The sequence below is a fragment of the Kribbella sp. NPDC055110 genome (genome assembly GCF_053607525.1).
In genome coordinates, this window is sequence record NZ_JBSGTS010000001.1 from 1 (window position 1) to 461,373 (window position 461,373).

Annotated in this window: 390 protein-coding genes, 1 tRNA gene, 5 pseudogenes and 1 riboswitch (1 of these 397 only partly in view); of the genes and pseudogenes, 209 read left to right on the forward strand and 187 right to left on the reverse strand. The window is 67.9% G+C overall.

The window, feature by feature from the left end:
* Positions 1–401: pseudogene (locus ACWF0M_RS00005) on the forward strand (FAD-binding oxidoreductase); the annotation flags it as partial.
* A 12-nt stretch (positions 402–413) separates the two neighbouring features.
* Complete coding sequence (locus ACWF0M_RS00010; RefSeq protein WP_452233336.1) at positions 414–1,178, forward strand: creatininase family protein; 765 nt, start codon at positions 414–416, stop codon at positions 1,176–1,178.
* Here ACWF0M_RS00010 and ACWF0M_RS00015 read toward each other — a convergent pair.
* Genes ACWF0M_RS00015 through ACWF0M_RS00025 form a run of 3 tightly spaced genes read right to left on the reverse strand, consistent with a single transcriptional unit; the run spans position 1,171 to position 5,261 of the window.
* Positions 1,171–1,596, reverse strand: coding sequence for a cupin domain-containing protein (locus ACWF0M_RS00015; protein WP_452233337.1), 426 nt, complete (start codon positions 1,594–1,596; stop codon positions 1,171–1,173). The genes ACWF0M_RS00010 and ACWF0M_RS00015 overlap by 8 nt on opposite strands.
* Positions 1,597–1,655: 59 nt before the next feature.
* Positions 1,656–3,647 (reverse strand): NAD-dependent DNA ligase LigA, encoded by a 1,992-nt coding sequence (gene ligA / locus ACWF0M_RS00020; protein ID WP_452233338.1) that lies wholly within the window; start codon positions 3,645–3,647, stop codon positions 1,656–1,658.
* Between the two features lie 33 nt (positions 3,648–3,680).
* On the reverse strand, positions 3,681–5,261 hold the full coding sequence (locus ACWF0M_RS00025) for a DHA2 family efflux MFS transporter permease subunit (protein WP_452233339.1): 1,581 nt from the start codon (positions 5,259–5,261) through the stop codon (positions 3,681–3,683).
* Positions 5,262–5,549: 288 nt separating this feature from the next.
* Here ACWF0M_RS00025 and ACWF0M_RS00030 point away from each other — a divergent pair, with 288 nt between their 5' ends.
* Positions 5,550–6,368, forward strand: coding sequence for a nitroreductase family protein (locus tag ACWF0M_RS00030; protein WP_452233340.1), 819 nt, complete (start codon positions 5,550–5,552; stop codon positions 6,366–6,368).
* 2 nt (positions 6,369–6,370) lie between these two features.
* Here ACWF0M_RS00030 and ACWF0M_RS00035 read toward each other — a convergent pair whose 3' ends face one another.
* Positions 6,371–6,841, reverse strand: coding sequence for a DUF6328 family protein (locus ACWF0M_RS00035; protein WP_452233341.1), 471 nt, complete (start codon positions 6,839–6,841; stop codon positions 6,371–6,373).
* Between the two features lie 111 nt (positions 6,842–6,952).
* On the opposite strand from ACWF0M_RS00035, the gene ACWF0M_RS00040 reads away from it, so the two are divergent.
* On the forward strand, positions 6,953–8,122 hold the full coding sequence (locus ACWF0M_RS00040) for an MFS transporter (protein ID WP_452233342.1): 1,170 nt from the start codon (positions 6,953–6,955) through the stop codon (positions 8,120–8,122).
* Here the strand turns inward: ACWF0M_RS00040 and ACWF0M_RS00045 are convergent.
* Positions 8,032–8,904, reverse strand: coding sequence for a helix-turn-helix domain-containing protein (locus ACWF0M_RS00045; protein WP_452233343.1), 873 nt, complete (start codon positions 8,902–8,904; stop codon positions 8,032–8,034). The two genes, ACWF0M_RS00040 and ACWF0M_RS00045, sit on opposite strands and share 91 nt — an antisense overlap.
* A 143-nt stretch (positions 8,905–9,047) precedes the next feature.
* Here ACWF0M_RS00045 and ACWF0M_RS00050 point away from each other — a divergent pair, with 143 nt between their 5' ends.
* Positions 9,048–9,902, forward strand: coding sequence for a hypothetical protein (locus ACWF0M_RS00050; protein ID WP_452233344.1), 855 nt, complete (start codon positions 9,048–9,050; stop codon positions 9,900–9,902).
* Here ACWF0M_RS00050 and ACWF0M_RS00055 read toward each other — a convergent pair.
* The 3 genes from ACWF0M_RS00055 to ACWF0M_RS00065 all read right to left on the reverse strand — a co-directional run bounded on the left by ACWF0M_RS00055 (position 9,896) and on the right by ACWF0M_RS00065 (position 13,410).
* Positions 9,896–10,795, reverse strand: coding sequence for a pseudouridine-5'-phosphate glycosidase (locus ACWF0M_RS00055; protein WP_452233345.1), 900 nt, complete (start codon positions 10,793–10,795; stop codon positions 9,896–9,898). The genes ACWF0M_RS00050 and ACWF0M_RS00055 overlap by 7 nt on opposite strands.
* Positions 10,788–12,125 (reverse strand): carbohydrate kinase family protein, encoded by a 1,338-nt coding sequence (locus tag ACWF0M_RS00060; RefSeq protein WP_452233346.1) that lies wholly within the window; start codon positions 12,123–12,125, stop codon positions 10,788–10,790. The genes ACWF0M_RS00055 and ACWF0M_RS00060 overlap by 8 nt, the downstream gene beginning before the upstream one ends.
* Positions 12,126–12,849: 724 nt before the next feature.
* The gene (locus tag ACWF0M_RS00065) at positions 12,850–13,410 is read right to left on the reverse strand and encodes an RBBP9/YdeN family alpha/beta hydrolase (protein WP_452233347.1); all 561 of its coding nucleotides are present in this window, start codon (positions 13,408–13,410) and stop codon (positions 12,850–12,852) included.
* A 123-nt stretch (positions 13,411–13,533) separates the two neighbouring features.
* Here ACWF0M_RS00065 and ACWF0M_RS00070 point away from each other — a divergent pair, with 123 nt between their 5' ends.
* Positions 13,534–13,980: an Lrp/AsnC family transcriptional regulator gene (locus ACWF0M_RS00070; RefSeq protein ID WP_452233348.1), complete on the forward strand. Its 447-nt coding sequence runs from the start codon at positions 13,534–13,536 to the stop codon at positions 13,978–13,980.
* A gap of 95 nt (positions 13,981–14,075) precedes the next feature.
* Positions 14,076–15,746: a DUF4091 domain-containing protein gene (locus ACWF0M_RS00075; protein WP_452233349.1), complete on the forward strand. Its 1,671-nt coding sequence runs from the start codon at positions 14,076–14,078 to the stop codon at positions 15,744–15,746.
* Here ACWF0M_RS00075 and ACWF0M_RS00080 read toward each other — a convergent pair.
* From ACWF0M_RS00080 to ACWF0M_RS00090, 3 genes are all read right to left on the reverse strand, one after another.
* A complete protein-coding gene (locus ACWF0M_RS00080) occupies positions 15,727–16,308 on the reverse strand; it encodes a carboxymuconolactone decarboxylase family protein (RefSeq protein ID WP_452233350.1) in 582 nt (193 codons plus the stop codon). The genes ACWF0M_RS00075 and ACWF0M_RS00080 overlap by 20 nt on opposite strands.
* On the reverse strand, positions 16,298–16,621 hold the full coding sequence (locus tag ACWF0M_RS00085) for a hypothetical protein (RefSeq protein WP_452233351.1): 324 nt from the start codon (positions 16,619–16,621) through the stop codon (positions 16,298–16,300). The genes ACWF0M_RS00080 and ACWF0M_RS00085 overlap by 11 nt, the downstream gene beginning before the upstream one ends.
* Positions 16,622–16,717: 96 nt before the next feature.
* Entirely contained in the window at positions 16,718–17,644 is a 927-nt protein-coding gene (locus ACWF0M_RS00090) for a proline dehydrogenase family protein (protein WP_452233352.1), read from the reverse strand.
* Positions 17,645–17,762: 118 nt separating this feature from the next.
* Between ACWF0M_RS00090 and ACWF0M_RS00095 the strand changes: the two genes are divergently transcribed.
* Genes ACWF0M_RS00095 through ACWF0M_RS00105 form a run of 3 tightly spaced genes read left to right on the forward strand, consistent with a single transcriptional unit; the run spans position 17,763 to position 21,104 of the window.
* Positions 17,763–18,947 carry a PucR family transcriptional regulator gene (locus ACWF0M_RS00095; protein ID WP_452233353.1) on the forward strand — a complete coding sequence of 395 codons (1,185 nt, stop codon included), beginning with the start codon at positions 17,763–17,765 and terminating at the stop codon, positions 18,945–18,947.
* Positions 18,934–20,325, forward strand: coding sequence for an amidohydrolase family protein (locus ACWF0M_RS00100; RefSeq protein ID WP_452233354.1), 1,392 nt, complete (start codon positions 18,934–18,936; stop codon positions 20,323–20,325). Before ACWF0M_RS00095 ends, ACWF0M_RS00100 begins: the two co-directional genes overlap by 14 nt.
* Positions 20,250–21,104, forward strand: coding sequence for an ornithine cyclodeaminase family protein (locus ACWF0M_RS00105; RefSeq protein ID WP_452233905.1), 855 nt, complete (start codon positions 20,250–20,252; stop codon positions 21,102–21,104). The genes ACWF0M_RS00100 and ACWF0M_RS00105 overlap by 76 nt, the downstream gene beginning before the upstream one ends.
* On the opposite strand, the gene ACWF0M_RS00110 is transcribed toward ACWF0M_RS00105, so the two are convergent.
* Positions 21,096–22,106, reverse strand: a complete 1,011-nt coding sequence (locus tag ACWF0M_RS00110; RefSeq protein ID WP_452233355.1) for a hypothetical protein — start codon at positions 22,104–22,106, stop codon at positions 21,096–21,098. The two genes, ACWF0M_RS00105 and ACWF0M_RS00110, sit on opposite strands and share 9 nt — an antisense overlap.
* A gap of 205 nt (positions 22,107–22,311) precedes the next feature.
* On the opposite strand from ACWF0M_RS00110, the gene aqpZ reads away from it, so the two are divergent.
* The gene (aqpZ, locus tag ACWF0M_RS00115; protein WP_452233356.1) at positions 22,312–23,070 is read left to right on the forward strand and encodes an aquaporin Z; all 759 of its coding nucleotides are present in this window, start codon (positions 22,312–22,314) and stop codon (positions 23,068–23,070) included.
* A 31-nt stretch (positions 23,071–23,101) separates the two neighbouring features.
* Positions 23,102–23,602 carry a ribonuclease H family protein gene (locus tag ACWF0M_RS00120; RefSeq protein ID WP_452233357.1) on the forward strand — a complete coding sequence of 167 codons (501 nt, stop codon included), beginning with the start codon at positions 23,102–23,104 and terminating at the stop codon, positions 23,600–23,602.
* Here ACWF0M_RS00120 and ACWF0M_RS00125 read toward each other — a convergent pair.
* From ACWF0M_RS00125 to ACWF0M_RS00135, 3 genes are read right to left on the reverse strand one after another with little or no spacing between them, the layout of a single operon-like run.
* Complete coding sequence (locus tag ACWF0M_RS00125) at positions 23,546–24,016, reverse strand: hypothetical protein (protein ID WP_452233358.1); 471 nt, start codon at positions 24,014–24,016, stop codon at positions 23,546–23,548. The genes ACWF0M_RS00120 and ACWF0M_RS00125 overlap by 57 nt on opposite strands.
* Positions 24,013–24,768: an ABC transporter permease gene (locus ACWF0M_RS00130; protein WP_452233359.1), complete on the reverse strand. Its 756-nt coding sequence runs from the start codon at positions 24,766–24,768 to the stop codon at positions 24,013–24,015. The genes ACWF0M_RS00125 and ACWF0M_RS00130 overlap by 4 nt, the downstream gene beginning before the upstream one ends.
* A complete protein-coding gene (locus ACWF0M_RS00135; RefSeq protein ID WP_452233360.1) occupies positions 24,765–25,487 on the reverse strand; it encodes an ABC transporter ATP-binding protein in 723 nt (240 codons plus the stop codon). Before ACWF0M_RS00135 ends, ACWF0M_RS00130 begins: the two co-directional genes overlap by 4 nt.
* A 107-nt stretch (positions 25,488–25,594) precedes the next feature.
* Between ACWF0M_RS00135 and ACWF0M_RS00140 the strand changes: the two genes are divergently transcribed.
* Both ACWF0M_RS00140 and ACWF0M_RS00145 read left to right on the forward strand, forming a co-directional pair.
* The gene (locus tag ACWF0M_RS00140) at positions 25,595–26,269 is read left to right on the forward strand and encodes a response regulator transcription factor (protein WP_452233361.1); all 675 of its coding nucleotides are present in this window, start codon (positions 25,595–25,597) and stop codon (positions 26,267–26,269) included.
* A gap of 499 nt (positions 26,270–26,768) precedes the next feature.
* The gene (locus ACWF0M_RS00145) at positions 26,769–27,566 is read left to right on the forward strand and encodes a sensor histidine kinase (protein ID WP_452233906.1); all 798 of its coding nucleotides are present in this window, start codon (positions 26,769–26,771) and stop codon (positions 27,564–27,566) included.
* Positions 27,567–27,569: 3 nt separating this feature from the next.
* Here the strand turns inward: ACWF0M_RS00145 and ACWF0M_RS00150 are convergent, their stop codons facing one another.
* From ACWF0M_RS00150 to ACWF0M_RS00160, 3 genes are read right to left on the reverse strand one after another with little or no spacing between them, the layout of a single operon-like run.
* Positions 27,570–28,247 carry a response regulator transcription factor gene (locus tag ACWF0M_RS00150; protein WP_452233362.1) on the reverse strand — a complete coding sequence of 226 codons (678 nt, stop codon included), beginning with the start codon at positions 28,245–28,247 and terminating at the stop codon, positions 27,570–27,572.
* A 60-nt stretch (positions 28,248–28,307) separates the two neighbouring features.
* Positions 28,308–29,699: an ATP-binding protein gene (locus ACWF0M_RS00155; protein ID WP_452233363.1), complete on the reverse strand. Its 1,392-nt coding sequence runs from the start codon at positions 29,697–29,699 to the stop codon at positions 28,308–28,310.
* A gap of 46 nt (positions 29,700–29,745) precedes the next feature.
* Positions 29,746–30,543, reverse strand: a complete 798-nt coding sequence (locus tag ACWF0M_RS00160; RefSeq protein WP_452233364.1) for a PIG-L deacetylase family protein — start codon at positions 30,541–30,543, stop codon at positions 29,746–29,748.
* Between the two features lie 81 nt (positions 30,544–30,624).
* Between ACWF0M_RS00160 and ACWF0M_RS00165 the strand changes: the two genes are divergently transcribed.
* Genes ACWF0M_RS00165 through ACWF0M_RS00190 form a run of 6 tightly spaced genes read left to right on the forward strand, consistent with a single transcriptional unit; the run spans position 30,625 to position 36,841 of the window.
* Entirely contained in the window at positions 30,625–31,665 is a 1,041-nt protein-coding gene (locus ACWF0M_RS00165; RefSeq protein WP_452233365.1) for a lysylphosphatidylglycerol synthase transmembrane domain-containing protein, read from the forward strand.
* Positions 31,662–32,741, forward strand: a complete 1,080-nt coding sequence (locus ACWF0M_RS00170) for a glycosyltransferase family 4 protein (RefSeq protein WP_452233366.1) — start codon at positions 31,662–31,664, stop codon at positions 32,739–32,741. Before ACWF0M_RS00165 ends, ACWF0M_RS00170 begins: the two co-directional genes overlap by 4 nt.
* Positions 32,738–34,111: an FAD-binding oxidoreductase gene (locus ACWF0M_RS00175; RefSeq protein WP_452233367.1), complete on the forward strand. Its 1,374-nt coding sequence runs from the start codon at positions 32,738–32,740 to the stop codon at positions 34,109–34,111. The genes ACWF0M_RS00170 and ACWF0M_RS00175 overlap by 4 nt, the downstream gene beginning before the upstream one ends.
* Entirely contained in the window at positions 34,108–34,815 is a 708-nt protein-coding gene (locus ACWF0M_RS00180; protein WP_452233368.1) for an SDR family NAD(P)-dependent oxidoreductase, read from the forward strand. Before ACWF0M_RS00175 ends, ACWF0M_RS00180 begins: the two co-directional genes overlap by 4 nt.
* Complete coding sequence (locus ACWF0M_RS00185; protein WP_452233369.1) at positions 34,812–35,945, forward strand: phosphodiester glycosidase family protein; 1,134 nt, start codon at positions 34,812–34,814, stop codon at positions 35,943–35,945. Before ACWF0M_RS00180 ends, ACWF0M_RS00185 begins: the two co-directional genes overlap by 4 nt.
* Entirely contained in the window at positions 35,942–36,841 is a 900-nt protein-coding gene (locus tag ACWF0M_RS00190; protein ID WP_452233370.1) for a decaprenyl-phosphate phosphoribosyltransferase, read from the forward strand. Before ACWF0M_RS00185 ends, ACWF0M_RS00190 begins: the two co-directional genes overlap by 4 nt.
* Positions 36,842–36,853: 12 nt before the next feature.
* Here the strand turns inward: ACWF0M_RS00190 and ACWF0M_RS00195 are convergent, their stop codons facing one another.
* The 4 genes from ACWF0M_RS00195 to ACWF0M_RS00210 are packed head-to-tail and all read right to left on the reverse strand — an operon-like array spanning position 36,854 to position 40,714.
* Positions 36,854–38,110 (reverse strand): COG4705 family protein, encoded by a 1,257-nt coding sequence (locus ACWF0M_RS00195; protein WP_452233371.1) that lies wholly within the window; start codon positions 38,108–38,110, stop codon positions 36,854–36,856.
* 39 nt (positions 38,111–38,149) lie between these two features.
* Positions 38,150–39,403 carry a sensor histidine kinase gene (locus ACWF0M_RS00200; RefSeq protein ID WP_452233372.1) on the reverse strand — a complete coding sequence of 418 codons (1,254 nt, stop codon included), beginning with the start codon at positions 39,401–39,403 and terminating at the stop codon, positions 38,150–38,152.
* Entirely contained in the window at positions 39,394–40,047 is a 654-nt protein-coding gene (locus tag ACWF0M_RS00205) for a response regulator transcription factor (RefSeq protein ID WP_452233373.1), read from the reverse strand. The genes ACWF0M_RS00200 and ACWF0M_RS00205 overlap by 10 nt, the downstream gene beginning before the upstream one ends.
* Complete coding sequence (locus ACWF0M_RS00210) at positions 40,025–40,714, reverse strand: phosphatase PAP2 family protein (protein ID WP_452233374.1); 690 nt, start codon at positions 40,712–40,714, stop codon at positions 40,025–40,027. Before ACWF0M_RS00210 ends, ACWF0M_RS00205 begins: the two co-directional genes overlap by 23 nt.
* Before the next feature lie 91 nt (positions 40,715–40,805).
* Between ACWF0M_RS00210 and ACWF0M_RS00215 the strand changes: the two genes are divergently transcribed.
* Both ACWF0M_RS00215 and ACWF0M_RS00220 read left to right on the forward strand, forming a co-directional pair.
* A complete protein-coding gene (locus ACWF0M_RS00215) occupies positions 40,806–41,651 on the forward strand; it encodes a glycosyltransferase family 2 protein (RefSeq protein WP_452233907.1) in 846 nt (281 codons plus the stop codon).
* A gap of 10 nt (positions 41,652–41,661) precedes the next feature.
* Entirely contained in the window at positions 41,662–42,384 is a 723-nt protein-coding gene (locus ACWF0M_RS00220) for a polysaccharide deacetylase family protein (RefSeq protein WP_452233375.1), read from the forward strand.
* On the opposite strand, the gene ACWF0M_RS00225 is transcribed toward ACWF0M_RS00220, so the two are convergent.
* Positions 42,344–43,657 (reverse strand): histidine kinase dimerization/phospho-acceptor domain-containing protein, encoded by a 1,314-nt coding sequence (locus tag ACWF0M_RS00225; RefSeq protein ID WP_452233376.1) that lies wholly within the window; start codon positions 43,655–43,657, stop codon positions 42,344–42,346. The two genes, ACWF0M_RS00220 and ACWF0M_RS00225, sit on opposite strands and share 41 nt — an antisense overlap.
* 132 nt (positions 43,658–43,789) lie before the next feature.
* On the opposite strand from ACWF0M_RS00225, the gene ACWF0M_RS00230 reads away from it, so the two are divergent.
* Genes ACWF0M_RS00230 through ACWF0M_RS00250 form a run of 5 tightly spaced genes read left to right on the forward strand, consistent with a single transcriptional unit; the run spans position 43,790 to position 49,208 of the window.
* On the forward strand, positions 43,790–44,443 hold the full coding sequence (locus ACWF0M_RS00230) for a hypothetical protein (RefSeq protein ID WP_452233377.1): 654 nt from the start codon (positions 43,790–43,792) through the stop codon (positions 44,441–44,443).
* On the forward strand, positions 44,443–45,117 hold the full coding sequence (locus tag ACWF0M_RS00235) for an ABC transporter ATP-binding protein (RefSeq protein ID WP_452233378.1): 675 nt from the start codon (positions 44,443–44,445) through the stop codon (positions 45,115–45,117). Before ACWF0M_RS00230 ends, ACWF0M_RS00235 begins: the two co-directional genes overlap by 1 nt.
* The gene (locus ACWF0M_RS00240; RefSeq protein WP_452233379.1) at positions 45,114–45,785 is read left to right on the forward strand and encodes an ABC transporter ATP-binding protein; all 672 of its coding nucleotides are present in this window, start codon (positions 45,114–45,116) and stop codon (positions 45,783–45,785) included. Before ACWF0M_RS00235 ends, ACWF0M_RS00240 begins: the two co-directional genes overlap by 4 nt.
* Positions 45,785–48,442, forward strand: coding sequence for an ABC transporter permease (locus tag ACWF0M_RS00245; protein WP_452233380.1), 2,658 nt, complete (start codon positions 45,785–45,787; stop codon positions 48,440–48,442). Before ACWF0M_RS00240 ends, ACWF0M_RS00245 begins: the two co-directional genes overlap by 1 nt.
* Positions 48,443–48,482: 40 nt before the next feature.
* Complete coding sequence (locus tag ACWF0M_RS00250) at positions 48,483–49,208, forward strand: response regulator transcription factor (RefSeq protein ID WP_452233381.1); 726 nt, start codon at positions 48,483–48,485, stop codon at positions 49,206–49,208.
* An 8-nt stretch (positions 49,209–49,216) separates the two neighbouring features.
* Here ACWF0M_RS00250 and ACWF0M_RS00255 read toward each other — a convergent pair whose 3' ends face one another.
* The 3 genes from ACWF0M_RS00255 to ACWF0M_RS00265 form a co-directional block, all read right to left on the reverse strand.
* Entirely contained in the window at positions 49,217–49,819 is a 603-nt protein-coding gene (locus tag ACWF0M_RS00255) for a TetR/AcrR family transcriptional regulator (RefSeq protein WP_452233382.1), read from the reverse strand.
* 80 nt (positions 49,820–49,899) lie between these two features.
* On the reverse strand, positions 49,900–50,745 hold the full coding sequence (locus tag ACWF0M_RS00260; protein ID WP_452233383.1) for an alpha/beta fold hydrolase: 846 nt from the start codon (positions 50,743–50,745) through the stop codon (positions 49,900–49,902).
* Between the two features lie 25 nt (positions 50,746–50,770).
* Positions 50,771–51,766, reverse strand: coding sequence for an NADP-dependent oxidoreductase (locus ACWF0M_RS00265; protein WP_452233384.1), 996 nt, complete (start codon positions 51,764–51,766; stop codon positions 50,771–50,773).
* A gap of 202 nt (positions 51,767–51,968) precedes the next feature.
* On the opposite strand from ACWF0M_RS00265, the gene ACWF0M_RS00270 reads away from it, so the two are divergent.
* Positions 51,969–52,586 carry an MBL fold metallo-hydrolase gene (locus ACWF0M_RS00270; RefSeq protein WP_452233385.1) on the forward strand — a complete coding sequence of 206 codons (618 nt, stop codon included), beginning with the start codon at positions 51,969–51,971 and terminating at the stop codon, positions 52,584–52,586.
* Positions 52,587–52,611: 25 nt separating this feature from the next.
* A complete protein-coding gene (locus ACWF0M_RS00275; RefSeq protein ID WP_452233386.1) occupies positions 52,612–53,040 on the forward strand; it encodes a tautomerase family protein in 429 nt (142 codons plus the stop codon).
* A gap of 25 nt (positions 53,041–53,065) precedes the next feature.
* Here ACWF0M_RS00275 and ACWF0M_RS00280 read toward each other — a convergent pair whose 3' ends face one another.
* Positions 53,066–54,370 (reverse strand): amidohydrolase family protein, encoded by a 1,305-nt coding sequence (locus ACWF0M_RS00280; RefSeq protein ID WP_452233387.1) that lies wholly within the window; start codon positions 54,368–54,370, stop codon positions 53,066–53,068.
* A gap of 123 nt (positions 54,371–54,493) precedes the next feature.
* Between ACWF0M_RS00280 and ACWF0M_RS00285 the strand changes: the two genes are divergently transcribed.
* Positions 54,494–54,937 carry an Lrp/AsnC family transcriptional regulator gene (locus ACWF0M_RS00285; protein ID WP_452233388.1) on the forward strand — a complete coding sequence of 148 codons (444 nt, stop codon included), beginning with the start codon at positions 54,494–54,496 and terminating at the stop codon, positions 54,935–54,937.
* A 708-nt stretch (positions 54,938–55,645) separates the two neighbouring features.
* On the opposite strand, the gene ACWF0M_RS00290 is transcribed toward ACWF0M_RS00285, so the two are convergent.
* From ACWF0M_RS00290 to ACWF0M_RS00310, 5 genes are all read right to left on the reverse strand, one after another.
* Positions 55,646–57,952, reverse strand: a complete 2,307-nt coding sequence (locus ACWF0M_RS00290; RefSeq protein ID WP_452233389.1) for a glycoside hydrolase family 95 protein — start codon at positions 57,950–57,952, stop codon at positions 55,646–55,648.
* A gap of 7 nt (positions 57,953–57,959) precedes the next feature.
* Complete coding sequence (locus tag ACWF0M_RS00295; protein WP_452233390.1) at positions 57,960–59,315, reverse strand: ABC transporter substrate-binding protein; 1,356 nt, start codon at positions 59,313–59,315, stop codon at positions 57,960–57,962.
* A gap of 32 nt (positions 59,316–59,347) precedes the next feature.
* Positions 59,348–60,223, reverse strand: coding sequence for a carbohydrate ABC transporter permease (locus tag ACWF0M_RS00300; RefSeq protein ID WP_452233391.1), 876 nt, complete (start codon positions 60,221–60,223; stop codon positions 59,348–59,350).
* 10 nt (positions 60,224–60,233) lie between these two features.
* Positions 60,234–61,157, reverse strand: a complete 924-nt coding sequence (locus ACWF0M_RS00305) for a carbohydrate ABC transporter permease (protein ID WP_452233392.1) — start codon at positions 61,155–61,157, stop codon at positions 60,234–60,236.
* Between the two features lie 162 nt (positions 61,158–61,319).
* On the reverse strand, positions 61,320–62,252 hold the full coding sequence (locus tag ACWF0M_RS00310) for a LysR family transcriptional regulator (protein ID WP_452233908.1): 933 nt from the start codon (positions 62,250–62,252) through the stop codon (positions 61,320–61,322).
* 182 nt (positions 62,253–62,434) lie between these two features.
* On the opposite strand from ACWF0M_RS00310, the gene ACWF0M_RS00315 reads away from it, so the two are divergent.
* The 3 genes from ACWF0M_RS00315 to ACWF0M_RS00325 are packed head-to-tail and all read left to right on the forward strand — an operon-like array spanning position 62,435 to position 65,481.
* On the forward strand, positions 62,435–63,637 hold the full coding sequence (locus ACWF0M_RS00315) for a mandelate racemase/muconate lactonizing enzyme family protein (protein ID WP_452233393.1): 1,203 nt from the start codon (positions 62,435–62,437) through the stop codon (positions 63,635–63,637).
* Positions 63,630–64,628, forward strand: coding sequence for an aldo/keto reductase (locus ACWF0M_RS00320; protein WP_452233394.1), 999 nt, complete (start codon positions 63,630–63,632; stop codon positions 64,626–64,628). The genes ACWF0M_RS00315 and ACWF0M_RS00320 overlap by 8 nt, the downstream gene beginning before the upstream one ends.
* 10 nt (positions 64,629–64,638) lie before the next feature.
* On the forward strand, positions 64,639–65,481 hold the full coding sequence (locus ACWF0M_RS00325) for an amidohydrolase family protein (RefSeq protein ID WP_452233395.1): 843 nt from the start codon (positions 64,639–64,641) through the stop codon (positions 65,479–65,481).
* Here the strand turns inward: ACWF0M_RS00325 and ACWF0M_RS00330 are convergent.
* From ACWF0M_RS00330 to ACWF0M_RS00340, 3 genes are all read right to left on the reverse strand, one after another.
* Positions 65,458–65,877: a DUF6069 family protein gene (locus ACWF0M_RS00330; RefSeq protein ID WP_452233396.1), complete on the reverse strand. Its 420-nt coding sequence runs from the start codon at positions 65,875–65,877 to the stop codon at positions 65,458–65,460. The two genes, ACWF0M_RS00325 and ACWF0M_RS00330, sit on opposite strands and share 24 nt — an antisense overlap.
* On the reverse strand, positions 65,874–66,884 hold the full coding sequence (locus tag ACWF0M_RS00335; protein WP_452233397.1) for an RNA polymerase subunit sigma-70: 1,011 nt from the start codon (positions 66,882–66,884) through the stop codon (positions 65,874–65,876). Before ACWF0M_RS00335 ends, ACWF0M_RS00330 begins: the two co-directional genes overlap by 4 nt.
* A gap of 80 nt (positions 66,885–66,964) precedes the next feature.
* Positions 66,965–69,523, reverse strand: coding sequence for a LuxR C-terminal-related transcriptional regulator (locus tag ACWF0M_RS00340; protein ID WP_452233398.1), 2,559 nt, complete (start codon positions 69,521–69,523; stop codon positions 66,965–66,967).
* 115 nt (positions 69,524–69,638) lie between these two features.
* Here ACWF0M_RS00340 and ACWF0M_RS00345 point away from each other — a divergent pair, with 115 nt between their 5' ends.
* The 3 genes from ACWF0M_RS00345 to ACWF0M_RS00355 are packed head-to-tail and all read left to right on the forward strand — an operon-like array spanning position 69,639 to position 72,329.
* Complete coding sequence (locus ACWF0M_RS00345; protein ID WP_452233399.1) at positions 69,639–70,610, forward strand: MBL fold metallo-hydrolase; 972 nt, start codon at positions 69,639–69,641, stop codon at positions 70,608–70,610.
* The gene (locus ACWF0M_RS00350) at positions 70,607–71,287 is read left to right on the forward strand and encodes an SDR family NAD(P)-dependent oxidoreductase (RefSeq protein WP_452233400.1); all 681 of its coding nucleotides are present in this window, start codon (positions 70,607–70,609) and stop codon (positions 71,285–71,287) included. Before ACWF0M_RS00345 ends, ACWF0M_RS00350 begins: the two co-directional genes overlap by 4 nt.
* Before the next feature lie 16 nt (positions 71,288–71,303).
* Complete coding sequence (locus ACWF0M_RS00355; RefSeq protein WP_452233401.1) at positions 71,304–72,329, forward strand: MBL fold metallo-hydrolase; 1,026 nt, start codon at positions 71,304–71,306, stop codon at positions 72,327–72,329.
* A gap of 11 nt (positions 72,330–72,340) precedes the next feature.
* Here the strand turns inward: ACWF0M_RS00355 and ACWF0M_RS00360 are convergent, their stop codons facing one another.
* Positions 72,341–73,297: an alpha/beta hydrolase gene (locus ACWF0M_RS00360; RefSeq protein WP_452233402.1), complete on the reverse strand. Its 957-nt coding sequence runs from the start codon at positions 73,295–73,297 to the stop codon at positions 72,341–72,343.
* Positions 73,298–73,349: 52 nt separating this feature from the next.
* Here ACWF0M_RS00360 and ACWF0M_RS00365 point away from each other — a divergent pair, with 52 nt between their 5' ends.
* Both ACWF0M_RS00365 and ACWF0M_RS00370 read left to right on the forward strand, forming a co-directional pair.
* A complete protein-coding gene (locus tag ACWF0M_RS00365; RefSeq protein WP_452233403.1) occupies positions 73,350–73,838 on the forward strand; it encodes a MarR family winged helix-turn-helix transcriptional regulator in 489 nt (162 codons plus the stop codon).
* A 71-nt stretch (positions 73,839–73,909) separates the two neighbouring features.
* The gene (locus ACWF0M_RS00370) at positions 73,910–74,671 is read left to right on the forward strand and encodes a polysaccharide deacetylase family protein (protein WP_452233909.1); all 762 of its coding nucleotides are present in this window, start codon (positions 73,910–73,912) and stop codon (positions 74,669–74,671) included.
* Positions 74,672–74,692: 21 nt separating this feature from the next.
* On the opposite strand, the gene ACWF0M_RS00375 is transcribed toward ACWF0M_RS00370, so the two are convergent.
* Positions 74,693–74,866: a hypothetical protein gene (locus ACWF0M_RS00375; protein ID WP_452233404.1), complete on the reverse strand. Its 174-nt coding sequence runs from the start codon at positions 74,864–74,866 to the stop codon at positions 74,693–74,695.
* Between the two features lie 23 nt (positions 74,867–74,889).
* Positions 74,890–75,075, reverse strand: a complete 186-nt coding sequence (locus tag ACWF0M_RS00380; protein WP_452233405.1) for a hypothetical protein — start codon at positions 75,073–75,075, stop codon at positions 74,890–74,892.
* Positions 75,076–75,164: 89 nt separating this feature from the next.
* On the opposite strand from ACWF0M_RS00380, the gene ACWF0M_RS00385 reads away from it, so the two are divergent.
* Together ACWF0M_RS00385 and ACWF0M_RS00390 are read left to right on the forward strand one after the other, a co-directional pair.
* Complete coding sequence (locus ACWF0M_RS00385; protein WP_452233406.1) at positions 75,165–75,497, forward strand: ArsR/SmtB family transcription factor; 333 nt, start codon at positions 75,165–75,167, stop codon at positions 75,495–75,497.
* A 38-nt stretch (positions 75,498–75,535) separates the two neighbouring features.
* Positions 75,536–75,823, forward strand: a complete 288-nt coding sequence (locus ACWF0M_RS00390) for a hypothetical protein (protein ID WP_452233407.1) — start codon at positions 75,536–75,538, stop codon at positions 75,821–75,823.
* Positions 75,824–75,988: 165 nt separating this feature from the next.
* Here ACWF0M_RS00390 and ppk2 read toward each other — a convergent pair whose 3' ends face one another.
* Together ppk2 and ACWF0M_RS00400 are read right to left on the reverse strand one after the other, a co-directional pair.
* On the reverse strand, positions 75,989–76,792 hold the full coding sequence (gene ppk2 / locus ACWF0M_RS00395; RefSeq protein ID WP_452233408.1) for a polyphosphate kinase 2: 804 nt from the start codon (positions 76,790–76,792) through the stop codon (positions 75,989–75,991).
* Positions 76,793–77,031: 239 nt separating this feature from the next.
* The gene (locus tag ACWF0M_RS00400) at positions 77,032–78,291 is read right to left on the reverse strand and encodes a PucR family transcriptional regulator (protein ID WP_452233409.1); all 1,260 of its coding nucleotides are present in this window, start codon (positions 78,289–78,291) and stop codon (positions 77,032–77,034) included.
* 156 nt (positions 78,292–78,447) lie between these two features.
* Here ACWF0M_RS00400 and ACWF0M_RS00405 point away from each other — a divergent pair, with 156 nt between their 5' ends.
* Genes ACWF0M_RS00405 through ACWF0M_RS00415 form a run of 3 tightly spaced genes read left to right on the forward strand, consistent with a single transcriptional unit; the run spans position 78,448 to position 83,137 of the window.
* The gene (locus ACWF0M_RS00405; RefSeq protein ID WP_452233410.1) at positions 78,448–79,905 is read left to right on the forward strand and encodes a class I adenylate-forming enzyme family protein; all 1,458 of its coding nucleotides are present in this window, start codon (positions 78,448–78,450) and stop codon (positions 79,903–79,905) included.
* Positions 79,906–79,916: 11 nt separating this feature from the next.
* Positions 79,917–81,728, forward strand: coding sequence for a DUF3556 domain-containing protein (locus ACWF0M_RS00410; protein ID WP_452233411.1), 1,812 nt, complete (start codon positions 79,917–79,919; stop codon positions 81,726–81,728).
* Positions 81,725–83,137: a phytoene desaturase family protein gene (locus tag ACWF0M_RS00415; RefSeq protein WP_452233412.1), complete on the forward strand. Its 1,413-nt coding sequence runs from the start codon at positions 81,725–81,727 to the stop codon at positions 83,135–83,137. The genes ACWF0M_RS00410 and ACWF0M_RS00415 overlap by 4 nt, the downstream gene beginning before the upstream one ends.
* Here the strand turns inward: ACWF0M_RS00415 and ACWF0M_RS00420 are convergent.
* Together ACWF0M_RS00420 and ACWF0M_RS00425 are read right to left on the reverse strand one after the other, a co-directional pair.
* The gene (locus ACWF0M_RS00420; RefSeq protein ID WP_452233910.1) at positions 83,095–83,274 is read right to left on the reverse strand and encodes a hypothetical protein; all 180 of its coding nucleotides are present in this window, start codon (positions 83,272–83,274) and stop codon (positions 83,095–83,097) included. The genes ACWF0M_RS00415 and ACWF0M_RS00420 overlap by 43 nt on opposite strands.
* An 82-nt stretch (positions 83,275–83,356) precedes the next feature.
* Positions 83,357–83,632, reverse strand: a pseudogene (locus ACWF0M_RS00425) (substrate-binding domain-containing protein); the annotation flags it as partial.
* A gap of 211 nt (positions 83,633–83,843) precedes the next feature.
* Between ACWF0M_RS00425 and ACWF0M_RS00430 the strand changes: the two are divergent.
* From ACWF0M_RS00430 to ACWF0M_RS00470, 9 genes are all read left to right on the forward strand, one after another.
* Positions 83,844–86,582 (forward strand): carbohydrate-binding protein, encoded by a 2,739-nt coding sequence (locus ACWF0M_RS00430; protein WP_452233413.1) that lies wholly within the window; start codon positions 83,844–83,846, stop codon positions 86,580–86,582.
* A gap of 94 nt (positions 86,583–86,676) precedes the next feature.
* Complete coding sequence (locus ACWF0M_RS00435; protein ID WP_452233414.1) at positions 86,677–87,426, forward strand: FAD:protein FMN transferase; 750 nt, start codon at positions 86,677–86,679, stop codon at positions 87,424–87,426.
* Positions 87,423–88,082 (forward strand): response regulator transcription factor, encoded by a 660-nt coding sequence (locus ACWF0M_RS00440; RefSeq protein ID WP_452233415.1) that lies wholly within the window; start codon positions 87,423–87,425, stop codon positions 88,080–88,082. Before ACWF0M_RS00435 ends, ACWF0M_RS00440 begins: the two co-directional genes overlap by 4 nt.
* Positions 88,079–89,311, forward strand: a complete 1,233-nt coding sequence (locus ACWF0M_RS00445) for a sensor histidine kinase (RefSeq protein ID WP_452233416.1) — start codon at positions 88,079–88,081, stop codon at positions 89,309–89,311. Before ACWF0M_RS00440 ends, ACWF0M_RS00445 begins: the two co-directional genes overlap by 4 nt.
* Positions 89,312–89,334: 23 nt before the next feature.
* A complete protein-coding gene (locus tag ACWF0M_RS00450) occupies positions 89,335–90,762 on the forward strand; it encodes a ferredoxin reductase family protein (protein ID WP_452233417.1) in 1,428 nt (475 codons plus the stop codon).
* A 9-nt stretch (positions 90,763–90,771) separates the two neighbouring features.
* Entirely contained in the window at positions 90,772–91,014 is a 243-nt protein-coding gene (locus ACWF0M_RS00455; protein WP_452233418.1) for a hypothetical protein, read from the forward strand.
* Positions 91,015–91,093: 79 nt separating this feature from the next.
* Positions 91,094–91,372, forward strand: a complete 279-nt coding sequence (locus ACWF0M_RS00460; RefSeq protein WP_452233419.1) for an FMN-binding protein — start codon at positions 91,094–91,096, stop codon at positions 91,370–91,372.
* On the forward strand, positions 91,369–91,821 hold the full coding sequence (locus tag ACWF0M_RS00465) for an FMN-binding protein (protein ID WP_452233420.1): 453 nt from the start codon (positions 91,369–91,371) through the stop codon (positions 91,819–91,821). Before ACWF0M_RS00460 ends, ACWF0M_RS00465 begins: the two co-directional genes overlap by 4 nt.
* A gap of 70 nt (positions 91,822–91,891) precedes the next feature.
* The gene (locus ACWF0M_RS00470) at positions 91,892–92,383 is read left to right on the forward strand and encodes a DUF2231 domain-containing protein (protein WP_452233421.1); all 492 of its coding nucleotides are present in this window, start codon (positions 91,892–91,894) and stop codon (positions 92,381–92,383) included.
* A gap of 69 nt (positions 92,384–92,452) precedes the next feature.
* Here ACWF0M_RS00470 and ACWF0M_RS00475 read toward each other — a convergent pair whose 3' ends face one another.
* Positions 92,453–93,361: a hypothetical protein gene (locus ACWF0M_RS00475; protein WP_452233422.1), complete on the reverse strand. Its 909-nt coding sequence runs from the start codon at positions 93,359–93,361 to the stop codon at positions 92,453–92,455.
* Between the two features lie 270 nt (positions 93,362–93,631).
* Between ACWF0M_RS00475 and ACWF0M_RS00480 the strand changes: the two genes are divergently transcribed.
* Together ACWF0M_RS00480 and ACWF0M_RS00485 are read left to right on the forward strand one after the other, a co-directional pair.
* On the forward strand, positions 93,632–94,105 hold the full coding sequence (locus ACWF0M_RS00480; protein WP_452233423.1) for a hypothetical protein: 474 nt from the start codon (positions 93,632–93,634) through the stop codon (positions 94,103–94,105).
* Between the two features lie 17 nt (positions 94,106–94,122).
* Positions 94,123–94,908 carry an alpha/beta fold hydrolase gene (locus tag ACWF0M_RS00485; RefSeq protein ID WP_452233424.1) on the forward strand — a complete coding sequence of 262 codons (786 nt, stop codon included), beginning with the start codon at positions 94,123–94,125 and terminating at the stop codon, positions 94,906–94,908.
* A gap of 58 nt (positions 94,909–94,966) precedes the next feature.
* Here the strand turns inward: ACWF0M_RS00485 and ACWF0M_RS00490 are convergent, their stop codons facing one another.
* From ACWF0M_RS00490 to ACWF0M_RS00505, 4 genes are all read right to left on the reverse strand, one after another.
* Positions 94,967–97,693 carry an ATP-binding protein gene (locus ACWF0M_RS00490; protein ID WP_452233425.1) on the reverse strand — a complete coding sequence of 909 codons (2,727 nt, stop codon included), beginning with the start codon at positions 97,691–97,693 and terminating at the stop codon, positions 94,967–94,969.
* Between the two features lie 39 nt (positions 97,694–97,732).
* Positions 97,733–98,473 carry an orotate phosphoribosyltransferase gene (locus ACWF0M_RS00495; RefSeq protein WP_452233426.1) on the reverse strand — a complete coding sequence of 247 codons (741 nt, stop codon included), beginning with the start codon at positions 98,471–98,473 and terminating at the stop codon, positions 97,733–97,735.
* A gap of 456 nt (positions 98,474–98,929) precedes the next feature.
* Positions 98,930–101,116, reverse strand: coding sequence for a S8 family serine peptidase (locus ACWF0M_RS00500; protein ID WP_452233427.1), 2,187 nt, complete (start codon positions 101,114–101,116; stop codon positions 98,930–98,932).
* Entirely contained in the window at positions 101,113–102,696 is a 1,584-nt protein-coding gene (locus tag ACWF0M_RS00505; protein ID WP_452233428.1) for a copper resistance CopC/CopD family protein, read from the reverse strand. Before ACWF0M_RS00505 ends, ACWF0M_RS00500 begins: the two co-directional genes overlap by 4 nt.
* A 263-nt stretch (positions 102,697–102,959) precedes the next feature.
* On the opposite strand from ACWF0M_RS00505, the gene ACWF0M_RS00510 reads away from it, so the two are divergent.
* Genes ACWF0M_RS00510 through ACWF0M_RS00530 form a run of 5 tightly spaced genes read left to right on the forward strand, consistent with a single transcriptional unit; the run spans position 102,960 to position 112,953 of the window.
* Positions 102,960–108,185 carry a hypothetical protein gene (locus ACWF0M_RS00510; protein WP_452233429.1) on the forward strand — a complete coding sequence of 1,742 codons (5,226 nt, stop codon included), beginning with the start codon at positions 102,960–102,962 and terminating at the stop codon, positions 108,183–108,185.
* Complete coding sequence (locus ACWF0M_RS00515; RefSeq protein ID WP_452233430.1) at positions 108,182–109,498, forward strand: multicopper oxidase domain-containing protein; 1,317 nt, start codon at positions 108,182–108,184, stop codon at positions 109,496–109,498. Before ACWF0M_RS00510 ends, ACWF0M_RS00515 begins: the two co-directional genes overlap by 4 nt.
* 13 nt (positions 109,499–109,511) lie before the next feature.
* On the forward strand, positions 109,512–111,494 hold the full coding sequence (locus tag ACWF0M_RS00520; RefSeq protein ID WP_452233431.1) for a multicopper oxidase domain-containing protein: 1,983 nt from the start codon (positions 109,512–109,514) through the stop codon (positions 111,492–111,494).
* A 23-nt stretch (positions 111,495–111,517) separates the two neighbouring features.
* Positions 111,518–112,480 carry a multicopper oxidase domain-containing protein gene (locus ACWF0M_RS00525; RefSeq protein WP_452233432.1) on the forward strand — a complete coding sequence of 321 codons (963 nt, stop codon included), beginning with the start codon at positions 111,518–111,520 and terminating at the stop codon, positions 112,478–112,480.
* Complete coding sequence (locus ACWF0M_RS00530; protein ID WP_452233433.1) at positions 112,477–112,953, forward strand: hypothetical protein; 477 nt, start codon at positions 112,477–112,479, stop codon at positions 112,951–112,953. The genes ACWF0M_RS00525 and ACWF0M_RS00530 overlap by 4 nt, the downstream gene beginning before the upstream one ends.
* Before the next feature lie 4 nt (positions 112,954–112,957).
* Here ACWF0M_RS00530 and ACWF0M_RS00535 read toward each other — a convergent pair whose 3' ends face one another.
* Positions 112,958–114,049 carry a sensor histidine kinase gene (locus ACWF0M_RS00535; RefSeq protein ID WP_452233434.1) on the reverse strand — a complete coding sequence of 364 codons (1,092 nt, stop codon included), beginning with the start codon at positions 114,047–114,049 and terminating at the stop codon, positions 112,958–112,960.
* Positions 114,021–114,695 (reverse strand): response regulator transcription factor, encoded by a 675-nt coding sequence (locus tag ACWF0M_RS00540; protein ID WP_452233435.1) that lies wholly within the window; start codon positions 114,693–114,695, stop codon positions 114,021–114,023. The genes ACWF0M_RS00535 and ACWF0M_RS00540 overlap by 29 nt, the downstream gene beginning before the upstream one ends.
* A 275-nt stretch (positions 114,696–114,970) precedes the next feature.
* Here ACWF0M_RS00540 and ACWF0M_RS00545 point away from each other — a divergent pair, with 275 nt between their 5' ends.
* Together ACWF0M_RS00545 and ACWF0M_RS00550 are read left to right on the forward strand one after the other, a co-directional pair.
* Positions 114,971–116,320 (forward strand): ferredoxin reductase family protein, encoded by a 1,350-nt coding sequence (locus ACWF0M_RS00545; protein WP_452233436.1) that lies wholly within the window; start codon positions 114,971–114,973, stop codon positions 116,318–116,320.
* 99 nt (positions 116,321–116,419) lie between these two features.
* Positions 116,420–117,340 (forward strand): NAD-dependent epimerase/dehydratase family protein, encoded by a 921-nt coding sequence (locus ACWF0M_RS00550; RefSeq protein ID WP_452233437.1) that lies wholly within the window; start codon positions 116,420–116,422, stop codon positions 117,338–117,340.
* A gap of 1,304 nt (positions 117,341–118,644) precedes the next feature.
* Here the strand turns inward: ACWF0M_RS00550 and ACWF0M_RS00555 are convergent.
* The 9 genes from ACWF0M_RS00555 to ACWF0M_RS00595 all read right to left on the reverse strand — a co-directional run bounded on the left by ACWF0M_RS00555 (position 118,645) and on the right by ACWF0M_RS00595 (position 130,318).
* Complete coding sequence (locus tag ACWF0M_RS00555) at positions 118,645–119,631, reverse strand: NAD-dependent epimerase/dehydratase family protein (protein ID WP_452233438.1); 987 nt, start codon at positions 119,629–119,631, stop codon at positions 118,645–118,647.
* 38 nt (positions 119,632–119,669) lie between these two features.
* A complete protein-coding gene (locus ACWF0M_RS00560) occupies positions 119,670–120,647 on the reverse strand; it encodes a TolB family protein (RefSeq protein ID WP_452233439.1) in 978 nt (325 codons plus the stop codon).
* On the reverse strand, positions 120,644–121,888 hold the full coding sequence (locus tag ACWF0M_RS00565; RefSeq protein ID WP_452233440.1) for an MFS transporter: 1,245 nt from the start codon (positions 121,886–121,888) through the stop codon (positions 120,644–120,646). Before ACWF0M_RS00565 ends, ACWF0M_RS00560 begins: the two co-directional genes overlap by 4 nt.
* Before the next feature lie 5 nt (positions 121,889–121,893).
* Positions 121,894–122,745, reverse strand: coding sequence for an alkaline phosphatase family protein (locus ACWF0M_RS00570; protein ID WP_452233441.1), 852 nt, complete (start codon positions 122,743–122,745; stop codon positions 121,894–121,896).
* Positions 122,746–123,185: 440 nt separating this feature from the next.
* A complete protein-coding gene (locus tag ACWF0M_RS00575; protein WP_452233442.1) occupies positions 123,186–126,257 on the reverse strand; it encodes an eCIS core domain-containing protein in 3,072 nt (1,023 codons plus the stop codon).
* A complete protein-coding gene (locus ACWF0M_RS00580; protein ID WP_452233443.1) occupies positions 126,254–128,299 on the reverse strand; it encodes an AAA family ATPase in 2,046 nt (681 codons plus the stop codon). Before ACWF0M_RS00580 ends, ACWF0M_RS00575 begins: the two co-directional genes overlap by 4 nt.
* Positions 128,292–129,023: an AfsR/SARP family transcriptional regulator gene (locus ACWF0M_RS00585; RefSeq protein WP_452233444.1), complete on the reverse strand. Its 732-nt coding sequence runs from the start codon at positions 129,021–129,023 to the stop codon at positions 128,292–128,294. Before ACWF0M_RS00585 ends, ACWF0M_RS00580 begins: the two co-directional genes overlap by 8 nt.
* 126 nt (positions 129,024–129,149) lie before the next feature.
* Complete coding sequence (locus ACWF0M_RS00590; RefSeq protein ID WP_452233445.1) at positions 129,150–129,374, reverse strand: hypothetical protein; 225 nt, start codon at positions 129,372–129,374, stop codon at positions 129,150–129,152.
* Positions 129,371–130,318, reverse strand: a complete 948-nt coding sequence (locus ACWF0M_RS00595) for a Pvc16 family protein (RefSeq protein ID WP_452233446.1) — start codon at positions 130,316–130,318, stop codon at positions 129,371–129,373. Before ACWF0M_RS00595 ends, ACWF0M_RS00590 begins: the two co-directional genes overlap by 4 nt.
* Before the next feature lie 231 nt (positions 130,319–130,549).
* Between ACWF0M_RS00595 and ACWF0M_RS00600 the strand changes: the two genes are divergently transcribed.
* The 14 genes from ACWF0M_RS00600 (at position 130,550) to ACWF0M_RS00665 (ending at position 144,450) form a co-directional block, all read left to right on the forward strand.
* Positions 130,550–132,037: a phage tail sheath family protein gene (locus tag ACWF0M_RS00600; protein WP_452233447.1), complete on the forward strand. Its 1,488-nt coding sequence runs from the start codon at positions 130,550–130,552 to the stop codon at positions 132,035–132,037.
* Between the two features lie 3 nt (positions 132,038–132,040).
* Entirely contained in the window at positions 132,041–132,478 is a 438-nt protein-coding gene (locus tag ACWF0M_RS00605) for a phage tail protein (RefSeq protein WP_452233448.1), read from the forward strand.
* A gap of 5 nt (positions 132,479–132,483) precedes the next feature.
* Positions 132,484–132,927: a hypothetical protein gene (locus tag ACWF0M_RS00610; protein WP_452233449.1), complete on the forward strand. Its 444-nt coding sequence runs from the start codon at positions 132,484–132,486 to the stop codon at positions 132,925–132,927.
* A 115-nt stretch (positions 132,928–133,042) separates the two neighbouring features.
* A complete protein-coding gene (locus tag ACWF0M_RS00615; protein WP_452233450.1) occupies positions 133,043–133,969 on the forward strand; it encodes an eCIS core domain-containing protein in 927 nt (308 codons plus the stop codon).
* Entirely contained in the window at positions 133,970–134,710 is a 741-nt protein-coding gene (locus tag ACWF0M_RS00620) for a CIS tube protein (RefSeq protein ID WP_452233451.1), read from the forward strand.
* Positions 134,707–136,434, forward strand: coding sequence for a phage baseplate assembly protein V (locus ACWF0M_RS00625; RefSeq protein ID WP_452233452.1), 1,728 nt, complete (start codon positions 134,707–134,709; stop codon positions 136,432–136,434). Before ACWF0M_RS00620 ends, ACWF0M_RS00625 begins: the two co-directional genes overlap by 4 nt.
* A 3-nt stretch (positions 136,435–136,437) precedes the next feature.
* The gene (locus ACWF0M_RS00630; RefSeq protein WP_452233453.1) at positions 136,438–136,833 is read left to right on the forward strand and encodes a hypothetical protein; all 396 of its coding nucleotides are present in this window, start codon (positions 136,438–136,440) and stop codon (positions 136,831–136,833) included.
* Positions 136,834–136,846: 13 nt separating this feature from the next.
* Positions 136,847–137,254 (forward strand): GPW/gp25 family protein, encoded by a 408-nt coding sequence (locus ACWF0M_RS00635; RefSeq protein ID WP_452233454.1) that lies wholly within the window; start codon positions 136,847–136,849, stop codon positions 137,252–137,254.
* The gene (locus ACWF0M_RS00640) at positions 137,251–139,404 is read left to right on the forward strand and encodes a putative baseplate assembly protein (RefSeq protein WP_452233455.1); all 2,154 of its coding nucleotides are present in this window, start codon (positions 137,251–137,253) and stop codon (positions 139,402–139,404) included. Before ACWF0M_RS00635 ends, ACWF0M_RS00640 begins: the two co-directional genes overlap by 4 nt.
* The gene (locus tag ACWF0M_RS00645; protein WP_452233456.1) at positions 139,401–141,050 is read left to right on the forward strand and encodes a phage tail protein; all 1,650 of its coding nucleotides are present in this window, start codon (positions 139,401–139,403) and stop codon (positions 141,048–141,050) included. Before ACWF0M_RS00640 ends, ACWF0M_RS00645 begins: the two co-directional genes overlap by 4 nt.
* A gap of 37 nt (positions 141,051–141,087) precedes the next feature.
* Positions 141,088–143,220 (forward strand): hypothetical protein, encoded by a 2,133-nt coding sequence (locus tag ACWF0M_RS00650; RefSeq protein ID WP_452233457.1) that lies wholly within the window; start codon positions 141,088–141,090, stop codon positions 143,218–143,220.
* A 49-nt stretch (positions 143,221–143,269) separates the two neighbouring features.
* A complete protein-coding gene (locus tag ACWF0M_RS00655) occupies positions 143,270–143,512 on the forward strand; it encodes a hypothetical protein (RefSeq protein ID WP_452233458.1) in 243 nt (80 codons plus the stop codon).
* Positions 143,513–143,594: 82 nt separating this feature from the next.
* Entirely contained in the window at positions 143,595–144,089 is a 495-nt protein-coding gene (locus ACWF0M_RS00660; protein WP_452233459.1) for a WS/DGAT domain-containing protein, read from the forward strand.
* A 16-nt stretch (positions 144,090–144,105) separates the two neighbouring features.
* On the forward strand, positions 144,106–144,450 hold the full coding sequence (locus tag ACWF0M_RS00665; RefSeq protein WP_452233460.1) for a TraR/DksA family transcriptional regulator: 345 nt from the start codon (positions 144,106–144,108) through the stop codon (positions 144,448–144,450).
* Here ACWF0M_RS00665 and ACWF0M_RS00670 read toward each other — a convergent pair.
* Positions 144,425–144,562, reverse strand: a complete 138-nt coding sequence (locus ACWF0M_RS00670) for a hypothetical protein (protein ID WP_452233461.1) — start codon at positions 144,560–144,562, stop codon at positions 144,425–144,427. The two genes, ACWF0M_RS00665 and ACWF0M_RS00670, sit on opposite strands and share 26 nt — an antisense overlap.
* A 172-nt stretch (positions 144,563–144,734) precedes the next feature.
* Between ACWF0M_RS00670 and ACWF0M_RS00675 the strand changes: the two genes are divergently transcribed.
* Positions 144,735–145,511, forward strand: a complete 777-nt coding sequence (locus ACWF0M_RS00675; RefSeq protein WP_452233462.1) for a phytanoyl-CoA dioxygenase family protein — start codon at positions 144,735–144,737, stop codon at positions 145,509–145,511.
* Positions 145,512–145,550: 39 nt separating this feature from the next.
* On the opposite strand, the gene ACWF0M_RS00680 is transcribed toward ACWF0M_RS00675, so the two are convergent.
* Entirely contained in the window at positions 145,551–146,150 is a 600-nt protein-coding gene (locus tag ACWF0M_RS00680; protein WP_452233463.1) for a hypothetical protein, read from the reverse strand.
* A 90-nt stretch (positions 146,151–146,240) separates the two neighbouring features.
* Here ACWF0M_RS00680 and hrpB point away from each other — a divergent pair, with 90 nt between their 5' ends.
* From hrpB to ACWF0M_RS00700, 4 genes are all read left to right on the forward strand, one after another.
* Positions 146,241–148,769, forward strand: a complete 2,529-nt coding sequence (gene hrpB / locus ACWF0M_RS00685) for an ATP-dependent helicase HrpB (RefSeq protein WP_452233464.1) — start codon at positions 146,241–146,243, stop codon at positions 148,767–148,769.
* A 191-nt stretch (positions 148,770–148,960) separates the two neighbouring features.
* The gene (locus tag ACWF0M_RS00690; RefSeq protein ID WP_452233465.1) at positions 148,961–149,695 is read left to right on the forward strand and encodes an MBL fold metallo-hydrolase; all 735 of its coding nucleotides are present in this window, start codon (positions 148,961–148,963) and stop codon (positions 149,693–149,695) included.
* Between the two features lie 118 nt (positions 149,696–149,813).
* Entirely contained in the window at positions 149,814–150,263 is a 450-nt protein-coding gene (locus ACWF0M_RS00695; RefSeq protein ID WP_452233466.1) for a nuclease A inhibitor family protein, read from the forward strand.
* Between the two features lie 9 nt (positions 150,264–150,272).
* Positions 150,273–151,253, forward strand: coding sequence for a phage tail tip lysozyme (locus ACWF0M_RS00700; protein WP_452233467.1), 981 nt, complete (start codon positions 150,273–150,275; stop codon positions 151,251–151,253).
* Here the strand turns inward: ACWF0M_RS00700 and ACWF0M_RS00705 are convergent.
* A complete protein-coding gene (locus ACWF0M_RS00705; protein ID WP_452233468.1) occupies positions 151,250–152,020 on the reverse strand; it encodes an IclR family transcriptional regulator domain-containing protein in 771 nt (256 codons plus the stop codon). The two genes, ACWF0M_RS00700 and ACWF0M_RS00705, sit on opposite strands and share 4 nt — an antisense overlap.
* A 169-nt stretch (positions 152,021–152,189) precedes the next feature.
* On the opposite strand from ACWF0M_RS00705, the gene ACWF0M_RS00710 reads away from it, so the two are divergent.
* From ACWF0M_RS00710 to ACWF0M_RS00720, 3 genes are all read left to right on the forward strand, one after another.
* Entirely contained in the window at positions 152,190–153,119 is a 930-nt protein-coding gene (locus ACWF0M_RS00710; protein WP_452233469.1) for a hypothetical protein, read from the forward strand.
* Between the two features lie 234 nt (positions 153,120–153,353).
* On the forward strand, positions 153,354–155,726 hold the full coding sequence (locus ACWF0M_RS00715) for a hypothetical protein (RefSeq protein WP_452233470.1): 2,373 nt from the start codon (positions 153,354–153,356) through the stop codon (positions 155,724–155,726).
* A complete protein-coding gene (locus ACWF0M_RS00720) occupies positions 155,723–159,403 on the forward strand; it encodes a hypothetical protein (RefSeq protein ID WP_452233471.1) in 3,681 nt (1,226 codons plus the stop codon). The genes ACWF0M_RS00715 and ACWF0M_RS00720 overlap by 4 nt, the downstream gene beginning before the upstream one ends.
* 54 nt (positions 159,404–159,457) lie before the next feature.
* Here the strand turns inward: ACWF0M_RS00720 and ACWF0M_RS00725 are convergent, their stop codons facing one another.
* The 3 genes from ACWF0M_RS00725 to ACWF0M_RS00735 are packed head-to-tail and all read right to left on the reverse strand — an operon-like array spanning position 159,458 to position 163,101.
* Positions 159,458–161,707, reverse strand: coding sequence for a ricin-type beta-trefoil lectin domain protein (locus ACWF0M_RS00725; RefSeq protein WP_452233472.1), 2,250 nt, complete (start codon positions 161,705–161,707; stop codon positions 159,458–159,460).
* Positions 161,704–162,915, reverse strand: a complete 1,212-nt coding sequence (locus tag ACWF0M_RS00730) for a NosD domain-containing protein (protein ID WP_452233473.1) — start codon at positions 162,913–162,915, stop codon at positions 161,704–161,706. The genes ACWF0M_RS00725 and ACWF0M_RS00730 overlap by 4 nt, the downstream gene beginning before the upstream one ends.
* A gap of 27 nt (positions 162,916–162,942) precedes the next feature.
* A complete protein-coding gene (locus ACWF0M_RS00735; protein WP_452233474.1) occupies positions 162,943–163,101 on the reverse strand; it encodes a hypothetical protein in 159 nt (52 codons plus the stop codon).
* A 221-nt stretch (positions 163,102–163,322) separates the two neighbouring features.
* Here ACWF0M_RS00735 and ACWF0M_RS00740 point away from each other — a divergent pair, with 221 nt between their 5' ends.
* The 6 genes from ACWF0M_RS00740 (at position 163,323) to ACWF0M_RS00765 (ending at position 170,048) form a co-directional block, all read left to right on the forward strand.
* Entirely contained in the window at positions 163,323–164,633 is a 1,311-nt protein-coding gene (locus ACWF0M_RS00740) for an ABC transporter substrate-binding protein (RefSeq protein WP_452233475.1), read from the forward strand.
* 10 nt (positions 164,634–164,643) lie between these two features.
* Positions 164,644–165,534 (forward strand): carbohydrate ABC transporter permease, encoded by an 891-nt coding sequence (locus ACWF0M_RS00745; protein ID WP_452233476.1) that lies wholly within the window; start codon positions 164,644–164,646, stop codon positions 165,532–165,534.
* Positions 165,531–166,370 (forward strand): carbohydrate ABC transporter permease, encoded by an 840-nt coding sequence (locus ACWF0M_RS00750; protein WP_452233477.1) that lies wholly within the window; start codon positions 165,531–165,533, stop codon positions 166,368–166,370. The genes ACWF0M_RS00745 and ACWF0M_RS00750 overlap by 4 nt, the downstream gene beginning before the upstream one ends.
* A gap of 24 nt (positions 166,371–166,394) precedes the next feature.
* Positions 166,395–167,516: a glycoside hydrolase family 172 protein gene (locus ACWF0M_RS00755; protein ID WP_452233478.1), complete on the forward strand. Its 1,122-nt coding sequence runs from the start codon at positions 166,395–166,397 to the stop codon at positions 167,514–167,516.
* Positions 167,516–168,574, forward strand: a complete 1,059-nt coding sequence (locus ACWF0M_RS00760; RefSeq protein ID WP_452233479.1) for a LacI family DNA-binding transcriptional regulator — start codon at positions 167,516–167,518, stop codon at positions 168,572–168,574. Before ACWF0M_RS00755 ends, ACWF0M_RS00760 begins: the two co-directional genes overlap by 1 nt.
* A gap of 97 nt (positions 168,575–168,671) precedes the next feature.
* Positions 168,672–170,048, forward strand: coding sequence for a M1 family metallopeptidase (locus ACWF0M_RS00765; RefSeq protein WP_452233480.1), 1,377 nt, complete (start codon positions 168,672–168,674; stop codon positions 170,046–170,048).
* On the opposite strand, the gene ACWF0M_RS00770 is transcribed toward ACWF0M_RS00765, so the two are convergent.
* Positions 170,021–170,821 carry a COG4705 family protein gene (locus ACWF0M_RS00770; protein ID WP_452233481.1) on the reverse strand — a complete coding sequence of 267 codons (801 nt, stop codon included), beginning with the start codon at positions 170,819–170,821 and terminating at the stop codon, positions 170,021–170,023. The two genes, ACWF0M_RS00765 and ACWF0M_RS00770, sit on opposite strands and share 28 nt — an antisense overlap.
* Positions 170,822–171,033: 212 nt before the next feature.
* On the opposite strand from ACWF0M_RS00770, the gene ACWF0M_RS00775 reads away from it, so the two are divergent.
* The 5 genes from ACWF0M_RS00775 to ACWF0M_RS00795 all read left to right on the forward strand — a co-directional run bounded on the left by ACWF0M_RS00775 (position 171,034) and on the right by ACWF0M_RS00795 (position 182,651).
* On the forward strand, positions 171,034–176,400 hold the full coding sequence (locus tag ACWF0M_RS00775) for a hypothetical protein (RefSeq protein WP_452233482.1): 5,367 nt from the start codon (positions 171,034–171,036) through the stop codon (positions 176,398–176,400).
* A gap of 92 nt (positions 176,401–176,492) precedes the next feature.
* Positions 176,493–177,752, forward strand: coding sequence for a multicopper oxidase domain-containing protein (locus ACWF0M_RS00780; protein ID WP_452233483.1), 1,260 nt, complete (start codon positions 176,493–176,495; stop codon positions 177,750–177,752).
* A gap of 16 nt (positions 177,753–177,768) precedes the next feature.
* A complete protein-coding gene (locus ACWF0M_RS00785; RefSeq protein ID WP_452233484.1) occupies positions 177,769–179,058 on the forward strand; it encodes a multicopper oxidase domain-containing protein in 1,290 nt (429 codons plus the stop codon).
* An 11-nt stretch (positions 179,059–179,069) separates the two neighbouring features.
* A complete protein-coding gene (locus ACWF0M_RS00790; RefSeq protein WP_452233485.1) occupies positions 179,070–182,105 on the forward strand; it encodes a multicopper oxidase domain-containing protein in 3,036 nt (1,011 codons plus the stop codon).
* Positions 182,106–182,168: 63 nt separating this feature from the next.
* A complete protein-coding gene (locus ACWF0M_RS00795; RefSeq protein ID WP_452233486.1) occupies positions 182,169–182,651 on the forward strand; it encodes a hypothetical protein in 483 nt (160 codons plus the stop codon).
* An 8-nt stretch (positions 182,652–182,659) separates the two neighbouring features.
* On the opposite strand, the gene ACWF0M_RS00800 is transcribed toward ACWF0M_RS00795, so the two are convergent.
* Positions 182,660–183,769, reverse strand: a complete 1,110-nt coding sequence (locus tag ACWF0M_RS00800; RefSeq protein ID WP_452233487.1) for a sensor histidine kinase — start codon at positions 183,767–183,769, stop codon at positions 182,660–182,662.
* Positions 183,741–184,406: a response regulator transcription factor gene (locus ACWF0M_RS00805; protein ID WP_452233488.1), complete on the reverse strand. Its 666-nt coding sequence runs from the start codon at positions 184,404–184,406 to the stop codon at positions 183,741–183,743. Before ACWF0M_RS00805 ends, ACWF0M_RS00800 begins: the two co-directional genes overlap by 29 nt.
* A 313-nt stretch (positions 184,407–184,719) precedes the next feature.
* Here ACWF0M_RS00805 and ACWF0M_RS00810 point away from each other — a divergent pair, with 313 nt between their 5' ends.
* Entirely contained in the window at positions 184,720–186,513 is a 1,794-nt protein-coding gene (locus tag ACWF0M_RS00810; protein WP_452233489.1) for a copper resistance CopC/CopD family protein, read from the forward strand.
* On the opposite strand, the gene ACWF0M_RS00815 is transcribed toward ACWF0M_RS00810, so the two are convergent.
* The 8 genes from ACWF0M_RS00815 to ACWF0M_RS00850 are packed head-to-tail and all read right to left on the reverse strand — an operon-like array spanning position 186,491 to position 194,392.
* Positions 186,491–187,246 carry an SDR family NAD(P)-dependent oxidoreductase gene (locus ACWF0M_RS00815; RefSeq protein WP_452233490.1) on the reverse strand — a complete coding sequence of 252 codons (756 nt, stop codon included), beginning with the start codon at positions 187,244–187,246 and terminating at the stop codon, positions 186,491–186,493. The genes ACWF0M_RS00810 and ACWF0M_RS00815 overlap by 23 nt on opposite strands.
* A complete protein-coding gene (locus ACWF0M_RS00820) occupies positions 187,243–188,031 on the reverse strand; it encodes an SDR family oxidoreductase (protein WP_452233491.1) in 789 nt (262 codons plus the stop codon). The genes ACWF0M_RS00815 and ACWF0M_RS00820 overlap by 4 nt, the downstream gene beginning before the upstream one ends.
* Entirely contained in the window at positions 188,028–188,780 is a 753-nt protein-coding gene (locus ACWF0M_RS00825; protein WP_452233492.1) for an amidohydrolase family protein, read from the reverse strand. The genes ACWF0M_RS00820 and ACWF0M_RS00825 overlap by 4 nt, the downstream gene beginning before the upstream one ends.
* A complete protein-coding gene (locus ACWF0M_RS00830) occupies positions 188,777–189,517 on the reverse strand; it encodes an amidohydrolase family protein (protein WP_452233493.1) in 741 nt (246 codons plus the stop codon). Before ACWF0M_RS00830 ends, ACWF0M_RS00825 begins: the two co-directional genes overlap by 4 nt.
* A gap of 30 nt (positions 189,518–189,547) precedes the next feature.
* On the reverse strand, positions 189,548–190,792 hold the full coding sequence (locus ACWF0M_RS00835) for an amidohydrolase family protein (RefSeq protein ID WP_452233494.1): 1,245 nt from the start codon (positions 190,790–190,792) through the stop codon (positions 189,548–189,550).
* Positions 190,789–191,484: a cysteine hydrolase family protein gene (locus ACWF0M_RS00840; protein ID WP_452233495.1), complete on the reverse strand. Its 696-nt coding sequence runs from the start codon at positions 191,482–191,484 to the stop codon at positions 190,789–190,791. The genes ACWF0M_RS00835 and ACWF0M_RS00840 overlap by 4 nt, the downstream gene beginning before the upstream one ends.
* Entirely contained in the window at positions 191,481–193,148 is a 1,668-nt protein-coding gene (locus tag ACWF0M_RS00845) for an ABC transporter substrate-binding protein (RefSeq protein WP_452233496.1), read from the reverse strand. The genes ACWF0M_RS00840 and ACWF0M_RS00845 overlap by 4 nt, the downstream gene beginning before the upstream one ends.
* Positions 193,145–194,392: a M20 metallopeptidase family protein gene (locus ACWF0M_RS00850; protein ID WP_452233497.1), complete on the reverse strand. Its 1,248-nt coding sequence runs from the start codon at positions 194,390–194,392 to the stop codon at positions 193,145–193,147. Before ACWF0M_RS00850 ends, ACWF0M_RS00845 begins: the two co-directional genes overlap by 4 nt.
* A 95-nt stretch (positions 194,393–194,487) precedes the next feature.
* On the opposite strand from ACWF0M_RS00850, the gene ACWF0M_RS00855 reads away from it, so the two are divergent.
* From ACWF0M_RS00855 to ACWF0M_RS00875, 5 genes are all read left to right on the forward strand, one after another.
* Positions 194,488–195,549, forward strand: a complete 1,062-nt coding sequence (locus ACWF0M_RS00855) for an Lrp/AsnC family transcriptional regulator (protein WP_452233498.1) — start codon at positions 194,488–194,490, stop codon at positions 195,547–195,549.
* A 110-nt stretch (positions 195,550–195,659) separates the two neighbouring features.
* Positions 195,660–196,589, forward strand: a complete 930-nt coding sequence (locus ACWF0M_RS00860) for an ABC transporter permease (protein WP_452233499.1) — start codon at positions 195,660–195,662, stop codon at positions 196,587–196,589.
* A gap of 31 nt (positions 196,590–196,620) precedes the next feature.
* Entirely contained in the window at positions 196,621–197,586 is a 966-nt protein-coding gene (locus ACWF0M_RS00865) for an ABC transporter permease (RefSeq protein WP_452233500.1), read from the forward strand.
* On the forward strand, positions 197,583–199,658 hold the full coding sequence (locus ACWF0M_RS00870) for a dipeptide ABC transporter ATP-binding protein (RefSeq protein WP_452233501.1): 2,076 nt from the start codon (positions 197,583–197,585) through the stop codon (positions 199,656–199,658). The genes ACWF0M_RS00865 and ACWF0M_RS00870 overlap by 4 nt, the downstream gene beginning before the upstream one ends.
* A 117-nt stretch (positions 199,659–199,775) precedes the next feature.
* Positions 199,776–201,836, forward strand: a complete 2,061-nt coding sequence (locus ACWF0M_RS00875) for a transglycosylase domain-containing protein (protein WP_452233502.1) — start codon at positions 199,776–199,778, stop codon at positions 201,834–201,836.
* On the opposite strand, the gene ACWF0M_RS00880 is transcribed toward ACWF0M_RS00875, so the two are convergent.
* The 11 genes from ACWF0M_RS00880 to ACWF0M_RS00930 form a co-directional block, all read right to left on the reverse strand.
* Complete coding sequence (locus tag ACWF0M_RS00880) at positions 201,818–202,483, reverse strand: response regulator (RefSeq protein WP_452233503.1); 666 nt, start codon at positions 202,481–202,483, stop codon at positions 201,818–201,820. The two genes, ACWF0M_RS00875 and ACWF0M_RS00880, sit on opposite strands and share 19 nt — an antisense overlap.
* Complete coding sequence (locus ACWF0M_RS00885) at positions 202,480–203,775, reverse strand: sensor histidine kinase (RefSeq protein ID WP_452233504.1); 1,296 nt, start codon at positions 203,773–203,775, stop codon at positions 202,480–202,482. The genes ACWF0M_RS00880 and ACWF0M_RS00885 overlap by 4 nt, the downstream gene beginning before the upstream one ends.
* A 42-nt stretch (positions 203,776–203,817) precedes the next feature.
* Positions 203,818–204,666: a hypothetical protein gene (locus tag ACWF0M_RS00890; protein WP_452233505.1), complete on the reverse strand. Its 849-nt coding sequence runs from the start codon at positions 204,664–204,666 to the stop codon at positions 203,818–203,820.
* Positions 204,663–205,592 carry an ABC transporter ATP-binding protein gene (locus ACWF0M_RS00895; RefSeq protein ID WP_452233506.1) on the reverse strand — a complete coding sequence of 310 codons (930 nt, stop codon included), beginning with the start codon at positions 205,590–205,592 and terminating at the stop codon, positions 204,663–204,665. Before ACWF0M_RS00895 ends, ACWF0M_RS00890 begins: the two co-directional genes overlap by 4 nt.
* Positions 205,593–205,719: 127 nt before the next feature.
* Positions 205,720–206,025 carry a DUF4387 domain-containing protein gene (locus ACWF0M_RS00900; RefSeq protein WP_452233507.1) on the reverse strand — a complete coding sequence of 102 codons (306 nt, stop codon included), beginning with the start codon at positions 206,023–206,025 and terminating at the stop codon, positions 205,720–205,722.
* The gene (locus ACWF0M_RS00905; protein WP_452233508.1) at positions 206,026–207,387 is read right to left on the reverse strand and encodes an acyclic terpene utilization AtuA family protein; all 1,362 of its coding nucleotides are present in this window, start codon (positions 207,385–207,387) and stop codon (positions 206,026–206,028) included.
* Positions 207,388–207,389: 2 nt separating this feature from the next.
* Positions 207,390–208,652 (reverse strand): MFS transporter, encoded by a 1,263-nt coding sequence (locus ACWF0M_RS00910; protein ID WP_452233509.1) that lies wholly within the window; start codon positions 208,650–208,652, stop codon positions 207,390–207,392.
* A 65-nt stretch (positions 208,653–208,717) separates the two neighbouring features.
* Entirely contained in the window at positions 208,718–209,428 is a 711-nt protein-coding gene (locus ACWF0M_RS00915) for a GntR family transcriptional regulator (protein ID WP_452233510.1), read from the reverse strand.
* 60 nt (positions 209,429–209,488) lie between these two features.
* Positions 209,489–210,820, reverse strand: a complete 1,332-nt coding sequence (locus tag ACWF0M_RS00920) for a sensor histidine kinase (RefSeq protein ID WP_452233511.1) — start codon at positions 210,818–210,820, stop codon at positions 209,489–209,491.
* Positions 210,817–211,485, reverse strand: a complete 669-nt coding sequence (locus ACWF0M_RS00925; protein WP_452233512.1) for a response regulator transcription factor — start codon at positions 211,483–211,485, stop codon at positions 210,817–210,819. The genes ACWF0M_RS00920 and ACWF0M_RS00925 overlap by 4 nt, the downstream gene beginning before the upstream one ends.
* Positions 211,486–211,488: 3 nt before the next feature.
* Positions 211,489–213,645 (reverse strand): MMPL family transporter, encoded by a 2,157-nt coding sequence (locus tag ACWF0M_RS00930; protein WP_452233513.1) that lies wholly within the window; start codon positions 213,643–213,645, stop codon positions 211,489–211,491.
* Positions 213,646–213,799: 154 nt separating this feature from the next.
* On the opposite strand from ACWF0M_RS00930, the gene ACWF0M_RS00935 reads away from it, so the two are divergent.
* The 3 genes from ACWF0M_RS00935 (at position 213,800) to ACWF0M_RS00945 (ending at position 216,734) form a co-directional block, all read left to right on the forward strand.
* A complete protein-coding gene (locus tag ACWF0M_RS00935; protein ID WP_452233514.1) occupies positions 213,800–214,585 on the forward strand; it encodes a polysaccharide deacetylase family protein in 786 nt (261 codons plus the stop codon).
* The gene (locus ACWF0M_RS00940) at positions 214,582–215,808 is read left to right on the forward strand and encodes a YncE family protein (RefSeq protein WP_452233515.1); all 1,227 of its coding nucleotides are present in this window, start codon (positions 214,582–214,584) and stop codon (positions 215,806–215,808) included. Before ACWF0M_RS00935 ends, ACWF0M_RS00940 begins: the two co-directional genes overlap by 4 nt.
* Positions 215,809–215,909: 101 nt before the next feature.
* Positions 215,910–216,734, forward strand: coding sequence for a ZIP family metal transporter (locus tag ACWF0M_RS00945; RefSeq protein ID WP_452233516.1), 825 nt, complete (start codon positions 215,910–215,912; stop codon positions 216,732–216,734).
* Here the strand turns inward: ACWF0M_RS00945 and ACWF0M_RS00950 are convergent.
* Entirely contained in the window at positions 216,715–217,263 is a 549-nt protein-coding gene (locus ACWF0M_RS00950) for a FadR/GntR family transcriptional regulator (protein ID WP_452233517.1), read from the reverse strand. The two genes, ACWF0M_RS00945 and ACWF0M_RS00950, sit on opposite strands and share 20 nt — an antisense overlap.
* Before the next feature lie 21 nt (positions 217,264–217,284).
* Here ACWF0M_RS00950 and ACWF0M_RS00955 point away from each other — a divergent pair, with 21 nt between their 5' ends.
* From ACWF0M_RS00955 to ACWF0M_RS01000, 10 genes and pseudogenes are all read left to right on the forward strand, one after another.
* Positions 217,285–217,419 (forward strand): hypothetical protein, encoded by a 135-nt coding sequence (locus tag ACWF0M_RS00955; RefSeq protein WP_452233518.1) that lies wholly within the window; start codon positions 217,285–217,287, stop codon positions 217,417–217,419.
* A gap of 30 nt (positions 217,420–217,449) precedes the next feature.
* Positions 217,450–218,087 (forward strand): annotated as a pseudogene (locus ACWF0M_RS00960) (hypothetical protein).
* Between the two features lie 404 nt (positions 218,088–218,491).
* A complete protein-coding gene (gene dnaK, locus ACWF0M_RS00965) occupies positions 218,492–220,357 on the forward strand; it encodes a molecular chaperone DnaK (protein WP_452233519.1) in 1,866 nt (621 codons plus the stop codon).
* Positions 220,357–220,860: a nucleotide exchange factor GrpE gene (locus ACWF0M_RS00970; RefSeq protein WP_452233520.1), complete on the forward strand. Its 504-nt coding sequence runs from the start codon at positions 220,357–220,359 to the stop codon at positions 220,858–220,860. The genes dnaK and ACWF0M_RS00970 overlap by 1 nt, the downstream gene beginning before the upstream one ends.
* 4 nt (positions 220,861–220,864) lie before the next feature.
* Complete coding sequence (locus ACWF0M_RS00975) at positions 220,865–221,830, forward strand: DnaJ C-terminal domain-containing protein (RefSeq protein ID WP_452233521.1); 966 nt, start codon at positions 220,865–220,867, stop codon at positions 221,828–221,830.
* On the forward strand, positions 221,827–222,132 hold the full coding sequence (locus tag ACWF0M_RS00980) for a chaperone modulator CbpM (protein ID WP_452233522.1): 306 nt from the start codon (positions 221,827–221,829) through the stop codon (positions 222,130–222,132). Before ACWF0M_RS00975 ends, ACWF0M_RS00980 begins: the two co-directional genes overlap by 4 nt.
* Positions 222,123–224,768, forward strand: a complete 2,646-nt coding sequence (gene clpB, locus ACWF0M_RS00985; protein WP_452233523.1) for an ATP-dependent chaperone ClpB — start codon at positions 222,123–222,125, stop codon at positions 224,766–224,768. The genes ACWF0M_RS00980 and clpB overlap by 10 nt, the downstream gene beginning before the upstream one ends.
* Before the next feature lie 30 nt (positions 224,769–224,798).
* Positions 224,799–225,245 carry a thioredoxin gene (gene trxA, locus ACWF0M_RS00990; RefSeq protein WP_452233524.1) on the forward strand — a complete coding sequence of 149 codons (447 nt, stop codon included), beginning with the start codon at positions 224,799–224,801 and terminating at the stop codon, positions 225,243–225,245.
* A gap of 33 nt (positions 225,246–225,278) precedes the next feature.
* Positions 225,279–225,929, forward strand: coding sequence for a manganese catalase family protein (locus tag ACWF0M_RS00995; protein ID WP_452233525.1), 651 nt, complete (start codon positions 225,279–225,281; stop codon positions 225,927–225,929).
* A gap of 19 nt (positions 225,930–225,948) precedes the next feature.
* Positions 225,949–226,572, forward strand: a complete 624-nt coding sequence (locus ACWF0M_RS01000) for a DUF1345 domain-containing protein (protein WP_452233526.1) — start codon at positions 225,949–225,951, stop codon at positions 226,570–226,572.
* Between the two features lie 84 nt (positions 226,573–226,656).
* On the opposite strand, the gene ACWF0M_RS01005 is transcribed toward ACWF0M_RS01000, so the two are convergent.
* The 3 genes from ACWF0M_RS01005 to ACWF0M_RS01015 form a co-directional block, all read right to left on the reverse strand.
* The gene (locus ACWF0M_RS01005) at positions 226,657–228,921 is read right to left on the reverse strand and encodes a N,N-dimethylformamidase beta subunit family domain-containing protein (RefSeq protein ID WP_452233527.1); all 2,265 of its coding nucleotides are present in this window, start codon (positions 228,919–228,921) and stop codon (positions 226,657–226,659) included.
* Positions 228,922–229,145: 224 nt separating this feature from the next.
* Positions 229,146–229,988 (reverse strand): alpha/beta fold hydrolase, encoded by an 843-nt coding sequence (locus ACWF0M_RS01010; RefSeq protein WP_452233528.1) that lies wholly within the window; start codon positions 229,986–229,988, stop codon positions 229,146–229,148.
* Positions 229,989–230,012: 24 nt separating this feature from the next.
* On the reverse strand, positions 230,013–230,762 hold the full coding sequence (locus ACWF0M_RS01015; RefSeq protein WP_452233529.1) for an SDR family NAD(P)-dependent oxidoreductase: 750 nt from the start codon (positions 230,760–230,762) through the stop codon (positions 230,013–230,015).
* Between the two features lie 122 nt (positions 230,763–230,884).
* On the opposite strand from ACWF0M_RS01015, the gene ACWF0M_RS01020 reads away from it, so the two are divergent.
* A complete protein-coding gene (locus tag ACWF0M_RS01020) occupies positions 230,885–231,793 on the forward strand; it encodes a LysR family transcriptional regulator (protein ID WP_452233530.1) in 909 nt (302 codons plus the stop codon).
* On the opposite strand, the gene ACWF0M_RS01025 is transcribed toward ACWF0M_RS01020, so the two are convergent.
* Positions 231,769–233,265 (reverse strand): MFS transporter, encoded by a 1,497-nt coding sequence (locus ACWF0M_RS01025; RefSeq protein ID WP_452233531.1) that lies wholly within the window; start codon positions 233,263–233,265, stop codon positions 231,769–231,771. The genes ACWF0M_RS01020 and ACWF0M_RS01025 overlap by 25 nt on opposite strands.
* A gap of 11 nt (positions 233,266–233,276) precedes the next feature.
* Positions 233,277–234,200 carry an NADP-dependent oxidoreductase gene (locus ACWF0M_RS01030; RefSeq protein ID WP_452233532.1) on the reverse strand — a complete coding sequence of 308 codons (924 nt, stop codon included), beginning with the start codon at positions 234,198–234,200 and terminating at the stop codon, positions 233,277–233,279.
* A gap of 221 nt (positions 234,201–234,421) precedes the next feature.
* On the opposite strand from ACWF0M_RS01030, the gene ACWF0M_RS01035 reads away from it, so the two are divergent.
* Positions 234,422–236,296 (forward strand): ABC transporter permease, encoded by a 1,875-nt coding sequence (locus tag ACWF0M_RS01035; protein WP_452233533.1) that lies wholly within the window; start codon positions 234,422–234,424, stop codon positions 236,294–236,296.
* 42 nt (positions 236,297–236,338) lie between these two features.
* On the opposite strand, the gene ACWF0M_RS01040 is transcribed toward ACWF0M_RS01035, so the two are convergent.
* Together ACWF0M_RS01040 and ACWF0M_RS01045 are read right to left on the reverse strand one after the other, a co-directional pair.
* Positions 236,339–237,004, reverse strand: coding sequence for a nuclear transport factor 2 family protein (locus tag ACWF0M_RS01040; protein ID WP_452233534.1), 666 nt, complete (start codon positions 237,002–237,004; stop codon positions 236,339–236,341).
* Positions 237,005–237,073: 69 nt separating this feature from the next.
* Positions 237,074–239,767 carry a LuxR C-terminal-related transcriptional regulator gene (locus ACWF0M_RS01045; RefSeq protein ID WP_452233535.1) on the reverse strand — a complete coding sequence of 898 codons (2,694 nt, stop codon included), beginning with the start codon at positions 239,765–239,767 and terminating at the stop codon, positions 237,074–237,076.
* Between the two features lie 218 nt (positions 239,768–239,985).
* On the opposite strand from ACWF0M_RS01045, the gene ACWF0M_RS01050 reads away from it, so the two are divergent.
* From ACWF0M_RS01050 to ACWF0M_RS01070, 5 genes are all read left to right on the forward strand, one after another.
* Entirely contained in the window at positions 239,986–240,690 is a 705-nt protein-coding gene (locus ACWF0M_RS01050; RefSeq protein ID WP_452233911.1) for a GAF and ANTAR domain-containing protein, read from the forward strand.
* 99 nt (positions 240,691–240,789) lie between these two features.
* Positions 240,790–241,209 carry a hypothetical protein gene (locus ACWF0M_RS01055; RefSeq protein ID WP_452233536.1) on the forward strand — a complete coding sequence of 140 codons (420 nt, stop codon included), beginning with the start codon at positions 240,790–240,792 and terminating at the stop codon, positions 241,207–241,209.
* Positions 241,206–242,435 (forward strand): NRAMP family divalent metal transporter, encoded by a 1,230-nt coding sequence (locus ACWF0M_RS01060; RefSeq protein ID WP_452233537.1) that lies wholly within the window; start codon positions 241,206–241,208, stop codon positions 242,433–242,435. The genes ACWF0M_RS01055 and ACWF0M_RS01060 overlap by 4 nt, the downstream gene beginning before the upstream one ends.
* Positions 242,436–242,437: 2 nt before the next feature.
* Entirely contained in the window at positions 242,438–242,731 is a 294-nt protein-coding gene (locus ACWF0M_RS01065) for a hypothetical protein (protein ID WP_452233538.1), read from the forward strand.
* Positions 242,718–243,059: a PRC-barrel domain-containing protein gene (locus ACWF0M_RS01070; RefSeq protein WP_452233539.1), complete on the forward strand. Its 342-nt coding sequence runs from the start codon at positions 242,718–242,720 to the stop codon at positions 243,057–243,059. The genes ACWF0M_RS01065 and ACWF0M_RS01070 overlap by 14 nt, the downstream gene beginning before the upstream one ends.
* Positions 243,060–243,100: 41 nt before the next feature.
* Here ACWF0M_RS01070 and ACWF0M_RS01075 read toward each other — a convergent pair whose 3' ends face one another.
* Positions 243,101–243,778 carry a GAF and ANTAR domain-containing protein gene (locus ACWF0M_RS01075; protein ID WP_452233540.1) on the reverse strand — a complete coding sequence of 226 codons (678 nt, stop codon included), beginning with the start codon at positions 243,776–243,778 and terminating at the stop codon, positions 243,101–243,103.
* A gap of 113 nt (positions 243,779–243,891) precedes the next feature.
* On the opposite strand from ACWF0M_RS01075, the gene ACWF0M_RS01080 reads away from it, so the two are divergent.
* Together ACWF0M_RS01080 and ACWF0M_RS01085 are read left to right on the forward strand one after the other, a co-directional pair.
* Positions 243,892–245,220, forward strand: a complete 1,329-nt coding sequence (locus tag ACWF0M_RS01080) for a protein kinase domain-containing protein (RefSeq protein ID WP_452233541.1) — start codon at positions 243,892–243,894, stop codon at positions 245,218–245,220.
* Positions 245,221–245,332: 112 nt separating this feature from the next.
* Positions 245,333–245,506, forward strand: a complete 174-nt coding sequence (locus ACWF0M_RS01085; protein WP_452233542.1) for a CsbD family protein — start codon at positions 245,333–245,335, stop codon at positions 245,504–245,506.
* 151 nt (positions 245,507–245,657) lie between these two features.
* Here ACWF0M_RS01085 and ACWF0M_RS01090 read toward each other — a convergent pair whose 3' ends face one another.
* Both ACWF0M_RS01090 and ACWF0M_RS01095 read right to left on the reverse strand, forming a co-directional pair.
* Positions 245,658–246,473: an alpha/beta fold hydrolase gene (locus ACWF0M_RS01090; protein WP_452233543.1), complete on the reverse strand. Its 816-nt coding sequence runs from the start codon at positions 246,471–246,473 to the stop codon at positions 245,658–245,660.
* Positions 246,474–246,706: 233 nt separating this feature from the next.
* Entirely contained in the window at positions 246,707–247,252 is a 546-nt protein-coding gene (locus tag ACWF0M_RS01095) for a sensor domain-containing protein (protein ID WP_452233544.1), read from the reverse strand.
* Between the two features lie 16 nt (positions 247,253–247,268).
* On the opposite strand from ACWF0M_RS01095, the gene ACWF0M_RS01100 reads away from it, so the two are divergent.
* From ACWF0M_RS01100 to ACWF0M_RS01140, 9 genes are all read left to right on the forward strand, one after another.
* Positions 247,269–247,511, forward strand: a complete 243-nt coding sequence (locus ACWF0M_RS01100; RefSeq protein ID WP_452233545.1) for a hypothetical protein — start codon at positions 247,269–247,271, stop codon at positions 247,509–247,511.
* A gap of 603 nt (positions 247,512–248,114) precedes the next feature.
* Positions 248,115–248,393 carry a twin-arginine translocation signal domain-containing protein gene (locus ACWF0M_RS01105; RefSeq protein ID WP_452233546.1) on the forward strand — a complete coding sequence of 93 codons (279 nt, stop codon included), beginning with the start codon at positions 248,115–248,117 and terminating at the stop codon, positions 248,391–248,393.
* 39 nt (positions 248,394–248,432) lie between these two features.
* Entirely contained in the window at positions 248,433–249,809 is a 1,377-nt protein-coding gene (locus ACWF0M_RS01110) for a DUF4331 domain-containing protein (RefSeq protein WP_452233547.1), read from the forward strand.
* Entirely contained in the window at positions 249,806–250,198 is a 393-nt protein-coding gene (locus tag ACWF0M_RS01115) for a hypothetical protein (RefSeq protein ID WP_452233548.1), read from the forward strand. Before ACWF0M_RS01110 ends, ACWF0M_RS01115 begins: the two co-directional genes overlap by 4 nt.
* 98 nt (positions 250,199–250,296) lie before the next feature.
* Positions 250,297–251,289 (forward strand): quinone oxidoreductase family protein, encoded by a 993-nt coding sequence (locus ACWF0M_RS01120; RefSeq protein WP_452233549.1) that lies wholly within the window; start codon positions 250,297–250,299, stop codon positions 251,287–251,289.
* Between the two features lie 23 nt (positions 251,290–251,312).
* Positions 251,313–252,323, forward strand: a complete 1,011-nt coding sequence (locus ACWF0M_RS01125; RefSeq protein WP_452233550.1) for an RNA polymerase subunit sigma-70 — start codon at positions 251,313–251,315, stop codon at positions 252,321–252,323.
* 142 nt (positions 252,324–252,465) lie between these two features.
* A complete protein-coding gene (locus ACWF0M_RS01130) occupies positions 252,466–253,071 on the forward strand; it encodes a TetR/AcrR family transcriptional regulator (RefSeq protein ID WP_452233551.1) in 606 nt (201 codons plus the stop codon).
* 22 nt (positions 253,072–253,093) lie between these two features.
* Positions 253,094–253,861, forward strand: coding sequence for a maleylpyruvate isomerase family mycothiol-dependent enzyme (locus ACWF0M_RS01135; protein WP_452233552.1), 768 nt, complete (start codon positions 253,094–253,096; stop codon positions 253,859–253,861).
* Positions 253,862–253,878: 17 nt separating this feature from the next.
* Entirely contained in the window at positions 253,879–254,682 is an 804-nt protein-coding gene (locus ACWF0M_RS01140; RefSeq protein WP_452233553.1) for an MBL fold metallo-hydrolase, read from the forward strand.
* Positions 254,683–254,733: 51 nt separating this feature from the next.
* Here the strand turns inward: ACWF0M_RS01140 and ACWF0M_RS01145 are convergent, their stop codons facing one another.
* The 5 genes from ACWF0M_RS01145 to ACWF0M_RS01165 all read right to left on the reverse strand — a co-directional run bounded on the left by ACWF0M_RS01145 (position 254,734) and on the right by ACWF0M_RS01165 (position 268,574).
* Entirely contained in the window at positions 254,734–255,888 is a 1,155-nt protein-coding gene (locus ACWF0M_RS01145) for a helix-turn-helix domain-containing protein (RefSeq protein WP_452233554.1), read from the reverse strand.
* Between the two features lie 73 nt (positions 255,889–255,961).
* Positions 255,962–256,939, reverse strand: a complete 978-nt coding sequence (locus ACWF0M_RS01150) for a TAXI family TRAP transporter solute-binding subunit (RefSeq protein ID WP_452233555.1) — start codon at positions 256,937–256,939, stop codon at positions 255,962–255,964.
* Positions 256,936–258,951 (reverse strand): TRAP transporter permease, encoded by a 2,016-nt coding sequence (locus ACWF0M_RS01155; protein WP_452233556.1) that lies wholly within the window; start codon positions 258,949–258,951, stop codon positions 256,936–256,938. The genes ACWF0M_RS01150 and ACWF0M_RS01155 overlap by 4 nt, the downstream gene beginning before the upstream one ends.
* Before the next feature lie 183 nt (positions 258,952–259,134).
* Positions 259,135–265,290 (reverse strand): RHS repeat-associated core domain-containing protein, encoded by a 6,156-nt coding sequence (locus ACWF0M_RS01160; protein ID WP_452233557.1) that lies wholly within the window; start codon positions 265,288–265,290, stop codon positions 259,135–259,137.
* A gap of 50 nt (positions 265,291–265,340) precedes the next feature.
* Positions 265,341–268,574, reverse strand: coding sequence for a LamG-like jellyroll fold domain-containing protein (locus ACWF0M_RS01165; RefSeq protein WP_452233558.1), 3,234 nt, complete (start codon positions 268,572–268,574; stop codon positions 265,341–265,343).
* Positions 268,575–268,820: 246 nt separating this feature from the next.
* Here ACWF0M_RS01165 and ACWF0M_RS01170 point away from each other — a divergent pair, with 246 nt between their 5' ends.
* The 3 genes from ACWF0M_RS01170 to ACWF0M_RS01180 are packed head-to-tail and all read left to right on the forward strand — an operon-like array spanning position 268,821 to position 271,800.
* Positions 268,821–269,477, forward strand: a complete 657-nt coding sequence (locus ACWF0M_RS01170; protein WP_452233559.1) for a response regulator transcription factor — start codon at positions 268,821–268,823, stop codon at positions 269,475–269,477.
* Entirely contained in the window at positions 269,474–270,850 is a 1,377-nt protein-coding gene (locus tag ACWF0M_RS01175; RefSeq protein ID WP_452233560.1) for a sensor histidine kinase, read from the forward strand. The genes ACWF0M_RS01170 and ACWF0M_RS01175 overlap by 4 nt, the downstream gene beginning before the upstream one ends.
* A complete protein-coding gene (locus tag ACWF0M_RS01180; RefSeq protein ID WP_452233561.1) occupies positions 270,847–271,800 on the forward strand; it encodes a TAXI family TRAP transporter solute-binding subunit in 954 nt (317 codons plus the stop codon). Before ACWF0M_RS01175 ends, ACWF0M_RS01180 begins: the two co-directional genes overlap by 4 nt.
* On the opposite strand, the gene nadB is transcribed toward ACWF0M_RS01180, so the two are convergent.
* Complete coding sequence (gene nadB, locus ACWF0M_RS01185; protein WP_452233562.1) at positions 271,779–273,290, reverse strand: L-aspartate oxidase; 1,512 nt, start codon at positions 273,288–273,290, stop codon at positions 271,779–271,781. The genes ACWF0M_RS01180 and nadB overlap by 22 nt on opposite strands.
* Positions 273,287–274,267 carry a quinolinate synthase NadA gene (gene nadA, locus ACWF0M_RS01190; protein WP_452233563.1) on the reverse strand — a complete coding sequence of 327 codons (981 nt, stop codon included), beginning with the start codon at positions 274,265–274,267 and terminating at the stop codon, positions 273,287–273,289. Before nadA ends, nadB begins: the two co-directional genes overlap by 4 nt.
* A 68-nt stretch (positions 274,268–274,335) precedes the next feature.
* Here nadA and ACWF0M_RS01195 point away from each other — a divergent pair, with 68 nt between their 5' ends.
* Entirely contained in the window at positions 274,336–275,040 is a 705-nt protein-coding gene (locus ACWF0M_RS01195; protein WP_452233564.1) for an NUDIX hydrolase, read from the forward strand.
* A 108-nt stretch (positions 275,041–275,148) separates the two neighbouring features.
* Here the strand turns inward: ACWF0M_RS01195 and ACWF0M_RS01200 are convergent, their stop codons facing one another.
* The 4 genes from ACWF0M_RS01200 to ACWF0M_RS01215 form a co-directional block, all read right to left on the reverse strand.
* Positions 275,149–276,486, reverse strand: a complete 1,338-nt coding sequence (locus ACWF0M_RS01200; protein ID WP_452233565.1) for a hypothetical protein — start codon at positions 276,484–276,486, stop codon at positions 275,149–275,151.
* Between the two features lie 97 nt (positions 276,487–276,583).
* Positions 276,584–277,549 carry a WxL protein peptidoglycan domain-containing protein gene (locus ACWF0M_RS01205; protein ID WP_452233566.1) on the reverse strand — a complete coding sequence of 322 codons (966 nt, stop codon included), beginning with the start codon at positions 277,547–277,549 and terminating at the stop codon, positions 276,584–276,586.
* Positions 277,550–277,611: 62 nt separating this feature from the next.
* Complete coding sequence (locus ACWF0M_RS01210; RefSeq protein WP_452233567.1) at positions 277,612–279,159, reverse strand: fibronectin type III domain-containing protein; 1,548 nt, start codon at positions 279,157–279,159, stop codon at positions 277,612–277,614.
* 100 nt (positions 279,160–279,259) lie between these two features.
* Entirely contained in the window at positions 279,260–280,450 is a 1,191-nt protein-coding gene (locus ACWF0M_RS01215; RefSeq protein ID WP_452233568.1) for a HupE/UreJ family protein, read from the reverse strand.
* A 149-nt stretch (positions 280,451–280,599) separates the two neighbouring features.
* On the opposite strand from ACWF0M_RS01215, the gene ACWF0M_RS01220 reads away from it, so the two are divergent.
* The 4 genes from ACWF0M_RS01220 (at position 280,600) to ACWF0M_RS01235 (ending at position 284,235) form a co-directional block, all read left to right on the forward strand.
* The gene (locus ACWF0M_RS01220; protein ID WP_452233569.1) at positions 280,600–281,259 is read left to right on the forward strand and encodes a hypothetical protein; all 660 of its coding nucleotides are present in this window, start codon (positions 280,600–280,602) and stop codon (positions 281,257–281,259) included.
* 286 nt (positions 281,260–281,545) lie between these two features.
* The gene (locus ACWF0M_RS01225) at positions 281,546–282,868 is read left to right on the forward strand and encodes a bifunctional o-acetylhomoserine/o-acetylserine sulfhydrylase (RefSeq protein ID WP_452233570.1); all 1,323 of its coding nucleotides are present in this window, start codon (positions 281,546–281,548) and stop codon (positions 282,866–282,868) included.
* 152 nt (positions 282,869–283,020) lie between these two features.
* Entirely contained in the window at positions 283,021–284,085 is a 1,065-nt protein-coding gene (metX, locus tag ACWF0M_RS01230) for a homoserine O-acetyltransferase MetX (protein ID WP_452233571.1), read from the forward strand.
* 9 nt (positions 284,086–284,094) lie between these two features.
* A complete protein-coding gene (locus tag ACWF0M_RS01235) occupies positions 284,095–284,235 on the forward strand; it encodes a hypothetical protein (protein ID WP_452233572.1) in 141 nt (46 codons plus the stop codon).
* Between the two features lie 106 nt (positions 284,236–284,341).
* Here ACWF0M_RS01235 and ACWF0M_RS01240 read toward each other — a convergent pair whose 3' ends face one another.
* The 5 genes from ACWF0M_RS01240 to ACWF0M_RS01260 form a co-directional block, all read right to left on the reverse strand.
* The gene (locus ACWF0M_RS01240; protein ID WP_452233573.1) at positions 284,342–285,382 is read right to left on the reverse strand and encodes an alpha/beta hydrolase; all 1,041 of its coding nucleotides are present in this window, start codon (positions 285,380–285,382) and stop codon (positions 284,342–284,344) included.
* 62 nt (positions 285,383–285,444) lie between these two features.
* Positions 285,445–286,932: an FAD-dependent oxidoreductase gene (locus ACWF0M_RS01245; RefSeq protein ID WP_452233574.1), complete on the reverse strand. Its 1,488-nt coding sequence runs from the start codon at positions 286,930–286,932 to the stop codon at positions 285,445–285,447.
* Positions 286,929–287,825: an alpha/beta fold hydrolase gene (locus ACWF0M_RS01250; RefSeq protein WP_452233575.1), complete on the reverse strand. Its 897-nt coding sequence runs from the start codon at positions 287,823–287,825 to the stop codon at positions 286,929–286,931. Before ACWF0M_RS01250 ends, ACWF0M_RS01245 begins: the two co-directional genes overlap by 4 nt.
* Positions 287,822–288,538: an alpha/beta fold hydrolase gene (locus ACWF0M_RS01255; protein ID WP_452233576.1), complete on the reverse strand. Its 717-nt coding sequence runs from the start codon at positions 288,536–288,538 to the stop codon at positions 287,822–287,824. The genes ACWF0M_RS01250 and ACWF0M_RS01255 overlap by 4 nt, the downstream gene beginning before the upstream one ends.
* Positions 288,539–288,793: 255 nt before the next feature.
* Positions 288,794–290,284, reverse strand: a complete 1,491-nt coding sequence (locus ACWF0M_RS01260) for a ferredoxin reductase family protein (RefSeq protein ID WP_452233577.1) — start codon at positions 290,282–290,284, stop codon at positions 288,794–288,796.
* Between the two features lie 18 nt (positions 290,285–290,302).
* Here ACWF0M_RS01260 and ACWF0M_RS01265 point away from each other — a divergent pair, with 18 nt between their 5' ends.
* Positions 290,303–290,998, forward strand: coding sequence for a TetR/AcrR family transcriptional regulator (locus ACWF0M_RS01265; protein ID WP_452233578.1), 696 nt, complete (start codon positions 290,303–290,305; stop codon positions 290,996–290,998).
* A gap of 939 nt (positions 290,999–291,937) precedes the next feature.
* Here the strand turns inward: ACWF0M_RS01265 and ACWF0M_RS01270 are convergent.
* Positions 291,938–292,156 carry a hypothetical protein gene (locus ACWF0M_RS01270; protein ID WP_452233579.1) on the reverse strand — a complete coding sequence of 73 codons (219 nt, stop codon included), beginning with the start codon at positions 292,154–292,156 and terminating at the stop codon, positions 291,938–291,940.
* Between the two features lie 79 nt (positions 292,157–292,235).
* Between ACWF0M_RS01270 and ACWF0M_RS01275 the strand changes: the two genes are divergently transcribed.
* The 5 genes from ACWF0M_RS01275 (at position 292,236) to tcmP (ending at position 296,258) form a co-directional block, all read left to right on the forward strand.
* Positions 292,236–293,111, forward strand: a complete 876-nt coding sequence (locus tag ACWF0M_RS01275) for a hypothetical protein (RefSeq protein WP_452233580.1) — start codon at positions 292,236–292,238, stop codon at positions 293,109–293,111.
* A 434-nt stretch (positions 293,112–293,545) separates the two neighbouring features.
* Positions 293,546–294,646, forward strand: coding sequence for a hypothetical protein (locus ACWF0M_RS01280; protein WP_452233581.1), 1,101 nt, complete (start codon positions 293,546–293,548; stop codon positions 294,644–294,646).
* Between the two features lie 236 nt (positions 294,647–294,882).
* Positions 294,883–295,527: a DUF5131 family protein gene (locus ACWF0M_RS01285; protein ID WP_452233582.1), complete on the forward strand. Its 645-nt coding sequence runs from the start codon at positions 294,883–294,885 to the stop codon at positions 295,525–295,527.
* Complete coding sequence (locus ACWF0M_RS01290) at positions 295,509–295,625, forward strand: DUF5131 family protein (protein ID WP_452233583.1); 117 nt, start codon at positions 295,509–295,511, stop codon at positions 295,623–295,625. Before ACWF0M_RS01285 ends, ACWF0M_RS01290 begins: the two co-directional genes overlap by 19 nt.
* A gap of 102 nt (positions 295,626–295,727) precedes the next feature.
* Positions 295,728–296,258 (forward strand): three-Cys-motif partner protein TcmP, encoded by a 531-nt coding sequence (gene tcmP, locus ACWF0M_RS01295; RefSeq protein WP_452233584.1) that lies wholly within the window; start codon positions 295,728–295,730, stop codon positions 296,256–296,258.
* Between the two features lie 368 nt (positions 296,259–296,626).
* Here the strand turns inward: tcmP and ACWF0M_RS01300 are convergent, their stop codons facing one another.
* The 24 genes from ACWF0M_RS01300 to ACWF0M_RS01415 all read right to left on the reverse strand — a co-directional run bounded on the left by ACWF0M_RS01300 (position 296,627) and on the right by ACWF0M_RS01415 (position 331,263).
* Positions 296,627–299,161, reverse strand: a complete 2,535-nt coding sequence (locus ACWF0M_RS01300) for an eCIS core domain-containing protein (protein ID WP_452233585.1) — start codon at positions 299,159–299,161, stop codon at positions 296,627–296,629.
* A gap of 28 nt (positions 299,162–299,189) precedes the next feature.
* Entirely contained in the window at positions 299,190–299,897 is a 708-nt protein-coding gene (locus ACWF0M_RS01305) for a LuxR C-terminal-related transcriptional regulator (protein WP_452233586.1), read from the reverse strand.
* Between the two features lie 441 nt (positions 299,898–300,338).
* Entirely contained in the window at positions 300,339–301,721 is a 1,383-nt protein-coding gene (locus ACWF0M_RS01310; protein WP_452233587.1) for a hypothetical protein, read from the reverse strand.
* A gap of 394 nt (positions 301,722–302,115) precedes the next feature.
* Positions 302,116–304,044 (reverse strand): hypothetical protein, encoded by a 1,929-nt coding sequence (locus ACWF0M_RS01315; RefSeq protein WP_452233588.1) that lies wholly within the window; start codon positions 304,042–304,044, stop codon positions 302,116–302,118.
* Positions 304,041–305,348 (reverse strand): hypothetical protein, encoded by a 1,308-nt coding sequence (locus ACWF0M_RS01320; RefSeq protein WP_452233589.1) that lies wholly within the window; start codon positions 305,346–305,348, stop codon positions 304,041–304,043. Before ACWF0M_RS01320 ends, ACWF0M_RS01315 begins: the two co-directional genes overlap by 4 nt.
* Positions 305,345–306,283: a hypothetical protein gene (locus ACWF0M_RS01325; protein WP_452233590.1), complete on the reverse strand. Its 939-nt coding sequence runs from the start codon at positions 306,281–306,283 to the stop codon at positions 305,345–305,347. The genes ACWF0M_RS01320 and ACWF0M_RS01325 overlap by 4 nt, the downstream gene beginning before the upstream one ends.
* Positions 306,280–307,038, reverse strand: a complete 759-nt coding sequence (locus tag ACWF0M_RS01330) for a hypothetical protein (protein WP_452233591.1) — start codon at positions 307,036–307,038, stop codon at positions 306,280–306,282. The genes ACWF0M_RS01325 and ACWF0M_RS01330 overlap by 4 nt, the downstream gene beginning before the upstream one ends.
* A complete protein-coding gene (locus ACWF0M_RS01335; RefSeq protein ID WP_452233592.1) occupies positions 307,038–309,119 on the reverse strand; it encodes a baseplate J/gp47 family protein in 2,082 nt (693 codons plus the stop codon). The genes ACWF0M_RS01330 and ACWF0M_RS01335 overlap by 1 nt, the downstream gene beginning before the upstream one ends.
* Positions 309,120–309,121: 2 nt before the next feature.
* Complete coding sequence (locus ACWF0M_RS01340) at positions 309,122–313,387, reverse strand: hypothetical protein (protein WP_452233593.1); 4,266 nt, start codon at positions 313,385–313,387, stop codon at positions 309,122–309,124.
* Complete coding sequence (locus ACWF0M_RS01345; protein WP_452233594.1) at positions 313,384–313,833, reverse strand: GPW/gp25 family protein; 450 nt, start codon at positions 313,831–313,833, stop codon at positions 313,384–313,386. The genes ACWF0M_RS01340 and ACWF0M_RS01345 overlap by 4 nt, the downstream gene beginning before the upstream one ends.
* A gap of 1 nt (position 313,834) precedes the next feature.
* Positions 313,835–314,113 carry a PAAR domain-containing protein gene (locus ACWF0M_RS01350; protein WP_452233595.1) on the reverse strand — a complete coding sequence of 93 codons (279 nt, stop codon included), beginning with the start codon at positions 314,111–314,113 and terminating at the stop codon, positions 313,835–313,837.
* Positions 314,114–314,153: 40 nt separating this feature from the next.
* Positions 314,154–314,804, reverse strand: a complete 651-nt coding sequence (locus ACWF0M_RS01355; RefSeq protein ID WP_452233596.1) for a phage baseplate assembly protein V — start codon at positions 314,802–314,804, stop codon at positions 314,154–314,156.
* A 33-nt stretch (positions 314,805–314,837) separates the two neighbouring features.
* Positions 314,838–316,064, reverse strand: coding sequence for a phage late control D family protein (locus ACWF0M_RS01360; protein ID WP_452233597.1), 1,227 nt, complete (start codon positions 316,062–316,064; stop codon positions 314,838–314,840).
* Positions 316,061–316,756, reverse strand: coding sequence for a CIS tube protein (locus ACWF0M_RS01365; RefSeq protein ID WP_452233598.1), 696 nt, complete (start codon positions 316,754–316,756; stop codon positions 316,061–316,063). The genes ACWF0M_RS01360 and ACWF0M_RS01365 overlap by 4 nt, the downstream gene beginning before the upstream one ends.
* Positions 316,753–317,463 (reverse strand): hypothetical protein, encoded by a 711-nt coding sequence (locus tag ACWF0M_RS01370; protein WP_452233599.1) that lies wholly within the window; start codon positions 317,461–317,463, stop codon positions 316,753–316,755. The genes ACWF0M_RS01365 and ACWF0M_RS01370 overlap by 4 nt, the downstream gene beginning before the upstream one ends.
* A gap of 11 nt (positions 317,464–317,474) precedes the next feature.
* Positions 317,475–317,612, reverse strand: a complete 138-nt coding sequence (locus tag ACWF0M_RS01375; protein WP_452233600.1) for a DUF6760 family protein — start codon at positions 317,610–317,612, stop codon at positions 317,475–317,477.
* Between the two features lie 8 nt (positions 317,613–317,620).
* Positions 317,621–318,007: a hypothetical protein gene (locus ACWF0M_RS01380; protein WP_452233601.1), complete on the reverse strand. Its 387-nt coding sequence runs from the start codon at positions 318,005–318,007 to the stop codon at positions 317,621–317,623.
* A 1-nt stretch (position 318,008) separates the two neighbouring features.
* A complete protein-coding gene (locus ACWF0M_RS01385) occupies positions 318,009–318,443 on the reverse strand; it encodes a phage tail protein (RefSeq protein WP_452233602.1) in 435 nt (144 codons plus the stop codon).
* A gap of 28 nt (positions 318,444–318,471) precedes the next feature.
* Complete coding sequence (locus tag ACWF0M_RS01390) at positions 318,472–320,436, reverse strand: phage tail sheath family protein (RefSeq protein WP_452233603.1); 1,965 nt, start codon at positions 320,434–320,436, stop codon at positions 318,472–318,474.
* 41 nt (positions 320,437–320,477) lie between these two features.
* Positions 320,478–321,362: a Pvc16 family protein gene (locus tag ACWF0M_RS01395; RefSeq protein WP_452233604.1), complete on the reverse strand. Its 885-nt coding sequence runs from the start codon at positions 321,360–321,362 to the stop codon at positions 320,478–320,480.
* Positions 321,359–324,046, reverse strand: a complete 2,688-nt coding sequence (locus tag ACWF0M_RS01400) for an eCIS core domain-containing protein (protein WP_452233605.1) — start codon at positions 324,044–324,046, stop codon at positions 321,359–321,361. Before ACWF0M_RS01400 ends, ACWF0M_RS01395 begins: the two co-directional genes overlap by 4 nt.
* Positions 324,043–326,007: an ATP-binding protein gene (locus ACWF0M_RS01405; protein ID WP_452233606.1), complete on the reverse strand. Its 1,965-nt coding sequence runs from the start codon at positions 326,005–326,007 to the stop codon at positions 324,043–324,045. The genes ACWF0M_RS01400 and ACWF0M_RS01405 overlap by 4 nt, the downstream gene beginning before the upstream one ends.
* A gap of 345 nt (positions 326,008–326,352) precedes the next feature.
* Positions 326,353–330,387 carry an nSTAND1 domain-containing NTPase gene (locus ACWF0M_RS01410; protein ID WP_452233607.1) on the reverse strand — a complete coding sequence of 1,345 codons (4,035 nt, stop codon included), beginning with the start codon at positions 330,385–330,387 and terminating at the stop codon, positions 326,353–326,355.
* A 12-nt stretch (positions 330,388–330,399) separates the two neighbouring features.
* Positions 330,400–331,263, reverse strand: a complete 864-nt coding sequence (locus ACWF0M_RS01415) for a hypothetical protein (protein ID WP_452233608.1) — start codon at positions 331,261–331,263, stop codon at positions 330,400–330,402.
* A gap of 1,192 nt (positions 331,264–332,455) precedes the next feature.
* Here ACWF0M_RS01415 and ACWF0M_RS01420 point away from each other — a divergent pair.
* From ACWF0M_RS01420 to ACWF0M_RS01445, 6 genes and pseudogenes are all read left to right on the forward strand, one after another.
* Positions 332,456–333,121, forward strand: a complete 666-nt coding sequence (locus ACWF0M_RS01420; protein ID WP_452233609.1) for a transposase — start codon at positions 332,456–332,458, stop codon at positions 333,119–333,121.
* A 431-nt stretch (positions 333,122–333,552) separates the two neighbouring features.
* Positions 333,553–334,593, forward strand: a pseudogene (locus ACWF0M_RS01425) (IS256 family transposase); the annotation flags it as partial.
* A 514-nt stretch (positions 334,594–335,107) separates the two neighbouring features.
* Positions 335,108–335,701 carry a TIR domain-containing protein gene (locus tag ACWF0M_RS01430; RefSeq protein ID WP_452233610.1) on the forward strand — a complete coding sequence of 198 codons (594 nt, stop codon included), beginning with the start codon at positions 335,108–335,110 and terminating at the stop codon, positions 335,699–335,701.
* Positions 335,698–337,068, forward strand: coding sequence for a KGGVGR-motif variant AAA ATPase (locus ACWF0M_RS01435; RefSeq protein ID WP_452233611.1), 1,371 nt, complete (start codon positions 335,698–335,700; stop codon positions 337,066–337,068). Before ACWF0M_RS01430 ends, ACWF0M_RS01435 begins: the two co-directional genes overlap by 4 nt.
* Before the next feature lie 156 nt (positions 337,069–337,224).
* Positions 337,225–337,722, forward strand: a complete 498-nt coding sequence (locus tag ACWF0M_RS01440) for a DUF4231 domain-containing protein (protein ID WP_452233612.1) — start codon at positions 337,225–337,227, stop codon at positions 337,720–337,722.
* Complete coding sequence (locus ACWF0M_RS01445; protein WP_452233613.1) at positions 337,719–338,210, forward strand: SLATT domain-containing protein; 492 nt, start codon at positions 337,719–337,721, stop codon at positions 338,208–338,210. Before ACWF0M_RS01440 ends, ACWF0M_RS01445 begins: the two co-directional genes overlap by 4 nt.
* On the opposite strand, the gene ACWF0M_RS01450 is transcribed toward ACWF0M_RS01445, so the two are convergent.
* From ACWF0M_RS01450 to ACWF0M_RS01470, 5 genes are read right to left on the reverse strand one after another with little or no spacing between them, the layout of a single operon-like run.
* The gene (locus ACWF0M_RS01450) at positions 338,211–339,623 is read right to left on the reverse strand and encodes a TRAFs-binding domain-containing protein (protein ID WP_452233614.1); all 1,413 of its coding nucleotides are present in this window, start codon (positions 339,621–339,623) and stop codon (positions 338,211–338,213) included.
* Positions 339,624–339,631: 8 nt separating this feature from the next.
* On the reverse strand, positions 339,632–340,369 hold the full coding sequence (locus tag ACWF0M_RS01455; RefSeq protein WP_452233615.1) for a hypothetical protein: 738 nt from the start codon (positions 340,367–340,369) through the stop codon (positions 339,632–339,634).
* On the reverse strand, positions 340,366–341,079 hold the full coding sequence (locus tag ACWF0M_RS01460; RefSeq protein ID WP_452233616.1) for a hypothetical protein: 714 nt from the start codon (positions 341,077–341,079) through the stop codon (positions 340,366–340,368). Before ACWF0M_RS01460 ends, ACWF0M_RS01455 begins: the two co-directional genes overlap by 4 nt.
* Before the next feature lie 53 nt (positions 341,080–341,132).
* Complete coding sequence (locus ACWF0M_RS01465) at positions 341,133–342,344, reverse strand: toll/interleukin-1 receptor domain-containing protein (RefSeq protein WP_452233617.1); 1,212 nt, start codon at positions 342,342–342,344, stop codon at positions 341,133–341,135.
* A 6-nt stretch (positions 342,345–342,350) separates the two neighbouring features.
* Positions 342,351–343,469 carry a patatin-like phospholipase family protein gene (locus ACWF0M_RS01470; RefSeq protein WP_452233618.1) on the reverse strand — a complete coding sequence of 373 codons (1,119 nt, stop codon included), beginning with the start codon at positions 343,467–343,469 and terminating at the stop codon, positions 342,351–342,353.
* A 570-nt stretch (positions 343,470–344,039) separates the two neighbouring features.
* Between ACWF0M_RS01470 and ACWF0M_RS01475 the strand changes: the two genes are divergently transcribed.
* The 8 genes from ACWF0M_RS01475 (at position 344,040) to ACWF0M_RS01510 (ending at position 354,012) form a co-directional block, all read left to right on the forward strand.
* Entirely contained in the window at positions 344,040–344,909 is an 870-nt protein-coding gene (locus tag ACWF0M_RS01475) for a hypothetical protein (RefSeq protein WP_452233619.1), read from the forward strand.
* Positions 344,906–346,099, forward strand: coding sequence for a TIR domain-containing protein (locus tag ACWF0M_RS01480; RefSeq protein WP_452233620.1), 1,194 nt, complete (start codon positions 344,906–344,908; stop codon positions 346,097–346,099). The genes ACWF0M_RS01475 and ACWF0M_RS01480 overlap by 4 nt, the downstream gene beginning before the upstream one ends.
* Before the next feature lie 658 nt (positions 346,100–346,757).
* Positions 346,758–347,984: a hypothetical protein gene (locus ACWF0M_RS01485; protein ID WP_452233621.1), complete on the forward strand. Its 1,227-nt coding sequence runs from the start codon at positions 346,758–346,760 to the stop codon at positions 347,982–347,984.
* Positions 347,985–348,537: 553 nt separating this feature from the next.
* A complete protein-coding gene (locus tag ACWF0M_RS01490) occupies positions 348,538–349,620 on the forward strand; it encodes a hypothetical protein (protein WP_452233622.1) in 1,083 nt (360 codons plus the stop codon).
* 1,460 nt (positions 349,621–351,080) lie between these two features.
* The gene (locus ACWF0M_RS01495; protein WP_452233623.1) at positions 351,081–351,815 is read left to right on the forward strand and encodes a hypothetical protein; all 735 of its coding nucleotides are present in this window, start codon (positions 351,081–351,083) and stop codon (positions 351,813–351,815) included.
* Positions 351,816–352,550: 735 nt separating this feature from the next.
* Positions 352,551–352,697 (forward strand): hypothetical protein, encoded by a 147-nt coding sequence (locus ACWF0M_RS01500; protein WP_452233624.1) that lies wholly within the window; start codon positions 352,551–352,553, stop codon positions 352,695–352,697.
* 181 nt (positions 352,698–352,878) lie between these two features.
* A complete protein-coding gene (locus tag ACWF0M_RS01505) occupies positions 352,879–353,610 on the forward strand; it encodes an FHA domain-containing protein (RefSeq protein ID WP_452233625.1) in 732 nt (243 codons plus the stop codon).
* 6 nt (positions 353,611–353,616) lie between these two features.
* Positions 353,617–354,012, forward strand: a complete 396-nt coding sequence (locus ACWF0M_RS01510; protein WP_452233626.1) for a hypothetical protein — start codon at positions 353,617–353,619, stop codon at positions 354,010–354,012.
* A gap of 190 nt (positions 354,013–354,202) precedes the next feature.
* Here ACWF0M_RS01510 and ACWF0M_RS01515 read toward each other — a convergent pair whose 3' ends face one another.
* The gene (locus ACWF0M_RS01515) at positions 354,203–354,631 is read right to left on the reverse strand and encodes a hypothetical protein (RefSeq protein ID WP_452233627.1); all 429 of its coding nucleotides are present in this window, start codon (positions 354,629–354,631) and stop codon (positions 354,203–354,205) included.
* A 1,126-nt stretch (positions 354,632–355,757) separates the two neighbouring features.
* Between ACWF0M_RS01515 and ACWF0M_RS01520 the strand changes: the two genes are divergently transcribed.
* Complete coding sequence (locus ACWF0M_RS01520; RefSeq protein WP_452233628.1) at positions 355,758–355,910, forward strand: hypothetical protein; 153 nt, start codon at positions 355,758–355,760, stop codon at positions 355,908–355,910.
* Positions 355,911–356,143: 233 nt separating this feature from the next.
* Positions 356,144–356,434: a hypothetical protein gene (locus ACWF0M_RS01525; RefSeq protein ID WP_452233629.1), complete on the forward strand. Its 291-nt coding sequence runs from the start codon at positions 356,144–356,146 to the stop codon at positions 356,432–356,434.
* A gap of 237 nt (positions 356,435–356,671) precedes the next feature.
* Here ACWF0M_RS01525 and ACWF0M_RS01530 read toward each other — a convergent pair whose 3' ends face one another.
* From ACWF0M_RS01530 to ACWF0M_RS01545, 4 genes are read right to left on the reverse strand one after another with little or no spacing between them, the layout of a single operon-like run.
* On the reverse strand, positions 356,672–356,992 hold the full coding sequence (locus tag ACWF0M_RS01530; RefSeq protein ID WP_452233630.1) for a hypothetical protein: 321 nt from the start codon (positions 356,990–356,992) through the stop codon (positions 356,672–356,674).
* Between the two features lie 23 nt (positions 356,993–357,015).
* Entirely contained in the window at positions 357,016–357,405 is a 390-nt protein-coding gene (locus ACWF0M_RS01535) for a helix-turn-helix domain-containing protein (RefSeq protein ID WP_452233631.1), read from the reverse strand.
* Positions 357,402–357,836, reverse strand: coding sequence for a tyrosine-type recombinase/integrase (locus tag ACWF0M_RS01540; protein WP_452233632.1), 435 nt, complete (start codon positions 357,834–357,836; stop codon positions 357,402–357,404). The genes ACWF0M_RS01535 and ACWF0M_RS01540 overlap by 4 nt, the downstream gene beginning before the upstream one ends.
* The gene (locus ACWF0M_RS01545; RefSeq protein WP_452233633.1) at positions 357,731–358,552 is read right to left on the reverse strand and encodes a hypothetical protein; all 822 of its coding nucleotides are present in this window, start codon (positions 358,550–358,552) and stop codon (positions 357,731–357,733) included. The genes ACWF0M_RS01540 and ACWF0M_RS01545 overlap by 106 nt, the downstream gene beginning before the upstream one ends.
* Positions 358,553–358,977: 425 nt before the next feature.
* On the opposite strand from ACWF0M_RS01545, the gene ACWF0M_RS01550 reads away from it, so the two are divergent.
* The 3 genes from ACWF0M_RS01550 to ACWF0M_RS01560 all read left to right on the forward strand — a co-directional run bounded on the left by ACWF0M_RS01550 (position 358,978) and on the right by ACWF0M_RS01560 (position 365,741).
* Positions 358,978–360,258 carry an IS110 family transposase gene (locus ACWF0M_RS01550; RefSeq protein WP_452233634.1) on the forward strand — a complete coding sequence of 427 codons (1,281 nt, stop codon included), beginning with the start codon at positions 358,978–358,980 and terminating at the stop codon, positions 360,256–360,258.
* Between the two features lie 409 nt (positions 360,259–360,667).
* On the forward strand, positions 360,668–364,936 hold the full coding sequence (locus tag ACWF0M_RS01555; RefSeq protein WP_452233635.1) for an nSTAND1 domain-containing NTPase: 4,269 nt from the start codon (positions 360,668–360,670) through the stop codon (positions 364,934–364,936).
* A gap of 55 nt (positions 364,937–364,991) precedes the next feature.
* Positions 364,992–365,741 carry a hypothetical protein gene (locus ACWF0M_RS01560; protein ID WP_452233636.1) on the forward strand — a complete coding sequence of 250 codons (750 nt, stop codon included), beginning with the start codon at positions 364,992–364,994 and terminating at the stop codon, positions 365,739–365,741.
* 44 nt (positions 365,742–365,785) lie between these two features.
* Here the strand turns inward: ACWF0M_RS01560 and ACWF0M_RS01565 are convergent, their stop codons facing one another.
* The 7 genes and pseudogenes from ACWF0M_RS01565 to ACWF0M_RS01595 all read right to left on the reverse strand — a co-directional run.
* On the reverse strand, positions 365,786–366,268 hold the full coding sequence (locus ACWF0M_RS01565) for an SLATT domain-containing protein (RefSeq protein WP_452233637.1): 483 nt from the start codon (positions 366,266–366,268) through the stop codon (positions 365,786–365,788).
* Entirely contained in the window at positions 366,265–366,762 is a 498-nt protein-coding gene (locus ACWF0M_RS01570) for a DUF4231 domain-containing protein (RefSeq protein WP_452233638.1), read from the reverse strand. Before ACWF0M_RS01570 ends, ACWF0M_RS01565 begins: the two co-directional genes overlap by 4 nt.
* 43 nt (positions 366,763–366,805) lie before the next feature.
* A complete protein-coding gene (locus tag ACWF0M_RS01575) occupies positions 366,806–368,959 on the reverse strand; it encodes a toll/interleukin-1 receptor domain-containing protein (protein ID WP_452233639.1) in 2,154 nt (717 codons plus the stop codon).
* A 7-nt stretch (positions 368,960–368,966) separates the two neighbouring features.
* Positions 368,967–371,159, reverse strand: a complete 2,193-nt coding sequence (locus ACWF0M_RS01580) for a WD40 repeat domain-containing protein (RefSeq protein ID WP_452233640.1) — start codon at positions 371,157–371,159, stop codon at positions 368,967–368,969.
* Positions 371,160–371,643: 484 nt separating this feature from the next.
* Entirely contained in the window at positions 371,644–372,804 is a 1,161-nt protein-coding gene (locus tag ACWF0M_RS01585; RefSeq protein WP_452233641.1) for a hypothetical protein, read from the reverse strand.
* 403 nt (positions 372,805–373,207) lie between these two features.
* Entirely contained in the window at positions 373,208–376,009 is a 2,802-nt protein-coding gene (locus ACWF0M_RS01590; RefSeq protein WP_452233912.1) for a tetratricopeptide repeat protein, read from the reverse strand.
* A 45-nt stretch (positions 376,010–376,054) separates the two neighbouring features.
* Positions 376,055–376,336: pseudogene (locus ACWF0M_RS01595) on the reverse strand (DUF4062 domain-containing protein); the annotation flags it as partial.
* Positions 376,337–376,975: 639 nt separating this feature from the next.
* On the opposite strand from ACWF0M_RS01595, the gene ACWF0M_RS01600 reads away from it, so the two are divergent.
* The gene (locus ACWF0M_RS01600; RefSeq protein WP_452233642.1) at positions 376,976–377,170 is read left to right on the forward strand and encodes a transposase; all 195 of its coding nucleotides are present in this window, start codon (positions 376,976–376,978) and stop codon (positions 377,168–377,170) included.
* Positions 377,171–377,664: 494 nt separating this feature from the next.
* Positions 377,665–380,139 (forward strand): tetratricopeptide repeat protein, encoded by a 2,475-nt coding sequence (locus tag ACWF0M_RS01605; RefSeq protein WP_452233643.1) that lies wholly within the window; start codon positions 377,665–377,667, stop codon positions 380,137–380,139.
* Between the two features lie 1,019 nt (positions 380,140–381,158).
* Here the strand turns inward: ACWF0M_RS01605 and ACWF0M_RS01610 are convergent.
* The 5 genes from ACWF0M_RS01610 to ACWF0M_RS01630 are packed head-to-tail and all read right to left on the reverse strand — an operon-like array spanning position 381,159 to position 384,022.
* Positions 381,159–382,295 (reverse strand): methyltransferase domain-containing protein, encoded by a 1,137-nt coding sequence (locus ACWF0M_RS01610; protein WP_452233644.1) that lies wholly within the window; start codon positions 382,293–382,295, stop codon positions 381,159–381,161.
* Between the two features lie 4 nt (positions 382,296–382,299).
* Entirely contained in the window at positions 382,300–383,247 is a 948-nt protein-coding gene (tgmB, locus tag ACWF0M_RS01615; protein ID WP_452233645.1) for an ATP-grasp ribosomal peptide maturase, read from the reverse strand.
* A gap of 2 nt (positions 383,248–383,249) precedes the next feature.
* Positions 383,250–383,480, reverse strand: coding sequence for a putative ATP-grasp-modified RiPP (gene tgmA / locus ACWF0M_RS01620; protein WP_452233646.1), 231 nt, complete (start codon positions 383,478–383,480; stop codon positions 383,250–383,252).
* Positions 383,477–383,734, reverse strand: coding sequence for a hypothetical protein (locus tag ACWF0M_RS01625; RefSeq protein ID WP_452233647.1), 258 nt, complete (start codon positions 383,732–383,734; stop codon positions 383,477–383,479). Before ACWF0M_RS01625 ends, tgmA begins: the two co-directional genes overlap by 4 nt.
* Before the next feature lie 15 nt (positions 383,735–383,749).
* The gene (locus tag ACWF0M_RS01630; protein WP_452233648.1) at positions 383,750–384,022 is read right to left on the reverse strand and encodes a hypothetical protein; all 273 of its coding nucleotides are present in this window, start codon (positions 384,020–384,022) and stop codon (positions 383,750–383,752) included.
* Positions 384,023–384,064: 42 nt separating this feature from the next.
* Between ACWF0M_RS01630 and ACWF0M_RS01635 the strand changes: the two genes are divergently transcribed.
* Entirely contained in the window at positions 384,065–385,978 is a 1,914-nt protein-coding gene (locus ACWF0M_RS01635) for a hypothetical protein (protein ID WP_452233649.1), read from the forward strand.
* A gap of 468 nt (positions 385,979–386,446) precedes the next feature.
* On the opposite strand, the gene ACWF0M_RS01640 is transcribed toward ACWF0M_RS01635, so the two are convergent.
* Both ACWF0M_RS01640 and ACWF0M_RS01645 read right to left on the reverse strand, forming a co-directional pair.
* Positions 386,447–386,974 carry an NUDIX domain-containing protein gene (locus ACWF0M_RS01640; protein ID WP_452233650.1) on the reverse strand — a complete coding sequence of 176 codons (528 nt, stop codon included), beginning with the start codon at positions 386,972–386,974 and terminating at the stop codon, positions 386,447–386,449.
* On the reverse strand, positions 386,971–388,266 hold the full coding sequence (locus ACWF0M_RS01645) for a helix-turn-helix domain-containing protein (protein ID WP_452233913.1): 1,296 nt from the start codon (positions 388,264–388,266) through the stop codon (positions 386,971–386,973). The genes ACWF0M_RS01640 and ACWF0M_RS01645 overlap by 4 nt, the downstream gene beginning before the upstream one ends.
* Before the next feature lie 208 nt (positions 388,267–388,474).
* Between ACWF0M_RS01645 and ACWF0M_RS01650 the strand changes: the two genes are divergently transcribed.
* Positions 388,475–388,762: a hypothetical protein gene (locus ACWF0M_RS01650; RefSeq protein WP_452233651.1), complete on the forward strand. Its 288-nt coding sequence runs from the start codon at positions 388,475–388,477 to the stop codon at positions 388,760–388,762.
* Between the two features lie 396 nt (positions 388,763–389,158).
* Positions 389,159–390,925 carry a recombinase family protein gene (locus ACWF0M_RS01655; protein ID WP_452233652.1) on the forward strand — a complete coding sequence of 589 codons (1,767 nt, stop codon included), beginning with the start codon at positions 389,159–389,161 and terminating at the stop codon, positions 390,923–390,925.
* On the opposite strand, the gene ACWF0M_RS01660 is transcribed toward ACWF0M_RS01655, so the two are convergent.
* A tRNA-Leu gene (locus ACWF0M_RS01660) sits at positions 390,907–390,992 on the reverse strand. The genes ACWF0M_RS01655 and ACWF0M_RS01660 overlap by 19 nt on opposite strands.
* A gap of 115 nt (positions 390,993–391,107) precedes the next feature.
* Between ACWF0M_RS01660 and ACWF0M_RS01665 the strand changes: the two genes are divergently transcribed.
* The 5 genes from ACWF0M_RS01665 (at position 391,108) to ACWF0M_RS01685 (ending at position 394,793) form a co-directional block, all read left to right on the forward strand.
* Complete coding sequence (locus ACWF0M_RS01665) at positions 391,108–391,596, forward strand: VOC family protein (RefSeq protein WP_452233653.1); 489 nt, start codon at positions 391,108–391,110, stop codon at positions 391,594–391,596.
* 107 nt (positions 391,597–391,703) lie between these two features.
* Positions 391,704–392,414 carry a hypothetical protein gene (locus tag ACWF0M_RS01670; RefSeq protein ID WP_452233654.1) on the forward strand — a complete coding sequence of 237 codons (711 nt, stop codon included), beginning with the start codon at positions 391,704–391,706 and terminating at the stop codon, positions 392,412–392,414.
* Positions 392,415–392,446: 32 nt separating this feature from the next.
* Positions 392,447–392,977: a DUF6529 family protein gene (locus tag ACWF0M_RS01675; protein ID WP_452233655.1), complete on the forward strand. Its 531-nt coding sequence runs from the start codon at positions 392,447–392,449 to the stop codon at positions 392,975–392,977.
* 11 nt (positions 392,978–392,988) lie between these two features.
* Positions 392,989–393,429 (forward strand): Rieske (2Fe-2S) protein, encoded by a 441-nt coding sequence (locus tag ACWF0M_RS01680; protein ID WP_452233656.1) that lies wholly within the window; start codon positions 392,989–392,991, stop codon positions 393,427–393,429.
* A 38-nt stretch (positions 393,430–393,467) separates the two neighbouring features.
* The gene (locus ACWF0M_RS01685; protein ID WP_452233657.1) at positions 393,468–394,793 is read left to right on the forward strand and encodes a M20/M25/M40 family metallo-hydrolase; all 1,326 of its coding nucleotides are present in this window, start codon (positions 393,468–393,470) and stop codon (positions 394,791–394,793) included.
* A gap of 34 nt (positions 394,794–394,827) precedes the next feature.
* Here the strand turns inward: ACWF0M_RS01685 and ACWF0M_RS01690 are convergent, their stop codons facing one another.
* A complete protein-coding gene (locus ACWF0M_RS01690) occupies positions 394,828–398,814 on the reverse strand; it encodes a hypothetical protein (protein WP_452233658.1) in 3,987 nt (1,328 codons plus the stop codon).
* 263 nt (positions 398,815–399,077) lie between these two features.
* Here ACWF0M_RS01690 and ACWF0M_RS01695 point away from each other — a divergent pair, with 263 nt between their 5' ends.
* A complete protein-coding gene (locus tag ACWF0M_RS01695) occupies positions 399,078–400,046 on the forward strand; it encodes a helix-turn-helix transcriptional regulator (RefSeq protein WP_452233659.1) in 969 nt (322 codons plus the stop codon).
* On the opposite strand, the gene ACWF0M_RS01700 is transcribed toward ACWF0M_RS01695, so the two are convergent.
* The 3 genes from ACWF0M_RS01700 to ACWF0M_RS01710 all read right to left on the reverse strand — a co-directional run bounded on the left by ACWF0M_RS01700 (position 400,018) and on the right by ACWF0M_RS01710 (position 404,372).
* Positions 400,018–402,480 (reverse strand): glycosyl hydrolase, encoded by a 2,463-nt coding sequence (locus ACWF0M_RS01700; RefSeq protein ID WP_452233660.1) that lies wholly within the window; start codon positions 402,478–402,480, stop codon positions 400,018–400,020. The two genes, ACWF0M_RS01695 and ACWF0M_RS01700, sit on opposite strands and share 29 nt — an antisense overlap.
* 32 nt (positions 402,481–402,512) lie before the next feature.
* Positions 402,513–403,154, reverse strand: a complete 642-nt coding sequence (locus ACWF0M_RS01705; RefSeq protein ID WP_452233661.1) for a lysoplasmalogenase family protein — start codon at positions 403,152–403,154, stop codon at positions 402,513–402,515.
* A gap of 357 nt (positions 403,155–403,511) precedes the next feature.
* A complete protein-coding gene (locus tag ACWF0M_RS01710; RefSeq protein WP_452233662.1) occupies positions 403,512–404,372 on the reverse strand; it encodes a LysR family transcriptional regulator in 861 nt (286 codons plus the stop codon).
* Between the two features lie 73 nt (positions 404,373–404,445).
* Here ACWF0M_RS01710 and ACWF0M_RS01715 point away from each other — a divergent pair, with 73 nt between their 5' ends.
* Complete coding sequence (locus ACWF0M_RS01715; RefSeq protein WP_452233663.1) at positions 404,446–405,663, forward strand: MFS transporter; 1,218 nt, start codon at positions 404,446–404,448, stop codon at positions 405,661–405,663.
* 44 nt (positions 405,664–405,707) lie between these two features.
* Here the strand turns inward: ACWF0M_RS01715 and ACWF0M_RS01720 are convergent, their stop codons facing one another.
* The 3 genes from ACWF0M_RS01720 to ACWF0M_RS01730 are packed head-to-tail and all read right to left on the reverse strand — an operon-like array spanning position 405,708 to position 407,759.
* A complete protein-coding gene (locus ACWF0M_RS01720) occupies positions 405,708–406,526 on the reverse strand; it encodes an ABC transporter permease (protein ID WP_452233664.1) in 819 nt (272 codons plus the stop codon).
* Positions 406,486–407,301, reverse strand: a complete 816-nt coding sequence (locus tag ACWF0M_RS01725) for an ABC transporter ATP-binding protein (protein ID WP_452233665.1) — start codon at positions 407,299–407,301, stop codon at positions 406,486–406,488. The genes ACWF0M_RS01720 and ACWF0M_RS01725 overlap by 41 nt, the downstream gene beginning before the upstream one ends.
* Positions 407,298–407,759, reverse strand: a complete 462-nt coding sequence (locus ACWF0M_RS01730) for a MarR family winged helix-turn-helix transcriptional regulator (RefSeq protein ID WP_452233666.1) — start codon at positions 407,757–407,759, stop codon at positions 407,298–407,300. The genes ACWF0M_RS01725 and ACWF0M_RS01730 overlap by 4 nt, the downstream gene beginning before the upstream one ends.
* Before the next feature lie 95 nt (positions 407,760–407,854).
* Between ACWF0M_RS01730 and ACWF0M_RS01735 the strand changes: the two genes are divergently transcribed.
* Positions 407,855–408,298, forward strand: a complete 444-nt coding sequence (locus ACWF0M_RS01735; RefSeq protein WP_452233667.1) for an ester cyclase — start codon at positions 407,855–407,857, stop codon at positions 408,296–408,298.
* A 10-nt stretch (positions 408,299–408,308) separates the two neighbouring features.
* Entirely contained in the window at positions 408,309–409,364 is a 1,056-nt protein-coding gene (locus ACWF0M_RS01740) for a GAF domain-containing protein (protein WP_452233668.1), read from the forward strand.
* Here the strand turns inward: ACWF0M_RS01740 and ACWF0M_RS01745 are convergent.
* Both ACWF0M_RS01745 and ACWF0M_RS01750 read right to left on the reverse strand, forming a co-directional pair.
* On the reverse strand, positions 409,339–409,524 hold the full coding sequence (locus ACWF0M_RS01745) for a DUF5703 family protein (protein ID WP_130385444.1): 186 nt from the start codon (positions 409,522–409,524) through the stop codon (positions 409,339–409,341). The genes ACWF0M_RS01740 and ACWF0M_RS01745 overlap by 26 nt on opposite strands.
* A gap of 18 nt (positions 409,525–409,542) precedes the next feature.
* Entirely contained in the window at positions 409,543–410,484 is a 942-nt protein-coding gene (locus ACWF0M_RS01750) for an aldo/keto reductase (RefSeq protein ID WP_452233669.1), read from the reverse strand.
* Between the two features lie 51 nt (positions 410,485–410,535).
* On the opposite strand from ACWF0M_RS01750, the gene ACWF0M_RS01755 reads away from it, so the two are divergent.
* Both ACWF0M_RS01755 and ACWF0M_RS01760 read left to right on the forward strand, forming a co-directional pair.
* Positions 410,536–411,588 (forward strand): LLM class F420-dependent oxidoreductase, encoded by a 1,053-nt coding sequence (locus ACWF0M_RS01755; RefSeq protein ID WP_452233670.1) that lies wholly within the window; start codon positions 410,536–410,538, stop codon positions 411,586–411,588.
* Positions 411,588–412,415: an undecaprenyl-diphosphate phosphatase gene (locus tag ACWF0M_RS01760; RefSeq protein WP_452233671.1), complete on the forward strand. Its 828-nt coding sequence runs from the start codon at positions 411,588–411,590 to the stop codon at positions 412,413–412,415. Before ACWF0M_RS01755 ends, ACWF0M_RS01760 begins: the two co-directional genes overlap by 1 nt.
* Here ACWF0M_RS01760 and ACWF0M_RS01765 read toward each other — a convergent pair.
* Positions 412,412–413,383 carry a magnesium and cobalt transport protein CorA gene (locus ACWF0M_RS01765; protein ID WP_452233672.1) on the reverse strand — a complete coding sequence of 324 codons (972 nt, stop codon included), beginning with the start codon at positions 413,381–413,383 and terminating at the stop codon, positions 412,412–412,414. The two genes, ACWF0M_RS01760 and ACWF0M_RS01765, sit on opposite strands and share 4 nt — an antisense overlap.
* 49 nt (positions 413,384–413,432) lie before the next feature.
* On the opposite strand from ACWF0M_RS01765, the gene ACWF0M_RS01770 reads away from it, so the two are divergent.
* Genes ACWF0M_RS01770 through ACWF0M_RS01780 form a run of 3 tightly spaced genes read left to right on the forward strand, consistent with a single transcriptional unit; the run spans position 413,433 to position 415,507 of the window.
* Complete coding sequence (locus ACWF0M_RS01770) at positions 413,433–414,128, forward strand: histidine phosphatase family protein (protein ID WP_452233673.1); 696 nt, start codon at positions 413,433–413,435, stop codon at positions 414,126–414,128.
* A gap of 12 nt (positions 414,129–414,140) precedes the next feature.
* Positions 414,141–414,716: a DUF3090 family protein gene (locus ACWF0M_RS01775; protein WP_452233674.1), complete on the forward strand. Its 576-nt coding sequence runs from the start codon at positions 414,141–414,143 to the stop codon at positions 414,714–414,716.
* On the forward strand, positions 414,713–415,507 hold the full coding sequence (locus ACWF0M_RS01780; protein ID WP_452233675.1) for an SCO1664 family protein: 795 nt from the start codon (positions 414,713–414,715) through the stop codon (positions 415,505–415,507). Before ACWF0M_RS01775 ends, ACWF0M_RS01780 begins: the two co-directional genes overlap by 4 nt.
* Here the strand turns inward: ACWF0M_RS01780 and ACWF0M_RS01785 are convergent.
* Positions 415,504–416,202 (reverse strand): DUF6882 domain-containing protein, encoded by a 699-nt coding sequence (locus tag ACWF0M_RS01785; RefSeq protein WP_452233676.1) that lies wholly within the window; start codon positions 416,200–416,202, stop codon positions 415,504–415,506. The genes ACWF0M_RS01780 and ACWF0M_RS01785 overlap by 4 nt on opposite strands.
* Before the next feature lie 102 nt (positions 416,203–416,304).
* Between ACWF0M_RS01785 and mshC the strand changes: the two genes are divergently transcribed.
* Positions 416,305–417,525 carry a cysteine--1-D-myo-inosityl 2-amino-2-deoxy-alpha-D-glucopyranoside ligase gene (mshC, locus tag ACWF0M_RS01790; protein WP_452233677.1) on the forward strand — a complete coding sequence of 407 codons (1,221 nt, stop codon included), beginning with the start codon at positions 416,305–416,307 and terminating at the stop codon, positions 417,523–417,525.
* 55 nt (positions 417,526–417,580) lie between these two features.
* Here the strand turns inward: mshC and ACWF0M_RS01795 are convergent, their stop codons facing one another.
* From ACWF0M_RS01795 to ACWF0M_RS01805, 3 genes are all read right to left on the reverse strand, one after another.
* A complete protein-coding gene (locus ACWF0M_RS01795; RefSeq protein WP_452233678.1) occupies positions 417,581–418,477 on the reverse strand; it encodes a hypothetical protein in 897 nt (298 codons plus the stop codon).
* 10 nt (positions 418,478–418,487) lie between these two features.
* Complete coding sequence (locus ACWF0M_RS01800) at positions 418,488–419,255, reverse strand: L,D-transpeptidase (RefSeq protein ID WP_452233679.1); 768 nt, start codon at positions 419,253–419,255, stop codon at positions 418,488–418,490.
* Between the two features lie 112 nt (positions 419,256–419,367).
* Positions 419,368–420,213, reverse strand: coding sequence for a PAC2 family protein (locus tag ACWF0M_RS01805; RefSeq protein WP_452233680.1), 846 nt, complete (start codon positions 420,211–420,213; stop codon positions 419,368–419,370).
* 229 nt (positions 420,214–420,442) lie between these two features.
* Here ACWF0M_RS01805 and ACWF0M_RS01810 point away from each other — a divergent pair, with 229 nt between their 5' ends.
* From ACWF0M_RS01810 to ACWF0M_RS01840, 7 genes are all read left to right on the forward strand, one after another.
* On the forward strand, positions 420,443–421,096 hold the full coding sequence (locus ACWF0M_RS01810; RefSeq protein ID WP_452233681.1) for an HAD family hydrolase: 654 nt from the start codon (positions 420,443–420,445) through the stop codon (positions 421,094–421,096).
* Between the two features lie 76 nt (positions 421,097–421,172).
* Positions 421,173–422,738: an ABC transporter substrate-binding protein gene (locus ACWF0M_RS01815; RefSeq protein WP_452233682.1), complete on the forward strand. Its 1,566-nt coding sequence runs from the start codon at positions 421,173–421,175 to the stop codon at positions 422,736–422,738.
* A 227-nt stretch (positions 422,739–422,965) separates the two neighbouring features.
* Positions 422,966–423,958 (forward strand): ABC transporter permease, encoded by a 993-nt coding sequence (locus ACWF0M_RS01820; RefSeq protein ID WP_452233683.1) that lies wholly within the window; start codon positions 422,966–422,968, stop codon positions 423,956–423,958.
* 57 nt (positions 423,959–424,015) lie between these two features.
* Positions 424,016–425,794, forward strand: coding sequence for an ABC transporter substrate-binding protein (locus tag ACWF0M_RS01825; protein ID WP_452233684.1), 1,779 nt, complete (start codon positions 424,016–424,018; stop codon positions 425,792–425,794).
* Positions 425,795–425,907: 113 nt separating this feature from the next.
* The gene (locus ACWF0M_RS01830) at positions 425,908–426,921 is read left to right on the forward strand and encodes an ABC transporter permease (protein ID WP_452233685.1); all 1,014 of its coding nucleotides are present in this window, start codon (positions 425,908–425,910) and stop codon (positions 426,919–426,921) included.
* Positions 426,918–427,988: an ABC transporter ATP-binding protein gene (locus tag ACWF0M_RS01835; RefSeq protein WP_452233686.1), complete on the forward strand. Its 1,071-nt coding sequence runs from the start codon at positions 426,918–426,920 to the stop codon at positions 427,986–427,988. Before ACWF0M_RS01830 ends, ACWF0M_RS01835 begins: the two co-directional genes overlap by 4 nt.
* 11 nt (positions 427,989–427,999) lie before the next feature.
* On the forward strand, positions 428,000–429,046 hold the full coding sequence (locus ACWF0M_RS01840; RefSeq protein ID WP_452233687.1) for an ABC transporter ATP-binding protein: 1,047 nt from the start codon (positions 428,000–428,002) through the stop codon (positions 429,044–429,046).
* A gap of 6 nt (positions 429,047–429,052) precedes the next feature.
* Here the strand turns inward: ACWF0M_RS01840 and ACWF0M_RS01845 are convergent, their stop codons facing one another.
* Genes ACWF0M_RS01845 through ACWF0M_RS01860 form a run of 4 tightly spaced genes read right to left on the reverse strand, consistent with a single transcriptional unit; the run spans position 429,053 to position 435,015 of the window.
* Complete coding sequence (locus ACWF0M_RS01845; protein ID WP_452233688.1) at positions 429,053–430,432, reverse strand: sigma factor; 1,380 nt, start codon at positions 430,430–430,432, stop codon at positions 429,053–429,055.
* 19 nt (positions 430,433–430,451) lie between these two features.
* Entirely contained in the window at positions 430,452–431,255 is an 804-nt protein-coding gene (locus ACWF0M_RS01850; RefSeq protein WP_452233689.1) for an SGNH/GDSL hydrolase family protein, read from the reverse strand.
* Entirely contained in the window at positions 431,252–432,541 is a 1,290-nt protein-coding gene (locus ACWF0M_RS01855) for an alpha/beta hydrolase (RefSeq protein ID WP_452233690.1), read from the reverse strand. The genes ACWF0M_RS01850 and ACWF0M_RS01855 overlap by 4 nt, the downstream gene beginning before the upstream one ends.
* A 50-nt stretch (positions 432,542–432,591) precedes the next feature.
* On the reverse strand, positions 432,592–435,015 hold the full coding sequence (locus ACWF0M_RS01860) for a tetratricopeptide repeat protein (RefSeq protein WP_452233691.1): 2,424 nt from the start codon (positions 435,013–435,015) through the stop codon (positions 432,592–432,594).
* A gap of 189 nt (positions 435,016–435,204) precedes the next feature.
* Between ACWF0M_RS01860 and ACWF0M_RS01865 the strand changes: the two genes are divergently transcribed.
* From ACWF0M_RS01865 to ACWF0M_RS01880, 4 genes are all read left to right on the forward strand, one after another.
* Positions 435,205–435,765, forward strand: a complete 561-nt coding sequence (locus tag ACWF0M_RS01865) for a hypothetical protein (RefSeq protein WP_452233692.1) — start codon at positions 435,205–435,207, stop codon at positions 435,763–435,765.
* Positions 435,766–435,946: 181 nt separating this feature from the next.
* Positions 435,947–436,783, forward strand: coding sequence for an MIP/aquaporin family protein (locus tag ACWF0M_RS01870; protein WP_452233693.1), 837 nt, complete (start codon positions 435,947–435,949; stop codon positions 436,781–436,783).
* 36 nt (positions 436,784–436,819) lie between these two features.
* Positions 436,820–438,337: a glycerol kinase GlpK gene (gene glpK / locus ACWF0M_RS01875; protein ID WP_452233694.1), complete on the forward strand. Its 1,518-nt coding sequence runs from the start codon at positions 436,820–436,822 to the stop codon at positions 438,335–438,337.
* Positions 438,338–438,374: 37 nt separating this feature from the next.
* Entirely contained in the window at positions 438,375–440,087 is a 1,713-nt protein-coding gene (locus tag ACWF0M_RS01880) for a glycerol-3-phosphate dehydrogenase/oxidase (protein ID WP_452233695.1), read from the forward strand.
* Between the two features lie 49 nt (positions 440,088–440,136).
* On the opposite strand, the gene glpK (ACWF0M_RS01885) is transcribed toward ACWF0M_RS01880, so the two are convergent.
* The 5 genes from glpK (ACWF0M_RS01885) to ACWF0M_RS01905 all read right to left on the reverse strand — a co-directional run bounded on the left by glpK (ACWF0M_RS01885) (position 440,137) and on the right by ACWF0M_RS01905 (position 446,718).
* Positions 440,137–441,654: a glycerol kinase GlpK gene (gene glpK / locus ACWF0M_RS01885; RefSeq protein WP_452233696.1), complete on the reverse strand. Its 1,518-nt coding sequence runs from the start codon at positions 441,652–441,654 to the stop codon at positions 440,137–440,139.
* 9 nt (positions 441,655–441,663) lie between these two features.
* Positions 441,664–442,422 (reverse strand): IclR family transcriptional regulator, encoded by a 759-nt coding sequence (locus ACWF0M_RS01890; RefSeq protein WP_452233697.1) that lies wholly within the window; start codon positions 442,420–442,422, stop codon positions 441,664–441,666.
* A 71-nt stretch (positions 442,423–442,493) separates the two neighbouring features.
* A complete protein-coding gene (locus ACWF0M_RS01895; protein WP_452233698.1) occupies positions 442,494–445,016 on the reverse strand; it encodes an ABC transporter permease in 2,523 nt (840 codons plus the stop codon).
* Positions 445,016–445,780, reverse strand: a complete 765-nt coding sequence (locus tag ACWF0M_RS01900) for an ABC transporter ATP-binding protein (RefSeq protein ID WP_452233699.1) — start codon at positions 445,778–445,780, stop codon at positions 445,016–445,018. The genes ACWF0M_RS01895 and ACWF0M_RS01900 overlap by 1 nt, the downstream gene beginning before the upstream one ends.
* Positions 445,781–445,830: 50 nt before the next feature.
* Positions 445,831–446,718 carry a RecB family exonuclease gene (locus ACWF0M_RS01905; protein WP_452233700.1) on the reverse strand — a complete coding sequence of 296 codons (888 nt, stop codon included), beginning with the start codon at positions 446,716–446,718 and terminating at the stop codon, positions 445,831–445,833.
* 1,301 nt (positions 446,719–448,019) lie between these two features.
* Between ACWF0M_RS01905 and ACWF0M_RS01910 the strand changes: the two genes are divergently transcribed.
* From ACWF0M_RS01910 to ACWF0M_RS01935, 6 genes are all read left to right on the forward strand, one after another.
* The gene (locus ACWF0M_RS01910) at positions 448,020–448,862 is read left to right on the forward strand and encodes an intradiol ring-cleavage dioxygenase (protein WP_452233701.1); all 843 of its coding nucleotides are present in this window, start codon (positions 448,020–448,022) and stop codon (positions 448,860–448,862) included.
* Positions 448,863–448,897: 35 nt separating this feature from the next.
* Positions 448,898–450,052 (forward strand): M50 family metallopeptidase, encoded by a 1,155-nt coding sequence (locus ACWF0M_RS01915; protein WP_452233702.1) that lies wholly within the window; start codon positions 448,898–448,900, stop codon positions 450,050–450,052.
* 87 nt (positions 450,053–450,139) lie between these two features.
* A complete protein-coding gene (locus tag ACWF0M_RS01920) occupies positions 450,140–451,102 on the forward strand; it encodes a tRNA (adenine-N1)-methyltransferase (RefSeq protein ID WP_452233703.1) in 963 nt (320 codons plus the stop codon).
* Positions 451,103–451,202: 100 nt separating this feature from the next.
* A complete protein-coding gene (gene arc / locus ACWF0M_RS01925; protein WP_452233704.1) occupies positions 451,203–452,948 on the forward strand; it encodes a proteasome ATPase in 1,746 nt (581 codons plus the stop codon).
* Between the two features lie 136 nt (positions 452,949–453,084).
* Positions 453,085–453,819, forward strand: a complete 735-nt coding sequence (locus ACWF0M_RS01930; protein ID WP_452233705.1) for a polysaccharide lyase family 7 protein — start codon at positions 453,085–453,087, stop codon at positions 453,817–453,819.
* A gap of 77 nt (positions 453,820–453,896) precedes the next feature.
* Positions 453,897–454,235 (forward strand): hypothetical protein, encoded by a 339-nt coding sequence (locus ACWF0M_RS01935; RefSeq protein WP_452233706.1) that lies wholly within the window; start codon positions 453,897–453,899, stop codon positions 454,233–454,235.
* A 93-nt stretch (positions 454,236–454,328) separates the two neighbouring features.
* Here the strand turns inward: ACWF0M_RS01935 and ACWF0M_RS01940 are convergent, their stop codons facing one another.
* Complete coding sequence (locus tag ACWF0M_RS01940; protein ID WP_452233914.1) at positions 454,329–454,814, reverse strand: NUDIX hydrolase; 486 nt, start codon at positions 454,812–454,814, stop codon at positions 454,329–454,331.
* An 82-nt stretch (positions 454,815–454,896) separates the two neighbouring features.
* On the opposite strand from ACWF0M_RS01940, the gene dop reads away from it, so the two are divergent.
* The 8 genes from dop to ACWF0M_RS01980 all read left to right on the forward strand — a co-directional run.
* Positions 454,897–456,417, forward strand: a complete 1,521-nt coding sequence (gene dop / locus ACWF0M_RS01945; protein ID WP_452233707.1) for a depupylase/deamidase Dop — start codon at positions 454,897–454,899, stop codon at positions 456,415–456,417.
* A 56-nt stretch (positions 456,418–456,473) separates the two neighbouring features.
* A complete protein-coding gene (locus ACWF0M_RS01950; RefSeq protein ID WP_130448384.1) occupies positions 456,474–456,683 on the forward strand; it encodes a ubiquitin-like protein Pup in 210 nt (69 codons plus the stop codon).
* Positions 456,684–456,691: 8 nt separating this feature from the next.
* A complete protein-coding gene (prcB, locus tag ACWF0M_RS01955) occupies positions 456,692–457,534 on the forward strand; it encodes a proteasome subunit beta (protein ID WP_452233708.1) in 843 nt (280 codons plus the stop codon).
* 48 nt (positions 457,535–457,582) lie between these two features.
* The gene (prcA, locus tag ACWF0M_RS01960; protein ID WP_452233709.1) at positions 457,583–458,434 is read left to right on the forward strand and encodes a proteasome subunit alpha; all 852 of its coding nucleotides are present in this window, start codon (positions 457,583–457,585) and stop codon (positions 458,432–458,434) included.
* Positions 458,431–459,051, forward strand: coding sequence for an NUDIX hydrolase (locus tag ACWF0M_RS01965; protein ID WP_452233710.1), 621 nt, complete (start codon positions 458,431–458,433; stop codon positions 459,049–459,051). Before prcA ends, ACWF0M_RS01965 begins: the two co-directional genes overlap by 4 nt.
* A 17-nt stretch (positions 459,052–459,068) precedes the next feature.
* Positions 459,069–459,153, forward strand: a riboswitch (ZMP/ZTP riboswitch).
* 22 nt (positions 459,154–459,175) lie between these two features.
* The gene (locus ACWF0M_RS01970; protein WP_452233711.1) at positions 459,176–460,036 is read left to right on the forward strand and encodes a bifunctional 5,10-methylenetetrahydrofolate dehydrogenase/5,10-methenyltetrahydrofolate cyclohydrolase; all 861 of its coding nucleotides are present in this window, start codon (positions 459,176–459,178) and stop codon (positions 460,034–460,036) included.
* 30 nt (positions 460,037–460,066) lie between these two features.
* On the forward strand, positions 460,067–460,435 hold the full coding sequence (gene aroH / locus ACWF0M_RS01975) for a chorismate mutase (RefSeq protein ID WP_130385491.1): 369 nt from the start codon (positions 460,067–460,069) through the stop codon (positions 460,433–460,435).
* Between the two features lie 10 nt (positions 460,436–460,445).
* Positions 460,446–461,373, forward strand: the 5' portion of a protein-coding gene (locus ACWF0M_RS01980) for a prephenate dehydrogenase (protein WP_452233712.1). The gene runs 137 nt beyond the window's last position; only the first 928 of its 1,065 coding nucleotides appear in the window; it begins with the start codon at positions 460,446–460,448; the stop codon falls past the right edge of the window.

A 461,373-nucleotide genomic window follows, 5' to 3' on the forward strand; every position in this document is an offset into this window, starting at 1 on the left:
GCTCGGTGGTCGCCGTACTCGAGGACTACGGGCAGACCGACCGGCTGAGCACGATGTCGTACAACCACCCGATCTTCTTCCTGCAGCAGTCCGGCTACCCGTGCTTCCACCTGGAGGTCGGTGGGCTGCCGCTGTGGGACGACCCGGACGCGGTCCGGTCGGTGTACCCGAACTCGAGGATCCATCTCGAGCTCGGCAAGCACGGGCCGATCGGGATGCTGGTCGCCGACTACGAGAGCGAGGAGCGGGTGCTCGCCGGGTTCGCCGAACTGGAGAGTCTGGGGATCGGGATCCACTCACCGCACCAGTGGAATGTCGACCGGCACGTCGAGCAGATCCTGGCCACCGTGCCGCGCACCGATCCGAAGGGCCTGCTGAACCCCGGGAAGCTCAACGTCTGAAGGGTTTTCGCCATGTACTTCGTGGACCGCACGTACGCCGAGATCGCCGAGCTGGACCCCGATACCGTCGCCGTCCTGCCGCTGGGTGCGATCGAGCAGCACGGCCCGCACCTGCCGGTGTCGACCGACTACCTGATCGCATCGTCGACCGCCGAGGCTGCCGTTTCGACGGCAGCTTCGGCGGGGGTGCCGGTCGTTCTGCTGCCCGCGCTCGCCTACACCAAGTCCGACGAGCACGCGTGGGCGCCGGGCACGATCTGGCTGTCGTGGGAGACGTTGATGCATACGCTGATCGACATCGGCCGGTCGCTGACGACGACACCGATCCGGCGGCTGTTCTTCCTCAACGGACATGGTGGAAACTCGGCGCTGGGGCAGGTCGCTTGCCGTGAGTTGCGGCGGGAGTTCGGGTTGCAGACGTTCCTCGGGCACCCGTCGGTGCCGGTGGACCACGGCGGCCGGACGGGCGAACCGTCGGAGCTCGGCATGGGCATCCACGGCGGATTCCACGAGACCTCGACGGTGCTGCATCTGCGGCCCGACCTGGTGCACCTGGAGTTGGCGGCGCCCGCAGTACCTGCTGGGCTCACGACGTACCAGCAGATCGGGTTCGGGAAGCCGGTGAGCTTCGGGTGGCTCTCGGACGACTTCGGGCCTGCCGGTCATATCGGTGACCCGACGGGCGCGACCGCGGCCGTCGGCAAGGCGCACTTCGAGGCCGCGGTGGAAACCACTTCGGCAGCGTTGGCCGAGGCGTCGCGGTTCTCGGTCAGCTGATCAGGGCGCTGATCTCGGCAGGGGTCAGCGCGGTGGGTGTGCCGTCCGTGACGAGCTTGGCGAATCCGCCGTCGTTGGCCATCACCGTGAGCGTCAAGAGCTGATCGGTCGCGCTGGTATTGAGGATGCGGTGCTCCGAACCAGGCTGCAGGACGAGTACGTCGCCCGCGGTCAGGTCGACCTGGTGGTCGTCGCTGTGTGCTTGTGCCGTGCCGGACAGGACGATGAAGATCTCCGCGGAGTCCTGGTGCGAGTTGAGCGGTTGCGCTCCGCCCGGCTCCCAGATCTCCAGGAACACACTCGTGCTCGATCCCTGCTTCGGCCCGGCCAGTTCGGCCAGGCGGACCGTGTCCTGCGGCGAGATCAGGTACGCCGGCAACTCGTGCAACCGGCGGACGACAGGCGGCTCCCCACTCATGGAGCAACGGTATCCCGCCGCCGTGACGCCCGCATGACGTTCACATGTCAGCGGGGGAGTCAGCGGGGGAGGAGGTCAGCTGATTGGAGTTGCTGCCAGATCTCGGACTGGTCGACGACCGCGACGCCGAGCTTCTCCGCCTTGGTGAGTTTCGAGGCGCCGACGTCGGCGCCGGTGATGAGCAGGTCGGTGCTGGCCGAGACCGACGACGCGATCGTCGCGCCGGCCTTCTCGCAGAGTCGCTGGAACGCGGGTCGCGCGACCTTCTCCCCGGAGCGGGGATCGCTGATGGATCCGGTGACGACGACGGTCTTGCCGGCCAGTGGTGCGCCCGCGGCCACGACCGGTGGCAGGTCTTCCTCGCGTACGTCGAGCGAGACGCCGGCTGCCCGGAGCCGCTCGAGCTCGGGCCGGAGGCGGGTGAGGTGCTCGACGAGTGAGGCGGCGACCTTCGGGCCGATGTCCTCCACGGCGACGAGGCCGTCCTCGCCCGCGTCGGCGACCGCTTCCAGGGAGGCGAATCCGGCCCGGCACAACCTGGCCGCGGTGCCTTCGGACGCCATCGGGATCGCGAGGCCGATCAGTGCGCGACGCAGCCCGACCTGCCGGCTCGTGTCGATCGACTCGATCATCCGGGCGGCCGAGATCTCGCCGATGCGATCGAACTCGAGCAGCCCCTCGGCCGTCAGCTTGTAGAAGTCCGACGGGTTCTCCAGGATCCCCGCCTCGGCCAGGCGCTCGATCCAGACTCCGCCGATCGCGTCGATATCGGCCGCGGCGCGGGACGCCCAGTGGATCAGCCGCCGTACGGTCTGGGCCGGGCACGAGACGTTGGTGCAGAACAGTTCGCGGCTGTTACCCTGCTCGGTCAGTGGCTGCTCGCACGACGGGCAGGTGCTGGGCGGCACGATGTCGCGCTCTTCTCCGGTGCGCTTCGACGCATCGAGTACGCCGGCCACGAACGGGATCACGTCACCGGCCCGGCGGACCAGGACCGTGTCGCCGATCTTGATGCCGCGGGCCTTGATCACCTCCTGGTTCGCCAGCGTCGCGCGCGTGACCGTCGTACCGCCGACGAAGACGGGCTCGAGCCAGGCGACCGGGGCGATCTTGCCGGTCTTGCCGACGTCCCAGACCACGTCGGCGAGCACCGTGGTCTTCTCCTCGGCGGCGAACTTGAACGCCAGCGCGCCCCGCGGAGAGCTCGACCGCGTGCCGGCGGCAGCGAAAGCATCGCGATCGGCGAGCCGCAGTACGGCGCCGTCGAGGTCGTAGTCCAGGTCGTTGCGCTGCTGCTCGATCGTGGAGATCACCGCCTGCGCCGCGGCGGCGTCGTCGCAGTGCCGCATGTCGGCGACGGTGAACCCCATCGTCTGCAGCGCGCGCTCGAGATCGGCGTCGGCCTGGTCGCTGAGCAGATCGAACGCCAGGAACTGCAGACGTCGCTCGGCTACCGTCGCCGCGTCCTTCGCACGGAGCGTCCCGGCCGCGGCGTTGCGCGGGTTGATCAGCGGCTTGTCCGGGTGCGCGGCGTTGTAGGCCGCGAACGTCGAGCGCAACATGACGGCCTCACCGCGGACCTCGACCCGATCCGGTACGTCGAGGCGGTCGGGGACACCGTCGGCGAGCGCGCGCACGAGCGGCGTCACGTCGTCGCCGGTCGTCCCGTCACCACGGGTGATCGCCCGCGCCAGCCGACCGTTCTCGTAGACGAGCGCCAAGGACAGACCGTCCAGCTTCGGCATGACGACCACCGGCTGGCCGGGGAAGCGACCGAAGAAGGCCTCGACCTGCTCCGGGCGGGTCGCCTTCTCCAGCGACAGCATCGGCCGCGAGTGCCGGATCGGGGCGTGCAGCACTGTCGGTGCGCCGACCTGCTCCAACGGGTTCGGGTCGGGCGCGAGCTCCGGATTGGCGTCGATGAGCGTCCGCAGCTCGTCCTCGATCGCGTCGTAGTCCGCGTCGGCGACCGTCGGCGTACCGCGGTAGTAGGCGTCACGCAGTACGACGATGCGATCGGCAAGTTCCTGGATCCGCTCCCCAATGTCCACGCCAGGACACTACAGAAACGCTCCGACAAATGGTCAGTCGATCACTTTCTCGTCGACGAGCTGTGTCGCCGCGCGTTTGCGGGGGAGCATCAGGGCCGGCACCAAGGTGAGGAGGACCAGCGACCACGCCACCCAGTACGTGTGCGAGAACGCGTCCGCGGCGTCGACCAGCCCGCGGGCGATCGCTGCGGGATCCAGGTGCAGCGCGGCGAGGTTCTCCGGCCGGGTGTTCGACAGGATCGCCGCCTGCGTCTCGCGGAGCCCGGCGCCCAGGCCCGGGATCTGCTGCGTACCGGGGATGATCGGCGAGTTGTTGAGCTGGTTGGTGAGGATGACCGACATCGTCGCGACGCCGCACGACGACGCGATCTGCTGGCTGATGTTGAGCAGCGTCGAGCCACGCGCGACCTGAGCGCCGGAGAGGGTCCGCAGCGCCGTCGTGAACAGCGGCATCATCGTGCCGCCCATCCCGAAGCCCATCACGACCAGCATCGCGATGATCGCGATGTACGGCGTGGTCGCGGTGATCTGGGTCAGACCGAACATGCCGATCACGATCCCCGCGATCCCGAACGGCACGATCCGGCCCACCGGTATCTTGTCGACCAGCCGTCCCGCGATCGGCATCGTCACCATCGCGCCGAGCCCCTGCGGCGCCACCAGCAGGCCGGCGTGCAGCGTGGACTCGCCGCGGATCTGCTGGAAGTACGTCGGCACCAGCAGCAGCCCGCCGAAGAAGGCGGCCGCGAACAGGAACATCGTGATGATCGAGACCGTCAGGTTGCGGTCGCGGAACAGCCGGAGGTCGAGCAGTGGATGCTGCGGCCGGAACGAGTGCCACACGAACGTCGCCATCAGCACGACGCCGATCAGGATCGAGACCCAGACCCGCGGCGCTCCGAAGTCACCGCCCTCGGCGGGGAGCGACGAGACGCCGAACAGGAACAGCGCGAGCCCCGGCGACATCAGCACGACTCCGAGGATGTCGAGCGACTCCGTGCGCTCCGCGGTGTCCTTGGCCAGCGCGCGCCAGGCGTAGACGAGCGCGATCACGCCGAGCGGCACGTTGATCAGGAAGATCCAGTGCCAGCTCGCCACCTGGATCAGCCAGCCGCCCAGGATCGGGCCGAGGATCGGGCCGAGCAGCATCGGTACGCCGAGGATGGCCATCAGCCGGCCCATCCGGTGCGGCCCCGCGGCCCGGGTCATGATCGTCATACCGAGCGGCATCAGCATGCCGCCGCCGAGCCCCTGGAGGACCCGGAAGCCGATCAGCATGTCGATGCTCGTCGCGGTCGCACACAGCGCGGACCCGGCCGTGAACAGGAAGATCGCGGTCATGTACAGCCGTTTGGTGCCGAACCGGTCGGCGGCCCAGCCGGTCAGCGGAATCACGGTCGCCAGTGCGAGCGTGTACGCCGTGACCGTCCAGGCGACGTGTGAATACGCGATCGGACTCTCGGGCGTGCCGAACTCGTCCTGGAAGGTCGGCAGCGCGACGTTGACCACGGTGATGTCGAGAATCGACATGATCGCGCCCAGCACCACGACACCGGCGATCTTGAGCACCGCGGCGTCGATATTGTCGGGATACTCGGTAGTGGGCTCGCTCACAGTCTGTCCCCCCTCGGCACGAAACATCCTGTGCAGACCCTACGCCCGAAACCCCACCCGAACGCTAGCCCTTTGACACCCGGTACACCGCGCGTCGCGAACAGTTACCCCTCTTGGACCTCGATCCAGGCCGTCTCGTTCGGTGAGATGGGTCAGGGTATGTCTAGTGGATCAGTAGACTTTGAGCCGGATCGCGTCCCGGTGGATTCGTTGCCATCGGCCCCGTTCACCAGGCGGGACCGCGGGCGCCGGGGCGCGGTCCGCATGCCGAGCAGAATGAGAGATGTGATGAGTGTCGACGAGGCCTACCGGTTGCGGTACGGCGCGGGTGCCGGGTTTGTGCCGCCGGCGGTGTGGAGCGACGTGCTCGCCCAGCAGCTCGGTCACCGGTCGGTGCGGGCGTATCGGCCGGATCCGGTGCCGGACGCAACGCTGACCGCGTTGATCGCGGCGGCGCAGTCGGCGCCGACGTCGGGCAACCTCCAGCTGTGGAGTGTGGTCGCGGTCCGCGACGAGCAACGCCGTACCCGATTGGCGAAGCTGGCCGGGGAGCAGGACTTCATCGCGCAGGCTCCGCTGTTCCTCGTCTGGCTGGCCGATCTCGCCAGGGCGCGGCAGATCACCACCGAGCTCGGGTCGGCGACCGCCGAGGCCGCGGACTTCGTCGAGGCAGCGGTACTGGCGTTCGTCGACGTCGCCCTGGCGGCCCAGAACGCCGCATTGGCCGCGGAGTCGCTGGGCCTCGGCACGGTCTTCGTCGGCGCGATCCGCAACCGTCCGCTCGACGTCGCGGACGAGCTCGGCCTACCGCCGAACGTGTTCCCGGTCTTCGGCCTGACCGTCGGCCGCCCGGACGGATTCGAGGAGACCGCGGTCAAGCCGCGCCTCCCGCAGCAGGCAGTCCTGCATCATGAGCAGTACGAGCTCGAGCCGCAGGCGTCGTACGTCGAGGCGTACGAAGACGTGCTGAATGCGTTCTACGCCGACGCCGGACTCCCGGCCGGGTGGATCGACCGTGTCATCAACCGCTTCGGCACCGTCGCGGGATTGAAGGGCCGCGAACATCTCCGCGAGGCCCTCCGCACCCGCGGTTTCGAACTGCGCTGACCTCAGCCCCTGTGCCTGATGTAGGCCGGGAGCGCGATCCATAACGTCACGAACCAGATCAGTACGCCGGCGACCATCGCTACGGCAGCGGGCCGGGGGAGGACGACGTCCAGCGCGATCAGTACGCCGCCGCACATCGACACGACGAGCAGCGCCATACCGCCCCGCGCCAGGCGGTCCGTGGTGGTGACCAGGCGGTCCCGCAACCGATGCCGGTACAGCACCCGATGCAGCGCGACCGGCGCCAGGAACAGCGCGACCGCCAGCGCCGCCGCGGTCAGCGTGCCGGCGTACACCACGTGCGTGAAACCGTCCGCGGCGTGGAACTGGTTCTGGAACGCGATCCCCAACAAGAAGGCGAACAGGATCTGCGTCCCGGTCTGCACGAGCCGCAGCTCCTGCAGCAGTTCGCTCCAGTGCCGATCGAGGCGCTCACCGGAGCTTTCGTCGTCACGCTCGTACGCCGCGGTCATCGGCAAGCCTTCCGTCGTACGTCGTCCTCCGGGTACCCATCGGGTGTTCTGATCAAGCGTTCGCGACGCGTGATCAACTGCGGGAAGGTGGTCGGCGCGAGGGTTGGGGGTGTGACTTCTACGTATGAATCGCCCGACCTCGACACTGGACGTGCGCGGTCTGGGCTGGTGTCGTTGCTCGCTCTCGATCTGGGGATCTGCCTGCTGGTGGCGAGCGAGTTCCTGCCGGCCAGCGTGTTGCCGCGGATGGCCGCGGACCTTGGCGTCTCCGAAGGGACCGCCGGGCTGGCCGTCGCCGCCACGGCGATCGCCGGTGCAGTGACGGCGCCTTCGATCGCTGTGGTGTTGCCGCGTGTGGATCGGCGACTCGTGCTGATCGGGTTGCTAGCGGTGGCTGCGGTGTCGGATCTGGCGGTGGCGTTGTCGCCCGGTTTCGTGGTTGTGCTGCTGAGCCGCCTGGTCCTCGGTGTCGCGATCGCCGGCTACTGGTCGTTCGCGTTCGGCGCTGGTGTCCACGCGCTTCCCGGGCGTGAGCGGTTGGTGTCGACGAGCCTGTCGGTCGGGGTGAGCCTCGCGACGATCGTTGCCGTGCCGCTGGCGTCCATCGGCGCGGACACCGCCGGGTGGCGGGTCGTCTTCGGGGTGGCGGCCGCGTTGACGGTGCTCAGCCTGCTCTTCCTGGTCCTGGTGTTCCCGTCGGTTCCGGCACACCCGGCGGCCGGCCTTGCGATGATGCGGAGCGCGCTGCGCAATCCACTGCTGATCGCGGGCCTGATCATGATCGTGTTCGCCGCACTGGGGAACTTCGTCGCCTACCCGTACATCCGGCTGGCGATCATGCGCATCGCGCCGGACGGTTCCGCCTGGCTGCTGCTGGTCTGGGGCCTGGGCGGATTGGTCGGGAACGTCGCGGCCGGCGCGTTGGCGTCCCGGTTGCGAGTTGCCTCCGCTGCGGCTCCGCTGTTGCTGTCCGCGGGGCTCGCCGTGACGGGGTACGCCGTCGGCGTCCCGATGCTCGCTGCGGGCGTGGTCGTGTGGGGGCTCGCGTTCAGCATGATGCCGGTCGTGACGCAGCTGTGGGTCGCTCGTGCCGAACGCGAACACACCGAGTCCGCCATGGGCCTGCAGGTGACCGCGTTCCAAGTGGCGATCACCGTCGGATCAGCCGTCGGTGGCGCGTTCGTGGACGGTCACGGCGTCGCGGCGACCCTCGTGCTCGGCGCGGTCTGTGCGGCCGTCAGCGGAATCGGCTTCGCGGTGTTGCGCAACCCCGGCTCGTGAAGGGTAGTGACTCTCCAGGACTGCGGTGACAGTCCATGTTCGGCGGCGAACGCCCGGCTGAAGGCCGCGATCGACCCGTAGCCGCACCGGGACGCGACCGCCTCGACCGGGAGGGTCGGATCGGACAGCAGCTTCCGGGCGGCGCCCATCCGCACCTCCCGCAACATCCGGACCGGGCTACGACCGAGCGCCTTCTGGAACCGTGCGCTGAGAGCGGACCGGGACAGGTGCACCAGGCTCGCCAGCGATTCGACGCTCCACTTGTACGCCGGGTCCGCGACCACCGCCTCGAGCACGCGAACCACGAGCGGGTCGGACGTCTGCGAGTCGGAACCCTGGTCCGCCAGCCAGGAGTCCGTCATCGCGGCACCGACGAGGTTGCCGTAACCGTCCGCAAACACGGATGCCCGGCAGGCACCGTCGAGCGGGCAGCCCCGGACCAGCTCGGCGACTCCTGGATGCCGCGCTGCGAACCCGCGAATCACCATCGGACTCGGGAAGGGGTACGCCGCGACAGCCACCCGGAGGTCTCCGACCGCAAGCTCCGCGCGAGCATCCGTGGTCACTGCGAAGCCGGTCCGTGAATCGAGCCAAGCCGCGTCGCCAGGCGCAAGCTGCGTGGTGCCGGCCGCTGTCCCGAGGTTCGCCGTACCGCCGAGCACCAAGAACCACAGCGGTCCGGGAGCGTTGAGCGACGCCGTACCGACGAGGACGCGGTGCGTCAGCTCGCTCAGGTCGAAGCGAGCGCTCGCGGGTCGTCCGCGAAGGTCAGATTGAGGCACAAACGGACAACAGCCCGGGTCGCTCGGTGTATTCCCCAGGTCAGCGTGGCGTAACGTTTCCAAGTGAGGAAACCGCAGCAATCCATCACAAGGACGCCGCCCATGCTGAGGGCGTCGCCGGTGCCACCGGGAAGCGGTACGGCGTGAAGGACGACGCGGGTCATGTCATGGACACCGTCAAGATCATCCAGGACTTGACCGGTGGATACCTCGCGGTCTCGCACCATCTGGCCGCTGACGGACACTTCCGGGTGAACCTCGCGACGTCGACGGATCTGCTCAACTGGCACTGGGTCCGCGAACTCGCAGGCAGCAACACCGGGCCGGCGTCGCAGCCGACGATCGTCCAGGCGTCGAACGGCGGATTCGTCCTCGCCTGGGAACAGGAACAGCCCGGCGGCGGCAACAACCACCTCGCCTTCCGGTACTTCGCGAGTCGCGCCGATCTCCTCGCCGGCCAGGTCAGCCGCGCGTACGGCGCACCTCGCCGGCTCTCCTCGTGCGCGGAAGGTACGCCGAACATCTACAGCGTCACGCTCTCACCCGACATCGACCACTCGACGATCGATGTCGGCGGCCACTACTGGTGGAACTGCGACCGCGACCGCCAGCAGCGCGGAACACTCACCAACTTCAACTCCTGGTCCACGTCCGCCCAATCGAACTTCGACAACGCCCTCCTCTACTGGGGCGTCAACGGCAACATCGGCGACCGCGACAACACGACGTTCCGCGGGTACCGCTTCGGGCTGATCGAAGGCCAGTACACCAAGGGCGACTTCGGTTCCTGGCGCACCTTCGTGTACGACTACCAGACCGGCAATGCCGACCGTACGACGATCTCCACCAACGGCGGCAGCACCGCGTTCGCCAACCCCACCATCACCAACCTGACAGCCCCGAACGGGCAGCCGGCCCTCGTCATCACCCTCTTCATCCCGAGCGAAGGCGCCGCGGCCGGCGAATCGGGCGAGCTGATCTACTACAAGACCTACTGAGTCAGCGCGACGGCGATCCGGGCCGCGACGGCAGCATTGTTCCGGGCAAGTGCGAGATTGGCCGGGATGCTCTGCCCGTCCGTCTCCTTCTCGATCCTCGCGAGCACGTACGGCGTGACGGCCGGACCCACGACCCCGGCTTGCGCGCTCGCCTCCAAGGCAGCCGTGAGTACGGCGTCGATGCGCGCCGCCGGGATCTCGTCGGCGACGGGAATCGGAACCGTCAGCAGTACACCGGTCGCCGGCCTCGCCCGGAAACGGAGTACGTCGCAAACCACCCGCTCGTCGTCGACGCGGTGCGGGATCGGCAAGCCGCTCGACCGTGTGTAGAAGGCGGGGAACCAGTCGTGCTGCCAACCCAGAACCGGTACGCCGGCGGTCTCGAGATACTCGAGTGTTCGCGGCAGGTCGAGGAAGGCCTTGGCACCGGCGCAGACGGTGATGACCGGGTGGTTCGCGATCGCGTCGAGGTCGGCCGAGACGTCCCCGCTGAGCTCCGATCCTCGATGGACACCGCCGATACCGCCGGTCGCGAACACGGAGATGCCGGCCGCGTGCGCGAGCGACACCGTCGCCGAGACGGTGGTGACGCCGACGTCCCATCCTTGTGCCTGCGCGACCGCGAGATCGCGTTCGGCGACCTTGCGGGTGCCTTGCAGTACTCGCTTTTCTTCGTCCGGCGAGAGACCGAGTTTGGCCTGCCCGTCGAGGATCGCAGCCACGGCCGGTACAGCGCCGTGGTCCCGTACCGCCTGCTTGCACAGTTCGAGCGCGTCGGCGTTCGCCGGGGCGGGCAGTCCGAGGTTGGAGAAGATCGTCGACTCGAGCGCCACGACGGCGCGGTGCTCGGCCAGGGCTCGGGCCACGTCGTCGGACAGAATGGGCTCAATCACACGCGGTTCCGTTCTCGTCAGCGGTCATGGACAGCGTGGCACCGGGCTCGCCGAGCACCCGTCTGGCAAGGGTATGACCCGCCTTGACCGCTTCGACGGCGTTGGCATGCTCGAGCACGGCGGACAGGAAGCCCGCCGCGAACGCGTCGCCTGCACCGGTCGTGTCGCGCACCTCGTCGACCGGCGGCACCGGGACAGTTGTCGATGTGTTCGCATCGAGATGGATCTCGGTGGGCTCGAGGCCGTTCTTGACGACAACCGTCGTACCAGATGTTGCGAGGTCGCGGAGGGAGCCGGCGTCGGCTTCGATGCCGTTGGCAAAGAGGTACGTCGGGTGCAGCGTCCTGATCAGGTCGCGGAACCGCGCAGGGCCGATCGAGTCGATGAGCGCGATCGAGGACGCGTCGATGGTGAGGATCGCGCCCTCGGCCCGTGCGATGGCCGAGGCGCGACTGAGGACGGACAGGGACGGGCCGACGAGGGAGTACGCCGAGAGGTGCACGGCCCTCGCTCCGGACAGCCAGAGGTCGGGTACGTCGGCGAGCTCGGCGGCAGCCGCCCGGTCCGGGTACATCGTGCGCTCGCCGGACTCGTCCACGATGACGACGATGGTGCCGGTCCGCCCCAGCCGCTGGACCTTCACGTCAACGCCGGCCTCCGTCAGGTCCCGCACCAGCGCAGCGCCAGCAGCATCGTCTCCCACCCGCCCGACGAACCGCACCGCCACCCCGAGCCGGCCGGCAAACGCAGCAACATTCGCCGCCGCACCACCACGAGTCCGACAAACCCGCGCCGGGTTGTCAGTCCCAACCCGAGCCACCCCCACCCCCCAAACCACCACATCCTCAACAAGATCCCCAACACAAACCAAAGCCCGCCGATCCAGCACACCCACCACCTCCCACACCCGCGCCGCCACCTCCTGGGCCACCACCTCCCGGCCGCCGTCACCTCCTGCGCCGTCACCTCCTGCGCCGTCACCTCCTGCGCCGTCACCTCCTGCGCCGTCACCTCCTGCGCCGTCACCTCCTGCGCCGCGACCTCCTGCGCCGCGACCTCCTGCGCCGCGACCTCCTGCGCCGCGACCTCCTGCGCCGCGACCTCCTGCGGTGCCTGAGCCGACGCTACGAGACCCCGTCGCCCCGTGCGAGCCTGCGGCATGTCGACCCCGCAGGCTGCTGGCCCGTTCGACAGGCGATGTCGGGAGCTCGAGGCGCGGCTCCGACCTGACGTGCGACTCCAGCCGTCGGCACCTTTGCCTCAGGCGGCTCTTGTGGCGCAGGTGCGGGTGGGCTGAGCCGGGAGTCACCGGATGGCCGACCCTCGGCACCCGCGTACGGGACTGGATATCCCCTCGTGTTGGGGGTTCTCCCCTCTAGTACCAACGGAGAACCCCCAACCGGAGGGGATATCCGGTCTTGTGACTGATGCGTGGGTGGTCGCCGGGTTCCAGGGCGGCGGGCCGGCTGTGATGTGCAAGCTCGACAGGATGTGTCGGGGGGTGGGGTAGTGCACCTGAGCGTGAACGTGTCTGTGCGTACGGCGTCTCGCCGGTGTACTACCTGTCGAGCGTGCACATCCCACCGCCGCGAGCGGCCGTCCCGCCACCAACCCGATCACCCAGCCGGCCACCCGGTGCTGCAGCCCCATGCCAGCCCGATGGTGGCCCGATGCCGGCGCGTCGGCGGGTCGCCACTGGCGGGTTATGTCACCGCTGGCCTGCTGCTTCCCGCCATCGGACACATAACCCGCCAGCCGGCAAGACAACACCCACCCGGGCGATCGCGCCACGAACCAGGCTGGCGCTGTTCGGCGAGAAGGACTGCCAGCAGCTGACCGCCGTATCCCGGCGCCGGGGGGCTGTCTTTGTGCACCAGATCCGTGTGCCGAGGTCGTTGTTGTGCGGATCTGGTGCACAAGGTGGGCGGTGTGGGGGTGACGGGTGGGACAGGACGTGGTGGTCCGGGGACAGGACGGTGGTGCGGACGGGAGGCGGTGGTGGAGACGGGAGGTGGCGTGGGGACAGGGCGTGGTGGGGGCGGGAGGCGGCACGGTCACTTGGGTGTGGGGGCGGAGAGGCTCAGGAGGTCGTTGAGGAGGTTGCGGCCGTGGGGCCAGGCTTCGAGGTTGCTGGTGGAGTTTAGGTGGCCGGCATTGTCTATGAGGTGGCAGTCGGCGTTCCAGGCGGTGGCGAAGGTGGTTGAGCGGTCGGGGGTGCAGTACGGGTCGTTTGTGCTGGCGACCAGGAGTGAGGGGCAGGGGAGTGGTTGCGTTGGGACGGACTGGAAGGTTCCGGCGCGGTCGGTTGGGAACGTGGGGTGTTGGGTGTCTGGGGGTGCCACCAGGAAAGCTGCTGTGGCGGAGCCTCCTGCGGCTAACCATGCGGCGGCGGTCCAGCAGCCCAGGCTGTGGGCGATCAGCACCACGTCGTCGTCGCGGCTGCGTGCGTCGTCGTACGCGCGCTGGACCGCCGCGACCCAGTCGTCGAGTTCGGGCTCGGTCCACGACGCCGGGGCGATCCGTACGGCGCGGTCGCCCCAGGACTGTTCCCATCGGGATTGCCAGTGCACGTTGTCGGAGCCGTCGATGCCCGGGAGGATGACCAACGCTGTCACTGCAGACCTCGCTTTCACTTGTGCAACCCACGACCGTGGGAGGCTTGAGACTCCGAGTCTGATCGAATCAACAGGCTGATCACAGCGTGGCAAGTGATCACAAAGACATTGGCGGCGACAACCATGGAATCACTCGACGAGATCGACCGGCGGATCCTCGCGCTGCTCCAGGCCGAGGGCCGCCTGACCGGTGCCGAGCTCGGCCGCCGGGTCGGGCTGTCCCAGCCGGCCGCGAGCGCGCGGGTCCAGCGACTCGAGAAGACTGGCGTTATCACCGGGTACCGGGCGATCGTCGACCCTGCCAAGCTCGGGCTCGGCATCACTGCCCACATCCGGCTGCGCACCTCGCACGCCCAACTAGAGCAGGCGCTCGCGCTCGCCTCCCGAACCCCCGACATCACCGCGATCCGTCGCGTTACCGGTGAGGACTGCCTGCTCTGCGACGTCCATTGCGCCGACGCGCGTCGCCTCGAGACCATCATCGACAGCCTCGCCCGGTTCGGCCCGGTGACCACTGCTCTCGTCCTGCACGACTACTCGGCGCGTGCGCTGACCCCGCCCTCGGCGTAAGCGGCCGTGAGACGGCGATTGTGCATTGATGCGCGAATCTGCATCATAGATTCCACTATTACGCAGGCGTGTGGAGTCGGAAGGAGTGGTCCGAAGTGACCGCGAAGTGGGAGTTCGTGCTCTGCGATGCGCTCGCGAAGGTGCACCCGGTGCGGGATCCGCGCCCGGTGTCCGCCGGCACCCGGTTCCAGGCCTTCCTCGGTGAGCGGGCGTCGTTCCAGCTTGCGTACCGCCCTCCGCTCGAGCCGACGTTCCGCGATCCGCGCCCGCTGCAAGTGCGGGTCGAAGGTACGGCGGGGGACCTGGTCGCCGTGTCGAGTGTGGAGCTCGTGCCGTGCTCGTTCGTCGCGCTCCCGGGGCATGACGACGGCTACGAGTTCGACGAGCCCGGCCTGTACCCGGATGTGCTGCGCCCGGTGCCGAACGGCGAGGCTCCGATCCGGTTCGGCAGCTGGGGCGCGCTGTGGTTCGACGTCACCACGACCGATCCGGCGCGGGCCGGCGTACACGAACTCACGATCGTAGTGAGCGCTCCCAACGGCTCCGAGCTGCATCGCGCGCAGGTCGCCGTCGAGATCACGGGGATCGAGTTGCCGCCGCTCGACATCGTGTCGGGGCACTGGATACATCTCGATTCGCTCGCGGACCACTACGGCGTCGAGGTGTTCAGCGAAGAGCACTGGGCCATTGTGGAGCGGTTCATGGCGTCCGCGGTCGAGATGGGTGCGACGTCCTTGCTCGCGCCGGTTTGGACGCCGCCGCTCGATACTGCGATCGGTACTTACCGCACGGTGGTGCAGCTGATCGACATCACGGCGACCGACGACGGGTACGTGTTCGGGTTCGATCGGCTGCGGCGTTGGCTCGAGCTGTGTCGGCGTACCGGGATCACCGGGGTCGAGGTCGCGCATTTGTTCACCCAGTGGGGCGCGAAGGCGACGCCCGGCATCGTGGTTGGCGAGGAGCGGGCGTTCGGGTGGGACGTGCCGGCGACCGACGTACGGTACCGGGAATTGATCGAAGCGCTACTGCCCGCGCTGCAGGCCGTGCTCGACGAGGAGTGGGACCGCGACCACGTCGTCTTCCACATCTCCGACGAGCCGTCGGGGGAGGACGGGCTCGCGAGCTACCTCGCCGCGAAGGCCGTCGTTGCCGATCTGCTGAAGGGCTGGACGGTCGTCGACGCGTTGAGTGAGCACTCGTTCTATACGTCGGGTGCTGTGGAGGTGCCTGTCGTCGCGACCGATCATGTGGAGCCGTTCCTGGCCGAGCGTCCGGAACGTCTGTGGGTGTACTACTGCGTCAGCCAGGATCGCGATGTCGCCAACAGGTTCATCGGGATGCCGTCGGCGCGGAACCGTGCGATCGGGCACCAGCTGTTCGCGTCCGGCGTTGACGGGTTTCTGCACTGGGGATTCAACTTCTGGTACACCTGGCACTCGACCCGGCGGGTGGATCCGTTCGCGGACACATCGGCCGGTGGGGCATTCCCGTCCGGAGATCCCTTCGCCGTCTATCCCGGACCAGACGGTACGCCGTGGCCGTCGCTGCGCCACCGCGTGTTCGCCCAGGCGATGTGGGACCACCGCGCGCTCCAGGCAGTACGCGCGCTCCACGGCAACGCGGCGGCCCTCGACCTCATCGACCCCGATCGCACCCTCCGCTTCAACCGGCCAGTACTCGACCCGAACCACTACTACCAAGCCCGCCAACGCATCACCGAGGCACTGACCACTGCAGCAGCGGCTAGCGGTAGCCGCGTTTGAGGAGGTACTTCGCTCCGGCTTCGTAGCCCTTCGGGGTGAGGAGCTCGAAGCCGAAGGCATCGGCGAGGCGGCTGGTGGTGTTGAACACGGTGCACACGGCGAGTGCGTCCTTGACCTGCTGAGGTGACACGCCGACGGCCAGGACCTCACGGACGTCGTGGGCGTCGACATGTCCGTCGCGGATCAACTTGCCGAGCATGCGCAGCGTCGCCCGGAGCGGCTCGTCGATCGGCGCCGATTCCAGGTCGTCCAGGACCGCCGCCACCCGCGGACCATCCTGGTAGGCGAGGCCTGCGGTCGCGGTGTGCGCGCCGATGCAGAACGCGGACTGGTTCAGCATGGACACGTACGCCGCCATCAGCTCGCGATCGCCGACGGACCATTCGGAAGGCCCGCGCAGCGCCTCGTGGGTGAACTCCTTGGCCGGGTTGCCGTAGAAGTCGGATCGGTAGAAGGTCAGTTTCGCGGCGTCGGGGAGCGGCTGCCCGGAGAACAGCCGGATCATCGCGAACATCAGCTTCGTTCCGGGCCGGTAGCCGTGGTTGAGGATGTCAAGATGCATGGCCCGGCGCCTCCTCGGAGATCGCCTCGGCCAGCGCCGCCAACCCGGCTTCGTACAGGCGGGTCGAGTGACCGACCGCGGCGCAGATCACCAGCTCGAACACCTCGTCCTCGGTGCAGCCCGCTACGGCCAGGTCAGCCGCGTTGATGCGTACCGGCGTACGAGTGACCTTGCTGATCAGCGTGCTCAACGGTGGCGCGAGACCCTCGTCGTTGAACGCACACGAGCGCTGCTCGGCAGATGCTCTGCCGTCACCGGTCAGGATCCGAGCCACCAGCGCGCGGTGCGCTGCCCGTTTCGTGTCTTCCGGCACTGTGCCGTCACCTCCTCGGCGGACTCGGCCGTCCGCCCTCAGAAGTATGACGATCAGCGCAACACGAAATGCGACACGTAGGCAGTGCTACTTGGCTTACTTGGTGACGAGGGAGCGGAGCAGGAAGCTGACGTTGGCGGGGCGCTCGGCGAGGCGGCGCATGAAGTACCCGTACCAGTCGTCGCCGTACGGCACGTAGATGCGCACCCGCGACCCCTGCGAGCGGAGCTGCTCCTGCGCGCTCGGCCGGATGCCGTACAGCATCTGGAACTCGAAGTCGTCCGGACCCTTGCCGTGCTGCGTCGCCAGTGCCTGTGCGATCGCGATCATCCGCGGGTCGTGGCTGGCGATCATCGGGTAGCCGAGTCCGGCCATCAGGATGCCGATGCAGCGGGCGTACGCGCGGTCGACGTCGGCCTTCGCGGGGTGGGCGACGGACTTCGGCTCGGCGTATGCGCCCTTGACGAGGCGGACCCGCGACCCGGTGGTGGCGAGGTCGCGGCAGTCGGCCTCGGTGCGGTACAGCATCGCCTGCAGCGCGACGCCGACTGTCGGGTGGTCCTTGCGCAGCTCGGCCAGGATGCCGAGGGTGGAGTCGACCGTGGTGTGGTCCTCCATGTCGAGCGTGACGGTCATGCCGGCGTCGGCGGCCGCGGCGCAGATCGCGTACGCGTTCTCGGCGGCCAGCGCCTCGCCGTCGCCGGGCAGCGCCTGGCCCATCGCGGAGAGCTTGAGCGATGCCTCGGACCTGGTCGCGAGTCCCTGGTCGGCCAGCTGCTCGATCAGCGTGAGGTACGCGTCCCGGGTGGCCTCGGCCTGGGCCCGGTCGAGCGTGTCCTCGCCGAGGTGGTCGAGGGTCACGGCGAAGCCGCCGGACGTCAGCCGGCTTGTGGTGTCGACGGCGGCGTACACGTCGTCACCGGCGATGAAGCGCGTGACGACCTTGCGCGTCACCGGGGACTTGGTGACGACGGCCCGGACACGACGGCTGCGGGATGCGGCGAGCAGAGCGGTTCCAAGCACGGCGGACTCCTCGGGGTCAGGATGTGAGTGCACTGTAAGTACCGGTACGCCCCGCGGGCGTTATCCAGCTGACAGATCGTCCGGCGCAGTTCGTCGTACAAATGTCTAAGCTGGTCCTATGGACCTCGATGACCTGGTCGGCGCGATCTCGGACGCGTTCGGTACGCCGGCTGTGCTCGAGGACCGCGACTTCAACCTGATCGCGTTCAACACGCAGCCGGACGAGATCGACGCGGTCCGGGCCGGGTCGATCCTGCGGCGCCGTTCGACCGCTGACGTCCGGAGCTGGTTCGAGCAGTTCGGCATCGCCACCGCGGCCGGACCGGTCCGCACGCCATCCGAGCCGAGCCTCGGCATCCTGCCGCGGCTGTGTCTGCCCGTCCGGTGGAACGGTGTGACGTATGGATACTTCTGGTTGCTCGACCCCGAAGGCGGATTGGGTACGCCGGCGCAACTCGAGGCGACCGCCGCGATCGCGCGGGACGCGGGTGCTCTACTCGCTCAGCGGGCCCGCGGGAGTCGCGACGCGTCACTGCTGCTCACCAACCTGCTCGCACCCGATGACGCGGTCTCGGCGCGCGCGGTCGAGGAGCTCGACAGCCGCGGGCTGGTGCAGCGGACGGCGTACGTCGTGGTTGTGCATGCAGAGCAGCCGTCGCGTGAGGTCGTGCCGCTCAACCTGTGGTCGCTGCCGCGCCACGTGCTCGCGACCTCGGGGGAGGGCTTCACGACGTTGCTGGTCGAGCTCGCGAACGAGCGGATGTCCTTGATCGACCAGGCGATCGACCGGCTCCGGCAACTACACGCCCAACGCCTCGGCGATCAGGCCGCGGCGCGCCTGCTCGTCGGTGTCGGCGAGCCGCAGCGCGGTGTCGCCCACGCGCGGACCAGCCACGAACAGGCCCGTCGCGCCACCAAGATCCTGGCCGCGGTGCCGCGCCTCGGTCCGGTCGCTCATTGGTCGGATCTCGGCGTACTCCGGCTGATCTCTTGTGGTCCGCGGTCGGCCCTGGTGGACGCCGTACTCGACCCCCGAGCGCAGCGGCTGATCGACGCGGGCGGTGAGCTGGTGAGGACAGCACAGGTCTTCCTGGACCGGGCCGGCAACATCCAGGAGCTGGCAGCGGAGCTCGCGATCCACCGCCAGACGGCGTACTACCGGATCCGCCGGATCGAGACCATCACCGGCTTCGACCTGCACCGCGGCGAGGATCGCCTCACCCTCCACCTCGCCCTGACAATGGCACCGCTGCTCCTGCCCACCGGACAACCATCTGAAGGAGAACGACGTGCTGGTCAATGACCGCGGCTCTGCCCAAGGCACGCTCATCGTGACCAATGCGACTGTCTTCGACGGTGAGAATGCTGAACTTGTCGACGGGCCGGTTGCGGTCCAGGACGGGCGGATCGTTGCGGTCGGGGACACAGGGGCCCTGGGGGACGGCGCCGTTGTCGTCGACGCCAAGGGCGGCACGGTTCTGCCTGGGTTGATCGACGCGCATTGTCATCCGTACGGCATCAGTCTGGACATGGTCGACATCGAGGCGAGCCCGCTGAGCTATATCGCGATCGTCGCCGCCGGCCGGTTGCGTAACGCGTTGCGGCGTGGCTTCACGACGATCCGCGATGTCGCGGGCGGTGAGGCCGGGCTGGCGAAGGCGATCGCCGAGGGCCGGCTGGAGGCGCCCCGGTACCTGTTCACCGGGCCGGCGTTGAGCCAAACCGGTGGGCACGGCGACGCGCGGCCCGCGCACTGGGACACGTGTCCTTGCCACAGTCACACGACCGAGGTCGTCGACGGGGTGGACCCGTTGCGTCGCGCCGTACGCGAGCGTTTCCGGCAGGGCGCGCACGCGATCAAGATCATGACGTCGGGCGGTGTGGTCTCGCTGACGGACCCGATCCGGATCCCGCAGTACTCCGAGGACGAGATCCGCGCGGTCACGGCCGAGGCGGCGCGGCGGGGGAGTTACGTCGCGGCGCATTCGTACTCGCCGGAAGCGATCGTGCACTCGGTGCGGAACGGCGTACGGTCGATCGAGCACGGCAACCTGCTCGACAGCGCGTCGGCGGCGGCGATGGCTGAGCACGGGGCGTTCCTCATTCCGACATTGGCGGCGTACGACGCGATGGACCGGCGTGGCGTGGAACTCGGGATGGCCGCGGTGTCGCGGGACAAGAACCGGGAGGTGCTCGACGCGGGTCGGCAGGCGATCGAGCTCGCTGTTGCCGCGGGGGTTCCGGTCGGGTTCGGCACCGACCTGATGGGCGAGTTGGAGGAGGAGCAGCTCAACGGGTTGCGGCTGCAGAGCGAGGTGCTCGGCATGCTCGACACCCTGCGCTGCGCGACGTCCGTCAACGCGCGCCTGCTGGGGCTGGAGGATCTCGGCGTGGTCCGGCCCGGGGCGATCGCGGACCTTCTCGTAGTCTCGGGCAACCCGTTGGAGCAGCCCGAATGCCTGTGGGATCCGGCCGCACCACGGATCGTCATCCAGGGCGGACGCGTCGTAGGAGATCCATGCCGGACAGCATCAGGTTCATCGACCGGGCGGCCCTCGAGCGCACCCTCGGCTGGGCGGAGGCGATCGACGCACTCGAGGACGCGTTGGTCTCCGGCGCCGCGCCCGGGAACACACCGCCGCGGACGTTCGTGGAGATGTCCGGCGGCCAGGTCATCCTGATGCCGGGTGAGGTCGGGCCGCACGTCGGCGTGAAGGTCGTGTCGGTCAGCCCCGGCAACGCGGCCCGCGGCCTGCCCCGGATCCAGGGCGTCCACATCGCGTTCGACGGGCCGACGCTACGCCCGATCGCCGTCATCGACGCCGAGTCGCTGACGTTGCGCCGTACGGCGAGTCTCTCGGCGCTCGCCGTACGTCGGCTGGCGACCACGGACTCGAACTCGTTGCTCGTGTTCGGGACGGGGCCGCAGGCGTTGAGCCATGCCCTGGCGATCAACGCGGTTCGCCCGCTGGACCAGGTCGTCGTCGTGGGCCGCAGGGTCGAGGCGGTCGCCGCGCTCGTCGGCCAGGTTGAAACGCACGGTCTCGCGGCTCGAGCTGGGACTCCCGAGGACGTCGCGAACGTCGACCTGGTCGCCTGCTGTACGACGGCGACCGAGCCGTTGTTCGACTCCGAGCTCCTCCGGGCGGAAGCGACCGTGGTTGCTGTTGGGTCGCACGAGCCAGCTGCCCGCGAGGTGGATACGAACCTCGTCCGCCGGGCCACCGTCGTGGTCGAATCCCGTGCCTCCGCGCTGGGCCAGGCCGGAGACATCATCCTCGCCATCGCGGACGGCGTACCCGAAAGCAACGCGATCACGGCCGACCTCCACGAACTCGCCACGGGTCGGCTCGACATCACCCCCGGCGCCCCACGCCTCTTCAAAAGCGTCGGCGAAGCCTGGTGCGACGTCGTCACCGCCACCGCCGCCCTTCAGAGAACTCGCCGGCCATCAGACTGACCGATCAAATGCCGCGGGTGGGCCGCTAGGTTCGGTGTCGAGGCGGCGTAGGGCTGCTGAGAAGCGGCCGCCGGACTTGAGGCGGGCGGTGCCGGTGCTGTAGTCGGTCACCTGTTGCCACTCGTTGCCGATCACGTAGTAGACGTGCGGGCTCACCGGTCCTGGGGAGTCGGCGAAGAAGCAGTTGGCGAGTTCGGTGAGCATTCCGCAGGCGGGGACCACCGTCTGATCTCGGATCACGTGGACGAGCAGCATGTCCCGGGACGGCATGGCCACGAGGCAACCGAACGGTGGATTCTCGACGCGCAGCGATTCGCGCAGCACGGTGTCGAGGACCAGCGCCCGCGAGGCGGTGAACATGCCACCGGTCAGCATCGCGATCTCGGCGCCGTGCTCACCGGGCTGTTGCACGAGCTCGACCTCGTCCTTGAGGCGGCGCAGGTTCGCCAGGCCCATCCGGGCGATTTCGTCCCACGGCACGCCGAGGGAGTCGAGGTCGAAATGCATCGCGACCGCTCGCCCGGTGTAGGTCGCCGGCGCGGTGACCACACCCGGCACGAACTCCGGCACCCGGTCGGTCCAGCTGCGCTCGATCGTGGCTGCGCAGACCAACCGAAGGTAGAGCTCGTTCTCCAGGTCTTCGGGGACCATCGGCCGCTCGCCCAAAGGGAGCATCTGGTCGAAATGCGCAGCCACGGCCGAGCGCCATTGCTGTCGTGGCAACCCGCCGACGGTGCGCGCGAGGTTCGCGAGTCCGGCAGACGGAGCGTCGCCCACCGGATCGTCGGCGGCTCTGATCGGCACGAGTGCGCCGGTGCCGTCGTACCGCATCGAAAACCCGCGTTCCGCGACCGCGGCCTCGGCCAGCCGGACCAACCGGTCGGCCTGCGCCATCGTCAGCGGTGCCAGCACCGGGTGCGGCCGATCCTCGTCGCCGCCGGTGTGTCGCCTGCTGCCTCCACGGTCGCTCCGGCGGCCGTCTCTGTCCTTGTGAGCACTCATCGAGCACCTCCTTTGCCCCAAGAACATATGGACTTTCGGGCACCGGAACGGCCGGACTTTGCAATCTGTGGATAACCCACACCGAAGCCGGACATTCCGAAGGAGTGCGGCAGATCTCCGCCCCTACCTCACCGATTGTCACGAGTTGATGCCGTACTGTGACAGGACGGTTTCAACTCATCGGGGGGTCAACAAGGAGGCAGTCGTGGAATCACCAAGTCCTGCGGCTCGGATCGGTGCGGAGTTCCTGGGAACCTTTTGGCTCGTGTTCGGCGGCTGCGGTGCGGCCGTTCTGGCTGGTGTCGTGCTCAACCCGGACAAGGTCCCGGTCGGCATCGGCTACCTCGGCGTGGCGCTGGCGTTCGGCCTGACCGTGCTGACGATGGCGTTCGCCGTCGGTCATGTCTCCGGTGGGCACTTCAACCCGGCCGTGACGATCGGCCTCGCGGTGGCCAAGCGGATCGAGTGGAAATGGGTTCCGACGTACATCGTGACCCAGGTCGTCGCCGGTACTGCTGCCGGAGCGATTCTGCTGGCCGTTGCCAGCGGCAAGGACGGCTTCAGCGCCGCCGACAGTGGTTTCGCCAGCAACGGTTACGGTGACCGGTCGCCCGGTGGGTACTCGCTGCTGGCCTGCGCGATCGTCGAGATCGTGCTGACAGCCTTCTTCCTGTACGTGATCCTCGGCGCGACCGACGACCGGGCGCCCAAGGGCTTCGCTCCGATCGCCATCGGGCTCGCCCTCACGCTGATCCATCTCGTCGGCATCCCGGTCACCAACACGTCGGTCAACCCGGCACGGTCGCTCGGCGTCGCCTGGTTCGCCGGCGGTTCGGCGCTCGGCCAGGTCTGGCTGTTCGTCGTCGCCCCGATCGTCGGCGCGGCGATCGCCGGCATCACGTACGCCGTCATCACCGGCGCCCGCGGACCCGAGGTCGACGAGGGGGTAGCCAACAACCCCTGACAAGGTGGCCGGGGAGTAGGGTTTCGGTCTCATGTCTCAGACCCGTGCTCGCCGTCCTCGTCCGGCCGATATGACCGTTCCCGTCGGAGCGCGCACCGTCTTCACCGACGGTGCCTGCTCGCGCAACCCTGGGCCGGGAGGCTGGGCCTGGGCGTTGTCGAAGACCGAGTATGCCTCCGGTCACGAGGCTGTCTCCACGAACCAGCGCATGGAGATCCGTGCCGCCCTCGAGGCTGTGCAGACGTACGACGGCCCGCTGCTGGTCGTGTCGGACTCGACGTACGTCGTCAACTGCTTCCGCGACCGCTGGCACATCGGCTGGCTCGAGCGCGGCTGGCTCACCTCAGCAAGGAAGCCGGTCGCCAACCAGGACCTGTGGGAGCCGTTGGTGGAGCTGGTGACCAAGCGCGGCGACGTCGCTTTCCAATGGGTAAAGGGCCACTCCGGCCACGAAATGAACGACTTCGTAGACGGCCTAGCGGTCGCTGCCTGCTTCCCAGAACCTGAGTCGTCGTTGGCCGAGCAGCGCTAGGGCACCGAGGAGGGCCGGTACGGCGATGGCGACGCCGAGTGCGCCGTTGGTGTCGAGGTTCTGTCGTGGTGAGACGGTGACGTGCACCGGCGGCCCGGCTACGAGCGGGCCGGTTCGCGGGAGCAGTACGACGTACACGGCGAAGTGACCGGGGTTGACGGCCTGGAACTCCCAGTCCAGTTGGGTTTCGCGACCCGCGGGCACAGGTTGGGTGACGTCCTGGGTCCAGTCCTCGAGGTCGACATACACGCCGTCGAGGCTGACGACGTTGAGATGCGCGATGGCGGGACCCGAACTGGTGACGACCGATTCGACGGTGAGCGTCTGGCCGATCTGAGCGGTTAGCTGATCGTGGTTCATGGTCACCGTCGGGCTCGCGAGCAGAATCGTCGCGAGCAGGTTGAGGATGTTCATCGTGAACCCGCTGTCAGCCGGACGAGTCGCGGAGCGAAGACGATCAGACCGGCGAGCACGACAAGATCGATGACGGCCGGCGCGGCGAGATAGCTGAGACCGTGCGTCCAGCTGCGGCGGTTGACGATGATCGGGGACATGTAGTGCAAGGCCGATCCGATCGGGTTGACGCGGGTGAGTGCCTGACCGAACCCGGTCTTCGGCAACGCCGGGAGCTGCGTCGGGGCGAACAGGACGAGGAGCAGCAGGAGGCCACCGGCGAGGCTGGTCTTGTTCGAGTTCGACCAGGCGCTGAAGAGCAGGCCGATACCACCGAGCCCGATCGCGACCAGCGTGCCGACCGTCAGCGCGAGAACGATCGCGCGCCCGGCGCCGCCGAGGACCCACAGGTAGGGGAGCGTGACGACGAGGCAGGCGAGCCACATCGTCGACGCGGCGGCGAGTTTGCCGATCACGATCGCGCGCCGGGAGACCGGGGTGAGCAGCAGGGTCTCCAGGGTTCCGCGTTCCCGGTCGCCGCTGATCGTGTCCGCGTTGACGACGACGGTGAGCAGGACACCGACAGCCAGGCCGACCTGGACGGTGAGGTTCACGGCCTCTTGCCGTTCGAGGAAGTTCATGGCCCGGTTGGTCGCGGCCAGGTACGTCATCGCGCTGAGCAGGACGCTGAACCCGAACACGAGCACCGGTCCGCGACCGCCGATCCAGAGGTCCCGGCTCTCGCGTTCGGCGACCACGCTCCAGGCCGTCATGACTGGCCCTCGGTCAGCGCGAGGAAGGTCGCGCTCAGGCTGCCGGTACCGGCGACGACCTCGTCGAGCGATCCGGCGGCCCGAAGGCGGCCCTGGTCGAGGATGACGACGCTGCTGCAGACCTGCTCGACCTCGGACAACATGTGCGTCGACAGCACCACCGTCGCGCCGCGGCGACCGGCGATGTCGCCGATCGTCGCCAGGATCTCTCGCTGACCGGCCGGATCCAGGCCGAGCGTCGGTTCGTCCAGGAACACGACCACCGGCTCGTTGACCAGCGCTCTGGCGATCCCCAGGCGTTGCTTCATTCCGCGGCTGTACGTCGAGATCCGTGCACCGCCGCGGTCGGCGAGTCCGACGTCGGCGAGCAACCGTTCCGCCACAGCGCGTGCGTCGGCACGGCTCAGGCCGAACAGGCGCGCGGCGTACCGGAGGTACTCCGTCCCGGTCTGGCGACCGGGGTAGCCGGCGCTCTCCGGCAGTACGCCGATCTGCCGGCGGACCCGATCCGGCTCGGTGCCCGGCACACCGCCGACCGTGAACGTCCCGGAGGTCGGTTCGAGGATCGTCGTGAGCAGCCGGATCGTGGTCGTCTTCCCGGCGCCGTTCGGCCCGAGCAGACCGACGACCTCACCCGGCTGGGCGGCGAAGGTCAGTCCGTCGAGGGCTGTGCGCGCGCCGTACCGCTTGGTGAGGTCGATCGCTTCGATGGCCGCCATGCGGCGACAGTAGGACCGGCCCGCTGAACCCAGGCTGAACGGTCAATTCAACGGTGCATTCAGCGCGGATTCAGCCACAATGGAGGAGGATCGCCTGGAGGTGGGTGATGCGCGCACTGGTGGTGGAAGACGAGCCGCGACTCGCGGCCGGCCTGCGCAGCGGGCTGGAGGCCGAGGGGTACGCGGTCGATGTCGCGCTGACCGGGACCGACGGGTTGTGGCTGGCCCGTGAGCACGGGTACGGCGTCGTACTCCTGGATCTCATGCTCCCCGAGGTCGACGGGCTGACGATCTGCCGGACGCTCCGCGCCGAACACGTGTGGACGCCGATTCTGATGCTGACGGCAAGGAACGCTGACACCGACCAGGTCCGTGCTCTCGACAACGGCGCCGACGACTACCTCACGAAACCCTTCTCGTACGCCGTCCTGATCGCTCGGCTGCGTGCTCTGGTACGGCGTGGCGCCGCCGAACGGCCGTGTGTCCTCGAAGCGGGCGAGCTGCGACTCGATCCCGCGGCGAGGAAGGCCTGGCGCGGTCCCGACGTACTGACGCTGACCGCTCGTGAGCTGTCGTTGCTGGAGTTCCTGATCCGGCGGCGCGGTCAGGTGGTGTCGAAGCGGACCATCCTGGACGAGCTGTGGGACGACGACTTCGACGGCGACCCGAACATCGTGGAGGTGTACGTCCGGCGGCTGCGGCGGAAGCTCGGCGACGGTCTCATCACCACGCTGCGAGGATCGGGCTACCGCCTCGATGAGCCGACCGGGCCCCTGCCATGAAAAGCGGCATGAAGAGGGGTGCGTCGTGCGCGTGCGGGTGACCCTTGCCGCGGTCCTCGTCGTCGGTTCGGCCCTTGTCGGTGGCGCCTTGGTGCTCGTCGCGCTGCTCGGCTCGGTCCTGACCGATGGCGTCTGTGAGGACGCCCGCGCCCGCGCCAGTCAGCTCGCCGCCGGTACGGCGGGCCGGGCCGCCTCGACTGTGGTGAGCACGTCGTCGGCGATCGAAATTGTTCAGCTGACAGACCGCTCCGGCCATCTCGTGGGTGACGGCACGCTGCTGGCATCCCCTGGCACCGGCTGTGTTTCGGTCGAGCCGCCCGGCCGTGGTGAGGACTTCGCGTTCGCGGCAGCGCAGACCTCGACCGGCGACCAAGTGGTGGTCGGCCGTCCGCTGGTGGATGTGCTCGATTCGACCCGGTTCGTACGTCGCGTGCTGGTGGTCGGCGTACCGCTGATGATGTTGGTGGTCGGCGGCGTGACCTGGGTCGTCACCGGCCGCATGCTCGCGCCCGTGACCGCGATCCGGCGGGAGGTCGACGAGATATCCTCGGCCGAGCTGCATCGCCGCGTCCCGGCCACGCGCAAGGACGAACTCGGCCGCCTGGCCCGGACGATGAACCGGATGCTCGACCGGCTCCAGCGCTCGCACGAAGCCCAGCAACGCTTCGTCTCCGACGCCGCGCACGAGCTGCGATCGCCGATCGCGACGATCCGCCAGTACGCCGAGGTCGCGGCGGCGCACCCGGACCGTACGACGCCCGGCGAACTGGCGGCGACCGTGTTGGCCGAGGACGTGCGCATGCAGCGTCTCGTCGACGACCTCCTGCTGCTGGCCCGCTCCGACGAGCAACCCGTCGAGCTTGCCCGGACGCCGGTCGATCTCGACGACCTGCTCCTCGCCGAAGCCCATCGTTTGCGCTCGGCAACGAAGCTGACGATCGTGACGTCAGCCGTGTCGGCCGGTCAGGTCTTCGGCGACGAACCGGCGCTGAGCAGGATGATCCAGAATCTCACCGGCAATGCGGTCCGTCACGCACGGTCCGAGATCAGTCTCGGTCTCGCCGAGTCCGGCGGCACCGTCGTACTCACTGTCGCCGACGACGGCCCCGGCATCGCGCCGGCCGACCGGGACCGAGTGTTCGACCGCTTCGTCCGCCTCGACACCGCCCGCTCCCGCGACACCGGCGGAGCCGGCCTCGGCCTGGCCATCGTCGCCGAAATCGTCCGCCGCCACCGCGGCACGGTCACCCTCACCGGCCCCTCCACCTTCGAGATCCGCCTCCCCAGCACCTCCTAGAGGTCAGCCGCCGTCGGGGTCGAGGCGGTAGCCGAGGCCTCGGACGGTTTCGATGGCGTGGAGGCCGAACGGGACGTCGAGCTTGAGGCGGAGGTACCTGATGTAGACCTCTACGACGTTCGGGTCGCCGTCGAAGGCCGGGTCCCAGACGTTCTCGAGGATCTCGGTCTTGCTCACGGTTTCGCCGCGGTGCCGCATCAGGTATCCGAGCAGGCCGTACTCGCGGCGGGTCAGGGTGATCTCCTGCCCGCCGCGCTCGACCCGGCGCCGGACGGGATCCAGAACGAGATCCCCGGCGCGCATCACGACCGGGCGTTCCGGCGCACCGCGGCGGATGAGCGCGCGCAGCCGGGCAATGAGAATCATGAAGCTGAACGGCTTGGTCAGGTAGTCGTCGGCGCCGAGGTCGAACGCGTCGGTCTGGTCGTAGTCGCCGTCCTTCGCGGTCAGCATCAGCACCGGTGTCCAGACGCCGCGCTCGCGGATCTGCTCGAGGACCTTGTACCCGTTGAGCTTGGGCAACATGATGTCGAGCACGATGACGTCGAAGGCGTGCTCGGTCGCGGCCCAGACGCCGTCCTCGCCGTTGTGGACCACTTCGACCACGAAGCCGTCCTCGGTCAGACCGTGCCGCACCGTCTCCGCCAGAGGGATCTCGTCCTCGACAATCAATACCCGCACGCTCTCAGTGTCCGTCACTCTTGCTGAGAGCGAGCTGAGTCGGTGCAGGCGTGTCCAGGATCAGGGCAACGGCAGGGTGACGATGGCCCTGGTGCCGCCGGTGGCGGCTGCGGTCAGGGTGACCGTCCCGTTGTGGGCCTTGACGATCTCCTGGACGATCGACAGGCCTAGGCCGGAACCGCCGCTGGACCGGGCCCGGCTGGCGTCGAGGCGGACGAAGCGTTCGAAGACGCGGAGCCGGTCCTCCTCGGGGATGCCGTCACCGTCGTCCTCGACCGTGAGGATCGCCTGGCCGTCGCTCTGGGTTGTGCTGAGTCGTACGGCGCTGTGCGCTGCGAGGGCCGCGTTCTCGACGAGGTTGCGGACCAACTGACTCAGGCGGAGCGGATCGCCGTGGACCCGGACGGGCTGTACGTCCGCCAGCACCTTGAGCCGGCCGTTGCCCTCGCGGAGCCGGAGGACCTCGGTGTCGACCAGATCGTCCAGATCGACCTCGGCCCGGTGCATCGGCAGGGCGGCGTCGTCGGCCTTCGCGAGCAGCAGCAGGTTCTCGACCAGTCGACGCATCCGCTCGGCCTCACCCCGCATCAACCCATGCAGGTCCTGCCACGCCTGTCCACGCGCCGAGGGTTCGATGACATCGAGGCCCGCGGTGACGGTCGCCAGCGGGGACCTGAGCTCGTGGCTCGCGTCCGCGACGAACCGGCGCTGGGTGGCCTGGCCCGCCTGCAAGCGGTCGAGCATCTCGTTCATGGTCGTCGCGAGCCGGGCGATCTCGTCGTCGGTCTCCGGCACCGGTACGCGTTCGGTCAGGTCGCTCGACTCGATGCCCTGCACCCGCCTCCGGATCCGCTCGACGGGCCGGAGGGCGCGACCGGCCAGCATCCAGCTCGCGGCGCCGACGACGAGCAGGAGCACCGGGAAGCCGATCGCCAGGTACTCCGTCACGGTGGCAACGGTGGACCGCTGAGTTTCCACCGACGACGCGACCACGACCGTGTACGTCTGGCCGGCGTACTCGACACCGCGCGCGACGATCAGGTAGTCGTGATCGTCGTCGAGCAGCGGCATCTCGCCGACCTCCGCCCGCTGCACCGTGTCGGCAGCCGGTCGCAGATGGGTCAGCGCAATGGTCTCCGCCCGGGTCGACGATGCGGCGACGATCCGGCCTCTGCTGTCCAGGACCTGGATGATCTGGCTTGCTCGCGTCGTCTTGGCCAGATCGATGCCGAGCGCGTCGACGCCCTCCTCGGCCACCTGACTGGCGACATCCGCCGCGCGTCCGTCCGCGGCATCGGAGACCGTGGTGATGAGCGCCCGCTGGAGCAGGAGGAGGAGTACGGCGGCGCCCAACGCCATCGCGAGCGCGACAACGAGGACAGCTGCCCCCGTCGACCTGCTCCGCACGCTGGCGCGGCGCAGTCGCGAGATAGCGTTGCGTAGCGGTGACACGTCGAGCTCTCCTTCCTGACCGGTCTCGCCATCATCCCAGGACGTGTCAGCGGAGGGTCGCGAACACGTCGTCGAGCGGGGCGCCCGGCGTCCGGCCGTGTTCGACGTACCACTCGTGGCCGAGCAGCAGGCGGAAGAGCCAGCGTGGCAGCTTGAGCAGCAACGCCAACGTGCGCGCCCCCTCGTCGGCACTCGCCTGGCTGGCGTGGGCCTCGAAGGAGCGACGTTTCGCGTCCACATAAGCACGTACGTCGACCCGGTGCGTGAGCGCCGCTGTGGGGGAGTAGGCGTGATCGTAGTCGGCCGCTGACACCTGCAGTCCGGCCGGGATCGCGGCGACGATCCGGATCAGCCGACGGATCAGCCGGCGATCGATCGTTGCCTCGAGCACCAGCGACGTACCGGCCCGGGCTGCCGCGTACGTCCCGGCCGCGTGCACCTGCCGATGATCGGGATGCCCGTAGCCGCCGGCCGGGTCGTAGATGGTCAGCGCGTCGGCGCGTTCCTCGCGTAGCAGGTCGATCAAGGGCGCCGCGGCCTCCGCCACCGGAAGGGTGCTGAAGCCGCCCTCGGCCGGCGCCCCGGACGACCCGGAGTCCTTGAAACCGAACCGGACGACCCGCGCACAGCCCAGCGCCGCCGCCGACAGATCGAGCTCGCTGCGCCGGTACGCCGCCAGTCCGCCGCCCGCACGATACCCCGATGCAGCCGCCCCGGCTTCGCCGTCCGTGGCCACCGCCAGGACGACGCGATGCCCTTCGGCGGCCAACCGCGCGAGCGTGCCGCCCATCAGCAGCGCCTCGTCGTCCGGGTGGGCGTGGAAGGCCACGAGAGTGAAGGCCATGCTCCGAGCATCGCACGGGGACCGCCGCCGGACTACTTGCTCTCAGCACGCTCTCAGCCCCCGGAATCCACGCTTGAGCAGATGAGGCAGAACGAACAGCGGCCGGGAGCGAGGATGGACCGCACACGACGACGGCGTCTGGTGATCTCCGTCATCAGCGGATTGGTGACGGTCGCCTTGGTGGTGTTCCTGCCGCGTGCGGTCGGTGCCACCTGGGGCGGGGTCGGCGCCGTTCTGGCCGGTATCTCGCCTGGATCCCTGGCCTTGTTGGCGATCGTCTGGATCGCCGGGCTGTGGTCGCACTCGTTCGTCCTGGCGGCGTCGTTGCCGGGCCTGACGAAGCGGCGCGGACTGACGCTCAGTCTGACCGGCAGCGCGGTGGCGAACGTTCTCCCGCTGGGCGGCGCGGCAGGCACGGCGCTGAACTTCGCGATGGTTCGCCGTTGGGGATTCAGCTCTGGTCAGTTCAGCGGGTTCCTGGCCGTCACCACGTTGCTGAACGTCGTCTCCAAGCTCGGCGTGATTGCGCTGGCGCTCGGCCTGGTTCCGCTTCTGCACAGCGCGTCGGCCTTCGGCTCGGCGAGTCTCCTGCTCCTGCCGGTGCCTGTTGCGGTGGGCGTCGGCATCTGGGCGCTCGTGGATGAGCGTGTGGCCGTGGCCGTCGGGCGAGCGATCGACGCGGTGGTCCGGCGTACCCGTCTCAAGGACCAGCTGCCCAAGTTGCGAGGCGTGGTCCTGAGAGTGATGCGGTACGGCTGGCGTCCGATGACTGCGGGGATGATCTCGTACGTCGCTCTGCAGCTGGCGCTCCTGTGGTTGTGCTTCCGGGTCCTGCACGTGCCGCTCGGTCTGCCCGTGTTGTTCACGGCCCTGGCGGTCGAACGTCTCCTGACGCTGGTGCCGATCACGCCCGGTAGTGCCGGTGTTGTCGAGGTCGGGACGACGGCCGCCCTGGTCGCGCTCGGCGGCGATCCGGCCGGCGTCGCCGCAGGTTTGCTGCTGTTCCGTGGGTTCACCTATCTGATGGAGATCCCGGTCGGCGGTACGCTGCTCGCCGCCTGGTCCTGGCTGCAGCGCCGAAAGGCACCCGAGCCGCAGCCGCTCGAGGCGGTGGCCGGGTGAGAATCGCGCTGGTCAGTGACTGTTACCTCCCACGGCTCGGCGGGATCGAGTTGCAGGTGCACGATCTCGCCGTCCACCTGATCCGCGCCGGACATCGCGTCACGGTCTTCACGATCACCGACGGACCGGCCTCAGCGGGCGATGTCCCGGTCGTGCGGTTGCCTGCGATTGCCGGCGTACCGCTTCCGGCAGCGATCGATCGGCTGCGATCGGCATTGCGGGACTTCGATGTCGTGCACTGCCACTCGTCGCTGGTGTCACCGTTGGCCTGGAAGGCCGCGCGGCTGGCCGAGGGCGCGCTGCTGACACTGCACTCGTTGCCCAGTGCATCAATGCCCTGGCCGGCCGCAGGCATTGCCCGGTACGTCGGTAACGCGCAATGGACTGCCGTCAGCGAAGCGGTCGCCGATGTCCTGCGACGGCTCCTGCCCGATCGATCGATCGGCGTACTGCACAACGGGGTTGATCCGGCGTTGTGGCGGCAGAGCCGTCGTACCGACCATCCGTTGACGATCGTGAGCACGATGCGGCTGACGCGTCGCAAGCGGCCGATGGCGTTGCTTCGCATGCTGGAGGAGATCCGCGCGGCGGTGCCTTCCGCGGTGCGGTTGAAAGCAGTTGTTGTGGGAGATGGGCCGCAGACAAGGGCAGCAGCTGCCGCGGTCCGCCGTCGTGGGCTCAGTGACTGGGTCGATCTGCCGGGGCGCCTGACGCGATTCGAGATCCAGCAGTTGTATGCGTCAGCGGACGTCTATCTCGCGCCCGCGGAGCTCGAATCGTTCGGTGTCGCCGCCCTCGAGGCCCGCTGCGCCGGCCTGCCGGTCGTGGCGATGGCGTCCGGTGGTGTCGGCGAGTTCGTTCGGCCGGGCGTCGAGGGATTTCTCGTGAACAGTGACGCCGAAATGGTGGCGACCGTCGCGAACCTGCTGAGCGACAACGCGGTGCTGTCCCGAATCCAGAACTTCAACGCAGGCACCGCTCCGGCGATCACGTGGGAACACGTTGTAACACAGCATCTTTCGGCGTACCGAACTCAGCACGCTCTCAGTGGGCAGTACCTAACGTCAGCATCATGACCCCCGATGAACCCAGTACGCAGTCGTTGTCCGGATGGGGCCGGACGGTACGGCGGACCTCCCAAGTTCGGCGTCCGGCATTCGAAGGCGGTCTGGTCGACACAGTGCTGGCGGAGCCGCGGATCACCGTGCGTGGAGCCGGCAAGAGCTACGGTGACGCGGCCTTGCCGAGCGACGGGATCGTGCTCGACCTGACGGCGCTCGATCGGATCGTCTCGTTCGACCAGGGCAGCGGCGTGATCGTCGTGGAGGCCGGTGCGCTGCTGAAGGACGTCATCGACCAGACGCTTCCCCTGGGGTGGAAGCTCCCCGTCGTACCCGGCACCGAACACATCACCGTCGGCGGCGCGGTTGCCGCCGATGTGCACGGAAAGAACCATCCTGGCGCCGGATCGTTCGGCCGGCAGGTCCTGTGGATCGCATTGCTCAAGTCGGACGGGACGATCGAGCAACTGTCGGCGGGCCAGGACGCCGACGGATTCTGGGCCACGATCGGCGGCATGGGACTGACCGGCGTGATCCTGCAGGCAGCGATCCGGCTGCAGCGAGTGGACACCGGTTGGGTGATCCGGAACCGTCTGCGGACCCACTCGCTCGATCAGACCGTCCAGGCGATGCAGGCGTTGGCGGTGCGGCAGCAACTCGATCCGGAGCGGCACGCGGTCGCCTGGCTGGATGCGCACGCGCGGGGTGCGAGCCTGGGCCGCGGGATCGTCGACGAGTTCTACGGTGCGTCGACCCTGGATCTTCCCGGCGCCGTCGCGCCGTTCCCAGAGCGGCGGGTCGGCGGCACCCGGCAGCGGCGGTCACTGCCCGGGCCCGGTGTGGTCTCGACGGCGACGATCGCGGCCGCGTCCGCAGCGCGATGGCACCTCAGCAGATCGTCCAATTCGCAACTCGTTGCGTTGCGCTCCGCCCTGTGTCCACTGGATCGCGCGGATTCCTGGCCGGCCGCGTTCGGGCAGCGGGGCCTGATCCAGTACCAGTTCGCCGTACCGCCTGACGAGGTCGGGACGCTCCATGAAGTGCTCACCTACCTCGCTCACCACGGGCTGACGCCGGCGCTGGCGACGCTGAAGAACTTCGGTCCCAGTACCGCTGGACCGTTGTCGTTCCCGATCCCCGGATGGACCCTGGCCGTCGATCTTCCGGCCCGCTGGCTGCATCGTCTCCGCACGCTGCAGCCGGTCGACAAGATGGTGGCCGGCGCCGGCGGCCGCATCTATCTGGCCAAGGACGCGGTGACCGATCCGGAGTTGATTCCAGTGATGTATCCGCGGTTGCCAACCTGGCAACGCACGCAGCGCCGATTGGATCCGGCCGGGCGCTGGTCCTCCGCCCTCGGCGAGCGTCTCGGACTCCTCGCATGAGGCCGGGCGCCGCACTCCTCGTCGGCGGATCGTCCGAGATCGGGATGGCCGTCCTGCTGCAGCTGCTCGGTCCCGCGCCACGGCGCGTGATCCTGGCCGGCCGTCCGAGCGGTGAGCTCTGGTGGAACGCCGAGAAACTCCGCGAAGCCGGATACTCGGTGTCCACGACGCAGTACGACGCGGAACTCAGCGTCGACGAGCTCGACGGAATGCTCGAGCACGCCTGTTCCGACCATCCTCTGCAGCTCGCGATCGTCGCGGTGGGGTCGATGTCGTCGAAGTCGTTCGCCGACGGTGTGGTCGTCAACGGCTTGGCGGTGTCGCTCCTCCTGCGCGCGTTGGTGCAACGCAGACCCGAGCAGATCGTGCTGTTGTCGTCAGCCGCCGCCGTACGCCCCCGTCAATCGATCGCGGCGTACTCCCTCGGCAAGCAGCTGGCGGACTCGACAGCAGTCCTCCTCGCCCGCGAGACCGCCGACACCGGCGTCCGGGTGCTCGTCGTACGGCCGGGATTTGTCGCGACCCGGATGACGGCGGACCTGGAGCGGCCGCCGCTCGCGACCAGCCCGGAACGGGTTGCCAAACGTGTGGCCGCAGCCGTGGACGCACAGAAGACGATTGTGTGGGTGCCTGCTGTGATGGGTCTTGCCGTCCGGGTGATCAACCTGCTGCCGCGCCGATTCCTCCCGGCGGCCTGGCGATGATCGCGTCCAAGCGCCGGCGTCGCCGGATCCGGAAGCGGTGGATCGCGCTGGCCTGCTGCCTGTTGCTGGTCGTCCCCGCGGTGTCGTACGTTCGGGCGCTGCTGTACCCGGGTAACGCGACCTTCGCGGTCCGGACGGTGGAGTGGTTCCGCGATCACGGCGGCGGAAAGCTCATCGACACCATCGAGACCTGGAAGTACTCCCATCAGCAACCGCCCACGACCGGCGCGCCGATCGACACCACTGGTGCTGCGGCTGCGCCCGTCACCGGGCTGCCGAGCGTTCACCCGACGGCTGCCGGACTACCGAAGGTGCATCTGCTGCCTGGCGTCACTCGCCTGCCGTCGGAGGGAACCTGGGCGGTGGCCCGCCGGTCGGCCTCAGGCAAACCGTTGCTGTGGACAACTTGGTTCCGGCCCGATCCGGGTCATCTGCCGGTATCTGCCGCAGCAGCCTTGCTGCCGCTCGGATCGTATCGGCTGAATCTGATGCCCGGCACGCGGGAGCCGGTGGTCGGTATGGCGTCCCAGAACGGGTACTCCGTTCCCACCGCCGATCGCTCGGCCCTGGTCGCGACCTTCAACGCGGGATTCAAGATGAACGACTCGCACGGCGGATGGTGGACCACCAAGTCAGCGGCCGTGCCACTCGTCGACGGGCGTGCGTCGGTCGTGATCCTCCGCGACGGCTCCGCGCAGGTCGGCACCTGGAACCGCACGGTCCGGATGACGCACGACGTGGTCGCGGTCCGGCAGAACCTCGACCCGGTCATCGTCGACGGCCGGATCGTCGACGGGCTGACCACGAACGCGAACGGCCGCTGGGGGACCGTGCGGAGCCAGTTCCAGTACACCTGGCGGTCCGGCATCGGTACAGATGCCCACGGCAACCTTCTGTACGTCGCAGGCAACAAGCTGACCCTGGCGACACTGGCCGACGCCATGCACCAGGCCGGAATCGTCCAGGGAATGGAGCTCGATATCCACGCCGCAATGGTGAGCTTCGACATCGAGCAGCCCGGCCCGGACGGCGCGGTCACCGGCAAGCGGCTGCTCGACTCGATGAACTCGCCCACCGACCGCTACCTCGTCGACGACCAGCGCGACTTCTTCTACGTGACCGCCAAATGACCGACCTCAAGGCCCCGACGACAACTCGGGAGGCGCCCGGGCGGGCGCTGCTGCGGCTGAGCCGCCCACAGCAATGGCACAAGGCCGTGATGCTCTTCGCGGCCCCGGCGGCTGCTGGGGCGCTGGAGTCGCCGGTCGTCCTACTCAAGGCGTCGATCGCCGCAGTGGGCTTCGTTCTGCTCTCGGCGGCGATCTACGCGTTCAACGACATCCGGGACGCGCCTGACGACCGGCGGCATCCGCGGAAGCGGCTACGTCCGGTCGCGTCGGGTGCAGTCAGTCCTGCGCTGGCGGCGACATTCGGTGTGGTCGCGGCGCTTCTGGGGCTGGCGATCGCGAGCACCCTCGGCCCGGCGACCTTCGGGCTCGCAGCGGCGTACCTGGTCGCTCAGGTGCTGTACGTCGTCGGGCTGAAACACGTTGCCGTGGTCGACCTGGTGATCGTCGCGCTCGGCTTCGTCCTGCGCGCGGCAGCCGGCGGTACGGCGACTGGTCTGCCGGTGTCGCACTGGTTCCTCCTGGTCTCGCTCTTCGGTGCGATGTTCCTCGTCACCGGCAAGCGCAAGGCCGAGCATGCGACGTCGGGGAACGCGGTCGGTCGCCCGGTACTCGCGGCGTACTCGACGTCGTGGCTCGACCAGGTCATGACGGTCGCGCTGCTCGGGACGGCCCTGTCGTACGGCATGTGGGCCTTCCAGTACCTCGGCCGCGACGTGTACCGGGAACTCCTCGCGATCTCGTTCCTGCCGTTCTTCACCGGCCTCCTTCGCTACGCCCTTCTGGTCTCCACCGGACGAGGGGAGGAGCCCGAACACGAAATCTTCCGCGATCGGGTCCTCCTCCTCGCCGGCCTCACCTGGGCCTCGCTCGTCGGTATCGGCCTGTACTTCGCCTAGCCGGTGGTTCGGTCAGCCGAGGGTGGTGTGGAGTGCCTGGATCGCTGTCTTCTCGGCCGCTGGGTCCTTGGTCTCGCGGACCGAGGTGAAGAGGCCGTCGTTCTGGCTGTCGATGTAGGCCCAGGCCTTGCTGTCGAGGGGCTTGAGCTTTTCCTCGTCGTCGTCCCACGCCTTCTCGTACGCGGAGACGGAGGTGTTCAGGGCCGCCTGGTCGCCCTTGGCGAGGTCGGTGTTCATGCTCTGAATGAGCGTGCGGAACTGGGCCACGTCGGCCTTGGGGAAGTGGGCTGTCGCCTGCGCCGAGGTCATGTGGACTCCTGCCTCGGCCGGGTTCGGTCCCTCGCCCTCGGCGGCCGCGTTCGCGTGCGGCTGAGCGGAGGCCCAGTTCAGCAGTACGCCGGCTGCGATGGCGGAGGCGGCCATGACGCCGACGAGCGCCCATTCACGGCGCGGCTGGTGGTACTTCGGCTTGCGCTCGCGCTGCTCGTGAGACTCGATGACGTCGGACTTTGTGACGGTGAGGTAGACGACGGTCGCCAGGATCGCGCTCAGGAAGATGAGGCTGGTGACCAGCGTCCCGAGGCCCAGGCCCTTGTCGGGAACCTTGGGGGAGGCGAGCCAGTCGCCCAGGTTGGCACCCAGCGGGCGCGTGAGGATGTAGGCCAACCAGAATGCCAGGACCGGGTTCGCGCCCATCCGCCAGCAGCCGATGATGATCGCGATCAGGGCCAGCGGGAGCAGGACCGAGACGCCGGGGCTCCAGCCGGTCAGTTCGAGGGTCCAGTCGCCGGCCGCGGTGCCGAGTGCGAAGGTGACCAGGACGGCCAGCCAGTAGAACGCCTCGCGGGGGCGACTGACGATGCTGTGGATCGAGAGCGTGCGCTCGCGGGCCCACCAGATGCCGAAGACAACGGCGAGGGCGACGGCGAACACCGACGTACTGATCCACAGCGGTACGCCGAGTTGGTCGGTCAGGATGTCGGTGTAGAGGGTGCCGGTCACGCTCACGACGACGACAGTGGCCCAGTACGCCGCCGGCCGGTACCTGGTCGTCTTCACCTGCCAGGTCAGGACCGCGGCGAACACGACCGTGAAGATGACCGCGGTGGCGACGAGTCCGACTCCGAGCTGCATGTTGATCCAGTCGGCGAAACTCTCGCCGACCGTGGTGCAGAGGATCTTGATCAGCCAGAACCAGATGGTGACTTCGGGCACCTTGTTCAGCAACACCCGACCTGCGGATGTGCGGGATGCGGTAGTGGTTGTCATGCCGGCCAGCCTTGCGCGATCAACCTGCACACAACCTGATCAGGCGCGTGGGAACCGGACTTCGACGTGACCGTTGCCGTCGGCCACTGCCTGTACGCCGATCCCGGTCGCCGTCGCGATCCGGCGTACGACGGCCAGACCGAGCCCGTGCCCGTCCGTGCCGCTGTGACCGGGCGCGAACACGCTGTCGAGCTCATCCGGCCGGAACCCAGGTCCGTCGTCGAGCACGTGGACGGTGACGCTGTCGTCGGCGGTCTCGGCTACGAGCCGTACGGTCGTCCTTGCGTGGCGGGACGCGTTGTCGAGGAGGGGCGTCAAGAGGGCCGTCACGACGTCGACGGGCACGGCCACCTCGACGTCAGGCGGTGCGTGGATGGCCACGTCCCGTCCCTCCAGGACCTTCCGCAGGGCGGTGGCGAGCCGGCAGCTCGCGTCGCGGTGGGTCCGTGAGCGGGCGGCGTCCAGGATTGCGCTGACGGCGGTACTGAGGCGGTCGGTCTCGGTGCGGACGAGCTGTGGGTCGACTGCGGTTCCGGCGAGTTCGGCCAGTTGCGCTTCGCCGCGCAGTACGGACATCGGCGTGCGAAGCTCGTGAGCGATCTCGTCGGTCAGGCGGCGTTCGTCGGCGATGCTGTCCGCGACTCGATCGAGGAGCCGGTCGAAGGTCCGGGCGAGCTCGCCGAACTCGTCGCGGCTGTGCAGGCCGAACCTGCGGTCCGGGTCGTGGTCGCGCCATTCGTCGGCCAACGCTGACATCTGGTGGACCACCCGCAGCGCCCGGCTGACGCCGAGGTAGGTGACGCCGCCGGCGAGCGCGATGGCGAGGGCGCCGAGCACCAGTGACATCATGAGTGCCCGCTGCTCGGAGCTCTCGTACGGCGCGAGGTCGACCATCACGACCACGGTGACCCGATGTCCCTGCACCGGCAGCGGTTCGGCGTACAGCAGCGCGTGGCTCGTGGTCAGGAAGTCGTTCCGGCCGGAGCTGCTGAGCTCTTCGACGGCATCCGCGACGGCAGGGTGCAGGACGCCGTCGACGAGCCGGCCGTCGGCGTACACCCACGCGACCGTGTCGAACGCGTCGCCGGTGCCCTCGACCAGCCGGATCTGCCCGTTCACGACCTCGACCGTGCCGGCGACGGCATCGGCCCGGGTGCGGGCCAGAGTGCGCGTGTCGGAGTCGGTCGCGCGGGCGGCCAGGACATGGCTGAGGATCACGAGTACGGCGACCACGAGCGTGGCGGTCAGCACCGCGAGCGCGACGATCTGCGCCCGGAAACCGGTCAATCCCATCGGTACCCGACTCCACGGACGGTCGCGACCCGGCCGGCGATGCCCAGCCGGTCGAGTTTCACGCGCAGTCGCCGCAGGTAGGAGTCGAGGGTGTTCTCGCTGACATACGCTCCGTGCGGCCAGCCGGCGGCGACCAGCGCGTGCCGGCGTACCACCTCTCCAGGGACGGAGATGAGTCGGCCGAGGAGCCGGAACTCGGTCGGCGTGAGGGACTCGCCGGCCGTGCCCCGGCGTACCTCATGCCTGGTCGGGTCGAGCACGACCTCGTCGACCGTGACGGCGGCCGTGGCTCGGCGGGACAGGGCGCGGATCCGGACCAGCAGCTCCGGGATGTCGAAGGGCTTGGTGAGGTAGTCGTCGGCTCCTGCCTCGAAGCCGCTGACCTTGTGGTGCATGCCGCCCAGCGCCGTCAGCATCAGGACCGGAGCGTCCACCCCGTGCGCACGCAGGGCCAGGCAGACGTCCCGTCCGTCCGCGTCTGGGAGGCCGAGGTCGAGTACGACGACCTCCGGCGGCGGCTCGAGCCCGGCCAGCAACTCGGAACCGCTCGCGGTGGCGACGACCGAGTGGCCGTCGCCCTCCAGGGCCCGTCTGAGTACGCCGCGCAATGCGCGGTCGTCCTCACAGACGGCGACCCGCGCCATACCGGAGGAGATGGACTGCAGTTGCGAGGAGACAGAGCCAGGTGAGGGCGACGATCCACCCGGCCAGGACATCCGTACCCCAGTGGTATCCGAGGTAGACGCGGCTCGCTCCCATCGCGAGACTCAGTACGATCGCCATCGCCGTGGCCGCGATCTTCGTTGCCCGGCGAACGTCGGCGTACCAGACGAGAGCCGCGAGCAACGAGAAGAACACGGTCGAGCTCAGCGTGTGGCCGGACGGGAACGCGAAGCCGGTGTCGATCGGGCCCAGCATGAAGGCGGCATCGGGGCGGTGTCGTTCGATCAGGACCTTGAGGCCGTAGGTGAGTGCTCCGGCGCCGACCATGCCGACAGCCAGTAGGGCTCCCGGCTCCCATCGTTTGGTGCGGAACCACAGGCCCAGGGCAACTATTGCCGTCAGCAACAACAGGACGGGTACGTTGCCGACGAACGAGATGCTCTGGGCGATCTCGGTGAGGCCTGGGGTACGGCGTGCCACGACATCCGCGGTCAGCTCTGGATCGAACGCCGCGAGGCCATCGCCTTCTCCGGCGGCGTCCGCGAGCCAGCCGAAACCGACCCCTCCGAGCACGGTCCCGACCAGCCCGACCACGACCCACGGCGTCAAGGCGCGCACCCGTTCGTCTTCCACCACCGCTACCCGCATGATCCCAGTGTCGACCGCTCCCGCTGAGAACCCGCTGAGGGAGTGGGCTCTCAGTGTCCTCTCAGCGGTGGGTGGGCACCTTGCTGTCATGATGCTTGCTGGGCCAAGGTTCAGTGTGGTGATCCCTGCTTTCAACGAGGAACGGCTGATCGGGGCGTGCCTGCAGTCGCTGGCCCGGCAGGACTTCGCGGGTGGGTACGAGGTGATCGTCGTCGACAACAACTGCACCGACGACACCGCGGAGATCGCCCGTCTGTACGGCGCGATCGTCGTCCGTGAGGAGACGCCCGGTGTCTGCGCGGCGCGCCATCGCGGGACGCTCGCGGCCCGCGGAGACATCATCGTGTCGAGCGATGCCGACACGGTGTTCGACGCGGGGTGGCTGTCCCGGATCGACCGTGCCCTCCAGCAGGATCCGGCCCGCGTCGCGGTAGCGGGTCCTTGTCGATACCCCGACGGACCTTGGTGGGGTACGGCGTACGCGCGGGTCCTGTTCGACCTGGTGCACCTGATCCATCAACTGACCGGCCGGGTCGTCTACGTCACCGCGACCAACATCGCGTTTCGCAAGGACGCGTGGTCCGGGTACGACCTCACCGGGACCCAGGGCGCCGACGAACTCGGCCTGCTGCGCCAGTTGAGGTCCCGCGGCAAGATCGCCTTCGATCGTCGCAACCCCACCCTCACCTCGGCGCGGCGGCTCACGCAGGGCCTGACCTACAACCTCGTCGTCTCGTTCCTGTTCTACTACGTCCTCGCGGTCACCCTGAACCGCGCGACCGGACGCCCCGTCATCGGCACCGCTCCCGCCTTCCGGAGCAATCGGTGCTGGCCGGCGTCCCGGCGCTACAGGCTCAGGACGAGGCTGCTCGGGATTGCCTGGTTGACGTTGGCCGCCGCGGTCACGGTGCTGACGGACCGATTGATCGACAGCTGATGGGGGCGGCGTGACGAGGGCACGAAAGGCCGCGCTGGCAGCGGGTACGGCGGCGGCGGCCGGTGCGGCGTACTGGCTGATGATGTCGCCGTACTCGCAGGCCCTCGGCCCGTTCCCGTACCGCGGGCCGGCGGACCGGCGCGTCGTCGCCCTCACCTTCGACGACGGTCCCAACGAGCCGCACACCTCGCACCTTGCGGACTACCTCGACCGAGCCGGCATCCGAGCGACGTTCTTCCAGGTAGGCCGAGCCGTGCAGCGTCACCCCGAGGTGACCAGGCGCCTGGCGTCCGCAGGCCATGTGATCGGCCTGCACGGGCATACCCACGACTTCACCCGATACCTTCGCCGGACCACCGTCGCTGATGAACTCGAGCAAGGGATGGCTGCCTTCGCCCAGCTCGGGATCCGGCCCGCGCTCTACCGCCCGCCCTGGCTGCTGCGGATCCCCGCCCTTCGTGGCCTGCTGCAGGACCACGGGCTGCACGCTGTGTCGGGTGAGTTCTGTCATCCGCTCGAGGTCGCCCAGCCCAGGCCCGACCGGATCGCGCGGCTCGCGGTGCGGATCGCCCACCCGGGCTCCATCATCATCTTCCACGACGGCCGGGACGGCAAAGGCGGTGACCGCGCCGCCACGGTCGAGGCGGTCCGATTGGTCGTCGACAGCCTCCGCGACCAGAACTACGACTTCGTCACAGTCGACCAGCTTCTCGGCGTACCGGCTTATCAATAGCCTCCGGGATCAGGAGCCGGAAATCGGTCGGGGACGAGGACGCCAGGACGAGGCGGCCGCCGCAGGACTCGGCAAGGTTGCGGGCCAGGGCGAGACCGATTCCGGTGCCACGAGCGCCGCTGTCGCCGCGGACGAAGATGTCGTCGTCGGCTGCCAGGCTGCCTTCGTCCGCGACGTCGACGGCGGTCGCGTCGAACACGTCGCCGGCCGTGACGCGGACGGTGCCGCGGCCGTGGGTGCGAGCGTTGTCGAGCAGCACGTCGAGGATCTGCCGGCTGTTCGCGGCCGGTACGGCGCGACTCCCGACCGGACCGTCGACGGCGAACACGATCCGTCGCCCCTGCTCGGCGAGCAGCCCGTGCCAGCGATGCTCGATCTCGGCGAACAGCTGCTCGACGGTACCCAGCGCCCCGCGAGGGCCGTCGGCAGGCAACCGCGACAGCTCGAGTACGTCGTGGACCGTGCGCTGCAGTTCGGCGGTCTTCAGCAGCGCCTCGTCGACGGTGACCCGGGTATCTGCCGCCGGGTCGGTCTGTGCTGTCTCGAGAGTCAGCCGGAGCCCGGCCAACGGCGTCCGTAGCTGATGAGCGGCGTCGGCCGCGAAATGGCGTGCATGATCCAGTACGCCGGTCAGGCGTTCGACCATCGTGTTCTGCGCGTTGGCCAGCGTGTCCACCTCCGCGATCCCGCTGGGCTCGGCGCGCGCGGACAGGTCTCCCGCTGCGACGGCGTCGGCGATCCGGGCCAAGGACTCCAATGGTGCGCTCAGGCGTCTCGCCTGCCAGGTCGCGACGGCGACGCCGATCGCCAGCGCGACGAGCGCACCGCCGAGGACAGCCAGCCAGGCGAGCAGAACCTTGGTCCAGACGGCACTGATCGGCGACGAGGCCCGCACCACGCCGATCACCTGCTCGGACGAAGCGACCGGCACCACCACGATCAACGAATCGCCGGACTCCGCCTGGACGACGTGCCCCGCGAGACCGGCCCGGGTGGGATCGTCGGCGACTTTCGGCCCGGATCCTGCGCGCAGCACGAGCGATCCGTCGTAGAGCGCGACCTGGCCGTCGGACGTCGGGGCCGGAAGCTCGACCGGGTCGTTGGCGCTGAAGTCGGGTCCGACCTGGATCGCGGCAGCCAGCGCCGCGCGTTCCAGTTCGGTGCGCTCGTCGGCGAAGAACGAGATCCGGATACCGATCGCCAGCGGCACGGCCACGAGCACCAACGAGACGAGAGCGGCCGCTAGGGCGACTCGGCTGACACGACGCCGCATACAGCCATCATGACGGCAGGAAAGGCGTGGTGGTAGCAGGTTTTGCCGTCCTCTAACCTGCCTCGGGCCGGTCGCTTACCGAGGAGTTTCTAGCGTCGATGGAGTCGATGTCCACTCTCCCGAGGACGATTCATGAAGATCTGGCCACTGCTCACCGTTTCGCTGACAACCGCCGTACTGCTGTCGGCCTGTAGCGGAGGCGGCACCTCCGCATCGCCGTCGTCGAACCAGTCGTCCGCACCCCCGGCGTCGTCGGGGCCGTCCAGCTCGGCGCCGTCGCAACCGGCGAGCAGCGGGCCGCCCAAGCCGGTCGTGACAGAGTCCAACCCGCCGGGGGACATCCCGGACAACCAGGCGTTCGTCACGTTCCGGGCGCCGGCCTTCTCCGTCAAGGTTCCGGAGGGCTGGGCGCAAAGCACAACGGGTACGGCGACCTCGTTCACGGACAAGCTGAACCGGATCGAGGTCATGTCGTCGGCCGTGTCCGCCGCACCGACGACTCAGTCCGTGACCAGCACGGTGGTCCCCGAGCTGAGCCGGTCGGTCCCACGGTTCGCCCTGGGCAAGATCAGCGATATCACCCGGCCCGCCGGGAAGGTCGTGCTGATCACCTACCAAGGCGACTCGGCGCAGGATCCGGTGACCGGCAAGGTCGTCCGGGACGCCTTTGAGCGCTACCTCTTCTATCAGGGCGGCAAGCAGTTGGCGCTGACGCTGGCGGGACCGGTCAACGCGGACAACGTCGACCCGTGGAAGATCGTCTCCGACTCGGTCCGGTGGCTGTGATGGCCAACAATATGGTCGAGGTGGTGTCGTGTCGTGACCTCTATCGCTTCTATCGGTCCGGTGCCGAAGAGACGCTCGCCCTGCGTGGGGTGAGCCTCGGTGTCGCGCGCGGCGAGGTCGTTGCCGTCGTCGGCCCGTCCGGTTCCGGCAAGTCCACGTTGCTCGCCTGTCTGGCCGGCCTGGACGAGCCCGACGGCGGGTCCGTCACCCTGGCCGGTGAACGGGTCAGCCATCGGCCGGAGGCCGAGCGCGCGAGGATCCGGAGCCGTCGACTCGGTGTCGTACTCCAGTCCGGCAACCTGATCGCCCATCTGACGGTCAGTGCCAACATCCGGTTGGTTCAGGCTGCGGTGCGCTCGGCGCAGCGGCCGACTGCCGACGCCCTTCTCGAGCAGGTCGGTCTGCGCGATCGAGCCGCGGCCCTGCCGCGTGAGTTGTCCGGTGGCGAGCTGGCCCGGGCCGGTCTTGCCGTTGCGTTGAGCAACGATCCGGACGTGCTCCTGGCCGACGAACCGACCGGCGAGCTCGACGGCCGGAGCGAGCAGCTGGTCCTGGACCTGATCCGGGCGCGGGCGTACGACGGCCGCGGTGTGCTGCTCGTGACGCACAGCCGCGCGGTGACGGAGATCGCGGATCGGGTGATCGCGTTGTCCGACGGGAGGATCGCCGCATGACGCTGGTTCGGTGCACCGAGGCCGCGCGGACGTTCGGGCACGGCGACCAAGCGGTGGTAGCGGTTCACGGCTGCAGCTGCGAGGTGGAGGCCGGGGCGCGGATCGCGATCACCGGCTCGTCCGGCTCCGGCAAGTCGACTCTGCTCCACCTGATGGCTGGGCTCGAGACGCCGACCGGAGGAGTCGTCACCTGGCCCGATCTGGGGGACGGTCCGGTCGAGCGCTCGCGCGATATCGCCGTCGTCTTTCAAGGGCCGAGTGTGCTGCCGGCTTTGACTGTTGCGGAGAACGTTGCCTTGGCCGCCGTACTGACCGGCACCGCCGAGGCAGCTGCCGATGAGCGCGCGATGGCCGCGATGGAGGCAGTCGGTGTGGCAGGCCTGGCCGATCAGCTCGCCGACACCCTGTCCGGCGGGCAGTCGCAACGGGTCGCGATCGCCCGAGCGCTGGCACTGCGGCCGCGCCTCGTACTCGCCGACGAGCCGACCGGCCAGCTCGACGCCGAGACCGGCGGGCATGTTCTGGACGCGCTGATCGCCGCCGCGGAGGAGACCGGCGCTGCGTTGGTCGTGACAACACATGATCCCGCCGTCGCCCGCCGGCTCGGTCAGCAGTGGCAGATGAACGACGGGCGCCTCGTCGTACCGGATCGGGAAGGTGTTTCGTGATGACACTGTGGTTGCGTGGCTTGATCCGCAGACGCGCCGGGCGGCTGCTGGCGACGGCGGCGGGCGTGGGTCTGTCGGTTGCGCTGATCGCCGCGATCGGTGCGTTCCTGACCGCGTCGAAGGCGACCATGACGGATCGGGCGATCGCGACGGTGGCCGTCGACTGGCAGATCGAGGTCCAGCCGGGCGGCGATGCCGGCGCTGTGCTGGCAGCAGTACGACAGACGGAAGGTATCGGCGCTGCGTTACCGGTGCAGTTCGGTCGTACGACGGGATTCACCGCGACCGTCAGCGGCTCGACGCAGACCACGGGACCTGGAGTGGTGCTGGGGATCCCGAAGGACTATCGCGCGTCGTTCCCGGGTGAGGTGCGGCAGCTGACCGGGCAGTCGGACGGCGTCCTGCTCGCCCAGCAGACCGCCGCAAACCTCCATGCTGCACCGGGTGACACCATCTCGATCGGTCGCCCCGGCCTGCCGTCCGCGCAGATCAAGGTCGACGGCGTGATCGATCTGCCGCAGGCCGACTCGCTCTTCCAGAAGGTCGGTGCACCACCGCAGTCGCAGCCGTCTGCTCCGCCCGACAACGTGTTGCTGCTGCCGGCCGATCGGTTCACCCAGCTCATGGGGCCGGTCGCAACCGTCGACCCGCAGGCGATCACCACCCAGATTCATGCCGCGCGCACCGCAGCCCTGCCGCATGACCCGGCCTCGGCGTACACGTCGGTCGTTGGGGCTGCCCACAATCTGGAGGCAGCCTCGTCGGGGTCTGCGGTGGTCGGCGACAACCTTGCGGCCGCGCTGGATGCGGCCCGCAGCGACGCGGCGTACGCGCAGATCCTGTTCCTCTGCCTCGGTCTGCCGGGCGCTGTACTCGCTGCCTTGCTCACGGCCGCTGTCGCCGGCTCCGGCGCGGTCCGACGTCGGCGCGAGCAGGCGTTGCTGCGGGTGCGTGGCTTCGGGATCCGGCGAGTGGTCGGACTCGCCGCACTCGAAGCGGCAGTGGTGGGTCTCCTGGGAGGCGTACTGGGGGTGGCCGCGGCCGCGGTTGCCGGCCGCGTCTCGTTCGGCAGTACGTCGTTCGGCGCCGGAACCCGCGCGACGCTGATCTGGTTCGGGATCGCGTTCGCCGCGGGCCTGGCGATCGCCGGGCTGACCGTTCTCCTGCCGGCGCTCCGCGACCTGCGCAGCAGCAGCGTCGTCTCCGCGCGGCAACAGGTGGATCGGGCCCGCAGTCCGCTGTGGATGCGACTCGGGCTCGACGTGATCTGCCTGATCGTGTCGCTCCTGGTGTTCCGTGCGTCGAGCAGCAACAACTATTCCCTGGTGCTCGCACCTGAAGGTGTGCCGACGATCTCCGTGTCGTACTGGGCGTTCTTCGGCCCGGCGCTCCTGTGGATCGGCGGGGCCCTGTTGTTGTGGCGGCTCGCCTCCCTGGGGCTGGCTCATGGGCGTTCTGTGCTGACCATGCTCGTGCGGCCACTGACCGGTCGATTGGCGCGAACCACGGCGGCGAGCATGTCGCGGCAACGCAGGCCGCTGGTGCGTTCCGTCGTACTGCTGGCGCTGGCGATCTCGTTCGCGGCCTCCACGGCGACCTTCAACGCCACCTATAGGCAGCAGGCGGAAGCCGATGCGCTGCTCTCGAACGGCGCGGATGTCACCGTCACGGAACCTCCGGGGGTGACTGTCGGTCCGGGGGCTGCCTCGCGGCTTGCTGCCGTACCTGGGGTTCAGCGGGTGGAGCCTCTGCAACATCGGCTGGCGTACGTCGGGTCCGACCTGCAGGACTTCTACGGTGTCCGGCCCGGCACGATTGCCGACGCGACGGCCTTGCAGGACCCGTACTTCGTCGGCGGGACCGCACACGGCCTGATGGCACTGCTGGCGCAGCAGCCGGACTCGATCCTGGTCAGCGACGAGACCGTGAAGGACTTTCAGCTCGCACCTGGCGATCTCCTGCGCCTGCGGCTGCAGGACAGCCGGACGAAGGGATTCCGCACCGTCGCGTTCCACTACGCCGGGATCGTGAAGGAGTTTCCGACCGCACCGCGGGACAGCTTCTTCGTGGCGAACGCGGACTATGTCGCGAAGGCGACCGGAAGCGATGCGATCGGCGCCTTTCTGCTCGACACCGGCGGCAAGAACCAGACGGCTGTGGCGGCCGCTGTCCGTCAGCAACTCGGAGCCTCGGCCAAGGTCACTGATCTCACGCAGAGCAGGGCGCAGGTCGGGTCGAGTCTGACGTCGGTCGATCTGGCCGGCTTGACCCGTTTCGAGTTGGCCTTCGCCGTCCTGATCGCGGCCGGTGCGGGCGGCCTGGTCCTTGCGCTCGGGCTTGCCGAACGTCGCCGTACCTTCGCGATCGCCACGGTCCTCGGCGCTCGGCGCCGGCAGTTGCGGGGTCTGGTGATGAGCGAGGCCTTGTTGGTGATGCTCGGCGGTCTGATCGGCGGCGCACTGGTGGCCTGGGCGTTGGCCGCCATGCTGATCAAGGTGCTGACGGGGGTGTTCGATCCACCCCCGTCGTCGGCGGCCGTGCCCTGGTCGTATCTGACGGCGACGACGGTCGTGGCAGTCGTCGCCATTGCGGCCGGAGCCCTGGCCAGCGCCCAGGGCTCGACACGTCCGGCGGTGGAGGAGTTGCGCGAGCTGTGACTCAGCCCGCTCTCAGGCCGGCTCGCCTAACGTCCCCAGAGTGAAGGCCGATAGAACGGTGGTCGTCGTCGAGGACGACGAGGCCATCGGCCGCCTGCTCGACCGTGCGTTGACCAGCAACGGCTATCACACGTTCTGGTCGCGCACCGGGCGGGCCGGCCTGACTGTGGCGCGCCGGGAACAGGCCGAGGTCGTCCTCCTGGACCTCGGCCTGCCCGACGCGGACGGCATCGATGTGGCCCGGCGACTCCGGTCGGACCTGCCTGACCTGTTGTTGGTGATGCTGACCGCCCGCAGCGAGGAGATCGATATCGTGTCCGGCCTGGACGCCGGTGCTGACGACTATCTGGTCAAGCCGTTCAGCCTGACCGTCCTGCTGGCGAGACTGCGAGCGCACCTCCGCAGCCGCCCCGTTGCACGGATCGAAGGGCCGATCGTGATCGCCGACCTCACCGTCGACACCGCAGCACGCCGCTGCCTGGTCGGGGCGAGCGAGCTCGTGCTGCGGCCGAAGGAGTACGAGCTGCTCGAAACGCTTGCCCTGCACGCCGGCAGCGCGGTCTCACGCGAAGACCTGATGGCCACCGTCTGGGACGAGAACTGGTTCGGCTCCACGAAAACCCTCGACGTGACGATCGCCTCGCTCCGTCGCCGGCTCGAGGCCGCCGCGACCTGTTCCGGTACGCCGTACCTGCGGCTGCCGACCGTCGCGACACTGCGCGGCCACGGTTACCGCCTGGATGGACCGAGTCCGGGCTCCGCGTGACACAGGCATCACCTTGGCAGGAGCACCTGGACCTGGTTTCTGATCTCCTGTACGACGTCGTCGACCGGGTTGGCGATGTTGATCGTTGCCGCCATGCTGACGAACATGATTGCGGAGACGATGTGTGCGAGCGTCGCGGCGTCGGGGGCGCTGCTGCGTTCGTCCCGTCGTAGCACGTCGGCGATCGCCTTCTCGGTCTGCACGGTCAGGAGGAGCGCGTCGCGGTGGTGGGGCTCCTCGGGGTCGCCGAAAACGATCTCCCTGAGGTAGGTCCGACCGTTGTCGACCTGTTTGCGGTTGCACTCCACGACCGGGCGGACGATCGCCATCACCGCGTCGAGTACGTCGGGGATGCTCTCGGCAGCCGACGTACCTTCGGCGAGCGCGTCGGCGTACGTCGAGTTCTGTACCAGCAGGAGGAGTTCGCCCTTGGTCTTGGCGTACAAGAACAGCGTGCCCGCTCCGATGTCGGCCTTGTCCGCGATCTCCTGAGTGGTGACCTCGTCGACCCCGCGCTCGGCGAAGAGTTCTCGGGCCGCGTCGGTGATGCGGCCGAGTTTCTGCTGCTTGTTCCGCTCGCGCCGTCCGGCCGGTTGGGAGGCGAGTGGCATGGATGCCGTCCTTGTCTGCTGTCTGGACTCCTGCTGTGCGGAAGCTTACGGCGGTTCGGCCTGCGCTGTTGACGTACTCATCAGGGGGCGAGGAAGTCGACGGCGATCGGGGCGAACTTGTCGTGGAACTGGAAGATGCCGCCGTGGCCGGAGTCGGGGTAGATGACCAGCTCCGAGCCCTTGATGCGCCGGTGCAGGTCCTCGGAGAGCACCGAGGGCACCATCCGGTCGTTGTCGCCATTGGCGATCAGGGTGGGCTGGGTGATCTTCGACAGGTCGGCAGGGGCCGAGCGTCCCCACTTCTTGATCGCCTTGAGCTGCGTCTGAAACCCCTTCAGCGCCATCGGCGCGTCGCGGTCAGTGGTGCGTTCCTCGAGGCGCTGCACGAATGCGCGGGCGGCCGGCTTACCCGTGGCGTTGCGGTTGAAGAACAGGAACTCCTTCGGGTCCGACCGGGTCAGGGTCGCCCGCAGGATGTCGAAGTACGTCGTACCGGCGACTTTGTCGATGTCCTTCCCACCCGCGGGACCGGTGCCGGTGAGGACGAGTTTGCGGACCAGGCCGGGGCGCTTCACCACGAGAGCCTGGGCGATCATGCCGCCGAGGGAGAAGGAGAAGATGTCGATCTTGTCGAAGCCGAGCGCCTCGATGAAGGTCACGGCGTCGTCGGCCATCGCCTCGACGCTGTCCGGCACCTGACCGGTGGAGGCTCCGACGCCGCGGTTGTCGAAGGTGATGACGTGGTGCTCCGCGGCGATGGGATCGATGATCCGGGGGTCCCAGTTGTCGAGGTTCGCGGCGAGGTGGACGAAGAAGACGACGGGGATCCCGACCTTCGGCCCCAACTCGCGGTAGGCGTAGGTGACGCCGCCGGCATCGACAGTGCGGGTGGGCGCGTCCTTGTAGGCGGTGATGACAGTACTCATGATGGTTCTCCTGGTTGTAGGGCTGCTAGGCCCGGCTGATGACGGCTTTGCCGCGGATGCCGCCCTTGTCGAGCGATTGCACTGCCTGGACGGTCTGGTCGAAGTCGAAGACCCGTCCGACGACGGGGCGCAGTACGCCGCTGTCGACGAGCGCAGTGATCTGGCGAAGCTGGTCACCGCTGGCGCGCATGAAGAGGAACTCGTAGGTCACGCCGAGGCGCCGGGCCTGGCGGCGGATGCCGCTGCTGAGGGCGGTCATGACCAGCCGGAGCAGCGGGTTCGCGCCGAGCTCGCGGCCGAACGCCGCGTCGGGCGGCCCAGCGATCCCGATCGCCTTCCCGCCGGGGCGCAGCACGCGGAGCGACTTCTCGAGGTTCTTCCCGCCGAGGCTGTCCAGCACCAGGTCGTAGGAGTCGAGGAGTTGTTCGAAGTCCTGGCTGCGGTAGTCGATGACGATGTCCGCCCCGAGTTCGCGCACGAAGTCGATGTTGCCGGAGCTGACCGTGGTGGCGACCGTCGCGCCGAGGTACTTCGCGAGCTGGATCGCGATCGTCCCGACTCCACCGGCGCCGGCGTGGATCAGGACGTGCTGCCCCGGCTGCAGGTTGCCCCGCTCGACGAGTGCCTGCCACGCGGTCAAGGCCACCAGCGGTAGCGAGGCTGCTTCCTCGAGGCTGACCGACACCGGCTTCAGCGCCAGGTCGGCCTCGTCGACCGCGATGCGCTCCGCGAACGTTCCGATGCGGTCCTTGCCGGGCCGGGCGTACACCTCGTCACCGGGCCTGAATCCGCGCACCTTCGTACCGACGCCGAGCACGGTTCCGGCGACGTCGTTGCCGAGGATCTGCGGCAGCTCGTAGCGGAGGATCTGCTTGAACTCGCCCGCCCGGATCTTCTCGTCGAGCAGGTTGAGCCCGGCGGCCCGGACCTGCACGAGGACGTCGTGCTCTCCGACCAGGGGCTCGGGGACCTCCGCTTGCTGTACCGGCCCCTTGTACTGCTTGACGACGAACGCGCGCACGGCGACTTCCTTCTCGTTCCGATGACGTGCCCAGACCAATCAATCTGAGCTGCCTCAATAATGAGTCGACTCAGTTAATCTGTCAAGCGAGCCCTCGCGAGAGGATCCGGGCCGTGGGACGAACCCCTGGCAGCTGCGTACGCCGCTGATCTCACCTGTTCAGGTGATGGCGCTGGGGGAGGTTCGTGGTGATGCTTCAGGCATGGGTGGCTCGATCGAACTGAAGGTGTTCCTGGCTCCTTACAAGCCGTTTCATGGAGCCTCCAAGTCCTGGGATCCGCAGCGGGAGCCGACCTGGCCGGCGACGACGGCAACCCTGATCGCGGGCGATCGGGACGCGGTTCTGGTCGACGGTCTGATGACCTTGGCCGAGGGGAACGCGCTGCTTGAGTGGATCCAGCAGACGGGCAAGCAGGTAGGGCATCCGCTGGACTGCGTGTACGTCGGACAGAGCGACGTGGACCGCTCGACTGTTGTGCATGTCCCGGAGCTCGACGCGGTGATCGCCGGGGACGTCGCCTACAACGGGATCCACATGTGGCTCGCCAGATCCGACCCGAAGAGCCGCGCGGCCTGGATCGAAGCGCTGGACGCGATCGAGCAGCTGCACCCGGCGGTGGTGATCGCCGGTCACAAGGCCCCTGACGCTCCGGATGACGACGCGTCGCGGGTGCTCGACCTGTCCCGCCAGTACATCCGCGACTTCGACGAGATCGTTGCGGCCAGCGACACGGCGGGGGAGATCATCGCGAAGATGCTCGCCCGCTATCCCGACCTGGGCAACCCCTACACCCTGACGTACGCCGCGGACACCCAGTGAAACCCTCTGACACGGAGTCATCACCATGCCAATGATCGATGTGTACGCCGTCTCCGGAACCTTTGCCGACAAGCATCAGCTTGCGGTCGACCTCGCGACCACGCTGATGACGATCGAGGAGGTCCCGGCCATCCCGATGTTCCGGCAGAACACCGCCGCGTTCGTCCACGACCTGGACGCCACTAGCTTCGCGAACGTCGACGGCGACAACGGCTACGTCCGGGTGCAGGTGCTCACCAACCTCGGTGCGCTCGATCGCGCCAAGCAGCTCGCAGTCGTCACGAGGTTCACCCAGATCGTGGCCGATGCAGCCGGCGACCCGGGCCTCAGCGACCGTACCTGGGTCCTGCTCACCGAGGCCGTCGACGGAGGCTGGGGCCTCGCCGGCCACGCCAACACGAACGAGGACCTCGTCGCCGCCGCCCGCGCCCAGATCGCCCAACTCAAGGGCTGAGCCCGCACCGCGTCGACGATCCTGGCTATGCGAGCCCTGGGCGCCAGGTGCCGTCGAGCGGTACGCCGGCCGCTGCGGCGATGTGGTTGCGGGACTCCAGCAGCCTGTCCATCAGGGCAGGCAGGTCGACGCCGACGAATTGCCCTCCCCGTTTGACCACGCGACCCGCGACGAGAACGGTGTCGACGAGGCCGGGGTGGCCGGCGGCGACGACCGTGCCGATCGGGTTGCTGAACGGGAAGACTGTCAGGTCGTCGGCGCGCAGCAGGATCAGGTCGGCGTCCTTGCCCGGCGAGATGCTGCCCACCCGATCCGCGAGACCACACGCCGCGGCGCCGTCGACGGTCGCGAACTCCAGCAGGTCCCGTGCGGTGAGGCCGCCGTCGAGACCACGCTGTACGGCGAACGCGGTGCGCATCGTGGAGAACATGTCACCACCGACCGCGGGTACGTCGTCGATCGACAGCGTCGGACGCAGACCGGCGGCCAGCATCCGGCCGGTCATCGGCTGCCCGAAGCCCATCTTCAGTTCTACGTCCGGACTGACCGACACCGAGCTGCCCGCGTCGGCGAGCATCCGCAGTTCGTCGTCGGAGACCCCGTTCGCGTGCACGAACGTCGTACTCGCGCGCAGCAGACCACGCTCCTCCAGTACGGCGATCGGCTTGCTGCCGGTCAGCCCGTCGACGTGCACGCTGGTGCGTAGTCCGAGTTCGTCCGCGAGCTTGAGGTCGTCGGCCACGTTGTCCATCGTGGTTTCATCCGGTCCGCGCAACCCCAACGCCATCGTGAGCAGGCCGTCTCCGGGCAGCTCCGCACGCACCCGCCGTACCTCGGCGTCGATCCCGTCATCCGTGCGGTACCCGGCGCCGTAGCAGAAGATCGACCGTCCCGGCGCGTCCCGCAACCCTGCCACTGCGGCGTCGGCGTGCTGCGGCGTCTGTGCTGCGTGGAACCAGTCGAGCATCGTGGTGACACCGGAGTGCAGCGCCTCGAGTCGGCCGAGCAGGTTGCCGAGGTAGACGTCCTCGGGCCGGTAATGCGGCTTCAGTGTGCCGTGGATGCCGGCGGCGTAGTCGGCGAACGTCCAGTCCGCGCCGACGCCCCGGAACGCCGTCTGCCAGGTATGCCGATGCGTGTCGACGAACCCAGGCGCCACGATCCGACCGGTCGCATCGATCACCTCGGCATCGGGTACGTCGAGGTGCGCGGCCACGTCGACGATGACGCCGTCAGAGATCAGTACGTCGCCGCGATCAAGTTCACCGATCGCGGGATCCAGACTGACCACGGTGCCACCGCTGATGAGCGTCTTCTTCGCAGGAGTCACCTGACAAGGGTGACTGTGCGGCGTGCCGTGAGATGGCGATTCACCGCAATTTGGTAGCAAGTTGCGCGAGCAGATGGGATAGCAGAGGTGGTATCAGGGGTGATTGCGCAATAATCTGCCAACGTGGACGATGTGGATCGGGCGATTCTGGCGGTGCTGGAGAAGGACGGCAGGATCAGCAACGCCGACCTCGCGGAGCGGGTCGGTCTGTCGCCGTCGCCCTGTCTTCGGCGGGTACGCCGCCTGGAGGAGAGCGGGGTGATCCGCGGCTACCGGGCGGTGGTTGATCCCGCTGCGGTCGGCCGCGGTCTGCGGGTGCTGGCCGGTGTTCGGCTGGTCCGGCATGCCCGTGCGGAGGTGGCCGCCTTCGAGAGCGCGGTCACCCGGCTGCCCGAGGTGGTCCAGACCCATCACGTCACCGGCAACGTCGACTACCTGCTCCAGGTCGAGGTCGCCGACCTGCCCGCATACGAGGACTTCCACGCAAACAAGCTCGCCAGCCTACCCGGCGTAGCCGCGGTCACGAGCTACGTCACCATGAAAACCCTCACCACCGACAACCCGTAGCCGGTCCTCCGGATGTGGCGAGACACCATCTTGGGGCTGTGGACAGGGAATATCAGGCTCTTGTGACTTATGTGGGTGGTCGACGGGGTTCCGGGGCGGTGCCGGGCTTGGTGTGACGTGCACGCTCGACAGGACATGTCGGGTGGTGGGGTAGTGCACCTGAGCGTGAACGCGCCCGTGTGTACAGCGTCTCGCGGGTGCACTACCTGTCGAGCGTGCACATCACCCCGCCGCGAGCAGCCGTCCCGCCACCAACCCCATCACCCAGCCGGCACCACAACATCCACCCGTCCAGCACAAGAACGGATATCCCTTGGTCTTGTGGGTTCTCCCCTCTAGTACCAACGGAGAAGCCACAACACCGTCGGATATCCCCTCGTGTGCGGGGGCTCTTGTCGCGCCCGACCTCGGGCCGGCTGGCGGAATGGACCGGGCGGTGCATGCGGTGCAGGCGGTGGTGCAGGCGGTGGTGCATGCGGTGGTGCGAGCGGTGGTGCGAGCCGTGGTGCGAGCGATGGTGCGGGCCCTGGTACGGGCGGGCGGTGGGACTGGAGACAGGAGCTGGTGGGCGGAGACAGGGAATGTCGGGTTCCAGGCCTCCACAGCTTGTCTCAAGTCTCCGGATGCTGCCACCGATGCCCACACATCTGACCGGAGCGCCGAATATCAGGTCCTAGCTCACCAGAAGCTGTCTCGCGGGCCTGCAGTTCACCCATGCAGCGGCCGGACGGTTACTGGTGTCGCTTCTGTGAAGACGAGTTCTGTCACGTTGTTGCCGTAGCGGATTCGATGGGTTCCGGGGTGTGGGGGGTGGATGGTGGCGTGGGCTAGGTGGCCGTTTGTCCAGGTGATGTCGATGGTGAAGCCGGCGCGGGTGCGGAGGCCTTGGACGGAGCCGGATTGCCAGGTGGTGGGGAGGGCGGGCAGGAGTTCTAGTTCGTTGAGGTCGGACTGCACAAGCATTTCGGCGACGGCCGCGGTTCCGCCGGCGTTGCCGTCGAACGAGTAGATGTTCTGTGCGGCTCCGGCGACGCCGCCGACCGAGTAGCTCAGGAGGTTGGCCTCGCTGGCGTCGGTGATCAGGCTGGTCAGGTGCGTCAGCGCCTTGTCGCCTTGGAGCAAGCGGGCGTGGAAGAGGGCGAAGTTGGCTTCGACCCACTCGGTCTGTTCCCAGCCGTCAGCGGTTTGCCGGCGTTCGATCGTGACCTCGGCGGCGCGGGCGAGGTCGGGCGTCGTACGAGGCGTGATCTGACGCTCGGGGAAGAGCGCGCACAGATGGGAGGTGTGCCGGTGCGTGGGGTCCGCTTCCTCGAAGTCGTGGAGCCATTCCTGCAGCTGGCCGTGCCGGCCGATCCGGTACGGCGTGAGTCGCGCCAGCGCCGGCGCGATCCGGCGACGCAGGTCCGGGTCGACGTCGAGGATCTCCGCCGCGGCGGAGCAGTCGTGCAGGACGGCGGCCGCGAAGACCCGGTCCACTGTGTTGCCCATGGCAATCGAACAGCGGGAGCCGTCCGGTGCGACGTACCAGTTCTCGGGTGACTCGGACGGACCCGCGACGAGCTGGCCGGTGGCCGGGTCCTCGGTCAGGTAGGTGAGGAGGAAGAGCGCGGCGCCGCGCAAGATCGGGTACGCCGTCTCGCGGAGGAACTGCTCGTCGCCGCCGTACTCGTAGTGCTCCCACAGATGGGTGGCGAGCCACGCGCCGCCGGTGACGTTCAGTCCCCACCCCATCGCGGTGCCGGGTGCGGAGTACCCCCACGCGTTGGTCACGGTGTGGGCGACCCAGCCAGGTGCGTCGTACATCTGGGTCGCGGTCGACTGGCCCGTCTCGGCCAGCTGCTGAAGGAGGCGGAACAGGGGAGTGTGGCACTCGGCGAGGTTCGTCGGCTCCGCCGCCCAGTAGTTCTGCTCGGTGTTCACATCCAGGTGGAAGTCGTTGCTCCACGAGGCACTGCTGGCCAGGCCGTCGTTCCACAGCCCCTGCAGAGCGAGCGGCAGTGGTGAGTCGGCGCGCGATCCGGCGACGGTGAGGTAGCGGCCGTACTGGAAGTACAGCGCGATGAGCCCGTCGTCCGGGTGCTCCCGTCGTCGATCGGTCGGTACGTCGTCACGCCCGTCGCCCAGCTTCAGCGAGACCCGCCGCATCAGACTGGAGTGATCGGCCACGTGCGCCGTCCTGACCGCGTCGTATCCGGCATCGACGGCAGCGGCCACCAGGTCATCGACCCGCCGGACCGGATCGTCGCCGTCCCAGTTCGTGCCGACGGCAACGAACAGTACGGCGGAGTCGGCGCCGACGACCGCGCACTCGTCATCCGCGAACCGAGTCGTCCCGCCGACCGCCTCCACGTGGACGCGGATCTCGACGAGCGCTCCCGTCGTCCCGTCGCTGTGCAGGGACTCGACCGCCCTCCCGCTGAACGAGATCGCGCCGTCAGCGGTGGTTGTCCGCCCGGGGAAGACCGATCCGGCGAGCCCGGCGGTGAAGCTGAGCGCACCCGGTCGATCCGCGGTCAGCCGTACTGCGATGACGCCCTGCGGATGCGACGCGAGCACCTCCCGCGTGAACCTGACCCCGTCGACGCCGTACGTGACTGACACCAGGCCCTGGTCCAGATCGAGTGCTCGCCGATAATCCGCCCCGCCGGTGTGGTCGAAGGTCAGCCACAGATGAGGAAGCGGCAGGTTGGTGCCGAAGGACGCCCGGGTGCCCAGCAGGTGCTCGGAGGCCAACTGCTGGGCCTGGGCGTACTCACCCGCGAAGAGCAGCTTCCGGACGCTCGGCAGATGCTCCCGCGCGGTCGGATCGAGGTCGGCGGCCGAGGGTCCGCCGGACCAGGCCGTCGACTCGGACAGGTCGATCCGCTCGGTCGGCACCCCGCCGTACGCCATGCCGCCGAGGCGGCCGTTGCCGATGGGTAGTGCCTCGAACCATCGTCCGGCCGGCCGGTCGTACCAGAGCTCGCCTGCCGGGACGACGGGCTGCTGTTCGGGTGCGGGTGCTGCGATGAGCATGGGTTGGCTACTTACCTTCCGCCAGCAGGGTGCGACTCTGGTCCTGCATCTTCGAGAAGATGCTCTCATCCGCCTTGTTGGTGAAGTAGGCCTCGAACTGCGGAGTCATCGCGTTCGTGAGCGCGGCGCCGTTGTTGTAGATCGGGCACGGTATGAGCTCACCACTGGTCAGGTACTGGTTGAACACCGAGAAGTCGGTGCCCTTCGCGGTCTGCTGATCGGTGAGGGCCTTCATCGACGCGGCGATCGACGGGAACAGCGACGCGTTGTACTTCGACGCGGTGCTCTGGCACTCCTCGCTCTCCTGGTAGGAGACCCACTTCCAGGTCTGGTCCGGGTGTTTCGTTCCGGCCCAGATGTTGTTGCCGTTGGCATTGGTCATCAACGCGCGCTTGCCGTCGGCGCCGGCCGGGAGTGGCGCCGTACCGACCTTGGTGCCCTTCAGGCCCGCGTACGTGGCGGCTTCCCAGGTACCGCCGACGACCATCGCGACCTTCCCGGAACCAACCTGCTGGCTGTTCGCGGTCGTGAACTGGTTGAGCTTCGGCGTGAAGCCGTCGTTGGTGAGGGTCCGGACGAGTTGGACGGACTTGACGACCTTGGGGTCGTTGTAGTTGAAGACGGTCGCCCACTGCTGCTTGTCCGGGATGTTGATGCCGTCGTTCGGCAGCAACCAGCCCCAGGCGTTCTGGCCGAACGGGTCGCCGGTGGACTCGAGGTTGCCGAGGCCGTAGGTCTTCACGGTGGCGGCGTTGAAACCGGGCTGGTCGCCACGTTTGCCGGCGGCGTCGACCGTCAGGTGCTTGATCATCTTCCAGAAGGTGCCGCCGTCGGTGTGCGTCCAGTTGAGGGCGGCGACGTCCTTGTCGGTGTAGCCGGCTTTCGTGAGCAGATCCTTGTTGTAGTACAGGGCTCCGGTGGCCCAGTCCATCGGGAGCGCGTACTGCTTGCCGTCCTTGTACTTCCAGCCCTCGGCCCCGATCGCGTACTTCCCGAGGTCCAGGTTGTCCTTCTTGATGAGGTCGTCGAGCGCGAGCAGTTGCCCTTGCCCGGCGTACGACTGGAGGAAGGTGACGCTGTTCATGAACCCGTCGGGTGCGTCACCGGAGACGAAGCCGGCGGTCAGTTTGGTGAAGTAGTCGCTGACGTTGTAGTTGGTGATCTTCACCTTGATGTCCGGGTTCGCCTTCTCGAACGCCGGGATGCACTGCTGGTAGGCGATCGCCTGGTCCGGCGACCACGTCCACCAGTTGACGGTGGTCGTGCCGCCGGCGTCGCCGGAGTCGCCGCTCGAGCAGCCGGCCACAGCCATGAGTACGGCGGCCGTCAGTGCGACAGCCTTGGTGAGTCGAGATGTTTTCACCGTTTCCCCTTAGAGGTTCGGAGTGAGGCCGGCTACCGGAGTCCGGTGAAGCCGATCGAGTCGACGATCCGCCGGCCGAAGAGCAGGAAGAGCAGGAGCATCGGGAACGCGGCGACGAGGGTGGCCGCCATCAGGCCGGCGAAGTCCGGCTGGGTCTGCGGTGAGGCCTGCTGGAAGACGCCGAGGGCAACGGTCAGCGGCCGGACGTCGGAGTTGCCGGCGATCATCAGCGGCCAGAAGTAGTCGTTCCAGGCGTTGATGAAGGTCAGGAGCGCAAGCGTGGTGATCGGTCCCTGGCTCATCGGGACGGTGATCCGGAACAGCAGCCGGAGGCGGCCGAGGCCGTCGATCAGCGCCGCGTCCTCGATCTCGGTCGGCAGCCCGAGCATGAACTGGCGGAGGAAGAAGATGCTGAACGCCGAGAACAACGCGCCGGGCAGGATCAGGCCGGCGAAGGTGTTGGTGAGACCCAGGTCGTGGATCAGCACGAAGTTCGGGAACAGGGTCATGATGCCGGGGATCATCAGCGCGCTCAGGAACACGCCGAAGACCAGGTCGCGGCCGCGCCAGTGCAGGCGGGAGAACGCGTACGCCGCGAGCAGTGAGCAGAAGACGACGAGCACGGTCAACGAGGTGGCGTAGATGACCGAGTTCCGCAGGTACAGGCCGAGCTGGATGGTCGCGCCGGAACCGCCCTCGGCGACGGCCTGCTCGCGGCTGGCGAGTCCGAGGACCCGCGCGAACGGGCCGAGGGTGACGTCGACCGGGAGCAGCGACGAGGGGTGATCTAGGAGCGCGTAGTTGTTGGACAGCGCCGTACGGACGATCCAGTAGAACGGGAAGATCGTGACGGCCAGGAACCCGATCAGGTAGATCCAGGCCACGGTCCTGCCGATGGATGGCTTCACAGTTGCGCCCTCAGTTGGTGTCGGACTCGTTGGCACGCAGCAGCCGCAGCTGTACGAAGGTGATGGTCAGCAGCAGCACGAACAAGGCCATCGACATGGTCAGCGCGTAGCCGAAGTCGAACTCGTTGAAGCCCTTGGCGTAGATGTAGAGCGGCAGGACGTTGGACGCGTTCGCCGGTCCGCCTTTGGTGGTGACGGCGACGAGGTCGAAGACCTGGAACGAGCTGATCACGGTCAGTACGGCGACCATCGCCATGATCGGCCGGAGCAGCGGCAGCGTGAGGTACCGGAACATCCGCGGCTCGCTGGCGCCGTCGATCCGCCCGGCCTCGTAGATCTGCGGCGCGATCGTCTGCAGCCCCGCGAACACCAGGATCGCGTTGTAGCCCATCGACTTCCAGACACCGATGAACGCCAGCGTCGGGATCACCCAGCCCTGCGACCCGAGGAACAGGACCTCGTGCCCGGTGACCGCCTTCACCACCACGTTCACGATGCCGAGACCCGGGTCGAGCATCCACTGCCAGATCAGGGCGGCGACGACACCGGACACCAGGAACGGCAGCAGTACCAGGCCGCGGATCACGGCCGATCGCGTCAGCCGGTGCATGATCACCGCAGTGGCAAGCGATACCGCGAGGCCGAGGACGACCGAGAGTACGACGTACTCGACGGTGGTGCCGAGTGATCGCCAGAAGACGCCGTCACCGAGCAACCGCCGGTAGTTGTCCAGTCCGGTCCAGGTCGCCGGCGTCAGGATGCGGAATCTCGTGAAGCTCAGGTAAATGCCGCGCAACACCGGTACGGCGGCGAATACGATGAATCCGGCGGTGGCCGGAAGAATGAGCACCACGGCCAGTTTCCAGTCGGTCCGGTGGGCCGGGCCGGTGGCTCGTTTCGTGCGTGACCGCGTGGCGGCGGCGACTGTCACCACGGAGAGCTCCTTCGCGGAACAAATGTGGCGAGCCGACTTTCTGAATGACCACCTGCGAATTCGGTGCGACTCGCGGAATTAACGTTGTGGACATTCAGTCATGCGCGCACTGCAGGGTGCAACGACGCATACCGGATGTGCGGTATTCGTCCGGCGAATAGGTCAGGCGGACGGAATCGGTAAGGTCCCGGCTGGGGGATCCGCCGCGAGCACGAGGTCGGCGAAGGCCTGCACAGCGCGGCTGAGCGGACGCTCGGAGGTCCACCACAGGCCGACATCGCGGTAGAGCTGGGCGCCGTCCACCTGGCGCACTTCCAGTCCGTCCGTGCGCACCATCGCCGCGGCCAGCCCGTTGACGAGGCCGATGCCGTGCCCGGCCCGGACCATCGCCGCCAGCGTGGTCGGCTGGTGGGAGACGATGCCCCCGGCCCGTTCGATCCGGCTCGCCTGCATCGCCGACCAGGCCTCGTAGCCGAGGCTGGGGTCGCCGAGCGGATCGCCGATCGTGATCATCGGGTACGCCGCTACGTCGTCGAGGCCGATCGTGTCCATGGCCAGGATCGGATGGCCGGGCGGTGTCAGCACGACGAACGGCTCGCGCCAGAGGCCGCGGTGGATCCAGGTGTGGTCGGCCGGCTCCGGGCGGAGCGGACGGAGCGCGATCGCCGCCCGCCGGTCGGCCAGCCACTCGTCGCTGATCTGGACGTCGCCGTCGAGGACGGCGATCTCGAGCAACGGGTTAGCGCTTCGTAGCTGCTTGAGGATGCCGGGCAGGAACTCCGAGCTCCCGCTGGCGAAGCTCGCGATCGCCAGCTTCCCGGACAGCGATCCGGCCGTGGCGCGCAGGTCGGAGACCGTGTCGTCCAGCTCGGTCACGATCAGCCGGGCCCGGGGGAGCAGGCGCCGGCCGTCGTCGGTCAGCGTCAACGGGCGCATCCGCCGTTCGATCAGGACGCAGCCGAGCGAGCGCTCGAGGCTGGCGACCCGGGCGGACACCCGCGGCTGGGACAGGTGCATCCGGGCGGCCGCGCGGGCGAACCCACCGGAGTCGACCACCTCGATCCAGGTGCGGAGCCAGGACAGCTCGACATCCATCACCGGCTGCCTCCTTTCCGAACGGGCAGGGCGATTCGGACGCTATCAGCCGTACCGGATGCGGCCGGTACGGCGGTATTCGTCGTACGAAACCTCTGCATTCGTACTTCGTCGTTGTGGTGGACCGGACCGGCGTGTCTGAATGTCGGTGCCGAGCAATCAAGCGAAGACAGGGAGTTCGAGTGGATTTCGGGCAGCCGGACGAGGCGCTGGGGTTGCTGTCGCCCGCGCAGACCGACCTCACACCGGGGGAAGAGGGCAATGTCGTCGTCTCGGTCGAGACCTACGCGCTCGCCGTACCGCTGGCGCAACCGCTGGCGGACTCGACCGCGGCGCTGAAGTCCTGGATCGTCCCGGTGGTCGAGATCCGCACCGCCGACGGGCGGGTGGGGACCGGGATCTCCGGGATCCATACCGGGCCGGAGTTGCTGTGCCAGGTGATCGACCGGTACTACGCGCCGGCGTTGGTCGGCGCCTCGTCGGAGGACATCCTCGGCACCTGGAAACGCCTCTACTGGTTGCCGACGCACTGGATCGGTCGCTCCGGCGTGGTCCACATGGCGCTGTCGATGGTCGACATCGCGCTGTGGGACCTCGCCGCGCAGCGGGCCGGGGTGCCGCTGTGGCGGTTGCTGGGTGGATCTGCCGACCCGATCGAGACGTACAACACCGACGGCGGCTGGCTGAACCTGAGCGTCGCCGAAGTGGTCCGTGACCTCGGTTCGCTGATCGATCGCGGCTGGCGGCGGGTGAAGATCAAGGTCGGTACGCCGGACTGGCGCGAGGACGCGTCCCGGGTCCGCGCCGTACGGAAGGCTGTCGGGGCCGACATCACGGTGATGGCGGACGCGAACCAGCGCTGGGACCTCGCCACCGCGCGGCGGATGCTGCCGGTGCTCACCGAAACCGGGATGGACTGGATCGAGGAACCGGTGCACGCCGACGATCTCGGCGCACACCGTCGGCTGCAGGCCGAGAGCACGGTCGACGTCGCGGCCGGCGAGAGCCTGTACTCGTACCACGCGTTCACCGGCCTGATCGACGCGGACGCGATCCGGGTCGTGCAGCCCGATGTGACCCGGTTGGGCGGAGTGACCGAGTGGTTGCAGGTCGCTCAGCATGCGGCTGCGCAGGGACTGCGGCTGGTGCCGCACGCCGGCGACATGATGCAGGTCCATCAGCACCTGGCCGGCGTGGTATTGAGCGAGAGCCCGGCGTTGCTGGAGTTCATCCCGTGGACGCAGGATGTGTTCGAGTCGCGCAGCGTGGTGAACGACGGGTTCGCCGAGCGTCCGCAGACGCCGGGCGCGTCGACGACGGTGCGTAAGGAGGCCCGGGAGAAATGGCAGGTGCGAGGAGTCGGCGCGAGGACCGCCGATGAGTGACGAGACCGTCCGAGTCGGCCGTACCGAGTTGTTCGTGCCGCGCGTCGGTCTGGGGACTGCTGCCCTGGGCAACTTTCAGCAGGCGCTCACGGACGGCGAGGCGATCGCGGTCGTGGATCACGCCTTGGATCAGGGGATCCGTTACCTCGACACCGCGCCGCTCTACGGACACGGATTGGCCGAGACGCGCGTAGGTCGTGCGGTGGCGAAGGTCGGCCGGGACGGTCTCGTGATCTCGACGAAGGTCGGTCGGCTGCTGCGCGCGGACGCGCCGCGTGACGAGTCGCAGTACCACGACGGCGTCCCGTTCTACCTGGACGTTCCGCCCGTCGGCCCGGTGTGGGACTTCAGCTACGACGGCGTACGGCGGTCGGTCGAGGAGAGCCTCGAGCGGACCGGGCTGGATCGCTTCGACGTACTGCTCCTGCACGATCCCGATCAGCATCTGGCCGAGGCCGCGTCGACCGGGTACGCCGCACTCCGCGACCTGCGTGCGGACGGGCTGGTGCGTGCGATCGGTGCGGGGATGAACAACACGGCGCCGCTCACGGAGCTCGTGCGTTCGTGCGAACTGGATGTCGTGCTGCTCGCGGGCCGGTACACACTGCTGGATCAGTCGTCGTTGGCGGACCTGATGCCCGCTTGCGAGGAGCGCGGCGTGTCGGTCGTGATCGGCGGGGTGTTCAACAGCGGCGTGCTTGTTGATCCGGCGCCGGGCGCGTCGTTCGACTACGTTCCCGCCCGGAGCGAGGTCGTCGCCAAGGCGGTCGCGATCCGGAAGATCTGCGCGAAGTACGACGTGCCGTTGGCCGCGGCGGCGCTGCGGTTCCCGTTGGCGCATCCGCGGGTGTGCACCGTCCTGATCGGGGCGCGGACCGTGGACGAGCTCGACGTCGATCTCGAGCTGCTCGGCGTGGAGATCCCGGCGGAGTTGTGGGCCGAGCTGCGGTACGCCGGCCTGCTCGATGCCGACGTACCGACCCCTGCTTGAAGGAGCAGCCATGCGTGTGGACGCACATCACCACTTCTGGGACCCCGCGCGGTACACGTACCCGTGGATGGCGGGCGACGCGATGGATCCGGTACGGCGGGCCTTCGCGCCGGACGATCTCCGCGACGTACTGCGAGGTGTGGACATCGATCGCACCGTGCTCGTGCAGACGCTCTCCAGCCTGGACGAGACGCGCGAGTTCCTGCGGCTGGATGCGGACTTCGTGGCCGGTGTCGTCGGCTGGGTGGACCTGACTTCGCCGAAGGTCGGTGACGACCTCGACGAACTGCTCGCCGGTCCGGGTCGACTCGTCGGTATCCGGCATCAGGTGCATGACGAGACCGATGCGGAGTGGCTGCTGCGAGCCGACGTACGGCGTGGTTTGGCGGCTGTGCGGAGTCGCGGGCTCGCCTACGACCTGCTCGTCCGCGCGCGTGAGCTGCCGGCTGCGGTGTCGACTGCTCGCGCGTTTCCCGAGCTGCAGTTCGTTCTGGACCACATCGCGAAACCGCGCATCGTGGACGGCGCGGATCCGGCCTGGACCGAGCTGATGCCCGGCCTGGCCACCGCGCCGAACGTTGCGGTCAAGCTGTCCGGCATGGTGACCGAGGCCGACTGGCAGCGCTGGTCTGCCGACGATCTGCGCCCGTTCGTCGAGCGTGTTGTCGAATGGTTCGGCCCGAACCGCATCCTGTTCGGCTCCGACTGGCCGGTCTGTCTGCTTGCCGCGTCGTACGGCGAGGTTCTCGCGGGTCTCGACGATGCGTTGCCTGCCCTCAGCCCAGCCGAGCGCGAGCAGCTGTACGGTGCCAACGCGCAGCGCGTCTACTCATTGCCGGAGGCTGCGCGCTAGGACCGGGATCATCACCGTCGCAGCAATCAGGTGCAGTCCAAGGAGGGTCCCGGTGGTGGCCGCGTTTGCGCCAGCGAGGATTGGTGGTACCAACGAGATCGCGGTCAGCGACGTTGTCGTCCACACGAATCGCTTGGCGGGGCTACGGCTCCACCGGAGGAGTGCGACGGCGATGACGATGCCCACGGCCGAGAAGAAGCCGGTCACCACGGCGATCCCGGACACCGGGATCGACTCGCCGCCGTCGGGGATCTCGAAGTCGACACCGACGGCTCGAGCAAGCGCAGCGCCGAGGGCAGTGGCCGCCATCGCGGCGAGTGCGGCAAGGACGCCGGTGCCGGCGAGTCGGCGGAGTCGGTGGGTGGTCCTGTCGGCGATTGCTGCGGTTTCATTCATGATTTTCCCGCCGGCAGGCTCTCGGGCAGCCCGAGGCGCGGGAACTGGTCGGCGTGGAACGTGATGATCTCGGTGATCGCACCGCCCGTGATGCGCAGGACATCGAGAGTCAGCGGCAGGTACGCGCGGTCCTGCTCGCGCCAGTGGTAGAAGGCGACGGCCGGCTGCCGGTTCACGGAGGTGAGGACACCGCGCAGGCCCTTCATGCCCTCGAAGCCCTCCTCGAGCCAGTAGCTCACCACCGCGTCGCGGCCGACGTACAGGCCTGGCGTGGGCGGCATCGAGGACCGTACGTCGTGGCGCACCAGCGAGGTGAGCGCCGGGATGTCCGTGGCCACGCTGGCGTCGGTGAAGCGACGTACCAGCTCGCGCGTCCTGGTGTCGTCCTCGGCACCGGTCCAGTCCTGCCGCTCGGCGGGCAGGTGTTCCCGCATGCCGGCGCGGGCGCGCTGCAGTGCGCTGTTCACGGAGTTGACGGAGTCGCCGAGGAGCTCCGCGACGTCCTTCGCCGGCCAACCGAGCACGTCCCGCAGGATCAGCACGGCCCGCGGACGCGGCGCGAGATGCTGGACCGCGACCAGATAGGCGAGCTCGATCGTCTCGCGCGCCACGGCGACGGTCTCCGGCTCGTCCTCGTCACCCGCGGGCAGCTCGTCGAGCAACCGGTCCGGGTAGGGCTGCAACCACAGCACCTCACCGCCGGTCGCGGGCTCCGGGCGGGACTTTTCGAGCAGGTCCAGGCAGGCGTTAGTGGCGATCCGGTACAGCCAGGCCCGGAACGTCGACCGCCCCTCGAACGTCTCCCGCCGCCGCCAGGCCCGCAGGAACGTCTCCTGCACGGTGTCCTCGGCGTCCTCGAACGACCCGAGCATCCGGTAGCAGTGCACATGCAACTCCCGCCGGTGCCGCTCCGCCAGCCCCGAGAACGCCGGCTCGTCGACCTCGCCCAACCCGTTGATGCCCAACCCGTTGATGTCCAGTTCATGCAGCCGAGTGTCCGCACTCATCACGTCATCCTTCCGTCTCATCGTGTCCCGTCGCACGTATGACGGCTGCGGATGCGACAACTCATCACTCACGCCGCGTCCTAGCCACGGCCGGCCGAGAGCAGGCGGAGATCTCTCGCGCGCTGGACGGCGGTGGATCGGTCGGTGGCGCCGAGTTTCGTGTAGATGTGCCGGATGTGTGTATTCACGGTGTTCAGTGAGACGGACAGCTTGCCGGCGATCTCGGGCCGCGTGAGGTTGGTCGGCAAATAACGCAGTACCCGGAGTTCGCTGCGGCTGAGAGCGGTTGCTTGGGCGCTCGAGTGGGCCGACGCCGCGTCGAGGATCTCGGAGACGAGCGCGGCGTGCGTCGTACCGTGCGTCGGGAGTCCGGCGAGGAGCGGCGCGGCGTCCGTCATGAGGAACGGGAGGACGATGCGATCGGGTTCGGCGAGGTGCAGGGCGCGTTCGGCCGAGGCGCGGGCCGACTCGTCGTGCGCCCCACCGGCGAGCGCGTCGAGCAAATTGGCCTCGATCAGGGTGAGGCACGGGTTGCTGGGCGCGGTGCCGTCGAGCACGCTGCGGAGTTCGGCCCGCGCCTCGGCCGGTCGCTGTTCGGCGAGGCGCAGTACGGCGACTGCGTTGCGTAGCTCGCCGGTCTGCGCCAGCTCGTCGTCGACAGCCGCGAGGGTCGCGCGGGCTTCAGCGAGCTGACCAAGGCGGACCTGGGTCTCGATCGTCCATCCGAGCGCCCTGCTGGTCAGCGCGTGCCGGCCGGTCATGCGGACCTGGCTCGCGGCGACAAGCTCGGCCAGCGCATCTTCGTGCCGGCCTTGACCTGTTGAAAGCATCGCTGCGGCCAGGTGCAGGAGGAATTGGGTGCCGGGCTCAGCTCCGGCAGGTACGGCGTTCCGCGCGCGGGCGAGCCACTGCTCGGCCTCGTCGAATTCGCCTGTCCAGCTGAGGATTCCGGCGAGCGTGATGTACGCCGGCGCGATCACCGGCTCGGCCGCCCAGCCGTGCCGGGTCGCCTGCTCGATGGCGTCCGCGCAGTACCTGCGGGTTCGGGCCAGCGAGTCGCGGGCGGCAGTGAATCCCAGGTGGGCCAGACAGGCGACCTCGAGGTACGGCCGGCCGATCTCGCGCGCCAGTTCCGCGCCCTGTGTGAGGTACTTCTCGCTCTCGGACAGCCGCAGCGACCAGGCCGCCGTGACACCGAGGTTGAGTAGCGCGGTCGCGTGCGCATCGTTGCTCAGGACAACATCTTCGCTGGAAGTGCTGGAGGTTGACGGCAGCGCATCGACGCGTTCGATGACGCCGTCGAAGTTGCCGCGCAGGCGCGCCGCGAGCAGGTCGAGTGCGGCGATCGTGGTCCGGAGGCGATGCCGGCGGTCGGCCGGAGCATCAGCGAGATCCGTGCGGGCGACCTCGAGATGAGCCACAGCTTCGTCCGGGTGCCCTCGGTTGAGTTCGGCGACCGCGTGCGCCAGCGCGAGGCCGCGGACGCCGTTGGGGAACGAGCGGAGCAGTGCGGCGACCGTGGCGGCCTGCCCGTCGAGTGTGAGGCCGAGGGCATGGTCGGTCAGCATCTGGGCGGCCGCGGTCCAGTCGCCGGACGCCTGCAGGTGGCGCGTCGACTCCGCCACATCCGCGTGGTCCGCGAACCAGCGCGCCGCGACGCGATGCAGTTCAAGGACGTCGTCGGTACGACGAAGCTCCAAGCGCAGCAGGTCCCGGAACAGATGGTGGTACCGGAACCAGGTCCGCTCGTGGTCCAGCGAGACGACGAACGCGTTGGCGTCCTCGAGAGCGAGAAGAATCCGCTCGGAGCCGGTCGTGCCGGTCAGGAGATCGGCCAGTTCACCGTTGACCCGGTCGAGCACCGACGTACGGAGTAACAGTCGCTGCACCTCCGGCGACTGGTGGTCCAGCATCTCCGCCAGCAGGTACTCCGCGACCGTCCGGTCGGTGCCGGAGAACTCGGCCACGAACCGCTCGGGATCCGGATGCCCGGCGAGGGACAGGATCGCGAGCCGCAGTCCGGCCGCCCAGCCTTCGGTGCGCTCCTGCAGTACGGCGATCGCTTGGTCCGAGAGCGTGATGCCGGCCGTCGTGAGCAGTTCGCGCGTCTCCGCCTCGGTGAACGGCAGTTGCGAACCACGGATCTCGGCCAGCTCACCCGCAAGGCGCAGACGCTGCAGCCGGAGTTTCGACTCGCCACGGGTGGCGACCACGGCATGAACTCCCGCAGGCAACGTCGTCAACAGCGTGGTCAGTTGAGCGATTGCTTCAGCGGAGTTGAGCTCGTGCAGGTCGTCGATGATCAGCACGAACCCGTCACCCGCGGCGGCGAGCGCCGACCGTACGCCGTCCACCGTCACCGGACCGCGCACGCCAGGCGGTGGCGGGGGAGTGCTCCCGCGGACCACCTCGAGCAGCGCGAGCCAGAACAGCTGGGCGTCGTACTGGTCGGGCCGGATCGACAGGTACGCCGTACGACTGCCCGTGTACTCGGACCAGCTCCGCAGCAGCGATGTCTTTCCGCTGCCGGCGGGCGCGGAGACGATCGTGACCTGCCGCGTCGCGGCGTGATCGAGCGCCGCGATCAGGTCATGGCGGTCGATCAGCCCTCGAGGCGATGCGCCAACTCGTCCAGGCACGCGGTCAGCCTAACCCGTGGAAATCACCCGAATCCGGCGACGACCGGTCACCGGCCCGGCGGCGAGTCTGGAGCCGTACAGCCCGATCACAGGCCCGATCACAGGGAGGCATGCGATGTCCACCCACAGCGCGGAGAGCGCGCTGCAACTGCCGGACTTCGTTCCGGTGCCGGAGGCCGCGCTCGGCCCGGAGCTGAACGCGGACGGTTACCACGTCGCCCGGGTTCAGGACAATCTGTTCTGGGTCACCGACGGCACCTACCAGTCGGCGTTCCTCGCGACGCCCGACGGTGTCGTGCTGTTCGACGCGCCGCCGACGATCGGCAACAACCTTCGCCGGGCGGTCGACGAGATCACCGCCGCCGAGAACGTGCCGAACACGGTGACCCACCTGGTGTACTCGCACCATCACGCCGACCACGCGGGTGCATCGTACCTGTTCGGCGACGTCGTCCGGATCGGTCACGCGGAGACGCGGCGACTGCTGCAGCGCGACAACGACCGGGCCCGTCCGGCGCCGGACGTGACGTTCGAGGACCACTACACGCTCGAGGTCGGCGGTTCGCGGGTCGAGCTCGCGTACCACGGGCCGAACCACTCGCCGGACAACATCTACATCCACTTCCCGGACCACGACACGATGATGCAGATCGACATCGTGAACATCGGCTGGGTCCCGATCTACAACCTGAACCTCAGCGAGGACGTGCCCGGTTACATCGACGCTCCGGATCGCGCGATGGAGTACTCGTGGACGCACTACCTCAGCGGTCATCTCGGCCGGCTCGGCAGCCGTGACGACGTCGTACTGCACCAGCAGTACATCGCCGACATCGTCGACAGCGCGCACGCCGCACTCGGGTCGGTCGATCCGACGCCGTACTTCGTCAGGTACGGCGCGAACGCGTGGGCCGGTGTCGCCGGGTATCTCGATGCCGTGACCGACCAAGCCGCTGCACCGATCATCGCGAAGTACACCGGCGTCCTGGCGGCGGCCGACGTACCCGCGCTGACCACGACCACGACGTTCTCGATCCTGCAGTCGATCCGGCTGGATCTCGGCGGCGGATCGCAGGTGCACCCATGAGCGCCGGGGTGGCGATTGTCGTCGGTGCCGGTGGGGAACTCGGTCGCGCGACCGCCGCGAAGCTGGCCGGAGCCGGCCTTACGGTCGTCGGTGTCGATAGGAATGCGGACGGTCTCAAGGAGTTGGCGGACGGCATCGCATCGCAGGTGGGTGATGCGACCGACCCGGCCGCCGCGAAGAGTCTCGTCGACCGGATCGCGGCCGAGGTGGGTCCACCGACGATCCTGGTGAACGCCCTCGGTACCTATCATCCAGGCGCTGCCCTCGACGCGACGCCGGACGATCTGAAGCTGATGCTGGACGTCAACGCCGGCGCTGCGCTCTGGCTGACGCAGGCCGTCGCGCCGTACATGCGGGACCTCGGAGCAGGTGCCGTGGTCCACGTCGCGGCTCGTCCCGCGCTGGAACCGACCGCGGGCATGACGACGTACGCCGTCAGCAAGGCAGCACTAGTGCACTTGGTCCGCGTGCTCGACCTCGAACTGCGCCCGGACGGAATCCGGGTCAACGCGGTCGCGCCGGCGGTGCTCGACACGGCGAAGAACCGGCCGTTCCTGCCGCCGGAGTTGCTCGCCCACGCAGTGAAACCGGAAGCCGTGGCCGAGGTCATCGCCTTCCTGGTCAGTGATGCCGCCGCTCCGGTGAGCGGCGCGATCGTGCCGACGTACGGCGCTTGAGCTCGAAAGGACTGTCATGTCTACGAAACGTCGTACCTTCCTCGCCGGTGGTGCCGCGCTCGCCGCGGTCCCGATGCTCGGGGAACTGCCCGCGAACGCCGACACCCTGCCCGACTACGCACCGATCCCGCCGTCGGCGCTCGGACCCGCGGTCAACGCGCAGGGGTTCTTCGTCGGCCGGGTGAAGAAGAACCTTTACTGGGTCACCGACAGCACCTACCAGGCCGCGTTCCTGACCACGAAGGACGGAGTCGTGCTGTTCGACGCGCCACCGTCGATCGGAAACAACCTGCAGCGTGCGATCGACCAGATCGCGGCCGAGAACGGTGTGTCCAACAAGGTGACGCACCTCGTCTACTCGCACCACCACGCCGACCACACCGGGGCATCGTCACTGTTCGGCAAGCACGTGACACGGATCGGTCATGTCGAGAACAAGCGATTGCTTGCCCGCGACAACGATCCCACCCGCCCGGTGCCCGATGTCACCTTCGAGAGCCGCCGTACGCTGCGGGTCGGGGGAGAGCGGATCGAGCTCGCCTACCACGGGACCAACCACACCCCTGACAACATCTACATCCACTTCCCCGACCACGACACGCTGATGCTGGTCGACGTCAACCTGCCCGGCTGGGTGCCGTTCGACTTCTTCAACATCAACGAGGACGTGCCCGGCTCGATCGCGGCCCCGGCCAACGCGTTGTCCTATCCGTGGAAGCACTACATCGGCGGACATATCGGCCGGCTCGGTACCCGCCAGGACATGGTCGTGTACCGGCAGTACATCGACGACATCATCGCCGGCGTGAAGCAGGCGCTGGCCGCGGTCGACCCGACACCGTACTTCCAGAAGTACGGGAACAACGCCTGGGCGGCGGTGAAGGAGTACCAGGCAGCGCAGGTGCGGTACGCATCCGAGCCGGTGATCAAGAAGTACCTCGGGGTTCTCGCCGCGGCGGACGTGTACACCGCGACCACGACGTTCCTGATCCTCGAGTCCGTCCGCCTCGACCTCGGCGTCGGTTCCCAGGTTCACCCGTAACTACTACGGGATCATTCGGCTTCTCGGTCCAGGTGGGCGTGCAGGAACTGGGTGACCTGGTCCATGACGGTCGTGCTGGTCCAGACCTGGGGGTTGTCGGAGATGTCGCCGTGGCCGGCGTCGGGGAGCACGTAGCGAGTGCTGTCGACGCCGGCCGCGCGCAGGGCCTGGTGCAGGCGCGCGGTCTGAGCAGGCTCGATGATGCGGTCGTCGTCACCGTGCAGGATCAGGAACGGCGGAGTCTTTGGGGTGATGCGGCTCGCCGGGTCGGCGGCGTTCAGTTCGTCGGGGTGATCGGCCGGGGCGCGATCGGGGCCGAGGACGTACGACGGGATCGGCGTTCCAGCCTTTGCGTAGAAGGCTCGTACTTCGGGATCGAAGCCGGTGCCGAGGTCCGCGAGGTTCGAGGCGCCGAAGAAGTCGACGGCGGCCTTGAGCCGGTTTCCGGGTTCGGTTGCAGCCATCGCCGCGAGGTATCCGCCAGCCGATTCGCCCCACACCGCGATCCGGTCGGGGTCGACGGCGTACTCCGTTGTGCGTTCCCGGAAGAAGTGCAGTGCGGCGGCGACGTCGGCGAGCCCGTCGCGGTACGTCGATCCGGTCGACGTCGTGCGGTAGTCGATGCTCGCGACAACGAATCCGGACGTGGCGACGTACCGGCGCTGCTTCTTCGCCAGCTGCCGGCGGGATGCGACGAATCCGCCGCCCGGTAGGTAGAGCACGACCGGATGCGGACCGGGGCCTTGCGGGACGAGTACGTCCATCCGGAGCTTTGGCGCGTGTTCGGCGTACCGGATGCCGCTCTGTGCGCGGCCGATCCGGCCGGCGCGAATCTGCGGAGCGCTTCCCGGGTCGAGTCTTTGGCTGTCGGGGTCTTGATCCGGAGCCGGGACGCTGGAGAGCCGGATCGGTTGCCCGGCCGCCGCGGCCAAGGCCATCACGATCCGGGTGCTGAACCTCATGGCCATGGCAACACGCTATCGTATTGTCAACTGGTTAACAAATATGAGGTGAGAGCCGGTGAATCCACACACGTCGGACCGGGTCCGCGGCCTGTGGGCCGACGCGCGCCCCGACCTCGACACGTCGCCGATGGAGGTGATCGGGCCGCTGCGCAGGATCGCCGCGCTGCTCGAGGACGCGACGGCACCGCTGTACGTCGATGCGCCGCTGACGAGCACCGAACTCGATCTGTGTATTCGGCTGCGGCACGACCCGACGCCGACGATCGCCCGCCATCTGGCCGACCAACTGCGCCACTCGCGCGCCGCGGTCAGCAAGACCCTGCGACGGTTGGAGGGCCGCGGCCTGATCCGCCGCGACCCGGACCCGGACGACCAGCGCGCCGCAGTAGTCCGCCTCACCCCAGCCGGCGAGGCCGTCGTCGACGACCTCTTCCCACGCCAACTGGCGGTCGAGCAAAAGCTGCTCGAGGCATTGGGCACCGACCGGAAGCGAGTCGTCGACGCCCTCAACCTCCTGATCGACGTCCTCGCCCAGGAGAGCTGAACTTTCTGGTGGGTGGCGGCGTCGATGGTGGTGACGAAAGACGACGGCGCTGCAGAGAATCGGGGGACGTGATGGGGAGCAGGTTCGGGTTGCCGATCGGGCTCGGGATCGGCGCGGCGGTGGCGATGGCCTGCCTGCACACGGCGTTCGCGAGCGAGAGCCAGCCGGCGAGCGCCACCGAGACGGCACCGCGCGCTGTTGTCACGCCTGCAACGGGCAACGCGACGAAGTCTCCCACCGCGACACCCTCTCCCACGCCGGCTCACACGCCGTCCGCGGGGCCGGTGAAGCAGGCGCACGGGAAGGTCGTCTACCTGACGTTCGACGACGGGCCGGACCCGCACTGGACGCCTGAGGTGCTTACCGTGCTGCAGGCACACAACGCGCACGGGACGTTCTTCATGCTGGCCGAACACGCGAACGAACACCCGGACCTGGTCGACCAGGTGCGTGCCGACGGCAACAGCATCGGGAATCACTCGGTGTCGCACCCGCAGTTGCCCAAGCTCTCGCCCGCCGAGTTGCACCACCAGGTGGCCGACGGTGTGCAGTCGAAGTGCTTCCGCCCGCCGTACGGCGCGACGAACGCCGCGGTCCGCGCCGAGATCCGGCGCGACGGCATGCAGCAGGTCTTGTGGGACGTCGATCCGCAGGACTGGGCCCGCCCCGGTACGCCGGCGATCGTGCAACGTGCTCTGGCCGGCGCACACCCCGGCGCGATCATCCTCATGCACGACGGCGGTGGCAACCGCGCCCAGACCGTCGCCGCCCTGGACCAGGTCCTGACGACCCTGTCTGCCCGCGGCTACACCTTCGCCACCCTGTCCTGCTGACCCACGCGGCTCACGGCCCGGTCAGGTCGCTCGGGGCTGCTCGTCGTCGGGGAGTGGGCGTACGTGCACCCGGGATCCGCTGGCTGCGGCCTGGCGGACGAGTTCGGTGACGCCGGCGGCGTCGGTGACGGTCCGGGTCGGTGTGGTGCGGTCGTGCGAGCTGTAGGTCACTTCGTAGAGAGCGGCGGTCTCCATGTCCCCCCAGACAGGGTCGTGGTTCAGGTGTGCTCGCTGGTGCCTTCCGACGGAACGGTGATGCCGTTCTCGAGGGCTTGGCGCAGGAGGCTGTCGAGTTCGCCGGCGTAGATGCGCTCGGCGTCGAGGTCCCCGGTCTCCTGGGCAGTGCGGAGTTGTTCCCGGGCGGAGGTGATCCGCTGGTGCAGTTCCGCGGTGAACGTGTCCATGGTGGAGCTACCTTATGCACGAGTTGCAGAATTCTTCAATTCGTGATCGCATGAAAATCGTAGACCAGATTGCGAGTGGAGGGCGGAGGATGACGACACCGTTGCACCAGTTGAAGGCGGAGTTCTTCAAGACACTGGGGCATCCGGCGCGTATCCGGGTTCTCGAGCTGTTGAGCGAACGCGAGATGGCGGTCAGCGAACTTCTTCCGGAGGTCCGTCTCGAGGCTTCGAACCTCTCCCAGCAGCTGGCGGTCTTGCGCCGAGCTGGTCTGGTGACGGCTCGTCGCGAGGGTTCCCAGGTCTACTACGCGCTCACCAGTCCGCAGGTGGCCGAACTTCTCGCCGTGGCCCGGGGCATCCTGACCTCGGTGCTGTCCGACCAGGTGGAGCTGCTGGACGGCCTCCGGCGATCCGGAACATGACCGACCCGACTCAACCTCTTCTACGCAGGGAACGACCAATGAAGCGGCGCCAGCCCCGCCCGATGAAGATCGAGACCGTCCAGCGGTGGGTCGCCTCGGTCATCCTGTTCCACGTCGGCAGTGTCCCGACGGTGTCGCTCGCCGTCTACAGCATCGGCTTCACCGACACCGACCGCGGCCGCGGCATCGGCCTGTGGCTCATGTCAGGCGTGATCGGCCTCCTGACAATCGCCGGGATGCGCCTCATCCACCAGCGCACCCCCTTCTCCCCGTGGCTCATCCTTGGCATCCTCCCAACCGTAGTCACCGGCTTCTACATCTTCTGACCCCTTGAGCCCGCCGGAACAAGCCGTGCGACCGCGGCGTCAGAGGCAAGCTGCGCGGATGCCGGGACCACGCCCGCTGGAAGCGCGACGCGAACGAGCCGGAGAGCGGTCGGCCGCCTGCTGGCAGATGAGCGGGCTGATCTGCCACTTGGGTGCGCCGCCCGGTCAGGTGCGGAGTTGGGTGGCGTGGTCGGGGACTTGGGTTTGCATGTCTCGGGGTGGGCGTTCGTAGCCTTTGGAGGGTGGGCGGGGCGGGAGTTCCAGGGATGGGCGCTGGACCTCGTGGTACGGGACGCTCGACAGCAGGTGGGCGATCATGTTGATCCGAGCGGAGCGTTTGTCCTCGCTCTCGACGACGTACCAGGGTGCTTCGGGGATGTCGGTGTGGACGAACATCTCGTCCTTGGCGCGTGAGTAGTCCTCCCAGCGGGTGATGGATTCGAGGTCCATCGGGGACAGTTTCCAGCGGCGCATCGGGTCTTCGAGGCGGCTGCGGAAGCGGTTCTCCTGTTCGCTGTCGCTGACCGAGAACCAGTATTTGCGCAGCAGTACGCCGTCCTCGACCAGCAGCCGTTCGAAGATCGGGCACTGGTGCAGGAACCGGGCGTACTCCCGGTTGGTGCAGAACCCCATCACGTGCTCGACGCCGGCGCGGTTGTACCAGCTGCGGTCGAACAGGACGAGTTCACCGGCCGCCGGCAGGTGTTCGACGTACCGCTGGAAGTACCACTGCGTCCGCTCGCGCTCGGTCGGCGCGGGCAGTGCGGCGATCCGGGCGACGCGGGGATTGAGGTACTCCGTGACGCGTTTGATCGTGCTGCCCTTGCCGGCAGCGTCGCGGCCCTCGAAGATCACCACGACCCGGGCCTTCTCGACCCGGACCCATTCCTGCAGCTTGACCAGTTCGGCCTGCAGCCGCAGCAGTTCCCGCTCGTACAGCTTCTTCGGCAGTCGCTTCTTGGCACCCATCCTCGAACGATGCCGCAGTTTGTGCGGGGGGCACAGTGGGTGGGCGGAAGTTCGGGTCGGCGAGCCAGGAACGGAGCGGGTCGGGACTGCGAATCTCGTAGTACCAGCCCGGAACCCCACAGCCCGGCCCACCGAGAGGAAACTCCGATGATTGCTTTCCTGATTCCCGTCCTGTCCTGCATCGCACTCAGTGTCCCGATGGTCGGCCTGCGGTTGCTGGCCAAGCAGCACGGCTGACGTCAAGGTGCGGCAGGCATCAGCACCGAACCGGCCAGCCAGCGGCAGGCGACGAGCGCCAGTTCGAGTTCCAGGCGCTCGTCGTCCAGCGGCCGGCCCCGTTCCTCCAGTGCCTTGTCGACCCGGTACTTCACGGTGTTCTTGTGCAGATGGATCCGCTCCGCGGTGGCGAGGTAACTGCCCTTCTCCTCGAGGAACACCAGCAATGTCTCCCGCGACCGGGCGGCCGACTCGGTGTCGGCGGCCAACGGTCCCAACGCGTTCCACACCAGCCGGCTGGTCCCTTCGAGATCGGCCGCCATCATCGCCGCGGTCCGCACCTGCGGATCGGTGAACGCGGTGACCTGCTCCGCCCGGTCCCGTGCCGCCAGCGCCACCTGTTGAGCCCGCAGCGCCTCCAGGTGCGTGACCCGGAACCCGTCCGGCCCGGCGGCCGGCGAACCGACCGCGATCCAGTGGTTCGGGTCCGCGTCGCCCTCGACAGCGATCGCCGCCCGGCTCCGGCCGAGCGGGATCCAGCCCCAGCCTGTCGAGCGGTCCCGCGGCACGAACAGCGGTTGCCCTGAGCAACCTGCCGCGGTGGCCGCCTGCTGCAGCAACCGTTCCAGTTCCCGGAGATCCTCGTCCCCGGTCGATTTCGACGTGGACCACAGGACGACGCCGACGTGGTTCTGGCGGAGCCGGTGGCTGAGCGCGGCCTCAGCGACGGCCAGGTCGACCGGATCGCCGCGCACGAGTTCCTCGATCATCGCCTTGCGGACCGTGTTCCGGTTCGCCAGCCAGCGCACGCGTTCGGACTCGTAGGCGCTGACCACCTGCTCGGAGATCCGGTCGATGTAGCGGAACGTCGTGTCCACGATGATCCGCCCGGCGGCGAGCGCCACCGGCTGGTCGGCGTCCCGCGTGAGCTCGTCGAAGGCCCAGTCGAGAACCAGTTGCTGGCCGAGCCGGTACGCGCGGACCAGTGCGATCGGGGCCACCCCGCGCTGGGCCAGCCGGCGCGCATACTCCTCGGCGGCGAACGGCGTAGCGACCTCGTCGACCCGTACGTCGTACCGCAGGATGTGGGCGATCGTCTCGAGGTTGCTCTCGATACTTGCGCCGAGCAACTCGACGATCAGCTGGTCGCCCTGGAGCTCCGTGATGGTCTCGGCCAGCACCTTGTGCAGCGTGCCGGTAAGGCCGGACAACTCGGTGCCCATCAGCGTGGCGAGCGCGGTCACCCGCGCGACCGCGGCGTCGTGCAGCATGTCAGCAGCCATGGCACCGGCCCTCCTCCTGTCCGATTGTGCGCCCGGATGTGACGGCTGTCAGCTCGCGAGCACGAACGGCGTGGCGAGCTTCGTGTTCCGGGCACAGTGCCCCGGCGGCCGCGGATTCCTACTGTCGATGGCAACAGATCGGAGGAGACCGTGACCATGCTCGACTATCTCCCGTGGCGGCGACCGCCGTCGTACGACGACCGGCCCGCGGTCCGCGACGCCCGTTATGACCTGACCTACGCCGACCTCGGCACCTGGACCGACGCCGTCGCCGAACAACTTGCTGGGTACGGCGTCGGACCGGGCTCGGTGGTCGCGGTGATGCTGCCGAACCGCGTCGAACTCCTGGTGGTTCTCGTCGCGGCGTGGCGGCTCGGCGCGGCGGCGACGCCCATCAACCCGATGTTCACCGCACACGAAGCCGACTATCAGATCAACGACTCGGACGCCGTCGTCGTGGTCAACTCCGGCCCCGACGCACCGACCGGCGGCCGTCCGAGCATCTCCGTCGACGAGTTGCGCCGTACCAGACGGAATGATCGCGACCTGCCCGCACCGGTGACCGAGGCGGACGACCTGGCGCTGCTGATCTACACCAGCGGCTCGACCGGCCGGCCCAAGGGCGTCATGCTCAGCCACGGCAACATCGGCGCGATGGCCTCGATGATGGCCGAGCACCTGAAGATCACCGGCGACGACCACTGCTTGCTGATCCTGCCGCTGTTCCACGTCAACGCCATCTGCGTCAGCTTCCTCACCCCGATCGCGGTCGGCGGTGAGTTGACGGTGCTGCAGCGATTCCAGCCGCTGGAGTTCCTCGCCGCGATCGAGCAGTACCGGCCGACGTACTTCTCCGCCGTACCGACGATCTACTCGCACCTCGTCTCCCAACCCGACGACGTCGTCGCCGACACGTCCTCGATCCGGTTCGCGATCTGCGGCGCGGCGCCGGTCTCGACCGAGCTCCTGGCCGCGACCGAGGAACGCTTCGGGATCGGGCTCGTCGAGGGCTACGGCCTGACCGAGGGCACCTGCGCGTCGACGGCCAACCCGCTCGACGGCGTACGCAAAGCCGGCACCGTCGGCGTGGCACTGCCGGGGCAGCGGGTCGAGATCATGGCCCCGGACGGGGCCCTGGTGCCGATGGGGGAGCGCGGCGAGGTAGTGATCCAGGGCGCCAACGTGATGCAGGGCTACCTGAACCGGCCGGAGGCCACCGCCGACGCGCTCGGCGACGGCTGGTTGCACACCGGTGACGTCGGCATCCTCGACGCCGACGGCTACCTGCGGATCGTCGACCGGATCAAGGACATGATCATCCGCGGCGGCGAGAACGTCTATCCCAAGGAGATCGAGACCGTCCTGCACGGTCATCCCGCCGTCCTCGAGGCCGCGGTCGTCGGCGCGCCACATCCGGTGTACGGCGAAGTACCGGTCGCCCTGGTCGCGCCGTACCCGGGCCGGCCGGTCGACATCGACGAGTTGCTCGCGCTGTGCCGCACCAAGCTCACCAAGATCAAGGTCCCGGTCGCGATCCATGTGGTCGACGCGATCCCGAAGAACCCGGTCGGCAAACCCGACAAGCCCGCCATCCGCAAGTCTCTCCACGGTTGAGGAGCATCGCCATGGGATTCACCAAGCCTTCGGTTCCCCCGGTGGAGCCGGACCAGGTCTACGCACTGCCCTATCTCGAGCGGATCAAGATCCTCTCCAGGTACTGGGCCGAGAACGGCTTCGGTTCGCCGAAGATCTTCCACGTCATCTACATCGTCAAGCTGCTGTTCTTCTACATGCTGGGCGGCTACCTGATCGGAACGCTGACCTCGGGCTTCAGCCCGCTGCACCCGAGCGAGTTCTGGAACGAGCCGGTGCTCTACCAGAAGTTCGTCCTCTGGACGGTGCTGCTGGAGATGCTCGGCGTGGCCGGGTCCTGGGGTCCGCTGGCCGGGCACTTCAAGCCGTTCGCCGGCGGGTGGCGCACGTACGGCCGGGTGGACACGATCCGCGAACCACCGTGGCCAGGAAAGGTCCCGCTGACCGACGGAGACCGCCGTACGCCGACGGACGTCACACTGTACGTCGCGATCATCGTGACGCTCGTGCTGTCGTTGGTTCTGCCAACGGTCGACGACGCCGGATTGACTGCGCACGGCTTCACCGGCGGCCGGGTGTCCCCGGTGCTGATGGCGGTCCTCGGCGTACTGCTAATCGTTCTCGGTCTGCGGGACAAGGTGTTCTTCCTCCAGGCCCGCGGTGAGCAGTATCTGCCGGCGATCGTATTCTTCACGTTGTACGGCGCGGTCGACATGATTGTCGCGCTCAAGCTGCTGATCGTGGTGGTGTGGGTCGGCGCCGGTTTCTCCAAGTTCGGCAAGCACTTCGGCATGGTGGTGCCGCCGATGGTCAGCAACACCCCGTGGGTGCCGTTGAAGGCGATGAAACGCGCCAACTACCGGAGCTTCCCGGACGATCTGCGGCCGTCGCACAGTGGAAACCTGCTCGCCCACGTCGGCGGGACCCTGGTCGAGATCGTCACGCCACTGGTGCTCTTGTTCTCGACGAACCGGACCGTCACGATCGTGGCCGCCGTACTGATGATCTGCTTCCACGCGTTCATCACGTCGACGTTCCCGCTGGCGGTGCCGCTGGAGTGGAACGTGCTGTTCGCCTTCGCGGCCGGGTTCCTGTTCCTCGGCAACCCCAACTGGGACGGCTTCGGCGTCGGCGACATGACGCCGTGGCTGCTCGTACTCACGGCCGCCGCACTACTGGTCTTCCCCGTGCTGGGCAACGTGAGGCCGGACCTGGTGTCCTTCCTCCCGTCGATGCGCCAGTACGCCGGGAACTGGGCGTCGGCCACCTGGGCCTTCGCCCCCGGTGCGGAGCAGCGACTGAACGAGCGCCTGGTGAAGCCGGCGCCGATGGTCGTCGATCAGGTCACCGAACTGCTGGGCAGCCGGGACGTCGCAGAGCTCGCGCTCTACCAGGTGATGGGCTGGCGTTCGCTGCACAGTCAGGGCCGCGCGCTGAACTCGATCCTGGTCGACCAGCTCGGCGACGACGTGAATCACTACGCGATCCGGGAAGCTGAGTTCATGACCAACTGCATCGTCGGGTTCAACTTCGGCGACGGCCACCTGCACGACCACAAGTTCATCGCCTCGATCCAGAAGCGCTGCGGGTTCGCGCCGGGTGAGTTCATCGTGGCCTGGATCGAGTCCCAGCCGGTGCACAAGAACTTCCAGCAGTACGTCGTGATCGACGCGGCCCTCGGGATCGTCGAACGCGGCACCTACCAGGTCGCCGACGCGGTCGCCGAGCAGCCCTGGCTGCCGAACGGCCCGATCCCGCTCAACGTCGAGTGGCGACTCGACGGTTACCAGCGGATCAGCTACCCGAAGCGGGCGCAGCCGGACACCGCGGAGGCTGGATCATGACCAAGGCGATCGTCGTCGGGAGCGGACCGAACGGCCTGGCCGCCGCGGTCACCCTCGCCGCCGCCGGGGTGGACGTCCAAGTGCTCGAGGCGGCCGACCGTCCCGGTGGCGGAACCCGGAGCAGCGAATCGACGGCCGGGTTGATCTACGACGAGTGCTCCGCGTTCCATCCGCTGGCCGTCGACACGCCGTTCTCGCGGTCGGTCGATCTGGCCCGGCACGGCCTGACGTGGCGGTGGCCCGAGGTGCAGTACGCGCATCCGCTCGACGGCGGGCGGGGTGGCGCCGTGGTGCGGTCGGTCGAGGAGACCGCGGCATCGCTCGGGCCGGACGGGCGTCAGTGGAGTCGCGTGTTCGGTCCGCTGATGGAGCGGTTCGACCGGATCACGTCGGACTTCCTGCGTCCCGTCGTACGCGTGCCGTCGCATCCCTTCGCGATGGCGCGGTTCGGGGCGTTGTCCGCCGTACCGGCCGCGGCTCTTGCCAAGGTGTGGTCGACGGACGAGGCGCAGGCGCTGTTCGGGGGAGTCGCGGCGCATGCGCTCCGGCCGCTGTCGGCACCGTTCTCGTCGGCGATCGGAGTGGCCCTCGGTACGGCGGCGCACGCGTACGGCTGGCCTGTCGCCGAAGGGGGTTCGGGCGCGATCAGCCGGGCGATGATCGCGGTCCTGGAGGAGTACGGCGGCAAGGTCGAGACCGGTGTACGGGTCGAGTCGCTCCACCAGCTCAGGGACGCGGACCTCGTCCTGCTGGACGTGGCGCCCGGCGCGGCAGCCCGCATCGCCGGCGACGCGATGCCGGCCCGGATCCGGCGGTCGTTGCTGCACTACCGGCACGGGCCTGGGGTGTTCAAGGTCGACTTCGCGCTGTCCGGCGAGGTGCCGTGGGCTCACGAGGCGTCCCGGCGCGCCGGCACGGTCCACGTAATCGGGGACTTCGCGGAGCTGGCGCGCGCCGAGCAGCAAGTGGTGTCGGGACGGATGCCGGACCGGCCGTACGTGCTGGTCGGCCAGCAGTACCTCGCCGATCCGTCGCGTGCCGAGGGCGATCTGCGGCCGCTGTACTCGTACGCCCATGTGCCTGCGGGTTTTCAGGGCGACGCCACGCCGCTGATCGAGGCGCAGATCGAACGGTTCGCTCCAGGATTCCGCGACCTGATCGTGGATCGCCATGTGCGATCGACCACGCAGTTGCAGGAGGACAACGCGAACTACGTCGGCGGGGACGTCACCACCGGAGCCAACACCGCTCGCCAGTTGGTGTTCCGTCCGCGCGCGACGTTGCGTCCGTACTCGCTCGGCGTACCCGGGACGTACCTGTGCTCCGCGGCGACACCACCCGGCGCCGGCGCCCACGGAATGTGCGGCTACAACGCGGCCCGAGCAGCATTGGCGAGCCTCCGGCGCTGAGCGGTGCTCTCGCGGATCACGAGGTCGTAGTCGGCGGCGAGCTCGGCGGGTGCGGACTCGTCGCCGTCGAGCCGGTTGAGGAGGAGCTGTACGGCGTGCTTGGCGATCTGGATCTTGTCGGGGCGGATGGTGGTCAGGCTGGGGGAGGGCGAGCAGGTCGGTCATCGCGGCCGCGCCGTCGGCGCGGGGGAAGAACTCGGTCGGGCGGATGAGCTCGGGAACGATCTCGAGGCCGGCCGAGCGCAGGGCCGACTGGTAGCCCTCGGTCCGGAGCCGACCGGTACGGCGGCTCTCGTCGGACTGGTCGCCGATCGCGGCGATCCGTCGCCGCCCGAGATCGATCAGGTGCTGCGTCGCGAGCCCGGCCGCGGCGACGTTGGGCGGCCGATTCCGGCTGTTTGGGGAGGGTTGCTGGCTGATCTGGGTGGGTACGGCTCCCCAAACCGGTTTGGGGAGGCCCGAGCGCCGCGAGTTCCGGGGGTGCGTCGAGCCCAGCCGGACTTATGGCACGGACTTCAGAAGCAGGACACCAGGGTCAGCTGGTGCTTCCGTCTTGACGCATCGGTGACATTCGCGTTTCATCCTCTTCACGGTGTCTGTGCAAATTCTCGACGTACGGCAGCAAGATTCTGACACCGGTGGCCGACGTGGCGCCCACCCTCGGGACGCCCGCTCCCGACCCCGCGGCGGCCAGAGAGGAAGATCCATGAGTCCTGTGCCGTTCCGTCGACTGGTCGCCGCCGTCTTGGTGGCCGTTCCCATCGCTACCGTGCTCGTCGTACCGGAGGCTGCCGCAGCGGCTGCTGCTGCGACTTCCGGTGCGACTGTCCCGTTCACCTCCTACGAGGCCGAGGCCGGTTCGCTCGGAGGTGGCGCGACCTCGGTGTCGCTGACCGCCGCGCCAACCACGCAGTACTCCGGTGCTTCGCTGGAGGCGTCCGGGCACGCGTACGCCCACCTCGCGGGGACCGGGCAGAGCGTGCAGTGGACCAACACCACGGGCCACGCGATCAACGCGATCACCGTCCGGCTGAGCATCCCCGACGGCAGCAACGGCGGCGGCCAGACCAGCACGCTCAACCTGTACGTCGACGGGGGCCTGCGGCAGACGCTCAACGCCAACTCGAAGCAGACGTGGCTGTACGAGGGCAACAACAACTACAACGGCAACAGCCAGAACCCCTCCGACGGCAACCCGCGAGTGTTCTTCGACGAGACGCGCACCTTCGTCACCGGTACGCCGATCGCGGCCGGCGGCACGTTCATGCTGCGCAAGGACTCGGGCAACTCGGCCGCCTTCTACGACATCGACGTCGTCGACGTGGAGAGCGCGCCGGCGCCGCTCGCCCAGCCCGCCAACTCGATCTCGATCACCGACTGCGGCGCGGTCGCCGACAACACGCCCACCAACGGTGCGGCCGACCCCGCGTCGGTCGACAGCCGGGCCGCCATCCAGAGCTGCATCAACCAGGCGCAGTCGCAGGGCAGGACCTTGTGGATCCCGGCCGGCACCTTCTACGTGAAGGGGACGCAGGGTCTGCAGGCGCAGGGCATCACGATCGCGGGCGCGGGCGCGTGGTACAGCACGATCTACCGCGACGTACCGCTGCCCAACAGCACCCCGCTGCCCGCGCTGTGGGGCCTGACCTCGACCACGATCCAGAACCTGCACGTCGACTCGAACGCGACCAGCCGCGCGACCGTCGACGGCGCGGGCGGCTCGATGGACGTCACCGGAACGAACTGGGTGGCCGACGGGATCTGGACCCAGCACACGCTCTCCGGTTTCTGGGCCTCCGGCACCGGCGGCACCATCCGGAACAACCGCCTCACGACGATCTGGGCCGACGGCGCCAACATCAACAACGTCTCGATGGGCAACTCCGTCGGCAACAACCTGACCATCACGAACAACTTCGTCCGCGGCACCGGTGACGACGCCCTCGCGATCAACTCGGTCAACTACAACGACATCGACGGCACGCGGGTCTACTACACCCCGATGGCGAACGCGGTCGTCACGAACAACACATCGATCGCGCCGTGGGGCGGCAAGGGCATCGGCGTGTACGGCGGTAGCGGGCATCGGATCGAGAACAACTACGTCTCCGACACCGCCCGGTACATCGGCCTCGGCGCGGGGCGGTTCGGTGTCAACGGCAACGATCTGTTGTCGGCGACGGTCACCGGCAATACCGTCGTACGCTCGGGTGGGAATGCCTATAACCAAGGGCAGCCGGCGTTCCATATCGGGAACGGTGGCGACGGGCAGAACGTCGGCGTGGTCGACCGCGTGACCGCGAGCAACAACACCATCGTCAACTCTGTCTACGACGGCATCGGCTTCTCGACGTCGACCAACACTCAACTGCAGAACAACACAGTCACCTCGCCGTGGCGCAACGGCATCGTCATCTCGCCGCCGTTCTACCCAGCACCGTCCGGATCCGCGACGATCACGGGTAACACGGTGACCGGCGGCGGTACGCCGTACGCCAACAATTCCAGCGGATTCAGTGCCTCGGTCAGCGGTAACAGCTGGCAGGGCGGTACGCCGGAAGGCCCGTACGGCGGGACGCCTGCCGCGATCCCAGGCGTTGTGCAGGCGGAGAACTACAACACGGGCGGGCAGGGCGTCGCGTACAGCGTGGGGTCGATCAACGGGACCGCTAACGGCTATCGCGCCGACGGGGTCGATCTTGAGGCCACTTCAGATAACGGCGGCGGGTACAACCTTGGTTGGACCAGCACCGGCCAGTGGTTCCATTACACCGTCAACGTGGCTACCGCTGGCACGTACAGCGTGGCGATGCGCGTCGCGACGCCGGCTGCGGTGACGAACGCGTTCCACCTGGCGAGCGGCTCTGGTGTCAGTGGCAACGTGAGCCTTCCGGCGACTGGTGGCTGGCAGAACTGGGCAACGGTCACCACTCAGGTGACGCTTCCTGCCGGGTTGCAGACGCTGACGGTCTACCAGGACAACGGCGGCTGGAATCTCAACAGCCTGCAGTTCACGAGCGGTTCGACTGCACCCGCGAACCTGGCCGCGGGCAAGCCCACCAGCGAGTCGTCGCACAACCAGAGCTACGCGTCGGCCAACGTGACCGACGGGGATCAGTCGTCCTATTGGGAGAGCGCGAACAACGCGTTCCCGCAGTGGGCGCAGGTGGATCTTGGCTCGGCTCAGTCCGCGAGCCGAGTCGTGCTGCAGTTGCCCGCTTCGTGGGGCGCTCGTGACCAGACCCTGTCGCTGCTCGGGTCGACCGACGGCACCACGTTCACAACCGTGAAGGCCGGTGCCGCGTACACATTCTCGCCCACGACGAGTAACACGGTGACCTTGACGTTCCCCGCGTCCACCCAGCGCTATTGGCGAGCCACGATTACCGCGAACACCGGCTGGCCGGCCGCTCAACTGTCCGAACTCCAGATCTGGACCCAGTAACTAGGTGGTGGGCGGGTTTCCGGAACATTTTTGGCGCCTGGTGCAAACTTCTTTCCGGAAACCTGCCGGTGGTGGTCCGACGTACCGTTGCGGCATGGTGTTGCGGCGGAGTTGGGTCGAGCAGATCATGGGGCTGCCCGTCAGCGTGCTCGCTCGCGGGGACGCGGCCGGCTCGGAGCGGGCGGAGGCTGCGGTGCGGGAGGTCTTCGCCGAGTTGACCGAGGCCGATCGGGTGTTCTCGCCGTACAAGGACGACAGCGCGGTGAGCCTGCTGGCGCGGGGCGAGCTGAGTTGGGATCGTGTTCCTCCGGTGGTGCAAGAGGTCGCGGAGCGGTGTGTTGCCGCGCGGGACCTGACCGGTGGATTGTTCGACGCGGAGGTGCCTGGCGGTCCATGGGATCCTTCGGGACTGGTGAAGGGGTGGGCCGTCGAGCGGGCCGGCGAGCGGCTGCGGGAGGTCGTGGACGTGGACTGGTGCCTGAACGCGGGCGGTGACGTGCTCATCGTGTGCCCGAGCAACGAGCCGTTCACCGTGGGCATCCAGGATCCGCGAGATCCGGGCCGGGTGGTCGCGAGCGTGTCACGGACCGCGGGAGCGGTGGCGACGAGCGGGACGGCGGCGCGCGGTGCACACCTGTACGATCCACGCACCGGGCAGTCGGTGGTGAGCCGATGGTTGTCGGTGTCGGTCACCGGGCCGGCGCTGGAGTACGCCGACGTACTGGCGACGGCCGCGTTCGTCGCCGGGGACGACTGGCCCAAGGTGCTGCTTGCGGGGTACGAAGGTCTCGGTGTTCTTGCTGACGGCAACCTGTTCGCGACGGCCGGCTGGGGACGGTCGTGACGTCGCGGATCCTGTTGATCGAGGACGACGCCGACCTGGCCCGGCTGCTCGACCGGGTGCTCACGGACGAGGGGTACGCCGTGACGCGGGCAGGCGACGGGCACACCGGCCTGCACCTCGCCCTCACGCGACCCGTCGATGCGATGATCGTCGACCGTGGTCTACCGGCCGTCGAGGGCCTGGACCTGATCGCGCGGCTGCGGAGCCGTGGCGTCGGTACGCCGATCCTGGTGCTCTCCGCGCGCAACAGCACGGAGGACCGGGTCGAAGGACTGGATGCGGGTGCCGAGGACTATCTCACCAAGCCGTTCGAGCTCACCGAGCTGCTCGCGCGGGTGCGTGCCCTGCTGCGGCGTCATCTCGATCAGGCTGTCCAACTCGCCGTACCGGATGGCTCGCTGGACCTCGCGATCCGGACGGTACGACGGACTGACGGCGGGTCCGTGGAGCTGTCGGAGCGGGAGGCGGCGCTGCTCGGCTTGCTGGCGGCTCGACCTGGTGCTGTGTTCAGCCGGGCCGAGCTGCTCGATCGCGTGTTCGGTGACGCCGAGTCGGAAACGGTCGTCGACACCTACGTCCACTACTGCCGGCGGAAGCTCGGGCGCGGCGTGATCAGCACGGTTCGTGGGCTCGGGTACCGGCTGGGGAAGTTGTGACCGGCCGACCGATCGGTGACGAGGTGCTTGTACGCCGGGCCGCGCGCGAGGTCGCCGTACAGGCAGCCGCGTTGGTCGCGGTCGCGATGCTGCTGTTGATCGCCCTGGTCACGCTGGTGGTCGTCCGCGGGCAGGCCAGTGCGGAGGACGATCTGCTCCGGTCAGCTGTCGCCACGGCCGACGATGTAGGCGATCCGCCGGCCGGGACCTGGCTGGTCATGGCCGGTCCGTCCGGAACGACCACCTCACCTGGACTGCCTGAGGAGCTCCTGCCTGAGCTCGCTGCGCTACGAGCGCGAGCGACTGGGCAGGTCAGCTTGATCACGCTGGAGAACGACGACGGTCAGTTTCGCGTTGCCAGCGGGGTCGTTAACGACAAGCGAGTCCAGGCCGTTCTGAATCTGGCGACGGCGCACAAGGATCGTGTCAGGATGCTGCAGGCGATGGGGTTGGCGGCGGCGTTGGGGCTGCTGTTGGCTGGGCTGCTGGGCGTGCTGATCGGGCGACGCGCCGTACGGCCGCTTGCACAGGCGCTGACGTTGCAGCGCGCGTTCGTGGCCGACGCCGGGCATGAGCTGCGTACGCCGTTGACGTTGCTGAGCACCCGCGCGCAGGTGCTTGGACGGGCCTTGCGCCGCACTGGCGCCAGCGACGAGGTCCTGGGGGACGCGGACGGCGTTGTCGAGGACACTCGCCGGCTCGCGGGGGTCGTCGACGACCTGCTGGCAGCGGCTGATCCGCGAGGTGCCGACAACTACGAGCCGGTCGACCTGGTCGGGATCGCGCGGGACGTGGCCGATGCCGCCGGCGCTCATGCGGACGAGGCCGGGGTGCGGCTGCGCTGGACCGCCGACACTGACGCTGCCCGCGCCCTCGGTTCGCCGAGCGCGATCCGGCGGGCCACGATCGCTCTGGTCGACAACGCGATCGACCACACGCCGTCAGGTGGCGAAGTACGGATCACGGTACGGCGGCACCGCGGCGACGTGATCCTCGCGGTCAGCGACACAGGCCCCGGGATCGGTCCAGAGGCGGCGCAGCGGGTCCTGCGCCGGTTCGACTCCGGCGGTCACCGGTCAGGACGCAAGCACTACGGCCTCGGCCTGGCGCTCGCGCACGACGTCGCGAACCGGCTCGGCGGCCAGCTCCGGCTCGCCCCGAGCGACCTCGGCGCGACCTTCGAACTCGTCCTGCCCGCGCTTGCGGAAGGCGGTCCAAGGAAGGGCTAAGAATTGGCGGGCACCGTCGGAGCATGACGTACCGCGGGCCAGTAGAACAGGCGATCAGGCCGCGGACCACGCATGCCCGCCGTCGGCCGAGGCCGAGGCCGACGCCGGGGTGGTGGCGCGATGTCGCCGGGGTGCTGTGCTGGGCCAGCGTGCTGGTGGTTGTTGCGCTGTGGGTTTCGGGACGTGGGCTCCAGACGCTCGCGAGTGGGCCCGCGGACCTGTTCACGTCGCTCGGGCGGCTGTCCGGGCTCGTGGCAGCGGACCTGTTGCTGGTACAGGTGTTCCTGATGGCGCGGGTGCCCATGATCGAGCGGAGCTACGGCCAGGACGAGCTGGCGCGCCGCCACCGGCTGGTTGGTTTCTGGTCGTTCAACCTCCTCCTCGTGCACATCGGCTTGATCCTCGCCGGGTACACGCTCCGCGATCACAACAATCTGCTGCGTGAGACGTGGACGGTCGTCACGACGTACGGCGGGATGCTGCTCGCGGTCGCGGCGAGTGTCGCCTTGACGCTCGTAGTAATCACGTCGGTCAAGGTGGCGCGGAAGGCGTTGCGGTACGAGTCGTGGCACCTCCTCCACCTCTACGCGTACGTCGGTGTTGGCCTGTCGATACCGCATGAGATCTGGACCGGTGCGGACTTCACGACCTCGCGTGTGGCGCGCCTCTACTGGTGGTCGGCGTACGGCGTCGCGCTCGGCGCGATTGTGCTGTATCGGCTCGCGCTGCCGCTCTGGCGGACGCTTCGGCATGGGCTGACTGTGCGAGAGGTGATCCGCGAGGCGCCGGGGGTGGTGACGGTGCTGCTCGGCGGGCGCGGACTGCACCGGATGCCGGTCCGGGCGGGGCAGTACTTCGTGTTCCGGTTCCTCGACGGTCCGGGCTGGTCACGGGGCAACCCGTACTCGTTGTCGGCCTCACCGGCACCGGACCGGCTCCGGGTGACGGCGAAGTCCGCTGGCGACGGCAGCAGCCGGGTCGCCCGCTTGCGGCCGGGTACGCGGGTTGCCGTGGAGGGCCCGTACGGCCGGCTCACCGCCGAGCGACGGGTCACCGACCGCGTCGCGATGTTTGCCTGCGGCATCGGCATCACCCCGCTGCGAGCACTGCTCGAGGAACTCGACTACCGGCCCGGTGACGCGACGCTCGTGTACCGCGCGCACGATGCGGCGGACCTGGTGTTCCGTGACGAGCTGGAGCAGCTGGCGAGTCGTCGCGGCATCACACTGCACTACTTGCTTGGTCCGCGGCTGGCCGCCCGAGTGTCGTGGTTGCCCGAGGGCGCCTGGTTCGCATCCGACGAGGACGCCGTACGGCGCTTCGTGCCCGGGATCTCGCAGTACGACGTGTATGTCTGCGGACCGGATCGCTGGATGGATGCGATGTGCGCGGCCGTTCTCGCGGCCGGGCTGCCGGCGGGTCAACTGCATCAGGAACGGTTCTCGTGGTGAAAGGAGTACGTGGGTGAGGCGCGGGATCAAGGTGCTGATGACTGTGGCGACCACGGCGGTCGTCGCCGTCGCGTTCCGGGCGAGCGCGCAGCCGAACACGACAAGCGGACAGGCGACCGTGGTCAGCTCCGCCCCCGCGAGCCACCCGTCGGCTCGACCATCGGAGTCCAGCCGCAACAGCAGCCGAAGGACCCCGTCCGCACGGTCGAGTACTCCGAGGACCTCTCGGCCGAGCACCCCGACGGCACCTAGTCGCACCACCCCGACGGCACCTAGTCGCACCACCCCGACGACCCCTCGGCCGAGCACCCCCACGACAGCTTCGGTTGTTGTGGCGGGCGGTGTGGTCGACACGCAGTACGGGCCCGTGCAGGTGGAGATCACCGTTCGCGGTGGGCGGATCACCAAGGCCCACGCCCTGCAGCACCCGAGCGGAGACGGGCAGACCGACCAGATCAACGCCGACGCGGTCCCGCAACTCAACCACGAGACCTTGGCGGCACAGAGCGCGCACATCGACACGGTGTCCGGGGCAACGTTCACCTCCGACGGGTACCGCCAGTCGCTGCAGTCGGCACTCGACGCCGCGCACCAAGCCGGTGCGCGTTGACGGCGCATTCGCAGCGGTTGCGGCGCAACCTGCTGGTCGGCGGGAGTACCGGCGTACTGCTGGCGCTGTTGTTCCTCTTCCCTACGAGCCGGAACGTTGTCTCGAGCACGTCGGTGCCTGCGGCAACGCCAGGAGTCGTGAGTACGTCGCCGGGCACGGGCGACCTGACCGTGAACGGGACGTCGGAGGACACGCGGTACGGGCCGGTGCAGGTCCGCATCACGGTCCGCGGTCAACGACTGGCCAAGGTGACGGCGGTGGTGTACCCGTCGTCGGGCGGGCGGGACCGCGAGATCAGCTCGTTCGCGTTGCCGCAGCTCGAGCAGGAGGCGATCGCGGCCCAGAGCGCCCGGATCGACACGGTGTCCGGGGCAACGTTCACCTCCGACGGATATCGCCGCTCGCTGCAGTCCGCGCTGGACGCCGCGCACTTCCGCGCGGCGGGCTGAACGCTTCCAAGAATTCCCCAAGAACCGGCTGCCAGCCTGACTTTCCCTGACCCGATTCGAAGGAACCCGCATGCAGACTGTCAACGGTCTCCCCGCCCACGTGCTGCTCGTTCACGCCATCGTCGTCCTGCTCCCACTCGCGGCCGCTCTCCTCGCGCTGACCGCACTGTGGCCCGCAGCCAGGCGCCGGCTGGCCGGCCCGAACGCGATCCTGTCGATCATCGTCGTCGTACTCGTACCGATCACGACGAGCGCCGGCGAGTGGCTCGAGAGCCGCCTCTCACCGGACCCCCTGATCCGCGCGCATGCCGAACTCGGCGACACAGCCATCTACGCAGCCGTCGGAGTCGCGGCCTTCGCGCTGATCCTGTGGTGGCGACAGCGCGAGAGCACCGGACGCACGCCGGCGAAGCGCACATTCCTCGCCCCTACATCCAACGCCCTCACCGCGACGCTAACCGTGATCGCCGTCCTAGTCGCGGGTGCAGCCGTATACGACGTGGTCCGCATCGGAGACTCCGGCGCCAAAGCCAGCTGGGCCGACTGGGCCGCCCAACCCTGACCCGCCCGACACACCGCACTTTGAGAACCCACCAACCATCCCGGCGCCGCGAGAATGGTTGGTGGGTTCTCAAAGTGCGGCTCTGCGCATGCTTCGCGGGGGTGCGGCGGTGAGGATTACTGGGGTGCGGGCGAGGCGGAGGATGGTGCAGGTTTCGGAGGCGTTGATTGCTTGGTGGATGAGGCCGTGGCGGGCTGGGCCGAGGACGGTGAGAGCGGCTGCGGTCGACTCTGCGAGTACGACGCTGTCGATCGGGCCGGGCTCGACGCGCCACCGGACGTCGACCTCTGGGTACGCCGATTGCCAGGTGCGCACCGACTCCTCGAGTTCGTCGTACTCGAGCGACCCGGTCGCGTGGACGAGGGTCAGGCCGGTGCCGCGGCGCCGTGCCGCGCGGAACGCGAATCCGAGTGCGTCCGACGGGCCGCCGTGATCGTCGACGCCGACGACTACTCGACCCGCCGACGCTCCTGCGGAGCCCGCGGACGACAGCCCGATCACCGCGACTGAGGCCGTCGTACGCCGGTTCAGCTGGCGTGCGAGTGCTCGTTCGAACCGACCGTGGCTGAGTTTGTTCCGGCTGAGGACCACGAGCGCTCCATCGGTTCCGCGGGTCTCGCCGACCAGTGCCGTGAGCTGCCGGCCGGGGAACACGCTGCCTGTGATCCGCAGTGACGGCGCGATCCGGCGGGCGTGGTGGACGGCGGCTGACACGACTGCTTCGGCGGCCCCGCGAGCCCGTAGGTCCACAGTCGGGTTGCCCACCGGGTCGAGCAGCCGTGGCCATTGGAGCGCGTGCACGATCCGCAACTCGGATCCGCGTGCAGCGGCTTCGGCTGCGGCCCATTCCAGCGCATCGAGGTCGGAGCCACGTGCGTCGGCGAGGACGACGACCGGTCCGTTGTCGGGTCCGGCCGGCTGCGAGTTCAGGTGGGTGCGCTGCGCTGGTACGGCTACGGGGCGGTGAAAGAGCTTCATGATTCCTCCTGAGGTCTGGCTCCACCGTCCCGCCGCCGGCTCGCCGTCACACCAGGGAAACCCACGGGTTGCCGCCCGGGCGCGCCGATGGGGAGCGGGCCGCGGAGAGCCTGACCGGCGCGCGCCGCCGCCTGGCCGCCCTGCACTGACCTCGCCCGGTGTTGCACACGTTGGCACACCAGGGAAATCCACGGGTGTGACCCGATCTTCGAGGACGAACAGTGGGCGTAGTGGATCCCGTCAGGGAATCCCTCGAGGAACGGAACGCAGATGTCCACCATTCATTTCACCGAGGTCACCACGTCGACGCCTGAGCAGTTCATCGCGGGGCTGACCGACTTCGGGCCGGGCCGGGCGAAGCTCTTCGCCAACAGCTCGGACGACCACCTCAAGGTCCACGACCAGGGCCCCTGGTACGCCGACGTCACCGAAGGCAACGACACCGTGTGGGAACGGCTGCACTACGACTGGTCCGACCCGAACCACATCGTCCTCAAGACCACCGACTCCAACCTCTGGGGCGGCGCGTCCGGCCACACCTACACCCTCCGCCGCCGTACCGACGGCGCCACGACGATCGACGTCTCGATCGTCCGCGAGGGCAAGAACCTGAAGGGCCGGCTGCTCGGTTTCGTGCTCGGCCTGTTCGGCAAGCGCGTTCTCGGCAAGCCGTTCGACAACTCCGTCAAGGCCATCGAGGCCCGCAACCTCGAGGCTCTCACCACCCACCACGTAGAGGCGTGAACACCATGATCAACTTGATGCGCAAGGCAAGGAACCTCGTCCTGGCAGCGGTCGGCGGCGCCGTACTACTGGCGGGCGCGACCACCGCACAAGCCGCAGTCGGAACGCACACACAGGAGAAACCGACCATCGTCCTGCTGCACGGGGCGTTTGCCGACGGCAACAGTTGGTCCGCTGTGACAGGCCGGCTGCAGAGCGACGGTTACCAGGTCGTCGCACCCGCCGTTCCACTGCGAGGCATCGCGTCCGACACGTCGTACCTCAGCGGCGTCCTCGCCACCATCCCCGGTCCGAAGGTGCTCGTCGGTCACTCGTACGGCGGTGCGCTGGTCAGCGAGCTGGCCGGTACGGCGGGCGTGAAGTCGCTCGTCTACGTGGCCGCGTTCATCCCGCAGGCCGGCGAGACGCTCGGCGCGCTGAACTCGCAGTTCCCGGGCAGCGACCTCGGCTCGGCCCTCACCCCGATCGCCTACCCGGGCGGGCTCGATCTCGCGATCAAGCCGGACAACGCCCGCGCGATCTTCGCCGCCGACCTTCCCGCCCGCCAGGCCGCCGTGTTCGTGGCCGCCCAGCGTCCGGTCGCGGCCGCGGCCTTCGACGAGCCGGTCGAGCGGACCGCCCCGACCGCGCTGCCGAAGTACGCCGTCATCCCGACCGGCGATCACGCGATCGCCCCGGCCGCCGAGCGCTTCATGGCCAACCGGGCCGGCGCGAAGACCGTCGAGGTCGACGGAGCCTCCCACCTGGTCATGCTGTCCCAGCCCGCGACCGTCACCAGGGTGATCGAACAAGCCGCCCGCTGACCAACACCGCAACCAAGCCGGCCGGAGCCGAACGCTCCGGCCGGCTGCTGTGTTCTGCTCAGGCGGAGCGAGCCAAGGCGGCGCGAAGTTGGCGGCGGGACGTGATGCCGAGCTTGGAGAAGATCTTGCGGAGGTGCCACTCGACCGTGCGCGGGCTGATGAACAGCTGGGCCGCGATCTCGGGGTTGGTGTGCCCGTCGCGCGCCAGTCCGGCGATCTGTGCCTCTTGGGCGGTGAGGTCGTTGAGCGTGTCGGGCCGGCGTTTGCGGACGGTTTCGCCGGTGGCCAGCAGTTCGTGCCGGGCCCGTTCGGCGAAGGCTTCGGCTCCCATCGCGGTGAGTTGTTCGTAGGCGGTACGGAGTTGTTCGCGGGCGTCGACGCGGCGGCCCTCGCGTCGGAGCCATTCGCCGTACAGCAGGTGTGTCCGGGCGAGTTCGATGCGGAGCGGGGTCCGGCTGAGGTGCTCGATCGAGGCGCGGTAGGCGTCTTCGTCGCCGTCGAGCAGGGCCTGGACGCGGGCTCGCACGCCGTGGCCCCAGTCGGTGGGGGTTGCGGTGGTGCGTTCGGTCAGCCAGGTGAGCGCGGATTCGACGTGCTTGGTGTCGCCGGTGCGGGATGCCGCTTCGGCGAGTTCGCCGACGACGAGTACGCCGTACCCGAGGGCGTTCTGTTCGAAGACGCGGAGGGCGGCGTCGCGAGCGACGTCGTACCGGCCGAGGCCGTTGTGCAGGACGGCGCTTGCCATGGTGGCGAACACTCCCATCCGACCCTGCTCCTGCGCGGTCGACTGCCGGAGGGTTGCCTCGATGAGCCTGGTCGCGGAATCCTCGTCGCCGCGGAAAGCCTCAAGGATCATGGCGGCGTAGCCGAGCCGCGGGTTGCCGGTGGCTACCGCGATCTGGCGGTCTTCCTCGACCAGACCGGCGACAGCGTTCAGGTCGCCGGTCAGGCACTCCAGGCTCGCGCGGAAGTTGAGGGCGTACTGGAGTTGGACGAGCGCGCCGGTCTCCCGGGCCATCCGGTCCTGCCGGCGCGCGAGCTCCAGGCCGGCGTTCAGGTCCCAGACCTCGATCGCGATGATGCCGCTGGCCCGGTTCCCGGTGAGCCAGAGCCAGCTGCCCACGTCGTCGGCGCCGATGCTTGCGTGCCGTGCGCGGTCCAGAGCCTTGGTCAACTGTGCAGCGGCGGCCGGGTAGCCACTGGTGATGCGCAGCGCGAGTGCCTGCAGTATGAGGTCGGCCGGCGGGTCCGACTCGGCCGGCGGGGGAGCGGCGGCTGCGGCGAAGGACAGGATGCCTGGTGCCTCCGGTCCGCTCGCCCAGATCGCCGCCGACATCGCTTCCAGATAGATCACCCGGGCCCGGTCGGGAGCCTCGGGCTCGAGCATCCGGGCGGCGCCGAGGAGTACGCGGGCAGCCTCCCGCGCGCGACCGTGGTCGAAGGCGATCTGTCCCCGGAGCCGCTCGATCTCGGCGGTCCGGACCGCGTCCGGCGGACCGGCCGCAGCACCGTCGAGCAGACTCAGCGCCTCGTCCAGCGCCCCGGCGCTGCGCTTGGCGGCTGCGGCGGCCAGGGACCGCTCGGCGCGTCGGGCCGGGTCGGGAGTGAGTTCGGCGGCGCGCTCGAGGAACTCGGCTGCGGCGCCGAGTCCGCCGCGGCTCTGGGCCCGGAGCGCCGAGTTCTCGAGCTCGGCTGCCACGTCCTCGTCCGGTCGGGTCGTCGCCTGTGCGTGGTGCCAGGCGCGGCGGTCCGGCGACAGCTCGGGGTCCGTGACTTGCGCGAGTGCCTGATGCACGGCCTGCCGCTCCTGCAGCGAGGCCATCCGGTACGCCGCTGACCGTACGAGCGGATGCCGGAACCGCACCTGCTGCCCGAAGGTGATGAGTCCCGACTCGATCGCGCCCGCGGCCGGATCGGCGCCCAGTCCGAGTTCTTCGGCGGCGCGCCACAGCAGCGTCGCATCGCCGAGCGGTTCGGCGGCCGCGGTCAGCAGGAGCATCCTGGTGTCGGCGGGGAGGCCTTCGATCCGCCGTACGAAGCCCTCTTCGATCCGGTTGGTCAACGGTCCGCGGCTGAACCCGTCCACCAGCTCTGTCGGGGACCACGCCCGGGGCAGTTCGAGGAGCGCGAGCGGATTGCCGTGCGTCTCGGCCACGATCCGATCGCGGATCCGCGGGTCGATCGGACCCGGCACGACGGACTCCAGCAACGCCCGGGCGTCTTCGTCGTCGAGGCCGCGGACCTCGAGTTCGGTCAGGCCGGTGAACTCGTGCTCGGTGCCGTTCCGCACGCTGAAGACCATCACCACCGACTCGGCGGCCAGGCGCCGGGCCACGAACGCGAGCACCTGGGCGGATACCTGGTCCAGCCAGTGGGCGTCGTCGACGATGCACAGGACCGGTCGCTTGGCGGCGGCATCCGACAGCAGGTTGAGTACGGCGAGTCCGACGAGGAACCGGTCCGGTACAGGACCCTCAAGCAGCCCGAACGCCGTACGGAGGGCGTCCTGTTGTGGTCGAGGGAGACGTTCGAGGCCGGCCAGGAAGGGCGTGCAGAGCTGGTGAAGGCCGGCGTACGCGAGCTCCATCTCGGACTCGATCCCGACGGTCCGGGTCACCGCGCAGGTATCGCTGTGGGCGACGAGTTCGTCCAGCAGCGCCGACTTGCCGACCCCGGGTTCACCGCGCACGACCAGGACCTCGCTGTGCCCGGTGCGCGCGGAGGTGATCAGTCCCGACAGTACGGCGGTCTCCCGTTGCCGGCCGCGCAGTCCGCGATCTGCCATCACGCCAGGTTTGCACCTGGAGCCGAGTCACCGCAACGGTCAGGCTGCCTGGTTCAGCAGTGTCCAGCGGGGGTCGTCGTCGGACCAGTGGTTGACGAGGGCGTCGACGGCGAGCCGGTGCGTCGCCGGATCCAGTACGCCGTGATCGGTGGCTGCCGTGAGTACCTCGAGGTAGGTGGCAACCGACTCGATCGGAAGCGTTGTGGCGATCGGCGCCACCGAGGTGGCCACGTCGCGCATGTCCACCAGCGTGAAGACGCCCACGAGGATCGCGCCCTCGTTCTGCAGTTCGTCGGCGAATGCTTCGAGCGCCGTACCCGACGACACGGCGTCGTCGACGAGCACCACCCGGCGGCCGGCGACCGAGGCGCCGCGGACCTGTGGCTCGTGGTCCTCATGCCCCACGTAGCCGGGCTTGCGGACGAACGCGAACGGCAGGTCGCCGGTCAGCGCGACGGCTGTGGCGAGCGGGATGCCGCCGGTTTCGGCGCCGACGACGACCTCCGCGCCGAGTCGATGCGCGAAGGCTGCGCCCGGTACGGCGAGGTCGTGCAGCAACTGCGGGTCGCCGTACGCGTTCTCGTTGGACAACGGGTGCAAGGGGAGCCGAGTCTTCAGGTCCCAGTGCGAGATACCGGGCCGGACGAGACCCGGCACGGTGGCGAGCCGCGCGACGAGATCGGTGCGCTGGCTTGGTACGGCGGTGAGGCGGGCAACGTCGGCGCGATCGGCGACCTGCACCCGCTTGGCGTTCGCCAAGGTGATCCGGTTGGTGTTCATACCTCGACAGTCGCGCCGAATCAGCTCGATCGCGCCCGTCATACTCCCTGGTGAATCCAGTGTCCTGAGCCGGAAGCTCGTGCCACAAGTTCGCCGGGCCAGACGCACGCCCAGGATTTCGCGGTGCCCGGGCCTCCCCAAACCGGTGTGGGGAGCCGTACCCACCCGAATCAGCCTGCAACACTCCCCAAACCACCGGAATCGGCCGCAGGCTCCTTCTTTGAGAAGCTACCGACCGTCATCGGGGCGCGAGAATGGTCGGTGGGTTCTCAAAGATGCGGGTCCGCGGGTCCGCGGGTCGATCCGCTCCGAATGGGGAGGGTTACAGGCTGGTTCGGGTGGGTTTTGCTCCCCAGACCGGTTTGGGGAGGCCTTGGCGGCGCTAATGCTGGGCGCACCGCCCACCGCGCACCAAGTAGCCGCGGGCTTCCGGCTCGGGACACCAGTTGCGCGTGGTTAGCGGACTGTCAGGGTTGCTGTTGTTTGGTGGGTCAGGGGACCGCTGGTGGCGGTTAGTTTGAGGGTGAAGGTGCCTCGGGTCGTGCTGGAGGTTGTGCGGACCTTCAGTACGGCGTTTCCGGAGGTCGCGACGGGGTTTCCGGTCCAGGTTGCGAACGCGTTCGGCGGTAGCCCGGAGACCGTCAGCGTCACCGAGCCCGTGAAGCCGCCGGACGGGGAGACGGTGGCCGTGTAGGTCGCCGTCTGTCCGCGGAGGACACTGGCGGAGGACGGGCTGACTGTCACGCCGAAGTCCGGGCGATTGACAACCAGAGTCAGGGCGACCTGGTGACTGAGCGAACCGCTGGAGCTGGAAACCGTGATGGTGTACGTGCCGGCGGGCGCGGATGAGTAGGTGGTGACGGCGACCTGGGCGTTGCCAGTGCCGTGTAGCACCGCCGGGCTGATAGCGACGGTGCCCACCGTGCCCGGGAGACCGCTCGCTGTCAGCGTGACATCGCCCGTGAAGCCGGACGTGGGTTTGACCGCAACGGTGTAGGACGTCGATGCTCCGGCGGTGACGGTCCGGCTGGCCGGAGTTGACGTGAGGCTGTAGTCCGGCGGTGGCACGACAGTCAGGCTCGCAGAAGCGGAGTGGCTGACCGACCCGCTCGTTCCGGTGATGACGAGTGCGGTGGTACCTGTGGTCGTGGGACCGGTGACGGTGAGCACCGACGTACCGGCGCCACCTGGAATGACCGGCTGGCTGAAGGTTCCGGCGAGACCACTGACCGAGAGCGCGACGTCTCCAGTGAATCCACCGCTGCTGGACACCGTGACCGTGTAACTGGCTGTGCCGCCTGGCGTGACGGTCGCCCCGGCCGGCGAGACAGTCACGCCGAAGTCCGGCGTACTCTGCAGCCAGTTGTACGACGCCAGCGCGTCGAGACGGCCGGTGCCGTAGTCGTTGTCAGGCCCCGCCGTGCCAAGGTCGACGGCGCCTGCCTCGAGCGCGGCCTGTTGACGGTCTGCCGCGAGCCCGGGGACCGCTTGGAGGAGCAGGGCGAGTGCTCCGCTGACGTGCGGTGCGGCCAGCGACGATCCGGAGACGTCGAGGTAGCCGCCGTACAGATCTGTCGTCCGTATGTCGGTGCCAGGGGCAACCAACTGTGGATAGACGCCTTGTGTGCAGGCCGAAGGCCCGCGGCTGCTGTACGGGTCGATCGTGTCGTTGCCGTCCACCGCGCCGACGGCGAAGGCCTCCGGGTTGTTCGCCGGGCTGGCCGATGTGCCGGCCGACGGACCGTAGTTGCCGGCCGCGAAGACCGGGAGGATGCCCGCGGACCGGAGCGCGCGCAGGTCCTGCTGGAACTCCAGGCTGCAGCTCCCGGCGGTCATCGTCCACGAGTTGTTCACGACGTTCGGCGCGTCGGCGGTCGCGGGGTTGCCGTCCGGGTCGAGCAGCCACTGGTACCCGAGGTGGATCGCCGTCGACGAGGCCTGGCCGCGGTCGTTGAAGATCTTGGCCGCGATCCACCGCGCGTCGGGCGCGACGCCGATCGACGTACCGCCGCCGTCGCCGCCGACGATCACCCCCATCGTCTGGGTGCCGTGACCGTTCACGTCGACCGGTCCCGACGGATGCTGACCGTTCGGGTCGTACCAGCTGTTCGTGCCGCCACGCCAGCGCGCGGCCAGCTCGGGATGGCTCACGTCGACACCGGTGTCCATCGAGGCCACGACCATGCCCTGCCCGCGGTAGCCGAGATCCCACAGCGCCGGTGCGTTCACCTGAGCCAGGTTCGGCTCGACGGCCGTCGCGGTCATAGCGGACGGCGCCTGGATCGTCGTACTCGGCCGGACTTCCTGGACATCGGCCCGTCGCGCGAGTTCCGCTGCCACGCTGGCTCGAACCCGGGCACCGATCGCGTTGGTGATCCACAGCGGTACCACCGACGTGACCCGGCCTTCCTTCCGGCGTACGGCGAGCAGGTCGCGGGTGCCGAGCTGGGTCGCGTCAGCGTGCTTCCGCAACGCCTGCTCGAGCTGACGGAGGCGGTCGCGTCGGGTCGGCGCGGTGACCGTGGGATTCAGCTGTGCCTTCATCACGACGACGACATCGACGAACGGATCGGGCGCCGGCGCGGTGATCACCGGTCCGGACAGCGTGAGGGACGCAACAGTGGCAACCACAACAGACTTCATCGTCGGCCTCCAGGACTACGAACGAGCCACCAGGCACAGAGCACGACCCCGAGCTCCAGCAGCGCCAGCGCCGCGACATCGACGTACGGCGCCAACCTCTGTCCGGACGCCGGCCGGGCAGCAGGTGCCGACACCCTCCAGTCGAGCGGTACGGCGTACTCGCGGCCGGCCCGGTGCAGAACGGCGACCATCCGCACACCACCGGCCGAGTCGGCTCGGTACGTCGTGAAGTAGCGAGTGGCAGTCAATCGCTGCAGAGCAACGGTTTGCGTGCCGATCCGCAGATCCACCGCGCCGAGCGGGGCCGGCGCGGGTCGTCGGGTGCTCTCGGCAAGCACCGTCAACCAGTTCACACCTGGCTGGTTGGGAGTCGCCGAGACCGTGACGACGAGATCCGAGGTGAAGCCGCTGCGCGTCATCGCGGACGCGACGTCTGACGGAGCACCCACCGGGGGCGCCTGTCCGACGAGCGCGGCCACCGCGACGAGGAGCAGCGCGCCAACGGATCCTTCGGCGGCGATCGTGCGGAGCGGAGCAGACCGTCGTCGGAGCCGCCATGCATTCAGCAGCCCGAGCGCGCCCATCACTCCGAGCAGACCGGTCTTCAGCAGCAGCAAACGCCCGTACCGCGTTGTCACGAGAGAGCCGGGCGTGGCCACCTCCAGACCGGCGCTGAAGAGTCCGGTCACCAGAACCAGCAGGACACCCGCGGCTGCAAGACCGCTGAAACGCCAGATGAGTTCGGTGCGTGGCCCGTGCCACAACACGAGCAGCAGGGCCGGCACCGCGCCAATCCACAGCAGTCCTGTGAACGCATGGACCGCAGTAGCCGCCAACGCAGCGGTCCGATGCGCCGACAGTGCTGCCGCGTGACTGCTGAGGGCTTCGAGCCACATCAGTACCGCGACCGGCGCCAAGAGCACTGCAGTTGGCACACGGCCTGCCAACGCGAGTACCAACAGTGCGCAGAGAACCAGTAGCGCGAGCAATCGGAAGCCGGAGTGATGGATGCCCAGGGCAACGAGCGCGCAGACGAGCGAGGCGATCAGCAGCCGCCGACGTACGCCGGTCCCGGTCGGATCACCCGGCCTGCGCAGTACGAAGACCATCACAGCGATCGGGCCCACCACACCCGCCAGTGCGAGCAGCCAAACCCACCGCGGCACCAGGCCGCCGTCGCCGTCAGGGACATTCACGGACAGCGCTCCGGTGCGGCCGATCGAGAAAGTGACGGCTCCGTCGGTGGTGTGGCCGTCGCGCGCCGATACTGCTTCCCACAGGAGCCCGTACGGGCCATCGGTCAGGCTCGGAAGCTGGACGGCGAGCACTCGTGGATCACCGGAACCACCGACCAGGGTGGTTCCGGCGACTGTGGCGCCGTCCGCGTCGACCAGCCGCGCGGTACTGCGGGACGCGGAGATGTCACCGCTGAACCACAGCTGGGCGACGCCGGGGGATTCGGCCAGTACGGCGCCGTCGGCGGGATCGGATCGGACCAGCTCGGTGTGTGCGGAGGCTGCCGACGGGATCCAGCAGAGCAGGAAGACGCCGGCGATCAGCAGCAGACAGCGGTGCCGCACGGGCTCCCCCTCCCACCTGCGCCGGGACACGGCGCCGACAGCCTGACGATAGGAAGCGCGGCGGTCCGGCGACCCGCTAGATGACCGGACCGTCATGAAATGACCGGATCGTCATCTGCCGGGAATGACCGTCGAATGACCTCCAGATGACAGAGCCGTCATGCACGGCACCTGACCGGTCCAGCCGTCGGATCATCACCCACAGATGTCCAGGCGCCAGGCGGCGGCCTGCTCGGGTCATGCCGCCAGGGAGGGTGGTTCTGATGTCTGCAGCAACGACTCGATCGTTCCGGCTGGTACGCCGTACGCGTGCAATGGTGGCACGAGTCGCGGTGCTCGGCCTGATCGCGGCCGGACTCGCCGGAGCCGCGATGACCAGGTCGGCGCCGAAGGCCGAAGCCGCTGCGGCCTGTCCGGCGGCCGGCTGCTCGGTGACCGTCGACGCCCGCGACTTCCCGACCGGCGCGCCGCTGGCGGACTTCAGCTACATCATCAACCTGGACAACACCAAGCTGCCGAGCGACCCGAAGGCGCTGAGCACCGAGAGCAACAGCCCGATCGTCCGGGAAGGCGATCAGACCCGGAACACGGTGACGCTCCCGGCCGGGCGGTACCTGATCTCGGTGCGGTCGCTCGATCACAAGATGTGGGGCAAGTACATCAACCTGCCCGCCGACGCGGCCGCGGACGGTTCACTGACGGCACGCGTCGACCTGACCGTGCAGAGTGCCGACCACCCGCTGCCGCTCGGGAAGATCCGGGTGTTCGTGTTCGAGGACAACGCCTGGACGAACGGTGCACCCGACACCGAGGAAGCCGGCCTGACCGGGTTCCAGGTCGGTCTCGAGGAGCAGACCCACAGCGCTGTGACGGTCGACTACAACAACCAGCCGCTCTGCGGCGGTCTCTGCCTGACCAACGGGGCCGGCTTCAACGAGATCACCAACCTGGGCCCGGCGACGTACTTCATCGATGTTCATCCGCCGGACCGCCCGTGCAACAGTGACCCGAACAGCCGCTGGTACCAGACCACCACCATCGATGGCGGCCTCCAGTTGCAGGCACCGACCGAAGAGGGTGCCGACGGCACCGGTGCGCCCGGTGAGCAGTTGTGGGAGCCGCCGAACGCGCGAACCGCCTACTGGTTCGGCTTCGTCTGCGCACCGCAGCCGTTCGCGACCACGGGCACCGGCGAGATCACCGGTACGGCGCGCAACTGGGTCGAGTGGGCGCCGTACACGACCGGGACCTTCAACGACCCGGTGGAGAACCCGTTCGTCGCGCTGAGCGACAGCACTACGGACCGGACGGTCTATGTCGGCCAGGGCGACGCGGCAGGCAACTTCGACATCCAGAACGTACCGCCCGGCAGCTACAACCTCGCGGTCTGGGACGAGCAGCTCAGCTACATCATGCGGTTCAAACCGGTGACGATCGCGGCCGGCCAGACCGTCGACGTCAACGACGTTGGTGACAACGGTCAGCCAGGGCTCGGTGTGTCGCGCTGGTTCGGCTGGCTGGACGGAACCGTCTACAAGGACACGAACAACAACGGCAAGTACGATCCGGGCGTCGACCCGACGATCGCGAACACCGACATGGACCAGCGCTGGCGTGACGGCTCGATCAAGGAGTCGACCACCACGGACGCGCACGGCCACTACGAGTACCCGACCGCGGAGGGCGGCGCGCTCGGCCGATGGATCGTCAACGAGCAGGGGTTCGCCCGCTTCTCGTCGTACCCGGGCCCGTCCATGCACGACGAGCACACCGGTGCGGTCGTCCCGTCCTGCTCGGCGACGCCGGTGGCGAACCCGTGTCTGCCGACCGACCAGGGCGGCGGCCTGCTCACCAACCAGCTGATGACGGAAGGCCATCGCGCGACCGTCGACTGGGGCAAGCGGGACTACCCGGCGGGTACGCCGGGCCAGATCGTCGGCATCACCTACTTCTCGACGACGCGTAACGAGTTCGACGCCCGGTTCCAGGCGCACGAGGACTACGAGCCGGCCATCCCGGACGTCACCGTGTACCTCGAAGGGCTCGGCGCGGACGGTCTGCCGAACACCGCGGACGACGTCATCCTCAACAAGTACGTCACCGATCACTGGCAGCATCCGAACGCGACCCAGGACCCGCAGGCCGACGGGAACACCTTCACCCAGAGCTGCTCGCCGATCCGGGACGTCAACGGTGCCGACGTCAGCAGCCAGTTCAACCCGGCCATCGGGCCGAACTGCCTCGAGGTGCCGCTCACCGGTGAGCAGACCAAGGACGGCGCGTTCGACGGCGGCTACGCGTTCGCGGACTACTGCCCGAACGGCTACGACCTGAGCGCCGACGACGGTTCCTGCACCGGCGGTACGCAGCCGGTCGCGCTCACCGCCGGCACCTACATCACGCACGTAGTGATGCCGACCGACACGACCGACACCCGTCCGTGCAACCCGGCCGGCGCGTCCCAGCGGGTCAGCCACCCCAAGGGCGCGACGATTCCCGGTGACGGGACCGGCTGCCTGTACCGGCCGGTCGCCGAAGAGGACGTGAACGTTGACCTGGGCAACAACTTCACCCCGGCGATCCCGCCGCCACCGTGCACCGGTGACGACCACGTGATCGACAAGTCGTCGCTGACCCCGCGGAGCAACTACTTCACCATCGCCGGCGCACACGCGCCGCTGTGCGACAAGCGTCTCGTCGTACTGCAGAACAGCCAGAACGCCAACGCCGACTTCAACCTGATGACCAACTTCCGCACCGACCCCAACGGCCAGGACGCCTCCGACACCCGCACCGGTGACGTCGCCGAGCCCGGCCGGCTGGTCGGCCAGGTGTTCAACGACATCTACTTCGAGCGCGACCCGAACTCGCCCTGGTACGGCGAGCCGCGGCCGATCGGCAACATCCCGGTCGGAATCTACGCTCGCGTCGACACCGCCGGCCCCGGCGGCAACGTGAACCTGCCGTACGACGCCAACAACTGGCGCCTGCTCACCACGGTGACGACCAGCCCGGACGGCTCGTTCGAGGCCCTGGTCCCGTCGACGGAGACCCTGAACTGCCCGATCCCGCAGGGACCGTGCCCCGGCATGTACCTGGTCAAGGTCGACGATCCGGGATCGAAGACGGCGCCGAACGCCGGGTACAACCCGAACTTGCTGACGGCAACGACTCCGGCCGAGGCCTGGCCGGGCCTGACCACCCAGCTCGACCTGCCGCTGGACCCGATCTCCGGGACCGGCTGCGAGGATCCCGCCGTACCGGCGCGACCTGAGCTGCTGCAGGTGGACAACCCGGTCCGGACCACCGGCCAGGTGATGACGATCAAGGCCGACTTCATCGGCACGCAAGGTGCCGCTACCGGTGCCACCGGCGTACGGGCGACGCTGACCGACGACCGTACCGGCTTGCCGTTCACGCTGACCCGCGCCAACGGCGGCATCGTCAGCTGGACTCCCGGCACCACCGGCGTACCGGACCAGGTACAGATCCGGATGCCGGTGTTCAGCGCACTGTTCACACCGGGACCGAAGCAACTGACCTTGACGACGTCCAACGCCAACGGCGGCGTGTCGACCGTGAACGGGCTCACCGTGCACGTCACCGGATCGTCCGGTGGCATCAACTACAACCCGAACGTCGTGCCCGTCGCCGCGCCGACGCTGACCGGTCACGAGTTGCAGGCCGCGATCGACGCCGCGCCGGCGCGCAGTCTGCTGGTGCTGAAGCCTGGTACCTACAACGAGAACGTCGTGGTCTGGAAGCCGTTGAAGATCCAGGGCGTCGGCCCGGGCGGCATCATCGGTGCACACGAGTTCCAGGCCCGCGACCCGGAGGACCCGCGGTTCCACGTCCTCGGTTCGGTGATCGACGGCCGGTACTTCCAGCAGAACGCCACGCTGTACGACGCGACGGTCGCGGCCCACGGCCCCTACGTCGACCCGACGCATCCGGTACTGCGGGGCGCCGACGTCACCGTGGTCGCGCAGACCGCGACGGCGTACGACCTGACCGGTACGACGACGCTGGTCAACCAGCAGGAGTTCAACCGGTCCCGGATCGACGGTGTCGCGCTGATGACCGGCTCCGGCGAAGGTGCCGGCGGCATCCAGCTGCAGGCGTCGATCAACAACGAGCGGCTCACCAACAACGTGCTGGAGAACAACTCCGGTGTCGTTGCCGGTGGCATCGGGATCGGGCAGCCGTACGACCACCTCAGCCACAACTTCACCGTCAAGGTCGCGAACAACCGGTTGCTCGGCAACGGCGGTCTGACCCAGGCCGGCGGGCTCGGGATCTTCTACGGCTCGAACAACTACGAGGTCACGGGCAACATCGTCTGCTCGAACTTCAGCGTCAACTACGGCGCCGGCATCTCCCACATCGGGCTGAGCCCGAACGGGTGGATCCACGACAACCAGATCTACTACAACGACTCGGTCGACTCCGGCGCCGGCGTCGCGATCGAGTCCGAGCTACCGGTCGGCGGCGGATCGCTCGGCGACGGCACCGGCACGGTGTCGCTGGACAAGAACCTGATCCAGAGCAACTACTCCGGTGACGACGGCGGCGGCGTGTTCGTCCTCGACGCCCTGAACGCCGCGGTCAGCATCCGCGACAACCAGATCGTCGACAACGGGTCGGCCGACATCGGCGGCGCGATCATGCTCGACGACTCGTCGAACGTCCGGATCATCAACAACACGGTGGCCAACAACGTGTCGACCGCGTCGTCGGAGAACTCGGCGATCGGCGTACCGCACTCGGCCGGACTCGCGTCCGAGGGCAACGACCCGCTGTGGCAGACCGACGCCCGGTACGTCGCGCAGTATCCGACTGCGGCGACCCGGCCGGACTTCTCCCGCCCGACCGCGCAGTTCAACGACATCTTCTGGAACAACAACGCCTTCACGCTGACCGGCTTCGGTCCGGGCGCGACGCTGGTGAACGAGGGGTTCATCGACTTCGAGGTGCACGGTACGACGAACAACGCCGACACGTTCGTCCCGAGGTACTCCGACCTCACCAACGGCCAGATCCTCGGCCCGAACGGCGTCCAGCACCCGCTGCCCGGTGGGCAGGGCAACCTCATCGGCGTCGATCCGGCGTTCGTCACGCCGTTCACCCTGGAGCTGACGGTGACCGGGTCGCGGCTCGATCCGCAGACCGCCGCGGTGACGATCACCGGTGCCGACCCGCCGGTCGGGCTGACCGGGGACTACCACCTGCTCCAGACGAGCACGCTGGTGGACCGCGGGGTCCGCTGCTCGAACACGGCGTCGCCGGCCCCGGCCACCGCGCTGAACCCGTGCTCCGCGGGTGCGGTTCAGGCGCCGAGCGGGCTGCCCGCACTGATCCCGACGGCGACCGGGTCGCTGGGCGACTACGACAGCCAGTACCGCCCGCTGCTGCGCACGATCCGGGTCCGCACACCGTGGGACCTGGGCGCGGACGAGCTGCTGCCCGGCATTCCGGTGGTGTTGCCATGAGCACCTATCAGCCCAATCAGGAGGACGCGATGAGCTCGCAGCCGACCGGCGTCGGACGCCGGGACTTCCTGAAGGCCACCGGCCTGGGTGCCCTCGGCACCCTCGCCATCGGCGGTCTCGGCGCCGGTCTGGTCCGCGGGACCGGCACTGCCGCGGCGGCCACGACCACGCTGGCCCTGGCCGCCACGGATGGCTACATCACGGTGCCCGGCCGCGAGGACAACCCGCTGTACATCTTCGGGTTCATCCCGGTCAGCGCGACGGCCACGGTCGACCAGCTCGTCACGCAGTACAAAGGACATGCCAGGACGAGCGCACCCACGCTGGATGTGAAGCAGAACGACGACGTGAAGATCACGCTGACCAACCTCGGCCTGGTGCAGCGTCCCGATCTGGTCGACTCGCACACCGTGCACTGGCACGGGTTCGACATCCCGTCGCCGCTCAACGACGGCGTACCCGAGGTGTCGGTCGCGGTGCCGATCGGTAAGCAAATCACGTACTTCTACCGCCCGCACCGCGAGGGCACGTACATGTACCACTGCCACTTCGAGGACGTCGAGCACGTTCAGATGGGGATGACCGGGATCGTCTTCGTCCGCCCGCTCCAGGACGGTACGACGATCGGCGGGTTCTCGAAGTTCGCCTACAACGACGGGGACGGGTCGACCGGGTACCACCGGCACTTCGCGATTCTGCTGAACGAGTACTGGAAGAACTTCCACGACGGGGACCGCGACATCCAGGAGTCGATCGCGACGGATTACGACCCGCAGTGGTTCGTGCTGAACGGCCGCTGCTACCCGCAGACGACGCTACCGAACGACGACCCGGGGCTGCCGGGCTCGCAGCGGATCGCGACGCCGAACCCGAACTACGGCAACGTCCCGGACTACAGTCTGCCCAACTCGGCCCTGATACAGGTGAATCCGGGGGAGCGGGTCCTGCTGCGGCTGGCGAATTTGGGCTACCAGCAGCACGCGATGCAGCTGCCGGGGATACCGATGCACGTGATCGGCCAGGACGCGTCGCTGCTGCGCAACGGCAGCACGGACACGTCGTACTGGACGAACACGTTGTACATCGGGCCCGGTGAGGCGCGGGACGTGTTGTTCGACGCGCCGGCGTACTCGCCCCTGAGGCCTTCCGGCAGCGGTGCGCTCGGCAACTACAACGTGTACTACTTCAAGAACCGGGACTGGCGCAGGTTGTCCAGCCTCGGTGCACCCGGCCCGAGCGGAATGATGACCGAGGTACGGGTGTATCAGACCCCGCTGCCGGCGCAGTCCGTCGTGAGCCAGACCTATGTCTGAGCAGGAGGCGACGATGACAAGCAACAGCTCGCAGCGGATGCGGCGACCGCTCGCCGTACTGGCCCTAGCGGCCGGCCTCCTGGTCCCGTTGACGTCCCTGGACGCCGGTGCGCAGCCGGACGCCGTCCCGCCGACCGGGATGATCTGTACGCCGGGCACCGTGGCCGGGTCGACGAGAACCTTCGACCTGGTGGCATCGGCCGGCACGATCGACACCCCGGACGGGAACAGCGTGTTCATGTGGAGCTACTCGCCGGCCGGCGGGCACTTCCAGATCCCCGGTCCGGTGCTGTGCGCGACGCAGGGCCAGACCGTGGTGGTGAATCTGCACAACAATTTGCCGGAGGCAACGTCGATCGTCTTCCCCGGCCAGGACTCCGCGGTCACGGCGAGCGCGGGTAGTGCCGGCCTGCTGACCACCGAGGTCGCGACGGGTGGGGACATCAGCTACACCTTCGTGGCCGGCCAGCCCGGCACGTACCTGTACGAGAGCGGTACGGACGTCGCGAAACAGCTCGAGATGGGTCTCGCGGGTGCGCTGATCGTGCGGCCGACCTTGGGTGACGACTTCGCGTACGGCACCGCGGGCAGTCAGTTCGCGCCGGCCCGCGAGTACCTGTTGTTCCTCAGCGATATCGATCCCGACCTGCACCACGCGGTCGAGACGGGCGGCACGTACGACATCAACGCCTTGCGGAACCGGTACTTCGCGATCAACGGGCGCGAGTTCCCCGACACCATCCAGGACAACGGCTCGGCCCTGCTGCCGAACCAGCCGTACGGCGCCCTGGTCCGGCTGCAGCCCAACACGGCGACCGACAACCGGCCGGCGCTGATCCGGATGATCAACGTCGGCGCGGTCAACCACCCGTTCCACCCGCACGGCAACCACACCCGTCAGATCGCGCAGGACGGCCGGCTGATCGCCGCCACCGAGCACTTCGGCGAGACGATCGGCTCCGGGCAGACCGAGGACTTCCTGCTCCGCTGGGACGACGTCGACAGTTGGAGCCCGACCACGAACCCGCTGCCGGTCGCGCAGCCGAACTACCGCAACCTGTTCTTCAAGGACGGGAACACGTGGTACAGCGGCTCGCCGTACCTGGGCTACAAGGGCACGCTGCCCGTCGGCACCACCTCGCAGAACGCCTGCGGTGAGTGGTACTTCCCGCTGCACAGCCACGCGCTGAACGAATTCACCAACTTCGACCAGGGCTTCGGCGGTATGGGCACCCTGCTCCGCGTCGACCCGGCCGGCGGCTGCTTCGGCTCCGCCACGTCGGCCACGATCGTCAACGGCACGCTGAAGTCCGGTTCGGCCGCGGCGCTCGGTCAGGCGGACGGCACCTACTACCAGGTGAATCCGAAGACGACCACCCGACCGAACGCCACGACGTCCAGCCAGACATCCATCACAGTCGCCTCGGCCGCCGGTTTCCCCACCACCGGCACGTACTTCGTCCGCATCGACAACGAAGTCCTGCAGGTGTCCGGCGGCCAAGGCACCACCACCTGGACAGTGGCTCGCGGAGTGCTCGGTTCGTCCGCCGCGACGCATCTCAGCGGTGCGGTGGTCACTGCACTCGCGAACGACTGGTACGGCACGTTCGGCGGCGTACCGGCCGGCAGCTCGAACCTCAAGGTGATCTACCAGGGCCGCAACTGCGCGTCGACGACGGGAACGGCCTGCGCGGCACTGACCACCAACCTGCCGCAGCAGACGGTGAAGATCTGCAACTGGTCGGTCGGCTGCACCACACCGACCTCCGCAGGCTGGACCACCTTGCCGGCACCGCCCGCACAACCACAGGGCGTCGGCTCCACGGACGTCAGTTCTACCTGGACGCTGCCGGGTCCGGCGAGCGCGTACATCGGCACCGGCTCGTACGCCGGCCAGATCCGGGTGCTCGTCCATACCCAGCGGTACACCACACCCGCCCCGGGCACCTTCTCGACCTGGGGTGACCTGCTCAAGATCGTGTACGACGCGCCATGACCGAGCGGCAGAGGAGAGCTGCGATGCGTACATCCGTTCACCGCGGGGCGCGGGCCCTGCTGGTGCTCGTGCTGGCCGTGTTCGGCCTGACCTGTGTGGTCGGCTCGGCCACTGCGGCCACGGTTTCGCTCGAGCTGTGCGCCGTACCAGGGACGGCCCCGCTGCCAGGCGGCGGGCTCGTGCCGATCTGGGGTTTCGGCGTTCCGACAACGCCCGGCGACTGCGCCACCGCGAGCGCCGGGCTGCCCGGCCCGCGTCTCGATGCGACGCAGGGGGACCTGGTCACGATCACGGTCCGGAACGCGTTGCCGGCCGGCCATACGGTGTCGTTCGAGATCCCGGGTGTCACCTTCGATCCCGGGCCGACCGACGCGGCACCCGGGGCGGCGGTGAGTCGGTCGTTCACCGCGCAGGCGGGCACCTACCTGTACCAGAGCGGCGGTGACGCCGGCCGTCAGGAGGCGATGGGTCTTTCCGGCCCGCTCGTCGTCGGTTCGGGGACTCTCAACCAGGCGTACGCCTCCGCGACAACGGCGTACGACGTCGAGGCCGTCCTGGTCCTGACCGCGATCGATCCTGCGTTCAACGCGGCACCGGAGACGTTCGATCTGCAGAGCTACAAGGCGACGTACTGGCTGATCAACGGCAAGTCGTACCCGGACGTCCCGCCGATCGTCGCACCTGCTGGTCAGCGCGTGCTGCTGCGGTACCTGAACGCCGGGTACGACAACACGTCGATGACCTTGCTGGGAACGCACCAGCAAGTCCTCGCGCGCGACGCCAGTCTGCTGAACAACCCGTTCGCTGCGAGTACCGAGACGATCCCCGCCGGTGCCACCGAGGACACGATCCTCGTCGTACCGACCGGCGCCGCGCCCAGCACCCACGGGTTCCCGTTGTTCAACCGCCAGCTCCATCTGACCACCGGGCCGCAGACCGGTACGACGCCGATCGGCAGCGGCATGCTCGTCTTCGTCCAGCCATGAAACGTCGTACGGCAAGGGTCCTCGGCGCGGCGACCGGCATCGTGCTGGTCGCCGCGGCGGCGACCGGCTGGCTCCTGCACAACGACCAGTCCTCGGCCGGCCCGGCGCCCGTCGCACAGATCGCCTGGGGACGCACCGCGGTCGACGCCAACGGCCTGGCCGAGCGCAGCGGCGTACGCGTCACTCAGGTCGCCGTGACCGGCGGAGGCGGCCTGCTGGACCTGCGGTTCCAGGTGCTGGATCCGAACCGGGCGAACAGCCTGCACGACGCCGCGACCCCGCCGGCGGTGATCGACGAGGCGACCGGCCTCGTCGTCCAGGATCTGCTGATGAGTCACGCGCACACCGGCAAGTACACCGCGGGTGAGACCTATTACCTGGTGTTCGAGAACCCGGGGAACTGGGTGCGGCGCGGTGCGAAGGTCAGCGTGCTGCTGGGGCCTGCGCAGGTCGAGCACGTCGTGGTTCGCTGAGCGGCTAGGACCGCGGGACGGTCAGCACGAACCGCACACCGCCGTCCGGGCTGTCCATCGCCCGCAACGTGCCGCGATGAGCTTCCGCCACGGCCCGCGCCATCGGCAGGCCGAGACCGCTGCCCATCGGCCCGTGCTCCGGGCGGCGATGCCAGAAACGGTCGAACACGAACGGCAGGTCCGCGGGATCGATTCCCGGTCCGGAGTCGTCCACGGTGATCAAGACCTGCGCGGGTGACGACGTACAGCCGAGGCGGATCACGTCACCGGAGGCGGTGAAGTGCATCGCGTTCTCGACCAGCGCGTCGAGCGCAAGCTCGATCCAGTCGGGATCGATCCGCACCTGCCCGGTCGGGCCACAGCCGACCAACCAGCGCCGGTCCGCATTGGTGGTCCAGTTCCGGCCGATCTCCGCGACCAGGTCGGCGACGTCGGTCGGCCTGCGGTCGAGCTCCTCGCCGGCGTCGAGCCTGGCCAGGGCGAGCAGCCGGTTGGAGAGCGCCGACATCCGGTCCAGCTGCCGCAGAGCGACCTCGACATGCGTCCGTACGCCGTTGCCCACCGGAGCATCACCGGCCAGCTCGAGATGCCCGCGCGCGATCGTGATCGGGGTGCGGATCGCGTGCGACGTGTCCCGCAGGAATCCGCGCTCGCGCTCGAGGCTGGCCCGCCGCTGGTCGGCCATCTGTTCGACCTGACGCTGGGCGGCGGCCCGGCGCTGGGCGTGCCAGACCATCGCAACGAACAGCGCGGGCATCAACGGCACCTCGGCCAGTTCGGCCCGGTCGATGAAGGCGCTCATCGCGTGCGCTGCGAGGACCCACCCGGTTGCCCCGGTCACAACCACGGTCACGATGATCGTCGGCCACAGCGGCCAGACCCGGAAGCCGTACACGATGGTGAGGCTCAGGAACAGGAAGTGGTACGGAATCGTCTCCTCGCCCGGCAGGCGGATCATCAGCCACAACATGGCGAGCATGAACGCGGCGAGCAGCCCGTCGACGACCTGTCCACTGGTCAGCCGGACCCGGCGGCGGGAGCGGGCAGCGACCGCCCGCGCGGTCTCCTCACGCGCTCTGAAGCTGATAACCGACATTGCGCACCGTCCGGATGACGTCGCTGCGGAGCTTGGACCGGAGCCGGCCGACGCACACGTCGACCAGGTTGGTCGCCGGGTCGAAGTCGTAGCCCCACACCTCGGACAGCAGCTCCTGGCGGGAGCAGACAGTCTCAGGGTTGCGCATCAGGTGCTGCAGCAGCAGGAACTCACGCTGGGGCAGCTCCGAGGTGCGTTCACCGACCTGAAGCCGCCTGGTCCGGGTGTCCAGCACGATCTCGCCGACCCGTAGAACTTCCGGCAGCCAGGCCGCGGTCGCGGGCGCCGGTGTCAGCAGTCGTGACCGCACCCGGGCGAGCAGCTCCCGGACCACGAACGGCTTGGCCAGGAAGTCGACCGCACCCTGCTCGAGGCACGCGACGCGGAGATGCCGGTCCTCCGTCGCGGACAGCACCAGAATCCGGTACGACCGATCGTGCGTCAGCAACGCGGTCAGTACGGCCTGACCGTCGAGCCCGGGCATCAGCAGGTCGAGGATCACCAGATCCGGTTTGGTGGTCAGGGCGAGCCGGAGTCCCTCGGTCCCGTCCGTGGCAGTCATGACGTGGAAGCCCTCCGCCTCCAGCGCATTGCGGACGAAGCCCAGCAGATCGGGCTCGTCGTCGACAACGAGAATCCTGGTCATCGAACCCCCTTCAGGCCGTTGACGGCCTACCCCCGGGGTACGGGTTAGCCCGGACGCTGCACCCCACAGCCTCCGGACCGGGACCCCCTCCGCTCCGCACCCCAGCAACATTGTGTGACGACCGGCTCGGAGACGGAAGAGGTGAGCGCCCCCGGGCCGAGTGGGTCGCCGGCAGCGACCGGGATGACAGTCATGTCATACCCGCTGAGGGCTGTTCCCATGACCTGGCCGCCGGGCGTAGCTTCGAGGCTGATCCTCGGACCTGGGAGCAAGTCATGGTGTCCCACCACCGAGTGTCGGCGCGGGTCCACGGGACCTTGTCCAGGCTCGCCTGGTTCCTGTGGTATCTCGCGGTTCTGCTGATCCCGCTGTTCCTCACCTGGGGCGTGATCGAGCCGCCCGACACCACCCCTGGCGGCGCCGTTGAGCTGAGCGCGGGCCTGGTCGGGTTCTCCGCTCTGGTGGTCGCAGTCGTCTTGCCGGCCAGACTGTCCTGGCTGATCGCGAGCTTCGGGATCGAGACCGTGCTCGCCATCCACCGGCTGATCGCCCTGATCGCGGTCGTGCTGGTGCTGGTGCACTTCGTCGCGGTCCTGGTCGTGGACCCGCGAGGCCTGTCGATCCTCGATCTCGCGCACACGACCTGGGCCGCACGCGCAGCGGTCGCGTCGACGTGTGCGTTGCTGCTCATCGTCGTACTGGCGTTGCGGCGCCCGGCCCGTCAGCCGCGGTACGAGGGCTGGCGACTCGTCCACAACGGGCTGGTGGCAATCGTCCTGGTCACCGCCTGGTTGCACGTCTGGTTGCTTCGGCACCTCGTCTCACACGCGCTGGCGGCGGCCTGGTTCGTCGCGTCCGGTGTGCTCGTGGCCGGCCTGGCGGCGCGCAGGTGGATCTGGCTGCCGATGCGGGCGAGGAAGCTCGCGTACGTCGTGGTGTCGGTACGTGCTGTGGCGGGCGACGGTGTGACGCTGGTGATCCACGCCGACGGTCACCACGGTCTGCCGTTCGAGGCCGGTCAGTTCGTCTGGCTCAAGATCGGGTCGACACCGTTCGTGTTCGAGGAGCATCCGTTCAGCATCGCCTCGACCGCGGAGCACCCCGAACGCATGGAGTTCACGATCAAGGCGCTCGGCGACTTCACGGAACTCGTCGGCGCCCTCCGGCCGGGCCGGCGAGTGTTCCTGGACGGCCCGTACGGCGGCTTCACCATGGACGGCCTCAACGACGCGGCCGGACTCGTGTTCATCGCCGCCGGCGTCGGCATCACGCCCCTGCTGAGCATGCTGCGCACCCTCGCCGACCGGGCCGACGAGCGAAGGGTGTGGCTGATCATGTCCGCGCGCACCCAGCACGATCTGATGCTGCGGCCCGAGGTGGAACAGGTGCGGCAGCGGCTCAACCTGAAAGTGATCGAGGTGATCGGCAGGCCGGAGCCAGGTTGGTCGGGGGAGACCGGCCGCATCAACCGCGACCTCCTCCGCCGCAACCTGCCCCGCCGCCCCCACCGCCTCCACTACTTCATCTGCGGCCCCACCGCCATGGTCACCGCGGTCAGCCACGACCTCGCCGTACTGGGCATCCCACTCCGCCGCATCCACACAGAACGCTTCGGCACCGTCTAGGAGGCAGCGGCAGACGTCCAACTTCAGCTGCCAGGATGGTGGAATGGGCCGGACTGCGGTGTCTGGTGACAGATCAGGTCGACCCGAAGCGAGGACCGAATGCAGACCGTACTTGGAGCCAACGGCCAGATCGCCGAGGTGCTGACCCGCGAGCTCTACCGCAACTTCACCGAAGACATCCGTCTGGTGAGCAGAAATCCCCGCAAGGTCCACGAGACCGATCAGCTCTTCAAGGCCGACCTGACGGATGCGGCCGCGACAGCTGCGGCGGTCGAAGGCAGCGAGATCGCCTACCTGACGGTGGGTCTGCCGATGGACTCGCACCTGTGGGAGCAGCAGTTCCCGGTGATGATGGCGAACACGATCGCCGCCTGTCAAAAGCACGACTGCAAACTGGTGTTCTTCGACAACACCTACATGTACCCGCGAACCTCCGCCCCGCAGATCGAGGAGACCGAGTTCGAGCCAGTGGGTCGGAAGGCAACCGTACGGGCGCAGATCGCGGCGATGTTGCTGAACGAGATGAGCGCAGGGACGATCGACGCCGTGATCTGCCGGGCGCCGGAGTTCTACGGGCCGGGCAAGACCCAGAGCCTCACGAACTCCGCCGTCTTCGACCGGATCAAGCAGGGCAAGCGACCGATGGTCCCGCTCAACGCCCATACCCGGCGAACCCTGATCTGGACACCGGACGCCAGCCGTGGCATGGCGCTGATCGGCAACACCCCCGACGCGTACGGCGGGACCTGGCACCTGCCCTGCGATCCCAATCGGCTGACCTACGCGGACATGATCGAGATCGCCGCGGAAATCACCGGGAAGAAGATCTCGTACACCACGGTCCCGCGGGCAGTCTTCAAGCTCGGCGGCCTGCTCAACACGTCGGTCAGGGAGGCGGAGGAGTTGTTGCCACGCTACCGAGGCGACAACATCTTCGACTCCTCGAAGTTCGCAGCACGCTTCCCTGACTTCGACGTCACGACCTATCACGAAGGAATCGCCGAACTCCTCAACGGATAGCAGGCTCTTGTGACTGATGTGGGGTGGTCGACGGGTTCCAGTGCGGTGCCGGGCCGGGTGTGACGTGCAAGCTCGACAGGACGTGTCGAGTGGCCGGGTAGTGCACCTGAGCGTGAACGCGCCCGCGCGTACACCGTCTCACCGGTGCACTACCTGTCGAGCGTGCACATCACCCCGCCGCGAGCAGCCGTCCCGCCACCAACCCGATCCCCCCGCTGGCCATCCCCTGCTGCAGCCTCATGCCAGCCCGATGCCAGCCCGTCGGCGGGTCGCCACTGGCGGGTTATGTCACCGCTGGCCTCCTACTTCCCGCCATCGCCCACATAACCCGTCAGCCGGCACCACAACACCCACCCACCCACCCACCCAGCCGCCCGACAGGAGAACGGATATCCGGCTCTCCTGTCCGATGTGTGGGTGAACTGCGGGCCCGTGAGACAGGTTCTGGTGGGCTGGGACCTGGTATTCCCTGTCCGCAGCCCCCAGAAGGTGTCTGTCCCCTCGGCAACCGGCCGCCTGTGCTCACCGTGCTCACCGTGCGGACGCAGTCCGCCGAAACGGCATCTCGACAGGACGTATGCGTCGACTACCTGCCGCCGCGCGCCGGCGGCAGGCTGGATCGCCGGTCAGTGGACATCTACGTACTGTCGACCTGACAGCATCCGCAGTACCCACGCCCAAGGCCCCGGGCAACGAGGGGCCCGCCGAGGCGACTGGGGTGACTGGGGACGGTGGCTGGTCATTTCAGGTGGGTCGCAGTCCCCAGTCCCAATCCCAGTCCCTGGACGGGGGCCTGGACTTGGGATCTGGCCACCCTCGGCCATACCGACCCACACATCCAACACAAGACCGGATATCCCCTGGTGTTGTGGGTTCTCCCCTCTAACACCAACGGAGAACCCACAACATCATCGGATATCCCCTCGTACGCGGAGGCGCTCGTCGCGCGCGGCCAGGCCCGGCCAGCGAGACGGACCGGGCGGTGCGGTGGTGCGGGGCATGCGGTGGTGCGGGGCATGCGGTGGTGTGGTGCGGGCCAGCGGTGGTGCGGTGCGGGCCAGCGGTGGTGTGGTGCGGGCCAGCGGTGGTGTGGTGCGGGCCAGCGGTGGTGTGGTGCGGTGGGAGTGAGCGGTGTCGCGGTGTGGTGGGGGCGGGAGACAGGAGTTGGTGGGCGGAGACGGCAAATGTCGGGTTGCAGGTCTCCACGGCCTGTCGCGAGTCTCCGGATGCCGCCACCAACAAACCACACATCGGACCGGAGAGCCGGATAGCAATCGGCACACGCACGCGATCGGATAGGAGGTCTATTGGGTGTAGCGGGCGATCAGGGTGTCCATTGCTTCGTCGATGCTCTGGTCGATGTGGTGCCGGGTCGGGTCTTCGTCGTGCCAGGCGACGATCTCGCGGGCGCCGGCTTCGAAGGGGATGGTGGCGACGTAGTCCGGGACCAGTTGGCGGAGTTTGGTGTTGTCGAAGACGGCCGAATGGGTCTTGTCGCCGAGGAGCCCGGCGCCCCAACCAGGATGTACGGCGGCGATCGCGTCGGACGGGGCGTGGACGATCTGTGCCGTCGTACCGGCTGCTGCGGCGAGGGTGTTGGCGATCTGGTCCCAGGTCAGGACGTCGTCGGACGTGATCTGGAAGGTGTCGCCGAGCGTCCGAGGGTGGCCGAGCAGCGGAACCAGCCCACGGGCGAAGTCGCGGTGGTGGGTGAGGGTCCACAGCGAGCTTCCGTCACCGTGCACCACGACGGGCCGACCACGGCGCATCCGTTCGACGATCGTCCAACCGCCGTCGAACGGGACGAGAGTGCGGTCGTACGTGTGCGACGGCCGCACGATCGTGACCGGATAACCCTCGTCGCGGTAGAGCGTCGTCAGGAGGTCCTCGCAGGCGATCTTGTCGCGCGAGTACTGCCAGAACGGGTTCCGCAACGGCGTCGATTCGGTGATCGGCAGCCGGGCCGGCGGCGTCTGGTACGCCGAGGCCGAGCTGATGAAGACGTACTGTCCGACCTGCCCGCGGAAGGCATCGGTCCGGGCGCGCACCTGATCAGGGGTGAACGCCCGCCAGTCGACGACCACGTCGAAGTCCTGGCCGGCGACATCGGCCAAGGCCGCCGGGTCGTCGAGATCGCCGGTGATCTGCCGCACCTGTGCCGGAAGCGGGCGGGTCGAGGTCTTCCCACGGTTGAGCACCGCAAGGTCGAGTCCCGCATCGATCGCCTGCCACGAACACGCCGAGCTGATGATGCCGGTCCCGCCAAGGAAGAGAACACGCAGGGCAGTCATTCGAACCACTCCTCAAGGTCGCAACGCCAGGACCAACGCTAGTTCAAGGGGGCGGGGGATTCGGCGTGGGGGATGAGGAGGGTGGGGTGGCCGGAGCCGTTGGCGGGGACGGTCCAGATGTCTGCGTCGGCGGCGCCGTGGGGGATGGCGTAGGCGATGGTGGTGGGGTCGATCCAGGCCGGCTGGTCGTCGACGGTGCGGGTCTCGGCCAGTGGGGTTCTGGTACCGGTGGACAGGTCGAGGACGGTCAGTCGCCAGCCTTTCGCCGGGTTGCCGTCGATCGCCGATTTGAAGGCGATCCGGCGGCCGTCGGGGGACAGGGACGGACATTCCACGTTCTCGGTGATGGTACGCACGGTCTTCGCCGCGATATCGCCTACGACCAGGTACCGATGGCCGGCGGTGGACATCGTGGCGTAGAAGTGGTTGTCGTCGGCAGTGAAGGTGATACCCCAGAAGTTGAGGTCGGCGGCCTTGTAGGGATGACCGTCCAGCGTTACGGACAGGAACTCCAGCGAGTCGACCATGTCCAGCGTCTTCAGGTCGATCAGTCCGGACCGGGTCGAGAACCGGCCGTTGTTGTACGAGTCGCCCGCGACGAACACGGTCCACGCGGCCATCCGCCCGTCCGCGGAGACCCGGGTACGATTCGGTACGCCGACAAGCGGAATCGCCTTCTGCACTTGAAGATTCTTGTCCAGGATCGCGATCTGGAACGTCGTCAGTGCGCCGTCCTGCCGGAGACACGTGCCGGTACCACCAGCCGCATAAACCCGCAAGCAGCTCAACGCGGAAACAGATCGTGGCCCGCCCGGATCGTCCTTCGCGACCGAGGCGAGTCGTCCTTCGCTGCCGGGTGCCGTACTGCGGAACATGATGCGCGGACCGGTCAAGCTGAGTTCCTCGGCCGCGGCCACCGGCGTACGGGCGTGTGTGCTTGTGAACACGCTGTAGGTGATCGCGACCGCGGTCAGCAGGAACGCTCCGAGGACCGCGATCAGCACCCGGCGCGTCACGCGGGCTGCCCCGTCCTCGGAGAGATTCCGCGGAGCAGTACTGCGACCACGAAGACGGCGGCAACGACGACGCCCGCGGCGATGCGGCTTGCGCCGGCAGGACCCCAGATCGTCCAGGCCAACCCGAACAGGATCGACGATCCGACATAGGACAGCGCCTGTCCGGTCTGGATGAGCGCGATCCCCGTCGTACGGGAGGCTTCAGGAAGCAGTGGACCGGCCAACGCCATCAGTACGCCGTCCGTCGAGGCGTAGAACAGGCCGTAGAGGCCGAGTACGACGACCAGCAACGGCCAGCCGCCGACCGGTCCGAACAGCAGGAGGTACACCAGCACCAATGCGGTGTAGCCGCCAAGGACCACCTTCAGCCGACCGATCTTGTCGGCCAGCACACCGAGCGGCGTGGCGAGCAGGAGATACGACAGGTTGGTGCCCACGGCAAGCAGTGGGAACCAGCCGATGCTCAGGTCTTCCCGTCGCTGCAGGAGCAGGTAGACGAAGCCGTCGCCGATGGTCACCATCCCGGCCACACACGCTGCCAGGACCAGCCGCCGTACGGGACCTCTTCGCAGCAGCTCACGGAGTACCGAGGGAGCGACGGTGTTCGTCCGCGGTTGCTGGTCGCGATGGTCGCGGACGAACAGCACCAGCAACAGAACACCGAACGCGGCGATGCAGAAGCTGGCGACGAACACCGCGTCGTACGCCTGCGCGGTCGCTGCCAAGATGCCGACCGCGACCAGCGGCCCGGCGAACGCGCCGATCGTGTCCATCATCCGGTGTACGCCGAACGCGCGGCCGTACAACTGTGGCGGGGTGGACAGGGTGATCAGTGCGTCGCGCGGAGCTGTGCGGAGGCCCTTGCCGGTGCGGTCGATCGCGATCACCGCGCCGATCGCACCGACGGAGCTGCCCGCGGCCAGCAGGCCGAGTTTCGCCACCGCTGACAGGCCGTAACCGAAGCCTGCAACGGTTTTGCGGCGCCGCGACCGGTCCGCGACGTACCCGCCGATCAGCCGCAGGAACGCGGTCGCGCCGGTGTACGTGCCGTCGATCACGCCGTACAAAGCAGGACTCAGGTGCAGGCCGATCATCAGGTACACCGGCAGGATCGCTGTCACCATCTCCGACGAGATGTCGGTGACCAGGCTGACGGCGCCGAGCGCGAAGACGTTGCCGCTGACAAGGAACAGGGCGCGTCCGCGCCCGGTGTGGGGGCGGTCGATCGTGGACAGGTACACCAGCGTCAGTTCCAGACGTTGGTGATCTCGGCGGCCGAGTTCAGGTGGGCCAGTCCGTACGAGCTCTCGATGGTGCTGAGCAGGTTGTAGTGGTTGATCTGATTGGCGAAGGTGCCGACCTGGGTGTGTGCGCCGACGAACGCGGTGAAGATGTGGTTCGAGGAGCCGCCGTTGTCCTCGTCGAAGGTAATGACGAGCAGGCTGTTGTGCGTCTTGGCCCAGGTCGCGTACGCCGTCAGGTTGTTCTTCAGCCAGGTGTCACCGGTGCCGACCGAGCAGTCGTGCATGTCGCTGCACATGTTCGGCGTCACGAACGAGACCGTCGGGAGCGACGCGTAGTTCGCCGAGCTCGGGAAGTCGCTGTACCGGAGGTTGCTCGCCGACGGCACGTTGCTGAAGTTGACCCAGCTGTTGTGCTTGCGCTGGTACTGGCCGCTCGAGCAGCCCGTGTACCCGGCGGACGGCATGCTCTCGGAGTACCCCTTGAAGGTCTTGCCGGCCGCGATCAGTTGCTGGCCGAGGTTTCCGGTGCTGAAGGTGTGCGGGCAGCTGTCGCTGGTCATGCCCTGAGTCGAGCCGGAGAAGATCGCCGCGTAGTTGGGCTGGCTCGGGTGCGTGACGCCGTACGACTGGGTGAACTTCGCGCCCTGACCGGCCAGACTGTTGAACGTCGGCGCGCTGGAGCTGCCGTTGATCTGTGAGTAGGCGTGATTCTCGAACATCACCAGGACGATGTGATCGAACGCAGGCACCGCTGTCGCCGCCTGCGCACTGGGCGACCTCTCGGCGATCGCCACCACCGACGCGGCGACAACCGTCGCCGCAACCAGCATCCCCGCAACGCGTTTCCGGATCACGATGTCTCCCCCTAGGGCGGCCACGGCCCTGGATGCGCCAGGGCCGTCAACCATGGTCGGAGTCACCGCTCAACATCACCAGTCCCGGCAGATGTGCGGAAGATGAACAGATCGTCACCTAGCCGCGACACTGGGTGAGGCGACCAAGGTGTTTATCGGCAGTACGACACGGGACAGGATGGGATCGTTACCAATAACGCGGAGAAGAGGACAAGGCCGCCGAGGCGTGCGACGTTTCGCGGCGGCTGCACCAGAACCGCGACCGCGAGTTCGGGCAGATCGGCCGGACCTACGAGAGCGAGCCGGTTCTCGAGCGGCTCATAGACCATCCAGACATGCTGCCGACGGTGGGGACGGTCCAGATGTCTGCGTCGGCGGGGCTGTGGGGGATGGTGTAGGCGACGGTGGTGGGGTCGATCCATTCGGCAGGGCGCGGCCTGTTAGTCCGGGACGGTCCAGGTGGCGCTGGCGCCGCGGCGGGTCTTCTCGATGGTGAGGATGTCGTGGAGCTTCTGGCCCGCAGCGGTGTCGCGTAGGTGGGCCTGGGGGCCTCGGGCTCGTACGGCGTCGCGGGTGGCGTCGACCATGTCGCTGATCTCCTGGTTGCTGGCGCTGCCGAGGGGGAAGTCGATCCGGTCGTCGATGGATGCCGGCAGCGTCGGATTTCGCGGAGTGCCGGTCTTCTTCGCCTCCTGGTCCAGGACAGCGTGGACCTCCTTCGACACCCCCTCGAGGTTGCCGCTGCTCCCGAGCTTGGAGAGAGTGCGAGCCCTGGTCTCCGGGATGCCGACGTCGACGAGCAGCCTGCCGACGCGTTGGGGGATCCGGGCGTGCTCGATCTCCGCATGAGAGTCGCGGGGCATGACACCTGTGCGCGCGACCTCAGCGAGTTGGGCGTCGGTGAGCTCCTCGATCGGGTTCAGGTGCACGAGCTGCTCCGGATCCGGACGGTTGCCGACGGCGCGCAGATCGAGCTCGTTGGTCGCCCACGTCCGCCATGCGCGCTTGCGCATCGTGTCCCATCCGAGATGGGTCCCCTCGGCGTCGGGCATGTTCACCGGGTCGCCGGGTTGCCAGTCTCGCGCCGGGCCCCTTGGATTCGCTTGGTAGTCCCAGTCGGGCGGAAGTACGTTCGGTCGCGGGGTGCGCCCCTGAGGCGGACTGTGCGGCCAACCCTCCGGGGGAAGCCCGGCCGGGACGGCCTCGCGCACCGCCTTGCCGGGCTCGGCGGCGTCGTCCTCCGGCTTGGCTGCGGTCCGTGGGACCGGTTCGGGCGTCGGCACGCGCGTAGGCGGCGTTTCCGCCGCTTCTGCCACAGCCTTCTTCACCGCGACTTTCTTCGGGGGTGTCCGCTGCGGTGTCGGTTCGCTCGCAGGCTCGGGTGCGGCGGGAGTTCGGGGTGCGGCGGACGTTTGGGGCGCGGCTGGAGTGCGGGGGCTGCCGGTTGCGGCTGAGGAGGGCATCGGGGCCGTTCGCGTTGGAGTCGTCGTCCCCCGGGAGGAGCCCGACGGCGTGCGACCAGCTGCCACCGTAGGTGTGGCGTTGGTGCCTTCGGATGGCGGTACCAGCTTCAGAGGCGACATCGGCGGGGCCTCGGTCCCGGAGTCGTGCGTGAGGTCGTCTCCCATTGCACGTTTCATCGGCTCGCGGAGTGGTGCGATGCCCGGCTTCGAGGCCGACCCGCCGCCGCCCTTGATCGATCTGAGCCTGGGTGCAGGGGTGACGTCGTTCGCAGGTGTCCCGGCCGCGCCGCCGATGCCCAGGTCCTCGAGCCCCGGCTCCCCGGGACGCAACCGGACGGCCGGGGTCGGCGTACGGCGTGGCGGTGCGGGCGCCTCTGGGGCGGGCTTGGTGAGAGCCTGCGTGGTGGGATCGACGGGTGCTGCGGTCGGTGCGGCGGGGAGGGGGTGGGCGGCGGCTGGCTCTGGTTCGGTTGGCGGGTGTTCCGCGGGCGGGGACTGGGTGTTGGGGGCGCGCCCGGGTTGTTGCTGGATCCGGCGGGAGATCTCGGCCGAGATCAGCGCGACCAGCTGGTGCATCACCGCGCGGTAGTCCTCGTGGAGTACGGCGTCGCGGTGAGCAGGGTCCTTGGCGAGCTCGGGATCGTTCCAGTGTGTGTACAGCTGAATGATCGCGCCGACAGCAGCGGTACCGCCCCCGGCGGTGGCCAGGACGTGCACCAGCTTGGACCAGGCTCGCGAGTTGCGCAGTCCCATGAGTGACGCTGCGAGCCCGAAGGCCGACGCCCAGAAGGCGAAGCTCTTGTACCAGTTGTCCTTCTCCCGCTGGACGGCCGCCACAAGGGCCTTGACGCCGCCGATGGCACCAACGACCTTGAGGGCCAGCTGCACCTCTTTTGCGCCGATGACCGCCAACCCGATCTGCGTCTTTGCGATGCCGCCGAGCTCCGCCAGCTCGTACTCGGTCAGGAAGTCGGCCTGCTCCGGACCGGCACCGCTCACGTCCTCGACCTTGCCGGCCACCCAGTCGAAGGCGCGGGCGACCGTGGGTGAGACCGTGATGGCGCCCTGTGGGTTCGTCACCTCGTCCTTGTCCACCAGACCGGCCTGGTCCGCCGCGGCGACCGCGGACTGGTAGTCGGCGAAGGCATAGTCGACGGACCTGTCGGCGACGGCGGCCTGCTCCGGAGTGACGACCCCGAGTGCGGCCGCCTTCTGCACCCCCCACTTGGCGAGGTCCTTCTCGGCCGCCGGGATCCACGCGACGGTGTCGACGAGCCCGGCGGCCTCGACGGCGATGCCCTTGGCCTCGCCGACCTCGCCCAGCAGCTTGTCGCGCACCTTCTCGGACGCGAACTTCTTGACCTTGTGGGCGGCGTTGGTCACCCGAGCCTTCGCGTGTTCGACTACCACGTTCACCGCAGGGGGCAGCTGGATCGACGGCGGCACGACCGCTTCAGTGGCCTTCGCCGCCTGTGCTCCCAGTGGCCGCAGGGTCTCCTGCACCTTGGGCGGGATCAGCTGCCACAGCTTGTGCCGGGCCTCGGCCCAGGTGAGCAGCGCGGGGCCGCCGTGGGTTGCGCGGACAGAGGCCGGCTGGCCGGTGAGGACTGCGCTCGCCGCCGCGTGTGCCTCGCTCTCCACGACCGCGTCCGCGTCCGGCGTACCTCCGCCTCGCTGCTGGACAACGTGTGCCAGCTCGTGGGCGACGGTCGCGGCGCGATGCCCGGGGGACAGCGCGTTGGCGTCGCGTCCAAGCAGTACGTGGTCGTCGTACGCCGCGGCCAGAACTCCACGTGGGAGTGGAGCGTCGGTGTGCATTCGTATGCCGCCAAGGTGCGTGCCGAACAGCCGCTCGAGCCCTGAGCGTTCGTCGCCGAGCGGTGTGCCACCCCGGAGTACCGAGTCGGTGGCGGCGTTACCGACCAAGGCCTGCAACGCCAGCACCGGGTCCCCGCCCTTCGGACCGACGTGGTCGTCACGACCCCCTGCGCGCGCCGACCCGGTGTCCTTGTCGGCCCGGTCGCGGCTCCGGGCCCCGCCTTCACTCACGGCACGATCCTCACGGGCTCGCCGGTCTCCAGTGCCTTGCCGAACTTCTGGTACTCGCGCCGCGTCGCGCGCAGCAAGTGCTCCATCGTGACGGCACCGCCGTCGGCCGCCGCGAGGAACGAGGCGGCGAGCGCGATGTTGCGGATGTTGCCGCCGCTGAGGGCGAAGCGGCGCGCGAGTTCGGCGAGATCGACGTCGTCGGTGCGGGGTACGTCGGGCCAGACCACGCTCCAGATGCGCTTGCGGCTTTCCTCGTCCGGGAACGGGAAGCTGATCACGAACGACAGCCGCCGGAGCAGCGCCTCGTCGAGCTGCTGCCGCCGGTTGGTCGCGAGGATGGCGATGCCGTCGAACTCCTCGATCCGCTGGAGGAGATAACTGACCTCGATGTTGGCGTAGCGGTCGTGGCTGTCGCGGACCTCCGAGCGCTTGCCGAACAGGGCGTCGGCCTCGTCGAAGAACAGCACCGCGTTGCAGTCGCGGGCCCCGTCGAAGATCGTGGCGAGGTTCTTCTCGGTCTCGCCGATGTACTTGCTGACCACCCGGGCGAGGTCGACGGCGAAGATGTCGATGCCGAGCTCACCGGCGACCACCTCGGCGGCGGTCGTCTTGCCCGTGCCCGATCCTCCGGCGAACAGGGCGCAGGTGCCGAGCCCGCGGGTGCCGCCCCGCGCGAAGCCCCACTCGGTGTGTACTACGTCCCGATAGCGTGCGCGTCCACAGAGCTCGCGCAGTTGTTCCACCGCCACGTCGGGCAGGATGAGGTCGTCCCAGGTCGCGTCCGGCCGGATCCGGTGGGCCAGCTCGGAGAGGATCTCGCCGGAGCGTTGGCGCGCTGCCTGACTGACGTCCCGCAGCGTCGGCCGGGAGCCGCCGCGCATCCAGGCCGTCGTCTTCGCGGCCGCCGCGGCCTCGTCGATCTGCCCCGGGCCGAGTCGGAACCGTCGCGCCAGTACGGCGAGGTCGTCCTCGCCGAGGTCGATCTCCTGACGCGCCAGGGCCCTGCGCCACAGGTCGCGGCGCGTGCTCGCGATGGGTCTCGCCAGGGCCACCGACACGACTCCGGTGAGTACATCGCCGGGCGGTGGCCACGGCGCGGCACTCGAGAGCACGACCGGCCCGCTGTCGTCCGCTAGGCACGCAAGCAGCGCGTCCCAGCCAGGCGGGTCGAGACCGTCGAGGCCCTCGAGATGGAGCAGCGCGCCCTGCAACCGGGCCTCGCGGACGACGACGTGCAGGAGCTCCGAATCCACCGGAACGCGTCCAACGTCCGCGCGCAGCAACGGCAAGCCGAGCGCGTGTGCGAGCCAGCGCGCAGTCGCCGGGACCCCGGCTCCGGGTCGGCCCTGGAGGTGTAATCGCAGGACGCCGCCGTGGTCGTGATGGTGCAGCGCGAGTCGCTGGACGACCTCCGGTGCGCCGGGCAGGTCTTCTGGGTCGTCGTCGGTGCCGACGAGCTGGCACCACGCGGCCAGCCGGCGGTCCAGGCTGCCCGCGCCGATCAGCACGTCCACGATCTGCGGGTCCAGGCGCAGGGTGTTGGCCGACAGCGGCGCGGCGGGGTCGTCGTCAGGCGGCTCGACGTACACCAGCCTGTGACGCGCGAGCGGGGCTGTCGGTACGAAGCGGTGCCGCAGCGCGAGCCTTTCCGCGGGCGGGCCGAACAGCTCGAGCGCGAGGTCGACCGACGGGCGGGTACGGCGTACGTCGTCCTGCAGGTAGGCGTAAACCCGCTGGCGCCGCAGGTCGAGCTCGGGAGCGAGGGAGAGCACGATCGTCCGGATGTCGAGCTCCTCGAGTGCGAACGTCTCGGCCAGCCAGTCCAGGCGCGGTGTCCGTGGGACTGGCCGGTCGTCGACCGACTGGAGCGAAGGCCGTATGTCGAGAGCACGCTCGGCATCTGCCTGCGACAGGTGGAGTCCGCGGAATGGATCGCCGCCGGGCTCGATGCCGTGGTGCCTCCGTACCGCCTCCACCGCCTCCGCGAGGCGGGTGTCGAGCCACGCCATCACCGCTGCGAGACCGGCGAGTTCCTCATCCACAACGTGCCTGCTGCGCCTCGGACGCGGTGAACAGGTCGCGCATCATCGCGGACGGCTGGACGTTGAGCTCCTGCCTGGCCAGCTGCTGGTAGAACCGGAACTGACGCACGGCCTCGACCTTGTTGCCCTCGGCTAGATACGCGGCGATCAGCACGCGGTGAGCGCTCTCCCGCAGGGGCTCCGCCGCGACGGCCGCCAGCCCGGCGTCCACCGCCTGCCCGAACCGGCCGTCCAGAGTCAGCTGCTCGCAGAGCGCCTCGAGCGCGTGCAGGCGGAGCTGCCGGAAACGCTCGCGCTCGATCATGGCCCAAGCGTCGGGCCAGTCCGGAAGGAAGTCGCCACCGAGTTGCAGCGCCGGCCTCTCCGCGTGGTCCAAGGAGACGTGACGTTCCAGTACGGCGTGCGCGAACCGGTCCGCCTGCCGGATGTCCACGTCGACGCCGGGGCTCAGGCACAGGTGGGCCACCGTAGCCGTGATCAACGACAGCCCCGGAAGGTTCAGCCGCCACAGGGCCGAGCGGAGGTTAGCGGCCGCGCGGGCCTCGCTGGTCTCCAGCCACAGGGCGCCGGCGACCGCGTTACGCAGCACCGGGCGCTCGTGCAACGCGAGGTACGCCAGCACGCGCTGCGCCCCCAATGGGAGCGCCACGATGTCGGTTCCATGGCGAAGGCGGAACCCACGGAGCAGGCCCAGCTCAATGTCCGGCGTACCGATCGCAGGCACGCTCGGTCGCTCCACTCCAGTGATCTCGACAGTCGCCCCCACAGCGCCCCGCCCTCGGTGTCGAATCCAAGTCTTCTCGATTGAACCATGCTCAGCGGCGAGCGTCACCGCTTCGTCACGACGGCGTCACTGACCGCTCGGGATGTCTCCGACAAACCGGTGCAGCCAGTCGTCGACCTGGGCGAGCACCTCGTCGACGGTCCGGGCGAAATCGGTCGACTCCTCCGGACCCTGGACGTCGAGCCGCTGGGTGATCCGCGCCCGGAACATCCGCAGCGCAACATCGTCGCCTTCCTGCCAGACGGTGATGTGGAGTACGCCGGCGCGGTCCCTGGAGCCAAGGCTGGTCACAATGCCCCCTTCGGGACGGGAACCGGAGCGATGTGGACGTCGTGCGTGGGTTGCTGTACGTCGAGGGGAATCGAACCGGCCAGCCCACCCGCCTCCGCACGCAGCTCGAAGTGCGCTGAGCCGGTGAGGACCGTGAGCGGGAGCTCGACCACGAACCGGCCGGTGAGTGGCTCGGAGATTGCGTGTGTGAGCTCCTCGGCCGGATCCGCGCCCGCAAGCACCGTCAGTAGGGCATCCGCGACTGGCACACCATCCGGACCGAGCACCCGGCCGCCGAGCTGGACACACCCGCCGTCGAGCGGCTCGCCGGCACCGAGGTGGAGCACCACTGTTGTGACCGCGCGTCCGCGGAGGACGGGATCGGGCGACAGCAGTGGCAGGCCGACGGCCAGGGCGACGACCGGCCTCCAGCGGTGACCGGCGCCCATCGAGGACCAGAACTCGGCTAGCTTGGCGAAACCGCCGACCGGCATCACCTCGGTCGGCAGCTCGAGGTTCCGCAGCGGAGCCGGCAGCTCGGTGAGGGCCGGGGACCCGGCCGGAAGAATCCGGGTGGCGTTGAGCGGGGCGGCGTTGGTCAGGGCGGTCGCCACCGCATGCAAGAGCGCGTGCTCGTCCAGGGTCGGCTCGACCTGCTCGCTGCTGGCCGGGCTCCACGCGCTCATCAGGTACAGGCACCGCATCCACTCGGGCCGCCGGTGCTCGGTCACCACCCCGTTGGTGATCGTGCGGGTCCGTTCGTTCGACCTCAGCTCGCGCAGCTGGCCTATCTCGGCGAGGTAGACGTTCAAGGCGATCGCGGGCTCGCCCTGGACGTCGAGGTTCGAGACCGTCTCGCGCCAGGTCTCGTCCGGCGGCTGGAACCGGATCTGCGACTCGGCTCTCAGCTGCGGCACCCGCGCCATCAGCAGAGATCTGAGCAGCCGGTCGAGGTCGGAGATCATGGCGCGCCTTCCTGGTGCACCCCGGGTGGGTTCGTTCAGTCAGGGGGTGGTCTCGATGGTGCCGCCGGGGCGTCAGCCCGCCGTCACCCGAGAATCACCGACGAGTCACGGCCACGGGCCGTGACGCTGGGGTGATGCCGAGGAGACGCGGTGTGGTGAGGCTGTGTCCGTGGAGGCCCGTGGAAGCACGGTCGGCCACACCGGTTGGCCCATCGCATCGAGGAGCGTGCCATGGTCACGAACACCCCTGGTGTCTACATCGAGGAGCAAGCCGCCTCCGGGCCGATCGCCGGGGCGGGAACCAGCACGGCGGCGTTCCTCGGAGCCGCGGAGAAGGGAGACGTCGCGACGCCGGTGCGCGTCGGCAACCTGACCAGGTTCACCGAGCAGTTCACGACCTCCGCGTCGCCGCCGACGGCGTACCGCGACCTGGTGCTGGCCGTGCGCGGGTTCTTCGAGAACGGTGGTAGGTCGGCCTACATCGTGCGGGTCAGCGCGGGCGGGACGGCCGCGAGCCTCGACGTACCGGACCGCGGCGAAGGGGACGACGCGAGGACGGCGCTTGTGGTGACCGCGCTCGAGGAGGGCTCCGCCGGCAACGACATCACGGTCGCGGTGGCCCAGGGCTCCAGCGACGACACGTTCACGCTTGTGGTCAACGGGCCGGGCTACGCCAAGGAGACCTTCAAGGACCAGACGCTCGACGCGGACTCCTTGGCCGCCATCGACTCGGCACTGGTGAAGGTGTCGCTGCCGGACCGGGCCACGCTGCGCAACGACGCCTCGCGGATGCCGGACCCCGTCGACGCGACGAACCTGGAGGGTGGCACCGACGACAATCCCGGGGTGCTGACCGACGCCGACTGGCAGGCCGGGCTCACCGCCTTGGGCAAGATCGACGACGTCAGCCTGGTGTGTGCCCCCGGGGTGAGCACGAAGACGATCCAGCAGGCGTTGGTGAAGCACTGCAGGGATCAGGGCCGGTTCGCGATCCTCGACTCGGCCCAGACTGCGACCACCGCGAGCGTCCTCACCCAGCGGGCCGATGTGGAGTCCGACCGCGGTTTCGCGGCGCTCTACTTCCCCTGGCTGACGGTCGCTGACCCGACGGCCACCACCCCAGGCGCGAAGCCGATCCTGGTGCCTCCCTCGGGACATGTCGCCGGCGTCTACGCCCGGGTCGACGCCGAGCGTGGGGTGCACAAGGCGCCCGCGAACGAGAGCATCAGCGGGGCCCAGGGCCTCCAGTTCCCGCTCGACGACAGCGACCAGGATCCGCTCAACGCTGCGGGCGTCAATGTGCTTCGCGTGTTCGCGGGGTCCTCGCGGCCGGTGGTGTGGGGCGCGCGGACGACGGCGAAGGCGGGCGAACTGCCCTGGCGGTACGTCAACGTCCGCCGGCTGATGTCGTTCATCGAGGAGTCCGTCCAGGAGGGCATTCGGTGGGCGGTCTTCGAGCCGAACGACCTCCGCCTGTGGAAGCGGCTCGAACGCACGGTCACCGAGTTCCTGACCCGCGTGTGGGCCTCGGGCGCACTCTTCGGGGCGTCGGCGGATGAGGCGTTCTACGTCAAGATCGACGAGGAGCTGAATCCGTCGCCCGTGCGCGACCTGGGACAGGTCGTCATCGAGATCGGCGTGGCCCCGGTGAAACCAGCAGAGTTCGTGAGGGTGCGGATCGGGCTCTGGTCCGGTGGCGCCCAGGCCGAGGAGGGCTGAGCCATGGTGACCGGTGCACGGGTCGACCCGTATGTGAGCTTCAACTTCCTGGTCGAGCTCGACGGCATCATCCAGGCCGGCTTCCGCGAATGCAGCGGGCTGGAGTCGACCACCGAGGTGATCGACCACCGGCAGGGCGGCGACAACACGACCGTCTACAAGCTGCCCGGCAAGACCAGCTACTCCGACATCACGTTGAAGTGGGGCCTCACCGACTCCCGGGAGCTCTACGACTGGCGCCGCAGCGTGATCTCCGGACGCGTGCAACGCAAGAGCGGCTCGATCGTGGTCTACGACCTGGCCCACCAGCTGGAGGTCGTCCGCTGGAACTTCAGCAGCGCCTGGCCGACGAAGTGGGACGGCCCGACGCTGAACGCCATCGGCAACGAGGTCGCCGTGGAGTCGCTCGTGCTCGCGCACGAGGGCATCGTCCGGGTGTAGCGGCGATGCTCCAGATCGAGTACGACTTCGAGTTCCGAGCGGGGTACGTCGACTCCGCCGGCACGCTGCACCGCGAGGGCGTGATGCGGCTGGCCACCGCGGCCGACGAGATCCTGCCGATGAAGGACCCGCGGGTTCTCGCGTCGCCGGCGTACCTCGTCGTGATCCTGCTCTCGCGGGTGGTGACGAGGATCGGCACGATCACCGAGATCAACCCGTCGGTGATCGAAGGACTCTTCGCGCAGGATCTCGACTTCCTGCTGGAGCTGTACAACGACGTCAACGGCCTGGCGTCCCGCACCCTCGTGATCTCCTGCCCCAACTGCGAGCAGCGGTTCACCACGGCGGTGCCGCCGCCGGGGGAATCGTCGGCTACCCCTTGGACCGGGTCTACCAAGAGGTCGCCCTCCTCGGACAGCGTGTCCACTGGACCCACGGTGAGCTCATGAGCCTCGACCATGCCGAGCGACGTCGATGGCTCGACACAGTCCTGTCCCTGGAAGCGGACTCGTCGTGACGCCGCGCCCAGCCCCCTACCCGACCCTGGGCCGCCAGGTAGAGCACTTGGCACGGCAGCTCATCGCGCAGCGGACGAAGGTGCTCGCACTCCAGGAGTCCGCGCTGCGTGGGCGACTGCTGGCTCCGCGACCTGTCCGGTCGCGGATCGAGGTACGCGTGCCACCCGTCGGCGAGGTGCGTCCGTCCGCGATGGGTTGGGGCGACACCAGTCCGGAGCAGCCGCAGCCCCCTGCTCCGCGGGTTGCCCTGTGGGCGGCACCCGACAGCATGTCTGCGGGATCTCCCGAGGTCGAGCCCGTCGTCGTACCTGCTCAGGCGTCGTACGCGCGCGAATCGGTGGCCGGTGGCGCGTTCACCCGAACACGAGCGACGGCGGAGCGGCTGCCGGCTGCGGTCCAGGACCGGCTCCGGCCGACGCTGGGACACGAGGTCGCGGACGTGGTTGTCCACACCGGGGAGGGACCCTCCGCCCTGGCGCGCGGCCGCGGCGCCGACGCCGTCACCGTCGGCACGGACGTCTACTGGGCGGATTGCCCGCCCGCGACAGATCACGCCGGCGACGCGGATCTCCTCCGCCACGAGGTATGGCACGCCGTGCAGTCGACCCGGCCGGGGACCTCCTGGCGACGGTCGACCCCGGCGGGACGCGCGGCCGAGGAGCGACAGGCAGGCGCCTACGCCCAGGCTGTCGATCTCCCGACCGGGCTGTCGCCCACCGTGGCGTACCGCGGTGCACCTGTCGGGAACCTGCCGGCGCCCACGCGCCCACAGCCTGCTGCGGAGACGACGACAGGCCCGTACGGCGTACCTCCTGCGGCCGCGCCCGCCCAGCAGGCCATGCCCGGAGTACGTGATCCCCAGCCTCCTGCCCTTCCGGAGCAGGCCATGCACCCTCCTCGCGCGGTCTCGGCCGAGGCGACATACCAGGAGGTTCTGCGGCAGTTGCGTCGAGACAGGGAGCGGGGAGCGTAGATGGTCACCAACCCCTTCGGCGCGCCCATCACCCCGGCCCTGCTCGCCGGGCCGCTCAGCGGCGCGGAGATCGCCTCGGTGCTCCTGCGCAGGCGGCGCAAGCTCCCCACGGCGGCACGGATACCGGTCGCTCCGGCGCTGGTCATCAACAACCGCACCGGCGCGGCGATCAGCGTGATGTACAACCCCGAGGAGTACCAGCTCGACCACGGCAACGAGATCGCCGAGATCGGCATCCCCGGGCTCGCCGCGTCGCCGGTCCAGTTCGTGCGCGGCCGGGCACGAACCCTGCGGATGGAGCTGTTCTACGACACCTACGAGGTCGGGAACGACGTGCGCGAACACACCCAGCAGATCATCGACCTGCTCGATCCCGACCCGGCCACGCACACCCCGCCGAACCTGCTGTTCCTGATGGGCGGGTTCTCCTTCCCGTGCGTGCTCGTGGACGCGGAGCTCCACACGACGATGTTCCTGGCCGACGGCACGCCGGTCCGCGCGCGGCTCAGGGTGAGCTTCCGGGAGTTCGTGCGGATCGAGACCGAGACCCGGCAGGGCTTCTTCGTCGGACCTCCGACGCTCCACCAGATCGGTCAGCGCGACACCCTGCCCAACCTGGCCGCGACCTATCTGGGCGATCCACGGCGCTGGCGCGAGATCGCCGATGCCAACGAGATCGAGGACCCGCTCGCGCTGCCGCCCGGCGCGCCGCTGGTGATGCGTGCCGGAGGCGGCGCGTGACCGCCGACTACTTCGCGCCCCGCGCGCGGATCGACATCAGCGGCGTCACGCTCGCCGCCGATGTCACGCAACACCTTCTCAGTCTGCGCTACGAGGGTGACGTCGAGCTGGCGCACATGGCCACGATCGTGCTGGACAACGCCGGCAACCGGTTCACCGACTCACCCCTGTTCGACCTCGGCAAGGAGGTCGAACTGTATCTCGGGTACGGCGACGACCTGCGTCCGATGATGCTCGGCAACATCGCCTCCGTGGAGCCGTCCTTCCCGCAGTCGGGGGCTCCGACGATGACGATCGTCGTCTACGACAAGTCCTACCGGCTGCGCCACGACGTACCGGAACGACCGGCGTTCCAGTTCATGAACGACAGCCTCGTCGCGACGCAGATCGCGCTGGAGGCCGGCCTGATCCCGATCGTCGATCCCTCGCCGTTCCCGCCGCACACGCTGCTGCCGCGCAACGCCCCGGACATGGCGATCCTCAAGGAGCGGGCGTTCGAGAATTTCTTCGAGGTGTACGTCGAGTGGGACAGGCTCTACTTCCGGTTCCCGCGGCCCGCGACCGAGGTGCCGGTCCTGGAATGGGGCCGCACCCTCTCCTCCTTCGACCCCCGGTTCTCCCACGCCGACGCCCCGGGGGTGCAGATCGTGCGCGGGTACAACGAGGATCTCGCCCTCGACATCGTGGGCGTGATGACGACGGCCGGGCTCGACCTCGACTCGATCCTCGAACGGCTCGGAGAGGCGGGCGTCGGCGCGCTCGCGTCACTCGGTCGCCGGGTCGTGCGGCACCACAAGGTGAAGTCGCCCATCGACGCCGTGCTCGTGGCCAAGGCGATCCTGCAGGACCTGCTGGAGGGCATGTACGAAGCAACCGGGTCGTGCATCGGGCAGCCCGGCCTGAGGGCCGGGACGTACGTCGAGATCGCCGGCGTCGGGAAGCGCTTCAGCGGCCGCTACCGCCTGAGCAAGGTGACGCACACCTTCGACCAGCAGGGCTACCGGACGGACTTCGCGGTGAATCAGCGCGCGAGCTCGACCGTGCTGGGACTGGTCCGCAAGGCCACCCAGGAGGACCCGCCGCCCGACAAACGTCCTCCGGTGGAAGGGGTCGTGGTGGGCACGGTCCGGGTCGTGGACCCGGTGCAGTACAAGGTCGCCGTCAAGCTCCCGCAGCTCGAGGAGACCGATCTCGTGATCGCACACTGCGCGACGCTCTCGGCCGGCAACGGGCGCGGCACCTACTTCCTCCCGGAGATCAACGACCAGGTGCTGCTGGCTTTCGCCGGGAACGACGTCTCGCAGGCGTACGTGATCGGCAGTCTGTGGAGCCAGATCGACGTCAAGCCGGTGCTGGAGCCGACCGCCATCACGCGGATCCGGTCGCGGACCGGCCACACCCTCACGTTCGACGACGTCAAGTCCCGCCTCTCGATCGAGCATCCGACCGGTGCCACGGTGTCGATCGAGGCCGACGGGTCGGTCGCGGTGGACGCCTTCCGTGACCTGACGCTGTCCGCGCCGCTGGGCACCCTGAAGCTCGCGGCCTCGAAGATCGAGCTGAACTCCGCCGGGGGCATCGACCTGAAGACCTCGAGCGGGGCCATCGCGCTGAGCTCCGACACGGGAGGCGTCGACCTGACCACCCCGGCAGGCAACGTGACGATGCGAGCCACGGCTGTCGCGGTCACGGTGGACACGAACATGAATGTGACCAAGGTGTGAGCCGTGGCCATGGACCCCGTGCTGACGTCAGCGAGCTCGATGCTCTGCTCCCACGCCGCGCCACCGCCACCACCGGGTACGCCGCCGGTCGCCCCGTTCGGCAAGGGAAAGGTCATCGTCCCGCCGGACCCTGCGCTGATGGTGAACGGGGCTGCGGTGCTTACGGTCGGGGGAGCTGCCACGATCAGCGCCAGCTGCACCCAGCCCACCTCGACCGGCCCGCCGCCGACGAAGAAGTGCTCACTGGTGACCAGCTACGAGGGCGGGACGTCGCTGCTGCTGGTGGGTGGGCGGCAGGTGCTGCGGGCGGGGGCCTTCAAGGCCGCCACAGACGGCGTACCGACAGCGACCTTCACCGTGAGCGCGGGTCAGGACGTGCTGCAGGTCCAGACGCCATGAGGAGGGGGAGGACATGACGGTCAGCCAGCGCAGCCAGGACTACTACGGGCGTGGCCCCGCCTTTCCGCTCCGGCTCGGTCCGGCGGGCGGCGTGGCCGAGGCAGCCGGAATCGAGCGGATCGAGCAGTCCGTGCGGATCATCCTCGGCACCCAGCACGGGGAGCGGGTGATGCGGCCGGACTTCGGTGCGAACCTGCGCAGCCTCGCGTTCGCACCCAACAGCCCGGCGACGACCAACCTCGCCCGGCACCTCGTCGCGACCGCGCTCACCCGCTGGGAGCCGCGGATCGCGCTGGAGGACGTCGATGTCGAGAACCTTCCCGAGCAGGGCGTGCTGATCATCTCGATCGCCTACCGCCTCGCCGGCACCTCGACGGCACGCAGCCTGGTCGTGCCGGTCACGATCGGAGGTGGCGCGTGACCGAGCAACCACCCGACATCGACGCACTGTTCCCGCTGACGGGTCCCGAGCGGGTCTCCGAGCGCGGCCGGTTGCTTCCGCCTGACCTGGACGACCGGCGGTGGCAGGACCTGGTCGACGAAGCCGTCGTACGGATCAAGAAGCGCGCGCCGCAATGGACCGACCAGAACCCCAGCGATATCGGCATGGCGCTGGTCGAGCTGTTCGCCTGGCTGACCGAGACACTCATCTATCGGCTCAACCGAGTGCCTGAGAAGCAGTACGTCGCCTTCCTCGGCCTGCTCGGCATCACCCGCGCGCCCCAGAACCCGGCACGGACGCTGCTCACGTTCACGGCTCGGCCAGGTACAGCGGAGATTCCCGCGGGAACTCCGGTGCAGACGCCGGGCACCGAGGCGGTTCCGCCCGTGGTCTTCGAGACCGACGCGGCGCTTCTGGGCAGTGAGCTCGCGGCAGCCGGGACCATGTCCATTGCGCTGCCGAAGGGAGCCGCGCGGGTCTACAAGGACGTCTCGAAGATGTTCGCCGGCGACACGTCCGCAGCACTGGCAGTGGACCTCGGCATCGACGACGCCATCCAGCTGTGCTTGGGTCTGGCCGCACAGCCACAGGTACCGGCCCTGTTCGACGTCTACGTCGAGCCGTTCCGCAGTGCTGTCGACACCACCCTGGGCCAGAATCTCGAGTGGGTCTACTCGGCCGCGGAACAGCTCGATCCCGCCCGCTGGCCAACCCTCGAGGTCATCTCCGACGCCACGGCAGGACTGACGCGTGCGGGTCTCGTCCGCCTCCGCCTTCCGCCGGGGGCGAACTGGGCGACCCAGGACACGACCAAGTGGCCGGCCGCTCCGACGCACTCGGTCACCACCGCGGCACGCTGGCTCGGCGTCCGCGTGGCGCGTCAGAAGGATCCTCTGGACCCGGCGACCAACCCACCGCGGTTGCGGTTGCGCCTGGATCGGATGCTGCTCGGCACCACGACAGCGAGCGCCGTGGCCACGGTCAAGAACGAGGTGCTCGGTCTGGGCGACGGGACTCCGCACCAGGTGTTCGGCTTCGCTCAGCGGCCGATCTACGCCCGGCCGTTCACCGACAGGCCGTACGACCATGTGACGGTCACGGTCGGGGGCGCGACCTGGACGGCCGTCGACTTCTTGCCGGACCGCGCGGGTACGTCGTATCTGCTCGACCCAGTCAGCGGGGAGATCACCTTCGGCGACCACGACGCGGTCGCAGGCACTGGGCAAGGCACCGTCCCGACGCCCGGCCAGCGGATCGAGGCGAGCTATCGCTACGTCAGTGCCGGTGCCAACGGCAACGTTCCGGCGGGGCTGCTCCACGTGCCGACCGCGAACGTCACCGGCGTCACCGGCGTCGTCAACCCGATACCGGCCGGCGGTGGCACGGACGAGGAACCGATCGAGGAGACCAAGCGACGCGCACCGGAACTGCTGCGTCACGGCGACCGAGCGGTGACCGCCGAGGACTACGAGGCGTTGGCGCTCACCGCGTCCTCCGACATCGCCTCGGTCCGATGCCTCGCCCCGCGCCTGACGGGCGGTGCCTCCAGCAGCTGGTGGACGTACGGCGACCTCCAGCGGACTCCCGGAAAGGTGAACCTGATCGTGGTCCCCGACCTGGGCCCCGGAACGCCCAGGCCGGAGCCCTCGCTCGCACTGTCCCGCGAGGTCCACCGGGTTCTCGACCGGCGACGTGACGTCACGGCAGAGCTCGCGGTGCGTGGACCGCGTTATGTCCCGGTGGGCATCAAGGTCACTGTGCAGGTCTTCCAGCGGGCGAAGGACGACGGCCTGATCTCGGGCAAGGAGGACGTCCACAACGCCGTACGGAAGAACATCGAGAAGTTCCTGCACCCGGTGTACGGCGGACGTAGCGGTGCCGGCTGGGCCGTCGGCGAGAGCGTCTTCGAATCCGACGTGTACCAGGCGATCCGGCCCGCCGACCACCTCGGCTACATCAGTGCGCTCGATCTGGTCCTGGAGAAGCCCCTCTACTTCCTGCCCGGAGCCGTCACCGGACAGCGGCCGGTGACCGACGTCATCGACAAGGACGCCAAGCAGGTCAGGATCTTCGACTACGAGCTGGTCTGCCAGGGAAGCATCACGATCACGGGGGAGCTGGAGTCGTGACGAGTGCCTATCTGCGGTACCTGCCACCGGTGCTGTGGGACCACGACGACGGCGGCACGGTCGATCTTCTCGTCGGTGTCGCCGAGGAGATGCTGAGTCGGGCGAACCTGGGTGTCCGCCCTGTGCATGTACCGGAGCCGTCGGGGCTTCCCGCCCACACGCACGGGGGCCTCGAGGGCCGCATCGATCGACTGCACGAGATGCTCGACCCACGAATCGCTCCGGAGCGCTTCCTGCCCTGGCTCGCCGGCTGGGTCGGGCTCGAGGTCCCACCACTCTGGGGTGAGCTGCAGCGCCGCCAAGCAATCGCGAAGATGACCGGGGTATGGCGGCGGCGAGGCAGCGCAGACGGGCTCAGGCGGTTTCTCGAACTGCACACGGTCGCGGCGGTCCGGCCGCGGATCACCGTCGACGACGGCACCAGTGTCTTCCGTACGACGCTCGCTCCCGGGCGCATTGCCGACGTACAGGCGCTGCTGTGCCAGGGCCCCACTCTCGATGCCACCGGCGTCACAGTGGTCTCCGGCGCCGCTCATCCCTTCTGCATCGGGGCCACGCCACAGGGCGACCTGCTCCTCGGAGACAACGGGCTGACAAAGCAGTCCGCGGGCAGGCCACCGGCAGTATGGCGGATCACGCGGAGCGGCGAGTACCGCGACATCGCCGGCGCGCCACCCAAACCGGTACCCCTACCGCTGATCGATCCCTCGGCGCCCCCACCCGCTGAGGGGTCGCCGCCGCCACCCCGGCTGGGACGGCCGGGCGGACTGGTGGTCGACACCGTAGCCGGCGGATGGACGGCGTACGTCCTCGACTCGTTCGCGCTCTACCGGATCTCCTCGAACCAGCTCGACCAGCTGAGCGAGGTGGCAACGGCGCAGGTGCTGAAGCAGGGCAACCTGCCCGAGGTCATGGTGAGCGACGGCCCCGGCCGGCTGCTCATCGTGAACCGGGACACCCGAACGATCATTGAGGTCAACGCAGGGGTCACGCCGATCGTCCTGAAGCGCCACGTGCTGAACTCCACGGACGTCAACCCGCGCGCCGTCGTGGCGGTCGGCCGCGACCTGGTCGTCGCCGACGCCCGCAAGGACTCCTCCGCCGTACCGGCCGACCTGATCTGGGTGAATCGGGCCGACCCGGACCAATGGGCCGAACGCCGGCTGCTGGCGGACGCCGTGAACAACCCGTTGGTATCACCCATGGCCATGCTGGCCGACGGCGACGACCTGCTCGTCCTCGACGCGGGGGTCAGGCCAGTGGCGCCACCTGCCACTGTGCCCTTCAACCGGGTGCGTGCCGAACCCGCGGCCGTCTACCGGGTCCGGCTGGACCGTCGCGAGCCGGTGAAGGTGACCGGCATCGAGCGCGTCACCGAGGCCGGACGGATGTGTCTGCCGCGCGGGATGGTCAAGGTCGGTGACGACCTGTTCGTCTGCGACTCCGGCGAACCGGAGTCAGGTGCCGCGCCGCCGATGCTGCGTGGCCTGCCGTACCAGTTCGGGGTGTTCGTGCACTTCCCGACGCAGAGCACAACGCAGGACGGGCAAGGCCCCGTCATCCGCAGCATCGCCGACCTGGTCAACCGCCAGAAGCCCGCGTCGTCGGCCGCATGGCTCAACTGGAAGCTGATCAACCCGTCGTGAGTCCGGCGAGGGCCGGTTCAGGAAGTAGGTGTTCGAGATGGAGAAGCTGACCCGTACGTCGTACCGGGATCTGGCGGGCGACGAGGGCACGGGTCCGACGTCGCGTCCCGAGAACCTCATCGACCAGGAGAAGTACTACCAACCCCTCGAACGGCTGCATGGCGGGACGCTGCACGAGCCGGGAGTCGCGGCGGGACTCCAGGTATCGGCGACCGTCGGTTCGCCGAAACTGACCGTCTCGCCAGGCGTCGCCTTGGATGCGCGGGGACGGCACATCGCGCTCGCCGAGGGCGGGCTCGCCATCGTCACGCCTCCCACGGCGGTGACCGTTCCGGCCGACGGACTCGTCGTCGGCACGGGCAGCGCCACGGCGGAACGGGTGCTGACGATCGAGTGGGCCGAGACGTTCGACAGGGAAGCGTTCGAGAGTGGCCGCGGCAACGTGTTCCGGTTCAACCACTCGCCCAAGGTCCTGTTGCGACCCGCGACCGAGGTGGGACCCGACCAGGTCGTGCTCGCGGCGGTGTCGCTGCAGAACGGGAACGTCGCCAAGCTGGACGCCGGCGCGCGGACGGGTGCCTGGACGTCGGTGGACAAGGTGCTGCTCCGCCGGCCGGCGGTGCGCGACGCCGCGGGCCGCAAGATCGTGGACGATCCGGTCCTGGGCGAGATCGGCACCAGCGCGGAGGCGGTGTTCGTGCGCGTACCGGCCGGGGGAGAGAACCAGCCGGCGCTCACTCTGTCGGCGAAGCAGGTCCAGGTGCTGACCACCGACGGGCGGGAGGCGCTGGGCGTCGACCGCGCAGGCGGGGAGGTGCGAGCCAGCCGGCTGACCGTGCCTGCATCGGGCCGTCTCGGCGTCGGTACGTCGTCTCCGCAGGCCTCGCTGCAGGTCAAGGGCGGGGCGATCATGCCGGAGGTGGGCAACGGCGCTACCGCCGGGATCCAGTTCCCGGTCGCCGCCGCGGGCGCCGCCGACCAGGCCTATCTCCGCTACCACGTCGCGACCGGAGGGGCGACCCGCCTGGTTCTCGGTGTCGACAGCCAAGCCGGCGATGCCCTGGTCCTCCGTCAGCAGGGTGCCGACCGGTTGACCATCGCGCAGGGCAAGGTCGGCATCGGTACGTCGTCCCCGCAGGGCGCACTGCAGGTGAAAGGCGGCCCGATCACTCCGGAAGTGGGATCCGGTGAAGCCGGCATCATGTGGCCGCCGAACCCTGGCGGAGGTGCCGCCGATCGTGCCTACATCCGGTACTCCGTCCTCTCGGGTGAAAGCACCCGCCTGGAAATCGGCAACGACAACGACGCCGACGATGTGGTCGTGCTCCGCCAAGGCGTCACCGATCTGATGACACTGCGCAACCAGTGCGTGGGGATCGGGACGTCCTCCCCGGCGATGTTGCTCGACGTCAACGGCGCAGTCGGGATTCAGGGGCGCGCGGGGTTGCGTTCCGACAGCACCGACTGGCTGACCCTCAACCCCGATCGTGCGTTCACGACCGGTGTGTACACTCCGCTGGCTCTCAACGTCTCCGGCCGGATCACCGCCAACGGGGTTGCCGGCGGCAATCAGAGCCAGGCGATCTGGGGGTCGAGCGACGAGCCGGACGGCACGGGCGTGCAGGGCGATTGCCACAACGGCGGTCTTGCGGCCGGCGTGTACGGGCGCTCGACGACCGGCTACGGCGGCTGGTTCGAGGGCAAGGTGCGTGTTCAGGGAGACATCCTGATCGAGGGCAATTCCCAGATCACCGGCACCAAGGCCGCGGTGATGCGTGGGCGGGACGGCGCAGTTCGCGCGATGTACGCCGTCGAGAGCCCCGACTGCTGGTTCGAGGACTTCGGATTCGGGACCCTGGAGAACGGCCGGGCCGAGGTGACGCTCGACGACGAGTTCGTCGCCCTCATCGGCGAGGGCGACTACCACGTGTTCCTCTCGGAATACGACGCGAACAACGGTATTCACGTTGCCGCCCGACGACAGACCGGGTTCCAGGTTGTGGGCGCCGAGGAGGCGAACAGCCAGTTCAGCTACCGGGTCGTCGCCAAGCGCTACGACGTACAAGTAACCCGCTTCGAGGAGCTCCAACCACCCCCAACCCGGAACCCCCGCGCAGACTTCCCCGAACCGCCCCACGGCCCGACCACACCAGACAGCAGGACCTCGTGACGCACTAGTTGGTCAAGTACTGCGTCGCCGGCCGGTAGACGATGTGGCCGTGAAGTCGCTGGTACCGGAGTTCCACGAGCTGCGGACCGTCATGTCGACCACGGCGCTGCTGATGCAGGCCTTCGCTCTGTCCCGCTACGCGGAACCTACCGACGGCCTGGAAGACGCGACGGCGCCACACGACCGGTGCCACCCGGCTCGTTGCGCCGCGAGTTCGCGGTCGCCGAGGTGGAGTTGGCCGCCGTACGAAGAATCGCGGCCGCACGTGGAGTACGCATCACCGATCTCTTGATCGCGCTCCTCGCCGACGGTCTCTCCGCCGTCTCTCCGCCGTCTCGCCGGCGCTCGCGACTCGGAGGCAGCTGAGGTTCTCGGTGACGACAACGGTGCGGACGCGGGACAGCACGCCGGAGGGCAACGCGACGGCCGCGACCCTGATCGAGGTACCCGTCGAGGGACGCCCGTTCGACGAGTTGCTCGCCGAGGCGTCCGCCCGTACCGACCGGGTACGCCGACCTACACGAGCCATGGCCTCCCGATTCGTGATGGCGACGGGTCTCCGTGCCGCACCTGAACCGTTCGCACGCTGGTTCGCACCAGCGGTCTACGGCCCGCGATTCCTGCACGCGGTGGTGTCGAACATCCCCGGACCAACGATCCCGATGACGTTCGCCGGCGTACCGCTCCACACGGCGTACCCGATCCTGCCTCTAGTACCCGGCACCCCACTCGCCATGGGTGCCGTGAGCTGGAACGGCCTTCTCGGCGTCGGCCTAGCAATCGGCAAACACGTAACCGCAAGCGCACTGGCCAACCACCTGTACAAAACCCTCAGCCGACTACGGCCCACGCCGCGATGGAAGGGCTGAGTGTCAGGATTGACAGGTGGATGAGGCTCGCGAACTGCTCGAGACGGAACGACAACAGGCGCTCCGGCGGCTTAAGGATCTGACCGGCGCTTTCAATGAGGTGGTAGCGGCCTCGCGGGACTCCAACGCCGACGACGAGCACGATCCCGAGGGTGCGACCATCGCGTTCGAGCGGTCACAGGTCGCAGCCCTTGCACAGCAGGTCCGGCTCCAGCTGAGAGAGATCGAGACGGCAATCGAGCGGTTGGCGACCGGCACCTACGGAGTCTGCGAACAGTGCAGTCAACCGATCGCCACAGTCCGCCTGCAGGCAAGACCAGCCGCTCGCACCTGCATCACCTGCGCATCCGCAGCCCAGTGAGCGGCGGCAGGGCGGCCGGTACGACGAACCCGTAGTACCGGCTGGTGTTGGGCGCGAAGACCAAGCCATCGAGGTCGGCCGCCGTCGCCGACCTGATTGAGACGCTTGACATACCGGCACCTTAGCCGTGGATGCCGGATGGGAGGTGTCTGGCCGAGGCCCGATCGGGCCGGTGAGTTTGGGTTGGGTGCCGATCTGGGGGCGTTAGATGTTTATCCCCAGCGCGAAGCGGGATGGTGGCTGTTGCGCTGATCATCCAAACACCTGAAGAAGAGGACATTGTGATGCTCGATCCCGTCGTCGACAGAGGTCCGCTGACCGAGACCGATCGCTTCATCTTCGAGTCGTGGGGGTACTTCCTGATTCCGAATGTCCTGACGAAGGACGAGGCCGCCGAGGCGTACGACGTTTCGCGGCGTCTGCACCAGAACCGCGACCGCGAGTTCGGGCAGATCGGCCGGACCTACGAGAGCGAACCGGTTCTCGAGCGGCTCATCGACCATCCCGACGTACTGCCGAAGGTGCAGGGTCTGCTCGGCGACCGGTTCGTGCTGCAGGCGGGCTGGAACACCATGCAGCCGGCGCACGCGGGGAACGGCGGTTGGCACCAGGACGGATCGTCCGCGTTCGACTTCAAGGACCTGGGATACCCGGTTCCGTTGCTTCAGCTCCGCGTGTCGTACCTGCTCACCGATCAGACGGTGCCCGGGATGGGCAACATGGAGCTGATCCCCGGCAGCCACCGGTCGCGGGTCGCCCTACCTGATTCAATCCGTGGGAGCAAGGGCGATATCGCGATCGGCCATGTCGTGTGCGCCGAGGCCGGGGCCGCGCTGGTGTTCCACAACGGCGTCTGGCATCGAACGTTCCGCCACGACGGCGACTACGACCGCTATACGACGCACTACGTCTACAGCCCGCCGTGGGTCCGCCCGGCTGACCGCCTCAGCAACGACCCCGAGTTCCTCGAGCGCACCACGCCGCTGAGGCGCGCCCTGATGGGCGAGTTCGCAAGACCAGACGCCCCGTTCGGCGCCAACTACGACCCGCTCCCGATCTGACGTAGGGACTCGCCGCCCGCCGTGTGGCGACGACGGCGGTCAGTCGCAGGTGTCGCAGATGCCGTTGGCCGGGGTCTGCAGGTTGCATCGGGGGCACTTGTTGATCGGGCGCTCGGCGATCGCGGCCTTGCGGGCTCGCGCGCGGGCGGCGCCGAGCTTCGGCGGGATCATCGCGCTGCCACCGTCGGCCGGCAGGCCGGCCGCTTCGAAGTGACGGTAGCCGGCAAGGCGCTCGTGAGAGGCGTGCACGTCCGCGTCCGGGGGAGTGGTACCTGTTGCTGCACCCACGATTGCGGCGTACCCGTCGAAGACGCTCTCGTCCGGGTTGACGCACAAGGCCGACAGCATCGGTTCACCACGCCGTAGGCTCTCCGCGGACACCTCGGCGAGCACGCCCCCGATCCATTGCCGGGCCGGCTGCTTGGTCTGGATGCCGGTCAGCTGCTGTACGCCGGTGGCGATGTCCTTCTGCTGGACGAGCGCCTGGTACTTCTTGGCTGCGACGAGCAGCATCTCCCGCGCGGCGCCCGCCCACTCGATCCGTGCGGTGGCCATGCCGACATCGGACACCTCGCGCACAGCGCGTTCCGCGGCATTCGGCAGTTCGTGGTCTGGTGCGGCGACATTGAAAGTGGACATTGCGGAGACCCTAACTGCGGAACCTCCAATCGGCGAAACCAGGTGCGAGCCGGTGGGGGTTATGCGGTCGTGGTCGGCTAGCGTCGTGGCGTGTTGCTGCCTGAATCGTCGGTTCCGGGGGCGGATCTGCCTGTCCGGGCGGTTCTGCCCGCCACGGTCGACGCGGTGCGTTCGCGCGGTACTGCGGTGTTGGTTGCGCCGCCTGGATCGGGGAAGACCTCACTGTTGCCGCTTGCGCTGGGCGACGCGCTCGGGGGCACGATCATCGTCGCCGAGCCGCGAAGGATGGCAACTCGCGCGGCTGCAAGTCGGCTGGCGACGCTGGTCGGCGAACCGCTCGGGCAGCAGATCGGCTACGCGATGCGCGGTGAACGCAGCGGCGGCAAAGGAGTCCGTGTCGAGGTGGTGACGACAGGTCTCCTCGTACGGCGTCTGCAGCAGAACCCGGAGCTGCCGGGGGTCGCCGCGATTGTGATCGACGAGTGTCACGAGCGGCACCTGGATGCCGATCTGCTGCTCGCGTTCTGCGTCGACATCCGGGCGAATCTCCGGGAGGACCTCGCGATCGTTGCGACCTCGGCCACGGCGGACACGATCAGGCTGAGTCGCGCGTTGGGTGTGGATGTTCCGGCACCTGTGATCACCGCATCTGCTGCGCTGTACGACGTGGCGATCGAGTGGGCCCCACCACCGGTCCCCGTGCCGCTCCTTCCCGGTGGGCGGGTCGACCCCCGCCTGCTGGATCACGTAGCGGCTGTCGTCCGGCGTGCCCTGGCCGAGAACGACGGCGACATCCTCGTGTTCGTCCCGGGGGAGGCTGAGATCAACGGTGTGACTCGTCGGTTGGCCGGTGAGAACGTCCTGCCGTTGTTCGGTCGCCAGTCGAGGGCTGAACAGGACCGCGCGTTGGCGCCGGCCGTCACTCGCCGGATCGTGGTCACGACGTCGGTCGCGGAGAGCTCGCTGACCGTGCCCGGGGTCAGGGTTGTGGTCGACTCGGGTCTGGCCCGGGAGCCGCGGACCGATCAGTCCCGTAGCCTCGGTGCGCTGGTCACCTGCCGGGTCTCGAAATCGTCAGCCGACCAGCGAGCGGGTCGCGCCGGGCGCGAGGCGCCTGGCCGGGTCTATCGGTGCTGGTCCGCCACCGATCACTCGCATCTCGATGATCATCCGGCGCCGGAGATCGCGATCGCGGATCTGGCGGCCTTCGCCCTCGACCTCGCGGCGTGGGGTGCGCCTGCCGGTGCCGGTCTGACGCTGCTCGACGCGCCGCCGGTGGTGGCGATGACCGCGGCCACCGAACTGCTGCGCCGCCTCGATGCGGTGGACGACGGCGGCCGGATCACCGAGCGCGGACGGCGGATGGCGGCGATCGGAGCGCATCCTCGATTGGCCCGTGCGTTGCTGGACGGGTCGCCGCGGGTCGGCGCCGACCGGGCGCGCGAGATCGTCGCGATGCTCTCGGACGACTCCGGCCGCGACTTCGGCGACGACCTACCGGCCCGCTGGCGAGCCCTCCGCCGCGGCGAGGACCGCGGAGCCACAACCCGCTGGCGAGAAGAAACCAACCGCCTAGCCCGAGGCACAACACCCAGCAACCCGGTGGGTGGTGCGGGGACTGGTTGGGGGGTGCGGGTTGTGTCGGATGATCTTGCGGTGGGGGTTGTGGTGGGGTTGGCGTATCCGGATCGGATTGCGCGGGTGCGGGGGGTCGACTCGGCGACGTACCAGATGTCTGGTGGTACGGGCGCAGCGCTGGATCCGCAGTCGCCGTTGCGGTCCACGACCTGGCTGGCGATCGCGGCTGCCGACCGGGCACCCGGTCGCGCCGACGCCAGGATCCGGTCCGCGGCGCCGATCGACGAGCAGACCGCCCGGGACATCGCGGGCGACCTCGTCTCGACCACAGACCAGATCCACTGGAAAGACGGCCGGATCGTGACGCGGCGCGTCGAGGCACTGGGCGCGATCGTGCTCAACGACGTCCCGCTGGCAAAGCCCGACCCGCTGCTCGTTCAAGCGGCCGTCCGCGACGGTATCCGGCGCAGCGGTCTGTCCGTACTGCGCTGGTCGGAGGCGGCACTCGCCCTGCGGGAGCGGCTCGCGTTCTGCCATGCCCACCTCGGAGCCCCGTGGCCTGCGGTCGACGACGAAGCGCTTCTGGCCGACCTCGACGAATGGCTGGGTACCGAGCTCGCCTCGGTGCGAGGATCGCGCGATCTTGCCCACATCGATGTGACCTCGGCGCTCCGGCGACTACTGCCGTGGCCCGCGGCAACCCGGTTCGGCGAACTTGCACCGGAACGGCTCCGGGTCCCCTCGGGCTCCGAGGTGCGACTTATGTACGACGGTGTCGAGCCGCCGGTCCTCGCCGTGAAGCTGCAGGAAGTATTCGGCTGGACTGCCACCCCAGTCGTCGCGGACGGCCGTGTCCCCGTCGTTCTGCACCTCCTGTCGCCCGCACGGCGCCCGGTCGCGATCACGAGCGACCTCGCCTCCTTCTGGAAGCAGGGCTACCCCCAGGTCCGAGCCGACCTGCGAGCCCGCTACCCCCGCCATCCCTGGCCGGAAGATCCACTCACCGCCCTCCCGACCAAACGACTAAAACCCCGCCAGTGAACCGAGATGGCACCGCCTCACGAATCTCGATCGTCCAGCTTGAAACTCTGCGGTAGCCTGCTCGAAAAATGCTTGGGGACCCCTGACGTCCCTTGCCGTTGGCATCGTTCGAGAGAAGGCTCATGCGCTGTATCGACCGGAGTGCGCAGTACGCGAGGTTCGATTTCGGACGCCTGACAGTTGTTCCCCTGTTGGACGGCTATATCGATCTGCCGCCGTCGAGGCTCCGGGACGAGCGTGGCGGCGTACTCAGCCCGCTGCCGGAAGAGGTCCCACTCGTCGACGGTCGCTTGAGGCTGTCGGTCAACGCGTTCCTCGTCGACGACGGAGAGCGTCGCGTGCTGGTCGACACCGGCGCCTCGAACAGCTGGGATCCAACGATGGGTGCGCTTCTCGACAGCATGCGCGAAGCGGGCATCGATCGTGAGTCGATCACAGATGTGGCGATCACCCACGCACACCTGGACCACGTGAACGGGTTGATTGCTCCCGATGGTTCCGACGCGTTCCCGCTCCTGGAGCGCATCTTCGTCGGCGCGGGAGACACGGGTGTGTTCGACCGGAATCTTGCCCGCTTCCGGGAGCGTGTGGTGCCGGTCGCCGAGGAGCTGGCTGTGACTCCGTGGATGATCGCGCTACCTACCGTCGGGCACACGCCCGGGCACACGACGTACGACGTTCACGACGGCGACGGCCACCTGCTCATCTGGGGCGACACCATCCACGTTCCCTCGTTGCAGTTCTCCCATCCAGAGGTGTCATGGGAGCTGGACAGCGATCAGGCGCTGGCCATGGCTAGCCGGGTAAGGCTCCTGGAGCGGCTGGCCGGCCCACGGCACTTCGTTGCCGGCGCCCATTTGGATTGGCCAGGGATCGCAAGCGTCACAAAGGACGGCTCCGGCTACGCGCTGGAATATCTGAGCTGATGTCGAGCGCCTGACTGGCCGGGACCACCAGCCACGCACTGTCCGAACCTTGTGACACCGAGTATTGGCAGCGAGCGGAAGAGCTGCCATTCTGGGCCCGGACGGAGGGGAGCGGGGGATGGACGAGGCCGGACAACGAGATGTTGCGGGGCGGCTCGCAGCGGCATATGCCGCGGTCATGGCGGGCGTGCTGTATCCAGGGAGCGAAGCGGACACGCCGTACGAGGCGTTTTCTGCCTGGCTTCCCGCCGACCAGGAACTGACTGGCGACGCGTTCCGCTCGGCGGCTGGTATCGATCCGGGCTGGACGATCAGGTTGTCGGAGGCCACGGACTGGTTCGACACCAAGATCGCCGGTGCGCTGGATCCGCTGGCCGGCAACGATCCTCGCGCGGCCGCTGCGTACGGGCTGCTGGAGCGGCTGATGCGGGCGAGCGTCGAATGGCCGCCGTACGCGGTGACGGCAGTGGGCCCGGACGACGGGTTCCACGAGACACCGCGGTACATCCTCGGCCGGGTCGAGGGCGGCGGTCTGGCTGGATTGGTTGCGCGAAGCATCGAGACTTGAGGGGGACCGGTGGGCGACTTCGATGGTGCGGCGTTGTTGGACGGGAAGGTCGCGGATCTGCTGGCACTGGGCTTCGACGTCGGCGCGGCGACCGGTGACGTCGTGTTCGCCGGCGCGGGTGTGTACCGGCAGCATGAGTACGCATTGGTGTGTGCGCACGAGGTGCACGGCGCGCATGAGGTGAACGGACTCATCCTGGATCACTACGTGAACGTTCTCGGTGGTCCCGAGGGCGGTTGGGGATTCCCTCAGAGCGACGAGTACGCCGATGGCGAGGACGGCCGCTCGAGCGACTTCGAAGGCGGAACCTTGTTCTGGACCGCGGAGTACGGCGTACTGGAGATCTACGCCAGCCCCGCGGAGCAGACCGCTCCCGACGTCGATTGGACGACGACCAGTGGGGCCTCCCGGCTCGCGTACGCCGTACGCACCTTGGTGGATCGCTACGGGTATCCGGTGAACGGTGCGGCCGGCATCGTCGGCAATCTCTGGGCCGAATCCGGTGTGCTCCCGAGCCGGATCGAGGGGAGCGCGTCGACGTCGCCGCTGCGGGCGAAGGACTTCGACGGGAACGTCGTCGACTTCGAGGCGCAGGACGTGATGGACCGCGACCCGGACGCCAGATCTGGTCCGCGGCTACCGGGAGTCGGGTTGGCCCAGTGGACCAGCAGCGCGCGACGGGCGAGGTTGTTCAGCTACGAGTACGACGGCGTGGTCCTCGGAGCGGCTGTGCTGTTCAGCATGGATGCGCAACTGGACTATCTCGCCTCCGAGCTGCGCAACAGCTATCCGGGCGTGAACGCGACCGTGGCGGCCGCCGACGTCACGCTCGAGGCAGCGACCGACGACATCGTGTACCGGTTCGAAGTCCCAGGAGCCATCCTGTCCGGCGGCGCGAAGCTGCCGCGCGAAGATGCCAGGGTGCAGGCCGTGTTCAACGAGCGGAGGTCGTACGCCGTACGCGCACTCCAGGCGTACCAGTCGGTCTAGGAGACCGGGAGGTTGTCGCTGAGGTGGAGTGCCTTGCCGAGTTGGACGGCGGTGTTCTGCAACTGCCGCAGACCACGGGCAGGTGGAAAGGCCTTCACCTCGGCTGTCACCCCGATGATGTGCATCGTGGACGGTCCCGGTACGACGGCCGCGGCGCACCACCAGCCGACGCGGGACTCCTCGTATTCGACGGCGAGCCCGTTCTCCGCGGTCCGCCGAAGCCGCTCGAGGATCAGTCGCGGGCGGGTGACCGTGTACGGCGTGGCGCGCGGAATGCCGGCGCGGAGGACATCCTCGACCGAGCCCGGGCGTAAGGCGATCATCAGCTGCCCGATCGCGGTGCTCGGGCAGTCACCGGTGGCGACGCGTGGCAGCCAGTCCCGGTTCGTTGCCGATGACATCAAAGCGCTGTGCCGGTGCGTGAAGGCCGTGTCCGCGACGACGAAGGCATCACCCGAGACGACACCGGCCCAGGCAATCTGCCCCGTCGATTGGCTGAGCTCCTGCAGAAACGGTCCGGCGACCTCGGCGTCCGCGATCTGGCGCGCCGCCGACGTCCCGAGCTCGAGGAGCCGCAGACCCAGCCGATAGCCGTCCGGCCCGAGGTGCAGCACCCGGTGGCCGACGAGATTGTTGGCGATCCTCCGGACGGTGGCCTTCGGCAGGCCGGTCTCAGCCGTGAGTCGCGCGAGTGACACTGCCCCGGCACCGGCGGAGACCGCGCCGATGATGTCCATCATCCGCCCAGCGACGGTGTGGTCGTCCACGTCGTCCCCCAGAACTGTTCGTTGCCCGAGACCATCATGCCCTCGCAGTGGTCGGCGTGTCACTCAGTGGTACGACTCCCTGGCCGATCCGCCACGCCGGATGTCAGGCTGGCTGCGCCGGCCGGGCATGGGTGCCGGGCCTTCGGCAACAACTGAGGGGGAGTTCTCGATGGCACCGAGGTACCTGGTCAGGACCGATCCGCCGTTCACCTTCCTGGGGCAGCCGTGTGGCGAGGGGGTGAATCCGGTGATGGCTGAGCGGCTGGAGGCGGTTGAAGCGGATCTCCGGGTTACGCATGCGGCTCAGATGGAGTCGGGTGAGACCTATGACGACTTCGAAACCTGGTGCGGCTTGCACGAGCAGGCGATCGGCTGGCGCTCTCATGCCGGGCACCACGGGTCGGGATCCGCGGTGGACCTCAACTACACGACTACGCCGTACATCGTGACGCGCACGGGTAGAAGGCTCGGCGGTGAGGCGGCCGCGGCGGATCAGCAGGCGATGCGGGAACGGGCTGCCGGCGTGTACGACCGAGCAGTCTGGTTCCTCGAAGGCGACGACGCACCGCGGGCTGATCTGAGCATCCGCGTGACCGACACGATCGAAGTCGCCTACGACCGGTTCCGTCGCGTGTCGGACGCGCTGACGGGCTATCTGTCCTGGGCGGTATCGCCCGAACACATTCGCGTCGAGCGTCCACCGATACCGGACGTCCAGGAGCTGCCCGACGGTGACGAGCGCTTCCTGGCGATTCCTCCGTCAGAGCTCAACGGTGACGCGGCGTCGGCGATCGCGTCGCTGGCGAAGGTCCTGGACGACGAAGCGGCGGCGACATCCGCGTACTACCAGATGCTCCGCGACTACGAACTCGTGCGCATTCCGATGCTGTTCGGAAATCCGGCGCGGCCCGTCACCGAAACCCGCAACCCGGCGCACGGCTTTCTCGATCTGCGGCGTGAAGTCGTGGTTTCGCTGATCACCGTCGGGAGCACTTCGAGCCACAAGATGCGCTGGGGTGCTTGCGATTTCGGTGTCGAGGAGAGCGGAGACGTCATGCACTTCGATCTCGGGTCGGACGCCGGCTACGAACCGGCCTGAGAGGCCTGACCGGTGGCCACCTACGAGTTGGAATCCGGAGCCCGCTATCTCCTGGCCCGCCCCGACGATCTCCTGTACGTTCCGATCGACTTCGATCCGCCTACCGGCAGAGTGTGCTTGACCTTGCCTGTTCAGCATGTCTCCGAGGTCCCCTCGGCACAACTGCCGACCCCACTTCCCGCCCCGCCGTACCCCGTCATGGCGATCGGTGCCGACGGCACCTGGAATCGATTGATGTTTCCTCGTCCCCAGGGCGATCTGTTGACCTGGTTGCCAGGGCTCCTCGGCTCGCAGCAGGCGGAGTGGGGTGACGTCGAACTGCACTTTCCGACGTTCTTGCACATCCGGTCGCGGGGGCGCTCGAAATGGCGCCTCAACCCCGGGCCACGGACCGCGCAGGGATGGACCGCGGTATGGCAGGCAGAGCTGCTCGCGACCGAGGGGAGCCTTCCGGAGACCGGGCGTACGCCGATGTTCGAGGTGGCGGCTGTCGAACCGATCATCCCGTTCGCCTTCCAGGCCTGGCCGATCACGTACTACGGGGAATTCCACAACGCGTGGTTCGAGACCAAACTCTCGCTGTCGATGCTCGGCGCGACGGGCCGTCTGCACGGACCGCACCGGCCGTTTCCGGTCGGCGCCCCGGGACCGACCATCGCCGACTACACCCACCTCACTCAGTTCGGGCGGGACACGTTCGTCCACGGTACGACGTTCGGTCACCTGAGCTCCGGCCATCGGGCGCAGGTCGACACCGAGTTGCGCCGGGCGTTCACCCGGATGCACTGGAACAACCCGTTCGCGGTCGTGGAACCGCCGGACTACACGTCGGAGGGCGACATCCAGGCCTGCCACCTGGTCTCCGTCTCCCGGCTGACGGTTCTCGACGAGGCGGTCGAGGCCGCGCACCCCCAGACGCCGTGGCGTTCCCTGCGCATCACGAGTGGCGCGGATCTGTCGGTCGATCCGCCTTCTGGCTCGGCGTACTGGTTGACTCACCGCGGCGCCGATGTGCGGTTCGGGCTCCTCGGCACCGACTGGGACGGCAACGAGGTGCCGTTCTCGGCACCGCTGATGTTCATCGCCGACGGTGCCACCGCTTCCGCGGCGGAAGCGTTCGCGCAGGACGGCCGGTCCCGCGTCGATCTCCAGGGCCGGTCAGTGGCGCTCGCCGACCGCGGAGGTGTCGCGAGCGCAGCCTACGGGTCTGCCTCGCTGCCTGTGCACGGGATGTGGATGACGTTGACCGAGGTCGGCGGCCGGCCGGCGCTGATCGCAGACCGGGCTGAGGTGGCTCTCGAGGCCGTCCAGCGACTGTCAGGTCAGGCAGCGAACACGATCGCACGACTGCGGCATTCGCTGGACGATGCCGGCACCTTCCTGGAACTTGTCGACCCCTTGAAGGTCGTCCTGCCGGCGCAGAACGCGGGCGGCCTGGCCGCGCCGACGAGTGTGCTCGGCTCGGTCAGCGCCTTGACCGGTGTCGTCCCGGTCCCGTCCGTTGCCGAGGCGTTCGGCGAGGCCCGGCTGCTGGGGGCATCGCTGATCGATCTGCTCGCCGCCGACCAACCCGAGCCCCAGCTCAGAACGGTCGAACTGCCGGACCAGATCGAAACTCGCTATGTCTGGGATCCGAAGCTCGATACCGCCTCTGCCGGAGGATTTCTGACTCTGCACGACGGCGCGTCCCTGCATCTCGAGGCGACCGTGACCCAGCCGCTGGCGGGCACATCAGGCCCACGGGCCACGGTGCTGGGTCACCTCACGGGCGTGCGGCTCAGCCTGCTCGACGGGCTCGTGACGATCGGGGTCGACGAGTTCCGCTTCGAGGCCCTGCCCGACTCTTCGCCCGCTGTTGTCGCGACCGGAGTCCACGTGGAGTTCGGCGACTCCCTGAAGATGGTGCAGCGCCTCGCCGAGGACATCGTCGGATTCGCCTCCGGCTGTCCGATCGAGGTCACACCGCAGGGCATCGGAGCGCAGTACGTCGTGACCCCTGGCGACATCGGTGTGGGCGTGTTCAGCCTGCGGAACCTTTCGCTCTCCGCCCGGGTCTGGATCCCCTTCGTCGACGGACCGGCCACGGTCCGCTTCGCCTTCGGTGAGGTCGATGCGCCGTTCACGGTCGGCGTCGGGATCTTCGGAGGCGGCGGCCACGTCGGCATCACCGGCAGCAGCCGGGGCGACATCGACGTCGACGTCTCACTGGAGTTCGGAGGCAACTTCGACATCAGCGTCGCGGTGGCCTCCGGCCGGGTCTTCGCCATGGGCGGCATCGCCTTCGTCATGGGCAAAGTGAACGAGATCGGGGGCTACCTTCGATGCGGCGGCCACCTCGAGATTCTCGACTTGGTCGGGGTGAGCGTCGAGTTTCGGGTTGGCCTGCGCTACACGTACTCCGCGGCATCGGGCGGCACGCTGTCCGGTAGTGCATCGGTCACCGTCGGGGTGGAGCTCCTCGGGTTCGAGGAGTCGGTGACCTTCGAAGTGTCCCAATCGTTCGCGGTCGGTCCGGACGGCACCGGAGGCATGCAGAACGTCGCCGAACTGTACGACGAAGCGTCCTGGGCCGAGCTTTGTGCCGCGTTCATGGAGGAGGCGTCATGAGCGCGTCCGTGACTTGGTTGTGCTGCCCGGCCGGCATCAAGGACGACGTGGTGCAAGTGTCCGTGGTCGCCCTCCCGCGCCTCGCACCGGAGCACGAGGGCGCGACCATCGCAGACTTCGGGCCGCTGGCGGACTGGCCGGCGGCGATTGCGGCGATCGATCTCGTACTCTCCTTCTCCGGGGTCGAGGTGCGTCCCCGACGTCGGGGCGAGGCTCCGGATTCGGCGTTGTGGCGGACGCTGTTCCCGGGAACCAGAGTCAATGGTTTCGGGTCGGGTCGTGATCCGATGGCGATGCCTGTTGTCGAAGTCGCCACCGGAGCGGCGGCGGACGTGATTCGTACCGCCTATGCCACCGCAGCGCTCGAGGACCCCGGTTCCGTCGATGCAGATGCTGTGCTGTCAGAGTTGTTCGACGTCGGCCCGATCCAGGAGTTCATGGCGGAGCAGCGACGCATGATCGGTGAGGCTTTCGAAGCAGATCCCGGTGTGGCACTGGGAAGAAGGGTGTCCACCCCTGCTCGTCAGGCGTCTTCTGCGATCGCCGGCGTGATCGCGGCGCCGCGGCTGCAGGCGGGCGCCACGCCGGCGCAGCCGGAGCCGCTCGACGTACACCGAGTGTTGAGTCTTCTCGGCGACCACGGCTGGCTACGGCGCAGGCTCGGCCTCGTGCTCGATCTGGAGGTATCGCTGAATGACCTGGCGGGCCGGCAGCCAGGAGCTGTTGCGGTGGCCGCTGCGTCCGCCCTCCCCGGGGGAGTGGAGCATGTGTTGCCGTGGACGGGACTCGACTCCGTGTTCGGGGTTCCGTCGCGTGAGCCCGGTACGACGCCTGGGGTCTGGCCGCTCCACGGAGGTGGCTACCGACTCGAGTCACTGGATGTGGATGCGGTGGCAACGGCAGGTGTCGCGCGCCTGGCCTCGGCGGAACCAACCCGCGCGCTGCCCGCGCTCCGTGACGATGGGATCGCGCTCGTCTTGACCGGCCGAGCGGAGTCATTGGTATCCCGGATGGCAGCACGTCGCGACACTCGCACAGCAGGTGGCCGCACCGAGAACAGTCCTTTGCTCGCCGAGGACCTGATCCGGGGCCTGCGTTGCGACGTACTGGACGAGACGACCGGCAGCTACCACTCGCTCCACCAGCGTCGGGTCGGCTATCGCATCGACGGATACGGGGAACTCCCGGCGGACGGCCTGCCCATCGAGGAGGAGGGTGTCTTTCACGAGGCTGTCACCGGATCGGACGTCAGTGTGGTCGACGAACGCATCGTCACGTGGCGCGGATGGAGTCTGTCCGCGCCACGTCCTGGAACGTCCAGAGCCGGCGACATGCGAACCGCCGATTGGCTCGACGCCCTGCACACCCACCTGACGATCGCCGCGATTCCAGGAAGCCTTCCACGACTTCGGTACGGCCGCAGCTACCGCTTCAGGGTGCGGACCGTAGATGCCGCCGGACGTAGCCTCCCCTTGGAAGCCGCGCCCGACGAGACGACCGAGCCGCTGACGTTTCGTCGCTACCAACCGGTCGCACCTCCTGTTGTCGCGAGGATCGACCCGAGTGCGTCCTATCCGCCGGGTGAGACGCTCACCCGTCTGGTTGCGCACGACGAACTGGCGGTCGCCGTCGCAGCGGGCGCTCCCGCGCCATCGATTCCGGATCCCTCCTCGGAGCGGTGGCTGCTTCCTCCACCCGCGTCATTCGACCTTGCTGAACGGCACGGCGTACTGGACACCGCGCTCGGCAATCGTGACGCGTCCGGGAGGACCGCGACCCGTGAGCTGTTGGGACGCTTCGGCGCCGACACGACCTCTCAGATCGACGGTGTGGTTCCGTGGCTTCCGGACCCCCAGGCGGTTGGCCTTGCGTTGACAGGGCTGCCCTACACCGCTCAGGGCGAGGTCGTGACCGTCATGTTCGATGGGCCGACGTGGGACCAGCTCGCGCCCGTTCGGCTGCGGGTAGTCTCAGTGCAGGAGCTGATCTGGGCCATGGCGGACCTTGAGCAGCCGTTCGACGCCCGTCCCAAGTACGACGCGGCCAGCCGCACTCTGACCGTGTACCTGCCACAGGCGAGTGTGACTCGGGTGCAGGTCTCGTGTGTGCTTCGCGATCCGGACATCATGGCCCTGCTGCATGACGTGGGCGCGGCCGATGGCGATGAGGGCGGGCGTCGGGCGGTCACCGAGGCGCGGATCCGTGGCGCCCAGCACCCGATGGTGACCTCGCCGATCGAACTGGAACTGGTGCACGCCGCCCTCGCAGGAACACCTGCATTCGAAGGTCAGCCGACGTTGGTTCGTCAACCCGGTGAGACAACGCTGGCCTTCAAGGGCTCGATCTCCCTGGACACCGTCACCACCGACGAATTGATGTTGCGAGCGGCCTGGGACGAGGAACGTGATCGCGGCAGGGACGGTGTCCCCGACGTCGTCCGCCGATCGGCAGAAGTGTGCCGCTGGCGACCAGGCAGGAATCTGATTCTCCCTCCAGGGCGGCAGGTTCAGGAGATCGACACGGACAGTCTCCGGCTCCCTCGGCTGCAGCTGGGTACGACCGGGCACCGCACCGTGTCTCTGACGGTGGCCGCAACGTCTTCCTTCGCCGACTGCTTCGGGCCGAACGGTTCTCCCGCCCAAGAGAGCCAACGCGTCGACATCCAGGTGCTGAACGCGGTCGCCCCGGTTCCTCCCTTGATCCGAGCCGCGGTGCCGTCCCAACGCATGGAGCCGCCGGTGGTCGAGCGCGTCGAAGATCTCGTCTTCATCGAAGAAGCCCAGCCCGATGCCTTCCCGTCCGGTGAAGCCGGTTGGGTGCGCACGAGCGTGAGCCGGACGGGTGGGGGGATCCGGGTCTACCTCGAGCGGCCCTGGTACACCAGCGGATCGGGAGAGCTGCTGGGAGTCGTGGTCGCTGACCCGAGTGTCGCGGCACCGCCGATCGCCGGTGTGCCCGATAACCAGTGGGGCCTCGACGACGGGAATCCGGTGACCCAGTGGGTCACCTTGGCAGGTCAGGATCCGATCACCATCTCGCACGGGTTCGCCCCGCTGCGGGCGGCAGACTTCTGGAACGTCGCGTACGCCGGGTCGCTGACAGCTCTGCCTCAAGCCCGTGCCGCCGGGGTTGAGTTGCCGGTCTCGGTGCTGGGCTTCGCACCGCAGTACGAGGCGTCGAGTGGGCTGTGGTTCGCTGACATCGCGGTCGATCCGAAGTCGACGTACCGGCCCTTCTATCGGCTCACGGTAGTGCGCTACCAGCCCAATTCGGTGGCTGAGGAGACGATGGTTTCACCGGTCGCACTGGTCGACGTGGTCCAGCCGCTGCCGCAGAGGCAGCTGACCGCGCTCCGGCGGAGCAACGATCCGCAGGTACGGGTGACTCTGCGAGGTACGACGTACCGCGTGAACGATGAGGATCTCCGCGCGCGGGTGAGCTGCACGGTGTTCCTCAGCAGCTCCTCGGATGACGACCATTGGGTGGCCGCCGGCGAACCTGTGGATCTGAGTTGGCTGTCGGAGTACACGGCTTGGAGCAGCGTGATCTCGCTGCCGGTAGCAGCTGAGGGCCAACGTATGCGACTGCTGGTGACAGAGCACGACCGGGTCCCCGCGCTGGCCGTACGTGCTGAAAGGATCGTCTTCGTCGGTGCGATCGACCTGCCGGACGCGTGAAGCAGGGCGGGGTTCCAGTTTGTGTCGTCAGTTGGAGGGCGTGGTTGAGGTGGATCAGGTTGGGCCTGTCCAGGTTTGGTTGGGGCCGCCTATGCAGTCCCAGATGATGAGTTGGTGGCCGTTGGTGGTGTTGCCGGAGTCGAGGTCGAGGCAGCGGTTCGCGGTGACGTTTCGGAGTTGTCCGTTCGACCAGCGGGTCCACTGCTGGGCGGGATTGTTGGCCGTGCAGGGTGCTGTTGTCACTCCGGCTCCGTTCGCCGACGACGCGGGTTGCAGGCAGGTTCCTCCCGAGGTGAACGTTCCGTTGGCGTTGGGGGTCCAGGTCTGGTTGGCGAGGCCGGTGCAGGTCCAGATCTGTACCTTGTTCGTCGCCACATCACGATCCGCGCAGGAGGACGTCGTACCCCAGGTGAGGGCTCCGGTGGCGGTTGTGTAGTTGGGGCCGAGCCAGCTCTGGTTGCGGGTGCCGACGCAGTCGTAGATCTGCAGTTGGCGGCCGTTGGTGAAGTCGGCCTCTGGGAGGTCCAGGCACCGCCCGGAGGCCTGGTTGATGAGTGCGCCGAAGTTGCCTTGGCGCCACTTCTGGTTGCCGCCGCCTGCGCAGGCTGCGACGCGCACCAAGGTCAGGTTCGCCGTCTGGCCGGACGGCACCTCCAAGCAGACGCCACCCGTTTTCAGCTCGCCGAAGCTGTTGAGACTCCACGTCTGGTTGGCGTTCGCCAGGCAGGACCACAGCTGAACGTTGCCGCTGGCAACATCGCGGTCGACGCACAGGTCCTGCCGCGTGGTCGACGCGATGGCGCCGGCGGGCGCCGTGCCCGCGGGACCGGGCGTCCAGGTCGAGCCGATGGGAGAGAGGCTCAGGGAGGTGAGTGTGACCGCACCACCGACGGCGTACAGGTGAAGCCCGAGGCTCGCGGGGGAGGAGTCGAAGGCGACGTTGTCGCTCACGACGGTCTTGCCGTCATTGCCGAAGACCTCCAGTTGCCCGCGGTCCACGAGCAGCCTGATCGTCACGTGGTTCGAGATCGGTGGCATCGGTACGCCGTACAGCGTCTGCGCCCCAACGCCGTACGCGACCGTGCGATCGCTCGATCCGTCCGAACGCGCGTGCAGGCGGAACCCGAACTCCGATGCGGTGGCGCCGGTCAGGTCGAACTGTGCGGTGAGCTCGTACGTGTCGGCCGAGCTGCCGCTGAGCGGATCGGTCGCGGGATCCGTCGTGATCGTGCGCGTTCCCCAGGTCTGCGTCGACGTACGGATGGTAGAGATCTCGCTGACCGGATTGCGGGTGAGGCGGACGCCCTCCGGATGGGTCTTCAGGGCGAGCTCGACCGGGAAGGACGCGTTGCCGGTCCAGGTCACGCCCGCGTTGCTCGGCTGCCAGCCGAGTTGGACGATGCGGCCGTTCGGCAGCTGGTTGAAGGTCTGGGGCGCGTACCAGGTGGACGGCGGGAAGGCCGCGCCGGAGACTCCCTGTTCCATCCGCTGCGGGGTCGCCCAGTCCGCGACGAACAGTCCGTTCGCGTCGAGCGATCCGATGACGTACTCGCCGCTGGCATCCTGCAGGACCCACTTCGAGGCGCTGGAGTTCCCGTCGACCGGCAGTTGGTAGAGGTCGGGACATTCGACGAACCAGCTGGCCGAGTAGGCGCCGCGATAGGTCCAGTCGAGCAGATTCGTCGTGGTATAGAAGGCGGCGCCGGTCCCGGCCCGGAACGTGACGAGTTCCCAGCGGTTGTGCTGCGGGTCCCATTGCACCTTGGGGTCGCGGCTCTCGACCGGATCGGTGATGACCTTCGCGCCGCCGTTGTACATCTGGAAGGTCTTCGCCCCGTCGGTCGAGTACGCGATGCTGACGCCGTCGGTGTTGGTGAACAGCAGGATCGGGTCGTCGGACCCGACCTTCAGGCCGGTCACGTTGTTCACGTCGACCCAGCCCGATCCCGACCAGAGAGTGCCGCTGTGCACACCTGGTTCGAGGGCGATCGGTTGCTGCGTCCAATGCACGAGGTCCGTGCTCGTCGCGTGTCCCCAGTGCACCGCGGCGTCCCAGCCGAGCCCGTGGGGATTGTGCTGGAAGAAGAGGTGGTACACGCCGCGGTAGTACAGCGGAGCGTTGATGTCGTTCATGAATCCGTTCTGCGGGCTGAAGTGGAACTGACCGCGGAACGGCTCGGTGTAGTCGGTGGCGGCGTACGGGTACTCCGGATAGTCCGACGGTGAGCCGGCCACGGCGGCCGGGACCGCCGTGAGACAGCTGAGCGCCAGGACCAAGCCCAGCAACGACGCAATCCGGCTCATGGCGTGGCCCGGAACCCGTACGTCGCTCCGCTCAGCGCTTGGAACTCTGCCGTGGTGCCGCAGTCGAGGACTTTCGTGTTGACCGTCGATCCGTCCAGTACGACGGTGTGTACGGCGACGTTCGCGGCCGTGTGGTTGGTGGCGACGTAGTTGTTGCTCCCCGACTTCACCAGGACCATCGTCGGGGTCGCACCGGACGGCGTGATGTTCGCGGCCGGAACGTCGTACGAGAAGTGATTGCCGACCACGGTGTTGCCGCTGCCGTTGAGCTGCACCAGCCCGAAGAGATCGTCGAGCCCGTTGTTGAAGCCGGTCATCGCGGGGAACGATTCGGGCACCCGGAGGAAGTGGTTCGACCCGATCAGGTTGTTGTGGCAGGCGCCTTCGCACTGGATCATGCCCGGATAGAAGGCGTGCAGGCGGTTCGCGCTGATCGTGTTGTTCGTGCTGTTCTTCAGGTGCACCGAGCTCTTGCCCCGGGGGAAGATGTTGTTCCCGGAGACGATCAGGCCGAAGTGGTTCTCGGCGTAGATCGAGAAGCCGACGTAGCCGGCGCCGATCATGTTGTCGTTCACCATGCTGGCCTGCCCGGAGCCGACGAGCTCGATGCAGCTGCCGTTCTCGCAGATGAAGTTGCCCTGGATGTGCAGTGCGTCGGCGTCGGTGATCACGATCCCGCGCTGCAGATAGATCATCCCGAGGCCGCGGATCCGCAGCGAGTCGGTGGCGGTGGTCGACCGGATCCCGATCTTGCCGTTGAGGTAGCTGTTCTGGTTCGGCGTGAACGAGACGCCGTCCAGGCAGAAGTCGAGCAGTTCGATCGAGCTGAGCCGGGGGTCGCCGCTGCGGCTGATCAGGATGGCCTCGGCATTCCCGTCGGTGTTCTCGACCCGGATCCGGCTGCCGCCCGGCCAGATCTCGTGCCAACCGGAGGTGTCGCCGGCGTTGTAGCGGATGCTCGACGACGTGAAGCCGTGTCCCGATCCCTTGAGCTGCAGGTAGCTGATGTCGATGACGATCCGGGTCTTGAGCGAGTAGTCGCCCGGTGGGATGTAGATGACCGCTCCGGGTTTCGAGGCCTGTGTCGGCTGGTTCGTCTTGATGTCGGCGATGATGCTGTTCACGATCGCGCCGATGTCGGTGTAGGCGGTGGTTGATGGGCTGCCAGGGATGGTCCAGGTGGTGACGTCGTAGATCGTGGAGGGCATTCGTCTTCCCTTTCCTGATGCGAGCGGTCAGAGCACGCCGAGGAGCGTGTTGTGCGGTCGCGGGGCTGCGGCGGCAGCTGCCGGCGTACTCGGCAGTTGGAGGTAACCCGCGGCGCTCACGGCGGCCGCGGCTGCCAGGAAGACTCGGCGCGAGAGGCGTGCGTCCGGAGGAGTGGAGGAGTTCACGGCGGCTCCTTCTCGAGGGTGCCAAAAGGTTTTGGCTGAGCGGAACTGATCCGAAGTTAGGACTGCGGCCAGGCGGCGGCAAGGTCGCCGCCGGTGCCAAAAGTTTTGGCAGCAGTTTGGCGGAATTTTGGCGTTGACCGACCGGCCCCGGCGGGCAAACACTGCTGCCAAGACGTTTTGCCAAAACGTTTAATCATAAGCACTGGAACGGAGTCGGAGTCATGAAACTTCGCAGCACGAGCGGTCGTCTCCGGACCGCGATGGCGGGCATCGCCGTGGCGACGAGCGTGATCCTGGCGATCGCCGGATGCGGTGCCGGTGGGAGCTCGGAAGGTGCCGCCGGCAAGCTCACCGTCCTGGTGGAGGGCGGCGGAAAGGCCGAGCTCCAGCCGATCGCCGATCTCTACCAGAAGGACACCGGTACGACGGTCGAACTGGTCGAACTGCCGTACGACGGTCTCTACGACCGGATCCAGACCGAGCTCGGCGCGGGTAAGACGTCCTTCGACGTCGCGGCGCTCGACGCGATCTGGCTGAGCGCCTTCTCGGCCGGTGTCTCGCCGCTCGACGACCTGTTCACCGACGACGTGAAGCGCGATCTGTTCCCGGGCCTGGTGACCGAGGCACAGGTCGGCGGGTCGTACGTCGGGATTCCGGTGTGGACGAACTCCGAGATTCTCTACTACCGGACCGACCTGTTCGGGGACCCGAAGAACAAGGCTGCCTTCCAGGCGAAGTACGGGTACCCGCTCGGGCCGCCGACGACGTGGAAGCAGTACAAGGACGCGGCCGAGTTCTTCACCCGCGACACGAACGGCGACGGCCGGACCGATCTGTACGGCACCGATGTGAAGGGTGCGGTCGAGACGGAATGGCTGGCCACGGTTTCGCAGACCGGCGAGAAGACGATGGTTCTCGATCCGAAGAGCGGCGACGTCACCATCGACGATGCCGATCACCTGGCAGCGTTGAACTTCTACACCAGCTTGTTGCCTTATGCACCACCTGGCGCCGCGCAACTCGACTGGGCCGGCGCGCAGAACCTCTTCTATCAGGGCAAGCTCGCGATGATGCGCTTCTGGGGCCATGCCTACACCCAGACCCCGGCCAACGCCGCGGTCAAGGGCAAGATCGGTGTCGCTCCGATGATCGCGGGACCCGGCGGTATCGCCGGCGTACCGGGTGCCTGGTACCTCTCGGTGCCCAAGGCAACTGACAAGCAGGCAGAGGCCAAGAAGTTCGTTGCCTTCGCCTACGCGCACAACGACCTCTCGATCAAGACGTCGCTGGGCCTGGTCGCCCGGATCTCGGCGTTCGAGTCGCAAGCCGGCGTCGCCGGGCACGAGAACTACCCGGCCATCCTCACGACGCTGAAGTCTCCCGCGACGGTCGTGCGGCCGGCCACGCCGAAGTGGCAGGAGATCGTGACCTCGGTGCTGACGCCGATGCTGCAGAAGGCGGTCGCCAAGGGCGCGGACAACGCCGCACTGCTGAAACAGGCGAAGGCCCAGATCCAAGCGATCGTCAAGTAGGGAAACCTCTGTGCGCCTCACCGACCGCCGGTTCGCCCTCGCACTGATCGCGCCGGCCGCAGTGTTCCTCGCCGCCTTCGTGGCGTGGCCGCTGCTCAGATTCGTCTCGAACGGGTTCTACGAGATCTCGCCGATGGCCGGCGGCCCGCGGAGGTTCGTGGGTTTCGACAACTTCGCGACCGCGTTCGGTTCGCCGGCATTCCAAGGAGCGGCGCTGCGGACGATCGTCTACACGCTGATCGTGGTCACGCTCGAGTTCACCTTCGGGCTTGCCGTGGCACTGGTCTTCGCGGCGCTCGGCAGTCGGTCGGCAGTGTTCCGGACTGTGTTCATGTACCCGCTGATGGTCGCACCGGTGGTGGCCGGCCTGCTGTGGCGATTCCTGCTCATCGACAACTTCGGCATCCTCAACGAGTTGCTGCGCCGGGTCGGACTGCTGCACAGCACGGACCAGATCGCCTGGCTGAGCAATCCGAAGATCGCCTTGTTCTCGGTGGCGCTGCCGGACATCTGGCTGACGACGTCGTTCATCACGCTCGTCCTCTTCGCGGGACTGCAGAACGTGCCGGGTGACGTCATCGAGGCCGCTCGGATCGACGGCGTACGGTTCCCGACGCTGCTGTTCCGGATCATCCTGCCGCTGTTGCGACCGGTGATCGCCGTGGCGCTGATCGTTCGCGGCATCGACGCGGCCCGCGCGTTCGACATCATCCTGATCCAGACCAGCGGCGGGCCACAGGACAGTACGACGACGCTCAGCCTGCTGATCTACCGCACGATGACGCGCAACGGCGATCCCGGACTGGCCAGCGCGATGGGCACCGTCTACCTGATCGGGATGCTCGTGGTCGCCGCGGTCGCGATCTTCGCCATCTGGCGGCCCGGGAGTGATCAGGTGTGAACGGCCTCGAGACCCGTCGCCGTCCGGCGCGCGTCATCCTGTGGGGCGCACTGGCGGCCGTCCTGGTGCTGTACGGATTCCCGTTCGTCTACCTCCTGCTCACGTCGTTCAAGACGCCGCTCGACGCGATCGCCGTACCGCCCCAGGTGTTGCCGTCGCAGTGGACGCTCGACAACTACGTCACCGCGCTCAGCAAGGAAGGCGTCGTACCCGCGCTGATCAACAGCGTCGCCACCGCAGTGCTCAGTACGGCGTTCTCACTCGCCCTCGGGGTGCCGGCGGCGTACGCGATCACCCGCTACCGAACGCCGAGCGGGCGCATCTTCGTGGTCGCGGCGCTGGTCACCCGGATGGTGCCGACGATCGCGGTCGGGGCGCCGCTGGTCGAGACGATGCGGCGGCTCGGCATCTCGGACACCACGATCGGTCTGGCGATCGCCCACACCACGATCTCGCTGCCGCTGTCGATCTGGCTGATGTCGAGCTTCTTCGAGGCGGTCCCGGTCGAGCTGGAGGAAGCCGCCAAGGTCGACGGCAGCGATCGGCTGCAGGCGCTCCGGCACGTCGTACTGCCGGTCGTGTCCGGCGGCTTGGCGGTGACGGCCATCTTCGCCTTCCTCGCGTCCTGGAACGAGTTCCTGTTCGCGCTGCTGCTCACGTCGGTGCGGGCTCAGACCACTCCGATCGTGATCGCCAACTTCCAGACCCAGTTCGGCCTCGACTGGGGTGGGATGACCGCGCTCTCGGCGCTGTACTCCGTCCCCGTCATCCTGCTCACCCTCGCGCTCCAGCGGCACATCGTCGCGGGCCTGACCCTCGGCGCCGTCAAGGGCTGACACCTCTCAACCACCGGAGAAGATATGGAATTCTGGCAACCGAACAGCCCGCTCGGCGGCCTGGCCCACGTGAAGTCCGGCCGGTCGCGGCGCGAGTCGAGCTGGGACCGCAGTGGCGGCAACCGGGACTTCGCGGTGGTGCCCGCAGGGGAGACCTTCGTGATCGCCGACATCAGCGGGGCCGGACGCATCGAGCACATCTGGCTGACCACGCGGTGCTACTCGGAGAAGTACCTGCGCAAGCTCGTCATCGAGATGTTCTGGGACGGGGAGGAGAACCCGAGCGTACGGGCGCCGCTCGGCGACTTCTTCGGGGTCGGGCACGCGGTCGCGAAGCACTACATCTCCCTGCCGCTGAACGCCGTGTTCGGTCCGCGGCGGGGTCCGAAGGGGCCGTTCGCGGCGGCGATGAACTCCTACTTCCCGATGCCGTTCGGAAGTCACGCGCGGATCCAGATCCGCAACGAGAGCGATCAGCCGATCGAGAATCTCTTCTATTACGTCGACTACGAGCTCAACGAGCAGCCGATCCCGGACGACGTCGCGCGGTTCCACGCGTACTACCGGCAGGAGAAGCCGACGACCGCCGTACGGCACGCCTCTGATCTGGAGAACCCGGCGCCGTGGGACCTGCCGGGGACGAATCTGACCGGGGACGACAACTACGTGATCCTCGATGCGACCGGCACGGGGCATTACGTTGGCTGCGTGCTCAGCATCGACAACTTCGACGCGTCCAACCAGGTGTTCACCTGGCCGGGCGAGGGCGACGACATGTTCTTCATCGACGGGGAGGTCTGGCCGCCGTCCCTGCACGGGACCGGCACGGAGGACTACTTCGGTGCCGCGTGGGGATTCCCGAGTGGGGAGTACGCCGGTCCGTACCACGGCATCACGCTCGGTGCGAGCCCGCAGGAGCACTTCGGGCTGTGGAGCATGTTCCGCTGGCACATCGAGGACCCGGTCCGGTTCGAGAAGAGCCTGCGGGTGTCTATCGAGCACGGACACGCCAACGACCAGGGGAACGACTACTCGAGCGTCGCCTACTGGTACCAGTTGGGCGAGCACGCGCCGCATGCCGAGCTGCCACCGGTCGAGGAACGGCTACCGCGACGATGGCCGGAACATGGCCTTTGGGACGAGTAATGGCTGACGAGGATGTGGTTGTGCCGAAGGTGGGGATCCGGGATGTCGCGCGCGCCGCGGGGGTGTCCGTCACGACGGTTTCGCATGTGCTCAACGAGACTCCGCACACGCGCACGAGTGAGGCGACCCGGGACCGGGTGCGATCGGTCGCCCGGGACCTGGGGTACACCCCGAACCGGCTCGCCCGCGGGCTGCGGACCCGCGCGTCGGACATGATTGGGCTGCTCACCGAGGAGATCGCGACCACCCCGCACGCCGGCCGGATCATCCTTGGCGCGCAGGAAGAGGCGAGCCGGCACAACCTCACCCTCGCGATCATCAACTCGCATCTCGACGCCGGCGCGGACGCCCGCCGCGCCGACGCCCGGGCGCTGATCGAGCGTCAGGTGGACGGCATCATCTACGCCACGGTCTTCCACCACGAGGTGTCGGTGCCGCGCGAGTTGCGCGCGGTCCCGGCGGTGTTGATAGGAGCCTTGGACCGGCAAGGCGTCGTACCCGCTGTTCTGCCGGACGAGGCGAGTGGGGCGGCGGATCTCGTTGCCCTGCTGGCCGACGCCGGGCATCGGCGGATCGCGTTCGCGGACTCGAGCATCGAGGTTCCGGCCACCCAGGGCCGCCTGGTCGGGTACCTCCGCGGTCTCGAGCAGGCAGGTATCCCGCGGGACGAACAGCTGATCGCCTCGGGTGTCTCGGAGGCCGGCGGCGGATACACGGCCAGCCTCGAACTGCTCGATCGCGACGATCGGCCGACGGCGATCTTCTGTTACAACGACCGGATGGCGATGGGCGCCTACCGCGCGGTCCAGGAGCTCGGCCTGCGCGTTCCGGACGATGTGTCGATCGTCGGCTTCGACGACCAGGCGCCCATCGCGGCCAGTGTCTACCCGGCGCTCACCACCGTCGCCCTGCCGCATTACGAGATGGGAGCCTGGGCGGTGGCCACCCTGACCCGGCTCATCCAGAGCAGCAGCACCTCGTGGTACCGCTCGACACACCCGACGTCGCTACCTTGCCCGGTAGTCGTCCGCGAGTCCGTCGCCCAGATCAACCCTTGACACTGGTTCCAGGCGATAATCAGCTGGTCGTGCGGGTCGTTGAGGACTGCGAGGAGGAATTGTGGGACGCCGTGGTTGCCTTTTGATCGTCTGCGCGTTGGCCCTTGGACTGGTGGCCGGCACCAACCTGACGGCGAGTGCCGCGCCCGGACGAGTGGCGCAGTTCTCGCCTGGCGCACCGGGAGCCGGGGATCCGTACTTCCCCGACATGGGCAACGGCGGCTACGACGTCAGCCACTACGACATCCGGCTCGCGTTCGACCCCAAGACCAAGGCGATCACCGCGACCACGACGATCCTTGCCAGAGCCACGCAGAATCTCTCCCGCTTCGACGTGGATTTCCAGGGACCGCTGAAGATCAGCAAGCTCTCGGTCAATGGGCTCGAGGCGTCGTTCGCCCGCAGCGGTGCGCAGGAGTTGGTGATCACTCCGCGGCACGGCCTGTGGCGGGGGAGCACCTTCCTCGTCTCGGTGACCTACGCAGGCGTTCCGCAGAAGGTCGACGACCCTGCGCTGGGCCTTTCCGGCTGGGTCGCGACCAAGGACGGCGCGGTCGCACTCAACCAGCCCATCGGCGCGGCGACCTACTACCCGGTGAACGACACCACCGACGACAAGGCGACGTACACCCAGACCATCACCGTGCCGACCGGACTCACCGTGCTGGCCAACGGCGAACCAGGACCGACCACCACGCACAACGGCCGAAGCACCTTCCGTTGGCACATGAACCAGCCGATGGCGAGCGAGTTGGCCATGATCGCGATCGGGAAGTACAACGTCACCCGCAGCGCGACGGCCGACGGCCTCCCGAACATCACCGCGATCGGTCAGTCGATCGACTCCATCGCCGGTCAGGACAAGGTGTTCAACCAGACCACCGCGCAGATCGTCCAGTGGGAGTCGTCGCTGTACGGGCGTTATCCGTTCGGCTCGACCGGCGGCATCCTCGCCGACGTCGGCGTCCACTATGCCCTGGAGACGCAGAGCCGACCGGTGTACGACCAACGCACCAGCCGCGTCGACGGCGACCTGCTCGCCCACGAACTCGGCCACCAATGGTTCGGCGACAGCCTCACTCCCGTGCACTGGTCGGACATCTGGCTGAACGAAGGCTTCGCCACCTACTCGGAGTGGCTCTACCAGGAGAAGTTCAACGGCATCCCGGTCGCACAGAGCTTCGCGGAGGCGTACGCCGACGAGAATGACTGGAGTGGCGCGGTGGCCGACCCCGGGCGGGATCACATTTTCGACGACCTGGTCTACACCCGCGGCGCGATGACGTTGCAGGCGCTCCGCGTGAAGATCGGCGACCCCGCCTTCTTCCAGCTGCTCAGGCAGTGGCCGGCGACCTACCGGCACGGAAACGTCTCGACGCAGACTTTCATCCGGTTCGTCGAGCGACTGACCCACCGCGACCTCGGCACGTTCTTCCACACCTGGCTCTACCAGCCAGGCAAGCCAACGCTCTGACGATCAGCCGCGTCGCGGGCGTGGGTGGCCGCGTGGTCGACGTCGCTGTGGGTCATGGTCAGGTAGGCAACGAGCGCCGCGAAGAGCAGCAGGCCGATCGCTGTGACGGAGCCGGTGCCCCAGCCGACGCCGCCGTCGTGGGTGCCCTTGCCGAGCCAGTCGGCGACTGATGCGCCGAGCGGTCGGGTCAGCACGTACGACGCCCAGAAGGCGACCGTGACGTTCAGACCGAGCTTCCGCAGGCCGAGCGGCACCACGATGAGTACGGCGAAGAGCAGGATCGACCAGGTGAAGCCCAGGCCGAAGTCGATCGCGGTGGCGTCGCCGACCGCGGTGCCGAGGCCGAAGGTCATCAGTACGACGCCCCAGTAGAACCGCTCGCGCCGGGCGGTGGTGATGGAGTGCACCGAGATGGTGCCCTCGCTGCGCCGCCACCAGATCAGCAGGCCGCACAGCAGCACGAGGTAGACGATGGAGTCGAACCAGTACGGCGTACCGAGCGCGACATGCGGTCCGTCAGCGATCATCGTGCCGAAAACGGCGACGCTGAGGACGGTGGACCAGTACCGCACCGGGTGGTAGGTCTCGGACTTCAGTTGCAGGTAGAGAGCGACGGAGAAGCCACCGACCCCGATCGCGGCGGCCAACGGGATGCTGACGGTGCCGAGGAAGTCCGAGCCTGTCTCGCCGATTCCGGTAGTCAGCAGCTTGACCACCCAGAACATCAGGAAGACCGCGGGAACCTTCGGAGCCGAGAACACTCGTATCTGCATAGGCCCGAAACCTAATGTCCGCAACCTGAAAACCACCTGAGTGCGCTCAATGACGGGGAAGTGTCATCGGTGGTTCGCTGCGCGGCGGGGTTCGTGAGAGCTGGATGAAACCTCTGTCATCCGCGCCGACGGGTGCGCCCGGTGCCGCACTGTTGCCGCTGACGGCGTGACGTCTCCAGGACGCGCGTGGGTGGGCAAGTGGGGGAGGGGTTGTGACGCATTATCGGAGCTCCGTGCCGCGGCGATGGCTGCGGATGCTGGTGGGACTGGGTCTGATCGCGGCGCTGCTGTCGGTGGGGCAACTGGCGAGGACCGCGGCGCCCGCGAGCGCGGCCGGTCCGGGAAGCCTGACCCTGCACGTGGCCAGCGCCCGGTCGGTGAACTCAGGTCCCGGATTCGTGCACGAGAACGATCCGGTGCCGCACTACAAGTGGCTGATCAACGTCGACGACACCGGCGACCCGGGCACCCGGGCCAACCAGCTGATCGATCGATGTCTGCCGGCCACCGCGCCCGGCGGCTCGTCCGACCCGAACTTCGCGGACACCTGCCCGTGGCCGTCGACCCGTCCGACCTCGGGCTTCGCCCCGATCGTTGCCCAGGGCACTGAAGCTGACCTGAACGACAGCACGGCACTGGGCAACCTGCCGCCGGGCAAGTACCTGATCTCCGTGACCGCGGACGGGTTCAAGATCGACGGACAGCACTTCACCATCACCTCGGGTACGACGACGCACACCGACGTACGGATGAACCCGACGCCGCTGCCGTTGACCACGCTGCGCCTGCAGGTGTTCAACGACAACCTCCCCGTGGACGCCACCTACGAGGCGGACGCCGAGCAGGGACTCGCCGGCTTCACGGCGACCCTGTCCGACGTTCTCGGTCTGGTCAGCACCGACTACTACGGCAACCCGCTGTGCACCGTGTACCAGCACGCGAATGCCAACGGCACCGGCGCGATGCTGTTCGACGGCAACAACAAGCCGATCGTCGACACGGCCCACTCCACCGGCCGATGCGTCAGCGACGCCACCGGGCAGATCGTCATTCCCAACCTCGGCCCGAACCGGTACGCGGCGACTGTCGCGCCGCCCGCGGCACAGACCGGCCAGTGGGTCCAGACGACCACGCTGGAAGGTGGCCACGACCACGACGTCTGGCAGCAGGAAGGCGAGACCGGCTTCGACACCGAGCAGTTGCGCGGCGCCGAACCGGTGTCCGCGGTCCAGTTCGGCTTCGTCCACACCCAGGCACTGACTCCGCCGGCGGGTACGACGCCGACCGGCGAGGTCAAGGGTGTCGTCATCGCCGGCCTGCCGTACGTCGGTGGCCAGAACGGCCAGGTCGCCGAACCGGGTGGCTTCGCCGGAGCCAAGTCCGACGGCCCCATTCCGTACCCCTGGATCGCGTTGTCCGACCTCGACGCCGGTGACGCGGCCGTGTACGTCGGCCGCGGCGCCGCGAACGGCAGCTTCGACATCAAGAACGTGCCGGACGGCACCTACCAGCTGAGCATGTGGGACGACGACCAGGACTACATCCTGTGGAGCGTCAACGTCGAGGTGCACGACGGCGGCGTGACCGACGTCGGCAACAAGATGCTGGTCGGCTGGTTCACCCACATCACCGGGTCGGTGTTCGTCGATGCCAACGGCAACGGCAAGCGGGACACCGGTGAGCGCGCCGTACCGGGCTTCGGTCTGACGGTCCGGGAGCGGGACAACTCGCTGATGGACCAGGCGACCAACACCACCACAACCGATGCCAATGGCAACTATGACGTCAAGGAGACCTACCCGCTGGGCAAGTGGCTCGTCCTGGAGGCGTTCAACACCCGGTACAAGACCACGGGTATCACCTATCAAGGGGCCAACGAACCGAAGGCCACCACCCAGCTGGGCAGCCTGGTCGACCTGAACTTCCTGCCGATCATCGGACTGCGCGGCCGGATCGACTGGGGCGTGCAACCGTACGATCCCGGCACGAACGGCGGCATCGTCGGCACCGTCACCTACGACACCACCCGCAACGAGCTCGACCCGGCGATGGCCGCGACGGAGCCCTACCAGCCCGGCATCCCGGGGATCCCGGTCCGCCTCTACCTGCCGAAGGCCTGTACGGACACGACACCGGCCGAGCTCTGCCGGCAGGGGTACGAGACCGAGCCCAAGCAGATCTCGGACGGCAACGGTGGGCTGGTCGACAACCCGAAGTACGGCGCATTCGTCAAGGGTCCCGAGGTGCAGGACGCCTACACGTCGGAGGAGTGGGCGCCGCCGCGTGGCTGCACGGCCCGGATGTACAACGGCCAGGTGCTGACCGATCAGCAGGCGCTGCCGGCCTTCGGCACGGCCGAAAACCGGTTGTGCGTCGAGTCGCCGATGATGGGCGTCGCAGTGGGCGCGAGCGACAGTGCCGGCGGAGCCCAGACGGTCAACGGCAACTACGGTTTCGCCACGTCGAAGATCAACCTCTATCCGCCGACGGACACCGTCCACAACCCGGATGGGCTCGCGTTGTACGCGCCGCTGCCCGCCGGTCAGGAGCAGGACCTCCCGGCGCGTGACTACATCGTCTCGGTCGACATCCCGAACGACCCGGTCGACGGCAAGCCGATGTACAAGGTCACGTCCGAGGAGGACGTGAACGTCTTCGACGGCGACACGTACCTTCCGCAGGAGAACTACCCGCCGACGACCCCGGCACAGGCCAACGACCCGGCGGGACCGCCCGACCCGACACCGACACCACCGGCCGAGCCGCCGTCGCAACAGGCCGGCATCATCTCGCCGTGCGCCGGAGCACTGCACACGGTCAACGTGACCAACGAGGCGTTCAACGCCGGTGGCGGCAGCCCGTTCCAGGGGTACGAGCGCCCGCTGTGCGGTGACAAGCTGGTCGGCCTGCGGGCGAACCAGGCAACGGCACCCAACTTCAACCTGTTCACCGATGTCCCGATCCCGACGCACTTCTGGGGGATCACGCTGAACGACCTCGGATTGACGCTCGACAAGCGCAGCGTCAACTACGGCGAGGCACAGGGCCTGCCGTTCGTGCCGGTCGGACTCTACGACTGGTCCGGCCGCCTGGTCGACACACTGCACACCGACTTCAACGGACTCTACGAGGGCCTGGAGCCGTCCACCGGCACGTACAACTGTCCGCTGCCGGCCGGTCCGTGCCCCAACATGTACCGGTTCGTGGGCAACGACCCAGGTCAGCCCGGTGCGCTGAACCCGGACTACAACTCCAGATTCAGAACGATCGCCACCAACTTCCAGGCCTGGCCCGGTCTCTACACGGTGACCGACGAGGCGCCGACCCAGGTGGCCGCAACGGTCCTCGCACCGGACACGACCACGGTCAACCCGACGATCTGTGATCTCGGGGCATCCGTGCCGCAACTGCTGTCCGTCAGCAGGCCGTACATCCGCCGGGGCGATGCGAACCGGTCGATCACGGTCACCGGGTTCGGCTTCGGAGCCTCCGGAGCTCCGGACCGGTTGACACTCAACGGTACGACGATGGCCGTGACCAACTGGACCGACAAGAGCATCACGTTCACGGTGCCGGCGTTGTTCCCACTCGGCGCCGCCGTACTCCAGATCACGGGGCACAACGGCAAGACGAGCGTGAACGGACTGACGATTCAGGTGCTCGGGATCAGCGTTCCGTTGCTCGCCGGCACGACAGCGGGCAACCCGTTGATCGCGGAGGTCGGTCCGACCAAGCAGTACAAGACCGTGCAGGCCGCACTCGAGGCAGCCACGCCGACACGCCTGCGCCCGTACTGGCTGGTGGTGGTCTGGCCGAACGCGCAGACCAGCACGAACCCACACGGTGACTACAACGAGAACGTCATCGTGCATCACCAGGTCCGCATCCAGGGCGTCGGCCCGGGCGGCTTCGACTCGGCCGGTACCTGGGTACCGGGCTCGATCCTCGACGGCGCGGGCTTCAACCTGGACAACCCCAACGGCACCGCCTGGGTCAACCTGCTGAGCAGCCTGACGTACTCGGGCGCCCCGGCAGTCCCGGACGCGGCGGTGGTGACAGTGCTCGACGACCCGGCCCGCGCCGGATTCACGCCGACCAGTTGGCCGGTCACTCTGGACGGGCTCAGCATCACCGGCGGGGCGCAGGCCGACATCCCTGGCAACGCCAACGTGCTGACCGGAGCCGTGAGCACGCCGTACGGCGCGGCCGGTGCCCTGATCACGCAGGGCGGCGGTGTCTACGTGCACTCCAACGTCCGCGGCCTACAGGTGACCGACAACGTCATCCACGGCAACGGCGGCTCGTACGGCGGTGGCGTCCGAATCGGTACGCCGTACGTCGGTGACAACCGGAACTACGATCCGGTGATCGCGCGGAACCAGATCCGTGACAACGGCGGAACCAACCTGGCCGGCGGGGTCGGACTGTTCACCGGCAGCGACGGCTACCAGGTCACCGACAACGCTCTGTGCGGGAACTTCTCCGCCGAGTACGGCGGTGCGCTGACGGCCTTCGGCTACATGGCCAATCCCGGCGGCAGCACCGGCGGTTCGATCACGCGGAACCGGGTCTGGTTCAACGCGTCGTACGACGAGGGCGGCGGCATCATGATCGCGGGTGAGCTGCCGGCCACGCCGACGGCACTGTCGCCGGGCTCCGGTCCGGTTACGATCGACGCCAACGTCATCCAGGCGAACCTCGCCAACGACGACGGCGGCGGGATCCGGCTGCTGCAGGTCAGTGGATCGCACATCTCCCGGTCCGATCCGCAGACCATCGCGATCACGAACAACACGATCGCGGACAACGTGTCGGCCCACGAGGGCGGCGGCCTGGCGCTGGACGACGCGGTCTTCGTGAACATCGTGAACAACACCATCACGAAGAACCTGACCACGGCCTCGGCCGTGACCAGCAACGGTCAGCCGGCTCCGGCCGGTCTGTCCACCGCGGCGAACAGCGACCCCTTGCAGGCGAGGCTGCGCAATACAACGCTGTTCTCCGGTTCGCAGACTCTGGCGGCGACCGAGTTCAGCAAGCCGACGCTGCTGAACGACGTGTTCTGGGACAACCGGGCCGGCTCTTTCAGCGGCGGGTACGTCTACGGAATCGGCGGGCAGCTGCCGGACGGTACGGCGAACTCGGTCAACAACTGGGACATGGGCGCAGCCGATGTCCCGGGGGCGCTGCTGACACCTACCCACACGGTGCTGCAGGACCTGACCGGGACGGCTCCGGACGCGACGAACGCAAGCGTCGATCCGGGATTCGTGTCGCCGTACGAGGTGGCGGTGAACATCTTGTCCGTCCGGACCTACCCGGCATTCCGGGAGGCCGTGGTGGTGGCCGAACTGCTGCCGCCGGACCTGATGGGCGACTTCCACCTGGCCACGGCCACGCCGGCTTCGTCGGCGCGGGGCCTGGGCGCGGCGAACACCGTTGTCCGGTGGGGAACCGCCGCCAACGGGTTCAGCTACACGGTGACCGCGCCGAGCCCGGACATCGACGGTCAGCCCCGGCCGACCGGTGCCGGTACTCAACGCCGGTACGACGCCGGGTCCGACCAGATGACGCCGTGAGCAGTGCGGCCCGCCGATTCCCCATACCCCTCCGGCGGGCCGCACTTTCTGCCTCGATCTGCCTGTACCGCAACAGCAACGGGAGAACTCCAGTGACCGATATCTCCACGTCGCGTGGATTGACGCGGCGTTCCTTTCTCACCGGCGCGGGTGCCGTCGGCGGCGCGGTCCTCGGTGGGCGTCTGCTCACCGGCGGCGCCGTACTGGCCGCACCCGACCGGTCGGCGGCGGCTGCCGCCCACCCGCTGAAGCAGGTCCACCTGGTCGGCACCGACGGATGGGTCGGGATGCCCGGCGATGCTCCGCCGGACCCGCCGTTCTTCCCCGACCCGCTCGCACCGAGTCCGTTCAACACCTACGTCTTCGGCTTCCGCGACGTGACCGGGATGAGTTCGAACCTGGTCGCCGCGCAGCGCGGCAAGGCGCAGGTCAGCGCGCCGATGATGGCGTTCGACGAGGACGACGACGTCTACCTGACGCTCACCAACCTCGGCCTGGCCCAGCGGCCGGACCTGTTCGACGGGCACACCCTGCACTGGCACGGGTTCGTCAACGCGATCCCGTTGTTCGACGGCGTACCGGAGCTCTCGCTGGCCGTGCCGATCGGGCGGGATCTGACCTACTTCTACCGGCCGCACGACGCCGGCACGTACATGTACCACTGTCACTTCGAAGACGTGGAGCACGTCCAGATGGGCATGACCGGCATGGTGTTCGTCCGGCCGGCCCAGAACCGTACTCCGCTGCAGCCGGGGGAGCGGTACGCCTACAACGACGGCGACGGGTCGACGGCATACGACCGGGAGTTCGCGTTCATGCTGACCGAGTTGTGGTCGGCGTCGCACTACCGGGACGCGCACATCCAGGTGAACGACTGGACCGACTACGATCCGAGTTTCTGGCTGCTCAACGGCCGCGCGTATCCCGACACGATCGCCCCGAACGGCGACCCGCTGAGTACGTCGGCGGGCCGGCTGCAGTACCAGCCGATCTCGTCGCTGATCCGCTGCAACGCGGGTGACCGGGTGCTGCTGCGGATGTCGAACCTCGGTTACCAGAACCACGCGATGACGGTGGACAACCTCGACCTGACCGTGATCGCGAAGGACGCCAGCCTGCTGAAGGGCCGCGACGGTACGACGAACTACCTGACCACGAACCTGGTCGAGGTCGGGCCTGGTGAGAGCCGCGACGCGATCTTCGTCGCGCCCGGACCGGGGGAGTACCTGCTCTACGACCGCAAGTACTCCTATCTCGACAACGGCGGCGGCGCCGGGTACGGCGGCATGATGACGAAGATCGTCGTCGGCGCACCCGGCACCTATCCCGCGCAGACCGCGGCGAACGCGTGACGGGGGCGATGATCCGATGAAACGACTCTCGATCCAACGGGCACTGGCACTGACGGCGGCCGCCGTCCTGGTGTCGCTGCCGCTCGTGGTGCGTACCCAGGCGTCCGCCGCGGAGATGTCCGAAGGGCTCCTCTGCGACACCGACGCGAACCAGACCTTCTCGCTGACGGCGAGCGACGGGTACGTCGCAACGCCGGACGGCAACTCGATCCTGATGTGGACCTACGGCAACAGCAAGCGCGGGTTCCAATTGCCCGGTCCGACGTTGTGTGTCGAGTCCGGCCGCCCGGTCACCGTGATCCTGCACAACAAATTGCCCGAGGCAACCTCGATCGTCTTTCCCGGTCAGCAGTCGGTGAAGGCGAACGGCAATCCGGCCCAGCCGCAGTTCGACTCCGGCGGCTCGTTGACCTCGCTGGTGCAGTCCGCCGACGCGGGCGACGGCTCCGTCACCTACACCTTCACCGCCGGAAGCCCCGGCACCTACCTCTACGAGACCGGCACCGACGTCGACAAGCAGCTCCAGATGGGCCTGTACGGCGCGCTGGTCGTCCGGCCGGCCGGTCACCCGAACCAGGTGAACGACCGGCCCGACTCGGCCTTTGCCAACGGCAAGGAATACGTGTACCTGCTGTCCGAGATCGATCCCGACGTACATCTCGCGGTCGAACGCAACCAGCCGGTCAACGTGAACGCGTCGAAGTCGCGCTACTTCATGATCAACGGCCGCAGCATGCCGGACACTCTGGCACCGAACAACGCGCCCTGGCTTCCGGGTCAGCCGTACGGCGCCCTCGTGCACATCAAGCCGTACGACGCGGCTACCAACCCGCTGCCCGCCACGATCCGCTACCTGAACGCCGGCAGTGTGAACTACCCGTTCCACCCGCACGGCAGCGACGAACGTGTCATCAACCGTGACGGCCATGCCTTGCAAGGCCCGACCGGACAGGACCTGTCGTACCAGAAGTACGACCTCGACGTCGGGCCCGGGCAGACGCTCGACGTCCTGATGGACTGGCGCGACGTCGAGCACTGGAACGCGACCACCAACCCGATCCCGACCCAGCTCCCGGCGATCACCGACCAGTTGCTGGTCGGGCCGGACACCTGGTTCTCGGAGAGCGGCTACCTGGGCACCAAGAACCCGGTGCCTTCGAACCTGACCCAGAACAACGAATGTGGCGAGTACTACCACATCGCGCACAGCCACGCGCTGGAGCAGGCGACCAACTACGGGGCAGCCTTCGGCGGCATGATGACGGTCTTCCGCATCGATCCGCCCGCCGGCTGTGCGAGCCAGTGAGGACCTCGACGATGACGAACAGACTTCGGGCCGCTGCCGTGGGTATCGCGGCCATGGCTCTCGCCACTGCGCTGCTCGTACCGGTGTCCGTCGCCGCGGCGCCGCCGGTCAAGCAGTTGCCGTCGCGCGCATCGGTTGCCGTCGGCAAGCTCACCCCACGCGGGTGCACCTTCGGTACCGGGACGGCCGCCTGTGACCTCTACGCGATGGCCGGTACGACGACCGTACTGGGTACCGCCGTACCGATCTGGGGATTCTCCTCGACCGGTGCCGCGGGCTCGGCCACCGCACCGGGGCCGGCCATGGTTGTTCACCAGGGCGACCAGGTGACCGTCACCCTGCACAATCAGCTCGCCGGGCAGACCGTCTCGCTGGCGTTCCCGGGGCAGGCGTTGCCGGCGGGCGGCGAGGACACCGCGGGGATCGCTACGGGCACACGCACCTACACGTTCACGGCTGCCAGGGCGGGGACGTTCCTCTACGAGGCCGGACACACGAGCGGTGGCGCCCGGCAGACGGCGATGGGCCTGGCCGGCGCGTTCGTGGTCCTGCCGTCGGACGGTACGGCGTACGGGACCCAGCCCGCCGATTACCCGGCAAGCCAGTACGACGACGACGCGCTCGTCGTACTGAGTGAGATCGACCCTGCCTTCAACGCGAACCCGGCCGGATTCGACCTCCGCAAGTTCAGCCCGAAATACCGGCTGATCAACGGAAAGCCGTTCCCTGCCAGCGATCCGGTCGCGACCGACCAGGGACACACGGTTCTGCTCCGGTACGTCAACGCCGGTTCGCTGACCCATCCGATGACGGTGCTCGGCGGACTGCAGACGGAGATCGCGCAGGGCGGCCATCCGGCGCACTACAGCACCACGGTTGCCGCCGAGAGCATTGATCCAGGCCAGACGCTGGACGCACTGGTGACGATGCCGACCGGCCCCGAGGCCAAACTGGCGCTCTACGAGACCGCCCGGCATCTCGACAACAACGCGCAGCACACCGCCGATCCGGCGCAGTTCGCCTTCGGCGGCATGATCACGTTCCTCGACACCAACGCGCCGCCACCGAGCACGGACGGCGTCGGACCGGTCTCGACCCATCTCCGGCTGGCTCCGAACCCATCGACCGGGCAGGTGCCGGTCACGATCACCGCGGACCTCAGCGACGCGACCACCGGCGGCTCGGCGGTGACGCAGGCCGAGTTCGTGATCGACGACGCGGTCACCGTCGGCCCCGGATTCGGTACGCCGATGAGCCTGCCGGCCAGTGGTGTCAGCGTCACGGGCGCCACCGGCAGCATCACGACGGCGATGCTGGCCGCGCTCGACGCGGGCCGTCATACCGTATTCGTCCGGGCACTCGATGCCGCCGGCAACTGGGGCGTCGTCGGCTCGGTCATCCTCAACCTGCCGAAGACCGGTCCGCAGACGATCAACGGATCGATCGCCGACGTACCGGCCAACACCACCGTCGCGGTCAGCGTGTCCGCGACCGGGGACGACTCCGACGCCGGCGGCGTGATCACCGCGGCGGAGTACTTCCTCGACACCGCCGGGACCGACGGCACCGGTACGCCGCTCACGCTGAACCGGAGCGCGACGGTCGTGTCCGAGGACGTCGACCTGACGCCGGCCGTGCTGCAGACCCTCACCGAGGGCATGCATCATGTGCTGGTCCACAGCAAGGACTCGCTGGGGCTGTGGGGCCCGCCGCTGGACATCCCGTTGCCGATCGATGTCACCGGTCCGGCGGTCGACGCGGCCGCGGTCGGTCCGAACCCGACCAACGGCGTACTGGCCGACAAGAGCAACCCGGGCAACCTGCTGGTGTCGGCCGAGATCACCGACAAGGACGCCGGAGGTGCGGCGCAAAGTCTGCTGGTCGACGCCGAGGCGTTCCTCGATCCGACCGTTCCGAACCCGGTCGGCGGGACCGGCCTGCAGATGCTGCCGGTGGACGGGAAGCTCGACTCGACGGGTGAGACCTTCTACGGATTGATCCCGCTCACCCAGGTCAGGGCATTGGCCGACGGCACGCATCATGTCTACGTCCGTGGTCAGGACGCCGCCGGCAACTGGGGCGCACTGTTCGCGGTGAACCTGGTGGTCGACAAGACGGCGCCGGTGCTCGGTGCACTGACCGCCGCACCGAACCCGAGCGGCGGGGCGGACACCCTGACCCTGACCGCACCGGTCACCGATGCCTCCCTGATCGCGAAGGCGGAGTACTGGCTGGGAACTACCGATCCGGGTGTCGGCAAGGGCATCTCGGTGCCGGTGAGCGTGGTGGCAGGCAAGGTGCAGGTCACCGTTCCGCTCGCATCTGTTGCCCCGGGCAACCAGGTGTTCAACCTGCGGGTCCAGGACCTGGCCGGCAACTGGAGCAAGGCGGTCAACACCACCGTCACGGTCCAGCGGCCGAACCGGATTTTCTCCGACGACTTCGAGTCCGGTGGCTTCGGCTTCTGGAGCTCGAGCACGGGTGGCGTCGCCAACACGACGACGTCCGCCCTTCCGGGGACGTTGGAGCCGGGCAGCCTGCGCGGGTTGCAGGTCACCCTTCCGGGGGCCGGGTACCTGACCGACAACACGCCCACGGCGGAGACGTCGTACCACGCCAGGTTCGTGTTCAACCGGAACACGCTGACGTCGGGCACGAACGCGACCACCGCTCTGAGTCTGCTGCAGACGCGGACGGCTGCGAACGGGCAGGTGTTCGCGCTGGAGTACCGGTTCACAGCCGGCTCGGCGCAAGTTCGGACCCTCATGGACCGCACTGCGGGCGGGACGCTCACGGGAGCGTGGTTCACGCTCACGCCAGGCACCCACACGCTGCAGGTCGACTGGACGTCGGGCCCGGCCACCGGCACCACAGCAGGGTCGCTGCGGTTGCTGGTCGACGGCGTGAGCCGGTCGCTGCAGACCGGGAACACCAGCACGCTGCGGATCGAGACGACCTGGCTCGGGGTGTCGGCCGGGATGAGCACCAGCTCGTCCGGACAGGCGTACTTCGACACCTTCAACTCGACCCGATTCACGATGCCGTAGGAGTACGACGACCGGGGCCTCGACCGCTCGAGGCCCCGGGCGCGTCCAGGGGAGGGGACAGACATGCTGGAGACAACAGTCCGTTCGGACGTCGGGCGACCGCGGCGCATCAATCGCCTGGTCGTACTGGCAGCCGTGCTCGCGATCGCGCTCGTCGTCGGGATCCTGGTAGGGCTGCGGGTGTGGTCGTCGGCCGATGCGGCCGGCACATTCCCCCAGAGCACAGCGATCGAGCAGCAGTACGGCGTACGTTTCAGCCGGATCGCGGTCGTCGGGGACGGCGGCCTGATCACCTTGACGTACGTCGTCCTCGACAGCGAGAAGGCAACCCGGTTCCAGTCGGACGTCCAGCACCCGCCCGAACTGCGAAGCGAGGCGCGGGACGGAGGGACCAAGCGGGTGTCGGTGATGAAACAGGGACACTCGCTACGGGCCGGTCAGACCTATTACCTCGTCTACCAGAACACCAAGGGAGCGCTGCGGCACGGAGAGAAGGCGTCGGTCCAGGTCGGCAATCTCGTCCTGCCGCACGCGCCTGTCCTGTGACGGCGGCGTCAGTCCGCCGGTGCCTGGACAGGCAGCAGGATCTCGAACAGCGCACCGCCCTCGGGAGCCACCGACACGATGATCCGGCCGCCGTGCGCACGGACGGCGGCCAGGGCCATCGGCAGCCCGAGCCCGCTGCCCATCGGGGCGACCGAAGGCGGCGGGCGGTGCCAGAAACGCTCGAACACGTGCGGCAGGTCGGCGGCGCGGATGCCGCGCCCGGAGTCGGCCACACTCATCACGTACCAGGGGCCGGAGATCGTGCCGGACAGCCGGATCCGGTCCCCGGGCAGCGTGAAATGGACAGCGTTCTCGATCAGGGCGTCGACGGCCAGTTCGAGCCAGTCCGCGTCGGCCGTGATCGTGGCGGCGGCCGGTTCGTCGAGTCGCCAGTCCCGGTCGGCGCTCTCGGACCAGTTGGTTCCGATGCCGGCGAAGAGGCGCCCGAGGTCGACCTCCTGATGCCGGAGTGCCCGGCCGGAATCCAGCTTGGCCAGTGCGAGGAGCCGGGTCGACAAGGCGGACAGCCGATCCATCTGCCGTACGACGACCGCGTAGTCCACGGCCGACTCCGGGTCATCGGTCAGGATCGGCTCCAGCAGCTCGAGGTGCCCGACGGCGATGCTCACCGGTGTCCGCATGGCGTGGGACGCCTCGCGGAAGAACTCGCGCTCACGTTCGAAGACGGCCAGCCGCTCCTCGGCCATCAGCTCGACCTGCTGTTGCGCGGCGACCCGGCGGCGGGCATGCCAGACCATGGCCAGGAAGAGCAACGGCATCAGCGGAATCTCGGCCCACTCGGCGCGGCTGGAGCCGTCCTGCAACTGGTGGCTGACCAGGATCCAGCCGGTCGTCGCGGTCACCGCGAAGGTGACCAGCACGGTCGGCTTCAGCGGCCAGACGCGAAAACCGTAGACGAGCGTCAGGCCCAGGAACAGCAGATGGTACGGGATCACCTCCCGCCCGACCATCACCTGCATCAGCGCCAGCATCGCGACCACAAAGACGGCGAGCAGGCCGTCGATCACGCGGTACCACTCCGGCGTCAGATTGCCGGTCCGGAACCGGCCGAGCCAGGCCGGCGCGCTCTCACGCGCTCTGAAGCTGATAACCGACATTGCGCACCGTCTGGATCACATCGCGCGTCATCTTGCCGCGCAGCCGGCGGACGTAGACGTCCACGACGTTGGTCGCGGGATCGAAGTCGTAGCCCCACACGGCCGACAGCAGCTCGCTGCGGGAGCAGACCTTGTCCGGTTTGCGCATCAAGTGCTGCATCAGCAGGAACTCGCGCTCCGACAGGGCCGCCTCGTTGCCGTCGACCCGCAACCTGCGGGTCCGGATGTCGAGCAGGATCTGACCGACCCGCAGGACGAGGTCCTGGGACTGCTTGCCGGCCGCGTCCCGCAGCCCGAACCGCACCCTGGCCAGCAGCTCACGGATCGTGAACGGCTTCGGCAGGATGTCGACTCCTTGCTCCAGGCAACGAACGCGGGCCTCCGCGTCGGCGACCGCCGAGAGCACCAGGATCCGGGTCTCCGGGCTGCTCACCAGCACGGCCGCGATCACCGCCTCGCCGTCGACCTCGGGCATCCGCAGATCCACCACCATCAGCTCCGGCCGGCGGGTCAGCGCCGTCCGCAACCCGTCGCCGCCGTCCGTCGCGGTGAGGACCCGGTACCCCTCGGCCTCGAGCCCGCGCCGGACGAATCGCACCACTTCCGGCTCGTCGTCGACTATCAAAATCGTTGTCATGTTCCCCCCATGACGGTCACGCGGCATCGCGCATCCGTCATCGCGTCCGCCCCCGAACCCAAGGACATACTGACTCAGGGTGACGCCAGAGGGAAGGCCTACGGCGCGGCATTTCTGCTCTGTCCCGGTATGACAGTCGGATGAGAATCTCGTCATTTCGGTGTCCCTCGGGCTTCCCGCGGTGGATGCTCTCGAACACCGCAGTTCGTGTCCGAGGGGGGAGACCGTGGGCGCGGTCACACTGGGTAGGGTCACACTGGGTAGGCGAGCCCGTCGGCACCGTCGGTGGGTCACGGCGGCGATGCTGCTGGTGGTGACCGCTGTGGTGTGGGTTGCCTCCGGCGGGGTCGCTCAGGCGCATCCCGTGCTGCTCCGGTCGACTCCGGAAGACGGCCAGACCGTGCAGACGGCACCCCGGCAGCTCGACCTGTGGTTCTCCGAGCCCCCGACCGAGGCCGGCCTCGAGATCTCGTTGTCCGATCGCGACGGCAAGGCCGTTCCGCTGGGAACCACCCGGATCGCGGACCGCGGGATCCACGTGATCGTGTCCGGGTTCCCGGCCTTGCCGCGCTCGGTGTACGAGCTGCGCTGGAGCGTCGTGTCGAAGTACGACTTGCACCGGCTGCAGGGCACGTTGGTGTTCGGGGTCGGTCTGGCGGCGACCTCGACCGGTCAACCGGCTCGCTCGGTCACGGGTCCTGCGGCGACGGCTCTCGACGTCGTACTCGGCTGGATGGATCTCGCTGCCACCTCGGTCCTCTGTGGCTGGGCGTTCCTCGCCACCACGCTGGCCCGGCGCCCGGAGCCCACGCTGCCCGAGCCGGCGGTGGCGACCATGGCCAGGCTGGCGGTTGCGTTCGGGTTTCTGTCGCTCTTCACGTCCCTGGTCCGCAGCGGTCGGCAGTTGTCGGAAGCACAGACCTCGGGGTCGGGGTTGGCGATCCTCGTCGATTCAGGCCAGTTGACGCGCTGGACGTTGCGCGAACTGGCCCTGCTCGGAGTGCTCGTCGTACTGATCAGGCGCGTGCGGGGTGCTCCAGCAGGAACCGCAGGTACGTCGTTGCTCGTCGTTCTCCTGTTTGCCGACATCGTGCTGCGATCGGCGAGCAGCCACGCTCAAGGCGGCCCGGCGTCGCTCGTGGTGCTGTCCGTCCACCAAGCCGCCGGGCTTGCCTGGATCGGCGGACTCCTTGTCCTCGGCGTCCTGACCGGCCAGCTGGGTGAGCGTCGCGGGCAAGCGTTGCGTCTCTGGAAGGCGTTCGGGCCGGTGGCCGCGGGCTGCGTTGCCGTCCTGACTGTGACCGGTCTCCTGTTGGCGGGGCGCCAGGTCGCCACCGTCGATGCGGCGCTGGGCACGCTGTACGGCAGGGCGCTGTTGGTGAAGCTCGCGGTCGTGGCGGCGGTGATGGCTCTCGGTCTCCGGCACGCCCGTCGGTTGCATCCTTGGCTGACCAGATGGCTGGCCGAGCCGAAGACTCCGACGGCCCGTGGTCAGGCGGTTACGGCCTTGCTGGGCCTCGGCGTGCTGCTGTTCGCGATGGTGCTGGCGGTGAGTCCGCCGGCGCGTGGTCCACAGTTCAGCAAGCCGGAGCCGGTCGCCACGCGAACGACGTACCAGGTCGGCGATCTGCTGGTCACGGTAGCGCTGGCACCGAACGCACCCGGGCGCGGCCTCCTGCTGGTGGACGTGGTCAGCAGCAGACGGCCGGCCCCTGGACCGGTCGCGGCGGTGACGGCCGACCTCGGGACAACGACCGGAATCGTGCTCAGGCGTACCCAAGGCGCCGCCGGGGGCGACTCACGGTGGCAGGCCGCAGTGGACGTTGACGCAACCGGCGACCTACCACTCCGGATCGTGGCCGTACGCAACCACCCGGGCCCCGCCACCATCACCGGAACCTGGGCCGTGCCGAGCGGCCTTGCACCGCGCACTGTCGTCGTCTCGGACAGTCCACTAACACCATGGACAAACGCCGCCGCGGCAACAATCGCCGTACTAGCGCTGGTCACCGCAGCCGCACTCGTCCACCGCCATCGCCGCGGCCTCGCTGGTGGTTGGCGAAGGCGAAGGCGTCTTCGGACGCTCAGCTCGGCCAGGCTGCGGTGAGGCCGCCGTCGATGGTGAGGGACTGACCGGTGATGTAGCGGGCCGCATCGGACAGGAGGAGGAGGACGGCGTCGGCAACGTCGGCCGGTTGACCCACCCGGCCGAGTGGAATCACTGGCGCCGACCGTTCGAGGCCGGCCGGGCCGCCCGAGTTCACCGGGTCGAGTGACTGGGGTGACTCGATCACCCCGGGTAGGACCGCGTTGATCCGGAGCCCGCGGGGGCCGAGCTCGAGCGCCGCGCTGCGGACGAACCCGATCAGCCCGGCCTTGGCCGAGGTGTACGGCGTGTGGCCGGCCCACCCGACCGCCGCGCCCGCGATGCTCGACACCACCACGATCGCGCCCTGCGGAGACAGCACTGGTACGGCGGCCCGGACCGTCCGCATCACACCGGTCAGATCGATGTCGAGAATCCGCTGCCAGTCCTCGTCCTGCAGCACCTCGAGTGGCGCCAGCTTGAGCACGCCCGCGTTGGCCACCACCGCATCCAGCCGCCCGAACTGCGTCACCGTCGCATTCACCGCCGCGACCAATGCGTCGGAGTCACGCACATCGGCAGGTACGGCGAAGGCGCTGCCGCCGGACGCGGTGATGTCGGCGACCACCGCGCCGGCGTCGTACGGATCGTTTGCGAAGGTGCCGACCGCCACCGCGTACCCGGCCGATGCCGCGCTCAGAGCCGTTGCGCGGCCGATGCCGCTGGCCGCTCCTGTGACGAGTAGAGCCTTCACAGCATCACGTGTCCGCTGTTGGGGCCGAGGGTCTGGCCGGTGTAGAGGTTGCCGCCCGGCTCGCTGGCCAGCAGGACTGCTGTCGGTGCGACCTCGAAGGGTTCGCCGGATCGCTTCAACGGCAGTTCTGCCATCAGCGTTCGCGTCCATTCGTCGGACAGTGTGCCGCCGAGCGGTGTGTTGATCGGGCCGGGGGCGATGCAGTTCGCCGTGACCCCGGTGCCACCCACCTCGCGCGCCAGCGACTTCGTGAAGCCGATGACACCGGCCTTCGCGGCCGCGTAGTGCGCCAGCCCGGCCCCACCGCGCTGACCGACCTGCGACGCGATGTTGATGATCCGGCCGAAGCCGGCCTCGAGCATCGGCGGCAGCGCGGCCCGCGAGCACAGGAAGACACTGCGCAGGTTGACCGCGAGCATCTCGTCGAACATCGCCGTCGGCATGCCGAGCACGGGCGATTCGGTCAGGATGCCCGCGTTGTTCACCACGACGTCGACAGCTCCGAGTGCGTCCCGCGCCTGGCTGAACATCCGCTTGACGTCGGGCTCCTTGGACACGTCGGCCCGAACGGCGACCACGTCATGGCCGAATGCGGCGCATCGATCACGCACGGCGTCGAGTGCCGGCCCATCGGAGCGGTCGGCCAGACACAACCGCGCCCCGGCCTCGGCGTACGCGATCGCGATGGCAGCGCCGATACCGCTGGCCGCACCGGTCACCAGCGCGGTGAGTCCGTCGAGCGCCGCGATCGGCACGCCGGCGGTCCTGATCGGTTCCGCGGTCACGCGCTCACCCCGCCGAAGATCCGGGCGGAGTTGCCGCCGAGGACGAGCTCGCGCTCGGCGTCGCCGAAGTGCGCCAGGTCGACCCGCAGGCGCTCGTACTTCATCGTGAACAGGGGAGCGGCGGTGGCGAACAGCAGCCGCTCCGGCCCGAACTTGGCCACCACGCCCTCCAGGAAATCCTCGCGGTACATCGCGCTCGTCTGCACATGGACGTTGGTGTTGGCGAGCGCGAGTTCGGCGTCGAACCCGGACAGCCCGGAGATGTTGAACTGACCGCCGTTGGTCAGCACGAACGAGTTCTGCGGGGTCCAGGCCGCAGCCGCACCCAGTTGCAGCGGCTCCGCGAACAGATGGAAGCCGGCGGCAACCATTACCGGCACCGACAGCTCCGCGGCACACTCGACGATCGGCCGGACCAGCGGTACGTCGTTGATCCGGAAGTGCTCCTCCGACGGATGCAGGAAGAGCCCGCGAGCCCCGCCGGCGACCGCACGGCGTACCTCGGCGACCGCGTCGTCGCCCTCCCAGGGATCGACGCGGCAGAGCGGAATCAACCGGCCACCGGCGTCCGCGGCGGCGGCCACGAGTGCATCGTTCGCGGCCGGGAACTCGCCGCGGTGGGGGTGCACGGGAACGGCAACGGCCACGTCGGTGCCGATGGCATCCATTCCGGCCAGCGCCGTGGCGGCGTCCTGGCCGTAGCCGAAGTGGGAGGTCCCGAGGTAGACGAGTCCGTCGACAATGCTCATGCCGCCAGCCCCAGGAGCTTCTCGGCGTTGCCGCCGAGGACCAGTCCGGCCTGCTCGGCGCCGAGTGCCGCGACGACGACCTTCTGCCGTTCGAGCGCGGGCGAGCTCACCGGTCCGTCGCTGCCGAACACGACCCGCTCGGCGCCGAGTCGCTCGACCGCGGTCAGGATCTTGTCCGGGTACGGCATCGCGGAGGTCTCCAGGACGATGTTCGGGAACCGTTCGGCGACCTCGAGCGCCTCGTCGACGTGGAAGTACCCGCCCATGTGGCCGAGGATGATGATCGCGTCCGGACAGGCGGCCGCCGCCTGCGCGATCGACAGCGGCGTACTCAACGGCTCGTCGCCGCAGTGGAACAGCGTCGGTACGCCGAGCTCACCGGCGTACCGGATGAGGTCGATCGTCGCCGCCCCGCCAGGGTGCTGCAGCGTCGACACCGGATGCAGCTTCAGGCCCTTGAAGCCGAGCTCGGTGACGGCCCGCTTGAGCAGTTGCCGCGAGGTCTCCAGGTACGCCGGATTGAGCCGGACGAACCCGTACAGCCGGTCAGGGTAGCTCTGGCATGCCTCGGCGATCAGCTCCAGGCCGCGCGGGTTGAGGCCCGGCAGGTCGGTCAGCGTCATTACCGCCGACCGCTCGACCCCGGCCTCGTCCATCGCCCGGATACAGTCCCCGGCCGACACCTGCCAGCCCAGCGAGGTCCCTTCCTCGATGTGCATGTGCATGTCGAAGATCATCTGCTCTCCTCCATCGTCGTCTTGGTCCGCTCAGGCCCTGGCCTCGGCGAGCACGGGCTCGACCTCTGCGAGAGTCCGCTCGACCCACCCGAGGTCGACGTGACGGCCGCCGGCCACGACGCCGACCGGGCGGCGAAGCACCTCCAGGTCCTGCCTCGGATCCTGCTCAACTATCACCAGATCGGCACGCGCCCCGATCGCCAGGATGCCGATCGGCACGTCCTCGTCGGCGCGACGGACCAGCGTTCCGGCGGTGACCGTGGCGGCGCGCAGCGCCTCGGTCGCAGTCATACCCCGTTCGGCGTACATGGTCAGCTCGTCGAGCAGACCGCCGATCGGGTTCAGCGCCGTACCGGCATCGGTGCCCGCCGCGATCCGGACACCGGCCGCGATCGCCTTGGCCGTACTCGCCCGGTAGACCTCCCGCGCCTTCAGACTCTTCGCGACGGTGGCGGCCGGAATGCCGATGCCCTCGGCGATCGGGTTCAGCGCGGTCACCGTCGGCACCAGCGTCACTCCGGCGTCGATCATCTGCTTGTGGTTGTCGTCGTCGGCGAACGCGGCGTGTTCGATGGTGTCGACGCCGGCCGCGATCGCGTTGGTGATGCCCTGCGGCGCGTGCGCATGGGCTGCTACCAGGACGCCGGCCTTGTGGGCTTCCTCGATCCCGGCCGCGAGTTCCGGGATCCCGAGCTGCGGCACGCCCGGGTTGCCGGGCGTCGAGATCCCGCCGGTCGCCATCAGCTTCACCACGCCGGCCCCCGCGGCCAGTTGTTCGCGGACGGCCAGCCGCACCTCGTCCGGCCCGTCCGCGATCCGGCCGTAGTCGGCGCAGTGCCCTCCGGTCATCGTGATCGGCCGCCCCGCGGCGACGACGCGCGGGCCGAGCAGGTCACCCGAGTTCACCTGGGCGGCGTAGTGCAGGGTCATCCGGTCGGCCGAGCCGAGGTCACGCACCGAGGTGATCCCGGCCCGGAGCGCCAGCAGACCGTTGTGGAAGCAGGTCATCGAGCGCACGAACGGCGTACGTTCCCAGTGCAGGTACGGCGCCGCGTGGGCGGCCAGGTCGAAGTGGACGTGACAGTCGATCAGCCCGGGCAGCACGAACGCGCCGTGCAGCTCGACCTCCGTGGTCCCGTCCGCCGCCACCTGCTCCGTGGTCAGCTGAGTGATCACGCCGTCGCGTACCACCAGCGATCCGAACGGCTCCTCCCTCAATTCCTCACCGGTCAGGGCGATCCCGTTCCTCAGGATCAGATCGGCCATCGGGCTCATGCACTCGCCTTCCTGTTGCTCACGGCAACCTTCCATGCGGATTCGACGTCGCTTGCGGACGCGAGGTCGAAGCGATGCCGCATCAGCAGCATCGACGCGTCGTGCTGGGCCCGGTCGTCGCTCCCGACGCCGTCCTCGACGACGACCACGTAGTAGTCGTTGAACAGTGCGTCGCGGGCGGTCGACTCGACGCAGCCCTCCGTCGTACACCCGGTGACCACGACGGTCTCGATGCCGTTGCTCCGCAGCAGCAGATCGAGGCTGGTGCCCCAGAACCCGCTCGAGCGCCACTTCGGTACGACGAGCTCACCGGGCCGCGGAGCGAGCTCGGACACGAACTCGTGGCCGGCGTCGCCCTGCTCGGTGAAGCGGAACCGGCCGCCGGTGATGTCGCCCTGCCGTTGCAGGCGCAGGTTGAACCTCAGCTGCGCGGGCGACTCGCTCATCCCGCCTGGCAGGGACGTCATCTGCACATGCACGACCAGGACTCCGGCGGACCGCGCCGCCGCGAGCAGCGTCGCGATCCTGGCACGCACCGGCGGATACATCGACAGGTCCACACCGAGCCGGTCGAAGGCGAAGCCCGGCTCGACGAAGTCCCGTTGCATGTCGATGATCACCAGCGCGGCCCGGGACGGATCGGCAAGCTCGGCCAACTCGGTGAGAACCTGCTTGCCCGCAACCTCGATCACTGGAACGACGCCGCATGGTAGTAGGAGTACCCGGTCGGACCGAAGTGCACGTCGCCGAGGTTCGCGGACCCGGAGTACACGCCGCTGACGTTCCACAGCGGCAGGAAGATCGCGTCCTCCATCAACGTGGTGGTGATCTTCTCGTACGCCGCGGTCCGCGCCGGCGCGTCGACGATGGTGTTCGCCTTCGGGATGGCGGCGTCGATCTCGGGGTTGCTGTAATGCGCCCAGTTGAAGCCCGCCTTGATCTGGCCGCTGGTGACGAGGTTGTTCAGCAGGTACGGGTCGACGTCGTAGTAGAAGATCGCGGACAGGTTCTGCACGCCCTGGTTGTACGACGCGGCCGCGGTGGTGAACGGCTGCGACTTGGTGGTCGAGGTGAAGCCGACCTCCTTGAGCGCGTTGACGACGAACTGGGTGGGCAGGTCGAACCCGTTCGCGCTCTGGATCAGGATGTCCAGCGACAACTTCTGGCCGCCCTTGCTGCGGGTGCCGTCCGGGCCGGCCACCCAGCCCGCCTGCTCCAGCAGGCTCTTCGCCTTGGCCGGGTCGTAGGCGTACATCGTGTCGTTGGCCTTGACATAGCCCGGTGTGCTTGGCGTGAGCACGTTGTACGCCGGCGTGAACGCGCCCCGCAGTACGCCCTCGTTCAGCTTCTTCTGGTCGACCGCGTGCAGGATCGCCTGGCGGACCTTGAGGTCGTTCGTCGGTCCCTTGTCGACGTTGATCGGGAAGCCGTACGGCTGTCCGGTCGACGGCATGTCGTAGTGCTTGAACTGCGAGGTCTTCCTGATCGTGGCGATCGTGTCGGGGTCGAGGTTCATCGCCATCTGCACCTGGCCGGCCCGCAACGCGTTGTAGCGGGCGTTGGTGTCGAGCAGGATCTTGAAGCTGAGCTTCTCCAGCTTGGGTGCACCGGCCGGACCGAACGCCTCGGGACCCCACGTGTACTTCGGATTCTTCGCCAGACCGACGTGATCCTGGGCCACGTAGTCGACGAAGGTGAACGGCCCGGTGCCCGTCGGGTGGGACGCGATGTCGGCGCCGTACTTCTTCAGCGCGGCCGGCGACTGCATCCCGAAGATGATGCCGGTCATCTCGTGCTCGAAGGCGGCGTTCGGCTGGCTGAAGAGCACCTTCGCCGTGTACTGGTCGACGACCACGGTCTCCTTGTACGGGCCGAGGGCGCCGCGGGCCGAGCGGGACTTGGTCGCGGGGTCGGCGATGTGGTCGAACGTCGCCTTGACCGCGTTCGCGTCGAAGTGCGTGCCGTCGTGGAAGTCGACGTCCTCGCGCAGCGTGTACGTGTACGTCGTGGCGTCCTTCGACACCTGGTAGCTCTTGGCCAGACCCGGGTGGAAGACGTTCTTGCCCGAGCCGTCCGGCAGCCACCAGAACAGCGGGTCGTAGATGTGCGAGATGATCATCGACACCATCGCCAGCCCGGTGGCAGCGGGGTCGAGCGAGTCCGGTTCCTGGTAGATGCCGACCGTGAGGCTGGTCGTCTTCGTACCCGAGCCGGCGCCGGAGGCGGTGCCCTGGCACCCCGCCAGCACCGAGCTTCCGCCGAGCGCGACCAGGCCGGCCGCACCCGCCTTCAGCAGGCTGCGACGGCTGAACAGCGCCGATTCGTTCACGGACGGGACAGTTGGTTCGAGGCTCACGACGTACTCCTTCTGCTTTCCTGATCTACTGTTTGCGCTCCGAGCCGCTCGAGTGACCTGACGGCCAGCTCGGCGTGGAGCAGTGCGCCCCGAGTCATCACGGCGTCGTCGAACCGCGCCAGCGGACTGTGGTTGCCGGGCGCGTCGGCCAGGTCCTCGGTCATCGAGGCGCCGAGCATCATGTAGCTGCCGGGGACGGCGGCCAACACCCGCGAGAAGTCCTCCGATCCCGGCTCCGGGAACTCCATCGGCACGAACTGGTCCGGGCCGAACACGTCGGCGACCACGTCCGCGACGAACGCCGCCTGGCCGGGATCGTTGACGGTCGCCGGGTACTCGCGCACGTGCTGTACCTCGACGTCGAGTCCGTGCACCTGGGCGACGCCCTCGCACACCGCGGTCGCCAGCCCGCCGATCGCGTCACCGGTGGCGGCCGAGAACGTCCGGACCGTCGCCTGGAACTCCGCGGTGTCGGGAATGATGTTGGCGGCCGTACCACCCGAGACGATGCCGACCGTGACGACGACCGGGTCGAACACGTCGAACCGACGGGTCACCATCGTCTGCAGCGCGGTGATCATCTCCGCCGCGGCCGTGATCGGATCCCGTGCCGAGTGCGGCGACGAGCCGTGGCCGCCGCGCCCCCGGACGGTCACCTTCAACTTGCTGCTGGACGACATCATCGTGTTGCCGCGGGTGGTGAAGACGCCGTTGGGCGTCTTGTTCGACCGCACATGCATGCCGTACGCCGCACTCACGATCGGACCGGCGGCGGTCAGGACACCCTCGCCGATCATCGCGCCGGCGCCGTCGTAACCCTCCTCGCCGGGCTGGAACATGAACACGATGTCGCCGGCCAGCGAGTCACGCTGCGCGCCGAGCAGCCGGGCTGCGCCGACCAGCATGGCCATGTGCAGGTCGTGACCGCACGCGTGCATCGCGCCGTCGATCTCGCTGCTGAACGGCTCGCCACTACGTTCCTGCACCGGCAGCGCGTCCATGTCCGCCCGCAGCAGCACGGCGTTGCCGGTACTGCGACCGCCGCGGAGGACGCCGGTGATCGAGGTGATGCTCCTGCCCAGGGTGAGCTCCAGACCGAGGTCGCCGAGCGCCTCGAGCAGCGTCTCCTGGGTCATCGGCAGCTGCAGCCCGATCTCCGGCCGGCGATGCAACTGGTGCCGGAGCCCGCTCAGCTCCGGGCCCAGTTCCAGCACGTCGGAACCGAGGGTGCCGCTGATCGTCATGCCTTCTCCTTGCCTCGGGGGAGTTGGCTTCAAGCTAAGATCACGTCTGTTACATTGTGGTTTCGTGCTTGATTTCATTCACGATCGGGGATTTTGTGAAGGAATCCACCATTCTCAGTCCTGACGACCGGGAGCTCATCGGAGCCCTCCAGATCGGTCCGCGAACGCCGTGGACCGATATCGGCGAAGCCCTCGGGATCAGCGGGATCACGGCCGCGCGGCGCTGGGAGCGGATCAGCGCCAGTGGGGTCGCGTGGGTGACGGCTGCCCCCGGGATGAGCCGGCGCGCGGAGCAGTGCGTTGCCTATGTCGAGGTCGACTGCCTGCCGGGCAAGCGGATCGAGGTGGCGGCCGAGCTCTCGCGGCACGAGTTGGTCGTGACGGTCGAGATCACCACCGGCACTGCGGACATCCTGCTCACCATCGCGGCCGCGAACCTGCAGATGCTCTCGCACTACCTGCTGGATCACCTCGGCGCGATGGAGAACGTGCTCAGGAGCAAGGCGCGGATCGCCACCCAGATCTACACCGAGGGATCCCGCTGGCGGCTCGTCGACCTTCCCGAGGAGGTTGTCCGCGTCCTCGAGCGGTCCCGGCCGAAACCCGAGCCGGACAACGGCGGCGAGGCGGTCACGATGACCCCCGACGTACAGCGACTGGCGGGACTTCTGACGGTCGACGGGCGATCGTCGTACGCCGAGCTCGCGGCAGCCACCGACCTCAGCCCGACCACGGTGCGTCGACACGTCTCGGGCCTGTTGCGCAGCGGCATGCTCCTCCCGCGGACCGACGTGGCGGCCGAGCTGTCAGGGTCTCCGGTGCAGGTGTACCTGTGGGCAGATGCGCCGGTCGAAGGGCTCCCGGGAACGGCCCGGACGATCTCGCAGCTCCGGCAGGTGCGGCTGTGCGCCACGGTGTCGTCGGCGCCCAGCATGCTGTTGTGCGCCTGGCTGCAGACCGTTGAGGAGGTGCACCGGCTCGAGTTGGCGATCGCGAGCCGGCTTCCGCAGGTCCGCATCGTCGACCGGCTCGTCGTGCTGCGGACGGTGAAACGGATGGGCCGCCTGCTGGACACCAGCGGCCGGGCCGTCGGGGTGGTGCCGATCAACATCTGGGAGGACGGGCTGGAACACCAGGCGGACGTCGGCGGCCGCTGAAGGAATCCGCCAAATCGATCGCGACTCTGAAGCTTGCGACCGGCCGGAAACCCGTGGTCGCAGGATCACTGGAAATCTGGGCGTGACAATACGGGGCTACAAAATCCTGTATGTCCTTCGTACTCCGCCGCCTGCTCGCCTCGATCCCCGTGATCATCGGCGTCACGATCATCGCGTTCCTGCTGATCCACCTGGTTCCCGGCGATCCCGCCCAGACCATGTTGTTCGGCTCCAACGCGAGCCCGGAGCAGATCGACCAGCTGCGTGACCAGCTCGGTCTGACCCAGCCGCTGTGGCAGCAGTACGTCGCCTTCGCGGGTGACCTGCTGCACGGTGATCTCGGGACCTCCTACGTCACCCACAACTCCGTCGCCTACGAGCTCGTCTCCCGGACGCCGAGCACCCTCGCACTGACCGGTACGGCGATGCTGGTGGCCGTCGTCATCGGCGTACCGCTCGGGCTGGTGGCCGGTCTGCGGCCGAACTCGGTGCTCGACAACATCGCCCGGTTCGTGTCGTTCCTCGGCGTCGCGATCCCGTACTTCTTCCTGGCCCTGCTCCTGGTGCTGGTCTTCGCCTTCCACCTGAACTGGCTGCCGGCGATCGACAACGGGGGCTCCAGCGGCTTGGTGCTGCCGGCGCTCTCACTCGGCTGGGGGTACGCCGCGATCCTGACCCGGTTGATTCGCGGACGGGTGATCGACGAGTACCGCAGCGACTACGTGAAGTCGGCGCGGGGGCGGGGATGCTCGGAGTTGCGGGTGCTGCTCGCGCACGTGTTCCGCAACTCCTCGGTCCCGGCGGTCACGATGATCGGCCTGCAGTTCGGCAACATCCTCACCGGCGCCGCGGTGACCGAGGTGATCTTCGGCCGGGCGGGAGTCGGCAGCTTCCTGGCCACGTCGATCACCTCGAAGAACATCCCCGTGGTGCAGGGAGCGATCGTGCTGGTCGGCCTCAGCTACATCGTCATCAACCTGGTGGTCGACCTCGTCGTCGGCGCGATCGATCCGCGCACGCAACTGAGCACCGCATCATGACCGCCGGCCACCTGTCACCGGGAGAGTTCTCATGACCACCGTCTCCATCGCCCAGGCCGCCCGTCGCGGCTCCCGCAGCCGCCGCAGCCGACCTGTCATCTCGGCCGTGATGGTGATCGTCCTGCTCGGGTTCGCGCTGCTGCTCGTGTATCCGGGGCTGCTCGCGCACACCAGTCCGTTGAGCAACGGCGACGACTCACTCGCGGCACCCGGCGGCGCCCACCTGTTCGGGACCGATCAGCTCGGTCGCGACATCTACAGCCGGGTGATCTTCGGAGCCCGGCCGGTGCTGGCCGCCGGCCTGGGCGGCGTTGTGCTGGCGACGCTCGCCGGGGTGGCGATCGGCCTGATCGGCGGGACGGCGCCACGGGCGATCAGCGTCCTGGTGATGCGGGTCGTCGACGTACTGCTCGCCCTGCCGGTGCTGCTGATCGCGCTGATCCTGATCGCGACCATCGGCGCGGGTGTGAAGAGCATCATCCTGGCGCTGGGCGTCGCCTACACGCCCGGCTTCGCCCGCATCGTCGAGGCGTCGGTACGCAAGCTGCGCTCGATCGAATACGTCCAGGCCGCCAGGATCTTCGGCTCCTCCGGCCTGCGGACCGCCGTCCGGCACCTGCTGCCCAACCTCGTCACCGAGGTGGTGGTGATGATCAGCAGCGCGATCGGCTGGGCGGTCCTGACCGCGACCACCCTGAGCTTCCTCGGCCTCGGCGTCCAGCTGCCGAACCCGGACTGGGGCAGCGACCTCGCCGCCGGCGCCACCAGCCTGTCCACCGCCTGGTGGCTGTCCACCTTCCCCGGCCTGGCGATCACGGTCACGATCCTGGTCGCCAACTTCGCCGGGGACTGGGTGATGACACTGCTCGATCCGAGCGGACGAAGGGCGTTGACGAGATTCCGCGCGTTCCGCGGCCTGCGGACGAGCCTGCCCGCACCAGACGAGACACCGGCTGACGCAAACCGTCGTACGACGGCCCGTGAGGAGCAATCATGACCGCGATGTCCACTGCTGTCCCGGCCGCGCCCGGCGACGTCGGCGAGACCGTCCTCAGCATCCGCGACCTGCGGGTCGAGATCCGTACCTCGAACGGTGTTGTGCGCCCGGTGGACGGCGTCACCTTCTCGGTCCGGGCGGGCGAGACCGTCGGACTCGTCGGCGAGTCCGGCTCGGGCAAGACGATGACCGGCATGTCGGTGTTGCGGCTGTTGCCCGACGGCGGCTCGATCGTTGGCGGATCCATCGAATTCGACGGCTTGGAGCTGACCACGTTGAGCTCGAACGAGCTCCGTCGGCTGCGCGGCAACGACATCGCCGCCGTCTTCCAGGATCCGATGACCTCGCTCAACCCGACCCGCACCATCGGCAGCCAGCTCCGCGAGGCGTACCGCATCCATCGGCCCGGGACCTCCGTTGCCGAAGCCAACCGCCGCGCGGAGGAGGTGCTCGCACTGGTCCGGATGCCGCGGCCGAAGGAGCGTCTGCGGGACTACCCGCACCAGCTGTCGGGTGGTATGCGGCAACGAGCGATGATCGCGATCGCCTTGCTGTGCGAACCACGGCTGCTGATCGCGGACGAACCGACCACCGCGCTCGACGTCTCCATCCAGGCACAGATCCTGGAACTGCTGGACGAACTGAAGACCCGCCTGGGCATGGGCATCATCCTGGTCACGCACGACCTCGGCGTGATCGCCCGCCACGCCGACAAGGTCGCGGTCATGTACGGCGGCCGGATCGTCGAGGAAGCGCCGACTGTCGAGCTGTTCGCCGCGCCCAAGCATCGCTACACGCAGGCGTTGTTCGAGTCGATGCCGACGATGGAGCTGGACTCGCGCCGCCCACTGGCCTCGATCCCGGGCATGCCCCCGCAGCTGATCGAACTGCCGCCGATGTGCCGGTTCGCGCCCCGGTGCCGGTTCGCCACCGACGAGTGCCGGACCGAGGACCCCGAGTCCGTGCAGGTGGCCGCCGGCCACACACACTCCTGCTTCCACCCTCGTCCGACGGAAGTCACCGACGAGGATCTGTACGTCGAGGAGCCGGTCGAGCCCCGAGCGGACCGAGGGCCGGGCAGGCCGCTGGTGATGCTCGAATCGGTGGTGAAGCAGTTCCGGATCAAGAGCCCCGAACCCTTCCGGCCCCGGCGCGTGCTGCACGCGGTCTCGGACGTCAGTCTCCACGTGCTGGAGGGCGAGACGCTGGGGATCGTCGGCGAGTCCGGCTCGGGCAAGACGACGGTCGGCCGGATGATCGTCGGCCTCGAGCAGCCCACCAGCGGCCAGGTCCGGTTCGACGGCCGCGACATCAACCGGCTGACCCGTGCCGGGCAGCGGGCCCGGGCGGGCAACCTGCAGCTGATGTTCCAGGACTCCGCCGCCGCGCTCGATCCGCGGATGAACGTCGCCGACCTGATCGCGGAGCCGCTCGCCGTCCAGCACATCGGCGGGCGGAGCGAACGGCGGGCCAAGGTGCTGGAGCTGATCGACGCCGTCGGCCTGCCCCGGACGGCGGCCGAGCGGCGCGCGTACGAGTTCTCCGGTGGCCAGCGCCAGCGGATAGCCATGGCCCGTGCGCTCGTCCTGCGGCCGAAGGTGGTGGTCGCCGACGAACCGGTTTCGGCTCTCGACGTGTCCATCCAGGCACAGATCCTGAACCTGATGCGCTCGCTGCAGACGGCGTACTCCCTGACCTACGTGGTGATCTCGCACGACCTGTCCCTGCTCCGCTACCTGTCGGACCGGATCGGTGTGATGTATCTGGGCAAGCTGGTGGAGCTCGGACCGAGCGCCGAGGTGTATGCGGCGCCCCGGCACCCGTACACGGCCGGCCTGATCGCTTCCGTGCCGATCCCCGACCCGGGCCGGCGCGGCGAGCAGCAGAAGGCCGGTCTGTCCGGGGAGATCGTCTCGGCGATCGATCCACCCTCCGGCTGCCGGTTCCGGACCCGCTGCCCGCTCGCCACGGACCGCTGCGCTCAGGAGGAACCGGCCCTCGATCAGCGAGAGGGCCGGCACGCGGTTGCCTGCCACTACCCGCTCACCATCGGGGCACCGGCGCGGGAGTAGGCGGGCGCCGTCATGCCGGGCTTCACAGTCTTTGCTTGAGGCAACCGAATGCCCCGTCTGATGAGAGGACGCTGAGAGCGGTGTGTGTGGTCCGGATTCGCGGGCTAGCTTGGAGAGATGGGGACTGGCGGGCGCGGGGTTCGGTTGCTGACGAGGCTCTTCGGCGTCAGTGCGATGGCCGGTGCGCTGGTGGCCGGGTTGGTGGTGCCGCTGGCCGGCTTGACCGGGATCGGCACCGAGCAGATCGTGGACTCGCTGAGAGGATTGCCGCAGCGGCTGACGGCTCAGCCGCCCGACGTGCGGACCCGGATCCTGGCCGCTGACGGAAGCTTGATCGCCAACGTGTACGACGAGAACCGGGTTCCGGTCGGCCTGAACAAGATCGCACCGGTCATGCGGCAGGCGATCGTCGCGATCGAGGACTCACGGTTCTACCAGCACGGCGCGATCGACCTTCAGGGCACGCTGCGCGCGATGATCCGCAACCAGGCCACCGGCTCGATCCAGGGCGGCTCCACCATCACCCAGCAGTACGTCAAGTTGACCCTGCTGGAGAACGCTCGCACACCGGCCGAGCAGCGCGCGGCGACCGCGCCGACGTACCAGCGCAAGCTGACCGAGCTCCGGTACGCGATCGCGGTCGAGCAGCAGTACTCCAAGGACGAGATCCTGGACAGGTACCTGAACCTGGCGAACTTCGGCGACGGGACGTACGGCATCCAGACCGCCGCGCAGCACTACTACGGCGTCAACGCCGCCGATCTCACCCTTCCGCAGGCGGCGACGTTGGCCGGCATCGTGAAGAACCCGAGCGGCTACGACCCGGTGACCAACCCGGTCCGCGCCAGTGACCGCCGGTACACCGTGATCCAGCGGATGCTGCAGCTCGGCCTGATCTCGGTCGCCGAGGCGAACTCGGCACTGCGGACACCCGTGATCGACCGGTCCCAGGTGCGCCCGATTCGGAATGGCTGCGCGAACTCGCCGTACCCCTTCTACTGCGAGTACGTCGTCTCCAAGCTGCTTCAGGATCCCGCCCTCGGTAACACCGTCCAGGAGCGGGACCACTACGTGAAGACCGGCGGCCTCACGATCCGGACGTCGGTCGACCCCAGGATCCAGGCGGCCGCGCAGGCGTCGATCGACCAGCACAGCAAGCCGACCGACAACACGATCGCCGCGATCACGGTGGTCGAGCCGGGGACCGGGCTGGTCAAGGCGATGGTGCAGAGCAAGCCGTACGGCGAGGGCCGGGACCAGACGGCGTACAACTACAACGTCGAGAAGTCCTATGCGGGTGGGTACGGCGGGTTCCAGAACGGCTCGACGATGAAGGCCTTCACCATCGCCGCAGCGATCCAGCAGGGCATCCCGATCGGCTACCAGATCAATTCGCCCCAGCAGATCGACCTGAGTGGCGTCCGGTTCCGGACCTGCAACGGCTGGACCAGGGACTTGAACTACCAGCCGCAGAATTCGACCAGGAGCGGCGACTTCACCATGGTCGACGCGGCCCGGTACTCGGTGAACACCTACTTCCTGCAACTGTCCGAGAAGACCGGGCTGTGCGCACCCGCGACCATCGCGGCCAAGCTCGGTATGTACAACGCGCAGACCCTGCGGCCACTCGACCAGGTCGTCTCCTTCACCCTCGGCGTCGGCTACGTGACCCCACTGATGTTGTCGAACGCGTATGCGACCTTCGCTGCTCGGGGTGTCTACTGCCAGCCGCTGCTGGTCACGTCCGTCACCGACCAGGCCGGTAAGTCGATCGCCACGCCGGGCCAGTCCTGCAAGCAGGTCATCGAACCGTGGGTGGCCGATGGCGTGAACCGGGTGCTGAGTGCGGTGATGCAGCCCGGTGGTACCGGCGGGAACCTGTCGTTCGGGAACTGGGACCTGGCCGGCAAGACCGGCACCATCAATCAGAACCTGGCCGTCTGGTTCTCCGGCTACACCCCGAACCTGGCTGCGGCGGCGGTGGTTGCCGACGCGACTCCGCCGTACACGAACCTGATGTTCGGCCACACGCTGAACGGCCAGGACATCGCCGACCCGACCGGTTCAGGTACGGCGGGACCGCTCTGGGAGTCGGCGATGCGCCAGGCGCTCCACGGCATGCCACTGGAACACTTCGTACCCCCACCTGCCCGGGTGCTTCAGGCGGGGTTGGGGTAGGCCAGGCCGATGTCGTAGGCGAAGATGACGGCCTGGACGCGGTCGCGGGCGCCGATCTTGGCGAGTACGCGTCCGACGTGGGTCTTCACGGTGGATTCGGACAGGTGGAGGCGTTCGGCGATCTCCGGGTTGGTCCAGCCGTTGGCGATGGCGACCAGGATCTCGCGTTCACGTTCGGTCAGTGTCTGGAGCTTCGCGTCGCCGTCCTCGCGCGTGGCGAGGGGGAGATGCTGCGAATACGCGTCCAGAAGCCGGCGGGTCAGACCGGGAGCGATGATCGCATCGCCGCCCGCGACCGCGCGGATACCGCCGAGCAGTTCCTCGGGGCGTGCGTCCTTCAGGAGGAACCCGCTCGCTCCGGCGCGCAGCGCCGCGTGGGCGTACTCGTCGAGGTCGAACGTGGTCAGCACCAGGACCCGTGATCGGTTGCCGCTGGCCACGATGCGGCGAGTGGCCTCGATCCCGTCCATACCGGGCATCCGGATGTCCATCAGCACGACGTCGGGATGCAGTTCGGCGGTACGGCGTACCGCTTCGGAGCCGCTGCCTGCCTCGCCGGCCACCTGGGTCTCCGGCACCGACTCCAACAGGATCCGAAGCCCGAGCCGGTGCAGTGGCTGGTCGTCCACGATCAGGACTGTCGTCATGGTGTCCTCTCCTGGGCGAGCTCGAGTTCGGTCTGCACGGTCCAGCCGCCGCTGCGGGTGCGCCCGGTTTGCACGGTCCCGCCGTACAGCGCCGCGCGTTCACGCATGCCGATCAGGCCCTGGCCGTCGCCGGACACGGTTGTCGCCTCGAAGCCGGCTGATGGCCCGGTGTCTTCGACCTGGATTCGCAGCCGCTGGTGCGTCACCTCGAGTGAAACCCGGGCCTCGGTGTCGGGGCCTGCGTGTTTGAGTGCGTTGGTCAGCGCTTCCTGGACGATCCGGTAGGTGGCCAACTGAAGGCCTCGATCGGCCGGCAGATCGCCCGCGGTCCGATAGCTCACGCTGGGACCTGCCGCCCGGATCCGGTCACACAGTCCGTCGATGTCGGCGATCCCGGGCTGCGGGCTGAGATCCGGTACGGCGGCGTCGTCCCGCAACGCGCCGAGTGTTCGGCGGAGATCGTTCAGGGCCTCCCGTCCGGTCTCGCCGATGAGCGTGAGTGCCTGGGCGGAGCGTTCGGGGTTGACCCGTACGGCGTACGCGCCGCCGTCCGCGAGTCTGATGATCACCGAGAGGTTGTGCCCGAGGATGTCGTGCATCTCGCGGGCGACGCGGGCGCGCTCACCCGCGACCGCGAGCATGCTGCGCTGATCGCGCTCGATCTCCAGTTGTGCAGCGCGGTCTCGTAGAGCAGCCAGTTGTGAGCGCCTGATCCGGACAACCAGGCCGAGCGCGATCGCGGCCGTGGTGGCGCAGACGAGGAAGAACGCCACCTCGGCGACCGAAGCGATGGCGGAGATCCGTACGACGGCGAGCGTCAGCGCCGCGATCGTGATCGCGCACGCCCAGAGCAGCCGACGTAGCGAGCTGTGCAACGTCAGGCTGTACAGGGCGATCAGCAACGCGACGTCCGCGCGAAGGAACACCTGGAGCGACCATTGCAGGGTGAAGACGGCTGCCGTCATGACGAACGCCGTCATCGGCGCACGCCGACGGAGGAAGAGCGGGAGTACCAGTCCGGCCTGCAACGCGATGATCCCTCCGAGGGGGATCTGGTTGAAGGCACCGGCGAGTTCTCGGGGGTCCTCGCCGCGGAGCAGATCGGGCAGACAGAACAACAGGAAGGCGCCAACGACCACCAAGGTGTCGAGAGCCCATGGCCGGGCGCGGTCTGCCCTGCGCAGCCGCCGCCCGACCCGGCCGAGGTGAAGCACCCACGGGTGCCGCCACAGCGGATCCGGGTCAGCGGCGGTCTGCACGCCTACCGGCTGTGATGTGCCATCGCCAGTCACCGTTCCCACCTGTCCATTGTGACTGGTGATCCTGGTAGTGGATCAGGCGTCGCTGCGGGTGAGGCGCCAGGCGGCGCCGGCGAGGGCCAGCGCGGTCCATGTGGCGAAGACCAGCAGCCCGAATCCGGGCGACAGGGTGTGTGGTGCATGGTGCAACGAGTACATGGACCCGCCCGCCTCGCTGGGCAGGTACTGCTGGATGGCGTTGCGCCAGGACATCGGCAGCAAGGAGATCAGGCCGGGGAGGAGCATCAGCGCCCCCACCAGCGCTGAGATCGCTCCGGCGACAGACCGCAGCATCGTGCCGAGGGCCGCGCCGATCACGCCGACGAGTCCGAGATAGACAGTCGCACCGAGCAGACTTCGCACCACACCGGTGTCGGAGATCGTCAGCGCGGCGGGCGTGCCGCTCAGGATACCGCTGTCGATCAGGAACGTGACGAACGTTCCGACGAGGGCGATCGCCAGCGCCACGACGCCGTACACGAAGGCCTTCGACCACAGCACCGGAAGGCGCCGCGGTACGGCGGCAAGCGTCGAGCGGATCATTCCGGTCGAGTACTCGCCCGCGGTGACGAGCACGCCCAGAACGCCCAGGGCCAGCTGCGAGAGCGGAACCCCGAACAGCGACAGGCTCAGTGTCGTCGCGTCGGCGAAGTCGGGGTCGAGCTGCCGGCCGGAGGTGACGCTGGACCGGTAGCGAAGCGCCGCGATGATGCCGAAGGCAACAATGAACAGCAGACCGAGCCCCAGGGTGATCCAGGTCGACCTCAGCGACCACAGCTTGGTCGACTCCGACCGGAGCACATGGCGGCCGGTGACTCGATAGTCCGGCTTCGGCTGTGCCGCGGGTGCACCGCTCGTGGGCCGCTGCTCGGTGACGACGCTCATGCTGCACGCTCCGCGAGTTGGGTGGTGCCGTGGTAGACGACGTCGTCGCGGGTCAGGTCCATGAAGGCGGCCTCGAGCGAGATCTTGACGGTCGTCAGTTCGTACAGCGCGATGCCGTGCTCGGCGGCGGTGGTTCCGATCGAGCGAGCCGAGAGGCCGGTGACCTCCAGCTCGTCGGAGCCGGCCTGCCCGACGACCTCGACGCCCGGTCCGGCCAGCGCGTCACGCAGTCCGGCGGGATCGGCGGTCGCCACCTTGACGGCGTCGCCACCTGCCTGCCGGACGAGATCGTCGACGGTCGTGTCGGCGAGCAGGCGACCGCGGCCGACGATGATCAACCGGTCCGCGACCAGCGCCATCTCACTCATCAGATGGGACGAGACGAACACGGTCCGGCCTTCCGCCGCGAGGCCGATCAGCAGGTTGCGGATCCACAACACGCCCTCCGGATCCAGACCGTTCACCGGCTCGTCGAGCATCACCGTCGCCGGATCGCCGAGCAGCGCGGCCGCGATGCCGAGCCGTTGCCCCATGCCGAGCGAGAACTGTCCGGCGCGCTTCTTCGCCACGGACTGCAGACCGGTCAGCTCGATCACTTCGTCGACGCGTCGACGTGGAATGCCGTGCGTCTGCGCCTGGGCCAGCAGGTGGTTGTACGCCGTCCGGCCCGGGTGGATGGACTTGGCCTCGAGGAGGGCTCCGACCTCCTGGAGCGGAGCGGTGTGCTCCCGGTAGCGCTTTCCGTTGACGGTGACCGAGCCGCTCGTCGGCGCGTCCAGCCCGATGATCATGCGCATCGTCGTCGACTTGCCCGCACCGTTCGGTCCGAGGAACCCGGTGACGGAGCCGGGTCGCACGGAGAACTCCAACCCGTCCACCGCCGTCGTCTCGCCGTACCGTTTGGTGAGCTGTCTTGCCTCGATCATCGTGTCGTCCTCGAGTTCCTGAGCCGGACCTCCCGGCCTCGTCACCCAACCTAGGAACGGCGCAGCGCCGATCTGTGGTACCGCGGCCTGATCTTCCGCGAGGTCGTCGTACCGCGGTACTACACGCTCACACTTGGAGGTCCAGCAGGGGACTGTGCTGCTGGCCGCCGTAGCAGTCCGGGTCCTCGAGGGCGCTTTGTACGTGTGGACGCGGGATGGTGATTTTGATCGCGAGAGCCGGCCTGTGGTGGTACAGGCGTACCTGCTGGGGCTCGATGCGGTAGAGCCGGGCGAACGTCTCGACTGTCAGGACTTCGCTGGTGGTCAGGTGCAGGTACGCCGCCTCGTCGCGGCAGATCAGGTCGAAGGTGAGGACGAAGGGGCCGGCGTTCTTGGACCGGATGAGGCTGCAGTAGTCGAGCAGCGTGGCCACTCAGACCTCCTCGAATCGAGTGCGGAACATCTCCGTCGGGTCGTCGGGCTCGACGACGTGGTTGAGGGTGAAGTGGTACACGGGCCCGCGGTCGATCTCGGGGGGCGAGAACGGGTAGGCGATCGTGCTGACGAGTCCGTCGTACTCGGGGATCGGCAGATGCGAGCTGACGTGGGAGACGAACGTGGCCACGCTGTGCGCGATCTCCTGGGTCGCCGCGGTGACCGTGACGAGTACGCCGACCTCGTGCGGCTGCGCCGTCTCGGGCTCGAGGTCGCCGAGGACCGCGTCGCGGCCGTAGAGCCGGTAGCTGATGTCGACGCTGCCGGGGTCGACGGCGCCGTCGAACACGTCGTCGATCTTCGTCCGGAAGTACTCCTGGGCTCCGGTCAGCAGTTCGTCGAGGCGGCCGATGACGACGCGGTCGCGGATGCCGCCGATCGCGATCGTCTGGTAGCCGGCCAAGGCGGCGCCTTCCAGCTTCACGGTGTACGTTTCCGCCGGCCGGAACACGGCGCCGCGAACCCTGACGACCTGGTCCGAGATCTGCTCGTACGACGCATGCTCGGTGTCGAGCACCCCGGACGGCTCGGTGACCAGGAACGGATCGGCGTTCTCGTACAACGTGTGTGCGGCGACCGACCGGGCTGTCAGTCGACGCTGCGGATCGAGCACCTCGACATCGAAGTGGTCGTCGCGCAGGTAGACGAGCAGACCGTCGGCGGCCGGCGGCACCGCGCAGGCAGCGCCGCATTCGACGGTCTTGGCCGCATGCCACGTGAGACCGGGATCGGCTCCGAGAAGGTGGGGGAGCGCTGCGAACAAAGCGGTGTCACTCGCGCGGCCGGCCAGGATCACCTCGGCGCCCGCCTGCAGTGCGGCCTGAAGGGGCTCGACGCCCATCATGCCGACGACGTGACTGCTCGCCAGGACCTCGTCGTCGATGAGCGGTGCCGGATCCAGCGGGCGAATCCGCCCCTGGGCAAGGCGTTTGGTGAGATAGCCGTAATCCTGGTCGGAGTAGATCCGGGCCAGTCGGAAGCGCAATCCGTCCGCACGGGCGATCTCTCGGGCAATCTCGGCGTACCCGTCGACTCCGACATCGCGACCGCTGGTGCCGCAGGACCCGATGATCAGCGGTACGCCGAGTTCCTGGCGGGCGCGCAGCAGGTGGCGGAGGTCGCGGGTGACGGCTTCGCGGGACAACTTGGGTACGCCGCTGCCCAGCGCGGCCGGTCCGCTGTCGGTGGATCCGGCGTCGCAGGCGATGACGTGCGGTCGGGCGGCGACGCCGCGGGCCAGGGACTCGGTCCGGAAGCCGGCGCCGAGCACGCCGGTCGGGGCGAGAATGCGAAACTCCACGGTCAGCCTTCCGGTTGCGAGGTCGCAGCAGGTGGTGCAGGGATGATGAGCAGCAGGGCCAAGGCGACCGCGGCACAGACTGCGCTGAACAGCAGCAGGGAGCCCCAGCCCACGGCGTCGACCAGAGCTCCGACGAGTGCCGGTCCGAAGGCCGCTCCGCCGGCCATGGCAACGGCGTACAGACCGGTGTGGGCGCCGGTGGTCGAGTCCGACGCGAGACTCCACAGCACGACGACGGCGTTGATGATGAAGGCCGCGTAGCCGACCGACGCCAGCCCGATCGCGATCTTGGTCATCGTCGGGGTCTGTACGGCGAACCCGAGCACCAGGGACGCAGTCAGCACAGCGAGGCCGAGCTTCATCACCAGTTGACGGCCATGCCGGTCCGACAGGATCGCCAGCGGGACCGCGGCCACCAGGAACGCGATGCCGCCGGGCAGCGTGAGGGCGCCGGCCTGCCCGCGGGTGAGTCCGAGGACACCGGTGCCGTACGGCGTCAGCAAAGCTCGCGTCGCGGACCATGCAGCGGCGGTGAAGAACCCGATCAACAGGATGAAGACGCGGCGCCGATCGGTATCGCGGACCAGGTCGACGATCACTGCCCACAGCTTCGGTGCCTTGGCGTCGGTCGAGGTGCTGGCGTCGTCCGCGAGTGCCTGCCGGTACCCGGGCGACTCCCGCTCGCGGATCGTCAACGCGACGACCGCCACCGCGACGATCATCAACGCGGCCGGGATGACGAACGCGAACCGCGGGTGCTTGTCGACGACGAGCAGGCTGATCAGAGCGGAGACGATAATGGTGAGGCTGGTCGCGGTCTTGAGTACGCCGTACGCCTTGCTCCGGTTGGCCGGTGCGATGAAGTCGGGCACCAACGACTCGCCGACCGGTTTGTAGGCGTTGATCGTGATCGCGAAGACCAGCATCGCGACGATCAGCGCCGGCAGCGAGCCGGTCCAGGGGATCGCGACGAACGCGGCCGCGGCGATCGGCGCGCCGACCAGCAGGTACGGCAGCCGGCGGCCCAGCCGGGTTCGGGTGCGGTCGGACCGGTTGCCGATCCAGGGCTGGACGAAAACGCCGACGACGTTGTCCATCCCCATCAGGAGCCCGATCAGCGCAGCGCTGGTGAGGTGCTGGCGGAGCAGCGCAGGGACTTGTGCGTCGTAGAAGTTCCAGACGGATTCCTGGGCGAAGACCGCGAGGGCGATCACCGAGGTGGCCCTCAGGTCGAGCCGGGTCGCTCGTTCGGTGGTGACGGACATCGAAGGCTCTTTCTATTTGCTATAGCATCCTGGGTGGCGGTTGGGCAGGCTCGAGGTCGGGTGGATCAGCGCCAGTCGAGCAGGTCGGCGGTGGCGGTTTCGGTGTGGCGGCGGATGAGCTCGGCGGCGGAGTCGACGTCACCCGCGCGGATGGCGTCCACGATCGCCCGGTGATCGTCGTACCGCTGCTCCGGCCCGGTCAGGCCGAGTGACAGTTGCATTCGGGTGGCGCTGATGCGCTGCGAGCGGCTGAAAGCGCGGGTCTGGTCGAGCAGCCGGAGCAGGACCGGGTTGTCGCAGGCGCGCTCGAGTGCGTCGTGGAAGCGCCGCAGGTGATCGAGCAGGCTGGTCAGAACCTCCGGATCGAGATCCTGGCCGGCGTCGTGTGCTTGCCGGAGTACGTCGCGATGGTGGTCGGCGGCGTCGAGGATCTCGTCCAGTCGCTTCAGCAGCGCCGGAGTCGCTTTCTCGGCCGCGAACCGTACGGCGTGTACCCGCAGCGAGACCTCCACCTGCGCGACCTCGGTCAACGTCTGCACACCGAAGTCGGTGACCCGCAGGGTTCGCGGGCCGACCCGCTCGACGAGATGGTCCTGCTCGAGCCTGCGCAGCGCCTCACGCACCGGGGTCGGGCTGACCGACAGCCGCGCGGCCAGATCCCGCTCGGTGACCTTCTCGCCGCGCTCGAGTTCACCGACGGCGATTGCCTGGTGGATCGCGCGGTACGCCTGATCCGCCAGGGTGTCGCTGGTGAGTTGACGCAAACCGGACTCCATCCCGCAACACTAAATTTGCTATAGCACATCGTCAAGTCTCCGTTCGGCTCGGTGATTCGGCTAACGGCTGATGGGGAGTCGGAGAACGAATCCGGTTCGGCTGTCCATGACGAGCGTGCCGCCATGGGCGACGGCGATGTCGCGCGCGATCGACAGGCCGAGGCCGGCACTGCCGGGCTGCGTGCCGCGGGTGCGTGCGGTGTCCTTGCGCAGGAACCGCTCGAAGATCCGCTCCTGGTCGGCCGGGTCGACCCCGGGTCCGTCGTCGGAAACCCGGAGTACGGCGATTCCGTCGTCGGCGGTGACGTCGAGATCGACGCGGGTGGCGGCGTACCGGGTCGCGTTGTCGAGCAGGTTGCGGATCAGCCGGGTCAGCTGATCGCCATCGGCCTCGACCGCCACGGGCGAGCCGGTGGCGACGACGATCGGCACCCTGACCGGACTGATCGCGTCCGCCACCGCGTTCGCGAGAGCCGTGAGGTCCACGATCTCCAGGGCGCCGATCAGGGTGCCGGCGTCGGCGCGGGCGTGCAGGAGGAGCGCGTCGACGAGACGTTGCAGGCGGGCGGTCTCGGCGACCGCCCGGCCGGCGAGGTCGGTCCAGGGCGCCTCGTCGACATGAGCGAGGCCCACCTCGAGCGAGGTTCGCATCGACGTCAGCGGTGTTCGCAGTTCGTGCGAGGCGTCCGCGATGAAGCGCCGCTGCGCCTGGGCGGAATCGTCCAATCGACCGAGCATGTCGTTCAGTGTTCGGGTCAGGCGCGCGATCTCGTCGTCACCGCCCGGCTCGGGCAGACGGCGATGAAGGTCGCTGGCACTGATCGCTGCAGCTTCGGCACGGATGCGTTCCACCGGGCGCAGGGCCCGGCCGAGCAGTAGCCACGCGATCGCCGCTCCGCCGACGAGCACGAACGGCAGCGCGAGCAGGAGATGCCCTTGCAGGTCGTGGGTGATGACAGTGAGCAGCTCAGCCGAGCTGCCCGCGTACACGATGGTGTTGCCGGCCGGCACGCTGACGACAACCTGATCCCCGGTGGGCCAGTCCGGCGCACCGGAAGTGCGTGTCGGGGAGCCACCGCTCGCCGGTCGGTTGTACAGCGCCGGTAGGCCATTGACGCTTGCAGTGGTTGCGAGGACCCGTCCGTCCGATGCGACGACCTGAGCCCAGGAACCGGGATCGCCGCCGGGGACCGGGGGCAATGGCCGGGGCCAGGTGCCGTTCGGACCGGCCTCGGCCAGTGAGGTCGCGTAGCTGCGCAGGGAGGTGGTCAGGTTCCCACGGGCCGACGACACCAGCGTGACGGCCAGTACGGCGATGCCGAGTGCGAGCGTGCCGCTGACGACGAGCGTCGCGAGGACGGTGAGCCGCAGTCGGAGACTGGCCGCCTTCATGTGCCGACCCGATAGCCGGCGCCCCGCACGGTGTGGATGGTGGTGCTGCCGTACGGGGTGTCGACCTTGCGGCGAAGGTGGTGGATCCGGACCTCGACGACCGCGGGGTCGCCGTCGTACGCGATGTCCCAGCAGTGCTCCAGCAGTTCGAGCTTGGAGACGGTCCGGCCCTCGGCCCGCATCAGGTACTCGAGCACGGTGACCTCGCCGGCCGTCAGCGCGATCGCCTGGCCGTCGCGGCTGACCTGCCGGGTCGCCGGATCGAGTCGGAGTCCGTCGGCCTCGAGGACCGCCGGCCGCGCGGCGGGGCCGCGGCGGAGCAGTGCCCGCAGCCGGGCCAGCAGGACCGGATAGGCGAACGGTTTCGCCAGGTAGTCGTCGGCGCCGAGATCAAGCCCCTCCGCCTGGTCGAGTTCGTCGTCCATGGCGGTGAGCATCAGCACCGGAGTCCAGGTGCCGGCAGCGCGGAGGCGGGCACACACCTGGTAGCCGTCCAGACCGGGCAGCATCACGTCGAGGATGATCACGTCGACGGGCTCAGCGGTGGCCAGCCGCAGTCCCTCGAGGCCGTCGTGGACGACCTGGACCACGTAGCCCTCGGCCCGCAGACCCCAGGTCAGCGACTCGGCGAAGGCCACGTCGTCCTCGATCAGCAGGATACGCACGGCTCAAGCCTGCCAGGACGAGCGCGAGCCGACCGGTTCCGGCTGTTCTTCGGGGGTGGCGTGGCGTGGCTCCTCGATCTTGATCCGCAACAGGCGTGCGGCCCAGCCGGGCAAGTACCAGTTGGCTCGCCCGAACAGTACGACCAGGGCCGGGGTGAGCAGCGTCCGGACGATCACCGCGTCGATCAGCACGCCGGCCGCCATGCCGGTGGCCATCATCTTCACCGTCAGATCAGGTGCCGAGGACAACGACAGCAGAGCGAGCACCAGGATGAGTGCGGCCGAGGTCACCAGCCGGCCGGTACGGCTGATTCCCTCCACCACCGCGCGGCCGGTGTCGTGCTCGCGGTCGTAGGACTCGCGCATCCGGGCCAGGATGAAGACCTCGTAGTCCATCGAGATGCCGAACAGGAATCCGAACAGCATCATCGGCACGAACGGGTGGACCGATCCGGTGGCGGCGATGCCCCAGATGCTGTGTGACCCGAACCCGTGCTGCCAGATGAGCACCAGAGCGCCGTACGCCGCGCCGACCGACAAGATGTTCAAGGCAACGGCCTTGGCCGGCAGCAACAGTGACCGCATGCCTCGCGCGAGCAGGACGAAGGTGATGAGTGCGACGACGGCGAGCAGGACGGGGAACCAGGTGGTGATGATGTGCGACATGTCCGCGGTCTGCACACCCGCGCCGCCGACCTGAGCCGATCCGGGCACGGCAGCCCTGATGCCGGCGAGGGCCGGACCGGCGGTGGTCGTACCGATCTCGGTCTGCGGCAGCGCCATGATCACCGAACTGCCGGCGGTGTGCCAGGCCGGGTCGACCAGGACGCCATGGATGTCCGGCAACGTCCGCAGGGTCGCGGCAACCGTGCCTGGGTCGGTTCCGACCGGCAGGTAGATGGGGACCGAGGTGAGCACGCCGGTCGGGAACCCGTTGTGCTGCAGGTTCAGCAGCCCGGACTCGGCGGGTCCGCCGGCGGCGAGTGACGTCGACGGCGGGCCCGCGATGTTGATGGTGAGTCCAATGATCGCGAGGGCGGCGAGCAGACTGCCTCCCAGTGCGGCGGCCTTCCGTGGGTGAGCGACGATCGTACGGCCGATCCGCGCCCAGGTCGCGTCGGCGCGGTTCGTCCGCCGCCTGGGCAACCGGACCCGGTCCAGCCGTTCACCAACTGCCCAGAGCAGCAGCGGTACGACAGTCAGCGCGACGACGGCTGCGATCGACGGGATGAAGAGCCCCGACAACCCGATCCCCCGGATGAACGAGATCGGTACGACGATCAGCGCGAACAGGCCGAGTGACGCGACAATCCCGCTGAACGCCACCGAGTGCCCGGCCTTCGTGAGCGCCGCTGCTACCGCGGCACGGTTCGAGGCGCCGCTGAGACGCTCCTCACGCCACCGATTCACCAACAGCAGCGAATAGTCCACAGACAGGCCCAGGCCGAGCAGCGCGACGATGAACTGCACCGCCGGGTTGATGTGGATGCTCGTCAGATACGTGAGGCCGTAGATGGCTGACTGCATGGTCAGCACCGACACCGCGGCGGAGATGAGCGGCAGGATCGCCAGCGCCGAGCCGAACACCCAGAGCAGGACGAGCAGCGCCAGCGCACCGCCGATCAGGATCTCGTTGACCACGCTCGCACCTCCGGCAGAGCCGCCGGCGCTCAACTGTTCGATACCGGTCTGCGCCACTCGGGCACCGGGCAGAGCGCGGGTGATGGTCTGCGACATCGCATCCATCAGGGGCTGCGCTACCGGGTCTCCGGCCGCTGGTGGATAGATCAGCATCACTGTGGAGCGGCCGCCGTCGCCGACCAGTGCCTTGTCGCCGGTGCTCGCGTACGAGAGGGAATGCACTCCGCGCACCTGAGTGGCAACCTGGTTCGCCGCGCTCAGTGCCTGCCGAGTTGCCGGACTGTCTGCCGTGCTGCCGGCCGGCAGGTCGATCACCAGCACACTCGGGTTGGCGGCGACCCCGCCGTACTCGCGTTGCAAGGTCGCGTTGGCGGTATAGCTCGCCGTGTGCAACGTCGTACCGCTCTGGAGCCGCGACGACAGGTGCGGCGCGATCAGCACGCCGACGACGGTCACCGCCACCCACACCAGCACCACCACGACGCGGTGGCGCATCACCCCCGCAGTGAACCGTTCCACAGCTCCGACCTCCTCGAGTGCCCCGGCTCTCGACAGAGCCGGGCGACACTCAGCAAGCTAGGAGCAGCAACCTTTCGATCAGCTTGACCGCTGAGGTCGCAGCTGCGGACGGTCTCTCATCGGTTTCTCAGGTCGGCGTTTGTAGGTTCGATGCATGGCTCTGAACCGGCGGACCGTGCTGCGCTCGACCCTGGCTGCACTTGGCGGCGCGACAGCGGCTGGTTGCACCGAACAGGATCAGGCAACCGCGCCACCGGTCACCGACGCGCCCGTCACGCCGTCGGCCACTCCGTCTGTCGCTCCGTCGCGCAGATCCGCGTCGACCCCGGTGCCGAAGCAGGGTGCAGTCGAGGTGGGTCATGGTCCGAGGTCGGTTCCCAAGGTTGCGTTGACCTTTCACGGCAATGGCGACCCCGCCCTCGCCCGGACGCTGCTCGACCAGGTCGAGAAGGCCGGAGTACGGATCAGCGTCTTCGTGGTGGGTACCTGGCTCGTAAGCCATCCGGAGATGGCGAAACGAATCCTGCAGGGCAAACATGATCTGGGTAACCACACCATGCACCACAAGTCCATGAGGCGACTTGCAGCACCCGAGGCACACCGCGAGGTGGCCGATTGCGCGGCTGTACTACGTCGTACGGCCGGATCTCCGGGACGCTGGTTCCGCGCATCCGGCACCCAGCAGACAACACCGGTGATCCGTGCGGCCGCAACCGCGGCCGGCTATGGCACCTGTGTCTCGTACGACGTCGACGGCCTGGATTGGAAGGATCCCGATGCCGCGACGGTACGGCGTGCCGTCCTCGACACCGTCCAACCCGGTTCGATCGTCAGCCTCCACCTCGGCCATTCGGTCACCATCGAAGCCTTGCCGGCAATCCTGACCGGTCTCACCGCGAAACGCCTGCAGCCGGTGACGCTGACCGAGCTGCTCGAATGAACCGTCTGGTGCTGCTGGAAGCGGCGGTCGTCGTGCTGGCACTCGCCTGCTCAGGTTGCTCGGGTAGCGCCGTCGGACCGAAGTCGGCGTCGTCCACTCCGGCAGTCCAGCCCAGCACGGCTCCGTCAGTCCGGCCCAGCACGGCTCCGTCCGTCCGGCCCAAGGTCAACGGATCGCCGGGTGCGCTTCCGGGAATGCCTCCGCCGTTGTCTCCGGCCGATGTGTGGGCAGCCGACCGGCCGGGTCGGCTGGCGCCGGCCGTCCGCGGGATACCCGAGCGAATCTACGTACCGAACAGCAAGAGCGACACCGTCACCGAGATCGATCCACGGACCTACAAGGTACTGCGGACGTTCCGGGTCGGGCACGAGCCGCAGCACGTCGTACCGTCGTTCGACCTGCACACGCTCTGGGTCAACAACGACCTCGGGAACAGCCTGACCCCGATCGATCCCCGGACCGGGCTTCCGGGTCGGCCGGTCGTCGTCCACGATCCGTACAACCTCTACTTCACGCCGGACGGGAAGCACGCCGTGGTGATGGCCTCCGCCGACCGGCAGCTGGTGTTCCGGGACCCGCACACGATGGCGATCCAGAAGGTGGCGCCGGCCCCCTGCGCCGGGGTCAACCACGCGGACTTCGCGGCGGACGGCCGGACGTTCGTGGTTTCGTGCGAGTTCTCCGGTCAGCTGTTGCTGGTCGACACCGTCGGCGAGCGCGTCCTGCGGGTCCTCAGGTTGCCGACGCGTCGGCGCATGAAGCAACCGATGCCGCAGGACGTCAAGCTCTCGCCGGACGGAAAGGTCTACTACATCGCGGACATGATGAGCGACGGCGTCTGGCTGCTGTCAGCGCAAGCGTTTGCTCTGCGGGGCTTCATCCCCACCGGGAAAGGCGCGCACGGCCTCTACGTCACTCGCGACTCGCGGCGCCTCATCATCACCAACCGGGACGAGGGCTCGATCTCGTTGCTCGACTTCGCGAGCCGGCGGGTGGTCGCCAAGTGGCGCATCCCCGGTGGTGGCAGCCCGGACATGGGCGGCGTCTCCCCGGACGGAACCGTCTTGTGGGTCTCCGGCCGCTACAACGGCGTCGTGTACGCGATCCGGCTGTCCACGGGCAAACTGCTGGCCCGGATCAAGGTCGGATCCGGGCCGCACGGCCTCGCCGTGTTCCCACAACCCGGCCGCTACTCCCTGGGTCACACCGGCGTCTTTCGCTGACAGCCCGCCCCCTGCAGCAGCTGAGGACTTGTTAGGTGAGGCTCGCCTGATCTATCTTCGCCTCGCTGGTTCAAGCAGTTCCCACCCTTGGAGTACACGTCATGTCCGGTTCGAAGATCGCCCTGCTCGGTGCGATCGCGGGGCTCACCATCTTCCTGGGCCTCCCCTTGGGACGCCTGCGCAATCCGGCGCCACGCCTGAAGGCCGCTCTGAACGCGGTCGCGATCGGGATCCTGCTGTTCTTGCTGTGGGACGTCCTCGGGCAGGCGTGGGAGCCGACCGACGCCGCGCTGAGCGATCACGAGTGGGGCAAGGCGGCCGTGTCCGGCCTGGTCCTCGCGATCGGCCTGGCGATCGGCCTGGTCGGACTGGTCCGCTACGACCGCTGGATGGCCCGCCGCAACGCAGCACGGAAACCGGACGGGCCCGGTGCGGCCGCCGCTACCGAACTGACCCGCGCCCAGCCGTCGTCGGCTGCTGGGCTGGCCCTGATGATTGCTGTCGGTATCGGACTGCACAACTTCGCCGAAGGTCTGGCGATCGGCAACTCCGCCGCCTCCGGCGAGATCTCCCTCGCGGTCCTGCTCATCGTCGGTTTCGGCCTGCACAACGCCACCGAAGGCTTCGGCATCGTCGCGCCACTGGCCGCCGAAGGCACCCGGCCGTCCTGGGCAACCCTCGGCCTGCTCGGACTGATCGGAGGTGGCCCGACCTTCGTCGGCACCCTGATCGGCCAGCGGGTCGTCAACGACACCCTGTCGGTCGCCTTCCTCGGTTTGGCAGCAGGCTCGATCCTGTACGTCGTGATCGAACTGCTCGCCGTCGCCCGCCGAACCGGCCTCAAAGAACTCACCACCTGGATGATCCTGCTCGGCCTCGCCCTCGGCTTCGCCACCGACGCCGTCATCACCGCCGCCGGCGTCTAGCGTCCTGAGTCAGAAGAACGCGGCTACTTGGTAGGCCGTGCCGGTGACGAGCCCGAACCTCGAGCCGGTGCTGTCCAACTTCTGAAGTCCATGACACAAATTGTTGGCGCGTGCTGCGCGGCGCGCCCAGCATTAGCGCCGCCAAGGCCTCCCCAAACCGGTCTGGGGAGCAAGACCCACCCGAACCAGCCTGTAACACTCCCCATTCGGAGCGGATCGACCCGCGGATCGCATCTTTGAGAACCCACCGACCATTCTCGCGCCCCGATGATGGTCGGTAGCTTCTCAAAGATGGAGCCTGCGGCCGATTCCGGTTGTTTGGGGAGTGTTGCAGGCTGATTCGGGTGGGTGTGGCTCCCCAAACCGGTTTGGGGGCGTCGCTCGCGGTCACGTACGTCCCGTCACCCTGCCGCGTAGCAAGCAGACCCGCGCGGACCAGGCCGCGGACAGCTTCCCGCACGTACGCCCGGCTGACGCCGAGTTGTTCGACCAGTTCAGTCTCCGACGGGATGCGGACGCGACGAAACATCCTTTGAAGGAGGTCGGTCCGATGCACTCGACTGATTCGCCGAACCAGCTTGCCTCCACCCAGGCCCGCCCGGCGTCCGACGCCGTGTCCGTGGTCGGCCGGGTGCTGCTCGGCGCGCCACCGGCGTACGACGATCTGGTCGCGGTGCTGTCATGAGCATCGGCAGACGCGGCGTGGTCGCTTCCGGTGCAGCAGTCGACGGTCCTGCTCGTCGATCCGGAGACCGGGTCGTGTGAGGCGATTCTCGACGGTCCGGCGTTGACGTTGTTCCGGTCCGCGGCGGCGCCGGCGGTCGCGGCCAAGCATCTGGCTCGTAGGCAGTCGCGGACGCTTGGATTCGTCGGGGCCGGGGCGCAGGCGCGGGCACGCCTCGAGGCCTTGAGCTGTGTGCTGACGATCGAGAAGGTCGTTGTGTGGAGCCGGACGAAGGCGACGGTCGAGGCGTTCGCTGCGTACGCACGGGACCGGGCACGGAGGTAGTTGTTGCCGACGGCCCCGACGAGGTTGTGCGCGGGGCTGATGTGCTGTGCACGTTGACGCCGTCGCGTGAGCCGGTGGTCCGGGGGAGTGGTTCCGGCCAGGGGTTGCACGTGAACGTGGTGGGGGCGCCGCCGCGCCCTGATCACCGCGAGATCGACGGCGCTGGCATCGCCCGCAGCCGCGTCGTGGTGGACAGCCACGACGTCGTACGGACACCGACATCACGCTGTTCGACTCCGTCGGGCTCGGGTTGCAGACGTGGCGGCCGCGCGGCCGTACCGGACTGGGTTGGAGCTCAGGCTCAACTGAGCCCCGACGGAAGTGTGACCCGTCGCTCGCCGTGATCTACGAACGCACGCCCCTCGCCGGTCGCCCTTGACGGAACGTCAGGGGCGGGCCCCCGCTTCAACCCGCCCCTGACGAACGTCCCCCGTCGCTGTTCAGAACGACCGGCGGCGGGAAGTGCTACGAGTCCGTGGCTCATTTACCTGATGACTGTCGGGCTGCACAAACCTGGTTGTTCGGCGCCACCACAGCAATTCCGGCTGTTGAGGGCCTAGCTTCTGGCGTGTCGGACAAGGGCGGCAGTAGCGTCGAACAAATCCCACTGCGATCTACCGCCGGCTCGCCCGGCCGGCGGTAGCGTTCCAGCGTGCCTGAGGATCCGGCGCGGGTTGATGCCTGAGGCAACAAGACCTGAGGCAACAAGAACCGTGCCGGTGGACGACCGAGACGGACGGAGACGGACATGGCGAAGGCAGTCGGTATCGACCTGGGCACCACCAACTCGGTGATCGCCGTCGTGGAGGGCGGCCAGCCCACCGTCGTTCCGAACAGCGAAGGTTCCCGCACCACTCCGTCGGTGGTGGCGTTCACCGATGACGGTGAGCGACTGGTCGGGAACCTGGCGCGGCGGCAGGCGATCCTGAATCCGAAGGGCACGATCTATTCGGCGAAGCGGTTCATCGGGCGGCGGTACGACGAGGTCACGAGCGAAATGACCGCGGTGTCGTTCGACGTGGTCGAGGGGCCGGACGGGTCGGTGCGGTTCGACGTACGGGGAAAGTTGTACGCGCCGGAGGAGATCTCCGCGCTGGTGCTGCGCAAGCTGGTCGAGGACGCGTCGAAGTTCCTGGGCGAGAAGGTGACCGAGGCGGTCATCACCGTTCCGGCGTACTTCAACGACACGCAGCGGCAGGCGACCAAGGACGCGGGGAAGATCGCGGGTCTGGAGGTACTGCGGATCATCAACGAGCCGACCGCGGCGGCGCTGGCGTACGGGCTGGACAAGCAGGAGAACGAGACCGTGCTGGTGTTCGACCTGGGTGGTGGCACGTTCGATGTGAGCGTGCTGACGGTCGGCGACGGTGTGGTCGAGGTGTTGTCGACGTCGGGTGACGGGCATCTGGGTGGTGACGATTTCGACCGGCGGCTGGTCGACTACCTGGCGGACGAGTTCAAGAAGACCGAGGGTGTCGACCTGCGGGAGGACGCGCAGGCGTTACAGCGGTTGTTCGAGGCGGCGGAGAAGGCGAAGGTCGAGCTGTCGTCGGTGTCGCAGACGCAGGTGAATCTTCCGTTCGTGACCGCGACGTCGACGGGGCCGAAGCATCTGGTGGTGACGGTGATGCGGTCGACGTTCGACGAGATCACGCACGATCTGGTGGAGCGGTGCCTGGGGCCGGTGCAGCAGGCGATGGCGGATGCGAAGGTGACGGCGAACGACATCGACGAGGTGATCCTGGTCGGTGGGTCGACGCGGATTCCCGCCGTACAGCAGTTGGTCCGTCGGTTGACGGGTGGCAAGGACCCGAACATGACCGTGAACCCGGACGAGGTGGTCGCGATCGGCGCCGCGACGCAGGCCGCGATCATCAAGGGCGAGCTGAAGGACGTGCTGCTGCTGGACGTGACGCCGTTGTCGCTGGGCGTGGAGACGCTGGGCGGGATGATGACGAAGGTCATCGAGCGGAACACGACGATTCCGGCGCGGCGGACGGAGACGTTCAGTACGGCGGAGGACAACCAGAACGCGGTCGACATCGTCGTCCTGCAGGGCGAGCGGGAGCGGGCCGCGGACAACCGGGTGATCGGGCGGTTCCGGCTGGAGGGGATCCGGCCGGCGGGACGTGGTGAGCCGCAGGTCGAGGTCACGTACGACATCGACGCGAACGGGATCCTGAACGTGTCGGCGAAGGACAAGGACACCGGGGTCGAGCAGCGGATCACGATCACGGAGAGTTCGGCGCTGGATCCGGGTGAGGTCGACCGGATGGTCGCTGACGCCGAGCAGCACCGGACCGAGGACACCCGGCTGCGCGAGGAGGTCGATGCGCGCAACGAGCTGGACGCGGTCGCGTACCAGGTCGACCGGCGGCTGACCGAGCTCGGCGACACGGTCGCGGTGCACGAGAAGGCTCGCGCGGAGACGTTGGTGGCCGATGCGCGGCAGGTGGTGAAGGAAGGCGCCGGGCTCGACCGGGTGCGGCCGCTGACGCAGGAGCTGCAGCAGGTGTACCAGAGCCTGCTGGCGAGCAGGCCGGAACAACCGCAGGAACCCAAGGCGGGGCCGGATGACGACGATGTGATCGACGCCGACTTCACGGTCGACTGATGTCGAGCGAGCAGGCCGACGCGGCTGCCGCCTCAGCCGAAGAAGCCGCAGCAGTCGTCGACGAGAAGGCGGACAAGGACGAGGAGATCGCTCGTCTCGACGATCAGTTGCGCCGTACGGCGGCCGACCTGGACAACCTGCGGAAGCGGTACCAGCGCGACCTGGACCGGGAACGGGCCGCCGAGCGTTCCCGGGCGGCGGTCGCCTGGCTCCCGGTCGTGGACAACCTCGAGCTGGCCCTGCAGCACGCCGACAGCGGCGCGGAGGCGGTCGTCGAAGGGATCAAGGCGGTCCACGAACAGGCTGTGGCGGCGCTGAGCCGGCTCGGGTATCCGAGGTTCGACCCGACCGGCGAGCGGTTCGACCCGGCTGTTGACGAGGCCGTCAGCACGATCGCCGACCCGAACGCCGAGCCCGGCACCGTGATCGCCGTGGTCCGGCCGGGGTACGGGAACGCGGACGCGTTGCTGCGGCCCGCCTCGGTCGTCGTCGCGAAGTCGTAGTGCCATGGCCGACTTCTACGAGCTGCTCGGAGTGGGTCGGGACGCGACGGCCGACGAGCTGCAACGGTCGTACCGGAAGCTGGCCCGGAGGTACCACCCGGACATCAACAAGGACCCGGGGGCCGAGGAGAAGTTCAAACAGGTCTCCGAGGCGTACGACGTACTGTCGGATCCCGACCAGCGGAAGCGGTACGACGCGTTCGGCGACGACTTCCGCAGGGTCCCGCCCGATGTCGACCCGGAGACGTGGGCCAGAGCGCAACGCGCCGGAGGCGGCCGTGGTGCGCCCGGCGGGTGGTGGACCGGCCAGGACGGCTCGGCGGCGACCGGTAGCCGGGGTGGCTGGAGCGGGTCCGCGGGCTGGGGCGACGGCGCCGGGGACGTGGACCTGGAGGATCTGCTCGGTGGCATGTTCGGGGGCCGCGGGCGGCGGCAGTGGGGACCGATCCCGGGCGCCGACCAGGAGGTCGAGCTCGAGCTGACCGTCCCCGAGGCCTACAACGGCGGGCACCGACGGCTGACAATCTCCGGCCCCGACGGCGGGCGCACGGTCGAGGTTTCGATCCCGGCCGGGGTGACGGACGGGCAGCGGATCCGGCTGGCCGGGCAGGGCGGGCAGGGGAGTGGCGACGCGCGGGCCGGTGACCTCTACCTGGTCGTCAAGCTGCTGCCGGACAAGCGCTACCGGGTCGAGGGGCGTGACATCTCCGTCGATCTGCCCGTGTCCGCGTCCGAGGCCGCGCTCGGCGCGCAGGTCGCACTCGAGACACCAGGCGGTGAGGTGAAGCTCCGCGTGCCAGGCGGTACGTCGAGTGGGAAACGCCTGCGCTTGAAGGGGCGGGGCCTGGGGAAGGGCGACCTGTACGCCGAGATCCGGATCGTGATGCCCGACAAGCTGTCCGACGAGGAGCAACACCTCTACGAGCAGCTCGCTGCGGCGACCACGTTCGACCCGAGGAGGTCGCGATGAGTACGGCGCTGGCGCGTCCGCTGCTGCTGGACGTGGAGACGTTCGGGCGGCTGGCCGGCGTACATCCGCACCTGGTGGTCAGGCTCGTCGCGCTCGGACTGCTGGAACCGGCGCGGGACGTGTCCGGCCGGCTCTGGTTCACGTACGACGACGTTGCCGCGGTCGCGCGCATCCAGCGACTGCGGGCCGCGTTCTCGCTCAACTACGCCGCAGTCGGGCTGGTGATGGACCTGCTCGACCGGCTCGCTGCCCACGAAGAAGCACTCCGTGCCAAACCTTCCGGAGGCCGATCATGGACCTGAATCGTCTGACGCAGAAGTCGCAGGAAGCCATGCACGACGCGCAGACCAAGGCGCTGCGTTTCGGGCACCAGCAGGTCGACGGCGAGCATCTGTTGCTCGCGCTGCTCGATCAGCCCGACGGACTGATTCCCCGGCTGCTCACCCAGGCCGGCACCGACCCCGACCGATTGCGCGCGGATCTCGAGTCCGACCTCAGCAGGCGCCCCAAAGTCACGGGGCCTGGCGCCGAACCGGGTCAGGTGCACGTCACGCAGCGGCTGTCGAAGGTGTTCGACACCGCTGAGCGCGAGGCGAAGCGGTTGAAGGACGAGTACGTGTCCGTCGAACACCTGCTGATGGCGCTGCTCGACGAAGGCGCGGAGACGGCAGCGGGACGGCGGGCGCGCGAGCAGGGTCTGACGCGGGAGAAGTTCCTGCAGGCACTCACTGCGATCCGAGGGAACCAGCGCGTCACGTCGGCGATGCCTGAGGCGGCGTACGAGGCCTTGGAGAAGTACGGGCGGGAACTGGTCGCAGACGCGCGGACCGGGCGGATGGATCCGGTGATCGGGCGAGATCAGGAGATCCGGCGGACGATCCAGATCTTGTCGCGGAAGACGAAGAACAATCCGGTCCTGATCGGAGAACCCGGCGTCGGGAAGACCGCGATCGTGGAGGGTCTGGCGCAGCGGATCGCGAACGGCGACGTACCCGAAGGTCTGAAGGATCGTGCGGTGTTCGCGCTGGATCTGGCGGCGCTGGTGGCGGGTGCGAAGTACCGCGGCGAGTTCGAGGAGCGGCTGAAGGCGGTGCTGAACGAGGTCACGGCGGCCGAGGGACGGATCCTATTGTTCGTCGACGAGTTGCACACGGTGGTCGGCGCGGGTGCGACCGAGGGTGCGATGGATGCGGGCAACATGCTGAAGCCGATGCTCGCGCGCGGTGAGCTGCACATGATCGGCGCGACGACGCTCGACGAGTACCGCAAGCACATCGAACCGGACGCGGCGCTCGAACGCCGGTTCCAGCCGGTGGTGGTCGACGAGCCGACGGTCGAGGACGCGATCTCGATCCTGCGCGGCCTGCGCGAACGGCTCGAGGTGTTCCACGGCGTGAAGATCCAGGACGGCGCGCTCGTCGCCGCCGTCGTACTGAGTCATCGCTACATCACCGACCGGTTCCTGCCGGACAAGGCGATCGACCTCGTGGACGAGGCGTGCGCGATGTTGCGGACCGAGATCGACTCGATGCCGGCCGAGCTGGACGAACTCACCCGCCGCGTCACCCGTCTGGAGATCGAGGACGCGGCGCTGTCCAAGGAAGAGGACGCGGCCAGCGAGTCCCGGCTCGAGGAGCTGCGCAAGGAGCTCGCCGATCTGCGCGCGGAGTCGGACGCGATGCGCGCGCAATGGGAGTCTGAGCGGCAGGTGGTCCACCGCACCCAGGACCTGCGCGGGCAGATCGAACAACTCCGTCACGACGCCGACCAGGCCGAACGTGAGTACGACCTCAACAGGGCCGCCGAACTCCGGCACGGCAAGCTGCCCGAGCTCGAACGGCGGCTCCTGGCCGAAGAGGACCAGCTCGCCACCAAACAGGGTGGCGGTCGGCGGTTGCTGCGCGAGGTGGTCACCGACGAGGAGATCGCCTCGATCGTGTCTCGGTGGACCGGGATCCCGGTCACCCGGTTGCAGGAGGGCGAACGCGCGAAACTGCTGCGGCTGGACGAGATCCTGCACGAACGCGTGATCGGCCAGGACGAGGCGGTCAACGTCGTGGCCGACGCGATCATCCGGGCGCGCTCCGGGATCAAGGATCCGCGGCGGCCGATCGGGTCGTTCATCTTCCTCGGGCCGACCGGGGTCGGGAAGACCGAGCTGGCGAAGGCGCTGGCGGGGGCGTTGTTCGACTCCGAGGACAACATCGTCCGGATCGACATGAGCGAGTACCAGGAACGGCATACGGTCAGCCGGCTGGTCGGTGCGCCGCCTGGGTACGTCGGGTACGAGGAAGGCGGTCAGCTGACCGAAGCGGTACGCCGCAAGCCGTACTCCGTCGTGTTGTTCGACGAGATCGAGAAGGCGCACCCGGATGTCTTCAACACGCTGCTGCAGGTGCTCGACGACGGGCGGCTGACCGACGCGCAAGGGCGAACGGTCGACTTCCGGAATACCGTGATCATCATGACGTCGAACATCGGGTCGTCGTACCTGCTGGACGGGGTGACGCCGGACGGCCAGATCAAGGAGGACGCGCGGGACGCCGTGATGGCCGACCTGCGGCACCACTTCCGGCCGGAGTTCCTGAACCGCGTCGACGACATCGTCCTGTTCACGCCGCTCACGCTGCCCGAGATCGAGCAAGTCGCCGAATTGATGCTCGGCGACCTGCGCACCCGGCTCGCCGACCAGCAGATGACTCTCGACGTCACCCACGACGCGCTGCGTTTCATCGCCGAACAAGGCTTCGACCCGGTGTACGGCGCGCGCCCGCTGCGCCGCTTCATCGCCCGCGAGGTCGAGACCCGCGTCGGCCGCGCGCTGCTCACCGGCGACGTGGTCGACGGCGCGGTCGTCAAGGTGTCGCTCGACGGCCAGAAGCTCGTCGTCGACGTCGAGAACCCGCCGCAGACCCCTAGCGACACCGACCACGACTGACTGGCGAGATCTCCTCGGAAGGGAGGGAGCATGGCGGCTCGTTCTGACATCGTCAGTTGCCCGCACTGCGGCCAGAAGAACCGGGTGCAGGCGACCGGTGACGGGAAGCCGGTCTGCGGCAAGTGCGGCAAGCCGCTGCCCTGGGTCGTCGACGCCGGCGACCGGGACTTCGCCGACGTCGTCGAACTGTCCCGGATCCCGGTGCTGGTCGACGTCTGGGCGCCGTGGTGCGGTCCGTGCCGGATGGTCAGCCCGGTACTCGAACAACTCGCCACCGAGAAGGCGGGCGAGCTCAAGTTGGTGAAGATCAACGCCGACGAGGCGCCGGAGGTGTCGCGCCAGTTCGACATCCGGTCGATACCGACCCTGATGGTGTTCCGCAACGGCCGCGCGATCGCCACCCAGATCGGCGCCGCGCCGGTCGCCGTACTGCGTCCCTGGCTGGAGGATGCCCTGAGCAACCGATCCGGCCGCTGAGACCGTCACCCCCCCGAACAGTTGGAGCAACTCATGTTCAACCACCGACGCGATCTGCAGTTCGCCTGCCGGCCCGACCGGCCCGATCTCCGGTACGCCGACCGCCTGGAACACGTTCTCGCCGATCAGTATCACGAGATCCACGTCGCCACCCACTACCTGAGCGGCTGGACCGCGCCGGTTCCCGGCCGGTACCGCGACACGCTGGTTCACCTCGGCGTGGACCAGGTCGCGATGGTCGAGATGCTCGCCACGATGATCGCGCGACTGCTGGAAGGCGCACCCGCGGAAACCGTCGACCAGGTGATGCGTGCGAACCCGGTGGTCGCGGCCGTGATGGGCGGGACCGACCTGGAGAGCACGATCGTGTCGATGGCCGACCGGCAGCCTGAGGAGCCTGCGGGTGTCAGTGCCTTGCCCAACCCGTGGCGTCAGTCCGGCACGACCGACCGGCAGAACCTGGTCGCCGACTTCCTCGCGAACGCCCATGCCGAGCGTGATCACCGTCCGGCCATTCGCGACCTGCGTGACGGCACCGACGACCCGGACATCCGGCTGCTGCTGTCGTGTCTGCTCGCCCGCACCGACGAACACCGCCGGGAGTGCGCCACGGCGGTCACGGCCCTCACCGAGGAACCGGAGGAGCGCGTGTATCCAGGGAAAACCACCTCACCGAGATCGTGAACCATCGATGAGGGGCGGCATGCCGACGACGGCGGTTTCGCGGCTGCTCGTAGCGCTGGCCGCCGGGTGCGTCGTGGGAGCAGTTGTCGCCCTGGCCTGGAACGTGCCGTTGGGAGTGCTGTCGGGTATCGCGGCGATGGCTGCGGCGTTCGTCGTCACCGGAGTGCTTGTGTTGTGGCCGATGACATCGGCCGCCACTCAGCACTTCGTCGGCCGCGAGGATTTCCGGCCCGCCGTCGAGGAGTCGACCGTGGTGGCAGTGACACTCGGCGGCCTCACCGGCATCGCTCTGCTCCTGCTGCTCGGTGACTCGCACAGCCAGAATTCCGCCGCCGCCGTCGGCCTCGCCGGCGTCTTCATGAACTGGGCCATGCTGCACATGATGTACGCCGCCCGCTACGCGCACCTCTACTACCTCCAGCCCACCGGTGGCATCGACTTCAACAGCGACGAACCCCCTGCCTACCGCGACTTCTTCTACTTCAGCTACAACCTGGGCATGACCTACCAGGTCTCCGACACCAGCGTGTCCAGCGCCGCGATCCGCTCGGTCGTACTGCGGCACTGCCTGCTCTCGTACGCCTTCGGAACGGTCATCCTCGCCGCCACGATCAACCTCGTCGCCGGCATCGTGACCCGGTGACATCCGTGGGGAGGACTGCTGTGCAGTTCGGGATCTTCACCGTCGGTGACGTGACGACGGATCCGACGGCCGCCCGGCCGCCGCTTAGGGTTGGGTGCTGGTTTGCAGTGGGTGCTTCGGTACGGCGACGCGCATCTTGGCGGCTGTGGTGTCGGCCGGTACGGCGATGGTGCCGCGGGAGACCCATTGGGTGATGTTGCCGACGATCGTGGCGACTGCGTTCTGTGACGCGGCGTCGGGGGAGGGGACTGTCCAGTTCGACGGACAGCGGCCGACGAGGAAGCAGCCGTAGGCGAACGTGGAACCGTTCAGGACGCGGGCGCCCGACGGCGCGGTGTAGGCCGTGACGTGCATGGGCGCGGCGCGGCCGTTCGAGCGGCACGTTCCGGAGCCGCTGGTGAGCGTTGTCAGGCCTGGCTGCTTGTAGAGATCCGGCCAGACGTAGTCGACCTCGCCGGCGATGAACCCGGGCAGCGCCGTACCGTTGGGGACACCATCGAAAATCCATCCGGTGCCGGTTGTCAGCGTGTTCCCCATCACCGGGCAGATGTATTCCGCGCCGAGCAGCGGTTGCGACGCGTAGGCGTCACCCTGGAAGCGCCAGGTCGTGGAGTTGTAGCCGTCGGTGTACCGGTCGATGTCCCAGGCCCGGCGGGTCTCGTCGGTGAAGGTGATCTCGCGGTACGCCGTGTTCGCGCCGAGGTTGGCGACGTTCACACCGTGGGCGATCGCCTGGCTGAGCGCGGCCCGCATCCGCAGCGAGTAGTACTCGTCGTGTCCGGGCAGGAACAGTGTCCCGGCTCGGGTCGGCAGTTGACCGCCGTACTGGTCGAGGTCGTTGTCGGTCCAGTAGGTGACGTCGAGGCCCTTCGACTCGGCCCAGAACACCAGTCCCTGTTCGAGGGTGAGGTACTGGCCGGAGCCCTGGCCCTCGTTGTACGGCCGGTCGAACGTCAGCCGGCCGGACCCGGTATCGACACCTGTGTAGAAGCTCACGCCGCCGTAGGTGTTGTACGCCTGCCACGTCGCGGTCGCCTGCAGGACCATCAGGTCGTGCTTCGTGGCGGTGTCGTCGCGGACCGTCAGCGGTGCGTACGTCGCGGAGGTGCCGTCGCTGATCTTGATCAGGTACGTTCCCGGCGCCCAGTCCTTGTCCACGGGGATGCTGAGCGTCTTGGACCAGGTCGCAGCCGACGTCATACGCAGCGGTTTGCCGTCGTCCGACACCCCGCCGGTGGTCGGTGATTCCTGAACCACGGTCGGTACGTCGTCCTGCCGCCAGATCTCGCGCGCGCCGAGTCCGGCGTAGTACCCCATCCGGTAGGCGACGACGCTGACCGGGTTGCCGGAGGTGACCTTGAGGTCCACCGAGTCGCCGCAGCTGGCCGAAACCTGCGTCAGGTAGGCGGCCATCGTCCCGTTCGTGCCGGTCGGGATGACCCAGTCACCGGTGCCAGGCTTGGCGTTCTCGGAGGTTGTCGCCGGCCAGGCGTCGGGGCATCCGGCAGGAGGCGAGGAAAAGCCCGCGGCTGCGACGGCAGGCATCTCGGCAGGCGGTGCGATGAACGCGATGCTGCCGGCGCCGGTGCTCAGGACGGCGCCGGTCGGGGTGGTCGCGGAGACAGTGAGGCTCATCGTTCCGCCGTACCGGGAGAGCTGGACGCCGTTGACCGGGATCGCCAGGCGTGCACCGGTTACGACGTTGAGCGGTGCCTTCGGTTTCCAGGTCACGTAGCCGGCGTCGACCGAGAGCGTGCCGTTGATGGTGCTGAAGGTGCCGGTGGCCCCGGTCGGCAGTTTCATGCGTACGGCGGTCAGGGTGCCCGCGCTGGTGATCGTGGCCTGGTACGTCAGGTTCGTTGTCTGGGCGGGAATCGGGTTCGATGCCTTGACCGCGACGGAGGCGGTGTAGGTCTTCAACGGCTGCAGTACGCCGGCACCGGACGTGATCACCTGACCCGCCGTACCGATCGACTTGAACCCCAGCGTCCACGGGCCGCCCGAAGGCAGCCGCAGACCGTACAGCGGGATCGCGAGTCGCGCGCCGACCGCAACGTTCGTGGCGCGGGTGGGTCGCCAACGCAGCACCGTGCTCGTGACCGAGCTGACCGTGCCGTTGATCGACGTGACCCGCCCGGTGGTCCCGGCCGGGATCGCCATGGTGACCTCGCGGATCGCACCCGCTTTGAGGACGGTCGCGCGGTACGTCAGCGTGGTCGTCCCGTTCGACGCCTGCGTCGCCGTGACGCTGATGCTCGCCGCAGCCGCGTCGGCCGCCCGGTCGATGAACACGACCGCCGCGACCGCGACAACCAATGCAGCAGCTGAGGCGAGAAGCCTCCGAAACATGGATCCCCCCACGCGTCGTTCCAATCAATCCCCGGAGGGAGACTACGAGATGAAACGCCAGCGCAGTGAAAATGTTGCCGATCAGTGATGTATTGGCCTAGATCACAACTCCAGGTGCTCGACCGGTCGCTTTCAGCCACGCGGAGGTGGGTGGTCCGACAACCTCACTTGCCCTTGCCGTGCGAGGCCGCGGCTTGGTGCGGCGGTGTGGTCGGGGATGGTGCCTAGCGGTCGAGGAAGTTGGTTGCGGAGTTGATGAAGGAGGCAGTGTGTTGGAAGTGTGATCCGTGGTTGGAGTCGGGGTAGAGGATCAGTTCCGCGTCGGGGAGGTTCTGCTGGAGGATGTACGAGTTGACGGTGGCGACGACGATGTCATTGTTGCCGTTGACAACCAGCGACGGTTGCGGGATCTGCTTGAGGTAGTCGTAGCTACGGGGGGCGGCTGTTCCCCACGCGCGTGCGGCCGCGAGATGGGCCGCGACGGTGGTGTCCGAGACCGGGACGTCACGATCCTGGGTTCGTGCGCGGATGCGTTCCAGGAAGCGTCGGCCGGCGGCCTGACCCGACTCCGACGGCGAGAAGAAGATCGGAAGCCACATCAGATCCTGCGGGTCGTAGACCTTCCCGAACAGCGGTGCGACGTCCGTGGCCAGCGCCCCCATGCCGTCTCCGCCTCGCGGTCCGGTGCCCACCAGAATCAGTCGGCGAACGAGGTCGGGGCGATCGACCGCGAGCTGCTGGGCGACATAGCCTCCCATCGAGAAGCCGACGAGATCGACGTGCTCGAGGTTGAGAGCGTCGACGAGCGAGGCGATGTCCTTCGCCATTCCGTCCACCGTTTCAGGCGCCGTACCGCTGCTCCGTCCGACCCCGGCGTTGTCGGTGAGGATCACCTCGCGGCCGGTGGCGAGTGCGTCGGTGATCGCGGGGTCGTAGTTGTCGAGGTTGCCCATGAAGTGCTGGAGCAACACGATCGGCGTACCGGCGGGGTTGCCGAAGCGCCGGTAGGCGAAGCGGACGCCGTCGGCGTCGACGAACTGTGTCGGCGCGGTGTCGTGCGTGTGCATAGGGGATTCCTTCGCTGGCAGAGATCAGCTGGCGGAGTGGCCGCCGTCGACGTTGAGGATGTGGCCGGTGATGTACGACGCCCGTTCCGACGTGAGATAGACGATCGCGTCGGCGACCTCCTCAGGCAGGCCGAGGCGGCGCATCGGAACCTCGGTCACGAGAGCGGCCTTGTTCTCCGGCGTGCCGGTGAAGCGGGTCAGCATGCCGGTGTCGGTGGGTCCGGGGGCCACGCCGTTCACGCGGACTCCCGATCCGGCGACCTCCAGCGCCACCGACTTGGTGATGCCTTCGACAGCGTGCTTGCTGCCGACGTAGACGGCGGCGCCGGCCGCTCCCTCGTGCCCGTAGGTCGAGGAGATGTTGACGATGCTGCCGGAGCCTTGTGTCTGCATCACGCGGATCTCGTGCTTCATGCTCAGGATCACGCCGAGGACATTGGTGTCGAACGTGTCGGCGTACGTCTGCGCGGTCTGATCGGTGATCGGGCTGGGACGGCCTTCGGTGCCGGCGTTGTTCACCGCGACATCGAGACGGCCGAACAGTTCGACCGTCCGGTCGACCAGGGCGCGGACGTCGTCCTCGCGGCGGACGTCGGCGTTGACGAACTCGGCCTCGGCGCCGAGTGCGCGTAGTTCTTCGGCGAGCGTCTTGCCGGCCGCGTCGCGCCGACCGGCAACGACCACGTTCGCGCCGGTGGCGGCGAAGGCGATGGCACTGGCTCTGCCGATTCCGGTGAGGCCGCCGGTGATCAGGACTACCTGCTTGTCAGACATATCGTGAACTCCTGTGAGGTATGACGTACGAGGTATGGAAGACCTCATCAACCTAGGCGTGTCTAGTTGAAATGAAAAAGACTTTGTAGAATGGGGGCATACCCCGCGAGCATGGGAGCGCGATGGAGCTGCGACACCTTCGGTACCTCGTCGCCGTCGCCGAGGCCGGCAGTCTGACCGAGGCGGCCCAGCGGCGGCTGCACACCTCCCAGCCATCACTCAGCCGGCAGATCCGGGACCTGGAGAAGGAGGTCGGGGTCGAGTTGCTCGCGCGCAGTGTGCACGGTGTCGAACTGACAGCCGCGGGCCGGGAGTTCCTCGATCACGCGCGCCTGGCGCTGATGCAGGTCGATGCCGCCGTCGAAGCGGCTCGCCGGACGGCGCAGCCCGCACGCAAGGCGCTGGCCATCGGTTTCCAGACCGGGCACGAGATGAACTGGTTGCCGCGCGCAATGAAGGTGCTGCACGACGAGCTGCCGAACCTCGACGTGACGGTCTCCAGCGACTACTCGCCGGACCTCGCCGAAGCGGTGGCCCGCGGCCGGGTCGATGTCGCCTTCCTGCGTCGGGAGCCGGGCTACGACCTCGAGTACGTCGTGGTCGACCGGGAGCCGCTCGTCGCGCTGCTGCCGAGCGATCACCGGCTGACCGCACGGGATTCCGTCCGCCCGCAGGACTTCGTCGGCGAGACCTTCATCGGTGGTTCGAACAAGGCCACGGTGCTGCGCGCCGCGACCGAGGAGTACTTCCGTCGCGCGGGCGTCGAAGTCCGCTGGGACCACGGCGTCGACAACTTGGCGATGGCCATGTCCTTGGTCGCGTCCACGCGCGGACTGTCGCTGATGCCGGCGTACGCCGAGAACCTCCTCCCGCCCTCCGTCGTCAGCCGTCCACTGGAGGGCGAGGCACCGACGATCGAGATCGCGGTCGGCTACAGCAAGTCCAACACCTCGCCGGCCCTCAAGCTCTTCCTGTCCCGCCTCGACGACCTCACGATCGGAACGTCTCATCCTTTGACGGCCGGCACGTAACCCCTGCCTGCGTTGACGAAGACCAGGACTGCCGCGAAGGCCGCGGTGATCAGCGCGGCCCCGATCCAGAACGCCACGTGATAGCCGTGGATCGCGGCCGGCGGATTGAATGCGGACGGTGAGAGGTGATGCGCAACGACGTACGACGTGACCGCACTCGCATAGAAGGTGTTCAACAGCGCTGTGCCCAAGGACCCGCCGATCTGTTGGGTCGAGTTGAGCACCGCGCTGGCGACTCCCGCGTCGTCGTCATTCACTCCGGTGAGCGCAAGACTCGACAGCGGCACGATCACCAGCGCCAGTCCGACGCTCATCAGTAACTCTCCGGGCAGGACGCTGGTAGCCCAACTGCTGGTGTCCGAGATGAATGTGAAGCTGCCCAGGCCGATCGCGACCATGGCGAGCCCGATCAGCATGAGTGGCTTGGGTCCGGTGCGTGGTAGCTGGGCCGACACCACGCCCGAGGTGACGATGATGCCGATGCTGAACGGCAGGAACGCGATACCCGACTTCAGAGCGCTGTAGCCAAGGTTGTACTGGAAGTAGTAACTCAGGAACAGGAACATCGCGAACAGCCCGGCGAAGACCAGCAATGAGGCGAGATACGATCCGCCGCGATTGCGATCGAGCACCACCCGCATCGGCAACAGCGGGCTCGTCGTCCGCAACTCGACGAGCACGAACGTGACCAGCAAGATGACGGCGCCCACGAGATAGCTGATCACCTCGACCGAGAGCCAGCCGACACCGGTCTTGGCCGCCTGGGTGAATCCGTACACGAGGGCGACCAGGCCCGCCGTGCCAAGAATCGCGCCAGGAACGTCGTACGAGCTCCCGCCCCGGGACTTGCTCTCGGTGACCAGGATCGTGCCGGCAACGAAGGCCACGATCGCGATCGGCACATTGATCAGCAGGCACCAGCGCCACGACGCGTACTCGGTCAGCGTGCCGCCCAGGATCAGTCCGATCGCTGAGCCACCTCCCGAGATTGCGCCGTAGACCGCGAACGCTTGGGACCGCTCTTTGACCTCGGTGAAGGTCACCGTGATCAGTGACAGCGCAGCGGGCGCGAGCAGCGCCGCGAACGCGCCCTGGAGGGCCCGGGCGCCGAAGAGCGTCGCGCCGTTCTGGGCTGCACCGCCGAGCGCCGACGCGCCAGCGAACCCGAGTAGCCCGACCAGGAAGATCCGCTTGCGGCCGGTGTAGTCGGCGATCCGTCCTCCCAGCAGTAGCAGGCCACCGAATGCGACGGTGTAGGCAGTGACTACCCACTGCCGATCGGCGTCGGTGATACCCAGGTCGCGTTGCGCCGAGGGCAGCGCAATGGTCACCACGGTGCCGTCGAGCACCACCATCAGTTGAGCGATCGCTATCACCGCCAGGGCCCACCATCGGCGGCCGGGTGGTGTTCTACCCGTCTCCCCGAACGACTCGCGTCGGTTCTCGTCGGCCCGCTCAGCGTCTGAAGTCATGATCAAGCCGGCTACGGCGTGAGGACGATTTTGCCGTGGGTGTGGCGGCGTTCGAGTTCGGTGTAGGCCTCGCGGACCTCCGCGAGCGGGTAGACGTTCGCGATCGGCACCTCGAGGTGTCCGTCGGCGATCAGGCCGGCCAGCTCGGCGAGCACCTTGGCGCCCGGCCCGGCCGCTGTGCCCCCGTCGGTCTTCACCCCGTACTTCTGGGCGGCCGCGAAGTCGACGATGGTGTCGATCCGCTCGGCGGCGACTCCGAGGGCGAGGGCCAGTTCGACGTACCTGTCGCCGTTGGTGTCGATGAAGGCGTCCACGCCGCTGGGCGCGGCGGCCGTGATCCGGTCGGCGACGCCGGCGCCGTACGCGACCGGGATCACGCCGTGGCTCTTCAGCCACTCGTGGTTGCGCTCGCTCGCCAGGCCGATGATCGTGGCCCCGGTACGGCGCGCGAGCTGGGCGGCGAGCGAGCCGACGCCCCCTGCGGCTCCGGAGATGACGACGGTCTCGCCCTCCTTGGGCTGGACGGCGTGTACCGCCCCCCATGCGGTCGTGCCGGCGACGTACAGGCCACCGGCGACCTCCCACGAGACCTTCTCCGGCTTGCCTGTGAGGTTGCCGGCCTCGACCAGGACCAGCTCGGCCTGGGAGGCCCGCTGGTCCGAGAACCCGATCACCTCGTCGCCGGGCGAGGATCCGCCGACCCCGGCGCCGACTTCCTCGATGACGCCGGCGAGGTCGCTGCCCTGCCCGGACGGGAACGTCGACGGGAACAGCTCCGCCAGGGCCCCCGTGCGGATGACCGCCTCACTGGGATTGATGCCGGCCGCCTTCACCCGGACGAGGACCTGCCCGTCCCCGGGCACCGGGCGTTCCACCTCCTCGACCCGCAACACGTCGATCCCGCCGAACTCGTCGTACCTGACTGCCTTTGGCATGCTCTGCATCTCCGTTCGGTTGGAATTCGCCCGGCGGTCCCGGCCGCAGGCGCGCCACCTGCAGCCTTGCCGCCAGGCAGGTGAGGAAGCGTCACCGGATCATGGTGATTCGCGGCTGCCGCTCCGGCGGATCACCGCGATCCGGTGACGACCGATCACCTGCCTGGCGGCCAACCTGAGCCTGTTGCGAAGACCCGCCCGGCCCGGTGGAGGAGATCGACATGGCAGCGGACAACGATCAGGTGACGCCACGGATACTTGCTGGTACGTCGGTGCCTGCGGTGCGGGTGGAGGGCGTCGTCAAGCGTTTTGGGGCGACCGTGGCGCTGGATGGTGCCGGGCTGGAGGTTCCGGCGGGGATGGTGTTCGGCCTGCTGGGCCCGAATGGGGCGGGCAAGACCACGCTGGTGCGGATAATGGCCACGCTGGTGGCGCCCGATGCCGGCCGGGCGGAGGTCCTCGGCCACGACGTGGAGGATGAGCCTGCCGCGGTCCGCGAGCTGATCGGCCTGACGGGGCAGTTCGCTGCGGTCGACGAGTTGTTGACCGGACGCGAGAACCTGGAGATGTTCGGCCGATTGTTCAACTTGTCCCGCGAGGACGCCCGCCGCCGCGCCGCGGAGCTGCTGGAGCGGTTCGGCCTGGCGGAGGCCGCTGACCGACCGGCCCGGACCTATTCCGGCGGCATGCGCCGCAGGCTGGACATCGCCTCGAGCCTCGTCACCCGCCCGCAGGTGCTGTTCCTCGACGAGCCGACCACGGGCCTGGATCCGCGGAGCCGCAATGAGATCTGGGCGATCGTGCGCGAGTTGCGGCGCGAGGGGACAACGATTCTCCTGACCACTCAGTACCTGGAGGAAGCCGATCAGCTGGCCGACCGGATCGCGGTTATCGATCGCGGGAAGGTGGTCGCGGAAGGAACCGGGAACGAGCTCAAGGACCGCGTCGGCGGCCAGATCCTGGAGGTGGAACTGTCCAGCGCGGGCGAGCGGGTTCGGGCACAGGCGGTGCTCACCGGGGTGGGTTGCGGCGAGCCCCAGCCGGACGAGCGCCCAGACCGTCTCACGCTGCCGGCTCCGCGCAACGGGCTCGCGCTGGTGGAGGAGGCTGCCGCCGGGCTACGCGAGGCACAGATTGGCGTCACCGACATCGGGCTGCGCCGGCCCACCCTGGACGATGTCTTCCTGCAGCTGACCGGTGCCCCGCCAGGCGATGACGGCAGCGAACCCGGCTCCCGGTCCGGGCGCCGCACCCGGCCCCGGCAGCCGGCGCCGACTGGGACGGCGGCTCACGGGCGGGTCTTGCGGCTGCGCCGCCCGTCGCTGCAGGCCGTGCGCTCGACGCTCACCGACACCGCCGTCGTCACCGGCCGCAACCTGCGTCACTTCATCCGCCAGCCGGACCTGCTGGTCTTCTCCACCATCCAGCCGGTCCTGTTCGTGCTGCTGTTCGTCTACGTGTTCGGCGGCGCGATCGGCCGCTCGCTGCCGGATGGGGTCGCGTACGTCGACTTCCTGCTGCCCGGGATCTTCGTCCAATCGGTCACCTTCGGCGCCTCGCAGACGGCGGTCGGCCTGACGGAAGACCTGACCCGCGGGGTGGTCGACCGCTTCAGGTCGATGCCGATGGCCCGCTCCGCGGTGCTGGCCGGGCGCACCGTGGCCGACCTGGTCCGCAACATCGCGGTCATCGGGCTGATGATCGCGGTCGGATACGTGGTCGGTTTCCGCTTCCTCGGCGGGGTAGCCGCAGCGATCGCGTGCGTTGCAGTCGTCGCCGCGTTCGGCTTGGCCCTCAGCTGGATCTTCGCCTTCGTTGCGCTGACGGTCCGGGGTGCCGAGACGGCGCAGACGGCCGGGTTCGTCGTGATCTTCCCGCTCGTCTTCGCCAGCTCGGTTTTCGTGCCGGCAGCCACCTTCCCGGACTGGCTGCAGACGTTCGCGAAAATCAACCCCGTCACCGTCACAGCCGACGCCGCCCGCTCGCTCGCGTTGTACGGCACGCCGGCGTCATTAGGCGCGGCCGCGGTCTGGATCGGCGGGCTGCTGGCCGTATTCGTCCCGCTGTCCGTATGGCGGTACCGACGGATCGGCTGAGCCGCGTTCCGTGCGGGGATCAGCTGATTCCGGTGACGACCCTCAACGTCCGCGCGCAGACGTCGCGACTGCGGACGCGTAGTCCGGCAGGATGCCGAGCTGCGCGTACAAGGTGGTAAAGGCGATGTGGCAGTCGAACACCTCGACTTTGCCGTCGCGCAAGTACCAGAAGTCGGCGGTCGGGAAGTCGACCTTGGCCCCGGTCGGCCGGATCATGCCGGCGGGCGTCGCGAACCCGCCGAGGAAGGTGCCCTGGATCGACAGTTCGATGCTGACGACGTCACCGTTCACGGTGATGTGTTTCAGCTCCCGGTGCACGTCGGGAAGGAATGCGCCCATCCAGACGATCAGACCGCCCAATTGCTCACCCCGCAGGCTCGACTGGCCCTCAACGCCGCCGATGCCGTTCAGCACACCGTCCCTGGCGAACAGATCCATGAACCCCTGGGCGTCCAGGACGTCACCCTCGCCTGCGTGGTACGCACGAAGGACGACCGCGAGGTTGGCCTTCTCACGCTTGGTCAGGTGGCGGTCGGTGAGCGGCAGCTTGGACAGGTCGCTCGCGCTCAAGCTCGCGCTGACCTTCGTACTCTGCACGAGAGCCGCAGCCTGCGACGGCGCGGCGCTGATGGCAGGCGGCGGGGCGCCGAGAGCAAGAGCCAGGCTCGCGGCCACGGCGGTGATCGTCTTCCAGCGATGAACCTTCATGGTCACCAGGTTCACCGTCAGGACGGTGAGTGGAGATCACCGGATGCCGGTGATTGTCTAGTGCAGCCGTCACGGTGAGCGGCTGCCTCGACCTCCGCTGGTACGCCGTGCAGCGCTGAGCGGCAGCAGTCGCAGTTCCCGCGCGCGCCGTACGGCCGAGGAGCGGTCACCGACCTGGAGCTTGGCGTAGATACTGCGCAGATGCGTGCCGACGGTGTTCGGTGAGACGGACAGTTCGCCGGCGATCTCAGGCCGGGACAGGTTCGTCGGGAGATAACGCAGCACTCTGAGCTCACCTGGGCTGAGGTCCTCTGTCGGTGGCAACGAGGATTCCGCTTCGGCCGGCGGGGGAGAGCCGGGCAGGCTATCGAGGATGTCGGCGAGCAGCGCGGCGTGCGCCGTCTCATGAGGGGGCAACGCCTCGAGGAGCTCTCGGGAGCCTGTGATCGCGAACGGGAGGATCAACCGGTCGGACTCCGCCAGGTCCAGCGCCCGTTCAGCCGCCTGGCTTGCCGCGCGCTGGTCGCCGAGCTCACGGTGGGCGAGCCCGGCCAGCAGGTGCGCCTCGATGACCGTGACGTCCCCGAGGACCGGGACCGTGCCGTCCAGAACATCGGCTACCGCTGCTAGAGCCTCAGCAGACTCGCCTTCGGCGAGGCGGATCGCCGCGAGGGCGTTCAGTAGCTCACCGGAACCGGCCCACTCGTCATCGAGCGCCGCGAGCAAGGCGCGGGCCTCGCCGGTCATCCCGAGGCGGGCCTGGGTGGCCAGCAGCCACCGCGTGGTCCGGGTCGCCAGCGCCTGCGAGTCCGCAAGCTGCGCTCCCAGGAGTTCAGCGGCGCCGAACTCCTCGAGCGCTTCCTGATGGCGGCCGCGGCCGGCGTACAGCAACCCGGCAGTCTGGTGCAGCAGGAGCGTGATGTCCGGGCCGGTGTCTGTCTCCAGGGCTTGTCTGGTTCGTTGCAGCCATTGCTCGCCCTCGTCGAACTCGCCTGTCCAGATCAGGTTGGCAGCCAGCATGATCAGCGCGGGCGCGGTGATCGGTTCCGCGCCCCACCCGTAGCGCTCGGCCAGCGCGATCGCCTCACGACAGCGTCGCTGGGTCGTGGCGAACGAGTGGAGGACCAGCGATGCGAACCCGAGCTGCGCCAGGCAGCCGACTTCGAGGTACGGGCGACCGATCTCCCGGGCCAGCGCGGCGCCCTCGCGCAGGTGCCGTTCGGCGTCCGGCGCGTCCGACAGCCCGAGCGTCCACGCCTCGGCGGTCCCCAGGTTCATCAGCGCCACCGCACGCAGATCGCTGCCGAGCGCGATCTCCCCGGGCGACTGCCCGGTGACCGGGGCGGCCAGGAATCTGGCCTGCTCGATGGCGCCGGCCAGCTGACCGCGTCGCCTGGCCAGCGACAGCCGCAGCGACGCAACCGCCACCAGGAGGCGGCGCCGGCGATCCGGCGCCGTCGCCTGCACGTGCGCCTCGGCGAACGCGAGATGGGCGGCCGCCTGGTCCAGGCGTCCCTGCGCGAGGTCACCCATCGCGCGCACCAGTGCCAGCTCGGGGTGATCCGCGCTCCTGGGAAAGACCTGCACCAGCGCCTGCATGGTCTGCGCTTCCCCGTCGAGGGTCAGGCTGAACGAATGGTCGGCGAGCAGCCGGGCCGCATCAGGCCAGTCGCCGGCTGCCTGGGTGTGCCGGATGGCCTCGACGACGTGCCCTTGCACGGTGAACCATCCGGCGGCGCGCCGGTGCAGCGCCGGCACTTCCTCGGGCAGCTTCCGGCGCAGCTCCAGCCGCAGGAGATCCGCGAACAGACGGTGGTAACGGAACCAAGTGCGCTCGGGGTCCAGCGAGACGACGAACGCGCTCGCGTCTTCGAGTTCCAGCAGGATCCGTTCCGAGCCGGGCCTGCCGGTCAGCAGTCCGGCGAGCTCGCCGTTGACCCGATCGAGCAGGGAGGTACGCAGGAGCAGATCCTGGACGTCGGACGACTGGCGTTCGAGCATCTCGGCGATCAGGTACTCGGCGACCGTGCGGTCGCTGCCGGAGAACTCCGCGACGAACCGTTCCGGATCGGGGTGACCGACCAGGGAAAGGGCGGCAAGCCGCAGCCCGGCGGCCCAACCCTCGGTCCGCTGGTGCAGCAGCGCCGCCCCGGCCACCGACAGCGCGATGCCCGACGCACCGAGAAGCTCGCGGGTTTCGCGTTCGGAGAAGCGCAGGTCGGCCGCGCGGATCTCCGCCAGTTGGCCGGCCAGGCGCAGCCGATGCAGCCGCAGTCGTACGTCGTGACGCATGGTCAGTATCGCGCGCGCCTGAGGGGGAAGATTCGTCAGCAGTCGGGTGAGCTGAGACAGGGCCTCCGGCGAGTTCAGCTCGTGCAGATCTTCGATCACCAAGGTGAAGTCGGCGAGCTCCGACAGCACCCGGTCGACCATCGCCCGTGCATTGAAGTCAGGTGTCGCTGCTCGCGGTTCCACCCGGCCCGCGATGGCCGAACCCTGAGCGATCGCGTCGAGTACCGCCAGCCAGAACTGCTGGGCGTCGTGCTGGTCACGTTGTACCTGCACGAGGGCGAGCCGTGACTGCTGTCCCGGCCGGCCGGCCCACGCGCGCAGCAGGCACGTCTTCCCGCTACCGGCCGGAGCCGAGATGATCGTCACCTTTCGCGCCGACGCGCGATCCAGGGCAGCGACAAGTTCGCCCCGGTCGATCAGCCGGGGAGTTGCTGGAGCCACCGTCAAAGGCCTGCCCGCCCTAATATCCACGCCGGACACCCTGGCGCCAGTCGCCTGGTCCGGCGCCGTCCCCTCTCGCTATCAGGCAAGCGGACGCGCTGTCAATCGGCGTCCGTCCGGCCGAGCGTCTCCGGGTGCGTCGTCCGGGTACTGGTGTGGAGCTCGGGAGGGTGGCAAGCTCTGTTTTGGCGACTGTTGGGCAGTCAGCAGCCGACGCGATCTATCGGCTTGCCCGGGAGGAACGGTGGCTGCAGGTGGCCGAGACCGCTGACGAGACGGCCGATGTCTTCGCTCGGCTGGCGGTCGAGTTGCACAGTGCTGGTGGCGTCGAGGAAACCGTTGACGCGGTCGTCCAGTTCGCTCTGCAGGCTCTCGGTTGCAGCTATGCCGGGGTCGCGCTCTGCAACCGAGGTCGGCGGCCTGAGATCCCGGCCGTCACGGATCCGGTCGTCGCCGAGATCTACAACCTGCAGATCGACGCCGGAGTCGGTCCGTTGATCGATTCGTTGAACAACCAGACGGTCGTGCTGATCCGCGACACGGTGACGGATTCGAGGTGGCCCGCGTGGGCATCGGAGGTGGCTCGGCTCGGGGTGCGGAGCGTGCTGGACGTGCCCTTGGCCGTCGGCGCCGCCGGTTCCCGGTCGTTCGGCGTACTCGGGTTGTACTCCCTGGAAGTGGACGCGTTCGATCAGGATGACGAGGCGATAGCCCACATCCTCGCCCGGCACGCGTCGGTCGCGGTTGCTACTGCCCGGCACGAGCAGACGCTGGCCCGGGCGGTCGACGCGCGGAAGCTGGTCGGCGAGGCGATGGGGATCCTGATGGAACGCTACGGCCTCGACGGGGACCGCGCGTTCGCGATCCTCAAGCGCTACTCCCAGGACACCAACACCAAGCTGCGCGACGTCGCCCAGCAACTCATCGACACCCGCAAGCTGCCCCGCACCTGAGAGCAGTCCTGCCTCCGGTAGAGGGCGCACGGGTGTGGATCGGGGTACCGGTACGTCGTACGGCTATCGGACTTCGGGTGGTGGCGTGTGCTGCGATGGATGGCAGGTGGTGTGCTGGCGGGGGTGCTGCTCGCGGGCTGCGGTGATCCTGATCAGAAGCTGCGGGAGAACGCCGCGCACACAGCGCGTGAGGCCGCCTCGGAGGTGAGCACCACCCGGTTGGTGGTCGAGCAGTTGCGTGCGCACCGGATCTGGGCGCCGTCGGCGGGCCGGATGGTCGGTGACGCCGAGAAGAACCTCGAAGCGACGGCGAACTCGTTCACCGCGCGGCAGCCGTCGACGGAGCAATCGACCCGGCTGTACGAACAGGTCACGCAGACCCTCGACGATGCGCTCGCCGCGGTGACGGCGGTCCGGATCGCGCTGGACAACGGCGACCTGGCGGCAGCGGAACGCCAGCTCACGGTACTTCGCCTGTCGGGCGCGGACCTCGGCAGAGTCGGGGAGTTGGCGAAGTGAAGAAGCTGCTCGGTGTCACGCTCGGCATCCTGACCGCGATCGGCGGGTTCGTGGACATCGGTGACCTGGTCACCAACGCGTTGGTGGGTTCCCGGTTCGGGATGCACCTGGCCTGGGTGCTGGTCGTCGGTGTGATCGGGATCTGCGTGTACGCCGAGATGTGCGGCCGGGTCGTGGCGATGTCCGGTCGGCCGGTGTTCGACCTGATCCGGGAGCGTCTCGGACCGCGGACGGGACTGCTGGCTCTGGTGGCGTCGTTCCTGGTGACACTGCTGACGTTGATCGCCGAGATCGGTGGTGTCGCGCTCGCGTTCGAGCTGGCCAGCGGAGTCAGTTACCTGCTGTGGATGCCGCTGGCTGCCTTCGCGGTCTGGTTGGTGATCTGGCGGGTGAAGTTCTCCCGGCTCGAGCAGGTCTTCGGGCTGATGGGTTTGCTGCTGGTGGTGTTCGCGGTGGCGTTGTTCAAGCTCGGTCCGGACTGGGGCCAGTTGCTGCATCAGGCGATCCGGCCGCATCCGATCGGCCATGAGGGCTGGGCGACGTACGCGTACTACGCGATCGCGTTGTTCGGTGCCGCGATGACGCCGTACGAGGTGTTCTTCTTCTCGTCCGGAGGGGTCGAGGAGAGGTGGACGCGACGCGACCTGGTGACCGAGCGGACGAATGTGTTCATCGGGTTCCCGCTCGGTGGGTTGCTGTCGCTGGCGATCATGGGGTGTGCCGCGGTGCTCTTCCTGCCGGCGGGTATCCAGGTCGACACGCTGGGGCAGGTGACGCTGCCGGTGGCTGTTGCCTTGGGCAAGATCGGGTTGGCGGTCGTGCTGATCGGTGTGTTCGCGGCGACCTTCGGTGCGGCGCTGGAGACGGCGTTGTCGTGCGGGTACACGATCGCGCAGTACCGCGGCTGGCAATGGGGGAAGTTCGTCCGGCCGCGGGAGGCCTCGCGGTTCCATGTGGTGATCATCGTGTGCCTGGCGCTGGCGGTGCTGACTCTGCTGACGGCGGTCGATCCGGTGAAGGTGACGGAGTACTCCGTGGTGTTCGCCGCGATGGCGTTGCCGCTGACGTACCTGCCGATCCTGATCGTCGCGAACGATCCGGACTACGTCGGCCGGGAGACGAACGGGCGGATCGGCAACGCCCTCGGCCTGATCTACCTGGCGCTGCTGACCATCGCGTCGGTGGCCGCCATACCGCTGATGATCATCACCGGAGCAGGAGCGTAACCATGGCCGGACGTGTTCTCCACGCGCAGTTGCATCTCCTCGACCGGCAACTGGTCGACCAGGCCGACGGGCACCTGGCCGGCAAGGTCGACGACGTCGAGCTCGACCTCGACGCCGATCCGCCGGTGGTCGCGGCGCTCGTCTCCGGCCGGGCCGAGATCCCGGCGTCGCGGATCGCCGAGATCGGTACGGCGCTGACGATCGCGGCCGACGGTCTCGATCTCGACTACTACGACAACTGGGTCGAGCACCACGTCATCGACAAGATCCCTGGAGCCGGCGATGCGACTGAATGAGCTGCTCGGGCACCGGGTGATCGACGCCGACGGCGAGGAGATCGGTGGCGTCTCCGATGTGCGCCTTGTCCAGGACGGGCCGATGCTGGTCTCGATGCAGCGCTCGTTGCGCATCGACGGTCTGATCGTGGTCGAGAAGCGCGTTACCCGACTGTTCGGGTACGAGCGCCACGTCGGACCTGCGCTGCTGCGCCGGCTGGTCCATCTGCGGCTCGGCGAGGTCTGGTACCTGCCTTGGAACGACATAGAGCACATCGCCGACGGCCTGGTCACCACCACGGCGCGACGAACAGACCTCTGCCCGCTCGAACAGGTGGCCCGGTACTGACGCACGGCACCGGCCATGCGAAACGGGCCCGCAGTAATGGGTCAATCGTCCTTCGCGAAGGTCGCGTTGAGCTCCTCGGCGATCTTCCGCAGTTTGACGTTGCCGTCCTGCGAGAGCCGGGTGAGGAACGCGAACGCACGCTGGTCGCTCAGTTTGTAGCGCTCCATCACAATGCCGACGGCCTGGCCGATGACGGTCCGGGTCCGGACGGCTTCCTGGAGATTCTGGATCTCCCGGGCGTAGTCGATCACCGCGGCGGACTGGTGCGCGAACAGCTGGCCCAAGATGCTGAAGTCCTCGAAGGCGCCCACCTGACGTGAGTACAGGTTGAGCGCACCCTGCGACGCGGGGGCATCGAACAGCCGGATGCCTGCCTGAGCTCGGACACCGGCCTCTACCGCCACGGCTGCGTAGCGCAGGAATCGTGGGTCGACCGCCAGGTTGGGTGCGTTGATGTGCACGGCGTCCGTAGCAGCGTCGTAGCAGGGGCCTTCTTGTAACTCGTACTGCGCCATGTCGAGTCCCGACAGCAGGTCGTCGGTCGGCGCCGCTGTCTCCAGCCGGCCGTCGGTGTGCTTCACCGTGATGCTCGCGTAGTCGACGTCGGGCAGTACTTCGACCGCAGCCGCGGTGATCCGACTCAGCGTCTGGTCCAGATCACCCGGAGTCAGTGACTTCGACAGCCGACGTGCGGTTTCGATCAAGCGTTGCTCGTCCACACTCGCTCGGTACCCCGCCCGACAATCGTGAACCCGGTCGACGTATTCGAGGCAGTCACCCCGTTCCTCGTCTGACGGGGTTGGTTGGGCGTGGCGTGGGTACCAAGGTCGGAATGCTGGTTGCGAAGCGGTACAGGTTGGGTTCCTCCATTGGCCGGGGTGGCATGGGGGAGGTCTTTCGCGCTACGGACGAGCAGCTCGGACGCGTGGTAGCGGTGAAGCTGATGCTGCCGTCCGGTCGCGATGTGGACGCGGCTGAGCGATTCCAGCGCGAGGCGCGCGCCGCGGCGAGGCTGAGCGACCCGCACGTCGTCTCGGTGTACGACTTCGGCCACCACGACGACGGGTTCTTCTTGGTGATGGAGCTGGTCGAAGGCCGTACCGTCGCTGCAGAGCTGGCCCAGAGTGGTCCGCTGCCCAGCGATCGTGCGATCGACATCGTCGAACAGGCTGCCGCGGGGTTGGCTGTGGCACATCGGGAGGGTGTTGTCCATCGCGACGTGAAACCGGGCAACCTGCTGCTGGCACCGGACGGGACCGTCAAGGTCGCGGACTTCGGGATCGCTCACATTGCCGGAGACGGGACCACGCTCACGGCGACCGGCCAGATCGTCGGGAGCTCGCACTACCTGGCGCCCGAGCGCGCGAAGGGTGCGTCGGCCGGTGAAGCAGCGGACGTGTACTCGCTGGGCTGTGTCCTCTATCAGCTGGTCACCGGCCAACCGCCGTTCACGGCCGAACACCCCGCAGCGATTCTGTACCAGCACGTCGACGCTGCTCCCACACTTCCGAGTCTGGCCCGCCCCGAACTGGGCGGACAGTTCGAGAGCGTTCTGCTCGGAATGCTCGCGAAGGATGCCGCCGGCCGTCCGTCCGCGGCCGAGATCGCAGCCGGTGCCTTGCGCGGCCAGCCGCGACCTGAACTCGGCGGCGTCAAGACCGCCAGGTCAGCCGCCGTGGAGGCGCCACTGCCCAGTCGGATGCGAAGCAAATCAGTTCTTGTCGGAGTGCTGGCCGCCCTCGCGGCGACAGCTGCCGTGTTGGTGGTCGTCGTACTCAACGGGAACAGCACAAGGTTGCCCCCGACAACCGATGTGGGACCGCGACCTGGCAGCGGCCCAAGTACGCCGACGTCGCAGGCCACTACACCGACCGTTGGAAGAAGCCCAACCGGAAAGCCGAAACAAGCCACGTCGGTCCAGCCGTCTCGAAGTGCCTCATCGCCGGCAACACGATCGCCTTCGCCGAGCACACGCCCGACTGGGACGACGTCGTCGAGCGCTCCCGCGGAGACCAGCGCCACGTCGAGCGCTCCGACTCGGCCAACGCCGACCGCCCCGTCAACTTCGGCGCCGGCCGGCACCCCCACGACGAGTACGTCGACAGCTCACACACCGTCGCCAAGCCCGCAAACCATCGGAACACCTACGGGCATCGAATGAACAGGATGTGGGATCAGGGTCGGCGTGATGCTGGGACTTGGGGTGGCATGGATCGGCTGCTCGCGGGCACTCGAACAGCATTGGAGATGCCGGACCCAAGGAGGAGAGATCGATGGGTGTCGGACGTAAGGCGAAGCATGCCGCCGAGAAGGCAAAGGGCAAGGTCAAGAAGGTGACCGGGAAAGCGACTGACAATCGCGACCTGGAGGCCGAAGGCCGCGTCGAGGAGACCACGGCCGACTTGAAGCAGGCCGGCGAAAAGACCAAGGACGCCTTCAAGGACTGACCTCGCTCCCAACGGTTCTTGAGTGGTCCGGGCGTACTGCTGGACACGCGCAAGCGCTGACGCACGGGCCCGAACTCGTGGTCCTGGACGGTCCCATGACGGTGCTGGATGACACCGCCCATCAGGCGCTGCCGCCCTGCTCCGTGAGGCGTCATTGGGGTCGCTGATCGCGGTGTCGTTGGAGGAACTCGATGATAGCTTGGGCCGCCGGTTCGGGTTCTTGCTCGGCGGGGTAGTGGCCGGATCGTTCCAGGATGAGGCCGGTGACGTCTGTTGTGAGCGTGCGGAGGCCGTCCGCGACGGCGGAGCTCATCGCGTAGCGTCCTCCGATCGCGAGCACGGGCGTGCGGATCGGATTGTCTTGGAGTCGTCGTACGTCGGCGATGTCGTCGGCCCGGGATCGGTAGTAGCCGAGCCCGGCTCCCAGAGCATCGTTCGTCGTGTAGGCGTCGATGTACGAGCGGACTGCATCCGGGGCGAGCCCTGGCGGGCCGGCGCTCTGGCGGAGGAACGTCCCGTAGTAGGCGTCTTCTCGTCCCGGGACGAGCTGTTCCGCGAGGCCGGGTGCGCGGTTGAACGGTCCATGCCAGGACGGGTAGTACTCAGCACCTGGTGCGGGGATGGCGACGTCGATCCCAGGGAGGATCTCCTCTTCGATCACGACCGCGTTCACCGCCTCGGGCATTGCAGCGGCCAGGAGGATCGCGACCGTTCCACCCCAGTCGTGGCCTACCACCGAGAAGCGGGTGAGCCCGCGCTCGCCGAGATCGTTGCCGAGGCGGTGCGCGAGGTCGCTCTTCCTGAAACTAGGTGTGCTCTCGGCTGGCTCGCCAAGCCCCGGCAGCGTGACCGGAACGGATGTGAAACCGCTGCGACGCAGGAGTGGCAACAGGCCTCGCCAATGCGTCTCGGTGACCGGCCACCCGTGCAGGAGCACCACAGGCCAACCGTTCGACGAATGGCTCATCGTCCCATCATCCCCACCACGTCGTCGGACTCAAGCGCTCGCCGGGGCCTCACGTCACGCTGCGGTCGGGCCGGTCCAGGGACCCTGCTGTGGCGTTGTTGAGGAGTTGGAATGATGGCCGCTGAGCAGCGGTTTCGGGCGGCTCGGTGCAGGGGGTGGTGGCCATACAGTCACGCTACCTCGACCGCGCATCGCAGTGCGATGACGATGAACGGCAGCGAGATTGCCTGCTGTCAGGTGCCGGAGCGGGCGGCGCCGAGGGTGGCCTGTGCCTTCTCCACCGCCGCTGTCGTCGCGCCTTCGAGGTCTTCGGGCAGTCCGTTGATCACGGTGACTGCCACGATGACGTCGTTGACGGCGACGGTGACCATGGTGACTTCGAAGCCCTGCAGCGCGCCGGCAGTCGCGGTGAAGCGGACGGCGACCGGGTCGGTGCCGACGGTCGGCGCGGAGACCTCACGGACGCTGATCGGCGAGCTTCCCTCACCCGGAACCTTCAACGTCATCGTGCGACACCCGGAGATGGCCTGCTTGAAGGACTTCTGAAGTGCCCGGGCGGCCGCCGGTGATCCCATGGCGTCGATGCTCTCGTCGACGAACGGGCCTTGCGCGCCACCGGAGTACGACTGACCCGCGGATGCCTTCGACCCAGGCGGGTTGTCAGCGTTGGTGTAGGCAACCAGTTTGGCGCAGCGGCTGTCTTTCGACGACACGGTGACGTCGGAGCCGTCGCCCGAGTCGTCTTTCTCGAGCGAGAAGCCCGGTGGCAGATCGGCCAACGCGAGCAGTGCCTTCGTGAGCTGGGCCGCGGTGCGTGCGGGTACGGCGGGTGGGGTCGACGACGGTACGGCGCTCGGCGTGACGGCAGGCGGCGTACTGCTGGGCGCCGTACTGCTGGGCGCCGGGGTCGAGGAAGGGGCGCCCGAGGGTGTGGGCGAGCCGCTGTCGGTGCCGCCGGAGCAGGCGGTCAACGCGAGCATGAGAACCGCGGAACAGGCAACGGTACGAAGGGATTTCGTCATCGAGGTCTCCTGGTGAGAAAGGGCATGGGTCGGGCGTTGCCGACCAGACTTCCCGGCACACCAGAACAACCGAGGTTGCACTCATTGAGTGAATCGGTTGAAGCTCACCGACGTTACGGCAGTGACCAAAACGTGACCGACAGCAGCATTGGAGGTCCGCTGTCGAGGCCTGCCGCGCGACGGTAGGAGCAACCGTCGCGGGCCTAGGACCCGGTGCCCCAGATCGTGATCGCGATCGCGACCCCGACAAGCATCACCAAGAACACGAGGAAGAGCACCCCGAGGGTGCGGCTGTCTGAAGCATTGGACTTGATCTCGTCCACGACGTTTCCTTCCATCGCCAGGCGCGCAGTTCCACGAGCATGCTGCCAAGTCGACAGGCGATTCGGAAGCGATCGGCCACCTGGTACGCGATTCTGCAGCTTGTTGCGAACAGAGTCTGCCTGTAGGTAACCCGTCCGCTACGAAGTGCGAGGCGTTGCGTTTCTGTGGCCGACCCATCCGGCCCTGCGTCGGCTGCGAACACCTGTCGGGCGTTGATGTGATCCAGGTCACATCATCTGCGACTGGGTCGCAGCTGGCGGTTGTCGCCGGCGCCCTTCGAGAGGAAGGGACAGACATGAGTGACGCAACACGCCGGGGCTTCCTGGTGTTCGCCGGAGCGGGGACCGCAGCCGCGGTCGGTGCCGTGGCGGGGTCGAAGATCTTCGGCGAGCGGTCCGTCGAGGCCGCGGGTGGGGACGAGTTGCACGCGGCGGACCTGGCGACTGCCGAGTCGTTCGTCGTCCACGTCAAGGACGTGAAGAACGGGGAGATGGCGATCCTGGTCGGGGACCGCGAGGTCGCGTGGGCAGATCGCGAGTTGGCCGCGCGTCTGGCCGGCGCCACCACCGCCTGAGCTGATCAATTCCCACACGCTTTCATTGGAGGAACAGTCATGTCTTCGCACCGCGAAGCGCCGGAGATCTCGAAGGACCCGGTCGCGGACAACACCGATGTCTACGCGTTCGTCAGCCCGGACCAGCCGGACACGGTGACGCTGATCGCCAACTTCATCCCGTTCCAGAACCCGTACGGCGGCCCGAACTTCTACGAGTTCGGCGACGACGTGCTCTACCAGATCCACATCTCCAACCGCGGCACCGGCCGTGCCGACATCAGCTACCAGTTCCGGTTCCATGCGGAGATCAGGAACAAGAAGACCTTCCTGTACAACACCGGACCGATCAGTTCCATCAGCGATCAGACCTGGAACCGACCGCAGTACTACTCGGTGACCAGGGTCGAGAACGGCCGCTCCCGGACCCTGGCACGCAACCTGCCCGCGCCCCCGGTCAACGTAGGAATCCGCAGTACGCCGAACTACGCCAAGCTGGCCGCGCAGGCGATCCACCCGATCGGCAACCACCGCAAGGTGTTCGCGGGTCAGCGCGCCGACGGGTTCTTCGCCGACCTCGGCAGCATCTTCGATCTCGGAACGCTGCGCCCGTTCCAGATGGCCCACCTGATCCCGTCGGCCGCCGCGATGGGTGTGAACGGTCTGCAGGGATCGAACGTGCACACGATCGCGCTGCAGGTCCCGATCACGGACCTCACCCGCGACGGCCGGAAGCCGACGGACGTGATGGACCCCAGGGCCGTGATCGGTGTCTATGCGTCGGCGAGCCGGCAGGCGTCGAAGATCCTCGACGACGTGCAGGGGATCCCGATCTGGCACGGTCCGCACAAGCAGGTGTCCAGGCTCGGGAATCCCTTGTTCAACGAGGTCATCGTGCCGATGGCCGACAAGGACAAGTGGAACAGTCACGCACCGCACGACGACAAGCGGTTCGCCGGGTACGTGACCAAGCCCGAGCTCGCCGGTCTGTTGCCGGTGCTGTACCCGGGTGTCTTCCCGAATCTGGCGGCGTACAAGAAGCCCCGCGCAGATCTGGCGGCGATCCTGCTGACCGGGATCCCGAAGGGTGTCGTGCCGGGGTTCCAGAACTACACGGGCTCGGTACAAGCCGATCTGCTGCGTCTCAACGTCGCGGTGCCGCCGGCGAAGTCGCCCAACCCGCTGGGTCTGGTGGCCGGCGACGCGGCCGGGTTCCCGAACGGGCGCCGGGTCTTCGACGACGTCGTGACCGTGGAACTGCGTGCGATCGCGGGTCTCACGATCCCGCTGGTGGATCCGTCGTACAAACCTGACGCGGCCGCAACCGCGATCAAGGACGGTACGTCGAACTCGAACTCGAACTACCTCACGTCGTTCCCGTACCTCGGTACGCCGGCCGGCGGCTACCAGTCCAAGCCCGGAACCCCGGCCGCATGATGACCGGCGACGAGAACCCGCACGCGGGCAAGGGATCCTCGGTCCTGCTGGACATCGGCGGCGAGATCGGCGCACTCGTCATCACGATGCCGGCGGAACTGGAGGGGGAGGAGATCGAACTCCGTCCGGCCGGGCGCTTCTCCAGCAACCAAGTCGAGCACGCACACGGTCATGGGCACGGCCATGGGCACGGTCATGAGCACGGGAGCGCGCTGCCGCATGTGGCGGTGGTCCCGCGGCCCTCGCCGGTGGGAGAGATTGTGCACTCGGCAGTCTTCTTCGAAGTCCCACAGGGCAGCTACGAGCTCTACGTCCGTCCCGACGGACCCGTGCAGCTGATCGTGAAGGTCGCTGGCGGTGTCGTGACCGAGGCCGACTGGCCTCACTAGCCAGATGCCGGGGACCCGGGCTGCCGATTCCTTTTCGGGGTGGCGGGGATCTACCTGAATGAGACCGTCAGGTACGTCCAGAGAGAGGCCAGTCGCCGATGAGCATCCCCGCCACCATGCGCGCCCTTCAGCAGACATCGCTCGACGGCCCGCAGGATCTGCGGCTGATCGCCGATGCGCCGGTGCCGAAGCCGGGTCCGGACGACGTTCTGATCCGCGTAGTCGCGGCCGGCGTGAATTACGCGGATATCTCGAGATCTCGTGGCGCGTTCGGGGGCGGCCCACGGCCGCCGTACCTGGCCGGCTTCGAGGCTGCCGGCGAGATCGTAGCGGTGGGTGCGGCGGTGACCGATCCAGGAATACGTGACCGTGTCATCGGCGTCGGAAGCGGCGGGTTCGCTGAGTACATGGTGCTGCCGGCGCGCGCGGCGGTGCCGCTGCCCGCGGGATGGACGGAGCAGGAGACGCTCGGTCTGGTAGTCAGCTGGCCGACCGCGCTGGCCGCGCTCAAGCCTCTCGGCGGTATCACCGCCGGGCAGACCGTGCTGATCCACGCTGCGGCAGGTGCGACAGGCCAGGTCGCGGTGAGGATTGCGAAGCATTACGGAGCGACGGTCATTGGCACGGCGTCGCCGAGCAAGCACGAAACGGTGCTGGCGCTCGGCGCCGACCATGTCGTGAACTCCCTGGGCGATCAGGTCGCCGCCGAGGTGCTGCGCCTGACCGGCAGCGGAGGCGTTGACCTTGTGCTGGAGTCCGCCGGCGGTGCCACCCTCGAGGCGAGCCTGGCTGCGGCCAAGCGTGTCACCGGTCGCGTCGTCGTGTACGGCGTGGCGGGTGGCGGAGCCTCGATCACCAACTGGGACCTGGTCTACAAGCACCAGGTCCACGTGATCGGCCTGAACATCGGCGTACTGAGTCAGGCCGCGCCGCAGATCTTCGGTGAGGTCATGGGTGACCTGTTCGAGCTCATCGCCGCCGGTGTGATCACTCCTGGTCAGCCAACCACCTACGACTTGGCCGACGGTCCCAAGGCGCTCTCGGAACTCGAGGCCAGGTCGACCATCGGCAAACTCGCCCTCCTGCCCTGATGTCGCGGTATTACCCTCACGAGGTGACAGAACCGAGTGACGAGCGGTTCACCGCCGAGACCGGGCGATTCCGGCGGGAGTTGCTGGCGCACTGCTACCGGATGGTTGGCTCGGCGCACGACGCCGAGGACTTGGTGCAGGAGACCTATCTGCGGGCATGGCGGTCGTACGCCGGGTTCGAGGGCCGAGCCTCGACCCGGTCCTGGCTCTACAAGATCGCCACGAACGTCTGCCTTAGAGCGTTGGAACCGCGGCGGATCCGAGTACTGCCCTCGGGGCTGAGCGGATCGTACGACGGACCCGATCGCCCGCCGGCCCTTGTCGCGCCAGGTGAGGTTTCGTGGTTGGAGCCGTTGCCGGACGCATGGATCGCCCCACCCTCCGACGACCCGGCCGCGGTGGTTGTCGAACGCGAGTCGTTGCGGTTGGCACTCATTGCCGGCCTGCAGTACCTGCCGTCGCGCCAGCGCGTGATTCTCCTGCTGCGCGACGTACTGGCTTTCTCTGCCGCGGAGACTGCGGAGATTCTTGGCACCACTACTGCCGCGGTCAAGAGCGGACTGCAGCGCGCACGTGCCCATCTCAACGAACTGGATCCGGAGCAGGCGGAGCTCCTCGAGCCGACTGACGAACGGGCGCGCACGCTGCTGAAGGGCTACATCGCGGCCTTCGAGCGCTCCGATGCGAGCTTGCTTCAACAGATACTGCGCACGGATGCCACGCTGGAGGCAACCCCGTTCCGTGACTGGCAGTCAGGCCGCACGATGTGCCTCCACGTCCTGGACGCGTACGTGCTGGGCAGTCCAGGCGATTGGCGGATGCTCGTCACCGCCGCCAACGGCCAGCCCGCTGCTGTCGTGTATCACCGCGACGCCAGCGGCACCCTCCGGGCAGACGGCGTGGTTGTGTTGGCCCCAACCGTCACGGGTGTCTCACGCGTGATCAAGTTCCACGATCCCGCTCTCGTCGCGACGTTCGATTTCCCGGAGGTACTGCCGCGGTGGGCCCAGGTCGGCGACGTGGATCCGTCGTGACGAGAACGGTTTGGATTGATGTCCTCGCCGGTCTGCGCGATCCCGCGCAATGACCGCGCTGTGGCTCACTGGTGGCAAGGCCATCGACCTTCCGTCCCAGACGTCTTGACAAGTGGTGGAGGCGGCGAGGATATTCCTAACTGTGTTAGGTACGCCGAAGCGGGATAGGCAGGCCGAACGTCGTGAGGCGACTCGTCGGGAGATTCTCGACGCGGCCTGGGGGATCGCACGTGAACGAGGGCTGAACGAGGTCACGCTGCGCGCTGTCGCGGATCGGATCGGGATGCGGGCGCCGTCGCTGTACACCCATTTCGACTCGAAGATGGCGATGTACGACGCGATGTTCGGTCAGGCCTGGGCCGACTACGAGCAACTGCTGATCGCCTCGGAGCGACGACTGCCCGCGGATCCGCGGGCGAAGGTGCTGCGGTGCGTGCGGTTGTTCTTCGACTTCCAGGTGGCGGATCTGGCGCGGTACCAGTTGATGAACCAGAGCGTGATCCTGGGATTCGAGCCGACGTCCGAGTCGTTCGCGGTGTCGGAGCGAGTGGTTGCCCGCGTCATCGAGATTCTCGGCGGCACCGGCGTACGGGATCGCGATGCGATCGAGATCCTGTTCGCCGTGGTCGGCGGACTGATCAGCCAGCAGCACGCGAACGATCCGGGAGGCCGGAGTCGTCGCCCGCTGCTCAGTCGCGCGGTGGAGATGTGGGCCGACGGTGTCGGCCTTCCAGCACACGGCGCTTGAAGCTTCAGGGGGCAAGATGGGTATGGCGACTGATGTGCCGCATCGAGCAGTACGCCGCACGGCGATGGAACACCGCCTTGCGATGAGGCTGGCCGCGGCCGAGTACCGGCGAGTTGTGGAGCTGCTTGCCGGACTGTCGGAGAGGGACTGGACCAGGCCGACTTCCTGTCCGGACTGGGATGTGCGTCAGTTGGTGTGCCACATCGTCGGCATGGCGAGGATGGCCGCCGGGCCTCTCGAGGCCGCACGTCAGCAGAAGCTGGCGATGGCGGCAGCGCAGCGCGATGGGATCGAGTACATCGATGCGCTCACCGGGCTCCAGGTGAACGAGCGCACCGACCGGAAACCGGCCGACCTGGTCTCGGCTCTCCGCGCGCTCGGACCTCGGGCGGCTCGCGCTCGGCGATTCACGCCGTACCTGATCCGCAGACGGACGATGCCCGTGTCCCAGCTCATCGACGGCGTCCGCGAAGACTGGACCCTGGGCTACCTGCTCGACATCATCCTCACCCGCGATCCATGGATGCACCGCAGCGATCTCGCACTCGCCACAGAGCGTCCGATGGAACTGACCGCGGATCATGACGGCGTCATCGTCGCGGACGTCGTCTCCGAATGGGCGAGCCGGCATGGGCGCCCGTACCAGCTGACTCTGACCGGCCCGGCCGGCGGGATCTGGAGCCACGGCACGAACGGCGAATCGCTCGAGCTGGACGCAGTCGAGTTCTGCCGGACCCTGTCGGGACGCGGGCCAGGCTCCGTCCCGCTCGCCACGCATGTTCCGTTCTGAATCACCAGGAGCACCAAATGCACGTCCACTCGATCACACCTGACGTCACTCTGCTGAGTGACTCCGCAGAGGTTCCCGGTATCGGCTTCTTGCCGGTCAACGCCTTCGTCCTACACGCCGAGCAGCCGGTCGTTGTTGACACTGGCTTGAGCAACGCGGACAAGGATTTCGTGAGCGACCTCTCGGCGGTCATCGACCCCGGCGATGTTCGCTGGATCTGGCTGACCCACCCCGATCGCGACCACACCGGCGGACTGTTCCAGCTGCTCGAGGCAGCGCCGCAGGCCCGTCTGATCACCACCTTCGCCGGTGCCGGCATCATGTCCACGCAGTGGGAGGTGCCGCTGCATCGGGTGTACTTCCTCAACCCTGGGCAGCGCCTTGACATCGGCGATCGTGTCTTGACCGGTTACCGGCCGCCACTGTTCGACAACCCGGCCACGGTTGGTTTCCAGGAGAGCAAAGGCGGGGTGTTCTTCTCGTCGGACTGCTTCGGCGGGCCTATGCCGACTCTGGAGATCGCGCAAGGGGCGGACGTCCGGGACGCACCTGATCTGGAGTCGGCGATGCTGCTGTGGGCGGCGATCGACAGCCCGTGGGCGCGGGTGGTCGACCCGGTGAAGTTCGACGCGACGATCGAACCGATCCGCCGCCTCGACCCGTCGGCGATCCTCAGCTCGCACCTGCCGCCGGCGGTCGGACTCAACGACGTACTCTTCACCCACGTCGCTGCGGCACCAGACGGCCCCGAGTTCGTCGGTCCGGATCAGCAAGCGCTGGAGACACTCCTCGCAAGCTTCGAACCCGTCACTACACGTTGAAGCGTGCGCTCGGCCGGGCCGAATGCCCTCGGGTTCCGGTCGGTATTCGGTTCATGCTGCTCCGGCTTGGTGCGTACGCCGTTGTGCGTTTGAGGACGGAGGCCGTTCTGGACTCTCGCCGGCGACAGCCGACAGGGCCACTCGCGGAAGCCTAGGGCCGGACGTTGACGAGCCGGACTCGCTGGAGAGCTTCGTGGGCTTCCCGGCGCCGTTCCGCAGAGTCGTGTCGCATCCGTCCAGCAGATACTGCGCTCTGAATTCCCGAGGGCTCATGCCGTAGCGCTGACGGAATGCGGAACTCAGTACGCTGTTGGAGGAGAAGCCGCAGCTGTGGGCGAGCTCGCCGATGACGATGTGAACAGGGCTGCGCAGGCGTTCGTGCACAAGCGCGAGTCGTTCTTCCCGGATCAGTTCCCGGGGCGTCGTACCTGCCTGCTGCATGGCCAGCTGGACCTGCCGCAGCGACCAGCCCAGGGCACGTGCCACCGTGGCGCCGGTCAACCCCGGATCGGTGGCGTGCTCTCGCACGTATCGTCTGATCATCGTTTCGACCTCGCCCAGGCCGCCCTCGGTGTCCGGTCGGTCGTCACCGACGGCGAGCATGCACAGCAGATCGACCAGCCGATCGCAGACCGCATCGAATTCGGCTGCGGACAGGTGTGCCCGCTGGGCGAACAGTTCACCCAGCATGCCCACGAGGACCCGGCCCAAGCCGCGGTTGATGTCGAGAATCCGGGATGCCGACCGGCGCGCCCCGGGGCGCAGGCGGTTGTCCATCTCCGCCCCGGGAATCGTCAGCAGCGCGATGTCGGCGTGGTCGAGCTTCGCTTCGAACGGCGAATTCGACGACACCAAGAACGCCCCACCTGGGCCGACCCGAAACTCCTGATCATCTTGGCTGACCAGCAATTGACCGCGGATCGTCACCATGAGCGTGCGGAGGTCGTGCGGATCCTCGGACGCCATTGCGGCGGTTCGATGTCCCTGCGCACAGTCGGCCGACGCCCGGCCGAGCGTGTAGGCGACCGTGCCGATGCGAAGCAGCCGCCCCCGGAAGGTCCCCGGCGAACAGGTGGGATCCACCCGGTAACGGGTTGCCGCGCTGATGACGCTCGTCCAGTATTCGACACGTTCCGGTGGTCTCACGTCGTCCGTCGTCCACGAGTTGATCGAATAGGACGAACCTCTGCAGATCGCGGTTGACATAGCGGCCTCACTTATTCCGGGGCAAAGAACCTTGGGCGTCAGATTCCGAAAGGGGCGGGGGCCGCCGGGATGCTCAGTCGAGTGCGTCGATGGCCTTCTTCGCGCCCGCGTGCAAGGGCACTGGATCGGTCATTGCGGCGTTCTTCAGGTCTATCCCTTTGGCCGCGGGATTGACTTGCACGAGGGCTTCTATGTTCTGGAGGAGCAGGCTGGTGAGTTTCCCGGCCAGGTCGTCGGGCATGTCCTTACGCACCAGCAGCAGGTTCGGCACAATGATCGTCGGAGTGTCGGTCGGCTGCTTGTACGTCGCGGCCGGGATCACGCCCGCGGCGTACACCTTGCCGTGCTCCTTCTGCAGGGCGGGCAGCACGTCGTCGAGGGGGATGAAGCGCACCTTGGCGCCCATCGACGTGGTGAGGTCGGTGATGCCGCTGGTGGGCAGGCCGCCGGACCAGACCAACGCGTCGATCTGTCCGCTCTTCATCGCGTCCACCGACTCGGGCAGGCCGAGCCGCTGGGCCGTGATGCCTTTCACCGGGTCGACGCCGGCGGCGGTGAGCAGGCGCCGCGCGATCACCTCGGTGCCGGAGTTCGGCGAACCGGTAGAGACCCGCTTGCCCTTCAGATCGGCGATCTTCGTGATGCCGGACGACGCCCGCACGACGACCTGGGTGTAGTTCGAGTACAGCCGGGTCAGCGCGACGACGTCCTGTGGCGCGGCGAAGCTGTTCTTGCCCTCGACCGCGTCGGCGGCGGTGTCGGCCAGGGAAAAGGCGATGTCGTAGTTCCCGGCGGTCAGTCCTTGGATGTTCTGCACGGAGGCGCCGGTCTCGCTGGCGGTGGCGCGGTAGCCCTCGAGTTTGTCCGAGATCAGTGCGGCCAGGGCACCGCCGAGTTGGTAGTACACGCCGGTGGTGTTACCGGTGGCGATCGTGAGGCGACCACCTCCCGCGCCGTCACCCTTCTCGGCCTTGCGTTGCCCGCCGCAGGCGGCCATCGAGACCGTCAACGCGAGTGCGACCACCAGAGTGGACAAAGAACGGAATCTCATGTGGGTAATGGCCCTTCCGTGGTGTTCTGCAGGCGTTGACGCCGTGCGAGGTTGATGACGACGGCGACCCCGAGCAGCCCCAGGCCGACGCCGATCGTGGCGGGTGCGAGATACAGCAACAGCAACGCGGCAGGGAAGCAGAGGACACGCTCCAGCCGGCCGGCCCGGACGGCGATCCATCCACCGGTGACCACCGCCAGCGCGGCGACGGCGAGCGCCGAGACCACCAGCGTCCACGCCGCACCTCCCAGTCCCTCAAGGCCTAGCAGGTTGGCCCCGTTCGGCGTCAGCACGAACGCGAACGGCACCAGGAACGCAGGCAGCGTGTACTTCCACGCCTGCCACATCGTCGGGATCGCCCGCCCGCCGGTGATCGCCGCCGTCGCGACGGCAGCCAGAGCGGTGGGCGGCGAGACCTCCGACAGGACGGCGTAGTAGAAGATGAACATGTACGCCTCGGCCGGGGCCACGCCGAGCTGGAAAAGGGCGGGCGCGATCACCACGGCGGCGATGATGAACGATGCGGTGACGGGCACCGCCAACCCGAGCACCATGACCGCGAACGCCGACAGCGTGACGGTCGTGATCAGCACCACGGTGTGGTTCTCGGAGATCGCGGATGCCGCGGACACGATGATCTCGGCCAGGTTCAGGCCGAGACCGGTCTGGGTGACGACTGCGACGATGATGCCGGCTACGGCACAGGTCGCCACGACGGGAAGCACCGAGCGGGTGCCCTGCGCGAGTGCCACGCCGAGCCGGCGTGGCGTCAACTGGTGCTCACGGTCCAGGAACGACAGCCCGATCTGCAGCAACGTCGCGTAGACGACGGCCTTGAACGGCGGAATGTCCATCGCCATGAAGCCGATGATGAGGAACAGCGACACGAAGTGGTACCCGAACCGCAGCAGCAGCCGGCGCGCCGACCGGGTCGACGGCTCGGCCGCTTCCGTGCCGTGCCGCCGGGCGTCCATCTCGATCGCCAGCAAGATGCCGAGGTAATACAAGACGGTCGGGACCGTCGCGTAGCCGAGCACCACGAGATAGCTCACCTGGAGGTACTCGGCGATGATGAACGCCGCCGCGCCGAGCGTGGGCGGCGACAGGATCGCCCCGATACCGGCCGCTGCCAGCATGCCGCCCGCCGGCTCGGACGGATATCCCGCGCGGCGCAGGATCGGCCAGGCGACCGTGCCCAGCGACACCGCCGTCGCCGTACCGGAACCCGACACCGTGCCCAGCAAGAAGCCCGCCAGTGTGACGGTCCGCCCAGGCGCCGTGCGGCTGCGTTTGAAAGCCGCGAACGACACGTCGATGAAGAACTTCCCCGCACCCGAGGCGTCCAGCACAGCGCCATAGATCGTGAACAGGACGATGTAACTTGCCGCCACCGCCAACGGCGTCCCGTAAAATCCCGCCGTACCCATGAACAACTGCGCCACGATCGCCGAGAAGTCGAAACCTTGGTGCGCCAAGGACCAGGTGTACGGCAAATAGCCGCCGTAATAGGCGTATCCGATGAACAACAGGCTCACCACCGGCAGAACCCAGCCCGTCGTACGCCGACAGGCCTCCAACGCGAGCACCAGCAGCAACGTCCCCGCCAGCAGATCGAGCTGCGTAGGAGCCTGCCGCCGCTCCAGAAACGCGTCGAAGTCCAGCAACGGATACAGCGAGACCACCAGCGCAACCGACGCCAGAACCCAGTCCGCCACGGGCGGGTCGTCGCGGCGTCGATCTCCGCGGAACGGGTTCAGGAACGCCGGCACACGCCAACCGCGGTAACACAGCAGCGCACCCGGCAACACCGCGGCAAGAAACAGCATCAGGTAGAACTGCGTCCCTGCCGGAATCGGAAAGAATACCTGCACCAGAACGCCGACACTGACCAAGGCGCAGCCCACCGAGATAGCGCGGTCCAGGGCCGGGCTCAGCCTCCGCGCCGGCCTTTCCTGCTCGAAAGCAGCCAGCTCCTCTGCACTCGGTCCGGTACTCACCGAATCGACAGTCATAAGGGGCCTCCTGTGAATGATCTTCCGCAAACAATCCTCAGTTCGCAGGTATCTCACAACCCCCAGTGCCGCATCCTTACCTCGCCTTAAGAAGAATCCCTGGACAACACTGTCCGGAGGCCAGACGGACGCCTGCACCGGCGGGGTGATCCCCGCCGGTGCAGGCAGAACTTGCGTTCAGGCTCAGCAGATACTGAAGATGTTGTGCCCCCAGGCCCTCCACGAGACCAGGCACTTCGTCTTCTGCTTGGGCTTGTCGTTGCGATGTGGAGAGCGGGTGTCTCCGCCGAGCATGTCGTAGAGGAGCCACAGGCCGAGGCCTCGCCTGAAGGCCCTTCCATCGGCTTTGAACTCGCCCTTGACCTTGCCGAGTTGCCCGCGCGGGGTGACGCCGCCCTTCTTCCAGATCTCGCCGACCCGGTAGAGGGTCCAGGTGCCACGGGCGTAGACGTACCACTTGACGGCGTGCCACTGGCCGCCGTCGGCCTCCCCCTTCGCGAGCGCCGAGCCGAGGACGGCGCAGGTGTTCGCCGGGGTGCCCCGGATGAACCGGCAGACCGCGAAGCCGGCGCCGGCAATCTTCACCTGCGCCCAGGCCTCGCCGCCGAGGATGGAGTTCCCGGCCTTCTTGGGCCGGTGTTTCGCCTTGCGGTGTTCCTTCTTCTTGGGCTTCTTGGCGTGTTTCTTGGCCTTCTTCGCCTTGAGCTTGGCCGCCTTCTCGCGCGCCTTCTTGGCTGCGGCCTTCTTGGCGGCCCTCTTGGCTGCGGCTATCTTCTCCTTCTTCTTCTTCGCGAGGTAGCGCTGGTAGTCGCAGCTGTCGCAGTAGTAGCGGGAGGCGGCACTCTTGGTGGCTTTCTTGTGTTTCTTCGCCGCGGATTTCTTCTTCTTCGGGGCGTTGTTGTAGCCGCCGCAGCCGTCGCAGTAGTGGCCGCCGGGCAGGACGCGCCATTCGCCGTCGGGGTCGCTGGCCGTGATCGGGGTGTTGTCGGCGTACGCGTAGCCGTTGAGCTGTTGCGGGTTGTCGAAGTCGGCGACGGGGTCGGTGGAGATGAAGCGTCCGCGGGCGGAGTCGTATTCGCGGGCGCCAAGGTGGGTCAGGCCGGTGGGATCGTCGACGCCGTCGACGTAGCCGTGTTTGTCGGGCCAGACCGTGGGCTTCGTGCCGCGGTCAACGCCGAAGGGCGTGAAGCGGCGCTGCTCCTGGCTGAGGTCGGTGGCGTTGACCGAAAGGGTGTTGGTGCCGTTGTGGTCGGCGACGGTGAAGGTGAGACCCGACTCGTTTCGGACGGCGCTGGGGGCGCCGAGGTCGTAGTAGCGGGTGGCTGTCACCGTGCCGGTGGGGCTGAGGTGGAGTTCGGAGTTGTCGAGGTAGAGGGTGGTGCCGTCGGTGTCGCGGGCGATCAGCCGCTCACCGTCGGCGTCGTACAGGTAGCTGGTGGTCTTGCCGTTCTCGGTGATGGTGGCCAGGTTGCCTTCGGCGTCCCAGGCGAGAGTCTGGGCCTTGCCGGCGACGTTGCGGGCCGTGGTGTTGCCGTCGGCATCGTAGGTGAAGGTGTCGGTCCGGGTGCCGGTGGCGACGCTGGTCAGCGTGTGCGGCCGGGATCCTCCGGCGGCGGGGTAGGTGTAGTTGGAGGTGGTGGCGGCGCCGGTGACCGGGTCGTGGTTGGTCTCGCTGAGCCGGTTGCCGGTCTTGTCGTAGGTCCAGCCCTGCCAGTACGCCGCGGGTCCGGCCAGTGCGCCGGCGCTGGGCTGGGTGGCACAGTCGGCACCAGGGGTCCATGCCTCGGTGAGTCGGCGCAGGTAGTCGTAGCTGAAGCACTGGACATCACTCGTACCGCCTTGGGGTGTGTCGGCGATCTTGGTGATGTTGCCGGCCGGGTCGTAGGTGTACTTCACGTCCGCCAGGTGTTCGGGGGCAGTGGAGCGGTCGACCAGGACCCGGTCCAGGTTCCGGGTCGCGTCGTCGTAGAACGCGGTGTGGACGAGCTGCTTGCCGGAGGCGGCGGACAGGGTCGACTGGGCGACTTCGTCGTACGGCGTGTAGGTCGCCGCGGTGAGCATCGTGCCGAGACCACTGCCCGCGGTCTGCAACCGGCCGGCCGCGTCGTAGCCGTACCGCAGCGTCTCCGCCGCGAGCCCACCCGCTGCCGGGTAGGACACCAGCGAAGGCAGCCCGGTGGCGGTGTAGCCGGTGTTGGCCTTGTACGACCCGGCCAACGCGCCCTCGGACGCGGGAACCGTGACCGTGCTGGTCAGCGGCCGGTACCGGATGTCGTAGGCGTCGACCGACTTGGTGTAGGCGTTGCCGTTGACGAAGCGGGTCGAGGTCGCGAGCACCCCCTTGACGGTTGTGCCCGAGACGAGTGTGTCGTAGGTCCACTGAGCACGTTTGGTGCCGGAGGTGGATCCGTCGTACATCCCGGTACGGCGACCCATGGCGTCGTACGTGTAAGCGAGGGTGGTGCCGCGGGCGTCGGTGCTGGTGAGCATCTGGCCGGCGTTGTCGTAGGTGAAACTACTCGTCCCGGTGTCAGGGTCTTCGCGTTGGGTCACCCGGCCGCGCAGGTCGTAGGCGGTGTCCCAGGTGTTGCCCGCCGGGTCGGTCGTGGCGACCATGTCGCCGCGGTTGTTGTAGGTGTAGGTGGTCGCGTCGTACGAACCGGTCGGCGAGCCGCCGGTGTACTGGCGCAGCTCTACCACCGCGTCGTCGGCATCGGTGATGGACGTGGTGGCCGTATCGCCGTCCGGCGGGTCCACGCTGACGCGGTCTCCGCCATAGGTGGTGGTGGTGCGCCACTTCTCGAACCCGTGCGAGCGGAAGATCTCCACCGTTTCGCGTTCGGCGCCGTCGTAGACGGTCAGGTCCTGGCCGGGCACGGCCGCGTCGGTTACCCCGGTCAGTAGCGTCGTACCGGCGGTGCCGTTGTTCCAGTACGCGCCGTTGGACTTCACCTCGAGGCCGCGTGAGTCGTAGAACGTGTCGGTCACGACCCGGCCGCCGTCAGCCGCGGGGTCCTGGGTCTGCCGTTCGCGCAACTGCCCGTCGAACAGGTCGTAGGTGGCCTCGTACGTGCCGTCGTCGCGGACCTCCTCGGTGGTGATCACCGACGGCGCGTCCTGGCGGATCAGGTAGGTGTACTTCGTGTTCGGGGTCTTTCCGGCAGCCTTGGACCGGTCCGGCAGCCACACCGCGGTGATCCGGCCGAGCGGGTCCCGCGTCGTGTCGGTACGCCGCCCGTTCTGATCGACCTCGGCGACCGACTCGCCGAACGCAGGCTCGACGGTCGTCGTGGTCACATACCCGGCCGGGTTGGTCACGGTGATAGCGGTGACGGCCGCGCCACTGGCCGGGGTATAGGTGGCCGACGACTTCCGGTCCAGCTGGTCGTAGGTCTCGATCGGCCGGCCGTACGTGTCGTAGACCGTGCGTCCCTCCTGGGTGTAGACCGGCGTCGTGCCCGAGTAGGAGGCGAGTTCCTTGGAGAGGGTCTCGTCACCCTTGGTCGGCGCCGCACCCACAGTGGTGGATCCGTCGTAGTAGGTCAGGTCGTCCGACACCGCGTCGGCCGGGTACGACGGTGTCACGGTGCAGGCCACGGACACAGTCTGTTCGCGGGCCTCGAAATCGATCAGCCACGCCGAGGTGTTGCGGGCGTACGTGGTGCGGGTGCATTGCTCGTCGCCGGTCTTGGCGGTGTCGCCGAGGTCGTTCTCCTCGACTGCGAGTCCGTAGGAGTCGTAGGTGGTGCGGGTCTCGGTGTTGCGCCATCCACCGGACGACAGCGCTTCGCGGGACCGTTCGGCGGCCTCGTTGACCATGTAGGCCTTGATCGTGCCGTTGCGGGTGACCTGGGTGGCGGTGGGGGCGGAGATCAACGGGTCGGTGATCACCCCCTCGAGCACGCTGCCGCCGGCCTCGGTGTAGGTGAGGGACTCGCGTTCGAATCCGGCGAGCGCGGGGTGATCGGTGATCGTGCCACCGAGCGAGTCGGTGACGGTCACCGAGCGGGTGCCGCCGTTCGGGAGCTTGTCGCCGTCCATGCCGCGCAGGTACAGGTTCTCCTCCTGGGAGCGGGTCTCACCGGGGTTGCCGTGGAGCTCCCGGACCTGGCCGTAGCCGCGCCACTGTCCCCACGTGCGGTACTTCGCCGGGGTCAGCTCATTGTCGTCGTAGTGCCACGCGCCGCCGCCGACGTACTCGTAGTCGGTACGCTCGGTCCCGGCCACGCCGGCCTGGTCATCCTCCAGCACCGTGACCGGCACGTACTTGTGGAACCAGTCCCGCGTCAACGAGTCCGACCCGTCGGCCTGCCAGTACTGCGGGAAACACCGCTTGGTGTTCTGGTCCGGAGCCGGCAACGAACCCGCCGTACACTCCGGCGCCGAGTAGTTCACGTGGACGTGCCCGCCGGCCTCGTCGTACACGTCGGTCATCCGCCACTTGTACATCGGCGGAATCCCTTCCGCGGCGTCCACCCGGTTGGCCAGTTGCGTACCTTGGAACGTCACCGAAGGCAGCGACGCGGTCCCGCCGACCTTGCCGGTCGCGGTGATCGACGCCAGCCACATCGACGGCGATGTTCCGTCACCAGGGTCACGGAACTCGTAGCCCAACGCCCACGACGTCGCATCCCGGTAGGTCGTTCCGGACACCCACAGCTGGGTCGTCACCGTCGCCAACCGCTTGCGCGTCCAGAACGTCGGCGAATACAACCCCGTGCACGACTTACCCGCCGAACAGTTCTGGTCGTACGGCACATCCGGCCAGTTCGCGGCATTGGCCGACGTGATGTCGCCGGTGCCGCAGGTCGCACCCGCCGCGCAGCGCTCGTCCACCGTGAACGACACCCGCATCGGCGCCGCCGCTGAGTACATCGACGTGGACCGCTGGCCGTAGTCGACCCGCTTCAGGTACCCGCCGCGCACGTACTGGGTGCCGGCGGTCGCGGTCAGGTTCCGGCCGTAGTAGTTCGTCTCGCTGCCGTAGAAGTACGACATCGCGTTGCCGTTCGGGTCGACGACGTAGTCCAGGTTCCAGCGCCACGCCTGCGTGCAGTACGACGCCGCGAACGACGCCCCGTGACACGGCTCGCCCGCGTCGTTGCCGAACACCGACGCCGTCCAGACCGAACCGGTCTCCTCGTTACCCGCGGCCCACCCCGGCAGCCGGTTCAACCCGAAGTAGTACTGCGTGCCGTCCCGCGACGTCAGCCGCCAGTGCTCGCCGTCGTTGTCGCCGTTCACTCCGCCGGTCAACCGGTCCAGCCGCGAACCGTCATCCTCCCGCAGCTTCCAGACACCGGTGGTGTCGTCACGGACCAGTTCGGACGCGGTCCCACCCAACACCAGGTAGGCGTTGTCGGTCTCCCAGCACAGGTCCTGCGGCTTCGGTGTCGTCGTCACCTCGTCCGCGCACGACGTGTACCGCCGCTCTACGAACCCCTCGTCCAGGCCCCAGCCTTCCCCGACCCACGACGACTGGTTGTTCGTCGACGCCACCCGGCCGTCGATGTCACCCGACGAGTAGCCCAGATTCAGATCCGGTTCCGGGCCGCCGAGACCGTCCGGGGCATCCATCGGGTAACCCCACGTGAACGCACCAGACGAGCCGCCGGCGTTCCACGACGCCGACGCCGACAACGCGGTCGGCTTGTAGCTGCCTGCGCTGCCCGCCGGCGCCGACGACAACGCCAGCACCGTCGCCGTACTCGACGCGGCGACCTCGGTAGCGATCCGGTTGTCGCCGGTGACACTGGACTTCAGCACCTGCCCGTCCGAGCACCCGGCCTTGTCCGGTGTGGTCAGCGCACACGCCGGCAGGCGCACCAGGCGCAGCCGGCTTGCCCAATCACCGCCGTACGCCGAACGGAACGCCGAGTAGTCCACCTCGACCTTCACCTGGCCACTGCTCGCAAGGTCGGTGCGACCGACGCTGAACAGCATCCCCGAAACGCCGACCTTTTCGGCGGCCGAACGGTCGTGAACCCGAACGCGTACACGATTCACGGGCGTCGACGCAGCGCCCTGGACCCGCCCGGCGCCGACCCGAACCGGCAACCGGCCGGCCTGCGTAGTGGTGCCGTCGCCGGGGAGCGACACCTCCGCTTCACCCGGCTCCGGTCGACTCACCTGTGGAGGTTGATGCAGCACGGACGCCGCCTTCGGGTCGGCCGGACGCGACCTCGGGGCGGAATCGTGCCCAGGCACCGACCACTCGGTCTGCGCCGCGGGCCGCCACGCATCCGACGTACCAACATCGGCGTGCAAGGCGGGTACGTCGACCAGGCTGCCGGCAGCGAGCGCGATGGCCGTGACTATTCCGGTGAACGGCACCAGCATGGCGCCACTCCTTTCATCGAGCGGGGCGGAACTCTGTGACCACGAGTGGGTTACTGCTGGGACGGCAAGTACAGGTCGGCGATCTGCTGATCCGAGAGCACACCGGAATACAGCTGTACGTCGTCTACGGCGCCGGTGAAGAAGCCACCGAGGCCGGCCGCCGACGTCCACCCCGCTCCGAAGCGTGCCGCCCCGGCCGCGTTCCACGCACTGCGGTGATACGTCTCGGCCACGAACTGGCCGCCCACGTACAGCCGCAGCGTCTGAGCCTTCGCGTCGTACACCCCCGCGACGTGCGTCCAGCCGCCGGCCGCCGGCTCGTCGAACGGGCCGACCGCCGTGTGCACCTCCGCCGCGGCCGAGTCCGCGACCGGCATCGCCACCGACCAGCGGTAACCGCCGTACATGTCGTCCCAGGCGTATCCGAGGCTGAAGCCGCTCACCTGCGAGCCGTCCTGACTGATCACGACCTCGTTCTTGCCGACCGCGGTCGGCTTCACCCAGGCGGCCACCGTGAAGCTGCCGTCGGTACGGATCGCCGGCCCTGACGCCGTCAACACACCGGTGGTGCCGTTCAGCTGCACGGCGTTGCCGGTCTTGCCGGCCACGCGGGACACACCGCTGGCCGACCAAGTGGCCGGATGCGCCCCGGCGGCATCCCCGGCCGTCGTGCCGGAGCTCTCGTCCAACAGCCAGTGGCCGTCGCGCCGAGCCACCTGCTGGATCTCGCCCGGCAGCAACACCCGGTCGTACACCTGCAGCTGGTCCAGATCGCCCGGCCAGTAGTCGCCGTAGATCCCGTTGACCTTCGACCGCCCGATCTGGAACGAGCCGGCCGCGCTCCACGGCGTGGTGTACGCCGTGGTGGCCTCGAGAACACCGTTGACATACAGCCGGAGCTGGGCGTTCGGCGCGTCGTACACACCGGCCAGGTGGACCCACCTGCCGTCGGCCGCGGGCACCGTGGTGGAGATCGCCCGAACGTAGGTCGGCGAGGCGACGTCAGCCGAGGTGCGGTTGAAGATCCACCGCTGATACGAGCTCGAGTAGTACAGCGCGAAAGCGCTGGCCTGGTTTCCGACCTGGGTGGCCACCACCGCGTTGTGCGACGTGTCGGTCAGCCGCACCCAGCCCGACACGGACAACGAGTTCAGCGTGTTGACCACCGACCCGGTTGTCCCCGCATACCCCGTGGTGCCGTTGAGCGTCAGGGCACCGCCTTGCCGGCCGTCGCCCCATGACGCGCCGCCACCGAGGGTGGCGTTGCGCTTGCCCGGTGCGGAGTCGACCGCCACGGTGCCGTCACCGGTCTCGTCCAGCCCCCAGTCGGCGACCGGGCCCGGAGCCGGACCTGCGTAGAACACCGCCGTCACCACCGCGGAACGGTTGCCCCCGGCATCGACCGAGCGGACATGCACCCAGTTCACATACCGATCCGGAACTACCGAAACCGTCGCCTCGCCACCCGGCTGTGACGGCGTCGCGGTCAGGTTCAGCGCAGTCGAGGTCCCGTTCAGGGCGTACTCGTACCGGACGACATCGGACTCCCCGTTCGCGCCGAACGTCACCGGCAGGCTGATCCCCATCACCGCGTCGCCCTGCCCGTTGTCCGGGAACCCCGACGACACCGCCGTGGGCGCCTCGGGCACCGTGGCATCCACGGCGAACTCACACCATGAACTCCACGCGCTGACATCGATGCCGTCCTCGGCCCGCACCCGCCACTTGCCGACCGCGCCGTTGCCGAAGGCACCCGACGGAACAGTTGTCGCCACGACCGTCGGCGTCGCGCCGGCAACGACCGGCGAGACGAACTCCCCGACCGGGGCCGTACCGTCGACGGTCCACCACTCGAAGTGCGCCTGGACCGAGTTGTCGGCGTCTTGGACGGTCGCTCGAAGCGTCGGCGTCACCGTGGACACGACCAACCGATCGGCCCCCGTCACGCACGACGCCGAGCCTTCGGTGGTGAGGTTGGCCGGGTTATCGGGAATCGTGTTGTAGTCGATGGTGACGCTCGGGTTGTTGGCGAACTTCTTCCACGAGTACGAATCGTTGTGGCTCTCCGCCCACACCGACGCCCGAAGTCCCTGCGTGACGTTGGACCAGCCGTTGGCCGCGGCGTTCGTGATCTGGCTGGTCACGTTGAACTCCACCCCGCCGGCCGGGCAACTGGACGACGAGAAGCCCTTCGCGAAGCTCTTCTTCTCCATCTGGTATGCCCAGGTCGGCTGGTTCTTCCAGGTCGTCGCCGACGAGATCGGGTTGGTCGCCCACACCTGCACCTCGCGCACCGTGCATGACCACGACCAGTTCGCAGAGGTCTGCAGCGTGGCCTTCAGGATGTGCTTGTACTTCACGCCGCTGGTGTCGAACTGGAAGAACGAGCGGGTGCGCTTCTGGTCCGTGCCGTCGTAGCCCACCCGGGCGACCTTCTCTGAAGTTCCGAGGTTCGCGCCGTTGTAGAACGAGGTGGTCGGGTAGTTGCTCCACACCTGGGTCCAGGCCTGCTTGACGCCGGACCACGACGGGTCGATGTAGACCGGGAACCGGGTGGTCTTGCCGGTCAGCAACGCCCGATCCGGCACGAGTGACAGCTGATCCCCGGCTACTCGGGCGCCGACGGCTGTAACCCGGCCACCGGGCTGTACGGCGGACCCGTGACCGGAGGAATCCCACATGTACGGCGCGGGTCCACTGAACACGACCTCGCCGGCCGGATCCGTCGCGGTCAGACCGGCCGCCGTGGCCTGAACCACCAAACCCTTGGCTGTCAGGCGATACGGCAGCGATCCGAGCGCCGGGTTCACCGCGGCCGCCGCGTTCTTGACCACCAGGATCTGCGACAGACCGGCAGTCGAGGCAGTCAGCACGAGGTCGACACCGGGAAAGACCTCCCGGTAGGTCGCGGTGTCGCCGGACAACACCGGCTGGGGGAGTCGGCCCGGCCAGCCGACAGCCAGCTCGCGGCCGTCCCGGCGAAGCCGCACCAGAGGCGTCTCGCCGCCTCCCGAGAACGCCAGATCGAGCGGACCGGCGACAGGCGCTACGGTTCCGTCCGTTCTGGCCCGCAACGTCATGTCCACCGGCACCCACCCGGACGACCCGCGTACCCGTACCGGCAACGCCGACTCGTGCCGGGTGAACGAACCGTCCGGATTGGCGAACACCTGGCCTGTCTCGGTGGTCAGCGTGTCGACCTCGACCTGGCGTCCTGTCCTGGCGGCGACGTCCCGCGCCTGTGCTTCGCCCGACACCGTCGAGGCAGCAGACGGCGTCGGCATGCTGACGACCAGCAAACTTCCGAGGAGGGCGAGGATGGCTCCGACAAGGCAACAGCGACGAGACAGAGTGGGCTTGTCCGGCATGACGGCCTCCCGGCGACGAAGGAAGAACTGAGTCCTCGTGTCAAGGAAGCCGATCCGGCACTGTCGCGTCCACGAGGTCTCCCGCAATCCTGCGCGTACCGACAACAGACGTGCGCGTAAGGATTTCTCCGCCGAGACCGTTTCGGTGACAAAATGTTCCTTGTGCGGATACTGATTGCTGAGGACGACGACAGCGTCGGTGAGGCGCTGGTCGACGTCCTCGGCGCGCATGGTCACCAACCGGATCGGGTCTCCAGAGGCGCCGACGTGCTGCTTCGGCACAGCTCGGCCGATGTCGTGTTGCTGGACCTCGGCCTGCCCGACGGAGATGGGCTGGATGTGCTGCGAAAGCTGCGCCAGGTCAGCGAGGTACCGCTGCTGGTCGTCACCGCGCGCGGTGACGAGCGGTCGGTGGTGCGCGGCCTGCGGCTAGGCGCGGACGACTATCTGGTGAAGCCCGTGCGGTTGGGCGAGCTTCTGGCCCGGATCGACGTGGTGGTCACCCGTCGCGCCCGGAGCTCACTGCCGGCCGGGGCGGTCGAGGTGGGTGACGTCGTGATCGACCTGACCGCTCGACGCGTCAGGGTCAGCGAGCGGGAGATCGCGCTCACTCCGAAGGAGTTCGACCTGCTCGGGGCGCTGGCGCGCCGAGCGGGTGCCGCGGTGAGCCGCGAGGTGATCCTCGACGAGCTGTGGGGCGACGCTTTCCTGGCGAGCTCGCGGGCGCTCGACGTCCATCTTGCCCAGCTACGCGTCAAACTCGGCAGTCCCGGCCTGATCACCACCATCCGCGGTTTCGGATACCGACTCGGCTCATGAGAACGCGAGTCTTGATCGTGCTGACGATCTTCTCCCTCGTCGCAGTTGCAGGACTGGTTCTGCCGCTGCTCGCGACCACCTCTCAGGCCCGCACGCAGGCGCTGTTGCTCAGCCGCGTCGCAACGCTTGACCGGCTCGCTGCACTGGCCAGGGAGATGAGGGATGCCGGCGACCTGGCCACCGTGCAGGCCGAAGCGTCCCGGATGACCGAGGTGTACGGCGAAGACCTGCTGCTGGTGGGCCCGAGCGGACACCCTGTCATGTCCACCGGCTCGCTGGACCTCGACGATCCGGGTGTGCGAGAGACCCTGGCATCCGCGTCGCGGAACCTTGCGCAGACGACCCTCGACCCGGTTCGTCCGTGGAGCGAGCCACGGCATCTGCTGGCCCGTCCCGTCGGCACCCCCCACGAGTTGGCCGGCGCAGTCGTGCTGCGCGTCGACGCCGGCCGGGCGATCTCCGGCGTACGGCGCGACTGGGCGCTGATCGTGACCGGGGCGATCGCCGCCGAGCTGCTCCTCCTCGAGCTGGCGATCCTGCTGACCCGCTGGGTCGTTCTTCCGGTCCGGCGGCTCGAGGAGGCCGTCGTCGGCCTTGCCGAGACACCGACGACGGGCCCGGCTGTGATGCCGTCCGGCCCGCCGGAGCTGCGCCATCTGACCAGATCGTTCGCGGACATGGCGGCCACGGTCACACGATCCCTGGAGATGCAGCGCCGGATGGTGGCCGATTCGTCGCACCAGCTGCGGAACCCGCTGGCGGCCGTCCGCCTCCGGCTCGACGCCCTGGCCTCGGAGCTCCGCGATCCGTCCAGCCCGCGGTTCGCCGGCATCCAGCAGGACCTTGATCGGCTCGAAGCGCTGCTCAACGATCTGCTCAGGCTTGCTGAGGCCGAGAGCCGGCGCCCGGATGCCGTGTCCGGGCAGTCGGTGGTGTCCGAGGTGCTGCCCGGTGAAGTGGGAGCGTGGCGGCTGCTCGCTGCCGAAAACGGTGTCGACCTGGCAGCCGATCTCGCCGTCGTACCGCCGGTGGCGGTCACCGAAACCGACCTGCGACAGATCGTCGGCGCTCTCGTCGACAACGCGATCAAGTACGCCGGCGACGGAGCGCAGGTGATCGTCCGGATCGAGCCCTCAGGTGCGGACGGCGTCCGGCTGAGTGTCGTCGACGACGGGCCAGGGCTGCCCCAGGAGCAACGTGAGTTGGCCTCGCAGCGGTTCTGGCGCGCCGATCAGCACCAGTCGTCGCGAGGCAGCGGCCTCGGCTTGGCGATCGTCGACCAACTGGTGAGCGCCGCCGGCGGGACGGTCACGATCGAGGCGGCGACGCCACACGGCCTGGCGGTTCACGTCGACCTGCGGACGGCGACATGAGCGACGAAGCAGGTACGCGGCAGGACATGCTGCGCTTGTCCCGGCGGGCTCTGCTAGCCGCCGGACCAGCGTCGTTCGTCGGTGGTTGCAGCTCTGATCGCCCCGTCGTGGACAGGCTGGTGGTGGCCGGCGGTGAGCGTGGCGGGTTCTACCTGGAGTTCGCACAGCTCCTCGCCACCCAGCTGACGGCTGCAAAGGTCGCCCGGGCCGTCGACGTGCGGTCGACCGACGGCAGCCTGCAGAACCTCGAGCTCCTGCGCCTCAGGACAGCAGACTTGGCAATCTGCCTCGCCGATGCTGCGGCCCAGTCTCGCGAGGTTGTCGCGCTCGGCAGGGTGTACGAGAACTATTTGCAGTGCGTGGTCCGCGCGGCCGGGCCCGTCCGCCAGTTGCCTGACCTCGTCGGCAAGCGGATTTCCTCCGGGCCACCAGGCGCTGGTGCCGCGCTGACCACGAACCGGCTTCTCATCGCAGCGGGCATGCACGCCGAGCGTGCCCCCGTGATCGCCAACCTCCATCTGTCGGACGCCGCTGACGCGCTTGCCACCGGACGGATCGACGCGATGTTCTGGTCCGGTGGGGTACCGACCCGGAGGCTGTCAGATCTTTCCGCTCAGGTGCCTATCCGCCTGCTGCCTCTCGATCGCTGGCTGTCCACGCTGCGCACGGCGTACGGCGTGGTCTACCAGAGGGCGCGGATCCCGGCCGGCACCTACAGCGGTGTCGAACAGGTCAGCACGATCGGCGTACCGAACTTGCTGATCTGCCGACCTGAAGTCCCCCGTGCGGTCGCCTCGAAGATCGTCGATGTGCTCGTCAAGCGTGCAGCGGGGCTCGTGCCGGCCTCTGCGGTCGGCGCGCACTACCTTGATCCGAACTCACTCATCGGTACCAGCCCGTTGAAGCTCCACCCGGGCGCGGCCGAGCGCTACCGCACCGTCCACGGCTGAAGTTGGCGCGTAGTCGGGCGGCCTTCTTGGTCGAGGCGTACGACGATGTGCTCGTCCCATCGTTCGTCGGCGTGCGGATGGTCGGAACGCCAGTGGCAGCCGCGGCTGTCTTGTCGTGCGGCCGCCGCGACGACGACGGCCCGCGCTACCGTCGCGAGCGGTCCGGTGCCCATGGTGTCGAGCTCGTCCGCGGCGGCGTTCAGACCGGCGCCGTCGCGGCGGATGCCGGCGTACCTGCTGAGGATCGTGCGAATCCGCTCCGGTTGACGATCATCGCCGAGCATGAGCTCACGGGCGCGGCCGCGGTCCTTCGCGGGGAGGTCGAGGGTCAGGGCAGTTGCGACGCGACGCCCGAAGACGAGTCCTTCCAGCAGGCTGTTCGAGGCGAGCCGGTTGGCCCCGTGTACGCCGGTCGCGGCGACCTCGCCGACTGCGTACAGCCCGGGTACGTCGGTTGCGCCGTTCCGATCGGTCCGAACGCCGCCGCACAGGAAGTGTTCGGCCGGCGCGACCGGGATCTGCTGGGACAACAGGTCGACGCCGATGCGTGCGCACGAGGCCAGTACGGTCGGGAACCGCTTCCGGAGTACGTCCGGCGCGACATCTGTCGCATCCAGCCAGACATGGTCTGATCCGTCGCGCCGCATCGTCGCCTCGATCGCCCGAGCGACGACGTCTCGCGGCGCCAGGTCGGCTCGCGGATGCCGTCCGGCCATGATCCGACGGCCGTGGACGTCGCGCAGTACGGCGCCTTCACCTCGGACAGCCTCGGTGACCAGGGGCAACTGACCGCTCGTCTCACCGGTGTGGAGCGCGGTCGGGTGGAACTGGACGAACTCCATGTCCACCAGCGACGCGCCGGCCCGCAGCGCCAACGCGATCCCGTCACCGCGCACCGTCGCGGGATTGGTGCTGGCCAGGTACGCGTTGCCGATACCGCCGGTGGCCAGTACGACGGCGCGCGCCTCGATCTGCCTGAGTTCGGTGCCCGTCTCGACGAGCACCCCGACCACGCTTCCGGACTCCGACTGAAGCAGACCGACGGTACGCCCGGTCACCGTCTGAACGCTGCTTCGCTGCAGGGCGCTGAGGAGCGCGCGATGAACCTCAGCACCGGTGGCGTCACCGCCTGCGTGCACGATCCGAGGACGACTGTGGCCGCCTTCGAGCGTCCTCGACAGCGCACCGGCACCGTCACGGTCGAAGCGCGCCCCGTGAGCGATGAGTTCGGCAAGCCGCTGCGGTCCCTCCTCGACCAGCGCGCGGACGTTCCGGGGATCGCAGAATCCCGCGCCCGCGACCTCGGTGTCGTGCCAGTGGTCGAGTGGATCGTCCTCGCCGTACGCGGCCGAGATACCACCCTGCGCCCAGGGCGTGCTGCCGTCGCCGGCACTGATCAGGATCACCTGACGGGTCGCCGCGAGACCGAGTGCGGTGGACATGCCCGCCACGCCGGAGCCGATCACAACGACATCGGCCACGCGCGTCATCGAGCACCCGCAGGCTTGCCGATGGCAACCATCCGCTCGACCGAACGCCGTGCCCGCTCGACGACGTCGGGCGGTAGCTGGATCTCGTCGCGTCCCTCCCGCAGGCACCGCACCAGCAGCTCCGGGGTGATCATCTTCATGAAGCGGCACGAGGCCTTCGGATTCACCGGCAGGAATGTCGTCTGCTGGTTGACCTTGCGAAGCTGATGGAGCATGCCGATCTCCGTCGCGACCAGTGCCGTCTTCGCTGTCATGCCGCGAGCGGTCTCCAACATGCCGGCGGTGGAGAGGATGTGGGTCCGCTCGGCCGGAAGATCACCCACGCCGGCGAGCCAGACGGCCGATGACGCGCAGCCGCACTCGGGGTGCACGAGGACTTCGGCCGCGGGATCGGCGGCTACCTGAGCGCGCAGGTCGGCCGCGCTGATGCCGGCGTGCACATGACATTCGCCCATCCACACCTCGATGTTGTCCCGGCCGGTCTGTCGCCGGACGTGCGCGCCGAGGAACTGATCGGGCAGGAACAAGACCGGCTGATCCGCCGGAATCGAGTTCACCACCTCCACTGCGTTGGACGAGGTACAACAGATGTCGGCCTCGGCCTTCACGGCCGCGCTGGTGTTGACATAGGCAACAACAACCGCCCCGGGGTGCTCGGCCTTCCAGGCCCGTAACTGGTCGGCGTCGATAGTGTCCGCCAGCGAGCAGCCCGCCTGGGCCGTCGGGATCAACACGGTCTTGCCGGGGCTGAGAAGTTTGGCCGTCTCCGCCATGAAGTGCACGCCGCAGAACACGATCGTGGACGCCTCGGTACTGGCCGCGATCCGCGACAGTGCGAGTGAGTCGCCGACGTGGTCGGCTACGTCCTGGATCGCCGGTTCCTGGTAGTTGTGGGCGAGAATCACCGCATCCCGCTCCTGGGCGAGGCGCCGTACCTCTTCCTGCCAGCTGATTGCCGTGCGCTGACCAACAGTCACAACAGATCCTTCTTTCGGGAAGTTTTCGCTTCCGAGGCGATAACTAGATGCACGCTACCATCGGCCTCGTGCCCACAGCCAAGAAAGGTGATCCGGTTAACTTCCCCAGTTACCCGCACGAGGCGCTCGCCGTGGTCCTGTCCGTTCGCGACGGCAGGCTGTGCGTGCTGCTGTGGAAACGCGCACAGGACCCGTACCGCGGCCGCTGGGCGCTTCCCGGCGGCGGGGTCGAGCCCACAGAGCGGCTCCGTGACGCCATCACCGGGCACCTTGCGACGAAGGTCGACGTACGCGACGTCGCGCACCTCGAGCAGTTGGCCACGCACAGTGCGATCGATCGTGATCCGCGGGCCCGCGTGCTGGCGACGGGCTATCTTGGCCTCGTGCCGTCCGACGTACAGCCGGCCCTTCCGTCCGACACGCAGTGGCACCCCGTCGACGAACTGCCGCGGACCGCGTTCGATCATCACTACTTCATCGATGCCGCGGTCGCCCGGTTGCGCGCGAAACTGTCGTACACGAACATCGGTTTCGCGCTGGCTCCGCTGGAGTTCACCATCGCGGAGCTACGTGATCTGTTCGGTGCCGCACTCGGCTATGAGCTCGGCGCCACCAATCTCACCCGCGTCCTGACCCGCAGGCACGTGATTGACCCCACCGAACGGCGAGCCAGCCCGGGCCAGAGCGGCGGCCGTCCTGCGACCGTCTACAAGTTCGTGGCCCGCGAGCTGACCGTCACCGATCCCTTCGCAGTACTCCGCCCACCACGCTGACGCCGACGGCCCGGCGCCAGAGCCATGATCCGCACCTCCGCGGTGCAATGCCGCGGCAGGTCGAGCAACGGCGCGCAGATCGCGCGCACCGTGATCCCGAACGGGTTGTCACGCCGACCACGCGAACCGCAAGCGGTCGGCCACTGCGGACGGATCCTGGCCTTCGAAGGCGGTCACCTCGTGCCGACGTACGGCGAGCAGCGCGGACAGGAGGCCGGCGCCGAGGATGTGTTCGGACTGGGCCGAATCCCGGAGCGCGTCCAGCGCCGCGGTCTGATCGGTAGGCAGCGTCCGGTGCTGCGCGTCGGCCGGATGAGTGATGGCCTCGGCCGGCAGCGGGGTCCTGCGCTGCAGTCCGTCCACGATCAAGCCGAGCACGACCGCGGTCGCGAGGTAGGGGTTGGCGGACGGGTCGACACATTTGACCTCGAGGTTGGCGCTGCCTGCCTCGACCGCGCACAGACGTACGGCGGCCTCGCGGTTCTCCCGTCCCCAGCAGACGAACGCGCCCGACCAGTGCCCGGGCAGCAGCCGTTGACCCGACAGCACGGACCCGGCAAGGACGCCGACCACGCCGGGCAGCCCGGCGACGATGCCGCCGATCGCCGACTCGCCCTCCACGGTCAGCCCGTGCGGTCCGGGTCCGCCGGACAACATCGGCGTACCGTCGCGATCGAGCGAGACATGGATGTGGGCCCCGTTGCCGCTACCACCTGCGAACGGCACCGGGGAGAACGATGCGGCAAGCCCTGCGCGCCGCGCCGCGCGGCCGATCACGATGCGCGCCAGGACAACCATGTCGGCCGCGGTGACCGGATCCGTGGGGGAGAAGGAGATTTCGTACTGGCCGTCGCCGTACTCGGCATGGCACTGCTCGACGTCGAGCCCGGCGGTTCGGCAGTCGTCGAGCAGCCGCAGGAGGAAGTCCTCCTGGTCCAGGCCTGCGGTCAGGCCGTAGCAGTTCCACGGGCGTTCGGTCAGCGCCGCGCCGTCAGCGGCGGTGAGTACGAACTCGACCTCGCAGCCGACGGTCGCGGTCACGCCGAGTGCCGCCAACTCGCCCACCGTCTCCTGTAGCCGGCCACGAGTGCACAGCGGCGAGGGCGAGCCGGACTGTTCCTGGAACTCTGCCGGCGCCCAGGCCAAGCCGCCGCCGAGCACCCGCAGCGCGCGCAGGTCGGGGCGCAGCCGCTGGTCACCGACCACGCCCAGCTCAGGCGTGAACGCGATGCCGTTGTCAATGCAGAAGACGTGCCAGCTCGGCGCTGCCCCCAGCCCGGAGCGGTGCGCCTCCGCGATCTTCTCGCGCGGCACGAACTTCGCGCGCGGCACGCCACCGGGATCGACCGCGGTCACCACGAGCGCGGTGACCGCGGCCCGGGCGAGGTCGGCATCGAGCTCAACGAGCTCGCCATCGCCGAGAACGGCAAGCAGATGCGAGGCCATACAAGAGACCTTCCCACCTCACCCGCCGGTTCACCGCGCCCTGCCGACCAGGAGGTCCACTTCGGACCGGACCACCCGTCGGCGATCCTGCTCCCGGTCAGGAGACGGGTGCCTTCTCCGCGGGGTTTGCCGGTACGGCGGGATCGGCAGGACGCCGGCGCCGCCGGATGAGGAGGAGCGCGGCGGCAGTCGCGCACAGCACGAGCAGGAGGATCAGGACCAACCACACGATCGACAATGTGTGCGCAACGGCCGCGACGGTGTCGAGGGTGCCGGTCGATCCTGCAGCGTCCGTAATCAGCGGGAGCAGCGTGACCTTCCCGGTCAGGCGGAGCGAGGGATCGACTCCGTGCACCGTCGTGGAGACTGTCCAGCTTTCGCCGGGCAGCAGTGGCGGCGTGTCGTCGGCCTCGGCTTGTGCAGTCCCGAACAGTCCGGTCACGGACGCCGACGGGCGTGCCGACACGATGGCGTTGCCGGTGTTGCGGACCGTGTAGGTGACGATGGCGTCGCTCTTGCCGAACGTCCCGGAGTACCGCAGCTTCACGTCGTCGACTGTCACGCTCGGCTTGAGCTCGCCGCTGACGCGCACCCGGATGCGGATGGCCAGCCGTCGATCCACCTCACCGGCCTGCGTCAGCGAGGTGATGATGCCGCCGAGATGATCGCCGGCCGTGGCATCGTCGGGAACTGTCAGCGTGAACGGCACCTGGACGGACTGCCCCGGCTGCACGGTCACCTGATCCCGGGCGGCATGGACCCAGGCACCGACGCTCGTCGACTTCCCGTCCTTCGCGAGGAGATCGAGCCGGCCGCGGTCGTTGGTGAACCCGTCGGCGGCGTACACCGCCAGCCCGAGTGGCGTCGTACCGTGGTTCGCGACGACGAGTGCGTCCTGGATTTGTCCGCCCGGATTGGTCGTGTAGCTGTAGTTCGGCCGCTTGGTTCCGTAGCCGTTGTCCGCGGTGCCGACCGACCACGGTACGTCGTCCGCGGCCGCGGCAGGTACGCCGACAACCACCGCGCTCAGCGCCAACAGCAGCGTCACGAGTGCTCTGCGCATACTCGTCCTTCTGAAAGGGACCGGGGTGGGCGCCTGTTCAGCGTCCACCCCGGTCAGGGTGTTCAGCTCACGCTGGTCAGCGTGACAGCGCCGTCGGTGTTCTTGCTCTCGGTCCAGTCGCGCGGGGCGGCGGCCCACGGGGTGTGCGCGCGGTACGGGCGGATCGTCACCTTGTCCACGAGCGAGCCGACCGGCTGGGCCGGGCTGGCGCCGCTGTCCGGGCCGCACCACTTCACCTTGCCGAGTTCGACTGCCGCGTTCGGTGCGACGCAGGTGCCGCTGCGGACGTTCTCCACGACGAGCTTGTCCTTGCGTACGTCGACCTTGACGTAGGTGCGGACGTGCTCCTGGTTCTCCACCGAGTTGGCCCAGTGGCTCTTCGGGTTGAGCGGGTCAGGGCCGTAGTTCGGGTCCTGGGTGGTGTCCGGCGCGGTCAGGTCGTAGTACTTCGAGCCGGACGCCGAGTTGGCCGTCACGTAGATCACGCCGCCCGGACCCTGCGCGACCTGGGCAGCACCCGGCTGCTCGGCCGGGTTGGCCTTCTTGCCGTTCTTGATCACGTAGCTGCGCGAGTAGCTGTGGTCGTGACCCTGCAGGACGAGATCCACGCCCAGCTTCGAGAACGCGGTCGGGAAGTCCTGACGGCGTACCTGGTTGTCGGAGTCGTTGGCGTGGTCGGCCGGCGAGTAGATCGAGTGGTGGTAGACGAGCACGGTGTACTTCGCCTTCGCGCCCTGCGCCTTGACGACGTTGGTGATGTAGCCGATGTGCGCTTCGTCGGCGCCGTTGGCGTAGGCGTTGCTGTTCAGGTCGATGAACAGCACGTCCTTGTACAGGTACCAGTAGTCGCCACCGGACTGCACGTTCGGGTCACCCTTGTAGAAGGCGGCCGAACGGTCGGTGTTCGGGGTCCAGAAGTGCTGTTCGTAGGCCTTGCCGCCGACGTCGTGGTTTCCGATGGTCGCCGCCCACGGGTACTGCCGGAGCTTGTCGGAGGCGAGGAAAGCGTTCCACTGCGTCTCGGTGTTCGCGGTCTCGACCTGGTCGCCGCCCGACACCAGCAGCTCGGCGTTCGGGTTGGCGGTGAGCGCGACGTTCAGGGTGTCGGCCCAGCCGGCGGCGTCCTTGTCGACGTTGCCGGACGAGCCGATCTGCGGGTCGCCGAAAAACAGGAAACTGTAGTTTCCGTCGAAGTCCTGCGTCTTGAAGGTGTACGTCGGCGACCAGTCGCCGCCGGTTCCGACGCGGTACGAGTACGACGTGTGCTCGCGCAAGCCGTCGATCGTGGCGTGACCGTTGTAGCCGCCGTTCACGCTGTTCGCCGCGACGGAGGCCGGGAACGACGTCGCGTTCGCCGGGAACCGGCCGTGGACCAGCCGGTTGGTGGGAGCGACCTGCACCACCTGCGCGGTGCCGGTCGGGGCGTACCAGCTGAGGACGCGCTGCGACTCCTGCGCGCCGACGCCGAGGATGATGCCGGTCGGGGCGGCGGTTGCGTCGGCTTGGGCGGCCTGCGCGGCGCCCGCACCTCCGAACACGGTGGCGGTACCAACGACCGCCACGGTGAGGCACGCGGCCGTACGGGTCCGTGCCCAGTTGATGAGCTTCATCGAGTGTCCGTCCGTAACAGGGATGACGATTCGGGCCTGCAGGCCCACCGGTGAATCTGTACGGGTCCGGTGGAATGTTCGTGAACACGGGGTGGCCGCACTAGAGCCGCTGCACGAACCACACCAGGCCGGCCACGGAAACACCTGCCGCGATGATTCCGGTGACCCACAGCGCGACCGAGGGGAACGTTTTCCGCAACACGGAAAGTAGCGGAAATGTCACTGCGATCAGGGCGAGCTGCACGGTCTCGATGCCCACGTTGAACACCAGTAACGACCACAGCAACGTCCACGACCACGCTTGCTGGATTCCGAGCGCACCGGCGAAACCGATGCCGTGCACGAGCCCGAAACAGAACACCACGGCGAGCCGGATCCAGCCTGCCCGGTCGAGACTCAGGTGACCGCGGCTCGGCGTTTCCAGTTCCGCTGCGAGACGCCCGCGGCGCCAGATCCGCCACAGATGCCAGAACGCCACCACCGCGATGGACAGTGCGATGACCGGCTCGATGAACGACGGCGACACGTGGACGACGCCGAGCGCCGCGAGGATGAACGTCACCGAATGGGCAACAGTGAAAGTCGTTGCCGCGAGCACTATTTCGCGCAGGCGGCGGGACCCGGCGATGAGCGCCAGCAGGAACAGGATGTGGTCCGGGCCCGTGAGCAGGTGCTCGGCGCCGAGTCGGAAGAATTCCCAGAACCGCTCCGCTGTCGACTGGTGCGTGGAGAACGACGGATGCGCGGAGTCGAGGGCGCTGCTGCCTTTCTGCAGGTCGAGGTCGTACGTGACGATCGTCTTGGTGCCGCGGACATAGGTCTCGCTGTCGGGGAACAGTCCGCTGCGTACCTCGTGCGCGCCCGTCTTCGGACATTGGTAATCCAGTACCACGAACGCGTACGGGACGCCGTCACGTTGCTGGATGGTGAAGTCGCCCTGCTGCGCCGGCGTACAGACGTGTCCGTCGGCCGAGATGGTGAACCGCTCCGTCACGTACTTGTCGACCGAGGCGGCATGAGCGGCCAGGGCGGCCGCCTGCTGCGGCACGTCCCCGGAGTCGAACGCCGCCGTACCGGCCTTGAACAGCGGATCGTCCTTCTCGTAGTCGGCTGCCGACACGACGAGCAGGTCGTACTCCAGTCCGAGCTCGGCCCGCACGTGATCCTGCGCGGGCGCGGTCAGATCGACGTACACCGTGGAGCTGAAGCCGTGGGCACTCGCAGGTACGGCGCTCAGCAGGATCACTGCTGCGATCAGGAGATACGCGCAGCGGCGTACGAGACCCGGCATGCAGCGCACGGTGCACCCGGTTGGTGAACGTACGTCGGCCCGCGGGCAAACGGCCGGGGACCGGTGGTCGTACCAACGGTCGACGCCTTGACGGATGAGGTATGAAAGGGGCGAGCTCTCTCACCGTCGACCAAAGGATTCCTGTGCAGGTGCGACTCCGAGCGGCAGCCGCGGTGCTGGTGATCGCCGTACTGGCCGGCGGCTGCGACTCCGCCGACGACTGGTCCCGTCCACACGCGAAGCCGATGCCGATCGGCGCACTGCGCGAAGGATTCGTCGACCCGGCCGCCCCACCCAGCCCCGAGGCGACGATCACCCCGCGGGCCGGCTCGTGGGGCGACGTGCGCCCGCCGGAGGGATACCGCGTCGTACTGCTGACGGCCGGGGACAACGCCGAGACGAAGACCCTCGCGACCGCGGTTCATGAGTGGGCAGCGTCGGAGAAGGTCAGCCTCAAGACGGTCAACGCCGATGCCCCAGCGCAGTACGTCACGCGGATCAGCGACGCCATCAAGCTGTCGCCGGACCTCGTCGTCGCCGCCGGCAACGCCCTCGTCGACCCGATGGCCCTGATCACCGCGAGCCACCTCGACCAGCAGTTCCTCGTCCTCGGTGCAGAACTGGCCGAACCGACCGCCAACGTCACCGCCGCGACCTGGCCCGGTGCCTCCTACCGCGGCGAGGGCCTCGGCACCTCGACCGGCTACGACGCCAAGACCTTCACCCCGATCCGAGCCGCCACAGCCATTCGCGCCGGCGCAGCCGCCGTCCTCACCACCCACACCGGCATCGTCCTCCAGCTCCCCTGAAGGCCCTGCCGCGCGCTTGGTCGATGACCACAGAGTGAGATGGGTCGGGTAATGTCTACTGAGTTTGTAGACTTAGGTCAGTCGGGTGGTCCAGTCGCGACACCCTCACCTCAGGAGTAGTCATGACCGAATGTTGTTGTCGCTAGCAACAGCCCGTCCGCTGCTGCGGTTGAGCTAGCTCGCATCATCTCTTCATCTCCCTTTGCGACCCCCGCCGGTCCGCGCCGCCTGGTGCGGATTCCGGGCCGGTCGGTGGTGTCGTCGTACCCGAGAACAGGACCGTTCGATGACCGAAACCACTCCCACCTGGTCGTTCGAGACCAGGCAGATCCACGCCGGACAGACCTCCGACCTGACCACCAAGGCTCGGGCGCTGCCGATCTACCAGACCACGTCGTACACCTTCGACAGCACCGATCACGCCGCCAGCCTGTTCGGGTTGAAGGAGTTCGGCAACATCTACACCCGGATCCAGAACCCGACCCAGGACGCGGTCGAGCAGCGGGTCGCCAGCCTCGAAGGAGGCACCGCGGCCCTGCTGGTCGCCTCCGGGCAGGCCGCGGAAACCCTTGCCCTGCTGAACATCGCCGAGGCCGGCGACCACATCGTCAGCAGCCCGAGCCTGTACGGCGGCACGTACAACCTGTTCCACTACACGCTGCCGAAGCTCGGCATCGAAGTGTCATTCGTCGAGGACCCGAACGACCTGCAGTCCTGGAAGAGTGCCATCCGCGACAACACCAAGGTGTTCTTCGCCGAGACGATCGCGAACCCGAAGAGCGAGATCCTCGACATCGAGGGCGTCGCCGGAGTCGCGCACGAGTACGGCGTACCGCTGGTGGTGGACAACACGGTCGCCACGCCGTACCTGATCAGGCCGATCGAATACGGCGCCGACATCGTGGTGCACTCGGCGACCAAGTACCTGGGCGGCCATGGTACGGCGATCGCCGGCGTGATCGTGGACTCGGGCAGGTTCGACTACGCCGCGAACCCGGAGCGGTTCCCCGGCTTCAACACCCCGGACCCGAGCTACCACGGGCTCACCTACGCCCGCGATCTCGGCGTCGGGAGCGACCTCGGGAACCTGGCGTTCATCCTGAAGGCGCGGGTGCAGTGGCTGCGCGACCTCGGTCCGGCGGTGTCGCCGTTCAACGCGTTCCTGATCGCGCAGGGGCTGGAGACGTTGTCGTTGCGGATCGAGCGGCACGTGGACAACGCGTTGAAGGTGGCGCAGTGGCTGGAGGCGCGGGACGAGGTCGACAGCGTTGCGTACGCGAGTCTGCCGTCGTCGCCGTGGCATCAACTGGCGGAGAAGTACGCGCCACGCGGTGCAGGTGCGGTGGTCGCCTTCGAGATCAAGGGTGGAGTGGACGCCGGCAAGCGGTTCGTGAACGCGCTCCGGCTGCACAGCCACGTGGCGAACATCGGCGACGTGCGCTCGCTGGTGATCCACCCGGCCTCGACCACGCACAGCCAGCTGTCCGCCGAGGATCAGCTCGCCTCCGGTGTGACGCCGGGGCTGGTTCGGCTGGCCGTGGGTATCGAGCACCTCGACGACATCCTGGCGGATCTGGAGGTTGGTTTCGCCGCGGCGAAGTCGGCCTGATGAGCCAGGATCACCCACCCGCCGGCGTCCAGGTGCGGAAGGCCCGGCCGGTCCGGAGCAGGGAGCCCGGGGTCACCCCCGAGGATCCGGCCGGCCGTCCACCGCCTGTGGGGCGGTGCCATGCGCCCGGTCAGGTGGCCGGTGGATGGCGGGTGGGTGATCCTGTCGGCGCCCGGCGGTTCGCTGCCGTCGGCGACGTCTTGCTGGACAGCGGTACGACGCTGCCCGGCGTACGGATCGCCTACGAGACCTGGGGCCGGCCGAACGCCACCCGTGACAACGCCGTCCTCATCTGCCACGCCCTCACAGGGGACGCACACGTGGTCGGTGCGGCCGGGCCGGCGCACCCCACCCCGGGCTGGTGGGACGGACTGATCGGCGCCGGCCGGTACATCGATCCGGCCCGCTGGTACGTCGTCGCGGCCAACGTTCTCGGCGGATGTCAGGGCACCACCGGGCCGTCGAGTGATGCTCCGGACGGCCGGCCGTGGGGGAGCAGGTTTCCGGCGATCACGGTCCGGGACCAGGTCAGCGCCGAGGCTGCGCTGGCGGATGCCCTGGGCATCGATCGCTGGGCGGCCGTGATCGGTGGTTCGATGGGCGGGATGCGCGCGCTCGAGTGGCCGTTGATGTATCCGGGCCGGGTGGGAACCGCCGTCGTACTGGCGTCGACCGGTTACGCGTCCGCCGAGCAGATCGCGTGGTGTGCGCCGCAGCTCGCCGCGATCGAGTCGGATCCGGACTGGCAGGGCGGCGACTACCACGGAACAGGCCGGGCGCCCGCCGCCGGACTCGGCATCGCCCGCCGGATCGCGCACATCACCTACCGCTCGGAGTACGAGCTCGCCACCCGGTTCGGCCGCAAGCCTCAGGGCGACGGCCGATTCGCCGTCGAGTCCTACCTCGACCACCACGCGGCCAAGCTGGCCAAGCGGTTCGACCCTGGATCGTACGTCGTACTGTCCCGGGCCATGAACACCCACGACATCGGCCGCGGCCGCGGTGGCCTCGAGAACGCGCTCAGCCAGTTGGAGGCGCGACTCGTCGTCGCCACCGTCGACTCGGATCGTCTCTACCCGCCAAGGCTCTCCGCCGAACTGGTCGCAGCCTGCCCGCCGGCCGATCCCCTCCGCACCATCAAGTCGCCGTACGGCCACGACGGCTTCCTGATCGAACTCACGCAGGTCGGCACCCTGATCGCCGAATCCCTGCCCTAGCCCACATCGGTGGACGCGAAGCAGGTCCCGCAGGTGGGCCTACGCACCGGGAAGATCTCCTCGTACAGCTTCTCGACCAACTGCGCCAACATCACCTTCAAGGTCGTCGCCACCCGCTGTGCCTCGAAGTGGGACGGGTACGTTCACTGAACTTCTCAAGTCCACTGGAGGGGTGACCAGCCCTAACCATCCCCTGACCGGCTCGTCCAGGCTCTGCTGGGGTGCTGCCGTCGCGGTCCGGCGTCAGAGCACTTGATCAGTTGACCGGCAGGTCGCCGCGATGTGGCTGGACGAGGGCGGTCTTGAGTGCGTTGATCAGGCTGGTGCGGAAGGCGATCATGCTGGCGCCGTTCCCTCGCAGCACGTCGGCGCCGTGGTACATGCCGGGGACCTCGACGAGTTCGCAGGCGACGCCGGCCTGCTTGAGCCGGTGGGCGTAGTCGATGTCTTCGGTGTGGAAGAGGTCGAGGTCGCCGACGCCGATCCAGGCCGGTGGCAGGCCGGTCAGGTTACTGCGGCGGGCGGCCGCGATGTAGGGGCGGTCATCGGCGTGCGCGGGTGGGTGGCCGAGGTAGCAGGTCCAGGCGAAGCGGTTCGATGTGTGGGTCCACGGCGGCAGGAACGGGATGTTGGGCGTGGGCCGCAGGACGGTGCGGTCGTCGAGCATGGGATACACGAGTGCCTGGAAGGCGACCGGCACGCCGGTGTCGCCGGCGCGCTGGGCGAGGGTAGCGGCCAGGCCGCCACCGGAACTCTCGCCGCCGACGGCGATGCGGTCTGGGTGGACGCCGAGGTCCTCGGCGTGGTCGTGCAGCCAGCGCAGCGTGTGGTAGCAGTCGTCCAGGCCGGCGGGGTAGGGGTTTTCCGGAGCTAGGCGGTAGTCGATGTTGATCACGAGAATGCCGAGCTCAGCCGCGACCCGGCTGCACCAGCCATGGGCCATGTCTGGCGCGCCCATGATGGTGCCGCCGGCGTGCATCCACAGCAGGGCTGCGCTGGGCGTGCTGCGATACGGGGTCTGGTAGGTCAGTACGGTCACCGGTGCGCCGCCGGCCGGGACCGGCACTGTGTGGGTGTCGCACTGCACGCCGGGTTGAAGGGTGCCGCCTGGTGGGCGCCGGCGGCGGGCGATGGCCAGGGTGGTGGTGTTGGTGACGCTCAGCGGCAGGATGATCATCGGGTGCCGAAGGCCGGGCGCCACAGGGGCGAGCGCGCGACGACGTACGACGATGCCGCGCGCGGTGGCCGCCACGGTCGCGACAGCGATCAGCCCGCCGAGGACGGAAAGCAAGGTCATGCGCTGCTCCTGGTGATGGCTGGTTGCGGTATCACTGAATTGGCTCCGGTGAGCTGGCGCGGTTATCCGGCTGCCCCGGGAGCCACGGCCCGGACGGCGGCGCGGGTCGACTCGAGGAAGTCGTGGGTTGCGATGTGTGCGAGGTAGCCGTCGGGCCGGACGAGCAGCAGCGTGTCGCCTTCGAGCCCGTAGGTGCGGCGGAAGTCGGGTTGTGGCTGGACCATGACGCGCCGCAGTGGCGCTCCCGCGGCGGGCCAGTCGAGTTCGCCGCTGGCCGCGGCGGCCTGCGGGCCGTAGGCGACCAGGGTGAAGTGCGGCCCTCGGAAGGTGTCGAACAGGCGTGAGCCGGGCAGTTCGGCGTCCGGCGCCCGGTCGCCGGCCTGCAGCGTCGTCGTACGGTCGCCTCCGGCCGGGGCGAGCGGACCGCCGCGGTAGGTGAGCGAGAGCTGTTGTTCGTCCTTGCCGCGGCGCAGGCTCGACGGGTCGAGCTTGGCGATGCCTTCGTACTTCTTCGTGGACAGGCCGAGCACGCCGGCGGCGATGGGCAGGCGTTCGGCCTCGTAGCTGTCGAGCAGCCGGGGGTCGGCTCCCGCCAGGACCTGGCCGAGCTTCCAGCCGAGGTTGTAGGCGTCCTGGATGCCGGTGTTGAGGCCCTGCGCGCCGGCCGGGGTGTGCACGTGCGCGGCGTCGCCGGCGAGGAGGACCCGGTCGCGGCGGTAGGTTTCGGTCAGGCGGATGTTGGGCCGGAACACCGACCGCCACTGGATGTCGCGTACGGCGATAGCGCGGTTGTGGGTGTGCGCCTGGATCCGCCGGGTGGTGGCCTCTTCGCCCTCGGGTGGTTCCTCGTCCGGGGCAAGCCGGATCATCCACTGGTACAGGTCGGTGTTCGGCAGCGGGCAGGCGCCGGCGAACCGGCCTTTCACTCCCGGCCAGACGTGCCAGCGGTCGCGGGACAGTCCGGTGGTGATGGCGTCGACGATGAGCATCCGGTCTGCCTCGCGGGTTTCGCCGAGGAACCCGACGTCGAGGTGTTTGCGGACGGCACTGGATCCGCCGTCGGCGCCCACGAGGTAGCGGGCGGTGATCCGTTCCGGGCCGTCGTCGCCGATCACCGTGGCGGTGACCGACATACTGTCCTGGTCGAAACCGGCGAGCTCGCGGCCGTATTCGACCTTGCCGCCGAGCTGTTCGAGCCGGTCGTGCAGTACGGCGTCGGTGCGGTACTGGGGCATCAGCCGGGTGTTCGGGTACGGGACGTCGGCGGTGCGGTCGCGGTTGCGGAACATCCGCCACGGGACGGTGACCGGTCCCAGGTGGATGCCCAGGCGCGGGTAGTCGCTGCTGCCGGCGAGGACGTCGTCGAGTACGCCGATGTCGTCGAACACCTCCAGGGTGCGCGGCTGGATGCCCTTGGCGCGGGAGCCTTCGAAGGAGTGCGGGGCCTTGTCGATGATCCGGACGGCCAAGCCGCGGCGGAGGAGGTCGATGGCCAGGGTGGTGCCGGTCGGGCCGGCGCCGGCGATCAGGACGTCGAGGGGTTCGTTCATGGTTCAAGCCGATCGGAGTAGGAAGCGAGGAACGACGCGAGCAGGTCGCCGACGTCGTCCGGCCGTTCGTAGGGGGCCATGTGGCCGCATTGGGTGATGACGTGGGTCTGCTGCGGGTGCAGTAGTTCGCGGACGGTGTCGAGGTGGCTGATGGGGGTGACCTGGTCGTCGTCGCCCCACACCAGCAGGACGGGGAGGCCCAGCTCGCCGGTGCTGCGGAACAGTTCCTGTCGTTCGTACAGCGGGAAGTCTTGGAGGGTTTGGAAGAACGCGTACAGGGAGCCTTCGTAGCGGTAGGCGTCGCGCACCATGGCGACCAGCTCGGCGGACAGCTCGGGGTCGCGGACGTTGTGCCCGAGGTGGCCTTCCAGGAGGTTGCGGCCGAAACGCCTAGCGACGAATCCGCCGATGACGTCGTTGCGAAGCAAACGCTGCGGCAGCGGACGCTTGCCCAGCCCGGCCGGCCCGACGACGGCGAGCGTGGCCACTGTGTTCGGGTGCAGGTTCGCGTAGGACATTGCGACCAGGGCGCCCATCGAGGTGCCGACGACGTGCCACGGCGGCTTGAGGTCAAGGGCCGAGGTCAGCTCGGCGAGCTGCCGGACGAACAACGCTTCGTCGTAGCGGCCCTCGATTCGGTCGGAGTAGCCGCGGCCGTAGGCGCTGCAGGCCAAGGTGCGCACGCCGCGGGCATGCAGCCGCGCCGCGAGTGCGTCCCAATAGGACAGTGGGATGGTGATGCTGCCGACCAGCACGGCGAGTTCACCGTTCTCCGGGCCCGTCAGCTCGTAGTGCGTCACCCCGTCGGACAGGGTGACGAAGCTGCCGCGCAAGGTCCGGCGATTGGCCGCGTCGAGCCGGCGGTCCTCGTCCGAGGCGACGAAGTACTTCATCGCAGGAACTCCGTGATCGCGGCGGCTACCCAGTCGGGGTCCTCTTCCGGCAGCAGGTGGCCACCGTCGGCGTGGACGTGCTCGGCGGCGCCGGGGATGTCGCTGGCGAAGTGCTGCCCGTCGATGCCGGCGCTGCGCAGGACCAGCGTCGGGACTGCGATCTTCGGGATTTCGGCGCTGCGGTCGGGCTGGTCGGTGTTGGCGAAGTCGACGAACGCCGACCGGTTCCCCGGACGGCTCGTCAGCGCGTGCACCCGGTCCACCATGGCGGCGTCCACGATGTTCGTGTTCGCGCCGACGGCTTCACGCAGCCCGCGTTCGGTCGCGCTCCGCGGCAGCCACCGCCGCAGCACGGGGCGCAGCAGCGGGTTCCGGGCCAGCCGCAACCCCGCGGGCAGCGTCTTCTCCGGGTAGCCGGTGGCGTTGATCAGCACCAGCGCGTCCACCCGCTCCGGGGCGTCCAGGGCCAGATTCCACGCGATGTTGCCGCCGAGCGAATTGCCCACCAGCACGAAGTGCGGTACCTCGATCGCGGTCAGGAAGCGGGCGATCGTGCGCGCGTAGGTCTGGACGCGGTAGTCGCGATCCGGACGCGGCCCCGTGCGTCCGAAGCCGGGCAGGTCCGGACGGATCACGTCGTAGGACGCCGCCAACAGCGCCGCTACCCGCTCGAAGCCCTCCAACGACGACCCGCTGCCATGCAACAGCACCACCGCGGGCCCTTGACCTGCGCGTTCGTAGTGAACGCGCAAGCCGTCGACCGAAACTGACTGAGTGCTCGTCATAATGGCTACAGTGTTGCCGTTATTATGCTGTGCGTCAACCGCCGTGCAAGCCCGCGTCGACGTAGATGATGCGGTGCTGCGAGGCCAGGTCGGTGGTGCACGTCTTGCTTGATGTGAGCGGCGTGCGCCGTTTCATGAATCTCTTCGGTTGGGGCGGGAGGCGCCCGTCGCGGCTTGCCGTACTCAGCGGAAGGCGAACAGTTCGAAATGCACGTGATCGCGGGAGAATCCGCTCCGACCCAGAGCGCGCGCGAGGCCGTCGACCATCGGGCGGGGGCCGCAGAGGAACACATCGATGGTGGGATCGAGCACTCCGGTGTCGGTGGCTCGGCAAGCGATCTGTTCGAGGGTGAGGCGGCCTGATTCTTTGGTGCGCACGTGGTGCACGCGAACGGTGGGGTGTTCTCGACTGACAGCGTCGACTTCCTCGGCGAACAGGGCAGTCTCCGGGCTTGAGGTGACGTAGAAGAAGTCCACTCGTGCCGGCAGGCCGGCTGATCGGCCTGCGAGCCAGCCGAGGAAGGGCGCGACGCCGACACCTGCGGCGATCCAGATTTGGCGGTCGCCGCCCACGGTGTGATCGAACATCCCGAACGGTCCGGTGACCTTCGCCGCCAGACCCGGTTCGAGGCGCTCGTACATGAGTGCGGTATCGCGGCCGGCAGCTTTCACGATCAGGCGCAGCCGGCCGTCCGGCAGCACACCGGCGACGCTGAACGGGTGCTCACGTCTTCCGGCGCCACCGCGGACCTCGAGATAGATGAACTGGCCGGGAATCACCTCGACTGCCCGGTCTGTGGGCTGGACGACGACTTCCAGGGTGTCGGTCGACAGGCGACGAACGGAGGAGACGACGGCCTCGGCCGCAGGTAGAAGGCGTCGCATGAGCAGTTCCGTGTATCCGTACGCGACTGTCGCGACCGTGCCGAGACCGACGAAGATCAGCCGCAGCAGGGTCGATCCGGCGATGACGTCGTCGAGCGCGAGACCGTGCAGGAAGGCGAAGATCACGAGTCCGCCGGTCAGGCGGTGGAGGCCGAGCCAGCGTCCGTAGTGCAATCGGATCAGGTCGCCGATCCGGGGGTAAGAGATCGCGACGAGGGCCACGAGCCCGAGAATCGATGCGGCGCCCAGCACGATCCCGGCAGTACCGGCCAGACCGGACGGCGCGCCCTGTTCCAGGGCCGGGGCGATCGTGGTGAGGATCGCATGGGGTACGACGAGGAGGCCGACCGCGACGGTGGCGCTCCAGCGGTGCCAGAGGTACATCCGGTCCAGGCCACCGAACCACGGTTCCAGCCGACGCCATTTGGTGGCGAGCACTAGGGACACCGTCATGAGGAAGACTGCCGAGACGCCCCACATCTCGCCGGTGAGGTAGCCGGTGCCCACGTCCTCCGGGGAGAATCGCAGCCAGAGGAAGATCAGCAGCCCCAGACCGCCCACGACCACGACCGGACCGCCCTGACGCCGCTTGAGCCTGGCGTCCACGGGCCGCCGCAGGATGCGCACAACGTACGCGGCGATCGCTACCAGGACTGCCATGATCGTCTTCCTTGATCGTTGGGCTGATTTGCCCGCTTGGAGCCCGACTCCTCGCTCGGCACGCTGCGGAGGGCATTTGGGCGGACTATTTATGGCTACGTTGTAGCCGATATTGCCAGGTGCGGTCAAGCCCGACATACTTGACGTGTGCCACCATCCACGAACAGTCGCGGCGCGACGTCCAACGGCAGACGCGCGCCCGGCCGCCCCGCGATGCCCCGCGAGCAGATCGTCGCGGCGGCGCTGGCGATCCTCGACGAGGAAGGCGCCGACGCGCTGTCCCTGCGTGCCGTGGCCCAGCGGCTGGAGTCGAGCACGGCGACGCTGTACCGCCACTTCGACGGCCGCGCGGATCTGCTCGCGCAGGTGGTCGACCGCATCTTCGGCGAGATCGACGTCGACCCGGGACAGGCGGCGACCTGGCAGGACGCGTGCGGTGCCTTGGCCACCGCGATGTTGGAGGTACTGCGCAGGCACGGCAACGCGGCCCCGCTGGTCGGCGCGCACGTCCCCGTCGGCCCCAACGCCCTGCTGCACCGCGAGCGCGCCCTGGCGCTCCTGCTCGCCGCGGGGTTCTCGCCCGCACTGGCGGCACGGGCCTATGCCACCCTGGCGCGGCACGTCCTCGGCTTCGCGATGCAACTGAACCAGGACGCCGCCGCCCAGCGCCGCGAGGACACCGAGGTGTCCGCCCAGCTGCACCGACTGGACCCGGACCAGTTCCCTGCTACGGTCGCGGTCGCCGATGCGCTCCCGGTGACCCTGGAGGACGAGTTCGACTTCGGGTTGCGGTTGATCATCACCGGCCTGGAGGCGGCCCGGACCGGAGAAGGCCGCGATTGAACCGGTGACGTGCTGGCTGGTTCCCCGGCCGCGCTCCGCACTTTACGTCGGCGGTGTACCGAACCCGAGCTCGGAGGCATGCGGAAACCCTGTGGCCTCGACCCCGGGGCTCTTCTCTGATCTCGATCGCGGCGCGTCGGATCCACCAGTGTTGTGGCCCCGGGTGTGCCGCTGGCACGGCGGTGGCGTGAAATTTCGGTGTGCATCGGGTCGGGTCGACTCGGTAACACGCTCACCGGTCGCACCGCAACGGTACGCCGGGTGGTGCGCGATTCGAAGTGACGTGGGACGGGCCTCGCCCACACCTCGGCTACAGGTTCCATCCAATGGCGGCCGGTCGATAGCAGCACCTGGCAAGTCATCTCCACCTTCACCACCGACACCGCCGGCGCCGCCACCGTTATCCGGGCCTTCCCCGGGCTCGGCGATTTCCGGGTCTGGATCGACGACACCCCAACCAGTTGGGCTCCTATCAGCTCGCCGAAGTACATCGAAGAGACCTGTTAATGACCTGCTGCCTGACCTGCCTCGCCGCAGGTCAGGCAGCAGAAGGTCTACCAGCCGAGGACCAAGGATGGTCTCGATCGGGTTCGGGAGGCTGGACCCTCACCAGAGATCGCGAGCCCAACGACCACTGGCCCGCCTACCCGTCCTGGAGGTGTGGCCTCGTTCAAATCTGATGACGCCTTGTCGTCTATCCAGGACTCCGATCGTTGCGAGCGATCATCAGTACGGCGGAAAGCTCACCATCGAGACGCAAGCGTCCGCGCTCGCCGGTGAAGCTCTCGCGCTGCAGGCGCGGGGGACCGCGAGCCAGCGCATTCGAAGCGCGCTCTACGGCTGCGCAGCCTCATTCACGTCGAGTGCAATGTGGGCTGCCATCGCCGGTCCGACACCGCGCAACGACACTTCGATCGAGCAGGGGGCCTGGCCACCATGTCAGGCGACCCGGCGATCCAGTTCAGGATCTGGTCCCCCGCCGGCAGCCGGTACCGTCACATGGCCAGGCCGGTTGACGCGTTGGCCGCCAATGACGTCGCGCGTCGGCTGCAGATTGCGAGGCGAGATCCGATGTTCGCCTCTCTTGGTCATGCAAGACATGCCGCGATCCTGGGGCAGACCGGCGATCACCGCGCCGTACGCCAGGCCGTAGCCCATGCCGAAGACGCTCTGAGCAGATCTGAACCGGGGGGACGAGAGGCCGCTGTGGCTGAACGCGTTTTACGACCAGGCCGAGTTGGAGAATCCGGCTCTGGCCGGCTATCTGGCGCTCGGGGACTACGAGGTGGCTGAGGGCCACGCTCATCGGAGCCTCGCGCTTCTGCGGCCCGGCATGCGGCGTACGCGATCGATCACGACCGCCCGACTGGCCAAGGCACAGCTCGGCCAAGGCGACCTGGAGGAAGCGGTCGCCACCGCGATGTCGATCCCGATCGAACCGACCGGCGTGCATCCACGCATCAACTCGATGCTCCGAGACTTCGGCAGCACACTTGCAGATTGCCGCACCATCGAGCGACCCGGCAACCGCCTGGGATCCATACGCACACGACTCACTGAGGAAGCTTCTGTGACCCCTGACGGCATTGCACTGCGCCATTCCACCGTGATCGAAGACGTATGGAGCACGATGATCGAGGTATACGCCGACGTGCGCGCGGACCAGCTTCATCTGCCGAACTACTCAGTCGAGCGATTCGGCGAACAGCTTGCGCGGCATGCGGCGGATCCGGGGTGGGAGGTTGTCATCGGCTACGACGCGGACGAGCCGGTGGGGTTTGCGTACGCGAACACGCTCGCACCCGACGATCGCTGGTGGCGGCGGATGACCACCCCGCTACCCGAGGGCTGCACCGAGACGCCGACCGTGGCGGTGAAGGAGATCATGCTGCGTAAGCCGTGGCGGGGGCAGGGGATCGCTCTGCTGATTCATGACGAGCTGCTCCGTGGTCGTCAGGAGGTGCATGTTTCGTTGCTGGTCAACGCATTGAACGGCGACGGGAAGGTCAAGGCGCTCTACGAATCCTGGGGATACGAGCAGCTCAGTACACAACAGCCGTCCGTCAACGGCCCGGTCCTCACCGCCATGCTCCGACCAATGCGACCAGCTTGACGGTCTGCAAGTCGATGTCGGGTCAGGGAGCGCCTGCCTGAATCGGCGCCGGGGCACCGCGCTCGGCAATTCATCCAGTATCTGGTGCCGTTCGGGGTCGTCGTCAGAGCATTCCGCGTCCGCCGGAGGCGGCCGGAAGACAGGCGCCGCGAAGCGGTGTCCTATCGGGAGGTCGGCGGCTCACTGGCCGACCCTGTTCAGAAGAAGAGTGTCCGAGGCCGGACACGCACCTTAACCACACGCCTCGAACTGTGCGGAGAAGCAGGACGTGGGGCGGGCCCAATCCCTTAGGTCGCGGGGCGAGCATCCGAGGTGTTGGCGAGGCAATGCCTCACTCGTCCGCGGGGCTCGACAGAGGATGCGCAGATTGAGACAGACGGTGCAGTTGTTCAACCGGTGGCGATAGCCGTGGGAACTCGCCCATACTCATCTGCGTGGAGTTTGATATCGACTCGGTGATGGGTGCGGACTGGCCACGATGGGTCTCGGAACCGACGCTTGACGTCAACGACTCGGTGTGGGTCGCCGCCGACGAGTCGGGTACTTCTGGGGAGAACCTGGTGGACCGGGACTTCGTGGTCGCACATGCGACGGTTCGTATCGACGATGCGACCGCAGCTCCGATCCTTGCTGAGTTGAGAGAGCGGGCCGGCGCTAAGCAGGCACCTGAGGCGAAGTTCTCGCAGTTTCTGAAGGATCCGGGACTAAATGCGTTGGCCGAGGTCTTCGGACCTAGTGGTCCGCTCTATGAACGTGTGAGCTTGATGGTCGCTGACAAGCCGTTCATCATCGTGGCCAAGATCGTTGACCTCATCGTCGAAGAATGGGCGCACGACCGTGGGCTCAACCTCTACGCCTCTGGCGGCGCCCGGCAGATGGCCTTGATGCTGAGCCAGAAAGGCCCTCAAGCACTCGGCGATCTGTGGGAGCCCTTGATGGCTGCGTTCGTGTCCTTGGCTCGGACCAAACAGCGTAAGGGAGCGAAAGAGACCGTGGCCTCCTTCTACGCCAGGCTGAGCGAGGCTCGACGGCAGTGCTGGCGGAGTGATGTGGGCCGTGTGCTCGACGTCTTGCTCGACGGCAAGAAGCACGCCCACGACCTCGTACGCTTCGTCGCTGACGAGGCGAACGTTGCGGCGACGATGGATCCAATGAGTTTTCTGCTCGGCGACCAGGTAGCGATGGTCTGCCGTCGCTACGGCCCGGTTCGCTTCCTGCACGACGAGCAGAACGTCCTGACTCGGCCCTTTGTCGATGCGGTACTGCGTGGAGCGGCGGCGAGCCATGTGGCGTTTCGAGGCGAGGGACCTCCGCCGACACTCACTGACTTCGGGCTCGGGCGCTCCAAAGACCACCCATCGATTCAGCTCGCTGATCTGGCAGCTTCGTCGGGCCGCGTCGTCATCGAGGCACACCTCGGTAGACCGAGCCGGGCGGCGGACCTGTTGCGCGATGTGGTGAGTCCATCCATCGTATGGGGCGTCCTCAGAGACGGCGACGCCTTCTGGGCCAACCAGGCAGACCGAGTCTCGTGAGACTGGCGCCGGAGACACACACGGAGGGCTTGGGCAGTCCATGTCCGCTGACCTCGTTCGCGAAGTCCGGCCTGCTACACCCGGGGGCGCCTCGAGGCAACCAGGCCGTGCCACTGATGGTGCGCACGCCGCTGTGAAATGCAGGCTGAATGGAGGCACTGCTGTCAGACTGATGCGTCAGCCGTGATTGGTGCTGCGATCGAGAGTGCGTCGCACCCAGGGGACTAGGAGTGACGGTGGCGACCAAGAGCGCGATCGAGTGGACCGAGACCACCTGGAATCCGGTGACGGGTTGCGATCGGATCGCCGCCGGTTGCGACAACTGTTACGCCCTGACGCTGTCGAAGCGCCTGAAAGCCATGGGCGTGGCGAAGTATCAGCACGACGGTGATCCCCGCACGAGCGGACCCGGATTCGGAGTGATGACGCATCCGCGGGCGCTCGCTGAGCCGTACAGTTGGAGGGGTTCGCGGCTCGTGTTCGTCAACTCAATGAGCGATCTCTTCCATGCGAAGGTGCCGATTGGATTTGTGCGGGATGTCTTCGACGTGATCCGAGAGACTCCATGGCACACCTATCAGGCCCTAACCAAGCGAGCACATCGGCTTTGCCGAATGGCGGATCGCTTGGACTGGCCCAGCAACCTGTGGATGGGGGTGTCAGTCGAGTCGAGTGATGTGATCGAGCGGATCGACCAGTTACGCGGTGTTCCCAGCGCTCGCCGCTTTCTCTCGTGCGAACCATTGTTGGGACCGCTACCCGATCTCGGTCTTGAAAGTATCGACTGGGTGATCGTGGGCGGTGAGTCCGGCCCGCGTGCGCGGCCGATGAGTCCCGAGTGGGCGACCGAGATTCGGGATCAGTGTCTTGCGGGATCGTAGCGTTCTTCTTCAAACAGTGGGGCGGACGTACTCCCAAGGCCAATGGCCGCTTGCTGGATGGTCGAACCTGGGACGAAATGCCGCGACTTGCCGGGTAATCCAGCATCGCTCCAGCAATTGCGGCACATTGATCGCAGTAGGTCGGCGCAGTGTGTCGACGATCGCGCTCGGACCATGAGCCACAGGGAGGAGCAGGCAGTATGGCGGTCCAGAACACCGTGCCATGGGCGGCGGATCCGCATACCAAGACCAAGCACGACCTCTATGCGCGTTATCTCGGCAAGTGGATGCCGATTATGGTCAACGGTTGGGGAGCGGACATCACCTATGTCGAAGGCTTCGCGGGTCCAGGTGTCTACAGCGACGGCTCGCCCGGCTCGCCTGTCATTGCCCTTCGGACCCTCGTCAGCGACTCGAGCATCAGGACGAAGGTAAGGTCCGGTGGGATGCGCTTCGTCTTTGTTGATCACGACCAGCGCTGTATCGACAAACTTCCCCATGAGTTGGCCAAGGCGGCATCCCCGGTGCCGCTGGCTGAGCTCGCGCAGCACGGCATTCACGTGGCGATCGAGAAGGGCGAGTGCGAGCCGGATCTTGCGCGAGCCCTGACTCGCGAGGGTGCATGGAAACGTCCTATTCTCGCCGTACTCGACAGCTGGGGCGCCGGCGTGTCGTTCGAGCTGGTTAAGCGCATCGCGGACAACCCGGGCAGAGTCAAGCCATGTCTGTAGTTTGTGACTTGGTAGCTGCCGGCCTGCTCGCGCGAGCAGACGGAGCGACCACGGCGAATTGTTTGTCGTTCCACCACGTCGTATCGCTCCCTGCATGAGAGGGCGTGAACCAGTTGGGTTGTTCAAGGGTCGAGCGGCAGGACCTTGGGAATGCGCGGGCTGTTCGGTCGACCGGCGTTGACATCTTCTCGCACTCAGTCAGCGACGGCCTGGATCGGCATCCCGATCTGAAGAGGCGATCGCTGTAGCTGGCGCGACCGCTCGGAGACGAAGACGCGAGTCAGGGTTCGAATTCTGTCGAGTTACCGGACAGGGGCAGGATCTCGGACCGCGGCCCCTATAACCCTCGGACGGCTGAGTCCCGTCAGTCACGGCTTTGTCTTCCGCCAGATCCGACTGGGAGGGGTTGCGACGTGCGGGTCGGGCGTGGCTATGACCGTCTCCTCGATGGTTGCAGAGTCGATCACTCGGAATCTCGAGCGGATCGTCGATCCGGTGTCAGGATGGGCGAGGGCTGCCTCGAAGCTGATGCTCAGAGGGTGCTCGGCGTTCAGGCGTTGGGCGTTGTCGGACCCGACGTGCCAGGCCAGTCCGGTGACGGAGAGCGCGGTGCGGTGGGCAGTTTCGCGCGCACGCAGGAAGAGCTGACCGGTCGGGCCGAACTCGACGTCGATCGCGTACGGCGCACCGGGACTGGTCCATGCGCCCCCGATCCAGTCGTCGGGACGGATGTGTCGCCGCGGCTGGATCCAGATCAGTCGCCGTTCGCTGCCGCGGTGACCGGGCAGATAGCCGAGCTCCAAGCTGTCGCTCGACTCGTACTGTGCCAGCGCATCGTCCTGGGTCCGTCCGCCACGCCTCTCGATCACGGTGACGAAGGAACGCAGGTTGGGCTGGCTCAGTGACCGCGGGTCCTCGGGATCGGGCTCGGATATGCGGGCGATCAGGAGCACTCCGTCGTCCTGGTGGTTCGACTGGTAGGCCTCGATCGCCGGCATCCGGGCAGAGATCTCGTTTCGGATCCGGAGGTCGATTCCTGCCTCGTTCAACCGCTCGAGGATCCTGTCGATGTTGTCGGCGATCCACTCCATCACCTCGGCGCCGCCCCGCGGTCGATTCCGCGACGCTGGTTCCCTGGTAGGGCGGGTGCCCGATCTGCTCGCGCCGCCCGTGTCGCGCTCGGAACGGGCGGTTTGCGTGGCGGGCTGCCTCTTCGGGGTTGCCGTGTCCCGGCGGCGGGTCGTCGAGGAGCCAGTCGCTCGCATCGGTGTCTCGCTCGAACCTCTTAGCGCCTCGGAGTCGCCTGTTCTCTCGTGCGGCTGGGGGAGTGGCGGGGTGGGCGACTCGATACGCGTCCGCTCGGGCGTAGGGGGTTTGTCGAGCGGTGGCGGTTTGAGCTGCTCGGGTGGCGCAGGAGGAACCGAAGCCGATGGCTTGCCTGAGCGTAGAGCCGTGTCCCGGTTCTGCTTCGGTTTGGGCTTCGGTTTCACCCGAGATGACGGCTTGTCGGGCACTACGACCTGCTTGGGGAACTCGGAGAAGGGCTCGGTCTCGGGTGTCTCCTTGTTCCCGGCCGACAGGATGTCTGGAGGTGAGCTGGTCGATCGCGAAGCGTCCGCCGGCTCGCGCCGGCCGATGCCCACTGGTGCCGTCGCCGGTGGAATCGCGGCCCTCTTCTTGGCCTTGGCCTGCCGGTTTCGCTGTGCCTGAACCTGGGACGGAGGGGCGACGCCGGCCTTGGAAGCCAGCTTCTCTTCGGCTTCGGCGAGCTCCTGCTTCGTGACGTCGACACGTTGGGCAGCGGTCCGCATCTTGAGCCACTCACCGCGACCACCCTCGCCGTAGAATGCCAGCGCGCGGTCCAGGGCCTTCGCGTTTGGTGAGCCTCCGAGATACACCGTGTCGTCGGTGACGCGGATTCGCACGGTGGTCCAGGCTCCGTCCTCGAAGACCTGGATTCGGCGGTCATCGCGGATGCGTTCGCGAACACTGGCGAACTGTCCGGCCTCCTTGCGCGGAGCGGTCGTTCCGTGCTCCTTGGCGTAGGCTCTCGCTTCTGCTTTGTTCCGCTCGTGAGGTCGCCGTTCGGCTCTCTCGGCGAGTTCGTTCTCCTTCGATTGTTTGTACTCAGCGATCAGAACGGCCTCGCGCGTGTCGCCCGTGCCCACCAGGACTATGCCATCGGTCAGTTTCGACCCGTCGACGGCTCGGACACGGCGTCCCTCGTAGAACATCGGGGTCGAGTCGCGGTGCTGCTCCCCGAGTAGCTTGGCCCGGCCCTCGGGTGATTGGAGGGCGGCGCGGATCTCGGCTTGGCCCAGCTCCTCGACGATCTCGCCTCGAACGTCTCCGCCGGCCTTGACGATCCTGTCCAGACGCGCTGCCGACACGGGGTCGCGCAGGAGCTTGTCGACGGGTCGGAGTGCGAGTTCCTCGTCCTTTCTGGTCTGGCGCGCGACCATCACCCCCGTTGGCCCGGGGACCGGTGCGGTCGCGCCGAGAGCGGCTCGAGCTGCGCTGGTGGCGGCTGCGCTTTCTGCTCCACTGGTCTCGAGAGGGAGCGATTCGGTCGGCAGGCGGTCGCCGAGTTCGGGATTGCCGCTGCCGCGGCCCTGTTGGACGACATGGGCGAGTTCGTGAGCAAGTAGCATCCGGCCGCGAAGGGTGTCTGGGTCGTATTTGCCGGCTCCGAAGACGACGTGACGGCCGATCGTGAACGCGGCCGCGTCGAGGGTGTCAGCGAGCTCGGCGCTGGCCGGGCCCGTGTGGATCACGACATCGCCGAAGGGCGCGCGCATCGAGCGCTCCATTGACGTTCGCACCCCAGCGTCCAGTTGGTGCGATTCGTCGCGCAGCGACTGGAGCATCATGTGCTGGTCTGCATTCGACGCCGAGTGGCTCATGACGGTGCTCCGCCGGTCTCGAGTTGCGTTATTCGGTTGGAGTCGGCGGAGAGTCCATGTCCGCCTCGGATCGATCTGGTGGAGCAATGTGCGAACTGAGGACCAGGTCTGCGCGGCTCTTGAGTCCGAGCTTGCCCAGGGCCGCGTGCATGTGTGTTTTGACGGTCGACTCGCCAACCATCAGCCGTGCTGCGATCTGACGGTTGGTGAGACCGCGGGCAGCGAGGTCTGCGACCAGTGCCTCCCTGGCTGTGAGATGTGGCTGCACGGTTGCGAGCGGACGACTGGCCCGGGGAATGACCGGTGGGGCCGGTCGGCGCTGTAGCGCCTGCAGGATGACGGCTCCGATCCGGGGGCTGCACGGCGACTGGCCGCAAACGGCGAGCCGGACGGCATCGAGGACGTCGGTCAAAGGTTGGTCCGAGTCGACGAACCCGGTGACGCCGGCCTCGGCCGCGCGCACCACTGCCTCGGCGTGGCCGCGGCCGGTGCCGATTCCGACCGCGATGATCCGTGTCCTCGGGGCCGTGCGCCGGAGCGATTCGAGCACGGCGACGACGTTGTCGATCCCGAAGTCGAGCAGGGCGACCGCGGGATGCGGCGGCGCCATGCAGGCGAGGGCTTCAGCGCCGGTCGCTGCCTGACCGACCACTCGGAACCCCGGCTCACGCGTGATTGCGGAGGCGAAGGCATCGCGATAGGCGCGCACTGGAGCGACCAGGACGACGTCGATCATGCGGGGCTTCCGAGGTGCTCAACTGAGGCTGGACAATGAAACCGCTGTGCGGACGTGCATCCCGATCTGACGATGCCCGCGTCCGCTCGGTGCCGGCGTGCCACCGGGTACGGCCGTCAGTTGCCGGCGGCGCATACCTGGGATCGCCCGCGAAGATGGAGGACACTCCGCCTCGCACTTCGACAGCCGCGAATTCTTGCTCAACTACCGGAAATTCAACCTGATCCCCGGAAACGATATGGCACACGTCGGTTCCCCCCAATGCGTGTCCAGCAGTTGTGCGGCTGACTGTGCCGGCAGCGGTGCGCACGAGATCGCCTGCTCATTCCAAGATAGGCATTGAGCGCAGGCGAAGTAACCCCTTGCTGCCCAGCAAGTACTTCGGCTGGATCGCGACCGATTCCGTCGGTGGGTAATTCAGACAATCAATTGAAGCGGCCGTCAGTTGATGGGCGGTTGTACGTAGAAGAGAAGGTGGAAGCGGCCGCCCTGATGGCCGTCGCCGGACGGTAGGGCGTTGCCGGTGGTGCCCCATCCGTTCCTGTCCACCCAACCGTGGGGCCGGCGATGCTCCACACCGGCGGGCAGGGGCCAGATCTCGTCGAGTATCGCCGCCGAAAGCTTGCTGCCGGCGAAATCGCTGTCCAGTAACTGGGGCGGGTGTGAAACGTCGGTGATCGACGACTCGGATCGAACTTGGATCAGATAAAGGTACGCGGGCCACTGGCCGTCCGGCTGTAGGTCGTACCGCGCGAGCTGCCTTCGGCCCGAGTCGAGGGGAACGACTTCGAGCTTCGCAATGCTGGTGAAGTTCCGGGAGATGTCCTCCGGGTAGATGGCCCAGGCTCGAAGCCAAGGATCCGGATGGTCGAGGCCGGTGCCGTCCATCTCGCGGTCGAAGCTGAGCTCGATCCGCCGGCGCTGCGTGTTCGAGCCCTCGGGCAGCACCACTCCATTGCCGGGTGAATGGGAAGTGATACGGGGAGGCGGAGGGACGGGCTCCGGCCGGCCGGCCGAGACCGTGACCGAATCCGTCCCGACGTTGCCGTCGGAGTCCGTTGCCTCAGCCAGGACGGTGTGGCGCGTGACCTGCGTGGGTTTGTCCTCGTCGTCCCAGCTGAGCACTGTCGACATCGAAGTCCCGTGACCTAGCGGCTCGTGCCTGATGTCGTTGTGGAAGTCGAACCACTGCACCGACTGGCCCGACAGCGGCCCATCCTCCGGGTCGCTCGCAGAGGCTTGGAACTCCACCGAGGTGACGTCTCCTGAGGGGAATGTTGCTCCGCTCTCGGGCTGCGTGATGGTCACGCTCGGGGCGTTGTCAGGCCGCGGGGTGCAAGTGAATCCATAACGGCCGAACGAAGCGAGGAACCGGCGGTGCGTGAGCGGGTCGACAAGAACACCGCCGCCGGCGTCGACTCGCAGGTCCGCCAGGACGAGCCATGGTGAGCAGCAGTCGGGACACAACCGGGTGCCGAGCCGACGCATACGCGGACTGCAGCCGACCGCCTCTTTTCGATCGTCCAGTAAAGAGCCATCCTGTGCGCCCTCCTGATAACAGTCAGGGAGCGCGTCGAGCACACCGAGTGCGAAGCTCTCGGCGACTCGGCTGTACTCACACGGGTCGTCGTCGCAGCCGCACGCGCAAGCGGTCGCGCGTACCGGCCGCGTTGATTGCTCGGCGTACCTGATCGCCAGGTAATAGGTGCGTTCTGGATCGCGACGCTCGCGGACCGGAGCGCACCAGGGATCCGCCGGAGGTCCGCAGACATCGGCGGCGTCGGGCCGGGGCGACCGCATGTCGACCCGCACGTCGTCTGGCACACACACCTCGTCGCCGCAGCCTGTCAGTGCGTATCCAGCTCCGATCGTGACGGACCAGGGCACCGGTGTGCCGTCGATCGGTGACCTCGTCGCCGACACGGCCAATCCGCACGCGACACCCCAACCATGGAGCATGCGATTGTGTCGCCGCGCCTTCCCGATCACCCACTGCTGGAGAGCCTCGAGGTCACCCGGTCCGACGAGTTGGCCGGTGAACCAGCGTGGCCGCTCGTTTCCGTTCCCACAGGCACCACATCCACCACAACCACCGCCGTCACCACAGCGGCAGCCACCGCAGTCGCATCCGCTCGTCAGACCGGCGCCGCCAAGTCCCAGATCGACCGTCGTGATTCGCGCAGTCATCGTCATCACCTCGTCGTTCGTCGGCTGGTTGTCACGGCCTGCGCACCTTGAATCCCCAGTGCATGACTCCACCCTCGGAGCCGTCCCACAGTTGGCTTCCGTCGGTGGACGAGAACGGCGACGCGAGCAGGCCGCCGAAGTCGGTTTCGCCGCTCCAGAGCCGGAACAGCAGTTGCGAGTCCAGCGCCGTGCCCGCGAAGTCGGCGTCGAGCAGCACCGTGGGATCGTCCTTGCCCAGCGGGGACTCGGGCACCAGCGGTGGTGTCGAGCGGAGTTGGGCCACGAAGGTCTGCTGCCAATCATCTGGCGGGCGAAGAGGAAAGACGACGCGGACGGTGTCGTCCTCGAGTTCGTGGATCTCGCCGCTCTCGAGTCCGAGCTCTTCGATCGCGTAGAGGTAATCGCCGTCCGTAGATGCTTGCCAGAGGCGCAGCCATTCGCGCGGTGCGGCGACAGCGGCGTCGGCCAGCGTGCGGGAGACGGTGATCTCCAGCCGGGGTCGCTCGATGAAACTCTTCCAGCTTTCGTCCTCGTTGTAGTCCGTCCCTCCGGCAGGCCAGACCCGGAGCAGTCGGGGCGGCGGTTCTGTCTCGACAGGGGGCCGCAGGCTGACATGCAGCTCGCCGCCGGCAGCGCCGTTCCCGCTCGGTGGGAAGACAGGCAGCCCGGTCAACGCGTCCGGCAGGAACGACCCGTACGAGGGCTCGGCCGACGCGGGTGCCATCGCCCACAGCTTGTCGCGCTGTTCCTGGCCGAGCCCGGTGCCGAACAGGTCGGCGTCGAGTGCGAGCTGGTCCGGATCGGCGGTGTGGATCGGACCTGATGCCTCGGACCGGACCATGACGACCACGCAGGTTTCTGGACGGATGTCCTGTCGTTCGATCTCGACCGTGTACGCCGCACCGTCGCCGCCCGGAGGCACGACCACCTGCCCCAGAACGCCGGCAGCGCGGACGACGGCGACCCGGCGGGCCCCGTCCGGCTCGATCAGCCATACGCCCAGCCACGACTGCGGGTCGTCGAGTGCGGGCTCCGCCATGTCGCGATCGAAGGCGATCTCGAGGCGGAGATCCTCGGCGAAGTCCGTCCACGTGTTGCCCTCGTTGTCGGGCCAGGGCGACAGCGACGTTATCCGCGGGGCGAGAGCGGCAGGAGCTGGCGGACAACATTCGTCGACCCGGTCGGCGAGGCAGAGGATCAGGTCGAGCAACTCGCGGTTGCTGCGGATGACGGTGCGCACAGTGGTGTCCACGCGGCTGCCCTGGTCTCCGTCGAGGGTGACGGTGGCGAGTGGAACGCAGTGTTCGGTGCAGTCGCACGAGCGTGGGCCGAGGCGGTCGAGAAGCGTGCGGCGATCTGCTTCACCACTTCCTTCGGGGTCGTCGTGGAACAGTGCGTCGCAGAGGCCGTCCGGGAGGCCGGTGCGTGACGACGGGCCTTCGGTGACGGTGACCGCGTAGGCTTCCCGGACCATGGCCGGTACGCACCGCACTTCGCCGTCGCAACCTTCTGGTGGCATCCGCACCGGATCCGTCCCGCACTCGTGGTAGCAGACCGACACTGTCACTGTCCCGGTTTCGCTGGGCCCGTCTTCGGGCCGGCCGCACGGATCCGTGAGCCGAGCGGGATCGACCTCCACGTCGTGCGGGACGACGACGAGCCTGCCGTGTCCGTCGATGCCGACCCCGTGGCTGACCAAGAGCGTGCCGCCCGGGACTTCGGTCACCTCGAGGCCGCAGAGAACGCCGCTGCCAAATCCGAGCCGGGTGACCAGCTCGCGTGAACGGCGGTGGTATGTCTGCTCGGCGCGCCAGTGCCGTACCTCCATGAGTTTCCGCGGGAAGTAGGTGTTGCGGAGCAGCGCCCGGGGCGGGTCGCACGAGCAGTGCTCGCCGCAACCGCAGTCGAGTTGCTCTTCCACCCGAAGGCTGGTGTCGTGGGTGTCGGACATGGCGGTCATCGGGCAGCTCCTTCGGTCGGGTGAGTGGCGGGCAATCGCTGCTCGCCGAGCCGTACGCCGAGCGGTCCTTCGGAGTGGAGCCCGGTCGGGCCGTGGCCCGGTAGTGCGTCCACACCCACCTGAGTGGGGATGGTTGTGACGGCGGAGGTGGCACAGGTTCGGGCCAGTACGTGCGCGGGCCGCTCTCGCTGGACCACGGCGTCGACGGCGGCCACCTCATCCTCGGTGCCGCCGGGCACATGCACGCAGATCCTGTGTGCGAGGAGCGCGTGGACCGGGAGCCCCGCGTCCTCCGAGGGCACGAGCATCGAGCGGTCCAGCCAGGCCGTGGTATCGAGCACGGGCGGCCCGGGATCGGCAGGCGCGAGACCGGTGGTCAGGCCGAGCGCACTGGTCTCACGGTCGGCGGCTTCGAGACGCCATACCGCGGCGTCCTGCAGCGGCTCGACGACGTCGACTGCGAGGCCTGTCTCACGGAACACCTGGTCGAGCAGGCCGCGGCGAGTTCCTCGCCAACCATGGCGCCTGACGGCAGTGGCGACAGTCTCGCGCCTTGATTCCGGGCCGGTCGGGAGCCGCGCCGGGTCGAGTGCGACCCACGTGGCGAGCCGCGTAAGCCAGGGGGAGTCGAGCCGGTCGGCGGTGACCTCCGTGCTCAGGAGAGCAGGCAACTCCTCGATGATTGCCGAGGTCTGTTCGAGCTCCGCCCCGAGCAGACCGAGGTAGCGACCGAGCATCCCGTCGCCCGTGTCCACATCGGTGATGCCGCTGGCTTGCTCGACCATCGTGGCGCGGTACGCCGTCGGAAGTGCGACGACCGGACCCTCGTCGCCGGACTCCACCTCGACGTCGACGATCCGCGGTGTTGTCAGACCGTTGCCGCCCAGCTCCAAGGCGAGCCACAGCACGCCGTCGTCCGAGCAGAGCACGCGGGCGTCGAGCGCATCGGCGGCCGCCGCTCGCCATCGTCCGCCTGCCGTCGGTACGGGGGACCGGTCCGCGTCGGACGAGGCGGGGTGGGGATCTGGAGGTGCGGCCGCGCTCGACGTCACCAACGTCCATACCCGCAGCCAAGACGTCGGCGGAACGGGCTCTGCGAGTCGGACCCGCACCCGTCGCCATCGGTCGGCCGTCGTGGTGTCGACCTGAGCCTGATCAGGCACACCGGCGAGGAACACAGACATCCCACGACGTAGGTACCGGCCCTCGCTGGTGACGAGCACGAGGTTGCCGGCTTCGACCGTGGTGCCGGCGAGCCTGGCGGTGGACCAGTCGCCGTGCGCCAGCCATCGTCGCGCGCTCACGACTGCACTCCGATCCACTCGACGCCCCAGCCGAGGGTTCCCGAGATCAGGTCGGCGAAGCCGCCGTCGCTCACCAGGTCCTCCGGATTGACCTCGATGCCGCCGCCGTCCTCGCCGATCGATGACCCGCCCGGCAGCGGGACCACGAACCGGAACCGTCCGACCTCGGCGGCCTCGATATAGCCCGCCCCGTCGACCAGTACCGGCATGCCGTGCGGAGCATTGGCCGCGTCGAGAAGTCGGGTGCCGACGAGTCGCGCGAGGTACGCCGGTACGTCGCCGAAGCCGGCCTCGGAGGTGTCGACGTCGGTGCAGACCGCCCAAGGCCGGCCGTCGTCTGCCGAGCGAACGAACCAGCCGGCATGCGCGGGCGTCGCACCGCACGCGATATAAGGCGTCGGCGGTGGGCGCAGCTGCCGGCGCACAGTGGGATCAGGTGGTGCGGACAGTCGGCAGCCCTGGACGAGGATCTCGGCGAGGACGACGTCGATTCCCTGGCGTATCGCCTCGGGTTCGATCCAGGCGATGATCGGCGCGTCGGAGCGGAGTACGGCGCCCTCTGCGCCACAGGGTCCGGCGCGGTCGACGACAACGGCTTCTTCGTCGTCCCGCCAGCGCACGACGAGTGCGAACGGCAGCGGCCGGCCGTCAGGTCCGTTCGCGACGGGCGGGACGGGGACCTGGACGGGCTCGTCGACGACGAGCTCGCGGCCGGCGAGATCGAGGGCGTAGCCCGCACCGAGGTCGACCGCTACCTCGCCATGGCGCCCGGTCACGACCAGCCCGGACGCGATCCCCCAGCCGTGGAGGATGCGGTGGTGAAGCCACCGCATCTCGGTGTCGACAGCCTGAGCGACGTTGAGATCGTCGGCCGTGAGCAGTTGGCCCGCGAAGAAGGTCGGCCGCTCGGCCGGCGGCAGGGGTGCCGTGGTCATTGTCGTCTCCAGTCCTCGGGCAGGGTGATCGGCGTCCGGGCGGCCGGCAGGACCGCCATCCAGTTGAGGGCGAACGGGGCGGTACGCACGGGGTCGGCGCTCGGGTCCGCGTCCTGGCCGGTCGGGTGGCGAATCACGATGCGAAATCCGGTAGCGGTGACCTCGGTCAGCTCGACTGTCGTCCGCCGCGGCGGGGGTTGTGGTCCGGCCGGGGTCACGACCACAGTCGGCGCGGCGGCCAGTCGATGGCTCGAGAGGTCGACGTCATGCCACCACATGGAGCGTGTGCCCTCAGCTCGGGCTCCTCGCTCGACTGTGGCGCCGAGCGTCAGGGTCGGTCCGGGCCGTCGTAGCCATTGCCGATCGCCGTCGCCGGTGTGCAACTGGCCAAGGTTGTCGATACGGGCGAGAGGGATGTCGAGCAGCGCCATCCGCCCGATTTCCCGGACAGTCACCTGGGCGGCGGGGCTGCGAGCGTCGGTCAGGACGATGTACACCGGGGGACGCGGAGCAGGTACCCAGCTCACTGATTCGAGTACGAGAAGGCGACCGCATCGGTCGACCGCGCAGCCGGGAACTACGCGGGCGGAGCCGTCGGAGACGATGACGTCGAGACCCGCGGCGATGCCCCAGGTGTGATGGGCGGCGATGTGGTGGTGAGCCAGTCGCTGGTAGCCGAGCGTGTGCGACTCTCGCTGGTCCCGGGCCAGCAGCCAGGAGCCGGCCACGTATCGCAGTCTGGGGGCGCTACGCATCAGGACCACCTCCCGGACACCGCGGAGAGCTCGAGATGCCCGGCCAGCACCAGTTGCGTGGGGCGGAGCGTCACGTCGCCGCAGTCGCCCGCGCTCGTTCCACGGCTGAGCGTCAGGTCGTCGACGCGGTCGACGCCGGCGACACCATCGAGGAGCTGAAGCACCTCGCTGCGGCGTACTGCGCGGCCGAACGGCCAGCCGCGACCGCTCGGGCCGCCGGTGACCGGGTGCAGGAACGCGGCGACGGCGGCTTCTGCGCGTCGGACGACCTCGCGCGGAGCGGTGCCGGGCAGCAGGACGAGCGTTGCCCGGACACCGACGCGGACATACTCCGGACCGACCACGAACACCCTGGTCCCGAGAGTGCGTACGGGCGCGAGGTCGGCACGGATGCGCCGCAGCAGCCCGGCGGTCGGTCTGGGCTCCTGAACCGGCAGGGACGGCACCACGACGACCGTCACGCATCCGTCGGCGCGCATTCCGGGCAGCCGTGGATCAACCTCCGGCAGCGCTCGCGCCCGCCACAGCGCGGTGCCGGGAGTCGCCAGAGTGCGGCGCTCGAGGTCGGCTGCGGTCACAACCCGCTCCGGGACCGGCAGCCCGCGGACCTCCTCCAAGCCGAGCTCGTCCAGACTGGTCGCCTTTCGATAGCTTAGTGCCTCGGACAGCCGGTCGTGGACCCACAGCGCCTGCTCGGCGCGCGCCGCTGTGTGCAAGAGGTCCTCGGCGGGCGCGCCGACGGTGAGGGAATCGATGAGCCGCGCGTGGGTTCCGGCCGCATTCGGGCCGAGCAGAGTCTGCGTGCGGCCGTCCGCGGGGACCTCGACGCGCAGTGGAGGTAGGACGGAGCCGACGCCGAGGTCGGTGGTCCAGGTACCGGCGGCGAGGACTGTCGCGCCCGCTGCCAGGGTGCGTCCGCATCGGCCGTCACCGAACTGCACTTCGCGGCCGTCCGGATCGAGGTATGCCGCGTAGTCGTGCGGGGTAGCTAGTGCCGGATCCGCGACGATGCGGACCGAATGCGTCGTGCCGTCCGGGTCGACCACCCAGAGCGCGGGCACGCGGTCGCACCAGGGTTGTGGCAGGACGAAGGTCTCTCCGGGAGCGCCCGTCGCGGAGCCTAGGTCGGCGAGGTCGGGTCCTAGCCCGGCCGGCGGGGTCAGGGCGGTGTCGAACGGGTGCGCGGCTATGACCCGACCGACGTCGACGTGGACGGCGGAGATGATCGGAGCGGCGTCGTGCCGACCGCTGGTGATCCGGCTGCGAAGCCAGACGACGGAGCGCCCGGCCAGACAGCCGGCGACCTGGTCGCCCAGCGTGCTTGTCGGTAGCGGAGGGAGGACGAGCCGGACATGACCGGACCGGGTCAGTGCGGCGGTGTCGTCGGCCAGGTCCGGTCCGAGCACGGGCTGCCAGGTCGCACCGTCGTACGCCTGCCACTCGGTCGTGACGTCGTGATGGGAGCCGGTACCGTCGGCCTCCGGTTGGCTGAGGCCGGGAGAGGTCATGATCCACAGATCGACCGGACCGGCGCTGAGTCCGCCGGCGCAGTCCAGTCCGACGAGGAAGGTGTCGCCGACGGCCGGCTCGGGTCCGAACGGCTGAGCGGGCCGTCGCGCTGTCAGGTCCCGGGAAAGGTCGGCGCAGCCGACGCGGTAGTCGTCGTCCGCTGCTGCCGCGACCGCGCTGGCTGCGACTGCGACCGTTGCCCCAGTGACCGCGACGTCGTCGAGCAGAGTCAGCGGCACGACACCCTCCTCGCGGGCCCCGAGCAGAACGAACCCGTGCGGCACGACGAACCGTCCGGTCCCCGAGAGGCCGACGAGCGCGGTGGCCGGCCGGGCCGGCAGGGGGTCGTATCCGACCAGAGCCAGGAGCCGGCGTCGCTGGCGGTCGGTGACCGCGCCTGAGCGGTAGCTGTCGGTCTCGACCAGGAACGCGAGAAGCTCAAGGAGGGCGATGCCGACGTCGCTGGTGTTCTGATCGGTCCAGGTCGGAGAGACCAGAGGGAGCTGGGCGCGTCCGTGGTGGACGAGTTCCTCCCAGCGGAGCGTGTCGGTGACGGGCGGGAACAGCGGCATGGTCAGACTCCTTGTCCCAGGCGCACAGTGAGCGGACCAGCACAAATGACCTCGTCGGGCCCTACTGGGGCGGTGTCGCCGACCGGGATCGCGTCGCGGGTGAGTACCAGGTCTGTGATCACGTCGACGCCCGGAACCGACTCCAGGACCCGGGCCAGGTCGGAGAGGTACACCGCCGCTCCGAAGTCCCAGCCATCGCCGCCGGTTCCTCCCCGGAGCGGGTGCATGAGTTCGGCGAGTGCGGCGCGGACCCGCTCACGGGTCGGTCCGGCAGCCGACGGGTCGACTGGGAGGACGGTGAGCGCGACGCCGACTTCGCGGTAGTGCGGGCCTTCGACGACAACCCGGCGCATCGCGGCGACCGGCGAAGCAGCGACCACCGCGTCCCGCACCGTTGCCAGCAGCGAGGCGCCTGGCTGCGGCCGATCTGTGCCGTCGCGAGGGACAATGACGACGCGGACAGCGCCGGGTTGGGGCCGTCCGTACCGGTCGACTGCCCCGATCGCCCGGGCTCGGACAACGGCCGGCGAGGCCTCGCGGGCGATGGCTTCGACGTCTTGCTCGGTGAGTGCCAGCCGCCGGTGCCGCAACAGTGCGGGACCTCGGACCAGGGCACGCTCGAGCGGCTCGACCTCGGCCCCGCCCGTCGCCGGTTCGGGGTTGTCCACGTCGGCGACCGCGACCGCGCTGAGGACCTTGTCGATGCTGCCCGCCGGGACATTGCCGACGGCCCCGTCGCAGGTACGGTACGACCGCAGCCGGACGTTGTCCCGGCCCTCGGGTAGTGGCCGGCCGTGCCCCTGCCCTCCGAACAGGAATCGTCCCCGCGCCCGGTCGAGGGTGAAGACGCGGTCGAACGGCCCGGCCGAGCCGAGGGTGGTCGTCGGTCGCCAAGGCACCCAGACCTCGCTGACCTTGCCGGTGCGCGGATCGCGGTGCAGGCGGACGCCGGCCGGGTCCACTCCGTCGGCTGTGAGGGTGCGCGTCAGTACGTCGGCGTCGAGGTCGGCCCGATCCCCGTCGAGTTCGCGGACCTCGAGCGCGACGTCGCCGGCTATGGGGAAGCGTCGCGCTGCCAGGACCTGCGCCGTCGATCCGTCCCCGGAGCCGAGCAGTTCGTCGTACAGGGTCTCTACCTGGGCTACCGCGACAGCGTGGGGGGCGACCCGGGTGACGGTCAGCTGTGGGGCGGGCTGGGTCGGATCGAAGACCGCGCGCAGCCAGGTGCGCGGGGCACCGAACCGGGCTGGTGGCGCGACGGTGAGCTGTGCGCTGGAGTACGGACGCGAGAGGTCGTCTCGTGTTGTCACTGTCGTTCCGGCGACCGCGGCGACAACGACCGGCTCCTGGCCCTGGACGTCGGAGAGCATCAGCCTGTCACCGGAGCTGAACCGCAGTGCCGCGTCATTGCCGATGAGGGAGATCGATCTGCCTTTCGCTCCGCCGACGGTGCTGCCAGGAGCGCCGGAGGTTCCCGGCCAGACAAGTCCGACGACGCCTGTGCGGCGTAGGCCGTCGGTGCCGTCGTCCGTGGCGAGGCGGACCCACGTGCGTCCGTCGTATCCCTCCCACACGGGTCGGTACGGCGGGTCCCACGGCGTTCGGCCGGCCAACTGGAACCACACACCGATGCGGTCGGCGGGCAGGTCGCCGTCGAAGCCCAGGTACAGCGTGGGCGCGGCCTCGGCCATCGGCAGGAACGGCGCTACACCGTTGCCGGGCCAGGTGAGCGCGGCCCCGATGTCGCGCCAGGCATGGTCGTCGTGCACCACGACCGCCATCGGGTCCCGCGGTTCGGAGTGGTGCGTGTAGTAGACCTCGACGCTGTCGATCAGTGGGGCGCGCGGCTCGACGACGGGCAGGAAGTTGAGGACGCCCGACTTGTCCGTCCAGCTCACCAGCCGCAGATGCGAGTACGAGCCGTCGGCCAGCCGGGCTCGAAGCCATCGGCGGACGTCGCCGTCGATGTCGACCTCCGCGATGTCGGCAGGCACGGTGAAGCTGACTGATCCGGACGCCTGCAGTGAGATCACGGCGTCGTCTCCGCTCACGCCGAGCGCGCGCCATCGATCTCCGTCGTGGTACTCCCAGGCCACGCGCGGGGCAGACAGTTGTGTGGATGCCGACGGCACGACGGCCGCGACCAGGTTGCCCGGGTTGATGTCCTTGAGGGTCGTCACGGCGGATCCGACCTTGGTTCTTGCGGTGTCCACGTGGTTCTTCGCCGTCGTGAGGCGCGCGCTTACCGTTGCGACGTACGTCGCGGGATCGGTGCTGAAGATCGGGGGGAGAGCACCGGACGGCAGCCAGGGCGCGGCGGTCGCGAGGAACGTCGCGAGGCCGGAACTGAGCGCCGACTCGGCGTTCGCCGTCGCGGTGGGATCGCCGGCGGCGATCGCGGTCTGGAGTGCCGCACGCGGGGCCGCCAGAACGGCTGCGCCTGCTGCCAGCAGTTCGACGGCTTCCGCGATCGCGACGAGGACGCGCGCGACCTCGGGCGACGTGCTGTCGAGGGTATTGCGGGCTTGCACGGCCTTCGTCGGGTCGGCGTCGTCGATGACATCCTGGATCCGGTTCCGGGCACTGACGACCCGGCTCCAGACCGTGTGGTCGGAGGTGGCGGCCTGGCGGAGCTCCGCCAGGGACTGTTGGATCTGGCTCCGCACCCCGGCGTACCAGGTTCCCGGATCGGTGCTCATCAGCGTCGGGAGGGCATTGCCGAGAGTCGTCGATGCGGAGTTGAGAGCGCCCGTGACCTGACTGCCCTCGAGATCGCCGATGGCGGAGTCGAGCATCGTCTTGGCGATCTTCACCGCACTCTCCTGGACGCCGCTGAGCCGGTCGGCCTCTTCGGCCGCAGTCACCGGCCGTTCGACGACCAGGGTCACCCGCGTCCCCGGACGACGGGTCGCGCTGGCGCTGGCGAACAGGAAGGTCGTGCCGCGCGCGGGAGAGGGGCCCAGGGGAGCGAATGCCTTCGAGAGGTCGGCCGCGCGCTGGTCGGCGATCGCCTTGTCGAGCGGCAGGCCGCGGTGCACGGTGACGTCGACACGGGTGTCCGCGTCCGCGAGTACCGGAGAACTCAGGTCATCGTCGAGGTCGAGGAAGGCTCGGATGGGATCGTCGTCGGCGGGTGCCGGGCCGGGCGGATGGGCAGGACGGGCGGGCAGGTCGCTCACGCCGATCCGGATCAGGTGCCCCTCGGCGGCGGTGAGCTGCTCCTCATCGCCCGACTCGAGATCGACGGTTGAGCGCGCGCCCGCGGAGAGGTCGACCAGATGGCGGGCGATGGATCGGCCGGCGCGCTCGGGCCACCAGATCCGTAGGCTCGCCTGTCCGGTCTGCAGTCCTCCGGTACGACGCACTTCGAGCCGTCGGTGCTGGTTCACCGCGACGAGCCGAAGCCGGGTCAGAGTCGGCGGCTGGGCAGCGGGGGAGATCTCGAGCGGCCGCTTCAGTCGGCCCCGGAGCCAGTACGTCGTCCGGCCGTCGATCTGCTGTGGCTTCGCAGTGGCCATCGGGGCGATCAAACGCACCGTGCCCGACCGCGTCAGGCCACCGGTGCCGTCGACCGAGTCGCCGTCGCCGGCGAGCGAGGCGGAGTCGGCCATCGGAGCGAAGGCTCGCCACTGCTCGCCGTCCCACCAAGACCAGTCGAGCGGCATCGGTACGGCTGCGGGGACGCCGATCCCGACCTCGAGTTCCACCACGGCGCGTCCGTCGAAGGCCAGGAGTTCGTCGTGCCCGACATACAGGTCGCGGTCGACCCGCGTCGGCGCGCCGAAGAGCGTCGTGGACCGGCGAGCGAGTGCGTCTGCTGAGTGGTCCTGCTCGGCATCGGAAGCCGGTAGGACGCTGTGGACCTCGACCAATCCGGCGGGGGAGATCGCTATCGGGTCGAGGCTCTCGAAGACGACCGGGGCATCGCGCCCTGGAACCGCCGCCCCGACCCGTGTGCCCGCCGGGACCCGGGCGCCACGGGTGCCCGGGACGGCGGTAAGCAACACGTGGGTGCGTGCGCCCTGCGCCGGTAGCAGGGAGACTCCGAGCAGGTCGAGCAGCACGGCCTGACGATGGTCGGGGATCTGAGCGAGCCGTTGCTGCAGAAGCTCCAGTTGCCCGGCGAAGATCTCCGCCAAACCGTGTCCGGGCGCACCGGGAGTGAGCAGCCAGTCGGGCGCGTACGCCGTACGCGTCGCCAGAATCGAGGCGAGAACGGCGGCGCGGTCACGTCGCAGCACGAGATCGGAAGCCGGCGGGTAGGTCATGTCGGCCCCGCTTCGCGAAGGAAGAACGGATAGACGAGGTTGTAGAAGGTGTTGGTCGAGCGGATCCGGTAGGCGATCGTGATGTCGATGCGGCCGTGCGTGCGGTCCCTGACATCGACAAGCACCTCGGTGACGTCGATCCGTGGCTCCCAGCGCACCAAGGCGGTCTCGACGCGGTGCCGGATCAGTGCGGCCGTGGTCGTGGTGAGTGGCTCGAACAAGAAGTCCTCGAGACCGGCGCCGAATTCCGGTCGCATGGGCCGGGTCCCGCGCTGGGTCCCGAGCACCAGCCGGATCGACTGGCGCACCAGGTCGGCGCCCGCCACCAATCGAGCCTCGCCAGTGCCGTCCACACCGGTGGGCGCCGCCCAGCCGCGGCCGAGCACCCTGGCGTCGACCGGGACACCGAGGCGGCCGTCTGCGGGACCTGAGGGCACGACGGTCATCTCAGCCGCCGACCACGACGGTCATACAGCCGGCGATCACCGGGGCGCCGCAGCCTGCGATGTCACCCATCCGCACAGCCGGGCGGTTGCTGATCAGCACAGTGCCGCTGCCCTTCGTCAACGGGGACGGTGGGTGGCTGGCAGGTGGCGGGAACGAGCAGGCGTGCATGTCGCCCATCACGGCGGCGGGGCTGCCGCCGATGAGCACGGTCGCCACCCCGGGACCGGTGATGGTTCCGGGATGTCCGGTCGGGTCTCCGATGCGGGCTGCTGCTGGCACGGGTGCTCTCCTCTCGCGGGGGCAGATAGTGGACGCCGGGTCAGTTGATGGTCACCAGGCCGCCCTTGACCTGGCAGGTGGCGTCGGCTTGGAGACTGGCGCTCGCGCCGGAGAGGCCGAGGTTGACCTCGCCTTTGACCGTCGTGTTCTTCGCGCTGACGTCGGCCTGCACGGCGCCCTTGAGTTCCACCTTTCCGGGCAGTGCGAGCGTCAGTGACCCCAGCCCTTCGGCGAGCTCGATCGCGATCGATCGGGCTGTCATGGTGAGCTTGTGGCCCGCGATGTGCGTGACGGTGATCTCGAGTTCGAGGTCGTCCAGGACCACCTCGTGGCCGCCCGGAGTTTTCAGGACGCGCTTGTTCCTGGCGTCGAGCGGGAGATCGATGGGCGGACGGTTGCTGACGTCCCAGACGCTGCCGACGACGACCGGCCAGGTCAGGTCCCCGTTCTCGAAGGCCACGATGACGACGTCGTCGATCTGCGGCATGCAGTACAGGCCGTAGCCGTCGCCGGCGAACGGGGTACACACCGGGGCCCAAGGCTCGATGTCGGGGATGGTCGGGAACTTCACCTTGACCCGGCCCTGCATGGTCAGGTCGAAGTTGTCGGTGACGACGGCGCGTACGACGCCGTGCCGCTTGCTGTCGGTCGAGCGGGCGTCTGCGCCGTCGAGCAGATCGAGCAGTCCCATCGCGTCCTCCCAGTACTCCCGATCGTCCTTCGCCTATCCGCCTACGGGCAGCGAGAGCAGCCCACCCTGCACGCGCACTGCGCCCTGGGCCGGTCCTGGCACCGAGCCGAACCAGATCTCCTTGCGCGCGTCGAACTCGGTGCGCCAGCCGCCGCCGTCCAGACGATGGGTTACCGAGATGACGCGCCAGAGCCCGCCGTACGTCTCGCCGACGCCCTCGATCCGCAGCACATGTCCGACCTGGACCGCTGCGTTGCCGACGCACGCGCCGTGGGCGGTCAGCCGGCGGTTGAGCTTGGGCAGGAGCCGCCCCAGCACCACACGCGCGGCGTTGGCCGGCGACAGCGGCTCGTCCACGAGGAGCACGCCACTGCTCGGCCCGTCGGTGGGCAGCCCGAATCCCGGCGTCACCTCGATGTCCAGCGACTGCCGGTCCCAGTCGTAGCCGATGGTCACCGTGAGTTCCAGACGGATCGACGGCTGCCACACGCGGGCCGAGACCTTGAGAACCTGCCCGACGGTGCTCAGCTTCGGCGTGAACTCCAGCAGGGAGTGTCCGTAGCGCAGCGTGAGTTCGGGCGCCAGGTGGGCGGCAGGCGACATCAGGCGCAGCACCAGCCCGGCAGGGTCGGCCGCGTGGTCGATGGCGATCTCCCAGGCGTTCTCGGCGGCGATCTTCTTGAGGAAGTCCAGCGACGTCTCTCCGGCCTGCTTGCGGACGATCCGTTGCCGCAAGGTGGGGTCGTCGATGGACAGTGCCGCCTCGACGGCTCCGAGGGCGGCGGACAGCAGGGCGCCCAGTGGATCGAGCGTCGGAAGCAGTCCGTGCTCTAGAGCGAGGGTCGGGGCCACGGCGAGATCCGGGATCGGCATCACGCCGAGGTAGGGGACCGGGATCGCGAACCAGCGGGACGGTTCCGCTGCGGCCAGCCGGGTTCGCCGGTCCTGGGCGACGATCGTGAGTGTCGGCATCCCGCCGCTCGGGAAGACGGCTTCGCCGCCGACCACCTCGCCGGCGAAGACGCGCTGCGGCTGATCAGGGCTGTAGCCGAGCCAGAGCTCGACGGGGGTGTCCAGGCGCAGGAGATCGTGGTCGAGCCAGCGCAGCGCTTCGTTCGCGAGCGCGACCTCGAGTCTGTCGGCGTCACCGAATCCGCAGGTGGCGTTGACCGAGGTGACCGAGGCTCGCATGGTGCTCGGCGCGGGTCGGCCGGCGAGCAGCAGACGGAGCTCGGGCGCGTAGCTGGGCGCGATACTCACGGCACCTCCCGCTGGGGCCGAGCGGTGTGCACGACGCCGGACGCGTCGGTCCATGGCAGCCGGGGAATCGCGAGGGTGGCGCCGACGCGGAGATGCCGGGGGTCGGCGATGTTGTTGCGCAGGGCAATCGGCCGCCAAGCGGTGGGGTCGGCGTACTCGCGGTGCGCGATGATCGGCAGGGAGTCTCCGTCGGCGACGATGTGGATCTTGGTGTAGTCGACGGTCTGCCGCTTGATCTCCTTCGCCTCGAGTTCGACGTTGCGGTACTCGCTGAGCGTGACGGTCAGCCGGGCGCGGACCGGTGTGCCGTCGGGCCGGAAGAGCACGTACTTCTGCGACACCTTGGTCAGTACGCACGTGAACGTCAGCTGGCCCCACGCGAACACCGCCGGCGGCGGCGCGTGCAGGTCGGGGTCAATGTCCATCAGTGAGGTCACATCGGCGACGAGACGGCGTACGTCGGCACCCGGGCCGCCGACCGGGTTGGCCTCGGTGGTGTCGACAAGCAGTTCCATGTCGATGGTCTGCGCCTGGCCGGCGACGAACTGCACGACGGGCCCGGACAGACCCGGCACCGCGAGCTGGGCGAAGTTCGCCTCCCGGTTGAGGGTGTATTCCTCCGGGTTGAACTGGACGCTGACCCGGCGCCCGCTGACAGTGTTCGTCAGGGTCGCCTTTTCGAGGCCGCTCATCCGGTCCACCCCTTCCGCTCCCGAGCCGCGGTGACTCGCCGGTCGAGTTCGCGGACGACCCTGCCGACCACGTGGGGCAGGTCGGCAGCCGTGAGGGCCGTGGGCCCGCTGCGGCCCAGCGCGGCGCCGTCAGGGCGGTCGTCGGTCCAGCGGACCCCAAGTCGTGTGTCGATGCTCGGGCGGTGCTCCGTGCGGCCCAGTTCGCTCTTGCGGCTGTCTGCCGTTGCTGTGGCCTGTCGGTGCACCTGCGGCACCGGGACGGGTCCCGCCTGCCGGCGCGCTACCGCGACCAGCGTTTGCCGCCGCTGCGCGACCGGGACCGGTACGTTGGCGTACGTCGGGACGTGCGGCGCGGAAGTGGCGAACTGCCGGACGTGCACGGTTCGCATCGGAGGTACAGCCGGCGCCAGTGCTCGGGCCGGGGAATGCTCTCGCCGAAGCACGGTCCGCAACCCTTGGAGCCGCTCGGCCGGCGGATACCCCGGCTGATGTACGTCGATGCGCAGGCTGATCCGCGCAGTCGTCTGCGACGCGAGTGGCTGGTGGCCTCTCTGAGTGGGGCGTCGGCGTGTCGGCATGCGCAGTACCTGCTCGACGCGCCGCTGATCCCGGGTCGACCGGTTCGGCCGGCGCAGGTGGGCGATGGCCACCCGTCGGCGTACAGCGTCGGCGAACCGTGCCACGCGGTTCACGCGTGTGAGGATCATCGTGGTCGCTCCTAGCCCGCTGCGCTCTCCGCGGCGTTGAGGGTGGAGTTGATCGCGGACACCTCCGCGACCCAGGCCCGCCGCTCGCGGTGCGGCAGGTCCATGAGTTCGGCCAGCGGCCAGTGCACGTGGTACGCGAGGAAGGCCATCTCGCTCCTCAGCTGGCTGACTGGATAGGCACGGGTTCCCCCAGGCGGTCATGGTCGGCCACGACCTCCTCGCCGCACCGTGGACAGCTCACGGTCGGGGGCTTGTCCTCGAGATCGTTCACGCTGTTGTAGAGGTTCTGCAGGAAGGCGAGATCGGCTGCGAAGAGCGACTCGATCGTCCTGGGGGTAATCGGCTCGACCCCGTCGAGACGGCTGACGACCCTGCTGAGCAGGATGACGGTGAGGTACGCCGGGTTGCGCTGCACCCGCGGGTCCTGGAGGGGCAGGATCTCGTCGGCGGCCGTGGCCAGGCGCATGGTGCCGTCCCGGTGCAGGGTGCCGTCCTCGCCCAGCAGGCCTATCGGCAAGGTGAACTCGTGCTCGATCTGGAGCATCTCAGCTCACCCGCTCCAGGCCCTCGTGAACGATCTCGCAGGTCTCGATGGCGACATCGGAGGCCTCGGCCGAGAGCGTGGGGGCCGTGTACTTGCTCGGCCACGCGCGCACGAAGTTCCAGCGCGCCACCTCCGCGCCGCGCCGGTCCAGCAGGACGACGGAGCCGTTGCGGCGGTCGATGGTGCCGTCGACCACCGTCTTGTGCCAGGCGAAGAGCTGGTTGTCGATGGTCATGCCCCACTTGAGAACGATGTTGGCATGCTTGGTCTGGCCCGCGAGTTTGAGCGGCGTGGTGTTGGCCCCGCCCTCGCGGTGCTCGATGACGTCGATCGTCGAGTCGAGGCCGCTGACCTCCTGGAACGCGCCGCGCGCGATCCCGTCGATCTCGACGAGGTAGTTGAAGTTGACGAAGGGGTCCGGCGCTGCGGCGGTCATGTGACGTCCTTTCTGCGCGGATGGCGGGTCATGACTCGGCGACCTCGGCGCCGCCGTCCCAGATGCCGATGCGGACGACGATGAACTCGGCCGGGTAGACCGGCTGGACGCCGATCTCGATGTACAGCCGACCGAGTTTCCTGGTCGACGGCGGGTTGAGTACGTCGTCGATGCGTACGAAGAAGGCGTCCTTCGCGGTCGCGCCGAACAGCGCCCCGTCGCGCCAGGTGCGGGTCAGGAACTCGGTGATGGTGCGCTTGAGCTGCTGCCACAGGGCCAGGTCGTTGGGCTCGAAGACGCTCGGCCGCAAGCCTTCCTGGATCGACTCCTCGAGGTAGAGGAAGAGCCTGCGGATGTTGACGTACTGCCAGTTGCGGTCGCCGGCGCAGGTCCGGGCGCCCCAGACGACCGGAGACCCGCGCCCCGGGAGGATCCGGATGGCGTTCACGCCGTCGAGGTTGATCAGTCCCTGCTCGTCGTCGGTCAGCCGGCGCTCCACGCCGATCGCGCCCGCGAGTCCGATGTTCGCGGGTGCCTTGTGGACGCCGCGGGTCGCGTCGGTCTTCGCGTAGGCACCGACGACGTGGCCCGACGGCGGATGCAGGACGACCGACTTCCGGGAAGGGTCCATGACCTTGATCCACGGGTAGTACAGGGCCGCGAAGCCTTTGTCAAGTGTTCCGGTGAGGGCTTGGCGCTGGGTCTTCGCGGCGTTGAGATCGCTGCCCTTCGCGGCGTCGAGCACGGCGAACCGGTCGAAGAGACTCTCGCAGTGTTCGACGACCGCCTGCTGCGCGGCGAGGTCGGTGCAGCCCGGGACGGCGACGAGGCTGATCTCGTCGATGGGCGCCAGGAGGGCGAGCTGCGTGGTGATGTCGGTGGCCACCTTCGCCCACGACTGGGCCGGGTCATCGGCCACCGAGCCGGCTACCGGGGTCGAGGAGGGTGCGACCGGTCGTGGATCAGCTGCCGGGAACTGGGCAAGATCCACGACGACTCGGGCGTACGCGTCCTCGCTCGTCGCGCTGCCCCACCATCGAGGATGGGTCGGCGACGTCGACAGGCCGGCATACGTTCGAGTGACTCCGGTCGTGTCGGTGATCGCCAGATCGAACTCGGCGGTCGACACCTCGGTCGGCTGGGTGAGGTCGAAGGTGCCGGCCAGCGGTCGCATCAGGCTGATGCTGTCGGCGCCGACCTGTCCCGCCACGGCCCACTCCGTCGTGGTGCCGTCGGTGATCTTCACGACCGAGCCGATCGGCGCCAACGCCCGGAGGCTGACCGCAGGTGGTACGACGAGCCGCAGCGTCGTCGTACCGGCCGCAGGGTCCGCGGTGGTCAAGGTGCCGCCGGCGAAATCGGTGTTTCCGGGGACAGCGGCTGTGAATCGGACCACGTCGGGATCGGTGCCGGCTACCGCCATCAGGTTCGTGGTGCCGGCGCCGTCGTCGAGTACGACCTGATCGCCCGCCGCGAAAGAGCTCGCATCGGCGACGGTGACCTGGCGCCGAGTGGCGTCGATCGCTGTGATGCCGGTGCTTCCGCGCAGCACCTCGAGCGACGTACCCGCGCCGGCGGCGGTGAGCGCGGTGCCGAGCGCGCTGGAGTCGGTCACGTTCACCGACCCGCCCTCGCCGGCCGGGCCGTCGGCGACGGCGCGCACCGTCGCCAGGGTCACGGGTGCCGCGTCCCGCGACTGGAGGTCCGCGTGCGCGGCGACGGCGGTGCCGACTCGGACGACGTAAGCGGTTTTGCCTCCGTTACGGAAGAAGCCTTCGACGGCCAGCGGAAGGTGGTACGGCGTCGCGTCGTTGACCGGCTCTCCGAACTCGGCTGTGAAGGCATCGAGGCTGGTGACCTGGAACGGCTCACCGATCCGGCCGCGCGCCGCGATGCCGATGAACGCGGCGATGCTGGTAGAGACCCCTTCGATAGGCGCCGCTGGGGCGTACTCCTCGATGTACACACCTGGGTAGGAGACCTGGGTCGCCATGGATGTCTTCCTCTCGCTTGCGGCCCCGCGGGCCGTGCCGGTCAGGTGAGCTGGAGCTGGAGCGGTCCTGCGGTCGGGCTGGGAACGGTCACGCTCAACGGCGGGAATGTCGCGTGGGCGGCTGCGCGAACCGTGACCTGGTAGTCGCCTGGCTGCAGGTCGTCGAGGACGAACCGGCCGTCGGCGCCGGTGAACACGCGCGCGCACGGCCGGCCTGCTTGGTCGAGCAGAGTCACCAGGGCCTCCTCGACTGGGTCGTTGGCCATATCAACGACTTGTCCGCCGAAGTCGAGGACCGTCTCCGCCGCCTCGAGTTCGGGCCCCCGACCGAACGAGGTCAGCAACGTCGTGACCACGCCGTCGATCGGGGTCGGCTCCGGCACGATCGGCACGGTGACCGCGAGCCAGACCGCGGGGCGCCACGGTGCCGTGCGCCCCATGGTTCCCCAGAACTCGGGGAGCTTCGGGAACCCTTCTGGCGGAAGGAGTTCAGTCTCGAAGGCCGCCTCGCGCCATGCGGCCGGCAGCCCTGACAGTTCGGTCGGCAGCAACACCGAGGCCGGCGTCAGCGGCGCCCGCTCCACGAGCGTCGCCACGACGTGCCCGAGCAGCCCGTGCTCCTGACTGCTGGCCGGCACCGCGGCCGAGTCCTTCGCGCTGTTCCAGGCGCTGAGCAGATAGTGACAGCGCAAGAGATACGGCGCGTGCGTACGCCGCAGGGGATCATGCTCAACGCGAACCTCGGTCGACCGCCGATGCCGATCCTCCCGCAGATCCACCAGCGCACAGTTCAGCCAGATCCCAGTACCAGCCCCCACCCGCTGCCGCCAAGCCTCATCGGGCGGCTGAAACCCGAGCCGAGTAGCAAGCGAGGGAATCTCAGCAACCAACACCTGCCGAATCACCGTTTCGAGCCCGTCGATCATCGCGCACCACCTCGCCGCGGATCGGTTTCACGGACAGCGATGCGAGGCCGCTGGCCGGTCACCTTCTCGAAGGCTGCGGCCATCTTCGCCAGCGTCCGGAGATCCGACTCGTGCGCTTTCGGCGTGATGATCAACGCACTGTGGCCGCGGCTCGGATTGTTCAGGTCGCGCCAGATCTGGTCCAGATCGTCCGACGTCAGCTTGCCCTTGTACTTGACCTCGTAGCTTCCGATGTCGCCGTGACGCGTCTTGTCACCTGCGGTGTGCGTCTCGCGGTACTTCGCGCCGCCGGCCAGGTCTTCGCGGAGTTGGCGCTCGTAGTCGTAGCCCTGCTTCTGCTTGGAACCGGGTTTGATCGGCGCGACTCGCTTGCCGAGCGGGTCGTGGAACACGGATACGCGAGCGTTCGGGTTCGTCCGCAATCCGTCGGGTCCGACGCGATCGACAGGCCCAGGGGCAACCTTCACGTCCCTCAGCCGAGGGCGCCGGAACGTCTTGGGGTTGTAGGGCCCGTCCTTCCCCGGCCGATACCTGGGGGCATCCTTCGTACCTGATGCGGAACTGGTCTTGGAGGTCGTCTTGGTTTGTGTGTGCGCGGCCGAGCGTGTTTCGGCGACCTCCTGGGCTTCTTGCAGGCGGGTCCTGGCGCTCTGGCTCGCCTTCTTGGCCGTTGCGTGACTGCTCTCGGATCTGGACACCTGCCGTTGTGCCCTCTCGACCGCAGCCTGCTGTGCCTTCGTGGACTTGCCGCCTGCCTGCTGCCGGGCTTCAACGGCAGCCTTGGCGCTACGCAAACGATCCTTGGCCGCGGCGGCCCGCGTGGAAGCGCTCAGTTCCTTGGCGGTCGTTTCAGCCACGCGCTCTTCCGCACGAATGCGCATCCGCTCTCCGGCCTCGGCCTTGCGTTTGAGGTCCGACGGCCGGGCGACCTTCGCGGCCTTGGCCGCACCAGGAGCTGAGGTGCTCTTCGATTTTGATGACGGGGCCGGCGACACGATCGCCGGCTCTTGAGCGGCGGGACCAGGCCTAGCGGTGGCATCGGGAGTAGATCGCTGCGTCGCGCCCGGCGGCGTACTCGCCTTGGCGATCGCCTCGTGCGCAGCGAACTGGAAGCCACTCATAGCAGCTGCGATGAAGATGCCCTGGGGATCTGAGATCCGTTTGGCGAGTTCGTCGACGAAGTGACTCCAGGAGGCCGGCCTTCCGCGAAGAGCGGCGTAGGTCTCGTCGACCACGGCGGTGAAGGCTTGGCTGTACTCGTGAGAGATCACGCCGCTCCCCACCGAGGCCAGAGCCCTCCGCATCACCGTCGCCGAGGCAGGGTTCCCAACCAGTCGTCCGAAGACCCTCTCGCCCAGCTTTCCGCCGAACTTGGCGAGCACTATCTGCACGGCTGCGTCGACGGCGATGTCTCCCCAGTCGACCGGGTCGCCCTCGACCAGTTTGGCGAACCCGACTCCAACGCTGGCGATGATCGGCGCGCCGACGGAGATCGCCGTGGTTGTCGCGCCGACCGACAGGCCGCCTACGCCGGCGCCGATCACTTCCGGAGCGAGTCCTGCGGCAGCGCCGCCCGTCGCTACCACCGCGAGGACGCCCAGCGTGACGAACGCGGCGTCGCGTGTGTTCTCCAGACCCGAAACCATGCCCTCGGCACCCTCGATGGTCTGGTCGATGTACACGCGCACCAGGTCAGCGGAGCGACGTGCGGCGATCTCGCTTCGAGCCGCCACCTCGGCGGCCGCCACCATCTGGCCGGCGGCTGTGTCACGCTCGACCGCATGCTCGGCCAGCTCGATCACCGGTCGTTGCAGGGCCAACGCCATACCGGGGTCTCGGTGCCCGCCGAGGCTGCCGATCCAGGCCGCGGCATGGGCTGCTGTGGAAGCGAGCCCGAACTCCTCGTCGACCGCCTCCTGACCCTCGTACCGTGCGACAGCGGTATCGAATCTACGGCGGGATTTGGCCACGACGTTGGTCAAGGCCTTCCGAGCCGAGGCACGCGCCCGCTCTGCGTCTTCGGCTGTCATGACCAGGGTCTGGCCCTGGTACGTCGTCATGTACCGGCCGTCCTGCATCAACGTCAGGTCCTCGATCGCCTGCATGACCGCCCGAGTCGCCGCGAGGCTGTCGCCAGGAGCGAGCTGGAGAGCGCGTGCCGTGGTCGGGGCACCGTCCTGCCGTTGCCGCAGTGCTTTGGTGATGGTGGCTGCCACCGGCATGGCCGACTCTTGTTTCGACTGGCGGGCGATCCCGACAGCGCTGGATCCGTAGAGCCCGGCACTGTGTCCCAGAGCCGCTAGCGCCTCGGTGCGCTGTGCACCCGGGCTGTGGCCGTGGTGGAGCGGGATCGCCGCGGCCGGCAACCGCTCACCGAGATCGAGATCTCCGCCACCATGCCGTTGCTCGACGACATGGCCAAGTTCATGGGCAAGGAGCAGGCGGCCGCGTACGGATGACGGGTCGAAACGCCCAGGCCCGAACACGACATGCCGGCCGACGGTGAAAGCTGCTGCGTCAAGTGACTCAGCGAGGTCGGCGCTGGCGGCGCCGGCATGGATCACGACGTCCCCGAACGCCGCTTCGAAGGAGCGCTCCATCCGGGCTCGGATGCCGCGGTCGAGACTCCGCGACTCCTCGCGGACCGGGTGGAGAAGGGCGTGCTCGGCGGATTCCGCGCTCATGAGAATGCCCCGGCGATCGTATTGGCAACCTGGCCGAGCTTCGCGTACTCGCGGTCGATGGCCCGGTTGATGCAAGACGTGTCCACCTCACCACCGTGGGCGCGGGACAGGTGGGTGGCGGCCACAGAAATGTTGCGGATGTGGCCGCCGGTGAGGGGGTGGTGGTTGGCGAGTTCGTCGAAGTTCACTTCGGCGGCGACGTGGACGGGTTCGGGCCAGACCGCGCGCCAGATCAGGGCGCGTTGAGCCTCGTCGGGGTAGGGGAAGTGCAGGCAGAAGGCGAGGCGCCGGGCGAAGGCGTCGTCGAAGTGGCCCAGGAGGTTGGTGGCCAGGATCGCAACGCCGTCGTACCGCTCCATGCGTTGGAGGAGGAACGAGATCTCGAGGTTGGCATACCGGTCGCGAGCGTCCTGGACCTCGCTGCGTTTGCCGAACAACGCCTCGGCCTCGTCGAACAGGAGGACCGCGTCGGTCTGCTCGGCCGCGGTGAACACCGCGTCGAGGTTGCGTTCCGTCTCGCCGATGTACTTGGACACGGTGGCGGACAGGTCGACGGCGTACAACGGAAGGCCGAGATCTCCCGCTACCAGTCGCGCGGCAAGGGTCTTGCCCGTACCGCTGGGGCCGGCGAACACCGCGGTCAGGCCGGGTGGCTGGCCCGGCAAGGCCCCGAATCCGGTCTCTTGAAGCATCTGGGCTCGTCCGGCCGCTTGAGCGACGAGCTCGGAGAGCTGTTCGCGCAGATCCTGGGGAAGCACCAACTGCGACCAATCGCGGGAGGTCGCGAGCTGGGTCGCGAGCTGGGCCAGCCCATGACCGACCATCCCTATGGACGCCCGGGTGACGTCCTCGGACGTGACAGCTGCAGGCTCGCCGATCGCTGCCTTGCCGGCTGCCTGCGCGGCCAGGGTGCCGGCGAGCCTGCCGACGTCGTCGTGTTCAAGATGCTCCCAGCTGGCCAGGCGATGTTCTTCCGACGGTGCAACCTCGACGCCCTTGCTGCGCAGGACGTCGACAAGGTGGGTCCTCATCGAACTGGCTCCGGCCGCCCGGATCGTCAGCGACGCGACGTCGTGCGGTGCGTCGTCGTCGACGTTCGGGTGCGTGCCGACGGCCACGATCGTCGCGAAGGCCTCCCACCGGTACGTCGGCACGGCCGAGGGGTCGCCGGTCACCATCAGTACGGCGTTCCGCAGCAAGCTCTCGGCGGCGACACGGGCGGCAGGTACGGCGTCCACGAGCGCGTCGGCGGAGACGACGAGACCGTTGCGCTCCGCCCGGGCGACGGCGTACAGCGCGGTGGCGAGCGCGTCGCTGGACCGCCCGCCGACGAGCGAGGTCAGCGAGGGCCGGTCCCCGGCGAGCCGGTGTACGAGTACCTCCGCGGTCACAGGATCGGGTGGATTGCTGGGTGCGATCAGGTCATCGCGAACGAAGGGGCGCAAGGCAGGTTCCAGCCGCGAGATGCCGTGGGTCCATCGCAGCAGTGCGGTGCTGGCTACGCAGCTCGCCAAGAAGGTGGGGCCACGTGTTGGCTCGCCGACGACAGGGCAGTCTGGCGGTGGTGCGAAATGAAGGAGTCCGCAGCGTGCCAGTGGGCCACTGTCACTGAGTCGCGTGGCCAGCGCGACCCGCTCCGGTCCCGCGGCGCCCACGAGCGCGGCGATTGTGGCGAGTGTCGGGTGGCGGCGGGCCGGCGCACCGTTGAGCGCGGCGATCATGGCGGCAAGATCGGCATCGAGATCCGGCGCCAGCGCGAGCGCGATCGCTGTGTGGTCGAATGCGTCGAAGCCATGGGCGAGTAGTGGTTGTCGCACGTGGTCGGGGAGCGGCGCCGCGGTGGTGGTTGGGTGCTGACCACGGGGTGCATCCGGCTCGTCCAGCCGAGCTAGGCCTCGCTCGAGCACGTCGCGGCACCACGCGACGAGCGGATCGAGGTCGAGCGGGCTGTCGGGAGCCATACCCGACTGTCCACCTCGGCAGTGGGAGGCCGGATCCGTCGGCCGTATCGAGATGAGATGGAGGTCGAGGGTGGAGACGCTGTCTCGCTATCCATCTCCACCGGGTGAGGACAGCGCAGGCAGCGGGCTGGGAAACGGCGGACGAGGCGATATCGGCTCAGCGAGAGGGGCAGCGGACCATCGGGCCGTGCTGCCGAGGACCTGGCGGCGTTCGGTATCGGTGAAGGTACGGCCAGCCAGGAGGCGGTAGGCAGTGTCTCGCCAGTGAGCGGGGGAGAGCGGCCAGCGGCTGACGCCGGAGGTAGCGACGAGGAGGGCGGGGTCGTTGCCGACAGATCACCATGATCACCGAGTTAGCGAATGGCCGGGGCTAGGGGGAGAAGCGCCGGTGGTGGCCGTCGCGCAGATGCTCGGGGGTTGGCCCTGCTCCGAGGTGTCGGCCCACTCCCGGATGGTCAGGCCGCGGCCAACGACGGCGCAGGCGGCTTGGATCCAGCCGCGCTCGTCCAGGTCCCAGACGTCGACGGCGGTGTCATAGGCGAGGGCGAAGGACGAGGGCTTGCCGGACAACGCTGCGATCGCAACGAGCGGCTCAGCGTGCTGAAGCGGAGGGTAGATGGGCCTACCATCTGACAGTCGGGACACGAGCAGGACCCCCGCCTCGTCGACCGAGGCGAGCGTCGACGCGGCATCGTCGAAAGCGAAACCTCGCACGTTTTCCCGGTGATCAAAGTTCGTCCAGAGCTGTCGGCCACTCGTTGCGTCCCAGAGAATAACCTTTTGATCGTCGCCTCCGGTTGCGAGCAACCGCCCGTCGTTGGAGAAGCTCATCGCGTAGACGCCGTCGGTGTGGCCATGGAGCTCCAGGGGGCCCGCGGAGCTGTCGGCGAGGTTGGTGACGCGCACTGCGCCCGCATCGTCTGCCGACGCCAGGCGATCGCCGTCTGGGGAGAAGGTGAGGGCGGTGACGCCCGACGACAAGAGTTGTCGGTTGTCGGTGCGCATACCCTCCTTCCCCACCTCCACGAGCGCGACCGCGCCGGTGTGGGAGCCGATCGCGAGCCGGGTGCCATTACGAGAGATCGCCACGGCTTGCGCCTGCTCGACCGCCGGTGCCGGCGATGGCGGCGCCGCCTGGCCAACCTGTTGGACCAGCACGCTGCCATCGACGCTGAGGAGGGCGGCGACGTCCCCGTCCGGTGTAAGGGCCGCGGCCGAGAAGGCACCGGAGCCTTGGCTGACCACCGACTCCGCCGCCTCCGGGGAGTCCTCTGACCACCGGCGCACGGTCCCATCCTCCGCGACGCCGGTAACCACTCCGTCAGTTGGACTGGTGAGGGCGAGCATCTCGCCAGAGGCCCCGGGGGGCCGAAGTGGTCGGGCCAATCTCGACTCCGGGCGGGCCCGCCAACGCACGAGGGTTCCGTCGTCACGCAGACCTGAGACACCTGTTTGCGTCACGGACAGGTCCAGCCAGCGGCCGGTGGCTTGGTCGCCCTCGACGGGTCGAGCTTGCAAGGGCGAGCCCTCCTCGTGCTCGCCATCGACGTAGAAGGACCGGAGCTCACCGTCGTCGGTCGCCGCCCACAGGTTCCGCCCCGTCGGGTCGAACCGAAGTGTGGTCACCTCCGTGCCGACCGGCCAGACGGCGCGCTGTCGCCGACTCTGGAGATCCCACACCACGACACGACCGTCGGTACCGGCCGCCGCCAGGAGATTCCCAGCGGGCGTCGAGTCCAAGACAGTGACATCGGTGTCCTGCCCGTCGAAGGGAGCCGGCTGGGCCGACTGCTCGTCCAGGATCTCCCAGCGATCCACCTCGCCCTTCTTTGAGCCGATCACGACCGAGCTCGGCCCCTCGACGAGCAAGGCGCTGGCGACGTACGGCAGGTGGATGCTGAGGTGGTTGGAGCCGTCCGACGACCACAGGTGCAAGACGTTGTTGCGGTCGGTGGCGGCCACCGTCGATCCGTCGGGGCTGATACCGACGAGGTCGACCCACTCGACGGTCTTGTCCGCCGGAGGCAAGGGCCGGGCTGCCCCGTTGGCGGTGTCGACGACGAAGACGGAGTCGGCTGCGCCATAGACAGCGGTCGAGCCGTCGCTGCTGATTGCGAGATCCTTGATGCGCACCGACGGGTCGAGCTTGGGCCCGACGACGGGATGGTGCGTCGTGCCGTTGGCGACGATGAGTGTCCCGGCTGACTCGTCTTGGACCGCGGCCTGCACATCATCGGCGTGGGGCGGGAGCGCGCCCAACTCGAGGGGTGAGAGGCCGAGTGGGACGTACTGGTAGGGCACGCCCTCGTGGGTGAGCGCGTTCGCCAACTGGTAGCGCGTCCCGTCGCTCACATCACGGCGGTATGCGTCGGCGCTGAGCAGGAGCGCCGTATCGGGGTGGTCGGTCTGTTGAGCATTGGCGAGTGCTGCCTCTTGGAGGGCCCGCGCTCGCTCCCGCTGCCCTGAGGCCTCCCGCCACTGCCACACCGCGATGCTGGCCGCAACCGTGACGACCAACGCGGCCGTGACGAGGACCGCCACCAGCCGCCGGAGGACCTTGGCCCGGGCCTGTTGTGCGACGCGAGCGGTCTCGCGCTGTCGCTCGGCCTCCCTGAGCTCGATGGAGCGGTCGAGGAACTCGCGCTCGGCTTCTACGAGGGCGCCCGGGTTGGCCTGGCTCCAGGTCTCAAGCCGTTCGAGCTGCGATCCTCGGTAGAGCAGGCTTTCGTCTCGGCCGGCGGCCTCCCAGTCGGCTGTCACATCGCTCACCCGCTGCCGAAGTTGCAGCCCTTCACGATCGTTCTGGAGCCAATCGCGGTAGCGGGGCCAGCTCCTGATCAGAGCCTCGTGGGCGACCTCGACCGTTGCGGCCTCAGATGTGGTCGCCCGGTTTCCGGACAGCAAGCGGTCATCGGTGAACACGTCGAGGATCCGATCGACGGTCTTTGCGTCGCCGAGACCGGTCAAAACGGCACGGGGCTGTGGCTGTGATGTGTCCTCCGGCCCGTCTCCTACACGCGCCAGACGCACGAGTACCTGCTGTATCAGCCTGGCGTCCTCCTCTCCCAGGGCTTGGGCGACCCGCTGGTAGGTGGCTTCGGCACGCTGCGCGATCGCACCCTTCACACCACCTGACTCGAGGTAGGCGCCGAGCGTCAGCCGATTCCCGCGCCGCCGCTGCCAGGTTTCGAGCAGCGCGTGCTCCAGCAGAGGCAGGGCACCGCGCTGTGCGGCCACGTCCGCCAGGATCGTGTCGACCAGGCCGTACTGGAATTCGAGGCCGACAACCTCGGCTGAGCCTGTGATCGCCGACCGCAGGCCCGACTCCGTCATCGGGCCCATCAGGTACTGCTTGCGCGAGGCGGCGCTGGCGAGTTCCGACCGTGACGCGCAATGGCCGTAGTAGTCCGCCCGCAAGGTGCACAGCAGCACGAATCGGGGACCGACCACGTCGAGTGCGGTCACCAGGTTGCCGAGGAACTGATCCTGGCTTTCCTCGCTGTTCAAGGCGAACACGTGCTCGAGCTGGTCGATGACGACCGCGAGGCCGGTGCGGCGGTCGGCCGACGCCAGGAAGGCCTCAACGGTGAGCGCTAGGGCGTCCGGGGAAGAGCGCAGATCGCGGAGAACGCTTGATGGCTGGAGGCCGAGAGGTGGCGCCAGGCTCGCCGCCAGCGCCCGCGTAGCGTCGGCGCCGGGCCGCACGACGACCTTCAACCAGATCTGGACGCCGCCCGTGAGCGCGGATGCCAACTGTGGAAGGAGCCCCGCCCGCACGAACGACGACTTGCCACATCCACTCGGTCCGATGACGAAGACGCAGCGGTCACGATCGAGCGAGGTCAAGGTCGCCTGCTGCTCGGGCTCCCTCCCGAAGTAGTAGGGCGCATCCTCTTCGTCGAAGTAGTCGAGGCCGCGGTACGGGCAGGTCGTATCGGTCGGACCGACGTCGAGGTCCAGCTCGGGCGCGCGTCCACGCACGGCTGCGGTCAGGTCGTCGGCAGCGCGCTCGTCCCTGATGCCCTCGCGCAGATCGACCCAGCTCAGTGAGGCAAGGAACAGCGACGGCAACTGCGAGCCGAGCAGGCTCGGATCGACGCCCGGCAGCAACACCGGCACGATCCGAAAGTCAGCCCGATCGGCCTCCAGCGCGATCGCGACGTCGAGTTCCCGCCGGGCGAACGACCCCATAGGACCGCGGCCGATGCAAACCACGCAGGCCTCGGCGTTACGCAGGCCTCGATCGATCCGCTGAACGAAACTGTCTCCCCCGGCGATGTCGGTCTCGTCGAACCACACCTCGACCTGGGCTCGGCGCAGCACGCCGACCATGTCGGTCACAGCCGCCCGATCGGCGTGGCTGTAGGAGATGAAGATCATGGAGCCGTGAGCTCAGGCGGGCGTGATGGTGACCGACTCATGATGGAACCCGGGCTTGAATACGTAGTCGCCCGGACTCGCTTGGGCCCTCACGACGCACTCCGTCTCGGTCGTCGAGGCGGTCACCTTGAACGTCATCGTCTCGTTCGGCTGCGGGAAATCAATATACCGAGTCGTGTCGGGTGTAGCAGAACAGTTGCTGATACTGGCCGAGATCCGATCTGGGTTGCCGTTCGTGCTGTACACCTTCACGGTGAACTGCGCGCCCGACTTGGCCGTGGCTGGCGCATCGATCTTGATCCCGTCTTGACCGCCGTAGATGTGGATCGACGCCATCTTGCGTTCGGGATTGTCAAAGTTCGGAGACGTCGAGGTCCCGATTGCCCACACGTAGCAGTAGCCCGGCAACATGGAATGATATCCGTCGTCTCGATCAGTGAACGCTAAGACCGATCCTTTCAGCTGGCATCGAGGGTGGCTGTACATGCCGCCGTTGCAGCAGGTGGCGACCGTGCGTCGCGGCACGAGGTCATACCTGATGGAGGCGTGGGGCGCGGTTGCCCACAGCTTGTGCTGCTCGAACCGCCCGAAGTCAACCTGCTTGTCGGCGAACGTGATCTTCTGTGGCGCCTTTGCGACCATGATGGCGAGAGGCCGGGTCGCGCTGGCCCATGTCGTGTCGGCGGCTCGACTGGCGGTGACCGTGCACATTCCTGCGCTCTTGATGGTGACGACCCCGGTGCTGCGCGCCACCGAGCACGCCCCGGAGGCGGTGTAGGTCACCGGTAGCAGCGACGTGGCGGTGGCGGTGACCCTAAACGCCGGATCGAGGTATCGCTTCGCGCCGACTGGCGCAAACGAGATCGTTTGCGTCATCAGAGGGGTTGGCGGCCCAGTGGTGGTCGTTGAATGGGTGGGAGGCGAACCCGGAACTGTCGACCAGCTCGAAGACCATCCCCCCGGATCGCTCGTGCCCGGGTTCGTCGTATCCGAATCGGTTGCACCCGGAGTCGTCGTACCTGGACTCGCACCCGGAGTCGTCGTACCAGGACTCGTCGTCCAGACAGAGCCGTCGTCCGTCGGCGTGGACTTCACTGGGCCCGGCTGTGGCAGGCTCGACTCGTCGCCACAGCCGCCCAGAGCGAGCAAAACAGCCACCGTCGCGAACGCTGTCCAACGCGGCACCCACCGCCCCACGCAGCCGAGACCCATGGCTGACCCCCTTCCCCATCAAGCCAGCTCAAGCAATCCCAGAATGCCTCACGAAATCGTAGTTGTCGCGAATAAATCCGGAAGGAAACATTCCGCCCCCCCACCGCGGACTTCTTGGCAATCAATCATGCGCTGTTTCCCCCAGCCAGTCCGCGATCGACGGCGGCAGCAGCAGTAACCGGCCACGATCCACCGCCGCGAAGGTGCAAGCCACGCATCGATTCGCCCTCGGCGGGTCGGCAATCAAGGAAGCGCTTAGGCAGCGCGGAAATACAGCTCGACCGCGGCAGCGCCTGGAGTTTCAGGCCAAGGCCGCCAGGGGCCAGAAGAGCAAGCGAAAGAAGTAGATCGGCTTTGAGAGCAGGGACCCGACGCGAACGCCGGGAAGCGGAGGTCCATCGATGATCGTGGGTGGCATTGGTGATTGTTGGCCTGGTGGTCGTCGGAGCCGGGCTGCTGTGGGCGTACGACGCTGAGTGGCTGTGGTTGGTCTGGGTCGTGTTCGGAGTGATCTGCCTTCTGCGTCGTCGGTCGTTTGAGTTGGTAGGAGTGAATCGCCGACGGCAGCGGGCGGACTTCGGGGACGTCGCTCGTGCTTTCGGGTTCGATCGGCATCTGGGAGACGTGGCTCGGCAGGTGAGCTTGGTCGAACGTGAGCTCCTCTGGGCGCAACAGAAGGGGATGAAGATCCCTGCCTACATCCTGGCGGCGCTCGAGGATGCGATCGCGCTGAGCTTGGCTCGCGAAGGTCGGTCGGGGCTGGTGGGTGTCACACGATGGGCCGGAGTTCGGACTGACCCAGTATCGGATGCAGCTGATGGGTGACCGAACTCGCGAAGCCGTTCGGCTAGAGCTGATGCTAGAGGGCGCCTCGATCAAACTGTCGACGGTCGCGTCGTCGGTGACCACGGTCTCGGCGCGGGTGATGTTGCGGGCGATGATCGACGGCGAACGGGACGCGCGCGCCGAGATGGCCAGAGACCGGATGCGTTCGAAGATTCCCGATCTGGCGCAAGCACTCGAGGGCCACTTCGACGGTCACCATGCGCGGATGGCCGGCGCGATCCTGGATCGGCTCGAGTTGGTCGAGCGCGGACTGGCTGACCTCGATGATGCGATCCGGGCCGAGTGCATGCCTTGGGCGCACGAGATCGAGTTGCTGCAGACCATTCCCGGTGTCGGAGAGAGGCCCGCGCAGGTGATCGTGGCCGAGACTGGTGCGGATATGTCCCGGTTCGGTTCGGCGGCCAAGCTGGCGGCCTGGGCCGGTGTCGCGCCCGGGATCTATGAGTCGGCCGGCAAGCGCACCCCGGCCGGGAAGCGGCACGGGAACAAGTGGCTGACCGCGATGCTGGTCGAGGCCCGCTGGCTCGGTGGGCAGGACGCATGGCAAGAACTACGCGAGGATTGCGAGGTTTTGATGCCGAGGTGCATTCGGTGCATTTCGAGTGGATGCTCGACGTCTCGCACGGCGCGGACTACACGGTCAACTTCAACGCGGCCCACACCGGGGCAGGACTGACTGGATGTGGACCGCGATCTCGGTGCGGACTGGCTTGCTCGCCGCAATGACGAGGCGCACACCCGACGGCTCGTCGCACAACTCGAGAGACTCGGACACGGCGTCCAGCTCGACCCCGTCGCATAACTCAGCCACTGCAAAGCGTGTCGGGCAAAGCCCGACGCGCTGACACGCCTGCGCTCCAACAGTTGATTCACGCGTCTGTGACGGTGGGATTATTCTCGATTCGGCGGGTCGAGCGCGTCTTGTGCCTGGACCGTTCGGCTAGTTGTTGACTCTTCACCTATAGATCAGGCATCTTTGCCGCGCCTGGTTGGTGTCGCAGCAGCACGCAGAGCACCTGTCCGCGATCTGGGACCCCGAATCCGATCGAGTGGGGGGACACGCAGCGGCCACCGCGGCCACGCGTGCGAAGGCGTGCCGAGTTCGTGCAGCAGGCCAACCTCCTCGACGGGTGCGATCTTCAGTCGATCTGCAGACTGCGACGCAACGGGGTGCCCACTAACGTGCCGCGCGACCGTGAGGGGTCGTTCGAGCCGCGGATTGTGGAGAAGCGGTTGTCGGGTGTGGACGAAATGGTGATCTCGTTGTCGGCCAAGGGCCTGACCACCGGTGAGATCTCCGCGCATCTGGCTGAAGTGTATGGGGCGCAGGTGTCCGCGGCAGACGATCTCCGCGATCACCGACAAGGTGGTCGAGGGCATGGTCGAGTGGCAGAACCGGCCTTTGGATGCGGTGTATCCGGTGGTGTTCATCGACGTGATCCACGTCAAGGTCCGCGACGGTCAGGTGTCGAACCGGCCGATCTATGTCGCGTTGGCGGTGACGTGTGAAGGACACGGCGACATCTTGGGGTTGTGGGCCGGTGACGGCGGCGAGGGCGCGAAGTACTGGCTGCATGTGCTGACCAAGCTGCGCAACCACGGCGTCGCGGATGTGTTGATGGTGGTGTGTGACGGCCTGGCCGGTTTGTCGGAGGCGATCGGCACCGTCTGGCCGCGGGCGATCACCCAGACCTGCATCGTGCACCTGCTCCGCAACAGCTTCCGCTATGCCGGCCGCCAGCACTGGTCCGCGATCGCCAAGGCCCTCAAGCCGGTTTACACCGCCCCGACCGAGGCCGCGGCCAAGGAACGGTTCGCCGAGGCCTGGGCCAGTGCTATCCGGCGATCGTGCGGTTGTGGGACAACGCCTGGGCCGAGTTCGTGCCGTTCCTGGCGTTTGACCCCGAGATCCGGAAAGTGATCTGTTCCACCAGCGCGATCGAGTCGGTGAACGCCCGGATTCGCCGCGAGGTCAAGGCCCGCGGCCACTTTCCCAATGAGGAAGCCGCGCTCAAGTGCGTCTACCTCGCGGTCAAGAGCCTGGACCCGACCGGCACCGGCCGTAAACGCTGGACCATGCGCTGGAAACCCGCACTCAACGCCTTCGAGATCGCCTTCGACGGCCGTCTCGCCGCCGGACGCAAGTAGCCCCTCTTCAACCCGAGTACCCCGTTCGTTTGACAGTCCCTTCCTCGGGTAGGCCGTCAGGGTGGACAGGACCGGTTCGGACGAAAATGATCCGCGCACCACCGGCGTGCTTGACCTTGGTGAGGTACCCCTGATCCTGGACGGCCGATGGGCTTAGGATCACGACCAGCGCGCCCGCCTAGCCGCTGTGGACGAGTTGAACGTCCTTGCTCAGCAGATGGCTCTCGATGGCTGTGCGTGTCGGCGCATCCGCAGGTACGGAGCAGGTGGCGACAGATTTCGCTCTCGAACCGAGTACGCTCACCACCTCGTCATCCTCGAATGCGCGTTTGAGCGAAGCATGCCGCTGTTCATTTCAGTCCCCCGACTGGCTGGCGTCCGTCTGAGTTGCCTATCGAGAGGAGGCCGAAGACGTTACAGAAGTCGATCGGTCTCCGTCGCGCCTATCGGGCTGGGACGGCAAACCCTGTCCATGGGGATTGGAATCGCTTAGATTCGTCTCAAGGGGGTCTGGATGTACGAATGGGATGTTTTCATCAGTTATCGGCGAACGACGAACGTCACCGGTTGGGTCCGGAACCATTTCGCCCCGGTGCTGATGAACTGCCTCGAAGACGAGATGGAGCGCCAGCCGAGGGTCTTCGTAGACGAGCAGCTCGAGCTGGGGCAGTACTGGCCTGATGCCCTCGAGCAAGCGCTCACCCAATCCCGCTGTCTGCTCGCGGTCTGGTCTCCGCCGTATTTCACCTCCTCGTGGTGTGTTGCAGAGTGGCGGAGCATGCTTGCGCGGGAACGTGCGTTGGGTATCCCCGGGCGGGAGAAGACCCGTGGATTGGTCTATCCGGTGGTGTACTCCGACGGTGCGTCCTTCCCTGAGGATGCTCGCAAGGTTCAGAGTCGCCGTGATCTGAGCAAGCACAACTTCCCTTATCCGCAGTACCGCCAGACGCCCGCGTACCTTGAGTTTCACAAGAAGGTCAGGGCAATCGCGGCGGACCTGGCCGCGGGGCTCGCGGAAACGCCGGCATGGCAGCCGGGTTGGCCGGTCGAGCGTCCGGCGCCGTTCGACCGGCCATCTGTTGGCCTCCCGCGATTGGGTGCGTCGTGACCAGCGGGCAGATCGTGACGTGCTACTCCTACAAGGGCGGAGTCGGGCGCAGCTTCGCCCTCGCCAATATGGCGGCGCTACTGGCGCAATGGCGCTTGCGAGTCCTCTGCATCGACTGGGATTTGGAGGCACCTGGCCTGAACTACTACTTCGGCGTCGACGGCCTCGACCGCCCCGGGCTCTTGGAGATGGTGGAAGCGGTTGCCGAAGGGGAACATGTCGATCCGCTCGCACACGTGGTGGCGGCTCCGGTCGGCAGCGCGGCCACCGTGGACTTGATCTCAGCCGGCCGCGCCGACGCGTCGTACGTCGGCCGCGTCCAAGCGCTCGATTGGGAGGGCCTGTACGCCGACCACGACCTGGGTACAGCGCTCGAGGACTGGCGGAACACTTGGAAGCGCAAGTATGACGTCGTGCTGGTGGACAGTAGGACCGGAGTGACGGATATCGGTGGCATCTGTACTGCGCAACTGCCTGACATCCTGATGCTCTTCTTCACCGCTAACCGACAGGGCGTGGAAGGTGTGCTCAAGGTGCGGGATCAGGCCATCGCAGCCCGCAACCGCCTGCCGTTCGACCGCGCCGGGCTGTTGACAGTGCCGGTCCCGAGCCGGATTGACCAAGGCGTCGAGTATGAGCGCGCCGAGAATTGGCGGCAGATCTTTCGTCGTTCCTTCGAGCACTGCTACCAGGATTGGGCGCTTCAGGGGGCCGACCTGTCCACCTTGATGGGACACATGACGATTCCGTACTCGGCCTACTGGAGTTTCGGAGAGGAACTTCCCGTCCTAGTGGAGAATCAGCGTGACGCGACGTACGTCAGCTACACGCTCGCGACCCTGGCTGCTCTGCTGGTCCATCGGCTGGAGAAGACAGACGTGTTGGAGGCCAGTCGTGACTCCTTTGTGGATGCGGCTGCCCGGCTGGCGGGTCATCGTGAGGGATTCGCCTTCGACGTCTTCATCAGTGCGACGCGGGAGACCGGCGAGGAGGCGGCTGCTTTGGTGCGGCTGCTTGACACGGCGGGTCTCAAGGTCGCACCGATGAAGGATCTCGGACCAGGTAGTTCCTGGGATGCGGACATCGAACGAACGTTGGACGAATCGCAGCACGTAGTCGTTCTGCTCAGCGACAAGACCGACAGCTTCCAGCAGCGTGAGTTCGGCTATGTCCTGCGCCAATCGCTCGACGACCGCGCTGAGCGCCGGGTGATCCCGGTCCTGACCACAATGCAAGCTCGCAAGAACATGTCTTCATTGCTACGCAACCTGCAGTACTACGACCTCACCAGAGGCTCGCTCCGCGAAGCTGCAGCTGTTGTCGGCCAGGCCGTCGTGGACAGCCGCGGGGCAGAAGGTTTCGGATAGCTCCCCGTAGGCGACTCCCGCGCGCCGGCCGCGGTGCTATGGCTCCTGACTCACGGGTCATCGTCGAGGAACGACGGCTGCCCAGTGGGCTCTGGCGCCGAGACGTCATCATGGGGATATTGGACTCTCCCAACTTTCCGCCGGAGGAGAAGCAGAGTGGTTCTGGCGTTGCTGAGGCGCTTCCCGGGGACTGGCCAACCGCAGTCGTACCCGATCGTCTCCCAAGGAAAGCGTGCGGCCTATCCGGCGCTCGGGGCCGACTTCGAGGTCATCGACCGCGTGCTGACGCCCGTGTTCGAGGAGTGTGACAACAAGGCCTTGCGCTCCCAGTACCGGTACCGGCGCCAGCAGGTTCTGATCCTGCTCGGCTCTGCGCTCGTCGTAGGTTTAGGTGGTTTGCAAGCCGCTCTGTCGGACCAGCGCTGGCCGGGCATTGCGCTGGCAGTCGTCGGAGTGGTGCTCGCCGTCAGCAGCCAATTCGTGAAGGATCGCGGCTGGCTGAACGCTTACCTCGACGAGCGGGTGAAAGCAGAAGCGCTTCGCTCACAGTGTTTTCGGTACTTGTCGCGTACCGGGAAGTATGCCGATGACGGTCGGGAGACTGTCCTCCGCCGAGCGGTGCTCGCCATCCAACACGGGAAGGAGCCGGAATGAGTGACCGGGCGGCACAGTTCCATGCGATGTATCGCGAGCTCAGGATTGCCGATCAACGTGACTTCTATCTGAGCCGGCGTGTGGAGTACGAGTCTGCCCACGAGCAGGTGGTGACGGTCCGCAATGTGCTCCTGGTACTGTCCGCGACGGCCGGTACGTTGGGCCAGATCCCATCGGGGACCGCCCGTGCAGTGGCTGGCCTGCTGGCAGCGATGCTGGCCACGCTTGCCGGTGCGGTGACGGCATTCGAGGCGATTATCGGATTCCCGCAACTGAGCAAGCTGTACCACGACGCGGAGTACAACCTGAAAGAAGCCGAGATCGATTGGGACGCCGCCGCCGGCGGTTCCGATCACGACCTGGCTGCCGAGGTCGACCGGGTGGAAGGCATCTTCCACACGGAGAACGGCCAGTGGGGACAGCTGGTCGTGGAGAACGCGAAGGAGGTCCCGAAGCTGAGCGCCCCGCCTGACCAACCGTCCGCCTGACTAGCCGGGCGGTCTGATCTGGTCGATGACATCTGCCAAGCGGCCGACGTCCTGGCCTCGTTCACGACGGACGCTTTCGATGATCCGCAGGTTGTCCGTGGTGGTCTGCCGCTGCCAGTGTTCGGTGCTGGCGGCAAAGACTTCTTGCAGCACCTCCTCGGCGGCACCGAAGTCGTGGTCAAGGACGTGGATCTCGAGCATCGTGGCGAAGTCCCAGTACTCCGGCTGTACGGCTCGGAGCCGCTGTTTGGCGGCGAAACGGACGACAGGCAGCAGTTCGTCCTTGCGGCGTAGCGCGCGCGGGGTGCCTTGGGCTTCCAGCAGGGTCACCGCGTTGATTCCGGGGTAGACGTCCTGCCAGTCGGTCTCGAAGCCGCGGTCGTAGGCTCGCACGGCGAGGTTCAGACAGTCCCGGGCGAGGTTATGATCGTGGTCGGCGCGTGCCCGGAGCCACTGCGTCTTGTAGATCCGGCCGAGCAGCCCGGACGTCTCAGAGCTGGGTCCCTGATCCTTCTCCAGTTGCTCCAGCATGCTGATCGCCTCGGTCCTGTCGGTGTCCGCCGAAGGACCGTCCAGTTCCGCACGGCGGTTATAGGCGAGCGCCGTCTGCTGCCGGATCGGTGCCAGTTGCTGCAGGATCTCGGGCATCTCTACATACACGTCGATCATGCCGGACCAGTCGCTGATCGAGCGGTGGGCAAGGATGAGCTCGGTCAGTACGCCGATGTCGGGGGAGCCATCCGCCAAGGTCTCTGCACGGATGGCGGTCAGCTCGGTCCGGACCTTGTCTCGCTGACCTGTCTGTTGGCCTAGGATGCGAAGCCGACCGAGGTCGACCTTCAGCTTCTCGTTGGATCGAACGTCGGCGCGGAAGGCGTCAACTGCTGCTTCGGTGAGAAGTTTTGGGCTCCAGCCCGGCACCAGTTCGAAGAGTGGGCTGTCTTGTACCTCCTGTTGCCGATTGAGCTTCTGCATCTCCCGGAGATGCTCGGTGATCTGTTTCTGCAGACGGCTCGCTGATTTGGCCGTGAACTGGTTCTTGGCGCCGAGGGTGTATCGCTGCTGGCGGAGGATCCGCACGTCGAAGGGCAGTGGGGTCGATTGCGCGTAGACCGTCAGTGTCGTGCCCGGCCGGGCGGTGTGCCGGACCCCGAGCTCGTAGAGCACATTGGGATTGCTCGTGGTCAGGTCGGCGATCGCGTACTTACAGACGAGCAGGCGCTCGAACATGGCCTTGTGGATGATGCCGCCGAGCTTCTCTTCGTCAGCGCGGATTGGCTGCATGCCGGCCGCAACGATCGCCGGCCGGATGCCGGTCTCGTAGATCTGGTCGAAGGGGATGTCCGGCCGGCCGGACGGGTCCGGCTTGAAGCCGAACGGCATCAGGACGAAACAGAGCGGAAGCTGGGCCATGGACTACCTCACTCGAGGGCCGATCCGATCGCTGCGCGCATCAGCTGAGGCGCGAGGGGTACCGAGGACACCAGACCGGTTGCGGCCAGGTCCTCGGCTCTTTCGTCGGCAGACTCTCCGCGGAGTACGGCGGCGAACTGGTCGGCGGTGCGCCCGCTGCCCGCGACGGCGAGGACGCGCCGGCGAGCCTTGAGGCTCTTCGCGACGTCCACGTACGCGATCTGGCCGCCGTTGACCAAGACGGTCACCGAGGGCGCAGATCCGGCAATCGCTGTTGCGGTGTGGGCGATCCAGGATGCCTCAGCGCCCCACTCGTCACCGGGCACGACGACGAAGTGGGTGTGGTGGCGCTCCAGCTCAGCCGTGTCGTTCGTGGCCTGCCCGCCGGGCCAACGAACGGTGCCTTTGGCAACGACACCGACAAGGGGGAAGGTCGCGGACCGGCGGACCCGTTCCTCGCCGATGAGGCGCATGACACCGGCGTCAGTGCCCCCGTCGACAGCGACCGCTTGGCGCGCTTCGAGGACCGGTATGAGGCCGTCGGCAATCGATGGCCGCAGCTGGTCGAGGTCGGCGGGGGACAGGCCGCCAGCACCGCCGACGAGGACGACGACGGGGCGGGTCCGGGGGAGTCCGAGCGCGGTGAGGCCGGCGCGAAGCTCGTCCGGCTCGCGAACCTCTACGCCGATTGCCTCGGAGCCGAGAACCTTCCAGGTATCCATGCCGGAGTCTAACGGCGGACTCATGGGCCATCGATCCACTGGTCAACGAGTCGCTGCATGACGAAGGTGTACGGGATGCCGCCGTGCGACTGGCCGTCCGGACCGGACCAGCGGTTTCCTGACCGGTTCTCGTAGAGCCACTCGGTCGGGTCCGCCAGATCGAGCCGCAGGTCAGGATCGAGGATCGTGGACCGGAAGAGGTAGGTCTCGACGCCACGCAGCAGCGGTGCCTCATTGGATGTCGCAAGCGATGGGCTCAAGAGGACCGCGAAGGACGGCTGGGCAATCTGGAGCAAGTCGGTGGTGACGGGATGGCGGAACCTCCGCTCGCGTTCTGCCTCCTCGATTAGACCGACTTCCCGTCCTGCCGGATCGCGGTACGACACAGCGCCTCGAAGTACGAGTGGCTGCAATTCCTCGCGTGCCGCCGGCTCCGGGCGCACCGTCTCCATGACGATCAACGGTGGAGCCACCGACCGTCCTTCAGCCGCCGGGGTCTGCGCGTAGCCGAGCGCTGCAGTTGCCAGGATCAACGCGACATCGTCGTCTACCGGAACGATCAGCGTGCCTCGGGCCGCGAACACCGCACGCGCCAGAGCAAGAATCGCCTCGTGCCGCAGGGCAGGCGACTCACCGTCAAGGGACGGCTCCGGCGGGGGCGAGTCCGCGATGAGCAGCACCCGTAGGCCAGGCGGAGGCTCCTTCGCTGCACGTGACGCGGGTACGTCGGACATCGGACCATCGGAGTGGGAACGAGGATCCACCCAGTCGTCCGCGAACAGCCCGCTCACCGGAGACCACCTTTCGCAATCTCGGCGGCCGCGCGGTCCATCTCGCCCTCGTCGACCTCGGCGATGCCGGTGGCAGTGCCCAGCCAGCCCAGGTCGCGGCGACGGCTGGCGCGGATTGGGGACGGGTGGACGACGACGGGCTTGGCGCCAGCACCGGCGCTCTCGTGGGCCAGGCGGAAGCGATGCAGATCAGCGGGTCGAGGGTGCACGGCGATCCGGTAGTCGTGGCCAAGAGCCGTCACCCGGAATCCGGCGGCCACCGACCGGATGTCTTTGGCGGCGATCGCGGTTTGTCGGAGGGACTGCCAGACCGAGTCGAGCAGATTGTCGCGTTTGGCCCGCAGCTGTGCCCGATGCTGCTCGATCAGGAACCCCCCCAGCTCCTCGTCGCTGAGAATCGCCTGCTTCCGCGTCCGGGGATCGACAGCGCCGAACTTGTCCGGTCCGTCCGGGATCGCAACCAGCCCAAGCCGCCGCGTCACCGCGGTCGCGACCTCGTGCTTCACCCAGCTCGACTGCACCGCGGCCGGGGTCTCGATCACGACCACCATCGCCTTGTCGATCAGCTCGTCCTCGATTCGCTCGACGAAGTCAACACCCGGCTGCAACCGGAATCGATCGAGGAAGACGTCGAACCGCCGAGCTGTCAGCAACAACGCGACCCGCTCCGCCGACGCCGTACCGTCGCAGTGCGAGTAGCTGATGAAGATCCGCCGCTCCTCAGCGCCCAGCGCGACCACATCGACAAGGTCGGCCGCCACTTCGCGAACGTCGACCTCCCAGCTCGGCGCATGCTGGTGGGTCAAACCCGTCGGCAGCACGACATCCGGGTCAGCGTCCTCCTGGAACACCCCCAGGGCCTCGAACCCACGTTGCTGCCACCGGTCGACCAAGTGCTCCAGCTCGGCCGTCGGCGGAGCACCGCCACCGACGACCAGCAGTAGGTTGCGCACGGACTCTTCCTCCGTCGCCCAGCACCCGAGCTTCCCGGGGCCGTCGCAGCCGCCGAAGCCAGCCGGCGCCAAGCTGCCCAGCTCGGCCACTATCGCGTTGACGAGCAAGGCCCTGTCGGTGTCGCTCGGGGCATCCGAGACGACCCGCAAGCGAACCGGCTGCACCAGCGCGGAAGCCGCCAGTCCGTAGCATTGCTGGTTGCCAACAGCAACCGATTCCGACTGGACGATGATCGTGTACGCCGTGGGATCCATGTCCCGTCACTCCCCGAGGAATCCTTCGAAATGCCGTCGATCGACGTCTCGCGCCAACCGCATCCCGACCCGCTGCAACGCGCCGATGTGCGCGATCGAGTCGAGCCGTTGGACTTGCTCCGGCCGCACGTCGGGCAGGCCGAGGCGGTCCAGTCCGCGCCTGGTGAGCTCTGCGTTGTACCGGACGTAAGTGAAGAGCCGCTCCTTCAACGGACCCGTCTGGCTTCGGAGATCGCCGATCTCGCTGTCGATCGATGCGCCGTACCGGCAGCGGCCGAAGACCCGGCACAGCATGTCCTGCTCGTTCAGCGCCGCGCTCATCAGCGCCGCCGGCACCGACGATGCGTTGAACAGCAGGTTCATGTCGCCGGGCTGCAGCCGATCGTCGGCCTTCGGGCTGGTCCCAGTCCCGACCGACACGACCAGCAACTGATCCTCACCCGCCGGCCAACCCAGCTTGTAGTGCTCCAGCGTCGCCATCAAGAAGAGCTGGAACGCCGGGTTGTTGTACATCGTCAGGCCACCGTCGACGAACACGAAATCGTGCTCGCCCACCGACACGGCCTCGGCCGGGAAGAACGTCGGCGCCGCTGTACTCGCCCGGACCAGCTTCCACAACGGCAGCCGGAGGTTGCTGTCCGGACGGCTGTCCGCGTTGTACTTCGCCCGCGGGTTGTTGCTCAGCGGCCACGGCGAGTCGGTCGTCGCGTTCCGCAGTACCATCATCAGCAACGATTTGATCGCCGGGTCGCCCAACGTGACCGCCGGCCCGAAGATGCCTTTGAGTAGGTCTGCCAGCCGGGTGCTGTCGTACTTGTACTTGAACCGCTTGATCAGCGACGCTCGGTCGAACATTTCCGCCCCGTGGGTCGCGTACAGGTCCCGCAACTCGTCGACCCGCATGCCGCGGGCCAGGCCGGCAGCGATGATCGCACCCGTACTCGTGCCCGCGATGTAGTCGAAGTAGTCCGCCAGCACGAAGTCGTCGCCGGCTGCCAGCTCACGCTTCAGCAGAAGCTCGATCTCTGCCAGTACTTCGAGCGTCAGCACTCCCCGGATGCCGCCGCCGTCCAGAGCCAGCAACTTCCGCGGCCCCGGCCCGTCCAGCCGATCCCGATACCCCACGACTACCCCCGCACCAAAGCCACACTCCGGCCCCCCGGCCTCGAACACTTCGCCCTCACCGTAGCGATGTTCACCCTCCGCGACCAGTGGTCGAACCGAACAGGTCTGCCGCGAGCCGGGCTTCAAACGTTTCATCAACAGAGCATTCCCTCACCGGCTGTAACAGAGGGCCCGGACGTTTCGATGTAGACCAACAAGACGACCAGCCTCCGCGCCGAAACCGATGAGCCGGGGGAGTCGACACTTGGGGGAGAAATGCGCGCAGCTGAGCTGTGCCGCGGTGGTGCACGTTGGTGGCGGGTCGGCCGCTGCCTTGTTGTCACAGTGGCCCTTGGCATGCCCGGTGCCTGTTCAACGCCTTCTACTGGCGTCAACGGCCTGAGCCCGGCAACGAATTTCCAAGCCTCGTTCACTCTCGTTACCAGGTCCGATCGGCTTGCCGTCCTCACCGGGGACCGGTTGGTCCCCGTCCGCGACAAGCAGCGCTTCGGCGCTGGGATAGGTCACAGGGTCACCGGTGTCGCGGTTGGCAACGATGCCATAGCGGTTGTCGATGGTGCCTGGCTCGGGGTGATCCGGCCGGACGGTTCCGCGAACGTGGTCGCCTGCGCGCGCTGCACTTCGGTCGCGGCGGCCGGCCACGATCTGGTAGTACTCCGTTCGTCGCTTGCCGACGAGTTGGCGTTCGAACTTGTCCGGTTCAGCCAAGCGCTGGAGCAGCGCAGTGTCGTCACCGCCAGGCAGGTGACCGAACGGACCGCGCCGGACGCTGAGGCCCCGGAGGGCGCCCAACTGATGGCGGCGAACGCGACGACGGCCTGGGTCGCCTACACCGATCGGTTCGGCTTTGTCCGCGGAGGATCCCGAACGATTGCGGCGTACGCAGGCGACGGAAGTTTGGTCGCAACGACGAGGGTCTTGGGAACGATCTACCATTCCGACGTGTCCGCCGATGGTCGTTACCTCGCGGTCGCCGACGGAGGTTCAGGTGGCGTGTGCGTCACCGACTCGGCCTTGGACGTCATCGATTTGACCACGATGGGGAGCCTCGACACGGCACCGCGGGTCCCGGTGCGGGCACTGCTGGCGGCGGCGCCCGACGACGTGCCGTCGCTGCTGTTCACCACCGATGATCTGTTGTGGCAAGGGTCCGTCGCCGTCGCGGTCGGCATCAGTTCACGCGGCGATGAGAACAGCAGCCGCCCCGGCGGCCGCTGCGGCGGCCAGGGCTGGGCTCGCAAGTACGACACGAAGACCCAGACATACACCGACGTAAAGGTCGGACGGCACGCCGGCATACCGATCGGTCCGACGTGTCAGGGCGGCTGGCACTCGAGCGGCGACGGCATCTCGATGACCTCCGCCTCGGGTGCCGTGCACCAGGTCGACGCATTGGTCTACGCGGCTCCGCTACCGCCGCAGTGCAAGGTTGAGCGATGACCGCGCCTGCGGAGGGCGTGCAGACCACGGGGTACGACGCGTTCGTGTCGTACCGCTCCGGATCGTCCGGCCGGCAGGCACGACAGCTGAGTCGTGCGCTCTTCAACCTCGGCAAGCGGCATCTGAACGATCGCAACCTGAATGTCTTCCTCGATGCGAACCGCTTGGTCGCCGGCGCGCTGGACGCCAACATCAAACGGGCGCTCAAGGCGAGCCGCGCGTTGGTCGTCGTACTGGATGCTTCGACGAAAAGATCAACGTGGGTGGCCGAGGAGATCGAGTACTGGCTGGCGAACGGGGGATCTTCCGATCGGCTGTTCCTGGTCCGGACCGACCCTGAGCTGGACCTGTCATGGAACAAGGACGCGAAGGGGTTCGCAAGTCCGGAGCAGTTGCCCGCACCGCTGCGTTCCCTGTTCGGCACCGAGCAGAAGTACTTCGACATTCTGCGCCCGAGGTCGGTCGACGAGAGCAGCCTCGTCGGCCTCTACTCGGCAGTGATGGAGGTGGACCCGGAAGCCCTGCTTCTCGAGGAGTCCCAGTACCAGCGGAAGCGCCGCCGCAGATCTACGGCGATCATCGCCGTACTGGCGATCATGCTCGTTCTCGCCGCAGGTGCCGGCATCACTGCTCTGCAGCAATCGCGTCGCTCGCAGCAGGCTGCCAGAATGGCGCAGGCCGAGGCAGCGGCCTCGGGCGCTCTTCTGACCCTGCCGCATTCCTACCCGGAGGCCATAGACCAGGCGCTGGCGGCCTCTGCGCTGGGCAATAGCCAGAGTGTGCGTTCGGCTCTGATCGCGGTGGCCAGCGGCAGCGGGGCGCTGCGGCGGACCATCGACTGGTCACAGGTCGGGACCGGTCTGCCGGCAACCGGCATCGCGTTCAGCGCCGACGGGACGCGCCTGCTCGCCTGGGGTCCGGCCAAGGATGCGAGTCGGTCTCACTTGTCAGCGTGGTCGGTGGTCAGCGGGGAGAAAGTGGTGGACACCGACGTCGCCGCAGCCGGGCTGAGCGACGTCCGTGAGGTTGGTGCCGTGGGTTATGTCGCCTGTGCCGGCGGGAGTCCGGTCCTGCTGGACCGTCGTACTTACGCTGTTTCCTCGCTTCTCGGCCCTGCTGTCGACGGCGACCAAATCGGGGGATGCGCGACCCTCGCCTTTGCGGGGAGTGCTGGCTCGAGTCGGCGGTGAAGCGACGGAGACCAGCCCGGCGGTGGCGTTCGTGTCGTACGCCGGTCGGCGCGCGAGCTTTCCAGGGGCCATTCTTGGCCGTTTCAACGCGGACAGCTGGTCCGCTCCGTTGCTCACTTCGACCGGCCTGACGCTGGTGAGCGCGCGCGGTCAGGCAAAGGTCAATTTGCCCACGGAGTTCGAGGTACAGCTCGTGACCGCTTCGGGGACAGTTCTGGTGCGTGCGGCTGGGAGTTGGTATCGGATCCAGCACGACAGTGGCGGGACGTCTGCGCTCACGACCAGGCTCGACGTCCCGAGCGGCGCCCGCGCAGTGACGCTCTATTCGGACGATCGGATGAAAGCCGACTACACATGGATCACGGGATCCGGCGAGGTGGGCTCGGCCACTAGTCCCGAGACAGTGAGGCTGACCGACGATCAGCCCCGCTCTGCCCGGCAGCACACATTTGCTTCGGAGATCCTGCCTTCGGGACCGTCCGGGCTCTTCGCGAGTGTAGGGGGCACGGCGTACCGACTCAGCCCGCCACAGCACGGCGGAGGTTGGGAGACGCGCAAGCTGAACGTCGACCTGGGCGTCGCCACGGACGATGGGCAGTCGCCAGTCGCGACCTACTGCGACTTGGGTGAGGCGATCGGCCTGAGGAGCTCGCAATGGGTGCTTGACCCGGTCGACGCTCCGGCGAGCGTGCAGGAATCAATCGGGCCGGACGCGCGACTGGACAACTGCACCCTCATCGACCCAGGACCTCCGCTGACCGTGGATGGCGTGCGGATCACGGACGGCGCGGGGGACGGCGAAGTGGCCGTCTCGGGAGGTACGCCAGGCGGTGTCGCACTGCTCAGGCCGGGCATGGTGATCCAGCTGTTCGCGACCGGTGGCCGAGTCGAGAACGTCTGGCGAAACTCGGTGAACAGGGTTGCGGTGACCGCCCTCGGCGAACGCGCGGTGGTTCAGGCGGGTCAACAGATCGTCAGCCTGAGCGGCAGGGGTGCGCAGGATGTGCTGGCAGAGGTGGACGATCCCGTCCAAGTGGCGTCCCCGGACGGAATGGAGGCGATCGCGGGCGAGGAGTACGACATCCGCGAATCGCCGCTGACGTTCGCGGGTCGTGGCCGGTTCGACACCGTCCATCAGGACTGTGTCAGTGCCCTGAAGCTGCCGGAGTACATCCCAGGACCGAACTTCGCGAATTCTGTCTCCGACGCCGAGAAGCAGTTGCCGGTGGCATTCTGGGACGACGAGTGGATCGATTGCCGCAGCGGCGCGGAGGTCACCCGCGGCGATCTGAAGATCGAGCAGTACGAGATCGGCGAGCAGAACGGACGCATCGTCTGGAGCCGCGAACAAGGAGGCCGCACCGTGCATCATGCGACCACCTGGATCCGCGGTCAGGACGGACCACCGCGAACCATCGATCTCCCGGCCATCGCCGGCTCGTCAGGTGCAACAGAGCGCGCCTCCTTCGACAACTCTGGGAACCGTCTGCTGATCAGCGACACCGAGTCGCCGGTCATCCGGTCCTTCACCTGGTCGGACGGGAGGTGGTCACCAGGCGCCGTGTTGCAGGCAGCCATCGGCAACGTCCAGGCAACAGCTTGGAGCCGCGATACCTCCCTCGTCATCGCGGCCGGGAAGAACGGCGGCTTCGAGCTGTACGACTTCGCCACCGGCCGACGCCTGATAACACAGGTGGGCAGCGCCGGCGAGGCAGAAGCCTCACTACCGGAACGGGTCAAGGTCACCGAGTCCGACGGATTCCTGCGCGCCCAGATCGAAGGCTCAAGAACCTCCACCCTGGAGATTCCAATTGGAATCGATCGACTCCGCGAAGTCCTCTGCGTAGTCCACCACGCGAAGGCCTGCTCGGCGGCGGGCCGGTAAAATGCATACCAACTCGGAACGCTCAAGCGGGCGTACCGGGATGGCAGAGCTTGGAGAGCCGGACAACGGATCTTAGCTGGAGATGGGCTACTGAGCAGGACCTCGTCCCCGGCACGTCCTTTCTGCGGCTCGGATCATCGATCTCAAGCTAGGCACTTGAGATTGCGCATCAGCCGACCTCGTTGCACTCGAGGACGCGCCACAGAGTGACTCGCCAGTCAAGTCCGCCTCGTGGACTAGCTGAGTCTACGAGTTTGCGGTGGTTTCCGCGCTGGTGAGATCAAGACTCCGGATGCCAGCAAGATCTCGGTCCAAGCCTGATCTCGATCCGCGGCTGTGGTCATCACCTTGCGTTCGCGGCCATCTCCGGTGGCGCCACCCACGTCGCTGGAGAAGAAGCCATCGTGGCCTGCGCATCGGCGATGAGGACGCCCCGTGCTTCGGTCGGATGGGAGTACCTCCGGGGGCGGATCACAGGATTTGTGCCAGTTGTCCGGGCCGACGGACGCACGCACCCTTGCGAACCCTGCTGGGCCGAGCGCATGATCGCTCCGTGGGAATGCTCCGTGTTTGCATATATGGAGGCACCGATCTCACCGGAATGCCTGCAGGATTCGTGGGATCTCTGGCTGAGGAAATCCTCATGTCGTTGCCCGCGGTAATCGTGACGGGCGGGTTCTTGCAACGTCTTGATCGTCCCGATGCGATCTCGACAGATTCGGCGGCGCTCGAGGGTGCCCGGCGCGCTGCGGATCGTCGGCGGGTGGACTTGCGAACGCTGTACGAGGCATGGGTTCCCGAGCGAAGGCTCGACGGCCGGCCGGATGTCGACGGCGTTACAAGGATGACCGAAGGTCTCGGCGTAACCGTGCGTGTCATCGCCGGGCGCACCGCCCTCGGCCGACGACTTTCGATGGTTGGGGGCGTCGACATCGTGGTCACCGTAGCAGGCAAAAGAAATACCGAGGTCGTGCTCGAGCAGGCCATCGATCTGGCCGTGCCTGCTCTGCCCATCCCTCACACGGGAGGCGACTCGAAGAAGGTGTACGAGAGGTACGGCGACCGGATCGAGGCTGCATTCGCACCTGGCGAGGTAAAGCGGTGTTTCGAGCTGTTGACGGCACGGGGTCTACAGGACCCTGCAGCTGTCAGGGCCGTCGTCGACGTCATCCGGTCGGCTCGTGTCGGTCGCTGCCTTGTTCTTCAGCCGTACCGTCAGCGTGATGACGAGCTCTACACAGCGGTGATCAGGCCGGCTATTGAGGAGCAGATGCAGGCCGTGCGTCTCAAGGATCTCGGCGGAAGCAATCAGATCTACTCGTCGTTCTTCGACGCAGTGGCCTACAGCACGACGATCGTTGCGGACATCACCGCCATGAACGACAATGTCATGTATGAGGTTGGGTACGCCCACGGTCGTGGGCTGCAACCGCTGCTCTACACGCTGGACTCATCACGCATCAGTAGCTTGCCGGTGTACCTCCGCACACTGAACGTTCACGCAGTGTCGGAGAAGAGGCTCGCAGGCCTCATCCGCGACCACTTGCGCGATGTCAAGCATCGCCGTGGCGATCTGATGTCCCCAACGCCTTCTCGCCAGGTTCGACGTGCGTCCGACCTGCCGCTACAGGACTGATTACGTCCCCGCTCAGGGCCCGATGCAAATGAGTAACCCGGAACATCCGGGATCGGACAGAGACGGCTTGCTACGCGTTCTCGACGAGGCCGGAGTGTCGATCGGACCCGTGGTCGTCTCGCAACTGGCGTCGGTTGAGGTCCGCTGCCTTGTGCCACTCGTTCGATCTCGAGCAGCACCACCGATGCTTTCCACGAACACTTGCCAATACCTCGCCGGAGAGCGCAATGTAAGCCGCCAAAGACAAGGTTCTTGGCGCGGACGCATTCAATGCACATGGCCACCGGCTACGGAGATGGCCCCGGCGTTCGGTTCGGTATCGCTGAGCGCCATCAGGGCGGCCTTCGGTCGTCCGCATCACAGGGGGAGCATCCGGTGCTGATTCTCGCTTCCGGGGCTTTGGTGGCTCTCGGGGTGGCGCACTTATTGATCGTGTTTGTATGTCGCCGGAGCAACCATCACCGCGTCAGGCTGCGACGTCGGGTGGTTCGGACCTCCGGTATGTCCTACGCACGGGATGACCAGGCAACTGCTCGAGTGAATCGTATCCAGGAAGTGCCGGACAGCGCCTCGGTCGCAACGCAGCGGAGGTCCGGCCCATCGTCCTGGGCGAACCAATCAGCTCGCGAACTCGCTCTGCAGGCCGGGCGCCGCAGATGAACAGCTGGAGTACGTCTCCGTCAATCATCCTGCAAGAGCCGATTGTGTCTGCAGCGGCAAGACCGCACCACCTCTCACGTCGACGTAGTCGCGTGGGACCAAGTGAAGGACTTCAAGCCAACGCTTCCATGATCGATTGCGCGTTTCCCCTTGTCGAGCTGCCTGCCATGATGAAGAAGTGGAGGGGAGGACGTGCGGGGCGTGCCAGAAGCTGTATGGCTCGACGGCCGTGTGGTCTGAGGCTCAGAACAGACGGCGGGAGTGGGTCGGGACGGTTCGAGTGCGGGTGCTCGGGGTCACGATTGCCGCGTCGGTGGCGGAGACCCTGAAACCGGGCTCTATGCCATGGGCGAGTCGACCTTCGGGAGCCGTCGGTCTCCCAACAAGCAGCTGGCCTGCAAAGCGAACAGAATCGTGCGGCAGCGGTGGAGGCGATACTAGAACAGGCAGCAGCACCGGTCGTGGTGATCGGAGCTACCGGCGACCAGCTTACGGATCAGGGTTGCCTGGGCGGGCGCATCGCGAACTTGATATCTCGGTCCAGAACGAGGCGTAGATGACCAGATGGATCGTGCCAACGAGGTTGCGGCAAGCGAGTGTGGGGAGTCTTCTGCGCTCCGAAGACTGCTCCGTTGTAGGACGGGGAGGTATCTGTGGTGCCTAAAGGTAACAAGACGAGACCATTTTCGATATTCCTCAACTATCGTCGCGACGAGGCGGCTGGGCACGCCGGACGACTCCGGGACGCTCTTCGTTCTGGTGTGGGAGATGAGAGCGGATTTTCGCCGGATCAGATTTTTATGGACATCGACACGCTCGAGCCGGGTGAAGAATTTCGCGACGCGATCCGCAGGGCAATTGGAGAGTGCAACGTCTTTCTCGCGATGATAGGGAGGCAATGGCTGAACCTCTCCGACGCTCAGGGTCGTCGCAGACTCGAGAACCCCGAGGACTTGGCCAGGATTGAGATCGAGACCGCACTCAAGTTGGAGGTGGCCGTCGTTCCGGTGCTCATACGTGGCGCTGGGATGCCGGCCGAGGAGGATCTGCCGGCATCGCTCGCCCGCCTCGCGGCCCTGAACGGGTTCGAGTTGAGTGATACTCGCTGGGACTATGACGCTGGGCAGCTGATGACATGGCTCAAGAAGCTCGAGGCTAGGCACGCTAAACATTCAGCGAAACCACGCAAGAAGAGCCCAATTGAAAAGGCTACCGAGGCGGCGATCGCCAATCAGATTTCAACGTTCACTAGTCGGCACAGGGTAGGCGAGGTTGTCGAAGGCAGGATGGGACTCTTCCTCCCGAAGCACGGCTATGTAGTAGTAGCGGGATCTGGCGGTGGTTTCCTTCCATCAGGAGCAGTCAACCCGACGCCGGCGATCACCGCTGATATGCCGGTCGACAGTCTTCACGAAAGGGTACGGCCACGCCTCGGGCCGGGCGCACTCGTCCGGGTTAAGATTGAAGAGATCAAGCCCCCGGTTCTTGGCTCGACTGGAATCACCGTCTCGTTCGTTTCGCTTATCGACGACTAGCCCGGATCTCCCATCTGTCCCTGGATGTCGGCAGCGCGGGCGGTGCCACGGGCGCGGGAGCCGGCGGCTGTCGTTGGAGCGCGCTGGCACGCGTGTCCAGCCTCGGATGGTCCGTAGGCTTTCGTACGACTGATCGGTCGTCCGCGCCTTCGTCGCGGATTTGAGCAGGGCCCACTTCAACTTCGCCGGATCGGTGGCCTGGACCAGAGCGGTCAGCATCCACTAAAGGGCCAGGACGGTATAGGCAACAGATCCGACGATCAGGGTCTTGAGAAGCCTCCGCAGGATGGGGTGGTGCCGCGAGTCGACGGCCTGCTTGAGCTGTCTCGTGATCCGGCTTCGCGCGTACCGCGGGCGCTTCATGAGCCTCGGGAGGCCGCCTGGCGCGTCGACGCGTTGAGGGTATGGCGGTGCCGGAGTTGGTCGGTGAAGATGCCTGGGCCCGCGACGGCTTCGCGATGTCGACCGCGAGGAGCACACTTCTTTTGGACAGGTCGAGCGCGCTGACCCGCTGACGGCGTACTTCAGTTGAGCTGCACGTATCGGTCACGACGGAGCCTCCTCTACTCAGACGGAGCTCTGGAGCGTCTGGCGAGATACACGGCACGGCTGCCGGGCCAGCGGCGCTCTCGCTGGCCTCGAAGTCCGCGCCATGGAGGGCGAGTGCGGGCAGGAGTTGCGGATCGCCGTACGCGGTCTCGACCCAGAGTGGGGTGAAGCGGTAGGCAGGTCTTCATGTTCCAAGTGCCCGACGCCGGGCAGGAGGAGGCCAGGCACGGTGGCGAGCCGACCGACGAGGTCGGTGCAAGGCTCTGCGACGGCGGCGAGGCGGGTGACGTCTGCCTGGTCGAAGACCTGCGCAGGTGCTCGCAACCTGCATAAGGGACCGATCGTGATGGGGCACTCGACCGGCGGCGCTTCCGCGCTTGCGAGTGAGCTGAACTGAAACCGTTGCGGGTCGGTCTCGGTCGGTTGCGTCTTGTGACGATTCGGTGCGGGTGCTTTCCTGATTGTGGGGTGCGGTGTGGGGTGGGCGGTGGGCCTGCGGTCGCCGCAGAGGACGATGGGCGATGGATCGAGTACGGCGTACCTGGTGGTGGAATCGGGATCGTACGAGGGGCAGCGGATCAACCTGACCGGCGCCCGGATGACGGTCGGGCGGCTGCCGAGCTGCGAGGTACGGTTCGACGACCCGTACCTGAGCCGGACGCATGCGGCGCTGTGGCAGCGGGGTGGTGCGGACTACGTCGAAGATCTGGGCTCGGTCGGCGGCACCTTCGTGAACGGTGAGGCGATCACGATGCCGCGGCGGCTGTACCCGGGGGACCGGATCGCGTTCGCGGACCTTCGGCTCCGCTACAGCCCCGGCGAGGGCGCGCCGGCCGCGGCACGCTACGACATCGGCGATCAGCGGGCGCACACGATCAACAACGTCGGGCGCGACCAGTACGTGCAGCATGTGATCCAGCAGCGCGAGAACTTCTTCCGCGAGATCGCCGCCACGAGGACGAAGGCCCGCGGGCTGATCTGGACCGGTGTAGTCGTGTTCCTGATCGGACTCGCCGTCGCCGCCTACGGCTGGTACACGTACGCCGGTCAGGTCCTGGGCCTCTCGTCCTTGTCCGAGATGCCCACGAAGGACGATTTCAGCGGATTCTTCGTGTTCGCGCTCGGGGGACTGATCAACCTGGTCGGCGTACTGCTGATCATCGCCGGGATCGTGCTGCACGTCGTCGCCACCGCGCGCCGCCGGCGAGTCGACCGGGAACTACCGCCACCCCAGTTCACGAGATGAGTCGCGATGACCTTCAACATCGGTAACCAGAACGCCGCCAACATCAACAACGTCGGCCGCGACCAGCACATCACCGGCGGTCAGACCGGCATCGTGGTGACGTCGGAGCAGGCCCTGCAGGCGCTGACCGAGTTGCGAGCGGGCGTCCAGGCCACGAGGCTGGAACCGGCGCACTCGGCCGCGGCGGAATCGGAACTCCGCGACATCGAAACCAGCTTTCGTCAACCTGAGCCAGACCGGACCCGCATCGCGCCCAGGCTCGAGCGCCTGACCCGCATCCTCCTCGCCACCGGCTCCCTCGCCTCGGCCAGCTCCGCCATCGTCCGCTCTATCGGCACACTCGCCCACTGGCTAGGAGCTCTCGGAGCACCAATCCTCGGCCTCCTCCCGGCCATGCTGTGAGGGCTCGGCCGCCAACACCAAACGGGCGTCACGCCGACAGGTCGCACCGAAGGTGATCGATGCTGGGGTGGTCGTTGAGGCGTTAATCGCAGGGACATGGCTGCTCCGTCGACGCAGATCGCGTCGGTAGTGCTGACCGCGACGTCGACGCGGGGGGAGTTCCCGCCGAGACTGTGCGGGTTCGGGAGTGTTACTGCTGTGGAGTGGGTTCGATCCTGATGAAGTCATCGCGGTTGAGGTCAACAACGTTGCGTTCGCGGTCGGTGAGGCGTAGGGACGTAGTCGGTTGTCCAGCGTCCTCTGTTACGACCATCAATGCGTCTTGATCCAGCATCTGTCCGCGGCCCACGGCGTACTCGACGCCTTGCATTTGGCGCCACGAGATGCCCATCGGAACGACTCGCAGTTGCGTGCTGACCGCGATCTGAGCTCTGAGGATCTTCAAGAGCCTAGAGTCAGCTGCAGGCGACGCGATGTGGACGGTCGTCTGTTCTGCGAACTCGGGATGGCGCGCGAGGAGCGGTTCGATTCGTATCTGTAGCCAGTTCGTTTTGGGATCGGCGGTCGCGGTGACCCTCCCGAGCGTAGCCGTGTCAATACTGGCGAGAGCCTCCTGCACGAAGGTCTGTGCGGTGCAGAGGTACGTTCCGTCGGCTGCGAAGAGTCGGGTGTCGAGATCGATTTGTGCTTCAGTTGACTCCTGACCTTCGCAGAGTACTTGCAGGTCAATTTCGCCGGTCCAACGGACCTCGCGTGCTTCGATTCGGAGTTGGAGGGCAGCAAGGGGACCTTCTGGTGGGACTGACTCGCCTGGTGTGACGGCTTCGATTCCCAGAAGGGCCGCACGTTCTTTGGCGCGCTTGGTGAAGCCGCTCGAAGAGACCAGGACCGTCTGGTTGACGGGCAGGCTGCTCTGCTTCTGGGCAACTTGCTCGACCCACTCAATGCCCTGGCAGCGTTTGTGATCGCGAGCCTCGATGCTGATGCTGAGATCCTGCCCGGCGACAGTGGCCGTGATGAGAACCTCGACCTCGCGCTGCTGTCCCGTGATGCGGTCGACGACCGCATGGCTGACTCCGTGACAACTGCATCAGTGCGATGTGCTTCTTGACGAAGTACACGACCGCCTGAAAATCGTTCGACCGAGCGGGCATATGGCGATGATAGGGACCCACAGGTTTCGCTGAAGGTGGCTCGACGCGGCGCCGCAATCGGTCGACTTCTGTGATGCGCATGGTGACGTTTGCGCCTTCGACCAGTGGTGGCGGCAGTGACCCGAGCAAAAGCCTAGGTCAGATTTGGCGATGATCTAGGCGTCGCTGAAGTGCTGACAGACATGTTGGCGTGCGGTCAAATCGTGCCCGAACGTGGAGTGGTAGATCGTCATAAGTGCTAAACGTCGGGCCCGCGAACATGCCGCGATACGCGTTGCAGATCGCTGAAGGTTGGCGGAGGGGTCGTATTGGGGTTGGGGCGAGTTCGGTCAGCGATGTAGCCGGTCCAGTCGCGTGCGGCGAGCTTGGCCCAGTCGGCAGCGTCGGCGTCGGTGATGCCGAGGAGTTCGGCCAGGACTGGGGCGGGCATTTGGCCGGCGAGCTGGAAGAGTGCGGCTTCGCGTGACTCGTGGGGTTTGATGCCGATGGCAACAAGTTGGGATCGGACGTTCTCGGTTTGGAGGTGTTGTCCTGGTTTGCCGCCGGGGAACAGCCAGCCGTGGTTGCGGAGGCGTAGAGGCTCTGGCCCCTGTGTTGCAGGTGGTCTCGGATGAGCTGGTCAACGACGGTCGGCATCTGGACCGGGATAGTGCTGAAGGTGACGTCGACGCGGCCGCCAGTGTTGCTGTCGGCGTCATGGTCGGTGAAGGTGACTTGGCTGGTGCGCATGGCGACGATGCGTGAGAGGGGCTGGGCGAACAGCAGGGTGAACAGGCCGCCGAGGCGGGTGTAGCTGCGCAGGGTGTGCTCGTGCAGCAGGCGTTCGACGTGCTGCCAGCGTTGTTCGTCGGAGATCGTGACTGCGGCATGCGGTTGGGAACGTAGGGGATGTGCAGTCGGGTGTTGATCCGGCTGCGGCGCAGCCAGGCGATGAAGGTGTATTCCGAGGCCAGGCTGATGGCGTGGCTGGTCTGGTAGTGCTCGAGGTGTTCTTGGGTGGCGGTGGCCGCCGTGGCGCCGTGTGCGTGGAGATACTCCAGGAATCGGATCGCTGCGGAGATGTGGTCGCGCGCGCCGTCGGTCATTGTCTTGGTGACGTCTCGTTGACGGGCGGCGTTGCGGAGGTGGCGCAGCACGTGCCAGTGGGCGAACCGCCGGACCAGGTCGGCCTGATCAGCTTGGTCAGGGGCGAGCAGGTCGAGTTTCTGGTCGAGCCAGGGCGGGATCCGTTCGATGCGTGGCTCGTAGGCGGGCAGCACGCCGAGTGAGGCGAGGAGTTCGCGCAGGTAGTTGTGGGCGCGGTCGCAGGGCAGTGTGCGGAAGGTGTCATGGCTGATGTCGAGTTCGCCACGGGCCATCTGGCCGAGCAGGCGGGGGCCGGTCCCGGGTTTCCTGCGCAGCCCACCAGATCCCGGTCTGGGGTCGCTCGGAGTTCACGATCTCGTCGAACACCGGCCGCAGCCGGGCATGGATCTGGCCGGCGCCGGGGTCGGTCAAGAGGTCGGTTAGCCGTTCGCGCAGGAAGCAGCGGGCGCAGCGGTTGGCGCCATAAGGGTGGTCTTCTTGGCCGCATTCGTGGCAGGCGAAGATCGACTCGGTGCCGGCGCGGACGCGCAGACGATCCAGTCGTCATCGCGGTCGTGTTCTCGGCCGGTGTGGTCGGTGCCGTGAGTGGACTGGTAGGCCAGTGGGCGGGTCGTGCCGCAGCCCGGGCAGGGCTTGGGGTGGTAGTGGCGCCGGCGGCGGCACATCTTGCAGATCCACGCGTGTGGCAGCCGGGTGAGGGTGTTGGGGGCGCCGCAGTCGAAGCACGAAGGCTCACTCATCTGCTGCTCGTTTGCTCGCTCGTTTATCGGTCGCCGGGACGGCGGACTCGTGCACGGATCGGTCGGAGGTCGCCGATTCCGGGCCCAGTTCCAGGTCCGGTCTCGCCCGCCGCGGATGCGGGACGGACCTGCTCGTGGCGCAGCTCGAGCAGATCGTTGGGGGTGCAGTCCAAGATGTCACACAGTGCCGCAAGCAGATCGACGTTGATCCGTTGCGGGGTCTTGGTGACGACCCGATGCACCATCTGGCGTGAGATTTCGACACCCCGTTGACGCAGCGGCTCCACCAGATCGGTCGTGGCGAACATGCCGTTCTCGGCCATCACCTGGCGCAGATTCCAGCCGATCACTGTCCGCGCGCCCATACTGTTGCTCTCGCTGCTTCCGTCGGTGTTGCCCTTGCTCGTGGTCATCGTTGCCCCCGGCCCCCGTCCGTTTTGTGGTCTTCGTTGCCGTGCTTGTTGGTGGTGTGTGTTCCGTAGACGCGTTGGAGCGCGGCCTGCAGGGTCTTGGTTTTGAAGTCGTTGGACACCGAGGTGTAGATCGCCGTGGTCGAGGCGTAGGAGTGCCCGACCTGCTCGGTCACGAACCGCCCCGGGTAGCCGAACTCGATCAGGTGGGTCACGTAGGAGTGCCGCAGGCAGTGCAACGTCAGGTCGCTCGGCAGCCCTGCCTGGGCGCGCAGCAATGCGAACCGTTTGTCGATCGTCTTGACCGACACGCGCTGGTTGCGTTCGGTCAGCCACAGTTCCTGCCGTGGCCCGGGACGAAGCAGTGGACGGGCCTGGTCGACCCATTGCCGCAGCCCGTCGACGGCCCAGTCGAACTCCGGGACCGCCAGCACGTGCGGCGTCTGGGCGCGCTGCCGCGGCTGGACTTGGCATAGCGGATATGCACCGCGCCGGAGGTTCCCCACCGCGGCATCCGCGGGTTCGGGCGCAGATCGGCGACATCGAGGAAGCACAACTCGCGTCGTCGCAGCCCGAACGCGTAGGCGGTCTTGACCATCTGCGCGTCCCGTAACGCCGCCAACGCGCCCTTGCGGCCCGACCCGGCAACGACCTCGACCCGGGAGTCCAGGAAGTCGAACAGCGTCTGCAACTCGTCGTAGGTGAACGGCCGGCGCTCGGGTCTGCCCTCGTAGTCGACAAGGTGCGCGGCGGTGTTGTAGTCATGGCAAACCTGCGACGGGACCGCCCCGAACCGCTCCTCGCACTGCCCGACCCAGCCATAGCGGCCGTCCAGCAAATAGTCGCAGAACAGCCGCAACGTCAGGTGATAACCCCGGATCGTCGACGGCGCCAACCGGTCGTCACCCGACATCAGACTGGCAGTGAAATCCTCCACGTCACCGGCCGTCCACGCCCACGGATGCGACCCGGCGAACTCGCTGAGTCGGCGAATCAGCGACAGCCTTGGCTCGATCGTCGCGTCGGCCAGCAGCCGCGACATCTGCTGCCTGGCCCACCCTGACAGCATCGCCTCGAACACCGCCGATGGCTCATCCAGATGCACCACACCAGGCGCAAGGACGAGATGGGCAGAGCCCGGAACTCTCACACAGACACCTCAAAGGCCGTCAACTTAGGTGAGACAATGACAACCAGAAGTTACCAGCACTGGATATCCATCCCCACATCCAGCGCACTCCGGCGCGCCGCGAAACCCTGGCAAAGGACTCGCCCTGTGCACTACCGGAATCGGTCAATTCTGAGTTGATTCGCGGCCTTTCCGCCTCAAGTGCCAGATGTGTAACGGCTTGCGACTTCATCGCTGCGGCGGTGGATGAGAATCGGCGTGCGCCGTTCGGCGACGTCGAGTCACACTGGTGCGGGTGAGCCCGTAGAAGTGTAAGGCGCGGGGTCTTCGGGCGCCGGTGGATTGTTGCTGCGAGCACGTGGGTCTGTGTCCTGGCAGAGGGCCCTCCGGGCGGCGCGTGGCCGCGGGTGTCGCGGGTCGGGTGTCGAGGCCGGAGGGAGTGCTCGATGGAGGTGTTGTTCGAGCGGGTGGCGGGCTTGGATGTGGGCAAGGCGTCGGTGACGGTTTGCGTGCGGGTTCCGGACAAGCGGCAGGGGGAGCCGTTTGTCGGTGACGCGGACGTTCAAGACCACGATCGGTCGCTGCGAGTGATGCGGGACTGGTTGGTCGAGTGCGGGGTGACGGTCGCGGCGATGGAGTCGACGTCGACGTGTTGGAAGCCGCCGTTCTATTGCCTTGAGGAGGTGATGGAGGTTTGGCTGCTGAACGCCGGGCACATGAAGGCGGTGCCCGGCCGCAAGACCGATGTGCGTGATGCCGAGTGGATCGCGCAGTTGCTTGAGCATGGGTTGTTGTCACCGTCGTTCGTTCCGCCGCCACCGATCCGGCGGCTGCGGATGCTGACGCGGTATCGGGTGCAGTTGATGGGCGACCGCACCCGCGAGGCGGTCCGGCTGGAGTTGATGCTGGAGGACGCGTCGATCAAGTTGTCGGCGGTCGCGTGGTCGGTGACCACGGTGTCTGCGCGGGTGACGTTGCGCGCGATGATCGACGGTGAGCGTGATGCGCGGGTGCTGGCTGAGATGGCCAAGGGCAAGATGCGTTCGAAGATCCCTGATCTTGCTCAGGCGCTCGAGGCACACTTCGACGACCACCACGCCCGGATGGCCGGCGCGATCTTGGATCGGCTCGAGTTGGTTGAGCACGCCCTGGCCGACCTGGACGTGGCAATTCGGGTTCAGTGTTTGCCGTGGGCGCACGAGATCGAGTTGTTGCAGACCATTCCTGGTGTTGGGGAGAAGGTCGCTCAGGTGATCGTCGCCGAAACCGGTGCGGACATGACCCGGTTCGGTTCGGCGGCCAAGCTCGCGGCCTGGGCCGGGGTCGCGCCCGGAGTCTATGAGTCGGCCGGTAAGCGCACCCCGGCCGGGAAGCGGCACGGGAACAAGTGGTTGACCGCGATGCTGGTCGACGCCGCCGGGTCGGTGAGCCGGATGCACGGCAAGAACTACCTCGCCGCGCAGCACGCCCGGTTGTCCAAACGTCGTGGTCCGGGGCGAGCGCAGATCGCTGTCGCCCACTCCATCCTCGTCGCGGCCTATCACATGCTCAGCAAGGACGAGCCCTACCCGCGATCTTGGCGCGGATTGGCTCGCGCGCCGCAACGACGAGGCCCACACTCGCCGGCTCGTCGCACAACTCGAGAGGCTCGGACACCCCGTCCAGCTCGACCCCGTCGCCTAGCTGCGATCACCGAAGAACGTGTCGGGCAAAGCCCGACGCGCTGACGCGCCTGCGCACCAGCAGATGATTCACGGGTGTGTGTCGGCGGTCGACCTCCATCGCTTCGCCAGAGAGGCGCGTGCGAGTCCATCAAGATGTCCCGGTTCGCCAGTGAGGGCCAGCGGCCCTCGCGTGTCGCGTGAGCGGGAATCTGGTCGGTCACGCTGGTCGTCCTGCGGGTGTGGTCCAAGGGCTGCCTACGAAGACGGGGCGGCGCCTCGCCCGGCTGGCCTGCTACGCGATTGTCGGTCGGACCGCCCGGCTCGCGAGACTGTTGAGCCGTTCGATTTGCGCACGGAGGGTTTGAACAGAATGCAGCCTCGACGACAACGATCGTGCAGCGGGCGTTGACTCTGTGTGAGAACAGACGCGACGATGCGGGAGTCGGGGTGGGACACCAGGGGTGGGGGTCGGGTGGCCAGGGTTTTCATCAGCCATGCGGGTTCGGATACACAACTCGCGACTGAGATCCACGCGTGGCTGACCGCTGCCGGGCACGAGGTGTTCTTCGATCGGGACCGACAGGACGGCATCCGGCTGGGCGACGACTGGGAGGCCACACTGCGGGAGCGGCTGCGATGGGCCGACGCCGTGGTCAGCCTGGTCACGTCGCCATACCTGAAGTCCATCTGGTGCACCGTCGAGATCACCATCGCGCGGGAGCGTGGCAGTCGAATTCTCCCGGTCATCGGCGAGGACGGCGTCCAGCATCCGCTCCTGAACCCTCTGCAGTACGTCGAACTGGCGCACGCCCGCAACGCTCTGACCGACGCACTAGCCCGGATCGATGCCGGCGGGGCAGTCGGCTGGCCGGACGACATGTCGCCGTTCCCAGGCCTGGAATCGTTCGACGCGGACCGGCGCAGGGTGTTCTTCGGGCGCAGCGGTGACGTGAACGAGTTGGTGGAGTTGCTGCGGTCGCCGGCATGGCAGGCACGCGGCGAGGTCCTGCTTCTGGTCGGGCCGTCTGGCTGTGGCAAGTCGTCGTTGGTGCGGGCCGGGTTGCTGCCGGCGATGGCTGACGATCCTGAGTGGCTCACCGTGCGACCGTTCCGTCCCGGCCAGGACCCTGTGGCTGAGCTCGCTCGGCAGTTGGCCGATGTGAGTCGGTTGACACCGTCGGCCCTGCACAAGCGACTGGCTGATGAGGGGCTTTCCGCTGTGGTTGACGACTTGCTGGTGGCAGCACCCGGTCGCCGCCGGCGTTTGCTGATCGTGGTGGATCAGTTCGAGGAGCTCGTGTCGCAGACAGCAGTGGAAGAGAAGGCGAGGTTCGCGCAGTTGTTGCTGCCTGCTCTGGCCGGTCGGGTACAGGTGGTGGCGACTCTGCGACCGGAGTTTCTCGAACAGATGCAGGTGGATCCGGTTCTGGATGGCCTGCGCGGCCGGACGTCGCTGGTCGGTCCGCTTCGCCAGGAAGCATTGCGAGGTGTCATCGAGGGACCGGCTGATGTTGCGGGTATTGCTGTACCTGCCGAGCTGGTGAGCCGGATGGTCGACGACACGAGCAGCGGGGATGCACTGCCGCTGCTCGCATTCACGCTGGAACAACTGTCGGACGGCGTGCGTCGAGGCGGCGAGCTGTCGGTCACCCGCTATCAGCAACTGGGCGGTGTACGGGGCGCTTTGACCAAGCAGGCCGAGATCGCACTTCGCAACGCGGCCGAGTCAGGTGGTCGCACCGAAAAGGAGATCGTGGAAGGCCTCCTGAACCTCGTCACCGTCGACGAGAACGGCCAACCGACCCGCCGGCTGGTGAACAGCGACGACCTGTCTGAGGTCGTGGCCGGAGAGTATCGCGCGTTCGTGGAGCGCCGTCTCCTCACAACGAGCTCGCACGGCGACGGTGTGATCGAGATCGGCGTAGCGCATGAAGCATTCCTGACTGCCTGGGAACCGCTCCGGTCGGCCATCGCTGGTCAGCGTGCCGCCCTCCGGGCCCGCCGCATGATCGAGGCGGCCGCCGCCGATTGGGAGAGCCACAACCACCCGAGAGAACGCCTCTGGGAACGCGGCCAGCTGGCCGCGGCAGTGCGCGACACCGGTGCCTACGTCACCCGCCGCCAGGTGGTGTCTCGTCGAGTCGACCTGGCCCCCGCGGCCCGAGAGTTCCTCCGTCGATCCCTCGCCCACGATCGGAACCGCCGCTGGCGATCTACCACCATCCTCTCGATTCTGCTCGCGCTCGCACTCACCGCAGCCGGCATCGCCGCTGCGCAACGCAACTCGGCAGAATCGGAGCGCCGCACGGCGACCGTGCGCCAGTTGATCGCCCAGGCTGAGGCGGCCCAGACGACCGACCCGCGGACGGCGCTCCGATTGGCGCTCGCGGCCGACCGTCTTGATCCCAGCGCCCGTACCCGCTGGAGCCTCATCACCACCCTCCTGTCGAGCAGGTACGCCGGAACATTGACGGGTCATCGTGGCTCTGTCGACGCATTCGTATTCAGCACGGACGGCCGCTTGATGGCGACCGTTGATGGCGGCCGGCTCATACTGTGGGATATCTCGGACTCGGGTCAGCCCCGATCGCTCGGGCCGCCGCTGAAACCTGACGGCGGAGTGTCGGCTGTCGCTTTCGCTCCGGACGGCCGAACCATTGCCACCTCCGGGGCGGCGGGGGACCGTGTGCTTCTCTGGGATATCACTGACCCGATGGCACCGCGTCAGCGCGGCGCCGTTATCGATCCTGGGGTGGACGGACTGGACAAGTTGGAGTTCGCGCCGGACGGCCGAACGCTTCTGGTCGCGGGCCACATTCCCTCCGTGCTCTCGCTCTGGAGTGCCGTGGACGGCGCTCAGGTGGCGGCTCCGTTCGTCGTCGACATGATCTTCAAGGATGCCTGGTTCTTCGCCGACAGCAGCGTTCTGGTGACCTCCACCGTCGCCGAGGACTCTCAGGACGTGGTGCGCCGTTGGGATCTACGCAAGCCTGCGGCGCACATACAACTCGGCCAGCCCATCACTTATTGGAGGGCGTCCGCGTTCGATCCACGGCGCGGCGTGCTGGCAACCGATGGGTCAGCTCACTCCAACACCCAGGTGATCTTGCGCGATCTGAGTAACCCCTCGTCGCCTCGGCAGATCGGGAAGCCGTTGCCGGGCGTGCGATTCAGTGCGGATCAGCTCACCTTTTCGCCGGATGCCCGCAGCCTCGCGATCAAGGGTGACGGTGGCTTGGATTCGCATGCGGCTGTCCAGTTGTTCGACGTAAATGACCTGACAGACCCCAAACCGTACGACCAGCCGCCGGGGCAGCTGCGTGGACTCTCCGGTGCTCCCCAGCATTTCGTCGATCTCGGACCGGATGGCGATTCCATCTCCCTGGCGTTCGTGCCTGGGCGGTCCGAGATGGTGGTGATGTCCGACGACGGGACAGCGAACCTCTGGGACCTGACCGATCGAGCGTGGCCGCGGGCGACCGGGCATGCGATGAGGATGGGGAGTGGCGGTGTGTCCTCGGCGATGGCCGTGCTTCCAGACGGCAAACGGTTGTTGACTTCCCGGCCGGACGGCACGATCGTGGTCTGGGATCTCACCGGCGTTGACGAACCCCGGTCGTTCGGGCAGCCGGTGCAGTTGGACCTTCGCACCCCGATCAGCCTGGCGTTCTCGGCCGACGGCCGGACACTGGTGGCGAGCGCACAGGAGTCGATCGCACAGTTCGATGTGAGCAACCCTGCGGGGCCAAGGCCGCTCGGTCCGTCCAGCACCGTGTATCGGCCCGCGGGGTTTCGTGATGCCGCGCTGAGCCCTAGAGGCGACGCCGTCGCTGTGATCGCCCTGGACGGCGTCGTCGTGGCGGACACCAGGGATCCCGCCCGGAAGAGTTTGCTCAGGCCGCCGCTGCTCACGGGGGTGCCCGGTGATGGCGAACCTTCTGATGCAGCCTTCTCCGCCGACGGTCGTCTGCTGGCAGTCAAGCAAGCCCAGTATGACAGCGGCGGCAACTACCTGGCGTTGCTGGACACCAGTGATCCTGGTCATGTGCGGCGTTTCGACAGCCACTTGCCGCCGGTCGATTATGCAAGTGCCATGGCCATTTCGCCGACCGGCGCGACACTGGCCCGAGCCACAGGCGGACTCGGCTCGAGTCCGACGATCGAGCTCTGGAACATCTCCGACTCGGCGAATCCGCGGCAGGCTGCGTCGATCGCGTCCGGTCACAGCGAGGACATCCGGGAGATGGCGATCTCGCCCGACGGCAAGGTTTTGGTCACTTCAGGTCTGGACCAGACAATCGTTCTGACGGATATCAGTGATCCATCGCACCCTCTTCACCAGGGTCTCCCGCTGGCACCGGCGGACGGGGAAGCGACTGCTCTGACCTTCAGCCCGAACGGCCGGATGCTGGCTGCCCGCGTGGGCGGCGCACTCACTGTGTGGGATCTGTCCGATACGGCGAGGCCCCGGTTACTCGGTCGGCCGCTGACCACGCAGGTTTCGCGTTTCGGCCTGAACGCGTTCGCTTTCGCGCCAGACGGTCGCACGCTAGCCGTCGCCGGCAACCCCAGCCCTTTCCCCAGAGGTCGCCTGCAGCTGACTTTGGTCGACTTCAGTCCTGTGATCGACACGCGCGAACACGCGACGCAGTTGGCTTGTGCGCGGGTCGGCCGCGGCCTGGACGCAGCGGAGTGGGGGCAGTACGTCGGGGACCTCCCGTATCAGCAGACATGCGGTTAGTCGACGACGCTGTGGGGGGTGCGTCGGTATCGTCGAACCAATGGGTTCGGTACCGATGAGCGCACCGTTAGACTCTGGCATGGTCACCTGGCAGGCCGTGGGGTCCGAGGCGGTCGGCGTGACGGTCGGCAGCTCTGCCGATCTCATCCCCGGCCTTGGCGCACTCGAACTCCCTCGGTCGCGTCCCGTTGTCGTCCTCGTCGGCGGCGCCGGTGGGCTCACGTCCGCTGATCTCGATCGCTTGCGGCCGTTGATCGCTGATGGACTCATTCCGGTTCTCGAGCAGCGACAGGCGGTAGTCGTCGATGGCGGAACCGACGCCGGCATCATGCGCGTCATCGGCGAGGAGCGGATACGCCGGTCCGCGGCCTTCCCGCTCGTCGGTGTCGTTGCCCATGGCACCGTTCGCTGGCCCGGGCGACCTGCCTCGGACGACACTGCGGAACTCGAACGCCACCACACGCATTTCGTCGTCGTGCCTGGTTCCGAGTGGGGTGCCGAAGCGCCCTGGATCGCGCGGACCGCGACGGCGCTTGCTGGGGCGGCCTCGTCGGTCACCGTCCTCGTCAACGGTGGCGAGATCGCGTTCGCTGATGTCGCGAACAGCGTCGAGGCGCGTCGGCCGACTCTCGTCGTCAGTGGCAGCGGCCGCGCAGCCGACCAGTTCGCCGCGGCGCTCCGTGGCGAACCCGCCGACGAGCGGGCCGAGGAACTCGTCGCATCCCGCCTGGTGTTCTCGGCGCCGCTCGATCCGGAACGTCTGCGCGCGGCGATAGCATCGGCCTTGGATAGAGGCGGTCCATGACACGTCCTCGGCGACAGTCGGGTCCGCCGAGAGATTGTCCATCATCAGCCGTCGAGCGGTGGTACATCCAACTTCGGAGCTCGTTTCGCGTTCTCGACGATCAACTGCCCCCACTGGCCGTTCTCCGTGCGGAAGATGGTTTCCACTCGGTCGACCTCAGCGGCCAGGTCCTGCCGGGAGTCGTCGGCGGTGTCCCAGTCGATCTCGGCTTCTCCCAGGTTGTACTCCGCGTCGGCGTACAACTTGTGCAACTGCGGGAAGCCGATGATCGCTTCGAACGCAGTGACCGCACCGGCCAGGGCGGCCAACAATGATGCCACCACTCCGGCCGCTGCCCGGCCGCTCCCTGAAGGGATCTGGCCCAGTGCACCCGCCAGCGCCGACAGCGCCAGGAGCCAGTTGCGCGCTGTCACGGCCTGTTCGTGGGCACGCTGGTACTCCCGACGCCGCCCCTCGTAGAACTTGCGTTGATCGACGATCCTCAGCTCGCGGTACATCGCGTGGAACTGCGCCGCCCGGGCTTTCACTCCGGCTCCTTCCCGTGCTGGATGGCCAGCACCGCTCGCCGCAGGACGAACTCGCGATCGTCGCCGGTGTAGTTCCCTGTCCGGGACAAGTACCGAAAGCACTGGGAGCGCAGTCCCTCCGCCTTCACGCGCTCGTCCAGGTAGTTGTGTAGCCAGCCCTGCTCCTTGGCGAATCGGCTGCTCGCGGCGAGGACGACGCCGACGACAGCCAGCGCAACGCCCGGCCACCGCTGATGCGGTAGTGCGGCTTGGAGACCGCCGAGACCGACGACGAGTGCGGAGCCGAGCAGGATCAGGATCTGCTGACGCCGGTACCGGTGCTGGTAGCGCAAAGCGTCGCTGTCGCACTCCTCGAAGGCCGGAGCCAGTTCACGATCGATCACTGCCAAATCGGTGGCGAGGGCCGGATAGGCCTCCCGCTTCTCGGCGGAGATGATCGGTTGAGAGTGCGGCGGACGAAAACGGGGAAATCGCTTCAGCAACTGCAGAGCCACTGTGTCACTCCCTTTGGTCGGGTCGCCGGGTGTCCCGGTCGTGTCAGCGCGGGGGCGTGTAGAGACCGAGCGCGATGGCGTTGGTCAGGCGACCGCTGAGTTCGGCACGTTCCTCGGCACCGGTCAGCCGGTCGTTCGTGGTCGGATAGATGGCGAGGTCGCCGTCCCGGGTTATCGCAGCCAAGGAGCTGCCGTCCGGGGTGTAGGCGAGGCCTCGGATCTCGCCGCCGCGGTCATGGCGAAGGGTTTGGCTGGTGAAGCGGTCGATGTCCAGGGCACGGATCGAGCCGTCGGAGAAGCCCAGCGCCACGGTCCTGCCGTCGGGGCTGATGGCGATGGCCCGGGACTCATCGGCAGCGTCTGTCAGCGGCAGCATTAAGGCGTCCCTTGTCCACGGCTTCTCCTTCTTGGTGAAGCGGAAGCTACAGCCGTTCGCGGCGTCGGCACCGGTGTTGAAGAGCACCTGGCCGTTCGGGGTCAGGGCCAGCCGATGGTCGCTGTAGAAGCACAAACTGGTCCCGTAGGCCACCAGCGTGCTCTTCAGCGTGCCAAGGTCGAGTTGTACGAGCTCGCCCGGACCGCCACCGGCGATGGCAGTGTTCCCGTGGGTCACGACGGCCGCGGTGTCGAGCAGCGGAAGGTCGGCCCGTCGTGAATGCCATGTACCGGTCAGATCGACCACCACCGCGACATCCCTGCCGCAAGCGACGACGGCAGCTTGAGATTCTTCGCTGTAGTCGACATCTCCGGCTGAGCACTCGGGGATCGCAATGGATTGTTCGAGGGCTCCAGATGCAGTCAACAGATCCAGACGGCTCGCGCCGTCCTGCTGCCGAGCCACCAACCAGGCAGCGCGTGGACCGCGCGAGACCGCAGTACTGAAGCCGGATGCGACCCGCGAGGTACTCCACTCGAGCATCCCTGTCCGACCATCGAAGCCGAACACTCGGCCATCGCGCGAGACGGCTGCCATCTTTGCAGAGCTGGTCTGCGCGGCGATATCCATGAACCACGCGTCAGGAACACGGGACGCGACGCTGGCCTGCACGAGGTTCCACTCGACCTGCAGACCGTCGGAGGTGGTTCCCACGACAGTCCGATCCCGATCGGACCAGGCAAGCTGCACGACGGCACCGGGGACTCCCCGTAGTCGCCGGACAATCGTCGCGCTGCCCGTGTCGTAGACGGTGGCCCCGTCACCGGATGCGACGGCCAGGTACCGGCCGCTCGAGCTCCAAGCGAGCGCCGTGATCGTGCCGGCCGCGGCCAACCGTCGCACCAATCGACCCCGTTGATCCGTGATGGTGACGGCCGGATGGGTCGGGCCGGCCGTTGCGACGTGCCGGGTGTACGCGGAGATCGCGGAAATCGAGGTCGTCGAGCGGAGGGCCGGGCCCGATCCGCGCTTCGCCCGTACCGGGACGACCTCCGCCAGCGCTTGACCGAGGAGTTGCCGCGACGCGAACTTCTCCGGTAGCGCAGCCGTGCTGTCCAAGGCCTGTGCCATCCCGAAGTAGACGTTGTGCTCGAGAGCGAGATCGCCGTTGACCCCCGCAGCGATCTGCGCAGTCGAGGCCTGGAAACGGCGTTCTACTTCGCGCTGCGTTCCGACCGCGACCTGGATGGTCAAAAGCGTGATTGCGGTCAGCAACGAGCCGGCGATCGTGAAGGTACGGCGTCTGCGCCGCCGCCGGATCGACGCTTGGAGGTACTCCCGGGCTGCTCGGTCGAGACTGGTTCGACCGAGCTTGCCCAACTTGACGAGGGCCTTGAGGCGACGCCCAGTTGCGAGGCCCGCTGCGGTCTTCCCGTACTTCGACCAGCGGAAACTACTTGTGAGCAGATCGCAGGCCAGATATTCGGCGGGATCACGATCGGCTCGGGAGCCGACGATCCGGCCCGCGGCACTCCGATGGTCCTCGTCGACAAGACTCCAGCGAACGATCGCCTTGCCGTGGTCGGTGGCGAGCCGGTCCTCGATCGCGCAGTTCTCCGACCTTCGCCAGTGGGCAGAATCGCAGATGCAGACCACGATGGCTCCGCGGATCGCCTCCTCGATCTCGTCCAGCCACGGTACGGAGACCGGGATGTCAGTCTGATCGAGCCACACCTCGCAGCCTTGGTCGCGCAGTTCATCGACCAAGGGCCGGACTTGCGCGAAGTCTCGCCGGGAGTAGGAGATGAATACGTGGTGCACAGCTCTGTCACCTGCCCTTCCGTGGATCGACGTCCTTGCAGATCCGGATCCCGAGGGCCTTGACGAAGCGATTCGGCACGACTGGGTTGACGCTCGACGGGCTGCAGTTGAGCAGGCGAACCCGCGTCTGCTCGATCAGCCGGTCAGGGCTGCCCGCACATCCCGCGCAGGAAAGGGTCTTCCAGACGAACGTATCGGTGGTGACTCGCAGGTATCCGTCTGCGATCGGTTCCACCCTCCGCACCGCCGCCCGGTCTGCCGCCTGCCATCGGCTACTCATCAGCGCGCTGCCGGAGACGACATCGACCTCGAGGACGACGCCGTCGCTGGTCCCGAGCAGGAGCGTGCTGCCGGCGTTCTCCAACTGCAGGCTGGTGACCTCGCCGGAGAACGTCAGAACGTCCTGTAGCGGCGGAGGCGACTGTGCCTGACCGCTTGCCCGGCCGCCCGGATCAAGCCTGAGAACGGCGCCCGAGCGAAGCTGCACTTCGATCAGGCCGGAGCGGGTAGCCTTCGCCACCGCCACAAGCCCATCGGGTGAAGAGACGGCGACAGGTGCCCCCGTCGGCCGCAGTTGATGGGGCATCGCACGTGCAATAGGAGCGCGGCCCTGGACGCTCCACACAGCAAAGCCCCCGCCACTGTGACAAGCCAGCAACTGGCCATCGGGGGACACGATCACTGACCCGACATACGACAGTTCATCGCAGATGACTCCGAGGGACACGCCGTCCGGCATGAGGTACAGCTGCGTACCTTTCGGTCGGCTGGACATCACGACCAGGCCACCGGGCAGGATCGCCAAAGCATCGACGACGTCCGCCGTCGATATGCCCGACGGCTGCAGGCTCCGGTCTGTGGACCTTGCCCAGTAGATCTGTTTGTCTGCTGCCTTCAGAACGACACTTCCATCCGCACCCAAGGCGCCCGCCTCGAACGTGTGCGCCGGGAAGGCCCAGGCAGATTTCACGCCGCCCGTCACAGCATCGACTACCACGATCCTTCCGCCGATCCGGACCAACGCGCTCAACGACCCAGCAGGAGTAGAGATGAGATCGAGCACATCGTCGTAGTGCCTGCCCTGCGCGGCGGTCCATCGATTGTCGACCTTGTGTATGGTCACCAGGTCGTTGTCGACCAGCGCGACCAGAGCGTGTCCGTCGGAAGTCAGTTGCAGATCGCGGGCGGCCAGCGGAAGCGTCTGCTCGATACCTCCCGATCGAGAAACGACGAACAGCGCGCTGTCCGCGGCGACAGCGACAGTCGCCCCGTCGAGGCTGGAGACCACATGTTCCGGTATGCCCCGTTCGAGGCCGATGTCGAGCGAGTGCACCGACCTGCCTGTCATCACTTCGTACCAGACGAGCAAACCACCGCCGTCCACGACAACCGCTGTCTTGTCGTCTTCCAGAAACGCGAAGCCATTCGCGGCCTTGGTCCATTCCATCCCGACGAAGGCTCTCGGCCACGGATAGGACAGCGCGGTGACGAGTCGCTGCACGTCGCTGCGATCGGCCGGCTTGCCATTCTCACGGGATTGCATGATGGTGGCAGCATCCTTGATGGCCTGAACGTCCGGACGGCGGTCCGCCACTGCGTCGCTGGCGCTCTGGCTGAGTGTGAAGGACTGCATTTGCGCTCGCGCGACGAATACGAGCGCGATGATAGTGACAACAGCCACACTGCCGAGAAGGTAGCGAACTACGCGTTTGCGGCGGCGCCTCCTGCGAGCCGCGGCGACCTTGGTCGCGCTGCGCTCCACGAACTCGGCGATGAGTCCTGAGTGCTTTGCGTCCGCACCGTCGAGTTGCGCGGCTCGTGCGCTGGCGACCTCGTCCAAGTCGTCCAGCAGGGCGTCGTCGCGACGTCCACCGGCGACCCAGATGCGCGCGCGGGAAGAGAGTCCTTGCGTCACTCGATGGCTGTCGAGGTCGGTTTGCGACGAAGCGAAGACGAGCGCGCAACTGCGATCAGGAGTGTCGGGATCCCAGATGATCCAATTCAGGATGGACAGCTCACCTGGCAGCCCATCAGAACCTAGGGGGCCGACCCGGACAGGGATGATCCGCGCGCCTACTGCCTGAGTAATTTCGGTGAGCCAGCCCCGATCTCGCGCCGCGGAGGCCGAGAGTAGGACCACCAACGAGTCAGCCTGGTCCGCTGGGACGATCTGAACATCCTTGCCCATCAAGTAGTTCACGATGATTTCTCGCGTCGGCGCGTCCGCGGCGACGGAGCAGATAGAGACTGACCTCGGTTTCGGACCAGAAGCGCTCACCACTGAACAGCCCTGGAACATGCGTTTGAGCGAATTGTGACGCTGATCATTTTCCATCCCCCCGGATGCGTGCCGCCCCTCTCAACCGCATATCGGGCGGAGAAACGAATGCGTTACAGAAAGTCGCCGACGGGCCTGGCTTGCACGCCGACCTGGTTAGCTGGCGGACACCAGGTCCGACCCTGATGGACGACCGATGGCGATGGGAGTCGACTTGAGCCATCGTCGCTGTTGGGTCTCGACCAGCCGCTTCACACCGCCGCGCGCCGTCCCCGAACTCGAATGTTGATTCGGGCTCGGCAGCGCAATGAGCCACCACTCACCTGCGAGCGCCTGCCCGACGTTCGTCGACGAATCATGGCATCTGTGTACTCGGGGTATGACGTGTCGTGATCCGGAAGAGATATCACACTGCAGCGGTCGTGCTGTCTTGTCGGAGGATCGCCATATATGGTCGCTCGGTGGTCCGACTGTCCCAGGCGCCCTTGATGTGTGCAGACAGTTTCGGAATGTCCTGAACGACAGTTCTCGGCCACATATTGGGATTGTATGACACCACTCGCAGGAGATGGTCCACGTCAAATATCGGATTAGTTCCGGTGGCCTTGACCAGCACGGTCGGCTTCTGCATGGCGATGCGAATGCCGAGTTCGAATAAGACATTTGGATTATGTTCGGTCAAGTCTATGAGGACTAGATCTGCGTCGAGCAGCTCGTTCACAATAGTCGCGTGAATAACGTCGGAACCTTGGCGCCTTGCCGTCCGAGGCTCGAAGCCGGCGTCCTCGATGGCAGGTACGAACATCGACTCATAAACCTCAGCGAAGAAGCCCGGTGCATACTGTTCGGTCTTTTCGCTGAACGGCATCGCAACGAAGCAGATGGGTCGCTTTCCGGGTAACGGATCGATTCCTGCCGGAGCCACGGGCGGGAGGCCAGGGCCGTGCGATCGCTGCGCTGAATCGACAGTGGGGGTGTGTGTCCTCGCCGTGCCTGGTCCCTTCCAGTCAGCACCGATGCCAAGGTAGCGACAGTTCTTTCGCCATAGTTCCAGGAACTCGTCGTGCGTTCGTGGATCAAGGCCGAATCGGGTCTCAAGAGTATTTCTTACGAATTCGTCTTCGGGTAGAAGGCTGCCTTTATAATGGTCGAGCATCTGTTTGAATTTCTCGACGTTTAAGAATGCTTTGAGCTTAGCGTCGGCAGCCTCTTCGTCGGATGTCGGATAGACCGCTTGCTTTCCGAGTGGAGTCAACGAGACGAGCGCTGCGTCACGCGTGCCTTCCGTGAATCCGTAGTCTCTCGACGCTCCAGTCAAGTAGAAGAAGTTTCCGGTCTTTCCGCCGATTCCGAGTGCCTTGGCGATCTCTGATGGGGCGTACGGCTCGCCTCCATTGTGAGTTCGCAGAGTCGAAGGAATCCGTAGCGCCTCCTCCAGGGTGCGACGTGGAAACGGATACTGGGCCTTCGGGAGCCTCGAGGCTTTGGAGTCCAGTTCGTCATGCGCTGTGACGCCTTGGCTGACATCCTCTGCGACGCTTGCGCTCTCAGTCGACGCTTCGGGCACCTCGGTCTCCTCATCTCTGTTCCTTTGCATGTCGGGTTGTCGCAGTCGCGTTGCGCTCCCCCTCAGACGTGCCTCACTCCAGCACTGGCGAACGGTTTCCGTCTAGACCGCTTTTGTGTGACATAAGCGGACGTCATGATTGGCGCATCGGACAGGCGGTGCTTCTCACTCCTCGACGGATACCTACGTCTGTCCGATGCTTGGACAGCAAACTGCCGGCCCGTCGGCGTCCAAACTGAATGGTCGGTGGTTCGGGGCGTCGTCGGGTATATCGCTGACAAATGTTGCCAGTGACAAACTCTTGCTCGGTCGCAGCCGGGACGACGCGTCGTTAACCGGTTCGCCGTCTGGGACCAGATCCGCTGATGCGCCGACGCCCAGGCTGGGTCAACTGCTATCTGCATCACGACGCTCGAGTTGCGGCGAGGGCAGTGGTCAGGACGCCATGCTCATCCGCCGCGCCGAGCCTCGCCAACATGCGGGTTACCTCGGCCACGGTGCCTGCAGCCGTATGCACGGCGCGCGCCCGACGAAACGCGTCGACGGCCTCCCGAACTCGTGCGGGTTCGTCGGTAATTGCGAGCCCGCAGCAGGCCAGCCCCCGCGCGTCCAGCGCGTCAGGGTTTCCAGTGGCCAAGCTCAATAGTTGGTCGGCGGCGTCGACCGCAGCTCTGAAGGCGCCGGTCGCCTCCCGAACACGGCCGAGGTAAAGCAGGGCGATGCCCTCTATGACCTCTAACGTCGGCTGCTCTAGCGGATAGCCGATGCTGCGAGCAACACTCGTCACTGACAACGCCTCGGCCGGGTTAGCCGCCTCGATCCGGGCGCGGGCCAAAACGGACCGCACCATCACTGCTGATTCGATGTCGCCAATGGTGTCGGCGATCCGGATCGCCTCCTGACACAACTCGACTGCTCGCTGACCGTCACCTGATGCCAACCGCGCCCGAGCGAGGTTGCCGAGCCCAATGGCTTCGGCGGAACGGCGACCTATCTTCCGGTTGATCCTGAGCGCCGCCTCGTGCAGGCCGATCGCCTCAGCGTAGTTGCCCAGGCGGGTCTGAGTGGTGCCGAGGTTGCTCAATTGGTTGGCCTCACCCTGGATGCGGCCGAGCGCACGGTTGATCCGCAGCGAATCCTCGTACAGGCCTATCGCCCTCGGATAGTCCCCCATGCCGGCGTGACACATCCCCAGGTTGCCCATGGCGCGTGCCTCGCCCTCGCGGCTGTCGGCCTCTTGGCAGATCCGCAGCGCCTTGTCGAGCAGGCTGGTGGCCCTGGGATAGTCCCCCATGCTGAAATGACTCTGAGCTAGGTGGCTCAGATACGCTGCCTCATCTGCGCTGCGCCCGGTCTCCAGGTTGATCCGCAACGCCTTCTCATAGAGCCAGATTGCCTTCGGATAATCCCCCATGCTGGCATGACAAGTCGCGAGGTTGTCGAGAGCCGCGGCCTCGCCCTGGCGATCGCTGGTCTCCCGGCAGATCCGCAACGCCTCTTCATGCAGACCGATTGCCTTCGGATAGTCCCCCATGCTGAAGTGATAACTGCCGAGCCTGCTTAGGTGCTGGGTTTGCAGGGCTGGTTGGGTGATCTGACCCTGGATGCGGTTGTGTAGTTCGATGAGGGTGCGGTAGTGGCCCCACACGCGAAGGTAGTCATCATCAACGTCGGCCAGAACGGTAGCGGCGGTGTCCATGTCGCCGGTTTCGCAACGCAACTCGAACTCGGCCAGTTGAGGACGCACATCGTCAAGCGACCGCCACGATTCGCGAGGGGTTCGGATCTGGACGTAATAGTCGGCAGCTCGTGCCCGCAAAACTGCTTGAGTGTAGGAGGGTTGGCTGTCGTCGGATTGGCTAGCGGGAATGCGGCTGATGGCGTAGTCGCAGTCCACCGGGTGCAGGTAGTACTGACCGGAGTCGTGGCGGACGAGTTCGCTGCGCACAAGGCGGGTCAGAATCGGTGCTGAGTTGATGGTTGGGTTGTAAGGCTGCAACAAGTAGTCCACCGCAACTGCCGAGACGGCCGTTGGATAGACCGACAGAGCCTGCATCACCCGCTGGGCCAGCGGATCGAGCCCCTCGTAGGCCTCGCCGACCAAGACCTCGACCACCTCATCGCTGGTTATCCCGCGGGTGTTTTCCAACAGATCGGCCACCGTCAGAGACGGATCGCTCGCCAGGATCGCCTTGACCGCCTCTAACGCCCGCGGGAAGCCACGGGTCCGCTCGCGCAGCGCGGCCAGCTTCGCCTCCGGGGCGTTACGCAGGCGGAGCTTACCGTCGCGGTCGAGAGCTCGCAGCACCACCGCCGCATCCTCCGGTTCGAGCCCTTCCTCGAGACGCAACGGATGCTGCGCGCCCGGCTGCACCCGGCCGAGCTCGGTCGGAGGGACCTGAGTCGTGGCGATCACCTTCACTCCGTGCTCGGGCGCACGCAGCACCGCGACCAGGGCCTCGTGCAAAGCAGTCTCAGTCAAAGCTTCCCTCTGGATATCCATCACTGACTCCAGGTTGTCCAACAACACCACCACTCGGCCGCCGGCTGGGAAAGCCTCCAGGATCGCCGACATCACCTGCCCAGGTGGGTTGTGCGGGTCCTGATATAACGCCTCGATACGCTTTGCGTCATCGGCTGGCATCAGCCTGAGTAGGTCGCCGATCAGGTGCGGATAGCCCACAGGGTGGCGGCCGTTTTGGCTTAGGTAGACGATGCCGTCCACCGTCATCGAGGCCAACTCGGCGTCTTCATCGTCCAGTCCGGGGATCAGGCCCGCCTCAAGCCCCTTCAGCAGCCTGCACACCATCGCGGTCTTCCCGACCCCAGCTCGCCCGATTACTGTCACCAACCGCATCCCTGGCTCGAACAGGAACTCGGCCAACTGACGTGTCTCCACGCGGCGGTCTTGAAACCATGACGGGGCCGTCGTCGGCGCCGGGTTCACGAACTTTGATCCCCGCAGTCGCGCCAACTTTGGGGGGCGCTGCTCACGCTCGATCCCGCTCGCGATCCGCAGCCGGGTCTGCGCAAGGTCATGCAAGGATCGCTCGACCAGTGCGCCGAGTTGTTCCGGGTTGCTGAACCGTTGAGTCGTCAGATCCGCACCGCTCACCCTCTGCCGGAATGCGTCCTGCCGATCTCCATACTCTCGATCGATCAACGCCTCTATAGGGATGTGGAGGTTGGCCGCCTCGGTATTCATCAAGAACATTAGCCGAGGTAGCCCGGCGACCGTCGCGGTGTTGAACTCCAACTCGGTGTACGAGACATCTGGCCGATCTCGCACCGGTGACCCATACCGCGTCCCTAAGACCCCCACATACACATCGCTGCTCTGCACTCGATCAACGCAGACTGTCGCCGATCGAGCGTCCACGGCAGGAAAGCCGGCCATATCCACGACCGCATGGCCTGCGGCCATAATGGCCTGCTGTACCGCCGCAATGTACGAACCTGCCGCAGGATAATCACGGAGCTCCGCAGTATGCGACACGAACACCCGCCACGGCGGGCCATCCCCCCGACCCATACCCCCTCCTCGATCGCTCAACGATCCGCCAGATCTCAGTCGGCGGATCGCACCTCAGATGTCACTGGTACGACCGCTAGACCTGCCGGCATGCGTCGAGACGAACTCGCACAAAGCCTCAACGCCCCCAAAATCCCCTTATGACACCCAGCCTCCACTACCCGCAACGCCCGTGTCGAGACTGCGAGTCGAACTGCTGTCGCCGGCTCAAGTCGTATTCGGCGGCGCGGTCTGGCCCCACCTACCGCTGACACCGAATGAGCCAGGGTGCGGGACCGCCGAGCGCTAGGGGCTCTCATGGATCCGCTGACGTGCAGGCGGTGCTGTCCAGGACTCGACCGCCCGACCTCCGCACTCGTAGACAGCACACACCCCCTAGACGCGAGCGCTGCTCTTCGTTGTCCGTCGAAACGGGTCGACTCACTGAGTAAGGAGTTGCGTCCAGCAGAGTGTTAGCCGGCACATGGGTGCGATCACGCCGACGCGGCGGATGGACCGGCTGGCGTAGTCGCTGCTGTTGATGATGGCCCAGGATCTCGACGAAGTCGTGGTGGCTTCGCTATCCGTCGATGGACGAGTGCCCGTACACGTTTCTGACCGCGGACGCGTTGACGATGGAGGATCGCGAGGAGCGTTCGGGTGATCCAGATCGCGGTCACGGTCGCTACCGGCGTGAACGCCGACGGGTTCCGTGAGGTCCTCGGCCGCTCCGCATCGACCGCCGAGTCCGGAGCAGGTTGGGACAGCTTCTTTGAAGACATGGTCGCCCACGGAGCGGCGTCGTTCTGGTCACCTGGGGCGGCTCTACTCGCAAGTGAGGTCTGGACGTTGTAGGCGCGTTTCTTGCGCGCAAGGATGGATAACGATAGACATCGCCGGCCCGTCGACGGCTTGTGTGACTGGTGGCGCCGCCTGGCTTGCGGTCAAGCAGTACGAAACCCTGACCCGCGTGTCTCGCATGCTCGGCACGAGGTGTCGCTGATACCTGATCGCCTGGCTCGCATCACGACCCGAGAAGGAGTGGGTGCCAAGGTTGCGATCCTGAAGAGGCGATCAGTCGTGAGCAGACGATGTGGCGCATTTCGCGCTCGAGTTGACCGCTTCGCCATTCAGCAAGGTCGCCCTGACAGGTACTCCGCAAGTGAGGTGCGACAGTTTGGCTGGTTGGATGTGTCTTCGCTGATCGCCCTTTGGCCGCGTTGTCAAAGCTGATCTCCGTACCTCGGAGACTGAGGCGAGTTGCGCTGCTGACGCACTGGCGGCGGACCGGATATCATGGCCACTCATCATTGACTGCCCAACGAGACAGCGCCAGCTTGGAGTCATCGGTGTCGAAGAGGTATTTCATCTCACATGCTTCCATGGACAAGTCGGTCGCGCTGGAAATAAGGGCGCGCCTCGATGGAGACGCGTGGGTTGACCTGCACGAGCTCGACCTCGGGGACGTCCTCTTGGACGAGATCAGCACGGGAATCGAGAATGCGTCAGACTTTGTCCTGCTGTGGAGCGCAGCTTCTGCAGTTTCCAAATGGGTGCGATTCGAGTTTCACATGGCATTCATTCGTTGGCTTGAAGATAATGCTGTTGCGATTCGGGTGGTATGCCTCGACGATACGTCGGTTCCGCTATATCTTCGACCATTTGTTCAGTCGCGAGGTAGAGTAACATCAATCGAAATCGTTGATGCGTTACTGGGAAGTATGCCGCCGCCTGTCGCTCGCCGAGTCTTCTTCAACAGGAACTCGGAGATCGCCCAGATCGAGGAGGCGCTATACAGCCCCACGCAGCTGGCCACATTTGTGTGTGGTGTTCCCGGCAGTGGAAAGAGGAGCCTTGCTCGAGAGGCTCTGAATCGTCTGACTGTCGGATCGGGCGCGTCGCTACGGATCACAGTGACTCCGGGGACCGCGGAGCCAGAGCTTAACCTGCTCGTCGCGAATGCCCTCGGCGTCGCGCCCGCTGACGAAAAGTCGCCGCGCGAAACGGTGATCGAACACACAACGAGCTCGCTTGCGACATTCATGCGAAACGGCGGGATATGGGTATTCGAGGATGCAGAACACTGGCTCAACGATGATGGAACGCTGGGTCGGGTGTGCCTGCAAATCATCGAAGCGGCGGCGTCGCTAGGCGATCAATTTAGTCGTCTTGTTGTGTTCACCTCCAGGCGGCGGCCATCATTGCAGCAATGGGGCGACCGAGTCGGAACCTTTTTCCTTGCCGGGCTCGCTCACCAGTACGCCGTCCCGCTGCTGCGTGCGCAAGGTGCGTCCGGGGACGATGCTGCGCTGGCGTCTGTTGCAGAGGAATTGGATGGCCACCCACTCGCTCTAGAGGTGGTTGCACCTCGGCTGCCGATGGACATGGCCGATCTTCGCGAACAGCGCCACGCGATCGCAACCGACCTCGTAGATCCCACAGTTGTAAGTCCGAGTGCTTGGCGGCTTCTTGAGGTCCTGGCCCTGGTTGACGGCCCGATTGCGGGCGAGCAGCTCGCATCGTTCTTGGGTCTATCCGCAGAAGGCATTCAGGACGCCATAGCCCAAGCGGTCCAGTATTCGTTGGTGTCCAACCGATCTGGAGGGATGCTAGCTCTGCACCCTCTGCTACGTGACTACTTCTTGCGATCCTTCCGCAAGCAGCAAGATCCTCTGGAACGCATTTCTGCGCTCGCCGATATTATGCGCGAGAAACTGGAAACGCTCGCGCCGGGGGACGCTCTTTATGTTCCTTCGTTGCTCGCTACTGTCAAACTCCTGGGTCTCGCTGGCCGCTTTGATGAGGCCCGAGGGTTGCGAAGCGGCCTTATCGGTACTCTCCACCAGACTGCCATCGAGCTCTACCAGCAGAAGCGCTACTCTGAAGCGCTCCTGTATATAGATGAAGCGCTTTCCGGGTGGGACGAAAATGATGTTGAGCTACTTAGATTGCGTATCAAGACGTTAGCTTATCTGGGGCAATTCGACGAAGCGCGATCTCTTGGCTCAAAACTAATGGCGTCCCATCCGGCAAGTCCGTCGGTAATTCGCGACTGTGGCAGGGTCGAGTTCATTGCGCGGGACTGGGTAGCCGCCATTAGGTATTTTGAGCGTGCGATTCCTCATCGTCACAATCCCGCTCAACTCTGGACTGATATCGCTCAGGCGAGAATGCGACTCGACGACTGGGATGGGGCAGCGGTTGCCGCTCAAGCAGCCATCGACAGGGGCGGGGATACTCCATGGACACTGGCGCTGTATTCGGAAGCGCTTGAGCATCTTGGTCGAGTGCAGGATGCTGAAGAAGTAATGCAGCGCGCAGTCACGCGGGAGCCGAAGAACCCTGCGTATCGTCACCGGCTCGGCCGCATTGCACAATTGACTGGACATCGTGACCTCGCAATTCAGCAGTTCAGGAAGAGCGTCGAACTCGATCCAGCCTTCGTGCAGTCTTGGCTGTCGCTGGCGAGCGTGCTGGCAGATGATGGTGATCTTGTCGGCGCCCAAGCAGCCCTTCTGTCTGGCCGCGAGCTTCCGGGAGCGCCAGCGGCGGTGGTGGACAACGTCCAAGCGAAGATCCACCTCGGCACGGGCAATTTGGACGAGGCTTACAGGTCGATCGAGGCGGCGTTAACTAGCCGTCGCGATGGACAGAATTTGGCCCTAGCCGTGCGCGTCTGGATCGCTCGCGCCGAAGACGGTCGCGTAACGCCAGGACAGGCCGGCGCACAAGTTACCGCTCTTTCGCGGGAGCTCGATACCCTCGGCCAGCTCAGGTATGTTCTGGATATTAGCCGTGATTTTCCGCAATACTTCGGCAAGTGAGCTGGACATGGGGGCTCAGGGTAGCTCCGTGGATAGTGAGGCTTGGCGGCGGAGCGGCCAGAGGCGACGACCTCCGTACGACGATCCGTGTAGCGCTCGTGGTCTGCACGGAGTATGTCGGAGCGCGCCCGGGACGGTGCCCTCCGAGGCGTGGCCCCCGCTGCGGGCGGGGATGTCCTCGGCGCGTAGGCCAAACCATCTCCGAGGTCGCCCGTGTTGGTCCGTCACGACTGCAGCGAGGCAGCATCTCACGGATGGCGGCGACCATCTAAGAGCTTAGCCCGCGAGATTCGCTTCGATCTGCGGGCATCGAGGCCACATTTGAACCGGAACCAGGAAGCCGTGGTTGACGACTCCCGGACTGTGAGTGCGATCCTCTTCTGCTGTATCCCCATGCCCGAGCGCGTCGGCTCCCTCAAGCAATTTGGCGTCTTGCCTGCGCCGCCTCGATGGTGGCATGCCTATCTCTCGATCCTTGCGGGCTTTGGTAGGAGTGAGGTGTTCGAAGGGAGCCAGCCCACCGTGCGCTTCCACCTGCTCGAGATCTTCGTCAAACTGGCGGTCACATGCGGGAAGACAGTCCCGCCCCTTGGAGAGGCCAGATCTCGCCTGGGTGTCTGAGTACCATCCGGTAAATAGCTAAAAGTAACTGCAGGCGAGTTCCTGCTCCGTCACAGCTCCGTGAGACGATGACAAACACTGCCTACTGCTGATCATCATCGGCGGGCCAAACCGCAGGTCAGGGCTGTATGTGGCGATCTCCACCGAGATCGCCGCCTCGGGTGGAAGAGATCTAGACCATCTTCGAAGGCACCTCAGAAATCCAGCGCCTCGTCATCGCCCGAGCCATCTCCAGCATGCGCATTCGGTAGGTAAGCAAGGTCACGTCAACGAGAACGTCCCGGCCCACACCGGCTACTGACTCCGCGCCACGGCCAGACTTGCACACCTTCACCTCGTCCTGCTCGTTGTTAGCGGCTTCGTTCAGAGGCCTGTGAAGCGGTCGGCGGTCGCGGTGGTCAGAGGTCGAGCGTCCAGTTGCCGTCGGGGCTGATGAGGGCGCTGCGGTGTGCGGTGAGTTCGGCGGTCATGGTGTGGAGGGGGAAGCGGTCGGCGGCTGTCCATCGGGCTTGGACACGCTCCAAGTCGTCCCATAGGCGACGTGGGCCGCTTTGGTGGACGGTCTTGGTTCTGCTGTCGGCGCGTGCCCAGGATCCGTCGGTTGCTAGGAGCCACAGGAGTTGGGTGCCGTCTTCGCGGGTTGCGGAGCGGTTTTCGATGTCGGGGGTGTCGAGTTCGTAGAGGCAGCGCAGTTCCCAGTCTTCCCACAGATCGGGCAGAGGGCCGGTCAGTTGGCGGGTCTCGGTGCCTGGCTGGTCGCGTGCGGCGTTGTACACGTGGTCGAGGCGGGCGGGGTAGTCGGTGTCGCGGCGGGTGCGCATGAAGGTGGCTGGGTCTGGTTGGACGCGGCCGCGGACTACTCCGTCGGGGTGCTTCTCGGCGCTGATCAGGAGTGAGGTGCCGGTGATGGTGGTGACGATCTTTCCGCCAGGGCGGAGGGCCTCCAGCCATGCGGGTGGGATCGGGCGGACCGAGACGGTCGCGAGGATGCGGTCGTAGTCGGTGTCCGGTAGTGAGCCGGTGGCGTCGGCGACCTCGAGGTGTGGTGTTCGGCCGAAGGTGGCGAGGCGTTCGCGGGCGGCGTCGACGAGGTAGGGGTCTACGTCGATGCTGGTGACTTGCTTGTCGCCGAGGCGGTGTGCGAGGAGGGCGGCGGAGTAGCCGGAGCCGGTGCCGACGTCGAGTACCCGGTCCTGCTCGTCGGGGTTGAGCAGGTGGAGCATGCGCACGATCAAGCCGGGCAGGGTCGAGGACGATGTCGGGAGACCCGTTGGACGATCGGATGAGTTGGCACGGTCGGCGTGGAGTGAGCCGACGCGGGTCACCAGTGTTTCGTCGGCGTAGGCCTCGGCCCATGGGTGGTCCGGTAGCGGTGTGCGGAGTCCCCAGGCGAATGGATAGCTGTCGGGGATCGGCTCCCACCACCTCGGCACCAGTTGGTGCCGAGGTGTGGAGCTGACCGAGTCGTGCCACTCCGGTGCAGCCGCGGTTACCTGGTCGGCGAGCTTGCGAGCGGCTTCGGTCCAGTCAGTCACGGAGTCAATCGTCCTTTCCTTGGAGGGCATCGGCGATTGCTTCGATCATCGGTACGCCGGCCTTGACCGCGAGCCAGTGCCATTGGCCGTTCGGGTTCACTTCGAAGAACACCCAGCGGCCGTCCGGGGTCACGGCGAAGTCGAGGGCTCCGAAGTACAGGCCCAGTTCGTCCATGAGCAACCGGACGCCCTTCTCCACCTGAACCGGAAGCTCGATCGGACCGTAGGTGAGCGACGGATAGTCCGTTCTCCAGTCCAGTCTGGCAGCCGCACTTTCGGCATGGATCGCAACCGGGAACATCCGCTGCCCGATCACGGTCAGGCGTACTTCGCAGCGCTTGGGCACTCGTTCTTGAAACAGGTGTGCAGTGCCGGTCACGCTCGCGTCGATCTCATCGGCGCGGAGAACGGTGGTCGGTAGGTATCTGTGACGTCGTTCTGCGGTGAGTACGCCGCCGCTGAGCCCTTTGTAGATGGTCTCGCCGGGGCCGATGAAGTCACGGGCATGATCGGGATCCGACGTGATGACCGTCCGCGGTACATCGAGCCCTGCGCGCGCTGCGACTGCAAGCTGAACCGGCTTGTAGTTCGCGGCCGAGTCCTTTGCCGGGTGATTGATCCATCGCACTGGAAGCGACCCTAGTACGCCGAGGACTCCGACGCGCGCCTCAGACACTGCGAATGCCCGTGCCTCGTCCGGCCAGGCGGTCGGCACACTGAACTCGGCGGGGCGTCGCCACCACACGGCGCTGACCACTGCGAGGTCGACTGACCGGTCGGCGGTCAGGTGTCCCTCCCAGCCCTGCGCCCCGAGGGTGGCAGCTATGCGGGACGACTGCGGGAAGTCGGAGGTGTCGTACCGGACGACGGACGCATCCCGCCTGGTCAGTTCGTCGATGACGGCGTCTGCGGTGAGGTCGTCGCGGCCGGTCAGTACCAGGACGGTGCTCATGGTCAGTAGTTGTCGGTCGAGGTGTCAGATCCTGGTCGCTGGCCGTCGGGGATTGGGGTCTCGGTGTTCGTTTCCGGCAGGGCGGCGGCGATCGCGTGGTACGGGTTGCCGGTCGCGGACACGTTCAGCTGGAGGTTGGCGCTGTAGGTCATCGGCAGCTCCATTGGCGCCTTGTCCGGCCCGGAAGCCAGGTGACGGACGCCGAACGGCACTGCGCTCATCTCGTTGCTCATGGTGAATCTCCTATGTCGGTGAGGGTTTGGAACGGCCGGCCCAGGACGGACTCGCTATCTCGTCCCGCGCCGGCCGGCTTCTGGGCTGCGGTGTCGGTGATTCGCTGACAGCGCAGGTGTCGGTCAGGTAGGCCGTGGATTCGAAGGTTGATGACGTGCGCGTACTGCTCTGCGAGGGCCGTCGGGGCGATGTGCTCTTCGATCAGGTAGTCGCCCAGCCACAGCTGAACGCGCCAAAGTTCCTGCTCGGCCATCGAATCGAAGGTCGATCAGGCAGGCTGGCCGGCGTCGAGCCACCGTACGACGGTGGAACCGTCGTGACCGTGCACTGCGAGGAGAGCGTCGAGGCCGTAATCCCACACGACCGTGGTAGCCCACCTTCCGCGCCACCGCAGCGCCACGGTCCCATCCGACCACTCGACTCCCTCCGCCACGTCGCCGGTACCGCTCACTCCGCTGACATCGACGGAACGCCGTAGGACGAACCGGCGTGGGTCCGCGACGCCTCGGGCCGGGTGTTCGAGCTGTGCATCGACATTCATTGGAGTTCCCCTTCGAGGTCCTTGATCTCCATCCAAGGACGTGTGACTGCGGAACGTAAGGAAGAAGTCGCTGCCTGTCGCTCGACGCGAACCGGAAATTTCCGGGCAGAACGCTGTCGGCCGGTGACTCGCCGTACATATCGTTGGGCTGTGGAGGGAAACCAGGCCCTGAAGGCGCGCATGGCCGAGGTCGGCCTGACCCAGGCCGAACTGGCCGAGGCGGTCAACGCCGATCTTCGGCGTGCGGGCTACGGAGGCACCGTGAGCGATCGAACGGTGCGGAACTGGTTGACCGGGAAGACTCGCTGGCCACATCACCGCCAGCGCGATGCACTCTCCGCAGTCTTCGGCTGTCCGATCACGGATCTTGGATTCGTCGCTCCGGCCGAGCCGGAGCCTGTCCCGAGGCGCCGGTTCATCGGTACGTCCGCGGCGACAGTCATGATCGCCGCTGGGGCGTCGACGCAACGCGTTGCCCAATCTCGGGTCGGTGCTGGTGACGTCGAGCGGCTGTTGTCCAAGTTCGCGTTGATCGTTGCGAGCGATCATCAGTACGGCGGAAAGCTGACCATCGAGACGCAAGCGTCCGCGCTCGCCGGTGAAGCTCTCGCGCTGCAGGCGCGGGGGACTGCGAGTCAGCGCATTCGCAGTGCGCTCTACAGATGCGCGGCCTCGTTCACGTCGAGTGCTATGTGGGCCGCGATCGACGGTCGCCGGTTCGACACCGCGCAACGACACTTCGATCGAGCAGGGGGCCTGGCCACCATGTCAGGCGACCCGGCGATCCAGTTCAGGATCTGGTCCCACGCCGGCAGCCTGTACCGCCACATGGCCAGGCCGGTCGACGCGTTGGCTGCGAACGATGTCGCGCGTCGGTTGCCGGTTGCGAGGCGAGATCCGATGTTCGCGTCACTCGGCCACGCAAGACATGCGGCCATCCTTGGGCAGACCGGCGATCACCGTGCCGTACGTCAGGCCATTGTCCATGCCGAGGATGCCCTGGTCAGATCTGAACCCGGTGACGAGCGTCCGCTCTGGCTGAACGCGTTCTACGACCAGGCCGAGTTGGAGAATCTTGCCCTAGCGGGCTATCTGGCGCTCGGGGACTACGAGATGGCTGAGGGCCACGCTCATCGGAGCCTCGCGCTTCTACGGCCCGGCATGCGGCGTACGCAATCGATCACCACCGCGCGACTCGCCAAGGCACAGCTCGGTCAAGGCGACCTGGAGGAAGCGGTCGCCACCGCGATGTCGATCCCGATCGAACCGACCGGCGTGCATCCACGCATCAACTCGATGCTCCGAGACTTCGGCAGCACACTTGCAGATTGCCGCACCATCGAGCGACCCGGCAACCGCCTGGGATCCATACGCACACGACTCACTGAGGAAGCTTCTGTGACCCCTGACGGTATTGCACTGCGCCATTCCACCGTGATCGACGACGTGTGGAGCACGATGATCGAGGTATACGCCGACGTGCGCGCGGACCAGCTTCATCTGCCGAACTACTCGGTCGAGCGATTCGGCGAACAGCTTGCGCGGCACGGGTCGGATCCGGGGTGGGAAGTTGTCATCGGCTACGACGCGGACGAGCCGGTGGGGTTTGCGTACGCGAACACGCTCACGCCCGACGATCGCTGGTGGCGCCGGATGACCACCCCGCTACCCGAGGGCTGCGCTGAAACGCCGACCGTGGCAGTGAAGGAGATCATGCTGCGTAAGCCGTGGCGGGGGCAGGGGATCGCTCTGCTGATTCATGACGAGCTGCTCCGTGGTCGTCAGGAGGTGCAGGTGTCGTTGCTGGTCAACGCGTTGAACGGCGACGGGAAGGTCAAGGCGCTCTACGAGTCGTGGGGCTACGAGCCGATCAGCACACAGCAGCCGTCCGTCGACGGCCCAGTTCTCACCGCCATGCTCCGGCCAACACGTCCAGCGTCTCGGTCTGCAGGTTGATCTCAGGCAACGTCGAGCGGCGGAGTCGATGTCGGACGGAGAACAGGGTGGCGCTGCGCTCTTCGAACCGATTGAGAGTGCGGCTTCCCGTCGACAACCCGTTCCGCCGCCGAGGTGGCATGCCTGCTATCAAGTAGTGGGTCCTTGGTGAATGGCGGAGTCGCTGCCGGAGTTCGATCGCGCGCAAGTGCACGCCGTCGGTGCTACGTCGATCGATGAAGGCTCAACTGCACGTTCGACTCTCCAGGCGACGCAACGCTCGCGGTCGCGCCGAACGACGTCTCTCAATCCGGGCACACTTCTTGCATTCGGGGCGTGTCAGCGATCTGCAACGAGTACTTCGGCGTGTTCGGCGGCCGGATCTTGAATGTTTGTGGATGACCTTCCACCTCGTTCGGTCGTGATCTGACCGCGTGCCAACACGTCCGCAAGCGCTGCGGCGACGTTTACACCGCAGTCAGATCCGCCTCAGGCTCTATGGCCGTTGTGGAGGTAGGCGACTGTCTTGGACTCGTCTGCCTCCAAGGCTGCTTGGAGGCGGAGCCATACGTAGGGACGGAGGCGTTGTTGCGCTTCGTGCGGCGCGACGAATGCGTATCGGGTCAGTTCGTCGCGGTTCGGCCTTAGAGTGGAGATCTGCTCGGGAGTGAGTCGGCCGGCGTCGAAGATGAACATGAGCGAGTCGTCCCAGGGGCCGTGGGGCGATACCCAGTCGATGCAGACGAGCGTGAGTTGGCTAGTTCGTAACTCGAGGTTCAGCTCTTCGATTAGCTCTCGGATGAGGCCATCGATGGGTGGCTCGTTCGCTTCGACCATGCCTCCGGGAAGGTCCCAGTCAGGCTTGTAATCGGGGTCCACCAGCAGGATTCGGCCTTCGCTGTCGCGGAGGATCGCGTCCGCTCCGACCCGTTTTCTGGCCTGTCTTGCGTTGCCTTCAGCGAGGTGTTGCTGCCAGGCTTGGGGGTCGCGTCGATAGAGCGGTTCGTCTGCGCTCATCGCGCTGGTGTCTGAGACTCGAGGACGTCGGAGGCGATCCATTGCTGGAGCCAGGTCCGCTGTCGCGCGGTGTCCGAGACGAGCTCTCGGGTTTCGCTGACGATAGGCGAGTCTGCGTACGGCGCGAGTTGGTCGCGGATCTCAGCTAGCTGTTGGACGACGAGTTGGGATCCCAGTGATTGGGTCGACTCGATGACGTCGCGCGTGATGCGACACGCTTCCTCGGTCTCGCCCTGTTCGATCAGGGAAGTGATCAGGAAGAGCTGTCCGAACGCGTGGCTCCGGGTGTGGGTGGACGGTCGGAGTTCGAGTACGAGCTGCGCCTGTTCCTGGGCCGATGCCGGGTTTCCGAGTTGCCCCATGCAGCGCGCTGCCTCGCTCGCCAGGCTGCCGTGGTCGAAGTGGCTGACCCATTCGGACGTCGTTTCTGCGTGGGATCCATCCAGTGCAGCTTCAGCTTGTCCGAGCAGCGCGCGAGTCTCCTGATCGTCTCCGAGGGCCGCTCGTGCCCTTGCTCGCATCGCTAGAAGGCGAGCGGCTAGCTCGGGATTTCGGGGGCCTTCGGCGAGCGCGGCTTCGCCGGCTTGGGCGAAGCGGATAGCGCCGTGCGGGTCGCTTCGGTGGTGGGCGAGGTGGCTGAGGCTGGCGAGTACGTGGACGCCGAGTTGGCGGTCCTGGCCGGCTTTGGAGAGGTGGTAGGCGCGCAGGAAGTGGCTGTATGCGCGGTCGTCGCGTCCGGCGTCGTGAGCCATCCAGCCGGCCATCTCAGTCAGTCCGGCTGCGGCGGTGAAGACGGTGGGGTCTTCGACTACGATGTCGCCGCCGAACAGCCGTGGGCCTACTTGTGTGTGCAGATACTTGACCACTGCGGCGTACAGGTGGGCGCCGCCCACTTGCCGGTCTGCGGACCGAAAGGCCTGCATTGCGAGCACGTCGGGTCCTTCGGCGCGCTTCGGCGAGCTCGCGGTAGCCGCGCGTCGTTGCAGGCGCAGGTCGACGGAAGCTGGGGGAGTGGGCTCGGTTCGAATCGCCTCGGGCCGAGACGCTGTCCTCGGGGCCGACAGGGCGTCCAGCCGGGCCGCGAAGCGTGACCTCTCGTCCTCGGTCGCTGCCGCGAGGAGCGTGTCCAGGCCTTCCTGGTTGATCGGTCTCGGGCGGATGTTGGCTCCGCCGGCTTCCCAACGGGAGACCATTCGTTCGCTCACGCCGATACGTTGGGCGAACTCGCGAATGCTCAGGCGCTGCGATTCGCGCAGCGCCCGTACCTCTCGGCCGGACCAGGCCTGGACCATCACGGCCCCAGTCTCCCATCGCCCGACGTGCGTCTCTACTTGAACCTCGCCGTGCGGGTTCGGTGGAAGTTCAGTGCTGCGTCAGTGGCAGTCCATGGTGCGTGCTGTGCGGTCTGCTCGACGCTTATCCGTACCGAGCAACAGCCGGATCGGACGGGGTTAGAGATAGATGCGAGTGGCTTTCGGGTACTTCAAGAAGCACTTCCTGATGAGTGACCCCGAGATCGCCACGCGTCGGCAAGCGATTGTCGACTGCGCGCGAGCAAACGATTGTGCGCTTGTTGCGATCTTCATCGATGAGCTGGAGACCGCGCCAGAAGAACTGCACAAGGCGCTCGCAACCGTCATGGAGGTCGACGAGGGCGTCCTGATCCTGCCGAACCTTCTCCATCTCGCGGCGGCTGGAAATCCGATCGAGCTTCGCCAGCACCTCTTCGCCAGCCACATCGATGTCCTGCTGTCCGAGGTGCCTGAGCAGGCGGGGCGGGTGTGCTGAGACGGGCTCTCCTCCTCAATGGCCCTGCACTCCGCGCCCGTTCCGCCCTCCAACAGAGCCTCACCGCCGGATCTCCTCACGGATCGCGGTCGAGGATCTGAGCCGGTTCGGTTGGCGCTGACACCTCTCAGCACCAACCGAGCCGCTGCGCAAACACTCGCGACGTTTCGCAGCGCTGCCCGAATGCCAGTTCTTTGGCTGCCGCGAGCGTTGAACGTGCATGGCGGATGGTCGAGAGGTTCAGCGGGAACGGCGTGAGGCGTGGGTCGGAGTGGAAACGCCTGCTCGGGCGCCGGTGCTTTATCCACAGGCTGCTCGAGTGCTTCGGCTGATCATCGCGCGGCTGGCAAGGTCGCGGCGCGGGACCGCTCAGGGGTGCGAAGAGGAGGAGACGTCGTGAGTGACGGTGATGAGTGGGCGACGCTGGACGAGTTGCTGGGTATGGAGGCGCTGGCGGATCAGCCGGATGACGGTGGGATCGGGCGGCTCGCGTTCTACGGGCGGTGTTCGACGGAGGACAACCAGGATCCGGCCACCTCAAAGGCGTGGCAGTTGGGGGAGGCGGAGCGGTTCGTGGAGCCGCTCGGGGGCGAGGTCGTGCAGGAGTTCTTCGATATCGGACAGTCGCGGTCGTTGCCCTGGGAACGGCGTGAACAGGCGAATGAGGTGCTGCAGGCGCTGAAGAATCCGGACCGGGGGTGGCAGGGGCTGGTGGTCGGGGAGGCGACTCGGTGTTGGTTCAGCAATCAGTTCAGCCTGACGTGGCCGAAGTTCGATCGGTACGGGGTATCCCTGTGGATACCGAGTCTGGGTGGGCGGTTCGATCCGGAGAACACGGTGCACGACATGGCGATGACGATCACCGGTGGGTTGTCGAAGTCTGAGCGGCAGCATGTCCAGCGGCGGGTTCGGGCTGCCATGGCTGCGCAGGTGCTCATTGATGGGCGGTACCAGGGCGGTCGTCCGCCGTACGGATATGTCGTGGTGGATGGCGGGCCGCATCCGCATCCGAGGAAGGCGGCTGAAGGGCAGCGGCTGCGGGTCCTCGTGGTCGATGAGTTCGCGGCGGGGGTAGTCCGGCGGATCTTCGATCTGTATCTGCAGAGTTGGGGGCGGAAAGCGATCGCTGAGCTCCTGAACCGTGAGGGTGTTCCTTGTCCGTCGGCGCACTCGCCGGGGCAGAATCGGCATCGGAGGATGGATGGGTGGCAGCATTCGACGGTTGCGGCGATCCTGGAGAATCCGCGGTACACCGGGTACGCCGTCTACGGCCGCTGGCGGAAGAGCGAGGAACTCCTGGATCCGGACGATGTGGCAGCTGGATACGTCGTGAGGTTTCGGCGATCGCCGCAGGCGAAGATTGTGCGGTCGCGACATCCGGCGCATCCGGCGATCGTGTCGGTCGAGACGTTCACGGCAGCGCAGCTCGAGAAGCGGAAGCGGAGGGCCGGCGGCAGGGCGGGCTGGTCGTCCGTGAGCCGTCGGCGGGCTCCGAAGAAACGTCTCTACATCTTCCGCGGCCGTATCACGTGCTCCGCCTGTGTGCGGAAGATGGAGGGTGCCGCGCGTCGTGGGGACACGGTCTACTACAGGTGCAACGCCCGTACGCTCGTCCCCGGATCAGCGACGGCCATGAGGCATCCCCAGCAGATCTATCTGCGGGAGGACATCATCGTTCCGCGGATCAACCGCTGGATCGGTTCGCTGTTCGATCCCGTGCACAGAGAGGCGACGATCACAGCGCTGCTGGACGCTGATGATTCCGCCGATCGAGTCTTGGAGCACATGCACACCTTGCGGGGCCGGGTCGCCGCGGCTGAGGTTGTTATGGAGAAGTTGCAGAGGGCACTTAATGCGGGGTGGGATCCGACCGAGTTGCGCGAGCAGTACAACGCGGCTGTGGCGGAGAAGCGGGCCGCGGAAGCGGCCTTGGCGGAGGAGCCCAATGAGCGGGGTCTGAGCCGAGAAGATCTAGAGGCGTACGTAGACCAGTTGGGCGACGTCGGGAGGGCCCTGAACACCGCCGAACCGGAGGAGCTGAGTGAGCTCTACTCGTCGCTGAGGCTGTCCCTAACGTACGACCACGTCGAGCAGAAGCTCGACGTGGAGGTCGATCCGTTGGCCGACCGTGTGGTTAAGTCTCGTGTCCGAGGGGGGACTTGAACCCCCACGCCCCGTAAAGGGCACTAGCACCTCAAGCTAGCGCGTCTGCCTATTCCGCCACCCGGACGAGTGGTCTGACCGCCGCAGCGGTACCGACCGGAGAACAGTAGCAAACTCCAGGGGTGGAATTCACATCGGGCGGATCGGGGTGTCTGATGGGGCTGGAGGAAGGGTGGGTGGAGATGACGGAGATGGATCTGGCGGCGGTCGAGGCGGAGCGTGATCGGCTGCGTACGGCGTACTTGAAGGGCGGCGGTACGTCGTCGGCGCGTGGACTGCATCACACTGCGTTACTGTGCGCGGACGTGGAGCGGACGGTGCGGTTCTACCAGGAGGTGCTCGGATTTCCGCTGACCGAGATGGTCGGGAACCGGGACTACGAGGGGTCGACGCACTTCTTCTTCGACATCGGGAACGGGAACCTGCTCGCGTTCTTCGACTTCCCGGGGCTCGATCTCGGGCCGTACGCCGAGGTGCTCGGCGGACTGCACCACCTGGCGATCTCGGTCGAGCCGGGGCAGTGGGATCGGCTGAAGGCGAGTCTGAGCGAGCACGGGGTCGAGTTCCAGGAGGAGAGCGGTACGTCGATCTACTTCCGCGATCCCGACGGCGCCCGGATCGAACTGATCTCCGACCCGCTGGGTGAGATGTACGGCCTCAAGGTCCTCTAAACGCCTGCTCTGAATGCCCGCGGCCGGGACGCGGCTGAGCCGTTGACCGGGGTGCCGGGCGGGCGGGATCCTCGACTCGGGGTGAGAGCGAGGCTCGGGGTGGGGCGATGGGGCAGCGGAGTCCGTTGGTGACGCTGGCGGCGACGGCCGTCGGGCTGGTCGGGTTGCTGGTGGTCAACAGCGCCCAGACACATGGCCCTGCCGCCGCGCCGACCGCGTCCGCCAGTTCCACGAGCCCGCCAACCACCCTGGCGCCCACAAGCCCGACAGCAACAAGTCCGGCGCCGGGGCAGACACCAACAGCGCCAGGGCAGACGAGCGCGACGCCGGGGCAGACCACCGTGACGCCGCCGGCAGTGCAGAAGCCAGTGGTGTACGTCGGCCGCACCGCAGGTCGGGAGGCCACGCTGGCCGTTGCCGTGAAGGGCGCCCGCGCAGTCGCCTACGTATGCGATGGCCGACGCGTCGAGGCGTGGCTGACCGGCGCCTTCACTTCTGGCCGCCTCGCACTGCGCTCGCGTGCAGGTGAACGCCTGACCGGTACCGCCACCGCGAAAGCCGCGTCGGGCGAGCTGACCCTGCGAGGCCGCCCACTGCGCTTCACCGCGACCCTGGCAGGACCGCCGGCGGGCCTCTACCGGGCAAGCAGCACCAAGGCGACGATCGGCTGGATTGTCCTCCCCGACGGCTCGCAGGTAGGCATCGACAACGACGGCACTCCAGCCCCGGCACCGCGCCTCGATCCCGCCACCCGCTCCGCGACCGTGAACGGCGTCGCCGTCACCGCTCAAGCCATCGCCGGCGACGAGACGTTCTGAGGTCGGCAGATGACACCACTGGAGGTGGGCAGGTGAGTACGACGTCCGTCGCGAGGCGCGGTGTCGTTGCGGTCCCGTTGATCGCCGGCGCTGCAGTGGCTGTCGCGCTGGGCGTCTACGGCCGGTTGCACCAGCCCACGGGTGTCGCGATCGACATCGCGGGCTTCTCCAGTTTCCGGGCCGTCAAGACCTGGCTGGCCACGCTGGCCGCCGTACTCGGCCTGCTCCAACTAGCAACCGCCGCCGCCATGTACCGAGGCCGCCCGCAGCTCGCACCCTTGCACCGCTGGTCCGGCAGAGCTGCCGTCCTGGTCACGCTCCCCGTCGTCGCGCACTGCCTTTATGCATTGGGCTTCCAGTACGGCGAACCGCGCGTACTGATCCACTCTCTGCTCGGCTGCTTCTTCTACGGCGCGTTCGTGGTGAAGATGCTGGTGCTCACCCGAACGGACGCGCCGTCCTGGCTGCTCCCGGTCGCCGGCGGGGCCGTCTTCACCGGCCTGATCGGACTGTGGCTCACCTCGGCGCTGTGGTTCTTCACCACATTCGGCGTCATCCGTTGAAAGGACCCGCGATGAAAGGACCCGCTGTGGACGCACCCAGCCGCCGTACCATCCTCGCCGGGGCCGCCGCCGGAATCGCGACGGTCGCAGGTTGCGCGAAGTACGGCGAGCCGCAAAGCACGCCCGCGCCTGCGCCTGCGCCTGCGCCTGCGCCTGCGCCGGCCGACACCGTCCTCGGCTCGACGGCGGAGATCCCGGTCGGCGGCGGGAAGATCTTCGCGCCGCAGCAGGTCGTGGTCACGCAGCCGGTCAAAGGCACGTTCAAGGCGTTCAGTTCGATCTGCACCCACCAGAGCTGCCCGGTCGCTAGCGTTGCTAGCGGGACGATCAACTGCGACTGCCACGGCAGCAAGTACTCGATCACGGACGGCTCGGTGCGGGCCGGGCCGGCGCCACGCCCGCTGCCGCCGAAGCAGATCAAGGTGTCCGGCGACGCGATCACCCTGACCTGAGTCCTCTTCCACGGCCGCGGTGGGAGAGGATGGGGCACATGACGACCTCCAGCGACCGTACGGCGTACACGCCCGATGCCGAAGTGGTGGAGCTCTGCAGTGAGCTGATCCGGATCGACACCACGAACTACGGGAACGGCAAGAGCAACGGGGAGCGGGTCGCGGCGGAGTATGTCGCGGCGAGGCTGGACGAGGTCGGGATCGAGTCGACGATCTACGAGTCCGAACCGGGCCGCGCGACGTTGGTCGCGCATTGGGACGGGGAGGATCAGAGTGCGGACCCGTTGCTGGTGCACGGGCACCTGGACGTGGTCCCGGCGGATCCGAAGGACTGGAAGGTCGACCCGTTCGCGGGGGAGATCTTCGATGGGTGTGTGTGGGGTCGCGGCGCGGTCGACATGAAGGACTTCGACGCGATGGTGCTGTCGGTGGTGCGGGCGCGGCAGCGTGCCGGGGTGAGGCCGCGGCGTCCGGTGCGGCTGGTGTTCACCGCCGACGAGGAGGCCGGTGGTGTGTACGGCGCGCAGTGGCTGATCAATAACCATCCGGACACTGTTGCCGACTGCACCGAGGGTATCGGGGAGGTGGGCGGGTTCTCGATCACGGTCAAGGACGACCTGCGGCTGTATCTGATCGAGACCGCCGAGAAGGGGATGAACTGGATGCGGCTCAAGGCGCGCGGTACGGCGGGGCACGGGTCGATGGTCAACTCCGACAACGCGGTCACGAACCTGGTCGAGGCGGTCACGCGGATCGGGTCGCATGAGTGGCCGCTGCGCGTGACGCCGACCGTGCGCGAGTTCTTGAAGACGCTGGAGGACGTGCTCGAGGTGGAGCTCGACCCGGACGACATGACCGCGACGCTGGCCAAGCTGGGCAGCTTCAGCCGGATGTTCGGTGCCACGATCCGCAACACCGCGAACCCGACGATGCTGAACGCCGGTTACAAGGTGAACGTGATCCCGGGCGACGCGGAGGCGCACATCGACGGGCGGTTCCTGCCCGGGCACGAGGACGAGTTCTTCGCGACCATCGACGAACTGCTCGGTGACAAGGTGCAGCGCGAGACGGTCGTCCAGGACATCGCCCTGGAAACCGAGTTCAGCGGCGGGCTGGTCGAGGCCATGAAGGCCTGTGTGCAGGCCGAAGACCCACAAGCCCGCTTCGCGCCCCTGCTCATGTCCGGCGGTACCGACGCCAAGTCCTGGAGCCGGCTCGGTGTGCGGTGCTTCGGGTTCGTGCCATTGCAGCTGCCGCCGGATCTGGACTTCATGGGGATGTTCCACGGCATCGACGAGCGGGTGCCGACGTCGGCGCTGGAGTTCGGGTCGCGGGTCCTGGACCAGTTCTTCGACAAGGCCTGACGGGGAGCGGCCGGCTGCCGCTCCCCATCCGCCTTCAGTAGGAGAACTGCTGGATCTGCGTGCCGTCCGGGCTGTAGGTCCAGGCCGTCCGGGTCGCCGCGTCGAGTTGGAGCGACGTGTCCTGTACGCCGTGCAGGAGCAGACCGCCCCGGTTCGTCACGATGATCCCGTTCAAGGTGCGGACGACCTGTCCAGTACTGAGGTCGACCACCGCAACCTGGCCGGTCGCGTTGTTGTCGGACACAAAGCCCTGCTGCGAGCCGAAGTAGACGATCCCCTCGGGCGCCGCGAACGAGACCAGGGCGAGGTGGTGGACGCCGTCCACGGCGAGCGATGTCGGCGCACCCTTGCGCAAGGCGACCCCGCCACCGGTGGTCTGCGTGGTCTCGTCGTACGGCGTGAGCGTGGCGGTCGGCGCGATCTTCGTGCTGACCGAGCCGGCTGCCAGGTTGTAGAGCGTGCCCGCGCCGTCCGAGGCGATGCCGTGGCCGCAGGCCGACACGGACTCCGCAGTGGTCACCGTCCGGGCGTCGAGATCGATCTTGGCCGGCGCGACACCGCCGAGGCAGATGATCGCGCTGCCGATCTTGCCCAGGAACACCTTGCCGGTGGACTGGTCGAGGTCCAGCAGGCTGTAGGTTCCGGCCGGGACGTCACCGTTGCCATCAGCAACGATCGGGGATGCGGCGGTGCCGTTGGCGAGGTCGACCGGGATGACCGAGTCGACGTTGCCGGTGTTGGCGCGAACCAGTACGGCGGCCCGGTTGCGTTTCGCGTCGACGCGTCCGGCGACGACACGGTACTCCGCGGCTCGGAGTACCGAACTGCCGACCAGCTTGCCGGTGACTGTGTCCCAGGTCTCGAGCTGTACGTCGCCGCCCGCTTGAGCGACGTGTGCGAGCAGGACCCGATCTGGGGCGACGCCGATCACGTGGTAGTCGGAACCGCTGCCGGCGTCAGAGGTCAGTACTGCGCCGTACGTGCCGGTTGTGGTGGAGTAATGCCGAACCTCGCTGCCGCCGGTCGTGGTACGCACTGCGGCGATCGAGTTGTTGCCGGACGCAATGAAGCTGAGCAAGGTGCTGCCGCCAGGGGCGGTGCCGTCGTCGACGACCAGGTTCGAGACCGGCGACGCCTGGCCGACGACGTGCTGATGGTTGTCGAGGGCAAGGATGCGGACACTGTAGTTGGCGGACGTGGCCAGGCCGAGTGACAGCGCGTCGAGCTGGACGGTGCCCGAGGTGCCGGACAGTGCTTTGTTCGCCGTGGACGGGGTGTTCACTCCGTCGTTGTCCAGGGCTGATCCGTTGGCGTTGGTGAACGTGTTCAGCGAGCCGAAGAGCGTCGGCGCCGGCGCGGAGAACTCGACGACCGCCGACTCCGCACCTCGGATGTTCCGTACGTCGTAGTGCAACCCGAAACCGGGCGCGGTCCGCGTGACCTCGGCGGTGTGTCCGTACGAGCCCTTCCCGAGTGCGCCGGCGAGGGTCGGAGCGTCCGGCCGGTCGGCCGCTGACCCGCCGGAGATCCGGATCGGCGCGAACTCGCCGTACCGGGTGAAGCTGGGGCTGCTGCCGAAGCCGGACAGGACGATGCCGATGCCGTAGAGCCCGCCTCCGCCCTTGAATGCCTCAGCCGGGACCGTGACCGTACCTGTGGATGCGGTCAGGGGCTGGTGCCAGCCCGCGGAGAAGATCGGGCCGTGGGCCGGACTCCAGTGGCCGACCGTGGATACGACCAGCTCGGGAGCTGTTGCGGTGGTGACACCTGTGAGGTCGTACGAGATGGTGACCGGGTGACCGGCCTGGGCCGTTGCCGGGGCGAGCGGGGCAGTGGACTCCACGTAGCGACCGTCGCTCGGGCCGATGGTCAGCGTGCGGTGCACGGTTGCCTGTGCCTCGCCGCCGATGAGCACCTGGAAGGTGTAGTCGACGGTGCGATCGGTGGTCGAGTTGACCGCAAGCCCTGCTGCCGACAGGAGTTGACGCGGTGTCACTCGGATCGACGGGGTGGTGGACGAGAACGTGACCGGGTGGTCGGTGCCGACGGTGAGCGCGTATCGGGGCGTGGCGTTGCGCGGCAGGCCAGTGACATCGGCGGCGAAGGTCACTGGTCCGACCAGGCCCTCGCCGTTGCCGCCGGAGGCCATGTCACCGAGGTCGATCCGGTTCTGGTCGGTCGTCTCCAGGAAGGTGCCGCCGAGGCCGCCGACGGTGACCCGGTGCGCGAGGGAAAGCCGCACGATCGAGGGTCGGGTGGTCCTCAGCTTGTCGCCAAGCGCCTTCTCGGTCGCGGCGGTCAGGTCGATCTGGGGCCCGACCTGCAGCGTTCGGTCGAGCTGCGGCGGGGTCTGGACCGTGCGGCCGGTCTCCTTCAGCAGGTCCCGAACCTGTGCCGGGCTCAGATTGTGGCCGGCCAACCGACCGGCCTGGAGCACGACTGCGGCGGCCGCCGCGATCTCCGGCGCCGACGCCGACGTACCACCGTTGAACACCGGAGTGACCGCTTGTGCGCTGCCGGCTGCGGTGTGCCGCAACGCGATGATGTTGTCACTGGGTGCGGACAGGTCCACCCGGCTGCCGAAGCCGGAGGAGAAGGTGCCGAACCCGCTGATCCGGGTCTCCGCGTAGGTGCCGGTCTGTGGGCCGCCGGCGTTCGCGGGTACGGCGAGCGTGTCGTCCAAGGTGGTGCCGCCCGCGGCAATCGCACCGCTGTCGGGCACCCGGGACGGTGTGGTGGTCAGCGCGACGTCGTCGATCGTCGTGGCATCGGCGTTGTTGGCGGCCTTGTCGGTCGGAGTACTGCCGCCGTCGGGGCCGACTGCGGCCGGGGTGTACAGCCGGGTGCCGTCGTTCGAGGAGATCGAGACGACGATGCCGTCCTTCTTGACGATCGAGGTGACCACGGACCGGACGTACGGGTCGTCCTCGAGGTACCGGCCCGGGAATCCTTCCGCGTCGGTGCCGAAGCCGAGGCTCGCGGTGATGACGTTCGGGCGCGGGGTCTGATGGGCGGCGGCCAGCAGCGCGCCGGCGATCTGCTTGATCGTCGGCTCCTGCGGCACCACCAGCCGGTAGTCGGCGCCGGGCGCGATCCCGAGCAGGTCGGTGTAGCCGCTGCCGGTGGCGCCCGCGCGCTGCTGGTCGTGGGGCAGTGGAGACATCACGCTGAAGTCGAGGAGAACCTCGCCGAGCAGGGGATCCTGGTTCTTCGTCGAGCCGGCCGGGTCGAGCGACCCGTCGGCGCCGGCGACGTACGTGGGGATCAGGGGCATCGACGGCAGATCGAGGTACCGGCGGCCGTCCTTCAGTACCGTGGTCGGCCCGTAACCCTTGACGTAGTCGTCGCCGGCGTCGGCCATCGACTGGTCGGTGAGGTCGCCGATGGACACGTTGGTGATGATCTCGCCGGTGCCGGGCTGCTGGCCGTAGCCGTTCTTGAGGGTGGTGAAGGCGCCGATCGCGTTGACTCCACCGGCGTTGAGGAAGGCCTGGGCGGAGTTCGCTACCGCGTAGTTCGACGGCAGGTCAGCCGAGTTGGTCGCCGCAGGGGCCTTCGCGGTGGCGCTCGCGGCGGCGGGCAGGGGCTGGGGGCCCGAGTTCATGGTGTTCACGTAGCGGTCCGGTTCGGCGTACGCGATGCCGGAGGTGCCCTGGAGGGCGCCGGCAACTGCTGCCGAGTCCTTCTCCGTCGTGGTGACCACATAGGTCCGCGCCAGGTCAGGTACGTCGGTTGCGGCCGAGAGGATCAGCGGATGCAGGGAGGTGGCGCCGACCGAGCGCAGCTTCGCATCGAGGGCCTTGTCGCTGGTCTGCGGGGCACGGGCGGCCAGCCGGCTCTGGGCCTTTCCAGGGAGGGCGGGGCCGGTCACCGAGGTCGCCTGGTCGAGCGTGACCAGCACCTGACCCGGCACCACTCCTTGCCGCTGGGCGGGTGGCTTGGGAACAACCGCGGAGAGGGCGGCGCCGGGCGGGGTGGTGGGGGAGGCGGAGGCGGTGCCGGAGCTTACGGTGGCCGTCACAGTTGCCAGCGCGAGAGCTGCAGCGCCGAGTTGCCTGTACCGGGAACGAGTGAGGTGCATGGGCATGCCTTTCGGGCAGGACACAGCAGGCAGCCGACGGGCGTGCTGCCATTGGCGGAGGTGGACGAGGCGGGTGTGGACGGAGCGAGTGATCCGCCTGTCACTGATGGAGGATGTCAACGCAGACAGCAACGACACAAGCCATGCAGGTGGCCGAAGTACGCCGGGTGGCGGACAGTCGCCACCGGCACGGCGGAGGATTCATGAAACTGGACGTGCTGGGACTCACGGACGAAACAGAGCACGTGTACACCGCCTTGGTCGGGCAGCCGCGCTGCACTGCTTCGGAGTTGGCTGAGACCTGCGGCATCACGGCGGCGGCAGCCGGCCGGCTCCTGTCCGCGCTGGTCAGGGACGGCCTCGCCACCCGGTCCGCCGGACGACCGCCACGCTTCTCGGCCACCGTCCCCGACGTCGCGGTGGCGGCGCTGATCGACGCGCAGCAGCACCGCCTGGACGAAGCGCGTTCCATGGTCCACCGGTTGATGGAGACCTATCGGGAGTCGGCCCGGATCACGCATCCGGAGCTGGCGGTCGAGTTGCTCACCGACCGCGACGACATCAGCTCGGCGGTGGGCAGGTTGACGGCTGACGCTCGCAGCGAGGTCCGTGCCTTCGACCGGCCGCCGTACGTCGACCGTCCGGGGTCCAACCTCGACCTGCAGATCGAGCGACAGCGCAAAGGCGTGGTCCACCGGGTGATCTACAGCCAGGAGGCAGTGGCCTGGCCGGGACGGATGACGTCCGACATCGGACCCAGCATGAGGGCGGGCGAGAAGGCGCGGGTACGCCCGGAGTTGCCGCTGAAGCTGGTGATCAGCGACAACCGGGTGGCCATCATCCCCTTTAGCCTCGCGGCCGGCGGGCAGTCGGCGGCGTACCTCATCCAGCAGTCACCGATGCTCGTGGCGCTGGAGTCCCTGTTCGAGGCCGAGTGGGAGCGCGCCATCGCCCTGACGGACAACCCGGTGCCCGACTCCGACGAACCCGACTTGGACACTCGGCAGCTGTTGACTCTGCTTGCGTCCGGCCTCACGGATGCGGCGATCGCTCGCTCCTTGGGCTGGAGCGAGCGAACCACGCAACGGCGTATCCACCGGCTGATGCAGGAGCTCGGCGCGTCGACCCGTTTCCAGGCCAGCCTCACTGCCGCACGCCGCGGCTGGCTATGACGGTCGGTGCAGCGAGAAGGCCCGAGATGAGGTAGTCGGCCGCATGCTCGATGTGCTGCAGGTCGAAGCGGCGGCCGAACTGGGCGGTGGAGTCCGCGGCCGCTTCGAGCAGGTGCTGATCGGCAGAGAGCGCGTTCGCGGCCGTGTTGTGTACGACGATGCGCAGACTGTTGGCGCCTGGTCGCGCGGCATCGGTGATGTCTACGCGGTACGGAGGAGCCCAGATGGCCCCGCACCGGATGTCGTTGAGCCAGATCTCGGCGGCGACACCCACCGGCGGGGTGATGAGCGCGCGGTAGGAGTTGCTGGGGAGGTAGGGCTCGCTGTCTGGGGCGACCGGTTCACCTGGGCCGAAGTCCAGGAGTAGGCGGTCGGTGGTCTCCGGGAGTTCGAACTCGGTGCGATAGGTGGCGGAGCCGGAGTACGTCGTGAGCGCCGGGTCGTCCTCCCAGCGGTGCGGAAGCGTGACCGGCCGAACGTCATTGCCAAAGGCAACGGACCAATCGCCCATCAGCGGGTTGGCCGGAGTACCCGTGTCCGCTGCGGCCGCTAGCTCGAGTTCGGGCGTGGGGGTTGGGATCAAGACGGCAGACTCGTACGGGTGGAGGGTCACGGTACGCGTGAGTTCGACGTCGTCAGAGAGCGCTCTCCAGCGTTCCACCGGCTGGTCGAAGGTGAGTGTGCGAGGCTCGGTGCCGGTGTTGGCGACGAAGTAGAAGTCGCCGTCGTCGAGGCGCCGATGGACGACTCCTACGTCCTGCTGGAGAGCGAGCGGCGGGGCCGGGAGGTGGTCGGCCAGGGTGCTGACGTCCGCGATCACCTTTCCGCCGGCCGCGACAACAGCATCCAGCCAGCGCTGGGTTTCGGGCGGTGTCGTAGTTCCTTCGGGTACGACGACCAGCGGTGCGTCGGCCGGATCAAGTACCTCGAGCGCGTCGTCGTCGATCAGGTCGAAGTCGAGTCCCGCCTCCCGGATCGTCCGGGGAACGCTCTCCGGGATCAGCCGGCGGGCGACGCGGTAGAGGTTGAGCGGCTCGGCGTGCCCCGCGCGTACGGCGGCGTACGCGTCGGAGGCCGGGACGTAGATCTTCACGGGCCGGACCGGCGTGCCCTGCTGGAGGAGCCACGACAGCCGGTGGAGGGAACCGAAGAGAGCGGTTGCTACCGGCCACCAAGGGTTTCGGTCGTCGAGGGCACCGGCGGCGTAGAAGATCCAGCCGAGGCCAGGGCCTTCGGACGGGGAGTACGGCCATCCGTGGCCGATGAGCTGGTTGACGCCGGACAGGAAGTGCTCGTGCGCCTCACCTTGGAGGTCGAGCGGCGTGGCGCGGAACGAAGGTGAGTGCACCCAGGTCCAGACCTCCGCCGACACGACCGAGCGGCCGTAGATGTACGCGGCCGAGGACGCCCAGCGGGTCTCCGGGATCCGCGTCCATCCCCAGCCTTCGCCTTCGAACATGTCGGCGTGCCGGTAGCTGCTCATCGTCGCCGGCGGCTCACCGTAGCTCTGGATGCGGAACGGTACGCCGTACCCAGCCGCCCACTGCTGGAACACCTTGAGGAAGTTGTCCTCGTACAGCTCCGACAGCGTCCGCCCGAAGTCGATCCGCAGCTGTCGCGAACCCTCGGTGTCGAGGAGTAGTTGGTAGAGCCGCGGCCGCAGCTCGTACCCGCGCCGTTTCACGAACTCGTCGAAGATCGTCGGCGTCCAGTCCCCGCCGTACACCTCGAGGCTGTCGCAGAACACGGACCCGAGGAGCTCCGGCGTGGCCGCGAGCAGCAACGGCTCGGCGACCTGCTTGATGTGCTCGTTCGCGGCGGCCGCCGAATAGTGGTCGAGCGTCAGCCCCTCGGCTCCCACCGCGGCCCGCTTCACCTGCTGCCCGGTCACGCGGGACGTCGCGATCAGCACCTCGCGCGGCTGACCACCGGCCGACACGTGGACGATCCCGTCGCTCACCGGCACCTCGACGTACGACGACGGCGCGCCGGCCGACCCGTCGCCGACGTACGCCGCGACGAACTCGTCACCGGGCCAAGCAGCCACGATCGGTACGTCGTACGCCGCGGCGCCGATCTCGCGACGGTCCCAGTGCAACTGCCGCGCAGCCAGCGAGGGCCCGATGTGCGCACCGCCGTACGACCAGCCGCTCCCGAGCGTCACGTCGAACCGCAGCCCGAGCCGTCGCGCCGTCCGCGCCGCGTGCCCGACCAGTTCGAGGAACTCGAGGGAGCCGAACGGCGCCGTCACCGGTCCCATCGGGTAGACGAACGCGACCTCGGCGCCGCCGAGCCCGGCCGCGGCCATCGCTTCCAGCTCGCGGTCGATTTCGTCTCGCTCGATGGACGGTCCGAACCACCACCAGCGCATCATCGGCCGCCCCTCGGGCGGCGGGTTCCGGAACTGTCGTCGTACGTCGTCGACGGTCGCCATGCTCTTCACCCCACAGGGGACGGCGACCCGCGTCAACGGCGGTGACCAGTACCGGTCAGATCGTCCTGCCTAGTGGTGACGCCCGAGGTCAGCAAGTACTGGCCGACGGCGTACGTCGACATGGTGAGCGCTCCCCGGCCGGGAAAGTCGCGGCCCGCGAGGCGGAGGGCGATGAGTGCGTCGGAAACGAAAAAGAGCGCTCCACCGAGGCCGCTGCGCGGGTTGTGCCAGCGGGACGCCACCGCCGTTGCTGTCAGCAACAATGCGTAGACGGCGACCGGGACACGCTGGCTGCCGAGACCGGGGGACAGGACGGCGATGAGGGCGGCCCACAGGGCTGCGTACGCCGCGAGCACGCGCCAGGATCGCTGCGTCGGGTTGTTGAGGAACACGGCGAGGTAGCAGGCGTGTGCCGCCGCGAACGCCGCCATGCCCGCGAGCCGGAGATCGGTCTGCAGAAGAAGGTCGCCGGCGGCCGACGCGAGCAGTGCGGCTTGGACGAGCGGCGGGGCGTCCTGCGTGCGCGACCACTGCCAGAGCAGCGGCATCAAGGTGACCTTGCTGGCCTGCTTGAGGATCTTCGCGTCGATGACGATCGCCGCGACCTGCACCACGGTCGCGCCCCAGAACCCCGCCAGTACCCGGCGCCCGTGTGCCAAACGTCCCAGCTTCATGCTCCGAGTCTGCAACACCCCACGATGCGACTCACCGCAGTTCACGACAAGTTCAACGTCACCTGCGGGTCAGCGCATCGCCGCCAACCCAAGGACCTAGAAGGGCGGTGCGTCGTCCGGTGGGCAGGGCGGTTGTTGGGGGAGGGGGCCGCGGGCGGGTGGGACAGTCGTGTAGCGGTGGCCGGTGGGTGCGGTGAGCGTCACGGAACCGTCGGGGTGGGCGAACCGTGCCCGCCCAACCGGTCGCCGTCAATCAGACCGAGCAGCCGCGCCCGCAATCATGGCGACCGAGTCAATCGGACCGAGCAGCGGCCGCGCCCGCGATCATGGCGACCGGGCATTTTCAGGTCGACATAGTTAGGTGAGGTTCAAGGTGGCGCGGAGGTGGGGGAGGTGGGTGATCAGGGGCTTGGGTGGGGTGGGGGTGGTGACTACGGAGAGGGTGAGGCGGTAGTGGAATGGGGCGGGGGTGAGGTGTTCGCCGGGGCGCAGTTCGGTGGCCAGGGCGCTGCGGGGGACGAGGGCGAGGTGGGAGCTGCGGCGGGCCATCGCGACGGTGGTGCTGAGGGTGACGCCGCGGCGCGGGATGGCGCCTTGGGCGGCCAGGCGGGAGTGGATGTCTTCGGCGCCGCGGTCGTACGTGGAGAACGCTATCTGGCGATCTTTCAGGGGCCGCCGGCCGCGGCCGGGTGGGCGGGCGCCGGGCGGGACGAACAGGACGAGTTCGTCACGGCCGACGCGGCGGGCGACGGTGCCGCGGGGGAGCGTCATCTGGTCGGCGATCGCGACGAACGCGGCGTCCATGGTGCCCTCGGCGACGCGTTCGACCAGGAAGTGGCCGTGGTCGACCTGCTGCTGGATCTCCAGGTCAGGCAGGTCGGCGTCGAGGACGGGGAACAGGATCGGCGCGAGGCTGGCGAACGTGCCGATCACGAGGCGCTGCGTGACAGCAGCCGCGCGAGTGGCGTCGTACACCTCCTCGAGGTGGCCGAGGATGTGGTCGGCGCGGCGGCCGAGTTCGGCGCCGGCCGGAGTGGGGCGGGCGCCGCGGGTGTCGCGCTCGAACAGTTTGGTGCCGCAGAGGCGTTCGAGCCGGGCAAGCCGTTGGGAGGCCGAGGGTTGGGAGATGCGGAGCTCGCGAGCCGCGGTGCCGAGGGCGCCCGTACGGATGACGGCCTGGACCAGCCGCAGGTCCTCGACCGATGGTAATGAGGCCATAGGCTGAGCCTATGGCATGCGGGCAAGCTGTACTGGCTACCTGCGGCCTCGGGAAACGCCAAGAATTCCAGGTGTGAAAGCAAGATCCGAAGCGTTGGCGTTGCTGGCGGGCAGCGGTACGGCGGACTTCGCGTTCCGAATCTCTCAGGTCGCGCTGCCCCTGGTGATCCTCCGGGAAACGGGCTCGGTGGCGGCCACTGGACTTGTTGCTGGAGCGGCCGGCGTCCCGGTGTTGCTGTCGCCGTGGTGGGCTCGAAAGGCGCGGCAATGGGTGGATTCGGGGCCGCGGCTCGCGGTCGTGGCGTTGGTGTCCGCGATCGCGCTGGCATCGGTACCGGCGGCGGCCGGGTTGGGGATCTTGTCTCCGGAGTTGCTGATCATGAGCGGGTTGCTGCTCGGGTGCGGCGACGCCCTGTCGAATCCCGGACGGTCGGCATTGCTCGCCGACACCGGCGACCGATGGGGCGCCGGGCGGGCGGTGCAGCTGCTCACCTGGCAGGACGGACTCCGACGCCTGGGGATGCTGATCGGCCCAACCGTCGGTGCGCTGGCAGTGTCGACGGGGCTGACGAACGGGTTGCTGTGGGTCGAGGCCGCGACAGTCGCCGGCGCCGGTTTGCTCGCGTGCAGCGTGCAGGCCGAGCGTGCCCCAGAGGGCGTGGTGACGCCGTCGATCCGCGGCAGTCTGCGCGGACGGCCCGAGGTTGCCTACGGGTGGGTGGTCCGGGGAACGGGATGCGTTACCTGGTTCGCGTTCACGCTGGGGCTGTCTGTGCTGGGGGAGGAGCGCGGGCAGCCGGGGGTCTACCTGGCGGCGGGGATGACCGGGTACGGCGTGGGCTCGCTCGTCGCGACTGCGGTGTCGTTGGCCGTGGTACGGCGTACGCGTCCGGTGGTGACCGCTTCGCTGGCGTGGGCCTGGAGCGGGCTGTGCTGGGTCGGAATGGGGGTCTGGACTACACCGCCCGTGATCGCACTGATGGGCGCCTTGTCGGGCGTGACCGTGGTGATCGGGATCGCGGCGATCTCCGTTCTCATCACCCGCTCGTCAGCCGGCGCGGAGCGACGCGCGTTGCTCTCCGGGCAGAGCGTCGTCGTGAACGCCGGGAGCGCGGCCGGAATGCTCGTCGGTGGACCGATCATCGGCGCGCTCGGAGCCGAGATCGCGCTGATCGGATCGGGACTCGTGACCGCGATAGTCGCCGTACTGGTCCTGCTGCGGTGCCAGACTGCAGGACATGGCAGAGGACCCGTCAGCGATCGCGATCACCACCTTGGCCGAGCGGCCTGAGTACCTGGAGCGGATGCACGAGTTCCATGCACCACGATCGCGCCCTACCGGGCCAGGCGCCCCATGAGAGCGGCGGCCGCGCAGATGCCTGCGATGGCGGCGACGATCAGGACGGTGAAGTCGAGTAGGTAGTTGGTGGGCTGGCCGATCAGGAGACCTCGGAGAGCGCTCACTTCGTAGGTCAGCGGGTTGGCGTGCGACAGCGCGCGCAGCCAGCCGGGCATCACGCTGATCGGATACAGCGCGTTGGACGCGAAGAACAGCGGCATCGTGATCGCCTGGCCGATGCCCATCAGGCGGTCGCGGCGCAGGACCAATCCGGCGATCGTCATCGAGAGGCAGGAGAAGAACGCGGCGCCGAGGACCACGACCGCGAGAACGGCGAGCAACTTCAGCGGATTCCACGTGAGACTGACGCCGAGCAGGGCCGCGACGATGAGAACGACGATCGCCTGGGAGACCGTGCGGACACCGGCGGCGAACGCCTTCCCGGCGACCAGTGCGGAACGCGGGGACGGCGTGACCAGCAACTTCGTAAGAATCCCGGCGTCACGTTCCCAGATGATCTGGATCCCGTAGAAAATGGCCACGAACAGCGCCGACTGCGCGATGATCCCGGGCGCGAGATAGTCGAGGTACGGCACGTTGCCGGTCGGGATCGCCCGGATCCGGCTGAACGTCTGGCCGAAGATCACCAGCCACAGCACCGGCTGGATTGCTCGCGTGATCAGCTCGGTCCGGTCGTGCCGGAGCTTCTGCAGCTCGACGAGACAGAACGTCCCGATGCGCGAGAACAGCCGGAGGACGGCGCGCGGCCGGGAATCAACCCATGCGCTGGGCGGTGCGGCGGGTGCCACGGACATCGCGCAGACCTCCCTTCGCCTGACCTTCGAGGCTTTCGCCGGTGTGGTGCCGGAACACGTCCTCGAGGCTCGCGTCCGGGCCGAGCTCGGCCTTCAACTCGTCCGGCGTACCGACGGCGCGGAGCCGGCCGAGGTGCATCAACGCAACCCGGTCGCAGAGGAGGTCGGCCTCTTCCATGTAGTGCGTGGTGAGCAGCACGGTCATCCCGTACCGCTCCTGCATCTCCTGCACCCGCGCCCACACCGAGTCCCGCGCCACCGGATCGAGCCCGACCGTCGGCTCGTCCAGTACGAGCAGCGCGGGCCGGTTGACCAGCGCCTGCGCGAGTTCGAGCCGCCGCACCATGCCGCCGGAGTACGTCGACGCGAGCCGGTCGGCGGCGTCGGTGAGGTCGACGATCTCCAGTACCTCGGCCACCCGAACGGCCCGTTCGCGCCGCGGTACGTCGAACAATCGCGCGAACCAGGAAACGTTCTCTCGTCCGGAGAGCGCTCCCTCGATGGACAGCTGTTGCGGGACGTACCCGAGCAAACGCCGTACGGACATCGCGTCGGTGTGGACGTCGAGGCCGAAGACGCGGACTGTCCCGGACTGCGGTGGGTAGAGCGTGTTCAGCACCCGCAGCGTTGTCGTCTTGCCGGCGCCGTTGGGGCCGAGCAGGCCGAAGCATTCGCCAGGGGAGACGGTCAGGTCGAGATCGTCGACCGCGACGTGGTCGCCGAACCGATGACTCAGCCCGGTGACCTCCACCGCCGGCGCGGGTTCCGCACTCATACGCGCTCCCTCTCCTGCTCCATGGGATGCAGCCGTTCGGCCAGTACGGCGAGAACGGGTAACGCCGATCTCAACGCCGCACGGTCCTCCGCGGTCAGATCGTCGAGAGTCCGGGTGACGAGCGCCGTACGGCGATCGCGCCAGGCCTCGACCTGTTCGCGGGCCGGCTCCGTCAGCGTCAACCGCGCGACCCGGCGATCGGACTCGTCGGGGGAGCGCTGCAGCAGGCCGCGCTCGGTGAGCTGGCCGACGAGCGTCGACACGGTGTTCGCGACCAGGCCGAGCTCGGCCGCGGCCTCGGCGACCGAAATGCCCGGGTTGCGGCGGACGGTCCGGACCAACTCGGCCTGCGAGTCGGAGAGTGCGGACAGCGGGAACGGCCGCCCGACGGATCGGCGCAGGTGCCGCCGCACCAGCCCGACCGCCGCGAGCAGCTCTTCGGCGAGAACCTCGGTCACAGATCGAGAATACCTCTGTTGCAGAGATAAATCACCGACAGAACCCCAACTAGTGGGGGTACGACGCCGCCTCGGGCGGGCGCAGCATCGGGGACATGAGTACAACAGCAAGCAACGGAACAGAGCGCAACAAGGCCGTCGTCAAGGACTTCATCGACGGTCTGTTCACCAAGGGGGATCTCGGTGCCGTGGACACGTACCTGGCCGAGGACTTCATCAACCACGACCCGCCGTTCGGTGTCACGCCGGACCGCGAGGGCATGCGGACGGCGGCGAGCATGATGCGGGCGGCGTTCCCGGACTGGCACAGCGAGCTGCATGCGCTGATCGCGGAGGGCGATGTCGTCGTCGAGCGGTTCACGGCCGGCGGGACGCACCGCGGTGAGGTGATGGGGGTGCAGGCGACCGGGAAGCCGATCAGCCTGCCGGGCATCAACATCTTCCGGCTCCGCGACGGTCTGATCGTGGAGCGCTGGGGGCTGCTCGACGATCTCGGCTTTCTCACGCAGCTCGGCCTGGCCGGTTCAGTACCGGCGTAGCATCGCGACCATGGGGGTGGGGGATCGCCTCGACGTGCTGATCCAGCGCTGCGACGCAGGACTGGATGCCGATCAGTTGCGCTCCGAGGCGCTCGCTCGGCTGCGGGGCGTGCTGACGGTCGACGCGGCGTTCTTCGCGACGGTGGATCCGGCGACGATCCTGTTCACGTCGGTGCTGGTCGACGAGCCGCTCGGCGCGGTCACCGGACAGTTCATCGCGAACGAGTTCGGGCAGGACGACGTGAACAAGTTCGCCGTACTCGCCGGCGGGCCGGAGCCGGTCGGGACGCTGGCGAGGGCGACGCGGGGGGACTGGCGGAGCAGTCCGCGGTACGTCGAGGTGATGCGGCCGCTCGGCCTGGGTGACGAGTTACGGGCCGCCTTGATGTCGAACGGCCGGTGCTGGGGCGTCCTCTGCCTGCACCGGGAGGACGCCGACGCGGGATTCTCCGAGCACGAGATCCAGCTGGTACGGCGATTGGCGCCGCATCTCGGCGAGGGACTACGCCGAGGACTCCGGGCCGGCCCGGCCGAGGTCGCGAGGACCGTGATGGGGGCGGAACCAGCCGGCCGGTCGGGCACCGGGCCAGGGGTTGTGGTGCTTGACGCGGCCCTGCGGGTCGAGTCCGTCAGCGTGGAGGCGGAGTACTGGCTTGATGAGCTTGGTGATCCGGGGGAGTTGCCGGTGGCGGTGCGGTCGGTGGCTGCGCGGATGCAGGTCGACCGGGCCACGACCCGGCTGAAGGTCAGGACGCGCCGGGGTGAGTGGCTCGAGCTGCAGGCGTCCAGGCTCGGAGAGAACGGGCAGACGGCGGTCGTCATCGAGCCGGTGGCCCCGGCTCAGCTGGGATCCTTGCTCCTCGATCTGCACGGGCTGACACCGGCTCAGCAGCGGGTGACCGAGTTGCTGCTGCGTGGGTACTCGACGCGGCAGATCGTCGAGCGGTTGTGCCTGTCGCCGCACACCGTGCAGGAGCATGTACGGGCGTCATTCGACAAGGTCGGCGTCGGCAGCCGACGGGAGCTGGTAACCGTCCTGCTCAGAGGGTCCGCATCACGCGGATGATGCGGCGGCGCAACCACACGCGTCGTGATCCGTCCGGATAGCGACGCAGACGGGCCAACTCCCACCCGCCGTACTCCGCGTGTTCGGTGAGCAGTTTGCGCACCGCACCGCGGGACTCCGTCCTGGACACCTCGAACTGCTGCAGTTCGTATTCGGCCATCCACACCTCCAACAACCCTCAGGAAACATCCTCCAGCGCCGCCGCGATGGCCGGCGGCACTGTGAGCTCCTCCACACCCAGTACCGACTTCAGTTGCAGTGCCGTCCGGGCCCCGACGATGGCCGCCGACACTCCCGGCCGGTCCCGCACCCAGGTCAGTGCCACCTCGAGCGGGGTCCAGCCGAGCCCGTCGGCGGCTCGTGCGACCGCTTCCACGATGCCTGAAGCGCGCGCATCGAGGTAGGGGTCGACGAATCTGGACAGATGTTGAGACGCCGCCCGGGAGTCGGCGGGGATACCCGTGCGGTACTTTCCGGTCAGCACGCCCCGCCCGAGCGGCGACCAGGCGAGGACCCCGATCCCGAGGCCGGCGGCCGCACGGATCGCATCCATTTCGGCGTCCCGGGCGAGCAGCGAGTACTCGACCTGGTTGGAGACCGGGACCGCGCGGCCCGGCCACGCCTGCTGCCAGGTGACGGCGCGGGCGGCCTTCCAGCCGGCGTAGTTCGAAATGCCGACGTACCGCACCTTGCCGGAGCTGACGGCGTGGTCGAGCGCGGAGAGCGTTTCCTCCAGCGGCACGTCGTCGGACCAGGTGTGCAGCTGCCAGAGGTCGATGTGGTCGACGTTCATCCGGCGCAGCGAGCCCTCGAGATCGCGCAGCAGCGCGCCGCGGGAGGTGTCGGTGATCCGCTCGCCCCGGCGGACGCTGAACCCGGCCTTGGTCGCGATCACCAGGTCGTCGCGGTCCACCACGTCGCCGATCAGCGACCCGATCAGCTGCTCGCTGTCGCCGTCGCCGTACGCCGCGGCGGTGTCGATCAGCGTGCCGCCGGCGGACACGAACGCGGCGAGCTGCTCGCGCGCTTCGTGCTCGTCGGTGTCCCGGCCCCACGACATGGTGCCCAGCCCGAGCCTGCTCACCGCCAGTCCACTGTGACCGAGATAGCGCTGCTGCATGGACCGAGCCTATTGCGGCCCACCGACAACGGCTCGCTAGGCTCGCCAGTCATGCGACTCGGACTCAACATCGGCTTCGTGTACGGCGGCGACGACCATCTGGACCACTTGAGGCTGGTCAAGGAGGCCGAGGCGCTCGGTTTCTCGGTCACCTGGGCCGCGGAGGCGTACGGCTCGGACGCCGCGACCCTGCTCAGCTGGATCGCGGCCCAGACCACCACCATCGACGTCGGCGCCGCGGTCTTCCAGATCCCGGCCCGGACGCCGGCGATGACTGCGATGACGGCGGCCACCCTGGACCGGCTGTCGAACGGCCGTTTCCGGCTCGGTCTCGGCGTGTCCGGGCCGCAGGTTTCGGAGGGCTGGCACGGCGTCCGGTTCTCTCAGCCTCTGCTCAGGACCCGTGAGTACGTTGACATCGTGAACTCGGCCATGCGGCGCGAGACGGTCGCGTACGAGGGCAAGTACTTCACGCTGCCGCTGCCCGACGGACCGGGCAAGGCGCTGAAACTGACCGTGCGGCCGATCCGCGACCACGTGCCGGTGTACCTTGCCGCGGTCGGCCCGAAGAACCTCGAGCTGGCCGGTGAGATCGCCGACGGCTGGCTCGGGATCCTCAACGACCCAGGCTTCCTTGGAGAGCAGTTGAACCACATCAAGACGGGCCGTGCGGTCCGTGAGAAGGACCTCGACGGCTTCGACGTCGTGGTCACCACGCCGCTGATGACCGGTGACGACATCGAGGCGGCGGCCGACCCGGTCCGTGGGTACGCCGCGCTGTACATCGGCGGCATGGGCAGCCGGGACAAGAACTTCTACAATGCCCTGGCGGTCCGGATGGGGTACGCCGAGGAGGCGAAGGAGATCCAGGATCTCTACCTGGACAAGAAGCACCGCGAGGCGATGGCCGCCGTACCGCTGGGGTTCCTGGACTCGATCTCGCTGCTCGGCGGCAAGGAGCGGATGGCCGACAAGCTCACGGCGTACGCCGAGGCCGGGGCGACGACGGTCGCGCTGACGCCGTTCGCGTCCACCGTCGAGCAGCGGATCGCCGACCTGCGGACCGCCGCCGAGGCGCTGGACCTGTCCGGAGTCGGCAACTGATGACGATCTGGGACTCCATCATCCTCGGCATCGTCGAGGGCCTGACCGAATTCCTGCCGGTCTCCAGCACCGGGCACCTGACGATCGTGTCGAAGATGCTCGGGCTGAAGATCGACGACCCGTCGATCACCGGGTTCACCGCGGTGATCCAGGTCGGCGCGATCGCTGCCGTCGTCCTGTACTTCTGGAAGGACATCGCGCGGATCGCCGTCGCCTGGGTTCGCGGCCTCGCGAAGCCCGAGCACCGCGGCGAGTTCGACCACCGGATGGGCTGGTACGTGATCGTCGGCTCGGTGCCGATCGGGATCGTCGGCTTCCTCGCCAAGGATCTGATCTCCGGGCCGCTGCGGAGTCTGTGGTGGGTGGCCGGGGCACTGATCGCCTGGTCGTTCGTCATGGTCGCGGCCGAGCGGTTCGGCAGCAAGTCCCGGCCGCTGACCCGGATCACCTTCCTGGACGCGCTCGTGATGGGGCTGGTCCAGTGCCTGGCGCTGATTCCCGGTGTGTCGCGCTCCGGCGCATCGATCTCGGCCGGTCTGTTCCGCGGCCTCGATCGGGTCGCGGCGACCCGGGTCTCGTTCCTGCTCGGTATCCCGGCGCTGGCCGGCGCAGGTGTCTACGAGCTCAAGGACGCCCTGCACGGCACCGTCGGGGCAGTGCCTCTGCTGGTCGGTACGGTGGTGAGCTTCGTGGTCGCGTACGTGTCGATCGCGTGGCTGCTGCGGTTTGTCGTCAAGCACTCGATCTCGCTGTTCGCGTTCTACCGCGTGCTGCTCGGCATCGTGCTGCTCATCCTGCTCGCGACCAGCACGATCACCGCAACCTAGAGCCAGCCGACCTTCCGGAAGAAGCGGTACATGGTGACGCAGACCAGCGCCATCAGCAGGAGGATCCCGTAGTACCCGAAGTGCCAGCGGAGCTCCGGCATGTTGTCGAAGTTCATGCCGTAGATACCGGCCAGCATCGTCGGTACGGCGGCGATCGCGACCCAGGCGGAGATCTTGCGCATGTCGTCGTTCTGCTGGACCGAGACGCGGGCGAGGTGCGCGTTCAGCGCGGACGTGAGCAGGGTGTCGATCGCCTCGGCCTGGTCGGAGACCCGGCTGAGGTGGTCGGCCACGTCGCGGAAGAACGGGCTCGCCTTCGGGCCGAGCCCGGCCACCCCGTGCGCGAACTGCTCCATCGGCTCCCGCAACGGGTCGATCGCGCGGCGCATCTCGAGCACCTCGCGCTTCAGCCGGTAGATCCGCTCCGCGTCGCTGGTCCGCTCAGGCGAGAACACCGACGACTCGATCTCGTCGACGTCGATCTCGACCTGCTCCGCGACCCGCTCGTAGTCGTCCACGATCGCGTCCGAGATCGCCCACAGCACGGCGGCCGGGCCGTGCCCGAGCATCGAGGCGCGCTCCTCGAGCGAGTGCCGCGTGGTCGCGAGTTCGCCGCCTTCCCCGTGCCGGACCGTCACGACGTACCGCGGTCCGACGAAGGCCGTCACCTGACCCGTCTCGACGGCGTCGCCCTCGTCGACGTACCAGAGGGTCCGCAGTACGACGAGCAGCGTGTCGCCGAACCGCTCGACCTTGGGCCGCTGGTGGAGCTGCAACGCGTCCTCGATGGCGAGATCATGCAGGCCGAACAGCCGCTGCACCCGCGCCATCTCGGCGGCCGACGGCTCGTGCAGCCCGATCCAGCCGAAGCTGTCGCCGCTCTCGTCGATGGCCTGGGCAACCGTCTCGGGATCCTTGGGCAGGTCCTGCCGCTCCCCGGCGGCATACACCCCGCAGTCCACGATCACGACCCCATCATGGCATCACGACTTGCGTGGACCGGATAACGTGCACACCATGCCCACCGTGATTCTCGTTCGCCACGGTCGTAGTTCCGCGAACACGTCCGGCACGCTGGCGGGTCGTACGCCGGGCGTGAAGCTGGACGATGCCGGCGTACAGCAGGCCGCGGCGGTCGCGCAGCGCCTGGCCGAGCTGCCGCTGGCCGCGATCGTCACCTCCCCGCTCGAGCGCTGCAGGCAGACCGCCGCGGCGATCGCGAAGCACCACGCCGGGTTGCGTCCGGCAACGGATCGGCGGCTGACCGAGTGCGGGTACGGCGACTGGACCGGGAAGACGATCGCCACGCTGGCGAAGGACCCGCTGTGGGCCGTGGTGCAGCAGCACCCGTCCGCGGTCACGTTCCCGAACGGCGAGTCGATGCGGGGGATGCAGCAGCGCGCGGTCGACGCGGTCCGGGCGCACGACGCGGCGCTCGCGAAAAGCCACGGGAACAACGCGATCTGGGTCGCGGTCTCGCACGGCGACGTGATCAAGGCGATCGTCGCGGACGCCCTCGGTCAGCACCTGGACACGTTCCAGCGGATCGTCGTGGACACCGCGTCGACGACGATCATCACCTACACCGCGACCCGCCCGTTCCTGGTCCGGCTGAACGACTCCGGCAGCGAGCTGGCCTCGCTGATCCCTAAGCCGTCAGCGAAAGGCAAGCCCAAGAAGCAGTCGTCCGACGCTGTCGTCGGCGGACGGTAATAGGGTCTAGACATGGCGCGAGTTGTGCATTCCTTCGACGACCCCGAGCGGTTCGTCGCCGGCACCGTGGGGGAACCCGGTGCCAGGACGTTCTTCCTGCAGGCCCGGGCGGGGCACCGGCTGACGTCGGTGGCGTGCGAGAAGGAACAGGTGATGGCGCTCGCGGAGCGGCTCGACGTGATGCTGGACGAGGTCGCCCGGCGCTTCGACCGCGACCCGGTCGCGCAGACCGCGGGGGACGACACCGCGCCGCTCGAGCAGCCGATCGAGGAGGAGTTCCGGGCCGGCACCATGACGCTGGCGTGGGAGGCCGACGCCGAGCGGGTGGTGATCGAGGTGTTCGCGGTCGTCACCGGCGAGCAGGCCGACCTGGAGGAGACCGACCCGGTCGCCGCCGCGATCGAGTCCGACGACGCCGAGGTCTTCATCGTCCGGATCACCGAGGAGCAGGCCCGGGCGTTCGCCCGGCGGGCGGTCGCGCTGGTCGCGTCCGGACGCCCGAGCTGCCCGTTCTGCGGCCGGCCGATCGACGCCGACGGCCACATCTGCCCGCGGGCCAACGGCTACCGCAGGCACCTGCCGGAATGACGATCGATCCGGAGCTCCTGGCTCTAGGGGAGCTGTCGTTGCACGGTCGCCTCGTGGCCGCCTCGAACGGCACCTATCAGGGCTCGGTCAGCCTGGCCGGCGAGACCGCCACGGTCGTCTACAAGCCGATCGAGGGGGAGCGGCCGCTGTGGGACTTCCCCGACGGCACGCTCGCCCAGCGCGAGTTCGCGGCGTACGTCGTGTCCGAGGCACTCGGCTGGTCGATCGTGCCGCCGACGCTGCTGCGCGACGGGCCGCTCGGCGAAGGCATGGTCCAGTTGTGGATCGACGAGGCCGAGCTCGGACCGGGGGAGACCGAACTGGTCGACATCGTGCCGCAGGGCCGCGTGCCCGACGGATGGGTCGGTGTCCTGGACGCGCTCGACGGCCGCCACAACCCGGTCACGCTCGTGCACGCCGACAACGACGCGCTGCGGCGGATGGCCGTGTTCGATGCCGTGGTCAACAATGCCGACCGCAAGGGCGGCCACGTGCTGAACCCGGGCGACGGCCGGGTGTACGGCGTGGACCACGGCGTCACGTTCAACGCCGACGGCAAGCTCCGTACGGTCCTGTGGGGCTGGGCCGGCGATCCGATCCCGCCCGCCCTGCTGGACGACGTACGGCGGCTCGCGGATCAGCTGGCCGGGGGCCTCGGGCAACAACTGTGTGAGCTCGTCACCGCCGTCGAGCTGACCGCGACCCGGGAACGCTGCTCGACGCTGCTCAAGACCGGGACGTTCCCGTACCCGAGCGACGAGTGGCCCGCGATCCCCTGGCCGGCCTTCTAGGATCGTGCCTGGACGCTGATGTTGCCGAGTCGGCCCTGGGCGTCGAACTCGGCGAGGAGAGTGCGGCCGTCGGGCGTTGTACTGCGGATGGCTTCAGGAGTTTCGTCGTACTGCAGCCCGAAGTGGTGGAAGTAGCCGCGGACGACCTGTCGGTGGTCGGCGGGGAAGACGCTGATCGCGGTCATCAGCAGGCGCGGCGTGGCGATCGCGTCGAACCCGGCCTGCGGCAGTTGCTCGTCGGCGACGTGCAGGTACACGTGCCCCTGGCCCTCGTTGATCGCGGTCGACCAGACGCCGCGGCCGCCGAGGACGGAGCCGGCGGTGATCGCGAGCGTGATCGCCGCCTGGGCGGGCTGCTCGAAGCCGCTCAGATCCGGGCTGTCGGTGATGAACTCGCCGATCCCGTGCCGCTCACCGAACTCGCGGATCGCGAGCGTCGAGGCGACCGCGGGCGCGTCCGGCCCGAAGCCTGGGTTCGCCCAGCCCCACAGCCAGGTCCGGTCGAGTTCGGAGAAGCTGCCGAGCAGCGAGATCCCGTGGAGTACGCCGCGCTCACCGCCGAGCGTCCGGGCGTCGAGATCGGCCTGCAGCGAGTCCGGTCCGACCACCTCGTTGAACAGGTCCTGCTGCTGGATCGCAGCGGCGGCGATCCAGCCGCCGTACGACTGGAGCTCGGGACTGAAGTCTGCACTCATCGCCCGCGAGGCTATCCGGAGGCGGGGTGCATACCCGCGCGCAGACCACGGAGTGGAACCGTGTCGCGTCATTGAAAATCGGACTGGCATAAGCTCCGACACATGCAGGCGTGGACTCAACCAGACATCCCGGTCGTACCCGGGCCGGCCCGGCGGCTACGCCTCTACGACACCGCCTCGCGCGGCCTGGTCGAGGTGCCGCCCAGCGAGAACGGTCCGGCCCGGATGTACGTCTGCGGCATCACGCCGTACGACGCGACGCACATGGGCCACGCCGCGACGTACGTCACGTTCGACCTGATCAACCGCCTCTGGCGGGACGCCGGGTACGACGTGTCGTACACCCAGAACATCACCGACGTCGACGATCCGCTGCTGGAGCGCGCGACCGCGACCGGCGTCGAGTGGACCGACCTCGCAGCGCGCGAGATCCAGCTGTTCCGCGAGGACATGACCGCGCTGCGGGTGATTCCGCCGCAGCACTACATCGGCGTGGTCGAGTCGATCGACCTGGTAGCGAGCGCGGTCGAGGACGTCCGTCGCGCCGGGGCGGTGTACTCCGTCGACGGCGACCTGTACTTCGCCGTGAAGGCGGATCCGGCGTTCGGCGGCGTGTCCAACTACGACCGCGACACGATGCGGGAGCTGTTCGCGGAGCGCGGCGGCGACCCGGACCGCGAGGGCAAGCAGGACCCGCTGGACAGCCTGCTGTGGCGGCACGAGCGGCCGGGGGAGCCCGCCTGGGACTCGGCGCTCGGCCGCGGCCGGCCGGGGTGGCATGTGGAGTGTTCGGCGATCGCGCTGAAGTACCTCGGGATGTCGTTCGACGTCCAGGGCGGCGGCTCGGACCTGATCTTCCCGCACCACGAGATGTCCGCGAGCGGCGCACAGGTCGCGACGGGGCAGCATCCGTTCGCGCGCGCCTACGTACATCAGGCGATGGTCGGCCTCGACGGCGAGAAGATGTCGAAGTCCAAGGGCAACCTGGTGCTGGTGTCGAAGGAACGGCTCGCAGGCGAGGACCCGATGGCGATCCGCCTCGCACTGCTCGCCCGCCACTACCGCACCGACTGGTTCTGGGCAGACTCCGACCTGACCGACGGACAGGCCCGGCTCGAGCGGTGGCGTGCAGCCGTGGCGCGGGACGCCGGGCCGGACGGTGCGGCCGCGGTCGACGCCGTACGGGCGGCACTCACCAACGACCTGGACTCCGCCGGCGCGCTGGCAGCCGTCGACGAGTGGGCGGCAACCGACGGCGACGACCCGCAGGCCCCCGCGCTCGTCGCCCAAGCCGTCGACGCCCTGCTCGGCGTCAAGCTCTAACCCGTTACGTCCGAAGATCTGAGGGTGATCGCCCACAGATCTTCGGACGTAAGGGTCAGCCGGTGACCGGGTGGTGGGTTTTGACCGGGGTCGGGACGGGGGCGGCCGGCGGGGTGTTGACCTGGGCCGGCGCCTCGTGGTCCGGCTGCGGTTGCGGCTTGGGCTTCGGCTTGGTGGCGGCCGGCTTGGCGCAGGTGGCCGACGCGAGGTTGATGACCTCGGTCCCGCCGCCCAAGTTGATGCTCAGGCCGGTGATCGTGAACGCACCGTCGGAGTGCTTGCCCTGACTGTTGACCGTGATGCTCGCCAGCGGGTTGGACGGCAGGGACGCGCTCTGCTTCGTCGTCGGCAGCTTGATGGTCTGGCCGAGCAGCGTCAGCGAACCGATGTCGACGCCGCCGGTGTCGCCGGAGCACCAGACGTTCAGCGAGTCGATGCCGAGCAGCGACTTCGGCGGGTTGAGCAGCAGGTTGCACAGGTCCGGCAGGTTCTTGACCGGCAGGTCCTTGGTGCTCAGCTTCGGCAACGGCAGGCCGAGGTCGGGCAACGCGATGTCCGGGAGCGGCAGGTTGTCCGCACCGGTCTTCGGCAGCGTGGCGCACTGCTGCTTCAGCTCCGGCGGGATCGTCACCTGGCTCAGGATGTCGGGGCCGACGACGACGTCGAACAGCTCGACCGAGGCCGAGTCGTTGCCCGCGGTCGCCGTACCGGCCCGGACCGAGATCAGCGGGTTCTTCGGGAGCTCGAGCGCGGAAGTCGTCTGCCGCTTGCCGTCCAGCGATTCGGCGTACGGCGTCTTCGGGATCGGCACCTGGCCTTCGGCGCTCACGGCGTACGCCGAGGACGGGCGGGCCGCCGCGTTGCCGACGGGGGCGCTCGCGACCAGGCTGAACGTCACGACGCCCGCCACGGCCGCGGCCGTCAGCACGGTCGGAGTCAACTGTCGTCGCATCGGAATCTCCTTATAAGCTGTCGATCAGGACGAGCGTCCCGAGCGGAACCTTCTGCAGGTGGGCGAGGGCGGTCTTCGGCACCCGGACGCAGCCCGCGCTGATCGCAGCGCCGAAGACGTGCGGATTCGGCCAGCCGTGGATCGCGACCGTACCAGGTCCGCCACCGAACGTGTCCAAGGTGGGACTGTGCGCACCCAACGGCAGCACGATCGGCGACGCCGAGCGCTTGTGGTCGATGATCGAGCCGAGCAGGAACGTCCGCCCGGGCGGCGTCGGCGTCTTCGTCGCGCCGACCCCGGCCTTCCAGGTGCCGAGACTCTTGTTGTTCTCGAACAGCTCGAGCGTCCGCGCACTGGTGTGGACGCGGATCAGGTACGACGAAGTGGCCCGGTCGAGCCCTTCGTCCTGGAGCCAGCCGGTGGACCGGTTCGGCTTGGAGGGGAGCAGGACCCGGACCCAGCCGTCGGTCTGCTCCACCACCGGCAGCCAGGTCGGACCGAACTGGGTCGGGCCGATCTTGCCGAACGCGTCCGCGTCCGGGGCGCTGTAGAGCGCGGCCTCGGCCCGCGGGTGCACGACGATCCCGGTGGACCCGGCGAACGGCTCGGCGTCGAGCGGGGCGGTGGTGATCGTCGTCGAGGTCGTCGAGGCCGTCAGTGTGGTGAGGTCGACGGTCTCGTGCTTCTTGTTGCCGAGGATCCCGACCGTGGCGACCACCCCGAGCAGCACGAGCACGGCCAGCGCAGGCACCGAGCTGCCGCCTCGCTCGTCGCGCATCCGATTGCTCCCCGTGGTCCCGGTGACGGCACGCCGTCACCCCCCAGTAGTCCGGTCGAATATAAACCCACTGGTAACAACGGTCTACACCTCGGGCCGTTACGGGGGAGCGCTAGTCGCCGTGGTTCTTGTTGCGGCGTTTGAGGTAGCGCTCGAACTCGGCGGCGATCGCCTCGCCGGTGGCCTCAGGGAGGTCGGCCGTGTCGCGCTGCTCCTCCAGCGAGTGCACGTACTCCGCGACCTCGGGGTCCTCTTCGCTGAGCTCGTCCGCGCCACGCTGCCAGGCCCGCGCGAGCTCCGGCAGGTCACCTTCGGGCATGGCCATGTCGAGGAGCGCCTCGATCTTGCCGAGCAGCGCCAGCGACGCCTTCGGGCACGGCGTACCCGCGATGTAATGCGGGATCGCGGACCAGATCGACACCGCCGGCACGCCGAGCGTGGTGCACAGGTCGGCGAAGACACCGGTGATTCCGGTGGGGCCTTCGTATGTCGACGGCTCCAGGCTCCACGCCGCGGTCAGCTCCTCGTCGGACGAGGTCGCCGAGACCGGGATCGGACGGGTGTGCGGGGAGTCCGCGAGCAGGGCGCCGAGGACGACGACGAGCTGCGCGTTCGACTCGTCGACGATCTCCAGCAGCTCCCGCGAGAACGCCCGCCAGCGCATGTTCGGCTCGACGCCGCGGATCAGCAGCACGTCCCGGCCGGTGTCGTCCGGACGGGCTACGTAGATCCGGGTGGTCGGCCAGGTCAGGTGCCGTCCGCCGTCCTCGTCGAGGCCGACCCGGGGACGGTTGACCTGGTAGTCGTAGTAGTCCTCGGGGTCGATCGCCGTGACGAGCTCGGCCTCCCACTCGTCGATCAGGTGGTCGACCGCTCCGGTGGCCGCCTCGGCCGCGTCGTTCCAGCCCTCGAACGCGGCGATCACGACCGGGTCCCTCAGGTTCGCGAGATCAACCACTCGCAGGCTCCCTGTCGTCTCTTGTAGCCAATCCGGACTGCAAGCCTACGTGCTCGCCGCTCGGCACGCTCCGCGTTTCACCTCCAGCGCAACGTGTCGCCCCACCCGCCGCCGCCGTACCGCACCCCACCAGGGAGAATGGACAGCACCTTGAGCCTCCACCAACCGTTCGGCGCGCCCGAAAACGGTTGGTGGGTGCTCAAAGAGAGACGACGTAGAGGAGTTGTCGGTGGCGTCGCTGCGCGCGGTGTTGTGGGACATGGACGGGACGTTGGTCGACTCCGAGAAGGTCTGGGCGGAGGTGCAGCTCGAGCTGCTGGCCTCGCTCGGTGCGACCTGGACGCTCGAGGACTGCCTGTCCCTGATCGGGAGCGACCTGCGTGACGCCGTCCAGGTCTGGATGGCGCGGATCCCGGACGGCGTGATCACCGCCGAGGAGCTGGCCGACCGGATGTTCTCGGAGGTGGTGGAGGCGCTCCGCCAGGAGGTGACCTTCCAGCCGGGTGCGCTCGAGTTGCTGCAGGCGCTGCGCAAGGAAGAGATCCCGTGCGCGCTGGTGTCGGCGTCGTACCGGGTGATGATCGACGCGGTGCTCGGGCACCTGCCGCCGGATCCGTTCGCCGTGATCGTGGCCGGTGACGAGGTGACGCTGGGCAAGCCGAACCCGGAGCCGTACCTGACCGGTGCCGCCCGGCTCGGTGTGGACCCGGCGGACTGCGTCGTGATCGAGGACTCGATGACCGGCACCGAGGCCGGGACGGCGGCCGGCATGTACGTCGTCGCCGTACCGCAGTGGGTGACGATCCCGGACGCGCCGCGACGGCTCGTGGTGAAGTCGCTCGAGCCGCTCACCCCGGAGTCCCTGCGGTCACTGCTCCGTTGACGAGCTACCGTCACTTGGTGCCCTCGGGGGCGTTGTCAGGGTGTGGGCTGAGTGTGGGCTGGGGAAAGGTGAGACGGTGAGTGAGTGGGTGCGCCGGGTGTCGGCGGCCGTGGCGGTGGGTGCGCTGGGTGTGTCCTTGGCGGCCTGCGGTGAGCCGGACGACAACGCCCCGCACCCGGGGGAGTCGACGCCGCAGCTGATGATGCTGCGGCTTGCAACCACGGACTCGATCTCGTCGCTCGACCCGGCAGGACGGTACGACGTGGGCTCGCGGACCGTGCAGGCGAATCTGTACCAGACCCTGCTGACGATCCTGCCGGACAAGCCGACCCCGGTGCCGGACGCCGCGGACTGCCAGTTCGACTCGCCGACGACGTACACATGCAGCCTCAAGGAGCACCTGACCTTCCCGAACGGGCACGAGCTGACGGCTTCGGACGTGAAGTTCAGCTTCGACCGGCTGGTCCGGCTGAAGACGCCCGGGGGAGCGGCCGCGCTGTTCTCCTCGGTGAAGTCGGTGAGTACGCCGGACGAGCTGACCGCGGTGTTCAACCTGACCACCCCGGACGCGCGCCTGCCGTACCTGCTGACCACGACCGCGTCGTCGATCGTCGACGAGGAGTCGTACCCGGCGAACAGGTTGCTCGACACGAAGGCGATCGGCAGCGGGCCGTACCAGCTGGCGGCATACAAGCCCGGCACAGAGGTCACGCTGACGAAGTTCAAGGGGTACCGCGGGCCGCGGGCGGCGCAGAACGACGGCGTCACGATCAGCCTGATGAAGGACTCGAACGCGCTCTACCAGGCGATCACGACCGGCAAGGCCGACCTCGCGTTCCACGGCTTCGGCCCGAGTCTGCTGGACAACCTGCGCAAGTCCGACCAGGTCCAGGTCGTCGAGACAGGCTCCGCGGAGATCCGGCTGTTCGCCTTCCAGATGAAGTCGTTGCTGGCCCGCAAGCCGGCCGTACGGCGGGCCGTGGCGCAGCTGATCGACCGCCCGGCGATCGCGAAGAAGGCGTACGGCGACCACGTGTCGCCGCTGTACTCCGTGGTGCCGCCCGGCTACGGCGGGCAGGCGGATGCGTTCAAGACGGAGTACAAGCAGCCGAACAAGGCAGCGGCCGCGGCGATCCTCAAGGAGGCGAACATCGCCGTACCCGTGCCGCTGACGGTCGGGTGGACGCCGTCGCAGTACGGCGTGGGCGCGAAGGCCGAAGTACTGGAGCTGAAGCGGCAACTGGAGGCGTCCGGGTTGTTCCGGGTGACGCTGCGCGGCGCCGAGTGGCCGCAGTACCAGGAGGCGACGAAGGCCGGGGCGTACGACCTGTACCAGGCCGGCTGGACTCCGGCGTACCCGGACGCCGACGACTACCTGACCCCGTTCGTGACCGACTCTCCGTTCCAGAACGGCTACCGGTCCGCGGCGGCCACGAAGTTGCTGCAGCAGGAACGGACCGAGCAGAACGGCCTGAAGCGCGATGACCTGATCGGTCAGCTACAGGGAGTGATCGCCCAGGAGGCCCCGGTGATCCCGAGCTGGCAGGGCCGCCTGGCGGTCGTCGCGAACAAGAACGTGGAGAACGTGAAAACAGCGGTTGACCCGCTGTCGTTCCTCCATCTCTCGGCATTACGGCGCTGACACAAAAATGCCATGGCAGTAACGGTTCGCGAGGTCCTGGCGACCGTGGGTGCGACGCCGTGGTTTACTGCGGAAAGTCCACGATACGGGACGATTTCCTGACGATCACGATCGGGCAACGCAGCACTTTCCGCGTTTGACTCCGGGCTGTAATGGCGGCAGGTTAAGGCGGCAGCCATTCCGGATTTCGTTCCGGTTCATCCGAACCAGGCAGGGGAACTCATCGCGTGAGCACGCCACTCGAGGTCGAGCCCGGATCGTCGGCCGCGCAGCCGGAGGCCGTACTCGAAGGCGTCGGCAAGATCGAGGGCCGGTCGCTGTGGCAGATCTCCTGGATCCGGTTGAAGCGTGACAAGGTCGCGCTGGCCGGCGGCGCCTTCGTGCTGCTGCTGATCCTGGTCGGCGTCTTCGCGCCGCTGATCTGCAAACTGGTCGGTGTCACCCCGAACGATTTCCACCAGGACCTGGTGGACCCGTCGCTGCAGACCCCGATCGGCAAGCTCGGCGGCGTCAGCTGGGACCACCCCTTCGGTATCGAGCCGGTCAACGGCCGCGACATCTTCGCGCGGATCGTGTACGGCGCCCGCATCTCGCTGCTGATCGCGTTCCTGGCGACCCTGCTGTCGGTCGTCATCGGTGTCGTGATGGGCATCGTCGCCGGCTACTTCGGCGGCTGGGTGGACACGCTGATCAGCCGGCTGATGGACATCTTCCTGGCGTTCCCGCTGGTGCTGTTCGCGCTGGCCCTGGTCGGCGCGATCCCGGACAAGATGTTCGGTCTGCAGGGCGACGCGCTGCGGGTCGCCCTGATCGTTTTCATCATCGGCTTCTTCAGCTGGCCGTACATCGGCCGGATCATCCGCGGCCAGACGCTGTCGCTGCGGGAGCGGGAGTTCGTCGACGCGGCCCGGAGTCTCGGCGCGCGACGCCCGTACATCCTGTTCACCGAGCTGCTGCCGAACCTGATCGCGCCGATCCTGGTGTACGCGACGCTGCTGATTCCGACCAACGTCCTCTTCGAGGCCGGTCTTTCCTACCTGGGTGTCGGTGTCCGTCCGCCGACCGCGAGCTGGGGCGACATGCTCTCCGGCGCGGCGAACTGGTACCAGGTCGACCCGATGTACATGATTCCGCCCGGTTTGGCGATCTTCGTCACCGTGCTGGCGTTCAACCTGTTCGGTGACGGATTGCGCGACGCGCTCGACCCGCGATCCCGGTAGGCGTTTCGCATCAACCAGGGAGCCTGGCTCTCAACGATTGAAGGGGTGCAACAAGAGATGAGATGGAATCGCATCACGACGGTGACCGCCGTCAGTGCGGCCGTCGCCTTGAGCCTGGTGGCCTGCGGGGGACCGAAGGCTTCCTCCGGAGGGTCGGGTGGCGGCAGCAGCTCGGCGACGCCCGAGTTCGACGCGGCCAACGGGAAGATCTTCAACCCGAGCGACAAAAAGGGCGGCACGCTCCGGATGGCGATCACCGAGAAGTGGGACTCCACTGATCCCGGTGACACCTACTTCGGCCTGTCCTGGAACCTCGTGCGGAACTATGTCCGGCCGCTGATGGTCTTCAAGTCGGCACCCGGCAAGGAAGGCGGAAAGGTCGTCCCGGACCTCGCCGAGGCGCCCGGCGTGCCGAGCGACAACGCCAAGACCTGGACCTACAAGATCCGCAAGGGCATCAAGTTCGAGGACGGCACCGAGGTCAAGGCCAAGGACGTCAAGTACGGCGTCGCCCGGTCCCTGGACAAGACCACGCTCGCGCAGGGTCCGACGTACTTCAACGACTTCCTGCTGGACGTCCCGAAGGACTACAGCGTCGCCAAGGACCCGCAGCTGGCGCAGTTGTCCAAGGCAATGACGACGCCGGACGACTACACCATCGTCTTCCACCTGAACAAGACGTTCGCCGGCTTCGACTACTTCGCTCAGCTGCCGTCGACCGCGCCGGTCCCGCAGGCCAAGGACACCGGCACGAAGTACCAGCTGCACCCGATCTCGACCGGCCCTTACAAGTTCGAGAGCAACGACCCGAACAAGGGCTTCACGCTGGTCCGCAACGACCAGTACGACGCGTCGACCGACCCGGACTCGGGCCGCAAGGCGCTGCCGGACAAGATCAACGTCGCCTACAACGTGAACGGCGCCGACATCGACAACCGGCTGCAGGCCGGTGACCTCGACGTCGACATCGCCGGTACCGGTGTGCAGGCCGAGACCCAGGCCAAGGTGCTGGCCGACCCGAAGCTGAAGGCGCACACCGACAGCGTGCTGTCGACGCGGCTGAACTTCACGGTCTTCAACAGCCAGGTCAAGCCGTTCGACAACGTGAACTGCCGCAAGGCGGTCCTGTACGCCGCCGACCACGAGGGCTACCAGCGCGCGTACGGCGGTCCGTTCGGTGGCGACATCGCGACGAACCTGATGCCGCCGTCGGTCGCGGGCGCGCAGAAGTTCGACGACTACGGCTTCGAGGCGGACAAGAACGGCAACCCGACGAAGGCGAAGGAAGCACTGACGGCGTGCGGTATGCCGAACGGCTTCAGCGCCAACATCGCCTACCGTGCGGACCGGCCGAAGGAGAAGGCCGTCGCCGAGTCGCTGCAGCAGTCGCTGGCCAAGGTCGGCATCAAGCTGACGCCGAAGGGCTTCCCGACCGGTGACTACACCAAGCTGTACGCCGGCAAGCCGGACTACGCGAGGAACAACAACCTGGGCATGATCGTCTACAGCTGGGGCGCTGACTGGCCGGACGGCTTCGGCTTCCTCAGCCAGATCGTGGACAGCCGGGTCATTCGGCCCGCTGGTGGTAACACCAACCTCGGTATCCGGATCCCGGAGGTCGACCAGCTGATCGACAAGGCGCTGGCCACCACCGACGACGCCGCCCGTAACCAGATCTGGGTCGACGTCGACAAGAAGGTCATGGAGCAGGCCGGCGTCCTGCCGGGCGTCTGGGCCAAGGGCCTGCTGTACCGCCCGGACACGCTCGCGAACGTGTTCAGCAACGACGGTCAGAACATGTACGACTACGCGAGCATCGGTCTCGCGCAGAAGTAACCGGCAGACCGTGGCAGTTGAGTTGCCCTGAACAACAATCACCAGTAGAGGTAGGTGAAGGCTGAGGGCGGCCGGTGATCAGCGATGATCACCGGCCACCCACGCCGAGCACGGTGTTCGCATATCTTGTCCGCCGGGTGATCGGAGCAGTGCTGCTGCTCTTCATCGTCACGGCCGTCACGTTCTCGATCTTCTTCCTCGTCCCGAGACTCGGCGGTGCCACCGCCGACGACCTGGCCGGCCGCTACGTCGGCAAGAGCGCGGGGCAGGAGCAGATCCACAACACGGCGGTCCGGCTCGGCTTCACCGACCCTCTCTACGTGCAGTACGGCCGGTTCGTGAAAGGCCTCGTGGCCGGCCAGGAGTACAACTACGGCACCGGGACCGAGCACTGCCCGGCTCCGTGCTTCGGCTATTCGTTCCTGACCCAGCAGCCGGTCTGGCCGGACCTGGTCGCGCGAATACCCGTGACTGCGTCGCTCGCCGGTGGTGCGGCCTTCATCTGGCTCATCACCGGCGTCGGCACCGGCATCATCTCGGCCCTCAGACGCGGGTCGGCGCTGGACCGATCACTCATGTCGGTGGCGCTCGCGGGTGTGTCGCTGCCGATCTTCTTCACCGGCCTGCTGTCGCTGTCGGTCTTCAGCTACGGCCTCGGCTGGACGCAGCAGGGCGGCATCAACCCACTCGACGAGACCAACCCGTTGTGGTGGGCGTACGACCTGATCCTCCCGTGGGTGACGCTGGCCTTCCTGTACGCCGCGGCGTACGCGCGACTCACCCGGGCCGGCATGCTCGAGACGATGAACGAGGACTTCGTCCGGACGGCCCGCGCCAAGGGCCTCACCGAGCGGACCGTGGTGCTACGGCACGGCCTGCGGTCGGCGCTGACGCCGATCCTGACGATCTTCGGTCTGGACCTGGGCCTGCTGATGGGTGGCGCGATCCTCACCGAGACCACGTTCTCACTGCCCGGTATCGGTCAGTACGCCGTGATCGCGCTGCGGGCCAACGACCTGCCGAAGGTCCTCGGCGTGACCCTGGTCGCCGCGTTCTTCATCGTGCTGGCCAACCTGGTCGTTGACCTCCTGTACGCCGTCGTCGACCCGAGGGTGCGGATCTCGTGACCGAGCCGATCGAAGAAGTACAAGACACCGTTCAGCGGGTGGAGCGCGGCGAGGCCTTCCTCGACGTCCGCGACCTGAAGGTGCACTTCCCGACCGACGACGGTGTGGTGAAGTCCGTCGACGGCATCTCGTTCCAGCTGGAGCGCGGCAAGACGCTCGGCATCGTCGGCGAGTCCGGTTCCGGCAAGAGCGTCACGAGCCTGTCGATCATGGGCCTGCACCCGCCGGGTGTCGCGAACATCAGCGGGCAGATCTTCCTCGACGGCCAGGACCTGGTGACGTCGACGCGCGAAGAGGTGCGGCTGCTGCGCGGCAAGCGGATGGCGATGATCTTCCAGGACCCGCTGTCGGCGATGCACCCGTTCTACACAGTCGGCACGCAGATTGTCGAGGCGTACCGGGTGCACAACCAGGTCAGCAAGGCGGTCGCGAAGAAGCACGCGATCGAGATGCTCGACCGGGTCGGTATCCCGCAGCCCGACCGGCGCGTCGACGCGTACCCGCACCAGTTCTCCGGCGGTATGCGGCAGCGCGCGATGATCGCGATGGCGTTGTCCTGCGACCCCGACCTGCTGATCGCCGACGAGCCGACGACCGCGCTCGACGTGACCGTGCAGGCGCAGATCCTGGATCTGATCCGGGACCTGCAGCGGGAGTTCAACTCGGCCGTCATCATCATCACCCACGACCTCGGCGTGGTCGCCGAGCTGGCCGACGACATCCAGGTGATGTACGCCGGCCGCGCGGTCGAGTACAGCACCGCGGAGGACATCTTCGACCGCCCGCAGCACCCCTACACCTGGGGTCTGCTCGGGTCGATGCCGCGGATCGACCGCGAGCGCACCGAGCGGCTGATCCCGATCAAGGGCACGCCGCCGAGCCTGATCAACGTGCCGAAGGGCTGCGCGTTCAACCCGCGCTGCAACTACGCGCACCTGAACGGCGGCCTCAGCGAGACCGAGCGGCCCGAGCTGCTCGACACCGGCGACGGCCACCTGGTCGCGTGCCACCTCTCCCCGCAGGAGCGCCAGAAGGCGTGGGAGACCGACATCAAGCCGAAGCTGTGAACGGGACGACTGTGACTACTACTGACGCCGAACCGACTCCCGCCGTCCCCAAGATGGGGGAGGAGTTGCTGTCGGTCGACGGCCTCGTCAAGCACTTCCCGATCCGCAAGGGGCTGCTGCAGCGCCAGGTCGGCGCCGTCCAGGCGGTCGACGGCCTGACCTTCAACGTGACCCGCGGCGAGACCCTGTCGCTGGTGGGGGAGTCCGGCTGCGGCAAGACCACCACCGGCCGGCTGCTGACCCGGCTGCTGGAGCCGACCGCGGGGAACATCGTCTTCGAGGGACGCAACATCAGTCACCTCAGAGAAGGCCAGATGCGTCCGCTGCGTCGCGACGTACAGATGATCTTCCAGGACCCGTACGGTTCGCTGAACCCACGGCACACGGTCGGCAAGATCGTCGGTGCGCCGTACCGCTTGCAGCATGTGAAGACCGAGCACGGCGTCAAGCGGGCCGTGCAGGAGCTGCTCGAACTGGTCGGTCTGAGCCCGGAGCACTACAACCGCTACCCGCACGAGTTCTCCGGCGGTCAGCGGCAGCGGATCGGCATCGCGCGCACGCTGGCGCTGCGGCCGAAGCTGATCGTCGCCGACGAGCCGGTGTCCGCGCTGGACGTGTCGATCCAGGCCCAGGTGGTGAACCTGCTGGAGGACCTGCAGGAAGAGTTCGATCTGACGTACGTGATGATCGCGCACGACCTGTCCGTCGTACGGCACGTGTCGGACCGGGTCGCGGTCATGTACCTGGGCAAGATCGTCGAGCTGGCCGACCGCGTCAGCCTGTACGAGAAGCCGATGCACCCGTACACGGTCGCGCTGCTGTCCGCCGTACCGGTGCCGGACACCAAGCGGAAGGCCAAGCAGGAGCGGATCCGGCTGCAGGGCGACGTCCCCAGCCCGATCAACCCGCCGCCCGCGTGCCGCTTCCACACCCGCTGCTGGAAGGCGCAGGAGATCTGCAAGACCACGGAGCCCCCGCTGATCGAGCTCGCCCCGGGCCACCAGACCGCCTGCCACTTCCCGGAAAACGTGGAAGCACCCGCCGCCAAGGCCGACTGATCATTCCTACAGGTCGATGATCCGGCCGCCGGTCGGCAACGCGAACGGCGCGATCCGTGGCGGCGTCGTACTGAAGATGAGTTTGGCGAAGTTCGGTACGGCGACCTTCACGGCGCCGGTCGCGGCGGTGACGACGAGCAGATCGGTCTCGGCCGTCTTCGAGAACCGGCGCTTGCCTGCGGCAACGAAGCTGTCGTCGTCCAGCCATTGGCCGAAGAACAGGCTGTCGTAGGCGTACGGCAGCCCGATCTGCCGCGCGGTCGCCACGTCGTACAGCCGAGGGCTGACCCACCCCGGCTCGATGCCGATGAGGGCGTCGTCCGTCTCGGTGAACAGGTACTTCGCGGCGGGGGAGAGGAAGGCCTGCTGGCCGGAGAAGCGGGCGGGGGCGGTCGCGGACACCGTCGTCGCGATCGCCAAGTTCACGGTGGGTACGCGCTGGTCGAGCGGTTGCGCGTATACGATCTGCCCGGCCGTCACGGTGCGGACCGCGACCGGTGACCCCTTGGCCATGAGTTCGCCCTGGTTGGTGCGGATGTTCCAGCGATACAGGCCGTCGGGTGTGCCGAAGTACGCCGTGTCGCCGTCGAGCGCGACGATCTTCGAGTCGTACGCGAGGGTGGCGGTCGGCGGGATCGTGTTGCCGGCCCGGGTGCGCACGAGTTCGCGGCCCGCGGCGACGTCGTACACGACCGACTCCACGTGATCGTCGAAGCCTTCCACCCAGGCGACCAGGTTGCCGCGGTGGTCCGCCGTCAGGCTCCACGCGCTCTTGCCGGTCGCGCGGACTCCGGAGCGGTCGGCGATGTGGATGTTGCCGGCATCAAGGAACACGAAGCCCGCATCGGTCTGGACGAACGCTGTCACCTTGTACGGCGCCACCGAGATGACCTCGCTGCCGTAGTGGATCTCGTTGCCCAGCGCAAAGGTCGGGCGGCGCTGCGCGAACGGCGCGGGCCGGGCCGGCTGGGGTTGTTGGTTGCGCGGACGGATGACGGTCGCGCCACCGACGGCGACGGCCGCGGTCGCGACGGCGCCCCCGACGATGCCGAGCGTACGCCGGCGCCCGGCCCGGTGCTTGCCGGCCGCAACAATCCCGTCGAGATCGAGCGCCGGCGGCTCGGTGAGGTCCTCGTCGTACGGCCGCTCCGCCCGCCAGGACTTCCGGCGCCACCAGCCGATCGCGGTGGTGGTGATCGCGCGGCGGGTGTACGCCTCGGCGTTGTTCGGATCGCGCAGGCGGTGCCAGCCGACGTACGTCTTGACCAGCGCCTCCTGGACGAGGTCCTCGGCGAGGCCGCGGTCGCCGGTCAGCAGGTACGCGTACCGGAAGAGCGCGCCGTGCCTGCTGGTCGCGAACTCGGCGAACGCGCTCGCCTCGGCCATCTGTCCCCCTCGGGTACGTCTACCCTCCCTGACGTGGGGACGTGGGCAAAGGGTTGGGCGTTGCAGCAAGCAGTAACCGGGCGATCAGCGCGTGACCGGCCGCGTCCGGATGATCACCGTCGGACGCGAGCAGCGCGGTGATGTCGGCGTTGTCCTCGAACGGCGTGTAGATGTCGACGTACGTCGCATCGTCGGCGCGCGCCGCGGCGGCGATCGCGTTGTTGGTGCGGACGGTGAGCTGGTCGCTGGCGATCCGCCCGCTCGCGGTGTACTGCTGCTTGGCCACGTCGCCGTCCTTGAAGACGTTCCAGTAGCCGGTCATCAGGATCGTGGTCGGCAGGTCGCCGCGGAGCGCGTGCACCCGGCTCAGGATCCGGCCGAGATTGGCGGTCAGCTGCTCGAACTCGTCGGACACGCAGTCGCTCGTGCACTGCCCGCTGGTGACGTCATCGTGGTGGTCGCCGAAGTCGTTCGCGCCGATCGTGAGCAGTACGACGTTCGCGGCCTTCGTGGCCTGCTCGACGGGGGAGTTGCGCTGGTCGAGCTGCTGCAGCAGGCCGGTCGAGTCGAGTCCGGCAACGCCCTGGTTGTCGACGGTGACCGGTACGGCGGAGCGGTCGTGGAGCTGGTCGCCGTACAGCTGGGGGAAGGCGGCGCAGTCGCAGTTCGAGCCGGAGGTGACCGAATCGCCGAGGGCCACCACCCGGACCTCACCGGCCGCAGGTGGTGGGAGCACCTCGCTGACCGTGTCGGCGCCGGTGATCGCGCCGAAGAACGCGAGCAGGAGCAGGCCGGTAGCGAGCCTTCGTAGTGTCTGGATCACGCCGGTTTGGTGTGGCTCCCTTCGTGCTGGGGGAGTACGAGCTGGTTCGCCAGCCAAGGATAGGCCGACGCGAACGCGGGCGCGGCGAACTGCCACACGTGCGTGCCGGGGGAGATCTCGACCCGGGACCAGATGCCCACCTTGGCGCCGGCCGTGGACAGCTCCTCCGCCTCGTGCTGGTGGCGCAGTTCCTCGGTGCTGGTCAGGAACAGGCCGTTGACACCCCGGTACTTGCCGTGGGCATGCATCACGAGGAGCGGCTCGTTCGCCTTCTCGAGCGCCACGTCACCGCCGTACAGGTCGTGCAGGCTGCCGGCCGGCGTACTCGTGTACGGCGCGAGGTCGCCGGAGATGTCGATGAAATGGTCGAACACGTCCGGGTGCTCCACGACCAGGTCGAGGGCACACGTACCGCCCATCGAGAAGCCCGCGACGGCCCACTGCTCCGGGTTGGTGGAGGCGCCGAACGTCTTCTCGACGTACCGCGGGATGTCCTCGTCGAGATGGTCGGCGGAGTTCCCCCGCGGCCCGTTGACACACTCGGTGTCGTTGTCGAAGCGATGCGTGGCGTCGACGAAGACGAGGATCGGGGCGTATCCGTGGTGGCGGTGCGCGTACGCGTCGGACACCTGTACGGCGTTCCCGAGCCGGACCCAGTCACCCGGACCGCCGCGTTCGCCCCCGATCAACTCGACCACCGGAAGCGCCTTGCGGTGCGCGCTGCGGACGAACCAGATCGGCGGCAGATACACCAGCTCTTGCCGGTGGCCGAAGTGGCTGTACGTCGCCGGAATGTCCACCGCAACCAGCCGCCCGACCGCCGGCACCTTCGTCAACCGAGCATCATGCGCAAGCCCCGACATCGAAACCTGCCCCGGCAACGGCGTGTTCGTCCAGTCGTTCACCGCGGAATCGATCGTCGGGTAGTACCCAACGAACTGGTTGATCCCGTTCGCACACACCAACGCCGCCAACCCAGCCGCCAAAACCCCAGCCCCCCGCCGCCACCACCGCGCACTCCGCCACCCGGCGGCCAGCACGATCAACGCCCCCACGGCGACCCCGAACCACAACCACACCACAAACGGCAACGGATCCGTGATCCCGACGAGCTTCGCCCCCGGGTACGCCGCGAACAGCGTCACCACCAGCGCCCCGCCAACCACCCACGGCAGAACCCGCCCCCGCCACCGCCGATCCCGCCACCCGACCGCCACAACCAGCACCCCGACCGCAACCACATCCAGCATCGCCGGAAACCAACCGCCGAGCAGCGACACACTCATCGAAAGCCTCCAACGCCGAGTAGACCCACATCCCAGACGCCGACCGGGGGCTACTGGTTGTCCGCGAGCAATCGCCTGATCCGGTCGGCCTCCTGCTGGTCGTGACGTGCGTAGAACTGCAGCGCCTGCCGGAGAGAACGGCCCGCCGCCCGGTGATCGGCCAGGTCCGTGAGGAGCTCGCCGAGCTGGAGGTTCGCACGGGCCCGCCGTACGTCGTCATCGGCGGCGGAAGCGATCTCGAACGCCTCCTGGGCGCAGCTCAGAGCGGCTCGGTGCTTGCCGACCCGGCGATATGCGGCGGCGAGATCGTGCAGGACGTTGCACAGGCTGGTTCGCATTCCGGTCTGCCGGGTCAGCTCGACGGCCCTCGCGAGGCTCTCGACGGCCGCCTCGGGCCGGCCGAGGTCCAGGTGCACGCAACCGAGGTTGTGCAGCGCCAGCGCGCGACCGGTCGTGTTGTCGCTGTCCTCGCAGACGCGCAGGCTCCGGTTGAAGTAGTCGAAGCCCTTCTCGAGGACCCCCTGACCACAATGGAACGTACCGAGGTTGGTCAGCGCCAAAGCGGTGCCGAACGGATCGCCGACCTCGAGGTTCAGCTCGAGTGAACGCTCGCCGCGCAGGATGGCGTCGTCGAACCGGCCGAGCGAGCCGAGCAGCCGCGACGCGTTGTTGAGTGCGAGCGCCTCACCCCGCTGGTTACCGACGGCACGGAAGGCTGTGGCGCCGTACCCGAAGCTGTCCAGCGCATCCTCGTGTTGTCGCTGCTCCGCCTGCGCGATGCCGAGATCACAGTGCAGCATGGCATTGACGGAATCGTCCGAGCTGATCGCGAGGGCCTGGTTGACCAGCGTCATATGGTCGATCGAGCGTCCGCAGGCGATGAAGTACGACGCCAGTCCGATCGCAAGGTCGCTGATTCCGCGGGACCTGTCGATCGATGCCGTCGAGAGATGCGTCGAGAGCTGGGTGGCGAGCCGTACGACGGACACATGCTCGGACGTCAGCCAGCGCAGGGCCGCGGGGGCGTCCGGAAGTCCGAGGTCGGCGGCCGGCAGATCGGTCCTGGCCCAGACCAGACGCGGGCTCCGGGGCGCGATGAGCTTGGTCGCGTGCCAGGCGGCGGCCTCGTAGAACCCGAGGAGGCGATCGAGCGCGCCGTCCTGGGCGTGCGGCGGCAGCACGCTTCCGGCGAGTTCCCGGGCGTAGAGATGGAGCAGGTCGTGGATCCGGTACCGGCCCGGCGCCGGTGACGACAGCACGTGGGCATCGACCATCTGCTCGAGGACGCTCTCGGCGACCGGCCGGCTGGTATCCATCAGTTGTGCGGCAGCGACCGTGCTCAACTCCGGGGCGTCGACCAGGCCGAGGGAGGCGAACGTCCGGGTCGGCACCTGACCAGCCGACGCGACGTCGTCGAACCGCCGCCCGATCGACAGCGAAAGACTCGCCCGGACGCCGGTGGCGCCGGCGTCCAGCTCATCGATCCGGCTCTCCATCCGACCGAGGCGCTCGGCCAGGTGCTCGAGTGTCCAGGTGGGGCGCGCAACCAACCTTCCGGCGGCGATCCGGATGGCCAGTGGCAGATACCCACAGGACTCGACCACCGCTGCTGCGGCTTCCGGTTCGGCGTCGATTCGCATCGGCCCCGCGATCGACCGCAGCAGGTCGACGCCATCCCGCTCACTCAACCCGCCGAGCTGCACGTGACAGCCGGCGGGCAAGGTGGTGAGCGAGATCCGGCTGATCGCGATGGTCGCACAGGAAGGCGCAGCAGGCACGAGAGGTGTCAGCTGCTCGACGCCGGCCGCATTGTCGAGGAGCACCAGCACCCGGCGCCCGGTCAGTCTGGTGCGGAACAAGGAACACGCTTCGTCGGTCGGGCCAGGAATGTCGGCGTCGGCCACGCCGGTTGCCCGGAGCAGACCATGGACCGCCTGGTCGACGCCGATCGGCGTTCCCTGGCCGAAGCCACCGAGGTCGAGGTAGAGCTCACCGTCCGGGAAATGGTCGGCGACCCCCGCGGCCGCCGTGGTCGCCAGGACGGACTTCCCGGTGCCGGCCATTCCCTGAATCGTGATCACCCGCGTGGCTCCCGGCACCTGCGACAGCGGACCTGTGAGTGCTGCCCGGATCTGTGCGAGCTCGGGCGCGCGGCCGCTGAAGTCGGATGGCACGGCGGGCAGCTGGTGCGGGATCACCCAGTCCCGTGCAGGGTTGTCATCCATCGGGACCGTGGCCGGCCGAGGCCGGCCCGGCCGTCGCGCCGCTGCGAGCAACGCGGATCGCGCGACCTCGGCGAGGCCCAACGCGTCCGCCAGCCTCGTGACGGTGTCGCGGTACGGGTACTTGCGATTCCCGCGCTCGAGTGTCCCGACAGCCTGCTCGCTCAGACCGGCGAGTTCAGCCAGCCGCTCCTGCGTGAGCCCGGCGGCAAGCCGCAGCCTGCGCAGCTCGGCGCCGAAGGACTCCTCCAACTCCAGATCCCCCGATCGAATCCGGGCAAGGCCCGCCGTTTGCCTGCGGCAACTGCCCAACAGCCCGCAAGTGTAGGGCAGAAGTGTGCAGGTTGTACCTGGTGGTCACCACTCGCACTGCGTGACGATAAGTTCTCATCCGATAACAGTGTGCAACCATGCATGCGGTGAGTGAAGGGGAGAACAGCTATGACTCGACAGTCGGGGGTACGGGCGCTGGCTGGTTTGCTGACGTGCCTGGTCGTGCCGGCGGTGGTCGCGGCCGTGCCGGCGCAGGCGACCGTCACACGTCCCTGCGAGCCGGAGGCGTTCTACAAGGTCGAGCGATGGGGCGGTACGTCGTTCGTGGCACTCGCGCCGCCGGCCGGCAAGTACAACGCAGCGCCCAGCACCGCGAACCTGCAGTACTCGATCAGTCTGACCCGGGGTGCGTCGTCGACGGCCGAGGTGGGGGCCAAGGCGTCGGTGAAGTGGGGGATCGCCACGATCGAGGCGAACACGAGCTATGCGGTGACGAACTCGGTGTCGTCGACACTGACGGTCACCGACACCCTGCCGGTTCCGGGCCACTACCGCGGTTTCGACCAGCCGGGTGTCCTCAGGCAGCGGTTCCGCATCACCAAGTGGCAGACGCTGACCAACTGCAGTGAGCGGCAGACCTACGACTACGGGACCTACAACGTGATCGTGGGATGGCCGTACTACGCCAGCTGCGTGACCACTGCGTCCTCCTGCACTCCGCGGCCGTAGGACCCGCTGCGAACAAGCCGCCGTTCCGGCCGAGATCGTTCGGTCGGAGCGGCGGCTTGGTCGTTGCCGGGCGGCGTTCGACAATGTCGAACGATGGGCGTTGTGCCGCCTCGTGATCGCTCCTACATTCCAGCCAGCCGTGGTCGTCACGGTGCGGTGCAAAGGGGAAGGGAGGTTCGGTATGGCTACGACCGAAGCGGTCAAGGCGAAGACCCTTCTGGGGGAGTGTTCGGCGGAACTCGCGGGCACGTTCATCCTGATCCTGTTCGGCGTCGGCGTGGTGGCGCAGGTGGTGGCAGGTGGGATCGGGAACCACGACTCGATCGCGTGGGCGTGGGGCCTGGGGGTGACCTTGGGCATCTACACCGCGGGCCGGATGACCGGCGCGCACCTGAACCCGGCGGTGACGATCGCGCTGGCGGCGTTCCGCGGGTTCAGCTGGAAGAAGGTGCTGCCGTACTCGGTGGCACAGTTCCTCGGGGCGTTCCTGGCGGCGCTCGTAGTTCGCTGGAACTACACCGAGGCGATCGGCAAGGTGGACCCCGGGCACACGATCAAGACCCAGGGCATCTTCTCCACGCTGCCCGGCAACGGCAGCATGGATCTCGGCGTGCACCTGTGGGGCGGCTTCCGGGACCAGATCATCGGTACGGCGATCCTGATGTTCGTGATCCTGGCGATCACCGACCTGCGCAACACGTCCCCGGCGGCGAACCTGGCGCCGTTCATCGTCGGCCTGCTGGTCGTCGGTATCGGGATGGCGTGGGGCACCAACGCCGGTTACGCGATCAACCCGGCCCGTGACTTCGGTCCCCGGGTCGCGTCGCTGATCACCGGCTACGGAGGAGCACTCAAGGATCAGTTCGGGGACGTCTATTTCTGGGTGCCGATCGTGGCACCGATCCTCGGCGCACTCGTCGGTGCGTTCCTGTACGACCTGCTGGTCGGCCGGAACCTCCCGATCGCCGACGCGGACGAGGAGCCGGGCCGCATCCCGGAGGAGAAGACCACAGCATGAGCATGCAGCGAGAGCAGCGTGAGGAGAGGACTATCCATGGCTGACTTCGTCGGTGCCGTCGACCAAGGCACCACGAGCACCCGTTTCATGATCTTCGACCACTCCGGCAACGTGAAGGGCATTCACCAGCTGGAGCACGAGCAGATCCTGCCGCAGGCCGGGTGGGTCGAGCACAACCCGTTGGAGATCTGGGAGCGAACCAGCTCGGTGATCCGGACCGCGCTGAACGCGCAGGGTCTGCACGCGAGCGACCTGGCGGCGCTCGGTATCACCAACCAGCGCGAGACTGCGGTGGTCTGGGACCGCAAGACCGGGCGGCCCTACTACAACGCGATCGTCTGGCAGGACACCCGGACCGACAGGATCGCCTCGGCGCTCGAGCGTGAGGGCAAGGGCGATGTCATCCGGCAGAAGGCCGGTCTGCCGCCGGCGACGTACTTCTCGGCCGGCAAGGTGCAGTGGATCCTGGAGAATGTCGACGGCGTGCGCGCGGCCGCCGAGGCCGGGGACGCCGTCTTCGGCAACACCGACACCTGGCTGCTGTGGAACCTGACCGGTGGCACCGAGGGCGGCTCACACGTCACCGACGTGACGAACGCCAGCCGGACCATGCTGATGAACCTGGAGACGCTCGACTGGGACGACGAGCTGATCTCGTTCTTCAACATCCCGCGGCAGATGCTGCCGGAGATCAGGCCGTCGTCGGACCCGAACACGTACGGCGAGACGCTGACGAACGGCCCGCTCGCTGGTCAGGTGCCCCTGACGGGTGACCTCGGTGACCAGCAGGCAGCCACCGTCGGCCAGGTGTGCTTCAAGCCCGGCGAGGCGAAGAACACCTACGGCACCGGTAACTTCATGCTGCTGAACACCGGCACCGAGCTGGTCCGGTCGAAGGCCGGCCTGCTCAGCACGATGTGCTACAAGTTCGGCGACGAGGCCCCGGTGTACGCGTTGGAGGGCTCGATCGCGGTCACCGGCTCCGCGGTGCAGTGGCTGCGGGACCAGCTCGGCATCATCTCCGGTGCGAGCGAGACCGAGACCCTCGCCCGTCAGGTCGAGGACAACGGCGGTGTGTACTTCGTGCCCGCGTTCTCCGGCCTGTTCGCGCCGTACTGGCGGTCCGACGCCCGGGGCGCGATCGTGGGTCTGTCCAGGTTCAACACCAACGCGCACCTGGCGCGCGCGACACTGGAAGCGATCTGCTACCAGAGCAAGGACGTCGCGGACGCGATGGAGAAGGACTCGGGCGTGAAGCTCGACGTACTGAAGGTGGACGGCGGTGTGACGGCGAACGAGCTCTGCATGCAGATGCAGGCCGACATCCTCGGCGTACCGGTGAGCAAGCCGGTCGTCGCGGAGACCACGGCGCTCGGTGCGGCGTACGCGGCCGGTCTGGCCGTCGGGTTCTGGAAGACCAAGGAAGAGCTCGTCCAGAACTGGAACGAGGACAAGCGGTGGGAGCCGCAGTGGAACGACGAGCAGCGTGCCAAGGGGTACGCCGGTTGGCAGAAGGCCGTCCAGCGGACACTGGACTGGGTCGACGTCGGCTGATCGAGCACGAGTAACTGCAATCGGAAGGAACAGCACAGTGGGCGTAGTAGCTCTGTCACCGCAAGCAAGGGCCGACGCGATCGACGCGCTGGCCGACGGGCGCGAACTGGACGTCCTGGTGGTCGGTGGCGGGGTGGTCGGCACCGGGTCGGCGCTCGACGCCGCGACCCGTGGCCTGACCACCGGACTGCTGGAGGCGCGCGACTTCGCGAGCGGCACCTCCAGCAGGTCCAGCAAGCTGATCCACGGTGGCCTGCGCTACCTGGAGATGCTCGACTTCCGGCTGGTGCACGAGGCGCTGCAGGAGCGCGGTCTGCTCCTGCAACGCCTGGCACCGCACCTGGTGAAGCCGGTGCCGTTCCTGTACCCGCTGCAGCACCGCTGGTGGGAGCGGTTCTACGCCGGTGCCGGCGTCGCGCTGTACGACGGTATGGCGGTCAGCTCCGGCTTCGGCGCCGGACTGCCCATCCACCGGCACCTGACCCGGCGCGGTGCGATGCGACTCGTGCCGTCGCTGAAGAAGTCCGCACTGGTCGGCGCGTTGCAGTACTACGACGCGCAGGTCGACGACGCGCGGCACACGATGGAGCTCGCCCGGACCGCGGCGTCGTACGGCGCCTTCGTCGCCAACCGGGTGAAGGTGACCGGTTTCCTGCGGCAGGGCGAGCGGGTCACCGGCGTCCAGGCGAAGGACCTGGAGAGCGGGCGCGAGTTCGAGGTCCGGGCGAAGCAGGTCGTCAACGCGACCGGTGTCTGGACCGACGACACGCAGGCGATGGTGGGGGAGCGCGGGCAGTACCACGTCCGCGCGTCGAAGGGCATCCACCTCGTCGTACCGAAGGACCGGATCCAGTCCAGCACCGGGATGATCCTGCGGACCGAGAAGTCCGTGCTGTTCATCATCCCGTGGGGCCGGCACTGGCTGATCGGCACCACGGACACGGACTGGCACCTGGACAAGGCGCATCCGGCCGCGACCAGCAAGGACATCGAATACCTGCTGGATCACGTCAACGCCGTCCTCACCACACCGCTGTCCCGTGAGGACGTCGAGGGCGTGTACGCCGGTCTGCGGCCGCTGCTCGCGGGCGAGTCGGAGAGTACGTCGAAGCTGTCCCGCGAGCATGTCGTCGCGCACGCGGCGCCGGGTCTCGTAGTGGTTGCCGGTGGCAAATACACGACGTACCGGGTGATGGCCAAGGACGCGATCGACGCGGCCGCGGCCGCGCTCGACGGGCGGGTGCCGCGCAGCGTCACGAAGAACATCCCGCTGGTCGGCGCGGACGGCTACCAGGCGCTGTGGAACCAGCGGCACCTGATCGCGCAACGCTCCGGCCTGCACGTCGCCCGGATCGAGCACCTGCTGAACCGGTACGGCGCGCTGATCGACGAGGTGCTCGAGCTCGTCGCCAACGACCCGTCACTGGGCGAGCAGCTGCCCGGTACGCAGGACTACCTGAAGGCCGAGATCGTGTACGGCGCCAAGGCCGAGGGCGCTCGTCATCTCGACGACATCCTGGCCCGGCGGACTCGGATCTCGATCGAGGCCTGGGACCGCGGCGTCGGCGCTGCCGAGGCGGCCGCCCGGCTGGTCGCGCCGATCCTCGGCTGGGACGAGGCGACGATCGAGCGCGAGGTCTCGTTCTACACCCAGCGCGTCCAGTCCGAACGCGACTCCCAGGACCAGCCCGACGACGAATCCGCCGACAAGGTCCGCCTCGAAGCCCCGGACATCGTCTCCCCGGCCTAGGTCCCGCCCAGCCCGGAGTCTTGGGGAGGGCTGCACAGCCCTCCCCAAGTTAGAGCTCGTGGTCCTCGGTGCGGATCCAGTTGAAGGTGCGTTGGACGGCGGCCTGCCAGTTCGCGTACTCCGTGGCGCGGCGCGCCGGATCCATGTGCGGCATCCACTGGCCGGCGCGGTGCCAGTTGCTGCGGAGGCCCTCCAGGTCGGGCCAGTACCCGACGGCCAGTCCAGCGGCGTACGCCGCTCCGAGCGACACCGTCTCGGTCACCATCGGACGGACCACACGCACGTCGAGCAGGTCGGCGAGGAACTGCATCAGCAGGTTGTTGGCGGTCATCCCGCCGTCCACCTTCAACGCGGTCAGCGCGATTCCCGAGTCGGCGTTCATCGCGTCGACCACCTCGAGGGTCTGGAACCCGGTCGCCTCGAGGACGGCGCGGGCCAGGTGCCCCTTGGTGATGTAGCCGGTCAGCCCGGCGATCACGCCCCGCGCCTCGCTGCGCCAGTGCGGCGCGAACAGCCCGGAGAACGCGGGCACGATGTACGCGCCGCCGTTGTCCTCGACCGTCCGGGCCAGCGTCTCGATCTCGGCCGCCGTGTGGATCATCCCGAGCCCGTCCCGGAACCATTGCACGAGCGACCCGGTGACCGCCATCGACCCTTCGAGCGCGTACGACGCCGGCTGGTGACCGATCTGGTACGCGACGGTCGTCAGCATCCCGTGCTTGGACCGGACGATCTCCTGCCCCGTGTGCAGCAGCAGGAACGAACCCGTGCCGTACGTGCACTTCGCCTCGCCCGCGCTGAAGCACGTCTGCCCGAACAGCGCCGCCTGCTGGTCGCCGAGGGCCGCACCGATCTGCACCCCCGGCAGTACTTCGGTCGCGGTGCCGAACACCCCGGACGACGGGCGGATCTCCGGCAGGATCGCGCGCGGCACGTCGAACGCCTCGAGCAGCCGGTCGTCCCATTCGAGCGTTCCGATGTTCATCAGCATCGTCCGGCTCGCGTTCGTCACGTCGGTCGCGTGCAGTCCGCCGTTCGCGCCGCCGGTGAAGTTCCAGATCAGCCAGCTCTCCATCGTGCCGAACAGGATCTCGCCGCGTTCCGCGCGTTGCCGCAGACCAGGCGTGTGGTCGAGCATCCACCGGATCCGCGGCGCCGAGAAGTACGTCGTCAGCGGGAGACCGCAGAGCTCCGCGAACCGGTCCGGACCTTCGCTGCCGGCCAGTTCGGTGACGAGCCGGTCCGTCCGGGTGTCCTGCCACGTCACCGCGCGCCCGATCGGCCGGCCCGTGACGCGATCCCAGAGCAGGCTGGTCTCGCGCTGGTTCGCGATGCCGATGGCAACGATCTGGGACGGCATCGCGCCGATCTGCTTGATCGCGGCCGGCACCACGCGGGTGACGTTGTTCCAGATCTCCCCGGCGTCGTGCTCGACCCAGCCCGGCCGCGGGAAATACTGGTGGTGCTCGCGTTGCGCCACGGACACCAACCGCCCGCGCCGGTCGAACAGGATGCAGCGCGTCGAGTTCGTCCCCTGGTCCACTGCCGCGACGTACTGCTCAGCCATCAGCCCACCTCATGAGTCGTCCCGGAGGTCGCGGGCGATGGCGTCGGCGGTGGCGCGGACCATGGTGACCAGGTCGGCGCGGTGCCGTAGGCGGCTGTCGCAGATGCGCTCGATCCGGCCGGCGAGCCCGACCGCGCCGACGACCAGTCCGCCAAGCCCCCGGATCGGCGCCGCGATGCTCGCCAGTTCGACCGTGTGCTCCTCGAACTCGGTCGCCCACCCGCGCGACCGGACCCTCGCGAGCTCCTCGCTCAGCCGGACCGGATCGGTGATCGTCCGCGTCGTGAACGCCTCCAGTCTTCGCGGGCGTGCCGCGCCGCTGGTGTCGTACGCCAGCACAGCCTTGCCGAGCGCGGTCGCGTGCGGCGGCAGCGTCGTACCGACGTCGAGGGCCTGGTCGCTGTCGTCGGGCCGGAAGACGTGGTGCACGACCTCGACCTTGCCCTCGACGAGGCGGCCGACGCGCACCACCTCGCCGCTGCGCGACGCGAGCGAGTCGGCCCAGTTGATAGCGCGGCTGCGGAGCTCGTTCGGGTCGAGATAGCTCTCGCCGAGCCGGCCGAACGCGTCGCTGAGGTGGTAGTGCGCGCCGCTGTGGTCCTGTTCGACGAAGCCGACCTGGTGCAGCGTCCGGAGGATCCCGTGCACGGTCGTCTTCGCCAGCCCGAGCGCGTTGCCGAGATCGGCGACCCCCAACCCGTCAGGCGCGGCGGCGAGCAGTCGCAGCACCGCGGCGGCCCGCTCGATCGACTGCACGGTCCCCGGCACACCGGCAGGCTACCTGTGAATCACTGGTCTGGCTCCACCTCACACGTCACGCCGAGCGATCACCTGCATGATCACTCTGAAGCGATCGCTTGCAGTACGTCGAGACGTGCTGCGCGCCGTGACGGCCAGACAGCGGCCAGTACGCCGAACAGGATCGCGAGCACGACGGCGATCACCAGTTGCAGCACCGGGATGTCGCGGACCGCGATGCCATCGTCCACCATCGCCGACTGGATCGCGACGGCGAAGGCGACACCGATCGCGAGACCGATCAGCGCGCCGAGCAAGGTGATCGCGATCGCCTCGACCCGGAGCATCCGGCCGAGCTGCGGCCGGTCCATCCCGATCGCGCGCAGCAGCCCGATCTCCCGGGTCCGCTCGACCACGCCGAGCGCGAGCGTGTTCACGATGCCGAGCAGTGCGATCAGGATCGCCATCGCGAGCAGGAACCCGAGCGCGATCAGGACGCCGTTCACGGGTTGCCGCGCGACCGCGGCGTACGCCTCCTGGTCGCGGACCTGGAGCGCTGGGTAGTCCTTCCGCAGCTGGTCGAGGATCGCGGTCCGGACCTCCGCCGCCCGATTGCCCTGGGCAACCTCGACGTACAGCAGGTTGTCGCTCGGTGACCCGCCGACCGTCGCGTACGTCGGGAGCGACACGACGACCGCGTTCAGTTGCCGGTTCGGGGCGACGATCCCGCCGACGGTCAGGCGATGCGTTCCGTTCGTGGTCTTCAGGTCGAACGGTTTGCCGACGGCGAGCTTGAGCGTCTTGGCAAGGTTGCGGGGGACGACCGCCTGCCCGGCTGCGAGCGCCGCGGCGGAGCCTGCGTCGAACGTGGTCGTGACCGGCCCGGCCAGCGTGCCGTCGCTGACGCCGGTGACCTGGACGTTCGTCTTGGCGATCTCACCGGACTGCACCCGGACCCGGTGCACGGCCTCGACGCCCGGGACCTTCGCGGTCCGGTCGCCGACCTGGGTGCTGAAACTGGGGGTCCCGTCGTTCGTGACGAGGATCTCGGCGGTGCCCAGCGCGTCGACCAGGCTCTTGTCGATCGAGGCCTTCACCGAGGCGCCGATCACCAGCACGCCGCTGATCAGCGACACGGAGATCATCAGCGCGGACGCGGTGGCCGACGTACGGCGGGGGTTCCGCTCGGCGTTGCGGCGGCCGAGGGTGACCGGCGCCTTGCGGCCGAACGGATACATCAGCGCGCGGACGACGTACCGGCTGATGATCGGGTTCAGCATCACGATCGCGAGGACGGCGGTGCCGGTGCCGAGCGTGATCAGGACGGCGCCGGGCAGTCCGCCGGAGCTCACCCCGATGCCGAAGAACAGGACGGCCATCAGCAGCATGAAGGCGCCGATCGCCAGCCGGACGAGCAGCGTGCGTTCCGGGACGTGTACGTCGTCGCGCATCGCCGCGACCGGCGGGAGCTTCCCGGCCCGCCGGGCGGCGGGCGCAGCGGCGGCGACCGTCACGCCGATGCCGATCAGGTAGCAGGCGATGATCGTCGTCGGGGTGACCTGCAGCGACGCGGTCGGGATGCGCAGGTCGAGCAGCTCGTAGCCGAACCGGACCGCGGCGGCCACGCCGACACCCACCAGCAGGCCCAGCGTCGCTCCGACGATGCCGATGATGACGCTCTCGGCGAGCACCGTGCCGGTGATCTGGCCGCGGGACGCGCCGATCGCGCGGAGCATCGCGAGCTCGCGGGACCGTTGCGCGACGACCATCGCGAACGTGTTGACGATCAGGAACCCGCCGACGAAGAGCGCAAGGCCGGCGAACAGGAGCAGCACGGTGCCGAACCCGCCGAAGGTGTTGTCGAGGTCGTGTTTGCCGTCGGTCGAGACCTGCTTCGCGGTCCGGACCTTGACCGAGTCTCCGATGGTGTCCGCGATCGCCTTGCTGACCACGTTCGGGTCGGAACCTGGCTTGAGCGAGACGGTGATCGACGTCCAGCCGGGCTTGCCGAGCAGCAGGAACTGAGCGGTCGCGCCGTCGAAGCTGACCAGCGGCGCGCCGGCCGCGGCACCGGCCTGCGCCGCCGTCGTGGTCGCGGTGAGTGTCGCGGTGACGGCTTGGGTCGGCGTGACGATCCGGACCTGGTCACCGACGTGGTAGCCCGCGCGGCTCGCGGTCGACTCGTCGAGCGCAAGCTGGCCGCTGCCCCAGGGCGGCGTACCGTCGACGAGCCTGAACGGTGCCGCACCGGCGTCCCGCGGCCAGGCGGCGCCGAAGGACATCAGACCGTAGTTCTCCAGCAGCTTGCCGTCCGGGCCGAGGATCTGCACGTTGCTGACCAGGAGCTGCGGGACCGCGGCGGCGACCCCGGGTACGGCGGAGATGCGGTCGGCGAGCTCGATCTGGAACGTCGCGGGGCGGTCCGTACCGGTCTCGATCGGCGAGGTCGGCGTGACCGTGACGTCCGCCGTACTCACCGCGAAGTTCTTCTTCAGCGCCGCGGACAGGCTGTCGGTGAAGACCATCGCGCCGCCGGCGAACGCGACGCCGAGGGTGACGGCGAGCGTGCACAGCACGAAGCGGAGCCGGTGCGCCAGCACCGAACGGAGGCCGAGCGTGAACATCAGCCGGCCAGCTCGCCGGCGGTGTCGTGCCGGGTCTCCAGCTGCTTCATGGTGTCGAGGACCGACTCCGCCGTCGGGTCGACCAGCTCGGACTGCAGCTGCCCGTCGGCCAGGAACAGGACGCGATCGGCGTACGACGCGGCGGTCGGGTCGTGGGTGACCATCACGACGGTCTGGTTGAACTCCCGGACGAAGCGATGCAAGAAGTCGAGGACGTCACCGGAGGAACGTGAGTCGAGGTTGCCGGTCGGCTCGTCGGCGAACACCACGTCCGGCTTCGAGACCAGCGCGCGGGCACAGGCGACGCGCTGCTGCTGGCCGCCGGACAGCTCGGACGGCTTGTGGCGGAGGCGATGCATCAGGCCGATCGTGTCGACGACTGTGGTCAGCCAGTCCTGGTCCGGTTTGCGGCCGGCGAGGTCGAGGGGGAGCGTGATGTTCTCCAGCGCGGACAGCGTCGGGACCAGGTTGAACGCCTGGAACACGAAACCGATCCGGTCGCGGCGCAGGTGTGTGAGCTGCTTGTCCGGCAGCGTGGTCAGGTCGACGTCACCGAGAAACACCTTGCCCTCGGACGGCTGGTCCAGCCCCGCGAGACAGTGCAGCAGCGTCGACTTGCCGGAGCCCGACGGCCCCATGATCGCGGTGAACCGGCCCTTCCCGAAGTCCGCGCTCACGCCGGCCAGCGCATCCACCTGGGTGAGACCACCGCCGTACCGCTTCCAGAGACCGGTCGCCCGCACCGCCACATCGCCCACACTCATGCGACGAACCGTATCCACCCAGGGTTCCTCCGCCGGGCGCTAGGTCGTGACTACCCGTCGACTGTGATCAGGTCTATGCCTGCCGACTCGGCGGCGACCTCCTCCACCGAGCGGGTGGGGAGCGGCGGGGGCGTGCCGCCCCAGGCCGGGCAGATCGCCTTGTGGTCGCACCAGTCACACAGAGGCCCCGGGCTGGGGCGCCAATCGCCGGAGTCGAGGGCTCTGGTGATCGCGACCCACAACGCGGAGACCTTGCGCTCGCAGGCGCGCAGGTCGGCCTCGTCAGGGACGTAGCGGACGATCTCGCCGTTGCCGAGGTAGACCAGTTGCAGCATCGCCGGCACCACGCCGCGCAGCTTCCACAGCACCAGCGCGTAAAACTTCATCTGGAACAGCGCCTTCGCCTCGAAGAACTCCGACGGCGAGCGCCCGGTCTTGTAGTCGACCACCCGGATCTCACCGGTCGGCGCCACGTCGAGGCGGTCGACATACCCCCGCAGCACCAGACCGGAGTCCAGCGCGGTCTCGACGTACAGCTCCCGCTCGGCGGGCTCCAGCGCGTTCGGGTCCTCGAGCGTGAAGTACTTGCCGAGCAACTGGTGTGCCTCGGCGAGCCATTTCGCCAGCTCCTCGCCGTCCGCGTCCTCCGCGAACAGCTCCGCGACCTCCGGCTCCTCCTCCAGCAGTCGTTGCCACTGCGGCTCGAGCATCTCCGCCGCCTGCTCCAGCGTCCGCTCGCCACGCGGCAGATCGAACAACCGCTCCAGCACCGCGTGTACGACGGTCCCGCGCACCGCAGCCGCCGACGGCTTCTCCGGCAAGCGGTCCACCACCCGGAACCGGTACTTGAGCGGGCAGCTCATGAAGTCCGCGGCCCGGGACGGCGACAACGCCCCACGCGGATGCACGTGCGGATCGACAGCAGCTGCAACGCTCATGCCCCAAACCCTAGGCACAACCACCGACACTTCGCCCACGCCCCACCCCAACCCTGTGGAAAACCGCCTCTCGTGACTACCTGTCGAGCTTCCACATCACCCCGCCGCGAGCACCCGCGCCGCCACCAACCCGACCATCCAGCCGGCGCCACAACACCCACCCATCCGGCACGAGACCGGATATCCCCTGGCGTTGTGGCTTCTCCCCTCTAACACCACCAGAGAACCCACAACACCAGGGGATATCCGGCGCTCCGGTCAGATGTCTGGGCGTCGGTGGCGGCATCCGAAGACTCACGACAGACCATGGAGACCTGAAACCCGACATCTCCCGCCTCCTCCCACCAGTTCCTGTCTCCAGTCCCACCGCCCGCCCGCACCGCCCGCCCGCACCGCCCGCCCGCACCACCGCCCGCACCACCGCCCGCACCACCGCATGCACCGCCTCCCGCACCGCCGCATGCACCGCCTCCCGCACCGCCGCCCGCGCCACCGCCCGCGCCACCGCCCGCGCCACCGCCCGCACCACCGCTCGCCCGCAACATGCACCGCATCACCGCATGCACCGCCCGGTCCCGCGGCCGGCCCCGAGGTCGGGCGCGACAAGAGCCCTCGCACACGAGGGGATATCCGACGGTGTTGTGGCTTCTCCGTTGGTGTTAGAGGGGAGAACCCACAACGCCAGGGGATATCCGTTCTTGTGCTGGATGGGTGGCTGGGTGGATGGGGTTGGTGGCGGGACTGGGCCACTCGCGGCGGGGTGATGTGCATGCTCGACAGGTAGTGCACCGGTGAGACGGTGTACGCACGGGCGCGTTTACGCTCAGGTGCACTACCCGTTCACTGGACATGTCCTGTCGAGCGTGCACGTCACACCAAGCCTGGCACCGCGCTGGAACCCGTCGACGACCCACACGTCAGGCAGAAGAGCCGGATATCCCCTCGTCTGCTTGGTGCGGGGGCCCTCGCCGCGCCCGATCGGGCCCGGCCGGTGGGACGCACCGGGCGGTGGTGCGGTGGGTGGGGTGGTGCGGTGCGGGCCAGCGGTGGGGTGGTGCGGTGGGTGGGGTGGTGCGGTGCGTGGGGTGGTGCGGTGCGTGGGGTGGTGCGGTGCGTGGGGTGGTGCGGTGCGTGGGGTGGTGCGGTGCGTGGGGTGGTGCGGTGCGTGGGGTGGGGTGGTGCGGTGCGTGGGGTGGGGTGGTGGGGACTGGAGATAGGAGTTGGTGGGCGGGGAACGGCTTCACAGGGAACTTTCAGTGGGGGCACGGGTGGTTGTGGGGGTGGGTTGGCATGCTCGGTTTATGACGACGCCGACGCAGCCTCCGCCGGATCACGATCGTGGTCTTGAGTACGACCTTGCGACTCTGCACCGACGGCGCTTTCTCGGGTTGTTCACGGCTGCCGGGCTCGCTGCGGTTGCCGGCTGCTCGACGGATGACAGTGCGTCGACGAGTACGCCGTCGGCGGCCAGCTCTAGTACGTCGAGCGCGACGGCCACGACGTCCTCTGCGTCAACGGATGTCGACGAGATCCCGCAGGAGACCGGGGGACCGTACCCGGGTGACGGCTCGAACGGGCCCAATGTCCTCACCCAGTCCGGCATCGTTCGCAGCGACATCACCAAGTCGTTCGGTTCCGCGTCCGGCGTCGCCGGCGGCGTACCGCTGAAGGTCGAGCTCACCATCGTCGACGCCGGCCAGGACAAGCCCCTCGAAGGCGCCGCCGTCTACCTCTGGCACTGCGACGCCCAGGGCCGGTACTCGCTGTACTCCGACGGCGTGACGAACGAGAACTACCTCCGCGGCGTCCAGGCCGCGGACGGCTCCGGCAAGGTCACGTTCACCACGATCTTCCCGGCCGCGTACATGGGCCGCTGGCCGCACATCCACTTCGAGGTGTACGCCGGCGTCGACGAGGCCACGAAGGCCGGCCAGATCACCCGTACGTCGCAGCTCGCCCTCCCGAAGGACGTGTGCAGCACCGTCTACGCCACCGCCGGGTACGACGGCAGCGCGCAGAACCTCAGCCAGACGTCGCTGGAGAACGACAACGTGTTCGGCGACGACGACGGCGTACACCAGCTCGCGACCGTCTCCGGGGACGTCTCCGGAGGGTACGTCGCCACGCTGACGGTGGGTGTGTAGCAGCGAGTTAACACTCGACCAGTAGCGTTGGGTTGATGCCAGACTCGCGTGACCCCCAGAACCCCGCCCAGCCGGCCGGCCCACCACCGCCCGGAACGTGGGTGCTGGGGCGCGTCCGCGGCATCCGGCTGACCATGCGTTTCACCTGGCTCCCGGTGGCGATGCTGCTCGCGATCGGCTTCGCGGCGATCATCGGGCAGCAGTTCCCCGAGCTCGGCGGCTGGCGGTACGTCGCCGCGTTCGCGTTCGTGGTGGCGTTCACGGTGTCGATCCTGATCCACGAGCTCGCGCACGCGTTGATGGCGATGCGGTTCGGTATCGGCGTCTCGGAGATCAACCTCGGGTTCTTCGCGGCCGGCACGCATATCGAGGGCGAGCGGAAGTCGCCGCTCGAGGAGTTCGCGGTCTCGGTCGTCGGCCCGATCGCGTCCCTGATCGTCGGCGGCCTCGCGTATCTCGGGTCGCGCGCCTTCGACGAGGGTGTCGGGTACGTCGCCCTGTGGGAGCTCGGCATCGCGAACCTGATCGTCGGCGTCACGAACCTGCTGCCCGGCTTGCCGCTGGACGGCGGCTGGGTGCTGCGGGCGATCGTCTGGAAGTTCACCGGCAACATGCACACCGGCACGATCGCGGCGGCGTGGGCCGGGCGGCTGCTCGCGATGGGCGTGCTGCTGCTCCCGGTGCTGCTCGAGCAGGTCTGGGGCCGGCAGCCGTCGATGATCGACTTCCTGATCGCGCTGCTGGTCGGCTTCTTCCTCTGGTCCGGTTCGACCGCGTCGCTGATGCAGGCCCGGCTGCGGCGCAAGCTGCCCGCGCTCCAGGTCCGGGCGATGGCCCGCCGCGCCATCGCCGTACATTCCGGTACGCCGCTCGCGGAGGCCGTCCGGCTGGCCGGCGAAGCGCACGCGGGAGCGGTCGTGGTGATCGACGGCGACGGCAAGCCGCATGCTCTGGTGTCCGAGACCGCGGTCGCCGCGGTCGCCCCGAACCAGCGCCCGTGGACCACGGTCAGCGAGGTCTCCACCCGGATCGGCGCGGGCCACATCATCGGCGTCAACGACACCGGCGAGGAGATCCTCGCCACACTGCGTGAGAGTCCCGCCTCGGAGTACCTGGTCCTGGACGCCGACGGCGGCGTGTACGGCGTCCTCGCGACCGCCGACGTCGAACGGGCGTTCCGCAGCCGCTGACCACCCGCTGAACCCACAGCTGGGCATGCAGCTGGGCGACCGCCGGATTATTCGGTTCCGGTGACCGAAAGTTAAGGTGAGCGCCTTATGGCTGACTTGCGCGACTTTCCCGACCAGGCGTTCTCCGGGGTCCATCACGGACCGCTGCAGGAGGGCGAGTGGGTCACCCTGCAGGACTCCAAGGGCCGCCGGCACTCGGTCAAGCTGGAGCGCGGTAAGACCTTCCACACCACCAAGGGCGGGATCGAGCACGACGAGCTGATCGACGGCCCGGACGCCGTGGTGATCAGGTCCAAGGGCAACGTGGAATACCTGGCGCTGCGGCCGCTGATGGCCGACTACTCGGTCTCGATGCCGCGCGGCGCCGCGGTGATCTACCCGAAGGACACCGCGCAGATCGTCACGATGGCCGACATCTTCCCGGGCGCGAAGGTGGTCGAGGCCGGGGCCGGTTCCGGCGCGCTGACCACCGCGCTGCTGCGGGCGGTCGGGATCCACGGCCAGGTGATCTCGTTCGAGCGCCGCGAGGACTTCGCGGAGGTCGCGCGGAAGAACGTGACCGGTTTCTTCGGGGGAGAGCACCCGGCCTGGCGGCTCGAGGTGGGGGACCTGGTCGAGAAGCTGAACGAGCAGGACGTGGACCGCGTCGTACTGGACATGCTGGCGCCGTGGGAGTGCGTCGACGCCGTCGCTGAGGCACTTTCACCCGGTGGGGTGTTCTGTGCCTATGTTGCCACCACGACGCAACTGAGCCGCTTCGTGGAGACGCTGAGGGCACACGGCGAGTTCACCGAGCCGCGCGCGTGGGAGTCACTCGTGCGAGACTGGCATGTAGAGGGTCTCGCCGTCCGTCCGGGCCACCGGATGCAAGGACACACGGCCTTCCTGGTCACCGCCCGGAGGATGGCGCACGGGGTGCAGGCACCCCGGAAGAAGCGCCGTCCGGCACCGGGCGCGTACGGCGACGACTACGCCGGTCCGCGCCGCCCTGAGGCAGCCGGTGCGCCGTCGTCCGAAGTATCCTCGGAATCTTCCGGCGACATGCCGTAGGCAACGGACTCCATCCGCAACCGACACGTGATGGGATTCAGCTTGCCCGGCGAGGTTTTCTGGGTAAGGTCCATAGGGTCGAGCCCCACATGGTGAGGTGATGATCGTGGCTGGAGACGAGAGTCCTACCGCGGCAGAACTGCGTAACCAGGTCCGGTACCTGGAAGCCGAAGTCGCGGCGTTGCGACGTCGGCTGCTCGAGCACCCGGCAGACAGCCGGTCGCTCGAGAGCAGGCTGTCCGAAACCCAGGCCTCCTTGGCGAGTGTCACCGCTCAGAACGAGCGGCTGGCGGACACGCTGCGGGAGGCGCGAGAGAAGATCATCGCCCTGAAGGAGGAGGTCGACCGGCTGGCGCAACCGCCGTCCGGTTTCGGCACCTTCCTCGGACGGAACGAAGACGACACGCTCGACGTGTTCACCGGCGGCCGGAAACTCCGGGTCGCGGCGAGCCCGTCGGTGGACCTGGACGCGCTCAGGCTCGGCCAGGAACTGATGCTGAACGAAGCACTCAACGTGGTCGAGGCCTGTGACTTCGAGGTCGTCGGCGACGTGGTGATGCTGAAGGAGCTGCTCGCCGACGGCGAGCGGGCGCTGGTGATCGCGCAGGCCGACGAGGAGCGCGTGGTGCGACTGGCGTCGCCGCTGCTCGACGTACCCCTGCGCGCCGGTGACTCGCTGTTGCTCGAGGCCCGCTCCGGATACGTGTACGAGAAGATCCCGAAGTCCGAGGTCGAGGAGCTGATCCTCGAAGAGGTGCCGGACATCGACTACACCCAGATCGGCGGCCTGTCCGGCCAGATCGAGCAGATCCGGGACGCTGTCGAGCTGCCGTACCTGCACAAGGACCTGTTCCTGGAGCACGAGCTCAAGCCGCCGAAGGGCGTGCTGCTCTACGGCCCGCCGGGGTGCGGCAAGACGCTGATCGCGAAGGCGGTGGCGAACTCGCTGGCCAAGAAGGTCGCCGAGCGGACCGGCACCGAGGGCCAGAAGTCGTTCTTCCTGAACATCAAGGGCCCCGAGCTGCTGAACAAGTACGTCGGCGAGACCGAGCGGCACATCCGCCTGGTCTTCCAGCGGGCCCGGGAGAAGGCTTCCGAGGGCATGCCGGTGATCGTGTTCTTCGACGAGATGGACTCGCTGTTCCGCACCCGCGGATCCGGTGTGTCGTCCGACGTCGAGAACACCATCGTCCCGCAGCTGCTGAGCGAGATCGACGGTGTCGAGGGGCTGGAGAACGTCCTCGTCATCGGCGCCTCCAACCGCGAGGACATGATCGACCCGGCGATCCTGCGGCCCGGCCGGCTGGACGTGAAGATCAAGATCGAGCGCCCCGACGCCGAGGCGGCCCGGGACATCTTCTCGAAGTACCTGACCGCCAACCTGCCGCTGCACGTCGACGATCTGGGCGAGTTCGGCGGCGACCGGCAGGGCTGTGTGGACGGGATGATCCAGCGCACGGTCGAGCGGATGTACACCGAGGCCGACGAGAACCGCTTCCTCGAGGTCACCTACGCCAACGGTGACAAGGAGGTCCTGTACTTCAAGGACTTCAACTCGGGCGCGATGATCCAGAACATCGTCGACCGGGCGAAGAAGATGGCGATCAAGGCGTTCCTGGACGAGAACCAGAAGGGTCTGCGGGTGCAGCACCTGCTGCAGGCCTGCGTGGACGAGTTCAAGGAGAACGAGGACCTCCCGAACACCACGAACCCGGACGACTGGGCCCGGATCTCCGGCAAGAAGGGCGAGCGGATCGTCTACATCCGAACGCTCATCTCCGGCAAACAAGGCACCGAGCCAGGCCGCTCCATCGACACGGCCACGAACACGGGTCAGTACCTGTAACCACCGCCGTACCTGGACCGCCCTCGGACATCGCGTCCGAGGGCGGTCTTCGGTGTGCGGTGGCAGGAACGTGCAACCCGGCCCGGCCCCGCAACACTCCTCGCGAGGATGAAGCATCCGAACTGAGGAGTGGACGATGAGGAAAGCCGTGATCGCGCTCGCACTCGCAGCGCTGGTTGCCGTCGGCACGGCCGGTACGGCGGTGCCGACGACGACAGGATCCGTGCCTGGTCAGGTGCTCGACCTGACCAACTGGAAGCTGACCCTGCCGACCGGCGACGACGAGGACCCGACGGAGATCAAGCAGCCCGCGCTCGCGACGTACAGCAACGGCCCGTACTTCGTGGTGGACGGTGACGGCGTGCAGTTCCGGGCGCCGGTGAACGGGGTGACGACGGGTGGTTCCAGCTATCCGCGCTCGGAGCTGCGGGAGATGAACGGCACCGAGAACGCGTCCTGGTCGTCCACTGATGGCACGCACACCCTGGTCGTGAAGGAGGCGTTCACGGCGCTGCCGGCCGAGAAGCCGCACGTCGTCGGGGCGCAGATCCACGACGACGAGGACGACGTGAGCGTGTTCCGGCTCGAGGGCACCAAGCTGTACGTGACCGACGGCGACGACGCGCACCACAAGCTCGTCACCTCGGACTACCAGCTCGGTACGCCGTTCGAGGCGAAGTTTGCGGTGTCCGACGGTGAGGTCAAGGCGTACTACAACGGCGTACTCCAGACCACCATCGCGAAGTCGTTCGACGGCGCGTACTTCAAGGCCGGCGCCTACACCCAGGCCAACTGCGACAAGTCGTCACCGTGCAGCGACTCGAACTACGGCGAGGTGCGGATCCTCGGCCTGTCGGTCCAGCACAGCTGAGGGTAGGCATAACACCCGGTGAGATCGGGGGGGTTTCCCCGATTGGTACGGCGGTTCTGCGGGCCTAGCGTGCTGGTATGGCGACGGACGAGGTGCGGAAGGACCTGCGGGCTGCTGTGGCGGCGCGGCAGGAGCTGGGACCGGAGTACGAGGCTGAGATCATCGACAGCTTCCTGGAGAAGCTCGACGCGCGTGACCGGCACCGTGGCGCCGATCTCCTGCCGGAGCGTGCGCCGCGGCGGCATCCGAGCCGCGAGACGGACCCGGGTGGGCTGGCGCTGGCGATCGTGTCGATCGTAGCCGCGATCCCGATCACCGCGATCGCGGCCGGCATGATCGGCCCGTTCGGCGTCGTCATCTGCTGGGCGGGCCTGGTCGCCATCAACTTCGCCCGCACCATGGCCCGCCGCCGCTAGAGACAGGCCACGGGGAGCAGGAGGTGACGTACGCCGTGCGGTGGATCCACGGGCCGTCGATCCAGGCGTGGCTGTCCCATCCCTCGAGGATCGTCACACCAAGCTCCGTACGTACGGACCGAGAAGCGCCAGCGCGTCAGGCATGAACGACCACTCGTCGAACTTGGCCACGAGCTCGGCCGGCGACATCCAGGCGCCCCACGCGACCTCTTCCGGCTGATGCCGCACCGGACCGTCCCAGATACACGTGTACAGATACGCGTGGTACTGGGTGTTCTCGTCCGCGTAGTCGTCCTCGGGCAACCGCGTCAGCTCCACGCCGGCGATCCCGAGCTCTTCTTCCAGCTCCCGTACGACGGCATGAAACGGGTCCTCGCCCGCCGCGACGACTCCACCGGCAGCGAAGTCGTACCGGCCCGGATACACATCCTTCGTCGGCGTACGCCGATGCACGTAGAGGTCCCCGTCCGGATTCAGAACAACGACCCCGGTCGCCGCATGACGCAGATTGTCGCGACGCATCACCGATCGTGGCACCGCCCCGGTGACCTGGTTGTGCTCGTCCAGAATCGCCACCATCTCGTCCACCCGCGCAGTCTCACACGTAACCCTGTGGACACAGCAAGCCCTTTAGTCGTCGGTACCGCGTAGGCTCAACTCCATGAGTGTTCGGCGGATCATGGGTACCGAGACCGAGTTCGGGATCTCGGTGCCGGGCCAGCCCGGGGCGAACCCGATGCTGACCTCGAGCCAGGTGGTGAACGGCTATGCGCAGACGCAGCCGCTCGCGCGCAAGACCCGGTGGGACTTCGACGAGGAGCACCCGCTGCGGGACGCGCGAGGATTCGACCTGAGCCGGGAGGTGGCGGACTCCAGCCAGCTCACCGACGAGGAGACCGGCCTGGCGAACGTGATCCTCACCAACGGCGCCCGGCTGTACGTCGACCACGCCCACCCGGAGTACTCCGCGCCCGAGACCACGAACCCGCGGGACGCGGTGGTGTGGGACAAGGCCGGCGAGCTGGTGATCATGGAGGGCGCGCGGCAGGCCCGCCTGATTCCGGGTGCGCCGCAGCTGAACCTCTACAAGAACAACACCGACAACAAAGGCGCGTCGTACGGTTCGCACGAGAACTACCTGATGCGCCGGTCGACGCCGTTCGCGTCGATCGTGCGGCATCTGACGCCGTTCTTCGTGAGCCGCCAGGTGGTCACCGGCGCCGGCCGGGTCGGGATCGGCCAGGACGGCGCGGCGCACGGGTTCCAGATCAGCCAGCGGGCCGACTACTTCGAGGTCGAGGTCGGCCTGGAGACGACGCTGAAGCGGCCGATCATCAACACCCGCGACGAGCCGCACGCGAACCCGGACCGTTACCGCCGGCTGCACGTGATCATCGGCGACGCGAACCTGTCCGAGATCTCGACGTACCTGAAGGTCGGGACGACCTCGCTGGTGCTGGCGATGATCGAGGACGGCTGGCTCACCGACGACCTGAGCGTCGACCGGCCGGTGACGGCGCTGCACGAGGTCAGCCACGACCCGTCCTGCACGCACCTGCTGACGCTGAAGGACGGCCGCAAGATCACCGCGGTGCAGCTGCAGACGGAGTACCTGGAGCAGGCCCGCAAGTACGTCGAGGACAAGTACGGCGACGATGCGGACCGGCAGACCAAGGACGTCCTGCACCGTTGGGAGCAGGTGCTCGACCAGCTGGCCATCGACCCGATGAAGCTGTCCGACCAGCTCGACTGGGTCGCGAAGTACAAACTGCTCCAGTCGTACCGCGATCGGGACGGCCTCGAGTGGGACGACTCGAAGCTGCACCTGGTCGACCTGCAGTACTCCGACCTGCGCCCGGACAAGGGCCTGTATTACAAGTTGGTGAAATCCGGCCGGATGCAGCGGGTCGTCACCGACGAGGAGATCCGGATGGCCGTCGCGCACCCGCCGACCGACACCCGGGCGTACTTCCGCGGTCGCTGCATGCAGCAGTACGCACCGCAGGTCGCGGCCGCCTCCTGGGACTCGGTGATCTTCGATCTGCCCGGGAAGGAATCGTTGCAGCGGATCCCTACTCTCGACCCGCTGCGGGGCACGAAAGCGCACGTCGGCGCACTTCTTGACCAATGCGACACCGCAAGTGACCTGGTTCGCACCATCACTGGGGGTGCGGCCGGGTAGGGTCGCTAGTGAGGGTCGGTTGGGCGGCCCTCCCAGCGGTTCTAGGAGGTGGTGTCATGGCTAAGGACGGCGGTCAGCAGCACAAGCAGCCGAAGCGTTCGTCGACCGAGGAAGAGGTCGAGCAGGTCGAGGCGTCCGAGGACGTCCAGGAGCGGAAAGAGCGGCTCGACGAGGACGTCGACTCGATCCTGGACGAGATCGACGAGGTCCTCGAGGAGAACGCCGAGGAGTTCGTCCGCGGATTCGTGCAAAAGGGTGGGGAGTGAACCGCTCGATGACATCTGATGCCTCCGGCCGCCTGCCGGAAGCCTTCCTGACCCCGGGCGGCTCGTCGTTCATGGACTTCCTGGCCGGGCACGCGCCCGACCTGTTGCCCGGACGACGGTCCCTGGGGCAGGGCGACCTGTCCAGCGAAGTCCCGCACGGTACGACGATCGTGGCCGCCACCTTCCCCGGTGGCGTGATCATGGCCGGCGACCGGCGGGCCACGATGGGCAACATCATCGCCCAGCGTGACATCGAGAAGGTGTTCCCGGCCGACGAGTACTCGGCGGTCGCGTTCGCCGGTTCGGCCGGCTTCGGGATCGAGATGGTCCGGTTGTTCCAGGTCGAGCTGGAGCACTACGAGAAGCTCGAGGGCGCCACCCTGAGCCTCGACGGCAAGGCCAACCGGCTCAGCGCGCTGATCCGCGGCAACCTGCCGATGGCTATGCAGGGCCTCACCGTGGTGCCGCTGTTCGCGGGCTACGACGAGGACATCAAGGGCGGCCGGATCTTCTCCTACGACCCGACCGGCGGGCGGTACGAGGAGACGCACTTCTACAGCGTCGGCTCGGGCTCGCTGTTCGCCCGCGGCGCGCTGAAGAAGCTGTACCGCGAGGACCTGTCCGAGACCGACTGCGCGACGGTGGCAATCCAGTCGCTGATCGACGCGGCCGACGACGACTCGGCGACCGGCGGCCCGGACATGCTGCGCCGGATCTTCCCGGTGATCGGCGTGGTCACCGCGGACGGTTACCGGCGGCTGCCGGAGGACGAGGTGGCGGCGCTCGTCGACGCGGCCTGGGCCCAGCGGCACGAGCGTCCCGACGGCCCGGCCGCAGGCAACCTGAGCTGACCATCCCGATGACCCTGCCGATCGACTGATTAGAGGACGACACCTTCGATGAGCGTTCCGTTCTACGTCTCGCCCGAGCAGCTGATGCGGGACCGGGCCGACTTCGCCCGCAAGGGCATCGCCAAGGGCCGCAGCGCGATCGCGCTGCAGTACGCCGACGGCATCCTGTTCGTGGCGGAGAACCGCTCGCCCGCCCTGCACAAGGTGGCCGAGATCTACGACCGGATGGCGTTCGCCGCCGTCGGTCGCTACAACGAGTTCGAGAACCTGCGGATCGCCGGCGTCCGGCTCGCCGACATGCGCGGGTACTCCTACGACCGGCGCGACGTGACCGGCCGGGCGCTGGCCAACGCGTATGCGCAGACCCTCGGCGCGATCTTCTCCTCCGGCGGCGAGAAGCCGCTCGAGGTCGAGATCCTGGTCGCCGAGGTCGGCGTCGGCGTGGCCGACGACCAGATCTACCGGCTCACCTACGACGGCTCGATCGCGGACGTCCGCGGGTACGCCGTGATGGGCGGCCCGGCCGACACGGTCGCGGAGTACATCGGCGAGCACTACTCCGAGGGCATCTCGCTGGCCGGTGCGCTCCGGCTCGCGGTGGACGCGCTCGGCCACGACGGCACCGAGGTCCGGGAGCTGACCCCGGACCAGCTCGAGGTCGCCGTCCTGGACCGGACCCGGACCCAGGTGCGCAAGTTCAAGCGGATCTCCGAGGAGACGCTGGCCGGCATCCTGGGCGAGTCCAGCCCGGCGGTGGACGAGAAGTCCGACGCCGAGTCGGACACGGAGTCCGCGTCCGACTCCAGTGAGTCGGCGGCCGGTGACACCCCGGTCGCTCCGCCGGCGGACGACGCACCGGTGGCGCCGCCGGAAGATCCCGACGACGACCGTCCGCTGTGACGGACCAGATCGAGAACTCAGCCGCCACCGACGAGGTGGCGGCTGAGCAATCTCCGGCGGCTTCGCGACCAGCAGACCCGGCTCCCTGGGAACTGCTGGGGGAGGAGCCGGGGTTCGAGCGATTCCTCACCGTGCGTCTGCGGCGGTACCGGATGCCCGACGGTCGCGAGATCGAGTGGGACGTCATCGGTCCCGAGGCCGGCCTCTCGGCCGGGGTCACGGTGCTTCCGTTGACGCCCGACGGCCGGATCGTCACGATCCGGATGTTCCGGGCCGGCCCGGACCGCGTGGTCACGAACCTCCCGGGCGGTCTGGTCGAAGCCGACGAGGAGGTGGCCGTCGCGGGTGCGCGGGAGCTCGAGGAGGAGACCGGCTACACCTGCGAGACGATCGACGTGGTCGGCTGGCAGTTTTCCGGTGGATCTTCGACGTTCCGCAAGTACGTCGCGATCGCGCGCGGGTGCCGCCCGGACGGGAAGCAGCAGCTGGACGAGGCCGAGGACTGTGTTCCGGTCGAGCTGTCCGTGGACGCGTTCCGTGCCGAGCTGCGCACGCCCGGTGCGATGACCGGCAGTGACGCGGCGTACCTCGCGCTCGACCACGCCGGCCTGCTCTGAGCCGGGTCGGTATCCTGACAGCGGACCGCGACTGGCGCTGAGGTGGACGACCACCGGGGAACGGTCTGCCATCCGGCTTCGCCGCGCGCCTGGGCACCCACCTGACGCCCAGAGGAGTGCGCAGATGACTGCTGAATTGATGATCGGGACCGACCTCGCCGCCGACATGGTCGCGAAGGCCGCCGAACGAGCACGGGTCCTGCAGGAGCAGTACGGCGTACAGCCGTGTCTGGCGACCGTGCTGGTCGGTGACGACCCGGCGTCGGCGACGTACGTGCGGATGAAGCAGAACCGCTCGAAGAAGGCCGGGATCGCGTCGCTCAGCGTCGTACTGCCGGCCGAGACGACCACCGCGGAGCTGGTCGCGGAGATCACCAAGCTCTCCGACGACCCGGCCGTGCACGGGATCCTGTTGCAGCATCCGGTGCCGCCGCAGATCGACGAGCGGGCCGCGTTCGAGGCGATCGACCCGGCGAAGGACGTCGACGGCGTGACGATGCGGTCGTTCGCGGCGATGGCCTTCGGGGATCCCGGTTTCCGGTCGGCGACGCCTGGCGGGATCATGCGGCTGCTGGCGGCGTACGACGTACCGCTCGAAGGGGCGCACGCGGTGGTGATCGGCCGCAGCCCGATCCTCGGTAAGCCGGCCGGCATGTTGCTGCTGGCATCGAACGCGACCGTCACGTACGCGCACTCGCGGACCCGGGACCTGCCGGACCTGGTCCGGACCGCCGACGTCGTTATCGCGGCGGTCGGCAAGGCGAACTTCGTCCGGGGTGACTGGCTGAAGCCGGGCGCGGTCGTGGTCGACGCCGGCTACAACGAGGGCAACGTCGGCGACGTGCACTTCGCCGAGGCGGCCGAGGTGGCCCGGCTGATCACGCCGGTTCCGGGCGGGGTCGGGCCGATGACGATCGCGCTGCTGCTGGAGCAGACGGTCGATGCCGCTGAGACGGCTGTCCACTCTTTGACTACGCTGGCCTAGGGTTGGGGGACAGGATCTAAGGAGGCGGACGTGGCGGTACGGGCGATCCGGGGGGCCACCCAGCTGGACGTGGACGAGCGCGAGCACCTGCTCGAGCGGTCCGCGGAGCTGGTGAAGGCGGTCCTGGAGGCGAACGATCTGGAGAACGAGGATCTGATCAGCATCCTGTTCACCGTCACGTCCGACCTGCGTTCGGAGTTTCCCGCCGTCGCGGGCCGGCAGATCGGGCTCACCGACGTACCGCTGATGTGCATGCAGGAGATACCGGTGCCGCACGCGCTGCCGCGGGTGGTGCGGCTGATGGTGCACACCGAGACGCCGCGGTCCCGGGACAAGATCCAGCACGTGTACCTGCACGGAGCGGTCGCGCTCCGCCCGGACCTGACCGGCGCCCAATGAAGGCGGCACTGTGAGCGAGCTGCGCGGCCCGGTTCGGATCGTCGGCACCGGGCTGATCGGTACGTCGATCGGCCTCGCGCTGGTGCGCCTCGGCGTGGTCGTGGAGCTCGTCGACGGGAACCCGGACAACGCGCTGATGGCCGAGCGGATCGGTGCCGGCGCACGGCAGGTCGACATCGAGCCGCAGCTGGTCGTGGTCGCCGTACCGCCGGACCATGTCGGCGCCGTCGTGGCCGAACAACTCGAACAAACCAATGCCATCGTCACTGATGCGGCCAGTGTGAAGTCCAAGCCGCTCGCCGACGCACGCAGCCTGACCGCGGATGTCAGCCGGTACGTCGGCAGTCACCCGATGGCCGGCTCCGAGCGCAACGGCCCACTGGCTGCGCGCGCGGATCTGTTCGACGGCGCCACCTGGGCGATCACCCCGCACGCGACGAGCGCTCCGGAGGCGGTCGATCTCGTACGGCGGCTCGCCGAGGCCTGTGGCGCGCGGACGGTCGAGTTGTCGGTGGAGGATCACGACCTCGGTGTCGCCCGGGTGTCGCACCTGCCGCATCTGATGTCGGCGCTCGCCGCTGGCACGCTGGCGGACGCGCCGTCCTCCCATCTCGAACTGTCCGGTCAGGGTGTCCGCGACGTCACCCGGATCGCGGCCGGCGACCCGCGGTTGTGGACCCAGATCGTGTCCGCGAACTCGACCGCGCTGACCGGCCTGCTGGAGCAGATCCGCGGCGAGCTCGACCGGCTACTCGTTGCCCTCGGCAAGGAAGAGGCCGGCGACGAGTTGACCGCGATCCTCGGCCAGGGCGTGTCCGGCGCGGTCCGGGTCCCGGGCAAGCACGGTACGCCGCACATCGACCTGGTCACGGTCCTCGTCACGATCCCGGACCGTCCCGGCCAGCTGGCCCGCTTGTTCGCGGACGCGGCCGAGTCCG

Coding starts and splice junctions, on each gene's coding strand:
- prcA (WP_452233709.1), top strand. CDS start 457,583: ATGAGCGTTCCGTTCTACGTCTCGCCCGAGCAGCTGATGCGGGACCGG.
- ACWF0M_RS00950 (WP_452233517.1), bottom strand. CDS start 217,263: ATGTTTCGTCGCGTCCGCATCCCGTCGGAGACTGAACTGGTCGAACAA.
- ACWF0M_RS00970 (WP_452233520.1), top strand. CDS start 220,357: ATGTCGAGCGAGCAGGCCGACGCGGCTGCCGCCTCAGCCGAAGAAGCC.
- ACWF0M_RS00545 (WP_452233436.1), top strand. CDS start 114,971: ATGGTGTCCCACCACCGAGTGTCGGCGCGGGTCCACGGGACCTTGTCC.
- ACWF0M_RS00755 (WP_452233478.1), top strand. CDS start 166,395: ATGGAATTCTGGCAACCGAACAGCCCGCTCGGCGGCCTGGCCCACGTG.
- ACWF0M_RS00790 (WP_452233485.1), top strand. CDS start 179,070: ATGACGAACAGACTTCGGGCCGCTGCCGTGGGTATCGCGGCCATGGCT.
- ACWF0M_RS00240 (WP_452233379.1), top strand. CDS start 45,114: ATGACGCTGGTTCGGTGCACCGAGGCCGCGCGGACGTTCGGGCACGGC.
- ACWF0M_RS01015 (WP_452233529.1), bottom strand. CDS start 230,762: ATGTCTGACAAGCAGGTAGTCCTGATCACCGGCGGCCTCACCGGAATC.
- ACWF0M_RS00525 (WP_452233432.1), top strand. CDS start 111,518: ATGCGTACATCCGTTCACCGCGGGGCGCGGGCCCTGCTGGTGCTCGTG.
- ACWF0M_RS00980 (WP_452233522.1), top strand. CDS start 221,827: ATGAGTACGGCGCTGGCGCGTCCGCTGCTGCTGGACGTGGAGACGTTC.
- ACWF0M_RS01005 (WP_452233527.1), bottom strand. CDS start 228,921: ATGTTTCGGAGGCTTCTCGCCTCAGCTGCTGCATTGGTTGTCGCGGTC.
- ACWF0M_RS00200 (WP_452233372.1), bottom strand. CDS start 39,403: ATGGGATTGACCGGTTTCCGGGCGCAGATCGTCGCGCTCGCGGTGCTG.
- ACWF0M_RS00180 (WP_452233368.1), top strand. CDS start 34,108: ATGAGGCCGGGCGCCGCACTCCTCGTCGGCGGATCGTCCGAGATCGGG.
- ACWF0M_RS00865 (WP_452233500.1), top strand. CDS start 196,621: ATGACCACCGTCTCCATCGCCCAGGCCGCCCGTCGCGGCTCCCGCAGC.
- ACWF0M_RS00860 (WP_452233499.1), top strand. CDS start 195,660: ATGTCCTTCGTACTCCGCCGCCTGCTCGCCTCGATCCCCGTGATCATC.
- ACWF0M_RS00605 (WP_452233448.1), top strand. CDS start 132,041: ATGGTGACCGGTGCACGGGTCGACCCGTATGTGAGCTTCAACTTCCTG.
- ACWF0M_RS00650 (WP_452233457.1), top strand. CDS start 141,088: ATGGAGAAGCTGACCCGTACGTCGTACCGGGATCTGGCGGGCGACGAG.
- ACWF0M_RS00010 (WP_452233336.1), top strand. CDS start 414: ATGTACTTCGTGGACCGCACGTACGCCGAGATCGCCGAGCTGGACCCC.
- ACWF0M_RS01020 (WP_452233530.1), top strand. CDS start 230,885: ATGGAGCTGCGACACCTTCGGTACCTCGTCGCCGTCGCCGAGGCCGGC.
- ACWF0M_RS01405 (WP_452233606.1), bottom strand. CDS start 326,007: ATGGCTCCCGACAGCCCGCTCGACCTCGATCCGCTCGTCGCGTGGTGC.
- ACWF0M_RS01465 (WP_452233617.1), bottom strand. CDS start 342,344: ATGGATCCCACGGCGTACACGATCATCGTCCAGTCGGAATCGGTTGCT.
- ACWF0M_RS00955 (WP_452233518.1), top strand. CDS start 217,285: ATGCACTCGACTGATTCGCCGAACCAGCTTGCCTCCACCCAGGCCCGC.
- ACWF0M_RS00330 (WP_452233396.1), bottom strand. CDS start 65,877: ATGAATGAAACCGCAGCAATCGCCGACAGGACCACCCACCGACTCCGC.
- ACWF0M_RS01740 (WP_452233668.1), top strand. CDS start 408,309: ATGGGGGTGGGGGATCGCCTCGACGTGCTGATCCAGCGCTGCGACGCA.
- ACWF0M_RS01920 (WP_452233703.1), top strand. CDS start 450,140: ATGGCTGACTTGCGCGACTTTCCCGACCAGGCGTTCTCCGGGGTCCAT.
- ACWF0M_RS00095 (WP_452233353.1), top strand. CDS start 17,763: ATGGACCTCGATGACCTGGTCGGCGCGATCTCGGACGCGTTCGGTACG.
- ACWF0M_RS00175 (WP_452233367.1), top strand. CDS start 32,738: ATGACCCCCGATGAACCCAGTACGCAGTCGTTGTCCGGATGGGGCCGG.
- ppk2 (WP_452233408.1), bottom strand. CDS start 76,792: ATGGGTGCCAAGAAGCGACTGCCGAAGAAGCTGTACGAGCGGGAACTG.
- ACWF0M_RS00210 (WP_452233374.1), bottom strand. CDS start 40,714: ATGCGGGTAGCGGTGGTGGAAGACGAACGGGTGCGCGCCTTGACGCCG.
- ACWF0M_RS01140 (WP_452233553.1), top strand. CDS start 253,879: ATGCACGTCCACTCGATCACACCTGACGTCACTCTGCTGAGTGACTCC.
- ACWF0M_RS01090 (WP_452233543.1), bottom strand. CDS start 246,473: ATGAGCCATTCGTCGAACGGTTGGCCTGTGGTGCTCCTGCACGGGTGG.
- ACWF0M_RS01410 (WP_452233607.1), bottom strand. CDS start 330,387: ATGATCTTCATCTCCTACAGCCACGCCGATCGGGCGGCTGTGACCGAC.
- ACWF0M_RS00030 (WP_452233340.1), top strand. CDS start 5,550: ATGAGTGTCGACGAGGCCTACCGGTTGCGGTACGGCGCGGGTGCCGGG.
- ACWF0M_RS01865 (WP_452233692.1), top strand. CDS start 435,205: ATGACTCGACAGTCGGGGGTACGGGCGCTGGCTGGTTTGCTGACGTGC.
- ACWF0M_RS01500 (WP_452233624.1), top strand. CDS start 352,551: ATGTTCCAAGTGCCCGACGCCGGGCAGGAGGAGGCCAGGCACGGTGGC.
- ACWF0M_RS01390 (WP_452233603.1), bottom strand. CDS start 320,436: ATGGCGACCCAGGTCTCCTACCCAGGTGTGTACATCGAGGAGTACGCC.
- ACWF0M_RS01205 (WP_452233566.1), bottom strand. CDS start 277,549: ATGCGCAGAGCACTCGTGACGCTGCTGTTGGCGCTGAGCGCGGTGGTT.
- ACWF0M_RS01040 (WP_452233534.1), bottom strand. CDS start 237,004: ATGAAGGTTCATCGCTGGAAGACGATCACCGCCGTGGCCGCGAGCCTG.
- ACWF0M_RS00910 (WP_452233509.1), bottom strand. CDS start 208,652: ATGTCCGTCACCACCGAACGAGCGACCCGGCTCGACCTGAGGGCCACC.
- ACWF0M_RS00490 (WP_452233425.1), bottom strand. CDS start 97,693: ATGGCAGATCGCGGACTGCGCGGCCGGCAACGGGAGACCGCCGTACTG.
- ACWF0M_RS01380 (WP_452233601.1), bottom strand. CDS start 318,007: ATGCTCCAGATCGAGCACGAGTTCACCTTGCCGATAGGCCTGCTGGGC.
- ACWF0M_RS00390 (WP_452233407.1), top strand. CDS start 75,536: ATGAAGCGGCGCCAGCCCCGCCCGATGAAGATCGAGACCGTCCAGCGG.
- ACWF0M_RS00485 (WP_452233424.1), top strand. CDS start 94,123: ATGCGCAAGGCAAGGAACCTCGTCCTGGCAGCGGTCGGCGGCGCCGTA.
- ACWF0M_RS00195 (WP_452233371.1), bottom strand. CDS start 38,110: ATGACAACCACTACCGCATCCCGCACATCCGCAGGTCGGGTGTTGCTG.
- ACWF0M_RS01455 (WP_452233615.1), bottom strand. CDS start 340,369: ATGAGTCCGCCGTTAGACTCCGGCATGGATACCTGGAAGGTTCTCGGC.
- ACWF0M_RS01155 (WP_452233556.1), bottom strand. CDS start 258,951: ATGACTGTCGATTCGGTGAGTACCGGACCGAGTGCAGAGGAGCTGGCT.
- ACWF0M_RS00770 (WP_452233481.1), bottom strand. CDS start 170,821: ATGCAGATACGAGTGTTCTCGGCTCCGAAGGTTCCCGCGGTCTTCCTG.
- ACWF0M_RS00805 (WP_452233488.1), bottom strand. CDS start 184,406: ATGACAACGATTTTGATAGTCGACGACGAGCCGGAAGTGGTGCGATTC.
- ACWF0M_RS01590 (WP_452233912.1), bottom strand. CDS start 376,009: ATGAATACCGAGGCGGCCAACCTCCACATCCCTATAGAGGCGTTGATC.
- ACWF0M_RS00895 (WP_452233506.1), bottom strand. CDS start 205,592: ATGATCGAGGCAAGACAGCTCACCAAACGGTACGGCGAGACGACGGCG.
- ACWF0M_RS01080 (WP_452233541.1), top strand. CDS start 243,892: ATGCTGGTTGCGAAGCGGTACAGGTTGGGTTCCTCCATTGGCCGGGGT.
- dnaK (WP_452233519.1), top strand. CDS start 218,492: ATGGCGAAGGCAGTCGGTATCGACCTGGGCACCACCAACTCGGTGATC.
- ACWF0M_RS01385 (WP_452233602.1), bottom strand. CDS start 318,443: ATGACCGCCGCAGCGCCGGACCCCTTCGTCAACTTCAACTACCTCGTC.
- ACWF0M_RS00435 (WP_452233414.1), top strand. CDS start 86,677: ATGGTGTTGCGGCGGAGTTGGGTCGAGCAGATCATGGGGCTGCCCGTC.
- ACWF0M_RS00015 (WP_452233337.1), bottom strand. CDS start 1,596: ATGAGTGGGGAGCCGCCTGTCGTCCGCCGGTTGCACGAGTTGCCGGCG.
- ACWF0M_RS00070 (WP_452233348.1), top strand. CDS start 13,534: ATGGAATCACTCGACGAGATCGACCGGCGGATCCTCGCGCTGCTCCAG.
- ACWF0M_RS00325 (WP_452233395.1), top strand. CDS start 64,639: ATGCGTGTGGACGCACATCACCACTTCTGGGACCCCGCGCGGTACACG.
- tcmP (WP_452233584.1), top strand. CDS start 295,728: ATGGCGGTCCAGAACACCGTGCCATGGGCGGCGGATCCGCATACCAAG.
- ACWF0M_RS01225 (WP_452233570.1), top strand. CDS start 281,546: ATGACCGAAACCACTCCCACCTGGTCGTTCGAGACCAGGCAGATCCAC.
- ACWF0M_RS00110 (WP_452233355.1), bottom strand. CDS start 22,106: ATGAGTGCTCACAAGGACAGAGACGGCCGCCGGAGCGACCGTGGAGGC.
- ACWF0M_RS00555 (WP_452233438.1), bottom strand. CDS start 119,631: ATGACTGCCCTGCGTGTTCTCTTCCTTGGCGGGACCGGCATCATCAGC.
- ACWF0M_RS01335 (WP_452233592.1), bottom strand. CDS start 309,119: ATGCCGCTGTTCCCGCCCGTCACCGACACGCTCCGCTGGGAGGAACTC.
- ACWF0M_RS01030 (WP_452233532.1), bottom strand. CDS start 234,200: ATGCCAAAGGCAGTCAGGTACGACGAGTTCGGCGGGATCGACGTGTTG.
- trxA (WP_452233524.1), top strand. CDS start 224,799: ATGGCGGCTCGTTCTGACATCGTCAGTTGCCCGCACTGCGGCCAGAAG.
- ACWF0M_RS00875 (WP_452233502.1), top strand. CDS start 199,776: ATGGGGACTGGCGGGCGCGGGGTTCGGTTGCTGACGAGGCTCTTCGGC.
- ACWF0M_RS01725 (WP_452233665.1), bottom strand. CDS start 407,301: ATGAGTGCGGAACCCGCGCCGGCGGTGGAGGTCACCGGGCTGAGTCAT.
- glpK (WP_452233694.1), top strand. CDS start 436,820: ATGGCTGACTTCGTCGGTGCCGTCGACCAAGGCACCACGAGCACCCGT.
- ACWF0M_RS01400 (WP_452233605.1), bottom strand. CDS start 324,046: ATGAGCGCGGAATCCGCCGAGCACGCCCTTCTCCACCCGGTCCGCGAG.
- ACWF0M_RS00205 (WP_452233373.1), bottom strand. CDS start 40,047: ATGGCGCGGGTCGCCGTCTGTGAGGACGACCGCGCATTGCGCGGCGTA.
- ACWF0M_RS01025 (WP_452233531.1), bottom strand. CDS start 233,265: ATGACTTCAGACGCTGAGCGGGCCGACGAGAACCGACGCGAGTCGTTC.
- ACWF0M_RS00290 (WP_452233389.1), bottom strand. CDS start 57,952: ATGCTCATCGCAGCACCCGCACCCGAACAGCAGCCCGTCGTCCCGGCA.
- ACWF0M_RS00450 (WP_452233417.1), top strand. CDS start 89,335: ATGACGTACCGCGGGCCAGTAGAACAGGCGATCAGGCCGCGGACCACG.
- ACWF0M_RS01530 (WP_452233630.1), bottom strand. CDS start 356,992: ATGAGTGAGCCTTCGTGCTTCGACTGCGGCGCCCCCAACACCCTCACC.
- ACWF0M_RS00310 (WP_452233908.1), bottom strand. CDS start 62,252: ATGGATGTCGAGCTGTCCTGGCTCCGCACCTGGATCGAGGTGGTCGAC.
- ACWF0M_RS01630 (WP_452233648.1), bottom strand. CDS start 384,022: ATGAATGTCGATGCACAGCTCGAACACCCGGCCCGAGGCGTCGCGGAC.
- ACWF0M_RS00380 (WP_452233405.1), bottom strand. CDS start 75,075: ATGGACACGTTCACCGCGGAACTGCACCAGCGGATCACCTCCGCCCGG.
- ACWF0M_RS01480 (WP_452233620.1), top strand. CDS start 344,906: ATGACCGCGCCTGCGGAGGGCGTGCAGACCACGGGGTACGACGCGTTC.
- ACWF0M_RS00945 (WP_452233516.1), top strand. CDS start 215,910: ATGTCCGGTTCGAAGATCGCCCTGCTCGGTGCGATCGCGGGGCTCACC.
- ACWF0M_RS00385 (WP_452233406.1), top strand. CDS start 75,165: ATGACGACACCGTTGCACCAGTTGAAGGCGGAGTTCTTCAAGACACTG.
- ACWF0M_RS00635 (WP_452233454.1), top strand. CDS start 136,847: ATGACGGTCAGCCAGCGCAGCCAGGACTACTACGGGCGTGGCCCCGCC.
- ACWF0M_RS01150 (WP_452233555.1), bottom strand. CDS start 256,939: ATGAGATTCCGTTCTTTGTCCACTCTGGTGGTCGCACTCGCGTTGACG.
- ACWF0M_RS01120 (WP_452233549.1), top strand. CDS start 250,297: ATGAGCATCCCCGCCACCATGCGCGCCCTTCAGCAGACATCGCTCGAC.
- ACWF0M_RS01695 (WP_452233659.1), top strand. CDS start 399,078: ATGAAACTGGACGTGCTGGGACTCACGGACGAAACAGAGCACGTGTAC.
- ACWF0M_RS00740 (WP_452233475.1), top strand. CDS start 163,323: ATGAAACTTCGCAGCACGAGCGGTCGTCTCCGGACCGCGATGGCGGGC.
- ACWF0M_RS00225 (WP_452233376.1), bottom strand. CDS start 43,657: ATGCGGCGTCGTGTCAGCCGAGTCGCCCTAGCGGCCGCTCTCGTCTCG.
- ACWF0M_RS00430 (WP_452233413.1), top strand. CDS start 83,844: ATGAGTCCTGTGCCGTTCCGTCGACTGGTCGCCGCCGTCTTGGTGGCC.
- ACWF0M_RS00500 (WP_452233427.1), bottom strand. CDS start 101,116: ATGAAGTCTGTTGTGGTTGCCACTGTTGCGTCCCTCACGCTGTCCGGA.
- ACWF0M_RS00260 (WP_452233383.1), bottom strand. CDS start 50,745: ATGAGTACTGTCATCACCGCCTACAAGGACGCGCCCACCCGCACTGTC.
- ACWF0M_RS01535 (WP_452233631.1), bottom strand. CDS start 357,405: ATGACCACGAGCAAGGGCAACACCGACGGAAGCAGCGAGAGCAACAGT.
- ACWF0M_RS00620 (WP_452233451.1), top strand. CDS start 133,970: ATGGTCACCAACCCCTTCGGCGCGCCCATCACCCCGGCCCTGCTCGCC.
- ACWF0M_RS01000 (WP_452233526.1), top strand. CDS start 225,949: ATGCCGACGACGGCGGTTTCGCGGCTGCTCGTAGCGCTGGCCGCCGGG.
- ACWF0M_RS00720 (WP_452233471.1), top strand. CDS start 155,723: ATGAGCGCGTCCGTGACTTGGTTGTGCTGCCCGGCCGGCATCAAGGAC.
- ACWF0M_RS01305 (WP_452233586.1), bottom strand. CDS start 299,897: ATGATCGACGTCGTCCTGGTCGCTCCAGTGCGCGCCTATCGCGATGCC.
- ACWF0M_RS00695 (WP_452233466.1), top strand. CDS start 149,814: ATGGACGAGGCCGGACAACGAGATGTTGCGGGGCGGCTCGCAGCGGCA.
- ACWF0M_RS00120 (WP_452233357.1), top strand. CDS start 23,102: ATGTCTCAGACCCGTGCTCGCCGTCCTCGTCCGGCCGATATGACCGTT.
- mshC (WP_452233677.1), top strand. CDS start 416,305: ATGCAGGCGTGGACTCAACCAGACATCCCGGTCGTACCCGGGCCGGCC.
- ACWF0M_RS01915 (WP_452233702.1), top strand. CDS start 448,898: ATGCCAGACTCGCGTGACCCCCAGAACCCCGCCCAGCCGGCCGGCCCA.
- ACWF0M_RS01165 (WP_452233558.1), bottom strand. CDS start 268,574: ATGCCGACGCCGTCTGCTGCCTCGACGGTGTCGGGCGAAGCACAGGCG.
- ACWF0M_RS01770 (WP_452233673.1), top strand. CDS start 413,433: ATGCCCACCGTGATTCTCGTTCGCCACGGTCGTAGTTCCGCGAACACG.
- ACWF0M_RS00835 (WP_452233494.1), bottom strand. CDS start 190,792: ATGAGCCCGATGGCCGATCTGATCCTGAGGAACGGGATCGCCCTGACC.
- ACWF0M_RS01070 (WP_452233539.1), top strand. CDS start 242,718: ATGCGACTGAATGAGCTGCTCGGGCACCGGGTGATCGACGCCGACGGC.
- nadB (WP_452233562.1), bottom strand. CDS start 273,290: ATGACGCGCGTGGCCGATGTCGTTGTGATCGGCTCCGGCGTGGCGGGC.
- ACWF0M_RS00710 (WP_452233469.1), top strand. CDS start 152,190: ATGGCACCGAGGTACCTGGTCAGGACCGATCCGCCGTTCACCTTCCTG.
- ACWF0M_RS00520 (WP_452233431.1), top strand. CDS start 109,512: ATGACAAGCAACAGCTCGCAGCGGATGCGGCGACCGCTCGCCGTACTG.
- ACWF0M_RS00935 (WP_452233514.1), top strand. CDS start 213,800: ATGGCTCTGAACCGGCGGACCGTGCTGCGCTCGACCCTGGCTGCACTT.
- ACWF0M_RS01340 (WP_452233593.1), bottom strand. CDS start 313,387: ATGACCTACCCGCCGGCTTCCGATCTCGTGCTGCGACGTGACCGCGCC.
- ACWF0M_RS00410 (WP_452233411.1), top strand. CDS start 79,917: ATGGGATTCACCAAGCCTTCGGTTCCCCCGGTGGAGCCGGACCAGGTC.
- ACWF0M_RS01685 (WP_452233657.1), top strand. CDS start 393,468: ATGACGACCTCCAGCGACCGTACGGCGTACACGCCCGATGCCGAAGTG.
- ACWF0M_RS01180 (WP_452233561.1), top strand. CDS start 270,847: ATGAGCGACGAAGCAGGTACGCGGCAGGACATGCTGCGCTTGTCCCGG.
- ACWF0M_RS00595 (WP_452233446.1), bottom strand. CDS start 130,318: ATGATCTCCGACCTCGACCGGCTGCTCAGATCTCTGCTGATGGCGCGG.
- ACWF0M_RS01325 (WP_452233590.1), bottom strand. CDS start 306,283: ATGACCACGGCACCCCTGCCGCCGGCCGAGCGGCCGACCTTCTTCGCG.
- ACWF0M_RS01745 (WP_130385444.1), bottom strand. CDS start 409,524: ATGGCCGAATACGAACTGCAGCAGTTCGAGGTGTCCAGGACGGAGTCC.
- ACWF0M_RS01550 (WP_452233634.1), top strand. CDS start 358,978: ATGGAGGTGTTGTTCGAGCGGGTGGCGGGCTTGGATGTGGGCAAGGCG.
- ACWF0M_RS01135 (WP_452233552.1), top strand. CDS start 253,094: ATGGCGACTGATGTGCCGCATCGAGCAGTACGCCGCACGGCGATGGAA.
- ACWF0M_RS01640 (WP_452233650.1), bottom strand. CDS start 386,974: ATGAGCGCAGACGAACCGCTCTATCGACGCGACCCCCAAGCCTGGCAG.
- ACWF0M_RS01175 (WP_452233560.1), top strand. CDS start 269,474: ATGAGAACGCGAGTCTTGATCGTGCTGACGATCTTCTCCCTCGTCGCA.
- ACWF0M_RS00920 (WP_452233511.1), bottom strand. CDS start 210,820: ATGAAGGCGGCCAGTCTCCGACTGCGGCTCACCGTCCTCGCGACGCTC.
- ACWF0M_RS01665 (WP_452233653.1), top strand. CDS start 391,108: ATGACGGAGATGGATCTGGCGGCGGTCGAGGCGGAGCGTGATCGGCTG.
- ACWF0M_RS01935 (WP_452233706.1), top strand. CDS start 453,897: ATGGCGACGGACGAGGTGCGGAAGGACCTGCGGGCTGCTGTGGCGGCG.
- ACWF0M_RS00370 (WP_452233909.1), top strand. CDS start 73,910: ATGGGGAGCAGGTTCGGGTTGCCGATCGGGCTCGGGATCGGCGCGGCG.
- ACWF0M_RS00730 (WP_452233473.1), bottom strand. CDS start 162,915: ATGCCCTCCACGATCTACGACGTCACCACCTGGACCATCCCTGGCAGC.
- ACWF0M_RS01355 (WP_452233596.1), bottom strand. CDS start 314,804: ATGGGACTGCTCGATCTGCTCGACGGCGCAGACGCCCGCTCGACCGAC.
- ACWF0M_RS00495 (WP_452233426.1), bottom strand. CDS start 98,473: ATGAACACCAACCGGATCACCTTGGCGAACGCCAAGCGGGTGCAGGTC.
- ACWF0M_RS00480 (WP_452233423.1), top strand. CDS start 93,632: ATGTCCACCATTCATTTCACCGAGGTCACCACGTCGACGCCTGAGCAG.
- ACWF0M_RS01720 (WP_452233664.1), bottom strand. CDS start 406,526: ATGTCCGTGGCACCCGCCGCACCGCCCAGCGCATGGGTTGATTCCCGG.
- ACWF0M_RS00830 (WP_452233493.1), bottom strand. CDS start 189,517: ATGATCTTCGACATGCACATGCACATCGAGGAAGGGACCTCGCTGGGC.
- ACWF0M_RS00160 (WP_452233364.1), bottom strand. CDS start 30,543: ATGGCCTTCACTCTCGTGGCCTTCCACGCCCACCCGGACGACGAGGCG.
- ACWF0M_RS01905 (WP_452233700.1), bottom strand. CDS start 446,718: ATGAGCGTTGCAGCTGCTGTCGATCCGCACGTGCATCCGCGTGGGGCG.
- arc (WP_452233704.1), top strand. CDS start 451,203: ATGATCGTGGCTGGAGACGAGAGTCCTACCGCGGCAGAACTGCGTAAC.
- ACWF0M_RS01700 (WP_452233660.1), bottom strand. CDS start 402,480: ATGGCGACCGTCGACGACGTACGACGACAGTTCCGGAACCCGCCGCCC.
- ACWF0M_RS00165 (WP_452233365.1), top strand. CDS start 30,625: ATGAGGCAGAACGAACAGCGGCCGGGAGCGAGGATGGACCGCACACGA.
- ACWF0M_RS01560 (WP_452233636.1), top strand. CDS start 364,992: ATGAGCGCACCGTTAGACTCTGGCATGGTCACCTGGCAGGCCGTGGGG.
- ACWF0M_RS00715 (WP_452233470.1), top strand. CDS start 153,354: ATGTTTCCTCGTCCCCAGGGCGATCTGTTGACCTGGTTGCCAGGGCTC.
- ACWF0M_RS00190 (WP_452233370.1), top strand. CDS start 35,942: ATGACCGACCTCAAGGCCCCGACGACAACTCGGGAGGCGCCCGGGCGG.
- ACWF0M_RS01870 (WP_452233693.1), top strand. CDS start 435,947: ATGGCTACGACCGAAGCGGTCAAGGCGAAGACCCTTCTGGGGGAGTGT.
- ACWF0M_RS01365 (WP_452233598.1), bottom strand. CDS start 316,756: ATGAGCGGCCTCGAAAAGGCGACCCTGACGAACACTGTCAGCGGGCGC.
- ACWF0M_RS01415 (WP_452233608.1), bottom strand. CDS start 331,263: ATGACGCAAACGATCTCGTTTGCGCCAGTCGGCGCGAAGCGATACCTC.
- ACWF0M_RS00870 (WP_452233501.1), top strand. CDS start 197,583: ATGACCGCGATGTCCACTGCTGTCCCGGCCGCGCCCGGCGACGTCGGC.
- ACWF0M_RS00915 (WP_452233510.1), bottom strand. CDS start 209,428: ATGGAGTCCGGTTTGCGTCAACTCACCAGCGACACCCTGGCGGATCAG.
- ACWF0M_RS00515 (WP_452233430.1), top strand. CDS start 108,182: ATGAGCACCTATCAGCCCAATCAGGAGGACGCGATGAGCTCGCAGCCG.
- ACWF0M_RS00360 (WP_452233402.1), bottom strand. CDS start 73,297: ATGGCCATGAGGTTCAGCACCCGGATCGTGATGGCCTTGGCCGCGGCG.
- ACWF0M_RS01710 (WP_452233662.1), bottom strand. CDS start 404,372: ATGGCCTCATTACCATCGGTCGAGGACCTGCGGCTGGTCCAGGCCGTC.
- ACWF0M_RS01625 (WP_452233647.1), bottom strand. CDS start 383,734: ATGGCCGAGCAGGAACTTTGGCGCGTTCAGCTGTGGCTGGGCGACTAC.
- ACWF0M_RS01375 (WP_452233600.1), bottom strand. CDS start 317,612: ATGGCCTTCCTCGCGTACCACGTGCACTGGCCGCTGGCCGAACTCATG.
- ACWF0M_RS00145 (WP_452233906.1), top strand. CDS start 26,769: ATGCTCGCGCCCGTGACCGCGATCCGGCGGGAGGTCGACGAGATATCC.
- ACWF0M_RS01215 (WP_452233568.1), bottom strand. CDS start 280,450: ATGCCGGGTCTCGTACGCCGCTGCGCGTATCTCCTGATCGCAGCAGTG.
- ACWF0M_RS00335 (WP_452233397.1), bottom strand. CDS start 66,884: ATGAGTGCGGACACTCGGCTGCATGAACTGGACATCAACGGGTTGGGC.
- ACWF0M_RS01645 (WP_452233913.1), bottom strand. CDS start 388,266: ATGGTCCAGGCCTGGTCCGGCCGAGAGGTACGGGCGCTGCGCGAATCG.
- glpK (WP_452233696.1), bottom strand. CDS start 441,654: ATGGCTGAGCAGTACGTCGCGGCAGTGGACCAGGGGACGAACTCGACG.
- ACWF0M_RS01395 (WP_452233604.1), bottom strand. CDS start 321,362: ATGATCGACGGGCTCGAAACGGTGATTCGGCAGGTGTTGGTTGCTGAG.
- ACWF0M_RS00670 (WP_452233461.1), bottom strand. CDS start 144,562: ATGTCAAGCGTCTCAATCAGGTCGGCGACGGCGGCCGACCTCGATGGC.
- ACWF0M_RS00275 (WP_452233386.1), top strand. CDS start 52,612: ATGCCAATGATCGATGTGTACGCCGTCTCCGGAACCTTTGCCGACAAG.
- ACWF0M_RS01795 (WP_452233678.1), bottom strand. CDS start 418,477: ATGCGACGACAGTTGACTCCGACCGTGCTGACGGCCGCGGCCGTGGCG.
- ACWF0M_RS01370 (WP_452233599.1), bottom strand. CDS start 317,463: ATGATCCTCACACGCGTGAACCGCGTGGCACGGTTCGCCGACGCTGTA.
- dop (WP_452233707.1), top strand. CDS start 454,897: ATGAGTGTTCGGCGGATCATGGGTACCGAGACCGAGTTCGGGATCTCG.
- ACWF0M_RS01055 (WP_452233536.1), top strand. CDS start 240,790: ATGGCAGGTGGTGTGCTGGCGGGGGTGCTGCTCGCGGGCTGCGGTGAT.
- ACWF0M_RS01065 (WP_452233538.1), top strand. CDS start 242,438: ATGGCCGGACGTGTTCTCCACGCGCAGTTGCATCTCCTCGACCGGCAA.
- ACWF0M_RS01510 (WP_452233626.1), top strand. CDS start 353,617: ATGACCTTCAACATCGGTAACCAGAACGCCGCCAACATCAACAACGTC.
- ACWF0M_RS00400 (WP_452233409.1), bottom strand. CDS start 78,291: ATGGCTGCTGACATGCTGCACGACGCCGCGGTCGCGCGGGTGACCGCG.
- ACWF0M_RS00415 (WP_452233412.1), top strand. CDS start 81,725: ATGACCAAGGCGATCGTCGTCGGGAGCGGACCGAACGGCCTGGCCGCC.
- ACWF0M_RS01760 (WP_452233671.1), top strand. CDS start 411,588: ATGACGATCTGGGACTCCATCATCCTCGGCATCGTCGAGGGCCTGACC.
- ACWF0M_RS00185 (WP_452233369.1), top strand. CDS start 34,812: ATGATCGCGTCCAAGCGCCGGCGTCGCCGGATCCGGAAGCGGTGGATC.
- ACWF0M_RS01460 (WP_452233616.1), bottom strand. CDS start 341,079: ATGTCCGACGTACCCGCGTCACGTGCAGCGAAGGAGCCTCCGCCTGGC.
- ACWF0M_RS01800 (WP_452233679.1), bottom strand. CDS start 419,255: ATGCGCGACGAGCGAGGCGGCAGCTCGGTGCCTGCGCTGGCCGTGCTC.
- ACWF0M_RS00880 (WP_452233503.1), bottom strand. CDS start 202,483: ATGACGACAGTCCTGATCGTGGACGACCAGCCACTGCACCGGCTCGGG.
- ACWF0M_RS01010 (WP_452233528.1), bottom strand. CDS start 229,988: ATGCACACGCACGACACCGCGCCGACACAGTTCGTCGACGCCGACGGC.
- ACWF0M_RS01450 (WP_452233614.1), bottom strand. CDS start 339,623: ATGGCCCAGCTTCCGCTCTGTTTCGTCCTGATGCCGTTCGGCTTCAAG.
- ACWF0M_RS01115 (WP_452233548.1), top strand. CDS start 249,806: ATGATGACCGGCGACGAGAACCCGCACGCGGGCAAGGGATCCTCGGTC.
- ACWF0M_RS01750 (WP_452233669.1), bottom strand. CDS start 410,484: ATGCAGCAGCGCTATCTCGGTCACAGTGGACTGGCGGTGAGCAGGCTC.
- ACWF0M_RS00800 (WP_452233487.1), bottom strand. CDS start 183,769: ATGTCGGTTATCAGCTTCAGAGCGCGTGAGAGCGCGCCGGCCTGGCTC.
- ACWF0M_RS01035 (WP_452233533.1), top strand. CDS start 234,422: ATGGCAGCGGACAACGATCAGGTGACGCCACGGATACTTGCTGGTACG.
- ACWF0M_RS01420 (WP_452233609.1), top strand. CDS start 332,456: ATGCTAGAGGGCGCCTCGATCAAACTGTCGACGGTCGCGTCGTCGGTG.
- ACWF0M_RS00510 (WP_452233429.1), top strand. CDS start 102,960: ATGTCTGCAGCAACGACTCGATCGTTCCGGCTGGTACGCCGTACGCGT.
- ACWF0M_RS00610 (WP_452233449.1), top strand. CDS start 132,484: ATGCTCCAGATCGAGTACGACTTCGAGTTCCGAGCGGGGTACGTCGAC.
- ACWF0M_RS01970 (WP_452233711.1), top strand. CDS start 459,176: ATGACTGCTGAATTGATGATCGGGACCGACCTCGCCGCCGACATGGTC.
- ACWF0M_RS01755 (WP_452233670.1), top strand. CDS start 410,536: ATGCGACTCGGACTCAACATCGGCTTCGTGTACGGCGGCGACGACCAT.
- ACWF0M_RS01670 (WP_452233654.1), top strand. CDS start 391,704: ATGGGGCAGCGGAGTCCGTTGGTGACGCTGGCGGCGACGGCCGTCGGG.
- tgmA (WP_452233646.1), bottom strand. CDS start 383,480: ATGAGCAACGAGATGAGCGCAGTGCCGTTCGGCGTCCGTCACCTGGCT.
- ACWF0M_RS01200 (WP_452233565.1), bottom strand. CDS start 276,486: ATGGCCTCGCATCTGCTTGCCGTTCTCGGCGATGGCGAGCTCGTTGAG.
- clpB (WP_452233523.1), top strand. CDS start 222,123: ATGGACCTGAATCGTCTGACGCAGAAGTCGCAGGAAGCCATGCACGAC.
- ACWF0M_RS01775 (WP_452233674.1), top strand. CDS start 414,141: ATGGCGCGAGTTGTGCATTCCTTCGACGACCCCGAGCGGTTCGTCGCC.
- ACWF0M_RS00245 (WP_452233380.1), top strand. CDS start 45,785: ATGACACTGTGGTTGCGTGGCTTGATCCGCAGACGCGCCGGGCGGCTG.
- ACWF0M_RS00135 (WP_452233360.1), bottom strand. CDS start 25,487: ATGGCGGCCATCGAAGCGATCGACCTCACCAAGCGGTACGGCGCGCGC.
- ACWF0M_RS00140 (WP_452233361.1), top strand. CDS start 25,595: ATGCGCGCACTGGTGGTGGAAGACGAGCCGCGACTCGCGGCCGGCCTG.
- ACWF0M_RS01825 (WP_452233684.1), top strand. CDS start 424,016: ATGAGATGGAATCGCATCACGACGGTGACCGCCGTCAGTGCGGCCGTC.
- ACWF0M_RS01085 (WP_452233542.1), top strand. CDS start 245,333: ATGGGTGTCGGACGTAAGGCGAAGCATGCCGCCGAGAAGGCAAAGGGC.
- ACWF0M_RS00230 (WP_452233377.1), top strand. CDS start 43,790: ATGAAGATCTGGCCACTGCTCACCGTTTCGCTGACAACCGCCGTACTG.
- ACWF0M_RS00470 (WP_452233421.1), top strand. CDS start 91,892: ATGCAGACTGTCAACGGTCTCCCCGCCCACGTGCTGCTCGTTCACGCC.
- ACWF0M_RS01900 (WP_452233699.1), bottom strand. CDS start 445,780: ATGAGTGTGGGCGATGTGGCGGTGCGGGCGACCGGTCTCTGGAAGCGG.
- ACWF0M_RS00375 (WP_452233404.1), bottom strand. CDS start 74,866: ATGGAGACCGCCGCTCTCTACGAAGTGACCTACAGCTCGCACGACCGC.
- ACWF0M_RS01950 (WP_130448384.1), top strand. CDS start 456,474: ATGGCTAAGGACGGCGGTCAGCAGCACAAGCAGCCGAAGCGTTCGTCG.
- ACWF0M_RS00125 (WP_452233358.1), bottom strand. CDS start 24,016: ATGAACATCCTCAACCTGCTCGCGACGATTCTGCTCGCGAGCCCGACG.
- ACWF0M_RS00675 (WP_452233462.1), top strand. CDS start 144,735: ATGCTCGATCCCGTCGTCGACAGAGGTCCGCTGACCGAGACCGATCGC.
- ACWF0M_RS00975 (WP_452233521.1), top strand. CDS start 220,865: ATGGCCGACTTCTACGAGCTGCTCGGAGTGGGTCGGGACGCGACGGCC.
- ACWF0M_RS01895 (WP_452233698.1), bottom strand. CDS start 445,016: ATGTTCACGCTCGGCCTCCGTTCGGTGCTGGCGCACCGGCTCCGCTTC.
- ACWF0M_RS01145 (WP_452233554.1), bottom strand. CDS start 255,888: ATGTCAACCGCGATCTGCAGAGGTTCGTCCTATTCGATCAACTCGTGG.
- ACWF0M_RS00355 (WP_452233401.1), top strand. CDS start 71,304: ATGTCTACGAAACGTCGTACCTTCCTCGCCGGTGGTGCCGCGCTCGCC.
- ACWF0M_RS00995 (WP_452233525.1), top strand. CDS start 225,279: ATGTTCAACCACCGACGCGATCTGCAGTTCGCCTGCCGGCCCGACCGG.
- ACWF0M_RS00760 (WP_452233479.1), top strand. CDS start 167,516: ATGGCTGACGAGGATGTGGTTGTGCCGAAGGTGGGGATCCGGGATGTC.
- ACWF0M_RS01445 (WP_452233613.1), top strand. CDS start 337,719: ATGAGTGACCGGGCGGCACAGTTCCATGCGATGTATCGCGAGCTCAGG.
- ACWF0M_RS01330 (WP_452233591.1), bottom strand. CDS start 307,038: ATGCGTAGCGCCCCCAGACTGCGATACGTGGCCGGCTCCTGGCTGCTG.
- ACWF0M_RS01240 (WP_452233573.1), bottom strand. CDS start 285,382: ATGACCTTGCTTTCCGTCCTCGGCGGGCTGATCGCTGTCGCGACCGTG.
- ACWF0M_RS00550 (WP_452233437.1), top strand. CDS start 116,420: ATGCAGACCGTACTTGGAGCCAACGGCCAGATCGCCGAGGTGCTGACC.
- ACWF0M_RS01930 (WP_452233705.1), top strand. CDS start 453,085: ATGAGGAAAGCCGTGATCGCGCTCGCACTCGCAGCGCTGGTTGCCGTC.
- ACWF0M_RS01105 (WP_452233546.1), top strand. CDS start 248,115: ATGAGTGACGCAACACGCCGGGGCTTCCTGGTGTTCGCCGGAGCGGGG.
- ACWF0M_RS00825 (WP_452233492.1), bottom strand. CDS start 188,780: ATGAGCATTGTCGACGGACTCGTCTACCTCGGGACCTCCCACTTCGGC.
- ACWF0M_RS00235 (WP_452233378.1), top strand. CDS start 44,443: ATGGCCAACAATATGGTCGAGGTGGTGTCGTGTCGTGACCTCTATCGC.
- ACWF0M_RS01345 (WP_452233594.1), bottom strand. CDS start 313,833: ATGACCGTCGTGCCCTCAGGTCCCGCAGACGGCCGCCTCGGTGTCCCG.
- ACWF0M_RS00795 (WP_452233486.1), top strand. CDS start 182,169: ATGCTGGAGACAACAGTCCGTTCGGACGTCGGGCGACCGCGGCGCATC.
- ACWF0M_RS01735 (WP_452233667.1), top strand. CDS start 407,855: ATGAGTACAACAGCAAGCAACGGAACAGAGCGCAACAAGGCCGTCGTC.
- ACWF0M_RS01495 (WP_452233623.1), top strand. CDS start 351,081: ATGGACATCGACACGCTCGAGCCGGGTGAAGAATTTCGCGACGCGATC.
- ACWF0M_RS01845 (WP_452233688.1), bottom strand. CDS start 430,432: ATGGCCGAGGCGAGCGCGTTCGCCGAGTTCGCGACCAGCAGGCACGGC.
- ACWF0M_RS00600 (WP_452233447.1), top strand. CDS start 130,550: ATGGTCACGAACACCCCTGGTGTCTACATCGAGGAGCAAGCCGCCTCC.
- ACWF0M_RS00680 (WP_452233463.1), bottom strand. CDS start 146,150: ATGTCCACTTTCAATGTCGCCGCACCAGACCACGAACTGCCGAATGCC.
- tgmB (WP_452233645.1), bottom strand. CDS start 383,247: ATGAGCACCGTCCTGGTACTGACCGGCCGCGACGACCTCACCGCAGAC.
- ACWF0M_RS01210 (WP_452233567.1), bottom strand. CDS start 279,159: ATGAAGCTCATCAACTGGGCACGGACCCGTACGGCCGCGTGCCTCACC.
- ACWF0M_RS00940 (WP_452233515.1), top strand. CDS start 214,582: ATGAACCGTCTGGTGCTGCTGGAAGCGGCGGTCGTCGTGCTGGCACTC.
- ACWF0M_RS01270 (WP_452233579.1), bottom strand. CDS start 292,156: ATGGGCTACGGCCTGGCGTACGGCGCGGTGATCGCCGGTCTGCCCCAG.
- ACWF0M_RS00785 (WP_452233484.1), top strand. CDS start 177,769: ATGAAACGACTCTCGATCCAACGGGCACTGGCACTGACGGCGGCCGCC.
- ACWF0M_RS00850 (WP_452233497.1), bottom strand. CDS start 194,392: ATGACGATCAGCGGCACCCTCGGTTCCGACGTGCTGGAACTGGGCCCG.
- ACWF0M_RS01680 (WP_452233656.1), top strand. CDS start 392,989: ATGAAAGGACCCGCTGTGGACGCACCCAGCCGCCGTACCATCCTCGCC.
- ACWF0M_RS01505 (WP_452233625.1), top strand. CDS start 352,879: ATGGGCGATGGATCGAGTACGGCGTACCTGGTGGTGGAATCGGGATCG.
- ACWF0M_RS01430 (WP_452233610.1), top strand. CDS start 335,108: ATGTACGAATGGGATGTTTTCATCAGTTATCGGCGAACGACGAACGTC.
- ACWF0M_RS00530 (WP_452233433.1), top strand. CDS start 112,477: ATGAAACGTCGTACGGCAAGGGTCCTCGGCGCGGCGACCGGCATCGTG.
- ACWF0M_RS00475 (WP_452233422.1), bottom strand. CDS start 93,361: ATGAAGCTCTTTCACCGCCCCGTAGCCGTACCAGCGCAGCGCACCCAC.
- ACWF0M_RS00725 (WP_452233472.1), bottom strand. CDS start 161,707: ATGAGCCGGATTGCGTCGTTGCTGGGCTTGGTCCTGGCGCTCAGCTGT.
- ACWF0M_RS00270 (WP_452233385.1), top strand. CDS start 51,969: ATGGGTGGCTCGATCGAACTGAAGGTGTTCCTGGCTCCTTACAAGCCG.
- ACWF0M_RS01650 (WP_452233651.1), top strand. CDS start 388,475: ATGAGTGACCCCGAGATCGCCACGCGTCGGCAAGCGATTGTCGACTGC.
- ACWF0M_RS01300 (WP_452233585.1), bottom strand. CDS start 299,161: ATGAGCCACTCGGCGTCGAATGCAGACCAGCACATGATGCTCCAGTCG.
- prcB (WP_452233708.1), top strand. CDS start 456,692: ATGACATCTGATGCCTCCGGCCGCCTGCCGGAAGCCTTCCTGACCCCG.
- ACWF0M_RS00535 (WP_452233434.1), bottom strand. CDS start 114,049: ATGTCGGTTATCAGCTTCAGAGCGCGTGAGGAGACCGCGCGGGCGGTC.
- ACWF0M_RS01110 (WP_452233547.1), top strand. CDS start 248,433: ATGTCTTCGCACCGCGAAGCGCCGGAGATCTCGAAGGACCCGGTCGCG.
- ACWF0M_RS00080 (WP_452233350.1), bottom strand. CDS start 16,308: ATGCATCTTGACATCCTCAACCACGGCTACCGGCCCGGAACGAAGCTG.
- ACWF0M_RS01250 (WP_452233575.1), bottom strand. CDS start 287,825: ATGAAGTACTTCGTCGCCTCGGACGAGGACCGCCGGCTCGACGCGGCC.
- ACWF0M_RS00320 (WP_452233394.1), top strand. CDS start 63,630: ATGAGTGACGAGACCGTCCGAGTCGGCCGTACCGAGTTGTTCGTGCCG.
- ACWF0M_RS00255 (WP_452233382.1), bottom strand. CDS start 49,819: ATGCCACTCGCCTCCCAACCGGCCGGACGGCGCGAGCGGAACAAGCAG.
- ACWF0M_RS00540 (WP_452233435.1), bottom strand. CDS start 114,695: ATGACCAGGATTCTCGTTGTCGACGACGAGCCCGATCTGCTGGGCTTC.
- ACWF0M_RS00405 (WP_452233410.1), top strand. CDS start 78,448: ATGCTCGACTATCTCCCGTGGCGGCGACCGCCGTCGTACGACGACCGG.
- ACWF0M_RS01315 (WP_452233588.1), bottom strand. CDS start 304,044: ATGACCGCCATGTCCGACACCCACGACACCAGCCTTCGGGTGGAAGAG.
- ACWF0M_RS00215 (WP_452233907.1), top strand. CDS start 40,806: ATGCTTGCTGGGCCAAGGTTCAGTGTGGTGATCCCTGCTTTCAACGAG.
- ACWF0M_RS00890 (WP_452233505.1), bottom strand. CDS start 204,666: ATGAGCGTCGTCACCGAGCAGCGGCCCACGAGCGGTGCACCCGCGGCA.
- ACWF0M_RS01160 (WP_452233557.1), bottom strand. CDS start 265,290: ATGCTGGTGCCGTTCACCGGAATAGTCACGGCCATCGCGCTCGCTGCC.
- ACWF0M_RS00350 (WP_452233400.1), top strand. CDS start 70,607: ATGAGCGCCGGGGTGGCGATTGTCGTCGGTGCCGGTGGGGAACTCGGT.
- ACWF0M_RS01940 (WP_452233914.1), bottom strand. CDS start 454,814: ATGGTGGCGATTCTGGACGAGCACAACCAGGTCACCGGGGCGGTGCCA.
- ACWF0M_RS00345 (WP_452233399.1), top strand. CDS start 69,639: ATGTCCACCCACAGCGCGGAGAGCGCGCTGCAACTGCCGGACTTCGTT.
- ACWF0M_RS00130 (WP_452233359.1), bottom strand. CDS start 24,768: ATGACGGCCTGGAGCGTGGTCGCCGAACGCGAGAGCCGGGACCTCTGG.
- ACWF0M_RS01245 (WP_452233574.1), bottom strand. CDS start 286,932: ATGAACGAACCCCTCGACGTCCTGATCGCCGGCGCCGGCCCGACCGGC.
- ACWF0M_RS01785 (WP_452233676.1), bottom strand. CDS start 416,202: ATGAGTGCAGACTTCAGTCCCGAGCTCCAGTCGTACGGCGGCTGGATC.
- ACWF0M_RS01705 (WP_452233661.1), bottom strand. CDS start 403,154: ATGAAGCTGGGACGTTTGGCACACGGGCGCCGGGTACTGGCGGGGTTC.
- ACWF0M_RS01855 (WP_452233690.1), bottom strand. CDS start 432,541: ATGAGTGTGTCGCTGCTCGGCGGTTGGTTTCCGGCGATGCTGGATGTG.
- ACWF0M_RS01780 (WP_452233675.1), top strand. CDS start 414,713: ATGACGATCGATCCGGAGCTCCTGGCTCTAGGGGAGCTGTCGTTGCAC.
- ACWF0M_RS01910 (WP_452233701.1), top strand. CDS start 448,020: ATGACGACGCCGACGCAGCCTCCGCCGGATCACGATCGTGGTCTTGAG.
- ACWF0M_RS00035 (WP_452233341.1), bottom strand. CDS start 6,841: ATGACCGCGGCGTACGAGCGTGACGACGAAAGCTCCGGTGAGCGCCTC.